General features: G+C 61.2%; 363 protein-coding genes, 12 tRNA genes, 4 rRNA genes, 1 other RNA gene and 2 pseudogenes (2 of these 382 only partly in view). 193 read left to right on the top strand and 189 right to left on the bottom strand.

What is annotated here, in order from left to right; genetic code table 11:
* Together Q4I12_RS10485 and rrf (Q4I12_RS10490) are read left to right on the top strand one after the other, a co-directional pair.
* Nucleotides 1-2,316: ribosomal RNA gene (locus Q4I12_RS10485) — 23S ribosomal RNA — on the top strand; it begins 617 nt to the left of the window's first position.
* Between the two features lie 43 nt (nucleotides 2,317-2,359).
* Nucleotides 2,360-2,474, top strand: a 5S ribosomal RNA gene (gene rrf, locus Q4I12_RS10490).
* Between the two features lie 574 nt (nucleotides 2,475-3,048).
* Here the strand turns inward: rrf (Q4I12_RS10490) and Q4I12_RS10495 are convergent.
* Genes Q4I12_RS10495 through glpA form a run of 3 tightly spaced genes read right to left on the bottom strand, consistent with a single transcriptional unit; the run spans nucleotide 3,049 to nucleotide 7,132 of the window.
* Entirely contained in the window at nucleotides 3,049-4,269 is a 1,221-nt protein-coding gene (locus tag Q4I12_RS10495) for an anaerobic glycerol-3-phosphate dehydrogenase subunit C (RefSeq protein WP_240937741.1), read from the bottom strand.
* A gap of 9 nt (nucleotides 4,270-4,278) precedes the next feature.
* Nucleotides 4,279-5,541: an anaerobic glycerol-3-phosphate dehydrogenase subunit GlpB gene (gene glpB, locus Q4I12_RS10500; RefSeq protein ID WP_302261517.1), complete on the bottom strand. Its 1,263-nt coding sequence runs from the start codon at nucleotides 5,539-5,541 to the stop codon at nucleotides 4,279-4,281.
* Complete coding sequence (gene glpA / locus Q4I12_RS10505) at nucleotides 5,525-7,132, bottom strand: anaerobic glycerol-3-phosphate dehydrogenase subunit GlpA (protein WP_302261518.1); 1,608 nt, start codon at nucleotides 7,130-7,132, stop codon at nucleotides 5,525-5,527. Before glpA ends, glpB begins: the two co-directional genes overlap by 17 nt.
* Nucleotides 7,133-7,380: 248 nt before the next feature.
* Between glpA and Q4I12_RS10510 the strand changes: the two genes are divergently transcribed.
* Together Q4I12_RS10510 and Q4I12_RS10515 are read left to right on the top strand one after the other, a co-directional pair.
* Nucleotides 7,381-8,151: an HAD-IIA family hydrolase gene (locus tag Q4I12_RS10510; protein WP_168936348.1), complete on the top strand. Its 771-nt coding sequence runs from the start codon at nucleotides 7,381-7,383 to the stop codon at nucleotides 8,149-8,151.
* A 68-nt stretch (nucleotides 8,152-8,219) separates the two neighbouring features.
* Nucleotides 8,220-8,885: an HAD family hydrolase gene (locus Q4I12_RS10515; RefSeq protein ID WP_168936347.1), complete on the top strand. Its 666-nt coding sequence runs from the start codon at nucleotides 8,220-8,222 to the stop codon at nucleotides 8,883-8,885.
* Nucleotides 8,886-9,098: 213 nt separating this feature from the next.
* Here Q4I12_RS10515 and Q4I12_RS10520 read toward each other — a convergent pair whose 3' ends face one another.
* From Q4I12_RS10520 to Q4I12_RS10535, 4 genes are read right to left on the bottom strand one after another with little or no spacing between them, the layout of a single operon-like run.
* Nucleotides 9,099-10,322, bottom strand: coding sequence for an aspartate kinase (locus Q4I12_RS10520; protein WP_302261519.1), 1,224 nt, complete (start codon nucleotides 10,320-10,322; stop codon nucleotides 9,099-9,101).
* A 25-nt stretch (nucleotides 10,323-10,347) separates the two neighbouring features.
* Entirely contained in the window at nucleotides 10,348-10,872 is a 525-nt protein-coding gene (tsaE, locus tag Q4I12_RS10525) for a tRNA (adenosine(37)-N6)-threonylcarbamoyltransferase complex ATPase subunit type 1 TsaE (protein WP_168936345.1), read from the bottom strand.
* 15 nt (nucleotides 10,873-10,887) lie between these two features.
* Nucleotides 10,888-12,456 (bottom strand): NAD(P)H-hydrate dehydratase, encoded by a 1,569-nt coding sequence (locus Q4I12_RS10530; RefSeq protein ID WP_302261520.1) that lies wholly within the window; start codon nucleotides 12,454-12,456, stop codon nucleotides 10,888-10,890.
* A gap of 2 nt (nucleotides 12,457-12,458) precedes the next feature.
* Entirely contained in the window at nucleotides 12,459-12,830 is a 372-nt protein-coding gene (locus Q4I12_RS10535) for a holo-[acyl-carrier-protein] synthase (RefSeq protein ID WP_168936343.1), read from the bottom strand.
* 112 nt (nucleotides 12,831-12,942) lie between these two features.
* Between Q4I12_RS10535 and Q4I12_RS10540 the strand changes: the two genes are divergently transcribed.
* The gene (locus Q4I12_RS10540) at nucleotides 12,943-14,277 is read left to right on the top strand and encodes a UDP-glucose dehydrogenase family protein (protein ID WP_168936342.1); all 1,335 of its coding nucleotides are present in this window, start codon (nucleotides 12,943-12,945) and stop codon (nucleotides 14,275-14,277) included.
* A gap of 293 nt (nucleotides 14,278-14,570) precedes the next feature.
* Here Q4I12_RS10540 and Q4I12_RS10545 read toward each other — a convergent pair whose 3' ends face one another.
* The 5 genes from Q4I12_RS10545 to Q4I12_RS10565 form a co-directional block, all read right to left on the bottom strand.
* On the bottom strand, nucleotides 14,571-15,158 hold the full coding sequence (locus tag Q4I12_RS10545) for a TetR/AcrR family transcriptional regulator (protein ID WP_006006010.1): 588 nt from the start codon (nucleotides 15,156-15,158) through the stop codon (nucleotides 14,571-14,573).
* Between the two features lie 77 nt (nucleotides 15,159-15,235).
* On the bottom strand, nucleotides 15,236-17,677 hold the full coding sequence (locus Q4I12_RS10550) for a Lon protease family protein (protein ID WP_168936068.1): 2,442 nt from the start codon (nucleotides 17,675-17,677) through the stop codon (nucleotides 15,236-15,238).
* A gap of 5 nt (nucleotides 17,678-17,682) precedes the next feature.
* On the bottom strand, nucleotides 17,683-18,618 hold the full coding sequence (hemC, locus tag Q4I12_RS10555) for a hydroxymethylbilane synthase (protein WP_297160456.1): 936 nt from the start codon (nucleotides 18,616-18,618) through the stop codon (nucleotides 17,683-17,685).
* 8 nt (nucleotides 18,619-18,626) lie between these two features.
* Nucleotides 18,627-18,866 (bottom strand): FmdB family zinc ribbon protein, encoded by a 240-nt coding sequence (locus Q4I12_RS10560; protein ID WP_006006004.1) that lies wholly within the window; start codon nucleotides 18,864-18,866, stop codon nucleotides 18,627-18,629.
* Nucleotides 18,867-18,880: 14 nt separating this feature from the next.
* Nucleotides 18,881-19,480, bottom strand: coding sequence for an SIS domain-containing protein (locus tag Q4I12_RS10565; RefSeq protein WP_302261521.1), 600 nt, complete (start codon nucleotides 19,478-19,480; stop codon nucleotides 18,881-18,883).
* A 115-nt stretch (nucleotides 19,481-19,595) separates the two neighbouring features.
* Between Q4I12_RS10565 and Q4I12_RS10570 the strand changes: the two genes are divergently transcribed.
* From Q4I12_RS10570 to ybeY, 6 genes are all read left to right on the top strand, one after another.
* Entirely contained in the window at nucleotides 19,596-20,456 is an 861-nt protein-coding gene (locus Q4I12_RS10570) for an NAD(+)/NADH kinase (RefSeq protein ID WP_204625628.1), read from the top strand.
* 7 nt (nucleotides 20,457-20,463) lie between these two features.
* Entirely contained in the window at nucleotides 20,464-22,203 is a 1,740-nt protein-coding gene (locus Q4I12_RS10575) for an ARMT1-like domain-containing protein (RefSeq protein ID WP_302261522.1), read from the top strand.
* Nucleotides 22,204-22,225: 22 nt separating this feature from the next.
* Nucleotides 22,226-23,656: an Asp-tRNA(Asn)/Glu-tRNA(Gln) amidotransferase subunit GatB gene (gene gatB / locus Q4I12_RS10580; protein ID WP_006005996.1), complete on the top strand. Its 1,431-nt coding sequence runs from the start codon at nucleotides 22,226-22,228 to the stop codon at nucleotides 23,654-23,656.
* Between the two features lie 157 nt (nucleotides 23,657-23,813).
* Nucleotides 23,814-24,803: a PhoH family protein gene (locus tag Q4I12_RS10585; RefSeq protein WP_302261523.1), complete on the top strand. Its 990-nt coding sequence runs from the start codon at nucleotides 23,814-23,816 to the stop codon at nucleotides 24,801-24,803.
* Nucleotides 24,772-27,390, top strand: a complete 2,619-nt coding sequence (locus Q4I12_RS10590; protein WP_302261524.1) for an HD family phosphohydrolase — start codon at nucleotides 24,772-24,774, stop codon at nucleotides 27,388-27,390. Before Q4I12_RS10585 ends, Q4I12_RS10590 begins: the two co-directional genes overlap by 32 nt.
* A complete protein-coding gene (gene ybeY, locus Q4I12_RS10595) occupies nucleotides 27,387-27,818 on the top strand; it encodes an rRNA maturation RNase YbeY (RefSeq protein WP_205906089.1) in 432 nt (143 codons plus the stop codon). Before Q4I12_RS10590 ends, ybeY begins: the two co-directional genes overlap by 4 nt.
* Here ybeY and Q4I12_RS10600 read toward each other — a convergent pair.
* Nucleotides 27,815-28,921, bottom strand: a complete 1,107-nt coding sequence (locus Q4I12_RS10600) for a tRNA nucleotidyltransferase/poly(A) polymerase-related protein (RefSeq protein ID WP_302261525.1) — start codon at nucleotides 28,919-28,921, stop codon at nucleotides 27,815-27,817. The genes ybeY and Q4I12_RS10600 overlap by 4 nt on opposite strands.
* On the opposite strand from Q4I12_RS10600, the gene Q4I12_RS10605 reads away from it, so the two are divergent.
* The 9 genes from Q4I12_RS10605 to Q4I12_RS10645 all read left to right on the top strand — a co-directional run bounded on the left by Q4I12_RS10605 (nucleotide 28,920) and on the right by Q4I12_RS10645 (nucleotide 43,059).
* Entirely contained in the window at nucleotides 28,920-29,711 is a 792-nt protein-coding gene (locus Q4I12_RS10605; protein WP_168936075.1) for a biotin--[acetyl-CoA-carboxylase] ligase, read from the top strand. The two genes, Q4I12_RS10600 and Q4I12_RS10605, sit on opposite strands and share 2 nt — an antisense overlap.
* A gap of 13 nt (nucleotides 29,712-29,724) precedes the next feature.
* The gene (locus Q4I12_RS10610) at nucleotides 29,725-33,426 is read left to right on the top strand and encodes a pyruvate carboxylase (protein ID WP_204625633.1); all 3,702 of its coding nucleotides are present in this window, start codon (nucleotides 29,725-29,727) and stop codon (nucleotides 33,424-33,426) included.
* Between the two features lie 99 nt (nucleotides 33,427-33,525).
* Nucleotides 33,526-37,083, top strand: coding sequence for a PEP/pyruvate-binding domain-containing protein (locus Q4I12_RS10615; RefSeq protein WP_302261526.1), 3,558 nt, complete (start codon nucleotides 33,526-33,528; stop codon nucleotides 37,081-37,083).
* 239 nt (nucleotides 37,084-37,322) lie between these two features.
* Nucleotides 37,323-37,778, top strand: coding sequence for an IS200/IS605 family transposase (tnpA, locus tag Q4I12_RS10620; protein WP_072333439.1), 456 nt, complete (start codon nucleotides 37,323-37,325; stop codon nucleotides 37,776-37,778).
* 507 nt (nucleotides 37,779-38,285) lie between these two features.
* Nucleotides 38,286-39,392: an ABC transporter substrate-binding protein gene (locus tag Q4I12_RS10625; RefSeq protein ID WP_302261527.1), complete on the top strand. Its 1,107-nt coding sequence runs from the start codon at nucleotides 38,286-38,288 to the stop codon at nucleotides 39,390-39,392.
* A gap of 154 nt (nucleotides 39,393-39,546) precedes the next feature.
* Nucleotides 39,547-40,311 (top strand): ABC transporter permease, encoded by a 765-nt coding sequence (locus Q4I12_RS10630; protein ID WP_302261528.1) that lies wholly within the window; start codon nucleotides 39,547-39,549, stop codon nucleotides 40,309-40,311.
* 18 nt (nucleotides 40,312-40,329) lie between these two features.
* The gene (locus Q4I12_RS10635) at nucleotides 40,330-41,124 is read left to right on the top strand and encodes an ABC transporter ATP-binding protein (protein WP_337630085.1); all 795 of its coding nucleotides are present in this window, start codon (nucleotides 40,330-40,332) and stop codon (nucleotides 41,122-41,124) included.
* Nucleotides 41,115-41,879 (top strand): acyl-CoA dehydratase activase, encoded by a 765-nt coding sequence (locus tag Q4I12_RS10640; RefSeq protein ID WP_302261530.1) that lies wholly within the window; start codon nucleotides 41,115-41,117, stop codon nucleotides 41,877-41,879. The genes Q4I12_RS10635 and Q4I12_RS10640 overlap by 10 nt, the downstream gene beginning before the upstream one ends.
* A 49-nt stretch (nucleotides 41,880-41,928) precedes the next feature.
* Nucleotides 41,929-43,059 (top strand): double-cubane-cluster-containing anaerobic reductase, encoded by a 1,131-nt coding sequence (locus Q4I12_RS10645; protein ID WP_302261531.1) that lies wholly within the window; start codon nucleotides 41,929-41,931, stop codon nucleotides 43,057-43,059.
* Nucleotides 43,060-43,212: 153 nt separating this feature from the next.
* Here Q4I12_RS10645 and Q4I12_RS10650 read toward each other — a convergent pair whose 3' ends face one another.
* Nucleotides 43,213-43,401, bottom strand: a complete 189-nt coding sequence (locus tag Q4I12_RS10650; RefSeq protein WP_168936508.1) for a hypothetical protein — start codon at nucleotides 43,399-43,401, stop codon at nucleotides 43,213-43,215.
* Nucleotides 43,402-43,769: 368 nt separating this feature from the next.
* Between Q4I12_RS10650 and Q4I12_RS10655 the strand changes: the two genes are divergently transcribed.
* The gene (locus tag Q4I12_RS10655) at nucleotides 43,770-44,462 is read left to right on the top strand and encodes a tellurite resistance TerB family protein (protein ID WP_302261532.1); all 693 of its coding nucleotides are present in this window, start codon (nucleotides 43,770-43,772) and stop codon (nucleotides 44,460-44,462) included.
* Nucleotides 44,463-44,761: 299 nt separating this feature from the next.
* Here Q4I12_RS10655 and Q4I12_RS10660 read toward each other — a convergent pair whose 3' ends face one another.
* Nucleotides 44,762-45,274: a hypothetical protein gene (locus tag Q4I12_RS10660; RefSeq protein ID WP_302261533.1), complete on the bottom strand. Its 513-nt coding sequence runs from the start codon at nucleotides 45,272-45,274 to the stop codon at nucleotides 44,762-44,764.
* Nucleotides 45,275-45,461: 187 nt separating this feature from the next.
* Here Q4I12_RS10660 and aspA point away from each other — a divergent pair, with 187 nt between their 5' ends.
* A complete protein-coding gene (gene aspA, locus Q4I12_RS10665; protein ID WP_302261534.1) occupies nucleotides 45,462-46,856 on the top strand; it encodes an aspartate ammonia-lyase in 1,395 nt (464 codons plus the stop codon).
* Between the two features lie 241 nt (nucleotides 46,857-47,097).
* On the opposite strand, the gene Q4I12_RS10670 is transcribed toward aspA, so the two are convergent.
* Nucleotides 47,098-48,435 (bottom strand): sodium-dependent transporter, encoded by a 1,338-nt coding sequence (locus Q4I12_RS10670; RefSeq protein ID WP_302261535.1) that lies wholly within the window; start codon nucleotides 48,433-48,435, stop codon nucleotides 47,098-47,100.
* Between the two features lie 150 nt (nucleotides 48,436-48,585).
* Between Q4I12_RS10670 and ssrA the strand changes: the two genes are divergently transcribed.
* Nucleotides 48,586-48,967: a transfer-messenger RNA gene (ssrA, locus tag Q4I12_RS10675) on the top strand.
* A 258-nt stretch (nucleotides 48,968-49,225) separates the two neighbouring features.
* Here ssrA and Q4I12_RS10680 read toward each other — a convergent pair.
* A protein-coding gene (locus tag Q4I12_RS10680; RefSeq protein ID WP_412388922.1) for an IS5 family transposase occupies nucleotides 49,226-50,016 on the bottom strand; the annotation gives its coding sequence in 2 pieces (ribosomal slippage) (nucleotides 49,226-49,674 and nucleotides 49,674-50,016; 792 coding nt in all).
* 611 nt (nucleotides 50,017-50,627) lie between these two features.
* On the opposite strand from Q4I12_RS10680, the gene pap reads away from it, so the two are divergent.
* The 15 genes from pap (at nucleotide 50,628) to phnN (ending at nucleotide 63,148) form a co-directional block, all read left to right on the top strand.
* Nucleotides 50,628-52,121, top strand: a complete 1,494-nt coding sequence (gene pap, locus Q4I12_RS10685; RefSeq protein WP_204625642.1) for a polyphosphate:AMP phosphotransferase — start codon at nucleotides 50,628-50,630, stop codon at nucleotides 52,119-52,121.
* 495 nt (nucleotides 52,122-52,616) lie between these two features.
* Nucleotides 52,617-52,916 (top strand): hypothetical protein, encoded by a 300-nt coding sequence (locus Q4I12_RS10690; RefSeq protein WP_302261537.1) that lies wholly within the window; start codon nucleotides 52,617-52,619, stop codon nucleotides 52,914-52,916.
* 58 nt (nucleotides 52,917-52,974) lie between these two features.
* The gene (locus Q4I12_RS10695; protein ID WP_204625644.1) at nucleotides 52,975-53,163 is read left to right on the top strand and encodes a hypothetical protein; all 189 of its coding nucleotides are present in this window, start codon (nucleotides 52,975-52,977) and stop codon (nucleotides 53,161-53,163) included.
* Nucleotides 53,164-53,379: 216 nt separating this feature from the next.
* The gene (phnC, locus tag Q4I12_RS10700) at nucleotides 53,380-54,216 is read left to right on the top strand and encodes a phosphonate ABC transporter ATP-binding protein (protein ID WP_302261538.1); all 837 of its coding nucleotides are present in this window, start codon (nucleotides 53,380-53,382) and stop codon (nucleotides 54,214-54,216) included.
* Between the two features lie 49 nt (nucleotides 54,217-54,265).
* A complete protein-coding gene (gene phnD, locus Q4I12_RS10705) occupies nucleotides 54,266-55,210 on the top strand; it encodes a phosphonate ABC transporter substrate-binding protein (RefSeq protein WP_302261539.1) in 945 nt (314 codons plus the stop codon).
* 51 nt (nucleotides 55,211-55,261) lie between these two features.
* Nucleotides 55,262-56,059, top strand: coding sequence for a phosphonate ABC transporter, permease protein PhnE (gene phnE / locus Q4I12_RS10710; RefSeq protein ID WP_204674067.1), 798 nt, complete (start codon nucleotides 55,262-55,264; stop codon nucleotides 56,057-56,059).
* Between the two features lies 1 nt (nucleotide 56,060).
* The gene (locus tag Q4I12_RS10715; RefSeq protein ID WP_302261540.1) at nucleotides 56,061-56,753 is read left to right on the top strand and encodes a DUF1045 domain-containing protein; all 693 of its coding nucleotides are present in this window, start codon (nucleotides 56,061-56,063) and stop codon (nucleotides 56,751-56,753) included.
* Entirely contained in the window at nucleotides 56,716-57,132 is a 417-nt protein-coding gene (gene phnG / locus Q4I12_RS10720; RefSeq protein ID WP_302261541.1) for a phosphonate C-P lyase system protein PhnG, read from the top strand. The genes Q4I12_RS10715 and phnG overlap by 38 nt, the downstream gene beginning before the upstream one ends.
* The gene (gene phnH, locus Q4I12_RS10725; protein WP_302261542.1) at nucleotides 57,129-57,767 is read left to right on the top strand and encodes a phosphonate C-P lyase system protein PhnH; all 639 of its coding nucleotides are present in this window, start codon (nucleotides 57,129-57,131) and stop codon (nucleotides 57,765-57,767) included. Before phnG ends, phnH begins: the two co-directional genes overlap by 4 nt.
* A complete protein-coding gene (locus tag Q4I12_RS10730) occupies nucleotides 57,758-58,930 on the top strand; it encodes a carbon-phosphorus lyase complex subunit (protein ID WP_302261543.1) in 1,173 nt (390 codons plus the stop codon). The genes phnH and Q4I12_RS10730 overlap by 10 nt, the downstream gene beginning before the upstream one ends.
* The gene (locus Q4I12_RS10735; protein WP_302261544.1) at nucleotides 58,923-59,822 is read left to right on the top strand and encodes an alpha-D-ribose 1-methylphosphonate 5-phosphate C-P-lyase PhnJ; all 900 of its coding nucleotides are present in this window, start codon (nucleotides 58,923-58,925) and stop codon (nucleotides 59,820-59,822) included. Before Q4I12_RS10730 ends, Q4I12_RS10735 begins: the two co-directional genes overlap by 8 nt.
* Nucleotides 59,823-59,824: 2 nt before the next feature.
* Nucleotides 59,825-60,616 (top strand): phosphonate C-P lyase system protein PhnK, encoded by a 792-nt coding sequence (gene phnK / locus Q4I12_RS10740; RefSeq protein ID WP_204625653.1) that lies wholly within the window; start codon nucleotides 59,825-59,827, stop codon nucleotides 60,614-60,616.
* Nucleotides 60,617-60,630: 14 nt separating this feature from the next.
* Nucleotides 60,631-61,344: a phosphonate C-P lyase system protein PhnL gene (phnL, locus tag Q4I12_RS10745; RefSeq protein ID WP_204625654.1), complete on the top strand. Its 714-nt coding sequence runs from the start codon at nucleotides 60,631-60,633 to the stop codon at nucleotides 61,342-61,344.
* 53 nt (nucleotides 61,345-61,397) lie between these two features.
* On the top strand, nucleotides 61,398-62,546 hold the full coding sequence (locus tag Q4I12_RS10750) for an alpha-D-ribose 1-methylphosphonate 5-triphosphate diphosphatase (RefSeq protein WP_302261545.1): 1,149 nt from the start codon (nucleotides 61,398-61,400) through the stop codon (nucleotides 62,544-62,546).
* Nucleotides 62,546-63,148, top strand: coding sequence for a phosphonate metabolism protein/1,5-bisphosphokinase (PRPP-forming) PhnN (phnN, locus tag Q4I12_RS10755; RefSeq protein ID WP_302261546.1), 603 nt, complete (start codon nucleotides 62,546-62,548; stop codon nucleotides 63,146-63,148). Before Q4I12_RS10750 ends, phnN begins: the two co-directional genes overlap by 1 nt.
* Nucleotides 63,149-63,363: 215 nt before the next feature.
* Here the strand turns inward: phnN and Q4I12_RS10760 are convergent, their stop codons facing one another.
* From Q4I12_RS10760 to rdgC, 5 genes are read right to left on the bottom strand one after another with little or no spacing between them, the layout of a single operon-like run.
* Complete coding sequence (locus Q4I12_RS10760; RefSeq protein WP_302261547.1) at nucleotides 63,364-64,983, bottom strand: DNA repair protein RecN; 1,620 nt, start codon at nucleotides 64,981-64,983, stop codon at nucleotides 63,364-63,366.
* Between the two features lie 9 nt (nucleotides 64,984-64,992).
* Entirely contained in the window at nucleotides 64,993-65,829 is an 837-nt protein-coding gene (locus Q4I12_RS10765; RefSeq protein WP_040369298.1) for an ABC transporter permease, read from the bottom strand.
* A 1-nt stretch (nucleotide 65,830) separates the two neighbouring features.
* A complete protein-coding gene (locus Q4I12_RS10770; RefSeq protein ID WP_302261548.1) occupies nucleotides 65,831-66,859 on the bottom strand; it encodes an ABC transporter permease in 1,029 nt (342 codons plus the stop codon).
* A 15-nt stretch (nucleotides 66,860-66,874) separates the two neighbouring features.
* Nucleotides 66,875-67,402, bottom strand: a complete 528-nt coding sequence (locus Q4I12_RS10775) for a hypothetical protein (protein WP_072332943.1) — start codon at nucleotides 67,400-67,402, stop codon at nucleotides 66,875-66,877.
* A gap of 16 nt (nucleotides 67,403-67,418) precedes the next feature.
* The gene (rdgC, locus tag Q4I12_RS10780) at nucleotides 67,419-68,042 is read right to left on the bottom strand and encodes a recombination-associated protein RdgC (RefSeq protein WP_204625658.1); all 624 of its coding nucleotides are present in this window, start codon (nucleotides 68,040-68,042) and stop codon (nucleotides 67,419-67,421) included.
* Nucleotides 68,043-68,841: 799 nt separating this feature from the next.
* Between rdgC and Q4I12_RS10785 the strand changes: the two genes are divergently transcribed.
* Entirely contained in the window at nucleotides 68,842-69,735 is an 894-nt protein-coding gene (locus Q4I12_RS10785) for a pseudouridine synthase (protein ID WP_302261549.1), read from the top strand.
* A 186-nt stretch (nucleotides 69,736-69,921) separates the two neighbouring features.
* Here Q4I12_RS10785 and pgm read toward each other — a convergent pair whose 3' ends face one another.
* The 6 genes from pgm to Q4I12_RS10815 all read right to left on the bottom strand — a co-directional run bounded on the left by pgm (nucleotide 69,922) and on the right by Q4I12_RS10815 (nucleotide 80,687).
* Nucleotides 69,922-71,562, bottom strand: a complete 1,641-nt coding sequence (gene pgm / locus Q4I12_RS10790; protein WP_302261550.1) for a phosphoglucomutase (alpha-D-glucose-1,6-bisphosphate-dependent) — start codon at nucleotides 71,560-71,562, stop codon at nucleotides 69,922-69,924.
* A 174-nt stretch (nucleotides 71,563-71,736) separates the two neighbouring features.
* Complete coding sequence (gene tnpA, locus Q4I12_RS10795; RefSeq protein WP_072333439.1) at nucleotides 71,737-72,192, bottom strand: IS200/IS605 family transposase; 456 nt, start codon at nucleotides 72,190-72,192, stop codon at nucleotides 71,737-71,739.
* 202 nt (nucleotides 72,193-72,394) lie between these two features.
* Nucleotides 72,395-73,837: a DegQ family serine endoprotease gene (locus Q4I12_RS10800; RefSeq protein WP_168935738.1), complete on the bottom strand. Its 1,443-nt coding sequence runs from the start codon at nucleotides 73,835-73,837 to the stop codon at nucleotides 72,395-72,397.
* 14 nt (nucleotides 73,838-73,851) lie between these two features.
* The gene (locus Q4I12_RS10805) at nucleotides 73,852-75,315 is read right to left on the bottom strand and encodes a 30S ribosomal protein S1 (protein WP_302261551.1); all 1,464 of its coding nucleotides are present in this window, start codon (nucleotides 75,313-75,315) and stop codon (nucleotides 73,852-73,854) included.
* Nucleotides 75,316-75,756: 441 nt separating this feature from the next.
* Complete coding sequence (locus tag Q4I12_RS10810; protein ID WP_302261552.1) at nucleotides 75,757-79,449, bottom strand: AAA family ATPase; 3,693 nt, start codon at nucleotides 79,447-79,449, stop codon at nucleotides 75,757-75,759.
* Nucleotides 79,450-79,457: 8 nt separating this feature from the next.
* On the bottom strand, nucleotides 79,458-80,687 hold the full coding sequence (locus Q4I12_RS10815) for an exonuclease SbcCD subunit D C-terminal domain-containing protein (RefSeq protein WP_300705653.1): 1,230 nt from the start codon (nucleotides 80,685-80,687) through the stop codon (nucleotides 79,458-79,460).
* A gap of 44 nt (nucleotides 80,688-80,731) precedes the next feature.
* On the opposite strand from Q4I12_RS10815, the gene Q4I12_RS10820 reads away from it, so the two are divergent.
* Complete coding sequence (locus Q4I12_RS10820) at nucleotides 80,732-80,860, top strand: hypothetical protein (protein WP_302261553.1); 129 nt, start codon at nucleotides 80,732-80,734, stop codon at nucleotides 80,858-80,860.
* Here Q4I12_RS10820 and Q4I12_RS10825 read toward each other — a convergent pair.
* From Q4I12_RS10825 to Q4I12_RS10890, 14 genes are all read right to left on the bottom strand, one after another.
* A complete protein-coding gene (locus Q4I12_RS10825) occupies nucleotides 80,847-81,269 on the bottom strand; it encodes a hypothetical protein (RefSeq protein ID WP_204625891.1) in 423 nt (140 codons plus the stop codon). The genes Q4I12_RS10820 and Q4I12_RS10825 overlap by 14 nt on opposite strands.
* Nucleotides 81,270-81,356: 87 nt before the next feature.
* A complete protein-coding gene (dapB, locus tag Q4I12_RS10830) occupies nucleotides 81,357-82,139 on the bottom strand; it encodes a 4-hydroxy-tetrahydrodipicolinate reductase (protein WP_204625892.1) in 783 nt (260 codons plus the stop codon).
* Between the two features lie 28 nt (nucleotides 82,140-82,167).
* Nucleotides 82,168-84,354: an NAD-dependent DNA ligase LigA gene (gene ligA / locus Q4I12_RS10835; RefSeq protein WP_302261554.1), complete on the bottom strand. Its 2,187-nt coding sequence runs from the start codon at nucleotides 84,352-84,354 to the stop codon at nucleotides 82,168-82,170.
* Nucleotides 84,355-84,356: 2 nt separating this feature from the next.
* Nucleotides 84,357-86,378, bottom strand: a complete 2,022-nt coding sequence (gene uvrB / locus Q4I12_RS10840) for an excinuclease ABC subunit UvrB (protein ID WP_302261555.1) — start codon at nucleotides 86,376-86,378, stop codon at nucleotides 84,357-84,359.
* Complete coding sequence (aat, locus tag Q4I12_RS10845) at nucleotides 86,378-87,121, bottom strand: leucyl/phenylalanyl-tRNA--protein transferase (RefSeq protein WP_204674091.1); 744 nt, start codon at nucleotides 87,119-87,121, stop codon at nucleotides 86,378-86,380. Before aat ends, uvrB begins: the two co-directional genes overlap by 1 nt.
* A complete protein-coding gene (gene clpA / locus Q4I12_RS10850) occupies nucleotides 87,114-89,420 on the bottom strand; it encodes an ATP-dependent Clp protease ATP-binding subunit ClpA (RefSeq protein ID WP_302261556.1) in 2,307 nt (768 codons plus the stop codon). The genes aat and clpA overlap by 8 nt, the downstream gene beginning before the upstream one ends.
* A gap of 7 nt (nucleotides 89,421-89,427) precedes the next feature.
* The gene (clpS, locus tag Q4I12_RS10855) at nucleotides 89,428-89,748 is read right to left on the bottom strand and encodes an ATP-dependent Clp protease adapter ClpS (RefSeq protein WP_168935730.1); all 321 of its coding nucleotides are present in this window, start codon (nucleotides 89,746-89,748) and stop codon (nucleotides 89,428-89,430) included.
* Nucleotides 89,738-90,373 (bottom strand): class IV adenylate cyclase, encoded by a 636-nt coding sequence (locus tag Q4I12_RS10860; protein ID WP_302261557.1) that lies wholly within the window; start codon nucleotides 90,371-90,373, stop codon nucleotides 89,738-89,740. Before Q4I12_RS10860 ends, clpS begins: the two co-directional genes overlap by 11 nt.
* Nucleotides 90,374-90,380: 7 nt before the next feature.
* Nucleotides 90,381-91,718, bottom strand: a complete 1,338-nt coding sequence (gene radA, locus Q4I12_RS10865) for a DNA repair protein RadA (protein WP_302261558.1) — start codon at nucleotides 91,716-91,718, stop codon at nucleotides 90,381-90,383.
* Between the two features lie 302 nt (nucleotides 91,719-92,020).
* A complete protein-coding gene (locus tag Q4I12_RS10870) occupies nucleotides 92,021-92,728 on the bottom strand; it encodes a DUF3426 domain-containing protein (protein WP_289616018.1) in 708 nt (235 codons plus the stop codon).
* Nucleotides 92,729-92,751: 23 nt separating this feature from the next.
* Nucleotides 92,752-93,297, bottom strand: coding sequence for a hypoxanthine phosphoribosyltransferase (gene hpt, locus Q4I12_RS10875; RefSeq protein WP_302261559.1), 546 nt, complete (start codon nucleotides 93,295-93,297; stop codon nucleotides 92,752-92,754).
* Nucleotide 93,298: 1 nt separating this feature from the next.
* Nucleotides 93,299-93,769 (bottom strand): N-acetyltransferase, encoded by a 471-nt coding sequence (locus Q4I12_RS10880; RefSeq protein WP_289616020.1) that lies wholly within the window; start codon nucleotides 93,767-93,769, stop codon nucleotides 93,299-93,301.
* Complete coding sequence (locus Q4I12_RS10885; protein ID WP_168935725.1) at nucleotides 93,769-94,230, bottom strand: TlpA family protein disulfide reductase; 462 nt, start codon at nucleotides 94,228-94,230, stop codon at nucleotides 93,769-93,771. The genes Q4I12_RS10880 and Q4I12_RS10885 overlap by 1 nt, the downstream gene beginning before the upstream one ends.
* Nucleotides 94,231-94,234: 4 nt before the next feature.
* Complete coding sequence (locus Q4I12_RS10890) at nucleotides 94,235-96,637, bottom strand: homocysteine S-methyltransferase family protein (RefSeq protein ID WP_302261560.1); 2,403 nt, start codon at nucleotides 96,635-96,637, stop codon at nucleotides 94,235-94,237.
* Nucleotides 96,638-96,804: 167 nt separating this feature from the next.
* Between Q4I12_RS10890 and Q4I12_RS10895 the strand changes: the two genes are divergently transcribed.
* The 15 genes from Q4I12_RS10895 to rho all read left to right on the top strand — a co-directional run bounded on the left by Q4I12_RS10895 (nucleotide 96,805) and on the right by rho (nucleotide 110,600).
* Entirely contained in the window at nucleotides 96,805-97,899 is a 1,095-nt protein-coding gene (locus Q4I12_RS10895) for a sigma-70 family RNA polymerase sigma factor (RefSeq protein ID WP_006005762.1), read from the top strand.
* Between the two features lie 3 nt (nucleotides 97,900-97,902).
* On the top strand, nucleotides 97,903-99,633 hold the full coding sequence (locus Q4I12_RS10900; protein WP_302261561.1) for a tetratricopeptide repeat protein: 1,731 nt from the start codon (nucleotides 97,903-97,905) through the stop codon (nucleotides 99,631-99,633).
* Nucleotides 99,630-100,397 carry a hypothetical protein gene (locus Q4I12_RS10905; protein ID WP_168935721.1) on the top strand — a complete coding sequence of 256 codons (768 nt, stop codon included), beginning with the start codon at nucleotides 99,630-99,632 and terminating at the stop codon, nucleotides 100,395-100,397. Before Q4I12_RS10900 ends, Q4I12_RS10905 begins: the two co-directional genes overlap by 4 nt.
* A 15-nt stretch (nucleotides 100,398-100,412) precedes the next feature.
* Nucleotides 100,413-100,841, top strand: a complete 429-nt coding sequence (rpiB, locus tag Q4I12_RS10910; RefSeq protein WP_006005754.1) for a ribose 5-phosphate isomerase B — start codon at nucleotides 100,413-100,415, stop codon at nucleotides 100,839-100,841.
* Between the two features lie 15 nt (nucleotides 100,842-100,856).
* A complete protein-coding gene (cysS, locus tag Q4I12_RS10915) occupies nucleotides 100,857-102,308 on the top strand; it encodes a cysteine--tRNA ligase (protein ID WP_168935720.1) in 1,452 nt (483 codons plus the stop codon).
* Nucleotides 102,309-102,318: 10 nt separating this feature from the next.
* The gene (locus Q4I12_RS10920; RefSeq protein WP_302261562.1) at nucleotides 102,319-103,734 is read left to right on the top strand and encodes a M48 family metallopeptidase; all 1,416 of its coding nucleotides are present in this window, start codon (nucleotides 102,319-102,321) and stop codon (nucleotides 103,732-103,734) included.
* A complete protein-coding gene (gene hslV / locus Q4I12_RS10925; RefSeq protein ID WP_072337505.1) occupies nucleotides 103,734-104,267 on the top strand; it encodes an ATP-dependent protease subunit HslV in 534 nt (177 codons plus the stop codon). The genes Q4I12_RS10920 and hslV overlap by 1 nt, the downstream gene beginning before the upstream one ends.
* Nucleotides 104,268-104,277: 10 nt before the next feature.
* Nucleotides 104,278-105,201 (top strand): 4-(cytidine 5'-diphospho)-2-C-methyl-D-erythritol kinase, encoded by a 924-nt coding sequence (gene ispE / locus Q4I12_RS10930; protein WP_302261563.1) that lies wholly within the window; start codon nucleotides 104,278-104,280, stop codon nucleotides 105,199-105,201.
* A tRNA-Gln gene (locus Q4I12_RS10935) sits at nucleotides 105,192-105,266 on the top strand. The genes ispE and Q4I12_RS10935 overlap by 10 nt, the downstream gene beginning before the upstream one ends.
* Nucleotides 105,267-105,311: 45 nt before the next feature.
* Nucleotides 105,312-106,256, top strand: coding sequence for a ribose-phosphate diphosphokinase (locus Q4I12_RS10940; RefSeq protein WP_168935717.1), 945 nt, complete (start codon nucleotides 105,312-105,314; stop codon nucleotides 106,254-106,256).
* Between the two features lie 72 nt (nucleotides 106,257-106,328).
* A complete protein-coding gene (locus Q4I12_RS10945; RefSeq protein WP_168935716.1) occupies nucleotides 106,329-106,919 on the top strand; it encodes a 50S ribosomal protein L25/general stress protein Ctc in 591 nt (196 codons plus the stop codon).
* 64 nt (nucleotides 106,920-106,983) lie between these two features.
* Nucleotides 106,984-107,853 carry an alpha/beta fold hydrolase gene (locus tag Q4I12_RS10950; RefSeq protein WP_302261564.1) on the top strand — a complete coding sequence of 290 codons (870 nt, stop codon included), beginning with the start codon at nucleotides 106,984-106,986 and terminating at the stop codon, nucleotides 107,851-107,853.
* 10 nt (nucleotides 107,854-107,863) lie between these two features.
* The gene (gene pth / locus Q4I12_RS10955; RefSeq protein WP_204625904.1) at nucleotides 107,864-108,457 is read left to right on the top strand and encodes an aminoacyl-tRNA hydrolase; all 594 of its coding nucleotides are present in this window, start codon (nucleotides 107,864-107,866) and stop codon (nucleotides 108,455-108,457) included.
* Nucleotides 108,458-108,635: 178 nt separating this feature from the next.
* Complete coding sequence (locus tag Q4I12_RS10960) at nucleotides 108,636-109,154, top strand: CarD family transcriptional regulator (protein WP_006005737.1); 519 nt, start codon at nucleotides 108,636-108,638, stop codon at nucleotides 109,152-109,154.
* Nucleotides 109,155-109,349: 195 nt separating this feature from the next.
* The gene (rho, locus tag Q4I12_RS10965) at nucleotides 109,350-110,600 is read left to right on the top strand and encodes a transcription termination factor Rho (RefSeq protein WP_040369422.1); all 1,251 of its coding nucleotides are present in this window, start codon (nucleotides 109,350-109,352) and stop codon (nucleotides 110,598-110,600) included.
* A gap of 419 nt (nucleotides 110,601-111,019) precedes the next feature.
* Here rho and tpx read toward each other — a convergent pair whose 3' ends face one another.
* Together tpx and Q4I12_RS10975 are read right to left on the bottom strand one after the other, a co-directional pair.
* Entirely contained in the window at nucleotides 111,020-111,523 is a 504-nt protein-coding gene (gene tpx / locus Q4I12_RS10970; RefSeq protein ID WP_204674086.1) for a thiol peroxidase, read from the bottom strand.
* A 75-nt stretch (nucleotides 111,524-111,598) separates the two neighbouring features.
* Nucleotides 111,599-112,462 (bottom strand): 50S ribosomal protein L11 methyltransferase, encoded by an 864-nt coding sequence (locus Q4I12_RS10975; protein WP_302261565.1) that lies wholly within the window; start codon nucleotides 112,460-112,462, stop codon nucleotides 111,599-111,601.
* 243 nt (nucleotides 112,463-112,705) lie between these two features.
* Between Q4I12_RS10975 and Q4I12_RS10980 the strand changes: the two genes are divergently transcribed.
* The 3 genes from Q4I12_RS10980 to Q4I12_RS10990 all read left to right on the top strand — a co-directional run bounded on the left by Q4I12_RS10980 (nucleotide 112,706) and on the right by Q4I12_RS10990 (nucleotide 116,057).
* On the top strand, nucleotides 112,706-113,413 hold the full coding sequence (locus Q4I12_RS10980) for a class I SAM-dependent methyltransferase (RefSeq protein WP_204625907.1): 708 nt from the start codon (nucleotides 112,706-112,708) through the stop codon (nucleotides 113,411-113,413).
* A gap of 2 nt (nucleotides 113,414-113,415) precedes the next feature.
* Nucleotides 113,416-115,161, top strand: coding sequence for a YcaO-like family protein (locus Q4I12_RS10985; protein WP_302261566.1), 1,746 nt, complete (start codon nucleotides 113,416-113,418; stop codon nucleotides 115,159-115,161).
* A gap of 197 nt (nucleotides 115,162-115,358) precedes the next feature.
* Complete coding sequence (locus Q4I12_RS10990; RefSeq protein ID WP_302261567.1) at nucleotides 115,359-116,057, top strand: hypothetical protein; 699 nt, start codon at nucleotides 115,359-115,361, stop codon at nucleotides 116,055-116,057.
* Between the two features lie 266 nt (nucleotides 116,058-116,323).
* Here the strand turns inward: Q4I12_RS10990 and tnpA (Q4I12_RS10995) are convergent, their stop codons facing one another.
* Genes tnpA (Q4I12_RS10995) through Q4I12_RS11005 form a run of 3 tightly spaced genes read right to left on the bottom strand, consistent with a single transcriptional unit; the run spans nucleotide 116,324 to nucleotide 120,429 of the window.
* Nucleotides 116,324-116,752, bottom strand: a complete 429-nt coding sequence (gene tnpA / locus Q4I12_RS10995) for an IS200/IS605 family transposase (RefSeq protein WP_302260190.1) — start codon at nucleotides 116,750-116,752, stop codon at nucleotides 116,324-116,326.
* 51 nt (nucleotides 116,753-116,803) lie between these two features.
* Nucleotides 116,804-118,531: a TOTE conflict system archaeo-eukaryotic primase domain-containing protein gene (locus Q4I12_RS11000; RefSeq protein ID WP_302261568.1), complete on the bottom strand. Its 1,728-nt coding sequence runs from the start codon at nucleotides 118,529-118,531 to the stop codon at nucleotides 116,804-116,806.
* Nucleotides 118,528-120,429 carry an SWIM zinc finger family protein gene (locus tag Q4I12_RS11005; protein WP_302261569.1) on the bottom strand — a complete coding sequence of 634 codons (1,902 nt, stop codon included), beginning with the start codon at nucleotides 120,427-120,429 and terminating at the stop codon, nucleotides 118,528-118,530. The genes Q4I12_RS11000 and Q4I12_RS11005 overlap by 4 nt, the downstream gene beginning before the upstream one ends.
* Nucleotides 120,430-120,670: 241 nt before the next feature.
* Here Q4I12_RS11005 and Q4I12_RS11010 point away from each other — a divergent pair, with 241 nt between their 5' ends.
* Nucleotides 120,671-121,861 (top strand): tyrosine-type recombinase/integrase, encoded by a 1,191-nt coding sequence (locus Q4I12_RS11010; RefSeq protein ID WP_302261570.1) that lies wholly within the window; start codon nucleotides 120,671-120,673, stop codon nucleotides 121,859-121,861.
* Nucleotides 121,862-122,138: 277 nt separating this feature from the next.
* On the opposite strand, the gene Q4I12_RS11015 is transcribed toward Q4I12_RS11010, so the two are convergent.
* Nucleotides 122,139-122,215: transfer RNA gene (locus Q4I12_RS11015), tRNA-Glu, on the bottom strand.
* Between the two features lie 311 nt (nucleotides 122,216-122,526).
* Nucleotides 122,527-122,820, bottom strand: coding sequence for a sunset domain-containing protein (locus Q4I12_RS11020; protein WP_302261571.1), 294 nt, complete (start codon nucleotides 122,818-122,820; stop codon nucleotides 122,527-122,529).
* A 312-nt stretch (nucleotides 122,821-123,132) separates the two neighbouring features.
* On the opposite strand from Q4I12_RS11020, the gene Q4I12_RS11025 reads away from it, so the two are divergent.
* Nucleotides 123,133-123,555 (top strand): pentapeptide repeat-containing protein, encoded by a 423-nt coding sequence (locus Q4I12_RS11025; RefSeq protein WP_302261572.1) that lies wholly within the window; start codon nucleotides 123,133-123,135, stop codon nucleotides 123,553-123,555.
* A gap of 413 nt (nucleotides 123,556-123,968) precedes the next feature.
* On the opposite strand, the pseudogene Q4I12_RS11030 reads toward Q4I12_RS11025, so the two are convergent.
* The 5 genes and pseudogenes from Q4I12_RS11030 to Q4I12_RS11050 all read right to left on the bottom strand — a co-directional run.
* Nucleotides 123,969-124,244 (bottom strand): annotated as a pseudogene (locus Q4I12_RS11030) (flavodoxin family protein); the annotation flags it as partial.
* 339 nt (nucleotides 124,245-124,583) lie between these two features.
* Nucleotides 124,584-125,345 carry an RNA methyltransferase gene (locus Q4I12_RS11035; RefSeq protein WP_279137229.1) on the bottom strand — a complete coding sequence of 254 codons (762 nt, stop codon included), beginning with the start codon at nucleotides 125,343-125,345 and terminating at the stop codon, nucleotides 124,584-124,586.
* A gap of 7 nt (nucleotides 125,346-125,352) precedes the next feature.
* Nucleotides 125,353-125,964 (bottom strand): DUF456 domain-containing protein, encoded by a 612-nt coding sequence (locus tag Q4I12_RS11040; protein ID WP_168935592.1) that lies wholly within the window; start codon nucleotides 125,962-125,964, stop codon nucleotides 125,353-125,355.
* Between the two features lie 5 nt (nucleotides 125,965-125,969).
* Nucleotides 125,970-127,268 (bottom strand): phenylacetate--CoA ligase family protein, encoded by a 1,299-nt coding sequence (locus Q4I12_RS11045; protein WP_168935593.1) that lies wholly within the window; start codon nucleotides 127,266-127,268, stop codon nucleotides 125,970-125,972.
* A gap of 33 nt (nucleotides 127,269-127,301) precedes the next feature.
* The gene (locus Q4I12_RS11050) at nucleotides 127,302-128,369 is read right to left on the bottom strand and encodes a DUF1786 domain-containing protein (RefSeq protein ID WP_204673762.1); all 1,068 of its coding nucleotides are present in this window, start codon (nucleotides 128,367-128,369) and stop codon (nucleotides 127,302-127,304) included.
* Between the two features lie 169 nt (nucleotides 128,370-128,538).
* On the opposite strand from Q4I12_RS11050, the gene Q4I12_RS11055 reads away from it, so the two are divergent.
* Nucleotides 128,539-128,623 (top strand) — tRNA-Leu (locus Q4I12_RS11055).
* Between the two features lie 535 nt (nucleotides 128,624-129,158).
* On the opposite strand, the gene Q4I12_RS11060 is transcribed toward Q4I12_RS11055, so the two are convergent.
* Complete coding sequence (locus Q4I12_RS11060) at nucleotides 129,159-130,361, bottom strand: MFS transporter (RefSeq protein WP_302261573.1); 1,203 nt, start codon at nucleotides 130,359-130,361, stop codon at nucleotides 129,159-129,161.
* A gap of 227 nt (nucleotides 130,362-130,588) precedes the next feature.
* Between Q4I12_RS11060 and Q4I12_RS11065 the strand changes: the two genes are divergently transcribed.
* Together Q4I12_RS11065 and Q4I12_RS11070 are read left to right on the top strand one after the other, a co-directional pair.
* A complete protein-coding gene (locus Q4I12_RS11065) occupies nucleotides 130,589-132,058 on the top strand; it encodes a hypothetical protein (protein WP_302261574.1) in 1,470 nt (489 codons plus the stop codon).
* Nucleotides 132,059-132,366: 308 nt separating this feature from the next.
* Nucleotides 132,367-133,061, top strand: a protein-coding gene (locus Q4I12_RS11070) for an IS1 family transposase (RefSeq protein WP_302261575.1) whose coding sequence is annotated in 2 segments (ribosomal slippage) — nucleotides 132,367-132,685 and nucleotides 132,685-133,061 — 696 coding nt in all. Because the reading frame shifts where the segments join, the coding sequence is not laid out codon by codon here.
* A 369-nt stretch (nucleotides 133,062-133,430) separates the two neighbouring features.
* On the opposite strand, the gene Q4I12_RS11075 is transcribed toward Q4I12_RS11070, so the two are convergent.
* From Q4I12_RS11075 to mobA, 7 genes are all read right to left on the bottom strand, one after another.
* A complete protein-coding gene (locus Q4I12_RS11075; RefSeq protein ID WP_302261576.1) occupies nucleotides 133,431-135,377 on the bottom strand; it encodes an oxidoreductase in 1,947 nt (648 codons plus the stop codon).
* A gap of 583 nt (nucleotides 135,378-135,960) precedes the next feature.
* A tRNA-Val gene (locus tag Q4I12_RS11080) sits at nucleotides 135,961-136,036 on the bottom strand.
* Between the two features lie 77 nt (nucleotides 136,037-136,113).
* Entirely contained in the window at nucleotides 136,114-138,759 is a 2,646-nt protein-coding gene (locus tag Q4I12_RS11085) for a PEP/pyruvate-binding domain-containing protein (protein WP_302261577.1), read from the bottom strand.
* 1 nt (nucleotide 138,760) lies between these two features.
* A complete protein-coding gene (locus Q4I12_RS11090) occupies nucleotides 138,761-139,141 on the bottom strand; it encodes a response regulator (protein ID WP_006005507.1) in 381 nt (126 codons plus the stop codon).
* 9 nt (nucleotides 139,142-139,150) lie between these two features.
* A complete protein-coding gene (locus Q4I12_RS11095; protein WP_297158934.1) occupies nucleotides 139,151-140,851 on the bottom strand; it encodes a sensor histidine kinase in 1,701 nt (566 codons plus the stop codon).
* Entirely contained in the window at nucleotides 140,852-143,305 is a 2,454-nt protein-coding gene (locus Q4I12_RS11100) for a PEP/pyruvate-binding domain-containing protein (protein WP_302261578.1), read from the bottom strand. It lies immediately after the preceding gene.
* A 253-nt stretch (nucleotides 143,306-143,558) separates the two neighbouring features.
* Nucleotides 143,559-144,212, bottom strand: a complete 654-nt coding sequence (gene mobA, locus Q4I12_RS11105; RefSeq protein ID WP_302261579.1) for a molybdenum cofactor guanylyltransferase — start codon at nucleotides 144,210-144,212, stop codon at nucleotides 143,559-143,561.
* Between the two features lie 149 nt (nucleotides 144,213-144,361).
* Between mobA and Q4I12_RS11110 the strand changes: the two genes are divergently transcribed.
* The 5 genes from Q4I12_RS11110 (at nucleotide 144,362) to Q4I12_RS11130 (ending at nucleotide 149,108) form a co-directional block, all read left to right on the top strand.
* Nucleotides 144,362-145,294 (top strand): metal ABC transporter substrate-binding protein, encoded by a 933-nt coding sequence (locus Q4I12_RS11110; protein WP_302261580.1) that lies wholly within the window; start codon nucleotides 144,362-144,364, stop codon nucleotides 145,292-145,294.
* Nucleotides 145,278-146,117, top strand: coding sequence for a metal ABC transporter ATP-binding protein (locus Q4I12_RS11115; RefSeq protein WP_302261581.1), 840 nt, complete (start codon nucleotides 145,278-145,280; stop codon nucleotides 146,115-146,117). Before Q4I12_RS11110 ends, Q4I12_RS11115 begins: the two co-directional genes overlap by 17 nt.
* Complete coding sequence (locus Q4I12_RS11120; protein ID WP_289616095.1) at nucleotides 146,110-146,976, top strand: metal ABC transporter permease; 867 nt, start codon at nucleotides 146,110-146,112, stop codon at nucleotides 146,974-146,976. Before Q4I12_RS11115 ends, Q4I12_RS11120 begins: the two co-directional genes overlap by 8 nt.
* 16 nt (nucleotides 146,977-146,992) lie before the next feature.
* Complete coding sequence (locus Q4I12_RS11125; RefSeq protein ID WP_302261582.1) at nucleotides 146,993-148,132, top strand: UDP-N-acetylglucosamine 2-epimerase; 1,140 nt, start codon at nucleotides 146,993-146,995, stop codon at nucleotides 148,130-148,132.
* A 172-nt stretch (nucleotides 148,133-148,304) separates the two neighbouring features.
* Entirely contained in the window at nucleotides 148,305-149,108 is an 804-nt protein-coding gene (locus Q4I12_RS11130) for a formate/nitrite transporter family protein (protein WP_367891473.1), read from the top strand.
* Nucleotides 149,109-149,375: 267 nt separating this feature from the next.
* Here the strand turns inward: Q4I12_RS11130 and Q4I12_RS11135 are convergent, their stop codons facing one another.
* Entirely contained in the window at nucleotides 149,376-149,774 is a 399-nt protein-coding gene (locus Q4I12_RS11135; RefSeq protein WP_302261583.1) for a hypothetical protein, read from the bottom strand.
* 259 nt (nucleotides 149,775-150,033) lie between these two features.
* Between Q4I12_RS11135 and Q4I12_RS11140 the strand changes: the two genes are divergently transcribed.
* From Q4I12_RS11140 to Q4I12_RS11160, 5 genes are all read left to right on the top strand, one after another.
* A complete protein-coding gene (locus Q4I12_RS11140; protein WP_302261584.1) occupies nucleotides 150,034-150,984 on the top strand; it encodes an AEC family transporter in 951 nt (316 codons plus the stop codon).
* A 66-nt stretch (nucleotides 150,985-151,050) separates the two neighbouring features.
* A complete protein-coding gene (gene dctP / locus Q4I12_RS11145) occupies nucleotides 151,051-152,127 on the top strand; it encodes a TRAP transporter substrate-binding protein DctP (RefSeq protein ID WP_302261585.1) in 1,077 nt (358 codons plus the stop codon).
* Nucleotides 152,128-152,221: 94 nt separating this feature from the next.
* Complete coding sequence (locus tag Q4I12_RS11150) at nucleotides 152,222-152,692, top strand: TRAP transporter small permease (RefSeq protein WP_168935694.1); 471 nt, start codon at nucleotides 152,222-152,224, stop codon at nucleotides 152,690-152,692.
* Nucleotides 152,693-152,701: 9 nt separating this feature from the next.
* Complete coding sequence (locus Q4I12_RS11155) at nucleotides 152,702-154,003, top strand: TRAP transporter large permease (protein WP_289616090.1); 1,302 nt, start codon at nucleotides 152,702-152,704, stop codon at nucleotides 154,001-154,003.
* 48 nt (nucleotides 154,004-154,051) lie between these two features.
* A complete protein-coding gene (locus Q4I12_RS11160; RefSeq protein ID WP_204673749.1) occupies nucleotides 154,052-154,555 on the top strand; it encodes a flavodoxin family protein in 504 nt (167 codons plus the stop codon).
* A gap of 646 nt (nucleotides 154,556-155,201) precedes the next feature.
* On the opposite strand, the gene Q4I12_RS11165 is transcribed toward Q4I12_RS11160, so the two are convergent.
* The 4 genes from Q4I12_RS11165 to ybgF form a co-directional block, all read right to left on the bottom strand.
* Nucleotides 155,202-156,119 (bottom strand): manganese-dependent inorganic pyrophosphatase, encoded by a 918-nt coding sequence (locus Q4I12_RS11165; RefSeq protein WP_040369259.1) that lies wholly within the window; start codon nucleotides 156,117-156,119, stop codon nucleotides 155,202-155,204.
* A gap of 193 nt (nucleotides 156,120-156,312) precedes the next feature.
* A complete protein-coding gene (locus Q4I12_RS11170) occupies nucleotides 156,313-157,296 on the bottom strand; it encodes a tyrosine recombinase XerC (protein WP_302261586.1) in 984 nt (327 codons plus the stop codon).
* Nucleotides 157,297-158,601, bottom strand: coding sequence for a DNA-processing protein DprA (gene dprA, locus Q4I12_RS11175; RefSeq protein ID WP_302261587.1), 1,305 nt, complete (start codon nucleotides 158,599-158,601; stop codon nucleotides 157,297-157,299).
* Nucleotides 158,598-159,122, bottom strand: coding sequence for a tol-pal system protein YbgF (ybgF, locus tag Q4I12_RS11180; RefSeq protein WP_297158915.1), 525 nt, complete (start codon nucleotides 159,120-159,122; stop codon nucleotides 158,598-158,600). Before ybgF ends, dprA begins: the two co-directional genes overlap by 4 nt.
* Before the next feature lie 656 nt (nucleotides 159,123-159,778).
* Here ybgF and Q4I12_RS11185 point away from each other — a divergent pair.
* From Q4I12_RS11185 to tilS, 6 genes are all read left to right on the top strand, one after another.
* A complete protein-coding gene (locus Q4I12_RS11185) occupies nucleotides 159,779-160,738 on the top strand; it encodes a hypothetical protein (RefSeq protein WP_168935699.1) in 960 nt (319 codons plus the stop codon).
* Between the two features lie 82 nt (nucleotides 160,739-160,820).
* The gene (locus tag Q4I12_RS11190) at nucleotides 160,821-161,516 is read left to right on the top strand and encodes a precorrin-2 dehydrogenase/sirohydrochlorin ferrochelatase family protein (RefSeq protein WP_297139397.1); all 696 of its coding nucleotides are present in this window, start codon (nucleotides 160,821-160,823) and stop codon (nucleotides 161,514-161,516) included.
* A complete protein-coding gene (locus tag Q4I12_RS11195; RefSeq protein WP_006005466.1) occupies nucleotides 161,503-162,330 on the top strand; it encodes a cytochrome C assembly family protein in 828 nt (275 codons plus the stop codon). Before Q4I12_RS11190 ends, Q4I12_RS11195 begins: the two co-directional genes overlap by 14 nt.
* 15 nt (nucleotides 162,331-162,345) lie before the next feature.
* The gene (gene hemA, locus Q4I12_RS11200) at nucleotides 162,346-163,650 is read left to right on the top strand and encodes a glutamyl-tRNA reductase (RefSeq protein ID WP_168935702.1); all 1,305 of its coding nucleotides are present in this window, start codon (nucleotides 162,346-162,348) and stop codon (nucleotides 163,648-163,650) included.
* A complete protein-coding gene (locus Q4I12_RS11205; RefSeq protein ID WP_168935703.1) occupies nucleotides 163,650-163,985 on the top strand; it encodes a hypothetical protein in 336 nt (111 codons plus the stop codon). Before hemA ends, Q4I12_RS11205 begins: the two co-directional genes overlap by 1 nt.
* A gap of 17 nt (nucleotides 163,986-164,002) precedes the next feature.
* On the top strand, nucleotides 164,003-165,058 hold the full coding sequence (gene tilS / locus Q4I12_RS11210; RefSeq protein ID WP_302261588.1) for a tRNA lysidine(34) synthetase TilS: 1,056 nt from the start codon (nucleotides 164,003-164,005) through the stop codon (nucleotides 165,056-165,058).
* A gap of 247 nt (nucleotides 165,059-165,305) precedes the next feature.
* Here the strand turns inward: tilS and dxs are convergent, their stop codons facing one another.
* From dxs to ispG, 7 genes are read right to left on the bottom strand one after another with little or no spacing between them, the layout of a single operon-like run.
* Nucleotides 165,306-167,210 (bottom strand): 1-deoxy-D-xylulose-5-phosphate synthase, encoded by a 1,905-nt coding sequence (gene dxs / locus Q4I12_RS11215; protein ID WP_302261589.1) that lies wholly within the window; start codon nucleotides 167,208-167,210, stop codon nucleotides 165,306-165,308.
* A gap of 3 nt (nucleotides 167,211-167,213) precedes the next feature.
* Nucleotides 167,214-168,107: a polyprenyl synthetase family protein gene (locus tag Q4I12_RS11220; RefSeq protein WP_297139374.1), complete on the bottom strand. Its 894-nt coding sequence runs from the start codon at nucleotides 168,105-168,107 to the stop codon at nucleotides 167,214-167,216.
* Nucleotides 168,107-168,376, bottom strand: coding sequence for an exodeoxyribonuclease VII small subunit (xseB, locus tag Q4I12_RS11225; protein ID WP_302261590.1), 270 nt, complete (start codon nucleotides 168,374-168,376; stop codon nucleotides 168,107-168,109). The genes Q4I12_RS11220 and xseB overlap by 1 nt, the downstream gene beginning before the upstream one ends.
* Before the next feature lie 6 nt (nucleotides 168,377-168,382).
* A complete protein-coding gene (locus Q4I12_RS11230; RefSeq protein ID WP_302261591.1) occupies nucleotides 168,383-169,276 on the bottom strand; it encodes a M23 family metallopeptidase in 894 nt (297 codons plus the stop codon).
* Nucleotides 169,269-170,762, bottom strand: a complete 1,494-nt coding sequence (gene xseA / locus Q4I12_RS11235; RefSeq protein WP_302261592.1) for an exodeoxyribonuclease VII large subunit — start codon at nucleotides 170,760-170,762, stop codon at nucleotides 169,269-169,271. The genes Q4I12_RS11230 and xseA overlap by 8 nt, the downstream gene beginning before the upstream one ends.
* Before the next feature lie 24 nt (nucleotides 170,763-170,786).
* A complete protein-coding gene (locus Q4I12_RS11240) occupies nucleotides 170,787-172,517 on the bottom strand; it encodes a proline--tRNA ligase (protein ID WP_204673738.1) in 1,731 nt (576 codons plus the stop codon).
* Complete coding sequence (gene ispG, locus Q4I12_RS11245) at nucleotides 172,517-173,593, bottom strand: flavodoxin-dependent (E)-4-hydroxy-3-methylbut-2-enyl-diphosphate synthase (RefSeq protein WP_302261593.1); 1,077 nt, start codon at nucleotides 173,591-173,593, stop codon at nucleotides 172,517-172,519. The genes Q4I12_RS11240 and ispG overlap by 1 nt, the downstream gene beginning before the upstream one ends.
* 325 nt (nucleotides 173,594-173,918) lie before the next feature.
* Here ispG and ychF point away from each other — a divergent pair, with 325 nt between their 5' ends.
* From ychF to Q4I12_RS11270, 5 genes are all read left to right on the top strand, one after another.
* On the top strand, nucleotides 173,919-175,019 hold the full coding sequence (gene ychF, locus Q4I12_RS11250; RefSeq protein WP_006005438.1) for a redox-regulated ATPase YchF: 1,101 nt from the start codon (nucleotides 173,919-173,921) through the stop codon (nucleotides 175,017-175,019).
* A gap of 237 nt (nucleotides 175,020-175,256) precedes the next feature.
* A complete protein-coding gene (locus tag Q4I12_RS11255) occupies nucleotides 175,257-175,976 on the top strand; it encodes a carboxymuconolactone decarboxylase family protein (protein ID WP_302261594.1) in 720 nt (239 codons plus the stop codon).
* A 30-nt stretch (nucleotides 175,977-176,006) separates the two neighbouring features.
* Nucleotides 176,007-176,963 (top strand): DUF362 domain-containing protein, encoded by a 957-nt coding sequence (locus tag Q4I12_RS11260; RefSeq protein WP_302261595.1) that lies wholly within the window; start codon nucleotides 176,007-176,009, stop codon nucleotides 176,961-176,963.
* A 14-nt stretch (nucleotides 176,964-176,977) separates the two neighbouring features.
* Nucleotides 176,978-177,475, top strand: coding sequence for a (R)-mandelonitrile lyase (locus Q4I12_RS11265; protein ID WP_302261596.1), 498 nt, complete (start codon nucleotides 176,978-176,980; stop codon nucleotides 177,473-177,475).
* Nucleotides 177,476-177,609: 134 nt separating this feature from the next.
* The gene (locus Q4I12_RS11270) at nucleotides 177,610-178,086 is read left to right on the top strand and encodes a flavodoxin (protein WP_302261597.1); all 477 of its coding nucleotides are present in this window, start codon (nucleotides 177,610-177,612) and stop codon (nucleotides 178,084-178,086) included.
* Between the two features lie 166 nt (nucleotides 178,087-178,252).
* On the opposite strand, the gene Q4I12_RS11275 is transcribed toward Q4I12_RS11270, so the two are convergent.
* From Q4I12_RS11275 to Q4I12_RS11315, 9 genes are all read right to left on the bottom strand, one after another.
* Nucleotides 178,253-178,582 (bottom strand): DMT family transporter, encoded by a 330-nt coding sequence (locus Q4I12_RS11275; protein WP_204625804.1) that lies wholly within the window; start codon nucleotides 178,580-178,582, stop codon nucleotides 178,253-178,255.
* Between the two features lie 8 nt (nucleotides 178,583-178,590).
* Nucleotides 178,591-180,009: a dihydrolipoyl dehydrogenase gene (gene lpdA, locus Q4I12_RS11280; protein ID WP_302261598.1), complete on the bottom strand. Its 1,419-nt coding sequence runs from the start codon at nucleotides 180,007-180,009 to the stop codon at nucleotides 178,591-178,593.
* 208 nt (nucleotides 180,010-180,217) lie between these two features.
* Entirely contained in the window at nucleotides 180,218-181,735 is a 1,518-nt protein-coding gene (locus Q4I12_RS11285) for a tripartite tricarboxylate transporter permease (RefSeq protein WP_302261599.1), read from the bottom strand.
* Nucleotides 181,736-181,759: 24 nt separating this feature from the next.
* Nucleotides 181,760-182,209 (bottom strand): tripartite tricarboxylate transporter TctB family protein, encoded by a 450-nt coding sequence (locus tag Q4I12_RS11290; RefSeq protein ID WP_168936335.1) that lies wholly within the window; start codon nucleotides 182,207-182,209, stop codon nucleotides 181,760-181,762.
* A 51-nt stretch (nucleotides 182,210-182,260) separates the two neighbouring features.
* Entirely contained in the window at nucleotides 182,261-183,223 is a 963-nt protein-coding gene (locus Q4I12_RS11295; protein ID WP_168936336.1) for a tripartite tricarboxylate transporter substrate binding protein, read from the bottom strand.
* Nucleotides 183,224-183,277: 54 nt separating this feature from the next.
* The gene (locus Q4I12_RS11300; RefSeq protein WP_302261600.1) at nucleotides 183,278-184,861 is read right to left on the bottom strand and encodes an FAD-dependent oxidoreductase; all 1,584 of its coding nucleotides are present in this window, start codon (nucleotides 184,859-184,861) and stop codon (nucleotides 183,278-183,280) included.
* 7 nt (nucleotides 184,862-184,868) lie between these two features.
* Nucleotides 184,869-186,521 (bottom strand): FAD-binding protein, encoded by a 1,653-nt coding sequence (locus tag Q4I12_RS11305; RefSeq protein WP_204625573.1) that lies wholly within the window; start codon nucleotides 186,519-186,521, stop codon nucleotides 184,869-184,871.
* Between the two features lie 93 nt (nucleotides 186,522-186,614).
* Nucleotides 186,615-187,388, bottom strand: a complete 774-nt coding sequence (locus Q4I12_RS11310; protein ID WP_168936339.1) for a GntR family transcriptional regulator — start codon at nucleotides 187,386-187,388, stop codon at nucleotides 186,615-186,617.
* Nucleotides 187,389-187,634: 246 nt separating this feature from the next.
* Nucleotides 187,635-188,483, bottom strand: a complete 849-nt coding sequence (locus tag Q4I12_RS11315) for an ABC transporter substrate-binding protein (protein ID WP_168936340.1) — start codon at nucleotides 188,481-188,483, stop codon at nucleotides 187,635-187,637.
* Between the two features lie 312 nt (nucleotides 188,484-188,795).
* Here Q4I12_RS11315 and Q4I12_RS11320 point away from each other — a divergent pair, with 312 nt between their 5' ends.
* Together Q4I12_RS11320 and gdhA are read left to right on the top strand one after the other, a co-directional pair.
* The gene (locus tag Q4I12_RS11320; protein ID WP_239463754.1) at nucleotides 188,796-189,728 is read left to right on the top strand and encodes an AraC family transcriptional regulator; all 933 of its coding nucleotides are present in this window, start codon (nucleotides 188,796-188,798) and stop codon (nucleotides 189,726-189,728) included.
* 117 nt (nucleotides 189,729-189,845) lie between these two features.
* A complete protein-coding gene (gene gdhA / locus Q4I12_RS11325) occupies nucleotides 189,846-191,198 on the top strand; it encodes an NADP-specific glutamate dehydrogenase (RefSeq protein WP_302261601.1) in 1,353 nt (450 codons plus the stop codon).
* A 91-nt stretch (nucleotides 191,199-191,289) separates the two neighbouring features.
* On the opposite strand, the gene Q4I12_RS11330 is transcribed toward gdhA, so the two are convergent.
* Nucleotides 191,290-191,799, bottom strand: coding sequence for a nitroreductase family protein (locus Q4I12_RS11330; protein WP_168935798.1), 510 nt, complete (start codon nucleotides 191,797-191,799; stop codon nucleotides 191,290-191,292).
* A 119-nt stretch (nucleotides 191,800-191,918) separates the two neighbouring features.
* On the opposite strand from Q4I12_RS11330, the gene Q4I12_RS11335 reads away from it, so the two are divergent.
* The 3 genes from Q4I12_RS11335 to Q4I12_RS11345 all read left to right on the top strand — a co-directional run bounded on the left by Q4I12_RS11335 (nucleotide 191,919) and on the right by Q4I12_RS11345 (nucleotide 194,943).
* Complete coding sequence (locus Q4I12_RS11335) at nucleotides 191,919-193,937, top strand: monovalent cation:proton antiporter family protein (protein WP_300645643.1); 2,019 nt, start codon at nucleotides 191,919-191,921, stop codon at nucleotides 193,935-193,937.
* A 120-nt stretch (nucleotides 193,938-194,057) separates the two neighbouring features.
* Nucleotides 194,058-194,477 (top strand): CoA-binding protein, encoded by a 420-nt coding sequence (locus tag Q4I12_RS11340; RefSeq protein WP_302261602.1) that lies wholly within the window; start codon nucleotides 194,058-194,060, stop codon nucleotides 194,475-194,477.
* A 16-nt stretch (nucleotides 194,478-194,493) separates the two neighbouring features.
* A complete protein-coding gene (locus Q4I12_RS11345; protein WP_168935795.1) occupies nucleotides 194,494-194,943 on the top strand; it encodes a YkgJ family cysteine cluster protein in 450 nt (149 codons plus the stop codon).
* Between the two features lie 55 nt (nucleotides 194,944-194,998).
* On the opposite strand, the gene Q4I12_RS11350 is transcribed toward Q4I12_RS11345, so the two are convergent.
* From Q4I12_RS11350 to efp, 8 genes are all read right to left on the bottom strand, one after another.
* Entirely contained in the window at nucleotides 194,999-195,997 is a 999-nt protein-coding gene (locus Q4I12_RS11350) for a hypothetical protein (protein ID WP_302261603.1), read from the bottom strand.
* Entirely contained in the window at nucleotides 195,988-196,929 is a 942-nt protein-coding gene (locus Q4I12_RS11355) for a hypothetical protein (RefSeq protein ID WP_302261604.1), read from the bottom strand. Before Q4I12_RS11355 ends, Q4I12_RS11350 begins: the two co-directional genes overlap by 10 nt.
* A 246-nt stretch (nucleotides 196,930-197,175) precedes the next feature.
* Nucleotides 197,176-197,631, bottom strand: a complete 456-nt coding sequence (locus Q4I12_RS11360) for a GNAT family N-acetyltransferase (RefSeq protein ID WP_302261605.1) — start codon at nucleotides 197,629-197,631, stop codon at nucleotides 197,176-197,178.
* 137 nt (nucleotides 197,632-197,768) lie between these two features.
* Nucleotides 197,769-198,290 carry a 3'-5' exonuclease gene (locus Q4I12_RS11365; protein WP_168935791.1) on the bottom strand — a complete coding sequence of 174 codons (522 nt, stop codon included), beginning with the start codon at nucleotides 198,288-198,290 and terminating at the stop codon, nucleotides 197,769-197,771.
* Nucleotides 198,291-198,296: 6 nt separating this feature from the next.
* Nucleotides 198,297-198,725: a hypothetical protein gene (locus Q4I12_RS11370; RefSeq protein WP_168935790.1), complete on the bottom strand. Its 429-nt coding sequence runs from the start codon at nucleotides 198,723-198,725 to the stop codon at nucleotides 198,297-198,299.
* Nucleotides 198,726-199,181: 456 nt separating this feature from the next.
* The gene (gene lolA, locus Q4I12_RS11375; protein ID WP_302261606.1) at nucleotides 199,182-199,853 is read right to left on the bottom strand and encodes an outer membrane lipoprotein periplasmic chaperone LolA; all 672 of its coding nucleotides are present in this window, start codon (nucleotides 199,851-199,853) and stop codon (nucleotides 199,182-199,184) included.
* A 9-nt stretch (nucleotides 199,854-199,862) separates the two neighbouring features.
* Nucleotides 199,863-202,484: a DNA translocase FtsK gene (locus Q4I12_RS11380; RefSeq protein WP_418733229.1), complete on the bottom strand. Its 2,622-nt coding sequence runs from the start codon at nucleotides 202,482-202,484 to the stop codon at nucleotides 199,863-199,865.
* A complete protein-coding gene (gene efp, locus Q4I12_RS11385) occupies nucleotides 202,432-202,989 on the bottom strand; it encodes an elongation factor P (RefSeq protein ID WP_072333111.1) in 558 nt (185 codons plus the stop codon). The genes Q4I12_RS11380 and efp overlap by 53 nt, the downstream gene beginning before the upstream one ends.
* A gap of 138 nt (nucleotides 202,990-203,127) precedes the next feature.
* Here efp and yihA point away from each other — a divergent pair, with 138 nt between their 5' ends.
* Nucleotides 203,128-203,796: a ribosome biogenesis GTP-binding protein YihA/YsxC gene (yihA, locus tag Q4I12_RS11390; protein WP_204673726.1), complete on the top strand. Its 669-nt coding sequence runs from the start codon at nucleotides 203,128-203,130 to the stop codon at nucleotides 203,794-203,796.
* Nucleotides 203,797-203,982: 186 nt separating this feature from the next.
* On the opposite strand, the gene Q4I12_RS11395 is transcribed toward yihA, so the two are convergent.
* The 13 genes from Q4I12_RS11395 to Q4I12_RS11455 form a co-directional block, all read right to left on the bottom strand.
* Nucleotides 203,983-205,431, bottom strand: a complete 1,449-nt coding sequence (locus Q4I12_RS11395; protein ID WP_204673725.1) for a cation diffusion facilitator family transporter — start codon at nucleotides 205,429-205,431, stop codon at nucleotides 203,983-203,985.
* Nucleotides 205,432-205,601: 170 nt separating this feature from the next.
* Nucleotides 205,602-206,333 (bottom strand): outer membrane protein assembly factor BamD, encoded by a 732-nt coding sequence (locus tag Q4I12_RS11400; RefSeq protein ID WP_168935786.1) that lies wholly within the window; start codon nucleotides 206,331-206,333, stop codon nucleotides 205,602-205,604.
* Complete coding sequence (gene trxB, locus Q4I12_RS11405) at nucleotides 206,326-207,252, bottom strand: thioredoxin-disulfide reductase (RefSeq protein WP_168935785.1); 927 nt, start codon at nucleotides 207,250-207,252, stop codon at nucleotides 206,326-206,328. The genes Q4I12_RS11400 and trxB overlap by 8 nt, the downstream gene beginning before the upstream one ends.
* Complete coding sequence (gene trxA, locus Q4I12_RS11410; RefSeq protein WP_006005379.1) at nucleotides 207,249-207,572, bottom strand: thioredoxin; 324 nt, start codon at nucleotides 207,570-207,572, stop codon at nucleotides 207,249-207,251. The genes trxB and trxA overlap by 4 nt, the downstream gene beginning before the upstream one ends.
* A 142-nt stretch (nucleotides 207,573-207,714) precedes the next feature.
* Complete coding sequence (gene tsaD, locus Q4I12_RS11415; protein WP_168935784.1) at nucleotides 207,715-208,776, bottom strand: tRNA (adenosine(37)-N6)-threonylcarbamoyltransferase complex transferase subunit TsaD; 1,062 nt, start codon at nucleotides 208,774-208,776, stop codon at nucleotides 207,715-207,717.
* 18 nt (nucleotides 208,777-208,794) lie between these two features.
* Complete coding sequence (gene fbp, locus Q4I12_RS11420) at nucleotides 208,795-209,799, bottom strand: class 1 fructose-bisphosphatase (RefSeq protein WP_168935783.1); 1,005 nt, start codon at nucleotides 209,797-209,799, stop codon at nucleotides 208,795-208,797.
* A gap of 76 nt (nucleotides 209,800-209,875) precedes the next feature.
* Nucleotides 209,876-211,282, bottom strand: coding sequence for a hypothetical protein (locus Q4I12_RS11425; RefSeq protein ID WP_302261607.1), 1,407 nt, complete (start codon nucleotides 211,280-211,282; stop codon nucleotides 209,876-209,878).
* Between the two features lie 16 nt (nucleotides 211,283-211,298).
* A complete protein-coding gene (locus Q4I12_RS11430; RefSeq protein ID WP_302261608.1) occupies nucleotides 211,299-212,195 on the bottom strand; it encodes a tetratricopeptide repeat protein in 897 nt (298 codons plus the stop codon).
* Complete coding sequence (locus tag Q4I12_RS11435; RefSeq protein WP_006005369.1) at nucleotides 212,179-212,508, bottom strand: FtsB family cell division protein; 330 nt, start codon at nucleotides 212,506-212,508, stop codon at nucleotides 212,179-212,181. Before Q4I12_RS11435 ends, Q4I12_RS11430 begins: the two co-directional genes overlap by 17 nt.
* A 1-nt stretch (nucleotide 212,509) precedes the next feature.
* Nucleotides 212,510-212,764 (bottom strand): hypothetical protein, encoded by a 255-nt coding sequence (locus Q4I12_RS11440; protein ID WP_006005367.1) that lies wholly within the window; start codon nucleotides 212,762-212,764, stop codon nucleotides 212,510-212,512.
* A 1-nt stretch (nucleotide 212,765) separates the two neighbouring features.
* Nucleotides 212,766-213,320, bottom strand: a complete 555-nt coding sequence (gene pgsA, locus Q4I12_RS11445) for a CDP-diacylglycerol--glycerol-3-phosphate 3-phosphatidyltransferase (protein ID WP_168935781.1) — start codon at nucleotides 213,318-213,320, stop codon at nucleotides 212,766-212,768.
* 119 nt (nucleotides 213,321-213,439) lie between these two features.
* Entirely contained in the window at nucleotides 213,440-214,348 is a 909-nt protein-coding gene (locus Q4I12_RS11450) for an Mrp/NBP35 family ATP-binding protein (RefSeq protein WP_040369252.1), read from the bottom strand.
* Between the two features lie 35 nt (nucleotides 214,349-214,383).
* A complete protein-coding gene (locus Q4I12_RS11455) occupies nucleotides 214,384-215,040 on the bottom strand; it encodes a protein-L-isoaspartate(D-aspartate) O-methyltransferase (RefSeq protein WP_302261609.1) in 657 nt (218 codons plus the stop codon).
* 137 nt (nucleotides 215,041-215,177) lie between these two features.
* Between Q4I12_RS11455 and Q4I12_RS11460 the strand changes: the two genes are divergently transcribed.
* From Q4I12_RS11460 to Q4I12_RS11495, 8 genes are all read left to right on the top strand, one after another.
* Entirely contained in the window at nucleotides 215,178-216,494 is a 1,317-nt protein-coding gene (locus tag Q4I12_RS11460; RefSeq protein ID WP_302261611.1) for a M23 family metallopeptidase, read from the top strand.
* A 146-nt stretch (nucleotides 216,495-216,640) separates the two neighbouring features.
* The gene (ndk, locus tag Q4I12_RS11465) at nucleotides 216,641-217,057 is read left to right on the top strand and encodes a nucleoside-diphosphate kinase (RefSeq protein ID WP_204625559.1); all 417 of its coding nucleotides are present in this window, start codon (nucleotides 216,641-216,643) and stop codon (nucleotides 217,055-217,057) included.
* Nucleotides 217,058-217,203: 146 nt separating this feature from the next.
* Nucleotides 217,204-217,935, top strand: coding sequence for an SDR family NAD(P)-dependent oxidoreductase (locus Q4I12_RS11470; protein WP_297138897.1), 732 nt, complete (start codon nucleotides 217,204-217,206; stop codon nucleotides 217,933-217,935).
* Nucleotides 217,936-218,096: 161 nt separating this feature from the next.
* Complete coding sequence (locus Q4I12_RS11475; protein ID WP_302261612.1) at nucleotides 218,097-219,239, top strand: pyridoxal phosphate-dependent aminotransferase; 1,143 nt, start codon at nucleotides 218,097-218,099, stop codon at nucleotides 219,237-219,239.
* A gap of 247 nt (nucleotides 219,240-219,486) precedes the next feature.
* Nucleotides 219,487-220,491: a methionine ABC transporter ATP-binding protein gene (locus Q4I12_RS11480; protein ID WP_168935776.1), complete on the top strand. Its 1,005-nt coding sequence runs from the start codon at nucleotides 219,487-219,489 to the stop codon at nucleotides 220,489-220,491.
* A complete protein-coding gene (locus tag Q4I12_RS11485) occupies nucleotides 220,484-221,146 on the top strand; it encodes a methionine ABC transporter permease (protein ID WP_168935775.1) in 663 nt (220 codons plus the stop codon). The genes Q4I12_RS11480 and Q4I12_RS11485 overlap by 8 nt, the downstream gene beginning before the upstream one ends.
* Nucleotides 221,147-221,184: 38 nt before the next feature.
* Nucleotides 221,185-221,982, top strand: a complete 798-nt coding sequence (locus Q4I12_RS11490) for a MetQ/NlpA family ABC transporter substrate-binding protein (RefSeq protein WP_302261613.1) — start codon at nucleotides 221,185-221,187, stop codon at nucleotides 221,980-221,982.
* 295 nt (nucleotides 221,983-222,277) lie between these two features.
* Nucleotides 222,278-223,384, top strand: a complete 1,107-nt coding sequence (locus Q4I12_RS11495; protein ID WP_302261614.1) for a coiled-coil domain-containing protein — start codon at nucleotides 222,278-222,280, stop codon at nucleotides 223,382-223,384.
* A 458-nt stretch (nucleotides 223,385-223,842) separates the two neighbouring features.
* On the opposite strand, the gene Q4I12_RS11500 is transcribed toward Q4I12_RS11495, so the two are convergent.
* A complete protein-coding gene (locus Q4I12_RS11500) occupies nucleotides 223,843-224,667 on the bottom strand; it encodes a TIR domain-containing protein (RefSeq protein WP_302261615.1) in 825 nt (274 codons plus the stop codon).
* 57 nt (nucleotides 224,668-224,724) lie between these two features.
* On the bottom strand, nucleotides 224,725-225,591 hold the full coding sequence (locus tag Q4I12_RS11505; RefSeq protein ID WP_302261616.1) for a restriction endonuclease subunit S: 867 nt from the start codon (nucleotides 225,589-225,591) through the stop codon (nucleotides 224,725-224,727).
* A gap of 81 nt (nucleotides 225,592-225,672) precedes the next feature.
* Here Q4I12_RS11505 and tnpA (Q4I12_RS11510) point away from each other — a divergent pair, with 81 nt between their 5' ends.
* On the top strand, nucleotides 225,673-226,101 hold the full coding sequence (gene tnpA / locus Q4I12_RS11510) for an IS200/IS605 family transposase (protein WP_302260190.1): 429 nt from the start codon (nucleotides 225,673-225,675) through the stop codon (nucleotides 226,099-226,101).
* Nucleotides 226,102-226,178: 77 nt separating this feature from the next.
* On the opposite strand, the gene Q4I12_RS11515 is transcribed toward tnpA (Q4I12_RS11510), so the two are convergent.
* The 11 genes from Q4I12_RS11515 to Q4I12_RS11565 all read right to left on the bottom strand — a co-directional run bounded on the left by Q4I12_RS11515 (nucleotide 226,179) and on the right by Q4I12_RS11565 (nucleotide 239,562).
* Nucleotides 226,179-226,658 (bottom strand): hypothetical protein, encoded by a 480-nt coding sequence (locus tag Q4I12_RS11515; RefSeq protein ID WP_302261617.1) that lies wholly within the window; start codon nucleotides 226,656-226,658, stop codon nucleotides 226,179-226,181.
* Nucleotides 226,658-228,076 carry a class I SAM-dependent DNA methyltransferase gene (locus Q4I12_RS11520; RefSeq protein WP_302261618.1) on the bottom strand — a complete coding sequence of 473 codons (1,419 nt, stop codon included), beginning with the start codon at nucleotides 228,074-228,076 and terminating at the stop codon, nucleotides 226,658-226,660. Before Q4I12_RS11520 ends, Q4I12_RS11515 begins: the two co-directional genes overlap by 1 nt.
* Nucleotides 228,073-231,339 carry a type I restriction-modification system endonuclease gene (hsdR, locus tag Q4I12_RS11525; protein ID WP_302261619.1) on the bottom strand — a complete coding sequence of 1,089 codons (3,267 nt, stop codon included), beginning with the start codon at nucleotides 231,337-231,339 and terminating at the stop codon, nucleotides 228,073-228,075. The genes Q4I12_RS11520 and hsdR overlap by 4 nt, the downstream gene beginning before the upstream one ends.
* 404 nt (nucleotides 231,340-231,743) lie before the next feature.
* Nucleotides 231,744-232,097 (bottom strand): protein MobC, encoded by a 354-nt coding sequence (locus Q4I12_RS11530; protein ID WP_302261620.1) that lies wholly within the window; start codon nucleotides 232,095-232,097, stop codon nucleotides 231,744-231,746.
* Nucleotides 232,098-232,241: 144 nt separating this feature from the next.
* Nucleotides 232,242-233,429 carry a MobV family relaxase gene (mobV, locus tag Q4I12_RS11535; RefSeq protein ID WP_302261621.1) on the bottom strand — a complete coding sequence of 396 codons (1,188 nt, stop codon included), beginning with the start codon at nucleotides 233,427-233,429 and terminating at the stop codon, nucleotides 232,242-232,244.
* Between the two features lie 258 nt (nucleotides 233,430-233,687).
* A complete protein-coding gene (locus Q4I12_RS11540; RefSeq protein WP_302261622.1) occupies nucleotides 233,688-236,321 on the bottom strand; it encodes a DUF927 domain-containing protein in 2,634 nt (877 codons plus the stop codon).
* A 33-nt stretch (nucleotides 236,322-236,354) separates the two neighbouring features.
* Nucleotides 236,355-236,573 carry a helix-turn-helix transcriptional regulator gene (locus Q4I12_RS11545; RefSeq protein ID WP_302261623.1) on the bottom strand — a complete coding sequence of 73 codons (219 nt, stop codon included), beginning with the start codon at nucleotides 236,571-236,573 and terminating at the stop codon, nucleotides 236,355-236,357.
* 125 nt (nucleotides 236,574-236,698) lie between these two features.
* The gene (locus Q4I12_RS11550) at nucleotides 236,699-237,679 is read right to left on the bottom strand and encodes a hypothetical protein (protein WP_302261624.1); all 981 of its coding nucleotides are present in this window, start codon (nucleotides 237,677-237,679) and stop codon (nucleotides 236,699-236,701) included.
* 129 nt (nucleotides 237,680-237,808) lie between these two features.
* Nucleotides 237,809-237,997 carry a hypothetical protein gene (locus Q4I12_RS11555; protein ID WP_302261625.1) on the bottom strand — a complete coding sequence of 63 codons (189 nt, stop codon included), beginning with the start codon at nucleotides 237,995-237,997 and terminating at the stop codon, nucleotides 237,809-237,811.
* 14 nt (nucleotides 237,998-238,011) lie between these two features.
* A complete protein-coding gene (locus tag Q4I12_RS11560; RefSeq protein ID WP_302261626.1) occupies nucleotides 238,012-239,211 on the bottom strand; it encodes a tyrosine-type recombinase/integrase in 1,200 nt (399 codons plus the stop codon).
* A 264-nt stretch (nucleotides 239,212-239,475) separates the two neighbouring features.
* A tRNA-Leu gene (locus Q4I12_RS11565) sits at nucleotides 239,476-239,562 on the bottom strand.
* Between the two features lie 187 nt (nucleotides 239,563-239,749).
* On the opposite strand from Q4I12_RS11565, the gene Q4I12_RS11570 reads away from it, so the two are divergent.
* The 3 genes from Q4I12_RS11570 to Q4I12_RS11580 are packed head-to-tail and all read left to right on the top strand — an operon-like array spanning nucleotide 239,750 to nucleotide 242,309.
* Nucleotides 239,750-240,316, top strand: a complete 567-nt coding sequence (locus Q4I12_RS11570) for a hypothetical protein (protein WP_302261627.1) — start codon at nucleotides 239,750-239,752, stop codon at nucleotides 240,314-240,316.
* Between the two features lie 43 nt (nucleotides 240,317-240,359).
* The gene (locus Q4I12_RS11575; RefSeq protein ID WP_302261628.1) at nucleotides 240,360-240,743 is read left to right on the top strand and encodes an RT0821/Lpp0805 family surface protein; all 384 of its coding nucleotides are present in this window, start codon (nucleotides 240,360-240,362) and stop codon (nucleotides 240,741-240,743) included.
* Nucleotides 240,744-240,758: 15 nt separating this feature from the next.
* Nucleotides 240,759-242,309: a polysaccharide biosynthesis/export family protein gene (locus Q4I12_RS11580; RefSeq protein WP_302261629.1), complete on the top strand. Its 1,551-nt coding sequence runs from the start codon at nucleotides 240,759-240,761 to the stop codon at nucleotides 242,307-242,309.
* Between the two features lie 212 nt (nucleotides 242,310-242,521).
* Here the strand turns inward: Q4I12_RS11580 and Q4I12_RS11585 are convergent, their stop codons facing one another.
* Complete coding sequence (locus tag Q4I12_RS11585; RefSeq protein WP_168935769.1) at nucleotides 242,522-242,725, bottom strand: dual CXXC motif small (seleno)protein; 204 nt, start codon at nucleotides 242,723-242,725, stop codon at nucleotides 242,522-242,524.
* A gap of 550 nt (nucleotides 242,726-243,275) precedes the next feature.
* Between Q4I12_RS11585 and Q4I12_RS11590 the strand changes: the two genes are divergently transcribed.
* Nucleotides 243,276-244,739, top strand: a complete 1,464-nt coding sequence (locus tag Q4I12_RS11590; RefSeq protein WP_300645692.1) for an SLC13 family permease — start codon at nucleotides 243,276-243,278, stop codon at nucleotides 244,737-244,739.
* Here Q4I12_RS11590 and Q4I12_RS11595 read toward each other — a convergent pair.
* Nucleotides 244,736-245,764, bottom strand: a complete 1,029-nt coding sequence (locus Q4I12_RS11595; RefSeq protein ID WP_297159296.1) for a LysR family transcriptional regulator — start codon at nucleotides 245,762-245,764, stop codon at nucleotides 244,736-244,738. The two genes, Q4I12_RS11590 and Q4I12_RS11595, sit on opposite strands and share 4 nt — an antisense overlap.
* A gap of 168 nt (nucleotides 245,765-245,932) precedes the next feature.
* On the opposite strand from Q4I12_RS11595, the gene Q4I12_RS11600 reads away from it, so the two are divergent.
* From Q4I12_RS11600 to Q4I12_RS11625, 6 genes and pseudogenes are all read left to right on the top strand, one after another.
* Nucleotides 245,933-247,606, top strand: a complete 1,674-nt coding sequence (locus tag Q4I12_RS11600) for an FAD-binding protein (RefSeq protein ID WP_302261630.1) — start codon at nucleotides 245,933-245,935, stop codon at nucleotides 247,604-247,606.
* A gap of 42 nt (nucleotides 247,607-247,648) precedes the next feature.
* Complete coding sequence (locus tag Q4I12_RS11605; protein WP_302261631.1) at nucleotides 247,649-249,349, top strand: FAD-dependent oxidoreductase; 1,701 nt, start codon at nucleotides 247,649-247,651, stop codon at nucleotides 249,347-249,349.
* A gap of 145 nt (nucleotides 249,350-249,494) precedes the next feature.
* Entirely contained in the window at nucleotides 249,495-251,030 is a 1,536-nt protein-coding gene (locus tag Q4I12_RS11610; RefSeq protein ID WP_302261632.1) for an outer membrane homotrimeric porin, read from the top strand.
* A 62-nt stretch (nucleotides 251,031-251,092) separates the two neighbouring features.
* Complete coding sequence (locus Q4I12_RS11615; RefSeq protein ID WP_006005330.1) at nucleotides 251,093-251,335, top strand: 4Fe-4S dicluster domain-containing protein; 243 nt, start codon at nucleotides 251,093-251,095, stop codon at nucleotides 251,333-251,335.
* 76 nt (nucleotides 251,336-251,411) lie between these two features.
* A pseudogene (locus Q4I12_RS11620) lies at nucleotides 251,412-252,434 on the top strand (FAD-binding protein); the annotation flags it as partial.
* A gap of 72 nt (nucleotides 252,435-252,506) precedes the next feature.
* On the top strand, nucleotides 252,507-253,058 hold the full coding sequence (locus tag Q4I12_RS11625) for a hypothetical protein (RefSeq protein WP_302262111.1): 552 nt from the start codon (nucleotides 252,507-252,509) through the stop codon (nucleotides 253,056-253,058).
* A gap of 266 nt (nucleotides 253,059-253,324) precedes the next feature.
* Here the strand turns inward: Q4I12_RS11625 and Q4I12_RS11630 are convergent, their stop codons facing one another.
* On the bottom strand, nucleotides 253,325-254,401 hold the full coding sequence (locus Q4I12_RS11630; protein WP_302261633.1) for a CapA family protein: 1,077 nt from the start codon (nucleotides 254,399-254,401) through the stop codon (nucleotides 253,325-253,327).
* A gap of 184 nt (nucleotides 254,402-254,585) precedes the next feature.
* Between Q4I12_RS11630 and Q4I12_RS11635 the strand changes: the two genes are divergently transcribed.
* Nucleotides 254,586-255,026, top strand: a complete 441-nt coding sequence (locus Q4I12_RS11635) for an acyl-CoA thioesterase (protein ID WP_302261634.1) — start codon at nucleotides 254,586-254,588, stop codon at nucleotides 255,024-255,026.
* 229 nt (nucleotides 255,027-255,255) lie between these two features.
* Here Q4I12_RS11635 and Q4I12_RS11640 read toward each other — a convergent pair whose 3' ends face one another.
* The 9 genes from Q4I12_RS11640 to fdnG all read right to left on the bottom strand — a co-directional run bounded on the left by Q4I12_RS11640 (nucleotide 255,256) and on the right by fdnG (nucleotide 265,634).
* Nucleotides 255,256-256,968 (bottom strand): potassium channel family protein, encoded by a 1,713-nt coding sequence (locus Q4I12_RS11640; protein WP_302261635.1) that lies wholly within the window; start codon nucleotides 256,966-256,968, stop codon nucleotides 255,256-255,258.
* A gap of 416 nt (nucleotides 256,969-257,384) precedes the next feature.
* Nucleotides 257,385-257,573, bottom strand: coding sequence for a rubredoxin (locus Q4I12_RS11645; protein WP_168936417.1), 189 nt, complete (start codon nucleotides 257,571-257,573; stop codon nucleotides 257,385-257,387).
* A gap of 54 nt (nucleotides 257,574-257,627) precedes the next feature.
* Nucleotides 257,628-258,029: a Fur family transcriptional regulator gene (locus tag Q4I12_RS11650; RefSeq protein ID WP_040369377.1), complete on the bottom strand. Its 402-nt coding sequence runs from the start codon at nucleotides 258,027-258,029 to the stop codon at nucleotides 257,628-257,630.
* Between the two features lie 76 nt (nucleotides 258,030-258,105).
* Nucleotides 258,106-259,443: a glycerate kinase type-2 family protein gene (locus Q4I12_RS11655; RefSeq protein ID WP_302262112.1), complete on the bottom strand. Its 1,338-nt coding sequence runs from the start codon at nucleotides 259,441-259,443 to the stop codon at nucleotides 258,106-258,108.
* A gap of 65 nt (nucleotides 259,444-259,508) precedes the next feature.
* A complete protein-coding gene (locus tag Q4I12_RS11660) occupies nucleotides 259,509-260,084 on the bottom strand; it encodes an FmdE family protein (protein ID WP_239465054.1) in 576 nt (191 codons plus the stop codon).
* A 314-nt stretch (nucleotides 260,085-260,398) separates the two neighbouring features.
* Nucleotides 260,399-260,779, bottom strand: a complete 381-nt coding sequence (locus tag Q4I12_RS11665; protein ID WP_168936419.1) for a cytochrome c3 family protein — start codon at nucleotides 260,777-260,779, stop codon at nucleotides 260,399-260,401.
* Between the two features lie 77 nt (nucleotides 260,780-260,856).
* Nucleotides 260,857-261,816 carry a formate dehydrogenase accessory protein FdhE gene (locus Q4I12_RS11670; protein WP_302261638.1) on the bottom strand — a complete coding sequence of 320 codons (960 nt, stop codon included), beginning with the start codon at nucleotides 261,814-261,816 and terminating at the stop codon, nucleotides 260,857-260,859.
* A 68-nt stretch (nucleotides 261,817-261,884) separates the two neighbouring features.
* Nucleotides 261,885-262,544, bottom strand: coding sequence for a 4Fe-4S dicluster domain-containing protein (locus Q4I12_RS11675; protein ID WP_168936421.1), 660 nt, complete (start codon nucleotides 262,542-262,544; stop codon nucleotides 261,885-261,887).
* A 48-nt stretch (nucleotides 262,545-262,592) separates the two neighbouring features.
* Nucleotides 262,593-265,634: a formate dehydrogenase-N subunit alpha gene (gene fdnG / locus Q4I12_RS11680; protein ID WP_168936422.1), complete on the bottom strand. Its 3,042-nt coding sequence runs from the start codon at nucleotides 265,632-265,634 to the stop codon at nucleotides 262,593-262,595.
* 598 nt (nucleotides 265,635-266,232) lie between these two features.
* On the opposite strand from fdnG, the gene Q4I12_RS11685 reads away from it, so the two are divergent.
* Nucleotides 266,233-266,715: a hypothetical protein gene (locus Q4I12_RS11685; RefSeq protein ID WP_302261639.1), complete on the top strand. Its 483-nt coding sequence runs from the start codon at nucleotides 266,233-266,235 to the stop codon at nucleotides 266,713-266,715.
* 1,038 nt (nucleotides 266,716-267,753) lie between these two features.
* Here the strand turns inward: Q4I12_RS11685 and Q4I12_RS11690 are convergent.
* The 3 genes from Q4I12_RS11690 to hslU form a co-directional block, all read right to left on the bottom strand.
* Nucleotides 267,754-267,840: transfer RNA gene (locus tag Q4I12_RS11690), tRNA-Leu, on the bottom strand.
* A 92-nt stretch (nucleotides 267,841-267,932) separates the two neighbouring features.
* A complete protein-coding gene (locus Q4I12_RS11695) occupies nucleotides 267,933-268,733 on the bottom strand; it encodes an endonuclease (RefSeq protein WP_168935930.1) in 801 nt (266 codons plus the stop codon).
* Between the two features lie 228 nt (nucleotides 268,734-268,961).
* Entirely contained in the window at nucleotides 268,962-270,272 is a 1,311-nt protein-coding gene (hslU, locus tag Q4I12_RS11700) for an ATP-dependent protease ATPase subunit HslU (RefSeq protein WP_302261640.1), read from the bottom strand.
* A gap of 163 nt (nucleotides 270,273-270,435) precedes the next feature.
* On the opposite strand from hslU, the gene Q4I12_RS11705 reads away from it, so the two are divergent.
* Nucleotides 270,436-270,705, top strand: a complete 270-nt coding sequence (locus Q4I12_RS11705; protein WP_204626058.1) for a hypothetical protein — start codon at nucleotides 270,436-270,438, stop codon at nucleotides 270,703-270,705.
* Between the two features lie 198 nt (nucleotides 270,706-270,903).
* On the opposite strand, the gene Q4I12_RS11710 is transcribed toward Q4I12_RS11705, so the two are convergent.
* From Q4I12_RS11710 to Q4I12_RS11720, 3 genes are all read right to left on the bottom strand, one after another.
* Nucleotides 270,904-272,970 carry a TRAP transporter permease gene (locus Q4I12_RS11710; RefSeq protein ID WP_168935932.1) on the bottom strand — a complete coding sequence of 689 codons (2,067 nt, stop codon included), beginning with the start codon at nucleotides 272,968-272,970 and terminating at the stop codon, nucleotides 270,904-270,906.
* Nucleotides 272,971-273,058: 88 nt separating this feature from the next.
* On the bottom strand, nucleotides 273,059-273,571 hold the full coding sequence (locus Q4I12_RS11715; protein ID WP_239463912.1) for a DUF1850 domain-containing protein: 513 nt from the start codon (nucleotides 273,569-273,571) through the stop codon (nucleotides 273,059-273,061).
* Nucleotides 273,572-273,612: 41 nt separating this feature from the next.
* A complete protein-coding gene (locus Q4I12_RS11720; protein ID WP_204674880.1) occupies nucleotides 273,613-274,566 on the bottom strand; it encodes a TAXI family TRAP transporter solute-binding subunit in 954 nt (317 codons plus the stop codon).
* A 180-nt stretch (nucleotides 274,567-274,746) separates the two neighbouring features.
* Between Q4I12_RS11720 and Q4I12_RS11725 the strand changes: the two genes are divergently transcribed.
* The 12 genes from Q4I12_RS11725 (at nucleotide 274,747) to Q4I12_RS11780 (ending at nucleotide 291,882) form a co-directional block, all read left to right on the top strand.
* Entirely contained in the window at nucleotides 274,747-275,526 is a 780-nt protein-coding gene (locus tag Q4I12_RS11725) for a YMGG-like glycine zipper-containing protein (RefSeq protein WP_204674882.1), read from the top strand.
* Between the two features lie 57 nt (nucleotides 275,527-275,583).
* Nucleotides 275,584-276,771, top strand: a complete 1,188-nt coding sequence (locus tag Q4I12_RS11730; protein WP_302261644.1) for a S1 family peptidase — start codon at nucleotides 275,584-275,586, stop codon at nucleotides 276,769-276,771.
* Nucleotides 276,768-278,084, top strand: a complete 1,317-nt coding sequence (locus tag Q4I12_RS11735) for an SrfA family protein (protein ID WP_302261645.1) — start codon at nucleotides 276,768-276,770, stop codon at nucleotides 278,082-278,084. The genes Q4I12_RS11730 and Q4I12_RS11735 overlap by 4 nt, the downstream gene beginning before the upstream one ends.
* A gap of 2 nt (nucleotides 278,085-278,086) precedes the next feature.
* A complete protein-coding gene (locus Q4I12_RS11740; protein ID WP_302261647.1) occupies nucleotides 278,087-281,209 on the top strand; it encodes a virulence factor SrfB in 3,123 nt (1,040 codons plus the stop codon).
* A gap of 24 nt (nucleotides 281,210-281,233) precedes the next feature.
* Nucleotides 281,234-283,867, top strand: a complete 2,634-nt coding sequence (locus tag Q4I12_RS11745; RefSeq protein ID WP_302261648.1) for a virulence factor SrfC family protein — start codon at nucleotides 281,234-281,236, stop codon at nucleotides 283,865-283,867.
* 2 nt (nucleotides 283,868-283,869) lie between these two features.
* Entirely contained in the window at nucleotides 283,870-284,973 is a 1,104-nt protein-coding gene (locus tag Q4I12_RS11750) for an SEL1-like repeat protein (RefSeq protein ID WP_302261649.1), read from the top strand.
* Between the two features lie 10 nt (nucleotides 284,974-284,983).
* Nucleotides 284,984-286,915, top strand: coding sequence for a vWA domain-containing protein (locus Q4I12_RS11755; RefSeq protein ID WP_302261651.1), 1,932 nt, complete (start codon nucleotides 284,984-284,986; stop codon nucleotides 286,913-286,915).
* 12 nt (nucleotides 286,916-286,927) lie between these two features.
* Nucleotides 286,928-287,665 (top strand): ABC transporter ATP-binding protein, encoded by a 738-nt coding sequence (locus Q4I12_RS11760; RefSeq protein WP_302261652.1) that lies wholly within the window; start codon nucleotides 286,928-286,930, stop codon nucleotides 287,663-287,665.
* A gap of 4 nt (nucleotides 287,666-287,669) precedes the next feature.
* Complete coding sequence (locus Q4I12_RS11765) at nucleotides 287,670-288,947, top strand: ABC transporter permease (protein WP_302261653.1); 1,278 nt, start codon at nucleotides 287,670-287,672, stop codon at nucleotides 288,945-288,947.
* Nucleotides 288,937-290,607, top strand: a complete 1,671-nt coding sequence (locus Q4I12_RS11770) for a formylglycine-generating enzyme family protein (RefSeq protein WP_302261654.1) — start codon at nucleotides 288,937-288,939, stop codon at nucleotides 290,605-290,607. Before Q4I12_RS11765 ends, Q4I12_RS11770 begins: the two co-directional genes overlap by 11 nt.
* A 65-nt stretch (nucleotides 290,608-290,672) precedes the next feature.
* Nucleotides 290,673-291,575 (top strand): NAD(P)-dependent oxidoreductase, encoded by a 903-nt coding sequence (locus Q4I12_RS11775; RefSeq protein ID WP_302261655.1) that lies wholly within the window; start codon nucleotides 290,673-290,675, stop codon nucleotides 291,573-291,575.
* A 230-nt stretch (nucleotides 291,576-291,805) separates the two neighbouring features.
* Nucleotides 291,806-291,882: transfer RNA gene (locus Q4I12_RS11780), tRNA-Pro, on the top strand.
* Nucleotides 291,883-292,216: 334 nt separating this feature from the next.
* Here the strand turns inward: Q4I12_RS11780 and Q4I12_RS11785 are convergent.
* From Q4I12_RS11785 to Q4I12_RS11795, 3 genes are all read right to left on the bottom strand, one after another.
* Nucleotides 292,217-292,951 (bottom strand): DUF4851 domain-containing protein, encoded by a 735-nt coding sequence (locus tag Q4I12_RS11785; protein ID WP_302261657.1) that lies wholly within the window; start codon nucleotides 292,949-292,951, stop codon nucleotides 292,217-292,219.
* A gap of 192 nt (nucleotides 292,952-293,143) precedes the next feature.
* Nucleotides 293,144-293,220 (bottom strand) — tRNA-Pro (locus Q4I12_RS11790).
* Nucleotides 293,221-293,686: 466 nt separating this feature from the next.
* A tRNA-Pro gene (locus tag Q4I12_RS11795) sits at nucleotides 293,687-293,763 on the bottom strand.
* 446 nt (nucleotides 293,764-294,209) lie between these two features.
* On the opposite strand from Q4I12_RS11795, the gene Q4I12_RS11800 reads away from it, so the two are divergent.
* The 4 genes from Q4I12_RS11800 to Q4I12_RS11815 all read left to right on the top strand — a co-directional run bounded on the left by Q4I12_RS11800 (nucleotide 294,210) and on the right by Q4I12_RS11815 (nucleotide 297,118).
* Nucleotides 294,210-295,649: a putative sulfate exporter family transporter gene (locus tag Q4I12_RS11800; protein ID WP_168935947.1), complete on the top strand. Its 1,440-nt coding sequence runs from the start codon at nucleotides 294,210-294,212 to the stop codon at nucleotides 295,647-295,649.
* 14 nt (nucleotides 295,650-295,663) lie between these two features.
* Nucleotides 295,664-295,828, top strand: a complete 165-nt coding sequence (locus Q4I12_RS11805; protein ID WP_006005257.1) for a hypothetical protein — start codon at nucleotides 295,664-295,666, stop codon at nucleotides 295,826-295,828.
* 82 nt (nucleotides 295,829-295,910) lie between these two features.
* The gene (locus tag Q4I12_RS11810) at nucleotides 295,911-296,150 is read left to right on the top strand and encodes a hypothetical protein (RefSeq protein ID WP_006005256.1); all 240 of its coding nucleotides are present in this window, start codon (nucleotides 295,911-295,913) and stop codon (nucleotides 296,148-296,150) included.
* Nucleotides 296,151-296,263: 113 nt separating this feature from the next.
* A complete protein-coding gene (locus tag Q4I12_RS11815; RefSeq protein WP_297137118.1) occupies nucleotides 296,264-297,118 on the top strand; it encodes an EamA family transporter in 855 nt (284 codons plus the stop codon).
* A gap of 277 nt (nucleotides 297,119-297,395) precedes the next feature.
* Here Q4I12_RS11815 and Q4I12_RS11820 read toward each other — a convergent pair whose 3' ends face one another.
* Both Q4I12_RS11820 and fdhF read right to left on the bottom strand, forming a co-directional pair.
* Nucleotides 297,396-299,315 carry a 4Fe-4S dicluster domain-containing protein gene (locus tag Q4I12_RS11820; protein ID WP_302261658.1) on the bottom strand — a complete coding sequence of 640 codons (1,920 nt, stop codon included), beginning with the start codon at nucleotides 299,313-299,315 and terminating at the stop codon, nucleotides 297,396-297,398.
* A gap of 3 nt (nucleotides 299,316-299,318) precedes the next feature.
* Nucleotides 299,319-301,349 (bottom strand): formate dehydrogenase subunit alpha, encoded by a 2,031-nt coding sequence (gene fdhF / locus Q4I12_RS11825; protein WP_168936512.1) that lies wholly within the window; start codon nucleotides 301,347-301,349, stop codon nucleotides 299,319-299,321.
* A 196-nt stretch (nucleotides 301,350-301,545) separates the two neighbouring features.
* On the opposite strand from fdhF, the gene Q4I12_RS11830 reads away from it, so the two are divergent.
* Nucleotides 301,546-302,142 (top strand): nucleotidyltransferase family protein, encoded by a 597-nt coding sequence (locus Q4I12_RS11830; protein WP_297158390.1) that lies wholly within the window; start codon nucleotides 301,546-301,548, stop codon nucleotides 302,140-302,142.
* A gap of 80 nt (nucleotides 302,143-302,222) precedes the next feature.
* Here Q4I12_RS11830 and Q4I12_RS11835 read toward each other — a convergent pair whose 3' ends face one another.
* The 4 genes from Q4I12_RS11835 to Q4I12_RS11850 all read right to left on the bottom strand — a co-directional run bounded on the left by Q4I12_RS11835 (nucleotide 302,223) and on the right by Q4I12_RS11850 (nucleotide 309,711).
* Nucleotides 302,223-304,292, bottom strand: coding sequence for an HD-GYP domain-containing protein (locus Q4I12_RS11835; protein WP_302261661.1), 2,070 nt, complete (start codon nucleotides 304,290-304,292; stop codon nucleotides 302,223-302,225).
* A 21-nt stretch (nucleotides 304,293-304,313) separates the two neighbouring features.
* Nucleotides 304,314-305,987: an HlyD family type I secretion periplasmic adaptor subunit gene (locus tag Q4I12_RS11840; RefSeq protein ID WP_302261663.1), complete on the bottom strand. Its 1,674-nt coding sequence runs from the start codon at nucleotides 305,985-305,987 to the stop codon at nucleotides 304,314-304,316.
* Entirely contained in the window at nucleotides 305,974-308,271 is a 2,298-nt protein-coding gene (locus tag Q4I12_RS11845) for a type I secretion system permease/ATPase (protein WP_302261664.1), read from the bottom strand. The genes Q4I12_RS11840 and Q4I12_RS11845 overlap by 14 nt, the downstream gene beginning before the upstream one ends.
* A gap of 147 nt (nucleotides 308,272-308,418) precedes the next feature.
* Nucleotides 308,419-309,711, bottom strand: a complete 1,293-nt coding sequence (locus tag Q4I12_RS11850; protein ID WP_302261665.1) for a TolC family outer membrane protein — start codon at nucleotides 309,709-309,711, stop codon at nucleotides 308,419-308,421.
* Between the two features lie 237 nt (nucleotides 309,712-309,948).
* On the opposite strand from Q4I12_RS11850, the gene Q4I12_RS11855 reads away from it, so the two are divergent.
* From Q4I12_RS11855 to glgP, 8 genes are all read left to right on the top strand, one after another.
* Nucleotides 309,949-310,311, top strand: a complete 363-nt coding sequence (locus Q4I12_RS11855; protein WP_302259935.1) for a transposase — start codon at nucleotides 309,949-309,951, stop codon at nucleotides 310,309-310,311.
* Complete coding sequence (locus Q4I12_RS13995; protein ID WP_367891474.1) at nucleotides 310,220-310,762, top strand: IS5 family transposase; 543 nt, start codon at nucleotides 310,220-310,222, stop codon at nucleotides 310,760-310,762. The genes Q4I12_RS11855 and Q4I12_RS13995 overlap by 92 nt, the downstream gene beginning before the upstream one ends.
* Nucleotides 310,763-311,148: 386 nt before the next feature.
* Nucleotides 311,149-311,634 (top strand): transglutaminase-like cysteine peptidase, encoded by a 486-nt coding sequence (locus Q4I12_RS11860; protein ID WP_302261667.1) that lies wholly within the window; start codon nucleotides 311,149-311,151, stop codon nucleotides 311,632-311,634.
* A gap of 3 nt (nucleotides 311,635-311,637) precedes the next feature.
* Nucleotides 311,638-313,719: an HD domain-containing phosphohydrolase gene (locus tag Q4I12_RS11865; RefSeq protein ID WP_302261668.1), complete on the top strand. Its 2,082-nt coding sequence runs from the start codon at nucleotides 311,638-311,640 to the stop codon at nucleotides 313,717-313,719.
* 264 nt (nucleotides 313,720-313,983) lie between these two features.
* On the top strand, nucleotides 313,984-316,032 hold the full coding sequence (locus Q4I12_RS11870; protein ID WP_302261670.1) for an amylo-alpha-1,6-glucosidase: 2,049 nt from the start codon (nucleotides 313,984-313,986) through the stop codon (nucleotides 316,030-316,032).
* Nucleotides 316,032-317,495, top strand: coding sequence for a glycosyltransferase (locus tag Q4I12_RS11875; RefSeq protein ID WP_297158377.1), 1,464 nt, complete (start codon nucleotides 316,032-316,034; stop codon nucleotides 317,493-317,495). Before Q4I12_RS11870 ends, Q4I12_RS11875 begins: the two co-directional genes overlap by 1 nt.
* A gap of 1 nt (nucleotide 317,496) precedes the next feature.
* A complete protein-coding gene (locus Q4I12_RS11880; protein ID WP_204674366.1) occupies nucleotides 317,497-318,708 on the top strand; it encodes a glycoside hydrolase family 57 protein in 1,212 nt (403 codons plus the stop codon).
* A gap of 103 nt (nucleotides 318,709-318,811) precedes the next feature.
* The gene (gene glgP, locus Q4I12_RS11885; RefSeq protein ID WP_302261673.1) at nucleotides 318,812-323,059 is read left to right on the top strand and encodes an alpha-glucan family phosphorylase; all 4,248 of its coding nucleotides are present in this window, start codon (nucleotides 318,812-318,814) and stop codon (nucleotides 323,057-323,059) included.
* 128 nt (nucleotides 323,060-323,187) lie between these two features.
* Here glgP and Q4I12_RS11890 read toward each other — a convergent pair whose 3' ends face one another.
* The 6 genes from Q4I12_RS11890 to Q4I12_RS11915 all read right to left on the bottom strand — a co-directional run bounded on the left by Q4I12_RS11890 (nucleotide 323,188) and on the right by Q4I12_RS11915 (nucleotide 330,243).
* Nucleotides 323,188-324,195 (bottom strand): GNAT family N-acetyltransferase, encoded by a 1,008-nt coding sequence (locus Q4I12_RS11890; RefSeq protein WP_302261674.1) that lies wholly within the window; start codon nucleotides 324,193-324,195, stop codon nucleotides 323,188-323,190.
* 144 nt (nucleotides 324,196-324,339) lie between these two features.
* A complete protein-coding gene (locus Q4I12_RS11895; protein ID WP_302261676.1) occupies nucleotides 324,340-326,289 on the bottom strand; it encodes an ATP-binding cassette domain-containing protein in 1,950 nt (649 codons plus the stop codon).
* Between the two features lie 7 nt (nucleotides 326,290-326,296).
* The gene (locus Q4I12_RS11900) at nucleotides 326,297-327,487 is read right to left on the bottom strand and encodes an ABC transporter permease (protein ID WP_302261678.1); all 1,191 of its coding nucleotides are present in this window, start codon (nucleotides 327,485-327,487) and stop codon (nucleotides 326,297-326,299) included.
* 65 nt (nucleotides 327,488-327,552) lie between these two features.
* Nucleotides 327,553-328,713 (bottom strand): glycosyltransferase family 2 protein, encoded by a 1,161-nt coding sequence (locus Q4I12_RS11905; protein ID WP_302261680.1) that lies wholly within the window; start codon nucleotides 328,711-328,713, stop codon nucleotides 327,553-327,555.
* A gap of 7 nt (nucleotides 328,714-328,720) precedes the next feature.
* Nucleotides 328,721-329,164 carry a hypothetical protein gene (locus Q4I12_RS11910; RefSeq protein ID WP_204674368.1) on the bottom strand — a complete coding sequence of 148 codons (444 nt, stop codon included), beginning with the start codon at nucleotides 329,162-329,164 and terminating at the stop codon, nucleotides 328,721-328,723.
* Entirely contained in the window at nucleotides 329,161-330,243 is a 1,083-nt protein-coding gene (locus tag Q4I12_RS11915) for a glycosyltransferase family 4 protein (RefSeq protein WP_297138970.1), read from the bottom strand. The genes Q4I12_RS11910 and Q4I12_RS11915 overlap by 4 nt, the downstream gene beginning before the upstream one ends.
* Before the next feature lie 83 nt (nucleotides 330,244-330,326).
* On the opposite strand from Q4I12_RS11915, the gene Q4I12_RS11920 reads away from it, so the two are divergent.
* Both Q4I12_RS11920 and Q4I12_RS11925 read left to right on the top strand, forming a co-directional pair.
* The gene (locus Q4I12_RS11920; RefSeq protein WP_302261684.1) at nucleotides 330,327-331,322 is read left to right on the top strand and encodes a polysaccharide deacetylase family protein; all 996 of its coding nucleotides are present in this window, start codon (nucleotides 330,327-330,329) and stop codon (nucleotides 331,320-331,322) included.
* Between the two features lie 106 nt (nucleotides 331,323-331,428).
* Nucleotides 331,429-332,331, top strand: coding sequence for a DMT family transporter (locus Q4I12_RS11925; protein ID WP_239463871.1), 903 nt, complete (start codon nucleotides 331,429-331,431; stop codon nucleotides 332,329-332,331).
* 347 nt (nucleotides 332,332-332,678) lie between these two features.
* Here the strand turns inward: Q4I12_RS11925 and Q4I12_RS11930 are convergent, their stop codons facing one another.
* Nucleotides 332,679-333,938 (bottom strand): uracil-xanthine permease family protein, encoded by a 1,260-nt coding sequence (locus Q4I12_RS11930; protein WP_204674372.1) that lies wholly within the window; start codon nucleotides 333,936-333,938, stop codon nucleotides 332,679-332,681.
* A gap of 8 nt (nucleotides 333,939-333,946) precedes the next feature.
* On the bottom strand, nucleotides 333,947-334,573 hold the full coding sequence (gene upp / locus Q4I12_RS11935) for a uracil phosphoribosyltransferase (RefSeq protein WP_289616114.1): 627 nt from the start codon (nucleotides 334,571-334,573) through the stop codon (nucleotides 333,947-333,949).
* Between the two features lie 167 nt (nucleotides 334,574-334,740).
* On the opposite strand from upp, the gene mnmH reads away from it, so the two are divergent.
* The 4 genes from mnmH to Q4I12_RS11955 all read left to right on the top strand — a co-directional run bounded on the left by mnmH (nucleotide 334,741) and on the right by Q4I12_RS11955 (nucleotide 338,630).
* Nucleotides 334,741-335,811, top strand: a complete 1,071-nt coding sequence (mnmH, locus tag Q4I12_RS11940; protein WP_302261685.1) for a tRNA 2-selenouridine(34) synthase MnmH — start codon at nucleotides 334,741-334,743, stop codon at nucleotides 335,809-335,811.
* A 23-nt stretch (nucleotides 335,812-335,834) separates the two neighbouring features.
* Entirely contained in the window at nucleotides 335,835-336,950 is a 1,116-nt protein-coding gene (locus Q4I12_RS11945) for an alanine racemase (protein WP_168935275.1), read from the top strand.
* A gap of 133 nt (nucleotides 336,951-337,083) precedes the next feature.
* Nucleotides 337,084-337,920 (top strand): DMT family transporter, encoded by an 837-nt coding sequence (locus Q4I12_RS11950; RefSeq protein ID WP_289616112.1) that lies wholly within the window; start codon nucleotides 337,084-337,086, stop codon nucleotides 337,918-337,920.
* A 134-nt stretch (nucleotides 337,921-338,054) separates the two neighbouring features.
* The gene (locus Q4I12_RS11955) at nucleotides 338,055-338,630 is read left to right on the top strand and encodes a TetR/AcrR family transcriptional regulator (RefSeq protein ID WP_297158360.1); all 576 of its coding nucleotides are present in this window, start codon (nucleotides 338,055-338,057) and stop codon (nucleotides 338,628-338,630) included.
* On the opposite strand, the gene Q4I12_RS11960 is transcribed toward Q4I12_RS11955, so the two are convergent.
* From Q4I12_RS11960 to Q4I12_RS11980, 5 genes are all read right to left on the bottom strand, one after another.
* The gene (locus Q4I12_RS11960; protein WP_297158358.1) at nucleotides 338,581-339,738 is read right to left on the bottom strand and encodes an ABC transporter permease; all 1,158 of its coding nucleotides are present in this window, start codon (nucleotides 339,736-339,738) and stop codon (nucleotides 338,581-338,583) included. The two genes, Q4I12_RS11955 and Q4I12_RS11960, sit on opposite strands and share 50 nt — an antisense overlap.
* Nucleotides 339,735-340,871: an ABC transporter permease gene (locus Q4I12_RS11965; protein ID WP_302261686.1), complete on the bottom strand. Its 1,137-nt coding sequence runs from the start codon at nucleotides 340,869-340,871 to the stop codon at nucleotides 339,735-339,737. The genes Q4I12_RS11960 and Q4I12_RS11965 overlap by 4 nt, the downstream gene beginning before the upstream one ends.
* Nucleotides 340,871-341,881 carry an HlyD family secretion protein gene (locus Q4I12_RS11970; RefSeq protein WP_204625737.1) on the bottom strand — a complete coding sequence of 337 codons (1,011 nt, stop codon included), beginning with the start codon at nucleotides 341,879-341,881 and terminating at the stop codon, nucleotides 340,871-340,873. The genes Q4I12_RS11965 and Q4I12_RS11970 overlap by 1 nt, the downstream gene beginning before the upstream one ends.
* An 11-nt stretch (nucleotides 341,882-341,892) precedes the next feature.
* On the bottom strand, nucleotides 341,893-342,537 hold the full coding sequence (locus Q4I12_RS11975; protein ID WP_297158352.1) for a TetR/AcrR family transcriptional regulator: 645 nt from the start codon (nucleotides 342,535-342,537) through the stop codon (nucleotides 341,893-341,895).
* A 427-nt stretch (nucleotides 342,538-342,964) separates the two neighbouring features.
* A complete protein-coding gene (locus Q4I12_RS11980) occupies nucleotides 342,965-343,966 on the bottom strand; it encodes a glucokinase (RefSeq protein ID WP_302261687.1) in 1,002 nt (333 codons plus the stop codon).
* 249 nt (nucleotides 343,967-344,215) lie between these two features.
* Between Q4I12_RS11980 and Q4I12_RS11985 the strand changes: the two genes are divergently transcribed.
* Nucleotides 344,216-344,539, top strand: coding sequence for a YhdT family protein (locus tag Q4I12_RS11985; RefSeq protein WP_302261689.1), 324 nt, complete (start codon nucleotides 344,216-344,218; stop codon nucleotides 344,537-344,539).
* Entirely contained in the window at nucleotides 344,536-345,990 is a 1,455-nt protein-coding gene (panF, locus tag Q4I12_RS11990) for a sodium/pantothenate symporter (protein WP_168935284.1), read from the top strand. The genes Q4I12_RS11985 and panF overlap by 4 nt, the downstream gene beginning before the upstream one ends.
* 397 nt (nucleotides 345,991-346,387) lie before the next feature.
* Here the strand turns inward: panF and Q4I12_RS11995 are convergent, their stop codons facing one another.
* From Q4I12_RS11995 to Q4I12_RS12005, 3 genes are all read right to left on the bottom strand, one after another.
* Nucleotides 346,388-347,674, bottom strand: coding sequence for a TRAP transporter large permease (locus Q4I12_RS11995; protein ID WP_302261690.1), 1,287 nt, complete (start codon nucleotides 347,672-347,674; stop codon nucleotides 346,388-346,390).
* 3 nt (nucleotides 347,675-347,677) lie between these two features.
* Entirely contained in the window at nucleotides 347,678-348,259 is a 582-nt protein-coding gene (locus Q4I12_RS12000) for a TRAP transporter small permease (RefSeq protein WP_168935286.1), read from the bottom strand.
* A 111-nt stretch (nucleotides 348,260-348,370) separates the two neighbouring features.
* The gene (locus Q4I12_RS12005) at nucleotides 348,371-349,372 is read right to left on the bottom strand and encodes a TRAP transporter substrate-binding protein (RefSeq protein WP_168935287.1); all 1,002 of its coding nucleotides are present in this window, start codon (nucleotides 349,370-349,372) and stop codon (nucleotides 348,371-348,373) included.
* 331 nt (nucleotides 349,373-349,703) lie between these two features.
* On the opposite strand from Q4I12_RS12005, the gene Q4I12_RS12010 reads away from it, so the two are divergent.
* Complete coding sequence (locus Q4I12_RS12010) at nucleotides 349,704-350,465, top strand: DeoR/GlpR family DNA-binding transcription regulator (protein WP_168935288.1); 762 nt, start codon at nucleotides 349,704-349,706, stop codon at nucleotides 350,463-350,465.
* Nucleotides 350,466-350,860: 395 nt separating this feature from the next.
* Here Q4I12_RS12010 and Q4I12_RS12015 read toward each other — a convergent pair whose 3' ends face one another.
* The 4 genes from Q4I12_RS12015 to Q4I12_RS12030 all read right to left on the bottom strand — a co-directional run bounded on the left by Q4I12_RS12015 (nucleotide 350,861) and on the right by Q4I12_RS12030 (nucleotide 354,905).
* Entirely contained in the window at nucleotides 350,861-352,138 is a 1,278-nt protein-coding gene (locus tag Q4I12_RS12015) for a Na+/H+ antiporter NhaC family protein (RefSeq protein ID WP_297159734.1), read from the bottom strand.
* 372 nt (nucleotides 352,139-352,510) lie between these two features.
* Nucleotides 352,511-353,449 carry an alpha/beta hydrolase gene (locus Q4I12_RS12020; protein WP_302261692.1) on the bottom strand — a complete coding sequence of 313 codons (939 nt, stop codon included), beginning with the start codon at nucleotides 353,447-353,449 and terminating at the stop codon, nucleotides 352,511-352,513.
* A gap of 89 nt (nucleotides 353,450-353,538) precedes the next feature.
* Nucleotides 353,539-354,117, bottom strand: coding sequence for a DapH/DapD/GlmU-related protein (locus tag Q4I12_RS12025; protein ID WP_205906034.1), 579 nt, complete (start codon nucleotides 354,115-354,117; stop codon nucleotides 353,539-353,541).
* Nucleotides 354,118-354,314: 197 nt separating this feature from the next.
* Nucleotides 354,315-354,905, bottom strand: coding sequence for a LysE family transporter (locus Q4I12_RS12030; protein WP_302261693.1), 591 nt, complete (start codon nucleotides 354,903-354,905; stop codon nucleotides 354,315-354,317).
* A 159-nt stretch (nucleotides 354,906-355,064) separates the two neighbouring features.
* Here Q4I12_RS12030 and Q4I12_RS12035 point away from each other — a divergent pair, with 159 nt between their 5' ends.
* Nucleotides 355,065-355,994, top strand: a complete 930-nt coding sequence (locus tag Q4I12_RS12035; protein ID WP_302261695.1) for a LysR family transcriptional regulator — start codon at nucleotides 355,065-355,067, stop codon at nucleotides 355,992-355,994.
* Nucleotides 355,995-356,396: 402 nt separating this feature from the next.
* Here the strand turns inward: Q4I12_RS12035 and Q4I12_RS12040 are convergent, their stop codons facing one another.
* From Q4I12_RS12040 to Q4I12_RS12060, 5 genes are read right to left on the bottom strand one after another with little or no spacing between them, the layout of a single operon-like run.
* Nucleotides 356,397-356,720 (bottom strand): HU family DNA-binding protein, encoded by a 324-nt coding sequence (locus Q4I12_RS12040; RefSeq protein ID WP_302261696.1) that lies wholly within the window; start codon nucleotides 356,718-356,720, stop codon nucleotides 356,397-356,399.
* Nucleotides 356,717-357,055 carry a Mor transcription activator family protein gene (locus tag Q4I12_RS12045; protein WP_072331753.1) on the bottom strand — a complete coding sequence of 113 codons (339 nt, stop codon included), beginning with the start codon at nucleotides 357,053-357,055 and terminating at the stop codon, nucleotides 356,717-356,719. The genes Q4I12_RS12040 and Q4I12_RS12045 overlap by 4 nt, the downstream gene beginning before the upstream one ends.
* Nucleotides 357,036-357,539, bottom strand: coding sequence for a regulatory protein GemA (locus tag Q4I12_RS12050; protein WP_302261698.1), 504 nt, complete (start codon nucleotides 357,537-357,539; stop codon nucleotides 357,036-357,038). The genes Q4I12_RS12045 and Q4I12_RS12050 overlap by 20 nt, the downstream gene beginning before the upstream one ends.
* A gap of 9 nt (nucleotides 357,540-357,548) precedes the next feature.
* Complete coding sequence (locus Q4I12_RS12055; RefSeq protein ID WP_204626133.1) at nucleotides 357,549-358,070, bottom strand: host-nuclease inhibitor Gam family protein; 522 nt, start codon at nucleotides 358,068-358,070, stop codon at nucleotides 357,549-357,551.
* Between the two features lie 16 nt (nucleotides 358,071-358,086).
* Nucleotides 358,087-358,980, bottom strand: a complete 894-nt coding sequence (locus Q4I12_RS12060) for an ExeA family protein (protein ID WP_302261701.1) — start codon at nucleotides 358,978-358,980, stop codon at nucleotides 358,087-358,089.
* Between Q4I12_RS12060 and Q4I12_RS12065 the strand changes: the two genes are divergently transcribed.
* Entirely contained in the window at nucleotides 358,960-359,253 is a 294-nt protein-coding gene (locus Q4I12_RS12065) for a hypothetical protein (RefSeq protein WP_302261702.1), read from the top strand. The genes Q4I12_RS12060 and Q4I12_RS12065 overlap by 21 nt on opposite strands.
* Here the strand turns inward: Q4I12_RS12065 and Q4I12_RS12070 are convergent.
* The 7 genes from Q4I12_RS12070 to Q4I12_RS12100 form a co-directional block, all read right to left on the bottom strand.
* Nucleotides 359,250-361,055, bottom strand: coding sequence for a hypothetical protein (locus Q4I12_RS12070; RefSeq protein WP_302261704.1), 1,806 nt, complete (start codon nucleotides 361,053-361,055; stop codon nucleotides 359,250-359,252). The genes Q4I12_RS12065 and Q4I12_RS12070 overlap by 4 nt on opposite strands.
* A 14-nt stretch (nucleotides 361,056-361,069) precedes the next feature.
* Entirely contained in the window at nucleotides 361,070-362,080 is a 1,011-nt protein-coding gene (locus Q4I12_RS12075; protein WP_302261705.1) for a hypothetical protein, read from the bottom strand.
* A 179-nt stretch (nucleotides 362,081-362,259) separates the two neighbouring features.
* Nucleotides 362,260-362,574, bottom strand: coding sequence for an HTH domain-containing protein (locus tag Q4I12_RS12080; RefSeq protein ID WP_302261707.1), 315 nt, complete (start codon nucleotides 362,572-362,574; stop codon nucleotides 362,260-362,262).
* Nucleotides 362,571-363,296: a DUF1937 family protein gene (locus tag Q4I12_RS12085; protein ID WP_302261708.1), complete on the bottom strand. Its 726-nt coding sequence runs from the start codon at nucleotides 363,294-363,296 to the stop codon at nucleotides 362,571-362,573. The genes Q4I12_RS12080 and Q4I12_RS12085 overlap by 4 nt, the downstream gene beginning before the upstream one ends.
* 3 nt (nucleotides 363,297-363,299) lie before the next feature.
* Nucleotides 363,300-363,806, bottom strand: a complete 507-nt coding sequence (locus Q4I12_RS12090) for a hypothetical protein (RefSeq protein WP_302261709.1) — start codon at nucleotides 363,804-363,806, stop codon at nucleotides 363,300-363,302.
* Between the two features lie 9 nt (nucleotides 363,807-363,815).
* On the bottom strand, nucleotides 363,816-364,064 hold the full coding sequence (locus Q4I12_RS12095; protein WP_297231613.1) for a hypothetical protein: 249 nt from the start codon (nucleotides 364,062-364,064) through the stop codon (nucleotides 363,816-363,818).
* On the bottom strand, nucleotides 364,061-364,282 hold the full coding sequence (locus Q4I12_RS12100) for a DNA-binding protein (RefSeq protein WP_072331782.1): 222 nt from the start codon (nucleotides 364,280-364,282) through the stop codon (nucleotides 364,061-364,063). The genes Q4I12_RS12095 and Q4I12_RS12100 overlap by 4 nt, the downstream gene beginning before the upstream one ends.
* Before the next feature lie 245 nt (nucleotides 364,283-364,527).
* Here Q4I12_RS12100 and Q4I12_RS12105 point away from each other — a divergent pair, with 245 nt between their 5' ends.
* From Q4I12_RS12105 to Q4I12_RS12305, 41 genes are all read left to right on the top strand, one after another.
* The gene (locus Q4I12_RS12105) at nucleotides 364,528-364,995 is read left to right on the top strand and encodes a hypothetical protein (RefSeq protein ID WP_302261711.1); all 468 of its coding nucleotides are present in this window, start codon (nucleotides 364,528-364,530) and stop codon (nucleotides 364,993-364,995) included.
* 637 nt (nucleotides 364,996-365,632) lie between these two features.
* On the top strand, nucleotides 365,633-366,160 hold the full coding sequence (locus Q4I12_RS12110) for a helix-turn-helix domain-containing protein (protein ID WP_302261713.1): 528 nt from the start codon (nucleotides 365,633-365,635) through the stop codon (nucleotides 366,158-366,160).
* Between the two features lie 127 nt (nucleotides 366,161-366,287).
* Complete coding sequence (locus Q4I12_RS12115; RefSeq protein ID WP_297231626.1) at nucleotides 366,288-367,151, top strand: hypothetical protein; 864 nt, start codon at nucleotides 366,288-366,290, stop codon at nucleotides 367,149-367,151.
* Nucleotides 367,152-367,303: 152 nt separating this feature from the next.
* Nucleotides 367,304-367,636 carry a hypothetical protein gene (locus Q4I12_RS12120; RefSeq protein ID WP_302261715.1) on the top strand — a complete coding sequence of 111 codons (333 nt, stop codon included), beginning with the start codon at nucleotides 367,304-367,306 and terminating at the stop codon, nucleotides 367,634-367,636.
* Entirely contained in the window at nucleotides 367,636-368,307 is a 672-nt protein-coding gene (locus Q4I12_RS12125) for a transglycosylase SLT domain-containing protein (protein WP_302261717.1), read from the top strand. The genes Q4I12_RS12120 and Q4I12_RS12125 overlap by 1 nt, the downstream gene beginning before the upstream one ends.
* Nucleotides 368,304-368,678, top strand: a complete 375-nt coding sequence (locus Q4I12_RS12130; RefSeq protein WP_302261718.1) for a hypothetical protein — start codon at nucleotides 368,304-368,306, stop codon at nucleotides 368,676-368,678. Before Q4I12_RS12125 ends, Q4I12_RS12130 begins: the two co-directional genes overlap by 4 nt.
* Nucleotides 368,679-368,745: 67 nt before the next feature.
* Nucleotides 368,746-368,919, top strand: a complete 174-nt coding sequence (locus Q4I12_RS12135; RefSeq protein WP_302261720.1) for a hypothetical protein — start codon at nucleotides 368,746-368,748, stop codon at nucleotides 368,917-368,919.
* Nucleotides 368,903-369,268, top strand: a complete 366-nt coding sequence (locus Q4I12_RS12140) for a hypothetical protein (RefSeq protein WP_302261721.1) — start codon at nucleotides 368,903-368,905, stop codon at nucleotides 369,266-369,268. The genes Q4I12_RS12135 and Q4I12_RS12140 overlap by 17 nt, the downstream gene beginning before the upstream one ends.
* A gap of 3 nt (nucleotides 369,269-369,271) precedes the next feature.
* Entirely contained in the window at nucleotides 369,272-369,571 is a 300-nt protein-coding gene (locus Q4I12_RS12145) for a VpaChn25_0724 family phage protein (RefSeq protein WP_302261723.1), read from the top strand.
* 5 nt (nucleotides 369,572-369,576) lie between these two features.
* On the top strand, nucleotides 369,577-370,131 hold the full coding sequence (locus Q4I12_RS12150; protein ID WP_302261724.1) for a phage protein Gp27 family protein: 555 nt from the start codon (nucleotides 369,577-369,579) through the stop codon (nucleotides 370,129-370,131).
* A complete protein-coding gene (locus Q4I12_RS12155; protein ID WP_300734930.1) occupies nucleotides 370,131-370,367 on the top strand; it encodes a hypothetical protein in 237 nt (78 codons plus the stop codon). Before Q4I12_RS12150 ends, Q4I12_RS12155 begins: the two co-directional genes overlap by 1 nt.
* On the top strand, nucleotides 370,351-371,718 hold the full coding sequence (locus Q4I12_RS12160) for a phage terminase large subunit family protein (RefSeq protein WP_302262113.1): 1,368 nt from the start codon (nucleotides 370,351-370,353) through the stop codon (nucleotides 371,716-371,718). The genes Q4I12_RS12155 and Q4I12_RS12160 overlap by 17 nt, the downstream gene beginning before the upstream one ends.
* A complete protein-coding gene (locus Q4I12_RS12165) occupies nucleotides 371,718-373,208 on the top strand; it encodes a phage portal protein family protein (RefSeq protein WP_302261727.1) in 1,491 nt (496 codons plus the stop codon). Before Q4I12_RS12160 ends, Q4I12_RS12165 begins: the two co-directional genes overlap by 1 nt.
* Nucleotides 373,195-374,346 (top strand): PBECR2 nuclease fold domain-containing protein, encoded by a 1,152-nt coding sequence (locus tag Q4I12_RS12170; protein WP_302261729.1) that lies wholly within the window; start codon nucleotides 373,195-373,197, stop codon nucleotides 374,344-374,346. The genes Q4I12_RS12165 and Q4I12_RS12170 overlap by 14 nt, the downstream gene beginning before the upstream one ends.
* Before the next feature lie 416 nt (nucleotides 374,347-374,762).
* The gene (locus tag Q4I12_RS12175; RefSeq protein ID WP_302261730.1) at nucleotides 374,763-376,001 is read left to right on the top strand and encodes a phage protease; all 1,239 of its coding nucleotides are present in this window, start codon (nucleotides 374,763-374,765) and stop codon (nucleotides 375,999-376,001) included.
* Between the two features lie 9 nt (nucleotides 376,002-376,010).
* Nucleotides 376,011-376,385, top strand: a complete 375-nt coding sequence (locus Q4I12_RS12180) for a DUF2190 family protein (RefSeq protein ID WP_302261731.1) — start codon at nucleotides 376,011-376,013, stop codon at nucleotides 376,383-376,385.
* Nucleotides 376,386-376,400: 15 nt separating this feature from the next.
* A complete protein-coding gene (locus tag Q4I12_RS12185) occupies nucleotides 376,401-377,342 on the top strand; it encodes a hypothetical protein (protein ID WP_300707228.1) in 942 nt (313 codons plus the stop codon).
* Between the two features lie 8 nt (nucleotides 377,343-377,350).
* A complete protein-coding gene (locus tag Q4I12_RS12190) occupies nucleotides 377,351-377,773 on the top strand; it encodes a DUF1320 domain-containing protein (RefSeq protein WP_302261734.1) in 423 nt (140 codons plus the stop codon).
* A complete protein-coding gene (locus Q4I12_RS12195; RefSeq protein ID WP_302261736.1) occupies nucleotides 377,773-378,282 on the top strand; it encodes a phage virion morphogenesis protein in 510 nt (169 codons plus the stop codon). The genes Q4I12_RS12190 and Q4I12_RS12195 overlap by 1 nt, the downstream gene beginning before the upstream one ends.
* A gap of 13 nt (nucleotides 378,283-378,295) precedes the next feature.
* Entirely contained in the window at nucleotides 378,296-378,850 is a 555-nt protein-coding gene (locus Q4I12_RS12200; RefSeq protein ID WP_302261738.1) for a hypothetical protein, read from the top strand.
* Nucleotides 378,843-379,028 (top strand): DUF2635 domain-containing protein, encoded by a 186-nt coding sequence (locus tag Q4I12_RS12205; protein WP_302261740.1) that lies wholly within the window; start codon nucleotides 378,843-378,845, stop codon nucleotides 379,026-379,028. The genes Q4I12_RS12200 and Q4I12_RS12205 overlap by 8 nt, the downstream gene beginning before the upstream one ends.
* The gene (locus Q4I12_RS12210) at nucleotides 379,028-380,503 is read left to right on the top strand and encodes a phage tail sheath C-terminal domain-containing protein (RefSeq protein WP_302261742.1); all 1,476 of its coding nucleotides are present in this window, start codon (nucleotides 379,028-379,030) and stop codon (nucleotides 380,501-380,503) included. Before Q4I12_RS12205 ends, Q4I12_RS12210 begins: the two co-directional genes overlap by 1 nt.
* 12 nt (nucleotides 380,504-380,515) lie before the next feature.
* Complete coding sequence (locus Q4I12_RS12215) at nucleotides 380,516-380,740, top strand: hypothetical protein (RefSeq protein WP_302261744.1); 225 nt, start codon at nucleotides 380,516-380,518, stop codon at nucleotides 380,738-380,740.
* Nucleotides 380,741-380,743: 3 nt separating this feature from the next.
* Entirely contained in the window at nucleotides 380,744-381,100 is a 357-nt protein-coding gene (locus tag Q4I12_RS12220) for a phage tail tube protein (RefSeq protein WP_302261747.1), read from the top strand.
* 2 nt (nucleotides 381,101-381,102) lie between these two features.
* Nucleotides 381,103-381,597 carry a phage tail assembly protein gene (locus tag Q4I12_RS12225; RefSeq protein WP_302261749.1) on the top strand — a complete coding sequence of 165 codons (495 nt, stop codon included), beginning with the start codon at nucleotides 381,103-381,105 and terminating at the stop codon, nucleotides 381,595-381,597.
* A gap of 184 nt (nucleotides 381,598-381,781) precedes the next feature.
* Nucleotides 381,782-383,773, top strand: a complete 1,992-nt coding sequence (locus Q4I12_RS12230; RefSeq protein WP_302261751.1) for a phage tail tape measure protein — start codon at nucleotides 381,782-381,784, stop codon at nucleotides 383,771-383,773.
* A 3-nt stretch (nucleotides 383,774-383,776) separates the two neighbouring features.
* Nucleotides 383,777-384,958: a DNA circularization protein gene (locus Q4I12_RS12235; RefSeq protein WP_302261753.1), complete on the top strand. Its 1,182-nt coding sequence runs from the start codon at nucleotides 383,777-383,779 to the stop codon at nucleotides 384,956-384,958.
* Nucleotides 384,951-386,015, top strand: coding sequence for a phage baseplate assembly protein (locus tag Q4I12_RS12240; RefSeq protein ID WP_302261754.1), 1,065 nt, complete (start codon nucleotides 384,951-384,953; stop codon nucleotides 386,013-386,015). Before Q4I12_RS12235 ends, Q4I12_RS12240 begins: the two co-directional genes overlap by 8 nt.
* Entirely contained in the window at nucleotides 386,006-386,653 is a 648-nt protein-coding gene (locus Q4I12_RS12245) for a phage baseplate assembly protein V (protein WP_297231501.1), read from the top strand. The genes Q4I12_RS12240 and Q4I12_RS12245 overlap by 10 nt, the downstream gene beginning before the upstream one ends.
* Nucleotides 386,650-387,138, top strand: a complete 489-nt coding sequence (locus Q4I12_RS12250; RefSeq protein ID WP_302261755.1) for a phage GP46 family protein — start codon at nucleotides 386,650-386,652, stop codon at nucleotides 387,136-387,138. Before Q4I12_RS12245 ends, Q4I12_RS12250 begins: the two co-directional genes overlap by 4 nt.
* Before the next feature lie 105 nt (nucleotides 387,139-387,243).
* A complete protein-coding gene (locus Q4I12_RS12255; RefSeq protein ID WP_302261756.1) occupies nucleotides 387,244-388,299 on the top strand; it encodes a baseplate J/gp47 family protein in 1,056 nt (351 codons plus the stop codon).
* Nucleotides 388,299-388,883: a YmfQ family protein gene (locus Q4I12_RS12260; protein WP_302261757.1), complete on the top strand. Its 585-nt coding sequence runs from the start codon at nucleotides 388,299-388,301 to the stop codon at nucleotides 388,881-388,883. The genes Q4I12_RS12255 and Q4I12_RS12260 overlap by 1 nt, the downstream gene beginning before the upstream one ends.
* A 2-nt stretch (nucleotides 388,884-388,885) precedes the next feature.
* Nucleotides 388,886-389,689, top strand: a complete 804-nt coding sequence (locus Q4I12_RS12265; RefSeq protein WP_302261758.1) for a hypothetical protein — start codon at nucleotides 388,886-388,888, stop codon at nucleotides 389,687-389,689.
* Nucleotides 389,690-390,729: 1,040 nt separating this feature from the next.
* Nucleotides 390,730-391,254, top strand: a complete 525-nt coding sequence (locus Q4I12_RS12270; protein WP_302261759.1) for a phage tail protein — start codon at nucleotides 390,730-390,732, stop codon at nucleotides 391,252-391,254.
* Nucleotides 391,244-391,972 carry a hypothetical protein gene (locus Q4I12_RS12275; protein WP_302261761.1) on the top strand — a complete coding sequence of 243 codons (729 nt, stop codon included), beginning with the start codon at nucleotides 391,244-391,246 and terminating at the stop codon, nucleotides 391,970-391,972. Before Q4I12_RS12270 ends, Q4I12_RS12275 begins: the two co-directional genes overlap by 11 nt.
* Nucleotides 391,973-391,992: 20 nt before the next feature.
* A complete protein-coding gene (locus Q4I12_RS12280) occupies nucleotides 391,993-392,883 on the top strand; it encodes a tyrosine-type recombinase/integrase (protein ID WP_302261762.1) in 891 nt (296 codons plus the stop codon).
* Between the two features lie 172 nt (nucleotides 392,884-393,055).
* Nucleotides 393,056-393,274: a Com family DNA-binding transcriptional regulator gene (locus Q4I12_RS12285; RefSeq protein WP_302261286.1), complete on the top strand. Its 219-nt coding sequence runs from the start codon at nucleotides 393,056-393,058 to the stop codon at nucleotides 393,272-393,274.
* Nucleotides 393,231-393,875, top strand: a complete 645-nt coding sequence (locus tag Q4I12_RS12290; RefSeq protein WP_302261287.1) for a DNA cytosine methyltransferase — start codon at nucleotides 393,231-393,233, stop codon at nucleotides 393,873-393,875. Before Q4I12_RS12285 ends, Q4I12_RS12290 begins: the two co-directional genes overlap by 44 nt.
* Nucleotides 393,876-394,124: 249 nt before the next feature.
* Complete coding sequence (locus Q4I12_RS12295) at nucleotides 394,125-394,865, top strand: DNA-methyltransferase (protein WP_297160482.1); 741 nt, start codon at nucleotides 394,125-394,127, stop codon at nucleotides 394,863-394,865.
* A gap of 259 nt (nucleotides 394,866-395,124) precedes the next feature.
* The gene (locus Q4I12_RS12300) at nucleotides 395,125-396,042 is read left to right on the top strand and encodes a DMT family transporter (RefSeq protein ID WP_302261763.1); all 918 of its coding nucleotides are present in this window, start codon (nucleotides 395,125-395,127) and stop codon (nucleotides 396,040-396,042) included.
* A 152-nt stretch (nucleotides 396,043-396,194) separates the two neighbouring features.
* Nucleotides 396,195-396,271 (top strand) — tRNA-Arg (locus tag Q4I12_RS12305).
* Nucleotides 396,272-396,778: 507 nt separating this feature from the next.
* On the opposite strand, the gene Q4I12_RS12310 is transcribed toward Q4I12_RS12305, so the two are convergent.
* The 3 genes from Q4I12_RS12310 to Q4I12_RS12320 all read right to left on the bottom strand — a co-directional run bounded on the left by Q4I12_RS12310 (nucleotide 396,779) and on the right by Q4I12_RS12320 (nucleotide 398,282).
* Nucleotides 396,779-396,855: transfer RNA gene (locus Q4I12_RS12310), tRNA-Arg, on the bottom strand.
* Nucleotides 396,856-397,284: 429 nt separating this feature from the next.
* A tRNA-Pro gene (locus Q4I12_RS12315) sits at nucleotides 397,285-397,362 on the bottom strand.
* 225 nt (nucleotides 397,363-397,587) lie between these two features.
* Nucleotides 397,588-398,282 (bottom strand): IS1 family transposase gene (locus Q4I12_RS12320; protein ID WP_302259955.1). Its coding sequence is split into 2 segments (ribosomal slippage): nucleotides 397,588-397,964 and nucleotides 397,964-398,282, totalling 696 coding nucleotides; the frame shifts between segments, so codons are not numbered across the junction.
* Between the two features lie 75 nt (nucleotides 398,283-398,357).
* Between Q4I12_RS12320 and Q4I12_RS12325 the strand changes: the two genes are divergently transcribed.
* A complete protein-coding gene (locus tag Q4I12_RS12325) occupies nucleotides 398,358-399,737 on the top strand; it encodes an APC family permease (RefSeq protein ID WP_204626489.1) in 1,380 nt (459 codons plus the stop codon).
* Nucleotides 399,738-399,759: 22 nt separating this feature from the next.
* Complete coding sequence (locus Q4I12_RS12330; protein ID WP_287438162.1) at nucleotides 399,760-400,650, top strand: acetamidase/formamidase family protein; 891 nt, start codon at nucleotides 399,760-399,762, stop codon at nucleotides 400,648-400,650.
* A gap of 94 nt (nucleotides 400,651-400,744) precedes the next feature.
* On the opposite strand, the gene Q4I12_RS12335 is transcribed toward Q4I12_RS12330, so the two are convergent.
* The 6 genes from Q4I12_RS12335 to xerD form a co-directional block, all read right to left on the bottom strand.
* Nucleotides 400,745-401,143, bottom strand: coding sequence for a DnaJ family domain-containing protein (locus Q4I12_RS12335; protein WP_168935296.1), 399 nt, complete (start codon nucleotides 401,141-401,143; stop codon nucleotides 400,745-400,747).
* The gene (gene mutS / locus Q4I12_RS12340; protein WP_297160174.1) at nucleotides 401,136-403,856 is read right to left on the bottom strand and encodes a DNA mismatch repair protein MutS; all 2,721 of its coding nucleotides are present in this window, start codon (nucleotides 403,854-403,856) and stop codon (nucleotides 401,136-401,138) included. Before mutS ends, Q4I12_RS12335 begins: the two co-directional genes overlap by 8 nt.
* A gap of 77 nt (nucleotides 403,857-403,933) precedes the next feature.
* A complete protein-coding gene (locus Q4I12_RS12345) occupies nucleotides 403,934-404,374 on the bottom strand; it encodes a lipopolysaccharide assembly protein LapA domain-containing protein (RefSeq protein ID WP_168935298.1) in 441 nt (146 codons plus the stop codon).
* Nucleotides 404,375-404,399: 25 nt separating this feature from the next.
* Complete coding sequence (locus Q4I12_RS12350; protein WP_168935299.1) at nucleotides 404,400-404,882, bottom strand: HIT family protein; 483 nt, start codon at nucleotides 404,880-404,882, stop codon at nucleotides 404,400-404,402.
* Nucleotides 404,883-404,944: 62 nt separating this feature from the next.
* A complete protein-coding gene (locus Q4I12_RS12355; protein WP_302261764.1) occupies nucleotides 404,945-407,626 on the bottom strand; it encodes a CBS domain-containing protein in 2,682 nt (893 codons plus the stop codon).
* On the bottom strand, nucleotides 407,626-408,564 hold the full coding sequence (gene xerD, locus Q4I12_RS12360) for a site-specific tyrosine recombinase XerD (protein ID WP_204626485.1): 939 nt from the start codon (nucleotides 408,562-408,564) through the stop codon (nucleotides 407,626-407,628). Before xerD ends, Q4I12_RS12355 begins: the two co-directional genes overlap by 1 nt.
* A 75-nt stretch (nucleotides 408,565-408,639) precedes the next feature.
* Between xerD and folK the strand changes: the two genes are divergently transcribed.
* Nucleotides 408,640-409,152: a 2-amino-4-hydroxy-6-hydroxymethyldihydropteridine diphosphokinase gene (folK, locus tag Q4I12_RS12365; protein WP_302261766.1), complete on the top strand. Its 513-nt coding sequence runs from the start codon at nucleotides 408,640-408,642 to the stop codon at nucleotides 409,150-409,152.
* 79 nt (nucleotides 409,153-409,231) lie between these two features.
* Nucleotides 409,232-409,525 carry a transcriptional regulator gene (locus Q4I12_RS12370; RefSeq protein ID WP_168935302.1) on the top strand — a complete coding sequence of 98 codons (294 nt, stop codon included), beginning with the start codon at nucleotides 409,232-409,234 and terminating at the stop codon, nucleotides 409,523-409,525.
* A 455-nt stretch (nucleotides 409,526-409,980) separates the two neighbouring features.
* Here Q4I12_RS12370 and Q4I12_RS12375 read toward each other — a convergent pair whose 3' ends face one another.
* The 3 genes from Q4I12_RS12375 to Q4I12_RS12385 form a co-directional block, all read right to left on the bottom strand.
* On the bottom strand, nucleotides 409,981-410,751 hold the full coding sequence (locus tag Q4I12_RS12375) for a DUF4198 domain-containing protein (protein ID WP_302261768.1): 771 nt from the start codon (nucleotides 410,749-410,751) through the stop codon (nucleotides 409,981-409,983).
* A 471-nt stretch (nucleotides 410,752-411,222) separates the two neighbouring features.
* A 5S ribosomal RNA gene (gene rrf, locus Q4I12_RS12380) occupies nucleotides 411,223-411,337 on the bottom strand.
* Nucleotides 411,338-411,381: 44 nt separating this feature from the next.
* Nucleotides 411,382-412,500 (bottom strand): 23S ribosomal RNA (locus tag Q4I12_RS12385); it runs 1,814 nt beyond the window's last position.

The following is a 412,500-nucleotide window of genomic DNA, read 5'->3' on the forward strand; positions in this document are numbered from 1 at the left end:
TGAGTCAGCGAGTTAATCTGTACTGCAAGGTTAAGCGCAAGTGGAGCCGTAGGGAAACCGAGTCTGACAAGGGCGATGAGTAGTGCGGATTAGACCCGAAACCGGGTGATCTATCCATGAGCAGGTTGAAGCAAGGGTAAAACCTTGTGGAGGACCGAACCAATACCGGCTGAAAACGGTTTGGATGACTTGTGGATAGGGGTGAAAGGCCAATCAAACCCGGTGATAGCTGGTTCTCCCCGAAATATATTGAGGTATAGCCTCATGGATTGTCTACCGGAGGTAAAGCACTGACAGGGCTAGGGGTCCTACCAGATTACCAAACCCTATCAAACTCAGAATGCCGGTCAGATGTACCATGGGAGTCAGACGGCGGGTGCTAAGGTCCGTCGTCGAGAGGGTAAGAGCCCAGATCAACAGCTAAGGTCTCCAAATCTATGCTCAGTGGTTAAGGTGGTGACGTTGTAGAGACACCCAGGACGTTGGCTTAGAAGCAGCCATCGTTTAAAGAAAGCGTAATAGCTCACTGGTCTAATGACGTTGCGCCGAAAATGTAACGGGGCTAAGCATAGTACCGAAGCTTTGAATTCCGCGAATGCGGTCTGGTAGGGGAGCGTTCTTCACGGGCTGAAGGTGTGTCGTAAGGCATGCTGGACTGTGGAGAAGTGATTATGCTGACATGAGTAACGATAAAACGGGTGAAAAACCCGTTCGCCGTAAACCCAAGGTTTTCCGGGTAAAGGTAATCTTCCCGGAGTTAGTCGGCCCCTAAGGCGAGGCTGAAAGGCGTAGCTGATGGGAAACGTGTTAATATTCACGTACTTGTGTGTTCGCGCGATGAAGGGACGCAGGAAGATAGGCAAGCCGGGCGCTGGTTGTCCCGGTGCAAGCGTGTAGGGATGAGAAGTTGGCAAATCCGCTTCTCTCTATCCTGAGACGCGAGTCCGTGACCGAAAGGTCTGAAGTTGTTGAGTCTATGCTGCCTAGAAAAGCTTCTAAGTATAGGACACGCAAACCGTACCGGAAACCAACTCAGGTGGGTGGGATGAATAATCCAAGGCGCTCGAGAGAACTCTGGCCAAGGAACTCGGCAAAATAACCCCGTACCTTCGGAAGAAGGGGTGCTTTTTAGGGTGAAGCGATTCACTCTGTCGAGCCCTGAAAAGCCGCAGAGAAATGGTGGTGGCGACTGTTTACTAAAAACATAGGTCTGTGCCAAGTCGTATAGACGACGTATACGGACTGACGCCTGCCCGGTGCTGGAAGGTTAAAAGGAGGAGTCAGCGCAAGCGAAGCTCCGAATTGAAGCCCCAGTAAACGGCGGCCGTAACTATAACGGTCCTAAGGTAGCGAAATTCCTTGTCGGGTAAGTTCCGACCTGCACGAATGGCGTAACGATCTCCACACTGTCTCGGCCAGAGACTCGGTGAAATTGAAGTCGCGGTGAAAATGCCGTGTACCCGCAGAAAGACGGAAAGACCCTGTGCACCTTTACTATAGCTTGACATTGGGATTTGAGCCTGCATGTGTAGCATAGGTGGGAGGCTGTGAACTCTGTACGCCAGTATGGAGGGAGCCATCGTTGAAATACCACCCTTGTTTGTTCAGGTCCCTAACTCCTTGCCGTGATCCGGTAGGAGGACAGTGTCTGGTGGGTAGTTTGACTGGGGCGGTCGCCTCCCAAAATGTAACGGAGGCATGCAAAGGTTCCCTCAGGCTGATTGGAAACCAGCCGTCGAGTGCAAACGCAAAAGGGAGCTTGACTGCAAGAGAGACATCTCGAGCAGGTACGAAAGTAGGTGTTAGTGATCCGGTGATCCCGAATGGAAGGGTCATCGCTCATTGGATAAAAGGTACGCCGGGGATAACAGGCTGATCGCATCCAAGAGTTCACATCGACGATGCGGTTTGGCACCTCGATGTCGGCTCATCACATCCTGGGGCTGAAGCAGGTCCCAAGGGTACGGCTGTTCGCCGTTTAAAGTGGTACGCGAGCTGGGTTTAAAACGTCGTGAGACAGTTTGGTCCCTATCTTCTGTGGGCGTAGGAGAATTGAAAGGGCCTGTCCCTAGTACGAGAGGACCGGGATGGACACACCACTGGTGGACCTGTTGTCGTGCCAACGGCACAGCAGGGTAGCTATGTGTGGAAGGGATAACCGCTGAAAGCATCTAAGCGGGAAGCCTGCCTTAAGATAAGTTCTCCCTGACGCAAGTCCTGAAGGGCCGAGGTAGACGACCTCGTTGATAGGCTGGAGGTGGAAGCCCTGTGAGGGGTGGAGCTGACCAGTACTAATAGCCCGTGCGTCTTGTTTCTCGAAAAAACCTTCCACCCTATTTCAATAAATTTGCCGAATTTCTTTGGTAGCCATAGAGGAGAGGGTACACCCGACCCCATTCCGAACTCGGAAGTTAAGCTCTCCATCGCCGATGATACTGCATAACGTCATGTGGGAAAGTAGGCCGCTGCCAAAGATTGTTCGAGACCCCCTTGCAGCTCTCAGCGCGAGGGGGTCTTTTTTTGTCCCCGCTCCGCCGGGGATTTTTTTGTTTTGGAGACGGCCGCTCATAGTACCTTGAAATATCGTAGATCTTTCGGGATGGTCTGTCAGATCCCATCATAAGGAGAGGGAGGAGTGCTTGCCGGGATAGAATGGGAGCCTGGAATTTTTCTCGGAAGGTCGGAAGGGATGTGGGAGACACCCAGTCCATAAGACAATAGTTCCAGTATCGATAAAATCCCCTGCGTACCTTCTGCTTACGCAGCGCAGGTTACTAAGCGATCAAGGTTTAAGCCCATAAGAAAGACGTTCTTCATATAATTATGTAAACTTTGAGATCTTATATACGCTGATATGGCAGGCTCTTCGTTGCGGCAATGTGGAAGTTGTTTCTCCTGTTCATTGAGTTTAGCTGCAGCAGGCAGTGAAATTTCTTAAGAATATGCTGATAATATGATTTCAAAAAGAAAATCTGGCTGTAAAAAAAGAGGCCTCTGCATGATGCAGAGGCCTCGTCACTATATTTTTGTCCTCGGAAGAATCCCTAATTAACGGGCCGCTTCCATCCAGCGCCGCAACACGGAAACCGGATGCAGACAATCCTTGCCGGAACCGTGCTTGATCTGGACACGGCAGGTGCCGCATTCCGAAGCGGCCACGGGAGCCGGACTTTTGCGTACGGCATCAAAGAGGGCGGAGCCCACCTGCATGCCGATGGGATACTTTTCCTTTTTGAAACCATAGCTGCCCGAGATCCCGCAGCATCCGGCATCGGCATTGCTGACATGCATGCCGGGCAGAGAGCGGAGCAGGTCGAGGCCGGGCAGGCCGTTGCCCTGGGCACGCAGATGGCAGGGGGCGTGATAGATGAGCTCGGAAGGAACCACGGAACTGTCCACAGTTTTTTCGGGCAGACGCAGTTCTCCCTTATCCACGCAATCCAGCAGGAAAGCCTGGGCATCCAGCAGGGTAGTGGAGACGCCATCGATCATCAGGTCGGGATAGTATTCCGGCAGATCGGAGGAGAACATCAACGCGCAGCTGGGGCAACCGGTGATGACCGGGATGCCTTCCTTGCGCCAGCGTTGCAGTTCCGCGATATTCTTTTTGGCATTGGCGCGAGCGTCATCCCAGAATCCGTTGGCGACCATGGGCAGACCGCAGCAGACGAATTCCTCGGGAACGATGACATGGTAGCCAGCCTGGTTCAGCACCCACACAAGGTCGAGCCCGGTCTGCGGATCATAGACATCCAGATAACAACCGGGGAAGAGGACGACATACTTGTTGGTATGGGGCTGCCAGATTTTTTTCAGCTGCTGCCGGAAACTTTTTTCGGCAAAAGCCGGCATGGGAGCTTTGGCGGAGATGCCCAGCTTGTCCAGCGCAAAGCGGGTCACGGGATTGAGCATGCCGAAGTTTTTCAGCTTGGCAGGCACGTAGCGCAGCAGCTTGGCCATAAGCTCGCCGTGCCCAAGGATCCAGTCCCGCAGGGGCGGACGCTTTTTGCGGCACTGCTCGGCACGGGCCATCATGTTCAGGCTGGAGATCGGGACGCCCTGGGGGCAGGCGATGTCGCAGTTTTTGCAGTTGGCGCAATAGTGCAGGGATTCTTCTTCGGCAAGACCCAGCAGGCGGAAGCGCTCATAGGCGGGACCGATCATGCGGGGGCCAAGGAAGTTCGTGGTGGCCTGGGCCACCGGGCACTGTACCACACAGGTGGTGCAGGCGATACAGGCATCAGGATTGGGATGTTTGAGAGCCATCATGCACCTGCCTTACACACATTGGGCGGCATACCAGGCCGTGGCAAGGGCCACGCCGTTACCGCTTTTTTCAGTAGCGAAATCATAGCCGCCCAGCGAGCGGCCCACAAAACGGACATTGTCCAGCAGTACCGAGCCTTCCTCAGAACAGGGACGCAGCTGTGCATCGACGCGGACGCGCAGGGTAGCGAAGGCATGGCGGGCAAAGACGTTTTCTTCCGACCAGTCAGAAGGATCGGCGGAAGGCATCTCGCCATTTTCCAGACAGAGCGGCAGCTGGAAGATGCTTTCCTGCATCCTGCCGGGCTCCGCTTCGAATCCGTCGCCCATGAAACCACCGGTAGCCACGATGATTTGATCAGCAGCATAAACGTGTTCGTGGTCGAGACCGGAGGTGATCACACCGCGGCAATGCCCGTCCGCGACGTCGGCACGGATCGCCGTCGTATTTTCCAGCAGCGTGACATCCAGCTCGCGCAGGGCATTCAGCAGACAGGTGCGCAAACGCAGACCACTGACTCCCGGAGGGATGGAAAGCATTTCCACCACCGGGCAATCCAGCAGCTCCACCAGTTTTTTCCAAAGGAAGTTGCGCACGCCGCACACAGGCGGCAGCAGGATGAGGTCCTGTCGGCCGCAGGCTTTTTTCAGGGCATCGGCCAGCCAGAAGACCCCTTCGGGACGGTCCACATAGCGGGCCAGATCCAGAGCCGTGATATTGCGGTGCGTCTTGCCCAGGGGCGAGGGCAGGACGACTTCGGTGAACTCGATGCTCCTGAGAGCAGGATAACGGCGGAACTGCTTGATGATCAGATTGGGCTGGCAGTCGCGCAGGCCCTCGATGGTGACCACGGCAACTCGTTTGGCCTTCAGCAGCAGATCGCCATCGGCGCTGGCAGGGCACAGGCCGCTCGGCTTAAGGGTGCCCATGATACTGGGGACCAGGCGATTGTTCTCTTTCATGGGCAGCAGGGACAGGCCCTGAGAGGTACAGATTTCTTCCAGGAAAGAGCAGGCTTCGGCCACACGATCACGTCCCAGCAGGCGATAAGGATGGGCCTCGGGCAGGGATTCGATGGCATCCAGCGGATGGCCGGAAACAGCCTGGCCGTTGACATAGCCCAGGACGTCCACGCAACCGCTACCGATGGCCAGCGCTCCCACGCCCCGGGAAAGGACAGTGACCTTGCGGCCGCGCCGGGCAGCGGCAAGGGCCGCCACAAGGCCGGACATGCCGGCGCCGATAACCAGGACGTCGCTATTTCTCTTGTTCATTGCCGGCTCCATCCAGATTGAGGGTGGCCGCGTAGATGGCACGCCCCAGTTCGATTTCTTTCAGCTGCTTGCCCCACAGGGCCGGGCGCAGACCACGCCAGCGTTCCTGCAAAAATTGGGAGACGTCTTCCGTGGGGGAGAAGGCCAGGGGAACATTGCGCTCGGTCAAAGCGCCGATGGCGCGCAGGGAGCAGAACGTGCCCTGGCAGGTACCCATGCCCAGACGAGTGCGCAGGCGGACATCATGCAGGGAGTGGGTGGCAGGGTCGCGGGCCACATATTCCACTTCAGCCATGCTGACCATCTCGCATTCGCACAGCAGTTCGTTGTCCTTTTCGGATGCGGCCTTTTCCACCACATCGGCAAACGTGCTGCCCAGACGGTCGGCAGCAAGGACGGCGCCATTGAGCGGGAAGACCTTGGCGGCTTTTTGCATCAGCTCGGGGGAGGGATCCGCCATGATGGGTTCTTCCGCCGTACGGCACGGCTCGTTATTGCCGAGATAGCGGCAGACCAGATCGCTCATCCGTTCCGCCATCAGGCGGTAGGTGGTCAGCTTGCCGCCGAAGATGCTGGCCATGCCTTCCAGGCCGTCCTGCTTGTGGTCCACGATGTGGAAATTGCGGCTGGCGGCACGGCCCACGGCATTGTTGGGGGTGTAGAGCGGGCGCGTACCGGCAAAGGCACGCAGGATGCGGTACGAGCGCAGATCGGGGAACAGGGGCTCGCCGATATCCAGCAGACGCAAAACGTCCTCGGTCGTGGGCGTATTGTTGTCCGGGCGGTCGGTAGGCGTCGACGTGGTTCCCAGGATGGTGATGGAACCGTGCGGGACGAAGATGTCACCGTCGGAGCTTTTATGCAGGCGGTTGACCACGCGCGACGTGAAGCGGTGGTTGAAGACGATCAGCGTCCCGCGGTCGGGCGACACGCTGACATCCAGACCGGCCAGCTGGGCGATCTGTCCGGACCAGGAACCGGCGGCATTGACCACGTATTCACAGGCGATGTCCAGTTCTTCGCCGGTGATGCGGTTGCGGGCCGTGACGCCCGTGACCTTGCCGTTGCTCTGCTTGATGGCGATGACTTCGTGGTAGGTGAGGATGTCATCGCCGTAGCGCCGGGCACACAGGGCATTGTGCCAGACCAGACGGAAGCCGTCGACGCAGGAGTCCGGCACGCGGTAAACAGAACAGATATTGGGAGCCAGATTGGGCTCCAGCCGCCGTGCTTCGGCCACATCGATGCGCTCGGCGGAGATACCCGCACGGGCACAGGCTTCGACCCAGCCGGGTTCGAAGGCCGGGTCGTCCAGTTTGGTACGGACGAAAAAGCCTTCGGTCTCTTCCACACACTGCTTGCCGATGCGGCGCAGGATCATGTTTTCTTCGATGCATTCCCGGGCGGATTCGCTGTCACTGACAGCGTACCGGGCGCCGCTGTGCAGCAGGCCGTGGAAGCGGGAGCTCGTGCCGTGGGCCAGCCCCCCCTGTTCCAGCAGCAGGGCGGGCACGCCGCGCATGCTCAGGTCGCGCAGAATGCCGATACCTGTCGCACCACCGCCAATGATGATCACTGTGGTTTCTTTCACGCTGTCCTCCGCTCACAGGAGCGACAATTATAGCTTTGGAATCTTCGTTTGCGAAAGTTATACGGGGAAGTCGTCCCTTTCCTCTACTTACAGGACATTGTTGTGTCAAGATGGGCAAGAGGCGTGAAAAACGCCGCTTGCAGCAGGCCATCGGCCTGTGTAGAATCCCGGCACGGCGGCGGGTGCCGGACGGGGGCGCCGCGGTTTTGCCGTCATTTTTTTCATTTTTGAAACTTGGGGGACACGGCATGCGGCTTCCTGACAAACGTTGCATCGTTCTGGACATGGATGGTACCATCTATATGGGGGACAATCCCATCGAGGGGGCCGTGGCCTTTGTGCAGCGGCACTGGGAAGATGTGGACTTTTTCTTCCTGAGCAACAATACCTCCAAGGCACCGGAGACCTACATCAAAAAGCTGAACGGCATGGGTATCCCCGCCCGCAGGGAGCAGCTGCTCTCGCCGGTGACGCCGCTGGTGGCTTTTTTGAAGACGGAAGGCATCCATACGGCGTATGTGGTCGGCAACCGGGATTTCGTTTCCGACCTGCGCCAGCGCATGCCCGAACTGAAGCAGCAGGAAGAAGGCGCACAGGCCGTCATCCTGGCCTATGATACGGAACTGACCTATGAAAAACTGTCACGTTCCGCGCTGCTGCTGCAAAAGGATGATGTGCGCTTCCTGGCCACGCATCCGGATCTGGTCTGTCCCTCTCCGGAAGGCCCCCTGCCGGACGTGGGCAGCTTTCTGGCCCTGTACGCCACCGCCACAGGCAGGAGACCGGAGCGCATCTTCGGCAAGCCGGATGCGACCCTGCTTTCCGGCCTGCTGCAGCGTTATGCGCCGGAAAACATGCTGATGGTGGGCGACAGGCTGTCCACCGACAAGCTGCTGGCCGAGAACGCCGGCATCGATTTCCTGCTGGTCCTGAGCGGAGAAGCCCGGCGTTCCGACCTTCCCGGACTGGAGCGCCAGCCGACCCTGGTGCTGGATCACCTGGGACTGCTTGACCAGTAGGCCGCAAGAGGCAATAGTAATAAAAACGTCCGGCAGCATTCTTCGTAGTCGCAACCCCCGGTATGCCTATGGCCCATACTTCTTTCTTTTTCGATCTTGACGGCACCATTACCGATTCCAAGCAGGGCATCATCAATTCCGTCCTGTATTCTTTGAACCATTTCGGGATCAGGGCCAGTGCAGACAGCCTGCTCTTCTTCATCGGTCCGCCGCTCAAGCAGTCCTTTGCCCGCTATTTTCCGGGAGACAGCGCCCGTGTCGCACTGGCGGTGGAAAAATACCGCGAGTACTTCCGGCGGCAGGGGATGTTTGAAAATCAGGTCTATCCCGGGGTGCCCCAGATGCTGGAGCGTCTGATCGAGCAGGGACACCGCATCCATCTGGCCACATCGAAGCCGGAGGTGTTCGCCCGTCAGATTCTGGATCATTTCCAGTTGAGCCGTTACTTCTCCTTTGTGGCCGGTGCCGAGCTGAACGGGGCCCGCAACGACAAAGTCGATGTGCTGCGTTATGCCCTTCAGGAAACGGGCGCGGATGTGTCCCATTCGCTGATGGTGGGGGACAGGTTCCATGACGTGGTCGGCGGTCATGCCGTAGGCATGAAGACCGTGGGCGTGCTGTACGGGTACGGGAGCCGTCAGGAACTGGAGTCCGTCCATGCTGACTATATCTGCCAGAGCATGACGGATCTGCAGACGACTTTGCTGGCCCTGGGGGCCGAGATGCGCCACTAGGGCGGGACGCTGTCTTAAGTGGATGAAAAAAGGCCGCTGCTCCTGTGACAGGCATCAGTTTACGAAGAGGAGATTTTTCGCGGTAAAGGCCTGTTACGAGCATTCGCATGAGAAAGAAAAAGCCCGGTATCACAGGATACCGGGCTTTCTTATCGTATGGGGTGTATTGCCGGCGGCTGGCCGGGGCCGGTCAGCCGGCAGGCAGGAGCGGGACTAGTTGATGTCCCAGTCCAGGCCGAAGGTGTCGTGCAGGATGCGCACGGCCAGTTCCACGTACTTTTCCTGGATCAGGATGGTGATCTTGATCTCGGAGGTGCTGATCATCAGGATGTTGATGCCTTCCTGGGTCAGGGCGGAGAAAGCACGGGCGGCCACGCCGGAGTGGTTGCGCATGCCGACACCGATGGCGGAGACCTTGGCCACATTGACGTCGGAGACCACGTCGGTGGCGCCGGTGCGTTCCTTCACTCCTTCCATGATGGCCAGGGTCTGCTTGAGATCCTTGCGGGAGATGGTGAAGGTCATGTCGGTATGGCCGTCAAGGCTGGTGTTCTGGACGATCATGTCCACCAGCACGCCCTTTTCGGAAAGGGGGCCGAAGATGGCGGCGGCCACGCCGGGCACGTCGGGAAGGTCGTGCAGGGTCACACGAGCCTGGTCCTTATCATAGGCAATGCCGGAAACAAGAACAGCTTCCATGCTGGAGTCCTCCTGGGTAACGAGCGTGCCGGGGTCGTCGGAAAAAGTGGAGCGGACGCGCACAGGCACTTTGTACTTCTTGGCAAATTCCACGGAACGGATGTGCAGCACCTTGGCGCCCATGCTGGCCATTTCCAGCATTTCTTCATAGGCGACACGATCCATCTTGCGGGCGCTGGAGCAGATGTTGGGGTCGGTGGTATAGACGCCGTCCACATCCGTGTAGATCTCGCATTCCACCGAACCCAGGGCGGCAGCCAGGGCAACGGCCGAGGTGTCGGAACCGCCGCGGCCTAGGGTGGTGATGCGCTGGGACTCCGTGCACCCCTGGAAACCGGCGACCACCAGCACGTCGTATTCATCCAGATAGCTGCGCAGGCGCTGGCTGTCGATGGATTCGATACGCGCATTGCCGTGGTCGTCATCGGTAATGATGGGGATCTGCCATGCCAGCAGGGAACGGGCGCGGATGCCCGCGTCTTTGAGCAGCATGGTGAAGAGCGCGATGGAGACCTGTTCCCCGGTGGAGACCAGAGAATCACATTCCGCCGGGTCCGGAGTGGAGGACCACTCGGAGGCCAGGGCCAGCAGACGGTTGGTCTCGCCCGAACGGGCGGAAAGCACGACCACCATCTTGTAGCCCTTGTTCAACCCGGCCTGCACTTTTTCGCGCACTTTCTTCATGCACTCCAGGTTTGCCACTGAAGTGCCACCGAATTTTTGAACTAAGATTTTCATGCCAGATTCCATTGATGCACCTGTCTCACGAAAAAAGGGGCAGATCCGTCCGGGAGCCGTGCCGTCCGGATGTGGTCCAGGCTGTATGCAGCTCCTGAGCCAGAGCCTGAGACGCCTGCCCATGCGCCATTACCGTCAGGAATCGTCCCTTTTCGCATGACTCCAGCCGGATGTCCAGAAATTCCTTGGGAAGGGCCGCTTCGGGGATATACTGGGCCCATTCCACGATGCAGATGCCTGCATCGGCGTCCAGCGCGTCCCAGACTTCGTCGGGAAGGGAGGCCGGGCAACGGTAGAGGTCGCAGTGCAGGACAGGCGGGCAGGTGGGATAATTGTTGCAGATGGTGAAGGACGGACTGGAGATCTCGGCCTGGTCGCCACCCGGCAGGGCCGCGACCAGGGAGCGCGTCAGGGTCGTTTTGCCGCTGCCCAGATCTCCTTGCAAAAGCAGGGCGCGCACCTGGGGGGCGTTTTGCATCATGCCGGCCAGCAAGGTGCCGAGGCGGGCAGTATCGTCCAGGGATTCGAGCACAAAGGTAAAGGCATCCATAGCGGGGGTATCCGGTTAAAGTGTCATGGCCTGGGGCAGGGCATCGGCCAGTTCGCTGGCCACATTGCCCCGGTGGGGATGGGTACGGGCCAGTATCCGGCCGGCAGCGGCATGTAGCGCCACTGCCAGGCAGGCGGCCTGATGGGCCGCCCGGGGGCTTTCCTGCAAGCGAGCCAGCAGGGCCGCGGTACAACCGGCAAGCACGTCGCCGGAACCGCCCATGGCCAGCTGGGGGACATCCAGGGGGCTGAGGCCTGTGGGGCAGTCCCGCTGGCCGACCAGCGTCCCTGCGCCTTTGAGGACGACAGCTGCGGGGACGGCTGCGCAAAGGGCCTTCAGGGCCGCCATCCTGTCCTGCTGGACAGAACTGCCCGGGCAGTGGAGCAGAGCAGCGGCCTCGCCGGGGTGCGGCGTCAGGATGTCTCCGGGGCCAAGGGCCGCCAGCAGAGCGGGATCCCCTGCCAGCAGCATCAGGGCATCGGCATCGAATACACAGGCCGGGCGTTCAGGCTCTTTCAGCAGGGCTGCCAGAAACGCATGGCTGTCTTTTCCTCGCCCCATGCCGGGGCCGATGACCAGGGCCCGGCACTGGTGGAGGCGTTGCCGCAGGTCGTCCGGGAGCTGGGCGGGCCAATCCCTGTTTCCGGGATCGCCCAGGGGCAGCGTCATGATCTCGGGCCAGCCCATGCGCACCTGATCTTCACCGGCGGCGGGCATGGCTGCCGTGACCAGACCGGCACCGCTACGCAGCGCCCCCCGGGCGGCCAGATGTCCGGCACCGCACATGCCGGGGCGTCCTCCCATGACGAGGATATGCCCGTAGGTGTTCTTGTAGCTCGCGGCCGTCATGGCAGGCAGCAGGGTCAGGGCATGGCCGTCCAGAAGGCGGAAAGAGCAGGGGCCTTCTTCCCGGACTTTGGCAGGCATGGCGATGGGGCCCACATGGCATTCCCCGGTATACGGACGGGCCCACGGCAGCATCAGGCCGGGCTTGGCGGCGGCAAAGCTGACCGTCATGTCCGCTTTGACAGCCTCGGGACAGGGCAGGCCGCTGGTGGCATCCAGGCCCGACGGTACGTCCAGGGACAGGATCAGCGGCCGGGGAGAAAGTTCGTTCACGAAGGAGACCAGACGTCGGGCGTCGTCGCGCAGCTGGCCGGAAAAACCCGTGCCCAGCAGCCCGTCCACCAGGATGTCGGGATGAGGGAGGGGCGTCTCCGTCAGCGCGGCCACCGGAAGGAAGGGGACGCCACATGTCCGGGCCGTCCGAAGATGATATGCCGTTTCGTTCCGGTAATGCTCCAGCGGCCGGGTATGGAAAACATGCGGGCAGGCTCCGGCATCAAGCAGATAACGGGCAAGGCAGGCGGCATCGCCGCCATTGTTGCCGCTGCCCATGAGCAGCCAGACCTGCTTTTCCGCAAGCCGGGGGCACAGGGCGTTCAGCTGGCGGAACGCCGCGGCCGCGGCATTTTCCATCAGGATCTCCGGCAGGATGCCCAGTTCCACGGCCTGCCTGTCCCACTGCTGCATCTCGTGCGGCAGGGGCAGCGGCGGCAGTGCGGACCACCATTCCCCGTTCATTGTCAGGCCTCCAGTACGACAACCGCGGCTGCCGTGGTTCGTTCATGCGTGATGGATACATGGATATGGCGCACGCCCAGCTGCCGGGCACGCTCCAGGGCCGGGCCGGTAAAGCGCAACTCCGGCTTGCCCGTCGGCGTGGGCAGGATCTCGATGTGACGTGGGCCGATCCCCAGGCTGAAGCCGCAGCCCAGGGCCTTGACGGCGGCTTCCTTGGCAGCCCAGCGTCCGGCCACGAAGGCGGGACGTAGCTCCGGGCAGGCCTCCTGTTCGGCAGGTGCCAGGATCCTGGCTGCGAAACGTGCCCCATGGCGTTGCAGGGCCCGTTCCATACGCCCGATATCGGTCAGGTCCATCCCCAGTCCCACCAGCATGTCCGCCCCCGGAGTTGAAGCTCAGGAAAAAAAACGCTATACTGCGCACTCAATCGATTTGTTTTGACGTTATCACTGTCGGGCGTCAAGAGCGCCCCAAGGGAGAAAACATATGAAATTGTGTATCGTCGGCACCGGCTATGTGGGTCTGGTGAGTGCTGCCTGCTTCGCTGAAATGGGCAACTCCGTGACCTGCATCGATGTCAACAAGGATGTTGTGGCCCGCCTGAATGCCGGCTCCGTGCATATTTTCGAGCCCGGCCTGGAACCCATGGTGCGCCGCAGCCATGCCGATGGCCGCCTGAAGTTCACCACCAGCCTGGCGGAAGGTCTGGTTGGCGCTGATTGCGCCTTCATCTGCGTGGGTACCCCTCCCGGAGAAGACGGTTCCTGCGATTTGCACTACGTGGAGCAGGTGGCCCGCGAGATCGGTCGTACCATGGAAAACGACCTCATCGTGGTGGACAAGTCCACGGTGCCGGTGGGCACTGCCGACCGTGTGCGCGCCATCATCACCGAAGAACTGGCTGCCCGCGGCAAGAATTTCGACTTCGAGGTGGTCTCCAACCCCGAGTTCCTGAAGGAAGGCGACGCCATCTCCGACTTCATGAAGCCTGACCGCGTGGTCATCGGCACCTCGTCGGACAAGGCCGCCGCCACCATGCGCGAACTGTACGCGCCCTTTGCCCGTACCCGTGACAAACTGATCGTCATGGGCATCCGCAGCGCTGAAATGACCAAATACGCCGCCAACTGCATGCTGGCCACCAAGATCTCCTTCATCAACGAGATCGCCACCATTTGCGAGCGTGTGGGCGCTGACGTGCGCGACGTGCGCAACGGCATCGGTTCTGACAGCCGCATCGGCTACCAGTTCATCTATCCCGGCGTTGGTTACGGCGGTTCCTGCTTCCCCAAGGACGTGAAGGCCCTGATCCATACGGCCGAAGCCGCCGGTATGGAGCCCAAGCTGCTCAATGCCGTGGAAGCCGTGAACGCCCGCCAGAAGCTGCACATGGCCGAGCGCATCAAGGAATACTTTGCGCCGCAGGGTGGTGTGAAGGGCAAGACCCTGGCCCTGTGGGGCCTGGCTTTCAAGGCCAACACCGACGACATGCGTGAAGCCGCTGCCATCAACATCATCAACGCCCTGACCGAAGCCGGCATGAAGGTGCGGGCTTTCGACCCCGTGGCGGCCGATAACGCCCGCCGTATCTTCCAGGACAACCCCCTGGTGGAGATCGTGGACGACCAGTACGGCGTGTGCGATGGTGCCCAGGCTCTGCTGGTGGTGACGGAATGGAACCAGTTCCGCAATCCCGACTTCGACCGCATCAAGTCCCTGCTGACCGCGCCGCTGCTCTTTGACGGCCGTAACCTCTACTCGCCCGCCGCCATGGGCAGCCGTGGTTTCGCCTACTTCTGCATCGGCCGCCGTCCCGACTAGGCAACGAACCGACCCAAGACCAGATGAGGGCCTGTCCTGTAAAGGGCAGGCCCTTTTTATATGTGCAGGGGCGGCTTGCGGAAAGCTGACTGCGTTGAAAGCCTGCAAAGGGTTGGGCGGGATGCCATGCTTATGGAGCGTCGAACAAACGGCAGGATCTCTGGCTGGTACGGGGAGGACGGTCTCTTTCTCTCTCTCTCTCTCTCTATGAGAAGTATCCCCTGAGGGCGAGCCATAAAAAATCCCCGGCAGTTTCCTGCCGGGGATCTGTTGTTTAGCGGGGAGGGAAAGGACTAGTTCTTGCGGATGGAGCGGGAGACGAAATCCAGGGTCTCGTCATAGAGCTCCGGCAGGGCATAGGGGGTCAGCACGCGGGTACGGTTGGCACCCACCATCAGGGAGATGATGACCTGCGCCGTGGCCTTGCTGTCCACATTGACGATGCTGCCGTCGCGGATGCCGCGCTGGATCTGCTCTTCCAGTTCACGATGCACCTGGGCGAACATGGAATCCATCTGTTCCCTGTCCGTCTTGGTCTTCATATCGCTGTACGGGGAGCAGCGCACCAGCACCAGCCAGTTGGAGTCCTTGTCCACAGAGAAGTCCAGATAGGCCTTGCAGAAGTGCATGACGGCATCATAGCCGCAGGCCGCATCAGCCGTGGCCTGGCGCAACTTGACCAGAAAATGTTCCAGCACATCGAGTCCCGAGGCCAGGAACAGTTTTTCCTTGTTGCCATAGTGGTGCGTCAGCAGTCCAAGGGCCACACCAGCCCGGTCGGAAATCTTCTTGAAGGTGGTTTCCACATAGCCACATTCACCAAAAAGTTCCTTGGCGGCCTGGAGCAGGGCTTCTTTTTTATTTTTTGCAGTCATGGTCATTGCGGGGGTTAAGCGTCTTTTTCACAATCGGCCAGAACTGTTTACTCGCTCAATGAAGGCAAGTCAATGCATGGCGCCTATCCTTTACGCGTCCGACGGAAGGAGTTCTGGGCATAATCGCCCAACCGTTCCAGACGGCGGTCCACCATATCGTAGAGGCTGCCGGGCGTGAACGTATCGTCCTTGCGGCGGCGTCCCACGGGCAGCCCCGTGAGCAGGGTCAGGGCCTCTTCGATACTGCGGACGGCATAGATGGCAAACTGTCCCTTTTCCACGGCCTGGAGCACATCCGGGGAGAGCATCAGGTGATCCACATTGTCGTGGGGGATGATGACCCCCTGGCTGCCCGTGAGACCATGCCGTGCGCAGACCTTGAAGAAACCTTCGATCTTCCGCGTCACGCCGCCCACGGCCATGATCTGCCCGGAATGGCTGACCGCGCCCGTGAAGGCCAGGTCGAGCCGCACGGGCACATCGGCAAGGGCGGAGAGCAGGGCCACCAGCTCCGCACCGGAAGCGGAGTCGCCTTCGATACCGGCATAGCTTTGTTCGAAATAGAGTGATCCGGCCAGAACAAGAGGTTTCTTGCGGGCAAAGAGATTGGTCAGGTAGCTCTTGAGGATCATCATGGCCTTGGTATGGATGGGGCCGCCCAGTTCGGCTTCCCGCTCCAGGTCGATGATGCCTTCATGGCCGACGCCCACGGTACAGGAGATGCGGTGGGGCAGGCCGAATTCAAAATCACCGTAGCCGGTGACCGACAGGCCGTTGACCTGACCGATGGCACTGCCCGAAGTACAGACCTTGATCATCTCGCGGTCGTACTCTTCCATGAAGATCTCTTCCACCAGATTGGCCCGGTAGGTGCGCGCCGCATAGGAACGCTCCATGATATCACCGGTGACGATCTCGGCGCCTTCCATGCCTGCCAGGGCGTCCCCCTCGATCATCTGCTCGCGCAGCAGCGGGAACTTGAGCGACAGGCGGCGCTGGTCCTCGCACAGATGCGAGCCCAGATCCACCAGCCAGGCCAGGGCCGTGCGGTCGAAGGGCCGCAGGCCGGATTCTTCCGCGATGCGGGCGATGACCGACAGATAGAAACGGACGCCGGCGGCATTGCGGTCCATGCGTTCGGCCATCTGGGCCTTGATGCGGAACAGCTTGGCGAAGCGGTCCTCATTGAGGACCAGGGCTTCGTACAGGTCTTCCGTACCGATAAGCACGACCTTGAGATCCAGCTTCAGGGGCTCGGGGTTGATGCCCTTGGTGCGGATGGCGGCATCCGGGGTCTCCGCGCCGTCTTCGATGCGCAGGGAATTGGCCCGCAGGGCCCGCAGCAGACCTTCCCAGGCATTGGGATGCTGCAGCAGGTCTTCCGCCCGCAGGACGAGGAAGCCCCCGTTGGCCTTGTGCAGGCTCCCGGCCCGCACCAGGGTGAAATCCGTCACCAGAGCGCCCAGCTCGGATTCCCGCTCGATACAGCCCAGCAGGTTGGACGCGGTGGGATGGTCTTCCACCACGATGGGGGCGCCGCTGAGCTGGCTGTTGTCCACGAAAACATTGACGTCATAGCGGTACAGCGGATCGCCCTGCGGCGGCAGGGGCGCATGGGGGACATCCGGGCCGGACTGGCCGGCCTCCCGGGGCAGGAAGGCTTCGGTGTTCTTCAGGATGTCCGCGCGCAGGCTGACAAAGTACTGTTCCAGGGCCTCGCTCTGGCAGGCCTTGAGCAGTTTTTTCTGGGCCGGGAGCAGCAGGGCGTCCAGCACCTGGGCCATGACGGTCTGTTCCAGGTTGCGCTCGTCGTCATGGAAGCTTTCCTCGGCCTTGCTCAACTGGCGCATGAAGCTGGCCATGCTCTGGACCAGGGTCTCCCCGCGCCGCTTGAGGGTCATGCGCAGGCTGTCGTCCAGATGTTCGAACTCTTCCTCGCTCAGCCGCTTGCCCTTGACCAGCGGATACAGGGTCAGGCTGCCGCCTTCGTCCATGTCGAGATGGAAGCCCTTGTGCTGGGCCACGGAGGTCATCTTGCTCAGCAGGCCGCTGCGGACCTTCTGGAAGCTGTCCACCAGCCGGGCACGCTGCTTGACGAAGGGCGCGGCTTCGAAGCGGCGGGGCAGTTCATGCAGGATGGCGTCCACGGTGGAGGTCACGCACTGCTTGAACTTTTTGCCCTGACCGGCAGGCAGGGAAAGCAGACGCGGCCGGTCGGGGTCATCGAAGTTGTGGACATAGACCAGATCCGGCGGCGTCGGCCGTTTGCGGGCCTGCGGGCCAAGATAGGAGAGCAGGGTATAGCTGCGCCCCAGATTGGCATCGCCGGAGACATAGACATTGTAGCCACAGGCCCTGATGTTCAGGGCCATGTCCAGAGCCTGCATGGCGCGAGGCTGGAAAGCGTTGCGGCTGCCCGCCCCGTTGCGGGGCAAGGGGATCTCCCGGCTGTCCTGCCAGGGGATGCGTTCGGGATCGAACGTCGCGTGCAGTCGCGATGTGGGCAGAGGAAGGATCTTGGGCATCATTACTACCGGTTTTCAGCATACAGGCGGTCAAGGATGTCCTTGCCGCCCTTGTCCAGAAGATGACGGGCCAGGGCAAAGCCCGTTTCGCGTGCCGTGGCGGCCGTACCTTCCTGCTGTTCGCGCAGGATGACGCTGCCGTCCACTTCGGCCACCAGGCCGTCCAGGATGAAGCGGTCGTCGTCCAGCATCTCCGCATGACCGGCGATGGGCACCTGACAGCCGCCATCCAGACCGGCCAGGAAACCGCGCTCGGCTTCCACGCAGATGCGGGTGGGGCGGTGTTCCATGCGGGACAGCAGTTCCAGCACTTCACTGTCATCACCACGGCATTCGATGCCCAGGGCACCCTGGCCCACGGCGGGCACGAAGGAGGCCGCCTCGAAATGGTGCATGCGGTCCGCGGAAAGACCCAGACGCTTGAGCCCGGCGGAGGCCAGCACGATGGCGTCGTATTCGCCTTCCTTCATCTTGCGCAGGCGGGTATCCACATTGCCGCGCAGGGAAAGGATCTCCAGGTCGGGACGCAGATTGAGCAGCTGGGCCTGGCGGCGCAGGCTGCTGGTGCCAACGCGGGCCCCCCGGGGCAGTTCGTCCAGAGAGGCGTAGCGGTTGGAGAGCAGGCAGTCCACGCAGATCTCACGCTGGGGCACGCAGCCCAGGACGAGGCCCTCGGGCAGGACCATGGGCACGTCCTTGATGCTGTGCACGGCCAGGTCGGCGGAACCGTCCAGCAGGGCTTCCTCGATCTCCTTGACGAACAGACCCTTGCCGCCCACCTTGGACAGGGGGACATCCAGGATGATGTCGCCGCGGGTCTTGATGACGCGCAGGCTGATGTTCAGGCCCGGTTCCAGGGACTCCAGGCAGGCTTTGACGTGTTCGGCCTGCCAGAGGGCCAGCTGACTGCCGCGGGTGGCGATGACGAGATTTTTGCGCATGGCGTCTCCTAGTGGCCGCAGGTGGCGCAGTTACCGCCGGAGCAGCCGGCGCAGCCGCCGGAAGAGGCGGGCATGGAAGGAGCGAAGGAGTCATCGCCGCCGTTGCCGCCGCTGCAGTGAGCGCAGCGGGACATCAGCTTGCGGGTCTCGGCCGCGCCGCAATGGGGGCAGGCGGGCAGGTCATCGCCAAAGACAAGTTCCTCAAAATCTTTGCCGCATTTGGTGCAAGTGTATTCGTAGATGGGCATGGTCGTGTAACCTCTTACTGCGGATCGACGGCCTGGATCGCCGTCACGTTTTCGAAAAGATAGTAATCCACCAGCCTGCAGACAAGATGGCCGGCGGCAAAAAGCAGTTCATGGACAAGGGAGGCAGGGGCCCCGGAAGCATCCGGGACATCGATCACGAGCCCGGGCAGGGACAGACCCGCGACAGGACGCCCGCAAAGAGTGATGCAGGACACGCCGGTCTCCTGCGCCAGTGCCAGCACGGGCCCCATGGCCGTCTGTGCTGTGTCGGGGAGGAATGTCAGGAGCGCATCCCCGGGCCGGGCCAGAGCCTCGAGCTGCCGCAGGGCCGCTCTGTCCGCTGTCTGCCCCCCCGGGCTCCCGGCCGGCAGCAAGATGGCCGGCAGCGCCGGCCGGTCGAGATCGAGCCGGTCAAGCAGGGCCTGGGCTGCGGCACGGGCACAAATACCGGCGGCCCCTTCGCCCAGGACGAGCACCTTGCCGTCATGGATAAGGCAACGGGCCATGTGCAGGGCCGCCTTCTGCAAAAGGGGCGTTCTTTCCTGGAAAAAGACCTCGCGCAGGCGGGCGCCTGTCCGGCCGTATGTCGTTATAATGTCCTGCGCTGTCTGCATGGTGTCGTCCTGATGGCCTGCGGCCGTACCATTTTTAAGACAAAGCAACTGCCCTGACAAGATAAAAAGCCTCTTCCCACTTGCACTGCGCGCGCCTATAACGTAGAGAAAAAGGATGCAAAGCAAAGCCCGCCATATTCTCGTGGTCCGCAAGGCCAACAGTGACCGTGCGGCACGTCTTGAAGCTGAAATAGGTGCCTGGCTGCGCGCCAGGGGACACTCTGTCACGGCCATCAGCGGAGGGTTTGACGATCCCGCCTATGCTCTTCCCGATCTGGATTTTGCCGTTGTCCTGGGAGGGGACGGCACCATGCTGGGTGTGGCCCGTCGGGTGGCAGGCCGGGGCATCCCCCTGCTGGGCATCAATTTCGGCCGGGTCGGCTTCTTGGCCGACATCCAGCCGGAGCAGTGGGAGAAGGGCCTTGCCGATTCCCTGGCAGGCATCACTCCCGAGCGTACCTGTATGGCCCTGCAATGGAAAGTCGTACGCAATGAAAGCACGCTCGCCAAGGGCGTGGCCGTCAATGACGTCGTCCTCAGCCGGGCGGCCCTCTCGCGGCTCGTCAACATGGACATCGGCGTGGACGGGCAGGAGATGTGCCGTCTGCGCAGTGACGGCGTGATCATCTCCACCCCCATCGGCAGTTCGGGCTACAGCGTCTCCGCCGGAGGCCCGCTGCTGTACCCGAGCCTCAACTGCATGGTGTTCACGCCCATCTGTCCTTTCCTGAACACCATCCCCCCCATGGTCTTTCCCCATAAGACCCGCTTCTGTATCGACCTGCTGCCCGGTACCACCGAGACCTACATCACGGTGGACGGTCAGGAAGGCCTGCTGCTCCAGGTGGGGGACCGGGTGGAGGTGACGGGGCTGGAAGACGCCGTCTGCTTTGTGGGCAAGGAAATGCCGTTTTTTGAACGCTTGCGGACGCGCGGCTTCGTGACGGATATGGCATCGGGCGCCAAACACAAGTGAGGCCCGCATGAATGGGAACGCGCCGCGCCGCATGGCTGATGTCCGGCTGGGAAAAGATGCCTGCTTCGACGCATGGCTGTACAATTTGTTCATCGACAACAACCTTGTCCATGACCTCAATCCGCACATCGTTGCCAGTCCTGAACAGCTGAAATTCATGGTGGCCGGCGGCCCCGGCAGCGTGTATCTTCCCTGTTCGGACGCCATGTTCGCCTTGCTGTGCGAGCCGACCATGCCCCGACGGCTGCAAAAAGAGTACAATCGCGCCTGGCGCATCCTCGTGCGCCTTGTGCGGTCCCTCGTGACGGACAGGATGCAGCGCCGGGCGCTGCTGCTGTTCTGTCGTTACCGCTTCCGCAGTGCGGTTGCCCAGCATACGCTTTTGCCGCCGCGTCTCATCAAGCGCATGACCAACATCGTCCTGGCCCAGGGGCTGGGCGATGGCGATCCCTGGCGGCAGCGCCGCCATGCGCTCAATATCCTGCAGCGCGAGATCCTGCGCTCGGAGAGCGTGCGCACCGCCCTTGAAGGCATGCCGGTAGCTCCGCTGCCGGATACGCTCGAGGCGGCCCGGGCCCGGCTGGATGCCTGCAGCCTGGTCCGTCATTTGTTCCTTTCCGCCTATACGCTGGAGCTGGAGACCGCCGTCCCCGACAGGATATTTTTGGAAGAAGAGTTCCACCGCGCGGAGCAGAAGGCTGCGGAGCTGGAAAGCTACCTGGATGAACTGGCCTCCCGGCCGCGGACCATCCTGTATCTGTGTGATGCCGACGGCGGGGTGGTCTTCGATCTGGCGGTGGTGCGCAAGCTGTTGCGCATGCAGCATCGTGTCATTTTTGCCGTCAAGGACGGTTTCTTCTTCTATGCGCCCACCTTGGATGACGTGGAAGAGGATCCTGTCCTGCGCGAGGAGCTGAAGCAGGACTATATCGTTCGTGACGCCCACCTGAGCAAGAACCAGCTGCTGCGCCATCTGCGCGAGCACCGTCTGCTGGTCATCAGCGACGGGACGCGTGAGCGGCTCAACCTGTACCGGGTCTCCATCAGTTTTTCCCGTGCCTGGAAGGAAGCGGACCTTATCCTGGCCAAGGGCTGGCGTTCGGCCGACATGCTGCTGGGCACCAGCTGCGAGTTCACCCGCGATATCCTTTGCTACTGGCATGACGGCGCGGACATGCATCTGGCCCTGCGCCGGCATGCGCCCGGGGTAAAAAAATTGACCGAGCAGGACGTGGCGGCCCATGCGGACGGCATCATCGCCCGCATGCGCGAGGCCCGCATGAACGGCCGTACGGTCATGTTCTACAGCTGCATCATCGGCAGCATCCCCGGCGAGACCCAGACCGCCATCTCACTGGCGCGGACCTTTGTGGGCGATCTGCGCAAGCGTCTGGACAACGTCCAGATCGTGAATCCTGCCGAGCATTTCGTGGAGGGCATGGACGGGGATGACCTCATGTTCATGTGGGAGCGCGTGCAGCGGAGCGGCTTCATCGACGTCTGGCGTTTCCAGACGTTTGCTGATATCGAAGAAAGCTTCCGGCTCATGGGACGCAAGGTCCCGCCCATCTGGTCCGGAAAGGACGCCACTTTTTCTACCGGCTGCACCCAGGAGATGCGCATAGCCCTGGACGTGCAGCGGCAAAACAGGGAAATGCAGATCATCGGGCCCGATCCGGCCCGCTTTACACGGCGTGGCGAGTACGGCGTCGGCAAATATTTCGACGCGACCATCAGCCGTTCCTAACATCTGGTTCACGGAGTTTTTCATGCCTGCATATGAAGCCGTCATCGGCTTGGAAGTCCACGTACAACTGGCTACGGCCACCAAACTTTTCTGCTCCTGCCCCACCAGTTTCGGGCAGGCTCCCAACAGCAATGTCTGCGAAGTCTGCGGCGGCATGCCCGGTGCCCTGCCCATGCTCAACCGGCAGGCCGTGCACTATGCCTGCCTGGTGGGTCTTGCCACCAACTGCAGCATCCACCGCAATTCCATTTTCGCCCGCAAAAACTATTTTTATCCCGACCTGCCGTCCGGCTACCAGATCTCGCAGTTCGACCTGCCCATCTGCGAGCATGGCCATCTGACGGTCACGGTGGACGGTGCCGAAAAGCGCATCGGCATCACGCGAATCCACATGGAGAACGACGCGGGCAAGAACATCCATGCCCAGGGCGAGAACGTCAGCTATGTGGACCTCAACCGCGCCGGGACGCCGCTGGTGGAGATCGTTTCCGAGCCGGACATGCGTTCTTCCGCCGAGGCCGTGGCCTACCTCAAGGCCCTGTACGGCATCGTGACCTATCTGGGCGTCTGCGACGGCAACATGGAGGAGGGCAGCTTCCGCTGTGACGCCAACGTCTCCATCCGTCCCGTGGGCAGCACGACCTTCGGCACCCGTACCGAGCTCAAGAACCTGAACTCGTTCCGCAATGTGCAGCGAGCCATTGATTACGAGATCGCCCGCCAGCAGGATGCCCTGGCGGACGGGGAAGAGATCGTGCAGGAGACCCGCCTGTACGATGCCACCAAGAATATCACGGCTTCCATGCGCGGCAAGGAAGAAGCGCACGACTACCGTTACTTCCCTGATCCCGACCTGCTGCCCGTGACCATCACCGATGAGGAGTTCAGCCGCTGGCAGCAGGAACTGCCCGAGCTGCCTGCCGCCCGCATGCAGCGCTTCATCGCCATGACGGGCCTGCCCGAACCCGAGGCGGAAGTGCTGGTGCAGAGCCGTGCCATGGCCGATTTCTTTGAGGCTGCGGCGGCCAAAGCCGATGCCCGCAAGGTGGCCAACTTCATCCTCGGCCCGCTGCTGCGCGAGCTCAACGCCCGCTCCCTGCATGTGCAGGATTGTGCCATGACGCCCGAAGCTCTGGCCGAGCTGGTCAGCATCGTGGACAAGGGCCTCATCAGCGCCAAGATCGCCAATGACATCTTTGCCGACCTGATGGAAAACGGCGCCATGCCCGAAGCCTACGTCAAGGAAAAGGGCCTGGTGCAGATCTCCGACAGCTCTGCGCTGGAAGCGGCCGTGGACAAGGTGCTGGCCGACAATCCCGCCGAAGTGGAGGCTTTCCGTGGCGGCAAGACCAAGCTCATCAGCTTCTTTGTGGGCCAGGTCATGCGCGCGACCCGCGGCAAGGCCAACCCCGCGCTGGTCAATGAGCTGCTGGCCAAAAAGCTGGCTGGCTAGTCCGGGAGCATAAAAAGCTGCAAGGGGGTGCCTGGGGTGCCCCCTTATTTTTTTGAATGCAGCTTCAATTTTATTAAAGTTATACTTTAAGGAATAGTGCGCCGGATCCGGAAGCCCTTTCATGGACAGAAAGCCCAAAATACGCTAGGCAAAAATCATGGCTTCATATTCATCTTCTCAGGAAAGGATCGATTTCGATGATCCTTTGCTGGCCAATCAGCTGTTTGGTCCCCGCAATGCCCATTTGGACCTGCTGGCCGCTGCCAGCGGTGCCCAGATAGGCAGCCGCGGTGCTTCTGTTTTTTTCTCCAGTCCGGACCATGCCGTCCTGCAGTGCCTGTACCGGCTTTTCGTGCAGCTCTATGATATGCTGCGCAACGGCATCAGCATCAGCCAGCAGGACATGTCCCGGGCCTATGCCATGCTGGCGGCCGATCCCGGGCTCAACCTGCGGCAGGTCTTCCAGGAGGCTGTTTTCGTCAATACGCCGCGCAAGACGGTGACGGCCCGCAATGTGGCCCAGAAGCAGTATCTGGATATCCTGCGCCGGAACGAGATGGTCTTTGCCGTGGGACCTGCCGGTACGGGCAAGACCTATCTTGCGGTGGCCATGGCCATCTCCATGCTGCAGCAGCATCAGGTCAAGCGCATCGTGCTGACGCGTCCCGCCGTGGAAGCGGGGGAGCGGCTGGGCTTCCTGCCCGGCGACCTGGCGGACAAGGTCAATCCGTACCTGCGTCCCCTGTATGATGCCCTGCACGACATGGTGCCCCAGCCCAAGGTGGCATCCATGCTGGAAGTGGGGACCATCGAGGTGGCCCCCCTGGCCTTCATGCGTGGCCGTACCCTCAATGATGCCTTCATCATCCTGGACGAAGCCCAGAACACCACCCACGAGCAGATGAAGATGTTCCTGACCCGCATGGGCTTTGGATCGCGCGTGGTGGTCACGGGCGATACCTCGCAGATCGACCTGCCCGTCAACCCGTCTTCCGGGCGGGCCCGCTCGGGCCTCGTCCATGCCCTGGTCATCCTGGACAAGATCCCCGGTCTTGCCGTGCACCACTTCAGCAAGGCTGACGTGGTGCGCCATCCTCTGGTGGGAGCCATCGTCAATGCCTACGACAACGCCGAAAAAGACAGCTAGACCCTCCAGCATGGTGGCCCTGTGGCAGACGCTGAGAACGCGTCACCACTGCGGTCGCGGCCTGCTGGTATTGATTCTGACCCTGCTTTTCCTCTCGTTGCTGGCCGGTGCCAATCTGACGCCGGAAAGCCGCGTCTATGTGGCGGGGCAGGTGGCGGACAGTGACGTCATCGCTGACCGCGACATCCTGGTGGAAGACGTGCAGGCCAGCAAGGCCCGGCAGCGCCAGGTGCTCATGCTCCAGCCCTCGGTCTACGACCTGAGCATGCAGCCCTATGAGATGTTCCAGAACCGCATCCTTGGGATCCTGCATCATCTGAACGTGATGGCCGACCACAAGGGCTTGCAGAGCGTCAAACCTGTGCCGGAAGAAGCCGCTCCGGCGGCTCCCGAAGCGGAGGACAGCGCGCCTACTGTCGGACAGGCCGGGGAAGCCCCGGTCACGCCCGCTCCTGCCGCGCCTGTTGCCGCCCAGCGTCCTCTGCCCAGAGCCGAGGAAGATCTGGCGGACCTTCCGAGAGGGGAGGCCTCTGTCCGCCGTCTGGTGGAAGAACTGACGCCCCGGGTGGCCGAAGAGGTGCTGCCCCAGCTGGCCTTGCCGGAAGTGCAGCAGTACCTCCTCAAGCCCCTGATGCCGCTGATCCGGGATCGCCTGGCCGAAGGCCTCGTGGGCGACATCCGCTCCGCCAGAGCTGGACGGGCCGGGGTCGTCATCCGCAACCTCGACAACGGTTCGGAACTGCTGCGCCCCGAAGTGACCACGCTGCCCGATGTGCAGTCCTTCCTGGCCGAGATCTCGTCCCTGCTGCGGCAGGAAGATACCCTCAACGCCCACTCCCGCCGGGCCATCAACATCCTGCTTTCCGCGACGGTCCCGGCGTCTCTGACGCTCAACCGTGAGACGACCCAGCGCCGCGGTGAAGCCGTGGTGGCCAATGTGGAGCCCGTCTTTTACCAGATCCAGAAAGGCGAGCTGGTGGTGCGCAAGGGGGACAGGGTGAGCCGCGAGCAGCAGCTCAAACTGCAGACCCTGTATAAGAGCGCTGCCGATCCCGTCCGCTGGGGCGTGGTGCTGGGGGCCTTCCTGTTCTCCCTGATCCTGTCCATCGGCTTCTTCGTAGCGCCCAGCGGCAAGCCCGGCACGCCGCTGCGTTGCAAGGACATGCTGCTCATCTCGTTGGTGCTGTTCCTGTTCAGCGTGGGGGCCAAGGGGGCGTTCTGCCTTGCCACCCGTTTCGACAGCCTGACGCTGATGGCCAACTATGCCGTGGCCTTCCCCATCGCCGGGGGCGTGGGGCTGGTGGCCATGGTCTTTGCCGCCCGCCGCTACTGCACCATGAGCCTGCTGCTCTGTTTCTTTGCCATGCTCATGTTCCAGGCGGACTACACCTTCTTCCTGTATCATTTCCTGGGCGGCATGCTGGCCACCTGGCTGGTGACCAATGCCCAGACCCGGCAGGACGTTGTCTGGAGCATCATCCCCCTGACGGTGGGGCAGTCGCTCATCTGGCTGGGCATGGCCCTGCTGGCGCAGATCTCGCCCAACGAGTTCCCCATGCAGCTGGGGGCCGTGGCCATCAACAGCCTCCTGTCCCTGATCCTGCTGTTCGCCGTCAGCCCCGTGTTGGAGCTGGCCTTTGGCTACAGTACGCGTTTCCGTCTCATGGAGCTCATGAGCCTTGAGCATCCGCTGATGCAGGAACTGATGGTGACCATCCCCGGCACCTATCATCATTCTCTGGTGGTGGCCAACATGGTGGAAGCCGGGGCCAAGGCCATCGGAGCCAACAGCCTGCTGTGCAAGGTGGCGGCCCTGTATCATGACGCGGGCAAGCTGACCTATCCCGAATACTTCATCGAGAACCAGTTCGGCGGTCCCAACAAGCATGACAAGCTGGCCCCCTCCATGAGTGCGCTCATCATCACGTCCCACGTCAAGAAGGGTACGGAACTGGCCGAGCGCTACAAGCTGGGGCAGGAGATCATCGACATCATCCGCCAGCATCACGGGACCCGCGTCATCCGCTACTTCTACCAGAAGGCCATCAATATGGGCGAGCGGCCGCGCGAATCGGATTTCAGCTATCCCGGTCCCCGGCCCCAGACCAAGGAAGCCGCCATCCTCATGCTGGCAGACTCCGTGGAGGCCTCCAGCCGGACGCTGACGGATCCCACGCCTGCCCGTATCAGGACGCACATCGATACCATCATCAAGGGCATTTTCTCCGAAGGCCAGCTCGACGAGTCCGAACTGACCTTCAAGGATCTGCATTACCTGAGCGAGAACTTCCAGCGCATCCTGACGGGCATCTTCCACCAGCGCATCGCCTATCCGCCGGCCAAGAACGAAGGCAAGCAGGAAGGCAAGGCTGCGGAAGCCAAAAACGCGGATGCCCGCCCGGCCGAAAGCAAGGCCGAAGCCAAGGGGCACGAGAACGCCCCGGCTGCCAGGGAGGCGGAAGAAAAAGCCGAAAACAGCCACAGCGGCCATCATCACGGCCGTGTGCATGACGCTGCCGCCGTCGAAGCCGCGGAGAAGCTGGAAGCCGAACAGCTGGCCCGTACAGAACAGGCGGGGCGGGAATGATGGCTGTCCGGGTCATCGATCATTGTCCGGCGGGGGCCTGGCTGTTGCCTGTGCCCCCACGCCAGATAAGCAGGATACTGGATGCCCTGACCTCCGCAGCGCGGGAGGCCGGTTGTCCGCTGGGCCCTGTGGAAGCCCATCTGGTGGACGATGCCTGCATCGCCCGGGCCAATCAGCGCTACATGGGCTGCACAGGCCCGACCAATGTTCTGTCGTTCCCCGGTGATGAGAGCCTGCCGGGGGTGATGCTCCTTTCCCTCGATACGCTGAACAGGGAATGCCTGCTTTACGGTCAGGACCCGGCAGAGCATCTGCTGCGCCTGCTGGCGCATTCCGTGGGGCACCTGGCCGGATATGACCACGGCGAAGAGATGGATGCCCTCTGCGACTGGTGCCGGAGCAGGGCCGAAGCGGAAGTCTGGAGCTAGGCCGACCTGCTGCCGACCAGGGCCTGACAGTGCAGTTCCCGCAATTTGCGGGCGGATTCCGCTCCTTTGTTCTGCCATTGGGGCGGCAGCCCTATGGTGCGGAGCAGGGCCGTATCCGCCAGTGCCTTGCTGCTGATGTCCTGCTTGCTGTCGGCATCCACCACACTCCAGAACTCCTTCATCAGGCCGCGCGTGGCCACGGTCCAGAGCACGTCCCGGCGTGTGCCGGGGCGCAGACGGTCATACAGCCCGGCCTTCATATGCAGCTCGCAGGCCAGCAGTCCTGCCTTTTCCCGCCGGACGGGCAGGTGCAGCCGTTTGGTCAGAAGGCGCACCAGCGCCAGCCCCCGCTGCTCATGTCCGTAGTGGTGGGGCAGTTCTTCCTCAGGAGTCAGCAGCTTTCCCAGATCGTGGCAGAAGGCCATCCAGACGGCCAGACTGTTGCCGGCCACGGCGTTCATGACCCGGACGGTATGCTGGAGCACCGAACCGCTGTGCCAGCGTACAGGCCCAGCGGGGATGCGGGCGATGGCTTCCAGTTCCGTGAACCACGGCCGCCAGAGGTGGAGCTGCTCCAGGACTTCCAGAAAGCGGCCGGGGCAGGGGAGGGCCAGAGCTTTGAGCAGCTCCCTGCCGACCCTCTCCGCCGGTATGGCCGCCAAAGCGCTTTCCGGTACCTCCGCTGCCAGACGGAGGCAATCGGGGTGCAGCTGCCAGTCCGGATGACGGCAGGCAAAGCGGGCCAGGCGGAAAAGGCGCAGGGGATCCTTGCGGAAAGCGTTGGGCGAGGCCGGGCGCAGGAGCCTGCGCTCCAGATCATCCAGCGTCCTGGCATGGGCATGCACATGCCCGCCGGCGTCCAGGGCCAGCGCATTGACGCTCAGGTCACGGGCGGCCAGATCCGCAGGCAGGCTCCCACCACGGAGCGGCATGAATTCACAGCCGTGCCACAGACAGACCTGAACGCTTTTCCCCACGCGGGCGGCATCGGGATGCGTCGCCAGGAAGGCGGCATCGTCTCCGTCCACGGCATAATCCAGCTCAACCGGTGCCTGTCCCAGCAGGATGTCACGGACGGCACCGCCAACAAGGTAGGTCTTCATGACGACATCATGCCATAACGGGGCGCGGGAGCAAAGGGCCGGACGGCCTGAGGTCTGGCGTTTCGGTGAGGTCTCGTCCGCACTGGATGTGGGGCATACCCTGGCCCGTCGCGGCCTGCTGGCGCCCTGGCAGAGCGTGCTGGTCAGCAGCCAGCGGCAGGGCAGGGGACAGCTGCGCCGGAACTGGGTCTCGCCCGCCGGCAATATCTATGCGGCGCTGCGGCTCCCCATGCAGGAGCCGTTCGCCAGTTCCGCGGCCTCCACCGTGACCGGGGCCATGCTGGCGGCCGCTCTGGGAAAGCTGGGCTTCGAGGTGCGCCTCAAATGGCCCAATGATCTTGCCGTGCTGGACGGGGACACCCCCGCCAAGGTGGCGGGGATCCTGCTGGAAGAAAGGGCGGGCGTCCTGCTGGCCGGTATCGGCATCAATGTGGCCTGGGCCCCGCCGGCCGAGACCTTGCGCGCAGGGGCCGCCATGCCCGCGAAGGCCCTGGTTTCGGGCCTGGAAAAATCACAAAAAATATTTCTTACCGCCGAGAGCCTATGGTATCAACTTGTAAACTGCCTGTTTTGCGAGTATAGTACCGGCGGTTCTCTAAAGAAAAACTGGAAGGATCTCGCCGAGAGCTTCCTGCTCTGGCGCGGGTCCTGCGTTTGTCTCGACGACGGCGATGAGGTCGTCGAGGGCATTCTGACAGGGCTGTGCCATGACGGAGGACTGTGCCTGTCGCGCAATGGCCGGCAGGAGGTTTTTTACAGCGGAAGCCTGCGTCTTTCGCATCATTACTAAAGGGCAAAAAGGCATGGCCAACAAATCCTTTGCAGACGTCCAGGAATTTCTCAAGGGCAAGGTGATCCTTGTCGCCAACCGTGGCATTCCCGCCCGCCGCATCTGTCGCTCCATCCGCGAACGCTTTGACGCCGTCGCGGCCATGACAGCCACCGATGTGGATAAAACTGCGCCGTCAGCATCCACTGCCAAGGAACTGATTCTGCTCGGACCCGATCCCCGCGCTTACCTGGATATTGACCGCATCATCGACAAAGCCCGCCAGCGCGGCGTTGTCGGTATCCACCCCGGCTGGGGCTTTGCCTCTGAGGACACCCGTTTCCCCCAGCGCTGCAAGGAAGCCGGTATCACCTTTATCGGTGCCACTGCCGAAGCCATGAACCTGCTGGGCAACAAAGTGCAGGCCCGCGCCGTGGCCCGCAAGCTGGGCATCCCCGTGGTGCCCGGTTCTGACGGGGCCGTGGACATCGCCACCGCCCGTCAGCTGATCTCCGAGATCGGTCTGCCCATCATGCTCAAGGCCGAAGGCGGCGGCGGTGGCCGCGGTATCTTCGCCATCCACAATGAAGCCGAGCTGGAAGACGCCTTCTTCAAGGCCTCCACCATGGCCCAGGCCTCCTTCGGCAATCCGCGCCTGTTCGTGGAAAAGTTCCTGGCCGATGTGCGCCACATCGAGATCCAGGTCATCGCCGACATGTACGGCAATGTCTTTGCCTTTGACGAACGCGACTGCACCGTGCAGCGCAACCATCAGAAGCTCGTCGAGATCACGCCTTCGCCCTGGCCGGGCATGACCCGCCAGCTGCGCGAACAGCTCAAGGACTACGCCCGTCGCCTGGTGCGCGCCGTGGGCTACCACTCCCTGGCCACGGTGGAATTCCTGGTCACGCCCGACGGCACGCCCTACATGATCGAAGTCAACACCCGTCTGCAGGTGGAACACGGCATCACCGAATGCCGCTACGGCATCGACCTGGTGGAAGAGCAGATCGCCGTGGCCTTTGGTGCGGAACTGCGTTACCGCGAAGAGAACCTGCGTCCTTCCTACTGTGCCATGCAGGTGCGTATCAACTGCGAGAACCCGCAGGAGAACTTCGCTCCCAATGCCGGTCTGATCACCCGTTACGTGTCGCCTGGCGGCCCCGGTGTGCGTCTGGACTCCAACATCAGTGCCGGTTATGAGTTCCCGGCCAACTATGACTCGGCCGGCTCCCTGCTCATCGCCTATGCCCACGACTGGGAAAAGACCCTGGGCATCATGGACCGCGCCCTGAGCGAATACATCATCGGCGGCATCAAGACCACCATCCCCTTCCACCGCCAGATCCTCAAGCATCCCCTGTTCCGCAAGGGCGAGATCAACACCAACTTCGTGGCCAACCATCCCGAGCTCATGCAGTACCGGGACGTGGCCCCCGAAAGCGAACGCCTGGCCCGCCTGGTGGCGGAGATCTCCGCCAAGGGCTACAACCCCCATGTGCAGCTCGGGGAATACCGTTCCGTCACCACGCCCCGTCTGGGCGCCTTCGATCCGGTGCTGCCGCCCATCCCCAGCCAGCTGCGCCGCCAGCCGTCTCCCTATCCTCAGGGCGACCGCCGCGCCCTGCTGGACTTCATCCGCGACAGCGGCTACGTGCACTTTACGGATACCACGCCGCGTGACTTCACCCAGTCCAACTCCGGCAACCGCTTCCGCCTGGCCGAAGACCGCCTGATCGGTCCCTACCTGGACAATGCCGGTTACTTCTCCATCGAGAACGGCGGCGGCGCCCACTTCCATGTGGCCATGCTGGCCAACATGACCTATCCCTTCTCCGAAGCGAAGGAGTGGAAGAGCTTCGCTCCCAAGACGCTCAAGCAGCTGCTGGTGCGCTCCACCAACGTGCTGGGCTACACGCCGCAGCCGCGCAACCTCATGCGCCTGACCGGCGAGATGATCTGCGATCACTACGAAGTGGTGCGCTGCTTCGACTTCCTGAACCATGTGGAGAACATGCGCCCCATCGCCGAAGTGGTCATGGACCGCAAGGACGTGGTCTTCCAGCCCGCCATCTCCCTTTCGTGGGCCAAGGGCTTCGACGTCAATCACTATCTGGGTGTGACCGAGAACATCCTGCGCATGATGGCCGACATCATGGGCGCCGATGAAAAGACCGCTGCCCGCAGCATCATCCTCGGCCTCAAGGATATGGCCGGTGTCTGCCCGCCGCGCTTCATGACCGAGCTGGTGACGGCCCTGCGCAAGCGCTGGCCCGAACTGGTGCTGCACTACCACCGTCACTGCACCGACGGCTTGTTCATCCCCGCCTGCGGGGCCGCGGCCAAGGCCGGTGCCCACATCATCGACGTGGGTCTGGGTTCCGCTGTCCGTTCTTACGGGCAGGGCGACGTGCTGGCCACGGTGGCTTACATGGAAGACGAGCTGGGCCTGGAGTGCCATCTGAACAAGGATGCCATCCGCGACGCCAACTTCGTCTGCAAGCAGATCATGCCCTACTATGACCGCTACTGCTCGCCGTACTTCAAGGGCATCGACTACGATGTGACCCGCCACGGCATGCCCGGCGGTGCTACTTCCTCCTCGCAGGAAGGCGCCATGAAGCAGGGCTACATCCATCTGCTGCCCTACATGCTCAAGTTCCTGGAAGGGACCCGCCAGATCGTTCGTTACCACGACGTGACGCCCGGTTCGCAGATCACCTGGAACACCGCCTTCCTGGCGGTCACCGGGGCCTGGAAGCGCGGCGGCGAGGAAGAGGTCCGCTTCCTGCTCGAAGTGCTCAACGAAGTCACCCGTACGCCCGAATCCGAACTTTCCAGCGAGATGCGCAAGGCCCGCCTGAACATCTACCAGGACTGCAACGACGCCTTCCGTAAGCTGCTGCTGGGCAAGTTCGGCCGCCTGCCGCTGGGCTTCCCCGCGGACTGGGTCTACGAGAGCGCCTTTGGCTCCGAGTGGAAGAGCGCCATCGCCAACCGTACGGAAGTCTCGCCTCTGGAAAGCCTGCCGGACGTGAACCTGGCCGCCGAAGAAGCTGCCTGCACCGAATTGCTGAAGCGCAAGCCCACCAAGGAAGAGTTCGTCCTGTACCTGAATCATCCGGCCGATGCCCTCAAGACCATGCAGTTCCGCATGCAGTACGGCGATCCCAACAATCTGCCCCTGCATGTCTGGTTCGAAGGCCTCAAGCCCGGCCAGGACCTCTATTTCAATGACCGCAGCGGTAAGCCCCACCATCTGCTGCTGCTGAGCATCTCCCGTCCCAACGATGCCGGTGTCGTCATCTGCCGTTACGTGCTGGACTCCGAGATCATGAGCTGCGAAGTGCAGGTCGCCCAGCCCACCGGCCAGAAGGCCAAGGGCCTGACCATGGCGGATCCTGCCAACAAGTTCCATGTGGCGTCGCCCAGCAATGGCGACCTGTGGGTCATGTACGTCCACCCCGGCGATATCGTGAAGGCCGGCGAAGAGCTGTTCAACGTGTCCATCATGAAGCAGGAAAAGGCTGTGCTGGCTCCTGTGGATGGCGTCGTGAAGCGCGTGCTGAAGACGGCCGACTTCAAGGAAAACAAGCAGATGGTATCCGTGCGTGAAGGCGAGCTGCTCGTCGAACTGGGCCCCGTGCCGCGTATTTGCAGCAATGAAGCCTGCGCACAACCTATCCCCATGGACAATGTCTCCTTCTGTCCTTACTGCGGATCCCGCGTGATCTAGCCGTGTGGCGCATTTGCGCCGCATTGTGGACAGGATGTGCCTGCTAGGGTATGATGATTGCAATCAAAAGCTTTCTTTCCTGGTATAACGGAGGAAGTCATGGCCAAAACGGCTGCCACTAAGAAAGAGGAATCCCCGGAAGCTATCCGCAAAAAGTTGGTGCTGACCGGCGCCGACATCGTGGCGATCGGCGAAGAAGCCGAGCTGCTTGTGGGTGGCAAGAACTACAACACGGCCCTCATCAGCCAGATCGAAGGTATCCAGGCGCCTTATTTCCGCGCCATCTCTTCGCTCGCCTTCCACAGGGTGCTGGATGAGACCAAGGTTACCGGGCGTATCGTTCGCGCGGTCGTCGACCGCGAGTACGGCCGTATCGACTGGAATGATCCCGAAATCAACCAGGACCCCGACTTCCTGCAGAAGTTCGTCCGCCAGCTCGGCAAGCAGATCCATGACGCTGCCGCTGCGGAAGGGGACCAGTCCCACACCAAACTGCGCACCTTCATCAATACCATCGTGGAAGGCTTTGCTACCTCTCCCGAAGGTATCGACCAGCTGCGCAAACGTTCTGTCATGGTGCAGGCCGCCATCCTGTCCGTGGATCTTCCCCAGGACGTGGATGAGGCCGTGCGCGGTGCCTACCTCTCCATCTGCAACGAGAACGGCGACGACATGACTCCCGTGGCCGTGCGTTCCTCGGCTGCCGGTGAAGACTCCCGCAAGAAAGCCTTTGCCGGTCTGCAGGACACCTACCTCAACATGGTGGGCCCGGCCAAGGTCGTGGAAGCCTACCATTGGGACTGTGCTTCCGCGTACAACCTGCGCTCCATGACCTACCGCCGCGAGGCCATCCTCGATGCCATTGCCCGCGCTGAAGAGACCGGCGATGAAGCCATCGCCATCAACGCCAAGCAGGAATGGGCCATCGAGAACACCTCGCTTTCCGTCTGCATGATGCAGATGATCAACCCCGTGATCTCCGGTACGGCTTTCTCGGCCGATACGTCCACCGGTTGCCGCGGCACGGCCCGCAAGGACCTGGTCAGCATCGATACCAGCTACGGTCTGGGCGAAGCTGTGGTGGGCGGCAAGGTGACCCCCGACAAGCTTTATGTCTTCCAGCGCGATGACGGCAGTGAAGTCGTCATCCGCCAGATGGGCTGCAAGGACATGAAGATCGTCTATGACGAACGCGGTGGTACCCGTGAAGTGGCCGTGCCTGAACTGGAAGCCCTGCGCTGGGCCCTGTCGCTGAGCCAGGCCGAGCGTGTGGCCAAGGGCGTGCGTGCCGTGAGCAAGGCTTACGGCGGCATGATCATGGATACGGAATTCTGTATCGACGCCAACGACAAACTGTGGTTCGTGCAGGCCCGCCCCGAGACCCGCTGGAACGAAGAGCTGGAGCTGCATCCCACCACGATCTTCATGCGCCGTCGCGAAGTGGACGCCAAGGCTGCCGCCAATGCCGAAGTGCTGGTGGAAGGCAATGGTGCCTCCCGCGGTGCCGGTCACGGTACCGTGCGCTTCCTGCGTTCGGCCCTGGAACTGAACAAGGTCGCCAAGGGCGACGTGCTGGCCGCCGAGCGTACCGACCCCGACATGGTGCCCGGCATGCGTGTGGCCTCCGCCATCATGGCCGACGTGGGTGGCGATACCAGCCACGCCGCCATCACCTCGCGTGAACTGGGCATCGCCGCCGTCATCGGCATCCAGCGTCTGGATGTGCTGCGCGCCCTGGATGGCGTGGAAGTGACCGTCGACGGTACCCGCGGCCGGGTGTATCGCGGTCTGCTGCCCCTGCGCGAAGTGGGCGGCGAAATGGACGTGGCCAAACTGCCCACCACCAAGACCAAGGTCGGCCTGGTGCTGGCGGACGTGGGCCAGGCCCTGTTCCTCTCCCGTCTGCGCGAGTTCCCGCAGTTCGAAGTGGGTCTGCTGCGTGCCGAGTTCATGCTGGGCAACATCAGCATCCATCCCCAGGCTCTGGAAGCCTTCAACAACGGCGAACTGGAAGACATGGTGCAGGGCAAGCTCAAGGAACTGGAAGACAACCTTTCCAAGGTCCTGCGCGAGCAGATGGCTGCCGGCCTCATCGTGTTCAACTTCAACCTGCGTGAATACGTGGGCGAAGTGACCGGCCTCAATGCCGAAGTCTCCGCTCTGGTGGACGCCGACCGCAGCCTCAGCGCCGAAGAAGTGCTGCTGCAGCACCGCAAGATGCGTGAGCTCGACCACAAGATCGACCAACATATGGAAATGGCTTCCCGCCGCCTGGAGATCCTCAAGACCTCCGTGGATCTGGCCGATCATGTGCGTATCATCATGGGCTACGACGACGAGCTGGCCCTGCTTTCGCCCTCCGATCCCGAATCGGCCAAGCGCATCGCCGAGATTGAAGCCTCGGTGGAAGAGCATGTGAAGCGCATCAAGGATCTGCCCGTGGTGACTTCTCTGCTGGGCAACATTGCCCGCCTGCGTGAAGAAGTGAGCCTGCGTGGCGGCCTGAAGAAGGAAATGGACGACGTGCGCGCTCTGCCCGAAAAGATCCGCGCCATCATCAAGTCCCGCGGCTTCCGCACCGGTAAGGAACACTATGTGCAGACGCTGGCCCAGAACCTGGCCCTGTTTGCCATGGCCTTCTACGGCAAGACTATCGTGTACCGTACCACGGACTTCAAGAGCAACGAATACCGCAACCTGCTGGGTGGCAACCTCTTCGAACATCACGAAGACAACCCCATGCTGGGTTACCGCGGTGTGTCCCGCAATATCCACGACTGGGAAATCGAAGCCTTCAAGCTGGCCCGCGGCGTGTACGGCGGTTCCAACCTGCAGATGATGCTGCCCTTCGTGCGTACCCTGGAAGAAGCCCGCTCCATGCGGACCTACCTGAGCCAGGTGCACAAGCTGACCAGCGGTCAGGACGGCCTGCGCATCATCCAGATGTCGGAAATCCCCTCCAACGCCATCCTGGCCAAGCAGTTCATCCAGGAATTCGACGGATTCTCCATCGGTTCCAACGACATGACCCAGATGGTGCTGGCCACGGACCGCGACAACGCGCGTCTGGGCCATATCTACGACGAAGAAGATCCCGCCGTGGTCTGGGCCATCCTGGTCAGCATCTTCACCGGCCAGAAGTACGGCAAGAAGGTGGGCTTCTGCGGTCAGGGTATCTCCAACAGCGTGATCCTGCGCGGCCTGGTGGCCATCGCCGGTATCGTCTCCGCTTCGGTGGTGCCGGATACCTACTTCCAGACCGTGTTCGACATCGCCGCTGTGGAAGCCGAGAACATCCCCACATCCAAGCTGGGCGAATGGCTGGGCAAGCAGCATCATCAGCGTCTTGCCAAGCTGATGGAAGAGGCCGGTTACGGCCACATCCTGAAGAAGTACACGCTGCCCCAGGATATCCAGGAATGGTACGAAGGCGAGCTGCAGCGTCGTCACGAACAGCTGCGTGAGCATCTGGATACCCCCAAGGAATCCTTCTACCGCACCGAGCTGGAAAGCTTCCGCTCCATGTTCCACAAGCCCGTCATCTACGCGACCTGGGATTGGAGCAGCACGGTGGAAGACGCCCTGCATCAGGCTGGCTTCGCTTCCTTCGAAGAGCAGGCTGCTGCCCTGGAAGAATACCGCAAGATCAAGTTCTAACCTGTACCGGTTCGCGAGTCGGTTCTGAGCCAGTTCGCGGATATGTTGACGATAAAGGGGGCGCCCAAAGCGCCCCCTTTTTTCTTATGGGCTTTAGCCTGTTGAGCGCCTGACAGGCGCGAAACAAAAAACCACCCGCTATGCGGGTGGAGACAATACGTTATACACACAAAAACATCTTTCCGCTACGATGAAGTTGTTCAAGCCCATCGCAACATTAACGGAAAGGTGTTTTTGTTATGGGAACCAAGGCTCATAGCCTAGCGCATACGAAATGGTTGTGCAAGTATCATATCGTCTTTACTCCAAAATATAGAAGAAAAATAATCTTCGCACAGCTCCGTGAAAGTATAAAAGAAATTCTGCAATGCCTCTGCAAATATAAAGGGGTTGAGATTCTGGAAGGGCATCTGATGCCGGATCATGTCCACATGCTGGTGTCCATTCCTCCTAAAATCAGTGTGGCAAATTTCATGGGCTACCTGAAAGGGAAAAGTTCGTTGATGATATTCGATAAGCACGCAAACCTTAAATATAAGTTTGGCAACAGAAAATTTTGGGCCGAAGGATATTATGTCAGTACGGTGGGGCTTAATGAGGCAACGATCAAAAAATATATCCAGGATCAGGAACGTCACGACATTATGAGAGACAAGCTGACATCACGCGAATATCAAGACCCCTTTAAGGGGTAGCCAAGGCGGCAAGGGCACTGGGCTTGAACAGCGTGAAAGCCAGCGTCTTTAGGCGCAGCCGGTAACAGGCCCTTACAGGGCCAGAGCAAACCACCCGCTTTGCGGGTGGTTCTGATTTCAGGACTGTCGTGACCCACCCGGCGATAGGGAAAGGTCTCATCGCTGGTTGTTTTGGAAAAACTTTCAAGAGAACAGGGGAGGGTACTTTACTTTGTATTCCTTCCTTCGTATGCTCAAAATATATCTGGTGTAGTATTTCTGGAGAGAATATGGATAGTTGGCGCATGCTTCTGTCTGGTCTGACCTGACGCTGTCTGTGGTGGGGCTGTATGTCCTTGTCGCCGCAGACGGTTTGCTGACGCCTGTTTTCCGTCGCCTTTCTCCGGGCAAGCTCGCAACACCCCATCACTTCCGCGCAGTCTCGCGCGGTTTTTTTGTGCCCAACGGCAGGATGGCCTGCCGTTTTGCGACCATGGTGGTCGCATCATCACAAAAAGGGGGTTGCCCATGTTCGTTCCGTCCACCCTTCGCAGGCTGGCTTTGGCCGGCATCGCTGTGCTGGGTCTGTGTTCCATGTCTGTTGCCGCTGAACTGCCGGCCTTCAAGACTGGTTTCATCTTCACCACCCACCATTCCCCATTCCAGGTCGCAGCTTCACGCGGTGAGGCCTTCCGCGATCTGGGCGTCTATCTGAAACCTCTTGTGGAACGCGAAAGCTACGAGCTCATCAAGGACGGCAAGCCCATTGCCATCCTCGATCTGGTCGTGGCCAAGAGCGGTTCCGAGACCGCCACGCTTTTTGCCCAGAAGCATCTGGATATGGGCATCGCCTCCATCACGGCCATCATGGCCGGCATCGACAAGGGGACGCCCATGAAGATCGTCTGCCCGCTGCAGACGGAAGGCATGGCGCTGGTGGTGCCCAAGGATTCTTCTCTGACCAGCTGGGAAAGCCTGCTGCAGCGGGTGAAGGACAGCAAGGCGCCCGTCAAGATCGGCTTCCATTCGCCTACCAGTGCCCCCAAGATCGTGCTGGAAGGCGCGCTGGTCAAAGCCGGGCTCAAGGTGACGCTTGATCCTTCGGACAGCAAGGCGGATGTTCTGCTGGTGGACCTGAAAGAGACCAGTAACCTGCTGGCCTCCCTGACCGCCGGACAGGTGGAAGCTGTTGTCGGTCCTTCGCCCTTCCCCGAAGTGGCCCAGACGCGTGGCATCGGCAAGGTACTGGTCAATCTGGGCGAACTGCCTCCCGCCGGGCAGTGGGCCAACTTCCCCTGCTGTGTGGGCGTGGCCTCTGAAGAAATGATCGCCAAGCATCCTGAAGTGGTCCGGGCTTTCGTGGCCCTGATCTCCCGCGTGGGGGCCTGGTGCAATGCCCATCCCCAGCAGGCCGGTGAGATCGCCGCCCAGTGGATCGGTCTGCCGCCCGAGGCCGGGCGCAAGTCCAGCCTTGTGTTCCTGGGAAGCTTCAATGACAGCTGGCTGCGCGGCGCGGATACCTATCTGCGTATCCTGGACAGCATGAACAAGTTCAGCGGCAGCCTGCGCCACAAGACCATGGAGCAGGCCCGCCCCCTGCTGATCAACGATTCGTTCCTTGATACCGGAAAATAGCCGGATCTCTGTAACCGCGTTCCTTTTCCTGCGGCAGGGGATGAGCCTCTGCCGCAGGCCACTCATTGTTTGCAGGTCGACTATGCCGGGACGAATCATCTTTTGGGCGGCACCTCTTCTGGTGCCTGTGCTCTTCTTTATTGTATGGGAATCCATGGCGACGCTGGTGGGCAACAGCCTGATCCTTCCTCCGCTGGAGGAGATCGGGGCCCTGCTGGCGCACCCGCTGGACAATGTCATCGCCATGGGCACGCTGGCAGGCAATATCGGCATCAGTCTGGTACGCGTCCTCTGCGGGTATGCGGCAGCCGTGCTGCTGGGAGTGCCTTTGGGGGTGGCCATGGGCTATTATGCCGGTCTGCATCGTCTGCTCAATCTTTTTCTGGGCATGTTCCGCCCCATCCCGCCTCTGGCCTGGGTACCGCTGGTGCTGGCCTGGTTCGGCGTCAGCAGCCTGGCAACGGCCATGGGCCTGCCGCGAAGCGAATTATATTATTATCTTAATAACTTGAAGATATCCATGCTGTTCATCATCTTCATCGGCGCGCTGTTCCCTATCCTGACCAGCGCCGTGCATGGTGTGCAGACGGTCAACCGCACGCTGGTGGATTCGGCCCGGGTTCTGGGGGCGTCCGAGCGGGACATCTTCACCAAGATCCTGCTGCCCGCCGCGGCTCCGTCCATCGTCAATGGCCTGCGCATAGGTCTCGGGGTGGCGTGGATGTGTTTGGTCTCCGCGGAGATGCTGCCCGGCAGCCTTTCCGGGGTGGGCTATCTGATCACACATACCTATACCGTGGGACGTACGGACGTGGTCATTGCCGGCATGATCAGCATCAGTGTGGTGGGAGCCTTGCTGGATATGGCTTTTCAGTGGATAGAGCGACGCAAGTATGCGTGGAAACAGTTTTCCCGGTAGGCGCGTATGACGGAGAGTGTGCTTTCTGCCCGAAAGGTGCGCAAGCGCTTTCGCCTGCGTGAAGGTGAAGTGCTGGCCCTGAAAGGACTGGATCTGGATGTGCGGGAGAATGAATTCATCTGCATCGTGGGGCCCAGCGGTTGCGGCAAATCTACGTTTTTGCGCATGGCGGCCGGGCTTGAACCTGTCAGTGAAGGCGAGATCCTGTACCGGGGCCAGCCGGTGAAGACACCGCGCCGTGAAGTGGGCATGGTGTTCCAGGAATATTCCCTGTTGCCCTGGCGCACGGTGGAAGACAATGTGGCTCTGGGCCTTGAATTTGCCGGGAAAGGCCGCGAAGAGCGTCGCAAGGTGGCGCGCGAATATCTGGAGCTGGTGGATCTGGCCGCTTTTTCCCGCGCCATGCCCCATGAACTTTCCGGCGGCATGCGGCAGCGCGTGGCCATAGCGCGGGCCCTGGCCAACAGGCCTGACGTGCTGCTGATGGATGAACCGTTCGGGGCGCTGGATGCGCATACCCGTATCCTGCTGCAACGGGAGCTGCTGCGCATCTGGCAGCATCACAAGACCACCATCCTTTTCGTGACCCACGGGGTGGACGAGGCCGTGTATCTGGCTGACAGGGTCGTGGTCATGTCGGCGCGCCCGGGAACGGTCCGCGCTGTCGTGCCGGTGGACATCCCCCGGCCCCGCCACCGTGGGGATCCTGAGTATGCGCGCCTGACGGCTTCCATCCTGGAAATGCTGGATACAAGTGCCGGGACCGGGCGCGATGAGCGGACAAATGATGCGGGAGGCTGTCCATGCCGGTAGCTGGAGTGGATGTGGGTTCTGTGGCCGCCAAGGCCGTAGTGCTGGACGAGGAAAAAAAGATCGTTCTTGGGCGGGCCGTTCTGCCCACCGGCTGGAACAGCCGTGAAGCCGGGGAACAGGTACTGCAGGCCGCCTGCCGTGCCGCGGGAGTGGAGCCGGCGGGCCTGCGGCGTGTGGTCGGCACGGGCTATGGCCGCGTGGCCTTGCCCTTTGCCGACAAGGTCGTGACCGAGATCTCCTGCCATGCGCGCGGTGCCTCCTGGCTGTTTCCTGCCACAGGCGTGGTGCTGGACATAGGCGGACAGGACAGCAAGGTCATCGCGGTGGAAGACGGTGCTGTGCAGGATTTTGTCATGAATGACAAATGCGCGGCCGGGACAGGACGTTTTTTGCAGGTCTTGTCCGGTATCCTGGGCATGGAGCTGCCGGAGCTGGGGCAGGCCGCCGCCACCGGCAAACCCGTATCCATCTCCAGCATGTGCGCTGTATTTGCGGAGACAGAGATCATCGGGCTGCTGGCGCAGGGGACGGCCCCGGCCGACATCGCTGCGGGGGTATACCTGTCCATCGCACGCCGTATGCGGGGGCTGGCAGCACGTATCCCGCTGAAGGGAGGATGCACCTTTACCGGTGGGCTGGCTACCAGTCCGGCATTCAGCGGATTGCTTGCGGCGGAGCTGGGAGTACCGGTCAATGTCCCTGACGATCCCCAGACCGTGGGAGCTTTGGGCGCGGCCCTTGTGGCGGCCCGCTGATAACGCAACGACGCCACCGGCACGGTCCGGAGCGCATGGGAGAGTAAAGATGACATATGCAAGTCTTGAACATTTTCGGGATGTGACCAGCCGTAACGTGCTGGCCCTGCAGGAAGCCAGGGAAAAAGGTCGCAAGGTGGTGGGGCAGTTCTGCATCTATTCCCCGCTGGAGATCGCCCTTGCGGCGGGTGCCGTACCGGTCTCGTTGTGCGGTACGAAGCAGGACTCCATCCCTGTGGCGGAAGAGGTGCTGCCGCGCTGTCTGTGTCCCCTGATCAAGAGCAGCTTTGGCTTTGCCCTGCAGGACAGCTGCCCCTATTTGGCGGCTTCTGACATCGTGGTGGCGGATGCCACCTGTGACGGCAAGAAAAAGATGTATGAACTCCTGGCTGCCTATAAGCCCGTGATGGTCCTGCAGCTTCCGCAGATCCAGGATGAACGCGCCCATGCCTACTGGCGGGAGCAGTACGCCTTGCTGGTGGCCCGTCTGGAAGAGGACTTTGGCGTCCGGATAACGGAAGAGAAGCTGCGGGCTGCCATGGATCTGACGTCCCGCTTGCGTCAGGCCCTGAAAAAGGTGCTGGATCTGGCCCGCCGGCGTCCGTCGCCCCTGCGGGGTCTCGATCTGCTGGACATCTGTTTCCGGGCCTCGTTCATGCCGGACTATGAGCAGGCCATCCGCTTGCTGGAGGCCATCCACGCGGAATTGCAGGACGCCCCGGCGGCTGTGGCTCCAGATGCTCCCCGTATCCTGCTGACAGGCGTCCCCACGGGTATGGGGTCGCACAAGGTCGTGCAATTGCTGGAAGAATGCGGTGCCAGCGTGGTCTGTATCGACAACTGCACCTGTTACAAGAAAGTCCTGCTGAACATGGAAGAAGAGGGGGATGCCCTGGACATCCTGGCCCGCCGCTATCTGGACATGCACTGCGCCGTCATGTCTCCCAACCCCCACCGCTACAGCATCCTGAAGGATCTGGCCCGGGATTTTGCCGTGGATGCCGTGGTCGATCTGACATGGCAGGGCTGCCAGCCGTATGGTGTCGAGTCCTGGAGCGTCAAAAAATTCGTGCGCGAAGAGCTGGGCTTGCCTTTCCTGCAGGTGGTGACGGATTATTCAGGTACGGATACGGAGCAGCTCAAGGTCCGGCTGGAAGCCTTCCTGGAGATGCTGGCCTGAGGCACTTTCCACAGCTCATCCGTCGCATAGTAATATGCTATAATTATTGAATTTTCTTTTTTAGGAACAAACGAAAGATGCCATGGCAGCATATGCCATGGCATCTTTCATTCTGAGGGGAAGGAAGGAATTTGGGAATTCCGGCAGAATCAGCTACCAGTTTTCAGGATCGGCGTATTTTTCCTTGCCGAAGCTGCATGCACCGCACATGGATGTGCTGTTCACGAAATGGCCGTCTCTCGTATAGACATCGACCACAGGACCGTGCCCACAGGCGATGCATTTTTTCGTATAATTGGGGCGCAAGCGGCATTCGATGGGGGGCTGTTTTCTTTTGGTCATGATCTTTCTCCTTGAAGTGAAAAGAAAGCCTTGCCTTTGCAGAAATCACACTAGGCAAAAACGGGAACGCGAGCATGTCCGTTGTGTGACGATTGGATGTACCCCTGAAAAGTATGAAAGCAGAAGCGGGGCATGGTGAGGCATGGTCGTGCGATCGTGGCTCCGCTGCCCAAGACATAGTGGAAGCATGTTTTTTGCAATGAAGATTGGCTGTGAGGGAAAAAGCAAGGGCCACCGGCAAGCAGCCCGAAGGCTACCCTCTTGACTTATAGCGGCATGATCCTATCTGTACTCTGACACACGCTGTTCACGCACAGGGGAATATATGGAAAATCCCCCTGTGCCAGACAACAACATGAGAGGTTCATATGTCCCTTTTCGACATCTTCAATAAAAAGAACATTGGTGAAACGCTTGGCTCTCTTATGGATACGGCCAAAGAACAGGCATCCGGTCTGACCAAGGCTGCTCCCGGCGGCGTTGGCGGCCTGGTGGGGGCCGGCGCCCTGGGGGCGCTGCTGGGCTCCTTCATGTCCAAAGGCGCGTTGCAGAATGCCGCTCTGGTCGGTGCGGGCGCAGTGGCCTGGAATTTTTACCAGAAATGGTCGCAGTCCCAGAAAGAGAGCCAGCCTGCAGAACCGGCTCCTGTCCAGCAGCCGGTGGCGGCTGTAGCATCTGCCGGGCTGGATCCCACAGCCAGGCTCCTGCTGCGCGCGATGGTGTTCGCCGCGCGGGCGGATGGACATATCGACGCGACGGAACAGGATCGTATCAGCAAGGTCGTCGCACAGATGGCTCCCGGTCAGGACACCAATGCCCTCTTGGGGCAGCTGCTGAATGCCCCCATCGATCCTGCGGCTCTGGCCGCGGAGATCCGGTCCGCAGAGCAGGGGGAAGACCTGTACCGTCTGTCGTGCATGATCGTGGATATCGACCACTTTATGGAACGCAGCTACCTTGATGCGCTTGCCGCGGCCCTGAAGATCTCCGAAGCCCGCAAGGGACAGCTGGAGGAAGAGGCCCGTCAGGCCAAGGTCCAGCTGGCCGCGCATGCCGGATAGCATTTTTTAGCCCGGGTTAACCAAAGGCCACCCTTGCGGGTGGCCTTTTTCGGTCATAGCACCTTTTGGAGCATTCCAGTGACCTGTCTGCGGCAAAATGGGGACGTGGAAAAGGCCGATAACGCCAAGAAACAGAAAATGGCGCATATTTCCCCTGAGAGCGAAAAAGTTGTTTTTATGAATCACAGGTCAAAAAAATTTTTTTAACGCCTTAAATCTCAATTTTGCGCGATGTATTTTTCGCCGATAAATAAAAAAAGGGCACACCTAAGGTGTGCCCTTTTGCGTAAAAGGAGGGATCAGTTCAGGCGCTGGGACGTTGCCGGCATGACCTGCTGGACACGGGCCGCGATCTCCGCCTTGAGGCTGTGGAGGACACGGCTTTGCTGATGCAGGGTCTGGGCCAGCTTTTCCAGGCCGGGGATGGCCCCCAGCTCCTGGAAGCTTTCGTTCCAGATGGCCGTGAAGGCGTCGCTGTGATAACTGGCCGTATCGCGCAGCAGCTCATGGATGCGCCGATTGTATGCTTCCAGAACTTTCTGGATATCCTGCCAGTGGTTTTCCAGCAAACCCCGGTCCTGCTGGAGCTTTTCACTCCAGATGAAGTCCAGGCGGAACTGGAATTCGCGCCAGGCATCAAGGCTGGCCAGGCGGCGATCCTCTTCATTGCTTTCCAGATGACGGATGAAGTTGTCCGCCAGATCTTCCGAGTAGAACCAGGCGATGGTGGTGAAGCCCATCAGGGTCGGTACACACACGGACCAGCGCGTCCTGCCGTCGGCCGTGGAAGTCTTTCTGCAAAAGAATATCATGCTGCTATCTCCTGTATCTTCGAGGGAATCTTCTCTGGCGAACCTACAGCGCGTTGCCGCCGCTGGCAAGAGCTGCGGGCAGGGGAGTAGTGGACTTTGCTCCGGCATCCCGGTACGCTTGGCAACAGGGTTCCGTTATCCGCGCTGTTCAGGCGTTGTCTTTTTCGGCATAGCCACAGGAGGTCCCATGAGTCGGCTGGAGCATGATTTTCTGGGTGAATTGACCATAGATGATTCGGTTTACTATGGCGTGCAGACCTTGCGGGCCATGAACAATTTCCATATCTCCGGAACGCCGCTTTCCCAGTTTCCGGAAATGATCTGGGCCCTGGCCTGCGTCAAAAAAGCCTGTGCCCTGGCCAATATGGAACTGCAGGTACTGCCCCGGGATATCGGCATCGCCATTTGTGCCGCCTGTGACCGTATCCTGGCCGGGAACATGCTCGACCAGTTCCCTGTGGACTGCATCCAGGGCGGGGCGGGGACGTCCACGAACATGAATGCCAACGAGGTCATCGCCAATCTGGCGCTGGAGATCATGGGGCATCCCAAGGGGGCCTATACCTATTGCCACCCCAACAACCACGTCAATTGCTCGCAGTCGACCAACGACGTCTATCCCACGGCCTTGCGGCTGGCCCTTTTCCGGCTGCTGGATTACCTTGTGGAGCATATGATCCCTCTGCAGAAGGGCTTTGCGGCCAAGAGCGTGGAGTTCTCCCATATCGTCAAGATGGGACGCACACAGCTCCAGGATGCTGTGCCCATGACCCTGGGGCAGGAATTCGGCAGCTATGCCACGACCATAGGGGAAGATATCCAGCGCATCCATGAGGCGCAGAAGTTGTTGCTGGAAGTCAATCTGGGGGCCACGGCCATCGGGACAGGCATCAATTCTCCCCAGGGCTATGCGCAGCTCGTGGTCGCGCGCCTGGCCGAGATCAGTGACATCCCCGTTCGGCTCTCCACCAATCTGGTGGAAGCGACGTGGGATACCGGCGCCTATGTGCAGACATCCGGCGTCCTGAAGAGGACAGCTGTAAAAATATCAAAGATTTGCAATGACTTGCGTTTGCTGTCTTCCGGACCGCGTACGGGCTTCCATGAGATAAATCTGCCGCGGATGCAGCCGGGATCATCCATCATGCCGGGCAAGGTCAACCCCGTGATCCCCGAGGTTGTCAATCAGGTCGCTTTCGACATCATCGGCAAGGACGTGACCATCACCCTGGCCGCCGAGGCCGGGCAGCTGGAGCTGAACGTGATGGAACCCATCATCGCTTTCACGCTTTTTACGGGGATCCGCAGGCTGGCCCGGGCCTTCAGTACCCTGCAGGAACGCTGTGTTGCAGGGATCACGGCCAATGCTGACCGCTGCCGGCAGCTGGTGGAGAACAGCATCGGGATCGTTACGGCGCTGAATACCCGCCTTGGGTATGAAACCTCAGCGAGCATCGCCAAGGAAGCCCTGGAAAGCGGGCGTTCCGTCATGGATCTTGTTCTTGAAAAGCAGCTGCTTACCCGGGAAGAACTGGATGAACTGCTGCTCCCGGAAAATATGATCCATCCATTTTTAAAGTGATACTTTAATAAACTTCGGCTTGCCGGGCCGGATCGTATCGACACCGGCAAGACAGAAAAAAACTTGGTGAGAGAACACGAAAGCCCGACGTAAACGCCGGGCTTTCTTTATTTTCGATGGCGGGGCAGAGGCGGTTTATCCTGGTCTGTTGTCGGCACGGGGCACCGGAGAAGACCATACTCAGGAGGGGGAGGCTCGCTCCAACTGTTCTATGCGGTTACCGGTTGTTCTGTCCTTGGCCCTAGATGATGCCCAAACCATGCAGCAGCACCAGGGTGATGAGCACAGGCGTCACCGTGCGGCACAGGATACGTACCAGTCTGGCCGGCATACCGCCCCCCAGAGCCGCGAGCATATGCTCTTTTTTCCAGAAATAGCCCACGAACAGGCTCGTCACGATGCCGCTCAGCGGCATCAAAATGGTGGACGATAACGCATCGTACAGGTCGAAGAACGTCAGGCCGAACAGCTTCACATCCTGCAATGCAGGACCGGTGGAAAGGGTCGCCGGAAGGCCCAGCAGGACGAGCCCGGCCAGCAGGATGGGCACCGCCTTGGTCCGCGGCAGGGAAAAGCGTTCGGAGAGCCAGGCCACCGGGACTTCCAGCAAGGAAAGGATGGCTCCGGTGGAGGCGATGGCAGACAGGATGAAAAAGAGCGTTGCAAAAAAGGTCCCGCCCGGCATGGAAGCGAAGACGGCGGGTATGGTCAGGAAGAGCAGGGCAGGCCCTTCCGCGGGCTGGAAGCCGAAGCTGAACACAGCGGGGAAGATGGCGATGCCGGCCAGCAGGGAGACCAGCAGGTCGCAGATCATGACGCGGGTGGCCATGAGCGGGATATTGACGTCTTCCTTGAAGTAGCTGCCGTAAGTCAGCATGCAGCCCATGCCGAGGGACATTTTAAAAAAGGCCAGCCCCATGGCCATCATGATGACGGAAGCGTCAACCCGTTCCCACTGGGGCATGAACAGAAAGCGCAAGCCTTCGGAGGCCCCCGGCAGGGTCAGACTGCGGATGCAGACCCCCACCAGCAGCAGGAAAAGGACAGGCATCAGGATACGCGTCACTTTTTCGATACCGGCCGAGGCGCCGCGCATGATGATGCCCCCCGTCAGCAGCAGGACGAGCCATTGCCAGAACAGGGACACGGGCCCATCATTCAGCAAAGAGGAAAAACTGGCCTGGGCCACGGCCGGATCCGTGGACGAGACGGCGCCCGTGGCGGATTTGAAGATATAGGCAAAGACCCAGCCTGCCACGTCGGAATAGAAGCCCAGGATCAGCAGGCAGCTGATGATGGCTGAAAGGCCTATCAGCCACCAGCCGGTGCGGGGGGCCAGCTTCTGGAAAATGCTGATGACGTTGCTGCGTCCGGCCCGGCCGAGGCTGAGGTCCGATATCATCAGCGGCAGCCCGATGCAGAGCGATGCCAGCAGATAGACCACAAGGAACGATGCACCGCCGTTCTGGCCAACCAGTGAGGGAAACTTCCAGATATTACCGAGCCCGACGGCAGAGCCCAGCGTTGCCGCCAGGACACCCAGCCGTGAAGAAAAATGATCTCGAGTGGCAGAAGCCATGCATCCTCCGTACGGGTTGAAACATATTCCAGAAGGGCGGTTGTAGCGTCTGGAGTTTTTTTGTGCAACCTCTTCACCTGTCGTACACGGGCCATAAAAAAAACAGCTTGTCAAAGCAGGCAGTATTATCTATAGTAGTAATTACCAATTGGGGGCGCATTGGTTTCGACGGGGATGTGGAAACCAAAGTTGCAGGTCGAGGCGCCGCTGGCCTCGTAAAAAGCGGCACAAAAGTAATTGCCAACAACGATTACGACTACGCTTACGCTGCCTAAAAACAGCGAGGCACCTGACCACATTTGATGGTCACGTCAGACGGGCCGACGCCTGATACGTCCGGCTGGCGACATCGCATCAGGCTGGTGGAGCTTGGCGCCTGCCGGGAGTTTCCACGAGATCTGTACCGGCGGGATTGCTGCTCTGTGCCCGGTCAGGGGCGAGCAGGGTGGTGAAATTTGTTCCTGACCTAAACCTGTAGACGCTTTGCGTGGAATGTTCTCGGACGGGGGTTCGACTCCCCCCGCCTCCACCATCAGCGCATGTCCCAGAGGCCCACGGTGTATCAAAAGACACCGTGGGCCTTTTCTTTTCGCGGGGTTACAGTCCCTTGCTGTCCCGGTTTGTCCCTGTTTGTGTCATGCAAGCCCCTTCGCCCATCGAGAGTAGCATCTGCCAGTATTCCATAGAAAACCATCTGGTATTATATCGTATATCCCTGCGACAAATCTAGCCTGGAAGTTATTTGATTGGTTTTGCAGATCCCGAAAGATGATTCGAACTCATTTCATAATTAATGGGCAATTTTTATAACTCTTCTCAACAAAATCATAGAAAAAGCAAGGTGGACAAGAGCCGTAAAACGTTCAACGCACCTTTCCCAACGAGTTATTGCCTTTTTAAATTTGTTAAGCCACGCAAAAAGGCGTTCAATTTTCCATCTTCTTTTGTAACGGCGCAAGAGCCGTCCGTCTTGCGTCGCCGGCTTTTTACGATTCTTGCGGTGCGGCGCGATGAGTTCAATTCCCTGAGAAGCAAGGGCTTCATCAAGCGGATCGCTGTCATAGGCACGATCCCCAATAATTCTTCGGGGTCGTCCCAACGTGACAATTTCATTGATTGTAGCCTGGACAAGTCTGACTTCATGAGGGTTAGCAGAATCCGTGTACACGGCGATAGGTAAACCAGAAGCGTCAGCAATAACCATGAGCTTCGTACCTTTGCCCCGCTTGGTCTTTCCCACTTTTGGGCCCCTTTTTTTGCGACAACGAATGTGCCGTCAATGAAGCATTCTTCCAGATTTATCAGGCCATTATCTTCAAGATGCCGGGCCAGAGACTCCAGAATTTTTCGAAGCCTTCCATCTTTTACCCATTTGCTGAATCTCCGATAGCAAGTTGCGGAAGATGGAAACCTGTCCGGTAAGTCCGCCCATGCCGCGCCTGTACGCAAGACCCAGAGGACGCCATTTAAAACTTCTCTGTCAGAATGAATTTGTGGACGTCCTGCGCCTGTGCGCTCTTTCTGAAAAAGAGGTTCCAGGACAGACCATTGATCATCAGTTAGCATTTCGGCTTTGCTCATTTTTTGAGACTAACCGAAACCTTAAATTTTCTCCAGAATTATGAAATGACTTCTCCGTCCTTTGGAACGATTCTCGGACAGATTGTTTTCAAGAAACGTGCAGAGGTGATCTCATGATTGCGATGGGGGACAACGTGAAGCAAAATCAGATGCTCCTGGACATTCTGGAAAGATGCGTCATACAGCTTGGTATCCTCGTAGCTCAGGGGCAAAAGGGCGGCCCTTTGACGACCCAGGAATATGTCCAGACGCAATTGGATATTTGGCAGGTCATAGAAAAGATGCATGTAACACACCAGGAACACAGATCATCGTCTGGATGGGAAGAAAAGCCGCACATGGGGCGGCCATGCCGTTTGCCGCGCGCTGCAAACGGACGGCACAGACGGCGCCTGCTGCGGAAAGTACCGTGCATCCCGGTATCCGGTTAGGGAGAAGGGCAGGATTCGCAGGATATTCCGGCCAGCGCTGGCTGACGAAGCCGAAGAAAAAAGCTATGCTGTTCCAAAACTCCGGGAGCAGAATGTGCGTTGACCGTCCTGGAGTGCCGGGAATGTTCCGGAGCTGCGTATCCGCTTCCCGTGCGAACATTTTGAGCAAGGTTGGATACTATGTTTGAATCGGCAGCCCTTGGCAGAGCATGCAGTAACAAAGAATTTGAAGAAAAAGCCCCCCAGCTGCGCATGCGTCTTTTCAATGCTCAGTTGCAGTGCATCGAGCGCAAGATCCCCGTCCTGATTACGGTGGCCGGCCTGGTCGGTTCCGGACGCGGCGCCATCATCAACCTTTTGTCGGAATGGATGGACAGCAAGCATGTGCAAAACCATGTTTTCTGGCTGGTGACCGACGAAGAGAAGGCCCGTCCCTGGCCCTGGCGCTTCTGGCGGCAGCTCCCTGCTGCCGGACAGACGGCGGTCTTTTATGACGGCTGGTATGGTGAGGCCATGCGGCAGCGCTGCTGCAAAGATGTGGGAGAAAACGAATTCACCGCCAGCATGCATCGCTGGCAGGCCCTGGAATCCGGGCTGGCGGAATCCGGGATGGCCATTATCAAGCTCTGGCTCCATCTCAACAAAAAGGACCATGCCCGCGCGCTCAAGGAGCGTCAGGAGAACCGGGCCCTGGTGCATTTTTCGCCATCCGACAAGAAGATCGCCGCGGATTACGATGGTATGGTCAGTGCCGCGTCCCGGGCCATCATGCTGACAGACCGCGACAATGCGCCCTGGAGCATCATCGACGCCGCGGATCCCAATTTCCGCAACCTGTCCGTGGTGAAAGCCATCATCGCGGGTATCGAGCGGACCATCGCCGCCCACGATGCCCGTGCCGCCCGCCTCAAGGTGCTGGAATCCGTGCCCGAAGTGGAAGAGGACGCCCGTGAGTCCCTGGTCTCCACCCTGGATGCCATCGACCTTTCCAGCGTGCAGGCTCCCGAACATTACCAGAAGGAACTGAAACGCCTGCAGAAGGAGATCTATCAGCTTTCGTTCCGGGCGTACAAAAAAGGCATCTCGTCCACACTCATCTTTGAAGGCTGGGATGCCGCCGGCAAGGGGGGAGCCATCCGGCGCCTCACTGCCGGGACAGATGCCCGCATCACGCGTGTCATCCCCATCAGCGCCCCTTCGGATGAAGAGCTGGCGCACCATTACCTGTGGCGTTTCTGGCGGCACATCCCCCGTGCCGGTTTCATCACCATCTATGACCGCTCCTGGTACGGCCGTGTCCTTGTGGAACGGGTGGAAAAGCTGACCCCCAAGGAAGACTGGGCCCGCGCCTATGCCGAGATCAATCATTTTGAGCATCAGCTGACCAACAACGGCAACATATTGCTCAAATTCTGGCTGCACATCTCGCCGGAGGAACAGCTGCGACGCTTCCGGGAGCGTGAGGCCATCCCGTGGAAGCGCTACAAGATCACCGATGAAGACTGGCGTAACCGTGACAAGTGGCCCGAGTACGCCCGCGCCGCGGACGAGATGTTCCTGCGTACCAGCACGGAAGATGCCCCCTGGCATGTGGTCCCCGCGGAGAACAAGAAGTATGCCCGCCTGATGGTCCTGCGCATTTACAGGGATGCCCTGAAGCGCGCCCTGCGCTGACAGGATCCCTGCAGCAGAGCCCAGGCATGGAAAAGAGCCGGAGAGCTTCTCCGGCTCTTTTTTTATGCCCGGCCGGGGACCTGCGTGCAGGACAGGACGCGACGGGAGGATACAGATTCCAGGCTGTTGCAGAAGAGCCTGGTCTGCGGCCATTTCGGGAGAGGAACGGGATGGAGCGAGGCGCATAAGGAAAGCCCGAAGGCTTTTGTATACCGCTGTGCGCCGCCGCAAGTGGAGCGGAATTGTCACCGGGCGCTCACAGCGTTGACGAATGGACGGGACAGTCTGAAAGCACATCCGGGCAGGAAGCAAACCGGCGGCAAGATGCTGCCTTTTGTCCCTCCTTGCTCGATCCTGTCCGGCACCCAGCCCCTTTCAGGGAGGTGGCGCATGATTCCCTCATTTTGTCCAGTCAGTTGCAGCCGTTGTGGTCGTTCGTTCATTGCCCCCGGACCGCGTGGGCATATCTGCCCCCAGTGCCAGAAGGAACGGCGCATGAATCGGGAAAAATCGTCTGTCAGAAGCTCCCGAACCACCCGGACGGCAGAATCCCGGGTACAGACGAACGTGGAGGTGCGTTCTTCCAGAGCCGTGGAGCCGGTACGCGTACCTGTACAGCTTGTGGAATCCCGCTGGCAGGACATGCTTGACCAGGGGATGCTGGCTACCTGCCCGCGCATGCACCTGACGGCATCGCGTCTTCCCTGTGGCGAGCGTTCCGAATGCTTTGGTCTTTCCCGCTGTCAGTTCGTCCCCCAGAACATGAACCGTCCTTTGCGACGTACCTTCTTCTGATATGTTTGGAAGCAACCTGTTCCAGCCGGAATTTACGCGTGTTTCTGTGGAGAAGATGATGGCTGGCAGTCCGGATATCCCGCCCCTGTGCCGTGCCTGTCCGGATTATGAACGCCAGTGCATCATTTGCGGGCATGGGCCCGTGGTCGATTTTTATACTGTGGACGGCCGTTTTGTAGACAGTTCCGACATGTGCGGCGTCTGCACCTTCGGGCGGCAGGAATGCCGCGATCCCAGCCGCTGGTGAGCCGGTAGCCGCTTTCATCTACCTGAAAACAAAAGGCATCCTTTCCTCCGTGGAAGGATGCTTTTTGTCGTTGGAGAGGGCAGGGGATGCTGCCGAATCGTCACATTCCCTCTTGCAAACGGTGACGGAAACGTCGGCCTTTCATCACGGACGCGTCACCGTTTCGCCATGCGTTTTGCCCATTGTGAGCCAGTCAACTTCAACGGGAGCATTCGCATGATCCACATCAGCAATCTCAATAAAACGTTCGGCAGCAGCAAAGGCCTTTCTCACATCAACCTGCATGTGGCCCCGGGAGAGATGGTGGCCCTCATCGGCTCTTCCGGTTCCGGCAAATCCACGCTCATGCGTCACATCTGCGGTCTGACCGCCGCAGACAAGGGCGAGAGCCTGGTGCGGGTCGATAACGAGATCGTGCAGAAAAACGGCTGTATCAGCCGGGACATCCGCCGCATCCGCGCCGGTATCGGCATGATCTTCCAGCAGTTCAACCTGGTGGAGCGCATGAGCGTGGCCCGCAACGTCATGCTGGGGGCTCTGGCCCGCACCAGTCTGTGGCGCAGCCTGACCGGTGCTTTCCACACGGATGACAGGGAGCTTGCCCTTCGGGCCCTGGCCCGCGTGGGGATCGGGGAAAAGGCCTGGCAGCGCACCGGTACCCTTTCCGGCGGGCAGCAGCAGCGTGCCGCCATCGCCCGTGCTCTGGTGCAGCGTGCCCGCGTGCTGCTGGCTGACGAGCCCATCGCCTCGCTGGACCCCGAATCGGCCCGCAATGTCATGCAGACCCTGCGCGACCTCAACCAGAAGGATGGCCTCACCGTTGTGGTGACCCTGCACCAGGTGGATTACGCCATGCGCTTCTGCCCCCGTACCGTGGCCCTGAAAAAAGGCGAGATTGTCTACGACGGCCCCACGGAACGTCTGACGCCCCAGTTCCTGGCGGAACTGTACGGCGCTGAAAGCGACGAGCTTTTTGCCGCCAAGACCAGCGCCGCCCAGGAAGCGGTGACGCTGCCCGGTAGCCCTGTCCGCGAGACGTCCCGCGCTGCCTAGGTCCCATCCCGAACCCTTTGCCTCACCACTTTATCCAAGGAGAAAATACATGTTTTCCCGTCTTCTTTCCGGCCTGCTGGTCTCTGCCATGCTGCTGGGCAGCGCGCTGACCGCCCAGGCGCAGCAGACCCTCAATTTCGGCATCATCTCCACCGAGGCCAGCCAGAATCTCAAGGTGCTTTGGGATCCTTTCCTCAAGGATATGAGCAAGGCTCTCGGCATGGAAGTCAAAGCCTTCTTTGCCAGTGACTATGCCGGTGTCATCGAAGGCATGCGCTTCAAGAAAGTCGACCTGAGCTGGATCGGCAACAAGGGTGCCATGGTGATGGTGGACCGCGCCAATGGCGAGGTCTTTGCCCAGACCACCGCTCCCGACGGCAGCAAGGGCTACTACTCCTGCCTGATCGTCAACAAGAAGAGCCCGCTCCAGAACCTCGACGACATGTTTGCCCAGGCCTCCAAGCTGAGCTTCAGCAATGGCGACCCCAACTCCACCTCCGGATTCCTGGTGCCCGGCTATTATGTCTTTGCCAAAAACGGCAAGGATCCCCAGAAGATCTTCGCCCGTACCGTATCGGCCAACCACGAGGCCAATGCGCTCTCTGTAGCCAACAATACCGTGGACGTGGCGACCTGCAATAATGAAGGTCTGGCCCGTCTGGCCATCACCGCACCCGAAAAGGCCAAGGAACTGCGCGTGATCTGGAAATCTCCCCTGATCCCCAGCGATCCCCTGGTCTGGCGCAAGGACCTGCCCGAAGAGACCAAGAAAAAGATCTCGGACTTCATCTTCAGCTACGGCGTGAAGGGCGAGAACGTGGAGCAGGCCCGCAAGATCCTGACCGCCCTGCAGTGGGGCCCCTTCATCAAGTCCGACAACAGCCAGCTGATCCCGCTGTGCCAGCTGGAGCTGTTCCGCGCCAAGACGGTGCTGGAAGGCAAAGGATATGGATGCCAAGGAAAAGGCCGCCAAGATCGCCGAGATCGAGCGTAAGCTGGCCGAACTCGGCAAGTAGCGGGGACAGGGCACAAGGAACGCATCGTTATGGAAGCTGAAATGAAAATGGCCCTGCAGCCGCCGCGCGATCTGCGCGCCGAGACCTGCCGCCTGGTCATCTGGGGCCTTGTTCTGGCCATGCTGGCCTGGGCCTGGCGCGGCGCCGAGATGAAGCCCATGGCGCTGGTGGAACAGGGCGGCAACATCCTTACCCTGATATCCGATTTCTTCCCGCCGGACTTTACGGACTGGCGCATGTATGTGGAAGAAATGATCGTCACCCTGCATGTGGCGATCTGGGGCACCTTGCTGGCGGTCATCTGCGCGGTGCCGCTGGGCATCATGTCTTCCGAGAATATCGCTCCCTGGTGGATCTGCCAGCCGGTGCGCCGCCTCATGGATGCGGCCCGCGCCATCAACGAGATGGTCTTCGCCATGATGTTCGTGGTTGCCGTGGGCCTTGGCCCCTTTGCCGGTGTGCTGGCCCTTTGGGTGCACACCACGGGCACGCTGGCCAAGCTCTTTTCCGAGGCGGTGGAGGCCATCGAGGTCTCGCCGGTGGAAGGCGTCCGCTCTACCGGGGCCAGCTTTCTGGAAGAGATCATCTTCGGGGTCATCCCGCAGGTGTTCCCCCTCTGGATATCCTACTCGCTGTACCGCTTCGAGGCCAATGTGCGCTCTGCCACGGTGGTGGGCATGGTCGGTGCCGGCGGTATAGGCATGGTGCTGTGGGAACTGTTCCGCAGCTTCAACTTCCAGCAGACGTGTGCGGTCATGGCCATCATCGTGCTGGTGGTGACCCTGTTCGACCTGCTTTCCCAGCGTCTGCGCAAAATGGTGCTGTAAGATGGCCGCCCGTTACGCTCTCTACTACGCCCCCCACAAGGACGAGCCCCTGTACCGTCTGATGGCTCCTCTGTTCGGCCGGGACTGCCGGGACGGCAGCCGCCTGCCGGGCGGCCCCGTGGCTCCTGCGGGGGTGGAACATGGTCTTTGGACATCCCTGGCAAAAACGCCGTCCCATTACGGTCTGCATGCCACGCTCAAGGCGCCTTTTGAGCTGCGCTCCACCTCGGAGGGCATGCTGGCCGCCCTGAAGAATGCCTGCCGGAAGGTGGCGGAACGTCATGCCTCCTGGCTGACGGCGCCGCTGGGTTTGCAGCGGCTGCCCGTCCACTCCGGTGAGCGCCAGGCCTCCTTTCTGGCCCTGGTCCCCCGGCAGGGGGATAGCGCGTCGGAATCGGCCATGGCCGCTCTGGAGCGGGATTGCGTGACGGAACTGGACCGTTTCCGGGCTCCTCTCGATCAGAGGGACGTGGAACGGCGGGAGCCTTTGAGTCTTGATGAGCGGCGCAATCTCCTGCGCTGGGGCTATCACCATGTGCTGGATCTGTTCCGTTTCCACATAACCCTGACGGGTCCCCTGCCTCATGAGGGGGCGGAGCAGGTGGAAGCAGCCCTGAACCAGTATCTGGAACCGGTGATCGACAATCCCCTGACCATTGCGCCTGCTGGCGCTTGCCCCGGAGACCTGCCTTGATGAGGCCCTGTCCGGGATCAGCCTGCCTGGCTACCGCATCGTGCGCGGGCCCGAAACGGGGCTCGTGATGGCCCGGGGACGCGTCGGCAATGTCGGCGATGTCTTCAACGTAGGGGAAGTGCTGGTCACCCGCTGTGTCGTCCAGCTGGAAGAAAAGACGCTTGGCCATGCCTGGATCATGGGGGAATCCCCCCGCCATGCGGAACTGGCGGCCCTGTGCGATGCCCTGTGGCAGCAGGAAAGCTACGCGGCGTTGCTGGACGAAAAGCTGCGCCCCTGCCTGGAACAGGCCATAGACGAAAAAAGAAAGGCTGCCGCCCGCGATGCGGCAGGTACGAAAGTCAACTTTTTCACCTTTGTCCGCGGAGAAGACCAGTGAGCGATCAGCAATGTTCCCGCCTGTCCTGGGCAGATCCTGTGGGACAGGCACAGCAGGTGTTCCGTCTGGCCCTTACCGCGTTGTCCCGGCCTGCCCAGACGCATGCTTTCGTGCCCTGCCCGGCGGATACCGCTGCGGATGAACTGCCTGCCGGGCTGAGTCCGGAACTGGCGGCCCTGGCCCTTTCGCTGTGCGATAACGAGACCACGGTCTGGCTGGCGCCTGGACTGGATACGGAAGGCGTCAGAGCCTGGTTCCGTTTCCACTGCGGCACGGTCCTGGTGGCCGAACCTGCCCAGGCCGCATTCGCCTTCGTCCCCGGTACGGAAGCGCTGCCTGACCTGCGCTGCTTCCATCAGGGAGAGGCTGAATACCCGGATCGCTCCACGACCATCTGCCTTGGCGGAGTAGAGGAGGGGGAAACGGCCGGCATCACCGCTTCCGGTCCCGGCATCGTGGGCAGCTGCACCTTTGCCTGCCGTATGCCGGAAGATTTTCTGGCCCAGTGGCAGAGCAACCATGAGCAATTCCCGCTAGGTGTGGACATGCTGCTTTGCGGGCCGGGCCGCCTGACCGGTCTGCCCCGTACGACCTGCCTGACCCCTGCCGCAGACGAGGTGTCCAAATGTATGTAGCTGTAAAAGGTGGCGAAAAAGCCATTGCCGCGGCACATGCCCTGCTTGCCCGGGAGCGGCGGGGCGATGTGCAGATTCCTGAAGTAACACTTGAACAATTGGCAGGGCAGCTCAAGCTGGCCGTGGACCGCATCATGGCCGAGGGCTCCCTGTACAGCCCCGAACTTGCCGCACTGGCCTTCAAGCAGGCCCAGGGCGACGCCGTGGAAGCCATCTTTTTGCTGCGCGCCTATCGCACGACCCTGCCCCGTTTCGGTGTTTCCGAGCCCATGGATACTTCCCGCATGCGGGTGGAGCGGCGCATCTCCGCCACCTGGAAGGATCTGCCCGGCGGCCAGATCCTGGGATCCACCTTTGACTATACGCACCGCCTGCTGGATCGCGGTCTGGCCGTGCCCGGGACCGCTCCCCGGGATGTGGAGCCCGAAAGGACGGCGGAAGATCTGGCGATGATGGCGGCCGATGCGCAGGCCCTGCTGCAGGAACCGCTGCCCAGAGCCATGGACGCTCTTGGGCGCGAAGGCCTGATGGAATCCGTGGCCCCTTCGCATGAAGGCAATGATTGCCCGGACATCACCCGCCAGCCGCTGGAGCTGCCGGCCGACGGTTCCGGGGACCGGGCCGTGCGCCTGCAATCCATGGCCCGTGCCGATGAAGGCTTTTTGCTGGGCATGGCCTATTCCACCCAGCGCGGTTACGGCGCTGTCCACCCCTTCACCGGGGAATTGCGCCGCGGTTTCGTGGAGCTGACCGTCATCCCGGAAGAGCTGGGCTTTGCCATCACCCTGGGCGAAGTGGAGCTCACCGAATGCGACATGGTCAGCCGGTACACCGGCCGTGCCCTCGAGCCCTGCTTCACCCGCGGTTACGGGCTCGTCTTCGGCAACAACGAGCGCAAGGCCCTGTCCATGTCCATCGTGGACCGCGCCCTGCGTGCCCGGGAATTGCAGGAAGACCAGATCGATCCTGCCCAGAACCCCGAATTCGTGCTCATGCATGGGGATAACGTGGATGCGTCCGGTTTCGTGCAGCACATCAAACTGCCGCACTATGTGGACTTTCAGGCGGAACTTTCCCTGATCCGCCAGCTGCGGGAACGTAAGCACGCGGAAGAGCAGGCTGCTGCCGCGTCCGAAAAACATGCGGAGGCCAGCCATGCCTGAGAACCTGACGACCACGCCTGCGGCCTCCGGGCTGGAAGGCTACAACTTTGCCTATCTCGATGAAGGCACCAAGCGCATGGTGCGCCGGGCCCTGCTCAAGGCAGTGGCCATCCCCGGCTACCAGGTGCCTTTTGCCAGCCGTGAGATGCCCATGCCCTACGGCTGGGGGACGGGCGGCATCCAGGTCACGGCCAGCATCATCGGCCGGGACGACATGCTCAAAGTCATCGACCAGGGCTCGGATGATACGACCAATGCCGTTTCCATCCGTCGTTTCTTCGAACGTACCGCAGCCGTGACCACGACCACCCATACCGGAGAAGCCAGCATCATCCAGACCCGTCACCGCATCCCCGAGCAGCCCCTGCGCGAGGATCAGATCATGGTCTACCAGGTGCCCATGCCGGAGCCCCTGCGCTGGCTCGAACCCAGCGAAAAAGAGACCCGTACCCTGCATGCTTTGGAAGAGTACGGCATCATGAGCATCAAGCTGTATGAGGACATCATGCGGCATGGCGATATCGCCACCGGCTTCGACTATCCCGTGAAGGTCAATGGCCGCTACATCATGAGCCCGTCGCCCATCCCGCGTTTCGACAACCCCAAGATGCACCAGTGCCCGGCGCTGCAGCTTTTCGGTGCCGGCCGGGAAAAGCGCATCTACGCCATCCCGCCCTATACGGATGTGGTCAGTCTCGACTTTGAGGATTACCCCTTCACGCCCCAGAGGTGGGATCAGTGCTGCGCCATCTGCGGCGCCACAGACACCTATCTGGACGAGATCGTCATGGATGACGCCGGGACGCGTATGTTCGTCTGTTCCGATACCGACAATTGTGCCCGGCGCGTGGCCGAGCAGGGCGGCACTGCCGCTCCCAGGGAGGAGAAATAGCCGTGAGCCTCTTGGATACCAATCTTGATCCCGTCCTTTCCGCCCGCCAGCTGACGCGGCGTTACGGCAGCCGCATCGGCTGCAAGGACGTTTCACTGGATCTGTGGCCCGGGGAAGTCCTCGGCATCGTGGGCGAATCCGGCTCCGGCAAGAGCACGCTGCTGAACATGCTTTCCGGCCGTCTGGAACCTTCCGCCGGGCATGTCCACTACACGGCAGCTGACGGCAAGGTACTGGATATCCACAGCCTGGATGAAGCCCAACGCCGCCGTCTGCTGCGTACCGAACTGGGCTTCGTCCACCAGCATCCCCGCGACGGCCTGCGCATGTCGGTCAGCGCCGGCGCCAATATCGGCGAGCGGCTCATGGCCAACGGAGCCCGGCATTACGGGAACCTGCGGGCCACGGCTCTGGACTGGCTGGAACGGGTGGAGATCCCCGTGCAGCGTGTGGACGATACGCCGTCCCAGTATTCCGGCGGCATGCAGCAGCGTCTGCAGATCGCCCGCAATCTGGTGACCACGCCGCGCCTCGTCTTCATGGACGAACCTACCGGCGGTCTGGACGTGTCTGTCCAGGCCCGCCTGCTGGACCTGCTGCGCCATCTGGTGCGCGACATGGGACTGGCCGTGGTGCTCGTGACCCACGATCTGGCGGTGGCCCGGCTGCTCTCGCACCGTCTGATCGTCATGTACCACGGTGAAGTGGCGGAGACCGGTCTGACGGATCAGGTACTGGACGATCCGCAGCACCCCTATTCCCAGTTGCTGGTCTCTTCCATCCTGCAGTGCTGACAAGGAGCGTTCACATGCATCAGTTCAACCATCCTGCCGGCGACGCTCCTGTGGTGGAGGTGCGTCACCTGTGCAAAACCTTTGTCCTGCACCAGCAGGGCGGCATCCGCATCCAGGCGCTGCAGGACGTCAATTTTGACGTGCGTGCCGGAGAATGTGTGGCCCTGCACGGGCCTTCCGGGGCCGGGAAGTCGACTCTGCTCAAGACCCTGTACGGTAACTATCTGCCCAGTTCCGGGCAGGTGATCGTCCGCTGCGAAGACTGCGAGACGGATATGGCCACGGCTTCCACGCGCGCCATCAGCCGTGTGCGCCGGGAATGCATCGGTTATGTCAGCCAGTTCCTCCGTGTCATCCCGCGTGTGAGTGCCCTGGATCTGGTGGCCGAACCTTTGCTGGATGCCGGTGAAGACCGTGAGACGGCCCTTGATGCCGCGCAGAAGATGCTGACCCGCCTCAACCTGCCCGAACGCCTCTGGCATGTGGCCCCGGCTACCTTCTCCGGCGGGGAGCAGCAGCGTGTGAATATCGCGCGCGGGCTCATCCGGCCCATGCCCCTGCTGTTGCTGGACGAACCCACCGCCTCTCTGGACGGCATCAACCGGCAGGTGGTCATCGACCTCATCCATGAGGCCAGGCAGCGGGGCAGTGCCATCGTGGGCATCTTCCATGATGATGTGGCCCGCAATGCCGTGGCGGACAGGATCGTCCCCATGGACAGGCCGTAACCTCGCCGATCCGCAAGAACAAACGATCACAGAAGCATAATCGGAGATCATCCATGAAAGAATATGTGTTGCGTAACGCCCGGGTGGTGACGCCCACCACCGTGATGCATGGCCATGTGCTGGTGCGTGACGGCCTGGTTGCCGATGTGGACGAAGGCGACATTCAGCCCACTACCGCCCTGGAATGCATCGACTGCGAAGGTGACTATCTGCTGCCCGGTTTTGTGGAACTGCACACCGACAATCTGGAAAAGCATCTGGTGCCCCGTCCCAAAGTTGTCTGGCCGCAGGCGGAACCCGCTTTTTTCGCCCATGATGCCCAGATCGTGGCGGCCGGTATCACCACCGTGTTCGATGCCCTGTCCGTGGGCGAATACCACGACAAGGGGCGCATCGCCATGCTGGGCCGCGGTGTGGATGCCCTGAACCATTGCCGCCAGTCGGGCATGCTGCGTGCCGACCACCTGCTGCATCTGCGCTGTGAAGTGGCCGATCCCCGCATGCGGGACCTGTTCTTCCCCCTGTCGGACACGCCCTGCCTGAAGCTGGTCTCCCTGATGGACCATACGCCCGGGCAGCGCCAGTGGCGTGATACCACGGCCTACCGGACCTATTACAGCAATATCAAGTCCTGGACCGATGAAGAGTTCACGGCCATGATGCACGAGCTGGAAGAGGTGCGGGACAGCTGCGCCAACGACAATGCCGCCTCGGTCATGGAATTTTGCCGTCAGCGCCATCTGCCCATGGCCAGCCATGACGATACGCTGGTGGAACATGTGGAAGAGGCCCTGAGCAACGGCATCTCCATCAGCGAGTTCCCCACCACCACGGAGGCTGCCTGCTGCGCCTCGGAAAACGGGATGCTGGTCATGATGGGGGCCCCCAATGTCGTGCGCGGCGGGTCCCATTCCGGCAATGCCTCGGCTCTGGACGTGGCCAAAGAAGGGCATCTGGGGGCCCTGTCCTCCGACTATGTGCCCGCCAGCCTGCTGGCCGCGGTCTTTGAGCTGGCCGCCAAGGAGATCATGCCCCTGCCCGCAGCCGTCAATCTGGTCAGCGCCAATCCGGCCGAAAGCGTGGGGCTGGATGACCGCGGCCGCATCGATAGCGGACGCCGTGCGGATATGGTCCGCGTCCACCATATGGACGACATGCCGGTGGTCCGCAATGTCTGGCGTCAGGGCGTGCAGGTGTACTGATGCGCGGCACACTCATCTATGTCATGGGACCGTCGGGATCCGGCAAGGACAGCCTGTTGTCGGCCCTGCGGCCCCGGTTGCGCGGCCTGCCGGTAGCCTTTGCCCGGCGCTACATCAGCCGTCCTGCCTGCGCCGGGGGAGAACAGCATATGGCCCTTTCCGCCGGGAGCATCCTTTCCATGGAAGCTCAGGGGCGTCTGGCCATGCGCTGGAGCAGCCACGGCTGCCAGTACGGCATCGGCCGCTCCATCGACGGCAGTCTGGAGTACGGCATCTGCGTGATTGTCAACGGTTCTCGGGAATATCTGCCGGAAGCCCTGCGGCGCTATCCTGATCTTCTTCCCGTGCTGGTGGAGGTGGAGCCGGCCATCCTGCGGCAACGCCTGCTGGCCCGGGGAAGAGAGCAGGGCAAAGACCTGGAAGAACGTTTGCATCGCGCGCTGGCACCATTGCCTGCCGCTGCCCTGGAGCGGCTCGTACGCATCGACAATTCCGGCAAGCTGGAAGCGGCGGTCGATGGCCTGGAGAATATCGTGCGGGCTGTCCTGCCGGTGCGCAGCATGCCGGGCACCCCCCAGGGAACGCAGGGCAGCGCTGCCTGAAACAAACCTTTAGAGCAGCTCTGATGAAAAAAGGGCTCCTTCCCTGTGGGGAAAGAGCCCTTTTGCTGTCCATGTCGTTGTACCGTACGCACAGCCGGCGTGTTTCCATGCGCACGGCACGACACGCGCATGCGCCGGACAAATGCGCCGGAAGCTCCAGCGACTGAGGTGAGAGCGTGTTTGAAGATTAAAGCGATACTTTAAGAATCGAGCGTTTAGAACATCGTCAGCTGATAACTGCGCCCTTCAAGGCTGGCCGCCAGGGCTTCGCCCTGCTGGCCTCCCCCTGCCATGCGCACCAGTTCCGCATGGCGCTGGCGGGCATCGAGCGGGACGCAGGTCGTGAACGTGGCATTGTCCCGAATGGTCTTGCTGATCTGGAAATGCTTTTGTGCCCGGGCTGCCAGCTGCGGCCAGTGCGTGATGACCAGCATTTGCCGCTGCTTTGCAAGATTTTCCAGCTTTTCCGCAAGCTTGTTTAATGTAAGACCGCCCACGCCGGCATCCACTTCGTCAAAGATGTAGGTCGCACTTTCCGCTTTGGGGCGGACGCTCATCAGGGCGAGCAGGAAGCGGGAAAGCTCGCCGCCCGAAGCGATCCGGTCCAGAGGCTGGGGAGACTGCCCGGGGTTGGGGGCCCAGAGGATACGCACTTTTTCATCCATGAGGCCGGGCCAGACTTCCTGCGGCATGAAATCGGGGATGACCCGGACCTGTTCGGAGAATCCCAGCTGGCGCAGTTCTTCTTCCAGTTGTCGGGCAAAGTCCGCGGCAGCTTCGCGACGCTGGGGGAGCAGGGCGGAAAGCACCTCCTGCAGCTGGGCGGCCAGCTGCTTTTCTTCCTTGTCCAGCAGGGTGATGTCCAGCGCGCAGGCATCGAGGAAGGAGATGTTTTCACGGATCTCTTCGCGCAGCTCCAGGATCTCGTCCAGCGAACGGTGCAGTTTGCGCTTGAGCTGGGCCAAAGCGTAGAGCCGCTCCTCCATCTGTTCCACATCGGGCATGTCTTCCGGCAGGGGAGGACGGCGCAAACGGCCGCTCAGATGGGAAAGCTGCTGACGCAGGGCCGTGACGGCATCGGCATCTTCGCTGACGGAGTCGTCTGTCCGCGCCATCTGGTGCAGGCAGCGTTCCAGCCGCCCCAGCATATCGAGCAGGCCGGGTTCTTCCTCACCATGCAGCAAGCCTAGCGCCAGCTCATACTGCTCGCGGGTCTGTTCGGCGGCACGGACGATGGCCCGCTGCTCTTCAAGACGTTCTTCTTCCCCGGCTTCAGGGGCGACCCTGTCGATCTCCTGCTGCTGCATCTCCAGAATGTCCCGGCGTTCCAGAAGGTGGGCCTCCCGGGCCCGCAGCTCCTTGCGGCGGGCTTCCACGGAGCGCAGCTGCTCCAGCAGCTCGTCACGCCGGCGCAACAGGTCGGGATCCTTCAAGGTGCTTTCCATGAGCCGGGCCTGGAAGGCAGGCTGCAGCAACTGCTGCTGTCCGTGCTGGCTGGCATGGGCCAGCAGCTGTTCCCGCAGGGAACGCACGCATTCCTGGGAGCGCAGGGCATCATCAACGTACAGGCGGCTGCGGCCGCTCTCGGCCAGCAGGCTGCGCCGGATGACGATCTCCCGTCCGTCCATCTGGAACTGTGCTTCGACCTGGGCCTTTTCCGCTCCCTGCCGTACCATATCGGCGCCCAGCCTGTCGCCCAGCAGAAAGCCCAGGGCTTTGAGGATAAAGCTTTTGCCTGCCCCTGTTTCGCCGGTGAGCACGTTCATGCCCGGGGCAAAGTCGAGTTCGGCGTCTTCGATGAGAGCGAGGTTGCGGATACGCAAATATTCCAGCATGGATAGGACCTATTTTTTGAGACGGGGATCAAGGAGGTCACGCAGGCTTTCGCCCAGCAGGTTGTAGCCCAGCACGGTCACCAGGATGGCGACACCCGGATAAAAGGAAAGCCAGGGGGCATCTTCCAGGACGGTCTTGCCTTCCATGAGCATGTTCCCCCAGCTGGCCGTGGGCGGCTGGACACCAAGCCCGAGGAAACTGAGCCCCGATTCCACCAGGATGGCGCCGGCCACGCCTAGCGTGGCGGAAATGAGCACCGGGGCCAGCGTGTTGGGCAGGATGTGGCGCAGCAATATCCGGCAGGTAGAGCAGCCGGACAGACGCGCCGCCGATACGAAATCCCGCTGGCGCAGGCTCAGGGTCTCGGCACGGACCAGACGGGCGACCCCCATCCATGAGGTCAGGCCGATGACGATCATGATGTTGGTCAGACTCGGTTCCAGAAAGGCGATGACCGAAAGGATCAGGAAAAACGAGGGAAAGCAGAGCATGATGTCCACACCGCGCATGATCCCTTCATCCACCAGACCGCCGAAATAGCCGCTGATCAGGCCCAGCCCCGTCCCGATGCTGACGGAAATGCCCACAGCGACAAAGCCGACCCACAACGAGATCTGTCCGCCGTAGAGCAGCCGGGAAAAAACGTCCCGCCCCAGACGGTCCGTACCCAGCCAGAACATGGAGGACGGCGGCTCCAGAATATGATCCAGATGCAGGGCATTGGGATCATAGGGCGCGAGCAGGGGAGCGCACAGCGCTGCCAGAGACATGACCAGCACGATGCCCAGCCCCAGGCAGAGCATGAGATGGCGGCCGAGAAAGCGACGCAGCAAGGGACCACACATATCAGTGAACCTCCCGGCTGCTGCGGATACGCGGATCGGCCAGGCCGTAGCAGACATCCGCCAGCAGGTTCCCCAGCAGGGTCAGCACGGCCCCCAGGACCAGGTTGCCCATGATCATGGTGTAGTCGCGGGCCATGACCGCGGCATAGAACAATTGCCCCAGCCCCGGCAGGGCGAAGATGGACTCGATGATGACGCTGCCGCCGATGAGCCCGGGTACCGAGAGGCCCAGCAGGGTAATGACCGGGAGCAGGGCATTGCGCAGGGCATGGCGCCAGATGATCGTGCGGGGGGACAAGCCTTTGGCCTGGGCTGTCAGGATGTAGTCCTGCCGCAGGACCTCGAGCATGCAGGCCCGCATGTAGCGGGACATGCCCGCCAGGCTGCCGATGGTATAGACCAGGATCGGCAATGCCAGATGCTGTGCCAGATCAAGTACCTTGTCCACAGGGCCGAGACTGTCGAAATTCATGGACGTCAGGCCGGAAATAGGCAGCCATTGCAGATGGATACCGAAAAACAGCATCAGCAGCAATGCCAGCCAGAACGAGGGCATGGCAAAACCGAGGTAGACGAAGACCGTCACGCCCCGATCCAGAAGGGAATTCTGGCGGCAGGCCGAAAGGATGCCGATGGGGATGGCGATGATGAGCGTCAGAATCAGGGAGATGACGTTCATGCCCACGGTCAGGGGCAGGCGCTCCATGATCTTGTCCAGCACGGGCCGCCCGTCCGCTGACATGGACAGGCCGAAATCCAGACGTACCAGGCGTGAGAGCCAGTCCAGATATTGTACATGCAGGGGTTTGTCCAGGCCGTACAGGGCCTCCAGCCGCTGGCGGGCCGCCTCACCGGCCAGAGGATTGAGGGTCGTTTCCATATCGGTGGGCGAACCGGGCGCGAGATGGATGACCCAAAAGCTGATGAGGGTGATCCCCCATAAGACCAGCAGCATCCACAGCAGTTTGCGCACGATGCGCAACGTCAGCTGCAGCAGGGCCGCATTGCGGGATGAACAGACCGCCTGCACGCATATCCTCCGTTATTATTCCGTCCGGGTCATCCACTGCCGCATGTCGGCCACCTCCTGCTGCCATTGCGGCGAAAGGCGCAGCTGGAGGAAGCGGGCATACAGGCTGTCCAGCAGGCCGAGGCAGACTTCCATCAGGTAGATCTTTTCCAGCAGCATGGCGTCCGGGTCGTCATCCTCTTCAGGCTTTTCCACCTTGGGAGTCTTCAGGCTGCCCAGAGTGAAGTCTTCGGCCTTGAGGGTGAACTGGAAGGCCAATTCTTCCTTTTCAAGCCGGATGAGGGCGCGGGTGACTTTTTTCCCCGTGCCAAGGCCGAAACGGGCCTCGCGAAGAGGGGAGAGCGTCCCGGCAACGGTCGCCGTTTCTTTGGCGTCCCCTTCGCCGCCCTGGACGACGATACGCTGTTCCATGGAGACAGAGAAGGGCTGGCCTTCCTTGTCCACAAAGGCCCCGGGCGCCACATCACTCTGGTACCACAGCCAGGTAAGGAACTCCTGGCCAAGAATGTTGTCCGTAGAATCCAGACAGGGTGTATCACTCATGGGATGACCTCGTGAATCAGGAAAGGGCGGCGAACTGTGTGGCTTCGATACGATCCAGACGGCTCATGGCCGCTTCGTCGAGCATGGTCTCGGCCAGGCTGTACGGGGTGATCTGCTCAAGATGCAGTTCGAAGGAGTTGAGGAATGCCTCCATGAACAGATCGATCATCTTCCCCTGGGTGGAGGCAAACCAGACCTCATTACGATCCGTTGCCCAGATGACATTGAACTCGGCCGGGATGGGCAGGAAGCGCTGCCGCAGGCGAAGCAGGACCTGTTCCTTGAGTTCCTTCTTGCGCTCACGGGAAATGAACTTTTTGCCCTGTTCCTGCATTTTTTCCTTTTCGGCCTTCAGTGCCAGGGTCAGATGCTTTTTGATGACAGCGGCCGGGATGCGCCGGGTATCCAGACGCAGGGAGAAGAGCAGATAGGCACCTTTGTGCGGCGGGGCCGTCCGCCATTCGGAGTCCAGCATATCCTCGAAGCATACCCAGCCATAGGCCTGCATCTCGGGCAGGTCGTCGATGTCCCGGAAGGCGAACTGGCGCAGCTTGTCGGGGATCTGCGTCCAAAGTTCCGAAGGGATGGGGTCGATGATCCTGAAACGGGTAAAGCTGCACGAAGCATTACAAAAACCCATACTGGCTCCTTTCTGTGATATGCGCCAGGAGGCGTGTCATTCTTGTACGCAGTGCGGCAGATTCTTGCAAGCCCGAAGCCTGTGGATTTCCGTGGGGCAGGGCAGATGCAACATTATATAATATACGCAGTGGATATTTGAGTCAGGTAGCCCGTGGATGCGTCATCGCCGGCGCAGGACAAAGGCCTGGATCGGCCTGGCAGGAAGATTTTTCGCCGGGGAGCCACAGTGAGCATTTCCAGAAGGCTTCTGGTAGCTGGGGCAAGGCGCATCCGGATGATCCATATAGTTATTAGTATCGATTACTAGATGCCAAAGAGGCGGTTTGCAAGCATCATACGGGGCATTCACGATTTTGGGGAACCGATCACATATGGGACATGAAAACTAGGTGTGGGACATGAGGCAGCTTCAAATCTCAGCGTCCATTTTTCCATTTCCCATATGGGAATCTCTGCTGCGACCTTCAAAGCAGCAGAGCCCATGGTGAGGAAAAAGGCTTTCGGTATGAAAACCCCTTATTCGTAAAATGCATGATAACCATGTGTAAGTATTAACTATTATAAATGTCTCATAATGATAATTATGTAAACTTTTATCCATGAGACGACGGAGAAGGCACTCCTCTCTCCAGGATCAGACAGAAAATTTTTCGCCATATATTTTTGCTCAAGCTGCACTTTAAGAATAGTCTTGGGCCAGTCAGCATGTACCTGAATTTTTCTGGCGTCTGACTCTGCCGTCTATGGCATTCCCCCGTACGCTTGACATGGCTGCTTTTTTGCCACACCTCTAAGGCATGCACGCCAAATCCTCTTTTTTCCGCAGCCGCGATGGACGCCCCCAGCGTCGTTCCAATCAGCTTGCCCTCAGATCGCCCCAAAATAGTCATTCCTCCCCTGCTCCACGGAACAATAGCTCTTCTCTATCTGGGCTAGAGGAAGATCTGCAGGACGGGACCCGGCTCAACAAGTTCATCGCAGCTTCCGGCTATTGCTCTCGCCGCAAGGCCGATGAGCTTATTTTTGCCGGAGCTGTCCAGGTCAACGGGGTGGTGGAACGTTCTCCCGGCAGGCGCATCCTTCCTGCTGACCTCATCCAGGTCGAAGGTCAGCAACTGGCGGCTCTGCCCGTCTCTTTTTCCTATATCATGCTGCACAAGCCCATCCAGGTCATGTGTACGGCACACGATCCGCAGGGGCGTCCTACAGTTTTGGATTGTCTGACAGCGGAGATGCGGCGAAATAGAGTCTATCCAGTTGGAAGGCTTGACTATTTTTCTGAGGGGCTATTGCTGCTGACCAATGATGGCGAGCTGGCACAGCGCCTGATGCATCCCCGGCATCATCAGCCAAAGACCTACGATGTCCTTGTGCGGGGAACTGTCCCGGCTGCCGCGCTGGCAACCATGCGCCGTGGCATGACATTGGCAGAGGGAGAGCATTTGCGCCCAGTCGAAGTGGAAAGCCGCTTGCAGGCCAATGGGCATACGCGGTTGCGGATGGTACTGCATCAGGGGGTCAACCGCCAGATCCGCCGCATGTGTCGGGATCTTGGCTTGACCATCCTGCGCCTGAAGCGCATCCGTCTCGGCCCCCTTGGCCTTGGCGATCTTCCTGTGGGAGAGTGCCGTTTTTTGTCAGCCGCAGAGACCGCTGCCCTGCTCCAGGCTGCGGAGATCCGGCGCTCATAAGGGGATTTGACCTGGAGAGTGTGCTGGCCTGATATCAGCAGCTTAAGGAAAACTTTATATGGTGAGTGAGCACAGGGACGTTCTGTCCCGGATGGCAGATACCCAATAGCCCACGCACATGGGATGAAGTATGAAAAAGGACGCCTGACGGCGTCCTTTTTTTATGGTTCAAATTTGCTTATTTGCTCAGGCCAGCAAGCGCTGCAGCAAGGCCTGGGCTTCTTCATGCAGGGCATGCAAATGCTGCTCTCCAAGGAAGCTTTCCGCATAGACCTTGCAGATAGCCTCCGTCCCGGAAGGCCGGATGGCGAACCAGCCGTTCCGGCTGCAGACCTTGACCCCGCCAATGGCAGCTCCGTTCCCCGGGGCTGTCGTCAGGATCTCAGTGACCGGGGATCCCGCTACTGTCCGCATCTGGACATCCTCTGCCTTCAATGATTTGAGGCAGGCCCGCACGTGATCGTCGGCCGGAGCATCCTGGCGTTGGTACAGCGGAGCGCCGAACTGTTCCGTCAGGCTGCGATAGATCTCGTCCGGCCCGCGCTCTTCGCGTGCGGCCATTTCCGCTGCCAGCAGGCAGAGCAAGGGACCATCCTTGTCGGTGCTCCAGGGGCTGCCGTCAAAGCAGAGGAAGGAGGCGCCGGCACTTTCCTCACAGCCCATGCCGCAGCTGCCGTCTGTCAGATAGGGCACGAACCACTTGAAACCGACCGGGACTTCGATGACCTTGCGTCCCAGCTCCTGGCCTACCCTGTCCAGCATGGCGCTGGTCACCAGAGTCTTACCGATTCCGGCATCGGCCTGCCACTGGAAGCGGCTGCGGAATAGATGCCAGGCAACGGTGGCCAGATAATGGTTGGGATTCATCAAACCGCTTTTAGCCACGATGCCGTGACGATCCGAGTCCGGATCACAGGCAAAGGCCAGGTCGAAGCGGTCGCGCATATCGAGCAGGCCACTCATGACATACGGCGAAGAGCAGTCCATCCTGATCTTGCCGTCCTTGTCACAGGGAACAAAACGGAATGTGGGGTCGATGACTTTGTTGACCACGGTCAGGCGCAGTTTGTAGCGCTCGGCTATGGGCTCCCATAGGGAAAGGCTGGCTCCCCCCAGAGGATCGACCCCCAGGGAAATACCGGAAGCCGCGATGCTGTCCATATCCAGGATGCGCGGCAGGTCTTCCACATAGCGGGCGGTAAAATCATAGCCCTGCACCAGCGAAGACCGTCGGGCACTGCTGTACGGCAGGCGATGGACGTCACAATTGAGGTGATCAAGATAGATATTGGCCTGCTTTTCGATCCAGGCGGTTACCGCTGTTTCGGCCGGGCCGCCATGCGGCGGATTGTATTTGAAACCACCGTCAGCCGGAGGGTTGTGAGACGGCGTGATGATGATGCCGTCAGCCAGAGCCTGAGCGCCGTGCTCGCTGTTCCAGCACAGGATGGCATGGGAGACCGCAGGGGTCGCTGTGGCGGAACCGTCGTGGGAGATGCGGACCTGCACATCATTGGCCGTCAGGACTTCAAGCGCACTGCGAAAGGCCGGTTCCGACAGGGCATGCGTATCTCCGCCCATGAACAGCGGACCGGTGATGCCGTGTTGTTTGCGGTAATCACAGACGGCCTGGGTGATGGCGTGGATGTGGCGTTCGTTGAAGGTCTGCTTCAACGAAGAACCACGATGCCCGGACGTTCCAAAAGACACACGTTGTGCGGCCTGATGCGGGTCAGGCGATTCCGTATAGTAGGCACTGACGAGCGCGGGGATATTCTCCAGAGTCTCGGGCGCCGGCAGTTTGCCGGCATGGGGATGTACTGCCATGATGTATCCTCCTGCCCCTTTCTATCGTTTACCCTGTCGGCCCGCAAGCCCCGGGCAAATCAGAACCACCCGCAAAGCGGGTGGTTTGCTCTGGCCCTGTAAGGGCCTGTTACCGGCTGCGCCTAAAGACGCTGGCTTTCACGCTGTTCAAGCCCAGTGCCCTTGCCGCCTTGGCTACCCCTTAAAGGGGTCTTGATATTCGCGTGATGTCAGCTTGTCTCTCATAATGTCGTGACGTTCCTGATCCTGGATATATTTTTTGATCGTTGCCTCATTAAGCCCCACCGTACTGACATAATATCCTTCGGCCCAAAATTTTCTGTTGCCAAACTTATATTTAAGGTTTGCGTGCTTATCGAATATCATCAACGAACTTTTCCCTTTCAGGTAGCCCATGAAATTTGCCACACTGATTTTAGGAGGAATGGACACCAGCATGTGGACATGATCCGGCATCAGATGCCCTTCCAGAATCTCAACCCCTTTATATTTGCAGAGGCATTGCAGAATTTCTTTTATACTTTCACGGAGCTGTGCGAAGATTATTTTTCTTCTATATTTTGGAGTAAAGACGATATGATACTTGCACAACCATTTCGTATGCGCTAGGCTATGAGCCTTGGTTCCCATAACAAAAACACCTTTCCGTTAATGTTGCGATGGGCTTGAACAACTTCATCGTAGCGGAAAGATGTTTTTGTGTGTATAACGTATTGTCTCCACCCGCATAGCGGGTGGTTTTTTGTTTCGCGCCTGTCAGGCGCTCAACAGGCTAAAGCCCATAAAAAAAGAGGGGGGCTTGAAGCCCCCCTCTCTCGATTGCATATCCGGATTATTTTCCGCTGCTGACAGGAACCGCGCGGAAGATGTTCTCACCACGACGGTTGATCTGCAGCATGACGGCGCCTCGCTTGCTGCCCTCGCCTGCCACGATCTTTGACAGGTCTTCGGGCGAAGACACCGCCTGACGGTTGGCCTTGACGATGACATCACCGGGGCGAACACCGGCTTCGGCAGCAGGCTTGCTGGGATCCACATCCAGGACCAGCAGGCCACCCTTGCCTTCCAACTTCAGTTCGCGGCGTTCCTCATCCTTGATGGGACGCACCGTCAGGCCGAGCTGGCCCTGATTCTGCTGCTTCTGGCCGGCTTCGGAAGGCTTGCCGCTGTTGACGCCGGTCTGGCGATCGCCCAGCGTCACATCCATGGTCACGGCCTTACCGTTGCGCCACACGTCCAGGGTCACCGAAGTGCCGGGCTTGTGGGCCGCAATGGCTCGCAGCAGGGCCGAGGCGTCTTCCACGCTCTTGCCGTTGACCTTGGTGATGACGTCACCGGCTTCGATGCCGGCCTTGGCCGCCGGTTCATCGTCCAGGACACTGGCCACCAGGGCACCGGAAGGATGTTCCATGCCAAGGGCCTTGGCCGTATTTTCATCCACATCCTGGATGGTCACACCGATCCAGCCGCGGCTGACCTTTTTGCCGCTCTTGATCTGCTCCACGATGCCAGCCGCCATGTTGCTGGGGATGGCAAAGCCGATCCCCTGCCCGCTGGCGATGATGGCCGTGTTGATGCCGATGACCTCACCCTTCATGTTCAGCAGCGGACCACCGCTGTTGCCGGGGTTGATGGAGGCATCCGTCTGCAGGAAGTTGTCAAACGGACCGGCATGGATATTACGGTTTTTGGCCGAAAGGATGCCGGCCGTGACCGTGTGGTCCAGAGCAAAAGGATTGCCGATGGCCAGCAGCCATTCCCCTACCAGCAGGGCGTCGGAATCACCGAACTTGAGGAAAGGCAGATCCTTTTTGGCCTCGACCTTGAGCAGAGCCAGGTCAGTATCTTCGTCCGTCCCCACGACCGTGGCCGTCAGAGGGGCAGTCTTGCCATTGCTTTCGTCCAGCGTCACCTGGATGCTGTCGCCATCGGCCACCACGTGATAGTTGGTCACGATGTAGCCGTCAGGCGAGATGATGAAACCGGAACCACGCGACATCTGTTTTTGCGGAGGACGCTTTCCGCGCGCATTGGGACCGCCGAAGAATTCGAAGAAGCGGTCCGCTCCCGGCGGCATGCCACGGAACATCTCGCCGAAGAATTCCTCAGGACCGGCCGCAGCCGGGGAGGTCCGCTCCGCACTGATGTTGACGACAGCCGGGCCGCATTTGGCAGCCAGTTCACTGAACTCAGGAAGGCTGGCCGCCTGGGCGAATTGCGCTGCCGTGAACAGGACAAGAGTCAGCACGGCAGGGAGAAAGTGTTTAATCCTCATACAGGGCACACTCCTTAGCGTTTGTTTTGCAGAGCCTTCTGCAAAGCCTGTGCCATGATGCTCATACCGGCATCCTTGGGAGCGGAACTGGTGTGCTGTTTCCAGGATTTGTCTTCGGCGGCGGAAGCTTCTTCCATGCCTTCGGGGGCCAGGCTGATACGGCGGGCAGTGGTATCCACGGACTGCACGACCAGGGTCACGCTGTCGCCCTTGTCCAGCTTGGAGAATTCACCGCTGTTCTTGGCGTTCTTGATGACGCCGGCGGGCAGCAGACCGGTGATGCCGGGAGCCAGGCTCACAAACAGGCCGAACTGGCTGCGGCTTTCCACCGTACCGGTCACCACGGTACCGGCAGCGAAACGCTGGTCGGCATCCTGCCAGGGATCGCCTTCGGCGTCACGCAGGCTCAGGGAGATACGGCGGCTTTCCACATTGATCTCCTTGATCTTGACGGAGATCACGTCGCCCACGTTCACCACGTCCTCGGCCTTGTTCACTCGCTTGGTCCAGGACATTTCGGAAAGGTGCACCAGGCCTTCCACGCCGGGCAGCAGTTCCACGAAGGCACCGAAGGGAGCGATGCGCACGACCTTGCCTTCCACCACGGTACTGGCGGCCAGACGGTCAGCGGCCTGCAGCCAGGGATCGCCTTCAGCCTTCTTGCGGGACAGGGAGATGCGGGTGCGGCCCTTGTCGTCCTTGCTGACGGACAGCAGCTTGGCGCGCACCATGTCGCCCACGGCCACAGCTTCGTCAGCGCTGTTCACGCGGGACCAGGAGAGTTCGGAAAGATGGATCATGCCTTCCACACCGGGGGCCAGTTCCATGAAGGCACCAAAGGAGGCCAGACGGGTGATGCGGCCTTCCACGGTATCGCCCACATTGAGGGAAGCCAGGACCTTTTCCAGGTTTTCCTGACGTTCGCGATCCAGCAGGGCACGGCGGGAAACCACGATGTTGCGGCCGCGGTTTTCCACACGGATGATGAGGAACTGCATGGTGCGGCCCACCAGAGCTTCGGCGTCAGCCACGCTCACGCTGTCCATCTGGCTGCCGGGACAGAAGGCATTCTTGCCCATCACGCTGACAGTGTAACCGCCCTTGCAGGTACCGGTCACGCGGCCATCCACGGGCACACCGGCGTCGCGGGCGTCTTCCAGGGCGGCCATACCGGCGCCACTCATGGAGCGGGACAGACGGATCTCACCAGCGGAGGTACCCACAACATAGACTTCGATGCTGTCACCGGGGGCAACGCTTTCGTTGCCTTCGGCATCGAGGATGTCCTTGCGGTCCATGATACCATCCAGCTTGATGCCCACATCCACAAAGACAGAGTCACCGGTGATGGTGATGATGGTGCCCGTCACTTTCTGACCAGGCTGCAGGCGCACAGTGCCGGCTTCCTGGGCCGCGAACATGGCGGCGAAGTCTTCGCTGCCTTCTTCGAAGGTGGACAGATTTTTTTCGTCAGTCATGGTATATTTGCTCCTTAAACAAATAATTTCCTGTGAAGTCCCCTTGTATAGCGCATTCACCGCCAGAAAACAACAAAGATGCTGGCAGCAATTCCGGCACAGGATATGGCTAATTTTTGGACAGGTGGACAATTTTTGGACGATGCTCTCTGACAGGATGGCAGAGAAAACAATTCTTGCAAAAAGTTAATGTAGAACTTTAAGAAAAAGGGATTTAAAAGGGCAGGCCGACCGTATATGTCCGGTATCCATATCGCACGCGCTGTAGGAATCAAATTTTTCGGAACCATTCTCAAAAACACATAGCTCAAATTTTGATTTTAAGCCCTTAAAAATTTTTTTTCGACCAAATAATCATAAACTCCAGAAAACGGCTTAAAATCGATTTTAGGCCGTTTTCTGGAGTTTCGTCATTTTTATTGCTATAAGCAAGAGCGATTATCAATTATCAAGATCTGTTTTGCTTCGGCACCCGGGACCAAGGATGCGGCTTCTGCCCCCTCCGATGGGAAGGACTTCTATCTGAGTGGAGACCCGCTCCTTCAATCCCTGCACATGGGAAATGATACCGATGAGTTTCCCTCGCTGCTGCAGGCTGGCCAGGGTACTCAGTGCCGTATCCAGGGCATCCTCATCCAGCGTGCCGAAACCTTCATCAAGGAACAGTGAATCGACCCGGGTAGTACGGCTGGCCATCTGGGAGAGCCCCAGGGCTAGGGCCAGGCTGACAAGGAAGCTTTCTCCACCGGAAAGATTCTTGGTACTGCGCAGCTCCCCGGCCTGGTAATTGTCGCGAATATTGAGCTCCAGCGTCCCGTTGCCCACTTCCAGCAAATAACGGTCAGTCATTTTGACCAGTTGGCGGTTGGCATGGGCGACCATCAACTCAAGATTCATCTGCTGGACGATGTTCCGGAATTTTTTCCCGTCAGCGGAACCTATCAGCTCCTGCAACGCGGACCACTGTTCGAACACACGTTCCTGCTGCTCGATGCGCTCCACGAGTACATGCTGCTCCTGCCGCAAACGCTCATTGTCCGCCAGTCGTTGCAGGCAGGAGCCCTGTTCCTGCTGCAACGCTGCCTGATGCTGCTCCAGTACTGCCAGCTCCTGCCCCAGCTCTTCCCTGTTCTTTGTCGTCAGGGCCTTCGCGGTCTCGGTGCCCAGATGTTCCTTGGCCGCCCTGCCCCGCCCTGCCAGTTCCATGCGGGCTGCGTGCAGTTCCTGTGACAGACGCTCCAGGCTTTCCCGTTCCTCTGCGGGCAGGCAGGCTTGCAAAAAGCTCCGCTCATCGGCGAAGGCTTCTTGCTCCAAGCCCTGTGCAAAGGCCTGCCCGGCATGCACGCTCTGTTCGGCTATGCTGGCCAGCAAGGCATCTTTTTCTCTGATGGCGGATTCCGTCATGGTGACGACATCCGACATCCTGCTGACTGCGGCGGTCTGATCGGCAAGCCGCTGTTCATCCCGTGACACGGCCTGGGCCAGATCGGCTTCGACTTCCTGGACATCTTTTTCAGCAAACAGCGCCAGACGCTGCTCGTGCAGCTTTTTCCACTGCCCTTCCCTCTCACGGGCTTCCCGTTGCTGTGACTCCAGATGAGCCTGTTGTGATTTTACTTCCTGATCATGCTGGCCTGCCGACAGCTCGAGCTCCTGCCGCGAAGCGGTCAGGCGCGTCATCTCTGCCGTCCGGCGTTCCCATTCCGCACGGCGGGCCTTCAAGACAGACAAGATGGACAAGAGTTCGGTATCGGTTGTGCCGAGACCGTAGGCAGCCAGCATCGTATCAAGCGCCTGTTTCCCCTGCTCTCCCTCTTGTCGCAATTGCCCGGCTTCCTGCCGTACTCGCTGCTGTTCGGCAGTGGCCATGTCCAGCTCATGCTTGAGCCGTTCGACGGCCTGATCCAGCATCGCCTTTTGTTCCTGCAGGCGGGGAAGATTGCTTTCCAGCATCTGGCAGGCCTTCTCGAGCTTGTCTGCTGTGGAGATCCGCTGATAGAGCTCCCGAAGGAATTCGTCCATCCTGCCCTGCTGTTCCCGCACGAACGTGACGGCATTTTCCGGAGATTCCCGCAGCAGGGAAGGCAACCCGGCCTTCTCTGTCAGCTGGGCAAGATCATTCTGCGTTTCCTGGAGTTTGTCCTGAAGCGACCGGGCATTCTCCATTCCAACGAGCAGACTTTGCTCCAGGCCCGTCAGACGTTCCCGCAAGGCGGCACACTGCTGATCCGTCACCGTGAAGCGCCGGCGAACATCTTCCACCTGTTGCCAGTTGTCGGAAGCCGGCAGGCCCTGCAGGAGGTAGGGGTGTTCCAGAGAGCCGCACAGCGGGCAGGCATGTCCTTCCTCAAGAGAAGCACGATGCTGTTCCAGGCTGGCGATACGCAGGGCCAACATACGTTCACGTTCCAGGCTCGCCAGCGAGATCTCCAATGCATCCCGCAAAGCTTGCTGCTGTTCCAGAAGAGCCTTGCTTTGCTGGTGCTGTTCCTGCCACTGCTGCAACTTCTGCCGCCAGCGCCGCACCTCGGTATGGTACAGGAAAACATCTTTCAGAGATTTTTCAACAGCTTGTAACAGCAGGATCTTTTTCTGGATACCGTTGTATTCCTCTTGCCACTGGAGCAGGGAACGGCCCTCCAGAAGCTTTCTTTTTTCTTCAAGCAATTGCTGCCGCCGGCTCTCTAGCTGCGCCAGTTCGGCAGCGGCGACTTCCTGACGACGGAGACGTTCCGACAGCCGGGCTTTTCCATTCTCCAGCTGCTGGCTGATCTGTTGCAGGGCCATATTCCGTTGCTGCTGCTTCTGCTCAAGGTCATGCACCCGCTGGATACCGGCCTCGATGCCGCTCAGCTGCTCTACCAGTCCGGCATCTGCCGCATGGCTCCCCAGCCAGTTCTCCACGGCGGCCTGCTCCCGGAGGAGGTCGTCGAGAGCCTGCCGCCGACTGTCGCGACGGGCCTTCAAGGAGGCAAGGGCCTGCTCCTGCTGGCGCACTTCCAGCAGGACGCGGCGCACTTCCTTTTCCGAGCTTTCCAGCTGGATGTCGAGGGCCCGGACCTGATGCAGCAACGGCGTCTGGCGGGTCTGCTCCGCTTTGGCCTGTTCAAGCTGACGGGCGTACTCCTCCTGCTTGTGCCGGGCTTCCTGCAATTTTGCCTGCAAACGGGGCAGCTCCGTAGCGTGGTTCTGCCGCTGCTCTGTCAGCAGACTTTGCTGGTGGCGCAACTGCAGCAAGGCAGAATAGCTGCCTTCCAGCCGGGCAGCCCGCTGGGCCTGCTCCAGCTGCAAAGCCTGCGGACGGAATGCCTGTTCCCGGAGGGACAATTTTTCTTCTTCCGCTTCTACCTGGGCCAGCTGGCTCCGGGCCGTATCGAGCCCCTGCAACCACTGCAAAGCTTGCTGCAGCTGCTGCGCCTGGCTCCTGGACTGACGGCCCTGCTCTTCCAGCCGGGACAGCTGCTGCCGCAGGGCCTGCTCTTCGTCCGCAGGCAGCAGGGGCTTGCCGGCCAGTTCCTTGCGCATGTCCTCCAGCAGGAGCTTTTCCTGCCGGTGCCGTTCATGCACCAGCATGGAGATACGGCTATATTTTTCCGTGCCGGTGATGCTTTCAAGGATGGGCGCCCGGCTGTCGGCCGAAGCATCCAGAAAGGCCGAAAAACCGCCCTGCGCCAGCATCATGGAACGGGTGAAACGGTCGAAGTCCAGGCCGGTGATCTCGGTGACCACTCTGGCCATATCCCTTTTCTGGGCACAGATGATCTGGCCGCTGTCCGCATCCGCGATCTCGTGCCGTGCCGCCTGGAGCCTGCCTTCCGGGGATTTTCTGGCCCGCCGCTGGCTCCAGTGGCAACGGTAACGACGCCCGGAGGCGATTTGGAAGACCACCTCCGCCATGCATTCCCCGGTCTGGCGGGACATGATCTCGTTCTCGCTGTCGCTCAGGGTCTTGAGCCGCGGCGTCCGCCCGTACAGGGCCAGACAGATGGCGTCCAGGATGGTCGTTTTGCCGGCACCCGTGGGGCCGGTGATGGCAAAGATACCGGCGGATACGAAAGCCGGCCTGGTGAGGTCTATCTCCCAGATGCCGGTCAGGGAATTGAGGTTCTGGAAACGTATGTTCTGGATACGCATGGCGGCCCCTATTCGGCGTTACTGTCGGTTTCGTGCATGGCGGTGAGGATCTCGCCGTACAGGCGCATGAGCAAGTCGGCCTGGGCGCCTTCTATCTTCCGGGCTGCAAGGCAGCGCGAAAAAACTTCCGTCTCGCTCAGCTCTTCAAGGTTCCTGCCCGTATCGTCCAGGCTTGGCTGGCTGTCCAGCAGACGTGCATTGCGGATCTTCAGGACGCGCAGCCCGCTCCCGGCCACAGCCGTCTCTACCTGCTGGCGCAGGCTGCCCTCGAGATCATCGCCGGTATAGACAACTTCCAGCCAGGCGGAACTGTCGCTGTCCCGCAGTGTTGCCAGGCGGCCGAGTATCTCGCACATGGAGCCGCTCACGCGCTCCAGCTTCTGAAATTCCGGTACAGGCAGCAGCTCCACACGGGCCGAGCGCCCGGTAAAATCTACCAGGCAGACGCTTTTGGGCTGCGAGGCCTCACCAAAGCCCATGGGCAGGGGCGAGCCGCTGTAGCGCATATGCTCCATGCCTCCTACCCGCTGCGGCACATGCAGATGGCCCAGAGCCAGATAATCGATGCACGGCGGGAAGATGGACGCCGGGACATGCGCCAGCGAGCCCACATAGAGATCACGCACGCCATCGCCATCAACGGTCTGGCCTCCGGCAGTGAACAGATGGCCCATACAGAGCAGGGGGACGTCAGGTGCCAGACGGTCCCGCAGCGCCGCCGCCTCTTCCAGGACCTGCGCGTAGTGCCGGCGGATGGCTTCCTGCATCTTGCTTTCCTTGTCGCCGCTGCTCTCCCCTTCTTCCACCAGACGCATGTCGGCATCGCGCAGGAAGGGAACGGCACAGACGATGAGCGCTACCTTGCCCTGGGCATCGCGCAGGACTTTGATTTCTTCCGCGGGATCTTCGGGCAGATTGCCCACTACATGGACATCCAGCACCTGCAGGATCTCGCGCGAAGCCCCCAGCATGGACGGCGAATCATGGTTGCCTGCAGTGATGACCACATGTCGGCAGGAGGAAAGATAGACCTGCCGCAAAAAATCATAATACAGGCGCTGGGCCCTGTTGCTGGGCGTGCCGCTATCGAAGATGTCCCCGGAAACGACCAAGACATCCACTTCTTTTTCCTGCAAAGTACGGGCAAGCCAGTCCAGGAAAGCCGAAAATTCCTCGTAGCGTTTCTGGCCGAAAAGCGAGCGGCCAAGATGCCAGTCCGATGTATGAAGTACGCGCATGAGATGAAGGCCGGTTTGATGCCGGATACGGCAGTGGAGAAAAAATGACCGCCATGTGGCGGGTCTTTTTCAGTTATAAGGCCGAAAAAAAGGCCTGTGAAGGCCCGGTAATGAAGAAAAAACATAAAAGAAACGCCCTGCTTGCGCAGGGCGTCCTTGTTAGTAAGCGCTGATGTATTCGTCCAGGCTGCCGGCGGAACAGTTCCGGCTCACCCAGAAGGCGGATGCCCAGACCATAAGGGCCGTCGCCTGGGTGTCGTCCAGACTTTTGAGCTTGCTTTCCAGGCTGGAGCGGCTGGCGCCATGCCGGGTGTGCAGGTTGTTCAGCTCACAGGCATCACTGACCCGCAGCAGCAGATAGGACAAACGCGTGTGGTCAGGCAGCAGGCGCGTATCCTTATGCGCTTCCACGATGGTTTTCAGTTCGCCTGCGGTGAACATCTGCTTGATGTTGGCCATGGCGCGGAAAAACGTATCCACGGCCCAAGGCAGGATGAATTCAGCTCCGGCGCTCTTGGTACGAAAGTAATCCTTGAGCCAGCGTTCCTGCTCGTCGTTGATGCGTGCTGCTACCTGTGGCATGGGGCCCCCGTAGGCGTCTGCGACGCCATTTTCCTGCGTTGTTTACAGGAAGCCTACCGCAGGCCCCGTCAAAATTCAAGACATTTTCTAGAAAATGTCTTGCATTCCGTACAGGCGTCCCGGCTGCTGTCCGCACAGCCAGGCAGCGGCCCGCAGGGCTCCCTGAGCGAAGGTCTCGCGCGAGTGGGCCTGATGCGTCACTTCGATGCGCTCGCCGGGGCCCATGAAGTAGACCGTGTGAACACCGACCACATCCCCGCCGCGAATGGCCTGGATGCCGATCTGCGCCTTGGGACGCTCACCGATGATGCCGTCACGGGCGGAACAGCGGACGTCGTCCAGATCCCAGCCCCGGGCTTCGGCCAGGCATTCGCCCAGACGCAGGGCCGTACCGCTGGGGGAGTCCTTTTTACGGTTATGGTGCAGCTCCACCATCTCGATATCGTACTTTTCCCCGAGGGCGCGGGTCAGTTCGGGCAGGACCTTGAGCAGGACATTGACGCCGATGCTCATATTGGGCGCCCAGAACATGCGGCAGCTTTCGGCCAGCTTCGCCAGTTCCTGCTTTTGTTCATTGGTGAAGCCGGTGGTGCCGATCACATGAGCGGCACCGAACTTGGCCACACTGCGGGCCGTGGCCAGACTGACCTCGGGAGCGGTGAAATCGACGACGACAGCTTTGCCGTCCAGACTTTGCAGCAGCTCTTCCACATTCTGGCTCACCGGGCACGACAACGCGGCCAGACCGGCAGCAAATTCGCTGCGTTCCACCACGCCCGCAAGCGTGAAGGCGGGGTCTTCCTGCACCAGCGTGCAGATGGTCCGGCCCATACGGCCATTGGCACCCATGACGATGATCGGCGTGCTCATTGCTTCACCTGTCCTGTTCTGTTGAAAGTTATGCGTCCATCCTGTCAGCGAGCAGATTCAAGAAAGCTGCTTCATCAAGGACGGTGATCCCCAGGCTTTGGGCTTTTTCCAGTTTGCTGCCCGGATTTTCGCCCACCACAAGGATATCCAGTTTTTTGCTCACACTGCCCAGCACTACGGCGCCGGCCGTCTCGGCCAGCTGTTTGGCCTTGCCCCGCGCCATGGAAAGGGTGCCGGTGAAGAGGATGTTCTTCCCCTGCAAGGGACCACCCTCCCCGGCTGCCTCGACAGGCTCTGCCGCAGCCACGGGCCACAGGCCTGCCTCGCGCAATCCGGCCAGCATATGCTGGTTGGCCGGGCTTTCAAAAAAGCTGCGGATGGAGCTGGCCACCTCGGGCCCCACATCCGGCAGCTCCAGCAGGCGCTGGGTATCGGCGGCCGCCAGGGCATCCATATCGTGAAAATGCGCAGCCAGCATGCGGGCGGTCTGCTCGCCCACATGGCGGATGCCCAGGGCACTGATGAGGCGGGCCAGCGTGGCATTGTGGCGGGCATCGTCGAAAGCATCCACGATCTTGCGGGCCAGCACGTCGCCCATACGGTCGAAGGGCAGCAGATCCTGCACTGTGAGCCGGAACAGCTGTTCCGGGCTGGTGACATGCCCGCTGCTGACCAGCTGCTCTATCCACTTCTGCCCCACACCCTGTACATCCAGACCGGCCTTGGACACGAAGTGACAGATGGAGCGCAAGCGCACTGCCGGACAGGAGATATTACCGCAACGCCAGGCCGCTTCACCGGGTTCCCGGTGGGCCGGCTCGCCGCAGACGGGGCAGATATGCGGGAATTCGAACGGCCTTGCACCCGAGGGGCGTTCCTCCAGCACCGGGCCCACCACTTCGGGGATGACATCGCCTGCCCGCTGCACGATGACCGTATCCCCTACCCGCACGTCCTTGGCCAGGATCTCGTCTTCATTATGCAGAGTGGCGCGGGTGACCATGACCCCGCCTACGGCCACCGGCTCCAGCTGGGCCACAGGGGTCAGGACACCGGTACGTCCCACCTGGATCTCGATACCGGTCAGACGGGTATGCACCTGCATGGCCGGGAACTTGAAAGCGATGGCGAAGCGCGGCGCGCGGGCCGTGAAGCCCAGGGCCGCCTGTGCCTCCAGATCATCCTGCTTGGCCACGGCACCGTCGATCTCCATGGGAAAATCCGCCCTGCCCTGACGCACGCTTTCCACATAGGCTTCCACAGCAGCCGGATCGGCGCAGAGTTTGCCGTCGGGCGGCGTCAAAAAGCCGTAATCGCGCAGCCGGGTCGCCAGCTCGTGCTGAAAATGACAGGGTTCCGCCTGTCCCCAGCGGGCCTCGCCCAGACTGTAGGCCAGGAATCGCAGGGGCATCTGCTGGGTGTTGGCCACATCCAGCTGGCGCAGGGCCCCGGCAGCGGCATTGCGCGGATTGGCCAAAAGCTTTTGGCCCAAGGATTCCCGGCGCTCGTTGATGGCGGCAAAATCCTTTTTGTAGATGACCACCTCGCCGCGCACCTCCAGCCGTTCCGGGAAGGGACCGGCCCCGCGCAGCCGCAGGGGGACCGTACGGATGGTACGCACAGCCTCGGTGACCACTTCTCCCTCTTCCCCGTCACCGCGGGTCAACGCCTGTTGCAGGACGCCATCCTCATAGATGATCTCCAGGGCAAGACCATCCAGCTTGGGATCACACCAGAAGGCCAGCGGCGCTTCGGGCAGGGTGCGCTGCATGCGGGCCACGAATTCCTGCCACTCCTCAGCGGAAAAGACGTTGTCCAGGCCGTACATGCGCTGACGGTGGCGCTGTTTGGGCAGACCGCCCAGCAAACCGCCCCCTACGCGCAGCGTGGGCGAATGGGGACTGCGCCATTGCGGGTGATCTTCCTCCAGCGCCTTCAGCTCCCGGAACAGGACATCGTACTGGTCGTCGCTGATGACCGGCTTGTCCAGCGTATGATACAGATAATTGTGGTGCTCCAGGATGGTCGTCAGCCAGGCCATCCGCTCCTGGGGCCTGTCCTTTGGCGGTTCGGGCAGGCTCAAAGGATCCACAGGCGCCGGGGCTGCGGATGCGGCAGACGGCGCGACGATTTTTTCCGCAGCCTCTTTCTCGGCCCGTTTTTTGGGGGCAGGCGCGGCAGGGGCACCGAAAAGGGAAAGCTGTTCTGGACTCATGATCACTCCGGCAGGGCGATAAGGCGTTCACGCAGGGCCCGGATACGGTCCCGCAGGGCGGCGGCACGCTCGAATTCCAGTTCCCGGGCCGCCTCGCGCATCTCTTTTTCCAGACGCTGGACCAGCGCCGCGGTATCTTCGGCAGTCAGGGGCACGGCATCGTCCTGACGGGACGTACGCCCCCTGCCCTTGCCCCGGGATGAAGAACTGGTATCCACATACAGGGCATCCAGCGGAGATTCAAGACTTTTTCGGGTACTCCGCGGCGTGATGCCGTGCTCCGTGTTATAGGCGGTCTGCTTGGCCCGGCGCCGTTCGGTCTCGTCCATGGCCGCGCGCATGGAGGCCGTGACCGCATCGGCATACAGGATGACATGCCCGTGGACGTTGCGCGCCGCACGGCCAAAGGTCTGGATGAGCGATCCGGTGGAACGCAGGAAGCCTTCCTTGTCAGCATCGAGGATACAGACCAGCGAGACCTCGGGGATGTCCAGGCCTTCGCGCAGCAGGTTGATGCCCACCAGCACGTCGAATTCCCCTTGCCGCAGGGCCCTGATGATCTGCAAACGCTCCAGGGTGTCGATATCCGAATGCAGATAGCGGGCATTGACGCCCATATTGCAGCAATACTCGGTCAGGTCTTCGGCCATGCGTTTGGTAAGGGTGGTCACCAGCACCCGCTCCCCGCGCCGGATGCGTTCCCGGCATTCTCCCAGCAGGTCTTCCATCTGCCCCTTGGTGGGACGCACCTCCACTTCCGGGTCCACCAGCCCCGTGGGCCGGATGATCTGCTCGGAAATGATGCCCTGGGACTGGTCCATCTCGTATTTGCCCGGTGTGGCCGAAACGTAGACCACCTGATGCAGCAGGGAACGGAACTCGTCGAACTGCAGGGGACGGTTGTCCAGGGCCGAGGGCAGGCGGAAACCATAATCCACAAGGGTCTGCTTGCGCGAGCGGTCGCCCTTGAACATGCCGCCCACCTGCGGCACGGTGATGTGGGACTCGTCCACGAACAGGATGAAATCCTCGGGGAAATAGTTGAGCAGGCAGGACGGCGGTTCCCCGGCCTTGCGGCCGTCCAGATGGCGGGAATAATTTTCGATGCCGTTGCAGTAGCCCAGCTCCTCGATCATCTCCAGATCAAGCTGGGTCCGCTGCTCCAGACGCTGCGCCTCCACCAGGCGCCCGCTGGCCTTGAAGGCCGTCAGTCGTTCCAGCAGCTCCTGCCGGATGTCGGCCGTGGTCCGCTTGAGGTTGTCCTGGGCGGAAACGAAGTGACTGGCCGGATAGATGACGGTCTTGCCCACTTCCGCCAGCACGTCCCCGGTCAAGGGATCCACTTCGCGCATGGAGTCGATGTCATCTCCAAAAAATTCGATGCGCAGGGCCCGTTCGTGATGGTAAGCGGGGATGATCTCCAGCACGTCCCCGCGCACACGGAAGGTCCCGCGATGGAAGTCATAGTCGTTACGTTCATACTGGACTTCCACCAGGCGGGTGATGAGGGCATCCATGGACATATGCTGCCCCACTTCCACCGGGATGATCATGCGGGCGTAGAATTCGGGGGAGCCCAGGCCGTAGATGCAGGAGACCGAAGCCACGATGATCACGTCGCGCCGTGTCAGCAGGGCATGGGTCGCGGCATGGCGCAATTTGTCGATATTGTCGTTGATGGACGAATCTTTCTCGATGTAGGTGTCCGAGGCGGGCACATAGGCTTCCGGCTGGTAGTAGTCGTAATAACTGACGAAATACTCCACAGCGTTCTGCGGGAAAAATTCGCGGAACTCGTTGTAGAGCTGGGCGGCCAGCGTCTTGTTGGGGGCCAGCACCAGCGCCGGGCGTCCGCAGCGGGCAATGACATTGGCCATGGTGAAGGTCTTGCCGGAGCCGGTCACGCCCAGCAGGATCTGTTCCGGCACGCCGGCTTCCAGATTGGCCACCAGGGAATCGATGGCCTCCGGCTGGTCACCTGTGGGGACATAGGCGCTATGGAGCTTGAAAGGAGACTGGTTCATCATCGCTCGTCGGGAAGCCAGCCCAGGGCAGCATCATGGCGAAAAGACATCCGCCACGGCTGCCACGGCAGCTGGGAGACAGGTTCAGGATCAGGGACGGGCACAGCCTGCCGCAGGAGCGCCAGGAATTCCTTGCGGGGGATCTCCCGCGCGCCCATGGCCAGCATGTGGGGCGTGGCCTGCTGACAATCCAGCAGGAGGAAATCCCGTTCGCGCAAGAACGCCACCAAGCCCGCAAGGGCCGCCCGCGAAGCTTCGGGACAGAGGTGGAACATGGATTCCCCGAAAAAGGCCCGCCCCAGGGCCACACCGTACAGGCCGCCCAGCAGCTCCCCATCCCGCCAGGCTTCCACGGAATGGGCATAGCCCAGGGCATGCAGGCGCTCATAGGCCGCTATCATCTCGGGCAGTATCCATGTCCCTTCACTGTCGCGACGGGGCGCCGCGCAGGCCCGGATGACGCGGGAAAAGGCCGTATCCATGCGCAGCTCGAACGGATGGTTGCGCAAGGCCCGGGCACTGCGGCGCGGCAGATGGAAGGCATCCGGCGGCAATACACAACGGGGATCAGGACACCACCACAGCAGGGGCATGTCCTCACCGTACCAGGGAAAAATGCCCCGGCTGTAGGCTGCCAGCAGACGTGCCGGCAGCAGGTCGCCACCGGCACACAATATCCCTTCCGCGGTGCAGCATCCCGGCGAGGGGAACTGCGCCGCATACAGGGCTATCTGCTTACGCATCGTTGCGGCCGTCATCCCCCTCCTCCGCTTCCGCGCCCTGTGCAGGGGCCGCGTCAGGGAACTGGAGTACGAGTTCATTGTCCTTGACCCCCAGGCGGACGAGCCCGCCGTGGCGCAGACGGCCGAAGAGCAGCTCACCGGCCAGGGCGTCTTCCACCCGGCTGCGCAGCAAACGCCGCAGCGGACGCGCGCCCATGGCGGGATCATAGCCCTTTTCCGCCAGCCAGGCACGGGCACGGGGCGTAGAGGCCAGCGTGACCTGCTGTTCCGCAAGGCTGTTCCCGATCTCACGCAGGAACTTGTCCACGATACGCTGCATCATGGCAGGCGTGAGGGCCCGGAACGGGATCATGGCATCGAGACGGTTGCGGAATTCGGGCGTGAACAACCGTTCCACAGCCCCCAGGGCCTTGCGGGCCGCATCTTCGGGCGCGGCCTTGCCAAAGCCTATGCTGGCCTTGGACATCTCGAACGTCCCGGCATTGGAAGTCATGATGAGCACCGTGTGGGAAAAGTCCGTCTTGCGGCCGGAATTGTCCGTGAGGGTACCGTAGTCCATGACCTGCAGCAGGATGTTGAAGATGTCGGGATGGGCCTTTTCTATCTCGTCCAGCAGGACCACGGAATACGGGGCCTTGCGCACGGCCTCGGTCAGCAGGCCGCCCTGGTCGAAGCCCACATAGCCTGGCGGCGAACCGATGAGGCGCGAGACCGTGTGCGGTTCCATGTATTCGCTCATGTCATAGCGCAGGAACTCCACGCCCATGGTCTGGGCCAGCCCGCGGGCCAGCTCCGTCTTGCCCACCCCGGTGGGGCCATAGAAAAGGAAGGCGCCCGTGGGCCGCTGACGCTGCCCCAGGCCCGCACGCGAACGCAGGATGGCGCGCACGGTCTGCTCCACGGCTTCTTCCTGCCCAAAGACGATCTGCTTGAGGTTCTTTTCCAGATTGGCCAGGCGGTTCCGCTCCTGCCCCGAGACCGTCCTCACGGGCACGCCGGCCATACGGGCCACGATGCGTTCCACGTCGGACACCGTGACGGCGGCCGTCCGCTTTTCATCCTTGCGGCGCAGGTCCACGGCGGCCCCCACTTCGTCCATCACGTCGATGGCCTTGTCAGGCTGCAGACGGTCACGGACATAACGGTTGGAAAGGTCCACGATGCTGCGCAGCACGGTCTCGCTGTAGCGCACGCGGTGATGGCCCGCGTAATGGGACTGCAAGCCGCTGAGGATGGCAAAGCAATCCTCGGCATTGGGTTCCCCCACGTCGATACGCTGAAAGCGCCGCGTCAGGGCACGGTCTTTTTCCAGGTGGTTGCGGAACTCTTCATGGGTGGTGGAGCCGATGCAGCGCAGCTCCCCGCTGGCCAGTACGGGCTTGAGCAGGTTGGAGGCGTCCATGGAACCGCCGGAAGTGGCCCCGGCGCCCACGATGGTGTGGATCTCGTCGATGAAAACCACGGCATCCGGGATGTTCTTGAGTTCTTCCACGATGGCCTTGAGGCGGCTTTCGAATTCGCCGCGATAACGGGTACCGGCCAGGATCAGGCCCATATCGAGGGCGTAGATCTTGACGTCCTTGAACTTTTTGGGGACCTGGCCCTGGGCGATGCGCAGGGCCAGACCTTCGGCCAGAGCTGTCTTGCCCACGCCGGGATCGCCCACGAACAGGGGATTGTTCTTGCGGCGGCGGCACAGGACCTCGATGGCTCTGTCCAGTTCTTCCTGACGGCCCACCAGGGGGTCGATCTTGCCGTCACGGGCACGGGCGGTGAGCTCGGTGGCGTACTTTTCCAGAACGTTCTCCCCGGCTTCGCCTTCTTCCTTCTCCCTGGCGGCATCGGGGGATACGCCCCGGGATCCGCCTCCTTCCGGCATACCGTGCGAGATGAAGGTCAGCGCGTCCAGACGATCCACTCCCTGACGCGTCAGGAAGTAGTGGGCATAGCTGTCCTCTTCATCCAGGATGGCCACGAACAGGTCGCCCAGTTCCACCTGGCTCCGTCCCGAAGCGTGGATATGCCCCAGAGCCCGTTCGAGCACCCGCTGCACACCGGCGGTCTGATGGACTTCGTGCTCGCCCTGATCCGGCAGCACCTGCATCTCGTTACGGAAAAAGCCTTCCAGCTGTTCGCGCAACACCGCCACACTGGCCCCGCTGCCTTCCAGCAGCAGACGGCCGGGGGCCACGGTCGTCAGTGAGAACAGGATGTGCTCCACCGTCAGCAATTCATGCCTGCGGCGTTGCACTTCCTGGACGGCAACCTTCAAAACTTCCTGAACAGCAGCACTGAGCATATGATCCTCAACGATATTTTTCCATGGTGCAGCGCAAGGGGAAGCCCGCCGCGCGGGCCCGCCGCCTGACGAGCGCCACCTTTGTTTCCGCTATCTCATGCGTGTAGACGCCGCACTGGCCGATGCCCTGCTGATGGACGGCCAGCATGATGGCCGTGGCTTCTTCCGGTGTCTTGTGGAAAATGTCGCACAGGACGCCGACGACGAAATCCATGCTGGTATAATCGTCGTTGTGGAGCAGGACCACATAACGGTCCGGTTCCTTGACCTTCTTCTTGACGATGGTGGCAGTATCCGTTCCCGGCTCGTTCCAGGTTTCATCGGCCATGAGGGCTATCCTCCACGGTAGGCAGGCCCAGATCCCGGCGCCAGCGGGCCAGTTCTTCGGGCGTGAACACAAACGACAGGTCGGGCGGCAGATTATTCCGCTGCCGCCACTCCTGATGAAGATAATGATAACTTTGAGTACTAACCGGGACATCGTCAAGTCCCAGCAGAGCTTCCAGACGCAGGATCTCTTCCTCGGGCCCCTCCAGCTCCACCACGCGGGCAAAGGGGACGATATCCATGTCGATACTGGTATGCTCCAGCGTCCAGGTCTCCCGGATCTTTTCATAGCAGGCACGGACCACATAGCCCAGGCCTTCCAGGATGCTGTGCATCTGCGCGGCATCGGTGACGGGGGTCTCCCGCTCTTCACGGACCTTGAAGGCCGCATCCGGCGCGGAGACGGGCGGCAGCTTGAGCGTCAGCACGTTTTGCGCATGGTCCGGCCATTCCTGCGAGCGCAGGCGCAGCAGGTGATGCCCGGCCCGCAAGGAGCCGTCAGGCAGGTCATAGATGCGGTTCCGCTCCAGATGGACGTCACCTCCCTGCGCACCACACTGGCGCAGGCGACGGCGCAAGCTGTCGAAATCGACCTCGAGATATTTGCGTTCTATTTCAAGAGCCATGGTATGCTCACTGTTTGCGATGAAAGAGTTTCTGCTGCAGGTCGGCGATGGTCGCGATGCCGCCCTTGCCGGGATGGATCACGGGCTCGAAGCCCAGACGGCGCGCCTGGGCCAGACGAAGGTCGTGGGCGGCCACGGGCCGCACCTGACCGTTGAGGTCCACCTCGCCCCACAGGACACACTTTTCCGGCAGCGGCACGTCATAATACGACGACAGCACCGCCGCCACCAGGGCCAGGTCCAGCCCGGGCTCCTGCAGCTTCATGCCGCCGCCGACCTTGGCATAGATGTCCACCTGTCCGAAATTGAGTTTGAGGCGCTTTTCCAGCACGGCCAGCAGCAAATGCAGACGGTTGGCATCGAAGCCGAGGGCCGCACGCCGGGGGATGCTGAGGAAGGTCCGGGCCACCAGGGCCTGCACTTCCACCGCCAGCGGGCGCTGCCCGTCCACGGCCATGACCACCGCCGTGCCGGAGAGGGAGGCGTCGCGATCGCCCAGGAAAAAGGTGGAGGGGTCATCCACCACTTCCATGCCCCGGCCCCCCATGCGGAAGACCAGCAGCTCTTCATTGGGGCCAAAACGGTTTTTGAAGACGCGCAGCAGGCGGAACATCTGGCGGCGGTCGCCTTCAAGAGAGATGACGGTATCCACCATATGCTCCAGCAGGCGGGGACCAGCCAGGACACCGTCCTTGGTCACATGGCCCACCAGCACCAGCGTGACGCCCAGACGGCGGCAGGCTTCCAGCAGGGCCATGCTCACGGCACGCACCTGATTGACATTGCCGGGAAGGCCTTCGGCATCGACGCTGCTCATGGTCTGTACCGAGTCCACCACCAGCAAACGGGACGGAGCCAGCTCCAGGGCGGCGATGACCTCGTCCACACTGGAGGTGGACATGGCCAGCAGGTTGTCATGCAGCATGCCGAGCCGCTGTCCCCGCGCCTTGATCTGCGGCAGGGATTCTTCGCCGCTGGCATAAAGCACTCTGCCCCCCTGGGCAGCGACCAGCCCAGCCACCTGCAGCAGCAGGGTGGATTTGCCGATGCCCGGCTCGCCGCCGATGAGGATGGCCGCACCCGGCACCAGACCCTTGCCCAGCACCCTGTCCAGTGAGGCGATGCCGCTGGGATAGGGATGATGCCCGGTCTCGGCTACGTCCTGCAAAGGAACAGGCCGGTTGCCCGCAGGGACGGATACCCTGGTGTTGCTGCGGGACAGGGCCTTGGGCTGTGCCGCGGCCTGAAGGGTGTTCCACTCATGGCAGCCGGGGCATTGACCACGCCATTGCAGGGTCTGCGCGCCACAGGCTGAACAGATAAAGACTTCTCTCGTTTTAGCCATGGCATAAAAATAAAAAAAAAGTGCAGCCCATGCAAGCATGTGCAGCAAAGTTCAGCTCTTGTGTTCGGTGTGTTGCAATATCGCGCCGTCACGGATGCAGTCATGATGCGGAATTGCGTCATGACTGTGCATCACTATTTGTGTTTTTTATCACATGACTCCCATAGTTCTTTACGATGCGCCCTTTCGCGGTATTGCAGAGTTTCTGGGGCCTATCCGCCCCGCTTTCCGGCATCACCGATGTATCCCAAGGGCATAAAAAAAGCCCCTTGCGGGGCTTGAGAGCAGTTTTGCCGGGATGTCTAGCGGGGCAGGGGCACTCCCTTCTGCGCATCCACGATGGCGACGTAGAACTCGCTGACATCGTTGGGCGGGCTGTCGAACACGACCATGAAGGGAGCGCTGGCACCGGGCAGCAGGGTCACATTGGCCCCCTGCTCTTTCTCGGGGTCGGCCAGACGGCTGGCCATGGCTTCCTTGTCCAGTACGGAGAGCTGCAAGGGGGTCAGCTGGTTGCCGGCGGTCTGACGATTGGAGGCGATGACCTTCTGATCCTGACCGTAAAGCACGGCTTCCACGGTGATCATGCTCACGGGCTGGGGGAATTCATTGACCACCCTGCCCTCGATGACCAGGATCTTGCCCATCTTTTCGTTGTTCACATAGTACTGGCGCACGTCCTTCATGGTCAGCAGGGCGATGTTCTCAGCGGTGGCTGCCGTTCCCTGGACAGGTGTCAGGGGGCGCTCATGCCAGCAGTACCAGTAGACAGCGGCACCGCCGCAGGCCAGCAGAAGCAGCAGCATCAGCCAGAACAGCCAGCGGCGCCGGGGGCGGGGCTGCTCCACATCGTCCGGCAGAAGATCCGGGATGGGCGCAGGGGCAGGCTCAGGCAATTGCAGGGCAAAGACCGTCTTGCATACGGAGCAGCGCAATTTCGCACCCGGCCGGGCAAGATGTTCCGGCAGGTTGAAACGGCTGGCGCAGTGAGGGCATTGAATTTCCATCATTTGGCTCCAGGTGCGGGCAGGTGCTAGTCCCCGGCGGATTCGAAGACCAGCTCTTCCACATCAGGCAGGGCCCGATATTTTTCAGCATAGTCAAGGCCGTAGCCGACGATGAACCCTTCCTCGAGCTTGAAGCCCGCAAAATCGACGCGCACGTCCACTTCGCGGCGTTCGTTCTTGTCCACCAGCGCGGCCAGACGCAGGCTGCGGGCCCCGCGGGCCTCGAACTGGCGCATCAGGAACTGCATGGACAGGCCGCTGTCCACCACGTCCTCGACGATCAGCACATGCTTGCCGGTGATGTCGCAGGCCACGTCCTTGCTGAACACCACATGGCGGGAACTGGACGTCCCCTTGCCGTAGCTGGACAGACGGACGAAATCCAGTTCGAGGTTCTCCGAGCGCATGGCCCGGACGAGGTCGGTGAAGAAGAACACAGCGCCCTTGAGGACGCATACGGCCACCAGGGGCTCATCACCGTAAAAGGCATCGATCTCGGCGGCCATGGCACGCACGCGTTCGGCGATCTGGCCGGAGGTATAGACGATCTTGCGTTCCTTGATGGCGTTCATCTTAATCGAGCTCCAGGAACATGGCGGTTTCGTCGCAGTCGGGGTACTTGGCGCAATGCACGCAGTCGGCCCAGATCTTCTGGGGCAGGACGCCCTTGTCCACCTCATGGAAACCGATGCGCTCAAAGAAAGCCGCCTGATACGTCAGGGAGAAGACTTTCTTGAGGTGCAGGATGCGACAGTCATCGACACAGGCCATCACGATCTTGCGGCCCAGGCCCTGCTTGCGCAGATCTTCGCGCACGGCCAGGGAGCAGACTTCGGCCAGATCCTCCCAGACAGGCGCCAGGGCGCAACAGGCGGCCAGGCCGCCCCGGGGGTCGTCGATGACCAGGAAATTACGGACATGGCCGTACAGAAAGATCAGCGCACGGGGCAGCAGCAGGCCCTTGCGCGCATTTTCCATCAGCAGGGCATGGATATCCTTCACATCGTCCATGGTCGCACGGCGTACCGTGTAGGTGTCGCTCATTATTTTTGCTCTCCGAGAGAATCAAAGATTTCCGTCAGTTCTTTTTTCGAGACCATGCCCGACCCCATCAGAGCCAGACGTCCGTTCTTGCCGTAAAAAACATTGTGCGGGATGGTGCGCACGTTGAAGGCGCGGATCACGTCTTCACTGGCCCTGTACACAGGGTAGTCGACCTTCAGCCGCTTGAGGAAGGCCGGGAGCGTGCTCGCGTCCTCATCCACCGAAAGGCCCACGATGACGACCTTGCCCTCGTACTTGGGCGCCAGGCTGACAAGATCCGGGATCTCCTCACGGCAGGGGGGGCACCAGGTGGCGAAGAAGTTGAGCATGACGACCTTGCCCTTGTTCTGGGCCACTATGGAGGTCAGGTCCTTGAGCCCCACGGTCTTGTACTCCTGGGCCTGCGCCAGGCAGGGCAGGAACAGGGTCAGAAGCAGCAGGGGCAAAATAAATCGCTTCATGGGATTATCCTGTGACAAACTGTTTGGCGGCCCGCACTGCGCTGACCGCATCTTCGCAATAGGCATCCGCACCGATGGCATCGGCAAAGGCCTGGGTCACGGCAGCGCCGCCCACCAGCACCTTGATGGGGAGATTGCGCTCCCGCACCAGACGGATGGTATCTTCCATCCGTACCATGGTCGTGGTCATCAGAGCCGACAGGCCGATGATACGCGCCTTATGTTCCAAAGCGCAAGCGACAATCTGCTCCGCCGGGACATCCTTGCCGGCGTCGATGACGTCGAATCCGTGGTTGCCCAGCAGCAGGCAGACGATGTTCTTGCCGATATCGTGGATGTCCCCTTCCACAGTGGCCATGACGATCACGGGACGTTCCTCGGGGCCGCGGCTCTTCTCCAGCAGGGGCTTGAGGTGGGCAAAGGCCTTCTGCATGGTCTCCGCCGCGCGGATGAGCTGCGGCAGGAAGTACTCCCGGCGCTCATAGCGCGTCCCCACTTCGGTGATGGCCGGGATCAGGAAGTCCTGCACCAGGGCGAAAGGCTCGGCACCGGCGGCCAGTTCCTTTTCCAGCAGGGGCAGCACGTTTTCCAGATCGCCGAAAAGGACGGCATCTCCCAGGGTCTCGGCAGCGGCGCCCGGACCCTTGCCGGCCCTGACCACACCGCCGCTGGCCTTCCAGCCGGCATAGGAGGCGATGAACGAACCGGCGTTGCTGTCGCTCCCCTGCAGCACGGCCACGGCATCGCAGGCCTCATGCAGACGGGGAGCGGAAGGATTGGCGATGCAGGAGGACAGACCGGCGCCCGCGCACATGGCCATGAAGGTGGCATTGAGCAGGTCGCGGGCAGGCAGGCCGAACGAAACGTTGGAAAGTCCCAGTGTGGTCGCCAGACCCTGGCTGCGGCACCAGCGGACCATCTCAAGGCATTGCAGGGCGCCTTCAGGCTTGGAGGACACCGACAGGGCCAGGATGTCCACCATCACCAGACGGCGGGGGATGCCCAGGGAGTCGGCCTGCTCCAGCAGCTTTTCCACGATGGCGATACGCTCGGAGGCCCGGACGGGCAGTTTCGTCCCCTGCAGGGGAAGCAGGATGAAGGGCGCGCCGAAATCGCGGCAGACAGGCCCCAGCAGCTCCATGCGCCCGGCTTCGCCGCTGATGGAATTGACAAGGAAGGAACCCGGACAGTAGGGCAAGGCACGGGCGATGGCCTGCGCATTGGAAGAATCCAGCGACAGGGGCACGTCCACCCGGGAGACCAGACGCTGCACCAGATCGGGCAGGAGCACGGTCTCGTCCACCAGAGAGGCGCCCACGTTCACATCAAGGATGCGGGCCCCGGCCTGCAGCTGCTCATCGGCCAGGCGGAAGGCCTCATCGAACTGCCCGGCCTGCAGCTGGCGGGTCAGTTCCTTCTTGCCCGTGGGATTGATGCGCTCGCCGATGACGCTGAACGGCTGCCCTTCTCCCAGGCGCAGGAGCTGCGAACGGCTGGTCAGGCAGATGCCCGAAGGGCTGACCACCGGACGCTCGTCGCAGGTCACGCTTTCCAGGGCCTGACGCAGGGCCGCCAGATGCTGGGGCGTGGTGCCGCAGCAGCCGCCCAGCACCCGTGCCCCGCGGGCGGCGAAGGCCGCCGTTTTCTGGGCAAAGGCCTCCGGCCCCAGAGGGAAGACGGTCTCCGAGCCGCGCAGCTCCGGCAGACCGGCATTGGGTTCCGCGACGACGGGGCAGGAACAGACGGACAGCAGCTCTTCCACCACGGGCAGCATCTGATCCGGCCCCAGACTGCAGTTGGTGCCCAGGGCCGCCACGCCCATGTTCTGCATGGTCTCGGCAAAGATGGTGGGCGAAGAGCCCGTCAGGCTGACGCCCTGCTCGAAAGTCATGGAGACCATGACGGGCAGGTCGCAGACCTGACGCGCAGCCGTCACGGCGGCCCTGGCTTCGGCCAGGTCGAACTGGGTCTCGATGAAGATGAGGTCCGCCCCGCCGGCCACGAGGCCGCGGATCTGTTCCGAGAAGGCCTTGATGAGTTCCTCAGGCTCCATATCGCCCAGCGGACGGGCAAAATGACCGCTCGGGCCCACGTTGCCGGCTACGAAGACAGGACGCCCGGCTTGGGCGGCCGCGGCGCGCGCGGTCTCCACCATACGCTTGTTGAACGTAAAAACATCCAGGGAGGCCGGGAGTTTGCAGGGATTGCCGCCGAACGTGCACGAAGTGATGATGTCCACTCCTGCATCGAGATAGGCTTTGTGGATACCCTGAAGGATATCCGGTCGCTCCATGCAGAACTCTTCCGGGCTCACCCCGGCCGGCAGGCCGGAAGCCTGCAACATGGTCCCCATGGCGCCATCGAGCAACAACGGGCGCCTTTCCGCAAGGCGCTGAACAAATTTCATTCCTGTACCCAGCCTTTGTAATAAAATGTGGCATCTGCCCGTCAAAGGGCCGGCTGCAAGGCAGCCGCAAGGCTTTTACTACTGAAAATCATTGAAAAGGACAAATCAAAACTATAGCATGGGGCTACACCGACATCAGGGATGTCATCAGCCCCCTGAGGAAAATAATGAAGAAAAACAACAAGAATGTCCCCGATCACCCTTCTTCCGCGCCTGTGGCGGACGTGGAAGTCCTGGATGCCGCAGACGAAGACAGCTCTCTGGACTCGCTGGAAGAACTCGATGAGGACAGCCTCGACCAGGGCGAGATTCTGGATGTGGGCGACGACGGCCCCATGCTGCTTACCGAAGGCAGCCATGACGAATCCAGCCTCCCTGCGCCGTCCATGCCCCGCCTGCCGTCCACCGGCGGCCGGGACAGTTTGCAGCTTTACCTGCGCGAGGTGAGCCGCTTCCCCATGCTCAAGCCCGAGGAAGAGCACGAGCTGGCCGTGCGGGTGCGCGATCACAACGACCCCGACGCCGCCTTCCGGCTGGTCTCGTCGCATCTGCGCCTTGTGGTACGCATCGCCATGGACTTCCAGCGCCGCTGGATGCAGAACGTCCTCGACCTCGTCCAGGAAGGCAATGTGGGCCTCATGCGGGCCGTCAACAAGTTCGACCCCGACAAGGGCATCAAGTTCTCCTACTACGCCTCTTTCTGGATCAAGGCCTACATCCTCAAGTTCATCATGGATAACTGGCGCATGGTCAAGATCGGCACCACCCAGGTGCAGCGAAAGCTGTTCTACAATCTCAACCGTGAACGGCAAAAGCTGATCGCCCAGGGCTTCGATCCCGACGCCGCCATGCTCTCCGAGCGTCTGGGCGTCAGTGAAGAACAGATCACGGAGATGGATCAGCGCCTTGCCGCCAACGACCTTTCCCTCAACGCCCAGGTGGGGGAAGATGCTGGCGGCGCCACCCGCATGGACTTCCTTCCGGCCCTGGGACCGGGCATCGAGGACAGTCTGGGGGATTCCGAAGTGGCGGAGCTGCTGCGCGAAAAGCTCAAGACCATCCTGCCCAAGCTCAACGAGAAGGAACTCTATATCCTGCAGAACCGGCTGCTGACAGATGACCCCGTCACCTTGCGCGAGATCGGTGAACGATATAACGTGACCCGCGAACGCGTGCGCCAGCTGGAAGCCCGTCTTCTGGAGAAGATCCGCCAGCATCTGGCCCTGGACATCAAGGACTTTTCCGACGCCTGGATTCAATAATCTATGAGAAACAAGACCATCCTCCTGCTCTGCTCTGCCCTGCTGAGCGGTTCGCTGTCCCTTTCCCTGCTGGGATGCGGCGGCTGTGCCTCCACCCAGCCCCGGAGCGGGGCCGCTTCCCCCTTTTTCCAGGGCATCGAGATCCTGCCCGAGGAAAAAGAGCTTTCGCCGGCCGCCAAGGATACCTACGCCTATCTCCTTTATATGCAGGCCCTTGCCGACGAGGATGAAGAACTGCTCCTGCAGGCGGCCCAGCAGATGACCGGCGGCACCCTGCCTGCCAAGGCCTGGCTGGAAGGCGCCCTGTGGCTGGACAGCCGCCGTTCGGAAAAGGTGCTGCCCCTGCTGGAGCTGGGCCTGCAGGTCTGGCCCGACGATCTGCCCCTCAATCTGTTCAGCGCCGAGGCCTTGGCGGCCCACGGCAAGACGGAACAGGGCCTGGAGCAGATCCGGGCCTTCGTGGCGCGGCATCCCGACTCCCTGGATGCCCGCATGGAGCTGATCCTGCTGCTGGTCAAGGCCAAAAGATTCGATGAGGCGGAAAAGCACATCGGCAGTATCGCTGCCGGTGAACGGACGCCCATGGTGGATTATTACCATGCCCGGGCCCTGATCGGAATGCAGCGCCGTGCGGAAGCCATCCCGCTGCTCCAGAAGGCCATCCAGGCCATGCCGGACTTTGTCGAGGCCCTGGTGGAACTGGCCTATGCCTACGAACAGCAAAAGCAGTGGAACGAGGCCCGCACCATCTACGAAAAGCTGCTCAAGCTCCAGGTCTCCGAGCAGGATGTATGCCTGCGCCTCGTCCACCTTTCGCTGCGTCTCAACCAGCCGGAAAAGGCCCTGAAATATTTCCGCAAGGGCCCGGATGCCGCGGCGTTCAAGCTCACCGCCATCAGCATGTTCCTGGAAAGCCGCCATTATTTGCAGGCAGAGCGGCTGCTCAAGGAGATGCTGGACGAGCCGGGCGTACCGCCTGACGTTTTCCTGATGCTGGCCGGCATCGCCCGCGACCAGCGCCGTGACACGGAGCTGGCCCTGAGCTGGCTGGCCCGGATCCCGGCCAGCAGTCCCACGGCCGTGCAGGCGGAAGGGCTGAAAGCCCAGATCCTGGCCGATGCGGGCAAGGAACAGGAGGCGCTGGCCTCCGTGCGCAATCTGCAGCAGCGCCATGCCCGCAACGAGACCCTGCTGTTGCTGGAGGTCCGTCTGCTGGCCCGTCTCAAGGCCATGGACGAGGCCCTGGCCAGGGCCCGTCAGGCCGTGGAGATCGTCCCGGAAAGCTCGGAACTGGCCTTTACCCTCGGCAGCCTTCTGGACAGCCTCGGCAAGCGCGATGAAGCCATGAAGGTCATGCAGGGCATCATCGCCAGCCATCCGGAGCACTATCAGGCCCTGAACTATGTGGGCTACAGCCTGGCCGTACAGGGGAAGGATCTGGAACACGCCCTGGAGCTGCTGCAGCGGGCCGACCGTCTGGCCCCTGACCAGTTCTTCATCGTGGATTCCCTGGCCTGGGCCCTGTTCCGCCTGGGCCGTACGGAAGAGGCCCTGCAGAACATCCGGCGTGCGGTGGCTCTCGTCCCCTCGCCTGAAGCCGAGATACTGGAACATTACGGCGATATCGCCGCCGCCGCGGGCCAGAAAGAGGAAGCCCGCAAGGCCTACGAACAGGCCCTGAAACTCAAACCCGCCAATGCGGAATCCCTGCGCCAGCGTCTGGGGGACCTATGAAAAAGATCCTTTGTCTCATCGTCCTGATGTTCATGGCTTCGGCCTGTGCCCGCCAGCCTTCCACCGTGCCGCCTGCCGACAGCGCCGACCGCTGGCAGGCCTTCGTGGCCCGCAGCGGAGCCGTCAAGGAAGCCCCTTATCTTTTGAACGCCAGTCTGCGTTTTGGTACGGAGGGCGATACCCGGCGTGTCACGGCCCTGCTCTGGGGCAATGACAGCCGGAGCCTGCGCATGGACGTCATGGCCGGTATCGGGGCCGTGGTGGCCAAGATCTGGGAATCCGGCGATGAGTTCCTCGTGTACAGTCCCACGGAAAACCGGGCCTTTTTCCATCAGGGCAGCAACAAGCCCCTGCTGCGCGTCGGCGTACCGGTGCCTTTTGCCCTGGATGAGCTGGCGGCCCTGCTCAACGGCCGTCTCGTGACGGTCTTCGGTGACCGTTACTCCGACAGCCAGGCCCTTGCCAACGGCCATGTCGGTTTTACCCTTTCTTCTGCCGTGGGCGGCCTTCTGGAGATCGACGCCCAGGGCCAGGCTGTGGCCTGGCAGGAAAACGGCAGTCGCGGCTGGAGCATGGCCATCGCGTATGACGAGGCCGGTCTGCCCCGTCGCGTGAGCCTGCGCCACCCCGACGGCCAGACGGCCGTGCTGCTGGTCAAGGAACGTCAGGCCCCGGCTCCTTTCAATAACGAACAGCTGAGTCTGCTTCTGCCGGACAGCACCCCGGTGCTGCCCCTGGAACGCTACACGGCTCCCCAGCAATAACCCTAAGGAGAGATCATGAAATCCATCCACATGGCCTGTGACCACGCCGGTATCGAACTCAAGGAAACCCTGCGCGCCCATCTGGAAAAGATGGGCTATACGGTCACCGACCACGGCACCTACAGCAAGGAAAGCTGCGATTACCCCGTGTTCGCCCACGCCCTGTGCAATGCTGTCGAAGCCGAAGATGTGCCCGGCATCCTGATCTGCGGTACGGGGATCGGCATGTCCATAGCGGCCAACCGTCACAAGGGCATCCGCGCGGCGCTGTGCACCACGGAACTGCATGCCCGCTTCACCCGCCTGCACAACAATGCCAACGTGCTGTGCCTGGGGGCCCGGGTCACGGGCGTGGAGCTGGCGCTTGCCATCGTCGATACCTTCCTGTCCACCGAATTCGAAGGCGGCCGCCATCAGCGCCGCATCGACCTCCTCAACGCCTAGTCTGTGGGACCTGTCATGCAGCTGTACAATACCCTTACCCGTAAAAAGGAAGAATTCGTCCCTGTCCGGCCCGGCAAGGTCAACATGTATGTCTGCGGCATCACCGCCTATGACTACTGCCACATCGGCCATGCCCGGTCCGCCCTGGTCTTCGACGTGCTGGTGCGCCATCTGCGCGCCCTGGGGCTGGATGTGACCTTTGTCCGCAACTTCACCGACGTGGACGACAAGATCATCCGCCGCGCCAATGAAGAAAAACGCGACTGGCGTGAAGTGGGACAGACCTACATCGATGCCTTCCATGAAGACATGGACCGCCTGAACGTGGTGCGTGCCGATCATGAGCCCCGCGCCACCGAATACATCCAGCAGATGCAGGATCTCTGTTCCGAGCTCATCGCCCAGGGCAAGGCCTATGCCGTGCCGTCCGGCGACGTGTACTTCCGCGTGCGTGCCTATCCGCCTTACGGCAAGCTCTCCGGCCGCAGCCTGGACGAATTGCAGGCCGGTGCCCGCGTGGCTCCCGGTGAAGAAAAGCAGGATCCCCTGGACTTTGCCCTGTGGAAGGCGGCCAAGCCCGGCGAGCCCTTCTGGGAAAGCCCCTGGGGCAAGGGCCGTCCCGGCTGGCATATCGAATGCTCGGCCATGAGCAAGGAATATCTGCCCCTGGATATCCACGGCGGCGGCCAGGACCTCATCTTCCCCCATCACGAGAACGAGATCGCCCAGACCGAAGCCGCCTGCAGCTGCCAGCTGGCCCGTTTCTGGGTGCATAACGGCTTCGTGCAGGTCAATGCCGAAAAGATGTCCAAGTCGCTGGGCAACTTCAAGACCATCCGCGACATCCTGGCCAGCTACCTGCCCGAGACCCTGCGCTTCTTCCTGCTGGGCAAACATTATCGCAGCCCCATCGACTTCACGGCCGACATCATGGACGAGTCCGAAAAGGCCCTGCAGCGCATCTACGAATGCCAGCTGGAAGCCGGCAAGGCTCTGGAGCGCGCCAAGTGGAAGAAAGTCGATCTGCCCGCCGACATCCTCAAGGAATGGGACGAACACGGCCAGGGCTTCAATGCCGCTCTGGACGACGATGTGAACACGGCCCAGGCCCTTGGCCACATCTTCTCCCAGGTGCGCCTGGTCAACCGCGTGCTGGAAGACAAGGCCCTGCGCGCGGGCGAAGGCGCCCGCCGTCTGCTGGAAGAGTTCTTCGAGCGCCGCAATGACTGGTCGGCCCAGCTGGGCCTGTTCGGCCAGGATCCGGCCACCTTCCTGCTGGCCCTGCGTGACCAGCGGGCGGCCCGTCTGAACATCGACGTGCCGCGCGTGCAGGCCCTGCTGGACGAGCGTGCCGCGGCCCGTGCCGCCAAGGACTTTGCCCGCTCCGACGAACTGCGCGCCGCGCTTGCCGAACTGGGCGTGGCCGTGCGCGACACCGTGGAAGGGCAGGTCTGGGATATAGCTTAGCGAGGTGACGATGCTGCATCGTTTCGGGAAGTTCCGTCGCCCTGTGGCGCTGGTGATGTTGAGTGTCTTCCTGGTCGCCCAGCTGCTTCTGCCGCTGACGGCCCGGGCATTCTTCTTCGGAGGGGTCTCCCTCAAGGACGAGAAGGAGATGGGGCACAAATTCGATGTGGCCATCCGCTCCAGCCTGCCCATGGTCGACGACCCCGAAGTCAGCAAATATGTGGATGGCCTTGTCCGTCGTCTGGTCAAGGCCATCCCGCCCCAGCCCTTCACTTTCACGTCCGGCGTCATCCTGCATAACGCCATGAACGCCTTTGCCATCCCCGGCGGCCATGTCTATGTCTTCACCGGACTGATCATGAACTTCGAGGATGAGAGCCAGCTGGCTGGCGTTCTTTCGCATGAGCTGGCCCATGTGACCCAGCGCCATGTGGCCTCGCGTCTGGAGCGGGCCCAGTATCTGTCCGTGGGCAGTTTGCTGCTGGCCATCGCCGGCGTGGCCGTCGGCGGGCCTGCGGGCGGCGCCGTGGCCGTCGGGGCCCTGGGCGCAGGTCAGTCCGCCATGCTCAATTACAGCCGTCTGGACGAGAACGAAGCCGACCAGATCGGCCTGCAGTACCTGACCAAGGCGGGCTATCCGCCCTCCGGCATGGTGGGCGGCTTCAAGATCATGCGCCAGAAAAGCTGGATGGCGGGAGCCAGCGTGCCCGCCTATCTGTCCACCCACCCGGATATCGGTGACCGCATCAACGGCATCCAGGCCCGGCTGAGTTCCTTCCCCGCTTCCATCCGCAACCGGTCCTTCGACAATCGCCGCTTCAAAAGGGTCCAGACCGTCCTTTGGGGACGCTACGGCGACAGCCAGGCGGCCCTGCAGCGTTTTTCCGGCAAGGACGCCCTTTCCTGCATGGGGCGGGGCATGGTCCTTTCGCGCAGGAACAACGTGCGCGAAGCTGCCGCCGCCTTCGATCAGGCCCTGCAGCTGGCCCCCAAGGACCCGCTGGTGCTGCGCGAAGCCGGGACCTTCCACTACCGCAAAGGTGACATGGCCAGGGCGGAAGGCCTGCTGCGTCAGGCCATGCAGCTGGACAAAAACGATTTCATGGCCAGATTCTTTTATGCGCGCATGCTGGATGAGACCGGCCGCGCCCAGCAGGCCCAGCCGTACTATACGGAAGTCCTGCGGGCCGTGCCGGAAGCCGCCGATGTCCATGAAGCCTATGCCCGTTCGCTGGGCTCCATAGGCAAGACCGGACTGGCCTACATCCACATGGCCTACAGTGCCATTTACTCCAACAACCGCAAGCTGGCAGAGCGCTACTTCAAGCAGGCCAAGGCAAAGACGGAAAAATCCGCCGACAGTGCGGCTTTCCGCAAGCTGGATGCGGTGTACAAAGAACGCAAGGAAATCTGGGAAGACCGATGATAGAAACGCACGCGACGACGATTCTGGCAGTCAAGAAGGACGGACAGGTTGCCATGGCCGGGGACGGCCAGGTCACCCTGGGCCAGTCCATGATCATGAAGCACACCGCCCGCAAGGTGCGCCGCCTGTATGACGGCAAGATCGTGGCCGGCTTTGCCGGTGCCACGGCCGATGCCTTCACCCTGTTCGAGCTGTTCGAAGCCAAGCTCAAGGAATTTCGCGGCAATCTGCAGCGTTCCGCTGTGGAGCTGACCAAGGAATGGCGCAAGGACAAATACCTGCGCCGCCTGGAAGCCATGCTCCTGGTCTCTGACGGCGAGCATATCCTGCTGCTTTCCGGTAACGGGGACGTGTTCGAGCCCGACGATGACGTGGCTGCCATCGGCAGCGGCGGCCCCTATGCCCTTTCCGCAGCCCGCGCCCTGCTGCGCCACAGCAGCCTCCCCGCCCGGGAGCTGGCCCTGGAATCCATGAAGATCGCCTCGGAGATCTGCGTCTACACCAACGACCATTTCGTGGTCGAGACCCTGTAGGGGGGACAACGTGGAGATCCGCACCGGTTGCAAGATCAATCTGGGGCTGGAGATAACCGGCGTCCTGCCCAACGGCTATCATACCCTTGATTCCGTGTTCTATCCGCTGGCCCGGCCGTTCGACGTCCTGGAAGTGGAACGCAGGGAAGCGGCAGGCATCCGCGTGTTCTGCGATACCCCCGGCATCGACCTGGAGCATAACACCCTGACCAAGGCCCATGCCGCTTTCGCGGCCCTGCTGCCGGAACAGGTTGCTTGTCCGGGCGTGGATGTCACCCTGCGCAAGGGTATCCCTCACGGCGCAGGCCTGGGGGGCGGCAGCAGCGATGCCGCAGCCCTGCTCCTGTGGCTCAACAGCTGCCTGGAGACGCCTCTGCCGCTGGAAGAGCTGGAAAAAGCCGCCATCAAGGTCGGTGCGGACGTCCCCTTTTTCCTTCACGGGCAGCCCCGGCGCGTGACCGGTATCGGCGAGGTGCTGACGCCCGCGGCAGTGGATCTGCCCGGCTGGTGGCTGGTGCTGGTCTGTCCGCCCGTGCCGGTCTCCACCCCCTGGGCCTACCGCGCCTATGACGATTTGATGGCGGAAGCGGAAAAAGCTGGTGGTAAAGGCTTGACAAATCCGGAGAGCAAGGATAATGAAACGCTTCTCGTGATGGGTAAATATGCCGGGACGGGAACGACGTTCCGCATCACCACAGAAAACGTGCTCCAAATCCGTAACGATCTGGAGCCCGCCGTTGTGCGTGAATACCCGCAATTAGAGACAATCCGCCAATATCTGCTCCATTCCGGGGCCGCTTGTGCACGCATGAGCGGCAGTGGATCGAGCATGTTCGGCCTGTTCTCAGCCCGTCACGCAGCCGAGGCGGCAGCGCAAAGCCTGGAGTCACAGTACGGGAAGGTCTTTGTGCTGCCCATGAATGCTGGGATGTAGCCAAGTGGTAAGGCAACGGGTTTTGGCTCCGTCATTCGAAGGTTCGAGCCCTTCCATCCCAGCCACACCCAAACCATAACTGCTGCCGCTATCGGCAAGGTGAACGGACCATGTTCAGCGATCTCAAGATTGTCACGGGTTCTTCCAATCCCGAGTTGGCCAAAGCCATTTGCGACCACCTCGGCTGTCAGCTTACTCCTACTCTGGCAACCACCTTCAGCGATGGCGAGCTGCGCATTGAAATCGGCGACAACGTGCGCGGCGATGACGTGTTCGTTGTCCAGCCCACCTGTCCCCCGCTGGTCAACCGCAACCTGATGCAGCTCTGCCTCATGCTCGACGCCCTCAAGCGCGCCAGCGCCGGCCGCATCACGGCTGTGATCCCCTACTACGGCTATGCCCGCCAGGACCGCAAGGTGAGCCCCCGCGCCCCCATCAGCGCCAAGATGGTGGCCGACTTCATCAGCGTGGCCGGTGCTGGCCGTGTGGTGACCATCGACATGCATGCCGGTCAGATCCAGGGCTTCTTCAACTGCCCTGTGGACAACCTGTATGCCGCTCCTGTCATGATGGAACCCCTGCGCCAGATCGAAGGCGACATCGTCATCGTCTCCCCCGACGCCGGCGGTGTGGAACGCGCCCGTTCCTACGCCAAGCGCCTGAATGCTCCTCTGGCCATCGTGGACAAGCGTCGCGACAAGCCCAACCAAGCCCAGGCCATGCACGTCATCGGTGACGTGGAAGGCAAGACCGCCATCATCGTTGACGACATCATCGATACTGCCGGTACCCTGTGCGCCGGTGCCGACGTGCTGCTCAAGTACGGCGCCAAGAAGATCATCGCCTGTGCTTCCCACGGTGTGCTGTCCGGCCCCGCCATCGACCGCATCAATGCTACCGAGGCTCTGGACCGCGTCATCGTGACCGATACCATCCCGCTGGGTGAAAAGCTGGCACAGTGTCCCAAGCTGCAGGTGGTGTCTGTGGCTGCCCTGCTGGGCAAGACCATCCACAACATCCACACGGGTTCCTCCGTCAGCGTTCTCTTTGTATAATGCCGGGTTTTCCCGACTCCATAATAAGAAAACTTCCCGCACTTTCATGCGGCACTAGGTAAGGAGTTAAACATGACCATTGAAAAGACGTTGAGCGTGCAAAAGCGTGAAGGTAGCGGCAAAGGCCCTGCGGGCCGTGCGCGCACGCAGGACATGATCCCCGGTGTGTTCTACACCGCCAAGGGTGACAACATCGCCGTGCAGGCTCCTGCTCTGCCTCTGGAAAAGATGTACGCCGAAATGGGCCGTACCGCCGTGTTCAACCTGGAAATCGACGACAACGGCACCAAGACCGTGCATCCCGTCATGTTCTGGGAAGTGCAGAAGCACCCCTACAAGAAGGCCTTCACCCATGTGGACTTCTACGGTGTGGATCTGGACAAGGAAGTCAAGGTCGACGTGCCGATCGAATTTGTGGGTGTTGCCCGCGGCGTCAAGCTGGGCGGCGTGATGGAAACCTACCGCGAAAGCGTGCGTCTGTGCAGCAAGCCTCTGGACATGCCCAAGAAGGTGACCATCGACGTGACCGACATGGGCATCAATGACAGCGTGACCGTGGAGACCCTGGCTCTCCCCGAAAACGTGAAGGCCGTGTTCGACAAGAACTTCGCCATCGTGAGCGTGTTCTCCAAGAGCAAGGACGCTGCCGAAGCCGCCGAATAAGGCGCCTTTCACCGCAGTTTTTTTCAGGCCGGTCTCTTTTGAGGCCGGCCTGATTTTTATACGTATGTCCAGCCTTCCTCGCCTGCAGTATCATACCCTGCGCCACGGAAACCGGCAGGTAAACATCGAGCTGTGGCCCAGACCGGGCGCCTCCTGCCTCGTTTTTTATCCGGGGACCATGTTCTGTCCGGTCCAGTACCGGACGTTCCTGCATTGCCTCTGGAAAAACGGACTTGCCGTCGCGGCCCTGCACCTGACCGGACATGGCAGCAACCCGCACCGGCGTCTGTTCAGTTTTGACGACCTGCTGCAGGACGGCCTGGATGCGGAACGCTGGCTGCACGGTCACGGCATGGGGCCTCTGCTCCTTGCCGGTCACAGTCAGGGAGGGATCCTGGCCATGGCCCACGCCTCCCGCAGTCAGCGGATGCGTGCCTGTTTCGCATTCAGCGGGATATTCCCGCAAAGCCGCCGGGCCATAGAACTGACCCGATTCGCTCCCTGGGCAGCGCAGCGTGATCGTCTGCTGGCCGGACTGAAGATACTCAGTACCTGCTTGCCCCGGCTGCCGTTGCCCGTATTCAGCTATCTGTCGGTCAAAAAGATCCTTGCCGGCTGCCTGCGTCTTCCCCTTGATCGCTGGCAGGCCAGGACAAGCTATCCCCTGGCGTACCTGTACTCCCTGTTCAGCACCTCGGTAGCGTCCACGGTCCACTGCCCGTTCTATCTTTTCAATGCTCTCGACGACGCTCTGTTCACCAGACCTCTGATCGAGGAGACGTTCGCCGCGGTGACGGCCCCGGAAAAACATTGTATCTGGCTGCCTCGGGGTGGCCATCTGGCCATCCTCTCCCCCGTCGTGGCCGCCAGGACAGCCGCCCATGTGGCGGCGCTGGCCAGTGGTCACGGCCTGCCACTCTCTCTTCACCTGTAAGGAAACTGTCATGGATTTTGGTGGTGTCGTCGTTGGTTTGGGCAATCCCGGCAACCAGTATGCCGGAACGCGCCATAATTGCGGCTTTGCCTTTGTGGAAAGCCTGCTGGATCATGCCCGCCGGGAAGGCGGCCAGGTACAGAGCCAGAACGGAGGCAAATTCTCCTGTGAACTGTGGCGGCTGCGCTATGACGGGCTGCCCGGAGACTGGCTGGCCGCCATGCCCCAGACCTTCATGAATCTGAGCGGCCAGTGTGTCCAGCCCCTGCTGGCCTGGCACAAGATCCGCCCCGATCAGCTGGTGGTGGTGCATGATGAACTGGATATCCCCGCCGGAGAGCTGCGCTTCAAGAAGGGGGGCGGCAACGCCGGGCACAACGGGCTCAAGTCCATCACCCAGCTGCTGGGGACGCCGGACTTCTACCGTCTGCGTATCGGTATCGGGCGGCCTCCCCAGAAAGGGGACGTCATCAACTGGGTGCTGGGACGTCCTTGCAGTGAAGATGCCGACAAGATACGGACAGCGACTGATAAGGCGCTTGAAGTACTGGAAATTTTTGCAAAAAAAGGACTGGAAGCCGCTGTGCGGGCGACCCGTTCCTGAGCATGAGCCGGCCTGTGGCCGGCTTTTTTTGTCATGATTCCAGTAAAAAAAAATTTTGCTGGACTAATGATTGGTTGTACGTTATGTTCTTTTAATAGTGGAAAAGATTACCTGAATCTTTTCCACTGTTGCTATTTTTCTTCGCGTTTGGCGCGGGCACTTCAACCCTTGGACGGAAATGTTTACATCCGAACAGCTTGTAGTGTACCCAGCTCAAGGAGTGGGCCAGATAGAGCGCATCGACAGCCAGAATATTGGTGGTTCGGCGTGCGATTTCTACATCGTGCGCATCCGGGCCAACAGTATCACCCTCATGGTACCTGTCAAAAATGCCTCTAATGTTGGTCTGCGCACTTTGGTCAGCACCAAGGAAGCAGAACACATCTGGGAAGCGCTGCGCAACAACCCCCAGCAGACCGTCCACACAGGCCAGAACTGGAACCGGCGCTTCCGCGAGTATTCCGAACGCCTCAAGAGTCCTGACCTTTCCATCGTCGCCAACGTCCTGCGCGAACTCCTCCTCATCGGCCGTACCAAGGATCTTTCCTTTGGTGAACGGCGTCTCCTGGAACAGGCCATGAGCCTTGTGACCGGTGAACTGGGCGAAGTCCTCAAGACGGAACAGCGGGACTTGCAGTCCGAGCTCATCTCCCTTTATTCCCCGCCTGCCAAGCAGCCTGCGACCACTGCGCATTAACTATTTTTTACTTGCTTCCGGCCACAAGATAGGCTACACGCTTTTCACACGCCTTTTTTCTTCCAATCCCATAACATCTTTTTGCATCGCATTGCCGTTTTTCGGTGATGCGTGCTTTCTACGCCCATGGAAAAAGCACCCCGTAAATACGTCCGTAAAAAAAAGGCTGCACCCGCCTTACTTTCAGATAGCGGCCTGAGCCTGACAGAACTGAAAACCCGCAGCATGCAGGCCCTGATGGAACTGGCTGAGCAGTACGAGATCGAAAATGCCAGCTCCATGCGCAAGCAAGAACTCATCTTCGCCCTCCTGCAGGCCTGTGCCTCCCAAAACGGTGCCATCTACGGGGATGGCGTCCTGGAGATCCTGCCCGACGGCTTCGGCTTCCTGCGCTCTCCCCTGTGCAGCTACATGCCCGGCCCGGACGACATCTATGTTTCTCCCTCCCAGATCCGCCGCTTTTCCCTGCGTAAAGGCGATATCGTTTCCGGCCAGATCCGCCCCCCAAAAGAAGGCGAACGCTACTTTGCCCTGCTCAAAGTGACGGAGATCGGCTTCGAACCGCCGGAAAATGCCAAAAATCTCGTTCTGTTCGACAACCTGACGCCCATCTATCCTGATCACCAGCTGATCATGGAAAACGGCGAGAAAAATCTTTCCAACCGCGTCATCGACATCATGTCGCCCATCGGCTGTGGTCAGCGCGGTCTCATCGTGGCCCCGCCGCGTACCGGCAAGACTGTTCTGCTGCAGTCTTTGGCCAACGCCATCAATGCCAACAATCCCGACGTCTATCTGATCGTCCTGCTCATCGACGAACGCCCCGAAGAAGTCACGGACATGGAACGTACCGTGAAAAAGGCCGAAGTCATCAGCTCCACCTTTGACGAACCGCCGCAGCGCCACGTGCAGGTCTGTGAAATGGTGCTGGAAAAAGCCAAGCGTCTGGTGGAACGCAAGCGGGACGTGGTCATCCTTATGGACTCCATCACCCGTCTGGGCCGCGCTTATAACGCCGTGACCCCCTCGTCTGGCCGCGTGCTTTCCGGTGGTCTGGACGCCAACGCCCTGCAGCGCCCCAAGCGTATCTTTGGTGCCGCGCGCAATATCGAAGAAGGCGGCAGCCTGACCATCATCGCCACGGCTCTGATCGACACCGGCTCCCGCATGGACGAAGTCATCTTCGAAGAATTCAAGGGTACCGGCAACATGGAGATTTATCTGGACCGCCACCTGGCGGAAAAGCGTATCTTCCCGGCCATCGACATCAACCGCACCGGCACCCGCAAGGAAGACCTGCTGCTTTCCGACGATATCCTCAACCGCGTCTGGATCCTACGCAAGATCCTGGCTCCCATGTCCTCCATCGACAGCATGGAATTCCTGCTGGACAAGATGCGCGGGACCAAGTCCAACAAGGACTTCATGGACGCCATGGGCAAATAGCAACAACGTATCCGCTTTTCAGAAAGGCGCTCTTCGGAGCGCCTTTTTTGTTATTTGGTCCTGCTGAACGCCACGGAACGAAATGAAAAGACACGCGTTGGGTGTTTTTTGATGGGCGGTTTTGATTTGTGGCCCGTACATCCGCTCTGCCCTGCTCCGTTTCTTTTTTCCACGAGTCATCCAGAAAAGCTCGTGACACGGCATACTTCCCTTGGAGCATTTGCCAGTCCGTGTTTACCGAGGGACATTGCCGTCTTGTGCCACTCCATCAGCATCTCTATGATTTGCAAGGGACAGTGCTCCTTGGCCTGCATCCGCAGGGAGAACGACAAAGACAGGAAGGACTCCGGCGAGCGACGACACAAAAAAAGGGCTCCCCGAAGGGAGCCCGGAAGCATCAGAGCAATGGATGGGGCCGGTTAGGCCAGCTTCTTCACCGCTTCCAGAACGGCGTCGTAGTCAGGCTCGTTGGTCACTTCGGGCACCAGCTGGCTGTAAGCCAGCGTACCGTCGGGAGCCACCACGAAGATGGCGCGGGCCAGCAGACGCAGTTCCTGGATCAGCACGCCGTAGTTCTTGCCGAAATCCACGTCCTTGTAGTCGGACAGGCTTTCCACGGCCTGCACGCCGGCGGCACCGCACCAGCGGGCCTGAGCGAAGGGCAGGTCGCAGCTCAGGGCCAGGATCTGCACTTTGTCGGACAGGGCAGCGGCTTCCTTGTTGAAGCGGCGCACTTCCATATCACACACGGGCGTATCCAGAGAAGGCACGCTCACCAGGACCACGATCTTGCCCGCGTAGTCTTTCAGGCTGCGGGGTTCGAGGCCGTTGTTGCACACCGTGAATTCGGGGGCCTTCTGGCCAACGACGGGCAGGTTGCCTTCGAGGTGGAGAGGATTACCCATGAAAGTGACAGTATTCATAAAAAGCTCCTTGCGGCTTTTGCGTTCAAGATGCCCTTATGTAGCAGGATGCTCTATTCTTGTCAAGAATATTTCCTATTTAACGGAATCCCAGACCAGGGCGGCCCATTCGCCGTCGATGATACGGCGCGGTTCGGGCAGTCCCTGGGCCTTGTAGGCCGCGGTCACGCCGTCAGCCTGGATCTCCAAGAGCCCGGAAAGGACGAGGCAACCGCCGGGGCGGCAGGCGCGCACGATATCGGCCGCCATCTCGGTCAGCGGACGGGCCAGGATGTTGGCCAGCACCAGGTCGAACTGCTTGCCGGCCACGGCATCGATGCTGCCCTCGGCCACGGTGAAGTTTTCAGGCGCGATGGCGTTGAGGGCACGGTTCTCGACCGCGTTGTCCACGGCCAGCGGATCGATGTCCAGACCTTCGCCCGTAAGGCCGAACTTGCAGCAGCCGATGCCCAGCACCCCGGAACCGGTGCCCAGGTCGAGGAAATGCTGTCCCTGCTGCAGGCGTCCGGCTTCCAGCAGGTCGCTGACCACACGCAGGCACAGGGCCGTGGTGGCATGATGGCCGGTACCAAAGGCACTCTTGGGCTCGATGAGGATGGGCGTCCGGCCGGGAAAGTCCTGCGTATCCGCCAGCCACGGCGGCAGGACCACAAAATGGTTACCGCAACACACAGGCGTGAAGAACTGACGCCAGGCCGCCAGCCAGTCGGTCTCCTCCAGCTCGGAAAGAGCGCTTTCCGCAGCCGGGACGGTCTGCTTCAGCAGCTGCTGCAGCCGTTCCAGAAAATCCTTCTGCTCGCAGTGGACCCGGAAGCGCGTCTCGCCGGTGGGCAGGCTCTGCTCTTCCCAGCCAAAGGGCACTTCCAGGGCCAGCAGGCCGGTGGCGCAGTCGTAATCACTTTCCGCAACAACAATTTCGAGGCGATGGATGGTTTTCATGCATTCTGCCTAGCCCGCACACCGGGCCCTGTCAAGCCGGCATGTTGATTTGCGGCGCAAATGCCTGTATGGATTGTCGGCATCGGCCTTTTGCCGTCTGCTTCGTGAGTGCGTCCCCGGGCGGGGCGCCTCCTTTTTTTCAGCTTTTCAAATTTTCCTAGTGATCCCCTGAGAATTCCACAAGCCTTTTCCGGCCAGGCGGGACGTATCCGGCCCAGACGGAAAAATATACGGGAGACGACGATGCTGGACCAGATCCTTGCGGACATCCGCAAGACCTTCGATGTGGACTTTGTCCCCCTGCAGCTGGATGACGGCCAGCTGGAGGTCCTGAACATCAACAATATGCAAAGCCATCTGGACGGGCTGCTGGCACGGCACGCCATCCATGACCCGCTGAAAGATCTGCCGCTCTGGGCCAAGGTCTGGCCGGGCTCCTTCGTGCTGGGGCGCTTCCTGCGCAAGCTGGAGCCCGAGGGCAAGACCATGCTGGAGCTGGGCGGCGGTTGTGGCGTGCTCAGTCTGGTGGCCTCCCGTTACGGCTTCCGCCATATCGTGACCAGCGACATCGTCAATGATGCCCTCCAGTTCGCCCGGGCCAACGTGCTGCACAACAAGCTGCAGGACCTGATCGACGTCTGCTATCTGGACGTTTCCCGTCCCGGCAAGGACGAGCGCTTTCCCGAAGGCTTCGACCGCATCGTCGCTTCGGAGCTCCTGTATCTCGATGACCTGCACCGGCCGCTGCTGAAGTTCGTGGACCGCCATCTGGCCCCGGGCGGCAAGGCCGTGTTCTGCACGGACATGGCCCGCGCCAAACCGCATTTTGCCAAGCTGGCTGCCAAGACCTTCCAGGTGCAGGAAGGCCATATCGGCGTCAAGAGCCAGGATGCCGACGGCAAGGAACAGCGCCGCATCTATGTCCTGCATATCCTGGAGCGCAAGCAGTAGCCATGAGCACGACCACTCTTCCCGTCATCCGTCTGCAGTCCTGCCCCAAGGGCTATACCCGCGACCTGGACAAGACCATCTCGCCCCAGGAGACCTATGAACGCGTGCAGGCCCGCATGCAGGCCGCCGGTCTGGACATCCTGGCCGAAGTCCGCCGCGTGGACGTGGGCCGTCTGGGCATCCCGGTCTACCTCAGCGTTTGCGGCAGGGACGCCCGCGGCATCATGCCCACCCGCAAACAGATGGGCAAAGGTTCCTCGCCGGAACAGGCCCGTGCTTCCGCTCTGATGGAGCTGATGGAACGCTTTGCCTTCTTCAGTTTCTGGCAGCGCCTGCCGCATATGGTCAGCGCCACCTGGGCCGAGGCCGAGGAGCGTTTCGGCAAGGATCTGCTGCCCATCGAGGAGATCTGCCGCTCCGTGGACGACAGTCTTTCCCCGGAACAGGCCCGCGAAGCCATGAGCACCCTGCGCTGGAACTTCTTCCCTGCCACGCATCTGGCTGACGGCCGTACTGTCTGGCTGCCGCTGGACTGGTTCAAGCTGCTGGGCGAATTCAACGGCACGTCCGCCGGCAACAGCCCGGAGGAATCGCTTCTGCAGGGCCTTTCCGAACTGGTGGAGCGGCATGTCTGCTGCCGTATCGACCGGGAACGCCTGACCACCCCCACCATCGATCCTCATGAGGTGGACGATCCCACCCTGCGCGACCTGCTGGCCGCCTTTGAGCGGGAAGGCATCCATATCGTGCTCAAGGATTTCTCCCTGGGCATGCCGCTGCCCACTGTCGGCGCGGTGGCCTGGGACCCGGCCACCTTCCCGGCCCGCTCCGAGATCGTGTTCACGGCCGGCACCGCAGCCTCTCCGGCCAAGGCCGCCATCCGTGCCGTCACGGAGATCGCCCAGCTGGGCGGTGACTTCTGCACGCAGGCCTGCTACGAGGCCTCCGGTCTTTCCAAGTTCGAGCGCCTGGAGGATATCCAGTGGCTGCTGGAAGGGCCCGTCTGCCGCCTGTCCGACCTGCCCAGCGTGGAAGCGCCCGACATCCGCGACGAGCTGCTTCGGGCGCTGCATGATCTGGAACCGGTACAGGTCTATGCTGTAGAGACTACGCATCCCGATCTGGGCGTCCCGGCCCACTACTGCATCGCTCCGGGACTCTCCTTCCGCGAGCGTGACCGCAACCAGAGCATCGGTCTGTTCGTGGGCCGCAAGCTGGCTGAAGAAGCGGACGAGGAAACGGCCCTGCATGGGCTGGCCGTGCTGGAACGCTGCTACCCCGGCGCGCATTTCCTGCCCTTTTTCCGGGCCATGCTGGCCCTGCGTGCGGAACGTTTTGAAGAAGCTCGCGACCTTTTCGCCCAAGCCCGCCCCCTGCAGCCCGAAAATGACGCCAAGGGGCTGGCCGCCTTTTACGAAGGTTATGTCTCCACGCTGACCGGCGACTGGGAAAGTGCCCTGTCCCCCCTGCGTGACGCTGTGGCCCTATGCCCGGACATGAAGGAATACGGCAATCTGCTGGGCGTCTGCCTGTTCAAGCTCAAGCGTTATGAAGAGGCTGCCGCGGCCTTCCGTGCCGTGCTCAAGGTGGACAAGGGCTCGGTGATGGACCTGGCCAATCTGGGGCTGTGCGAGAAATTCCTGGGCCAGAAGGAAGCCGCCATGGAACATCTGGCGGCCGCGCTGGAAGTGGATCCTTCGCTGGACTTTGCCCGCACGCATCTGGAAGAGCTTAAAGCATCGCTTTAAGTATTATCGTATTCCATGACCACGGGGGAGAAAGTCCTGTACAGGGCTTTCTCCCTTTTTCATCCTCTCAGGATGACCTGACGACCGCTGCCGTGCCCTACTCCGTTTCCTGAAAAGACAGGGGGAAAGCGGCTTTACAAGCCCGGCCGGGACGCGTACACCTCTTTTTCTAATACGATTTTTTACCGAGGTACCCAATGACCCGTTTTCTTCTGCTGCTTTGCGCGGCCTTCCTGCTGGCCGGTTGCGGCGCCAAGGGCGTGACCGTTGTGGACAAGTCCGGCTTCGTGACCATGAGCCAACGTATGCCCCAGGAAATGAAAGCCCGCGGCCTGCTCACCGACGACGGCAGCTATATCTCCCTGCCCGGTGGCGGGGGCGAGAACTATGGCGAGATCCTTTTCCGTCAGCTCTCGCCTGAATTTTTGTTCAATGACAGGGGCCACGTCTATCTGGGCAGCACCTTTGCCGCCACGCGCACGCCGTCCAGCCATGCCACCGTGCGCAAGACCGGCTTCACCATCGTCCACCCCACCCAGACCATCAATCTGGCCATGCTGGGCATCGTGGACTGGAACAACGACGAAAAGGACGAATGGCTCATCGCCTGCGATGTCCGCCCGCATCTGGGCTCCGAAAGCCGCACCTATTATGTGCTGGTGCCGCCGCCGCTGCGTAAGGGCGAGCCCCTGCAGGCCACTGTGGCCGCGGTGTACGAATGTTATGGTCTGGCCTGCAAGCTCACTGTGCGCGACAGTCGCGCCATCTCCCGCGTGGGCGAAGGCGAACTGCCCCCCACGGACGTGCATGATGCCCTGCCCGGCATGGAAGGCGTGACCGAGCCGCCCAAGCCCGACAGTACGCCCCGCTCCGGCCTTCAGGAACGGTCGCTATAGGCAGCGCCGCAGGATACAAAGTAAACAAAGCGGGCCCTCCCAAAAGGAGAGGTCCGCTTTGTTTTGTTTATAACAATTGCTCTTTTGTTCAAGGGATCGAAGCTATACGAAAAAAACACCTGCATCACTGCAAGCGCTTGATTGTTCTGGCGTCCCGACAGGAATAAAATTGAACACTCCACCGGCTAAAGCCGGTGGATTCACCGTGGCGACTAAAGTCGCGTTCCGGCTAAAGCCGGTATGGCCCCTGCTGAAGCAGGCTGAAGTCATTCCCCCTCAATTCGGAAGGTTTCATCTGCATCTTCCTGTTGCGTGATGTATTGCTTAATGACCTCATCGGTCACATTGCCACTGCTGCAACAGAAATAGCCACGCGCCCACATATGACGTCCCCAGTACTGGCGGCGCAACAATGGAAATTCATTTATCATGGCATGCGCGGTTCGGCCTTTCAGTTGTTGCATCAACTTGCTCACAGCAAGGCTTGGTGAAATCGAAACGAAAAGATGGATATGGTCGGGTGCTATATGTCCTTTGAGAATTTCCACCTGATGCTTTTCACAGATGCCGCGTATCAGCGACCTGGCTCTCTGGGCGATGTCGCCTGACAAAATCTTTTTCCTGTACTTGGTTATCCAGACCAGGTGCAGGTGAATTGAAAAAACACTGTGGGAGCCTTTACGATAATTGCTCATGCCCACAGACTACAAAAGAAACGCTAAAGCCGCCACCTAAAGGTGGGGGTTTTACCCCTCCCTGAGTGGGACAATAAATCGCGTCTTGGCCTGCTTGAGGATGTTTTCAAAGGAAAAAGCAGCGATGTGGTGGCACTCGTCAACAATAATATGGCCGTAGCCATCTAAAAATTCGGCCAGATCGTCTTTACGGGCAAGCGTCTGGAGCAGAGCGATATCAATTTTACCGCTGGGCTTATGTTTTCCGGTACCGATAAGGCCTATATCGCCGGAGGCTATGCCAAGAAACTGAACAAGCCTTTCCTGCCACTGCCGCAAGAGATCCGCACGGTGGACCAACACAAGGGCACTGGTTTTCCGTTTGGCGATAAGCGCCGCCGCAACCACTGTTTTGCCAAAAGCGGTAGTTGCGTGGAGTACTCCGATATCCTGCGCCAGCATGGATTTTACGGCCAATTGTTGATCCTTGCGCAATTTTCCCTTGAATTTTACCGACAATCCGCTGCCCTTGACGCGTTTATCCTCGATAACCGGAAGAATATTATTGTACTCAAGCAGTTCCAGCAGGGCGTCCAGACACCCACGAGGCAGGCCTATGTGTTGCGAAAGGTTTTCCGCGCAACAGACAAGCCGGGGCTTATTCCAAACAGGCAGGCGCATGGCCTGCGCTTTGTAAAATTCGGGATTGGCGAATGCCGCAAGACGGATCAGGCGATTCAGCAAGGGCTGGGGAACTTCGCGTTTATCAATGAATATCTGATTGGTAAGCACCAGGGTAATGCTTGATGGCAATGGTCCGGCAATCTTACGGCATGAAATCTTCTGATTCTCCCAAGGCCTGGCTGCGTTATCCCCGTCAGTAGTGAACGCCACGTCCAGAGAGTGTCTGCCGCCACTCGCCTGGAGAATGGCTTGAGAGAGCGCATCCGGCGTCATGCGGACCACTGTGCTGAGATACGCCCATTGGTCAGGAAATGCTGTTAAGTTTGCATCCACAAAAACGCTGTGCCCTTGTGAGCGCGGTATTTTCTGTAAAGGCAAGGCGATGAGGTTGCCAAATCCGCCTTTGGGCACTGTATCCTGGCTGGGGAAAAAGCGATCGTAGCTGCTTAAAGCGAGTTGGCGCGTTCTTTCGCAGGTATGGCTGACAAGCGCGGCTCCCAGCATGCGGGCTTCACGAGCGGACACCGGAACGGAAAAGAAAATCCAGATGTGCGCGCCTTTGCCGGAGCGGGATATTTCCAACGAGGCGGGAACATCGCATTGCCGGCAGGAGAGCAACACGGCGCGGGCGTCATCGCGCCACTGCGCCTCATCGAAGTCCATTGCCAGGAAATGGCAGGTGTCGTCGGGAAGAAGCGGGTAAACCCCAAGCGTCTTTTTACCGGCCAAGTGGTCATAGAGCGCCTGTTCAGTCAATGGGGTCAATTGCCTGTGCTCACAATCGCCACATCGCACCTTGGGCTTGCCGCAGATTCCAGGACGCCATTCATTGCCGCATACGGGAGAATATCCTGATGTGCCCTTTTGCGATTCCCACCTTTGGGGATAAACATCTGTCCGGCCACGGAACAAGCTCTGGAAAAGGGCAATCTTGCCGGCAGGCGAAAGAACAACTGAAGGAGGCGTTACCGGGTCAGCAATAGTGACGTCCTCCAAAACGGGCGGCGCGGAAGAGAGGGAACTACCCCAAGTGATGCCGTGTTGCCGCAAGATTGCCTTGAGGTGGGAGTTTTCCGCTTGCAGGCGGGCCAACTCGGCCGAAACGTCCTCTGTCATTTTTTCCTCTGAGTATCCTCGCGGCCAACATGTTTTTCGACCGGAGACAGCCCGTCCAGCACTTCCATGAGGCGCGTCTTGCGACGATGGGTATGGCGCAGAGACTGAATGTAGATATCCCATTGCGCCGCCATATCGCGTTCGCGCATAAGTTTGCCCAGCTTGCGCAAAAATACGGCTGCCGCCACATAGGCATTGGGCTTGGTCAAAGCGATCTGCGCTTCCGCAAGGCCCTTCCATAAGGCAATCGCCCGCTCCGGCGCAAACTCCCGCACGGCATCGGCCACGCTGTCGGCACTGTAGCCGTACCCGCGCTGGGTTTTGCGTTGCAGATCATACCACTTGAGCACCTCCGCCGGTTTTTTCTCGGCAATGGCCAAATCGATGAGCGTGGTAAAGTCGGGGTGCTTCTCATGAAAGCGGGACAGCTTGCCGCGATTTTGACAAGGCCAGGCATCCTGAGACCAGGGAATTTTTCTTTCAATGAGAAAATCCATAAGCAAGGGACGCAGAACAGGCCAAATTTTGAGTTTTTCGGCGCTGCGGCGACATTCTTTGAACTGTTCCAAGGAAGCGCGGGCAACAAAATCTTCTGTCTGCATGCACAGAGCACTATCCCAGTCCTTTTGCTTTTTGCGCAGATCCAGCAGGCAGGCGCGGAGCCGTTCAACCGTATACGGTTCTTTTTTCTCCAGGGCGGCCATACCCTTATGGATCCATTCCTCGGCTTCCCGGTCCTCGCCCTTTTCCAGCAAGTATTGCACAAGGGGCAGGTATTCGCCGGAATGGACGGCCTCCTGCCTGTGCAGATCAAGAAGTTCATCATCCCGCCCGGCGGCAGTCAGGGCGTGCGCCGTAAGGTCAATCAATGCCCGGCGGGCATAGCCCTGACTGGCATGGGTGGCAACGCGAGATAGCAGATCGTCAGCCACGGGGTTCCATTCCGCCGTCGCGTGTGTTTCACGCAGAATTTCCCAAAAGCAATCGCTGACGGCAAATTCGTCGGCCAATACCGCATCGGCAGCCCAAAGCAATTTTTCATGCATGGGCCGGCCCACATCGCGCAAGGCCTGGAGGACAACAGTCATGCACTCGGCAATAGCATCTTGGATCTCGCCTTCTTGATCGTACATTTCGATCTGGCTTTTGCTGTCCTCAATCAGATCAAAACCAAGTTCGAGCACTTCCTCCGGAAATCCGGCCAAGCGCAGGATATCCAGCTTTTTGCGCACCGGTTCATAATCGGGGCCACCCCGGTAGTAACCGTCATAATCGCCCCAGTCCGGCTCTTCCTCCGCCTTGCGCATGGCTCTGCGCACATCCTTTACCATGGCCAGAACGTTTTTTTGCCTGGACTCCGCTTTTCCGGGACACAGGGCAGCTACCTCGGGAGCAAGGCGCGCGGCCTGGAGTACAAGGGTAACCAGTTGTTCTTTGGAGAGTTTTTTGAGCGCGGCTTCCAGTTCTTGCGGGGAAGAGCCGTCTCCAGTTTGTTGCGTTTCGCCAGGAAACTCAATCTCCAGGTCGAGCAGACGTCTGTCATCGGCGGAGGCAAGAGGAATGGGCCGCTTCCCGGCGGAGAGAGCCTGACAAGCGCAAGCCAGGGCAACGGCATGCTTACACCGCAATCCGTAAGGGCAGGTGCATGCGTCTGCCAGTTCCCCGTTGCTCTTTCGGAAAATCATGGTGGAATATCTTCTTGTTCCGTCAACGGTAGCCAGTACGCGGCCTTCAGAGGCAAGGGCAATATCGCGAACCTTTCCGGCTTTGTAATAGGCGTGCCCGCGCTGAAACGCGGCTTCACCCGCCCATGCCGCCAAGGAGTCGGACGTTATCCCATCGGTAAAATGCAACGGTAAAGGAGACAGGGGAGTTTTTTTGCCGGACTTTGTTTTCATATGGTTTTCCGTTCTCTATCGCTTATGGGGGCAGATGGCTTTCCTGCCGCATGTTATGCGGCAAGCATGGAACCGAGGTCATCTGTACCAGAAAACGCCATCGGGCGCATCCTCACGGCAGCGGAGGTCGCTGCTATTTTTCGCGTTGATGTCCGTACCGTGCGACGGTATTATGAGGCGTTCGGGGGCGTCAGAATTGGGCGCACCATACGGTTCTATGAAAATCGCATAGTGAGTATGAATGATGCCTACCTTTATAGCAAAGAAAAAGGGCGCTCCGAAGCGTTGGAAAGGCCAGGTCTGGATGGACGGCAAAATGGCGGCGGTGAAGTGGTTCGGCAGCGCAAAGGCCGATCACCGGGCCGCAATCGCCTGGGAAGAGCAGACCAAGAAAGACCTGCGGGCGGCAAAGAAGCTGAATGCCGAACAGCAAGCCCTGATCCCTACGGACTCCTGCCGGAAGAAACTGAGCATCCTTGAATGGGCCAACGCTTACCTTGAAGAATGCGAACGGCGCAATACCCTTTCTACATTCAAAGAAAAACGTGATGGCTTCAAGCGGCTGATGCGCTATCTCGCCAAAACCGAAGGGCTGTCTCCTGATATGCCGGTGGAAAGTTTCGGACGGCGGCAAGCCCGCGTTTACCTTGCCTGGCAAAAAGACCGGCGTGGACCGAACTGCTCAAACAAAGACCGTAAAGTGCTGACCACCGCCTGGCGCTGGGGCGTCGCCTACCTTGACGGCTTTCCGCTGGATCAGCCCGATCCCTTCCTCGGCTGCCAGCGCTATGCGGAAATCCGCACTCCGCGTTACATCCCCCCGGAAACGGATTTCTGGAAAGTGTACGCGGTTGCCCCGGAACGGGAACAGGCCCTGCTGACCTGTTATCTGAACCTCGCGGCCCGAAAGAGCGAACTGCTCCGACTGACCTGGGACGAGGTGGACTTTGCGCGGAACACAGTAACGCTGACCACGCGCAAAACCCGCACCGGCACGGTGAAACGCGATGAAATGCCTCTGAACGCCGAAGTTCGGCAAACCTTGCTCTGGCTATGGGAAAACCGACAGGGGGCGAGTAACCACGTATTCACCTGCCCGGTGGAGCCGTTCATCGGCCAGCCGTACAAGTCTGCCGCGCATGTAATGAAACGCCTGTGCAAACGAGCCGGAGTGAAACGCTTCGGCTTCCATGCCATCCGGCACTTGGCGGCAACCATTCTGGCGCAGGAAGGGCACAGCTTGTTCAGCATCCAGCACAGTCTGCGGCACGAAAAGCAGAGTACTACAGACCGCTACCTGCATGGCCTTGGCGCGTTCAAGGAAGTGGCAACCGCCCTAGATTCCTTGGCGGGCCGCGCACCGGCCAAGGTTCTGCCGTTTTCCCCGCCGCAGGCTGATAGTCAGGTCATCGTGCGCCGTCGGGCGCGCTAACCCTCGACGATGTGGGTATTGACCTTCTCGTAGAACAAAAATCCCCCCGTTTCATACCAGAATACCCAAACAGAAGAAGCTGTAGCACGTCCGCTTGCCGGATGAGGGGCGGAACCGTGCCCCACACAAGAAAAGACTGCCCCACAGGGCTCACATCGGCAAAAGGAAAGGCCCTTGAAGTGTTATCTTCAAGAGCCTCTTTCCGAAAAACTAACCCCCGGCGCTAACCCCACCGGGTATGTTTTTAGGAAACATGACGTAACCTATTGGAATCTAATGGCGTCCCCAAGGGGATTTGAACCCCTGTCGACGGCGTGAAAGGCCGTTGTCCTGGGCCGGCTAGACGATGGGGACGCGATGAGGTGTATCTACGGGAAAGACGGGTCGCCGTCAAGCAAAAAATCGAGAACTTCCTTTTTTCTTTTTCACACCTTCCGTGTGTGGCCTGTCCTGATGCGCCACGAGGCAGGCTTTCCCGCCAATCCAGGGGCTGTCCTCCCATTCCCCCTGCTCTTGATCCCAGCACAAGCAGAAGAGACCAGGCCCTGTACGCTGTTACCGTAACGTTGATAACGGCGAAACAGCCCGGCAGCCCCCAAAACGGCTTCCCCTGACGGGTCCGCCCGCACAGGAAAAGCCGTTCACGACCAGCTCCAGGCGTGTCCCTAGCCCTTGCAGACCTTGCAGGGGCGGTACCCGGCGGCCTTGGCATCCGCCGGGGAGGCAAAAGTTTTGCTGACGCTCTTGCCCTTATAATAGCGGCAAGAAGAGTTGTGATAGATCTTGCTTTCCGGGTTGCCGCGATAGCCTGCCTCCACATTTTTGGGCGCAGCCTTGGGGGCGGGTTGGGCGGCAGGGGCCGCCGCCGGAGCGGCCTGCTGGGCAGTCGCACTCAGGGCGAGACCGGAGGAAGAGCAAACGAGCCCCAGGATCATCAGAATGGCGAGCATTTTCTTCATGGCAGATACTCTCCGAAATGTTTTTTAAACTATCCGCAGCCGGGCGAAACAGCACTGCATCCGGCCCGTGCCGTGCAGGATACATCATTCTGCCGGAAGCATAAAGACACGGACCTCCCATTGCTGTATTTCTTTTCCGCCCTCCTGCTTACATAGCCCCCTTCCCCCCTTGCGCCCCTCAGGAAGGACGCGCCTGCAAGATCCTGGCTTTACCCCTTCGCGGGAGCAGCAAGGCATCCGTCACGACAAAACAGTTGTAGCAAAGTAGCCCTCTGGGCTATCATGACCGGAAACCGTTTCAGGAGGGATTCGATGAGCCATCAGCATTCCCACCCGCAAAGCATGGCGGGGAAAAATTTTGCCAATGCCGATCTGGCCGGCAAGGATTTTCGGGGCGTCGAGCTGCGGGGGGCCAATTTCGCCGGTGCCGACTTGCGGGGCGCCAATCTTGAGCTGGCCGATCTGGCCGGGGCCAACCTTGTCAACGCGGAGCTGGCAAAGGCCAATCTTTCCTGGGCCAATCTGGCGGGAGCGGCGCTCAATGAAGCAGACCTGACTGATGCCGACCTGCGGGAAGCCCGGCTGAATGGTGCCATCCTGGAAAATGCCCTGCTGGATGGCGCGAACCTAACAAGTGCCAGTTTGCGGGGCGCTGACCTGAGCGGGGCCAGCCTGCGCGATGCCTGTCTGGAAGGGGCGTGGCTTGACGGCGTCATAGGACTCTCGGACAAGTAAGCCAATCTTCCGGACAAGATGTTTCCTGAAAAAACAGGGGACAGCAGCCGCTCCTGAAGGTGCCTGCCAAGACAGACACACGGAGGCCACTGTCCCCTGCCCTTTCTGCTGCCAGAGGATCCGGCAGACAGGCAAAGTCCCTGGCGGATGCTCCTGCCCATATCGCGGGCAGCGTCCAGGGCCGCAGGCGTTTTCCGGATGTCGCCGGATTCCGTCACACCAAGCGCCTGCACCACGCCGCACAACCGGGTCTTTTCAAAACAGACCACCCAGCCCTCCATAGCTTTCTTGGGGCCTTCCATGGTCTTTTCGTCCGTATCGGCAGCACTGGCCAGCAAATAGATGTCGCGGAAAGCATAGTCCCCGGCGAACAGGGGGTTGGTGCGATCCAGCAGGGTCTTCAGCTGACCACACAGCGAATAGAAATACACGGGGCTGGCAAAAGCGATCACCTCGGCCTGCTGCATGCGCGGCAGGATGTCATCCATATCGTCCCGAAGGATGCAGTGCTGCGTTTTCTGACACCCGAGACAGCCCTTGCAAAAACCGATCTTTTTGTCATGCAGGTTTATCTTTTCCACGGTATGACCGGCTTCCCGCGCTCCCTCGATAAAGGCATCGGCCAGCAGATCAGAATTGCCCATCCGGCGAGGGCTGGAAGAAATGACGAGGACTTTTTTCCCACTCATGGATCTTTCTCCTTTTGGCTCTGACCGGGACACAGACAGATGACAGCGGCCGGCCACGTGAACGGGCAGATGGTCTTCTTTGAAGGCCCGTTCGTCAACCGTTTTTCATAAAAAGTTCCGGAGACGACCGCCGTGCCCTCCTCTCCCCTGCTGTCCTTTCCGGGCCGGATAAAAGCCCCTCCCCGCCCCTGCTCCGTAATCTCCGGGGACTGGCGAGCCCGGCAGTCAGATCCTTTGCTGTTTTTGCCCGCCGCGCGGAGCACCCTGTAAGGATGCAGGATACAAAAACAGCCCCTTCTCAGGGGCTGTTCATGGAGCATGGTTACAGCTGTCGGGCGACTAGGCCTTATTGCCGCCATCCAGCTTGTTACGGACCTGACGGCACAATCCCATCAGCGCGTCGTATTCATGCCGCCGCACCTGGGCCCGGGCCAGCAGGCGCCGCCACGGCATCAGGAAATAATCCGGGTTGTCCCCGTGCAGGCAATCCAGACGCAGCAGCATGTCCTTCAGATTGTCCAGCAGACGCTCGTAGTCGGCAGAGGAGATGACGCGGCCGGAGCCGCCCTCCGCCGGAGCCTTTTCCCCGGCAGCCTCATGCTGGCGGGCCCGTACGGCCTTGGCGCACTCATACAGCAGCAGCAATACCGACTGCGCCAGATTGAGGGAGCTGGCCTCGGGATTGGTGGGGATGGTCACCAGCCGCTGGCAATGCTGGATGGCATCATTATCCAGCCCCCGATCCTCAGGGCCGAACACGATGGCTACCTTTTCTCCCCGCTCCAGGGCCTGGGCCACTTCTCCCGCGGCCTGCTCGGGGGAAAGCAGGGAACGTCGCCAGCCACCTGTCCGGGCCGTCGTCCCGATGACCAGCGAGCAATCCGCCACGGCAGCCGACACGTCCGGCAGGACCTGGACGTCATCCAGCACGCCCTGCCCTTTGGGAGTGGCCAGAGGACGGGCTTTTTCCCTGTCCCAGCGCTCCGGCGCCACCAGACGGATGCTGTGGCTGCCCATATTCACACAGGCGCGGGCAGCCATGCCGATATTCTCGGGAAAGCGCGTCTGAACCAAAACAACTTGTAACAAATCCAGTGACATGATCACCTCAACACAGCCAGTTCTTCAGCAGCATCACGACCTGCCCGGGTTCCGGCACCACAGGACGCAACGGCGGCGGTACCGGAGCCATATCCGGCCAGATGCGGTGGGCCGTCAGCACGACCATGGCGCTGCCCGTGCCCAGTTTGCAGACCGTTCCCAGAAAACGCCCCATCATGGTGCCGAAGGCCGCATCAAAGGCCTCCTTGCCGGGACGGCCACGCAGCAGTTCCATGACCAGGCAGCCCAGCCAGGCGCCCACCAGAGCCCCGATGAACGCCCCCAGCCCGAAAAAGAGCGGTGCCAGAAAGATGGCCCCGGCGATGGCCCCCACCATACCGGCCACGGTGCCGGACGTGCTGGAGCCGTGCCGTTTGGCATTCATGACCTGCACGCCCATTTCCAGCACCTCGCCCAGGACAGCCAGGCCCAGGAACATGATCCAGAACCAGACATCCAGGGCCCCGGCGGCCGGGTGCAGGAACTTCCACAACACCACCAGCAGCACCACCACCCAGTTGGCGGGCAGGCCAAGGATGTTGAGCAGCAGGATCAGCCCCAGCAGGACGATGAACGCATAGGCCAGACTGAACGAGGCCAGCGCGATGAATCCTTCCATACAGGCTACTTCTTGACGCGGTTGTCGTACACGCGCACGGCCTTGCCTTCGCTGCTGGGCAGGCTATTGCTCTGCACCAGCTCCACGCGCGGCGTAACCAGGATTTCGTCACGCAGCCGCTGGGCGATGGTCTTCTGCAGGCCCTGCAGGCAGCGCATGTCTTCCACGAAGTACTCGTCGCGGATCTCCACCTGCACGCGCATGACGTCGCCGATACCGTCGTTCTCCAGCAGGATGCAGTAGTTCTGCCCCACTTCGGGGAAGGTCATGATGACCTGTTCGATCTGCATGGGATAGACGTTGACGCCCTTGATGATGAACATGTCGTCCGCGCGGCCCAGGATGCGGTCGATGCGGCGATGATGACGGCCGCAGGAGCATTCCCCGGGCAGGAAGCGGGTCAGGTCGCGGGTGCGGTAACGCAGGATGGGCATGCCCTGACGGCACAGGCAGGTCATGACCAGTTCGCCGATCTCGCCGTCGGGCACGGGCTCGCCGGTCTTGGGATCCACGATCTCCGGCAGGTACGCGTCTTCCCAGACATGCAGGCCGTTCTGGTTCTGGCATTCAAAGGCCACGCCCGGGCCGTTCATCTCGGAGAGGCCGTAGGAGTTGTAGGCCTTCATGTCGAAAAGTTCTTCGATGCGGCGCCGGAATTCCACCGTATAGGGCTCGGCCCCCACCACGGCGATGCGCAGGGGGAAGTCGCGCGGGTCCTCACCCATATTGCGCAGATGTTCGCCAAGGATGAGCGCGTAGGACGGCAGGATATGGGCGACCGTTGTCTTGAAGTCCTTGGCCAGCTTGATCTGGCGGCGCGAGTTGCCGGGACCGGCCGGGATGGTCATGCAGCCCAGGCGCTCGGCACCGAAATGGATCCCCAGGCCCCCGGTGAACAGGCCGTAACCGGACATGTTCTGGAACACGTCATCACGGCGTACGCCTACCATATAGAGGCAGCGGGCCATCAGATCGGCCCAGCTATTGATGTCGTTCTGCGTATGGCAGATGGCCACAGGACTGCCCGTGGTACCACTGGAGCAGTGCATGCGCACAATCTCGCTGCGCGGTACGCACAGGAGCCCCGTGGGATACTGGTCCCGCAGATCCTGCTTGGTGGTGAAGGGGATGCGCCGGATGTCGTCCAGCGACGTGATGCTCTCAGGCGTCACACCGGCTTCATCCAGACGGCGGCGATAGAACTCGCTCTTGCGCACATGGGCCACGGTGGCCTTGAGGCGCGTCAGCTGGGTGTGTTCGATCTGGTCCCTGCTCCACAATTCCGCTGCATCGAAAACTTCCATGTCAAAACCTTATTGCTGCTTGTCCATCTTGAATTACAAACGCCCGGCGGCGTCGCCCCTGTGCGCCCATCCCCAGAGCAGGCCAAAACAGCCTGCCAGCATCATATCGCCATACGGGGCCAGGAACTGTCCCTGTCCCTGCAAAAATTCCCGCTTCGGTCCCAGTATATAGGTGGGTTCGTAGCCTCCGGCCTCCTCACAGTAGGGACCGAACGCCGTCCCGTGCCCTCCGTGTGCAAGGACCTCCTCGCACGGCAGCCAGGAACGCCGGAACTGCTCAAGATCCGCAAGGTATTCCTGCAGGGTACGCATGCCGGTATGATGCTCGTAGATGCCGCGGACCTGTCCCTGATAGACCAGCGCCGCCACCGTATGGCTGTTGCCCACATTGATGATGGTAATCCCTTCGCGCCAGCTCCGCTTCATGACTTCCGGCACGCACAAGGCGCCCAGCAGGGCACAGGTCCCCGTATCCGCCACCGGGCCGCCAGTTTTTTTCTGCAAGGCCAGCAGACGGGTGCATTCCGCCGGCGGCTGTTCGTAGATCCAGTTGGCCGGCAGGGCCGATGCCTGCAGCAGGGCCGTCCAGGCCTGCATGCGTCCCATGCGGTTGCCGTTGGGATGAAAACCATGATCCTGACAGCCCGCCAGTACCAGATGTGGCAACGGGAGCCCGGCCTGCCGCAGCAGTCCGGCAAAAAATTCCGGGGAATAATCGGAAAGAGGTACCGGCACGGCACCGGCCGGACACTGCTCCGCTACCTGGACGCCCATGCTGCGGACGACTTCGGGGTTGTCGTGCAGGGCGCTGGCAGCACTGGCGGTACTGTAGACAGCAAACCCCGCCTTGATGTGGTCACGCACGGCAAGGCCAAAGCCGCCACCGATATTTTCACCATACAGCCATACCGGCTGCTTGAGCAGGGTCAGCTCACGAATGCGCTGCGCGGCCAGACGGGCCGGTGAAGGCAGGACGAAGCGTGGCCAGTTGTGGACTTCCAGTCCCGGACGGGCCAAAAGGACATCCTGGGTGCCGCTGCCGATATCGACACAAAGGACAGGACCTGTTTTTTGTAAAAAAGTACGAACACCGTCATCCATGGTTTTTCTCCAGGCCAAACAATAGCAAAGTTTGCCGTTTCTTGGTGTACCGGTTAGCCGGGCCCAAGGCAAGCCCCCAGCCTTTCCGGCAGGGCTGCTCAAAAAAATTTTTCCCAAATGCAAAAAAGTTCTTGCCAAGCCACCCGGTTTTCTGTATCACTCCACTTGTGCCGAGGTGGTGGAATTGGTAGACACGCTATCTTGAGGTGGTAGTGGCAACCGCCGTGCGGGTTCGATTCCCGCCCTCGGCACCAGCAAGACATCAAGGGTTGTGGCAACTAGCCGCAACCCTTTCTTTTTTTGTTGTTTCGAGCAGCGCTACAAGCCCATCCTGTCCCCTGTTTTTCCTGCCTTGACGAATTTGGGTCAAACAGGTGGTACAAAAGGTGCCTCAAATGCCATCCGCTGCCGCTTCTTCCGCTCACCCGCACGGCACTTGCCACTCCCACCCAGCAACCCGCCGTTCCGGCCAGCATCTTCTTTGCGTGGGACGCATCTTCTATTTTCGTTGTGCTCTGCCTGCTGCTGCCCAAAAAACGTCTGGGGAATGCCGAGATACGCCTGAGCCTGGGAACATGTTTTCGTCAGGAAGCCAAACTGCTTGCCTGCCAGCTTTTTGCCCTGCTGTATGCTTCATTGCCTGGCGTACCTGATCTTCCCACGCTGCGGCATATCCTTGTCCGGCATCTGTCTTCCATGCAGGGAAAGGATGTCAGAGAATACGGACGACTCCCAAGGCCGTCTTCCTCTCCGCCCCGCGGCAGAAGGATAGAAAAGAGCCTGTCCGCCCTATTCGGAACCAAGCACAGCCCGATATTGGGGAGCGACGAATTTGAGGAATATCCCCAGCGAGACAAGCTGCCCCCAGGCTGCAACCATATAGGCAATATCCATCCCCAATGACTGAGAGATGATCCCTCCCATCAGGAGGGAAAGACATATGCCGCTATCCATCCCGATAAAGTACATTGCATTGGCAACTCCCCGCTTTGTCTTGTCCGCCAGATATACAAGTACTGTCTGATAGCTGGGCAGAAGAGCCCCCAGAGATATGCCCAGCAGCCCCCCGCATCCCAGAAAAAGTACGGGAGATGTCGTCCGGGCAAGGAGCAACGCAGCGCCCAGCGCCACAAGATCCGCCATACAGACCAGAATGACGAGATAGCCTTTATCTACAATATAGCCGGAGAACAGACGGCTTACCAAGAGCCCTATCCCCATCAGCAGGAAAAAAGCACTGGCATAGGAATCCATGCCAGTGTCTCTGGCCAGCACTGAGGTATAATTCGAGATCATCCCCAGCATGAAGGCTGCAATGAACAAAGAGGCCAGTGCATAGAGGCCTTGCGGCATGAAAAACATGTCCCAGGTAGGCTTTCTGTGTTTTGCTGCCTGTATTTTTTTCGGAGCCGTGATGAATAACTGCAAAAAAGTACCCAGCATGGCAAAGACAAAGGGCAAGCCAAAAGCAGCGGCATAGGAATATTTGTTTGTCACATACAAGCCCAGCATGGGGCCAAGGATCATCCCCAGCGACAACATACTGCTGAATACCCCGATCCCCATCCCCAATTTTTTCTCAGGGATAAAGCTGACTGCCATCGTTGCCTGCGAAGTGGTCATGATGGAAAAGCTTATGCCATGCAACAAACGTATGCCGATAAAAAGCGAGATCGTTGCCGCCATAAAAGTCAGAGGGAAAAAGATAGCACAGCAGGTGGTAGCAATCAGTAGGAGACGCTTGCAGTCCATCATATCTGACATCATCCCGGAAAAAGGACGCACCGCAAGGGCGACCAGGGGAAAGGCTGCGAGACCTATGCCCATCACCGATTCTTTACAGTGAAGGACATCGATCAAATACAACGGAAGCACAGGCATTACTGAATATATAGCCATACATGTGCAAAGGTTTGCGATACAAATTAAGTAAAAATCATTTTTAAAAAGTATATTATCGTTATTATTTTTAGTATTCTCGCCATTTTTCATATAAACCTCCTTTATGCATCATCATTATCGAATTATACGATTTAAATTATATATGATGATTACAATTATCAACATTCCAAACGACAAAGATGAAAAATACTGTATCTCCATTTTATTCCCTTATGCAGGATACAAGCCACACGCAGGATGCGGAGAGGACATTTCTTCGTAATCTTGACAGCCTGTTGCCTCCCTGAGCACTATATTCATCAACGGGAGGTTTCAGTATGAAGCGGCTCCTTCATTGTCATCAGTATCATTTTTGCATCTTTTTGCTGTTCATATCGTCTCTGTTTTTTCCCTATACAGATACGATATATGCCGTCCCCTCCGACCCTTCGGAAGGCTTCATCATGGACATGGCACCACTCCTTGGCAGCAATGGACGGGTCAAAGCCATTGCCCCGGGCTGCCGGGCCATGACCGGCTTTCTTGATGGCGCCCCTTTTGTCTGGAGCCGGGACTTTGGCCTGGTCCGCCTTGCTCCTCCTCCCAAATATTTCGGCATGGGGGACTTCGTAAGCGATGACGGGAGCTCCATGCTGGGGTTCGTATCCATCAATGATGCCAGCCATCCTGCCCCGTACGGCCAGACCTGGGCACGCCCCGGTTTTATCTGGCGCTACGGCGAGCCCCTGCAGTACATGTCCGGGCATGGCATCGTAGATGTCGAATGGTACGGCCTGTCTGCGGATGGCGATACGGCCTTGGGCTATGGCAAAAGAAAGCCCCCCTCTGCCCCAACAACTGCAAAAGGCAAGGCTGTTGAAAATCTGGAATTGACGCCGCATCACAACCGCTGGTTTTCCATCAGGAACAAAAAACTGTTCCGAGTGCTGGACAAAATCACCCGGCCTGACGCCAGCCCGTACTACAGGCTCCTGAGCCGCGACGGCAAAAAGCTGCTGCAAAAGCAGCATGACAACAGCGTCCAGGTCGTCGATCTGCAAACAGGCAAACTATGTCCGCTTACATTTGGCGGTGTGCTGCCCCACGCCTCTGCAGATTTGGCCAAGGGGGAGAAATGCATCCTGCAAGCAGGTGATCCGCAAAATCCTCTCTTCCGCTGGGGAAGATGGCCGGGCTTTCGCCGCAGCCGTCTTCTTTCGGACAGCGAACTGAAAAAAGCGGCGCCAGACAGCCCCCTGCATGCGGACTGGATTCTTGATGATTTCTTTTGTTCGATCCCCAGCTTTGATGCCCGTTTCACCCTCTGTGCACTCTATCTGAAGAAAGTGCCCAAGAAGCCTGTCCGCCGCCCATCCCTCCTTGACGCCACAAGCCTGACCGTTCTGGTCCGGCTGGATGCCAAGGGGAACGATATCCCCATCGACGATGGCCCGGCGCTGATGGGGCTGGATATCAGTGATGATGGCAAAACCATCCTCTACGAGATGGATGCTGAGATCTGGGTCTGGAATGAAGGCCTTGTCCTGCCTCATGACAGCGTTCCCCGTCCCATGCCGCTCGCGCGCTATCTGGAGCATTTCGGGCTGTCTCTGCCTTCGGAGCGAACCATAAAATCGGCTGTCATGAGCCCGGACGGGCAATGCTTTTTTGGCGAGCTTGCCCTGTTTGGTGACGAGCAATTCCCCTGTAAACAGTTCCTTGCCTGCATCAAGGGGAACCCTCCGCGGCCTCACTGGGACCTGAACAGCAAAAAAATATCGAACCGTGGGGGCCAGCCTGCCCGATAGGCGCAGGAAGATTCTAGAGGAGTGTCTGGCGTCCTGATTTTATTTACAAGGGCAGTTTCGTCCTTGTATGCCCCGGTGCCCTAAAATCCCAAGTCTTCACTGCTCAGGGGCTTTAGGGACCGGCAATCAGCTAGGCATCTCATGGAAAGGAAGACCTGAACAAGTCCCCTGTGGCGGCTTCACAAAGGCGACACGGTTATCGCGCCAGTTATCCGTAGTACGGCGGGTCAGGCCAGAAGTCTGCAAAAAATATCGAGAGTATTGCATAAAGAATGTTATAATGGCATACTCCAGTTAAGGAGTTCTTTATGCAATACTGTCCAAAATGTGCGTCAGAGCGGATTGTGAAGAATGGAAGACACTTGGAGCGTCAGAGATTTCGCTGCAAAGACTGCGGTTTTCAATTTACCCGTGACACTCCCAGAGGACGACCGGCAACGGAAAAGGCAATGGCCATCCTGCTTTATACTTTGGGCCTTTCGTTTAATGCCATAGCACGTATTTATGGAGTTGCAACATCGACCGTCATGCGTTGGGTCCGGGATTTCGCTGAAAAAACTTATGAAAAGCCTTCTCCTGGGGAAGCTGTCATCATAGAACTTGATGAGATGTGGCACTATTTGCATTCAAAAAAAACAAACTATGGCTCTGGAAAGCTTATTGTCGCGATACCGGTCAACTCATTGACTGGGAATGTGGCAATCGTGACCAAAGCACTCTTGCAAGATTGATGGCAAGGCTTCACCGTTGGTCTGTCTGGTTCTTCTGTACCGACAACTGGAAAGTATATCCACGGGAAATACCCGAGGACGACCTCATTCAAGGAAAACGGGGAACCGTGCGAATTGAACGAAATAATGCCCGCCAAAGACACTGGTTTGCCCGTTTCAAACGTAAATCTCAGGTGGTTTCAAGGTCCTTGCGAATGGTTGATCTCACAATATCTCTCTTTGCCAGATTTCATGTGAACGGGCAAAGAGAAGATATTTTATCATTCTTTTAGCAATACTCTCAAAATATCTTCTGCAGACTGAAGAAGGATAACTGCCATGTATCACGCATCCTCTGCCGCCTGGACAAAGGCGTGCTGGGTACTCCAGGGGGCTCCTGCCCATCACGGAAGCCTGCCGACTGAGGCAAAATCATCGCTGCCTCTTGTCGCCTGTCACGTCCCCGCATTGCTGTGGCAAGCTGCTTGCGACCACTTGCTTAGGAGGCAGTAGCTCAGGCAGGCTTGCTCCTTCCGGCGGCCAGCAAAAGGGAAATGGCACATCACGGCATTGACCCGATGCCTCCCGGAATCCCCCTCCGACAGCCCCCTTTGCAAACTGGCGGGAGCGCATACGCGCCCCCGCACAGGCCATAATCAGGATCAGATATCCAGAGCGGCGTGATAGCCCCAGTAGACGGCATTGGTGATGGTGGAAACGCGGGCGGCATCACCGATGATGCGCACAAAGGGCGCGCCATCCTGCAATTCTTCCACGATATCCGAGCACGAACGCTGCCCAAGGGCCGCAATGACGCTTTTGCCGGGCACGAGGAACTGCCGCCCTTCCTTGTCTTCACACCAGATGCCGTCAGGGCGGACTTCCAGGCCCCGGCAGCCGGTGTGGACAGTGGCGTACTTTTCCACTTCCTTCAGCAGCAGGGGGCGGTGGCGCACGTTGGCATCAGGCGCAAGGGCATCCCGCATCTCCACGACATGGACGGTCTTGCCTTCCTGGCCCAGATGGATGGCGCACTCACACCCGGCAAGGCCGCCGCCGAAGACGACCACATCTTCCCCGACCTTGTCCTTTTCCTTATAGTAATTGTTGACCACGACCACATTATCGCCCTTCAGCCCGGGGATGGGCGGCAGCAACGGACGGGACCCCACAGCGATGATCAGGGCATCGGGCGCCTCCCGTTCCACATATTCCGCGGTCACTTCCGTATTGAGGCGAATCTCCACGCCGGCCTTGCGGGCAAGGTGGGCATAGGTCCCGGCCAGCTGATACATCTCGTACTTGAAGGGAAGAGCCTGTTCACTGCGCAGGATGCCGCCGAGGCTGTCCTCTTTTTCGCACAGGATGACCTGATGGCCGCGCCGGGCCGCCGTCCAGGCCGCATACAGGCCGCCGGGGCCACCGCCTGCCACCAGGACTTTTTTCTTTTCCGGCGCAGGCAGCACATAGTCGCCTTCCATTTCGCGCCCGATAAGCGGGTTGACCGTACAGCGACGCGTGGCCGTAGCCGCACGCTCAGCCATACAGGTAAAGCAGCGCAGGCAACGGACGATCTCCTCGTCCCGGTTGGCCATGACCTTTTCCGGCAGGAAGGGATCGGCCAGCAGCGCACGCGCCATATACACCACATCGGCCTTGCCGGACTTGATGATCTCTTCCATCTGGGCAGGATCGTTCAGGCCGCCGATGGTCGCCACAGGGATGGAGACATGCTTTTTGATCTCCGCCGCCAGATAAACATTGCAGCCGTGTGCCTTGAACATGGAAGGATGCGTATCGCCAAAACCGCGCTGGTAGGTACCGGCGGAAACATGCAAAAGGTCGATGCAGTCTTCCAGTTCCTGAGCGATGGCGATGCCGTCTTCCAGCGTGTAGCCGCCCTCGAACAGCTCAGAGCCGCTCATGCGAAACTCAATGGGAAAACCGGGGCCCACGGCCTCGCGCACGGACTGCAGCACCCGGCGGGCAAAGCGGCAACGGTTCTGGATACTGCCCCCGTATTCGTCCGTCCGGTGGTTGAACCAGGGCGACAAGAACTGGTTGATGAGCCAACCGTGCCCGCCGTGGACCATGATCATCTCAAAGCCCGCGCGTTTGGCCAGACCGGCGACCTGCCCATAGGCAGCCACGATCTCGTCGATCATCTCGTGGCTCAGTTCCCCCACTTCCACGCCGTCGGGGCGTACGCAGGCCGAAGGTCCCCACTGGGCAAGGCCGTGCTGGCGGCTTTTGTCCGTCATGTACGTGCCGGAATACATACCGGAATGGGAAAGCTCCACACTGGGGATGGCGCCATGCCGACGGATGGCGTCCGCCGTATAGGCAAAGGAGGCCAAAGAATTCAAAATGGCCGTATCCAGATGATAGGCATGGCTGCCGTCGGTCTTCGGATGCACCATGCATTCGCTGATGGTGACGGCACCGGCGCCGCCCTTGGCCCGCAGCTCATAAAAAGCAGTGGATTTGGGGCCGATGCAGCCGTCGTTGGTGATGTCCGTACCGCCCATGGGCGCGGAGAACATACGGTTGCGGAACGTGACACGCCCAATGGTGATGGGTTTGCACAAATGGGGGAACTTTCTTTCCATAAAAACTCCATGCTGTCGTTGTAACGACATGACGCTTCACCCGTTCAGGGAAAGTATCTTAAAAACAAAATATATTAGTAGGATAGCATATAAAAGACTGCCAAGATCCTGACAACCTTCCGCGAGGAGGACACCGTGCGGCCAAAGAGCTGCCGGCAATGCTGGCAGCCTGCAACGGAACAGTCTGCAGGACCGCGGCAGCAGGAGATGCTCCGACGCTCCAGATCGTTTCCCTCGCAACTATCCGGCTGAAAAAAAGACGGATCGCCTGCCATATCCGCTCCATATTACCTTGAATGGACACGGCGTACCCGCCTCTGTTTGGTTTGATAGTACGAAAACAAGAAAAAAGCAAAATTTTCCTACATAGAAATACGGCGGCCCACGGTGAGAATCCTTTGCATCCTCTCCATCTCCGCCGGGATGAGCTCGCATCATGTCCACGCTACGGCCCTGTCTATACGTCAAAGTGGTATGGGACAAAAAAAGGGGGACGGTCGATACCGTCCCCCCTGACCAGGCTTTAGCCATGAGTGTACATAACAAAAAAACCACCCGCTGTGCGGGTGGTTTTGATTTTCCTTGGTGGGCAGTACAGGACTTGAACCTGTGGCCCCCGCCTTGTAAGGGCGGTGCTCAACCAGCTGAGCTAACTGCCCAAGCTGCCTTTTCCAGAGCGGAAAAGGCATGCCGTCTTCTAATATAACGCCGTACGCGTGTCAACCGCAGCCGCCGATCAGCTGAATTGCAAGGGCTTTGCCATCAGCGTTGCCATGTCTCCGGCCAGCTTTTCCTTGAGGGCCGCGGCACGTACGGTATCCTTCATGATCATGTCCACCTGACGGCTGTGGATCAGCAGATAGCCGATCAGGCGCGTCCGGCGCAGGGTCTCTTCGGCGTTGTACGCTTCCGCCACGGCAAACATGGAATCGTTCTTGATGTCCACACGGAAGCCGTGGCTCTCCAGCAGGTCGGCCAGCATCCTGGCACGCAGGATGCGGCGGCTGACGTCCGCTGCCCCGCCCTTGAACTGGAAGCTGACGAAGTTCTCGTGCTCATCCTCGCCCGCAAGACATTCCACCGTGCAGAAATGGTACCCGTACCGGGCCTGCAGGATCATATAGCGCGAGGCGATGATGAAGAAGTTCTTGTCAGCCATGGCCGTAGGCGCCGTACTTTCCAGCTCCCGGTTCATGGTGCTCTCGAACACGACGCTCATGAAGCCAGAGGCGCTGGTCGCCGGCGGCCCGGCCCAGGGCACGGCCACCATGCCGTTCCACAGGGCCAGCATGGGTTTGCAGGCGATGTCCCCCAGCTCAACCAGCGGTCCGTTGACGCTGCGCTTGAAGCCGTCATCCATGTCGATGACCCAGTATTGCAGCTTGACGCCCACCTTGAGCTGCTTGCCCATGTTGCGGTTGAGGGCCGCCTCGCTGTCGAACATCAGCCCCACGGCCTTTTCATGGCAGAAGCGGGTGATGTCGTGCAGGCTGGTGCAATTGGCCGGCGAGAAATCCGGTGAATCCGGGTCCAGCAGATGCAGGGGCGTCATCAGGGCCGCCAGTTCCTTGAGGCGCTGATAGACGGGGCTCCCGGCCATAAGGTTGGGGGGCGTCGCTCCTGCCGGGATCAATTCGGGATGGCTCCCGGCCAGTACCGTGCCCCGGTCGGCCAGCAGCGTGACCTCACCGGCATTTTCCAGCAGATGGCTGGCATCCTTCAGACTGAACAGGGCCGGGAGCTTGTATTCCCGTGCCACAGAGGCCAGATGCCCGGCCATGCCGCCCGTTTCGCTGATCAGGCCCGCAGCCCGTGAAAGCAGCGTGGCCCAGCGGGGCTGCGCCCGTTCGATGACCAGTATGCCGCCTCGCGGGAAAGAAAGCATGTCCGCATCTTTGCGGGCCACGAAAACAGGTCCCACAGCCACCCCGGAGCTGACGGCCATACCGCCCTGTGCCAGGACGGGCAGATCGCCGGGGTCTTCTTCTCCGGCCACTGCCGCCGGGGCTTCCTCCACCTGGTCGGGCGCGCTCTCGAATAGCGGACGGCTTTGCAGGACCACGATACGCGTGTTGCCCTCATAGGGTTCCAGCGCCCATTCCACATCCTGCGGCTCGTTGTAGAATTCTTCCAGCGCCAGGGCCACCTGCGCCAGCTCGCGGGCCTGGGCATCCGTCAGACTGGGACGGACAGCCGCCTCGCCTTCCAGATCGGAACGGCTGACGCCCTGCGCCGCCTCGGGAGCGCAATCCAGGCGGAACGCCTTGTAGGCGATATGCTTTTCAAGCAGTTCCGGCGGATTCTGGCGACTGAAAGCGAACACGTCCGGCGTGACGGCCCCGTCCACCACAGCCTGGGGCAGCCCGGGAACGGCATTGAGCGTTACCTGTCCCCTTCCCTGCCGGCTGGCCACGGGGTCGCGGCTGTAGGCCACACCGCCGGCCAGCGCCTGCACCATGCTGAGCACGCCCACACTCATGGGCGCAGCCTCATCCGGGATGCCGCGCTGGAAACGGTAGCTCATGGCCGTGACCGCGTACTTGCTGGCCACGATCTCCTTCCAGACTTCGCAGGCTTCTTCGGGCAGGACATTCAATTCCGACCTGTACTGACCCGCAAAGGTCACGCCCAGAGCATCTTCGCCCACGGCGCTGCTGCGCAGGGCAAGGCGCAGCTCGCTGCCGCAACGTTCCACCATGCCCGCCACGGCCTCTTCGATGGCCTGCTCTAGCTGCGGCGGCAAGGGCGCGTTGAGGATGCACTGCTGCAATGCGGCCGACAGGCTGAACAGATCGTCCATGCTGTCCATATCCGCGCTCTGGATGCGGCGGGAGATCTCGTCACGCAGCCCGTTGTATTCCATGAAGGCATGATAGGCGTTGACCGTCACGGCAAAACCGTCAGGCACGGCCAGCCCCACATTGGCGGAGACTTCGCCAAGATTGGCCATCTTGCCGCCGACCTGCGGCATGTCCCCCAGACGGATGTCCGTCAGGGGCAGCAGCAGGGGGCCGTCCGTGACCAGGCTCTTCCGCTCCAGCACATCGGTGATGCGGCCGCTGACATCATTGAAAGCGGTCTGCAGACTTTCGTACTGGTTGTCGGAAAGCGCGTTGAGCTCGCGTACCATCTGGTACACGGCCGTTGCCGCCCGCGTACCGGCACCGCGAACATAGCTCATGCCGAAGGGTCGCGAACCGGCCAGGGCCTCTTCCACTTCGCTCATGATCTCGAGCGCGTTCTTGTTGGAGGACAGCAGGCGACGGAACCGGGCACAACGTTCACGGAGCTGCTTTTTCAGCTCTTCCTCGCGTGCCAGATCCTCGGGGCTCAGCTCTTTCTGCCCGCCCAGCAAGTGTCGCAATCGTGTGAATATGGACATATCACGCAGCGGCGCGAACCGCCTCCTCCATCTTGATGATCAGCTCGTTGATGGCCACGGGCTTCAGCATATAGTCGTAAGCCCCCAGATCCATGCCCTGCACGGCCACACCGAGGGAGGCATGGCCCGTCAGCAGCAGCACAGGCAGTTTGGGGGCGATCTTCTTCATGTGGCGCAGCGTTTCCAGCCCATCCATGCCGGGCATGCGCACGTCCATGACCACTACCTGGAACATGGTCTCGGGCTGCTTCATGGCCTCCGTGACGATATCCAGCGCGCTCTGCCCGTCAGGAGCCGTCACGATGGTCATGCCGCGGCGGGACAGACGTTTTTCCATCAGCTGCAGGAATTCCACTTCATCATCAACAAAGAGTGCGTGCATGGCATTCTCCTAAGCGTCTTCGCTGGTTTCAAGGGGTTGGCTCGGCGGTTCCGCGGGCAGGCTGATGCAGAATGTCGTCCCCTGCCCCACAACGCTGCTGACCTCTATACGGCCACCAAGCTTTTCCAGAATCGTAAAGCAGATGGCCAGGCCAAGCCCTGTACCCTCGCCCACTGCCTTTGTGGTGAAGAAAGGATCGAAGATACGCTGCATGGTCTCTTCGTCCATGCCCGGCCCCGTATCCTTGAAGTAGATGCGTGCGCCATCTTCCCAGGGTTCGGTGCGCACGGCGATGGAGCCATTCTTGCCTATGGCGTCGATGGCATTGTCGATGATGTTGATGAACACCTGCTCCAGCTGGGCCGAATCGGAAAGGATGACCGGCACATCGGCGGAAAAGTCCTTTTCGATGGTGATATTGCGGCCGCGGGCCTCGGTCTTGAGGAACTCCGTCGCCTGATCCACCAGAACGTTGACCATGATCTCCGAGCGGCCGGGATTCATGCGCCGGCCAAAGCCCAGCATGCGCTGCGTGATCCCCTTGGCACGCTGCACGTGCTTTTCGATCTTGTCCGTGCTCTCCATGATCTCGTCGTAATTGACCATGTTCTTGGGGTTCTCGTCCTGCAGCAGGTCACGGATCCAGCCGGCGTTCTCCTGGATCAGCATGAGAGGATTGTTGACCTCATGGGCCACGCCTGCGGCCATCTTGCCGAGAGCCGCCATCTTGCTGGATTGCAGCATGCGGGCGTCGATATGGGCCTGTTTGCGGTCGGCGGCCGTCAGACAAGAGACGATGTAGCGCGTCCCCAGGAAGGCACCCACCGTGACCAGCACGGCACCCAGTCCCACGAAAAGCAGGATATAGATGCGCAGGCGGTGCAGCGGGGCCAGGCTTTCCCGCACATCGTCCACCACCACCAGCAGCCAGGGCATGGAATCCAGATGCATCATGGCCGCCAAAGGCTCCTTGCTGCCGCTGTCTCCCGGCTGGGACGGCAGGGGCACAAGGGCGATGCCCTGACGCAGCACGTTGGGCAAGGTGACATCAAAGTGTTCCAGGATGCGGCCGTAATCGCGGGAATCGGTCTGCAGCACGCCCTGCTCGTTGATCAGGAAGGCGTCACTGCGCTCCCCGGAGTACACGCGCTGCAGCAGGCTGTTGATGGCTTCCATGTCGATGGTGGCACGCATGATGAAGCTCTCGCCCCCTTCATGACGCAGGACGGCGATGATGAAATGCGGCACATTGCGGAAGCCCATGAACACGTCGCTGACGAAAACGCCCTTGCGCAGTACCTCGGTGAACCAGGGCGCATTGACGTAGTTGGCATCACGCAGGTCGAACGGCCCCACATAGGAGATGTGGCGGCCGTCCATGCCGATGATGCCAAGATCCACGAAGGAGCGCCCGCTCTGCTGCATGACCGTGAAGATACGGCTCAGCCGGTCGGGATCCCGCAATTCGGCAAGGTCATGCGTGAAGGCCAGCGTTTTTATCTGGGAAACGCGCTCATGCAAAAAGGTATCCAGCGCCCGGTGTTTACTGCTGCAAACGGCTTCGATACCGGCAGAGATCTTTTCATCATAGATGGAATTGATGCGGTCTATGCTGAAGATCCCCAGTGCCACCAGCGGCAAAAGGGCAAGCCCCAGATGCGTGACGAACAGACGGCGGAAGATGCGTCTGTATTCCCGTGTGGAAGGCATCTACTCCTCCTTGGCTGAAATCTGGGAAAGGTCTCCACCAGTCAGCAAGATACGGCAATGGTTCAGCATGGTCTTGCGGGTCGCCGCCACCTTGGCGCTGTCCTGCATGATCATGTCCAGCTGGCGGGTATGGATGGTCAGATAGCCTGCAACAGCCAGCAGGCACTGGCCTTCTTCCATATCCATGCCTTCAAGGCGCGCTGTCACGGCGTCATTGCGGACCACCGGCGTCAGGCCGAATTCCCACAGCAGATCGGCCACGAAGCGCACCCGCAGGATGCGGCGTTCGATATTGGCCGCCCCGCCGCGCAGCTGGAAGGCCACGTAATTTTCCGGCGTACGGTCCCCCAGCCGGGCTTCGACGGAGACGAAATGGAAGCCGAAGCGCGAATGCAGGCTGCAATAGTCGCGCGAAACCATGAAATAATTCTTTTCCGTAAAGTAGGCCGTCTGTGCCGCCGGATCCAGATTGGGATTGGCCGTGGCCTCGAACAGCACGGAAAGGAAGCCCTTGCCGTCCACCGGCGGGGGCCCCTGCCAGGGATAGGCGTTCATGCCGTGCCAGATAGCCTGCATGGGGATGGAGGTGATGTCCTCCACGTCGATGACCGGGCCGGGCTGGACCTTGCCGAAGCCGTCATTAAGGTTCACGACCCAGAACTGTTTGAGGACCTTGTCCCGCAGCTGTTTGATGCGCTGGGCCGCGTACTGTTTGTCGGACCCCAGGGTGAACATGGCGCTGACGGCCTTTTCATGGCAGTAGCGGGCGATATCGTGATAGGTCTGGCAGTTGGCCGCCTTGAAATCCACGCTGTCCACGTCGATGGTCAGGGGAAGGATATGTTCCGCCGCATGCTGCAGCACCCGGTACACGGGGCTGCCGGGCAGATAGTCGCGGGGCGGACGGGCCTGGGCCAGCAGCTCGTCCAGCTGGCCGGTGAAGACACAGCCCATCTCCGTGCAGACCGTCACCTTGTCGCCCGGGGTCAGCTTTTCCATGGCTCCGGCCAGGCCGAACATGGCCGGGATGCCGAACTCGCGGGCCAGAGAGAACAGGCGCGAGCCCAGCAGGCCGTCCTCGGCGATGATGGCCCCGGCACGGTCCACCAGCGAAGCCCACTGGTACAGATCGCGCTGCACCACCAGGATGCCGCCGTCAGGAAAATCCAGGACATCAGACCAGGAACGGGCGATGACCACCGGGCCGCAGGCCCTGCCGCGGCTGGTGGTGACGCCGCCGGTCAGCAGGGGCGCGGGCAGGTTGTCATCCGCGCGGGACTCGGCCTCGTCTTCACGCTCTTCCTGAGTCCGGGCCTTGATGACCATGGGGCGCGCCATGAGCACCTGCGTCCGGCCGGACGGCGTGCGCAGCCAGACCATGGACTGGGGACAGCCGGACATATTTTCCAGCTCCATGGCCAGGGCCGCCACATCAGCGGCGGCCTGATCGGAAAAGGAACTGCCGTCCTCGGCGTCATGCATACATCGGGCGCTGACTTTGTACGGCGGGGTCCGGGAAACATGCATCACGTTGACGGGCACCAGCGAGTATTCCATGTCCTGCGGCAGCCCGTTACAGAAATAGATATGGACGTTACCGCCCTTCAGGTCGATGGGGTTGGCCGTATGGGCCATGCCGCCAAAGCTGTCCTCCTCCACGGCAAGGCAGGTGATGCAGATGCGGGCATTGGCTTCCATCAGGCCGCGGGCACGCCGGTAAACCAGGGCCTGGGCCTGCTGCTTGCGGGCCAGCGTCGTATGCAGGGAAGCCAGGATATCCATATCGGACGCATGCAGGGAGACTGTGGGGCCCCAGACCAGCAGCCCGGGATCCGTGCCCGGCGTGTCCTCGCCGTCATCCATGCAGGGCCACAAACGCCCTTTGAACAGCAGGCGCATCTCGCCCGGACATTTTTTGCGCAGCTCCGCCAGCGCGGCACAAAATTCTTCCACCAGTCTGTCCGGTAACGGCGTGCTTTCCGTCAGTTCGCTCAGGCTTTCCGAAAGATCCTGCAAGGTCTCGGGGAGGTAGCCCCCTGCGGCCTGGATGCGCCGGTTCATCTCTTCCAGCATCCCCGTACCGGCAAACAGGCTCATGCAGCCTGCGGCCGTCACCACGAAACCGTCAGGGACCACATCGGGGCTCTGGCGGCGCAGCTCGCCAAGACGGGCCGTGGATTTGTCGGCCAGATGGGCCTCCGCTGCACGGCCCGCCTCTTCCAGCGGGATGATGTACGGTCCCTCCAGTAATTGTACATGCGGGTAGACCTCACTGGCAACCGCTGTCTGCAAATGGTCGAAGCGTTCGTACAGGGCCTTGCACTGGGAAGGATTGAGGCGTTCGAGATGCTGGATGCACTGGTACACCTGCGTGGCCACGCTGGTGCACAGAGCCCGGACCCTGTGCAGGCCAAAGGGATGGTCACAGCACAGGGTATATTCCAGTGAGGTCATGTTCTCCTGGAATTTGTTCCAGGCCGTCAAAAACAGTTTGAAGCGATGATGCCGGACGGCAAACGTATGTTCCGGGCTGCCGTCCGAGGCGGAGCTGCCCTTTTTATCGCTGGTAAACCGTTTGAAAAATTTGCTTAAAAACATTATCTTCCTCGTCCGAAAAAACAAGGGACGGCAGGATCAGCCGTTTTACAGAAGGCCGGGAAAACGATTTGCAGGATATTGTGCATAATATCCCAAGCAGGCCGCAGATTCAAGCCCGGTCAGGGATTTCGGCAAATTTCTCACCCGTCTCCTGCGCTATGGTCCCCCCCAGGGCGGTTGCTGCCTGCTGCAGATCCTGCGGTGTGTTGACATTGAAAAAAGCACGGGCGTCTTCCGCCCCGTACTTTTCGAAGCATTGCAGTTCGAGGGGCACGGCTTCCCGCATCTTGAGATGCCCTCGGGCCACAGCAGCTTCCAGAAAAGAGGCGGCCTCCACCCGGTAGATGGCGGCCAGGGATTCCGTCCAGCCATTGGGCGCCATGAAGGCCGTCATCAGGGACTGGCGGGGAGAGGCGGCAAATGCTGCGACCAGACGTCGCAACATGCCCGTATGCATGAGCGGCAGGTCGCACGAAAGTGCCAGCACCGCAGGGATACCTTCCGCGCGGGCACGGACCAGAGCCGCATGGACGCCGCAGATGGGGCCGGAAGCCGGCAGAAGATCCGGCACACAATTCTGCCGGGCATACGTCTGCCCGGCACGGCACGAGACCCAGACCTGTTCACACAGCGGCCGCAGCAGGGCGACGCTCCGTTCAAGCAGGGTCGGGGCAGTATCCCCTCCCAGCCGCAACAGGCTCTTGTCCCGGCCCATACGCCGGGAACGCCCCCCCGCCAAAACGACACCGGCGATCCGTACCACGCTCCCTCCTGCCACTGGCGGCCACAAAAGGCCTTGCCAAGACGTCTTCCTGCCAGCATAATGCCCGCCGGAGAGGCTGGCAAGTCTGTGGTTGACAGACAGCCGAGTTCTTTACTAAGTTTTTTGAAAATCATTTTCGGATTCATCCTATGCTCGCAATCGCTCCCCGATGCAGCTCTCGAACGGCTGCAAGCCTCCTGATCCTGGCCCTCCTGTCGCTGCTGCCCCTGTCCCTGCAGGCGGCCTCACGACCCGTCCATGTCCTGGCAACAACCTACCCCGTCTGGCAGCTGGCCCGTCCTCTGGTGGCCGGTCTGGAAAACGTCCGGCTCGACCTGTTGATCCCTGCCGCCACCGGCTGCCCGCATGATTACGCGCCGACCCCGGCCGACCTTACCAAGGTGGCGACTGCGGACGTGATCCTGATGAACGGCCTTGGACTGGAGGCAGCTTTCGCCCCGGCCCTGGCCCAGGCCGAAGCCCGCAAAGCCGACTGCAGCCAGGGCATCGCCCTGCTTGCCGGCCGCTCCGACCATGAGGAAGAAGGGCACGATCATCATCACGATGACAACCCGCATGTCTTCACTTCTCCTGCTGCTGCGGCCCAGATGGCCGGGACCATGGCCGAGGCCCTGATCCGTGCCTGCCCGGAACAGGCGGAAACCGTCCGGCGCAATGCCGCTGCCCTGCAAAAGGGTCTGCTGGATCTGGAAAACCGGCTTGCCGCCCTGGGGGCCGCCCATCCCGGTGCCTGCGTGCTGCTGCAACACGATTCCCTGGCGTACATGATGCGTTCCGCAGGCCTGAAGGTCATGGACGTTTTGCAGGAGAACGAGGAGCAGGCCCCCTCTGCCGCCCGGTTGCTGGAATGCATCGAGCACATCAAGAAAGAGCGGCCCGCCCTGCTCATAGGCGAGCCCCAGTTCTCGCCCCGTCCTCTGGAGACCCTGGCCGCCGAGACCGGTATCCCCGTCATCCAGCTGGATTCCATGGCCTCGGGGCCGGAAAATACTCCTGTGAACCATTTTGAACAGCAGATGCGCAACAACTGCCAGATCCTCGAAAATGCCCTCTCTCACTAATCAGCCTGCGGCCATCGACATCGCCCATGTGGATGTCCGCCGCGGGGATCTCCACATCCTGCAGGACATATCGGCTGCCGCCCCCCAGGGGAGCAGCACGGTCCTGGTCGGCCCCAATGGCGCGGGAAAAAGCACCCTGCTGCACTGCATCATCAACGAGATCGCCTATACCGGCGAGATCCGCATGCAGGGGAAAAGCGGCCGGAGACCCCGCCTGGCCTATGTGCCGCAAAACCTGCAGATGGACAGCGCCCTGCCCCTGACCGTGGCCGAATTCCTTTCCCTGGGGCACCAGCGCCGTCCCCTCTGGCTCGGCATCAAGGGCAGCGCTTCCCGGCGCGCCCGTGCGGCTCTGGCGCCCGTGCATGCGGAACACCTCATCCGCCGTCGCATGAGCGACCTTTCCGGCGGAGAACTGCGCCGCATCTTGCTGGCCGCAGCCCTGGCCCGTGAGCCCGAGATCCTGCTGCTGGACGAACCGGCGGCGGGAGTGGACTTTCAGGGGGAACGCCTTTTCTGGGAGGTCCTCGACAATGCCCGGCAGCAACAGGGCTTTACCCAGCTCATGGTGACCCACAACCTGCCTCTGGCGGCCCATTACGCCGATCACGTCATCGGGCTGAACAAAAAGGTCATTGCCCAGGGGCCGCCCCAGCAGACCCTGCTGGCCCCTACCCTGATGAAGCTGTTCGGCGTGCCCATCCATCTTTACCCCAACCAGTGCGAACACCCTGAAGCCGCCTGCAACAAGTGCGGCGCCCTGTGCCACGCCCTGCGCATGGCCCCTGCAGGCAGGGAAGACAAGGGGCAGCGCCATGCCTGATATCTCCTCCATCTGCCATATGCTTTCCCTGCTGCCGCTGGACTGCCTCAAGCTGAGCTTCATGCAGCAGGCCCTGCTGGCCGTCCTGCTGCTCACCCCCATGACAGCCGCCCTGGGAGTGGAGGTCATCTCCTTCCGCATGGCCTTCTTTTCCGATGCCATCGGGCATTCGGCCTTTGCCGGTGTGGCTTTGGGCCTGCTGCTCTCGATTGACCCGCACTGGTCCATGCCTGCGTTCGGCGTGCTGGTGGGTCTGGCCGTCATGGCCGTACGCCGGGGCAGCGCCCTTTCCTCGGATACGGTCATCGGCATCGTCTTTTCGGCCGTCGTGGCTTTCGGTCTGGCCGTTGTCAGCCGCCAGCCGGGCATGGCCCGCACCATGCAGCAATTCCTTTACGGTGACGTGCTGACCGTGAGCCAGGGCGAGATCGTTTGTCTGGCCGTTCTGTTCGTCGCCCTGCTGATCTTTCAGATCATCGGTTACAACCGTCTGCTCTATATCGCTCTCAATCCTGTCATGGCGCGTGTCCACGGCATCAATGTCTGCCTGTGGCAATACGCCTTTTCCGGTCTGCTGGCCCTGGTCGTCATGTTTTGCGTCTGGACCGTGGGCGTGCTGCTGGTCACGGCCATGCTCATCGTCCCGGCGGCGGCAGGCCGCAACTTTGCCCAGACGGCGGGCGGCATGTTCTGGTGGGCCCAGGTCGTGGCCGTCACGTCCGGGGTAGCCGGTCTGCTGCTCTCGGCACAGGAATGGATGTCCACGGCCAGCGGCGCCACCATGATCCTTGTGGCCTGCGTCTGGTTCGCCCTCAGCAGCGTGTGGGCCCGCTTGCGCCGTCCCCACCGGCTTTCGTGATGCAGGAGGCCTGATCATGAGCATGCGCGTCCTGGTCTTTGTCGGCAGCCGCTCCCAGCTGCTGCAGCATATCCCCGTAGAACGTACGGTACGGAGTTTCCGTGCCTGGGAGCCCCGCCTCGTCCTTTCTTCTGAAAGAGGGGATCACGCCCTCTGGGCTCCCCTGCTCGACGACTATGGCGTCACGCCCTGCCACCGGCTGGGCCCGGCCCCGGCCTCCCTTTCCGATGCGAGCCTGCTGGCCCACATCATGAGCAGCGCCAGTCTGCTGCTGCATCGGGAAGCCCCGGCCGCGGTGCTTGTCTACGGCCATTCCGTCACGACGCTGGCCGCGGCTCTGGCCGCAGCGGAACACGGTATCCCGGTCATCCATGTGGGCGCCGGGCAATACCCGGAAGGCATGAGCAGCCCGGAAGGGCGGCATGCCGAGCTCACGGACCGCCTGTCCAGTCTGCTCTGCTGTCTCGATCCTGCCGATGAACAGGATCTGCATGCCCGGCAGATGGAACGGGGGACCTGCGTCACAGGCGATACCCTCTATGACCTGTTCGAGCAGGACCGCCCCCGCCTGCAGCCCTTTGAGGAGGCAGAGCGTCATGGAGCGACCTTCGGGGAATTCATCCTTTGCTATCTTTCCCGGCCGGCGGCCCTCCGCAGCCCCGACGGCATCCGCTCCCTGCTGGAAGGATTGCAGGCCCTGCACGCCCGGCAGGAGCGTCCCGTCCTGCTGGTGCAGCATCCGTCCGCCCTTGCCTGTTTCCAGGAGCGGGAGCAGCAGATCCCGGACGGTATCCGCATCCTGCCGCCTCTGACGCACATCGCCTTCCTGTCCCTTGTATGCGCCAGCACCTTCGTCGTGACGGACTCGCCCGCCCTGCAGCGGGAGGCCCTGTATGCCGGCAAGCGCGCCCTGCTGCTTCCTCCGGTACCGTCCGGGTCGGCCGCCGTGCAGAACGGCTGGCATATCGCCTGCACCTCTGCCGCAGACCTGGCCGCCGCCGGAGAAACCGTACTCCAGCCCTGTCCGCATCCGGGTCTGCCCGGGACCAGCGGTCAGGCTTCCCGTCGGGTGGCGGCCGCCGTCATGGCCATCCTTGCCGACATCGCGGACGGCATCCCTCAGGGGGACAGCGCCTCCGGTCCACAGGATGATTGACGCTCTATCCTCCGCAACCTGTTGACAATCAGGGAAAAACGCGAAACAAGGATTGCTTGGTGTTTTCACCGGGCAATCTTTTTTTGCCCTGTACAGAAGAGCACAATCCCCGGGAGGAACCATGGATGCGCTTATGCTGAGTCAACCGGAAACCGTGGCCTTTGGGATAGCCATGGGAGAGAAAAAGGCCAAAGCCGGCTGGGTGCGTCAGATCGTGCTCGCCTTCTGGGCCGGGGCCTTCATCGCCTTTGCTGCGGAAGGTTCCAACATGGCCGCCTTCAACCTGCTCGCCCGGCCGGAAACCTACGGTCTGGGCAAATGTCTGGCAGGCACCATCTTTCCCGTGGGCCTGATGCTGGTCATGCTGACGGGGGCGGAGCTCTTCACCGGCAATACGCTCATGTGCATGGCCCTTGCGGAAAAACGCATCACCCTGGCAGCCATGCTGCGCAACTGGCTGTTCGTCTACATCGGCAATTTTTTGGGCAGCCTCTTCCTTGCCCACATGATCGTCACATCCGGTCAGCTCGCCAGCGGCGCCGGGATGCTTGGCGGTGTGACCCTGCGCATCGCCGCCAGCAAGGTCGCCCTGGACTTTCTGCCCGCCTTCTACCTGGGACTGATGTGCAACTGGCTGGTCTGTCTGGCGGTCTGGTTCTGCTGGAGCGCCCGCAGCCAGACCGGCAAGATGCTGGGCATCTTCTTCCCCATCTGGCTGTTCATCACCTCCGGCTTCGAGCACAGTGTCGCCAACATGTATTACATCCCGGCGGGCATCATGGCCGCAGGCAACGAACTTTTTGCCAAGGCTTCGGGCCTGTCCGCCGAGGCGCTGGCCAGTCTGACCTGGGGCAACTTTGCCATCCATAACCTCATCCCCGTCACCCTGGGCAATATCGCCGGCGGCGCTCTGTTCGTCGGCATGATCCACTGGTGGACGCACCGGGGGGCGCTGACGGCCAGACAGGGCCACTAAAAAATAGGCCCGGCGAGAGGCCCCGGGCGCTGCCGGACAGGATGTCCACGCATCTCGCCCTCTTTCCCGCTGAAGACAATATAAAAGGCGGACATCCCTTCACGAACGGATGTCCGCCTTTTTCTGCCCTGACAGAGAGTCTTCAAAAGACCGCCACGCGCTACGAGCGACCTCGTACCTGCAATCCTTTCGACCGGCCAGACCGTGCATACCAGGATCTGCCTTGCAATGGATGCGATCCTGCAAGGCTGCTCCCCCTTCCGGAGATTAGCGCCACTCGATACTGTCTATCAGCCCTTCCAGGGCGGGATGTCCTCCGATGATGGAGATCACACGCAGATCCGTACCGGCAACATGGACGATAGTCACACCATGATCCCCGAATGCGAAGCTGTAGACACCATCTTCTTCCATGATATCGCTCCCCCCCAGGCCCTGGGCCATCTCGGCAGCGAAGGCTGCCGGATCGACATCCTGGGCTGAGGCCACGGTCACGGTCACAATGGCTTCCCTGTCGGGCGATACGAACCCCACCATGGCGCCCTTTTCCTCCATGACCTCCCATCCCGGGGGCACATCGGCACGGAAGCCGTCGAAATCTCTGGCCATACAGGCCACAGGAAGGATCAGCAGCAGGACAAGAAAAACAAGCAGTTTTTTCTGCATCGATATCTCCTTGAAGAGAAAGAACTTCGCCCGGACGGAGCCGGCCTTGTCCGGAAAGGGCCACGTATCTTCCATGATGGCCATATGCGCAGCCCGCACGAACAGCCTACCCCGCCCTTCTGCTCCATGACAATCTTCCAAGCAGTCAGATAGGCTTTGACAAGATAAAGACCTGCGCCTAGCATGACAGGGGCATCGGAATCAGAAATGACATGTATGGCCTTCATGTCACCGATGCCAGAATCCGGATCGCGTTTTTATGGACAGGTTGCTCCTTTCCCTTTGCCTCATCTTTCTCAGTCTTGCCGCGGGTCATGCCGCGCAGCATCTGCTGTGCATTCCTCGTCCCCGGCTGGAAAGCATCCGGAAGCGCCTGCAAACCTTCGCCGTCTTCTGCCTCATTCCCTGTTCGGCCATGCTTTCCCTGTGGGGTCTGCCCTCACCGGATTCCCGTTTGCTGGCCCTTCCCTTTCTGGGCATCGCCTCCTGGATCTGGGGCGGCCTCCTTTCCCTGCGTGTCGCCCGGGCCCTGCATCTGGATGCGCCGCGTACCGGCAGTTTTTATTGCTGCGGGACCTTCTCCAATCTGGGCGCGGTGGGGGCCCTGGTCTCCGTCATGTTCTTTGGAGAAAAGGCCATCGCCATCGTGGCATTGTTCCGGATCTGCGAAGAAATGTTCTACTTCGGGATCTCCTTTCCTGTGGCACGCCGTCTCGGGGGCGGCGAAGGTGCGTTCCGTCTGTGCTCCTTCCGGCCTGATCCTGTGCTGCTGCTCATCCTGACAGCTCTCGGGCTGGGACTTGCCCTCAACATGCTGGGCGTTCCCCGTCCCGCGCCGCTGGGCTCCGTGGCTGCGGCCGCCATGCTTCTTGCCACGGTGCTTTTTCTTTTTGCCATCGGGCTCGGGCTGCGTCTTTCCCGCGTATCCTGCTACGCGCGTGAGGCCGCGGCCCTGGCGATCGTCAAATTCATCGGCGTTCCCCTGCTGCTGGTGCCGCTGGCCGCCCTGGCAGGGCTCGGCAGCATCGACGGGGGGCTGCCGCTCCGGGTCGTGACGGTCCTTTCCTGCATGCCCGTTGCCATGACGGCCCTGGTGCCTCCGGCCCTGTTCGGACTCGATGTGGACATGGCCAATGCGCTGTGGATCTTTTCCACCCTGGCTCTGGTCGTCATTTTGCCTGTGCTGTATTTCGTTCTGCCGCTGTTGTGAGATGCTGCCGCGTGTCGTGGGGACCTGTGGCCACGGCAGGACGTTCTATCCTGAGGAGGATGTTTCATGAAAGGTTTCTACCGCTGGGCAGTCATGGCCGTGTGCGCCTGTCTGCTGGCCCTGCCGGCAACGGCAGCTCCGTACAAAAGCGAGTACAAACTGAGCGTCGTGCCCGGCGCCACCTCCGGCTGGGGCATGACCGGTACGTTCTTTGCCGACCTGGTGCGCGAGCGCAGCCAGGGCCGCATCAACATCAAGGTCTATCACTCCAGCCAGCTGCTGGCCGGCAAGCAGACTTCGGAATTTTTGCTGCTGCGCAACGGCGCCATCGACTTTGCCCTGGCCTCGACCATCAACTGGTCTCCCCAAATCAAAGAACTGAACCTGCCCGCCCTGCCCTTCTTCCTGGCCGTGCAGTCTGACCGCTACAAGGCCATGGATGCCATCCTGGCCGGCAAATCCGGCAAGATGATGACCCAGGCTGTGGAAAAGAAGGGCGTCAAGATCATCGGCTGGACCGAAAACGGCTTCCGTGAGCTGACCACCTCCAAGGGCCCCATCACCAAGCCTGAAGACCTGCGCGGTCTGAAGATCCGTGTGGTGGGCAGCCCCATCTTCATCGAAACCTTCCGTGCCCTGGGTGCCAACCCCGTCAACATGAACTGGAGCGAAGCCACCACCGGCTTCCAGCAGGGCGTGGTGGACGGTCAGGAAAACCCCACCAACGGCATCAACATCCCGCTCAAGATCTGGGATTACCACAAGTTCCACTGCGACTGGCACTACATCATCGACCCCCTGATGCTGGGCGTTAACCCCCGCGTCTGGAAGTCCTTCAGCCCTGAAGACCAGAAGCTGCTGTTGGAATGCGCCGCCGAAACGGAAAAGTACGGCAAGGCCCTTTCCCGTCTGGGCATGGACGACGGTTCCGCCCTGGCCTACCTCAAGAGCATCAATAAGCTGCCCGAGACCACGGATTGTTACGCGGTCATGGAAGCCAACGGCATGACGGTATCCCGCCTGAGCAACGAACAGATCGCCGCCCTGGCCAAGGCCACGGAAGGCGTCCGCAAGGACTGGACCGCCAAGATCGGTGCCGACCTTGTCAAGGCCGCCGAGGAGGATATGGCCTCCGTCCGTTAGGGAGCGATCCCCGTACGGCAGGCTTTGCTGATTTTGTTTTTTCGTTTTGTGGGGAGGGCCCGGCCCTCCCCCTTTCAACCACCGGATGGATTCGATGCTGCGTTTTCTGGATACGCGCCTGGAAGAGATGCTGGGCGCGCTGCTGCTGGCGGTGATGGTGACCATCGCCTTTGTCAATGTGGTCGTGCGCTACTGCACACCGTTTTCTTTTGCCTGGACGGAGGAGCTGACCATCAACTTCTTCGTCTGGATCGTCCTGCTCGGTTCGGCCCGCTCTTTCCGTGACGGCAGCCATCTGGGTATGAGCATCCTGTATGATGCCCTGCCCAAGTCGCTACGCTTTTGCTGCTATCTGCTCTCCATGGCGCTCTGCCTCGGCTTTTTCGGGGCCCTGGCCTGGACGGGCTGGCTGGAAGTACGGGACGAATACGAGCTGGAAGTCATTTCCGAAGCGCTGGCCGTCCCTGTCTGGTGGTATACCATCGCCACCCCGCTTTTTTCCGTACTGACCATTTTTCGCATGTTGCAACGTGCCTGCGCTGATCTGCGCAGCGGCAGCTATTAGGAGGCCCGTGTGGAAACCACATCCTTGCTGCACGATCCGGCTTTCTGGCTGCTGGTCCTGTTTGCCATCCCGCTGATCCTGCGTGTGCCCATCGCGCTGGCCCTGGGCTTTTCTGCCCTGGTCGTCGTCTGGCAATGGGACCTGGGCTTCAGCATGCTTTCCTACAACTTTTTTGCAGGCATAGCCAAATTCCCCCTCCTGGCCATCCCCTTCTTCATCCTTGCCGGCTATATCATGGAACGTTCCGGCATCGCCGCACGCATCGTGGCCCTGATGGAAGCTCTTGTGGGCTCCATGACCGGCGGCCTGGCGGTGGCCACTGTTGCAGTGGCCACATTCTGGGGCGCTGTCAGCGGTTCGGGACCTGCCACCGTGGCGGCCCTGGGCCTTATCCTTATCCCCGGCATGGCCAGGGCCGGGTATGACAAGGCCTTTGCCGCGGCCACCGTTTCCGTCACCTCCGGCCTTGCCATCGTCATCCCGCCCAGCATCGCCTTCATCGTGTACGGCAGCGTGGCCGATGTTTCCGTGCCCGCCCTCTTTGCCGCCGGTTTCGTGCCGGGCATCGTGGTGGCCCTGTTCATCATGGCGGCCGTGCTCATCATCTCCCGCAAGCGGGGATACAGGGGCCAGCCCAGCGGCAAGAGCGTGGGTACCGCCCTGAAAGAAGCCTTCTGGGGGGTCATGACGCCTGTGGTCATCCTGGGCGGCATCTACGGCGGCGTGTTCACGCCCACGGAAGCCGCGGCCGTGGCCGTTTTTTACGGCCTGTTCGTGGGGGTGTTCATCTACCGCACCATCAACAGCATCAGCATCCTGGTCGAGATCTTCGCGGCCAGCATCCGGGCCACGGCCGTAGTCATGCTGGTGGTGACCTGTGCGGGCCTCTTCTCCTGGGTGGCCTCCACTGTGGGCCTGGTGGAAAAAGGCTCCGCCGTGCTTCTGGCTGTTTCGGACAACCAGTGGGTCGTCCTGCTGATGATCAACATCATCCTGCTGCTGGCGGGCATGCTGCTGGATGCCATTTCCATCTATTACGTTTTCCTGCCCTTCATGCTGCCCATCATGGCCCACTTCAACTGGGACCCCGTCTGGTTCGGCATCATGATGACAGTCAACCTGGCTGTGGGGCAGGTGACGCCGCCCGTGGCCGTGAACCTGTATGTAGGCGCCAATATCAGCGGCATCAGCATGGAACGCATCAGCAAGGCGGCCCTGCCGCTGATTTTTGCCTCCCTGCTGGCCCTGGTGGTCATCATCATCTTCCCTGATCTTTCGACCTTCGTGCCGCGCATGCTGGGACAGATGTAAACCGGCAGGCAACCTGTTTATGGCTGCTGCCTGAAGGAGATCCAGAACATGAAATTTGCCATCATCTATTACAGCAAGACCGGCCATACCCGTGAGATGGCCGAAGTCATCGCCCGCGGTCTGGCTGCTGCTGGCGGCGAGACCCGCTTCTTTTCCGTGGAAGAAGCCATGGATGCCGACTACATCGACCAGTGCGCCGGCGTCATTTTCGGGACGCCCACGTACCTGGCCAATACCTGCTGGCAGATGAAGCAGTGGTTCGATGAAGGTTCCCGCGGTATCAAGCTGGCCGGCAAGCTGGGCGGGGTCTTCGCCACCGCCCACTATGCCCAGGGCGGTGCCGATGTGGCCATCATGACCCTGCTGCCTCATATGCTGGTCAAGGGCATGCTGGTCTATTCCGGCGGCGCTGCCCACGGCAAGCCCTACATCCATCTGGGTCCTGTGGCTCTGGATGCCGTGGGCAACCATTATGAGGAATGCAAGGCCGATTTCGAAATCTTCGGCCGCCGTTTCGCGGAAAAGGCCCGGGAACTGTTCCCCAATAAATAACTCTGCGGCCGGAGCGAAACGACACAGACGCCGGAAAAGCCCGGAGCTGCGTCCGTTATCCCGCTCTTTGCGCCGTAAGCATATGCAAAAAGCGGTCTGCTCTTTTGGGAGGGCAGGCCGCTTTTTCGCTTCCCGGCAGGCAATGACGCCGTCCAACGCATACAGGGAAATTCCTTTGTACCCCTTTCCCTGCCACTATGCCTGCCCTCTTCCCCTACTGTCCCCATCGAGACGAAAGATAGCCGACCTTCCCGACGCCCTCATGGTACTTGTGCCTCTTTTTCCCGCTGCCTGAGACATCGTCCATGAGCACCGGGCTATGGGAACCGGCTTCGCTTCAGAGCCGCCGCTGCCGTGCCATGCTTGTGCTGTTGCCTGAAGGACTGATCCATATTTGAGCCAGGAGGACCTTTTCCCTCTGTGGAGCAGTGACAATAGTTGCAGGGAGTCCATCCAGCAGCTACAAGAGGATATATTTTTCAAACGGGAAAGGAGCAGCCTGCAGGGCAAACAGTCTTTACCTGCTCAAGCTCCTTGAACTGCTCCTGAGCTTTTGCCTGCCCAGTACAGTAGCTCGTTATGCTTTGGCCAAACAAAAAGGGCCGCCCCCGAAGGAGCGGCCCCATATCAGCTTTGAGCAAAAACCTTATTTGAAGGCCTTTTCAAAGTTGGGCACGACCTGCTTTTTGCGGCTCATCACGCCGGGCAGCCACACGCTGTCGCCGTCGGGCTTCACGCCGAAGGCCTTTTCGACCACGGCGGGATCGTCGGAGACGATCAGCATTTCAGAGCCTTCCTTCATGATGTCGGTCAGCAGCAGGAACACGCTGTGGCGGCCTTCGCCCTTGACCTTGGCGATTTCGGCTTTCAGGCCGTCTTTCACCTTGTCGAGGATGGACAGGTCGACGACTTCCAGCTGGCCGATACCGACCTTGTTGCCGTTCATGTCGAAGTCCTTGTAGTCACGGAAGACCAGGTCGGACATGGAGGCGCCGTCAACAGCGCTCTTCACGGTGAACATTTCCATACCGAGGGCCATGACGTCTTCCACGCCGGCGACCTTGGCCAGGGCTTCCACGGCCTTCTTGTCAGCTTCGGTACAGGTGGGGGACTTGAACATCACGGTGTCGGACAGGATGGCGCACAGCAGGCCACCGGCGATGGCTTTGGGCAGTTCCACACCGTAGAAGTCGTACATGTTTTTCAGCACGGTGCCGGTGCAGCCCACGGGCCAGATCCAGGCTTCCAGCGGGCTGGAGGTGGTCACATCGCCCAGCTTGTGGTGGTCAACGATACCCAGCACGGTGGCGGAGTCCATGCCCTTGGGGGCCTGGGCCAGGTCAGAGTAGTCGACCAGGTACAGGTCCTTACCGGCCACATCTTCCACAACCTGAGGAGCGGTCAGGCCGAACTTCTTCAGCACGAATTCGGTCTCAGGGGTAGGAGCACCCTGGGCGGCGGGGGTGACTTCAAAGCCACGCTTGCTGTACAGGTCAGCAGCGGCGATGGCGGAAATGATGCTGTCGGTATCGGGGTTCATGTGACCAAGAACGAGTGCAGCCATGGTATATCTCCTCTTTGGGAATTTCGTTGCACAGTTACGTGTGTAAGTTGCCTTACGCTTGTTACCTTTAGCACAAGACCTGGGGCTTGCCAAGCCCCCCATAAAAAAAAACCTGACTCGTTTTCCTGCAAAACAATATTTAACTATTCATTTTTTATTTATATTTTATTTTTATGACGAACTTGTGATTTTTTTATTTTTTCTGTGCCCTCGGATGCGCCTCATCATACAGGTGCATCAGCCGCTCCAGACTGACCCGCGTATAGCGCTGCGTGGTCGTCAAACGCTGGTGCCCCAGCAACTCCTGCACACTGCGCAGATCGGCACCGGCATCCAGCAGATGGGTCGCGAACGAGTGCCGCAAGGCGTGGGGAGAGACGGGCTCCACGCCCGCGTTACGGCACAGCCTTTCTATGCGGCGCATGGCTTCACGGCGGTCGAGGCGGCCGCCCCGCGCGCCCACGAACAGGGCTTTCTCATGTTCGGGAGCCAGCGTCCCCCGCTGCTCGAGCCAGGCCCGCAATGCCGTCACGGACGTATCCGACAACGGTGACATGCGCTCGCGGGCCCCCTTGCCGAAAACTCGGGCAACACCCTCTTCCAGCCGCAAATCCGTCACATCGAGCCCCAGGGCTTCGGAGATGCGCAGGCCTGATCCGTACAACAGCTCCGCCAGAGCATGATCCCGGGCCGCCAGGGCATCGCCGGTGGCAGGCGGGATGCGGGGAGAACCGGACACGGCCAGGGCATCGGGAGTATCCAGCACGGCAAAGGCCTGATCCACATTAAGGACGCGGGGGTGGCGCTGCTCCTGTTTGGGATTGCGCACCTGGGCCGCCACATTGTTCTCCGTGCGTCCCATGCGCTGCTGATAACGGAAGAACGTCCGTGCCGCCGCGAGCTTGCGGGCCATGGAGCTTTTAGCCTCTCCCAGCGCGTACAGACGGGCCAGCCAGGCCTGGATATGCTTTTTGCTCACCTCGGCCGGACGGGCAAGGCTGGCGCCGCGCTGTGCGAGGAAAAGGGCCAGCTGGCGCAGGTCCGTCCCGTAGGCGATCTGCGTCGTAGGCGAAAGGCCCCGCTGCACGTCCAGACAGGCCAGGAAAGCTTCGATCTCCAGAGTAGTGCGGGGATCGAGCTCCTCTTCCACCGTATCCTTTTCTATGTGTCGTCCCATCTATACGGCCTCGTAGCGTGCGCCCGGCAAGCGCCGGATGCGTCCCATTATCTCCAGTCCCAGCAGCACCGGCGCCAGCTCTGCGGGGCTGCGTCCCAGGGCGGCCCCCAGGGCATCCACATGCAAAGGGCCCTGCTCCCGCAGCAGCGGGATGATAGTATCCTGTGCCGGAGACGCGGCAACTGTGTCCGTATCCCCGGCTCCTTGCGTCGGCCTCTCTTCCCCGTTGCCGGAGTCGGCCTTTGGCGGCGTGTCCGTCTCCGGCGGCATGCAGGCAAAAAGCGTACGGGACAGCCCCGTGCCCTCGGCTTCAGCCCGGCGGCGACGTTCTGCGGCTTCCCGTGTCAGATGGTCGGCCTGCACGCCAAAGTCACGCAATGGGCCGGCAAGGTCTTCCAGCACATCTTCCGGCGCGAACACCGGCTTGGCCCCCTGCCGGACAAGCTCCTGGCAGCCGAGGCTCTGACCGGACAGGGCCGCTCCCGGTACGGCATAGACTTCCCGCCCCTGCTCCAGCGCCAGACGCGAGGTGATGAGGGTCCCGGAACGGCTGGCGGCCTCCACCACGACCACGCCCAGAGAAAGACCGCTGATGATGCGGTTGCGGACAGGAAAATTTTCCCGCAGGGCCGGTGTGCCGGGAGCAAATTCGGAGACCAGCAGGCCCTTTGCCGCCATCCTGTCATATAAACGGGTATTGGCCCGGGGATACGGGACATCTATGCCCGTCCCCAGGACGGCGATGCTGCTCCCTGTCCTGCCCAGCGCGGCTTCATGCGCCGCCTTGTCGATGCCCCAGGCCATGCCCGAGACCACCGTGATGCCCCAGGAAGCAAAGGCTCCCGCCATATGTCCGGCCAGGGCCTGCCCCCGGGGCGTGGCCTTGCGCGAGCCGATGACGGCCACGGCCGGATTGGCCAGCAGAGAAAGATCCCCCAGGCAGTACAGCAAAACAGGGGCGTCGGGCAGTGTACGCAGCAGGGCCGGATAAGCGGCTTCATGCCACTGGACGACGACAGCGTCCAAATCACGGACGGCATCCCATTCCGCCCGGGCCGTGACCCGCCATGAGCCTGTGGAGAGTTCGGCGGCCTTGCCTTTGTCCACCCCGGCATCGGCCCATCTTTCCCTGCCTTCCAGCGCTGCGAAGGCCGAACCGAAATGGCGGAGCAGCCGGCAGCAGGAACGGGCCCCCAACCCGCGGCAATGGCGCAGGGCAAGACCGGCCCAGTATTCACGCCGGGCGCGGTCATCCATATCGATCCAGCGGGCAGACAAGGGAGCTGCGGGAGCCTGATCCGTCATGGCCGCACCAGTCCTTTTTTGCGAATGAGATCAGCCGCTGCGGACGAAGGGAAACGCTGCACCACCTGCCGGAAAGCCTTGCCGGCGCCTGCCGTATCTCCCTGCTGCTTCAGGATCATCCCGGTACGCAACAGGGCATCGGCATTTTTATGGTGCCTGGGATACCGGGCCTCCACATTTCGGAAATGCGTCAGGGCCTCTTCGTTCCGGCCCTGGCTGGACAGGGCCTCGCCCAGCCAGTACTCGGCATTGGCCGCATAGGTCCCGGAAGGATGCTGTTCCAGCAAGGCCTGCATACGGGCCATGCCTTCGTCCAGACGGCCCGACAATATAAGATCCAGCCCTGCCTGATAAGCGGCCTTTTCATCAGTGACGGGAGCGGACGTGTCCGCCGTTGCCGTACCGGACGGGCTGTCTGTGCCGGGCGCAGGCGCTGCATCGTTGACCGCAGCAGGCTTTTCCGCACGCGCGGCCCCGGACGCCGTACCTGCTGCCGGTCTGGAAGCGGCGGCAGAAGTCACAGGCTTCCGTTTTTCGGACGTATCCGCGGAGGACGTCTGTGCGGAGGGGGCATCCTTAGCCCTGGCCGTCATGCCCTTCCCGGCAGCAGCGGGACTGGTGGTCGCGGCGGTCGCGGATGGTGTTTTTTCCCGGGAGGGGCTTTCGTGACCTGCATGCACCTCCTGCCCTTTTGCAACAGACTGCCCCGTCACTTCTGCAGCATCATCCCGCACCGCAGCCTCATTTTGACGGGATGAGGGCCCAGGCTCCACGGCCGGGGGCGGGCCTCCGGCCGTGCCGTCAGCAGGGGCGGCGCCATCATGGACAGGCAGGGGGCACTGCCCCTGATCACACTGCAAGAACTCCTCACGCACAGGGCCACGGTAAGCATGTACGGGCCTGCTGCTCCCGGACCACGGCAGCTGCCAGCTTTCCTGCGATTGCTGTGCTTCCGCGGCCGGAACAGCTACGGGATGTGACAGGGCAGGCAGGACAGCAAGGAAAAAGGACAGGCTAAGGGCATGTGCTTTCATGGGAGACTCCTGTCTTTTTTCTGCCCGATGCGCTCCGGCAATGCAAGCGCTGCTTGCAGCACAGCCATTTTTGAGGCACAACCAACACGAACTCGGCGTCTCCCTGCCGGAGAACCGGGATCCGGTGAATCTTTGGAGGAACAATGGGGAACTTTTTAGAGAGCGTGCGCGCCTTCATCGCTGACAATCCGCTGCTGCAGACAGGGCTGGACATGGGGAGCATCATTGTGCCCTTTGCCCTGCTCTATGCCTATTTCGGCCTTACCTTCATCGCCATCTGCGGCGAGATCATAGCCCTGCGGCGCAAGCGTTCCGCTTACAACAAATGTGCGCGGCAGCTGGCCTGCCTGAGCATGCTGCTGGGCTGGCTCATGCTGTTGGGGGGGCGTTTGTGGCTCATCATGGCGCTGGACGGTTTCGACTCCTACAGCATCATCGTCCTGCTCAGCGAAGCCACCTGGATGATGTTCGGTTTTGCGGCCATCGTTTCCTGCTGCTACTTCATGCTCTGGAAATTCCTGGCCAATTATCCCGTACTGCACATCGTCCTGGGCGCCATCGCCTTCCTGCAGGGCCTGATGACCTGTGTGGGCGTCATGGCCGTCACCCGCCTGTACAATGCCCTTTCCCTGCCTGAGGCCAGCAGCATCACCATCCCGCAGCTGTTCACGCCCCAGTTCGGTCAGGCTTACCTGAGCGCCCTGTGCTATACCCTGCCCCTGATCTTTGCCCTTGCCGGCGGCTTTGGCGCCGTGTGGCTGCTCCTGCGCCGCAAGGCCGATGACTTTGGCCGGGACTATTACAATACCATGGTCCCCTGGTGCACGCGCTGGGCCCGCAATGCCTGGGCCCTGCTCTGGCTGCTGCTGGTGGCATCCAGCGGGCTGGAGATCTGGCAGACCTGGCAGACCACCGGTGTGTTCATGCAGCAGGATGCCATCTTCCAGAGCCTCCGCGTGCTGCTCTGGCTTGTGCCCGCCCTGCTCTGGACCTTGGTCGCGCGCAGCGCCACTCCGCTGCGCCAGAAGCCTGCCCTTGTGATCGGCCTGCTGCTGTCCATGGGCTTCACCCTGCCCTACTTTATGGAACTGATCCGGCTTTAGCCGATACGACAGCCAGTGTGCCGCCATTCCTGGGAGGCATGCTGGCTGTCGTGCGTCCGGGCCGCTATCAGGAACGTTGCCCATGCCTCACGAATCGCCTGAAAAAAATTTCTATCCCCTTTTTCTGGACCTGAGCGGCCTGCACTGCCTTGTAGCCGGTCTGGGGGGCGTCGGCAGTCGCAAACTGCAGGGCCTGCTGCATTGCGCACCGGCCTCGATCCTGGCCCTGGACATGGAAGCCCCTGCCGCAGAGCTGCGTCCGCTGCTGGAGCAGCCCTGCGTCCGTTTCGAGCAGCGGCCCTTCCGTGACGAAGATCTGGACGGTCGTCAGCTTGTCTTCGCCGCCACGGGCAATGCCGAGGTCAACAGGCATATCGCCCTCCTCTGCCGGGAACGCCATATCCTGTGCAACTGTATCGATGCCCCGGCGGAAGGCTCGTTCATCGTGCCCGCCGTGGCCCGCTCCGGCAGCATGGCGCTGGCCCTTTCCACCGGCGGCGCCAGCCCGGCCCTTTCCCGGCGCTGGAAGGGCGAGCTGACGACCTGGCTGGAGGCCCGCCAGAAAATGGTCCGTCTGATGGGACGGTTGCGTCCCATGGTCCTTGCCTTGCACGACGAGACAGGGCACAATACGGCCCTGTTCCGCGCTCTGGCCCAGTCGCCCCTGCAGGATCATCTGCAACAGGGCGACCGGCAGGCGTGCCTGCGCTGTCTGCAGGCCCTGCTGCCGCCAAAGCTGCACGACCGCATCCCGGAGTTGCTTGATGTTATCGCCTGAGACCTCCACCCTACTGACCCTGTGTTGTTACGGCGCTGCCACTGTGGCCGGTCTGGCCGGCATGCTGCTGCGCAATGCCTTCTGGCGGCGGCTGGGCTGCTGGCTGGCGGGGCTGGGATTCGTCTGCCAGACGTTTTCCCTCCTGCTCGGCTTCCACAAGACCATGCCCACGGGCCTGAGCCTTGGCGGCTATCTGCAGATGCTGGCCTGGTTCGTCCTGCTGTGCGGCCTTGTCAGCCGTCTGCGCTACAAGCAGGAAGCCCTGCTCCTGCTGGCCACGCCGCTGGCCCTCATCCTGTTCGCCGTTTCCGCCCCGTACCTTTCTGCCGTGGTGCAGGTGCCTCCCCAGCTCAAGGGCTCTTTCTACGCCCTGCACGTGGGGGCGCTGTTCCTCAGCATGGGCCTCATGACCCTGGCCTTTGCCGCCAGCTCCCTGTTCCTGTTCCTGGAACGGCGCATCAAGAGCAAGCAGCGCATGGAAGGGTTCTGGCAGGACATGCCGGCCCTCTCCCTGCTGGACAAGATCAACGCCTTCGGCGTGGCGGCCTCGTTCCCGCTGTACACGCTGGGTGTGGTCTCCGGCCTGTTCTGGGCCAAGCCCGTCTACGGCGCCACCTTTACCGGTGACCCCAAGGAAGTGGTCAGCATCATCGTCTGGCTGCTCATGGCCTATGTGTTCCACGGCCGTCTGGCCACCGGCTGGCGCGGCCGCAAACCTGCCCGCCTGATGGTGCTGGTCTTCGGTCTGAGCCTTTTCTCCATCGTGGTCGTCAATACCCTGATGGAAACGCATCATTCCTTCATCAAACCTTAATCCACCGACGTTGATATGGATTGTGATATCGTACTTGTTGGCCTGAACCATCGCACCGCCGGTGTGGACGTGCGCGAACGTTTCGCCCTTGTGGATTTTTGCAGCCGGGAAAACTGGGCCCTGCCGTGTGACGACGTCATCGGTGAAGCCATGATCCTTTCCACCTGCAACCGTGTGGAACTGCTTGCCACCGGTCATGGCGATGTGGCGGGCCGTATCCTGGAACGCTGGGCCACCGCACGCGGTACCGACCCCGAAGAGCTCCGGCCCTATGTCTACATCTACAAGAACATGGATGCCGTGCGGCACCTGTTCTCCGTGGCTTCCAGCCTGGATTCCATGATCTTGGGCGAGCCCCAGATCCTGGGGCAGCTCAAGAGCGCCTACCGCAAGGCGGCCGCCTGCCACGCCACCGGCGTGATCCTCAACCGCCTGCTGCACAAGGCGTTCTCCGTGGCCAAACGCGTGCGCACCGAGACCGCCGTGGCCTCCAGCGCCGTGTCCATCAGCTATGCCGCCGTGGAACTGGCCAAGCGCATCTTCGGCGAGATGCAGCACCACAAGGCCATGCTGGTGGGCGCCGGTGAGATGGCCGAACTGGCCGCCACCCACCTGCTCCAGGCCGGTGTGGACGAGATCCTGGTGGCCAACCGTACGTTCTCGCGCGGTGAGGAACTGGCACGCCAGTTCAATGGCCGGGCCCTGCCTTTTGAATCCCTGGCCTCCCATCTGACGGAGGTGGACATCATCATCACGTCCACCGGTTCGCCGGATCCCGTCATCCGTGCCCGCGATATCCGCGGCGTGCTCAAGGCGCGCAAGAACCGGCCCATGTTCTTCATCGACATCGCCGTCCCCCGCGACATCGACCCCGACGTCAACGGCCTGGACAACGTCTACCTTTACGATATCGACGACCTCAAGGAAGTGGTGGAAGAGAACCTGGCCACCCGTCGCGACGAGGCCCAGAAAGCCGCCGAGATCGTGGACGAGGAAGTGGACATTTTCCGGCAGTGGCTGTGCAGCCTGGACGTGCAGCCCACCATCGTGGACCTCATCCAGCACGGCGAGAACGCCGCCCATGAAGAAGTGGCCCGTACCCTGAAGCGTCTGGGCCATGTGGACGACGCCACGCGCGAGGCCATCGAGGTCATGGCGCTGGCTCTGGTCCGCAAACTGAACCACGATCCCATCATGTTCCTCAAGCGCGGCACCATGTCGCAGGAAGGCAGTGCGCCGCGCATCAGCCTCATGCGCCGCATCTTCAACCTTGACCAGGGCTGTACCTGTAGTGCCCGGAACAACGGAGAGCACGAATAATGCGCTATTTCCTCATCGATGACCTGCGTGCCGAAGAGACCAAGCGTCTGTGCGAACATCTGGATGCCATGGATCTGGGCGCCGGTCTGGACGGCATCTACTGGCTGCCCATCCCTGCCCATATGCTCAGCGCCGTGCAGAAGGAACACGAAAGCCAGTGCGGCCCCTATGTCATGGCGCTGGAATGCGAAGAGACCAGCCTGCGTCTGGAGCTGCTGGTGCGCGCCCGGGGCCGCATCCGCTGTGAATGCGTGGCCTATGCGTCGCCCGAACTGCAGCGGCACATGATGGACTACATCACGGATACCCTGAAAGAACTCAAGATCCCCAACTAAACGGAATGCCCTGCGGCATGATCCCCGTCCCCGAACTGCAAGCGCTCCCTTCCCGGCTGGCCCGCCTGTGCCTGGATGTGGAGCGCTTTTGTCGTCACAACCTGAAGATGGCTGATGGCGATGCCTGGTTGCTGGCCGTTTCCGGCGGCGCGGATTCGACAGCCCTTTTATGCATCATGGCCCTGCTGGCCCCCCAGCATGACTGGCAGCTGCATGTGGCGACAGTGGACCATCAGCTGCGGCCGGAATCCGCCGAAGATGCCGCCTTCGTGGCCGGGCTCTGCCGGGGCTGGCGCATCCCCTGCCGCATCCTGACGGCGGATGTGCCCCGGCTGGCACGACAGGAGGGGCTGGGTACGGAAGAAGCGGCCCGGCGGGCGCGCTATGCCCTGCTGGAGCAAGCCCGGCAGGCATGCGGCGCTACAGCCATCCTGCTGGGACATCACCGGAGCGATGTGGCCGAAGACCAGATGCTCCGCTTTCTGCGCGGTACCGGCTGGCCGGCACTGGGCGGCATGCGGGCCGAGGACGCGGAACGGCATCTGCTGCGTCCCCTGCTCCGCACGGACAAGCATGCCCTGAAAGAGCTGCTGCACTGCTGCGGCATCCTCTGGCGGGAAGACGCCAGCAATGCGGACACCCGCTATACCCGCAACCGCCTGCGGCATACCCTCCTCCCTCTCCTGCGGCAGGAGAACCCCCGCCTTGAGGACAGCTGCCTCAATCTCTGGGAACTGGCAGGTATCGACGGGGAGTACTGGCAGCTGGAGCTGGAACACCATCTTGCCCGCACGCCCTGGCAGGAGGCGCCCGGCAGCATCACCCTGCCCCGCGCACTGTTGCGGGAGACGCATGCGGCTCTGCGGCTGCGTCTTTACCACCGGGCCGTGGCCCGGCTGGCCCGGCTCTCCGGCGGCCAGGCCCGTTCCGCCACGCTGCTGGCCCTGGATCAGGCCTGGCAGGAAGGCCGGGGTGGTACCACCTTTCAGCTGCCCGGCAGTATCATGGCCCATCTCAAGGGGGGCTGCATCCGCTTTTACGTCGAAAAACGGCAGACTGTTCGGAAAAGCTGAGGAATTGCGCCACGCGCTGATGGCAACAGCGTGACCTGCTTGCCTCCCGCACAGGAACCCGTCTTCCGCCCGGCACATCTTCCCTCAACGGCAGTACGTACACCGTTCCCTCCTTCTGCCGAAACGGCATATGTCCGGGCTTCTCCATCCCCAAGCCTCACGTCCGACCTCCTTTTCCACCGCAGACATAAAAAAAGAGCGTACCGGCAAGGTACGCTCCTCTTTTTTCGTTGATGCCATAAAAGGCTCAGTCCTTCAGGATCAGTTCCCGCACAGCCCGGATGATATCCGGTGCCCGCAGGCCCACCAGCTCGCGCAACTGGGCCTGGGAACCGTGTTCCACGAAGGCATCGCCGATACCCAGACGGCGGATGCGCTGGCTGCGCAGCAGGCCGTCATCGGCCCAGCGCTCCAGCACGGCCGAGGCAAAACCGCCTGCCAGGCAGCCTTCTTCCACAAAGACGATACGGTCGAACGTGCGGGCGATCTCGGCCAGTTGCGCCGCAGGCAGCGGCTTGAGCCAGATGGGATCGAAGACCAGCGGCCGGAAGCCGAACTCTTTTTCGATGGCTGCCGCGGCTTCCAGAGCCGGGCGCACACGGTTGCCCACGGCCACGATGGCCACCCGTTCCCCTTCCTGCATGATCTCGCCCTGAGCAGAAGGCAGCAGGCGCAGTTCGGCATCCAGCGGGACCCCCATGCCGGCACCGCGCGGATAGCGTACGGCGCAGGGCCCACCGGCCGTGGTGGCCGTCAGCAGACAATGACGCAACATGTTCTCGTCACGGGGCGCCAGCAGGGTCATCTCGGGGATATGGCGCAAGTAGGCGATATCGAAGACACCATGATGCGTGGCCCCGTCCTCGCCCACCAGACCGGCCCTGTCCACACAGAAGGTCACGGGCAGTTTCTGCAGACAGACGTCATGGACGATCTGGTCATAGGCCCGCTGCAAAAAGGTGGAATAGATGGCCACCACGGGATGGAAACCGCTGGCCGCCAGACCGGCGGCAAAGGTGACGGCGTGCTGTTCGCAGATACCCACGTCCACGAAGCGTTCCGGGAAGCGCTCTTCAAAAAGGTTCGTCCCGGTGCCTTCGGGCATGGCTGCAGTGATGGCCAGCAGACGGTCGTCTTTTTCCGCCAGCTCGACCAGGGTCTTGCCGAAGATGCCGGTAAAGGAAGGCGTTTTGTTGCTGCTGGGGATGAGCAGGCCCGTTTCCGGCTCAAAGTGGCCCACACCATGGAAATGCGTGGGGTCTTTCTCCGCCGGGGCATAGCCCTTGCCCTTGCAGGTGCGCACATGCAGCAGCACCGGTCCGTCTTCCACGGCTGCCGCCATCTGCAAATGACGGCACAGGGCGGGCAGGTCGTGCCCGTCCACGGGCCCGATATAGGTGAAGCGGAAAGCCTCGAACAGCATGCCGGGCGTGAAAAAGGACTTGAAACTCCATTCGCCGCGCATGGCATACAGGGCCAGCTTCTGGCCGATGCGGGGGATGGAGCGCAAAAGCTGGAGCACATCCTTGCGCGTCTGCCGCACCCAGCGCCGGGACAGCGTACGGCTCAGGAACAGGGACAGGGCCCCCACATTGGGCGAGATGGAGATCTCGTTGTCGTTGAGCACCACGATGAGCCGCCGGCCCATATGCCCGGCCAGGTTCAGGCCTTCAAAGGCCTCGCCTGCCGTCAGGGAGCCGTCACCGATGACGGCCAGCACATGTTCCTTGCCGCCGGCCAGATCGCGGGCCATGGCCATGCCAAGGGCAGCCGAGATGGAAGTAGAGGAATGCCCTACCCCAAAGCGGTCATAGGGGCTCTCGCTACGGCGCGGGAAGCCCGCGAGGCCCCCCAGGGTACGCAGGGTGTGGAACTGGGAAGCGCGTCCGGTCAGCAGCTTGTAGGCATAGGCCTGATGCCCTACGTCCCAGACGATCTTGTCCTGCTCCATGTTGAAGGTATGCAGCAGGGCCAGGGTCAGTTCCACGACCCCCAGCGAGGGAGCCAGATGCCCGCCGTTCTTGGACACCACATCGATGATGCGCTTGCGCAGCTCCGCAGCCAGCAGCGGGAGCTGTTCGTCAGAAAGATCCATCACCTGTTTCGGTGAGGTCAGGCTGTCCAGCAGGGACTGTGCAGTGTTTTCCGTCATTTCTCAGGCCGCTCTCGTGATGGTGTACTCGGCAAGGGCGCGCAGGAATTCGGCTTCGGGACCGCTGAAACCGGCCAGCGCGGCGCAGGCGGCATCCGCCTGTTCGCGGGCCAGGCGGCGGCTTTCGTCAAGCCCCACCAGCGCAGGATAGGTGTTCTTGCCCTGTTCGGCATCGCTGCCGGCGGGCTTGCCCAGGGTGGCCGTGTCGGAAACGACGTCCAGTATGTCGTCCGCGATCTGGAAAGCCACCCCCAGCGCGGCACCGTAACGGCCGATGCGCTCGCACACATCGTCCGCAGCACCGGCCAGCAGCGCACCGCACACGCAGGAGGCCCGCAGCAGGGCCCCGGTCTTCATGGCATGCATGCGGCGCAGCTCCGCCATGCTCACGGGCGGCAGGCCGGTGTAGAGCATGTCCCATTCCTGTCCGCCCACCATGCCGGACGAACCGGCGGCACGGGCAAATTCCGCCACGGCCCGCAGCACCTGACCGGCGGGCAGCTCCACCCGGCACATATGGGCAAAGGCATCCGTCAGCAGGGCATCCCCGGCCAGGATGGCCGTGGCCTCGTCGAATGCCTTGTGGTTGGAGGGCTTGCCGCGGCGCAAATCGTCGTCATCCATGGCGGGCAAATCGTCATGGATCAGGGAATAGGTATGGACCATCTCGATGGCGGAGGCGAAGGGCAACACGTCCTCCGGCTTCAGGCCGCACAGGGCGGCACAGCTCAGGCACAGGACAGGGCGCAGACGCTTGCCGCCCGCCTGCAGGCTGTACAGCATGGATTCCCGCAACCGGGGCGGCATCTCCTGCCCGTCAAGACAGGTCGCCAGATAGCTTTCCACCAGCTTCCCGCGTTCTTTCAGCAGGGATTTCATGGCTTCTGTAGACATCATCATCGTTGCTCCACACTCTGTTGCAGGGGATCTTCCATATTTTCTTCCGGCCGGAACGCCCGGCCCTGTCCTTCCTGCCAGACCGTCAGCTGCTGCCGGGCCTGCTCCAGCTGGCGCCGGCATTGCAGGGAACATTCCATGCCTTCCTGATACAGGGCCATCCCCTCTTCCAGCGACGGCTGCCCGTTCTCCAGGGCTTCCACGATCTCCTGCAGGCGCGCCATGCGCTCCTCAAAGGTCAGGTTCTTCTTGCTCGTTCTGGCTTTCATGCTTCATCATCTCCGGGCAGCGGGACGCGCTTCCAGCAGAGGTTCCGGGTCCACCGCCTGTCCCAGGACGATCAGGGAAAGATGCAGATGCGGCCCCGTGACCCGTCCCGTGGACCCAACTTTGCCGATGACCTGGCCACGCCGGACCACATCGCCCGGCCGGACAAGGATACGGGACATGTGCAGGTAAGAAGTGAACACTCCCTGCCCGTGGTCAATATATACGGCATTGCCGGAAAAATACAAATCGTCGGCCAGCACGACCCGGCCGTCGGCGCAGGCCAGGATGGGCGTCCCTTCCGCACCGCGCAGGTCGAGCCCGCGATGCACGCCGCGCGGCTGGTCATTGAAGACCCGCTTGAGTCCGAACTTGCTGGAAACGCTCCCCGGCACAGGCCGCGCAAAAGGGGCCGTCCACAAACGTTCCGGGCTGTAGTTGTCCAGGGCCTTGCCGGCCTTCTCCCGGTCCCTGCGGATGCGCTCCCGCACCTCTGCCGGGGGATCCACATATTTTTTGTCCACCCGCAGGGCCTGCACCGGACGCTTTTTGTCGAACAGGGCCACGCGGGCCTCCGCCTGCTGTCCGTCCTGCGTCCGCGTTTTCAGGTCAAGGCTTTTGGCGCTGCTGTCCAGCGGGACAGGCAGCAGGAACTCCGCCTGCCAGCCGCTCCCTGACGGCTGTGCCGCCATGACATGCTCACGCTCCAGCCAAAAGACGGTCACGGGACGTGCAGGTCCGTCACCGGAGACCTGTACGCGGATGGCGTCGCCGCGGGCCGCCCGTGCGGGAACGTCCAGATGCATGGCCGTCATGGCCGGGAAAGACCACAGCAGGAACAGGACCGCTGCCCCCAGGATGCCGCTTACCGGCCGTTGGAAAAAAGAAGACTGTTCAGGCATGCTCCCCTCCCTGTCCGTCATGAGGATGCACCGCGGTGATCCTGGCTTCCAGCTCCCCGTCCTGTAACAGGATGCGCACGTCCTGCCCGGTGCTGCTCTGCCCGGTCGAAGACAGCACGCGCCCTTCGTCCGTGCGTACCACGGCATAGCCGCGCCCCAGCGGAGCCAGCGGATTGCAGGCCGCCAGACGCAGTTCCAGACATTCCAGCCCGTGCCCGCGATGCGAGACACGCTCCTGCCCCAGACGCGCCAGCTCACGCGTGCAATCCCGCACGGCCTGCTCACGACCGCGCACCATCAGATGCACGGCATTGCCAAGCTTTTGTTCCAGCAGGGCAAGACGCTGCTGCAGATGTGCCAGCCGTCCCGGCCCCGTGAGGGCCCGCAAACGCTCCTGGCTGTGCTGCAGGCTGCGCTCACGATCCCGCACCAGGCGTTCCCCGGCCTGGAGCAAACGCTGCCGCCACTGCTGCCATTGCTGCCCCGCCCCCTCAAGACGACGGGCGGGCGAACACAGGCGCAGGCCGCGCTCGCAACGCTGGAGCCGGTCTTCCTGCCGTTGCAGCCACCCCTGGCGTGCGCGCTCCAGCGCCAGAGAAAGCTCGTCCAGGCGCTGCCAGTATTCGCGCCGCAAGGGCCAGAGCAGCTGGGCCGCGTGGGAAGGGGTAGCCGCACGAACGTCGGCCGTCATGTCGGCCAGGGTCACGTCCACTTCATGGCCGATACCGGCCAGCACCGGGATTTTTGAGGAAAAAATGGCGGTCGCCACGTCTTCCTCGTTGAAGCACCAAAGGTCTTCCAGCGAACCGCCGCCCCGGATGATCACCGCGACCTGTGCCCAGCCCTGGCGGTTGATCTCGTCCAGGGCCCGGCAGATCTGCCCGGCAGCGCCCTCCCCCTGCACCCTCACCGGGAACAGGCGCACTTCGGCCCCCAGGCCTCGCACGGAGGCCAGTTCCATGAAGTCATGGATGGCAGCCCCGGCAGGTGACGTCACCAGCGCCACGCGGCTGGGACTGGCAGGCAGAGGACGTTTGCGCTCCGCGGCAAAAAAACCGCGGGCAGCCAGCGCCTGTTTGCGCTCCTCGAAGGCCTGGGCCAGCAGGCCCTGCCCCCCGGCCTGCACCAGTTCCACGATCAGCTGGTATCGGCCGCGCGGCCCGTAGACACTGATCTGCCCGGCACAGAACAATTCGGAGCCCTGCCGCAGCAGACGTACGGGATCCGGCCGGGGCTCGGCGAAGATCTCGCCGGTCAGGGGGTCGAAGTTCCGGCCGCGCATCTGGCGGTCCCGGAACCAGACGCATTGCAGCTGGGCACCGGCATCCTTGAGGGTAAAATAGATATGCCCGGATCCGGGGAAAGACAGTTCGCCTATCTCGCCCCGGACCCAGACGAAGGGGAAGGTCCCCTCCAGAGTACGACGCATCCTGTCCGTCAGTTCAGTGACGGACAGGATGCGCTCTTGTTCACACGCAGCGGGCATGCAGGGGCTCCGCTGTCAGCCGTCCTAGGCGCGGCGCTCGGCCCAGGCCTTGCGCACGCCTTCCATCCACTGGGGCAGCGCGGTTTCCAGGGCATCCACGGGCAGTTCGCCCTTTTCGCCCGTACGACGGTCCTTGCATTCCAGCACGCCGCGGGACAGGCCCTTGCCGCCCAGCACCAGCTGCATGGGCGCACCGATGAGGTCGGCATCCTTGAACTTGACGCCGGGGCGCTCTTCGCGGTCGTCCAGCAGCACGGTCACACCGGCCTTGCACAGCATGGCGTAGATCTCTTCGGCCTTGGCGCGGACTTCTTCCTTGCCGGGGTCGAGGTTGAGCAGGATGCATTCCACAGGAGCCACGGTGGGCGGGAAGATGATGCCGTGCTCGTCGTGGTTCTGTTCGATGGCGGAGGCCACCACGCGGGAGATGCCGATGCCGTAGCAGCCCATGATCATGACGTTTTCCTTGCCGTTCTCGTCCAGATACACGGCATGCATGGCGTCGCTGTACTTGGTGCCCAGCTTGAAGATGTGGCCCACTTCGATGCCCTTGGGCAGCTCGATGGCGCCGCCGCAGCGCGGGCAGGGGTCGCTCAGGGTGATGCAGCGCAGGTCGGCGTAGGCCGTGACCTTCACGTCGCGGCGCAGGTCCACATGCACCAGATGCGCGTCAGCGGCGTTGGCGCCCACCACGTAATCGGTGGCACCCTGCAGCTCGAGGTCGGCGTAGATGGGCACATCCAGGCCCACGGGACCGGCAAAGCCCAGAGGCGCGGCCGTGACCTTTTCCACCACGGCGGCCGGAGCCAGTTCCACGGTGGTGGCGTTGAGCAGGTTCTTGAGCTTGATGTCGTTGACTTCGCGGTCGCCGCGCACCAGCACGGCCACGGTCTTGCCGTCCACCACGAAGAGCATGGTCTTGACCACCTGCGAAGGAGCCACCTTGAGCATGGCGCTCACTTCTTCCACGGTGTGGGCCGCAGGCGTGGCGACCTTTTCGTAGGGGGCGCAGGTCTCGGTGCAGGGGGTGCCGTTCCAGACCACTTCGGCGCGTTCCACGTTGGCGGCGTAGCTGCATTCGGTGCAGGCGGCGATGGTGTCTTCGCCGGTATCGGCCAGCACCATGAACTCGTGCGAGAAATTGCCGCCGATGGAGCCGGTGTCGGCTTCCACGGCGCGGAAGCGCAGGCCCAGACGCTTGAAGATGCGGCAGTAGGCGTCGTACATCAGCTTGTAGCTTTCGTCGGCACCGGCATCGCTGGAATCGAAGGAATAGGCGTCCTTCATGACGAATTCACGGCCGCGCATCAGGCCGAAGCGGGGACGGATCTCGTCGCGGAACTTGGTCTGGATCTGGTACAGACGCACGGGCAGCTGGCGGTAGGAGCGCACTTCGCCGCGCACCAGGTCGGTGATGACTTCCTCATGCGTGGGGCCAAGGCAGTAATCGCGGTCGTTGCGGTCCTTGAAGCGCAGCAGCTCCTTGCCGTAGTACTCCCAGCGGCCGGTCTCTTTCCAGAGGTCGCCGGGGATGACCATGGGCATGAGCAGCTCGGAGAAACCGGCGGCGTCCATTTCCTCGCGCACCACGCGCTGCACGTTTTCCAGGGCCTTCAGGCCCAGAGGCAGGTAGATGTACACGCCGGAGGTGAGCTTGCGGACCATGCCGGCGCGCAGCAGCAGCTTGTGGCTGACCACTTCCGCTTCGGAAGGGGATTCCTTGAGCGTGGGGATGTAGGTGGAGCTGAAACGCATCAGTGAGTTTCCTTTTCTTTAAGCAGTCGTTGAAGTTCTTCCATAAAAGCCGCGAGCAGGGCGTCCTGTCCCTTGACGGAACGGATGACTTCCCCCTTGCGGAAAATGATGCCTTTGTCGCGGCCGCCGGCCACGCCCAGATCGGCCTCGCGGGCCTCACCGGGACCGTTGACCACACAGCCCATGACCGCGACCTTGATGTCCGCCGTGGATTCGGCCAGCGCATCCTCTACGGCACGCGCCAGACCGAAGAGGTCAATCTCCGTGCGCCCGCAGGTGGGACAGGAGATGATCTCCGGCCCGCGACGGCGCAGCCCTAAGGCCCGCAGGATCTCCCAGGCCACGGTCACTTCCTCGGCAGGATCGGCCGTGAGCGAGACGCGCAGGGTGTCGCCGATGCCCTCGTGCAGCAAAATACCCAGGCCCACAGCGGACTTGACCGTGCCGCGCATGAGCCCGCCCGCCTCGGTGACGCCGATGTGCAGCGGATAGTCGCAGGATTTGGCCAGCAGGCGGTAGGCCGCAATGGTATCGAGCACCGAAGAGGACTTGAGGGAGATCTTGGTATCGTAGAAGCCCCGGTCCTCCAGCATGCGCACATGGCTGAGCGCGCTCTCCACCATGGCCTCAACGCAGGGGCCGCCGTACTTCTGCAGCAGATGCTTTTCCACGGAACCGGAATTGACGCCCACCCGGATGACAGCGCCGTTGGCCTTGGCGGCATCCACCACGCGATCCACATGCTCGCGGGGCCCGATGTTGCCGGGATTGATGCGCAGCCCCTCCAGTCCGGCTTCCAGGGCAGCCAGCGCCAGACGGTAGTCGAAATGGATGTCCGCGATGAGGGGCACGGGCGAACCGTCACGCAGGGCCCGCAAGGCCTTGGCCGCCGTCATGTCGGGCACGGCCACGCGCACCACTTCGCAACCGCGGCGCACAAGGCGGTCGATCTGGGCCAGCGTGGCTTCCACGTCACGGGTATCGGTATTGGTCATGCTCTGCACCATCACCGGCGCGCCGCCGCCGATGGCCAGCTTACCCAGCCTGATACCCCGGCTGATACGTTTTTCCTGCATGGCAGACCTCGAAAAAATTGGTTTGCAACAAAAGTGCCGCCAGTGTCTTATGCTATTTCAGCAGGCAAGCCAAGTCCTGTAGGGGCCGGAAACATGGCGGCGCCATCCCCCGCATCCAGGACACCGAATCATGCCGCACGCCGGGGCAGGCTGTCCATCTCCAGCGCGGCCCATGCGGCCTTCCGCTGCCGCCGCACTTGCCAGCCGTACGGCTTTTGCCTATAAACTCCCCATTCCAACGACATGTTCCGGGCGCTCCTGCGCCTTTTTTCCGCCTGCGCCACCGGCGCATGGCCCTGAACTTCCAAGCCCGCAAGGAGAGGCCATGTCCCTCAGCATCGGCATTGTGGGTCTGCCCAACGTGGGGAAATCCACCCTGTTCAACGCCCTGACCAAGGCTCAGAACGCGCAGGCCGCCAACTATCCTTTCTGTACCATCGAACCCAACAAGGCCACCGTGGCCGTGCCCGACGAGCGCGTGGACGCGCTTTCGGCCAAGGTCTCGCCCAAGAAGACCATCCACGCCAGCGTGGACTTCATCGACATCGCCGGTCTGGTGCGCGGCGCCAGCAAGGGCGAAGGCCTGGGCAACCAGTTCCTGGGCAACATCCGCGAATGCGCCGCCATCGTGGAAGTGGTGCGCTGCTTCGAGGATGAGAACATCACCCATGTGGACGGCAGCGTGGATCCCCTGCGCGACATCGATACCATCGAGACCGAACTTTTGCTGGCCGACCTGCAGAGCGTGGAACGCCGCCTGGAAAAGCTGCAGAAGATGGCCAAGGGCAGCAAGGACGCCAAGGCCGCCGCAGAGATCATGCAGGGCCTGCTGGAGCACCTCAATGCCGGTAACGGCGCCCGCTCCTTCGAACTGCCCGACAACGAGACCTTCCTCCAGTCCTGGCGTGAACTGGGCCTGCTGACCGCCAAGCCCGTCATCTACTGCGCCAACGTGGACGAAGCCGCCGTGGCCGACGGCAACGACTTTGTGGCCCGCGTGCAGCAGCTGGCCGAAGAACGCCATTCCGGTTTCGCCTGCATCTGCGCCAAGCTGGAAGAAGAGCTGCAGGGCCTTTCCGCCGAGGAACAGGCCGAGATGCTCTCCTCCTACGGCATCTCGGAAAGCGGCCTGGTGCGCATCATCCGTACCGGCTACGATACGCTGGGCCTGTGCAGCTACTTCACCGCCGGTCCCGACGAAGTGCGCGCCTGGACCATCCACAAGGGCTGGAAGGCTCCCCAGGCTGCCGGTGTCATCCACACCGACTTCGAACGCGGCTTCATCCGCGCCGAAGTCATCTCCTACGCCGACTACATGAGCCACGAAAGCGAAGCCGCCTGCCGCTCCGACGGCGTGCTGCGCGTGGAAGGCAAGGAATACGTGGTGCAGGACGGCGACGTCATGCACTTCCTGTTCAACGTCTAGCCGCATCAGGCCGATGATCTTCACAGGGACGGCGACAGCCGTCCCTTTTTTTATGCCTCCCGGCAACAGGGGCAGAAGCACAGCAGGATCCTGCCGCAACCCGGATGCCTCCCTGACTCCTTCTTTGCCTTTCGATCATCCTTGCGACGATTGGACAATTTTTAGCGTCGATTTGATATTTCCCCCTCACTGCGGCCGCGCTAGGTTCGTTCCATGATCTTCCTCAAGGAGCTTGCCATGCGACGCAGATCCCTTCTTCCCCTTCTGGTCATCCTGATGTTCCTGTTCCCGCTGCTCCAGGCGGGAAACAGTCCTGCCAAAGGACTGGACGGGCGGCAGCAGAGCATGGTGCTCGTGTCCGCCTACACCGCCAATGGTGATCTGGAACGCCTGCGCCCTGCCCTGGGCCAGGCACTGGACGCCGGGTTGACCATCAATGAAATCAAGGAAGTCCTGACCCATCTGTATGCCTACGTCGGCTTTCCCCGCAGTCTGAACGGGCTGCAGGTCTTCATGGAAGTCCTGGAGCAGCGCCGTGCCCGTGGCATCACGGATGTGGAAGGAAAAGCCGCCTCTCCCCTGCCCTCCACCCTAGACCGGGATGCGTACGGCGCCCGTGTCCGGGCCGACCTAGCCGGACAAAAGGAGATCCAGCCCCCGTCCGGCGTCCTGGCTTTTGCCCCGGTCATCGATACCTTTTTGAAGGAACATCTTTTTGCGGACATCTTCGCCCGTGACGTGCTCGACCGCAAAGCGCGCGAACTGTGCACCATCGCCGCTCTGGCCAGCCTGCCCGGGCTGGGAGGCCAGCTGCAATTCCATATGGGAGGGGCCATGAACTGCGGCCTGAGCCCGGAAGAGCTGGAGGGCTTCCTTGACCTGCTGGCTGCCCGTGTCGGCAGGCAGGAGGCGGATGCGGCCCGCACCGTGGCCCGAAAGGTGCTCGCCTCGCGCTGATGTCCCCTACCCAACTACGGAGGAAATGCCATGTCCGTGAACCGGAGACAGTTCATCAAGGCGGGCAGCCTTGCCCTGGGCTCCCTGGCTGTCCACGGCCTGCCGCTGCAAGCCCGACCCGCAGAGGATAAGGCCACCGTGTACTTCACGCCCGAGATCACCACGGAGAGCCTGCTGCGCATCTACGAAAGGGTCTGTGCCCCGTTGCAGGGGCGCATCGCCATCAAGCTCCATACCGGTGAGCCCCACGGCCCCAACATCCTGCCGCGCGACATGGTGCGGGCCCTGCAAGCCCGCATCCCGAAGAGCAGCATCGTGGAGTGCAACGTCCTCTACCCCAGCCCCCGCCAGACCACGGAAGGCCACCGCGAGACCCTGCGGACCAACGGCTGGACTTTCTGCCCTGTGGACATCATGGATGCCGACGGCGAAGTCTCCCTGCCCATCCCCGGCGGGCGGCACCTTAAGGAAGTGGCCGTGGGCAAGAACCTGCTCAACTATGATTCCATGCTGGTGCTGACCCACTTCAAGGGCCACGTGATGGGCGGTTTTGGCGGTTCGCTCAAGAATATCGCCATCGGCTGCGCCTCCGGCAAGACAGGCAAGGCGCAGCTGCACAGCGACGGTACCAACCTGTGGGCGGGAGGGCCGCTGTTCATGGAGCGCATGGTGGAGGGCGGCAAGGCCATCACCACCCATTTCAAGGGGCATATGGCGTACATCAATGTCCTGCGCCGTATGTCCGTGGACTGTGACTGCGCGGGGACCAGCGCCGCCGAACCGACCGCCCCGGATATCGGCATCCTGGCATCCACCGACCTGCTGGCCGTGGACCAGGCTTCGGTGGACATGGTCTACGCCCTGCCCGAACAGCAGCGCCGCGATCTTGTGGAACGCATCGAAAGCTGCAGCGGCCTGCGCCAGCTGGAATATATGGAGACCCTGGGCATGGGCCATGCCCGCTACGATCTTGTTTCCCTGTCCTGACAGGAGGTCATGTCATGCGACGTTTCGTTTCCCTGCTCGCCCTTTGCGGCGGCCTGCTTGCCGCTGTCTGCACCACCGCCCCCTCCAGCGTCTCCGCCCGGGAGCCCGGCCAGGAGATCATCCGCTGCGGGCAGCAGACGCCCATCAAGGGCTCCCCCCGTTTTTTTACCGGGACCGTGCGCATCGATCCCCTGTACGCCGCCAACAACGCCATGCGCTCCAGCGGCGGCAGCGTCACTTTTGAACCCGGCGCCCGCTCCCACTGGCATATCCATCCTGTGGGACAGGTGCTCATCGTCACCGCCGGGGTCGGCCTGACCCAGGAATGGGGCAAGCCCATCCAGGAAATCAAGGCCGGGGACGTGGTCATCTGCCCCGCCAAGGTCAAGCACTGGCACGGCGCCGCTCCCGGCAGTGCCATGACGCATATCTCCATCTGTGAAGAAACAGAGCCCGGCAAGGTCGTGGAATGGCTGGAACCTGTTACCGACAGCCAGTACGCCGGCCGCTGAGCATAAAGGAGAACAGCATGGAAAAGTACAACAACGGACGCCGTCAGATCCTGATGGCCCTCGCATCCCTCGCAGGCGGCCTGTTCCTTCCGGGCACGGGCCACGCTGCCCCTCAAACGCAGGAGGCACAACGCATGCTCGTCGTCTTTTATTCCCATACGGGCAATACGCGCACCATCGCCCGGCACATCCAGGCCCTGACCGGCTGTGACCTGCTGGATCTGGAACCCGTCACGCCCTATCCCCGCGACTATGATACGGTCGTCAGCCAGGCAAAAAAGGAAAAACAGCAGGGCTTCCTGCCGCCGCTGAAAAATCCGCTGGATATGGTCAGCCGCTATGACGTCATCCTCGTGGGATCGCCCAGCTGGTGGGGCACCTTTGCCGGACCGGTGCGCACCTTCCTGTCCACGGCTGCCCTGGACGGGAAAACGCTCATCCCCTTCATCACGCACGAAGGCTCCGGCCTCGGCAGCGCGCCTGCCGACTTGCGCCGCCTCTGCCCTTCCGCGAAGCCAGGCGAGGGGCTGGCCATACGCGGCAGCCGGGTGGACGGTGCCCGCCAGCAGGTGGAATCCTGGCTGCGGAAGGCAGGCCTGCTGCCTGCCTAAGAGGAAGGCTTCTGCGGAGCAGCTCCTCTTTCACATGTGCCCGCTGTTCCGGAAAAGCAGGAACAGCTGACGGATGCCGGCCAGTTTGACGAGGGCCGGTATCCCTGGACAAAGTGCGTCCCCTTGAAAAGAAAGGGCGGCAGGATGTCTCCTGCCGCCCTCTTCGTCACAATTCCATGCTTTTGGAAAAAAGATGCATGACCGCCACTCCGGCAACGATGAGGCCCAGCCCGATCATGGCCGGCAGGTCCAGTTTTTGGTGGAAGAAGAACCAGCCCACCAGGGAAACGATGACCACCCCTATGCCTGACCACAAGGCATAGGCTATGCCCACGGGTACATATTTGACCACCACCGAGAGCAGGTAGAACGCCAGGGCATAGCCGCCGATACAGAGCAGCGACGGCAACAAACGGGTGAATCCCTGTGTTTCCTTCAACGCCGAGGTGGCCACGATCTCCGAGCCGATGGCCAGCAGGAGCAACAACCAGTGCATGGGGCCTCCTATGCCTCCTGCGCCAGCAGCGCGGCCTCGTACAGGCCTTCGGCCAGCGTGGGATGGGCATGGATGGTATGGGCCACCTGTTCCAGGGTCAGGCCGTTGGCCACGCCCAGGGCGGCTTCCGCCACCAGGTCGGAGGCATGGGCACCCACGATGTGCGCCCCCAGCAGACGACCGCCATCCGCAGCGGCCACCAGCTTGAAGAAGCCCGGCAGTTCGCCCATGGCCTGGGCCTTGCCCAGCTCGCGCATCTGGAAGGTGACGCAACGCACGTCCAGCCCCTGCTCACGGGCCTGCTGCTCGCTCAGGCCCACGCTGCCCACTTCGGGCGAGGTGAACACGCCGGAGGGCACGGCATCATAGCGCATGGCGCGCGGTTTTCCGCACAGGCTCTCCACCACGCACAGGCCTTCCATGGCCGCCACATGGGCCAGCATCACACGGGAGGGGCCCAGCAAATCACCGATGGCGTACACTTCGGGCAGGGAGGTCTTCAGGGCATCGTCCACCACGACCCAGCCGCGGCGGTCGGTCCCGATACCGGCTTCGGCCAGCCCCAGGCCTTCCGTGGCCGGGCAACGGCCCACGGTCACCAGCACCATGTCGGCTTCCACAGGCACTTCCTTCTGCTGGGCGGGCGTGGGCTTCTCCACGAAGGGAGAGGCCGTCAGCGTGGCACGGACCACGCCATCCTCCACCCGCACGTCCTTGAGGGTACGGCCCAGCTCGCAGGCGATGCGACGCTTCTTCATCTCGCGCTGCAGCAAGGTGCTGACCTCAGCATCCATGGATGGCATGGGCAGCAGACGGTCCTGTCCTTCCACCACGGTCACCTGCGCGCCGAAGGCACGGTAGATGCACGCCATCTCGCAGCCGATGACACCACCGCCCACGATGATCAGGCGCTGCGGCACACGGTCCAGCTGCAGGGCATCATCGCTGCTCAGGATGTGGGTGTGGTCAAAAGACAGACCGGGCAGCTCCGCCACCCGGGAGCCGGTCGCCAGGATGAGGGCGTCGTTCTCCACCACTTCCATACTGCCGTCGGCCATGGTCACTTCCACATGACGGGCATCCAGCACCCTGCCGTGACCGGTGCACAGACGTACTTTGAGACGGGCGCAGGCCTTTTCCAGACCACCGCGCAGGATGCCGACGACCTTTTCCTTGCGGGCCAGCACGGCGGCCGGATCCACACGGGGCGTCCCTTCGCAGGTGATGCCGAACTCGGCCAGGCGCAGGGCTGTCTCCAGAGCTTCGGCCGAAGCCTTGAGGGTCTTGGTGGGGATGCAGCCGGAATTGAGGCAGGTCCCGCCCAGATGGGCAGCCTCCACCAGCGTGACTTCCATGCCCGCGCGGGCAGCGGCAAAAGCCGCCGTATAGCCGCCGGGGCCACCACCGATGACGGTCAGACGTTTCATGCAGCCCTCCTGTTGCGCTGATGCATACTCAACAAGTTGATATACTGTAACTTTGCAAGAAATTGCAGCAGTGATTGTGGCGCATTTCACCGAGCCCGGTCAAGCCCCGGTACCCAAAAACATGGCCTTCCATGGCGGCGACGGCCCTCCGATTTTTGCAGACAAAAAAACGGCCGGCAGTGTCACGGGGACCGCCGGCCGCTCTTTCTTACTCAACGACCCTGCTTGCCGCCTTTTTGATCTTGGCGATGTACAGATAGGTGACGACGACTGTCAAAACGATGAACAGCAAGGCCAGAGGACGTGTGAAGAACACCGTCCAGTCGCCGTTGGATATCAGCAGGGTCTGGCGGACCTTCTCCTCAAGCAGTTCGCCAAGGAAAAAGGCCACGATGAGCGTCGGCAGGTTCAGGGACATCTTGATCAGGACATAGCCGAATATGCCGAAACAGAACATGACCCAAACGTCAAAGACGTTGCCGTTATACACATAGGAACCCAGAATGCTGAAAACCAGGATGCAGGCATACAGGGCGGAACGGGGAATGTTGGTCAGCCTGCGCGCATAGCGGATGAAGAACGACCCCACGAACAGGGTGAAGATATTGGAGATGAACAGCACCGCGAACAGGGCATAGAGCAGCGGGGCGTGGTCTTCCATGAAGCGGGGACCGGGAACGAGCCCCTTGATCATGAAGCCCCCCAGGATCAGGGCCGCAGCCAGGTTGCCGGGGATGCCGAGAGTCACGAGGGGCACGAGGTTGGGCCCGTTGACGGCATTGTTCCCCGCTTCCGAGGCCGCGATGCCTTCCAGAGCCCCCTTGCCGAACTTTTCGGGCGTCTTCGACTTGCGCCGGGCCCACAGATAGCTCAGATACGCCCCGACAGTGGTCCCGATACCAGGCACGATGCCGACGATGGAGCCGATCACGGTCGAACGCCCGATCGTGGGCAGGCACATCTTGAATTCCTTGCCCGTCATGCGGTTGTCGTCAGGATCGGAGCTGACGGGCACCTGCTGCATCGCCCCCTTCCCGTTGAGCCGCTGCCGGAAGTAATTTTCCGCCTGCAGCAACACTTCGGAAAAGGCCAGCAGGCCGATGACCATGGGCATGAGGCTGATGCCGTCAGAAAGTTCGATGATCCCGAAGGTGAAACGCAGGGTACCGTATTCCGGGTCAGTGCCGACAGTGGCCAGCAGCAGCCCCAGGGCGGTGGACAGCAGCCCCCGCAAGGGGTCGGCCGTGGCAGCCACGGAGATGACGACAAGAGAGAACAGCACCACCATGCTGTATTCCGGCGGACCGATATGCAGGGCGACAGCGGCTACCGGAGCAGCAAGGAAGATCAGCACCAGGTCCGACAGGGCATCGGCCGTGACCGAAGAAAACAGCGCCGTCTGCATAGCCTTGCCGCTCTTGCCCTGCATGGCCAGCGGATGACCGTCGAAGGTGGTGCACATGGCCTGGGGCGTCCCCGGGATGTTGAACAAAATGGCGGGAAGGGAACCGCCAAAGTTGCCGCCCTTGGAAAGGCCCATGAGCATGGCGATGCCGGGGATGGGCCCCAGGTAATACGTGAACGGGAGCAGGAGCACGATGGCCATGGTATCCGTCAGACCGGGGATGGCCCCCATGATGGCCCCGCAAAAAACACCGACAAATGCCCAGAAAAAATTCTCCCAGCAAAGGACAAGATCCTGGGCACCCATGAGATTCTCAAGCATATTCCGCTCCGGGAAAACGATCAGCTAAAAAAGAAGGCCGGCCGGCAGGGGATACTTGAGCAGCTGGACCACGATGATGTAGATCCCGCCAAGCAGCCCGCATGTCGTCAGAGATATCCTCCAGAAGTTCCTTTCTGCAAAGAACAGCATGTACAAAGGACAAAAGACCGCACTCGAAACAAAGAAACCGATCTTTTCAACACAAAGCAAAAAAACGATATAACTCAGGACAAGTACCAGGATCTTGACGGCAAGGTCCTTCGAGATGTCGGAACCTTCCCGGAAAAAGGCCAGGGTGATCCGCCGCCCCTTGTTCCGCAGGAACATCAGGGCCGCAGGGATGGCCACAAGGATCACTGTCAATCTGGGATAAAATGCCTGTTCTTCTCCGACGACCTGCTGCGGGATGATCCAGAACCACAGCAGGAGGCAGGCAAACAGGAACAGGCCCCCGATAAGGCGGTCGACAGACATCGCTTCCTCCATCTTGTCCCGGAGGCGGGGCCTCCGGGACGGTTGGCTGCTCTACTTCTTGCTCCCCTGCTTGTTGTACTTCAGCATCTCCTGCACGGCGATGGTGGAGTTACGGGAAAATTCCCGGTATTCCTTGCCGTTGAGGAAAGCAGGGGTAAAGCCTGCGGCGTGCATCTTGTCCAGGAGCTCCTTGTTCTGCATGACCTTGGCCAGAGCCTGTTCCCACTTGAGCCGGATGGCTTCCGGCGTCCCGTTGGGGAAAGCAAAGCCGTACATCAGCGACGTGGCAAAGGGGGCGCCCATATCACGCAGCTTGGGCACATCGGGGAAGAAGGGGACTTCAGCCGTGCCCAGGTTGGCGATGATGATCAGGTCCCCCTTGCGGGCGGCCTGGAAGCCGGCCGTACCCGTACCGAGGTCACACACGTCGATGTGATCGCCCAGCAGATCCGCCGTGGCCGGGCCGCCGCTCTTGTACATCACCTGGTTGAACGAGACGCCTTCCTTGATGCCGGCAGCCTTGACCACTTCCAGACCTTCCTGGCTGGCACCGTGCCCGATGGCTACTTCACCGGGATGGGTCCGGGCATATTCCACCAGCTCCTGCCAGGTCTTGTAGGGCTTGTCGGGCCGGGTGAGCAGCAGGCGGTCGTGGGGCATGTACGCTCCCACGAAGGCGATCTTGTCCATGTCATAGGCGGGCGCGCCCAGAAAATACGTGGCGACGAACGCATTGCCTATGGAACCTCCCAGTACCGTATATCCGTCGGGACGAGCCTTGAGGCCAAAATTCAGGCCCGGGATGCCGCTCCCCCCGCCTTTGTTGACGATGACCAGAGGCTGGCCGATCTCTTTGGACAAATAGTCCGCCACCATCCGCACCGTGATGTCGGCGGCTCCGCCCGGAGCAAACGGAACGATACAGGTAATGGCCTTGTCAGGGTACTCCGCCCGCGCGGGCAAGGCACCCAGCATAAGTCCAACTGCCAGAATCAGACCAAGAATCTTTTTCATACCTGTCTCCTGTATAATGCAGGCCGGAACACAATGTCCCCGCTCTTTAGGGGCTTAACGAAGCAGATAGGGAATATTCACATACAATGCCTGTTCAGGGCACTCCACCTCGCACGGCAGACAGAACCAGCAGTTGCGGTAATGGCCGGTCGGCCCGCCGCAGGAAAGGCAGCGCGAGGCCTCGGTACGGGCCTGTTCCGCGGTGAAGACGTCCGTCGTCTCCGCAAAATCGCCCTTGCCCGTGCACACATGACCACTGCCCTGCTGCCGTTCATGACGGCAGGGCTCCGCGATGTCCAGAACATAATCATCAATGAAGGGACCGGGATAGCTGCGTTCATAGTACAGGTCGCTGCCTTCCAGCAGGCGCAGGACAGATGTGGCCGCCTGCCGCCCCGATGCCATGGCCCGAATGGCGGAAGAAGCCCCGCCCACCATGTCCCCGGCAACGAAGAGGGGCTTTTCGCCTGCCTGCAGGGTGACGGGATCGACGCTGACGCCTCCCGCAAGGGATACGAGCTGCCTGTCCGGCTGCTGGCCGATGGCCCAGATGATGGTATCCGCCGGGAAGGCCCGTTCCTCATCAGGATCGAAATCGGGATAGTCCACGCACTGGCCGGGCAATTTTGCCATATCGTGACGGCAGTACAGTGTCAGCCCGCCTGCGTCAGTGATGCGTTCCGGGGCCCAGGTAAAGGCAAAGCGCACGCCCAGGGCCCTGGCCTTTTCCAGGTCTTCGCGGTCGGCCTTGAAGTCGTCCACCGTACGGCGATAGACGACCAGGACCTTTTCCGCACCGCAGCGGACCGCCGCCTGGGCGCAATCCAGCGCCACATAGCCGCCGCCCACGATCACGACGTTGCCGGAAAGTTCCCTGCCCTGCCCGGAGCGGACGCGGGTCAGGAAATCCAGAGCCTGCAAGGTCCCCGGCAGCTGTTCGCCGCTGATGCCCGAAGCGCGCCCCTCCCCGGCACCCAGGGCCAGGATGACCGCATCATGCGCAGCCTGCAGGGCCTCCAGGCCCGCCTTGTCGATGCGCTGTCCCAGATGGAAGGTCACACCGCCTTTTTCAAGCATGGCGATCTGGCCGTCCAGCACGCTGTCAGGGAGCTTCCAGAGCGGCAGGACGCTGCGCAGCAGACCGCCGGCCTTCGGGGCGGCATCATAGACGGCGACGTCATGCCCGGCCCGGCGCAGGTCATATGCGGCCAGCATACCGGCAGGCCCGGCACCGACGATGGCCACCTTTTTGCCTGTCGCGGCAGCCGGACACAGTTCCCCATCCGGCATACCGGCAAAAAGATAGCGCTTGAGCCCGTTGATGCTGACCGCCTGCCCGTCCACGTCCCGGCGGTTGCAGGCATGCTCGCAGGGGTGGTCACAGATCCTGCAGATGACGGGGGCAAAAGGCAGCACATCAGCGATCAGCTGGCGGGCCCGGTCTTCCTGGCCCCTGGCGATGAGCTGCACGTACCCCTGGACATTGAGCCCCAGAGGACAGGCCCCGGAACAGGGAGCCCGGTTGATGCGGATATTGTCCAGCACGCATTTTTCAGCGCAGTGGCCACAAAAAATGCACTTGCTTTTGTCGACGACGATATTGTCCGTCAAGGCTTCAAGGATGTTTTCAGCGCTCATGACACACCTACATCTTTATGATTGGCGCATAGGAAATGCGGATATCATCAAACGAATCCCCCTGCTTCAGCACGATGTGCTTCATCCAGTGTTCATCATCCTTCATCGGATAGTCGGAGCGCATGTGCCAGAGGCCCCAGCGGCTTTCCTTGCGTTCCTTGGAGGCCAGGGCGCTCATGGCCGCACAATGGATGATGTTCTCGACCTCATAGGCCTTGAACAGATCGTGCTTGTTGGCGATCCTGACGTCTGTCCTGAGTTCCTTCTTGAAACGGTCCATCCACCAGAGGGCCCTGTCGAGCTTGTATTCGTTCTTGGGCGGACGGATGTAATCGTTGATCAGGCGGCGCACCTTGTATTCGAACTCCTCGATGGGGATCTTGCCGTCAGCCTGGGCAAGCTTGGCATCACGATCCCGGATGACCTCCAGGACCTGCTCCTCATCCAGCGGCATGTCAGGCAGCGTGCTGGCGTATTCCGTGGCGTTCTCCGCCGTGATCTGGCCAAAGGTGAACGCGCCGCTCAAATGGGCCCGGGCCACCAGGGAGACGTCGCCCGCCGCATACAGGCCGGGCACCGAGCTCTCGCCCTTCTCGTTGATGCGGATGCCCGTAAGGCCATGCCCGCCGCAAAGGTAACAGTCCGTGGGCCAGAGCTCGATCTCGCCGGTGCGGAAGTCGACACCGCGGCCCTTGAAGAACCGCTCCTGCACCGGTCGTTCGGTGGAGAACAGCAGGTCTTCCACTTCGCGAATCTTCTCTTCGCTCATGTGACGCATGTCGATGCGCATGGGACCGCGCTCGGCAAGGTGTTCCATGTGCATGAGGTGGATGCCGGGATGGTCTTCCTGGAACTCCTGGGCAAAGGCGTTGAGCAGGTGTGCGCCGCGGGTCAGGGTGATGTACAGGAGGGGCGCGTTGATGTCCTTGATGATGTAATAGACCAGCGTGTATTCGAAGCCGGAAAGCTCAGCACCGGCACGGTAGGCCATGACGTAGCCGTCACCGGTATTGCCCGGGAAGTCATAGACGCCGTACAGATAACCGTTGGCAGGCAGACCGAAACGGGCCGTGCCGCCGGAACAGAGGATGACGCTCTTGGCCTTGCAGACCACGATCTCTCCCGTACGGACGTTGATGCCCACAGCGCCGCTGATCCTGTCGCCGTCCTTCAAAAGACGTACGGTCATGATGCGGTTGTAGACCTCGGCGCCGTACTCATAGGCTTTTTTGGCCAGTATCGTCTTGAGCTCCGGCTCCTTCATGGTGATGCAGAACTTGCCCTTGGAGTGGATCTGCAGCTTGTCGAACTGCCCTTTCTCATCCACGGGGAAGCAGACCCCCCAGTCCATGAGCTCTTTCATGACGGCCCAGGTCCGTTTGGCCATGGCATAGTTGACGGGCTCGTCCATGATGCCCTGGCAGGCTTCCCTGTTGGTCTCCACATACAGCTCGGGGGTCTCTTCGGTCCCGGGCACAGCCACGATGTTCATGGCGTCCATGCCGCGGGCGATGCACCCGGAATACTGCATGTCTCCTTTTTCAAACACGACGACCCGCTGCCCGGGGTCCATCTGTTTGGCCCGTATAGCCGCCATCACGCCGGCGCTACCGCCGCCGACAATCAGCACATCTGCACTCAGGGTCATGTATGGCTGCATACATCGTCTCCTTTTTTGCCACATATGCTATGGTTCTATATAGCAGTTAAAAGACCAAAAAAAGGGAGCCGAGTCCCTTTTCCCAAAACGACATCACTTCCTGAATTCATGGAAGCGCATGAGCCCGAAGGGACAGGGCCGGATCAGACTGCGCCGGAACTCCACGATGCGATCCTCATAGGTCATGGAAAGCATGTTGGAGCGGATCATGGGGGTCCCTTCCTTCTCTTCCAGATAATGCGCCACATCCCGGGAGGCGCATTCCACCCCCAGCTGCTCACAGCTGCGCAATACGGGGAAATGGCAGTACTTTTCTATCAGCAGATACAGCGAAAGCTCTTCCATCTCTGCCGGAGAGATGTTCATGAGCCCTTCTCCGAACGGGAGCGGGATGTAGGACTCGCTCATGACGACGGGACAGAACGTCTCGCCGTCCTTCCCCAGGAACACACGGCTGACCTTGAGGAACTCCTGGATGTCCGGCGCCGGCGAAAAATCGCTGATGACGGGATCGGTCCGCGAGGCCTTGGCTATGGATATCGTCCTCACACGCAGCGAGGTATCCTGGTCCGTAAGGCTTTTGCGCAACCTGTAGTACTTTACGTTGTTCCTATCCAGGGTGTTCTCGGCCACGAAGGTGCCCTTGCCCTGGATCCGGCTCAGATAGCCCTTGTGGACCATGTTTTCCAGCGCCTTGCGGACAGTCCCGACGCTGATCCCCATGGTCGCGGCGATCTCGCGCTCGGAGGGCAGCTGCATGCCGGCCTTCCAGTCCTGGCAGATGATCTTGTCGATCAGGGTCTGCTGCAGACGGTAGTACATGGGCAGGGCCTCGGAATAACGGGGGGAGAGCTGCAAAGGTTGCATAACATCCTTCTTTAAAAGTTAAGTGCTATATAGCTCTATATCAAATTTGTCGTCAAGGCCAGAATTCCCTGAGACGGGCACCTCCCAGGGGCCCGAGGAGCATCTCTCGGGAATGCTGGCATAAAAAAATCATATATTCATGCATGTTAAACGGACACATCCCGCTTTTTCGGTATCAAAAAATTATGAAATCTTTTATAAAAAACAGGGGAGCCCCGTGTACGAAAGCTCCCCTGCCGTCAGTCACTACTTGCCGTGCTTGGCGTTCCACTGATCGGAATTGGGGAAGAACAGGGGCTGCCCGTACTTGTCCTTGCCGAAATCACGGATGATGGTCTGGGCTTCATCGCCCACCAGCCAGTCCGCGAACTTCAGGGCCGCATCCTTGTGGACCTGGGGAAATTTGTCGGGATTGACCCGGATGATGGCGATAAGGTTGAGCATGATGGGGTCGTTCTCCACCAGAGGCACGACCTTGACCGTATCCTTGAGGGTCAGCCAGGTGGCGCGGTCCATCAGGGTGTAGGCCTGCTTCTTGTCCGTATAGAGCGTCGTGGCCTTGTTGCCCTTGGCGCCGTCGGCATAGACCTCATACCAGGCACCAGCGGGCTGGATGCCGGCAGCCTGCCAGATATCCATTTCCTTGACATGGGTACCGGACTTGTCCCCGCGGGAGACGAAGGGCACACCGGCCTTGGCGATGGTGGCAAAGGCCTCGGCAGCGCTCTTCATGCCCTTGATGCCCGCCGGGTCACCGGCAGGGCCCAGGATGACGAAGTCATTGTACATGACATCGCGGCGATCCACACCGAAACCGGCAGCCACAAAGGCGTCCTCAAGCTTGCGGGCATGGACCATCACCAGGTCGAAGGTGCCGCTTTCCGCCTTTTTCAGGGTCTTGCCGGTCCCGGCTTTTTCCATGCTGATGGCGATACCGGTCTTTTTGCTGAAGGTATCGGCCAGCAGCGGCAGGATACCGGCATCCACCGGACCGATGGTGCTGGAGATCTTCAGGCTGTCCGCGGCCTGGACGGGGACGGACAAGGGGAACAGACACAGCAGGCAGACCAGGCTGGCCATACGGGAAAACTTCATGGTGCTTCCTCCAGATGAACTTGCAGCCGGGCGAGATGCCCGGCCTTACGTCGCTTCCGGCCACTGTGCCCCAAAAAAAACTTTCGGACAATACACAAGACCCATGGCGGCACACGTCCGGCCAGACATGGCGGTCATACAGGCCATTGCAGCCTGTTTTCCGCCTTGCCACGGCAGCATGAACGGCCGGTTTGCCCCGCAGGCGATACATTTATGCTCTTTTTTTGCCAGATCCTCTCTTCCGCTGTTCAGGCTACGACAAGTTGTTTATATTCAAAGTCGTTGCAGCCTTTTTCTTCTAAGGATGTTCCCATGCTCGACCCGCACGCTGAACTGCTCCGTATCAATGCCCGCATCAAGGAGATCCTGCTCCAGCACATGCCCCGCACGGGCACGTACCACAGCCCCGTGCCCGGACTGGTCACGCGCAGGCTCGAGACCTGCCACACCACCACGACCTGCCTCGGCAAGCCTTCGGCATCCATCATCGTGCAAGGAGAAAAGATCGCCATGCTGGGGGACCGGGAGATCCATTACGGGGAGGGCCAGTGCCTGGTCACGGGCATCGACATGCCCAACGCCTTCCGCGTCCTCCAGGCCTGCCATGACCACCCCTTCCTGGCCATGTCGCTGGAGCTGGACAGGAGCCTGACCGGCCAGATGGTCAAGGAACTGGCCGATGCCGTCCCGCCTGCGGCCCGCCCGGACAGCGGCGTCATCCTGGGCACGACCAGCCCCGAACTGCTGGATGCCTTCCTGCGTCTGGCCCGCCTGCTGGATACGCCGGAACGGATCCCCATCCTTGCGCCGCTGGTCATCCGCGAGATCCACTACCTGCTGCTCATCGGGCCGCAGGGCGCCGGGCTGCGTCAGCTCAATACCCACGGCACCCAGGCCAACAGCATCGCCCAGGCTACGGACTGGCTCCGCAAGAACTACCGCAAGCCCCTGCTGGTGAGCCAGCTGGCCCGCCAGGTCAACATGGGCACATCGACCTTCCACCGACATTTCAAGGAGGTCACGGGCATGAGCCCGCTGCAGTATCACAAGCGGCTGCGCCTGTACGAGGCCCAGCGTCTGATGCTGGCCGGCGAGATGGATGCGGGCAGCGCGGGGCTGGCTGTAGGCTACGAAAGCACGGCCCAGTTCAATCGTGAGTACAAGCGCCTCTTTGGCGAACCGCCCCTCCGCGATCTGAAAAGGATGCGCCGCCACGACGCCTGCCCCTCTGAAAACTCCCACTGAGCGCCGAAAAACGTATTGCAAGGCTCGGAGAAACTGCGTAAAAAAAATTCCTGCCTTTAACGGCAGGATTCAACGTTTTTTGCGCTATGCGCACACAGAGCACAGAGGAGTGCACCCATGTCTTACGCTCAACGAGTCATTGAAGGCCTGAAACAGAAGTACGCCAGCGAACCTGTCTTCCTCCAGGCCGTGGAAGAAGTGCTGATGACCCTCCAGCCCCTGCTGGACAAAGACGCCAAGTACGAAAAGTACAAGATCCTCGAGCGCATCACCGAGCCCGAACGCATCATCAGCTTCCGCGTGGAATGGGTGGACGACAAGGGTGAGATCCAGGTCAACCGCGGCTACCGCGTGCAGTACAACTCCGCCATCGGCCCCTACAAGGGCGGCCTGCGCTTCCATCCCAGCGTGAACCTGGGCATCCTCAAGTTCCTGGGCTTCGAACAGATCTTCAAGAACTCCCTGACCGGTCTGGCCATCGGCGGCGGCAAGGGCGGTTCCGACTTCGATCCCAAGGGCAAGTCCGAGACCGAAGTCATGCGCTTCTGCCAGGCCTTCATGACCGAGCTGCACCGTCACATCGGTGCCACCATCGACGTGCCCGCCGGTGACATCGGCGTGGGCGGCCGCGAAGTGGGCTACATGTTCGGCCAGTTCAAGCGCCTGACCCGCAGCTACGAAGGCGTGCTGACCGGCAAGAACCTGCTCTTCGGCGGTTCCCTGGCCCGTACGGAAGCCACCGGCTACGGTGCCGTGTATTTTGCCCAGAACATGCTGGAAGACCGCGGCGAAAGCCTGGAAGGCAAAGTCTGCGCCGTTTCCGGTGCCGGCAACGTGGCCACCTACTGCTGCGAAAAGCTGCTCCAGCTGGGCGCCAAGCCCGTCACCGTGTCCGACTCCCGCGGCATGATCTATGATCCCGAAGGCATCAAGGTCGACATGCTCAAGCAGGTGAAGGAAGTGGAACGCGCTTCCCTGACCCGTTACGCCGAACTGGTGCCCACCGCCAAGCACACCCCTGTGGCCGAATACCCCGAAGGCCGCAATGCCGTGTGGTCCGTGCCCTGCTTCGCCGCCTTCCCCTGCGCCACCCAGAACGAACTGAACCTGGCTGACGCCAAGGCCCTGCTGGCCAGCGGCTGCAAGTGCGTGGCCGAAGGCGCCAACATGCCCTCCACCCTGGAAGCCGTGCACGCCTTCCTGGAAGCCGGTATCGCCTACGGCCCGGCCAAGGCTGCCAACGCCGGCGGCGTGGCCACCAGCCAGCTGGAAATGCAGCAGAACGCCGGCATGCAGAGCTGGACCTTCGAGACCGTCGACGGCAAGCTGAAGGACATCATGGGCAACATCTACAAGAATGCTGCCGAGACCGCCAAGGAATTCGGCCAGCCCGGCAACCTGGTGCTGGGTGCCAACATCGCCGGCTTCCGCAAGGTGGCCGATGCCATGATCGCTCAGGGCGTCTGCTAACGCTCCCCTCCAAACAGCAATGAAAAAAGCCCGGCCATGCCGGGCTTTTTTCATTGCATCACACACAAAAACGCGTGCGCGGAAGGCCTGCTTACCAGTCTTCGTTATGGACACGTTCAGCGCGGAAGCGTTCCTGAGCCTTGAATTCCTGATCCGTATGTCCAAGCACGATCAGGCTCAGGGGACGGATGTTCTCCGGCATGTGGAAGATCTCGCGGAACGGCCGGGCCCTGTCCTCGATGGGATGCAGACCGCACCAGACCGTGCCGATGTTCAGGGCACGCGCCGCCAGCATGAAGTTCTGCGTGGCCGCCGAGCAATCCTGGACCCAGAACCCGGGGGTCTTCTCTTCGTTCAGATCGGCGCAGATGATGACGGCTGCGGCTGCGCCTGCCGCCATCTTGGCGTAGGGATGGACCTCCGCCACCTTGCGCAGCATCTCGCGGTCACGGATCACGACAAAATGCCAGAGCTGGCGGTTGTTGGCGCTGGGAGCGCACATGGCGGCCTCCAGCATGCGGTCCATATCTTCCTGGCTGACGGGTTCGTCGGTGAAGGAACGGATACTGCGCCGGGTCCTGATCGCTTCAAACAAGTCCATAGGTACTCCCTTGCGGCTTTGGCCGCCTTTTTTTATGATAGCTCCCCTGCAAACGGCATGCCCAACCGGTCCGGGACCGGCGCATGCCGTGCGGGTTCGCACCTGCCCCGGAGGTACAAATGCATTTTGAACTGCTCGATGAACTGGTCATCATTTTCCTGCTTTCCATCGTCGTCAACCTTGTATGCAACAAGATAAAGCTGACGGCAACCGTAGGATTTTTGCTGACCGGCGTATTGTGCGGGCCTTCCCTGCTGGGCATCGTGGACAGCCAGTCCATCAGCGATGTGGCGGAGCTGGGCGTGGCCATGCTGCTGTTCACCATCGGTATGGAGCTGTCCGGCGAGGCCCTGAGCCGTCTGAAACGCCCCGTGTTCCTGGGGGGCAGCCTGCAGATCGGCCTGACGGTGCTGGCCATAGCCGGCCTCACCGCCCTTCTGGACGGGACAAGCCTGCCCAGCGGTATTTTCTGGGGCTGTCTCGTGGCCCTGTCCTCTTCGGCCATCGTCTTGCAGATTTTTCAGCAGAAAGGCCTTACCAGCACGCCGACGGGGCGTCTTTCTCTGGCCATCCTTGTTTTTCAGGACATCATGGTCGCGCCCATGATGCTCTGTGTGCCCCTGCTGTCCGGGCAGTTCCATATGGCGCCCCTGGACATGCTGCTGTCGGTGCTGAAGGTGGGCGGCATCCTCGGGGCCGTGCTGCTGGCCGCGCATCTGGGCCTCAACCGCTTCATGGAAGCGGTCATGCGCACCCGCTCGCGCGAGCTGCTCTTCCTCTCGACCCTGGGCACCTGTTTCGGCATGGCACTGCTGACCCACAGCCTGGGCCTTTCCCTTTCGCTGGGCGCTTTTTTGGCGGGCCTGATGCTGGCCCGTTCCCAGTACAGCATGAGCGTCATCTCGGGCATCATGCCCTACCGTGACGTTTTCATGAGCCTGTTCTTCATCTCCGTGGGCATGATGCTGGATCTCTCCTTCTTCCTCCAGCACATCTGGGCCATCCTGTTCAACACCCTGCTGTTCATCCTGATCAAGAGCCTGCTGACCATGCCCGCCGTCCTGGTGCAGGGCTACCCGCTGCGTACGGCCATCCAGACCTCCCTCTGCCTCGCGCAGGTCGGTGAATTCTCCTTCGTGCTGGCCGCCTCCGGTCTGGCCGCCGGTCTGCTCAACGACATCGGCTACCAGTCCTTCCTGGCCCTGAGCGTCATCACCATGATGCTCACGCCCTTCCTCATCAATCTGGCCCCCCGCGCCGCCGCCCTGCTGACCAGGGGACGCGGCAAGGAAGCCTCCAGCCCGGAAGCAGAACAGCAGAAGGCCAGCACCCTCAAGGATCATCTCATCATCGTGGGCTTCGGCATCAGCGGCAAACACCTGGCCCAGGTGGCCAAGGAATCCGGCATCCCCTACACCATCCTGGAGATGAACCCCGAGACCGTGAGCCGCTACAAGAACAAGGAGCCCATCTCGCACGGGGACGCCTCCCAGCCTGTCATCCTTGAGCATCTGGGCGTCTACACGGCCCGTGTCCTGGCCATCATCATCTCCGACCCGGCGGCCGTGCGCGCCATCACCCTGGAGGCCCGGCGCATGAACCCCGACCTCTACATCGTGGCCCGCACCCGCTTCATCACCGAGGTCGCCCCGCTGCGCCGTCTGGGAGCCAATGTGGTCATCGCCGAGGAATTCGAGACCTCCATCGAGGTGTTCAACCAGGTGCTGACCCAGTATCTGGTGCCCCGTCAGGATATCGACGCCTTCTCCGCCCGTCTGCGCCAGCAGAATTACCGCATGATCCGGCGCATGAGCAGTGCTGCGGACAGTCTGGAAAGCGTTGCCAGCCGTCTGCCCGAAATGGGAGTGCAGACCATGCGGCTGGAGGCAGGTTCCCCCCTGTGCGGCCTCAGCCTTGCCCAGAGCAACCTGCGCCGGGAATACGCCGTGACCGTGGTGGCCGTGGCCCGCAGCGAACAGGAGGTAGTGGCCTCCCCGCCTGCCGACTTCGTCATGGAAGCCGGGGATCTGCTCTACCTGTTCGGCAAAACGGACAAGCTCTTTGCCGTCAAGCCGGTCATTTGTGCCGCTCCTGCGACACCTGCAACAGCGACCGCCCAGGAGGCCCACCAGGCCTGATATCGCGACAGGGCGCAAGTTTTCATCAAGCCGGAGCCCAGGCTTGCACTTGCCCCTGTCAGCCCGTATAGTCGTCTTCCCCCGTCGGCTATGTCGGGGCAATCCCTTATGGAGGCAAGGATGCTTTCGTTTACCGCCATCCGGGACGTACTCCAGCGATCCCGCAGCATCGCCATCGTAGGCGCCAAGGACAAAGCCGGGCAGCCCGTGGACAGAGTGGGCCGCTATCTGCTGGACAAGGGCTATACCATCTTTCCGGTGCACCCTGTCCGCAAGACCGTCTGGGGCCTGACGGCCTATCCCGATCTGGCGTCCCTGCCCCAGCCGGTGGACATCATCGACCTTTTCCGTGCTCCCCAGTACTGTCCCGCCCATGCGCAGGAAGTGCGGGCCCTGCCCTGGAAGCCCCTCTGCTTCTGGATGCAGGAGGGCATCTGCTCCGCCGAGGCGCGTGCCCTGCTGGAGCCTGAACAGATCCTGGTGGTGGAGGATCTCTGCCTCATGGTCGAACACGCCCGCCTGCTCACTTTGCAAAAATAATCCTGAGGATATCGAAATGAGCCAAGAAACCCAGGCCTTTTCCTGTAAGATGTGCGGCCATTGCTGCAAGGGGAAAGGCGGTATCGTCGTCAGCCCCTCCGACCTGAAGCGGCTCTGCGCCACTCTCCGTATGGAAGAGGAAGAGGTGATACGCCAGTTTGGGGAATATGTGGGGACCAAACTCAAGATCCGCGTGGGCGAAGACGGCTACTGCATCTTCTTCCGGGAAGGCAAAGGCTGCATCGTCCATGAAGGCAAGCCTTCCATCTGCAAAGCCTGGCCTTTTTTCCGGGGCAATATAGAAGACCCCGTCAGCCTGCATCTGGCCAAGGATTTTTGTCCCGGCATCCCCAAAGAGATCAGCCATGCCGACTTTGCCGCCCAGGGCAAACGCTATCTGCAGGAAAACGGCCTGCTGGCCAGTGACCGCAGCTGCGAGGCCAATGCCCTGATCCTGGATAAATAGGTTGCCTGAACATCGAGAAAAAAACAGCCCGGAAGATGATCTTCCGGGCTGTTTTTCATGATCCGGTCCTCGGTCCGGCGGCTTTTGCCGCATCCAGATCCGCCTGCAGGCGTTCTGCCTGCAAATGACGCACACGGCGCAAAAAATCTTCACGATATGTCGCAGACTGCCCCGGAGATGTTTCCCCCTCGCGGAGACGCCGCTCGATGGCGGATCGCCGTGCCTCCGGGACATGCTCCAGCAGGGCCGCACGCACGGCAGGCCCGCAGGTGTCCAAGACCCCGACCAGAGCTTCACCGGACGTTTCCTCCAGTGCCTCTTCCAGCAGACCGTCCTCCAGTTTCAAACAGTCTTCAGGACAGTGAACCATCCTGCCCAGCAGCGACGGCAGGCGGGAGTGGTGCCGTTCCAGATCGGCCAGCAGCTCCCTGGCCGCATCCTTGCCCGCAGCCGCCACGATCTCCGCTGCCACCTGCAGGCCGGGACGCCAGTCCTGCACGGATCTTTCCGCAGCCTGCCGGGCAAGCACACTGTCCACCTCATCCAGGATGTCCGCATCCACCGGGGCCAGCCCGCCGATATGCTCCAGCAGCAGTGAGCGCATCTCCGTCGGCAGGCGCATGAGCAGGCCCGCCGCCTGGGAAGCGGAAAGATGGCCAAGGACCAGCGCCAGCGTCTGGGGATGTTCCTGCCGCAGCAGCTGATAGAGCTGCCCCGGGCGCATCCGCTCCAGAGCTTCGAACGGCCGTGCCGACTCCGCCGGGCCCCAGGCGCGCATGGTCTCCCGCGCCTCGCGCTCGCCAAGACAGTGCGCCAGCAGGCGACCGGCCAGGGCCCTGTCCGCACAGATGCCGTCGGCCTGCGTCTCAAGAAATATCCGGGCCTCCCGCAAGATGGCCCGCACTTCGCTTTCGGGGACGTGCGGCAGGCTGGCCATGGCTTCCGTTATCCGGGCAACTTCCTGCCGTTGCATGCGGCCCAGCATGTCCGTAGCCACGTCTTCACCCATGGCCAGAAGGAAGACCGCACACCGCTGGCTGCCTGTCAGTTGCATGACTCCCGCCCTCCTGCTGCCCCTTCCGGCGTTGTGTCTTCCTGTGTCAGCCAGTGCCGCAGCAGGGCCACCCCCTGCCCGGGATGCTCGCGCAAAGAGGTTTCCAGCTGCCGGCGCAGACTCTCGGCATCCTCTGCCGCTTTGCTGTCCCTTTCTGCCTCACAAGGCAGTTTTTCCTCAAAACGGACTTCGGGATCGGCAGATGGGCCAGAGGCCCGACGACGTGCCCGGAAGAATGCAGCCATACCGGCCAGAGCCAGCACGGCAAAGGTGAGGGCCAGCCCCCGCAGGGCAGCCGCATTCCGCCTAGCAGGCAGGAAACAGATCCGCAGGGCATCGCCCCTCCCCTCTTCCAGCGCACAGGCCTGCCCCAGCAGGCTCTCAAGATGCGGGCGCACTGTTTCCGGGACGGCATTTTCTTCCAGCAATACCGAGATGGTACGACGTCCCGTTGTCCGGCCTTTGTCTGCCCCATCCAGACTGACAAGGACTTCTGCCCTGCCGTTGCCATCCAGCAGTGGTCGCAAGACCCGCAGGGCCTGCCGCTCAAGCGCCACTTCCTGTTCCCGGCGGGCCGTCTCGTCTGTCTCATGATCAGGATACAGGCGCCGTCCTTCCGTATCGAAGACGAGGACATGGCGTTTGTCCGGGGCATCCGGTATCAGGGCCAGGGTATCCAGCATCCTGTCCAGAGCTGCGGCATCCGGCATGGCTTCCTGTCGCGCGGGCTCCAGGACGATGACCGCCCCGGACTGCCAGCTTTGGGGAGCCAGTTGCACCCGCGCCTGACGGATGCAGGAGAACTGTTCCAGCTGCCGGGCCAGCAAGGTCTCCCGCTCATGGCGAAGGGCGGCTGCATCGTTATCTCCGCTACACCCGCCTTCTCCCTGCAAGGACAACCAGCCAAGAAGTACGGCCAGAAGCAAAGACACGAACCCGACCGCCGCAAACGCGGCCTGTCGTGTACGCCCTGTCGCTCCGTGACGCTCCTGCATGCTGCCCGACACTGCCAAATTTCCCCCATGGATAGCTGTATCCATATATAGCTAGCAAAGAGGATGCCATTCATGAATAATCATTGATTACAATGTATTAAACATCACCCCAAAAATGGCTCCACATGAGCATTCAAAAAAATGACGCACGCTGCGTCCTGATACTATCCCCCGCTCCCTGCCCTATCCCCCGGCAGACAGCCGGCGCCGCAAGTACACCATATCACGCAAGAGTATGCCCTCTTCCACGATGGGCTGGGGATAGTTGCGGGTAAAGAAGTCAGGGATGCGGTCAAAGGGCACAAAACCGCAGGCCCGGTAAAATGCCAGCGTCGATGGGGCTTCTCCTGTCCCCAGCTGCAAACTATGGCAGGACGAGGCATATCGCGCACAGACAAATTCTATCAGCGCCCTGCCGTAACCGCGTCTGCGCCAGGCGGCTGCCACGGCCAGGTTCTTGATCTCCGCCACGCCCTCGCCTTCCCGGGTCACGACGCAAAGCCCCCGGGCATCGGGGTCATGAAGGACGAACAATTCCCCGCGTTCCAGATACCGGTCTATCATGGCCTCGCTCTCATCCCCGACGAGCAAGAGCGGCAACCAGGCTTTCTTATGACTACGGACATGTACGATATCCATATCCCCTCCCAGCTCTCCGTTTCTCCATACGGTCGCGCGGCTTCTCGCATCCGCCCGTGCCCCGTTCGCCGACCTTCAGCCATAAAAAAAGGAGGTCATCCGGGGGGATGCCTCCTGTCTGCGCTGTCTGACCGCCGTTACAATTTCATCTGACCATCTGTGACGCCCAAGCCGCGCAGACGCAAATAGATCTCCGCACAGGCCCGGGCATCGGACCCCGCATGATGATGATCCAGCGGGATACCGAAGTAGCCGCAGACGCTGTCCAGCGCCCGCGATGCCAGCGGCAGGCTGCGACGCGCTCCCTTGAGCGTACATAAAAACGGCAGCTGCGGCTGCACAAGCTCCAGAGCCTGACAGGATGCATGCAGCACCCTGCGGTCGAAGCCGGCATTGTGGGCCAGAAGGGCATGGCTGCCTTCCATGAAGGCCACGAGCTGCGGCCACAGTTCCGTGAAGGTGGGGGCGTCTTTCAGCATGGGCCAGGTCAGGCCATGCACATGGGTGAACAAAACACGGGAGGACGGCGGACGGATCAGGCTGTAAAAGCTGTCCGTCACCACGCCATCCTCGATGCGGCAAAGGCCCACAGCGCACGCGCTGTGGGCCGCATAGCCGGAAGTTTCAAAATCAAGGGCCACATACCGGCCTGTCGTCATACGGGGCTACTCCTTGCCCTCCGCCGCGCTGCGGGCAGCTTCGGCGATGCGGTCAGCGATGTAGGCACGCATGGCATCATCATCTTCATCCAGATTGAAGCAGCAGGCATCTTCGCCCATGAGACCGGCCGGCACATAGTCGCCCAGTTCGTCAGGATCCTGAATCATGTCGGCATAGAAGCAGACCGACAGCCAGCGGCTTTCCGGTTCGTCATCCACCACGTCCACCAGGACGAACAGCTCGCGCCGTTTCTGGGCGGCATTGCGCGCACGCAGCGAATAGCTGACGCCCGGACGGGCCTTGAATTCCAGCGAAACGTTTTCCAGACCCACCAGATAGTCACGATACGCCAAGAAGGCCGCGCGGGCATTCAGGGGATCGCTCTGCCAGGCCTGCACCAGTTCTTCAACGCCCTTGCTCCAGTCAGCGGACATATGAACACTCCTTTGTCTGCTCTTTGCCACGGCGTACCGCATACGGACGAAACGGCCTCGTCGTGAATCCGGGCATGCTCTTTCGTGCACAGCCTGACCACCGGCTGTCGCGCGCGTCCACCCTCTGCGGACCGCATGTCCGCCGGATCAGAGAATGCCCCATCGTGGGGATAATGCCCGTGCTCCGCAGCCTTTGTCAAGGCAGGATACAGACCTCCCCGACGAAGCCGTACAGGCCAGCCGTCCTTGCTGTCGCGGCACCTGTCCACACGGAATGTTCCAGAATCCAGAACGGTCCCCTGCACTCATGCACCGGTACGCATCAGGCCTGCACGGCTCGCACACTGTGCAGACGGGATCGGGAGGCCGTTCCTTCCTGCAACCAGTACGAGGGAAACGAAACAACAAAAAAGCCCCGCAAAACGGGGCCTTTTTTATCTGCTTTGCACGATGGCGCTACTTGAAAAGCTCGCGCTCCTGCACCTTGGCTTTATCCGTGCGGTCTTCCACGTCGACGCCCTTGGGCGGCGTGAACTGGAAGGTGCTGCTTCCCAGCATGACGTCCGGAATGAACTTGGTGAAATTCACGTCGTTATGGTTGCCGTAAAAGTCCACCAGATCCACGCGACGGATAAAGGTCTGGGCATCCACCCAGATCAGGGCTTCGACCATCTGGGGCGTCGGGTCCTTGGGGTACAGGCGGATCTTCCGCATCCCGTTCTCCGAACCTTCTTCCTTGATGTCAAAATCCTTGCTCAACGCGGCCTGGCCGGTCAGCACCTGGATGATGCTGCGGGAATCCTGCACCAGATCGTGAGGATAGCGGTAGGCCACTTCCTCGTCCGGGATGTAATCCCAGATCTCCTTGCCCGTGACCACAAGGGTCTCCTTGATGGGCTTCTTCGTCTCCCAGCGGATGAGCAGGGGCTTTTTGAAGTGCAGGGTCCCGTAACGGGTCTCTACAGCCCCGCTTTCCTTATGGGTGAGCTTTTGTTCGAACTCGGCGGAAAAAGACTGCAAGGTGTCATAACGCTGTTTGAGATCTCCCACGAGATCGGCGGCCTGCGCCCATGAGGCAAGCGCCAGCAGGGATACGGCACCAAGCACCAGAGATTTGATCATGCGCATTGTTACCTCCTATTTGACCACGGCTCGCGGCTTGCTGCCGTCAGCAGGGCCAATGATACCGTCGGCCTCCAGCTGTTCCACCATATTGGCGGCCCTGTTGAAGCCGATCTTGAAGCGTCGCTGGATCAGGGAAATGGACACCCTGCCCTGTTCGGTCACAAAAGCCTGGACCTCCGCGTACAGGGGATCCGAAGCCACATCCCCTGCGCCGCTGCCGCCACCGCTGCCACCGGCCGCGCCGTCAGCGTTCCAGTCCGCAAAGCTGACCTTGTAGCTGGGCACGAGATGGTGCTTCCAGTAGCCGACGACGTTCTGCACTTCCTCATCGCTCAGGAAGGGACCGTGCAAACGCTGCAAGCGACCGCCGCTGGGCTTGAACAGCATGTCGCCGCGGCCCAGCAGGTGCTCGGCACCGGCCTGGTCCAGAATGGTGCGCGAATCATGCCGCGACGTGACCTGGAACGAGATGCGGCAGGGAAAGTTGGCCTTGATCAGGCCGGTCACCACATCCACGCTGGGACGCTGGGTGGCCAGGATCATGTGGATGCCCGCGGCACGGGCCAGCTGGGCCAGACGCACGATGCTGGTCTCCACCTCGCGGGCAGCCGTCATCATCAGGTCGGCCAGTTCGTCGATGACGATGACCAGATAGGGCAAGGGCTCCAGATCGGCCAGATCCGGCGGGAGCTGACCGTTGTAGCTGGCCAGGCGCTGATTGTAGGAAGCCACGTTGCGTACGCCCATGCGGGCCATGGCCTCATAGCGCTGGTCCATCTCATGCACGGCCCAGTCAAGAGCGTTCTTGGCCTCGCTCATCTCCGTCACCACCGGATGGATCAGATGCGGCTCATCGGCGTACATGGCCATTTCGATGCGCTTGGGGTCCACCAGGAGCAGACGCATCTCTTCAGGCTGCGTACGGTACAGCAGGCTGAGCAGGATACCATTGAGGCAGACGCTCTTGCCCGCACCGGTGGCACCGGCCACCAGCAGGTGCGGCATCCTGGTCAGGTCCGCCATGAAGGGACGACCGGCGATGTCCTTGCCCAGGATCATGGTCAGGGGCCCGCAACCCTTGCGGAAATCTTCCGACGAGGCCAGCTCTCTGAAATTGACGATCTCCCGGTCATCATTGGGGATCTCGATACCCACGGTATCCGATCCGGGAATCGGGGCCTGGATGCGCACGGCGATGGCCTTGAGGGCCAGGGCCAGATCGTCGCTGAGATTGGCGATGCGGTTGACGCGGATACCGGGAGCCGGGCGCACCTCGTACATGGTGACCACAGGCCCGGGCGTGATGCGGACGAGCTCGCTCTGGATATCGAAATCCTTCAGGCATTCCATCAGCGCCTTGCCGCGGGCTTCCAGATCCTCCCGGCGCACACGAGGGGCATCCTTGGAGGGCAGGCTCAGCAGATCGAGACTGGGCAAAGGAATGGGCGCGCGAGGACGCTTTTCCTGCGGGGCAGGCGCCGTCGGCCGGGGAACAGATGCTGCAGGAGCTGCAGGAGCGGCCTTGGGGGCTGCGGCGGCGTCCTGCTTTGCAGGAGCCGGTTCGGCAGAGGCGGACGCGGCAGCATCCTGCCCGCGGCTTTCCTGCGCCGAAGCCTCTTCCACGGCAATGTCACCGGCGGCGGAGTCATCCTCAGCAGCCGGGACGACGGAAGGCGTCTCTACGATGACCGGACGGGGAGCCGCCGGCGCAAAAAAGTCATCATCGTCATCAGGCCCGGAGACGGGCACGGCAACCGGCGCCTGCTCCCTGACGGGAGCGGCAGACGCAGCAGGCTGAGCGACCTCCTCGGGCTCCACAGGATAGATTTCCGGCATGGGGTCCTTGGCCGGACGGATATTGCCCAGCTTGTCGCGCAGGGCCCGCCAGAAATCGGATCCCTTGCCCGGCGTCTTCTGTTTCAGACCGGCGAGGATACGCTTATGGAAAGGCAGGGAGGCAAGCTCCTGACCGTGAGTGACGATCTCGGGCTTGTGCTCTTCTTCCTGTTTTTTCTGCAGGATGCGCTCGCGGATGCGGGCCACGCACAGCGCCCCTACGGAGACCCAGGAGAAGTTGAAGGTCAGCTGGACGCCGACCAGAAAAATGAAGAACCAGACCAGCCCCGAGCCCCCGGGGCTCAGATAATAGCTGGAATTGGAGTGCAGGGTGCCGCCGATCATCCCGCCACCGGCGATATCGCCAAGGGACAGATCCCATGCGGCCCCCACGACCAGCAGGCAGATGGTGAGCAAAAAAAGGCCGCACCAGCGCCACCAGCTGATGGTATACGCGGGGGAGACACAGGACGCGCCCAGGGCCCCGAAGACCAGAGGCCAGATATAGGCGCCTATGCCAAAAACATCATTGAGGAAGCCGGCAGTATAGGCACCAAAAAGTCCCGCCTGGTTGCTGACTTCAGCCTGCCTGCTGACCACATGGTTGAGGCTGGGGTCATTGGCGCTGAAAGTCACCACACTGAGCAGCATCAGCAGTGACCAGAAAAGCAGGAAAAGCCCAAAAAGTTCGCGGCTGAACTTGCGTGCGTCCGTATGTCTACCCTCGCGTATCTTGCAAAAAGGCCTATTCGCGGCCCAGGTATTCCTTGGTACGGGTATCGACCTTGATGCGGTCACCTTCGTTCACGAAGATGGGCACCTGCACCACGATACCGGTCTCCAGCTTGGCGGGCTTGGTCACGTTGCTCACGGTGTCGCCCTTGGCGCCGGGTTCGGTCTCCACCACTTCGAGCACCAGGCTCAGCGGGATGTCGATATCCAGGGGATTGCCCTTGTACAGCAGCACGCGGCATTCCTGACCGTCCTTGAGGAAGCCTTCCTTGCCGCTGGTGGTGGAGGTGGAGACCTGGAGCTGTTCGTAGGTGGTCATATCCATGAAGATCAGCTCGTCGTCCTGGCGATACAGGAACTGCATGTCGCGGGTCTCCATGTCGGGCTTGCCCACCTTTTCGCCGGAACGGAAGGTGATGTCCTGGATGCGTCCCGTCAGGATGTTGCGCAGCTTGGTGCGGACCATGGCACCGCCCTTGCCGGGCTTGAAGTGCTGGAAGTCAACAATTTCGTAGGGGATGCCTTCCACCTCGATCTTGAGGCCCTTGCGGAAATCAGTCGTCGAATACATTCTTCCTCCTGCTGCCGTGCACGTGGCCTTTTTCCGGCCATTTGCAAAAAAAACGCGCTACGGCTAGTATACGCTTAGTGAATTGCGGATTATTGTGAAAATACCCCTTACTGTCAAGCTGTGCCTGAGGTCCACACCATGCCGACGCTTACCCTAGAAAGCACCGTCTACACCCTCCAGCAACTCCTGGATGTCCCGGAAGCCCAGGTGGCCCTGGCCGGCCGTTCCAACGTGGGCAAGTCTTCGCTCATCAACGCTCTGGCCGTGCGTAAAAAGCTCGCCAAGGTCAGTGCCACACCGGGCAAGACGCGCTCCATCAATTTTTACCGGGTGCAGCCCCACAACTTTTTTCTGGTAGACCTGCCGGGCTACGGCTATGCCCGGGCCAGCCACAGTGAGCGCCGCAGCTGGGCGACCCTGCTGGAAAAATATCTTTCTACCTGCAAGAACCTGCGCGCCCTGGCCTTGCTGCTGGACAGCCGTCTGCCCCCCCAGAAACTGGATCTGGAGCTTGCCGGCTTCGCCCGTTCCTGCGGGCTTCCCCTGCTGCCCATCCTGACCAAGGCCGACAAGTGCAACCAGCGGGAACGTGCGGCACGCCAGGCGGAATGGGGCGAGATCGTCGGCGTCAAACCGGTCATCACCTCTTCCAGCAAGCGCATGGGCATGGATGCCCTGTGGCAGCGCCTTATCGAAGCTTCGGGCTGCGCGCCGGTCATCCTTGAGGAAGAGCCCGCCCAGCCCGTGACGGCATCGCTGGCCGAAGCTCTTGCCCGGACGACCGCGGGAACGGAAGAAAAGGCCTAGAGGCCTTTGAGGTCCAAAGCCTCCCTTTGGCGCGAAAAGGACGCTTTTCCCTCAGGTCCCATCCTCTCGTGAAAGGCCTCCGTCCCAAGCAGAGGCACTTTTCCTGAACGGGACGACACAGAGAGCCTTACTAAAAAGAGGCAGGAGAATGTTCATGCATCTTCCTGCCTCTTTTCTTTTTGCTCGTTACTTGCCCAGCGGAGCGGATTCCGTCCTGGGCGGCTCCAGATGGATGAGTATGCGCCCCAGCAGCGGCAGGCGTTCGCGCAGCTCTTTCTCCAGGCGGACCGTCAGCTGATGGGCTTCTTCCACACTCAGTTCATGCCGGACACAGCAGTGGAAGGAGATGCACAAGCCGTACACCGGCAAGGTGTAGGCATGGTAGCCGTGGGCACAGCACAGCAGGGGCTCGCGACCAACGGCCTGCTCTACTTCCTTCCAGGCCAGCTCTGCCACGGCTGTCTGGGCAGGAGCAGCTTCCTCCTGGACGTCTCCCCGCTCTTCAGGATCGATGTGGGTGACGATCCCGGCCTGCGGCAGGGCAGAATGCAACGCCTCTTCAAAAGCACGGACCCGTTTGTGGGCCTCGCAGAACGCTTCCTGTCCCGGCACTTCCACATGGACCTCCACAAGCGTCCCCGCCCCGCTGCGCAGGATCTGGACATCATGGACGGCCAGCCCCTGGATGGAGGCCACCCGCTGCACCACAGTAAAGGGATCTTCCTTCTGGCCGGAACGCACAGGTTCCACGTGGACCGTGACATCCGCGCCGGGCAAGATGGCATCCACAGCCAGTTCGGCATCATGGGCGATCTTGTGCCCTTCACTGACGCGTATGGCCGGGTCGACCCCCACGGTCAGATCCACAAAATAATGCGGACCGCTGGAACGCAAACGCACACGCTGCACGTCCTGGACGCCCGGCAGATGCTTCACTGCCTCACAGATGGCCTGCTGTTCTTCCGTAGAACCACTGTCCATGAGCATATTGATGGCTTCCCGGGCCATATGGAGGCTGGCCCGGAAAATGATCAGGGCCACCAGGAGGGCGGCAACGGTATCCGCCTGCACCAGGACCTTGTGTACCGGTTCAGGCAGCTGCAGCTTGGCGGCCAGCCAGACGGCCCCCACCCCCACGAGGACGACAGCAGAAGACAGGATGTCTGTCGAAAAATGCAGGGCGTCGGCTTCCAGTGCCTGGCTCCGTGTCTCCTTGGCGACTTTTTTCAGCACCCGCACCCGGTTCACGTCGATCACGATGGAAATACCCATCACGATGATGCCCCAGATGGAAGGGGCCACCGGCGTATCGCCCGAAAGCAGACGGCCTGCGCCTTCATAGACGACCCAGACGCAGATAACGAACAGCAGCACTGTCTCGCCCAGTGCCGACAGGTTCTCGACTTTGCCATGCCCATAAGGATGCCGGGCATCCGCAGGACGGGAAGAGAGCCGGACGGCATACAGGGTCATGGCCGCCGCCAGCAGGTCAAGCCCGCTGTGCAATGCCTCGGAAAGGATCCCCAGGCTGTTTGTATAGATACCCACAACCAGCTTGATGGCCGTAAGCAGGCAGGCCGCCAGCAGGGATACCAAAGCAGCCCTGTTCTTGGCCTGACTGTGTTCCTCGTTCATCGTCATTCCATCCTTGTCTTCATGCGGCAGAGCGTCCCCAAGCCAGACCGGAAGCCTCTGCAGCACAGTCATGCGCCGGTTCCCTTAGTACCGGTGCACATCCCGGAAAGCGGGAGTGGAAGTCATTTTCCCTGCAGAACAAAAAAGCCCCGAACGGGGCTTTTTTGTTCTTACAGCCAGGTGAACCAGTTTCGCCAGCTGCCCTGCCGCTTTTCGCGGGTCAGGCGGCCTTGCTCTTCCTTGTAGTAGTGGTACGCCGCCAGGGACTTTTCCTTGGCATGCGAGGCTACTTCAGGAACATCCGGGAAGTTCTCGCTCACATATTCATAGCGCCGCCAGGCAGGACCATACTTTTCCATATGCCAGAACACGTCGGCGATATAGAGTTCATGCTCGGCCATCAGGCGACGGCAGGTGTGCATCTTTTCCCCGGCATCCTTGGCATAGGGAGAGTCAGGATAGACCTGCTGCAGCCGTGCGAAGTATTCGTGGGCTTCCTGCAGGATCGTCGTTGCCCGGTCGATGGACCGGAACTGCTTCATGAGCGACATACCCGTCTGATAGATGACGTAGGGGGTCGCATCATGCCGCGGGTGCAGCGACTCGAAATCCTTGTATGTTTCCGCAGCCAGCACATATTCCTCATCGAGGTAATAGGCATCGGCCAGGGCCAGCTCCGCGTCGACCGTATAGGGGCTGAAGGGATAGGTATCCCGCAGCTTGTTGTACAGTTCGACCGCGCGCACATAGTTCTTTTCGCTCATGGCGTCATTGCCGGCTTCGAATATCTCCTGCGCTGTATCCTCGGCCGGAGGCAGGTAGATCATATCGATGATGCCGCAGCCAGACAGCGAAAAGATGGCCAAAGCCAGAGTCAGAGAGCGAAGATAGTTTTTAAACATGGAGCTGTTCCAGGAAGACGAAAGCTGCCTGCGCAGCAGTTGCACCGTCACCGGCGGCAGTTATGACCTGACGGCACAGTTTCGAACGCACGTCACCGGCGGCAAAAATGCCGGGGATGCTGGTCCGCATTTCCGTATCCGTCACAATGAAGCCCTGGGCATCACGTTCCAGCGCGGCGGGCAGGTACGCCGTTGCCGGCTCGAAACCGACATAGATGAACAGCCCTTCGACGGAGATCTGACGGATCTCGTCCGTCTTCAGATCCCTGACGCTCAGGGATGTCAGGGCGTTTTCTCCATGGAGGGCGGTCACGACGCTGCTGCGCACCAGCTCCACCTTGTCCGGCATGGATTCCAGCTTGTCCTGATAGATCTTCGCCCCGCGGAACTCGTCACGGCGATGGATCAGATAGACTTTGGAAGCCAGCTTGGCCAGATAAAGGGATTCTTCCAGCGCAGCATTGCCGCCGCCGACGACGGCGACCGGCGCATTGCGGAAGAAGTTGCCGTCGCACAGGGCGCAATACGAGACCCCACGACCCTGCAGACGCTTTTCATCAGCAAGCCCCAGCTCGCGATGATGGGCGCCGGAACACACGATGACCGTCCGGCAGCTGTGCTCCTTGCCACCGGCCTGCACGACAAAATTGCCAGCCTCGCCGCTGACGCTTTCCACAGCATCCCGGCTGTGCGTCACCGGCAAGCCTTCCAGATGGGCGGCAAACAGGTCGGCCAGCTCGTAGCCCTTGATACCCTTGGGATACCCGGGGTAGTTCTCCAGGGCCTCGGTCTGCAGGATCTGTCCTCCGGCTGCCATCTTCTCAAAAAGGATGACGGAGCAGCCGGAACGGACGAGATACAGCGCCGCCGTCACCCCGGCAGGGCCACTGCCTATGACTGCAGCATCGAAGGAGCTCATGCCAGGGCCTTGGTCTGCAGGATGTTGACGATGGCGTCCTTGTTGACGGCACCGGTCACCTGGTCGATGGCCTGGCCATTCTTGAACAGCATCAGGGTCGGGATGGCGCGGATACCGAATTTGGTGGGCGTCGCCGGGTTTTCGTCAACGTTCATCTTGACGATGCGGACCTTGCCTTCGTACTCGGCAGCCAGTTCATCGATGATGGGGCCCACAGCGCGGCAGGGACCGCACCAGGGGGCCCAGAAGTCCAGCAGGACAGGGATATCGGAATTCAGGACAACGCTATCGAAAGTGGCATCAGAAATCTGTTCGGCCATAGTGTCTCTCCTTAGAAAATAAGCAAATTCCCGTCACAGGCGGACGGATCCCGCCATCGCAGATGAGCTGCCACGGCTGCCAAAAGATTAGTTGCCTCAACCGCCACTGTCAAGACGGTGACACAAAAACGGTGACAAATATCTAGAGTTCCCGAAAAAACATATCGTCCGGGATCGCCTTGCCCCGCGGGATGGTCTCCATGCGCAGATCATGCTGCCAGCCTTCCCTGGCGATGAGCCAGGAGGCATAGGCCACCATGGCGGCGTTGTCCGTACACAGGGCACGGCCGGGCATGATGGTATGGCCGCCCCGTTTTTCCATCAGCTGTGCCATACGCTCACGCAGCAGACTGTTGGCGGCAACGCCTCCGGCCATGATCAGCAGATCCAGATCGGGGTTGGCGGCAAGCGCCCGCTCCACCTTGGTGGCGATGGTCTCCACCACGGCCAGATTGAAAGAGGCGCAGCAATCCTTCAAAGCCTGGGGGGCATCTGCCGTATCCTGCAAGGGATGCGGCCAAGGCTGGTCAGGCAGCACCTGGTGCACATAGCTGGTCACGGCGGTCTTCAGACCGCTGAAGCTGAAATCCAGATTGTCGTTGTCCAGATACGGACGCGGGAACAGACGGGCATCCGCCCTGCCCTGCCGGGCCAGGGCATCCATCAGTTTGCCGCCGGGATAGGCCAGCCCCAGGATCTTTCCGACCTTATCAAAGGCCTCACCTGCCGCGTCATCCAGCGTCTTGCCCAGGACGATGCAGCGGGAAGGCGATTCCATGCGATAGATATGCGTATGCCCGCCGGAGACCAGCAATCCCAGCGCGGGGAAGCGCAGTTCGTTCTCCAGCCCTGCGGCCAGCAGATGCGCATGCAGGTGATTGACCCCCAAAAAGCGGGCCCCGCACCCCAGCGCCAGTGCCTTGGCAAAGGCAACGCCTACCAGCAGGCTGCCCAGCAGGCCGGGCCCCCGGGATACAGCCACCACATCCAGATCGGACGGACGCAGGTCAAGGCGCTGCATGAGCTGGTCGAAGAGCGTCCCCAGATAGCGGTAATGCTCGCGGGAAGCCAGTTCAGGGACGACGCCCCCGAACAGGGCATGGATATCCGCCTGGCTGGCCAGGACGGCATCCAGCAGGACACCGTCCCGGACCACCGCCAGTGCGGTCTCATCACAGGAACTTTCAATGCCGAGGCACAGCAAGGTCTTCTCCCACTCGGACTAGTCCGGATACTTGGCGTAGATGGCCTCCACAGCCTCCACGTCACGGGCCGAACCGATGTACAGGGGCGTACGGGCGTGCAGGGTCTCGGGGCGACGCTCAAGGATACGGCGACGACCGTCGCTGGCCTTGCCGCCGGCCTGTTCGGCCAGGAACGCCAGCGGGGCGGCTTCGCACATCATGCGCAGTTTGCCGTTGGGCTTGTTCTTGTCCGGCGGATACAGATAGATGCCGCCGTACAGCAGCGTGCGGTGGAAGTCGGCCACCAGCGAGCCCACATAACGGGCGGAATAATCCTTGCCTTCCGGGCTCTTGCAGGTATGGAACCATTCGACGGCCTCACGCGCGGGCTCGTCCCAGTTGTTCCGGTTGCCTTCATTGACGGAATAGATGTGACCCTGCTCCGGGATGCGCATATCAGGATGGGAAAGCAGGAATTCCCCGACGCCGGGGTCCAGTGTGAAGCCATGCACCCCCTGACCGGTACTGAACACCAGCATGGTGGACGGGCCGTACAGGATATAGCCCGCGGCCACCTGCTGGATGCCGGGCTGCAGGACTTCTTCCAGGGAGACTTCACCGGTGCTGCCCGCAGGACGGCGCAGGATGGAAAAGATGGTGCCCACATTGATGTTGACGTCGATATTGGACGAACCATCGAGGGGGTCGAAGATCAGGATATAATCGCCGCGGGGAAATTCCGGTCCCACGCGCACCAGCTCCGGCTCTTCCTCGGAGCCCATGGCGCACAGGGCGCCGCAGCGTTCCATGCGGTAGAGCAGGATGCGATTGGCGATGCTGTCCATCTTCTGCACGTTCTCGCCCTGGACGTTCACCTCGCCCGTGCCGCCGAGGATATCCAGCAGACCGGCCTTGTTGATCCGGCGGGAGATGGTCTTCCCCGACAGGATCAGGTCATACAAAAGACCGGTGAACTGGCCGGTAGCCTGGGGAGAGCGCTTTTGATGCAGCAGAAGATGTTCGGTAACGGTAATGTCGGCCATGAAAAGCCTCCTTACACTGGATATGAAAGCGTGTGCGCCGCCGAAGCGGCGCACACTGCGTGATTGCTGTCAAAGACTACCTGGGACCGAAGGGACTGGGGCGCCCGCCCGGCAGCAGGGCCGGACGTCTGGGCTCTGAAGGCTCTTCGGCTGCCGGCGCTTCCGCAGGCGTTTCGGAAGCTGCGGGCTTGGCGGCAGCCGGAGCCTCGGGGGCAGCCGTTTCTGCTGCGGGAGCCGTATCGGCAGCGGACTCAGCCGGAGCTGCCGGGGCAGCGGTATCCGCTCCGCCCTGCTCGGCTGCCGGCTTGGCAGCGCCCCGAGGACCAAAGGGACTGGGCATGCGCACCTGCGGCGCGGGCGCGGTCTCTTCAGGCAGTTCGGGCACCGTGAGCGCCTCATCGGGGATGACGAGCCGTCTGCGCGGACGCGGCTTCACGTTCTCGCCGGCCAGCGGCCGTTCACGCACGCGGGAAGGAGCCGGAGCGCTTTCCTGCGGCGGCTGGACGATGCTGGAGCCCGGAGCCACATCCTGCGGCGGCATGCCGCCGGCATCACCGTAACCCTCAACGGCATCTTCGGAAGCACCGAAGGCGGGCGTCGTCTTGCTGCTGTCCTTCTTGCGTTCGGGCATGGGCGGCGGAGGAAGCTTTTCCTTTTCCTTGGGGAAGAAGGGCAGGCCCTGATCCACGCTGCCGTTCCCCTGCGGGAAGGTGCCGGATTCCGCCACGGCAAAGACCAGCGGCAGGTTGCCCAGATAGCGCACCATGTAATAGAAGCTCCCCGTCGCGTTGGAGCAGGTGCCGGAAGAGCTTTTGGTGACTGCTTCTTCCCAGTTCACCGAAGCGAGCGGGGTCGCCGCATAGTCATACTTGCCGGGCCAAAGCAGCGCCTGAGGGCTGAGGATGACCATGTCCTGGGGATTGCCGGAATACTGCACCAGGTTGCGCATGTCGAAATAGGCCACGACGATGCCGAGGAAATCCACGCCATCGTACAGGGGGGCAGCCAGCATGACTTCCGGCCCCATGGGGGTCTGCTGCACACCGGCACGCAGGGCACGGCTGCCCTGCTTCTTGTCTTCATACAGCAGCGGGATGAAATCCAGCTGTTTCAAAGGATTGGCAGGCTCCTGCCCCAGCAGGGTCCCGTCATATTTGACGCCGGCAAAGCCGTCCAGCCAGGGATGGGCGGCAAAAAGGCTGTCCATCCACTGCCGCGTCGGCGGTTTGTCCGCATTGATCATGGTCCGCTCAAAGCGGCCCAGCTCCACATCCAGCCCCATCATGCAATTGGTGAGCGCCAGCGCACGCGGGGAAAGATCTCCTTTTTCACCATAATCCACAGATGCAGGAGGGCTGACATAGGTATACCAGACATCCTTTGTACCCTTCCAGACATTCTTGGTGGGCTGGTAGGAACTGCAGCCCGCCACCATGGCGGCGGAGGCAAGCAGTACACAACAACGCCTAAACAAATGGGACACCACGCACTCCTGCTTCTTAACTCTGGGCCCTGGCTTCCACGCGTTCGGCCAGGGCTTCCAGCATACTGATGAGTTTGTCCTTGCCTGCGGCCATGTCCGGCGAAGGCGGAACGAGATCTTCCACAGCAGCGCCCTCAAGCTGAGTGCGCAGCATGGCGATACGCTGCTGCAGGACTTCCTGTTCGGAAGAGCCGGCGGCGGCAGCAGCCAGCTCGGTATAAATATCCAAAGCGCCCTGAAGATCCCCCTGCTCGGCCAGGACTTCCGCCATGGACCGGGTACGCAGGGAAAGGGGCCTGTCCGGGGTCGGTTGCGGCAGCGGATGCTCCCGCCTGCCCTGTGCCGCAGCAAAGGAAGCAGCGTCGTCTCCCTCCGCCATCCCGGCACCGGCAGGCTTGGCCGCCGGAGAGGAAAAAGTATCATGCGACTGCGCGTCCATGTCCTCGGGCCCCATGACGGCCAGGTCGGCCAGGGCCTTGCCGCGCGGCAGGTCGCTGCTCTGGGCCTCCTGCATGAAGGAGCGCAGGCCCCGTTCAAAAACTTCGTTCAGGTTCAGCGGGCGGCTCGCGAAGCTGGCAGCCAGAAAGCGCAGGGCCGTCGCCACATCCCCGCAGCCGCTGCCGAGCATGCTGGCCGCCCAGGCCTGCCAGAAGCCGGGATAGGAGGCAAAAAGCTGCCCCAGTTCCGTCACCTCCGCCACGCAGGCTTCGGGCTGCCCGTGATGATAGAGCTGCTCGATATAAAAAAGCCGTGCTTCAAGAAATTCGGGATGACGCTCCAGCCCCCGGCGCAGGGTCTCAAGCGCCGCTTCAGGCTGTCCGTCCTCCACCAGCAGGCGAGCCAGAGGGAAAAACAGCTTGGAGCTGGGTTCCAGCTCCAGCACTTCCCTGTACCATTCAATTTTGTCCATCATGCGTGGCAGCCCCGCTCTCCCGGTTTTCGGAGGAATCACCAAAAAGGTACAGCACTTCGTTCTCGTGGACGTAGTGCAGCCGCTGGCGTATCATTTTTTCGACATAGCGTTCATCCGTCTGGAGCAGACGGATGTCCCGGCTCAATGAGCGGTTCTCCGCATCGATGCTGGCGATCTCGGCCTCGATGGCCGCATGTTTCTGTTTGAGTTCACGATAGGCGATGAGCCCTTCAGATCCCCAGATCATGTGACAGAAAATGATGAGGTTGATCCCCCATACAGCTACCAGAACTATGACCCGCCAAGCTACCATCTTATTGCAAGACCCGTCGTTGTTTCTGCCAGGTACGCCGGGAGAGCCCCAGCTCTTCCAGAAAAGTCGCTGTGGCGGATTCCAGACGCTCTACGTCATCCTCTCCAAGGCGCATCTGCTCGACGCTATCCAAAAAGCGCCGTAATGCCATGAATTCTTCAACAAAATAGCGATCGGAGAGATCAGCTCCGATCTGTGGCTCCAGCTCGAGGATGGTCTGGATGCAGTTTTTCAGCCGTAACTGCAGGGTACTCATCTTATTCGGCAGCGTTTTTTGCGGCGATCTTGCGGTAGAAACCGTAACAGTAGTTCACACAGGACACTACGGACATGATGAGCGCCAGATAGAGGATGATTTCCCCGATGGGCCACAGACGCACGCCCCAGTAAGGATAGTGCAGCAGCATGGGGATGATGGCCGCGATCTGCAGGACGGTCTTGAGCTTCCCGTACCTGTCGGCGGCGAGGACGATCCCTTCATCGATGGCGATGGCGCGCAGCCCCGTGACCACCAGCTCACGGCAGACGATCAGGATGACGACCCACGCTTCAGCCCAGCCGAGGGTGCAGAACATGATGAGCACGGAACAGATGAGGACCTTGTCCGCCAGGGGATCAAGGAACTTGCCCATGCTGGTGACCATGTTGTTGCGCCGGGCCACGTAACCGTCGGCCCAGTCCGTGATGGAAGCGGCAATGAATGCCAGCGCGGCCAGCACACAGGTCACCGGGCCCTGGAAATACAGCAGCACGATGACGAGCGGAACCAGCAGCATGCGCAACAGCGTCAGTTTATTCGCAAGATTGAACATATTCTCACCGACCGGGAAACAGGACTACATGGAAACGGGTATCACAAACGCGTCCCTGAGAAAAGGGAAAAACGCGCAGATATCTTGAGGGGGTGGACGAGCCACCCCCCAAAGAGCGCCTAGCTCTTGCTGACCAGCTTCGCGGCGCCGCTGTCGGCAGCCTGGGCGATGGCGTCAGCCAGATGCAGGAAAGCCTGCTTGGCAGGGCAATCCTGTTCAAGATAGACCACGGGCACGCCCCGGTCGGCGGCCACCACGGTGGCCGGATCCAGCGGGATGGCACCCAGGAAGGGGATGCCGTAATGCTTGGCAAGCTCTTCACCGCCGCCCTTCTTGAACAGGTCGATCTCCTGGTGGCAGTGGGGGCAGACAAGGCCGCTCATGTTTTCCACCACGCCCAGGACCTTGCCTTCGGCGACCTGCAGGAAGTTGACGGCCTTGCGCACGTCGGCCAGGGAGATCTCCTGCGGGGTGGTCACCGTGACGCTCTGGGCGTCGGTGATGGTCTTGAGGATGGTCATGTGTTCGTCACCGGTTCCTGGAGGGGAGTCGATGAGCAGGAAATCCAGCGGGCCCCAGGCCACGTCGGAGAGGAACTGGCGGATGGCAGCCGTCTTTTTGGGGCCGCGCCACAGGATGGCCTGGTCACGATCCTGCAGGAAGGAATCCATGGAAATGACTGCCAGGTTCTCATTGTACATGGCAGGGATGAGTTCGTTTTTCTCATTCATTTCGATGGTAGCCTTCAGACCCAGCAGGTTGGGCACGCTGGGGCCGTGCATGTCCACGTCCAGGATGCCGACCTTGAAGCCGCGATGGGCCAGGGCCGCGGCGGTATTGACGGTGACGGAGCTTTTACCCACGCCACCCTTGCCGCTCATGACAAAGATCTTGTGCCGGATGTGGGCCAGGCGGTCGGCAATGATCTGGTCTTGCCGGGCCATGGCCGATTCCATGCAACCGGCGCCGCCGGGGTTGCCCTTGGAAGAGCAGCCCGACGCAGAGGAACAGGAAGAACAGGAAGACATGATATCTCCTTTACAGGGTATGACAACAGGCAGGCTTACCAACCATGGTCGCCCACCAGATCCACGAAGACGGCAGGGCCCAGGTCCTCGCTGCAAAGCCGTCCCTGACGGCGCATGATGCGCATCAGGCGTTGCGTGCGGGGCCGTGCCCCCACCGGGATCAGCATGATGCCGTCCACGGCAAGCTGCTCCAGCAGGGGGCGGGGGATCTGGGGACCTCCGGCAGTGACGATGATGCGGTCGAACGGGGCGGCGGCAGGCATGCCCAGCGTTCCATCGCTTCGTTGCATGTGAATAGCGCGAAGATCGAGCTGCTGCAAGAGGGCCCGGGCCGATTGGTACAGCTCTTTGAGGCGCTCCACGGTATAGACCGTGTAGCCCATGGCGGCCAGCACCGCCGCCTGGTAACCGGAACCGGTGCCGACCTCCAGCACGCGCATGCCGGGCGAGGTCTCCAGCATCTGGGACATGAGGGCCACCGTGGACGGCTGGGAGATGGTCTGTCCGTAGCCGATGGGCAGCGGACAATCCTCATAGGCCCGCGAACGCAGTCCCTCGGGCACGAAAAGATGCCGGGGGACCCGCGACATGGCATCAAGGACGCGTCCGTCCGTTATGCCCCTGGCGGCCAGCTCCCGAACCATGCGCAGACGCAGGCGTCTGGGATCTATCGCGGTACCTCTTGCCATCATGCTCGTTTTGTCCTTTGCGTATGGCGAAGAAAGAACAAATTTTCCCCCCCAAGTCAAATGCCGTCAAAGCGGGGGCTATTCCTTGAAAACTCCCCTGAAACGTGCAACACTCCCACTTGTATGAGAAAGGAGTCTCCATGCGCAAAAAAAATTTCTTTTCCACTATCCTGAGCCTGCTCATCCTGATCGCGCTGATTGCCTGTGGGTACATCTTTTTCAAGGATATGGACGGTCCGTCCATCGCCATCGTGCCCGATACCGGACGGGTCTCTCCCCACACGCCCCTGCAGATAACGCTGGCGGACCCTTCGAACATCCGCTCCATCTCCGTGGGAGTGCGCCGCAACAATGTGGTCACCCCCATTTTCCAGCGGCATTTCGAAGAATACCTGCCCCAGCGTACTGTCGAGGTCTCGCTGAAGAATGCCGGCCTGCGTGAAGGGGCCTTCGAGCTGGAGATCAAGGCGACGGACGCCTCCCTGGCCGGCTTTGGTCAGGGCAATACCCGCACGGAAGTGCTGGCCATGCGTCTGGATACCCAGCCGCCGCGGATCTCCGTGAAGACCCTGCCGCCCAGCGTGCGCCGCGGCGGTGCCGCCGCCATCCGCTATACCATCGACGAAGAAGTCACCCAGAGCGGTGTGCTGGTGGCGGGGTATTTCGTCCCCGGCTTCCTGCAGAAGGACGGCAGCTACATCTGCTTCTTCCCCTTCCCCTACACCATGACCGCCGTGGAATATAAAAACGCCGTGGAGCTGACCGCCACGGACATGGCCGGCAACGTGACCCGCAGCCGTCTGGGCCTGCTGGCCTACGAACGCAACTTCAAAAGCGATACCATCAACATCTCGGACAACTTCCTGGCCAGCGTCAACAGCAAGCTGGGTTATCTGGCCCCCAACGCCGCCAATCAGCTGGAAGGATACCTTTATATCAACAACCAGGTCCGCGCGGCCAACGTCGAGACCTTGCGTGCCCTGCGCAAGGACACCGCAGCGGCCATGCTCTGGGACGGGATGTTCCAGCGCCTGCCCCGCTCCGCGGCCCGTGCCGGTTTTGGTGATCACCGCTACTTCACCTACCAGGGCAAGCAGGTGGGCGAATCCTACCATCTGGGTTTTGACTTGGCCTCGGTCCGCAATGCCGAAGTCCCCGCAGCCAATAACGGCCGCGTGGTCTTCACCGGTGAGCTCGGCATTTACGGCAACCTCGTCGTCATCGACCACGGCCTGGGACTCATGTCCCTCTACTCCCATCTGAGCGAGATCCACGTCAAGGTGGGCGATGTGGTCCAGAAAGGCGCCATCATCGCCAAGACGGGGAGCACCGGTCTGGCCTTCGGCGATCACCTGCACTTCGGCATACTGGTCGGTGGCGTGGAAGTCACCCCGCTGGAGTGGCTGGATCCCAAGTGGATCAAGGACAACATCACCGGACGCCTGAACGCCCAGTAAGGCCCGCAAAGCCATCCCGCAAGGGATGGCTTTTTTTATGCCTGCATGGATTCGACCTGTCTGGGCACACCAGAAATCTCTTGTCTTATGAAATATTTTATGCAATAAGAATTGCCGCTTTTTCTCATTTATCCACAGGAGATTCCATGGAACGTACTTTTTGCATCATCAAACCCGATGCCGTTGCCCGTAACCTGCAGGGTGAGATCCTTGCCATGATCCAGGGCGCCGGTCTGCGCGTGGTGGCCATGAAGCAGATCCGCATGACCCGCCAGCAGGCCGAAGGCTTTTATGCCGTGCACAAGGAACGGCCTTTCTTTGCCAGCCTGACGGAATACATGAGCTCCGGCCCTGTGGTTTGCGCCATCCTTGAAGGCGACAAGGCCATCTCCCGCTATCGGGAACTGATGGGCGCCACCAATCCTGCCAATGCCGCAGAAGGCACCATCCGCAAAAAATACGCCGAAAGCATCGAAGCCAACTCCGTGCACGGCTCTGACGCGCCGGAAACTGCCGCTTACGAAATGGCCTACTTCTTCAATGCCCTGGAGATCACCGGCTAGGCATCTTCATTTGCCGCCCGGCCCCCGGTCCTCGGCGGATCGGGGGCTTTTTTGTTTTTCTCCCCTGCCCCCGGCTTGCGGGCCGCCGGTGCCTCGGCTATTGAAAACAGGCGCATCTTGGCTGCAAAATTTTTTTTGGAGGGACTATGCCCGTTGCCATCATCACCGGCGGAGCCGCCGGTATAGGACGTCACCTGTGCGCAGGATTTGCCCGCGAGGGGTATGTGGTCGCCGCTCTGGACATCCAGCCCATGAGCAGCCCCCACCCGGACATCCACTGTTTTCCCTGTGACCTGCGCGATGAAGCCGCCATCACCTCTGTTTTTCATACCATCGCCCAGACGCTCGGCACTCCTCGCGTCCTCATCAACAACGGGGCCGTCAGCCGTTTCCGGAAGCCCTTCCCCCTCCTGGAAGCCAAGGAATTCGATGACGTCCTGGGGACCAACCTGCGCGGCGCGTTCCTCTGCTGCCGGGAATTCGTCCGTCTTTGCCGGGGAACGGGCTATGGACGCATCATCAACATCGCCTCCACCCGTTACCAGCAGAACGAATGCGGCTGGGAAGCCTACGGCGCCTCCAAGGGCGGGCTTGTCTCCCTGACCGCCAGCCTGTGCGTGTCGCTGCACGGCACGGGCATCACCGTCAATGCGGTCAGCCCGGGATGGATACAGGTGGACGACTACGAGAGCCTGAGCCCCTGCGACCACAGCCAGCATCCGTCGGGACGTGTGGGAAAACCGGAAGACGTCTGCAATGCCTGCCTGTTCCTGGCCGGGGAGGAGAACGGCTTCGTCAACGGCGTCAATCTGCCGGTGGACGGCGGCATGACCAGGCGCATGATCTATCCCGAGACCGATCCCCTTTGGACGGAATAGGCGGAAGGGCCTCTTTCTTTTTGACGCCCCTCCTGATATGAGGCCCGGATGACATACGAAAGGGCACGCCGTCTGCCCTGCGGCGCCACCGCGGCACGAGTATCGGCCGCGCAAGGCGCGGAACCAGCCTGCCCGACGGCAGGAAGAACAAAGGATATACGATGATAGCCGAGAGAGTACGCGGCATCACGCCGTTTCTGGCCATGGAAGTGCTGGAACGCGCCCAGAAGCTCGAACGGGAGGGTGCTTCCATCATCCACCTGGAACTGGGCGAACCCGATTTCGATACGCCCGAGTGCATCCGTCAGGCTGCCTTCAAGGCCCTGGACGAAGGGCAGACCCACTACACCCACTCCCTGGGCGATGTGGAGCTGCGCGAACATCTGTGCGCCTATTACAAGCGGCGCTATGGTGTCGGCCTGCATCCCGACCAGGTGCTGATCTTCCCCGGTTCTTCCCCGGCCATGATGGTCCTTTTCTCCGCCCTGCTCGATCCGGGCGACGAAGTCATCCTCTCCAATCCCGGCTATGCCTGCTATCCCAACTTCGTGCGCTATGCGGGCGGGGTGCCCGTCTGGACGCTGACCCATGAGGAAGAAGGCTTCCAGTTCCGTCCCGAAGATGTGGCCAAACAGATCTCGCCGCGCACCCGGGCCGTGCTCATCAACTCCCCCTGCAACCCCACGGGCATCGTGCTGGAGCCGGAGCGCATGCGCGCCCTGGCCGAACTGGGCCCCATGATCGTTTCCGACGAGATCTATCACGGTCTGACCTACGGGGATGCGGAAGAGCACTCCATCCTGGAGTACACGGACAATGCCGTGGTCATCGGCGGCTTTTCCAAGGCCTATGCCATGACCGGCTGGCGCCTGGGCTACCTCATCGTGCCCCGTGATCTCGTGCGCCCCATGCAGGCCCTGATGCAGAACTTCTTCCTGTCCACCAATTCTGCGGTGCAAAAAGCCGGTATCGCGGCCCTGACCTGTGCCGATGAAGACGTGGCCCGCATGCATGCCACCTACGACGAACGCCGCCGCTTCCTGCTGGGCGAGCTGAAGCGCCTGGGCTTCAACATCCCCGTGGAACCCATGGGAGCGTTCTACATGCTGATCAATGCCCGCCATCTGGGCAGCAGCTCCATGGAACTGGCCTTCGACCTGCTGGAAAAAGCCCATATCGGCATCACCCCCGGTATCGACTTCGGCAGCCAGACCGAAGGGTTCCTGCGCCTTTCCTACGCCAATTCCATCGACAACCTGGCCGAAGCCATGCGTCGGCTGGAAGCCTACATCCGCCAGCGCTAGCACTTTGGAGGAAGCAGGGGAAGGAATATCCTTTCCCCTGCTTCCTCCCTGCACGTCCCGCTCCTTCCTCTCATGTCGTCACCGTGCCGGTCCTGACAGGATACGGCTTTTTTTCTGCGCCCCGCCCTTCCCCGACTATGGCCCGAAGCCTTGCGCAGCACATTTTTCGGCATCTTTTTTCTTTGCGAGCGGGGGAAGATATGCTAACCTCGAATACCCCCGACAGGGGAATCAAAGGGGAGGCACTATGGCCGAAGCGCCGATCATCGATATCGTCAATCTGGAAAAACGTTACCGCAGCAAAAATACGGATGTTTTTGCCCTGCAGGGCATCAATCTTGCCATCAACAAAGGAGACATCTTCGGTGTCATCGGCAAGAGCGGTGCCGGCAAGAGCACGCTCGTCCGCTGCATCAACATGCTGGAACGTCCCACGGGCGGTTCCATCTTTTTTGAAGGCAAGGACATGTGCCGTCTGTCGGAGAGCGAGCTGCGCGCTGCCCGGCGTTCCATGGGCATGATCTTCCAGCAGTTCAACCTGCTCATGCAGCGTACGGCGCGCCAGAACGTCTGCTTTCCTCTGGAACTTATCGGCATGGACAAGGTCCAGGCCCGCAAGCGTGCTGAAGAACTGCTGGATCTGGTGGGCCTTGCCAACCGCATGGATTCCTATCCTTCGCAGCTCTCCGGCGGCCAGAAGCAGCGCGTGGCCATCGCCCGTGCCCTGGCCACCAACCCGCAGGTGCTGCTCTGCGACGAAGCCACGTCCGCCCTTGACCCGGCCACCACGGACTCCATCCTGTCCCTCATCAAGGACATCAACAGGGATCTCGGCATCACGGCGGTCATCATCACCCACGAGATGAGCGTCATCGAAAAGATCTGCAGCCATGTGGCCATCATCCACCGCGGCAAGATCGTGGAGCACGGCGAAGTGGAAGAGGTCTTCTTCCATCCGCGCACCGAGGCAGCACGCCGTCTGGTCATGCCCGAGGCCCTGCAGAACCTGCCCCAGGAGAACCTCTACCGCCTGATCTTCAACGGCCGTTCCTCCTTCGAGCCCGTCATCGCCAATATGGTGCTGGAATGCCACTGCCCCGTGAACATCATGTATGCCGATACCCGCGACATCGGCGGTATCGCCTTTGGCCAGATGGTGTTGCAGCTGCCCGAATGCCCGGAATCGCGCCGGAGCATCCTGGAATTCGCCAAATCCAGGAACATCCTGCTGGAGGAGATGAAGCATGTTTGATCAGGCCACTGTGGAAATGCTCATGGAAGGGGTGGTGGATACCCTGTACATGACCATCGTCTCCACGTTTTTTTCCTATGTCTTCGGCATCGTGATGGCCGTCGTCCTGGTCATCTGCCGCAAAGACGGCATCCGTCCCAATCCCGTGGTCTACAGCGTGCTGGATGTGGTGGTGAACCTGACCCGTTCCTTCCCCTTCCTGATCCTGATGATCGCCGTCATCCCCTTCACCCGCTACATCGTGGGGACCACCATCGGCAACAACGCCACGGTAGTGCCTCTGGTCATCGCCGCGGCGCCCTTCGTGGCCCGTCTCATCGAGTCCTCCCTGCTGGAAGTGGATAACGGTGTGGTGGAAGCCGCCCAGAGCATGGGGGCCTCCACCTGGCAGATCATCACCAAGGTGCTGCTGCCCGAGGCCATGCCCTCGCTCATCAACGGCAGTGCCGTGGCGGCCATCACCATCCTGGGCTACTCCGCCATGTCCGGCGCCGTCGGCGGCGGCGGTCTGGGCAAGCTGGCCATCATGTACGGGTACAACCGCTACCAGACCGACATCATGATCGCCACGGTGATCCTGCTCATCATCATCGTGCAGATCTTCCAGAGCTTCGGCAACTGGGCCACCCGACGCAGCGACAAACGCGGGTCTTGATCCGCTTTTTCTATCACCCTTTCCCCGAGGTTTTTCCCATGAAAAAACTTCTGCTGACGCTGGCCGCCATGCTGGCCGCCGGTACTCTGGTTTGCCATGCCCAGGCCGCCACCACCGTGAAGGTGGGCGCCTCTCCCACGCCGCACGCCGAGATCCTGAATGCTGCCAAAGACATGCTCAAGGCTGAAGGCATCAATCTGGAGATCATCGAATATTCCGACTATGTGCAGCCCAACGTGGCTCTGGACAGCAAGGATCTGGATGCCAACTACTTCCAGCACAAGCCCTATCTGGACGACTTCAATGCCCAGAAAGGCACCAAGCTGTCCTCCATGGGCGGCGTGCACTATGAGCCCTTCGGCATCTACGCCGGCAAGTGCAAGAGCCTGAAGGACCTCAAGAAGGGTGCCATCGTGGCCGTGCCCAATGACGCCACCAACGAAGGCCGCGCCTTCCTGCTCATGCAGGACCAGGGCCTCATCACCCTCAAGGACGGTGTGGGCCTGACCGCCACCGTGCGCGACATCAAGGACAACCCCAAGAAGCTCCGCATCGAAGAGATCGAAGCCGCCCAGCTGGTGCGCGCCCTGCCTGACGTGGACATCGCCATCATCAACGGCAACTACGCCATCCTCGGCGGCCTGAAGGTGGCCGATGCCCTGGCCGTGGAAGCTGCCGACTCCGCCGCTGCCACCACCTACGCCAACATCCTGGCCATCCGCACCGGCGACGAAAAGCGTCCCGAACTGCAGGCCCTGTACAAGGCCCTGTGCAGCGACAAGATCAAGGAATTCATGAAGACCAAGTACGAAGGCGCCGTGCTGGCCACCCACTAGGCTAGGACCGCAACGTCATCTGTGAAGGCCCCCTCCTTGGGGGCCTTTTTCATGGCTCCACGTTTCCGTACTGCTGCCCGGGGATATTGCGGACAGGCAAGACGCACCTGCCGCCCCCCATCAGAGCAACAGCCAGATCTCATCCGTGGATGCTCTTCCTGGCCGGTCTTCAGCGTATACAGGCAGTTCCCGAAGCCCGGCACTTCCGGCCGAAGCGCGCCCCCTTCCTCTTGAAGCCATCCCCTCTGCCTGCTACCCTTTCCTCTCTACCGTCACTTTTTTCAAAGGAGAGCGCATGCGCCCGGCCCTGCTCCTGCTGCTGGCTATCCTGCTCCATGTCCAGCCTGTCTCTGCCGCCCGGTCTTTCGTCGACATCTGGGACGATGCCGTCCCGTTGTTGCATGAAGGGGTGGATATCATCGCCTCGGGAGAGGACCCCTCCGAACGCAGCTGGGCCGAGGTCCTGACGTTCCGCGATCCCAAATTCCAGCGCATCGTCTCCGAATGCTTCGCCATCCTCGCGGATTCCCAGGCTCTGGACCTCATCGCCAGCCGGGATGCCGTCCGCGACGAGATTGCCGCAAAGCGCCAGAAGATAGCAGCCCTGCAGCAGGAGCTCGTTTCCGCCCCCTCTTCACACTGGAACCCGCTCAAGGCCACGCGCAGCAGCCTGCAGGAAGATATCGCCGGACTGCGCAAGGAGATAGCAGATCTGGAACACGGTCTGGAGGCGGACAAGGAACGCATCTTTGCCGAGATCTCCGCACGCGGCCTGCCTGTCAGCCGTGAACAGCTGGAGACCATGCTGAGCGCGGCCGACGGCAAGGATACCGCCAGCATCATGGCCGTGGCCGAGAACATCAGCGCCATCCAGCGCAGCATAGAAAGCCAGCTGGCGGCCCCGGACGCCTCTGTGGAGCTGCTCCAGACCTATACGGGCATCTACATGATGTGCAACAAGGTCTATGTCTACGCCCTGCAGCAGATCGACAGCCGCTACCTCGACCGTCTGGGGAAAATAAGGAAGGAGGCTGCCCAGCTGCAGGAACATGCCCGCAGCCTGCTCTCCGGGGCCGAGGAGACGGACCGGAAGATCCTGGAAGTGAACATCGCCGCCAACCAGAGGACACTGGATGCCGTGGACCTCTACAACCAGTATCTGTCACGCCAGAAAAAACATTTGCAGCAGTTGCTGCAGCGGGCGGAAAAATCCTTCAAGGTGGCCGTCAATACCTATCGGACCGTCAAGACCAGCAGCGATCTGCTGGGGATGATGCACACGTCGGAAGCGGATTTCTCCCGCATCTTCGCCTTCCAGCCGCCAGACCTCTCCCTGCTGTATGATGCCCGGCTGCGGCAGGAGTTCGACGACATCACAAGCAGACTGCGGGCAGCGGAATAAGGCCGGACGCCCCAGAAACGGCAAAAGCTCTCCTCATTCGAGGAGAGCTTTTTTATGACAGAGCCTGTCACCGTCCGTCTGCTTCACGTACCGGCAGGGCACATCATGCCGCCTGCCCCGCTCATCGCAGCGGTGAGGCTGGCAAGGAGCCGCGCAAAAGTCTGCGCTGGCCTCCGCGCCGGATCACCTCCGCCCGGATGGCGGGCTGTCTATTTTGCGCCTGCGGCACGCAGCAGGTCAAAGCCTGCAACAAAAAAAGGCTGGTATCACTACCAGCCTTTGCTTTCACTTGGTGCGAAGGGGAGATTTGATTATTGTTATATTTATTTGTTTTTATTGGAATAAAAAATATTAAAAATTTTTATACCAACGTCCATACCAACAAACCGGAAGTATTACCGGAGTTCGAGTCTATTTTTGACCTCCAATAGGAATTTTACAAGCCATTATCATCCTATTTATAATCCAAACTCTCTTCTTATCACCGCGATAATATCCCCAAAGCAAGCTCGTATATTTTCAGTTTCAAAAGAAATATATATTATTCCTGAATTGTTAGAGGGAAGAGTCACTCCCTTCTCAGAAAGAATTATTGTTTTATTATTTCCGAATCTTTCCTGAAATTTTCCAAGCTCTTGGACAACATTCAAACGGGGATGAATGCTTCCATCCGCCATTTCATCTTCGCCTGTCATGACAAGAATGGCCATATTGGCTTTAGAACCAAGACCAGCAATCACATCAGGTATTGTTTGTGAGGCTCGCGGAGCAGTTTCAAATGCCTCAACTTCAAAGCCTTGCTGGTCACACAGATGCTCTTGTAATTCTCTCCAAGCAGGATTTCCGCCATGACCTATCACGATAACAGGATGTGATGGCACCGTATTTTTAAACTGATGAGAGAATATATGATCAATTTCCATATTTTTATCGTCATAAAGAGTTACTTTGATATGAGGAACGGAACAAATATGCTTGGAGCTATCGGTAAAGATTTTCCAATGCGCTTTCGGACAATACCTTGATTCTCCAATACGATAAAACTTATTACAAGCAAAACCACTAATGATAAACATTTTTTCTTGCGGATCGAAAGAAAGCTGGGACTTCCAATGACTGAACGTGTATTCATGCAATATTCTCTGTGATGGCCATTCCTGCCAAACAATTTTCCAATCATCAAGACAAATTTTCTCTGATGAATTGTTTTCCAATACTACAAACTCTTCAAAGGCGTAGTCAGGATCACCTGGATTGATGGATGTGATGACAATATTATTCATAGATGTTACCCTCTATTTCTTTCTTGACCATTCTTCCAGGCATATTTATCGCCGTTTTTAGTTATGGATGTGCCTTGTCAGCTCTCCACGAAATGCTTTGGTCAAAATGGCCTTTTTCATCACGTCGATCTGATTCAGCACGTTTTCAGCGACTTCCTTGATTTGCTGTTCTGTGGCAAGGAGGCTGTCAAGGATACGGACGATTTCGTTTTGCTCTTCCATGTCAGGGAGCCAAATATCAACGGAACATATTTCTTTTGAGTTGATATTATTAATTCCAGCTGAAGACTTTGCCTTGGCAAAAAGTTGATTTCTAGCCAAGGAAGAACTCAGAAAGCCCAAAAGATATTTTGGATTGATTGTTGGATTAGGGCGAAGGCGGATTAGAAAAGATGCATAAGCTTTTCCGACTATTGCCTCATCCACAAGAGCGCACTTGCCAACAAGTTCCCTGCTTCCATTTGAACGAATCATAAGGATATCATTTCGCTCAACAAGATCATAATCAGAAGATCTTGAGGACTTTAAAAATTTAAGATCTTCTAAATCAACGATACTACCAGTAATATTTGGGATGCGTATCACTGGCAATCCAGTATATGTGTAATCACTTTTTTCAGAAGTACCATATTTTATATCAGAAAGAATATTTTTGATTTTTGCTGTATTGTCCTCTTTTTTTATGCCTCGTATCTCCCTCCATTTCGCGGTCAATTCCCCTGTAAACGCCTTATGCAGAATGGCGGCCTTGCGGCTTTCAAAGCCGTCAAGCACGGCTTCAGCCTTTTCTCTGGCTTCGTCCAGCTTGGCAAAGAGGGATTCGATGCAATCAACGATGCGTTGCTGATCGTCGAGAGGGGGGAGGGGGAAAGGGAAATTTTCAATATCGTCTTTACGAATAGAAGGAGAATTGTCTCCTTTCATAAATTTATTGTCCCACTCAGGGAGGGGTAAAACCCCCACCTTTAGGTGGCGGCTTTAGCGTTTCTTTTGTAGTCTGTGGGCATGAGCAATTATCGTAAAGGCTCCCACAGTGTTTTTTCAATTCACCTGCACCTGGTCTGGATAACCAAGTACAGGAAAAAGATTTTGTCAGGCGACATCGCCCAGAGAGCCAGGTCGCTGATACGCGGCATCTGTGAAAAGCATCAGGTGGAAATTCTCAAAGGACATATAGCACCCGACCATATCCATCTTTTCGTTTCGATTTCACCAAGCCTTGCTGTGAGCAAGTTGATGCAACAACTGAAAGGCCGAACCGCGCATGCCATGATAAATGAATTTCCATTGTTGCGCCGCCAGTACTGGGGACGTCATATGTGGGCGCGTGGCTATTTCTGTTGCAGCAGTGGCAATGTGACCGATGAGGTCATTAAGCAATACATCACGCAACAGGAAGATGCAGATGAAACCTTCCGAATTGAGGGGGAATGACTTCAGCCTGCTTCAGCAGGGGCCATACCGGCTTTAGCCGGAACGCGACTTTAGTCGCCACGGTGAATCCACCGGCTTTAGCCGGTGGAGTGTTCAATTAAACCCATCACAACATATTCACTCGTCATAAGCCAATATAAAAAACGAGAATTAGTACATCTAAGAGGTGTGCATATATATAATCCAGTGGATGCAATACAATTTGAAAGACTAAAATCTATATAAGCAATATTCCGGAGGTATGGTCTAACTAGAGAAAAGATAGTATCTCCTTCATGAACTTTTCTGGATGCCCTACTGGGGGCTTTACTTACAGAAATTTCTTTTGGTGAAGTTACTTTTTGTTGTTTATTATCTATAGCATCAATGTCTATATAATAAAAGAAATCACCTGTGGGTTTTTGACTTTCCTGTGGCCCCAAAAGAGAGCTTCCTTTCACCCACTTCCACCCTTCCGGCAACGGGTACGGCTGTTCTTCCACGGGAATTATAGCCGATTCATCCGGCGTCAGCAGGATGTCTTGCACCTCGGCGGCGTTCTTGCGGGGGCGGGCCATCAGTTCGTCTCCCTGCTGGTCAGGCTTTGCAATTCCCGAACAACGCTTTTCATAAGATCTACCGCCTCTTCGAGCTGAGCAATGCATTCTTCGCCGCTTTCGATGGGGTCGGGCAGGTCGTCATAATCCAAAAGGGATTCATCCCGGATCAGACCGAGATCCAGGCTGTCCGCCTTCGCCTTTATTGCCTCCCGCGTAAACACGCTCCAGCGCTCATCCCGCACGGCGCGGCGGTCCTCGGCCTCAAAGGCTGTCTCAAAGCCCTCAAAGTGTTCCCTCTTGAGCGGGGTGGTCTTGCCGAAGGAAGGCATATTGGTACGCAGGTCGTAGAACCACACCTCTTTGGTATTGTCCTTATCGCTCTGGCCTCGCGTAAAAAACAGCACGTTGGTTTTGACACCCTGGGCATAGAAAATGCCTGTGGGCAGGCGCAACACCGTATGCAGGTCGCATTTGTCCATGAGGTCGGCACGGATGCGCGCGCCGTCGCCGTCGGCAAAGAGCACGTTATCCGGCAGCACCACGGCGGCCCGGCCGCCGCGCTTGAGGCTGCGGTAAACATGCTGCAAAAAATTCAACTGCTTGTTGCTGGTGGTAAAGGCAAAATCGTCACGAGTGGCCCGTTCGCCGCCTTTCTTTGTGCCAAAGGGCGGATTGGTGAGCACCAGATCATAGCCTTTCATATCCTTGCCTGCGGTGGACAGGGTGTCGGCAAGCAGAATTTCCCCTTCAATACCGTGCAGCATGGCGTTCATCAAGGCCAGACGGTGCGTGTCGTGCACCAGCTCGCAGCCGGTGAAGGCTTCACGTTTCTGGAAGGCCGCCTGATCCTCGTCCAGATCAAAATACTCGTCGGTTTGCCTTTTCAGGTACTGATCCGCCGCGATCATAAAACCAAAGGTGCCGCAGGCCGGGTCGTTACAGTGTTCGCCGACCTGGGGCTTCATGAGACGAACCATCACATCAATGAGCACCCGTGGTGTGAAATACTGGCCTGCGCCGGATTTCTTCTCATTGGCGTTCTTTTCCAGCAGACCTTCATAGAGGTTGCCGAGGCCCTCTTCCTGCGCGGAATACCAGTCCAGAGCATTGATGCTCGAGATGATCTTTTCCAGATTTTTGGGCTCGTCGATGTTGGATACCGCTCCCTGATAGATCTCTCGCACCCGCCCCGTGCCGTTTTCGCTCAGCTCGGCCAGCACCTGCTTGTAAACGTGTTTCAGCTCAATGCCGCTTTTGGCGGCCAGCACGTCCCAGCGGCAGGTTTCGGGAATGGCCGCTTCCGTGCCGGTTTCCTTGGCCATTTTCAGGAACAGAATATAGGTCAGTTCCGTCACATACTGATGATAGGTGATGCCGTCATCCCGCAGGACATTGCAGAGGTTCCAGAGTTTGGCGACAATTTCCTGTGTGGTCATGCGGCAAGGCCCCCGTCGTCATACAGATAGGTGTTCAATTCGGTCACGATACTTTCCAACTGGTTACGGAAGAGTTTGTTCAGCGCGGCAAAGCCGCCCTTGTCCCGGAAGATGACGCTTTCGTCAAAGGTGTGTACCGAGAGGACGGATTCATTGAGCAGATATTTTTCCATGCGGTCGATCCATTTCTCTTCGACTCTGGAAAAACTGTGCGCCTGCTTCAGCCGGGACACGGCGCGGCGGATGCGCTCCTCGTGCCCCAGAAGTTCGGCATTGATACCGTAGCGGCGGATCAGGCTGATGATGTCGGCGGCAATATCTTTGTTGCTCATCCGGGAAAGGGCGGAATTAAGCTGCCGGATGGTAAAGCCTTCCCGTCCCAGAGCCAGACGCAAGCTCTTGAGGCTTGCGCGGCTGAGGTCGGCCGGGCGCGTGCAAATGGTGTTCAGGGCCGCTATCGCGTTGCGCTGTTCCCGCACAAAACGGGCAAAGGATTCCAGATAGTCGCCGGGGCGAAGATTCTCCTTGCCGTAACCCCGCGTATGGCTGGTGAGCGCATCCGGCGTATCGGAAAGAACGACGGGGCGGCGGCCCGCATAGTCTTCACTCTGAATAAGCTCAAACAAATCGCGTTTGGACAGCAACAGGGCCTTTGCCTCACTCGGGCGCTCCTGTACGCGCTCGATGAAGGTATCGGGCGTGTCACCGGCCATATCGACAAAGTGCTGCCTGAGTTCATCCGTCAGGGAGCGCTTGCGGCGTTGCAGTTTGGCAATGATCTGGTTGATCTGGTTCAGGATTTGCGGAGGTTCCTCCATTGTCTCCAGCCCGTCCAGAAGTTGGGAAAAAGTAACCGACGGATTGCTGACCACCGGTTTCATGCTGGTAACCGGTTCAAGAACCGTGTACAGGCCCACGGCGTCGTACACTTCAAAATGGTCTTTTCCGATGTCCGGGCAGAGCCTGGTGGCGCGGCCCAGCATCTGCTCAAACAGAATGCGGGATTTTACCCTGCGTAGGAAGACAAGGCGGGTAATTTCGGGCACGTCGATACCGGTGGTGAGCAGATCCACCGTCACGACGATGCTGGGGAGACTTTCATTCTTGAAGCGCCGTATGGCCGCATCAATATTCTTGCGATTGCCGATGCTGCCGGTGATCTTCATGACGGCATCCGTATCCACCAGTTCCTCGGCGTAGATCTCCTTGAGGATGCGGACGATCATGTCCGCGTGATGGTCATTGACGGCATAAATGAGCGTCTTTCCGGAGGAAACATCTTCGGGATCAATGTCTTTGGCTATTTCCCGCAAAATCTCGCGGTTGAAGTTCTCATTGATCACGGTCTTGTTGAAGTCGTCCACGTCAAAATCAAGCTCGTCTTCCAGCAGTCGGCTGTTGGTAACTTCGCCGGTAAGCGGATCATAAACGGCCACTGTATCGCCGTGTTTGTAGTGAATACCCTGCTCACTGAGAGTCGTGCTGAGCTGGTGCGGCGCGTCATGGTCCACCAGGAATCCGTCAATGACCGCCTCCCGGTAGGAGTAGCAGAACACGGGCGATCCGAAAATCTTCGTGGTCTGGAGCGCGGGCGTGGCCGTCAGAGCGATTTTGACCGCCTGAAAATAGTCGATGACCTCGCGGTATTTGCTCTGGTAGTCGCGCTGATCGCGGTACAACTGCTCGTCGTCGGTCATTTCCCGGTCAAGAATATAGCCCCGGTGCGCTTCATCCACGATGATCAGATCATAGTCGGTGACCGACGGCATGGACTCGCTGCCTTCACTGTACAGAATGCGTTTGACCATGCCCTGCACAGTGGCGACGTGGACACGGGCTTCCTTGTCGATTGCTTTATCCGTCAGCCCGTTGATGGCGTAAATCTCGTCCAGGGGATGCAGTTCCTCAAGCTTGATGTCCTTGAATACATCCAGAGCCTGCGTGCCCAGGGCATTGCGATCCACAAGGAACAGGATGCGACGGAAACGTTCGCTTTTCAAAAAGCGGTACATCATGCCCAGCACTGTCCGGGTTTTCCCCGTCCCCGTGGCCATGGCCAGCAGAACCGTTTGCGCCCCGCTCTTCACGGCCCGCTCGGCCGCCTCGACGGCGCGGAGCTGGTACTCACGCAGATTGAGGCCGTTTTTATCGGTAAGAAAGTCGGCGGACATGGCTTCAAGGCGTCGGTCGCCCTGGGCAATATCGCGCTCCAGAAGCTCTTCCAGACCGGTGGGACTCATCCAGCCGTGCAGGGCCTGGGGCGCATTGGAAGCATGGCGCACGTCCTGAAACCAGATGCCGGATTTTTCCTCGTATTGCCGGATATAGGGTCTGCCGTTGGCGGCAAAGAGAAAGGGCACGCGGAAGCCGCGCCACTCGCCTATGGTGTGAGCCAGGTGCTCCTTGCGGATATGGCGGGCGTAGTCCTTACACTGATGGTCGAGCACAGCGGGAATATCCTTGTGGCCGGCCTTGGCCTCAATGATGCCCACCAGCCGCGTACCCGCAAACAGAGCATAGTCGGCAAAACCCCTGTTGCCCACAGAGGAATCCGTGGGCCATTCGGCTATGGCCAGATTCCGTCCGGCTTGCGGTCGCGTGCCGAGGGAATGGCGCAAGGTTTCGGAATCCGCCTCCCAGCCCACTTTTCTGAGTTGTTCGTCAATGAGATACCGGGTTTCGGCTTCAGACACATGGCGCTTGCCCGCGGCAACGGCGGCGCGTTTGCGGCGGATGTCTTCCGGCACGGCAGCTGCCTGCGCTGCGCGGGAAACAGCCTGATCCGCCAGGGCGTTTTCCTGCCCGGCTTTCTCTTTTGATTCAAACGGAGACGGCCCGGAGTTTTCAACATCTTGAGGCGCGACAAAATCCAGTTGCCGATAGGATTCATCGCCGTAGGTCTGAAAAAACCACCCGCACAGGCTGTGCGTGATCTGCAAAAAATACAGTATCTTTGCTTCGGGGAGCCTCACTCCCTCATGGGCGGCCCTGTTGCGGGCTCTGCGCATCAGGTGGAAGGCGGCGGCGACATCCGCGGGGAGCACCTCGCGCCGCTGGAGAATGTCGATGCGCTCCACCGCGTCGCAGTGGTCGGGCAGGGTGATGTCGTCCAGGGCGAACATGACCCGGATCATGCCTTCGCACAGCAGGCCCGCCTTCATCAGGCAGGACTGCGGGTCCGAACGCAGATAGCGTTCGGCCAGCATGCCGAGTTCCGCCAGCTCCGGGAATTTTTCGTGTAGAAACGCGAAGTTGGACACCATACTCAATCTCCAAAAAAAGATATCTTTTATCTCGTAAACAATATCCAGCCTCTCTGCCGGAAAAGTTTCAGGAATTCATGGATTCGGTCTCTGGCGCATACGGAGGTTGCCTGATAGAAAAAGAGAGTAGCATTCTATACCTTGTCCGACCAAAAGGCAAAATCATGCGCTCTCGTGGATCCGGTTCTGCCCGCACCAAGCCGGTTGCGGCGTGTCTGTTGTAGGCCTGCTGATCCGGTTGCAGCCCTGCTCCGCGTCTTTGGACATCCGTCGAAGGCGGCCCAAATGAAGGCCGGGCATTTCCCGGCCCGTTTTCATTTTCATCCGTAGGTGGCTACGCCTTCTACAGAACACAGTTTATTGATTCCATGTCTGCCTGACAAGAATTCTGCTATAGTTCCTGTTTACAGTTCATCATCCGACATATCAGCAACAATGAAGCTGTCGCGTTGTTCGTGTTGCGAAGGCGGCGGGGGCGTGTCTCTCTTCCTTGCTTTCTGCTCTTCCCGGTGCCGTCTGGACTCGGTCAGATACTTGGTCAAGGTTTGGGGTTTCACCTCAATCCCTTTCTCGTGCAGGCGTTCGACAATCTCTTGAGAATCAAAACCGCGCTTTTTCATCCGTTCCAGAGTCGGGGCCAGTGCGAAAATCGCCTCCTTCACGGACATGACGCGGTTCCCGTCCAGCGTGACAGCGGCGGGCTTGAGTCTGGTAAACTCCTGTCTGATTTCCTTCAACTGCGTCGCGGTGATGGTCATGATGTTTTCTCCTGTGTTTCGCCGGGGCGTTGCCCCGAATTGGCGTTTTGCTTTTCCGGTCGAGCGGGACGGTCGCCCACGCTTCACGAAGTGAAGCATAGTGGGCTATATCTTCGGCCTGTGCGAAGATTTCTACCCGACGCCTTACCTCATTCTCATGCCACGGGCGGAACGCGCCTGCCGGCGCTCCCTGTCCCGCGCTTCCTGCTCCTGTCGCTGCCTTTCCTCTTCCTGACGGCGCTGAAGCTGTTCAGCCCGCTTGCGCTCCACGAACTCGATATGCAGGGGCCGGATTTCCGGCAGGAGCAGAAATTCCCGATACCCCGCCATGAGCCTCTTCATTTTCTTCAACTGCGTCTCCAGCTCCTCTTTTTCCTCATGGCTTTGTTTCCTGTGGGTCATGTATTCCGCTTCAAGTCGCGTCTGTTTTCTGCGTAACGTATCCACTTCCCATTGCAGGATTTCCTTCTGTTCTTGGACAAGATGTTTGACGGCAAGCGCCTTTTTCAGCCTTTCAATGATGGAGGAGGCTTTTTCCAGCACGGACGGATAATTGAAAAGAGATGCCTTCAGCAGAAAGGAATCTTCCTGAAGCACCTTTTCCGCTTCCACGGCCTGTCGCTCATACTTTTCAATGCGCTTTTTCAGTTCTTCCTCATGCTGCTCCAATGCGCTGAGAAGTTGCCGTGAATTTCGGGAAGCCTCTTCGGACTCCTGAATCAGTTTCTCCAATGCCTCCTGTTGTTGCTTGAACTCGCGGGTATCCAGATGCTTTTTTGCGGAGCCGGGCGTTTGCTCCACGCCGCGTTCAATGGCGAAACCCCGGCTTTGCAGATGGGCGGGAAGCTCGGATTGCAGCTTTCGCAGACTCTGCCGGGTATAGATTTTGTTGGCGTTGAGACGTCCGTCCGGCGTCACCGGTACATGCAGGAAGTGCATGTGCGGCGTCTTTTCATCCATGTGAACCATTGCGGAAATGACATTCTCCGCGCCCACAAAATCCGTGAGAAAGGCTTTGCTCTCTTCAAAGAAGCGTCTGGTGTCCTCCGGGGAAAGTTTCTGGAAAAATGTGCTGTCCGATGTGACGATAAGCCCGCACATGCGCACGGCGTCCTTTCTCACGGCCTTGACCAGCAAAAGGTCGTCAATGCGATTCTGAATGGCTTGTGCGTAGTTGTCTGAGGCGGATTCATGAAGATCGTAGTTTCCTGTACTTCGGCTGTAGTCGATGTCAGGATTACTGTGGCTTTCGCGTTCGCGCCGATTGTGCGATTGAATGCCGCGAATGGCATCTTTTTTGAATTTGTCCATATGTAAGACGAGATAGGACATAGCCTTTCTCCTATGATGTTTTTCTATGGAGACAGCGGCGACAATGGCGACAAGCCATGAGTGACAACACAATCCACGTCGCCGGTCGCCATTTGCACAATGGCGACAGCGGCAAAGCGGCGGCATGAATCTGTGTCTCCGATCCGTCGCCGGTATCCGCGTTGCCGTTTTTATATTGGCGACAGGAAATGCCTTGGCATTATTGACTTGTCGCCACTGTCGCCATTGTCGCCGGTCATGCGAGACAGACAAAAACGGCTATTCCTGCCCGTCATTTTCAGGCAAAACCACAATGTATGCCCGAACCTTGCCCAGATCAGGCAATCTTCTCTCACACTTGAGCCGCCCCACCTGTGACAGCTTCAGCCATCCGGCCTCGGCCAGCACGCGGGCGGCACGCCGCTCGGAAAATCCCTTGCAGACCTCGACGCGAAAGGATTCCGGCAGAATAATGAACTCCGTGCAGCCGCCTTCACCTTTTCTCCGAAAACCCACGCGATTGACGCAGGTGGACATTTGGGTGTCCAAGTCCTGAAAGCGGCTTGCCCCGTGCTGCTCAATGAACAGGCGTACAGCGGCCAGAATGGCGGCGTCTTCGGAAGCGCCGATTCCGCCACGAGCGGCCAGCCAATCATGAAAACAGCGTTCGGCACAGCCCGGAGCGTCAAAGTCGGCGGGCAGAATTTCCATCTGCATGGCCAGTCCTCCGGCCAGACCGCAGAGAGCGAAGCGTTGGGCCACGCGCCGCACCTGTCCATCCGCTCCGGCAGGCACAAGACGATTGACCGTATTGGCAAGAGCCAGTTGCAGCTCGGACAGAACTGTTTTCAGTGTGTCGGATTCGGTCAATTTATGCAGGAAGGCGCGGCCAGCATGGCCATAATGGAAAGCGGTCAACTCTTTGAGGCGATTGACCACTGCCCCTGCATGAGGAAAACCGTGCAACTCGGTGAGCATGGACGTGTCCACGGCCAGGCCCACGAACCGCACCTCCTGACCACCTCTCGACTTGAGACCGTTTTCGGCCAGCTTGTCGGCAAGGCCGAGTTCTCCGCTGGAGAGAAAGAGCAGACGCCAGGAATGGGATTTGCGGAGATTGCCTTCGCGGCTGGAACGACCCTTGCCCTGACCGTTGGCCAGCATGTAGGCGCATTCGGCCAAAATCTTGCCGTTGACCTGCCCGACTTCATCCAGAATCAGCACATTGTCGTTGTGCAGGACTGCAATATTCTCAAGACCATTGTCTGTAGCGCGCCAGCTTCGGACGTGTTCCGGCCCGCCCCAGACAGACGCGGCAATCTGAAGGGCCGTTGTCTTGCCGGATGATGATCCGCCTTCAAAACTGAAACCACCGCCTTCCAGACCGGCCAGACGCAGCAACGGCCCGGCGAAGGCCGCGCACAGGGCAAAGCTCAGGCGCGAATTGCCGATGGAGAGTGCCGCGATTTCCCGCCAGCCGTCCAGGGTTCCGGCGATACGGTACAGATCGCTATGATGCGCGGATTGCAGAACTACATTTTCGCCGGAGGTGCTGCCGTATACGGCATCCGGCAGGATGTAGGCGATATTGTCCCAACCGGTGCGGGGCACACAGCGGATGCGTCGGGCAGGTCTGACGGCGGCCAGAAAGTCCACAAGCTTTTTTCTGGCGACGGGACTGCCGAACCAGCCGCCGGAAGCCAGGGCGCTGTACCAGTCCGCGCCCTGTCGAAAGAGCAGTTCAATGGGCATGGGCCAGGTGTGCTTCTTGCCGTCCGGATCAGCCCATTCCAGCATGAGGCCCCATTCGTTGCCCTCGCTGTCGCGGGTCATGCCTTTCACAGCGAGCGGAGGGCCGATGCGGATTTCGTTCATCTCCCCGTCAGGCTTGGTTTCCAGCTTGTACAGTCCGGCGCGTTTGCCTTCCGGTACAAGAAAGAACCCCTCCGGCATGGGGCAGTCCGCATCCTGCTTTCGTGCCGCTTCCACAACGGCCCGGACGGCCTCAAGGGAACGCAGCCGGTGCAGATCGTTGAAGTCCGTCGCCTTGCCTTCATGGGCCGGGCAGACGGCCAGTTTGCCGCCCACAGCCTGCGCCGCTCTGGAAGCCGCTTCCTTGCCGGGATTCCACGGCGTGCCGTCGGGTTTGACAGTTTCGCAGTCGTTGTCCGCGCAAAGAATGATTTCCCGATCCGGATACCGGGAACGGGCTGTGCGGGCTACGGCTTCCAGATTTCCGGCGTGGAAGGCAATCAGCACGGCGTATCCGGTGGCCAGATGCAGACTTGTCCCTGTGGCGTACCCTTCGGCAATGAGCAACGGACCGTCCCTGGTTCCGCTCTTTGCCGGAAGCGAAAAAAAGCCGCCGGACGTTTTGCCGCCCTTGAGAAAAAACTTATCCGTACCTTCCTCAGGCTTTTCCGGCAGGATGAATTGCAGGCTGTGTATTCGACCGGATTGATCCAAGACGGGAACAATGAGCCGCCCGTCATCAGTTTGCCGCAAGCCGATGGTCGGTACTTCCTTTTGTTTCAGATAGGGATGGTCGTCCTCGGCGGTCTTGGCATGGTTCCAGATGCTGGTTGCCAGCTTTGCGGCGGCTTTCCAGCGGCGCTCCTGTTCAGCTCTGGAGTCGGCTTTGGCGGCGATAAGGCGTTCCCGCAGAGCCTTGCGCTGGGCGGCGCAGAGTTCCTTTTCCGGCTTGGCCGTCCACGTTCCCTCATCGCCGGTGCGCCAGTTCTTCCACCAGATGGAGGCCGGAGCGTCCAGAAACGCCTTGTATGCGCCGTCCCTGCGGTGGGGCCTGTCCGCTGTGCCGCAACGGTGCAGGAGGCCGTCGGCCAGAACGGCCTCGACCTCCAGCCCCGCTGAACGCAGACACTCGGCAAAGCTGTGCAGAATGTCGGCGCTCATTGCGGTCTCCAATCATAGACATGAAGGCTTGAGCTACCTGACATTGTCTTCACCGTTGCTCAGGCGTTCGATAAGTGCCTTGATGTCCTCCACGCGCCAAGCGGTAGTGCGCGGGCCGAGCTTCACGGGCTTGGGATAGCGGCCGGTTCGGCATCCCTCCCACCATGCGCTTTCACAGACAGGTATGCAGGCCAGAATTTGGGGCAGGCGAACAAAGCCAAATTCGGGGAATGACGATTTGCGTTGGGCCATGAAAAAAACTCCTGAAGGTTGTTGGTCTTCAGGAGATTCTGGCACGTCCGAAAAAAGACCCGTGAGGGAATTTGCCGGGAAAAAGACGGGAAAACGCGGGGATGCGGGAAAATGGAGCTGAAAAATCAACCTTTGACGATAGTGTAGGCGTCCGCTTTTTGGAGAAGAGAGTTCATCAGATTTCGATACGACTTGGGATCGCTGTATTCCTTTTCAGTGAACAGGCGGCCAAGCTGCGTTTTTCTGCCCATCTGGGTTTTGTGTCCTGTTTCGGGCTTGTCGGCACTGCACCAGTAAAACAGTACATAGGCAATTACGGGGAGAGGATAGGTGTTTTTCATGGCGTCATAGACGGCATGATCCGGCTTTCCTCGCCAGACAGTGGACGGAATCCTGAACGTAAGTTTACCGTCTTCCGCTTCTTCCACTACTGGCTGTTCTCTCTGTAATTGGGGACTTTCAGGAGAAATACTTTCTGGGGGCATGGCTTTGAGAATGGATTCCACAAGTGCGCGGGTAATACCTTTTACTTCTTTGTGCAAAGGGTAATTGCGGAGAAATCTGATGGTGTCATCTCGATTGACAAGGATTGTATCAACAAAAATATACGATATGAAATGATAACTCGATGCTGGTATAGATATTGGATTTTCAAACAAAGGAGAGTCAGGCGAGTATTGGTCAAAGAAATCTTCTGTCTCAAGTCTTTTCAGGGAATGGAACAGAAACTCCCTCTCTTCAGGAAATATGTTTTCAATTTCATCATACGTTTCTTCCAAGATGTACTTGAGACCCAGTTCCAGGGCATTGGCATGAATATTCCACGAAAGCTTTTTAAAAAAATCCATGATGTCACACCCAAACAAATAGGTGTGGAGGCGTTTGTCTGACAGGCATGGTTGTGGTAAAACAGGACTTTCGATGTTATATACGGCTTGATTGCTGTCAGCGAAGTCTTTCCAGTACGCTTCATGCGCTTTGCGCCACAATTCAGCAGGAAAAACAGCATGAGGCCACATCGCCTGAATGATGGTTTCGACTTCGTTCGAGGTCAGCCGGTATGCCTGCCGTACCCTACCGAGAGATATTTTTTGCTGGTCCAACATGGAGGAAAAAATAGCTCAAACGCCGAGTTCGGACAATATGAAAACAGGCGGCGCGGATTCTGTGAGGTATCGCGCAAGAATGCCGACTTGCAATATCCGTGCCACCTGCATGGGCAAATGGCATATGTTTCAGCTATACCATGCCCGAATCATATCCATGTCGTCATAACCGGCCTGTCTCATGCGTTCTTTGGTTTCTTCACTCCAGCCGGTAGCCGCGACAGTAATCTGCTCATCTTCTGGTATGTTGGCGATAGTGACGAAGGTATCCTGCTCTGGGGCTTGGGGTGTTTTTATGGCATGAATGGTATCGGGCATAGCTGCCTCCATAATTATTGTTTGGTGGAACGTAACTTGTCGAGATAATTAGCCCATTTCTGCATAAGCTGACGACGTTCCTCCATATATTCCGCGCGATTGTAGGCAAGGCGAACGGTGTCCGGCTCCTTGTGCGCAAGCTGCGCTTCAATAACATCCGCTCGGAAGCCAAGCTCATTGAGTCTTGTGCTGGCCATTGCCCGGAAGCCGTGCAGGGTCATGGTTTCCTTGCCGTAACCCATGCGCCGCAAGGCGGCCAAAGGTGCGGCGTCGCTGATGGGAGTGGTGAGCGCGCGGGCGCTGGGGAACAGCAGGTCGCCATTGCCGGTATAGGCATGAAGCTCTTTCAGCAATGCCAGCACCTGTTTTGACAGCGGCACCACATGCTCACGGCGCATTTTCATGCGCGAAGCCGGAATGATCCATATTGCGTTTTTGAAGTCAAACTCGCTCCAGTGCGCAAGCCGCAATTCCGAGGGGCGGGTGAAAACATAGGGCAGGATTTTCAGGCAATAAACAACGGAGGTATAGCCGACATAGGCGTCAATATCCCGCAAAAGCTGACCGATGTCGTCCGGCAGGGTAACAGCGGCGAAATGCGTTGTCTGCACCGGCGTCAAAGCTTCGGTCAGTCCCGCGGCCACATCATATTTGACGCGGCCGGTGGTGCGGGCATAGCGCGTCACCTGCCCGCACAGGCGCATGAGCTTGTGGGCTGTTTCGTGATGGCCGAGCCGCTCCGAGGGCTGAACGACCTGCAAAAAGTCCGCAGGCTCAAGCTGGGTGACGGGCTTGCCGCCAATGGCCGGGAAAAGTGTATTCTCCAGATAGCGGCGCAATTTCCTGGCGTGCTTTTCGGAGAGTGTCGGCTCGTACTTGGCGAACCATTCTCGCGCCACAAATTCAAAGGTATCCCGTGCTTCCCGCTCTTTTGCGAGTACGGCTTCTCTGGCCATCTTTTTCTCCGCGCCGGGGTCAATCCCCTTGGCAAGCGACTCTCTGGCTTCATCGCGTCGATGGCGGGCATCTTTCAGGGAAACTGCCGGATACGCGCCAAAGCTCAAAAGTTTCTGCTTGCCCCCAAACCTGTAGGCCATGCGCCACAATTTACTGCCTGTGGCCGTCACATGAAGGTATAAGCCGCCGCCGTCAGAAAATTTTTGCACCTTGCCGTTGGCCTTGGCGTTCCGCACAGCGGCATCGGAAAGTTTCATGTTGGTATCCTCCAAAATAGTCCAAAAGTGTGCGGCGAAAACCAGGAAAATCTACATCCATCCGTTTGAATTCAAAGAAGATTCATGGCGTGCTGGTATTTCGCCGTGCCGAAATGGCGTTGTGGTATTGGTACCTGCGAATCTACCAACGATTTTTGGGGGTGTCCATGTGGGTACTTGGATTTTGCTGGACAAAAAGAGAAGGCCGGAACCACGTTTTTCTTAGTGATTCCGGCCTTCTATGGACTATTTTGGACTTTTTGATGGTGCCGAAGGGGAGAGTCGAACTCCCACTCCGTTGCCAGAACTAGACCCTGAACCTAGCGTGTCTACCAATTCCACCACTTCGGCACAATAAAAGTGTATTTACGCCATCAGCGCCCATCTGGCAAGCATTTTTTGCCTCCCTTTTCCGTTTTGCGGAAACTGATTTTTTTCTTTTTTATTATCAGCATGATATAGCGATATTTGACAGATGTTCCGCATCGGGATAATCGACATTTTTGTCCGGCACAGCTGAAACTGCCGGAGGATCTCCATGCAAAAAAGCTCTTGGCATTACTGGCAGCAATGGCGTCAGCGTTTTCCCCTGCAACGGGATGTACACTTCGATCAGGGGATCCTGAGCAATGATTACTGCCGGGACTGTCGTTACTGTTGCGGCCCTCAGGACTGCGCCACCCCTTTTCCCATGAAGCTGCTGCCTTCGCAGCAGCATGCCCATCTGGAGAGGGACTTTTTTCTGCTTGCCCCTGATACGGCCTGCCTGGACGACAGGGGGTGCAAATCCTGCGGCCCGGAAGGCTGTCTTCTGCCACGGCAACGTCGTCCTGTGGCCTGCAGTCTGTTCCCGCTGGTCCTGCTCGATACGGGCCTTTATCTGTACAAGATCTGCCCGGCGGTCTTTTTCCTGCCGCTGGACCGCTGGCTCGTCATGGCCCGGGAGGCCGTAAACTGGCTTGTAACGCTCGCTCCGGAGGACCTGAAGCAGCTCGCCATCCATATCCCGGAAGATATCGTGCGGGAACGCTTCATCGATCTGGAGCTTCCCCTGCCCTTTTCACCCCGGATGCCGGATCCCGCGTCTCAGCCTGTCCAGGGCTGACCAGCAACGGTCCGATTCCGGCCTTTCCTTCCCAGGAGAACTCATGAAACGTCTCTCTACCCTTCTCATGCTGACGACCTGTCTGGCCCTCAATGGCTGCGGCCTGCTGGGAGACTCCCCTGAAGCGCCCGAATACAAGCCCAGCCCTGTGGAAAATTTTATGGCCAATGCCGTGCCCGGTGACATCACCACCCTTTCCGATCCCGCCTTCGGGACGGACGTGCGCGTGAGCATGGAAGACAGCTTCTTCTCCGCGGCTGGTGAGGAATGCAAGCGCGCCACTGTCCGCAACAATTTCAATGAAGCCGAGATCATCGTTGCCTGCCGCAATGCCCAGGGCCAGTGGCGGCTGGCGCCCCGCGTCTGGGGCCAGGGCATGCGTCCCGCTGTCATGCCGGCTTCCCAGACGGAAGAGGCCAAGGACTAAGCCCGGGGCCGTACCATGAAAAAGTCTGTTTTTCTTTTGCTGCTGTGCCTGCTGCTCCTGCCGCAGGGCAGCTATGCCGCTGACGCTCCGGCACCCTACGGAGCCAATCTTTTCCAGGGCAATTTCGGTCAGGGAGGAGCCGCCGGCGCCATCGCACCGGGTGACAGGGTCGTCCTGCGCCTGTGGGGCGGGAGCCTCAATGTGGATACCATCCTCGAAGTCAGCCCTGCCGGCCAGCTGGACATCCCTGAAGTCGGCCAGCTCAACGTGACCGGTCTGGCCCAGGACAAATTGCAGGATGCCCTGCGCAGCAAGCTGGCGGCCTCCGGCCATGCCGACAGCCAGATCTATCTGGCCCCCATGGATGCGCAGCCCATCACCCTGTTCGTCACCGGCAATGTCCCCAAGCCCGGCCGCTACAGCGGTTCCGCGGCCGATCCCCTGCTGAGCTATCTGGACAAGGCGGGCGGTATCGACGCCGGACGGGGCAGCTACAGGAACATCCAGGTCCGCCGCAACAATCAGGTCGTGACGACGGTGGACCTGTATCCCTTCATCCGTGAAGGCAGCATGCCGCCCATCCGTTTCCAGAATGGCGACATCATCGTTGTCCCCGACAAGGGGCCCACGGTCACTGTCACGGGCAAGGTACGCACCAGCGCCCGCTTTGAGTTGCCGGAAGACAAGACCTCCGGGGCCAGCCTGCTGAAGCTGGTGGATCCGGACAGCAGTGCCTCGCATATCGCCATCAAGGGGGTCCGCAACGGCAAGCCCTACAATACCTATCTGCCCCTTGGCGAACTGGCCAGCCTGCAGCTGGCGGACGGTGACAGCATCGAGCTGCTGGCGGATGCCGCAGGCAATACCATAACGGTCACGGTGCAAGGAGCCGTGCGCGGTGCCAGCCGCTTTCCCGTGCGCCGCGGGGCACGCCTGGATGAAGTGCGCAACTTTATCGCTGTCGAACAGGGACGTGCTGATCTGAACGGCATGTACATCAAGCGCAAGAGCGTGGCCGAACGCCAGAAGAAAGCCATCGCCGACAGCCTGCGCCGCCTGGAAGAATCCGCCCTTACCGCTTCGTCGGCCAGCACGGAAGAGTCCCAGATCCGCGCCAAGGAAGCGGAGATGATCGCCAAATTCGTGGAGCGGGCCAAAGCCGTGGAACCGGAAGGTGTCGTCGTCCTGAGCGACGGCCAGAAGATCGGCGACATCACGCTGGAAGATGGCGATGTCATCGTCATCCCGGCCAAGAGCGATGTGGTCCTCGTTAGTGGTGAAGTCATGATGCCCCAGGCCATGCTCTGGAGCAAAAACAATGATCTGGACGATTACATCAAGGGAGCCGGCGGCTATAACAGCCGCGCGGACCAGGATACCGTGCTTGTCATGCATCCCAACGGCTCGGTGAGCCATGATGGCGACAATATCCGGCCCGGGGACCAGATCCTTGTGATGCCGCGGGTGGCCTCCAAGAACATGCAGGCCGTCAAGGACATCTCGCAGGTCATGATGCAGGTGGCCGTGTCTGCCCGTGCCATCCTGGGCCTGCCCACCCTCTATTAAGCCTTCCCTCCTCTGCCGACACAAAAACAGCCCGCATGGTTCGCTCCATGCGGGCTGTTTTCGTAACCAGGGAAAGCAGCGGATAGTCTTGCCGGGCAGCCGTTATCCTGCCAGGAGCATCCCCACACCGGCGCACAGCAAGATGACGGCATGCATGGCGCCGGCCAGCGCCAGCACAAGCAGGAGAGCTGCTCTCTGATGCCGGTTCACGCCTAGATACGGTCGAAGTACAGGCCTTCGAGGAAGCGTTCCATAGCTTCATCTGCCTGACTGATGAACTGTTCCAGCGGGAAACGCTTGCCACAAAAAGGACAGCGCATGAAGGCCTCGTGGCAGGTACGCGCGATCTCCAGCTTGTGATCGCATTCAGGACAGGACAATGTCGTCTGGGCCTGCCGGGCTGCAAAATAAGACATGTTTCCTCCCTTGTGTGCTGAGGAACGCACACGATGCCGCCCCTTATGCCGGGACTGACAGCGGCTGTCAATTGTTCTTTTTTACACAGCCGCTTACCCGCTTTTCTGTGAAGATCAAAGCACAGGCGGTGCGGCTGGCCATGATTTACATGCTTAAAATATATTTAATAAATTCAAAACACTAAAAATAAACACCAGATCCGGGGATTGTCTTTTACCATCAGCCTGTGTCCAGAATGGTATCCAATTTTCCGGAATAGCGGGGAATTTGTTTTATAAAATATATAATATATTGAAATAATTAAATTTTATTATCAAAGCGTGGCTTTATTGTTTAAAATTATCAAACAAAAATATTTTTTATTGAATTGACAAAACAGACCGCCTGACATGATAACTTTTTCACATAATGGCCGCGGGCAACGGCCATACAGGGAGAAAACAGCAGGGCGCATGGAATGCGGACAGACATGTCCCCTTCTGTATTGGATGACCGAAGGAACAGCCGCCTTTGGGCGGTATGTAGCGATCTCTCAAGAAGGAACTCATCATGGCTGGAAAAGAATCCACCCCCAAGCGCTTCTCGGCGCCTGCCTATTACCTGCACACTGTCGTCTGTCTGCTCATCATGTTCGGCTTTGGCCAGCTACCGCCCGTGGAACCGCTGACGCCCCTGGGGATGAATCTTATCGGTATCTTCCTGGGCGTGCTCTACGGCTGGGTCTGTATCGAGATCGTCTGGCCCAGCCTGGCCGGTCTGCTGGCCCTGATGCTCATCGGCGGCATGAAGCCCATGATGCTGCTCAACAAGAGCTTCGGTGACCCTGTGGTCCAGATGATGTTCTTCATCTTCGTCTTCTGCGCCACCATCAGCCATTATGGCCTGTCCAAGTTCATTTCCCTGTGGTTCATCACCCGCAAGTTCGTTGCCGGGCGGCCCTGGGTATTCACCTACACCTTCCTGGGCTCCATCTTCATCCTCGGCGGTCTGACCAGTGCCTCTCCGGCCGCCATCATCGGCTGGAGCATCCTGTACGGCGTGTGCGAAGTCTGCGGCTTCAAGAAAGGCGACGGTTACCCCACCATGATGGTGTTCGGTATCGTGTTCGCCGCCCAGGTGGGCATGTCCCTCATCCCCTTCAAGCAGGCCGCCCTGACCGTGTTCAGCGCCTATGAGACCATGTCCGGTGTGGGCATCGACTATGCCAAGTACATGCTCATCGCCCTGCTCATCTGCGCCGTGTGCTCGCTGCTCTTCATCGTCATGGGCAAGTACATCTTCCGTCCCGACATGAGCAAGCTCGTCCATCTGGATGTGAGCAAGCTGGACAAGGACGGCAGCCTGGTCCTTTCCCGCGTGCAGAAGGTCATCCTGGCCTTCCTGTTCCTGCTGGTCATCCTGCTGCTGGCCCCCAACTTCATGCCCAAGGACTTCTTCCTGACCCGCTTCCTCAAGGGCATCGGCAATACCGGTATCGTCATCCTGCTGGTGACGGTCATGGCGGCCATCAAAGTGGAAGGCAAGGCCCTGCTGAACTTCAAGGTCATGGTGGACTCCGGCGTCACCTGGGGCATCGTGCTGCTGCTGGCCTTCGTGCAGCCCCTGTCCGGTGCCATGGCCAAGCCTGAAAGCGGCATCACTTCCTTCCTGATGATGGCGCTTGATCCCATCATCTCCGGCGGCACCCCGCTGACCTTTGCCCTGTTCCTGGGCCTGGCCGCTACCCTGCTGACCCAGGTCATGAACAACGGCGCCGTGGGTGTGGCCCTGATGCCCATTATCTACAGCTACTGCCAGGCGGCCAACGTCAGCCCCGAACTTCCGCTGATCATGGTGGTCATGGGCGTGCATTTTGCCTTCCTCACGCCTGCCGCCAGTGCCAGTGCGGCCCTGCTGCACGGCAACGAGTGGTCGGATTCCAAGGCCATCTGGAAGACGGCTCCTGCCGTCATCCTCATGTCCTATCTGGTCACCGCGGCCATCACGATCATCGTGGGCAAGGCTATCTTCTAATCACCCTTGCGGGACGAAGCCTTCCTACGCGGGCGGGCAGCCTTGGGCTGCCCGCCTTTTTGCGTCTGTCCGGCAAGAAAGGTGGGGCCCAAAGGCTGGGCGGCAAGCTCGATGAAATGCCGCCGCAGGGCGTCCATCAAAGCCTGCGCCTGGGGGCTGATATGCTTGTGCCTGCGGACGAGTATGCCGTACAGCACGTTGGGCAGCAGGTGGTCCAGAGGACAGCTGACGATGGAGCTCCAGTCCGAACCAAACATGGTCGCCCGGTAGCACAGCTCGTCCATGATGGCCACCCCGACGTCGCAGCGGACGAACTGCATGATGAGGTGGTAGTTGTTGACGCTGATGACGGTGTTCTTTTGCAGGCGGCGTGCCGCATACTGCAGGGTCGGCGTCGGCTGCTCGCTCTCTTCCAGCGAAGTCTGAAAGATGACGAAGGGCAGACGTTCCAGATCCGCTTCGGTGGGGATGGGGGGGATGTCCCAGATGCTGTCCTTGCGCATGACCAGCAGGGGACGGGCCTTCAACAGGATCTCCATGGTATCCTGCTTGGGCAGGGCCGTCATGCCCGTCAGGCCGAAATCCAGACGGGATTCCTTGACCGCCTGGACGATCTCGGAGGAAAGGGCGCGCTGGATGCGGATGTTGACCTGGGGATTCTCCGCACGGAACGCGGCGATGGCGTCCACGGCCATGATGGCTACCGGCAGGGTCGCCCCCAGGAAGATGTCGCCCTGCAGGCGGCCGTCCGTGGTCCCGACGGCGGAGCGCATGCTCTGCAGCGTCTCGAAGGTCGTAATGGTCCAGCCCAGCAGTTTTTTGCCTTCAGGGGTGATCTGAAGGCTTTTTTTGTACCTGTCGAACAGGACCGTGTTGAGCTCGGTCTCCAGCGAACGCAGCTGATAGCTTATCGTTGAGGGATTTCTGTGCATCAGTTCTGCGGCCCTGCGCACGCTCCCCGTTTTAGCGACATAATAAAACCCGCGTAACCATTGAAGAAAATCGCCATTCAACTCAGGAATCATCACGCCCTCCAATGTTTGATTTTTTGAAACGATATTTGATTTTTATTGATTTGACAATACAGCCGTTTCGCATGATTTTTTATTCACAAACGCTGGGCCAGCCACTGAGGATTGCCCGACCGGCCCGGCGATGACTGTCCGCTAAAAAATCACAACCAGGATATTGCTATGAAGATGACCAAACACCCTCTCGGCACGTTAGTGGAAACCGACGTGCTCGTGATCGGCTCCGGTGCTTCGGGCTGTGGTGCGGCGCTCGGCGCGCGTGACCAGGGCCTCGACGTAGTGCTGATGGACAAGGGCAAGCTGGAAAGCTCCGGCTGTATCGGCGGCGGCAATGACCACTATATGGCCGTCCTGGATGAGCCCGGTGAAGCCCACGACACCGTGGAAGACCTCATCAAGTTCTACGCCAAGCCCCTCAATGGCTGGTCGCCTGCCATGCTGCAGAACGGCTGGTACGCCCACATGAAATATTTTCTGGATGTGCTGGGCAAGGCTGGTGTGCAGTTCAGCAAGAAGGCTGACGGCACCTACCTGCGCACCCAGGGTTTTGGTCAGCCCGGCCGCTGGTGGGTCCATATCGCCAACGGCATGACCATCAAACGCGCCATGGCCCGCATCGTGCGTGATGCTGGTATCAATACGCTCGACAACGTCATGGCGGTCAAGATCCTCACCGACAACGGCAAGGCCTGCGGTGCGCTGGGTTGGAATGTCCGCACCGGCGAATTCGTGCTGGTTCGCGCCAAGACCGTTGTTTCGGCCCAGGGTCGTTCGGCCACGCGCGGCACGGATAACTCCACCCACAATCCCTTCAACGTCTGGATGTACCCCTATAATACCAGCGCCGGTGTGGTGCTGGGCTATGATGTGGGCGCCGCCGTGACCGAACTGGACACCTATCAGCGTGCCACCATGCTGCCCAAGGGCTACGGCTGCCCCGGCATGAACGGCATCAACAGCTCCGGTGCGCACGAAATCAACGCCCTTGGCGAACGCTTCATGGGCAAGTACGACCCCATGATGGAAAGCGGCGTGCGCAACAACCAGATCCAGGGCACCTTCCAGGAACAGATGGAGGGTTCCGGCCCGCCATTCTACATGGATATGCGCCATGTGGACAAGGATGTCGTGCATGAACTGCAGTACGTGCTCATGCCCGGCGACAAGGCCACCTTCGGTGACTGGGCCGACTGCACCGGCACCGACTTCCAGCACAAGCTGCTGGAAGTGGAGATCGGCGAGCTGATCTTCGGCGGCACCATCGCCGTCAACGACACCTTCGAAACCACTGTGCCCAACCTTTTCTGCGGCAGTATCTTCCTGTACTGCTCCGGCGCCATGTGCGGTGGCTACGAAGCCGGTCGCCAGGCCGGCATGCGTGCCGCCGGTATCATCGAAGCCGGCAAGATCAATGAAGATCTGGCCGCCAGCGTCAAGAAGGACGTGTTCGCTCCCATGCAGGTGCCCGCCGACGAAGGCGTCAGCTACAAGGAGATCGAACAGGCTACCCGGAACGTCATGAACTACTACATGGGCTTCCGCCGCTCCATGGCCGGCATGGCCCGCGCCCTGGAAAAGATCCGCTTCCTGTCCGGCCAGGCCGGCCGCCTGCACGCCGACACCCTGCGCGATCTCATGCGCTGCCACGAATCCCGCGACATCCTGACGGTCTGTGAACTGGCCATCCAGGCCACCATGGAACGCAAGGAGACCGGCCGCTGTGTCTACAAGCTGCGGGATTACCCCGAGCTGAATCCCGACATGGCCAAGCCGCTGCTGCTGATCCGCGGTGAAGACGGCCCCCGTTTCCAGTGGGGCAAGGCGCCGCTGCTGTAATGCCCGCGGCATCCTCATGCACTTTCCAAGGAGTTTGTAATCATGCCCCCGAGATATAGCCGTGAAATAACGCGCCCCGTCGTGCTGGGCGCCCAGCTGAAAGAGCAGTTCCGCACCTCGCCCTGCGAAACTTCCTGCCCCATCGGCAATTCCATCCAGAAGATGAACTCGCTCATCGAAAAAGGCCAGTTCACCGAAGCCCTGCGCTATCTGCGTGCCAAGAACCCCTTCCCGGGCATCACCGGCCGCGTCTGCCCCCACTTCTGCATGGATGCCTGCAACCGTAAGGAAATGGACGGCTGTCTGAACATCCGCGCCCTGGAACGCGCTGCCGAGACCTTTGCCGAACGCGGCAACGTCTTCTTCAAGCGTCGTCCCGCCACCGGCAAGAAAGCTGCCGTCATCGGCGGCGGCCCTGCCGGCCTGACGGCAGCCTACTTCCTGGCCCTGCTGGGCCACGAGGTCACCATCTACGAAGCCGAGCCCCTGCTGGGCGGCGTGCCCCGCTACGGCGTGCCGAACTTCCGTCTGCCCCGCGATGTGGTGGACCGCGAAGTGGGCCTGGTGCTGGAAGCCGGTGTGCGTGCCCGCGTCAACACCCGCGTGGGTGTGGACATCACCATGGAAGAGATCTCCGCCCGCTACGATGCCGTCATCGTGGCCACCGGTGTGCCCGCTGAAAACAGCCTGCCCATCCCCGGCGCCGAAAAGGCCGTCAAGGCCGTGGAATTCCTGCGTGCCGCCGCTCTGGGCCAGAACACCGGCAAGATCGGCAAGAACGTCGTCATCATGGGCGGCGGCGGCGTGGCCTTCGACTGCGCCTTCACTGCCCGTCGCCTGGGTGCCGAGAACGTCCATGTGATCTGCCTGGAAAAGGCTGGTGAGATGCGCGCTCCTGCCGAAGACCTGGAACTGGCCGCCAAGGAAGGCGTGCATGTGCACAATTCCTGCACCATGTCCGCCATCCGTACCGAAGGCGACAAGGTCACCGGCGTGGATTACTTCGAAGTCAAGGACTGCCACTTCGACGAAAAGGGCAAGCTGACCCTGGAAGCCGTGCCCGGTGGCGAGCATGTCCTGGAATGCGACACCGTGATCTTTGCCGTGGGCATGAAGACCGACCTGGCCTTCCTGGGTGAAAACGCCGGTGGTCTGGAACTGACCCCCCGCAACTGGATCAAGGTGGACGAAAGCCAGCGTACCTCCAAGGCCGGTGTCTTCGCCGCCGGTGACGTGTCCGCCGGCCCCGCCTCCATCGCCCGCGCCGTGGGCGACGGCCGCCGTGCCGCCTTTGCCGTGCACCAGATGCTGACCGGCACCAGCAGCCGCGTCTATGCCCTGAACGAAGAAAACATGATCGAAGACTGCGACGCCATGGGCAGCGACACCGCTCCCTACGTGGTGCAGTACGCCGACATCTACGGCATCGCCCAGTATGGGAGCGTTCCTTCCGAAAAGGAAGCCGAAAATGCCTGTACCAAGGCTTTTGCCGAACTCAACCTGGGTCTGACCATCGAACAGGCCCGGAAGGAAGCCGCCCGCTGCTTCCACTGCGGCCACTGCAAGGCCTGCGGTACCTGCGTCGAGGACTGCCCCGGCTATGTGCTGGAGATGCGTCCCTACCAAGAAGCGGAACGGCCCGAAATGGTCCATGGCGAAGAGTGCTGGCACTGCGCCAACTGCCGCACCAGCTGCCCCTGCAGCGCCATCGGCTTCACATTCCCCCTGTTTATGCAAGTCTAGCATGATGAAAAGGGCGGATCGCATGATCCGCCCTTTTTAAGATTGCACCAGACCCCCTGAGGCGCCTTTTTCGCCTCCGGGTCTGTTTTTGTACCCAAGTTTCCGGGCTTTGCCCAAAAACTACTGTCTCTCTGGAGGAAGGATTATGAAAAAGATTTGGTGCCTGCTGCTGGCAGCAGCCATGGTGACGGGAGCCGCCCAGGCAAGCCACGCTGTAGACTTCAAGGCCAAGGGGGTATGGCTGGCGAGTTTCCAGTATGGTCAGAACGGTAACTTCACCAATGGCGGACATACCGGCTATGACCCGAGCGAAGACGAATTCGAAGCCCGTTCCCGTGTCCGTCTGGTCATCGACGCCGTGGCTGACGAAAACCTTTCCGGTCAGGTCTACTTTGAAATCGGCAAGTCCATCTGGGGCAAGGCCGAGGATCCTCAGGGCGGCATGGCCATGGGCGCCGACAAGAATATCGTGAAGCTCAAGCGAGCCTTCATCGACTGGCGCGTGCCCGATACGGACCTCAAACTGCGCATGGGTATCCAGGGCATCGGTCTGCCCTACATGGCCATGGGCGGCCCCACCGTCTTCCAGTCTGACGTGGCCGCCATCACCGCCAGCTACGTTTTCAATGAAAACGCTGCCATGACGGCTTTCTGGGCCCGTCCGTACAACGACAACTATGTGGGCAATGCCGACGGCGACCAGAAGAATTTCATGGACAACATGGATATGGCCGGCCTGATGGTGCCCCTGACCTTTGACGGCGTCAAGCTGACCCCCTGGGGCATGTTCGCCTCCATCGGTTCCAACACGTTCCGCAATGACAGCTCCAAGAACTATGCCTACGTCGGCAACAAGATCAACGGCGTCAACGGCGGCTATGCCCTGAGCGGCCTGTTCCCCCTGCGTGCCGACCTGCTGAGCCACAAGGAAAAACTCAATGCTTACGGCACGGCCTGGTGGGGCGGCCTGAGCGGCGAGATCACCAAATGGGATCCCTTCCGCATCGCCTGGGATTTCTCGTACGGCAACGTGACCTATGACGACGGCTCCCTGAACCGCTCCGGCTGGCTGGCCGGCCTGCTGCTGGAATACAATCTGGACTGGACCAAGCTGGGTCTGTTCGGCTGGTACAGCTCCGGTGACGACGACAACGTGGGCAACGGTTCCGAACGCCTGCCCACCGTCAGCAACGACTACGGTCCCTGTAGTTTCTCCGGCACTTTCATGGGCCCGGACATCAATGGCCTCGAACGTGACCGCGTCATCGGCAACAACCTGGTGGGCACCTGGGGCGTGGGCTTCCGCCTGAAGGACATGAGCTTCCTGGAAGACCTCAAGCACACCTTCCACATCAGCCTGCTCGGCGGTACCAACGATCCCGGCATCCTGAAGAAGTACCACGAGCGTACCGGCGAATGGATGGCTCCCAACAATCCCGAAGGCACCACCAAGGTCGGCCGCGAGAACCTGTACCTCACCACGCGTGACTACGCCCTGGAATTCGGCCTGCTCAACGAATACAAGATCTATGACAACCTGCAGGTCAACCTGGAAGCCAGCTACATCGCCCTGTGGCTGGACAAGTCGGATGACGTCTGGGGCCAGAGCCTGACCGGCGGCGACCATCGCGACATCCGCGACGCCTGGAACGTGAGCGTGCTGTTCATCTACTCTTTCTAGCCAGCCCTCCTGAACAATGGCACGGCCGTATCTCCACTACGGCCGTGCCCAAAGGAAAGACCATGATCGAAAGAATCGATGCCGCTATCTGTATCGGCTGCGGCGCCTGCGTGGAAAAGTGTCCTCTGGACGCCCTGCGGCTCGGTGAGGACGGCAAGGCCTTCATCGCCTATGCCGACGACTGTATGACCTGCTATATCTGTGAACGACTGTGCCCGTCAGGCGCCATCTTCGTGCATCCGTTCCGCGAAGAACTGCCGCCTGTTTTCCCCGATATCCCCAAGGCTCTGGGCGGAGGACTGTAAGATGAACATGCATCATATCACGACGGACGTCCTGATCATGGGCGGCGGTTCCGCCGGCCTGTAGGCCGCCTACCGCTGTTCCGAACTGGCCCCTGAAGCCCGCATCTGCATCGTGGACAAGGGCCCCCGCGACTGGGGCGGTCTGATGACCATGGCGGGCGGCGACTTTGAAGCCGTCCTCCCCCCGGACAACGTGGACGAGTGGGTCCGGGATTTCATCTATTATTTCGACGGCCTCTGCGACCAGGACCTCATGGAAGAGATCCTGAAGCGCTCTGCCGACCGTCTGCATGACTACGAACGCTTCGGCTGCGAATTCTTCAAGAAAGAAGACGGCAGCATGAAATACGTCCCCCAGCGGGGACTGGACCATGTGAAGCTGTACCCGGCCCAGCTCAAGGGCCGTGGCGGCGAGCTGATGGTCAAGAACATCGTGCGCCAGCTCAAGCAGCGCTCCGTGGAGCGGGTGGGACGCATCCTGCTGACCGAGCTGCTGCAGCAGGACGGCCGCGTCTGCGGCGCCCTGGGCTTCGATACCATCAACGGCGATTTTTACCGCTTCGACGCCCGGGTGGTCATTGCCGCCAGCGGCATGGGCGGCTGGAAGACCTCGTACGGCAAGAACACGCCTACCGGCGAGACCATGCAGATGACCTATGAGGCCGGCACGGTCCTGCAGAACCTGGAATTTGCCCGTGTCTGGAACATGCCCCGCCTCTTCGGCTGGGAAGGCCAGACCGTGCTGATGCCTCTGGGCGCGCGCTTCGTCAATGCCGAAGGCGAGCCCTTCATGGAGCGCTACTCTCCCGTGCTGGGCTCCAATACCGACCCCCACTACACCACCATGGCCATGGCCATGGAGATCCGGGCCGGTCGCGGTCCCATCACCTTCGACCTGAGCCGCATCCAGCAGGAGAACCTGATCCTGCTGCGTCCCCAGAACGGCTGGCAGAAGCTGAACTATGACAAGCTTTCCGCCCTGGGGCTGGACCTGTTCCGGGATTCCACGGAATGGGTGCCCCAGATGACCGTTTCTTACGGCGGTCTGCGGGCCGATGCCTGGGGCAACACCAATCTGGAAGGCCTTCTGGCTGCCGGTACGGCCCGTGCCACCGAGCCCGGTGTCTACGCCGGCGGCTTTGCCCTGATGACCACGTCCGTGCTGGGCCATATGGCCGGTGAGAATGCGGCCCGCCTGCTCCAGACGCTGCCGGAAGTCAAGAGCGACCTGTCCGACGCGGAAATCACTGCCCGCCAGCAGGCCCTGTTCGCTCCTCTGGGCAAGGAAGGTCTCACTCCCAAGGAAGTGCTGACCTCCATCCAGAAAACGGTCTTCCCCTACGGGGTCTCCATCCTCAAGAACGAACGCAGCCTTCAGGCCGCGCTCAAGGAACTGGAGCGCATCCGGGAAGAAGACCTGCCGCGTATGGTTGCGACGGATCCTCACTACCTGCTCAAGCTGCATGAGACCCGTGGTGTGGCCTTTGTCAGCGAAATGTACGTCCGGGCCTCTCTGGAACGCAAGGAGACCCGTGCGGGCCATTACCGCGAAGATTACCCCGTGCGTGACGATTCCCAGCTGGCCTGGCTCTGCCTGCGCAAGGATGCGGACAGCAAACCGGAATTCTTCCGCGTCCCCGTGCCGCTGGAAAAGTACAAGCACCCTGTGACCCGGTACTACCAGGACAACTTCGCTTTCCCGACCAGCGAAAGCGCCAAGTAATCCCCACCTCCTAGACGGCCCGATGCCATGCCCTCCCCCGGGCAGGAGGCACCCCCGCTTCCTGTCAGACGAAGAGGCGGCAGGAATACCTGCCGCCTCTTCTATTTTGCCCGATACCTGTCCGGCTCCCCGGACAGGCATCGTGTCCCTGCATGTATCTTTTTTTAAAACCGGCTGACCAGGATATGGTCGACCAGGCTTCCTGCCTTCCCCATCGCCGCATTCTGGCTGCAGTCCTGCCCGGTCGCCCACAGGCCCTGCAGAGCCTAAAGATTTTTCCAGAACAGGAACAATGAGCCCAGCCCGAATCCTTCATCGGCCTTTTCCTGTTCGTTCCCTTCCACCGGAGGCTGGCCGACGATGGCGGCAGCCCGGGCCCCCAGATCCTGCACCTGCCGCAGCACGCTTTCGTCCATGCGGTACAGGGAAAACTGCCAGTTTTTGGTCTTCCCGTACAGCCAGCAGGCGGATTTGCCGCCGGTGGCCATATCGAGACGGATGGACAACAGGCGCACATCGCTCCGGCTCCGCCAGCCTCGGTTGCCGCCGAACAAAAAATTCCCCAGTCCCCAGGCCACGAAGGTCTTGCGCGGCGAGGCCTCGAGGGTCTCGAACCCGCCGTAGCAATGACTGTGGGCGAAAAGGATGATGTCCGCCCCTGCGGCGGCAAACCAGTCCGCCCAGAGCCGCTGGCGATCCGAAGCCTCGGAAAAACCTTCGTTCCCGTCATGGGAATACAGGATGATACAGGCCTCCGGCTCCCGGGCACGCAATGTCCGCACGGCTTCCAGCAGCTGGGGATAGGACAGTGTGACGATCCGGGGCCCGCTGCCTATCTGCGACATGGGCGATCCCGTCAGCAGGTAGACCGGCGGCTCTCGTTGGGGCAAAAGCGACAGGGGGGCGAAGGTACCGCGGTCATGCAGGCCGTTGTGGCGGATACGGGCCCCTTCCAGCACCGCCATCAAATTGGCCGCGCCCTCTTCCAGCCCGTCGAACACATGGTTGTTGGCGGTGCAGGCAGCGCCATTGGCAAACGCCATCTGGGGGAACAGCAGCCCGTCGGCATGGAAGACGAAGGTATTCTGCTTGGAGACGGAAGAAAGACCGGCGATCTCGCAGTTCCACAGAAAAATGTCCGCCTGCTCCAGACGCCGGCGGGTCAGGGGCCCGAAAAGCTCTCCAGCCTGGGGCGCTTCGAGCATCCGGCCGCCCAGCAGCACATCTCCGGCCGCCAGGATCTCCAGCACGCCTTCCGCGGCCATGACCGGCCCCGACAACAGCAGGAGCAAGCCCGCACATCCCAACCATTTTACCCATGCCATGGTCATGCGCTGTACCATGATGCTCCTTCCCTCCTGTCCCGAATACATCTCTGTTCCCCTCTACGCCGGGGCAGCAGGACAGACAAGCGAAATCTCTCCGACAGGCAGCAGAGGCAGGCAAAAGGCGCATGGCCTTTCCCCGTGGAGAGGTATATGCTGCCTTCTGCACGGCAGGCAGCATCCGGCCCTGCAAGGAGGAACCATGCGCATCTTCACCCAGGAAATCATCGTCGCTCCCCAGCATATCGACATCCAGAACCGCGTCAGCAACCTGTGCTATGTGCAGTGGATGCAGGATCTGGCCATCAACCACTCCACTGTCCAGGGCTGGGGCGTGGACCGCTACGAAGCGGAAGGGCACGGCTGGGTCGTCCGCCAGCATACCATCACCTACAAACGCCCTGCCCTTGCCGGAGATGTCATCACCGCCGCCACCTGGGTGGCCGAGCTTGCCTCCCGCCAGAGCCTGCGCCGCTATCTGTTCTGGCGCGCCGCCGATCGCAGCGTCCTGGCCGAAGCGGCCACGGTCTGGGTCTATATCGACATGGCGACCGGCCGGCCTTCCCGCCTGCCCGCTTCCCTGCAATCGGCCTTCGAGGTCGTGGCAGACGACAAGGAAGTTTTGCAGCTCCTGCAGGGCTAGCCGTCACAAAAGACAAGTCTGCCTGTTTTCAGTATATTTCCCCCGCTCTCCTGTCCATGACAGAGCGGGACAGACCGCTGCACGTCGAGCCGCGAAAGAAAACTGGCGACCATCTGCGACCTTTCCCGGTGGGCAGGCCGCAAAAAAGGGAGGCAGACGGATCTCCCTCCCTTTGTGATGGCGGATGGCTGCATACTGCGGCTGTGAATCCCTGGGCCGCTGCGATGCCTCAGCTCAAATCAGCATCGGCACAGGCCAGATTGCTGTCGATGCCGTAACGTTCGCGGAAGCGCTCCTCGGCCTCAGAGTCGCCGATGAGATAAAGGGCATCCCCCAGAGCGAAGATATAGCCCGGATCAGGGTTGACGTGCATGGTGCCGGTATTGTCGCGCACGGCCAGCACACTGCACTTGGTCTTGTTGCGGATGCCGCATTCCATCAGGCTCTTGCCCTGCAGCTGTCCGCGGATGGTATAGCGGAAGACGAGCAGGCGCTCATTCAGCATCATCATCTTGTCCGGAGCCAGCAGATTGATGATGCTGTTGCTCACCAGCGAAGCCAGGGAAAGCACCTGGTCCGCACCGGCGCTGTGCAGGCCGTTGACGTTACGGTCCAGCGAGGCACGGCAGAGGATCTGGGCATCCGGCCGCAGACGACGGCTGTAGATGGTCAGATAGATATTGGCGTCATCGTCATGGGTGGTGATGATGATGGTGCGCGTCTTGCGGATGCCGGCCTTTTCCAGAACGGCAAGATCCGCGGCATCCCCGTGCGCATGGGGGATGGCGCCGGAATTGATGTGCGGCTGCCGGTCCACGATCACCGCAGGGATCTTGCGGCGTGCCAGGTTCCGCGCCACGGCAAGGCCCACCCTGCCGCCGCCCAGAATGACCACGGGCACGTTCTCCATCTCTGCCTTTTCCGGCTCGCTGATCAGGCGGTCGAACGTCCGCACCTGTTTTTCCGTACCGGCCACCACCAGCACGCTGCTTTCCGTGAACATGGTATGCGGCCCGGGCAGTTGGAAAGCGCCGCGATCCCAGACGCCGACCACGTTGATGCCCGTCCGTTCGCGCAGGCTGCAGTCCAGCAGGGTCTTGCCGGCCAGACTGCTGTGCATCACCGGGGCTTCCGCCACCACCAGACGGCCGAAGCGGCCCATGATGCTGGCCCGCTGGGACGAGCGGACCACCCGTCGGGCCATGGCCTCACCCAGCACATTATGGAACTGGAACACCCTGTTGCATCCTGCCAGGCGCAGGATGTCCGTCGCATCGGGATTTTCCACCCCCGCGGCGATGACCACCTGGGGCGCGGCTTCACGGGCCGAGAAGACGATGTTGGTACTGCGGATGTCCGTATCCATGACCACCAGCATGGCGGCCGTATCGGCGTGCAATTTCTGGTAGGTCTTCACGTCGTCATGGTCACCGGCAGCCACTTCATAGCCCTGGTCGAGCAGGTCCAGACCGGTCTGGGGATCATTGCACAGCAGCACACGCCGGATACCATGGCGCGCCAGGTCGTCGGCCAGGTTGAGGGTGATGGGGCCGCTTCCGGCGATCAGCACATGCCCCCTGATCCCGGCGGGCAGACGGCGCGGCACCATGTCCTTTTTCTGGCTTTCCAGCCACGGCATGTAAAAATGCTGGATGAAGGTGAAGGGCATCATGATCAGGAAAAAGATCACGCCCGACATGAGCACGACGATGGAAAAGATGCGGCCCGGATCCGAGGAAAAAGTGATGTCCCCAAAACCGAGCGTGGACATGACCGTCAGCGTCCAGTAGACCCCGGTGATCCAGGAATGTTCCTTCCCTTCATATTCCATGAGCCAGTGGAAGATGACGCTGTAAGCGGCGATCATGATGCACAGGGTAATGAAAAAGCGCCGCAGCACGATCATATTGTGCTTTGCGCCGCGCTCGTGCAAAAAAGTCATGATCTGTGATGGTAGATATTTCATGCGCACCAGTCTGTTGCTGAAACAAGGTATTTTTTGAAGATACCAAAACAGTCAGGCTACGCAAGCATCTCTTTACCGCCCTGCCCGGGCAGGACAACGGATGCCGGACGGGAGAAGATGTTTGGCAGATGCGGACAGAAGAACCATGCTCCTGTCCCCTGCGCAAGGCAGAGAAGCTGTTTCCCCTGCCCTCCGGTATCCTTCTGCCAGGCCAACATCCGGCGGCAGCGGCCAGCGGCACTGGACGGGGTTGTTATGATGCGAACCCGGCGTGCATAATGCTTGCCCATAAAAAAGACACCCGCATACCGGGTGTCTTTTACTCCGTGCCTGCACGGTACAGTTACAGCCATCATAAAAAAGACGCCCCGAAGGGCGTCCTTGCCTGAATGCTAATTTTCTTCCGAGAGGCGACGGAAACTTTTCTTTGCCGCGCCACAGACCGGACAGCGCCAGTCATCGGGAAGGTCCTCAAATTTGGTACCGGCAGGGATCTTGTGGCGTCTGTCGCCACGATCCGGGTCGTAGACATAACCGCAATTCACCATCTGGCAACGCCACATGTCCTGAGCTTCAGCCATAACAATCTCCTTTGAGGGATCGGGACGGACAAAGTCCGTCCCGGAAGCGTGTGCTTACTTCAAGCCCTTGGCGGCGCAGGCTTCACAAATACCGTCAAATTCCACACGGGAATCGACGATGGAATAAAAGCCTTCTACCTGCATGCCTGCCACAGAGGGTACAGGCAGGGGTTGCATGACATCACCTATGCGCCCGCAATGGATGCAGCGCACATGCTGATGCCAGGAAATATCGCCATCGAACCGTTTTGTCGTTCCTGCCGCTTCGAGCCTGCGTATCTCGCCGGTATCCGCCAGGAAATCGAGGTTGCGGTATACCGTGCCGAGGCTGATGCGGGGCAGGCGCTCACGAACGATGCTGTACAGTTCATCCGCTGTGGGGTGTGTTTTGACTTTTCTCAGTTCTTCAAGGATGACAGCACGTTGCCTAGTCATTCTGGTCTGTGGTTGGGCCATAGCAAACTCCAAGTATTTAATAAACATTACTATTTAAACCTGTCATTGTCAAGCTATGACCGCAAAGAAAAAACTTTTACTGAGCCTTTTCCGGCCAGACCAGCAGCACGGCCAGATCCATCACATTCGTCCGTGTGGGACCGGTACGCAGCAGGGCACCGCAATGGTGAAGTATCGGATAACTATCGTTTTCTTCCAGGGCATGACGTGCCTGCTCCATCCCCGTCACAGCCAGATTCCCGGCCCAGGCGCATCCTCCGGCAGCGTCCGTAGGGCCATCGGTGCCGTCCGTACCGGCAAACAGGGCGCAGACATGCGGGCAGTCCTGCAAGGCCAGGCTGGCTGCCAGCGCCATTTCCTGATTGCGCCCTCCCCTGCCCCCGCCGCGGAGCGTCACCGTCGTCTCACCACCGGCCAGCAGGCAGAGAGGCTGTGCATCCGCCGGCAGTTCGGCCGCCATCCGCCGGGCCTGCGCCACCAGCAGGGCCGCCTGCTCCCGGGCTTCCCCCACCATTTTGTCCGTCAGGATGACAGGACGGAAGCCCTGCTGCCGGGCCTGCTCCGCCGCCGCATCCAGGGCCTGCCGGTTGGTGGCGACCAGGGCATTCTGCACATGCCGGAACAAGGCATCCCCCGGCTTGGGCGTCTCGGCATCCTGACGCAGACAGCCTTTTTGAAGATGATCCAGGACAGCAGGCGGCATGGCCGGTGCCAGCTCGTAGCGGGCAAGGATGTCCATGCAGTCCGCAAACGTCGAAGCATCCGGCGCTGTGGGACCTGAGGCGATGACATCCAGAGCGTCCCCCACCACGTCGGAAACGATCACGCTCACCACCCCGGCCGGAGCAGCCGTCCGGGCCAGCTGGCCACCGCTGAAACGGGACAGATGCTTCCTGACGGCATTGAGTTCCGCGATGGTCGCGCCGCTGCGCAGCAGCAGCTCCGTCACCTGCTGCATGTCTTCCAGAGTGACGCCGGGCACCGGGGCCGGCGTCAGGGCACTGGCCCCGCCTGTGAGCAGACAGAGGACAAGATCGTCTGCCGTCGTCCCGGCGGCCAGCTCCAGCAATGCCTGTGTGGCTGCTGCGCCTGCCGCGTCCGGGACAGGATGGGCGGCCTCCACCTGGGTGATCTGCCGTAACGGCAGACCGTGACCGTACTTGACCACCAGCAGCCCGCTATGGATGCGATCTCCCAGCAGCTCTTCCACGGCAGCGCCCATGGGCGCGACCCCTTTGCCGGCTCCCAGCACCAGCAAACGGCCCCGGCGCGGCAGCGGCCAGCGTTTCCCGTCCACAAGCAGGCTGTCGCCTTCCAGACAGACATGACGCATCAGGGCCGCATCGGGAGCCACAGCCCGCACCCCGGCATCAAAAATGGAATACAGAACGGCTTTGCGGGCTTCCAGTTCCATCACGATCTCTCCTGAAAAGAAAAGGCCCACGGCGGTATGCTTTCCGTGGGCCCGGAACGACAGGGCTATTCCTTTCCGGCAAGATAGGGGCCATCCCCCTGGCAGCGACGGCACAGATCGCCCAGCACGGCCGGATACCATTCCCCGCAGCGCGGACAACGACGCACGACGCCTTTCCCCTTCTTCACCAAAAAGTCAGGATGGATACGCACAGGGGCGGCCTGGAGCAGGTCCATGCCGGCCGTGCGGATCTCTTCACGCAGCAGTTCCGGTTCCTGCTCACGCTTGGGCTTTTCCTTGAGGAACCAGGCCCGCACATGCGGATAGGCATCCAGGGCCTCCACGTTGAGACGGACGCGCGTCCCTTCCCCCGTATATTTGTCATACAGAGAAAGGGCATAAATACCAAAATGATAGACCTTCAACCAGCCGTTGCCCACCGTGCAGGGGGTCAGCAGCTGGATGGCATCCGGGAGACACTGGACCGTTTCCGAAACGGCGTCGTACAGGATGCCTTCCGGCAGGGTACGCCGTGCCATTTCCACCATATATCCGCCGATGATGACCCCGGGGGCCACATGGCCATGAAAATCCTTTACCACGGCCACAAAGGCATCGTGATCCCACTTTCCGATCCGCATGCGTGTCTCCATTGAAAATCCTGCGGCTCTTCCGCATATTGCCCGACCATCCGCGGGCTTCCTCTCCGGCCTTTCGGGAAAGGCCAAAATCCGAAAGTCCAGGCACGCAAAGACACCGGACAGGCCGCCTGCCGTGCCGAAGGACCTATTGTATAAAGATACCCGCTTGTTGCAGCCCTGTAAACTGCGTGGGCCGGGAAAACCTTCCGAAAAGGAACGATCAAGCGCGCATACCCGCACCCGGCAACCGTCCGGGCTCCAGAAAAAACTGCCCCGCAGGATCTCTCCCTGCGGGGCAGCAGACAGACTGTGACTTACTTTCCTTCGGCTCCGCCGCCCTGGGGAGGCATGTGGCACGGACGGCAGCCCGGTCCCAGCATGGCCGTATGGCAGCCATAGCAGGAACGCTCGGAATTCTTGGTATGATACGCCCAGAACAGGCTCTGGGGATCACGCTCCCGCGTCCCCTTCAGGGAGTGGCATTCCTCGCTTGCGCCACAGGACACATAGGCATCCTTGGCATCAGAGGGGGCCGCGTGATGACAGACGTCGCACTCCACGCTCTCATGGGTAGCGTGGTTGAACTTCACCCACATCTTTTTATGCTCCGAGCTCTTGAGCTCGATGGGCTTGTCCGGAGCCTTGGCGTCGCCAGCCACGGCCCAGGTGGCCGCGCCGCCGATCAATGACAGCATACATATCGCAATGAGCGCTCGTTTCATGCGTTACCTCGTAGTGACCGCTGGCCGCAAGGCAGCCACGGCAGCTCGTGCTAAAACGTGTTCCAGAAAGCGGGATGGATGGGCTGCAGGCCTTTTTTGGCCGCGACCATATCCATATGGAGCATCCCCAGCGCCAGGACGTCCAGATCGGGCGTCGTATCGCGCTCGCGCAAGTCCACCGCCGGGCAGTAGGTCTTGCAGCGGGTGCACCAGTCCAGGCGCTCGCCCAGGGCATTCCCCGCTTCTTTCAGGATCTCCATGACACCTGCCCCTTCTTCGCCGCAGAAGGGACAAGCCCCGCGGCGGAAGGTCCAGTCCGTGCCGCACAGCGAACAGTGGAGGTGCTTTTTGCCGCCACCGCCCGCCAGGAACGCGTTTTTCTCATCAAAAACAGGCCGGTCCAGATACGCTATGGAAGGCCCGGATCCGCAGACAGGACAATAGCCCTGCCGCCAGGCACCTTCCACGTTCCAGGGAGCCTCCTTCCCGTTCCCGTGCGGCGACAGCTCCACCAGGGCCCGCAGGGCAGGCCCCAGCATAAAGCTGAACGCGAACAGCAGCACCTGCACAGGGATATCCAGATGCGCCGCTATCTTTCCCACGCTTTCGGCACTCTCGGCCGTCTCATTGAGCACGGCTTCCGCCAGGGCCACCGGAGCCTCAGGCCCCTGTGCAGCATCCAGGAAGAACGCCCGCAGCTTCGCCTCATGCGGCCTGACCACATCCTGGACCGCAAGCAGCGGGATCAGGGTCTCGGCTGCGGCCCTGAGGGCTGTCCCGATACCGGCAAGCGGCATCTCCGCCAGCAGCGGATAGCCCTGTGCGGCCCGCTCACGCTGCATCTCGGGCAGACGGATGCCGGCAGATTCCAGCAGGGGCTTGAGCTGTTCGGGCAGCGCGGCCCGGGCAGCCAGCAGCGGGGCAAAGGCTTGCAGGACAGGGGACAGGACAGGACGGCGGGCAAGGATACCGCTGACGGTTTCTTCCACGCTTTGACAGGATGCGGCCATGGATACTCCGGCTAACGAAGCCTGCGGGCTTCGGAGAGAGGGTGGGAACGGGGAGAAGGCAACGACATTTAGCCGAAGGTCGCGTATTCGTGATAAAACTCGGCTTCCTCCGCAAGCAGGTAGATCACGCTGACTTCGTCAGGATCTGCCAGGAATGCCTTGGGATGAGTCTTTTTGACGACCTCCAGCCGCTTTTTGGCAAGGGCCAGGATCTCGTCCCGTTCGCCAAAGGCCATGGCCCCGGTGGGGCAGGTCTTGACGCAGGCGGGCAGCATCCCGGCAGCGACGCGGTCGGCGCACATGTCGCACTTGGCAAGGGTCTTTTTGACCTTGTCATACCTGGGGATATTGTACGGACAGGCATGGATGACGTCTGCCATGTCCTGCTCGCTGAGCTTTTTGATCTTGTCGGTCACCAGCACGGCACCGGTCTTGGGATCCTTGATCATGGCGCCGGGCACGGCCATGTCGGCCACGTCCACGCAGATGGGCGTGACGCAGTGGCGGCACTGGTCCGGGAAGAAGTTCCAGACCACATTGCCCTGCTTGTCCAGATGCTCGTGGAAACGAACGATCTTGTAGTTGTTGGGGTTCAGATCCGGCGGATTCTGATGGCTCCCCCGCTGCTTGGTCTCGTTGGCGGGCAGATCGTGCCATTCCTTGCAGGCAAGCTGACAGCCGCGGCATGCCGTGCAGCGTGTGGTATCGACTAAAAATGCTTTCGGCATATCTTTGCTCCTTGGGGGGCGTGCCCCGAAGGGCACGCCCGGTGCTGGTTAAGCAATTTCCGTCAACTTGTCCGCCTTGCGGATGTTCACACAACAGGCCTTCGCTTCGGGGATGGTCGTGTTGGGGTCACAGGCCACAATGGTCAGACGGTTGGTGGAGTCGCCGCATTTCGGCGTCGTCCAGCCATAAGCAAAGGGCATACCGATCAGATGGACTGTCTTGCCCATGACCTTGAACGGACGGATGCGGACCGTCACCATGGCAATGGCTTCCACCCTGCCGCGGGCGCTTTCCACGATCACGCCGTCACCGTTGGCGATACCCTTTTCCTTGGCCAGCTCGGGGCTCATCTCCACGTAGAGCTGGGGCTCGGCTTCAAGCAGGTTGGGCACGTTGCGGGTCTCACCGCCGCCACACCAGTGTTCCGTCATGCTGTAGGTCGTCAGCACGATGGGATACTTGGGATCGGCAGCCTTGGCCAGTTTGTCCATATCACTGGTATGGAACTTGTAGACCGGGCTGCTCAACTGCTTGGAGAAGGGATGCTGCGCCACGGGCGTTTCCGCCGGTTCGTAATGCTCGGGGAATGGGCCGTCCAGACGGCCGGGGCCGTACAGCTGGGCGTAACCGTCCGTCGTCATGATGTAGGCCAGCTTGCCGTTCTTGGTATCGGCCTGCGGCGCCCAGGGGCCGTCCGGCACATCGCCCACCCACTTCTTGCCGTCCCATTCGATAACGGCCTTCTTGGGGTTGTAGGGCTTGCCGTTCAGGTCCACGGAAGCGCGGTTGTACAGGATGCGCCGGTTGACCGGCCAGCACCACGACCAGTTGGGATACAGGCCGATGGCGGCCTGCATGGGCGTCTGGGTCGGGTCGCGCCGCTTGGACTTGTTGCCTTCATCCTCCGTATAGCTGCCGGTATACAGCCAGTTGAGAGACGAGGTAGAGCCGTCGGCCTGCAGGTTGCCGAACGCCGGGACCAGGTCGCCCTTCTTGTACAGGCGGTTGCCGATCTTGGTATCGGCCCAGAAGAAGCCGTTGATGCGGCGGGTCCATTCTTCGGGGTCGTACTTTTCGGGCCAGTTCATCTTCAGCAGAGCTTCGGGCAGCTTGCCGCCCTCGGCCTTGTACAGCTCGCGCAGCTTGTTGATCAGCGGCACGAACATGTCGGCGAAGTTGCGGGCTTCACCGGCGGGTTCCACGGCCTTGTCGAACCACAGCAGCCAGCGGCCGCTGTTGCTGATGGTACCGGCCTTTTCCACACGATGCGCCGACGGCAACAGGAAGACTTCGGTCTTCATCTTCTTGGGGTCGACGCCGGGACGGTGCCAGTTGTCCGTGGTTTCGGAATTATGCAGCTCGGCGCAGACCATCCAGTCCAGATTGTCCAGAGCCTTGCGCATCTTGTTGGTGTTGGGGAAGCTGTTCATGGGGTTGACGCCGAAGACAAAACCACCCTTGATCTTGCCCTGGTACATCTTGTCCATGACATACATGTACGAGTAGTCCGCTCCGGGCTCGCCCTTGGGCAGCAGGCCGTAGCAGAAATCATTTTCCGGTTTCGCCTCTTCACCGTACCAGCCCTTGAGCAGGCTGGCGAAGTACTTGGGCCGGTTGCCCCACCAGTTGGCACTGTTGGGGATCTTGGTGACCGGGGTATTGGCCTTGTTGAACTGGGCCAGGGTCTGCCAGGGAGCCAGCGGCAGGCCGATATAGCCGGGCAGCACATGGTACAGCAGGGCATGGTCCGTGGAGCCCTGCACGTTGGGCTCGCCACGCAGGGCGTTGATGCCGCCGCCGGCCACACCGATGTTGCCCAGCAGCAGCTGCACCAGCGTGGAGCAGCGGATGTTCTGCACACCCACGGTATGCTGGGTCCAGCCCAGGGCATACAGGATGGTGCCGGCCTTGTCCGGCTTGCCGGTGGCACAGAACTGCTTGTAGACCTTGAGCAGGTTCTCTTCGGAAACACCCGTGATGTCGGAGACGTTCTTCAGGGTGTAACGCGAATAGTGCTTCTTCATCAGGTTGAAGACGCAGCGTTCGTGCTTCAGCGTGGCGTCACGCAGCGGAGCGCCGTCCGGGCCCTTTTCAAAGCCCCACTTGCTCTGGTCATACTTGCGCGCCTTGGCGTCATAGCCGCTGAAAAGGCCATCCTTGAAGTCATAGCCCTTGCCGACGATGAACGAGGCGTTGGTATAGTTGACGACGTAATCGTGGAAATAGCTGTTCGATTCCAGGATATAGTTGACCATACCGCCCAGGAACGCGATATCCGTACCGGAGCGCAGCGGCACATGATAATCGCAACGGGCGGACGTACGGGAGAACTTGGGGTCGACGTGGATAAGCGCCGCACCGTTGTCCTTGGCCCGCATGATCCATTTGAACGAAACAGGATGATGTTCAGCGGCATTGCTGCCGATAATAAGAACCACGTCGGCATTCTTGATGTCGATCCAGTGGTTGGTCATAGCACCGCGTCCGAACGACTCTGCCAGAGCCGCAACAGTGGGGCTGTGTCAGACCCGGGCCTGGTGGTCCATCTGGACAACACCCAGGCCGCGCATGGCTTGATGGATAACGGCGCATTCCTCGTTGGAGGCATGCGAGGTGCCCATCATGAAAATGCTTTCCAGACGGTTGACCGTCTGGCCCTTGCTGTTTTTGAGGATAAGATCCTTGTCACGCGTATCCTTCACGCGACGGGCGATCTTTTCCAGCATCCATCCCCAGTCCTTCTCTTCCCACTTTTCACTGTAGGGCGCCCGGTACAAAGGCTTGGTGAGGCGGTGCGGGTTCGTGTACATGGAGAACAGGGCTGCGCCCTTGGCACACAAGGCACCTTCGTTGACAGGGAAGTCAGGGTCGCCTTCCGTACTGACGAGCTTGCCGTCGCGCACGTAAGCGATGACCTGACAGCAGACAGCGCAGAACGGACAGATCGTGATGACTTCCTTCGCGCCTTCTATCTTGAGACTCCCGGCATAGGCCTGGGCCTCGCCGAGGTTGAAACCGAACTGGCTGAGCGAGAGACAGAGTGCACTCACGCCTGCCAGTTTCAGGAATCCCCTTCGTGTGTAGCTCATAGGCTTCCTCTCCTGGGTCAGGATGAAACAGGGAACATGCCGGAGGGAGTGCTTGCCTGAGGGCTGCGAGCTCCGGCACGTTTTTTCTGTGAAGCGTTCCTGAAACAAGGCGCCCCACAAAAAATATTTTATGAAACCGTAGCACCGAAACAAAAACTTAGCAAGGGGATACGACAAATAAACAACGTTGTTCAAAACGGGACAAAAGCATCCGCTCACCCCGGAAGTCTGCCCGGATAAGATCCTTCCTTCGTTGCGAATTTGCGAGACAAACAGGAACAACCGGCAAGGCCAACTTCGCGCGGACCTGCCATCTTTCCTTAAAAAAGCATGAGGTGAGCCCTCTTGTGGTCTCCCACGGATAGGCTGCCCGTCCCGCATGCAGAAACAAGTAAGCGATCCAGGCATGTTCTCTGTAAGACCCGTACCAGAGCGTGAGGGCACGTCCCCAGCGGGCGACCAGCAAGGTCTCCCTATTTTAGATGTCATATTCATCCGGACAGCCTGCTCCCCCAAAACGCCCCCGGGGACGCTCTTCTGCCTGTTGCCTATCTACCAAGAAACGTTTAGCCTTTTTCAAACTCTTAGGGAGGATCATATGCAGAAAGTCCTGACGCTTACGGCAACCTGTCTCCTGGGTATCCTTCTTTGCGCATCCGCAGCACTGGCTGATGAAGTAAAGACCGACCACTTTACGCTGAACCTTCCCTCCGGCTGGACGCAACCCCAGCCTGTGCAGTCTGCCCAGGGCGCGACCATGGCCATCCTCCAGAACGCCGCCGAACAGACCGTCATCACTGTGGCTGTCACGCCTGTCCCGCTTTCCGCCAAAGATCTCGCGATTCAGACCATTGCCAATATGAAGGCTGCCGGTTTCACGACCTCCGAACCTGTGGCTTTCGGCGATTCCTATGTGGGAGAATTCTCCAAAGAGCAGGTCAGGGGCGTCAGCTATTTCAGTGCCAACGGCAAGCTCGGCAGCGTCATCACCATCATGGGCGCTTCCCTCGATGCCGGTAAGAAGATGCTGAAGGACAATCTCAAGCCTGCCGACAGCAAGCTCTTCCCCACTGATTTCTAGCCGCTGCACTCCCCAGCTTTGCACGAACAACGGCCCCCGTCCCGACAGGACGAGGGCCGTTATTTATGTTTGAACACATACCAGATGTTCAAAAAAAGCGGGCTTTCTTTCGCCTTGGTCAAGGTGTTCCACAGGCGGATTTTGAGTCCGTATAAAAATATTTTTATATCAAATAGATAAGAATATCTGCATATCGTTTCTGCGGTATGCGGGCATCTTGCGTCCTTTCAATTTTTCTCCATCGAGCCCTGTCCGGAATGGAAAGGGCTCCCCTCTTTTTCTTTTTCCTGCCTCATTGCCCTTCTCCCTCCCCCAGCCCCGTTGTCCCACCAAAGTTTGCGTGACAATATATCTAATAATCTATATTTAAAAGCTGCTCATCAGCTTTCACAAAGGCAGTCCTGCCAGCAGGCGGGGCGGCAAAAGGAGGGGGAGATGAAAACGATGTATTGGAAGATCCTGGGTGCAGTAGCCCTGTCAGGGATGCTCTTTGCTCTGCCGGCATGGGCGGAAGAAGCAGGGGACATGCCTCAACCCCAGCCCGCGCAATGTGGCTCCGATCTCTCGTACAGAGATGACGACCCGCTGGCAGGGATCCTGAGTGCCCAGCGTGGCTGCTGCTCGTGGCATGGGGGCGTATCCGGGCAGTGCTATCAAGGACGCGTCGTGTGCAATGACGGGACGTTGAGTCCGTCATGCCGGTGCCAGTCATCCGAAACGGAATTGCAGACCGCCTCCTAAGCTGGAGGTTACATGCGGCATACAAAAGTCCCCGCTCCACTACGGAACGGGGGCTTTTTGCGTCTGATACGAGCTTGGGCCTACCTGAAGCCGCTCTTGCAGGTGACAGCTGGGCGTGAGGTCAAAACCGCCCAGACGGAAGGAGGTCTGGTTGAACGTCTCCTTCATCTTGCACTCCGTGCGCCGCAGGGTGCCCGGCCCATCCATTCCCGCAAATGTATGCGCACGGACTTAGGCCTGGAATTTTGGCACAAAAAAAGGGTTCACGGACGAACCGTAAACCCTTGATCTTTTTTATGGTACCGGGAGCGAGACTCGAACTCGCAAGGTGTTGCCACCGACGGATTTTGAGTCCGTTGCGTTTACCAATTCCACCATCCCGGCATAGCCGCAGGCCAGAAGCCCACAAAGCTTTTAGAGATTACAGGCGATAGGTGCCTTCGTCAAGTTTTTTGCGTCCTGTTGCCTGCATTTCTTCAAAAAATGCCTTCAGCGTCTTCCAGAAAAAACGCTGTCTCCTGCTCCGGCCAAAGGCCCGCAGACAAGCAGGACTCCTTGACGAACCTGTTCTCATTGCCCTGCAGGCGCTCGATGCGGCTTGCCCGACGGCACTCCCAGGCGTCCACGGGATATTGTCGCGCCCAGGCCTGCATGAGCTGCTGTTGCTGACGGCTCAGACGATAATGCTCGCCATAACTGTCAGCCATATACAGGCTGGAGCGTGCGATCTGCCCGCGTGCCCGCTCCGGCGGCTCCACCTTGTTGCCGCTGATCTTCATGGGGCAGGAACCAAAGGCCGAAGGGACGTCAGGCCCCAGCATCTGGAAATTTTTGTTGGAGCGTACCGCATTGACCGAACCTATGGCAGGGTACAGGTTATACATGTCGGCCTGCATGCGACGGTAATCGGCATTGACCTTTTCCGCGCACGCCCGTCCTTTGAAGGCTTTGCCCTTACGATCCACGCAAAGGGCATGACCTTCCCGCCACTCCGGGAATGCCCTGCCGAAATTTTCGGCAGGGACAACGTGCTCCCACTCTACCCGTGAGGAGCGCTTCCGGTGCTTGTCTGCCGTGAATCCCCGCGGCAGCCGGATCTGCTTGTGTTCATCGAAAGCAGCCCCGCAATAGAGCGTCTGACGGTGATCATAGTAAACTTTCTGCTCCAGCAGCCGTTTGGCTTTGGCAAAACTCTCGTTTTGCATATTGCCCGCTGCCCAGCCCTGAGCAGGCAGTACCAGCAGCAATGCCCACAGCAACCACACGATCCTCTTCATGGCGATACCTCGCAAAATGTCCGCATATGGCCTGCCTATGGGGCACGTCCCTTCCAGAAGGTGAAATCTGCAGACAGTTTTTTGAGGCTATATAATATTATCTATATCTATTTTTCAAGACACCCTCCTCGTAAAAAAAGACCCCGGCAAAATATCAATAAAAAAGGGCCCATCGCGAGCGACGGGCCCTTCCCTGTCCTGCCCCTGCGGGGCAACGGGATCAGATAATTACAAGATATACTGGCTCAGATCCTGATCTTCCCGGACATCGCGCAGGTGTTCCTGCACATAGGCCCGGTTGACCACGATCTGCGCACCGGGCATGTCCGGCGCGTCAAAAGAGATGTCCGCCAGGATCTTTTCCATGATGGTGTACAGGCGGCGGGCACCGATGTTCTCGCTGGTGGCATTGATCTCTTCCGCAAAAGCGGCGATCTCTTCGATGCCGTCTTCCGAGAACTGCAGGCGTATCTGCTCTGTCCCCAGCAGGGCCGCATACTGCCGCGTCAGGGCATTATGGGGTTCCGTCAGGATGCGCAGGAATTCATCCTTGCCCAGGGCATTGAGTTCCACTCGCAGGGGGAAACGTCCCTGCAGTTCGGGGATCATGTCGGAAGGCTTGCTGAAATGGAAAGCCCCGGCTGCGATGAACAGGATATGATCCGTGCGCACCATGCCGTACTTGGTGTTGACCGCCGAGCCTTCCACGATGGGCAGCAGGTCACGCTGCACGCCTTCGCGCGAGATGTCGGACATGCGGTTCTGGGAAGAGCTGGCGATCTTGTCGATCTCGTCGATGAAGATGATGCCCATCTGCTCCACGCGCTCGCGAGCCTTGTCCACCAGAGCTTCCTGATCCACCAGTTTGCCGGATTCTTCCTGGATCAGCACGTTATAGGCCTCGCGGACCTTCATCTTGCGACGGTTGCGGCGCGGCGGGAAGGCCTTGCTGAACATGTCCCGCACCTGGTTGCCCATCTGTTCCATGCCGGGGATGGCGAACATGTCCATGCCCTGGGCAGGCTGCTCGGTCACTTCGACTTCCACTTCGCGGTCATCCATGAAGCCAAGGCGGAACTGCTGGCGCAGTTTTTCGCGGGTATCGTTGCGGTCCCCGCCAAAGGAATTGGGCAGCAGCAGATCCAGCAGACGGGACTCGGCGGCAGCTTCGGCAGCGGCCCGGACCCGGGCATTTTCTTCTTCCCGCACAAGGTTGATGCCGATCTCCATAAGATCGCGCACCATGGATTCCACATCGCGGCCCACATAGCCCACTTCCGTGAACTTGGTGGCCTCGACCTTGATGAAGGGAGCTCCGCTCAGCTTTGCCAGACGGCGGGCTATCTCAGTTTTGCCCACACCGGTGGGGCCCATCATGATGATGTTCTTGGGAGCGACCTCATCACGCAGCTCCTCAGGAAGATGCTGACGACGCCAGCGGTTACGGACAGCAACAGCGACCATGCGCTTGGCCTGTTCCTGTCCCACCACAAATTTATCCAGTTCTGCCACGATTTCACGCGGGGTGAGTGTGCTCATTGCATCTCCTGCGCGTCCTTCGACGCTCTATTTTCCAGTCGGCCAGCCAGTGCAGGCGGTCCGACGATTTTTTCCGGCAGTCATACCTCCTTATATATGAGCATGATTTTTCCTCTGACAATGGCCCCATTGTCGAGAACCTGCTTTTTTCCTATCGTGGCCCATGCACCTTCCCCATATCTTCCATCTTCCTCCTCTGCCTCCGGAGCTGGACTGGCTGCCGCCCCTGCTGGGCATAGCCGCCCTCCTTCTACTCCTGCGTATGGCGGTGCGCGGCGCCTGCCGGTTATGCCTGCTGGGCATCCTGATACTTCTGGCGCTGGCAGCCTTCCCTCACCGGGACCTGACCTTGTTCGCCCTGGGGGGCCTCGCCGTCTGGTGCCTGATGCCGGGACGGGATCCAAAAGAAAAAAGACAAGACGACAGACATTGAAAAGGAGCTCCCTCTCAGCCGCTCCGGCATTCCAGACGCACCGTACCGGCCTTATGCTTCCTTCAGGGCTGGCTGTTTGAGCATAGCGCATGGCAGCCGTAGCTGTCCTTTCCTTACCTCAACACGATATCGGCAGACGACAACAACAAAAAAGGCCGGATGAACCGGCCTTTTTTGTTGTCTGCTTTATCGCAGCCCTTATCCTGCAGTCTTGCTCACAGGGCCCGAGGTCAGCATCTTCTGGCTGATGTAGATCACGACCAGCAGGCCGCAACCGATGGCGTCGGTAATGGCGCCAGGAGTGATCAGGGTGATGGCGCCCGCCAGCAGGATCAGGCGCTCCCACCAGTAGAGGTTACGCAGCCAGTAACCCACGCTGGCAAAGGACAGGCTGGCGATGCCCAGCGCCGCGGTGGAAGCGTAGAAGAGCACTTCCCAACCGGAGGCACCGATCATCAGCAGGCCGGGGTTGTAACAGAAGATGTAGGGGATCAGGAAGCCGGCCAAAGCCAGCTTGACCGCCATGAAGCCTGTGGCGTTCGGCTCTGATCGCGCAATCCCTGCCGCGGCGTAGGCGGCCAGTGCCACAGGGGGCGTCAGGTCGGCCAGGATGCCGAAGTACAGGATGAAGAGGTGCGCTGCCATGGCAGGCACGCCAAAGTGCATGATGGCCGGGGCCGCGATGGTGGCCAGCACGATGTACTTGGCCGTGGTGGGCAGGCCCATGCCCAGAACGATGGAGGCCAGCATGGTCAGCAGCAGGGTCAGGGCAAAGCTGTCGGCCGAGATGGTCAGGATGGCGTTGGCCAGCTTCAGGCCAAGACCGGTCAGGGTCACCACGCCGATGACGAAGCCGGTGCAGGCGCAGGCGGCAGCCACACCCAGGGCCAGACGACCACCGTTTTCCATGGCCTGCAGGACGCCCTTGAGGGACAGGAAGTTGGTCTGGGCCAGAGCGCTCATCACATTTTCATTGCTGTAACGGGCACCATGCCAGGTCTTCCAGTTTTCCGCCACCAGAGAAATGACCACGGTGGTCACGATGCAGTAGTAGGCGGCCTTGAGCGGCGTGTAGCCCTGCATCAGCATGTAGATCAGCACGATGATGGGGATCAGCAGGTAACCGCCCTGACGCAGCACCACCCAGGTGCGGGGCAGGCGTTCCTTGGGGATGCCCTTGAGGCCCAGGCGCTTGGCTTCCATGTGCACCATGAAGCCCACGGCCAGGTAATACAGCAGGGCGGGCACCAGGGCCGCCTTGGCGATCTCCACGTAACCGACGCCCAGGAACTGGGCCATGATGAAGGCCGCAGCCCCCATGATGGGCGGCATGATCTGGCCACCGGTGGACGAGGCGGCTTCCACGGCGCCGGCAAAGGCACCGCGATAGCCCACGCTCTTCATGAGCGGGATGGTGAAGGTACCCGTGGACACCGTATTGGCCACGGAAGAACCGGAAATGGTACCGAAGAAACCACTGGCCAGCACGGCTACCTTGGCGGGGCCGCCCACGTAGCGGCCGGCAGCGGCCAGGGCCAGGTCGATGAAGAACTTGCCCAGACCGGTGCTGTGCAGGAAGGCACCGAACAGGATGAACAGGAAGACGAAGGAGGCCGACACGCCCAGAGGCATGCCGAACAGGCCTTCCGTGGTCAGATACATGTGCGAGACGATACGCTGCACGGAGAAACCGGGATGCCCCAGCATGCCGGGGATCAGGTTGCCGAACTTGGCGTACAGCAGGAAGACCACGGCCACCAGGGTGATGGGGATGCCCACGATACGGCGGGTCGCCTCCAGCACCAGCAGGATGGACGCACAGCCCATGATGAAGTCCAGCTCGGTGGCCGGACCGGCATCCAGCACGATGATGTCATACTGCCAGACGATGTAGCCGCAGACCACGGCCCCGGCGATGGCCAGGATGGCGTCATACCAGGCCAGCTTGTTCATGTTGCCCGTGGCGCGGGCAGGATACAGCAGATAAATCAGGGTCAGCACAAAGCCCAGATGCACCGCGCGCTGGATCTGGGGCGCAAAGGGCGTCGTGGCGGCCGTGTACAGATGAAAAGCGGAAAAGGCGATACAAAGGATCTTGATAAAAATATCGAGCCACCCCTTGAAGGAGCGGTAAACGGATTCCTTGTCGTACTTGGCAACGATCTCGGAGACGTCCACGGTCTCCTGGATCTTCTCCACAGCACTGGAATCCAGTTTGTGGCCTTCTTCCAGGGCAAATCCCCCTGCCCCTTGTTCATCGATCATATGCATTCTTTTTTCGTGGCTCATCCTCTCATGTCCTGTGTAAGTATGCGGGCGTGTCCTTTCACGCCAAGTCAATGTCCAAAAATTATCAGGGTAAAACGACTGTAAGGGTAATGGCTTGTCCCGGTTCCAGCAGGGAATTCAGCGGGATCTCCTTTTGTCCCCCGCCCTCTTCAGGCAGCAGCAGGGTGTGGTTCGCCACACGTCCCACGCGCACATCAAAGGAAGGCAGGGCCATATGATAGCCGCTGATGACAACTTTTCCGTTTTCCGTATACATCCGCTGTCCCGGGCCCGGCTGATGCGGCAGTCCGGCCCCGAAATCCTGATAAACCGTTTTTTCCAGATAAATGCAGCCCCCGCTGACACTGAACCAGTCCTCCACCGGACTCAGAGCGACGGAATGCCTGTAACGAATGGCAAACTCGCTGCCGTCCGGTGCGGGCCGGCTGAAAAGTTCCCTGCCGCTGCTGTCGCGCAGCACCAGGCGTTGCACGTCCTGCGCCTGCACACTGGAAAAAAGATGCGGCGCAACCCACAGCACGCCTGTCATACAGACCAGCATGACCAGCAAAAAAGCAATGGTATTGCGCCGCATCATCATAATTCCCGAATCAACTGATTGTTGCCTGAGAACTCAGCCTACTTGATGTCCAGGCCCTTTTCCTTGAAGTACTTGATAGCACCAGGATGGAAGGGGATGGTCACACCGTCAGCGGCGTGCTCCAGAGAGATCTCGGCACCCTTGTTATGAGCCTTGGCCACGTCGGGCAGGTTGTCATACAGAGTCTTGGTCAGGGTGTAGGCCACGTCGTCAGGCATGTTCTTGTTGGCCACCAGGATGCACTGCACGGACAGGGTGGGCACGGCGTCCTTCTGGCCCAGGTAGGTACCGGCCGGGATGGAGTCCTTCACCAGGTAGGGGAACTTCTTGACGATCTCGTCGACCTTCTGGCCGGCCAGGGGCACGAAGACCACTTCCTGAGCGGTGGTGATGTCCTGGATGGCAGGGTTGGGCGTACCGATGGTGAACACGAAGCCGTCCACCTGACGGTCCTTGAACTGGTCGGCAGTTTCACCGTAGGGCAGGAAGATGGGCTCGATGTTCTTGTAATCCAGGCCGTAGAAGCCGAAGATCTGGCGGCAGTTCACTTCGTTGCCGCTGCCGCGGGCACCCACGGAGACCTTCTTGCCCTTGAAATCTTCGAGAGCCTTCACGCCGCTGTCCTTGCTGGCCACCACATGCAGGTATTCAGGATACAGGCGGCCGATGACGCGCACATTGTCCAGCTTGCTGCGGAAGGGAGCCAGGCCGTTGAAGGCGGAGTCGGCGACGTCGTTCTGCACCATGGCGAAGTCCACGTCACCAGCCTGGACCAGACGCATGTTCTCACCGGAAGCACCGGTAGCCTGGGCCGTCACGGAGATGGCGCCGCCGCTCTTGTTGGTGATCACCTGGGCAATGGCACCGCCCAGGGGGAAGTACACCCCGGAGGTCCCGCCGGTGGCCAGGGTCAGGCGTTTGGTGTCGGCATTGGCCAGCGAGGCGGCCAGCAGCAGACCAGCGGCCAGGACAAGACTGAGAACTTTTTTCATAAGGCTTCTCCCGAAAAGAGGTTACAGAACGCATCCACTAAAATGGCGTTCTCACTACCATCACTGAGTATACACCAAATATGCAAAAAGGGCAAATCAGCCGTGCCCCGTACCTTCCGTCAGGGCTCGCTATTTGACTTGCTCCCCGGCAAAGGCATATTATGGAAAGAGCGAGACACCATGCATCCAGCCAAGGAGATCCACATGGTCAAGCGTCATCTCAGACTTCTGGTCGTGACAGTGGCGTGCATCGCCCTGCTCGGCGGCTGCGCCAGCAAATACGGCGCGCAGACGACACAAGTCAACTATTATCCCCAGTGCTACTCCCCTGTGGCCCAGCTGCGGGCCGATGAAGACAGGGTCACCAACAGCACGGCGGGAGGCGCCGCTGGCGGCGCCCTGCTGGGTGCCCTCATCGGCGGCCTGGCCACCGGCAAGGTGGAAGGCGCCCTGGCCGGTGCCGTGGCCGGTGGTGCGGCGGGCGCCGTGGGCGGGAACATCTACGGCAAGTCCCAGCAGCGGGAGAACGACCGCAGGCTGCTGGCCAGCTATGCCGCCCAACTGGGCGAGGACAGCGCAGGCATGGATCGCGCCACTGCCGCCGCCCGTCTTTCGGCCCGCTGCTATGACGAACAGTTCAAGAAGGCCGCGGCCCAGTACAAGGCCGGGGCCATCACCCGGCAGGATTTCCAGGACCGCTACATGGAGATCCGCAGCGGTCTCGAAGAAACGTCCCGCATCCTGAAGCTCACCTCCGACCATGTCATTGAGCGTGATGCCGAATACCAGAAGACCCTGGCCCAGGCTCAGGCCAAGGGGCAGGTCTCCCAACGCCAGCAGGCCCCCCGCAAGGAAAAGAAGGCCTGGAACAATTCCCGCCGCGAGCTGGAAAGTACCCGCCAGGACGTGGACATGCGTCTGGCCACGTACGAGCAGACCGTCAACAATCTGATGCTGTAACAGCAGGGCGCGCTTCTTTCCCACGAGAAGTGCGCCCTTTTTTCGGAGCATACCCCCATGGCTGACGATCCCGGCAAAAACACCGCTGATGTCCCCCGTCCCGATACCGCCGACACCGCACACACCGCCGGCGGTGGAGATCCCTCCGGCAATCCGGACGCCCCCCGGGGCGCCCCGGTCCCTGTTCCCTGGTACCGCCGTCCCCTGTTCTGGGGCATCGTGCTGTTCCTGCTGGTCCTGGCCCTGCTCGGCTGGCTGTTCTGGAAGCAATGGCAGGCCGCCGAAGCGGAAAAACAGGCCCAGGAAGCCGCCCTGAACGCCCAGCTGGCCCAAAATGCCGAGATGGACGCCTATCTGGCCCAGCTGCGGGCCCTGCTCAAGGAAGAGCCCTGCGTCATCAAGGAAAAACTGGCGCAGCTGCCGCCCCCTCCTGACGCCGTCCCCGGCGTTGTGCCCGGCGGCCGCTCCGGCGAGCCCCTGCAGATCCCGTCCGATGTGGCGCCCCAAAGCACGCCGGTCACGCCGCAAAAGGCCCCTGCCCGTCCCGGCAGCATGGCCCGGCTGCTGGAACAGGGCACTGTCCTCGTGCTGGCCCGGCAGCCGCAGGGCCTGTCCATGGGATCCGGCTTCTTCATCTCCCGCCGCCATGTGCTGAGCAATGCCCATGTGGTGGGCAATGCCGGCCAGGCCTTCCTCATCAACAAGGCCACAGGCGGTGTCCTGCAGGCCACCGTGCGATATCGCAGCGCGGATGGCGGCCGGGACTTCGCCCTGCTGGAGCTGCCTGCCGATGCGGCCATCACGCCGCTGGAATTCGCCCCCGGTGTGGAACGTACCCAGCGTGTCAGCGCCTGGGGCTTCCCCGGCGCCGTGACCAACGACGATCCCAAATTCATGGCCCTGCTGCAGGGCAACGATTCCGCCGTGCCCGAGGTGGTGTATACGGAAGGCGTGGTCAGCGTCATCCTGGAACGCACCCCCCCGCTGGTCGTGCATACGGCCACGGTCTCGCAAGGCAACAGCGGCGGCCCTCTGGTCAATGAACAGGGCCAGGTGGTGGGCATCAATACCTTCATCAAACTCGATGATGCCTCCTACCGCCAGTCCAGCATCGCCATCGTGGGCAGCAGCATCACCGCCTATTTGCGGGAGATCGGCATCGGATTCTCCCAGGCCGCGGCAACGCCTGCCGCCGCTCAGGCACAAGACGAAAAGGCCGATGGCCAGAAAGGGGTGAGACCATGAGCGTTTTCCTGCTTACCAGCCAGCGCAACGCCATGCGCGCCCTGGCCAGCCAGGGCATCTTCGCCACAGACTGCCACGCCCAGGTCTGCAGCATCATCGCCCAGCACCTGAGCCCGGCCCATGCGGCCCTCATCGCCGAGCCCCAGCACGATCCCGGCCAACAGCGCATCGACTGGTACGCCTGCGTGAACGGGACCGCCACCCCGGTGAGCGCGCTCCCTGCCGAAGAGGCGGAGCGCCTGCGGGCCCGCGCCGGTGAACTGGCCCGGGACATCCTGCAGCTGTCGGAACAATGGGGAAAGGACGCCCAAAGCCGCGAGGCCCTTGCCGGCCAGATGCTCGCCCTGGTCCTGCAACACCCCCATGAAGACGATCTCTGGTCCGTGGACGGCCAGCCCGTCCTGGTGAACTGGGGCTTTGCTCCGGGAGCCGTCGGCGCCATGCCCCAGGATCTCAGCCGTATGGGCGGCACCATCCCCGTGGCAGCCGCGGCGGCCCCCGTGGCTGCGGCTGCCGTGCCTGTAGCCGCTGCCGGCAGCGGCTGCCTTGGCTGGCTGCTGCCGCTCCTGCTGGCCCTGCTCCTGCTCTGGCTGCTGCTGGCGGCCCTGGGCATCCTGCCCTCTCCCCTGCCCGCATCCTGCCTCAAACCGGCGGTCGATCCCCGTCTCGATCAGGCCACCCAGGCAGCGGAAAAGCAGCGTAACGAGCTGGAAGAGCTGCTGCGCCAGCTGCGGGAAAAAGCCCTGCTCTGCAAACCGCCGCAGCCCAAGCCGGAACCGAAGCCGGAGCCGCCAAAGCCCGATCCTGAAGTGGTCACGCCCCAGCTGGTGCCTGACAAACCCATCGAGCCTGCGCCCGAGCCCAAGCCGGAACCGAAGCCCAAGCCTGAGCCCAAACCTGAACCCAAGCCCGAACCGAAGCCCAAGCCCCGCAAGAACGAGGATCTGAACATCCCCGCCGATGCGGCCAAAAAGAACGACCTGAGCTTCCTGGAAGGCTGCTGGCAGAGCGATACGGGCCTGTTCTCGCATCCGTCCAATACGCCCATCATCGCCGAGTACTGCTTCGACAAGAAGGGCCAGGGACGGCGCTTCGTGCGCGAAGAGAACGGCCAGGTCTGCAGCGGCCCGGCCACGGCCAAGTTCGAGGGCAACCGCCTTGTCTGGCGGGCCGGGTCGGCCCCCTGCCCCAAGGGCAACCAGTATGTGCCCCAGCAGGTACAGTGCACCGGCAACGACAAGAGCACCCGCTGCCAGGGCGTGGAACAGAGCAAGCGCAACCTGCGCTGGAAAGCTGACTTCAAGAGGAAATAAGCATGGATGTCATTCCCCACTACCTTTCGCCCGTGAGCATCATCCCCGGCGGATGTCCCCAGTTCCTGGACTTTGCCCTGCCGCTGGAAGCCCTGGGCAAGCACGTCCGCTATTTCTATGAAGAGCTCAAGGGAGAAGGCAGCGGCGGCCGCTATACGCATTTCCTCCACTGTCTGGAGAACCGCGACAACGTCTTCACCGACCAGCTGACCGGCAAGGAATACACGGGCGACACCTATTCCATGCAGGCCGCCAAAGAGCTCAAGACCTGGGACGGCCAGTGGTTGCCCGTGCCCTTCCTGCGCACGCTGGAACAGTGCTGGCCCGACGGCGGCAAATGCTTCGAATGCGGCCCCTCCAACTGGGCCCGGGCCCGGGTCATGCCTTCCAGCAAGGACCCGAACATGCTGCGCGTGGTCATCATCTTCGACACCACCGTGGAAGAGCGCCCCGCCGGCGAGGACCGCTATCACGCCCTGTCTCCCCAGGATGTCGGCGCCCACGGGCACTTCATGCTGGCCCACCATGTGCGGGACAATTCCTGGTTCCTCAACGAGGCCTGGGTGGACCAGTGGCTGCTGGAACTGTACACGGCACGCAACCAGGGCAAGCGCCGCGGCGCGGCCTGGGGCGAGGAAGACCCCTATGTGCTCAAGCATCTGGCCAGCTATCTCACCTGGCTGGACATCGTGCGTCTGGCCGTCAAGGACGTGGCCGTGCAGGTCATCAATCCTGCCCGGGACACGCCGGTGGACGTGGACCTGATCCTGGACATCGGCAATTCCCGCACCACGGGCATCCTGGTGGAGACACCGCCCCAGTGCAGCACCGACCTCAACCAGAGCTATGTGCTGCGCCTGCGCGATTTGAGCCAGCCCGATCTGGAATACGCCGATCCGTTCGAGACCCGGGTGGAATTCGTGGACGCCACCTTCGGAAACGATACCCTGAGCCGCCGCTCCGGCCGCCAGACCCCGGCCTTTGCCTGGCCCTCGGCCGTGCGCATCGGTCCCGAGGCGGCACGTCTGGCCACGCAGGCCGTCTGCGCGGAAGGCACCACCGGCATGTCCAGCCCCAAGCGCTACCTGTGGGACGAGCGTCCGTGGCAGCAGACCTGGCGCTACAACACCAGCGGCAACACCGAGCCCATGGTCAACCGCGGCCTGTTCGCCCGCCAGCTCAATCCGCAGGGCACGCCGCTCTCCTGCTTTGACGATCCCCTGTTCCGCCGCAGCCCTTCCCTGAAGAAGCAGCAGCCCGAACCGGTGTTCGAGTCCCTGTTCACGCGCTCCTCGCTGATGATGTTCATGCTGGGCGAGATCCTCACCCAGACGCTCATCACCATCAATTCGCCCGCCACCCGTGCCCGGGGACGGCTGCCCAACCTGCCCCGGCGTCTGCGCCGCCTCATCTTCACCGTACCCACGGCCATGCCCGTGGCGGAAAAACGCATCTTCCGGCGGTGGGTGCTCTGGGCCGTCAAGGTCATCTGGGAAGGCCTCGGCTGGTCGGAGTGGTATGTGCCGCCGCAGCAGCAGAACAGGATCCGGTCCGGGGATTACCGCACCAGCCCGCTGGTGCGCTGTGACTGGGACGAGGCCAGCTGCTCCCAGCTGGTGCTGCTCTACAACGAGCTTACCGTCAAACAGCACGGGGACGCCCACCACCTGTTCCACCTGATGGGCAAAAAGCGCGCCCGCTACAGCGATCATCCCTGCGTGCGCATCGCGTCCATCGACATCGGCGGCGGCACCACGGACCTGTCCATCACCACCTACGAACTGGCCAGCGGCGAGGGCGACACGGCCCGCATCGTGCCGCATACCGAGTTCCGCGACGGCTTCAACATCGCCGGTGACGAAGTGGCTCGCGAAGTGGTGCTCCAGCACGTCATCCCGGCCGTTTCCGATGCCCTGCAGGCCCGGGGCGTCCAGGAGCCGCGCCTGCTGCTGGCCCAGCTTTTCGGCCGCGATACCATCGGCATGTCGCAAGAGCAGCGCAACACCCGTATCCGCCTGGTACGGCAGGTGGCCCTGCCTGTGGCCCTGGGTTTGCTGCGCGTGTGCGAGCAGGACAGCGACGTCCATCTGGACCAGACCTGCACCCTGGGGGACTTTTTCGAGCCTGCCGTGGGCGACGCCCCGGCAAACGGCCGGACCGGGGAAGAAGAGGCCCCGGCGGAGAACGGCACGTTCCGCCCCGCCATCCTGGCCCTGCGCCCGCAGCAGTCCACCCTGGATGCCGTGACGGCCCTGGTGCGCGACACGGTGCCCGGTCTGGATGACTTTTCCATCATGGATGTGCCCATCACGATCAGCCCGCAAAAACTCCAGGCCACCATCCAGCGGACCCTGGCCCCCACGCTCTCGGCCCTCTGCGAGCTGGTGCACCTGTACGATACCGACATGCTGCTGCTGACGGGCCGCCCCAGCGCCTGGAAGGTGGTCGCCTCCACGGTCATGGCCAAGCTGCCCGTGCCGCCGGACCGCATCATCCCCATGCGCCGCTATCATGTGGGCAGCTGGTATCCTTTCCCCGATACGCTGGGCCGTATCCAGGACCCCAAGACCACCGTGGTCGTGGGCGCCATCCTCTGCGCCCTGGCCGAAGGGCATATCGAAGGCTTCTCCTTCGATTCCAACGCGCTGCGTCTGACCTCCACCGCCCGCTATATCGGCGAGCTGGACATCAATACCCAGTTGCGCGCCCCCAAGGTCTGGTTCAAGGTGGACGTGGACGCCAAAAGCGGTGTGGAGCTGAACCGCACCGTGGCCTTCAACGGCCAGCTCGGCATCGGCTACCGCCAGCTGGGGGCCGAACGCTGGCCCGCCACCCGCTACCACCTGCTGACCTTCGCCAGTGAAGACGCCCGCGCCCGCGCCTCGGGCCGTCTGCCCTACAAGGTGGACGTCACCCTCAACGTGGCCGAGATGCTGGACGATGAGGACATGCCCGTCAGCAACGGCGAGCGGGAAGAACGCAGCGAAGGGGAATTCAGCATCACCGCCATCACGGACAATGCCGGCAACTTCGTCTCGCCCCGGGATCTGGAGATCCGTCTGCAGACCCTGCCCACGGACGAAGGCTACTGGCTGGATACCGGCGTCGTGAACGCCGCCAACTAGCGACGGACAGACAGGAGCATCATCATGCAGGAACAAGACATTCAGCTGGCAGCGCGCTGTGCCCGTCTGGCGGAACAGTCGCGCCATGCCGCCACCTGGCTGGCCGACAATCGCGAGACCGTGGGCAGCGAATGCACCACGCTGCAAAAAGAGATGCGCCGGGCCGCCCGCTTTTTCGGCAAGTGCGAACAGGCCGCCCGCCGCAAGATGTGTGTGGGCGTCTTCGGCCCCAGCCAGTCCGGCAAATCCTACCTCATCTCGGCTCTGGCCCGCGACAGCCGCGGCGATCTGCTGGCGGACTTCTGCGGCCGGACGTCGGATTTCATTACCGAGATCAATCCCGAAGGCGGCAAGGAATCCACCGGGCTGGTGACCCGCTTCACCACCACGCCGCCCCAGGGGCTGACGCCGGACTTTCCCATCCGGCTGCGCCTGCTCTCCGAGATGGACGTGGTCCGCGTGCTGGCCAATACCTATTATGCCGACTGCGAACACAAGCAGATGCCCGATGCCGACGCCATGCGGTCCGCCCTCGAGCGACTGACCCAGACGGCCCGCCAGTCTTCGCCCAGCGCCAGCAGCGTCACCGCCGATGACGTGGAAGACCTGCGCGAATACCTCAACCGCAACTTTCTCTCCAAACCGCGCGTCCAGATGCTGCAACAGGGTTACTGGGCACAGGCCGTCAGCCTGGCCCCCCTGCTGCCCCTGAGCTATCGGGCGGAACTTTTCGGCATCATCTGGAACAACCAGCCCAAATTCCAGCAGCTCTTCCTCGAGCTTTGCCAGGCTCTGGAGGCCCTGGGCAACCCGGCCGAGGCCGACTGCCCGCTGGAGGCCCTGCTGCCGCGACAGACCAGCATCATCGACGTGGCCCTGCTGGCCGGGCTGGGGACCAACAGTGCGGAAGACCGCCTGACCCTGCTGGGCAAGGACGGACGCAAGGCCGCCCTGCCCCGTGCCGTGGTCACGGCCCTGACGGCGGAGATCACCATCTTCATGCGGGAACAGCCGGACGACTTCTTCTCCTACACGGACCTGCTGGACTTTCCGGGTTATCGCTCCCGCCTCAAGATCCTGGACCTGGACAAGGAGCTGGAACGCGAAGGCGCGCTGCAGAACCTTTTCCTGCGCGGCAAGGTGGCCTATCTTTTCGAGCGCTATTGCGAAGAGCACGAACTGACCAGCATGCTGCTCTGCATCGGCCCCGGCAACCAGGAGGTGCAGGATCTGCCCCGCGCCGTATACGACTGGATCTGCTCCACCCACGGCGAGAACCCGGCCCACCGTGCCGGCAAGGCCCCTTCCCTGTTCTTCGTGCTCACCAAGATGGACATGGAGTTCGAGAAAAAAGCCGGCTCGCCTTCCGTGGAACAGCGCTGGAACACGCGCCTGCAGTCCTCCCTGCTGGACTTTTTCGGCAAGCAGCATGACTGGCCCACCAACTGGGACGGCGCGCATCCCTTCCGCAACATCTTCCTGCTGCGCAACCCCAATTTCCGTTGCGAGGCCATCTTCACCTTCGATGCCCAGGGCAACGAGAGCGGTGTCCGTCCCGACCAGATCGCCTATGTGGAAGAAGTGCGCCGGGCTTTTGTGGATTCGCCGCTGGTGCGTCGCCATGTGGACGACCCCGAAGCCGTCTGGCAGGCGGCCATGACGCTCAATGACGGCGGCATCAGCCTGCTGCGCCAGCGTCTGCGCCCCCTCTGCAATCCCGAGCTCAAGCGGCATCAGATCGGTGTGGGGCTGGACGAACAGGCCGAACGCGTCCTGACGGCGCTGGGCGTCTACTACCAGAGTGACGACCGTGAGGAGCTGCGCCGCCAGAAAGAGACCCTGGCCCGCAATCTGGCCGTTTTGCTGGCCCGTGTGGCCCAAAGCCAGACTTTTGGCGAGATGCTCCACCGCCTGCAGGTCAGCGATCACGATCTGTACGCCCTGTGTGCGCAGGTCACCTCCGCCATGCCTGAAGCGGAAAACGGCGGGGCCGCGCCTGCCTCCATCGGTGTGCGCGTCTCGCAACAGGACATTTTGGACGACCTTTTCGGTGATGAAGCCCCTGTGGCCACCGAGGTGCCCGGCACAGCACCCGTCACAGGCAAGGACAGCGCGGCCGAACTGGCCGAAGCCGTGTTCGATGCCTGGGTGGAACAGGTCCGCCAGTTCGCGGCCGACGCGGAGACGCGCACCTTCTTTGCCATGCCCGCGCGCGAGCTGGACCAGTTCTGCCACGAGCTGCTGCTCTCGGCCCAGCGCTGCCGGGTGCGCCAGCAGATGGAAGAAGATCTGCGTGCCTGCTCCGCTTACAGCAACCTCGAACGGGAGCGCCTGCTCTGGAAACAGGCCAGTCTGGCCGCCGACGCCATCAACGCCTTCGTGGACTGGCTGGGCTTCGACCCGCGTCATCACAGCGAGCAGGAACGCACCATCATCTTCCGGGACAAGCCCGTGGTCCTTTTCCCGGCCGTCAGCGATCCCGTGGGCGAACCGCTCATCGGTGAAGTGGAAGCGCCCTACGACCGGCAGTGGTATACCGACTGGCTGCGCGCCCTGATGCACGGCATCACCGCCAACGTGGACTTCGACGGCCAGCAGATCCGCAACCCCCAACAGAACAAACGCCTGTACGACATCCTGCAGGCATTCAAAGGATAACGATGAAAGCCATCATTGCCCCTGATGCCGCGCGCACGCCCGGCGTGGCCGTCATCTGCGTGTACGATGCCCCCGGTGCGGGCCCGGCCGATGTGGCCATCTATTCGGGCGACGGCAAATACCTGTCCGCTTCCGGCTGGCAGGAAAGCCGCGTCTCCCTGCCCGTGGACGCCCATGATGATGACAGCGGCTGCCTCCGCCTGCAGGTAGGTGCCGCCGTAGTGGACAATCTGGACAAGCTGGAACGCTATCTGTTCATGGCCGGTGACCAGAAGTGCGTCCTCCAGATCAAGGATCTCGTCTATTCCCGCATGCAGGGCGGGGACGGCATGGGGCATGCGGCTTCCCCTGCAGCCGCGCCCGCGTCGCAGCCCGTGCTGCTCCCCGATCCAGAGCCGGAACCGGCCCCCATACCAGCACCGGCCCCCGATCCCGAACCGGAAGCGGAGCCTTCGCCGCTGCTGGCCGGAGCGCCGCTGGAGATGGATCAGCCCGCCGCGGAGACGGCGAAAGAAAAAAACTCCTCCGGCAGTCTGCTCTGGATCATCCTGGGCCTCGTCCTGCTGGCCCTGGCCGCTGCCGCGGTCTGGTGGTTCTTCCTGCGGGCCACGCCCCCGCCGCCTCCGCCCATGGCGCCACAAACTCCGGCGACCCGGCAGGAGGCGGCAGCGCCCCAGCAGACGGCACCGGCCGGGTCGGAGAAAGCTCCGGCGGCTCCTGCCGCGGTGGCGCCGTTGCAACAGGCCCGCGAGCATCTGCGCGGCACGGCTGATCCCGCCACCAGCCTGGAGCTGGCCCGCCCCCTGCGTACGCCCCAGGCCGGCAACGATGAGAGCGACGCGGCCTTCCTGCTGCTGGAAGACGCTGCCCAGAAAGGCAATGCCGAAGCCATGTTTTTGGTGGGCCAGTTCTATGATCCGCAGTCGAAGCTGCCGCGCGGCAGCATCCCCGCGGACATGAGCCAGGCGAAACACTGGTATGACAATGCCAAGAGCAAGGGCTATGCGGAAGCGGACAAGGCGCTAGCGGCCCTGCGCCGTCATGTGGAAGGCGAGGCCGCCAAGGGCAACGCCGAGGCCTCGCTCCTGCTGCGCGAGTGGAAATAAGGAGAAGATCATGCCCAGAACCTGCATCCGCTTTTTTGCGCTCCTGCTGCTCCTGCTGGTGGCCGTGCCTGCCCTGCAGGCGGCCCCCCTGTTGCAGGAAGGCAAGAAGACCCTGTACCAGCGCGTGGTCTCCCACCCCGGCGCCATGCCCCTGAAAGAAGCCCGCGACGGCGCTCCGGCCGCGCGTGAGGCCCTGGTGCCCTTTACCGTGCTCTATGTCTACGCCCGTCAGGGCGACTGGCTGCAGGTGGGCCTTGATACCCGCGCGCCGCTGGGCTGGCTGAAAAAGGATCAGGCCACGGACTGGAACCAGTCCCTGACCCTGCTGTTCACCCCGCGTACCGGCCGTGATCCCGTACTCTTCTTCAAGACGGAAAAAGATCTGAAAGGCCTGTGCGAAGCTGCCGACATGGAAAAGCAGCTAGACAGCCTTGTGGCGGCCGCAGCCGGCGGCAAGGATACGGCCGGCCTGCCCATCCTGGCTTCGGAACCGGCGGAGCAGAAAGGGGCCGTGGCCCAGAAGCGCTTCTACCTTATGCCCATTCTTGGCATGAACCGGGCCTTTGAAGGCGTGAACCTGCTGCAGGTGGCCTCCATCGATCCCGGCAGCAGCCAGTCCGGCGCAGTGGCCGGGCCGCCCAAGACCGGCATCGCCCTGGTCATGGACACGTCCATCTCCATGAAGCCCTATATCGACCAGAGCCGCGACATCATCCGCCAGCTCTATGACCGTCTGGAAAAGGACAAGATGACCAACAATGTGGGCTTTGCCGTGGTGGCCTTCCGCAGCAGTACGGAAAAGACCCCCAAGCTGGGCTACACCTCGCAGGTCATCAGCGATTTTGCCACGGCCAAGGACCGCAAGGCTCTGGAAAGCCGCCTGGCCAAAGTGGAACAGGCGACCGTCTCCAGCCATGACTTCAACGAGGACTCGCTGGCCGGGATCTATACGGCCATCGACTCCCTCAACTGGGGCCCCTATTCCACCCGCCTGATCCTGCTGGTCACGGATGCCGGACCCCTGCGCGGCGATGACCCGTACGCCTCGCAGCGTCTCGGCGCTGCGGAGATGAACGACCTTGCCCGTCAGAAAGGCATCTGGATCACCACCATGCACGTCAAGACGCCCGGCGGCAGCAAAAACCACGCCTATGCCGAGCAGGCCTACCGGGCCCTGAGCCGCCTTTCCGGCGATCAGGCCAACTATCAGGCCGTCAACGCCTCCAGCCACAAGGAGGCCGCCCGCCAGTTCGGCATCGTGACGAAGATCCTGACCACCTCCATGGTGGACATGGTCAAGAACACGGCCAGCGGCAAGATCATGACCCGTCCCAAGGACGAGGCCGTGCCCGCCACCGAGGAAGCCCAGGCCCGCCAGCTGGCGGAACGGCTGGGCTACGCCATGCAGCTGGACTATCTGGGCCGCAAGAACGAGAACCGTGCCCCGTCCGTAGTGGATTCCTGGATCGCGGACATGGACCTCAAGCGTCTGGCCCAGGGCCGTCAGGTGCCCAGCGTGGAAGTGGCCGTGCTGCTGACCAAGAACCAGCTCAGCGACCTCAGCACCCAGCTGAAGAACATCATCGACAACGCCGAACGGACCAAGAAGACCGATTCGCGCGACTTCTTCCAGGGCATCCTGTCCGCCTCGGCCCGTATGGCCCGCGATCCCAACATGCCCACTCAGGGCAAGAGCCTTGCCGAGCTGGGCGTGCTGGCCGAATTCCTGGACGGCCTGCCCTACAAGAGCGACATCATGCTGCTGCGTGAGGAAGACTGGTACCGCATGAGCATCGGCGAGCAGACGGCCTTCATCAACCGCCTCAAGTCCCGGCTGGCCCGCTACGAAGAATACGACCGCGACCGGGAAAACTGGGAAAGTTTCGGACAGAGCAACGCCGGGGACTGGGTCTACCGCGTGCCGCTGTCCATGTTGCCGTAAGCCGGGGGAAGCATGGAAAATACGGTCTTCTCCCTGCGCGATCTGCATGTCGTCCGCCCGGGCGCGGGCGCGTTCCGCCTGCATGTCCGCAGCCTGGACGTGCGTCAGGGGCAGCTGCTGGCCCTGACGGGCCCCAGCGGCTGCGGCAAAAGTACGGCCCTGGACGTGCTGGCCGGCATCCTGCGGCCCGACAGCGGCGACGGCTCCCGCTTCCTGCTGCGCACCGCCGATGGCGAGACGGACATGCTGGCCCTGTGGCGGGCGGGCCGTCTCGATGCCCTGGCCCGTCTGCGCGGCAAACATCTGGGCTATGTGCTCCAGACAGGCGGCCTGCTGCCCTTCCTTTCGGCCCGCGACAACATCCTGCTCCCCTGCCGCTGTCTGGGGAGCATGGGACGCCGTCTGGAGGCGGTCTGGAACATGGCCACGGCCCTGGGCATAGACCGACTGCTGCTGCAGATGCCCGCCAGCCTTTCCGTGGGCGAACGCCAGCGCGTGGCCATCGCCCGCGCCCTGGCCCACGGGCCCGCCATCGTACTGGCGGACGAACCCACGGCCGCGCTGGATCCGGACCAGTCCCGCAAGGTCCTGGGCATCTTTGCCGATCTGGCCCGACAGCAGGGGACCACGGTGATCATGGTCTCCCACGATCCGCAGATGGCCCGGGAGGCCGGGTTCACGCTGGTGCCCCTGGCCTGCTCCACTACGGAGGAGGGCCCCCTTTCCGTCATCGACCATCCCCAACGGTAACGCCATGCATACCCTTGTACAGATCTGCCACCTTTCCCTGCGGGATTACCTGCACGAGCGTCTGCTCTCCGCCTGTGCCGTCCTGGGGCTGGCGGCCGTCCTGGCGCCGCTGCTGATCCTTTTCGGCGTCAAGTTCGGCGTGGTGGAGACCCTGACCGAACGCCTGCGCAGCGACCCCGCCACGCTGGAGATCTCCCCCGTGGGCAGCGGACACTTTTCCACCGCCGATATGGACCGGTGGCGCGACGATGGCCGGGTGGCCTTCGTCATGCCCCGAACCCGCACCCTGGCCGCCACGGTGGAGCTGTTGCCGGAGCGGGGCACGCCCCTGCACGTCTCCATGGAGCCCACCGGCCATGAGGATCCCCTGCTGGCCCGCCATGCCCTGCCGGTACCGGCCCTGCTGCTGGACAGCGAGGACGATCCCGACCACCCGGGCCGCCTGCGTACGCGGGCCGCTGCCAGCGGTGTCGTGCTTTCCGCGCCCGTGGCCGAACGACTGGGCCTGCGGGCGGGCGACCAGCTGACCGGCAGGCTCGAACGCACCCGCAACGGCAAGGTGCAGGCCGTGCGCCTGCCGCTCAAGGTCATCGGCGTGCTGCCCCTGGCCGCCCAGCAAAAAAATGTGGCCTATGTGCCCCTGCCCTTCCTGGAAGCGGCGGAAGATTACCGCGACGGGCGCGCCGTGCCCCTGTTTGGCCCGGAACATGCCGCGGACGGCGACCAGCCGCCTGCCGAACGCCTGTATGCGGGCTTCCGCCTGTACGCCCGCAATCTGGATGACGTGGCGCCCCTGCGGGACTTTTTCCAGCAGCAGGGCATCACCGTCCATACCGAGGCCGAGGCCATCGATCAGGTCAGGCGCCTTTCCACGTCCCTGGACATCATTTTCCTGCTCATCGGCGGCGCCGCTGCCGCGGGCTTCACGGCCTCCACGACCAGCAGCACCCTGGCCGCCGTCCGGCGCAAGCAGCGGCTCCTCGGCCTGCTCCGTCTGGGAGGTTTTTCCACGCTGGAGCTTTTGCTGTTCCCCCTGTTGCAGGCCCTGCTCACGGCCGTGCTGGGCACGGGACTGGCGCTGGGGCTCTACGCGGCTGCCCAGGGCGTGGTCAACCGCATCTTTGCTGCCGGTCTCGACGATATGGAGCATGTCTGCCGCCTGTTGCCGGAACATGCCGTCGTGACCCTGGTACTGGTCTGCCTGCTCTCCCTGCTGGCAGCCCTGCTGCCGTCCCTGCGCGGTGCGCGTACCGAACCTTCGGAGGTCATCCGTGAGATCTAGGCTGCTCTCTTCGCTCCTCTTCCTCCTGCTGCTGGCGGCCCTGCCGGCAGCGTCCGCCGACGCAGCCCTGGCCAAACGGGGCGGTGAGGTCTCCACGGCCGATGCCTGCAACCCGCACCCGGACAAGGACGATATCGTCCTGCCCATGCCCGGCGGGCTGAGCATGGCCTTCCGCCTGGTGGCCGTTCCCAGCAAAGGCCTGCTCTGGGACATGTCCGCCCGGCCCGGCCGCGATGATGCCGCCAACAGCGACCGTGCCTTTTACGACCGCCGCTACCGGGCCTTCCTCTCCGCGCCCTTCTCCCGGGCCGACCTGCCCGCCCAGTGGCGTGCCCAGGCCCCGGCAGGCGACTACTTTTTCTATCTGGTGGCCAAATATGAAGTGAGCCGCCTGCAATGGCAGAGCATCATGGGCAACGGTACGGGAGAGCCTGTGACGGATGCGGCCCGGCCTGTGACGGACATCAGCTGGTATGAGGCCGTGGAGTTCACCCGCCGCTACACGGAGTGGCTGCTGCAGAATGCCGCCGATGCCCTGCCCCATTACGCCGGGGACAGCCGTAACGTGGGCTTTGTGCGCCTGCCCACCGAGACCGAATGGGAATACGCGGCCCGCGGCGGCCAGACGGCCGGGCCCGAGCAACTGAGGGAAAAGGATTTCTTTGCCCTGCCTGCGGGCGCTCCTCTGGCCGATTATGCGGTCTACCGTCCCGAAGGCGCGGCCCGTATCGCCGAAGACTGTGCCCGTATCGGCTCGCGCAAAGCCAACCCGCTGGGCCTGTACGATACGGCGGGCAATGCGGCCGAAATGGCGCTGGACATGTTCCGCTTTTCCGTGGGCGGCCGCCTGCACGGCTCCGCCGGCGGTTTTGTCCGCAAGGGCGGCTCCTTCCTTTCCGGCGAGGCGGAGATCATGCCCGGCCGCCGTGAGGAAAGCGCCTTCTTTCTGGCGGATGGCCCCGCACACGCCCGTGACCTGGGTTTCCGCCCGGTCATTTCCGGCATCAACACCCCGGGCGGCGACCGGCCTTCGGCCCTGCAACAGGCCTGGAACGCCGCGGGCCAGAGCAATCCCCTGGCCCGTGATGCCAGCCGCAATCCCCTGGAAGAGCTGGACAGGCTCCTTGCCGCCGCACCTGACGACAACAGCCGCAAAAACCTGCTGACCCTGCGCGAGGCCATCAAGGAAAACAACATCCTGCAGGAACAGCAGCAACAGCTGGAGATGCAGTCCACCCTGCGCACGGCCGTCTACATGCTGGAGACCATCCGCAACTACGCCAGCCGCCGCAATTCCCTGCAAAGCCAGTACGACAGCATGAAGCGGGACAGCCGGACCGCCAAGGGCGAGACCCTTGCCGCCCTGCGCCGGATCATGAAAACGGCCGAACAGGGGCTGGAGCAGTTCCAGACAGGCATCGACCGCTCCCTGTCCTTCTACCGGACCCGTGTGGAAGAGGCCGCCCGCCTGGACAAGAACGATTTCGAGCGGGCGCTTGCTAGCCTGCTCAAGGATTACGCGGGGGAAGACCTGTTCAACGAGAACATGCGCCGCAATGCAGAACTGCTGCGCCGTCATGTCCAGAGTGCACGGGCGGGCAGGCTCCCCGCAGACAAAGCCATGCTGCAGGAGATTCTGCAGGCACGCACCGGCAAATAAGCCCAGGCACTGTGCCTGGTCACATTCACGCCGCCATCGCGGCAAGCAACAGAGGAGATGAGCCAATGAACGACAAATTGCGCCTCGGCTGGATCGGCACCGGTGTCATGGGTCACGCCATGGCCGGGCATCTGCTGGCTTCCGGCTATCCGCTGACTGTTTACAACCGCACCAAAGCCCGCGCTGAAGGGCTGCTGGCCTGCGGTGCCCGCTGGGCCGACACGCCCCAGGAAGTGGCCCGGAACTCCGATGTCGTCTTCTCCATCGTGGGCTATCCGCGTGACGTGGAAGAAGTGATGCTGGGCGAGCAGGGCGCGCTGTCCGGCCTGGCCGAAGGCGGCATCCTCTGCGATATGACCACCTCCAGCCCCGAACTGGCCCGGCGCATCGCCGAAGCCGCTGCCGCCAAGGGCTGCATCAGTCTGGATGCGCCTGTCACGGGCGGTGACATCGGTGCGCGTGAAGCACGCCTGTCCATCTTTGTGGGCGGCGACAAGGAAGCCTTCGAGCGCGTGCGTCCCTGCTTCGAAGTCATGGGCAAGACCATCCTGCACTGCGGTGATTCCGGCAGCGGTCAAAAGGCCAAGCTGGCCAATCAGGTAGCCATCGCCGGGGTCATGTTCAGTGTTTGCGAATCCATGCTCTTTGCGCAGGAAGCCGGTCTGGACGTGAAGCAGTGGCTGGAGCTGGTGGTTCCCGGCGGTGCGGGCAGTGTGGCCATGGGGACCCTGGGCCGCCGTCTGCTGGGATGTGACTACGCACCCGGTTTCTTCGTGGACCATTTCGTCAAAGATCTGGGGTTCTGCCTGGAAGAATGCAAGCGCATGGGCCTGGTACTGCCCGGCCTTGCGCTGTCCGAACAGATCTACCGCATGGCCCAGGCCAAGGGCCACGGCAAGGACGGGACGCAGGTCCTGCTGCAGGTGCTTGCCGAGCTCTCCGGCAAACAGTGGCGGGCCCACGCCTAGACGATTGCAGAGGATACGCGGGGGAAGGCCTGCCTTCCCCTGTTTCCGCTTTTCCCCATGACTTCCCTGAAACAGCGGACATGCGCAGTTTTAGGAAGGAGGAACGAGCCCGGCCTGATCGTCCTGCTGCCGACAAAGCAGATTCGGGAGCTCCGGCATATTTTTTGGGGGGCAGCTGATGTTTTTTGTTGACATCATCAGGGAAGGCGCGTAGAAGACTTTTCTTGTGTCGGGATGTAGCGCAGTCTGGGAGCGCACTTGAATGGGGTTCAAGGGGTCGAAGGTTCAAATCCTTTCATCCCGACCAGAAAGCAGAAACCCCAAGGGATCTACGGAAACGTGGATCCCTTTTCTGTTTTTGGGATCTGCCCTTTCCCTCTTTCCGGTATTCCGGCTTGCCAGTCATTCCGCGAAGCCGGACCATACGGGACAAACTTTCCTCGCCGTTCCCCAAATCATGGGAATGGCATCGGCCCTGACCGACCTGGCAGACAGCAGACAAATCCATCGTCCACAAACAAAAACGCCACGAAGGTATCCTCCGTGGCGTTTTTCGTATGTGCAAAACATCCGGGACCGGCAAACAGCCGCCATGCTTTCGGCAACTCCGCTGTCCCCTCTGTCTACAGGAACAAAAACTTCTAGGGACGACCCTCGCGTTCCACTTCGCCTACCCAGCGGGAAAGGCGCGTGCGGGAATAGCGGTCTTCGGCTCCATCCAGCTTTTTGAATCCCTTGATGTTGGCCTCCAGCCAGGCCTTGTCCGTCATCAGGATCTCGCAGGCCTTGCGGGCCCGCTGCTGAAAGGCATTGAGGGCGGCACCGTCAAAGGCGATGTCCCTTACCTGGGCTTCCGGGACAGGTTCATGATATTCCATGATGACCTGGGTCTTGCGGAAGTTCAGCAGCAGCTTTGCCCTGTACGCAAGACAGGCGGCATGATCCGTACAAAACGGATCGCTGTCGCCGTCCAGCTGCATAAGGCTTTCGTAAAGGGTCTCTCCCTTATAGGCATACTGCTGCGCCCGGATGGCCGGGAACGCCGGATGATGCGCGGCCTCCCACTCCCAGGTCCCTTCCGTGTCCGCCACGGCCGTCACCAGAGTGCCGGTACCGTTACCGTAGACAGCGAACCAGATACGGGCATCCCCATCCACCGAATGCCGCGTTTTGGGACGCAAGGTCCGGTTCCCCAGACCTTGCAGCCGCATGTCCGCAGCAGGAGCAAAGGTCAGCGGGGGACGGGCACGGGAAACGATGACCGTCTGGTCTGACGCGGCCAGCTGGCCCGCTCCCCGCAAAGGAGGTTGTCCCCCCATAAAGAAAACAAAAACAGCCACAGCAATGATGGCAACAACTATCAGCAGGATTTTCATGGTTCCTCCAGAGCGCTTGGCAGACCGGAGCCATACGTCCGCCGCAAGCATGTTAACCGCATCCATGACGGAGCAAAAGCCCTGTCGCGCAGAGGTTCGGATCCGGGCAGAGAGCCTGCAACAGCAGATCTTACCCCCTGAAAACAGAAAAGGGACCTACGTTTCCGTAGATCCCTTGGGGTTTCTGCTTTCTGGTCGGGATGAAAGGATTTGAACCTTCGACCCCTTGAACCCCATTCAAGTGCGCTCCCAGACTGCGCTACATCCCGACGCGAAGATGTAGATAGACGAAGACAGCAGGCTTGTCAATAAAAACATCACATTTTTTCAAAATAGCTATCTCCGCCCTTCTGTGCAAAAAATGGCAAGGCTGTCGACCGGAGGTCTCCATTCCTCCACCCTGCAGGGGCACGCCCCGTACTGACCTTGCCGGCAGGAGCTGATCGCGCCTCTTCATATGATAGAGGTCCGCATGCAGCGTGCCGCATCTCCCTGCGGCAGCCTGCTGTCCGCATCCCTCATGTCGCACAAGCGATAAAGAAAGGCACAGCCGCACGCCACTTCCGGAAGAAATGGCCCGGAGTGCAAGGCGAAGCTCATATGCCCTGCCGTATCCTCCAGGACAGGCTTTTCCCACCTGCCTGCCCTCAGGGCGAAAACAGGACCGAATCCTCAGGCGCCCAAAAACAGAAAAGGGACCTACGTTTCCGTAGATCCCTTGGGGTTTCTGCTTTCTGGTCGGGATGAAAGGATTTGAACCTTCGACCCCTTGAACCCCATTCAAGTGCGCTCCCAGACTGCGCTACATCCCGACGCGAGAAAAAGAAGTACGCTCGACCAGCCTCTTTGTCAACATAAAATTCTTTTGAGAAAAAAATTTTTTGCTTTTGTGAAATTTTAGGGCAATTTCTGCCGTTTTCGTTACATTGTGAAGCATTTCTCAGCCCTTACGAACATCCGGACACATTGCCAACTTATTGATTTCCATTAACTTTCAAATGTATTTTTGCCTGATGGAACTCCACGGAGCTTGTTTTTTTCTTCTTTTGCCAGAATATTTTTCATAAAAACCAAGCATTCACCTGCATTGACAAAAAAAATTTCCTGTGTAGAAGACAGATGGCCGCGCAGCCTGGGGGGTCAGGATGCCGGCTGGATTTTCCGGTTTCCCCTACTTGTGTGACATATTATTTCATAGTATGTCACACGGAAGGGATTTTTTCACCAGGTTGAGAAACCTGTAATCAGGAGGTTGGATATGACAACCAAATCGGCCTTTAATGAAGACAAAGTAGCCCTGCTGCTTGGCTGCATTATCTTCATCTTGGGCCTTGGCAAGTTCGCTGGACTGGATCTCCTTGGCTGGGTGGTAAAAATCGGCATGTGGGTCGATAGCCCCGTCGATGCCTGGAAGCCCGCTACCAAGGGCATGATGGCCGGCTGGCAGTCCCTGCTGGCTACCTATGTGTTTGTGACCGGTCTGCTGGCTATCGGCGTCAAACTGATGAAGGGCAACGTGGGCCGCTTCGTGGGCTCCTTCACCGTGATCTTCTTCATCGCCATCGCCTGCTACACCGCCGGCGCCAACGCCTACATCGCTGCTAACCCCACTCAGCTGGCTAAGCAGGGTATTCCGTGGGCTCTGGGCCTGAGCACCGAAGCCGGCCTGATCGCCGCTCTGGTCATGGGCATCCTGATCAGTAACTTTGCCCCCAGCGTTGCTGACTCTCTGCGCGATGCCTGCCGCCCCGAGCTGTTCGTTAAGATCGCCATCGTGGTTCTGGGTGCCGAACTGGGTGTGAAGGCCGCTGATGCCGCCGGTTTTGCTGGCCACATCATCTTCCGAGGCCTGTGCGCCATTGTTGAAGCTTACCTGCTGTACTGGGCCGTGGTTTACTACGTTGCCCGTAAGTACTTCAAGTTCAACAAGGAATGGGCCGCTCCTCTGGCTTCCGGTATCTCCATCTGCGGTGTGTCCGCCGCTATCGCCACTGGTGGCGCCATCCGCGCCCGGCCGGTGGTCCCGATCATGGTTTCTTCCCTGGTCGTTGTGTTCACCTGCATTGAAATGCTGATCCTGCCCTTCATCGCTCAGACCTTCCTGTACACCGAGCCCATGGTGGCCGGCGGCTGGATGGGCCTGGCCGTGAAGTCCGACGGTGGCGCTATCGCTTCCGGTGCCATCACCGAATCCCTGATCCTGGCCAAGATGGCCGGTCTGGGCACTGAATGGGAACCCGGCTGGATCGTGATGGTGACCACCACCGTCAAGATCTTCATCGACATGTTCATCGGTATCTGGGCTCTGGTCCTGGCCTACATCTGGACGGCCAAGTTCGACAAGACCCGTGGCGACCGCACCATGACCTGGGGCGACGTCATGGACCGCTTCCCCCGCTTCGTGCTGGGTTACCTGGGTACCTTCCTGGTCCTGCTCATCGTCTGCCTGAGCACGCCTGAACTGCACAAGGTCGGCAAGGCCATGTCCGGCGCCATGAACGGCTTCCGCGTCATCTTCTTCCTGATGACCTTCTTCAGCATCGGTATGGTTTCCAACTTCCGCAAGCTGATGGAAGAAGGCATCGGCCGCCTGGCCATCGTGTACATCGTCTGCCTGTTCGGCTTCATCATCTGGGTCGGTCTGTTCATTTCCTACGCCTTCTTCCATGGCATGACCCCGCCGGTGGTTGGCGCCTAGTTTAAAGGAGAACAATGATGGAAGACAAAGAAGTCAAATTCCACGAAGAAGTCCAGAAGATGGAATACGAGCCCCTGGATGAGACTGAAATGAAGCTCATCCACTGGAGCTGGGGCCTGGGCGTGGGTCTGCTGGTGGTGCTGTTCCTCATCAGCAAGTTCGTGATGACCACCCACTAGACCTCGGGCTGCTAAACACGTAATAAGGATGCCGGGAAGGGCCTGCGCCCTTCCCGGCTCTTGCGTACAAAGGACAAGTATCATGCCGCGTTATCATCTGCGTTACCTTAAGGGCCCCAACTATACCCTGAACCTGGAGTATGACGGCATCGTGGAAGCCTCTTCCTTTGAGGAAGCCCTGCGTCCCCATACCGACTGGCCCATTACGGAAAGCTACGACCATGCCACGGCTACGGCCTGGAATCCCGGTACCTGCATGTATTATCAGGAAATGTGGGAAGCTGCCCTGCTTCCCGATGCTGACAAGGGACAGCAAAGCTAGCACCGCACGGAGCTGACGCCTGCAAGGGGAGGACTGACAGAGACTCCCCTTGCGGTGGGATGCGCTCCTCATCCCTTTCCCCTCACCTGCCACAGGGCGGCCGGACAGCTTTCATGAACATCTCAGCCACGTCACCTCTCGTTTCTGTCCTGCTCCTGCTGGTCTCCATGTCTTCCATCCAGGCCAGCGCCTCGCTTGCCAAAACCATCTTTCCCCTGGTGGGCCCGGCCGGCACCACAGCCTTGCGCCTGCTGGTGGCCTCCGCCATCCTGCTTGTGGTGATGCGCCCCTGGAAAAAAGCCATCCCCCGCAGTGCCTGGAAGGTCATCGCCGTTTTCGGACTGGCCACGGCAAGCATGAACCTCTGCTTTTACGAAGCCCTGAGCCGTATCCCGCTGGGGGTCGCCGTCGGTCTGGAATTCACCGGCCCCCTGACGGTAGCCATGCTCTCTTCCCGCCGCCTGGTGGACTTCATCTGGGTCATCCTGGCCGCAGCCGGCCTCGCCATCCTGCTGCCCCTGCGCCAGAGCGCGGACAGCATCGATCCGCTGGGCGCTGTGCTTGCCCTCTGTTCCGGCGTCTGCTGGGCGCTCTACATCATCTTCGGCAAAAAGGCAGGCAGCAGTCTGGACAAGTCCTGCGTGGCCCTGGCCATGCTCGTGGGCAGCTGCGCCATTTTCCCTGTAGGCCTGGCCTCCTCCGGCATGGATCTGTTCAGGCCCGAGATCCTGCCCCTGGCCCTGATCCTGGGTATTTTTTCCTCTGCCCTGCCCTACGGTGTCGAGATCATCGCACTGAAAAACCTGCCTTCGCGCACGTTCAGCATCCTCATGAGCCTGGAGCCTGCGCTTGCAGCCCTTTCCGGATTCCTCTTTCTGGGCGAACAGCTGAGCCTTGCCCAGTGGGCAGCCCTCTCGGCCATCATCAGTGCGTCCATCGGCTCCACGCTGACCATCAAAAAGCAATAACGCAACGCCGCCCATACGGGGAAGCAGCCTTTTCGGCCATCGACAGGAACGACGTACTTCCCGCACCGGCATCCCTTCCTCACCTGATGGCTCATAAGGCCTCGTCTTTTCCCGGGCGTGCCCTCTCTACGGGCGTCCGGGCACTGCTTTCTTCCTCTACCGGCTCTCCGATCAGGCCCCGGCATAACGGGGGGAACATCTGCGTACCAGCAGGCTAACGCCCACAAAAAAAGCGGGGACATCACGTCCCCGCCCTTTTCATACGTATTGGCAGATCCTAGAACTCTTCCGGCAACTGCAGCATTTCCTCATAGGTGAACACCGGCCCGTCCAGACACATATAGTGCGCACCCACCTTGCAGTGGCCACACTTGCCCACACCGCAGCGCATGTGGGTCTCCAGCGAGGTGAAGATGTCCTTGCCGTTCATGCCGAGGCCCAGCAGGTCGCGGGCCACCAGCTTGATGCGGCGCGGCGAGGCACACAGGATGGCCCGGGCATTGGCCCAGTCGAAATCCAGTTCCGGCAGCAGGTCGTTGATATAGCCCACATGGGCCTGAACGGCATCCGTCGGCTTGGCCAGGGCATACTGCACGGTCACACCGGGGATCTTGCTCCAGTCCTTCAGATCCTGCTTGTAGACCAGGCCCTCATAGCGCGTGGCGCTGGCGATGATGGCGATGCGGCCGTAGCGTTCCCGCTCCTGGAGCAGGCGCACGATGATGGTCCGCACAGGGGCAAGGCCCACGCCGGACCCCACCACCAGCACGTCCCGACCGGCGAAGGAACGGTAGGGGAAGCCCTTGCCGTAAGGTCCGCGCAGGCCGATGACATCCCCTACGCCAAGCTTGGCCAGGGCCGACGTCACCTTGCCCACTTTCTTGACGCAGAACTCGAACTGGCCGTCGTGCTGATCGCCGAAGGGGATGGACAGGGCCACTTCCCCCACGCCGAAGACCGTGACCATGAAGAACTGGCCCGTCAGGCGGAAGGTCTCGGCAAGGCGTTCATCCATGTAGCGGACCACATAGCGACGGATGTCCGGGGTCTCGTCATGGATGGCCACGATGCGCGCGGGATAGGGCGTGAACAGCTGGGGGTCGATGCGGGTGGACGCCCGCTCCGGGATGGAGACCGGCATGGGCTTGCGCTGCCCCTCGGGCGGGCAGTCCTTCACCACGGTATCGGCTATCTTGCGGATGTCGATGCCTGCGGGGCAGACGTCGATGCAGCGCCCGCAGCCCACGCAGCCTTTCTTGCCGAAGCGGTCCTGGATGTAGACCAGTTTGTCCATGATGCGGTGGCGCACGGCGGCAGCCTTGCTGCGCGGATTGTGCCAGCCGGCATTACGCGTAAAGCCAGCGGTCTGGCAGGAGTCCTTGACGCGGACGCGGCGGCCGGACTGGGCATCCAGACGTTCCTCGTTGAACTGGAAACAGGTGCAGGTCGGGCAAACGGCCGTGCAGCCCGTGCAGCGGATGCAGGTGGGCGTGATCTCTTCCCACACCGGATGGTCGAAGCCCTGCAGCAGGGCCGTACGGATCTGGGAAAGGTCGGGCAGCTTCTGGAAAGAGTCCCGGCAATCCTTTTCCAGCTCGCCCAGCCGGGCACGCAGAGCGGCTTCGGTCACGGGACGGAAAAAGACCATGGCCTGCCCCACAAGGCTCTCGCCCTTGTCCGTGGCGCATTCCACCCAGCACAGATCGCCGTCCAGCGTCAGCATCAGGTCAAAGCCACTGCGGGCAAAGGGGCCTGTGCCCGTGGCCGCGCAAAAGCAGCTTTTTCCGGGCGTACGGCAGTTCATGCCCACGATGGTGACGGCCTCGCGCCGCATGGAATAATTGATGTCCCGGTATTCGCCCAGGTAGAAATCATCCAGATATTCCAGAGCGGACACATCACAGGGGCGCATGCCGAAGATGACCGTCGGGGCCATGGCTTCCGCACCGGGCTCGGCCACATACGTACGTTCGTTGCCTTCCCAGCGGAACAGCACATCCTGATAGCCGTTCAGGACGTCCACCGGCGGCATGGCAAGGTTGGTATAGTCGAGGCACAGGCCCTTTTCCGGAACAAAGCTCTCCAGGCGCGTGGTCCCGTCCTGTTCCTTGCAGGGGCACAGCACACGGGAGCCTGACTGCCAGGCGGTCAGCAGGGCGGGCAGGTCCGCCGGATTCATGGTATAGTATGCGGACATGGCTTAGACCCTCTCCAGCCTGACGGCGCTGATTTTGTATTCAGGGGTTTTACTGACCGGATCCAGAGCGGTGCAGGTCAGCAGGTTGACCATGGCTTCGGCAAAATGCAGGGGAGCGAAGACCACGCCCTCGGGCACATCATCCGTGATGTGCATGCGCGAGACCACAGCTCCACGACGGCTGACCATGCGCAGGCGGGCGCCTTCGCGGATCTCCAGCTTTTTGGCGTCAGCGGGATTGATGTCCGTCACCAGCTCGGGCAGTTCACGCTCCAGCATGGCACAACGGCGCGTCATGGTCCCGGTCAGATAATGGGCATGGCGCATGCCGGTGCTGAGCAGGAAGGGATACTCCTCGTCCGGCAGTTCCGCCGGAGGCACATGCGGGATGGCGGCAAAAAGCCCCTTGCCGCGGGTGAAGCGCCCCTGATGCAGGATGGGCGTGCCGGGATGGTCAGGCGTGGGACAAGGCCAGCACAGGCTCTTCCCTTCCAGACGGGCATAGCTCATGCCGCCCATGTTGGGGGCCAGGGAGCAGATCTCGTCAAAGACCTCCGACGCCGAGGCGTAATGCATGTCATAGCCCAGCCGCCGGGACAAAGCCTGGATGATCTGGCCGTTGGTCCGCCCCGCCATGGGCGGGATGGCCTGGCGCACGCGCTGCACGCGGCGCTCGGAGTTGGTGAAAGTACCGTCGGTCTCCGCGAACGACGCACCGGGCAGGACCATGTGCGCCAGTTCCGTGGTCGGCGTGGGGAAGATGTCGAGGCAGAGCAGGAACTCCGCCGACGACAGGGCCTTCACCACATGGCCGGAATCCGGGTCGCTGACCACGGGATTCTCGCCCATGATGATCATGGCCTTGAGCTTGCCCTCCTGCAGGCCGTGCATCATCTCCATGGCCGTCAGGCCGCGGAAAGGCGACAGGGAGCGTCCCCAGGCCGCCTCGAACTTCAGGCGGGCCTTCTCGTCATCCACGAACTGGTAGCCGGGATAATAGTTGGGCAATCCGCCCATATCGCAGGCGCCCTGCACGTTGTTCTGGCCGCGCAGCGGGTTCACACCGGTACAGGGACGACCGATCTGACCGCAGAGCATGGACAGGTTGGCCAGGGAACGGACATTGTTCACGCCGCAGCGGTGCTGGGTGATGCCCAGGCAATAGACGATGGCACTGGTCTCCGAGCGGGCATAGAGCTCCGCCGCACGGAACAGGAGCTCACGCGGCACGCCGGTGACTTCCTCGGTCCGCTCGGGCGTCCATTCACGCAGGCTCTCGCGCAGCTCGTCGAAGTTCTCCGTGCGTTCCGCGATGAAGGCCGCATCGTGCCAGCCATTTTCATAAATGATATGCATCAGGCCGTTGACCAGCGGCACGTCCGTTCCCGGACGCAGGCGCAGGTGCACGTCCGCCAGGCGGGCAAGGTCCGTCCGGCGGGGGTCGGCCACGATGAGTTTGCCGCCCTCACGATGGCAATGCATGAGCCGCATGCCCACCATGGGATGGGCGACCGTGGTATTGGAACCGATCACAAACAGACAGCTCGCCTGCTCCAGCTCGTCGAAAGAGTTGGTCATGGCGCCGCTGCCGAACGAAGTGGCAAGACCTGCCACAGTGGGGCCGTGTCAGAGACGGGCGCAGTGATCGATATTGTTGGTCCCCAGCGCGCAACGGGTGAGCTTTTGCAGCAGATAGTTCTCTTCGTTGGTGCAGCGGGCGGAGGTCAGCACGCCGATGCTGTCAGGGCCGTACTGGTCACGGATGCGGGCCAGCTCCCCGGCGGCATGATCGAGGGCGCTTTCCCAGTCCAGGGACTGCCAGCCCTGCTCCGTCCGCAGCAGGGGCGTTTTCAGACGGTCAGGGTGCTGTATGAATTCATGCACGTTCCAGCCCTTGACGCACAGCTTGCCCCGGTTGACCGGGCTGTCGGGCGTGGGCACGGAACGCTGAATGCGGCCTTCCGCAGTTTCCAGGGTCAGGCCGCAACCGCAGCCGCAATACGGGCAGGTTGTCGCCGTGTGACGAATATCCATAAGTCTCTCCGCGATATCACATCATGTCCGGGCCGGGACGGCACGCCTTTGTCCGCCACACTCCGGCATGAGCCTTTTTTCCAGCTTTGGAGTGGAAAATTTTGTCGTTTTTTTCCATAAAAAAAGGTGCCCAACATGTCAAAGAGAAAGGCTTTCTTTTCTTGAAGACAGACCGGCACCACACAAGGAGACCCGCATGGACAACGCATCCCCCTGGCAAGCGATGGCCCGCGCCACGCAGGCAGAAGCCCGGGATATCGTGGCGGAACTGGACATCGAAGGACACTGGCGCCGGGCAGGCGCCGTGGTCCATGCCGTGGGCTCGTTCAGGACGGGCCTGCTGGTCCGGCACAGAGACATAGACTTCCATGTCTACACGCCGACTCTGGACCGCGACCTCAGCTTCCGTGTCATGGCGGCCCTGGCCAGTTCCCCCTATCTGAACAGCCTGCACTTCGTGGACGGCAGCGCAACAGAAGAACGCTGTCTGGAATGGCATGGCATCTGGCAACGCCCCGGCGGCGCCCCCTGGCAGATCGACATCATCCACATCGAGAGCGGCTCGACGTTCGACGGTTATTTCGAACGCTTTGCCGACCGTCTTTGCCGGCGCCTAGACGATACGACGCGGGATACCATCCTGCGCCTCAAATACGAGACGCCGGAAAACGAGAGCATCCACGGGGTGGAATACTATCAGGCTGTTCTGGAAGGCGGTGTGCGAACGCTGGACGAGCTGCGCCGCTGGCGTGCCGCGCATTCCCTGGACGGCGTGAACCTCTGGATGCCCTGAGGTTCGGCAGCCCCAGGCATAACGTATGAAAAAGGCGGTACCCTTCCCCATCCGGAACAGATACCGCCCTTTTTATGCTGCTATTGCTGCAATATCCGGACAAATTCCTTACCCTGCGCGCTTTGCAGGAACGCCGCCAGGGCATCCACCACCTGCTGGTCATACTTGAAAGGACGTTCGCGCAGGATAGCCAGAGCCGCCGGTTCGTCATGACGGCGCCGGTAGGAACGCGGACGCATCAGGGCGCAGAAGGTGTTGGCCACGGCCAGGATGCGGGCCTGCAGGCAGATGGCCTCGCCCTGCAGCTTCCGGGGATAGCCGGAACCGTCCATACGCTCGTGCATCTGCTCGATGGTCTGCAGGACAGGCAAGCCGAAATCTATGCCCCGCAGGGCCTCCACGGCATAATCCACATGCTTTTCCATCAGCAGGCGTTCCTCGGGCGTCAGGGGACCGGCCTTGGTCAGCAGCTCGTGCGGCAGACGGATCATGCCCACCTGAGACAGGCTGGCCGCCGTGCGCAGCGTGGACTCCAGCGCCGGATCGTCCTTGCCCAGCCAGGCCGCCAGATGGTAGGCGAGCTCGCCGGTGAGCCCGGACTGCCCCTTCAAATAGGGGTCCACCGCTTCCACCGCGTGGGTAAAGGCCTCGACGGTCTGGCGCAGCATGGTGGCAAGGCGCTGTTCCGCCTCCACATGGGCCGTGATGTCCCGATAGACCACCACGACGGTCCCTGATGCACCGTCTTCCGCGGCAAAGGGCAGGCACTGCACATTGAGGTGCACCAGCTTGCCCTCGACCAGCATGTCTTCCTGATCGGAAAATTCCGTCCCTGTCCGCCAGACGAATTCCACGTGGCGTTCCAGGCTCCGGGCCAGATAATCCGGAAGATGCCGTACCTGCATAAGGTGGAGCACCTCTCCCTGACAGCGGGCCAGACGGGCGAATTCCGTATTGGCATAGACGATGCGGCCTTCACCATCCACCAGGGCCAGCGCCGAATGCATGGCCCGCAGGACCGTATCCAGCAGGCAACGCTGCCGGGACATGGTCGCGTAGAGGTCTTTCAGCTCCCGCACCTCGCCCCGCTCCCGGCGGATGCCGAGCCACCAGTAGAACCAGACCAGGATCCCCGCCAGGCAAAGGAACAGCAGGCCGGCCATGGTCCAGACGCGCCAGGCCATGTCGTCCTGTTCCTGCCGGACGCTGTCCGCCCGGCAGGCCACGGCCGCATACCAGGACGTCCCCGGCACGGGCTGGCCGACCACAAGGCAGTCCATGGTTCCGGAAATGGCGGGCAAGACCATGTCCCGGGGCGTCATGTCCTGACCGAAGCCAGCAGGCAGGGTCACCAGGTTGAGGCTTGGACGTTCGCCCATGCCGATGGCCTGGACAAGGTCGCCGCCGGTCTCCAGCAGCAGGCTCATATAGCCCAGCTCGGAGGACTGGCCGCCCCCTCCCAGGAGCTTGCCGATATCACAGGTGACCAGCAGGATCCCCTGGGGCGAGTCGTCCGCCGAAACATAGCCCGGCGCCGTCACCGGACAGTAAAAATCCACCAGCAGACGTTCCCCCTGGAGCCGGACGGGCAGCATGCCCGCCCCGGACAAGGCTCCCTTGCTCCGGCGCTGCTTCAGCAGCGTCCTGGTATCCGCCTGCCAGCCCTGCCCCACCAGCATGACCGGTTCCAGGGTCCTGTCCAGCAGGGCCGCACCGGCAAAATCATGCCGGGAGATGAACTCGACAAATTTGCGATAGATGAGCGTGGCATGGGGCGATATGTCGCGCAGGGCCTGACGGTCCCGCGCATCAAGGCCGCTGTGCCGCCCATGCTCCTGTTCCGTCCAGGGGGTCTCCCCCAGCTCGCGCAGCAAGGCCACGGGCAGGTCCGTCTCCGCTATCTCCGCCGCCAGCAGACGCAGCATGTCGTAGCGGGCCATCTCCGCCACAGCATCGCGCTGGACACCGGTCCATACCGTCACCATGGCCGCTGCCGTGGACGTATAGGCGGAAAGCTGGCTGCCCGTCCTGTCGAGGATCTCGCGCTGTTCCGCACTGTTGAAGCGGGTGGCCCCGATGACCGTCAGGGCGAGCAGCAGTATCAGCCCTCCCAGCAGGGGCCGCAGTGACACACGTTCAGGATTGCGCATAGAAGCTCCGCACAGCAGGGATCAGCGCTCGGTAAGCGCGTTCTGCCTGGCTTTCATCACAGGTTTGAGGATATAATCGAGCACCGTCTTCTTGCCGATGATGATGTCGGCCACCACGATCATGCCCGGGATGATGGGCAGGATCTCGTCGTTACGCCGGATGGCCGTCTCTCCGGTACGGACTTTGATAAGGTAATAGAAATCGCCCTTTTTGTCTTCAATGGTGTCCGCGCTGATGGATTCCAGCTTGCCGGGCAGGCCGCCGTAGATGGAGAAATCATAGGCCGAGACCTTGATCATCACGTCCTGTCCGGGCCGCAAAAAGGCCACATCCTGCGGACGGACGCGCACCTCCACCAGAAGGCTCTCGTCCATGGGCACGATGTCCATGATGGCCTCGCCCGGCTTGACGACCCCGCCCACCGTATTGACCAGTATCTGCTTGACGCTGCCCCGCACGGGACTGCGTACTTCGGTGCGCGTCACGCGGTCGCCTCCGGCGGTCAGGGATTCCCGCACCGAGCCCAGCTCCGTGCGCCGCTTGTTGATCTCCTGGCTGATGGCCAGCTGCTCTTCCGCCACCCGGCTGCCGATGCGCTGCCGGGCCTCATCCATCATGGCCTGCGTCTTGGGGATGGCCGCGGCCAGCATATCGATCTCGCCCTGGGTCTGGATGATCTTCTGCTCCAGCCCCAGATAATCCATGCGGGAGTAGTTGTTGCGCTGCAGCAGGCGCTTGGCCGTATCCCGCTGCTCCGTCTCCAGCACCAGACTGCCGTCCAGCTGTTTTTTGCGTGCCAGCTGCTCCGCCACCTCGCTTTGCCGCTGGGCATACTGGGCCTCCAGCATGGAAAGCTCGGCCCGCAGTTTGGAACTTTGCGCCTTCCAGGTGTTCCGCTGGTCATCGACGATCTGACGGGCGCGCTCCACAAGGACGCCGTCCGGCTCTTCTCCCAGTATCTCCTTGAGGAAGACGGGCAGGTCACTGGGGAAGACAGGCTCCTCGTCACGCAGCATGGCCTCCAGCCGCATGATGGCCAGACGGTGTTCCACCAGCTTGTACAGGGCATCCCGGTACGAGCTCTCGGCCATGACGTTTTCCAGCTGGGCCACGACCTGCCCTTTTTCCACGACCTCGCCCTCCCGGACGAGCACGGCCTGGAGGATACCGCCTTCCAGGTTGGAGACCGACTGCGTACGCCGGGAGCCCACCACGGCCCCCTCGGCATGGGTCACTTCGTCGATGGGGGCCCAGGCGGCCCAGACGAGCAGCGCCACGACGAGCAAGGCCACCGCCGCGGACAGGGCACGGGCCGTGAACGCGGGCCTGCGGGACAGGGCCGCATCCACCTCGCTGGCATAATTGATGTCATCCGGCATCAGACCATGCAGGGGAGCGTCCAGAGCCGCGAACAGCTCCTTTCGCGTCATGGGCTTGTCTCCGGCGGACGATGCCTGGCTGAAGTTCTCGCGCAGGCGCGCCGCCATGCCGGTGGCGGGACGCTGCTCGTGCTCGGCATCCCCCACGAAGATCAGGCGGAACACCTGCAAGATGCGGGCGAACAACGAACGTTTCCGGGGCTGCCCGTCAGGTACGGGAGCCTCGGGAGGCAAAGACGAAAAGATATCTTCCGGCGGCCTGGTTTCAATACGGTCACCGCTCTGCGTCGCGGGATCCGGCTTACGGGCGTCCATCCATCCCCTCCTTCACGGCAGCGGCTCCCCCGGGGGCCTCCTGCCCTTTTTCCGGGGCAGACTTCCTGGCTGCGGCGGCGTTGTCGCGCAAGCGCTTCAGGATGGCGTCACGCGGCCCGAACATCCGCAGCCTGCCGTTCTCCATGACAGCCAGCTTGTCCACCATGCGCAGCATGCTCAGGCGATGGGTCACAAGGATCAGGGTCCGCCCCTGCGAGACGGCCGCCAGCCGCTGCTGCAGGCGCTGCTCGGAATCCGTGTCCATATTGCTGGTGGGCTCGTCCAAAATCAGCACCTCAGGATCGCGGACCAGCGCACGGGCAAGAGCCACCGCCTGCCGCTGCCCACCGGACAGGGCCTTGCCCTGCTCGCCGACCTGGGCCGCGAAACCGGCGGGATTGTTGCGGACAAAATCCGTCACCCCGGCAAGGGCCGCGGCCCGGAACACCAGATGGTCATTGATGGTGGGGTCCCCCAGGACGATGTTCTCACGGATGCTGCCATAAAACAGGACCACGTCCTGCGGCAACACGCCGATGCGCCCGCGCAGCTCCGTGGTCGGCAGCTGGCGCAGGTCCACGTCCCCGAATTTGATGCTGCCCTTCTGCGGCTGGTAAAAACCTGTCAGCAGCTTGGCCAGGGTGCTTTTGCCCGAGCCCATGGCCCCGATGATGCCGATTCGGTCGCCGGGATTGATGCGCAGGCTCACGTCCTCAAGGGCCAGACGCATGGAATTGGGATAGGCGAACGAAACGTTCTCCACGGTGAAGGAGGGCTGCAACTCGCCAAAATCCATGCAGGAGCTTTCCGACTGGTTTTCGGAAGGCAGCTCCATGAGCAGGTCGAGGGCCTGCAGGGCAACACGGGAATTCTGCAGACGGGTCAACAGGGAGGCCAGCTGCATCAGCGGCGCCATGGCCCGGCCCACAAGGATGTTGCAGCCGATGAGGGCTCCCATGGTCATCAGGCCTTCCGAGATCCGGTAGACGCCCCAGATGATCATGCTCACCGTGACCATATGGGTCACCAGGGTGGAGGCCGTCACGGCCAGACTGCTGTACCGGCGCGACTCCGCCGTCGATTTGGCGGAAAGCCCCACCACCGCCTCCCACAGGCGCTGCATCCGGCCCTCGGCCTGGCAGGCCTTGATGGTCTCCAGGCCGTTGACCATCTCCACGAGCAGGGCGTTCTTCTGCATGTTCTGCTTGTAGCTCTGCTCGGCGCAGCGCCGTGCCGCGGTCTGGAGGAAGAGCCCCAGCCCGATGAGGATGGGCATGGCCGCCAGCGGCAGGAAGACCATGGGCCCGGCGATGAAGGCTATCAGCAGCAGGAAGATGACCAGGAAGGGGACGTCGATGCAGGCCAGCAGCGAGGACGAACTGAAGAATTCGCGCAACTGCTCGAATTCACGCAAGTTGTTGACCAGCGAGCCCGTGGATTCCGGCTTGCTTTCCAGCCGCATGGTGAGGACCTTGTCCACCAGATTGCTGGAGAGCACGATGTCCGCATTGCGCCCGGCCACGTCCACGAAGTGCGTGCGCAGGGCCCGCAGCAAAAAGTCGAACAGATAAATGATGATCACACCGGAAGCCAGGACCCACAACGTCTCTATGGCATTGTTGGGCACGACCCGGTCGTAGACGTTCATGGCGAACAGGGGACTGGCCAGAGCGATGAGGTTGATGATGACGCTGGCCAGCGCCACATGCCGGTAGATGGGCGCATAATAGCGCAGCACGTCCCAGAACCAGCGTTTTCCCTTGGCCAGACGCAGCTTTTCCACATGCTCCTGCGGACGGCCGGGGACAGCCACATACAGGGCATAGCCGGTATATTCCTCCTGCAGCGCGTCCAGGGGCACCAGCTGGCTGGCGCTTTCCGTCTCCGGGAAGATGACTTCGGCCTGAGCCGTCTCGGCTCCGGTCTCGCCCGCCTCTGCCCCCGCCGGAGCTCCCGGCACCAGCCGGGTCAGGACACAGCTGCGGTTGCCGGACAACAGCAGGATGCAGGGCAACGTCAGGTTGGAGAGGTCAGCCAGCCGGGGACGATACAGCACGCTGCCCGTCAGGCCCGCCTTGCGGGCGACCCGCAGGCACGCCTGGGCCGAGACGGTACTGCCCGAAAGCCCGGCCAGCAGGAACTGGGGAGACAAGGCCTTGCCCCGGAGGCGGCACAAGGAGGAAAGACTGCGCAGCAAAGGCGGCATGAAATCGACATCGGAAGGCCGCAGGCCTCCGGCTGCCATTTCCGGGCCGCGTGTTTCCCCGGATCCGTTTTCCGACATATGAACAATCCTTTGACGTCCATCCTGTGGACGTCCTGTCGCAAAACAACAGGCAGAAGAGCTCTGCCTGTTGTCGCATCGAAACCCTCCCGGCAGACCAGGCTGCCGGAGCTGTCATGGGCTACCCGGGAAGCAGGGGCTCCCCGGTTACTTGAACCAGCCCATTTCAAAATCTTCGCCCTTGACGGGCTGGGCTTCCTTGGGCCCCGACTTGATCTCTTCCGCCGGGACCCCCATACGGGGCAGCAGGTCACCGGCCAGAGCGCACATACGGTAGGCGCCTACAAGGATATTGCCGCGGGCGGTCTCGGCCTGGCTGGCGGAATTGTAGAGTTCGTTCTCCGAATCCAGCACGTCCAGCAGGCTGCGCGTACCCAGCAGGAACTGGTCATGGTAGGCCTGCCGGGTGTAGGTATTGTTTTCCACGGCCTTGGTGTAGAACTTGTATTGTTCCTTGGCCGCCAGATAGTTGCTCCAGGTGGATTCCATGTCCAGGCGCAGGGTGTCCATGTAATCGTACAGGTTCTGCCGGGCCTCGCGTTCCCGCGCCGAGGCCGCGCGGATGCCTTCCACGTCGGCGCCGCTGTTGAACACGTTCCAGCGCACCGTGGCCAGGACATCGAAGCTGTAGACCCAGCGGTCACGGTCGCCGCCGCGGTCACTGTACTCCGGCCCGGCCTCTAGCTGGAAGGTCGGATACATGGCTGACTGGGCCAGTTCCTTCTCGCCCTTGGCAGCACGGATGTCCTGCAAATAGGCGGCCAGCTTGGGATTGTGCTTTTCCGCCATCTGGATGAAGGCCGCCGCGGTATCGGGCATCTCGGCCGGCATGGGCACCGCATCCAGCTTGCCGACCGTATAGATGCCGGTCAGGCGGGAATAGGTGGCATAGGCCACGCGCAGGGCGTCTTCCGCCTCGGCCAGGGCGGAATGGGCACGCTGCAGGCGCGATTCCGCCTGCGTCACATCGGCCTGGGTATCCGCCCCCATGCTGGCGCGGTCACGGGCCTGGGCCAGGATGGACTCATGCCGGGCCACGTTGTTGCGGGCCAGCTCCACCAGCTTGATACGGCGCAGCAGGTCGATGTGGGCGATGATGCCGTCCAGGGAAAGGGACATGGCCGTGTCGAAGATCCTGGCCTTGACGGAATCCAGGGTGGCCTGGGCGGCACGCACGCGGCTGCGCGTGGCAAAGCCGTCCCAGATGGGCTGCACCAGCTTGGCGGAGACACTGCCCACGCTCAACCACTGGTCATCGAGGTTCAGACCGCGGGACGTGGTATCGCTCAGGACACCCACGCCGATCTCCCCCGTGACGTCCACACGCGGGCCGAAGCCGGCACGGGCCTTGTTGAGCTCATGCTCCAGGACCGCACGGTTCTCCTTGATGCTCATCAGGCTGCGATGGTTGTGCAGCACACCGTACACGGTATCGTTCACTGTGATATGCGCTGTATTATTCCCCCGGGCCGGAGGCTCCTGACTCCATACCGCATCTGCCCACCAAGCGAGGAAAAGACATAAAGCAAAAGGTATTATCTTATTTTTCAGCATTAGGCTCACCCTCAAAAAAATGGAGTGAGTTGACTATATATATATATATATATATATAGTCAACATATTTTAGAGGATGTCCGGCATGTTTTTTGATTTTAAAAGGTGTGGTAATCTCGTCCCATGAAACAAACAGATTTTCGTGATGTGCCTGATGAGCTGTGGGAACGTATCGAGCCTCTCCTTGCCCCGTTCAAACGAAAAAGAAGCGGCGGCAGCAAACCGCTTGCGCAGCGCACGGTTCTGGCAGGAATCCTCTACAAATGCCGGACAGGATGCCAATGGGCCATGCTTCCCGCCTGCTATGGATCAAAAAGCACTGTCCACGAGCACTTCCAGCGATGGAACAAAGCTGGCATCATGGCGGAGATTTTTCGCATCCTTCTTGCTGAATATGGGGAAAAGGTCGGCGTCGACGCCCAATGGCAGGCTATGGACGGCACCTTGCTGCAAGCCCCGACGCGCTCTCAAAAAATCAGCGACTGAGGGCCTTGGACGCAACCCGACGGACAGGGGCCGAAGCGGCGGCAAGATACATCTCCATGTGGATGGTCAGGGTATTCCTCTGGGAGTGACAGTCACAGGTGCCAATGTTCATGACAGCCGCCTGATAGAAGCGACGCTGAAGAACTCCCGGGAAATGGGCGGCTGGTTTCTGGGGTCTGCCGTACGCCATCTCTGTCTGGACAAGGGCTATGACTACCCGCGAGTCAGCGAAGAAGTCTATGTAAACGGATTTGAGGAGCATATCCGCAGCCGGGGGGAAGAAGTTCGGGACCGCTGGAGGACTCCTGCCCACCGCTGGGTAGTAGAGCGGACATTCGCCTGGTTGAAGGGTTTTCGGAGCTTGCGTACTCGCTACTGTTGTTACCTCGTCAATTTTATGGGGCTACTTTACCTTGCTTTGGCCTGTATCCTTTGGAGAAAACTGGTATAGCAAGATGTATGCCGGACATCATCTTAACGAGCAAAATATCTAAAAATACATATAGTAACCGTATAATTGCAAAGGCTCTACATATCTCGACAAGGATCGTCCCCCGCAGTACAAAAACGCATCCCCGTATTCCCAGACATCAGCCTTCCGGCGGTTTTCCCATGCTTCCTGTGCGCTCCGTTCCCATATCCTGCCCGGCCCGGTCTCCCCTCCGGTCTCCGGTCATACGCCCGCACCGGATCGCATGCATCTCCGCCTGCCTTGCCGTTTTTCTGGTCTGTCTGTTCGGCATCCTCCCGGCGCAGGCCGCCTCCATCCCCCTGTTCGGGACCGTGGAGTTCCGGCGCCCTCTCGACAGCCTGCCCGCCTGGGCTGAGGTCCGCCGCATGAACGAGCTGGAGCCCATCTTCGTCAGCGGCAAGGTCTTCACCCGGACCGCCACCTGGGATTCCTTCAAACAGGGGGCGCAGGGCAAAAGCGGCATGGAACTGCTGCGCTATGTCAACACGTTCTGGAACCGCTTTCCTTACCGTGAGGATATCATCAACTGGGGCAAGGCCGACTACTGGGTCTGGCCCAACCTGTTCCTCAAAAAATCTGGCGACTGCGAAGATTACGCCATCGTCAAATATTTCACGCTCAAAGAGCTGGGCATGGATACGGACAAACTGCGTATCGTTGTCCTGCGCGATACCCTGCGCCGCCTGTCCCATGCCGTTCTGGCCGTCTACATGGACAAGGACATCGTCATCCTGGACAACATCAGCAATGCCATCCTGCCCCAGGGGCGCCTGCGACATTATGTCCCGCAGTTCTCGTTCAACGAGAAGTCACGCTGGGCCCACATGCGAGGCAAAAAAACAAACGAGTAGCCCATGAACACTCCCGACCCCGACTTCCCTGCCAAGCCGCATCATTTCATGAGCAAACGGCTGGGCATCAGCCTCGTGCTTTTCGTACTGGTCCTGCTGCTCTCCTATGCCCTGTGTTCCCTGCAGGTCGACCGGAGCACCCAGGCCATCCTGGCGGACAAAAACCGCTTCCTCCTGTCCAAGATCGATACCATGCAGATCCGCCTGCAAGACTGGCGGCGGACCATGCTGGAACAGACCAACACGCTGGCCCTTTCGGAGAGCGTCCGCCTGTTCGCCGCGGACATGGCCGCCCTGCCCTCCGACCTGCTGGACAATAGCTCCCGCACCGCCGCTCCCGGATCCGACAGCGACCAGCTTTCCTTGCAGGACCAGCGCGAACACATGCAGCAGCTGCTGGCGGACATCGCCTACCAGAACGATCTTGACCGCATCCGCATGTTCCTGCCCGGTGGCCGCAAGATCGTGGACAGCGCCTCTGACGCTGCCGACAACTACGACGACGATCTTCTCGTCCGGCAGGCCGTCACATCGAGGACGCTTTCCTTTGGCGCCATCCACAAGCATGATGACCACTTTGCATTGCAGGCCGGTGCCCCCCTGTTCGAGATCAGCGGCAAGGACAGGCCCCGTGTCGTCGGCTGCCTGCTCCTGTGCTTCCCCATGGACGCGGCCCTGACGAACATCCTCCAGGACAAGGAAAGCCAGCTCAGGCTGGTGGATCTTTTCCCGGACAGGAGCAGCGTCTTTCTGCTGCGGGAGGACGCCCTGCAACAGCTCCCCCTCCGTGCAGGCGTGGCCGGCACCCATTCGCTGGACTTCAAAAAGCGTCCTGCCCTGGCCGAAGGGGATGACGTCTATTCCCTGGCCTTCATTTCCTCGCTGCCCAATACGCTGATGCTGGTGGCCTCCCTGCCCGCCGCGGACATCGACCGGGAGATCCTCCACAAATCCATGCAGATCTATGCCGTCGGCCTGCTGACCAGCCTGGGGATCGGCCTGCTGCTGGCCTTCGGGGTCTCCTGCCTGGTGGGGCGGGCCCACCGGGCTTCGGCCGCCTACTTCAAGGCCCTGTATACGGTCATCCGCGACCAGAAGCAGGTGCTGGACAGCGTCAATGATTCCATGCGCCTGGGGCTGGTCCTGTTCAGTGCCACGGACGGCGTCCGCATCTTCAACCCCGAATTTGCCAAGATCTGCGGCGGCATCCCGCAGGATGAGCTGGCCGGCAAGTCCCTCAGGGATCTCTTCCCCCAGGAGGACGCCGACAAATTGCAGGCAGGCATCGAACGCAAGATCAAGGAACCGTCCTTCGACGGCGTGGAGCTGGCCCTGCCCGGTACTGACGGCAAGGAACATCTTTACAGGGTCTCCCTCTATGTTTTTCTGGACAGGCAGGAGCAGGACCCCGCCAAGGAAGCTCCCCTTCCCGGAAGCGTCGTGGCCATCTTCAAGGATATCACCCGCTTCCGCCGGCAGGCCCAGAAAACCCAGGAACGCCAGCACCATCTTATGGAAGCCCTGGTGCGCGCCGTGGAATATGTGGACCCCAACCTGGTGGGCCATACCCGGAAGATGCGGCATGTGGCGGAGCTGCTGGCCCGGCATATGGAGCTGGACAATACGGCTGTCCTGACCCTGCGCATGGCTTCCCAGCTTTCGCAGATCGGCAAGATCTTCGTACCGCACCACCTGCTGCGCAAAAGCGGCAAGCTCACGCCCGAGGAGCAGCAGGCCGTACTGCAGTCTTCGGAGTATGCCTTCCGCGTCCTGTACGGGATCAACTTCGGGCTGCCTGTTCCCGAAGCCCTGCACGACATGAACGAAAAATTCGACGGCAGCGGTCCGCGGGCCCTGAAGGGCGATCAGATCAATCCCCATGCCCGCCTGCTGGCCGTGGTCAACGCCTTTTGCTCCATGGTCAGCGACCGGGCCTACAGGCAGGGGATGCCCATCGGCCAGGCCCTGGACATCCTGTCGGCCAGCCCCGCCTTCGATCCCGCCATCGTGCTGGCATTACGGGAGATACCCGCGGAGGACCTGCGCTCCGCCCTGGCCGGGGAAGACAGCCCTTCCCGGGCCTAGACTGAAGATCACCCAAGGGGACGACGTGAAAACGCCGTCCCCTTGTCATACTCTCTGCCGGAAGCGTGCGTATCCTTTTTCCCGGAAAAATGTTTTTGACATCCCCGCAAGAGCTGACGTATTTTGAAACCAAATATGAAGCGGCCGTCAGCCCCGGAAAGACGACGCTTTGCCTCCCCTGCCCTGCACTTTCGCGGATGCAGCGGCCCGCCCCTCTCCACGGTCTCCGCGGATATGTCCATCCTTTCCGGTTGAGGAGGATACATGAAATTCCAGTTTGACCGTCCCGCCTGCCAGAACCTGCGCAAGGCCCTCCGCAAGGAGTGGCTGGAGACCAACGGTCTTGGCGACTATGCCTCCAGCTCGCTGGTATGCTGCAATACGCGCAAATACCACGGCCTGTTCGTCACCGAGCTGGCCCGGCCCGCAGGCCGCCATGTGCTGCTCTCCACCCTTGAGGAATCCCTGCTCATGGCAGGCAAAGAGTTCTTCTTCTCCTGCCGCAAGCATCCGGGCGTGTACTTCCCGCGCGGGCATGAATACATGCAGGCCGCCTCTGCCGGGCTCTGGCCCTCTTTCCGCTACCGTTTCGGCGATGTGACGCTGACCCGCGAGCTCATGCTGCTGCCGGGACGGCATGTCCTCCTCATACGCTACAAGGCCAGTATCGCCAGTCCCGAGCCCCCGCCCCTGCGCCTGCGCATCAAGCCCCTGCTGGCCTGCCGCAACATGCATGCGGTCATCCGCGCCGACAAAGCCATCGACAGCAGCGTCTCCCCGACCCTGTACGGGGCATCCGTGCGCCCGGATCCCCAGCTGCCCGAACTTTTTTTGCAGATGGACGGCCCTTCCTCCTGGCAGACGGCCCAGGACTGGTACTACAACATCGAGTATCTCGTGGAACAGGAGCGGGGCTTCCCCTTCCAGGAAGACCTGTTCATGCCCGGGATTTTCGAAGTGGATCTTGTTCCCGGCCATGCCGTCTATCTCACCGTCTCCACGGAGAGCCTGCAAAAGGAACACAGCCGGCATGACTTCGAACGGCTGTGGCAGGAAGAGAGCCAGCGCCGGAGCGACGAAGAAGCCGAGACGGACAGCCTGCAAAAGCATCTGGCCCGGGAAGGGAAACGTTTCCTCATCGCCACGCCCGGCAGCACGACCGGCCGGATCGACAGCATCGTGGCCGGGTACCACTGGTTCGGCTCCTGGGGACGCGACACCATGATCGCCCTGCCCGGCCTGACGTTTTTTGCCGGTCGCCAGGATCTGGGCGAACAGATCCTTGCCAACATGGGCGCCGCCGTGCGTGGCGGCCTCATCCCCAACGTTTTTTCCGCCGACGGCCGTCATGCCTACAACTCCGTGGACGCTTCCCTCTGGTATGTCTGGGCCGTGCAGATGCTGCTCCAGGTCGATCCGCAGCGCATGGGCTTTGTGAAAGAGCACTGCTGGCCCACCATCAAGGAGATCCTCCGGGCCTATGCCGGGGGGCAGGTCCCGTTCGTCCGTGCCGACGAGGAAGGCTTCCTTGACGTGGGCGACGAACAGACCCAGCTCACCTGGATGGACGCCGTGGTCGACGGCAGGCCCGTCACGCCGCGGCACGGCCAGCCGGTGGAGATCAGCGCCCTGTGGTACAATGCCCTGGCCTTTGCCGACCATCTGGCCCGGCGCTTCGACGAACCTCACTGGCAGGATTCCGTCGACCAGCGGGACCGCATGCGCGCCGTTTTCGTCCACCGGCACTGGATCAAAGATTACCGGGGCGACTATCTGGCCGACGTCTGGCGGGATGGCGAGCGGGATTTCCGTGTGCGGCCCAACCAGCTGTTCGCCGTTTCCCTGCCCTTCCCCATCCTCGAAGAAGACAATTACGCCTCCGTGGTCTCGCGCGTGCGCCAGTGCCTGCTGACCCCCTGCGGGCTGCGCACGCTGGCCCCCAGCGCCAACGAGTACTGCTCCCTTTATGAAGGCGGGCCCGGAGAGCGTGACAAAGCCTACCATCAGGGCACGGTCTGGCCCTGGCTTCTGGGCGCTTACGGCGATGCCCTGCTGCGGGCTGCCTGGGATGAGGAAGGCGCCGCGCGCGACCTGCTGCATACCCTGACGCCCCTCTTCGGCAGCCATCTGGGCGGCGCCGGTATCGGGAGCATCTCCGAGATATTCGACGGAGACCCGCCGCATCTGCCCAACGGCTGCATCGCCCAGGCCTGGAGCGTGGCCGAATGCCTGCGTCTGCTGAACAGGCTGGAAAAGGTGGCTCCCCAGGCCTATGCGCAGTGGGAAAACGCCCTGCTGCAAGGAGACAGGTAATGCGCGTCCTCATGTTCGGCTGGGAATTTTCCCCCTTCAAGAGCGGCGGGCTGGGCACGGCCTGCCAGGGCATGGCCACGGCACTGGCCAAGAAAGGCACGGAGATCTTCTTTGTCCTGCCCCGTGCCGAAAGTGACCGCCCTGTCCATCTGCCGGACGGCCTGACCATGTTTTCCGCCTCGGGCACCCGGGTCTGCACCCGCAGCGCCCGTCTCCGGCGCGAAGAAGACGTGCGCGAGATATGGCATGACCGCCAGTACACGAAGCTCGTCCCCGGCTTCCGGGACGAGATCGAAGAGATCTGGCGCGAAAAGCTGCATCTGGAATATATCGACTCGCCGCTGCGCCCCTATCTGAACAGCGGCAGCTATCTGAAAGAGCACCGGGAGCTCCAGCGTCTGCTTTCCGAAAAACGTCTGGCCGACCCGACCCTGCGGACCGTCTTGCAGCATGAAGGCCCGGAGCGGGAGCACCTTCTGCGCGAGATCGCAGAGACCCGGGAACAGTGCGAGACCCTGACGCTGCACGGCGGTTACGGCGAAGACCTCATGAGCGAAGTCTACCGTTATGCCTGCGCCGCGGCCGTCATCGCCGGACGCCTGGAATTCGACGTCATCCATGTCCATGACTGGATGACCTATCCGGCGGGGATGCTGGTCAAGCAGCTGACGGGCAAACCGCTGGTGGCCCATATCCATGCCCTGGAGCATGACCGCAGCGGCGACAACCTCAACCAGACCGTGGCCGACATCGAAAAGGCAGGCATGGAGGCCGCCGACCGCGTCGTGGCCGTGAGCCACTACACCAAGCAGAAAGTCATGGCGCAGTACGGCATCCCCGAGGACAAGATCTCCGTGGTCCACAACGCCGTCTCCCGCAATGACATCCACAAGAGCGTGGTCATCCCCGAACGCTGCCGTCATGAGAAGCGGGTCCTGTTCATGGGCCGCGTCACCTACCAGAAAGGCCCCGACTATTTTGTCGAAGCCGCCAAGCTGGTACTGGACCGTCTGCCCCACACGCGTTTCATCATGGCCGGCAGCGGCGACATGCTGCCCAACATGGTGCGCCGTGTGGCCCACCTGCGCATCGGGGACCGATTCCATTTCACGGGCTTTTTGCGCAACGGCGAAGTGGACCGCATGTACGCCATGAGCGACCTTTACGTCATGCCCAGCGTTTCCGAGCCCTTCGGCATCGCGCCGCTGGAAGCCATGGCCTACGACGTCCCCGTCCTCATCTCGCGCCAGTCCGGCGTGGCGGAAGTGGTACGCAACGCCATCAAGGCCGACTTCTGGGATGTGCGGGAAATGGCCAACAAGATCTGCGCCCTGCTGGCCTATCCCCTGCTGGCCGCCGAGGAAGTCCGCAATTGCCGTGAAGAACTGAAGAACATCCGCTGGGAGAATGCCGCCACCAAGCTGCGCGCCATCTACGACCAGCTTGTTGCGGGGAGGAGATAGCATGTCCGCCATCTGTTTCTATTTTCAGGTACACCAGCCGTACCGTCTGCGCCACTACACCTTCTTCGATATCGGCGCCAATTCCTGGTACGAGGACGAGAACGCCAACTGCGGCATCCTCCTCAAGGTGGCGCGCAAATGCTATCTGCCCATGAACGCCCTGCTGCTCAAGCTCATCCGGCGCCATGAGGGGCAGTTCAAGGTGAGTTTCTCCATCTCCGGTACGGCCCTGGACCAGTTCGAGACCTACGCCCCGGAAGTCATCCAGAGCTACCGGGAGCTGGTGGCCACCGGCTGCGTGGAGCTGCTTTCCGAGACCTACAACCACTCGCTGGCCTTCCTCTACTCGCCTGACGAGTTCCGGGAGCAGGTCCGCCTGCACGATGACCGCATCGAAGAGCTGTTCGGAGTGCGGCCCACCTCGTTCCGCAATACCGAGCTCATCTACAACAACGCCCTGGCCCGTACCGTGGAGGAAATGGGCTACAAGGCCATCCTGGCGGAAGGCGCCGACCATGTGCTGGGCTGGCGCAGCCCCAACTTCGTCTACAGGCCTTCGGGGTGCGACTCCCTGCGCCTGCTGCTCAAGAACTACCGCCTTTCCGACGACATCGCCTTCCGCTTCTCCAACCACGAATGGCCGGAATTCCCGCTGACGGCGGAAAAATTCGCCAGCTGGGCCCAGGCCTCCGGGGCCGCAGGGGACATCATCAACCTGTTCATGGACTACGAGACCTTTGGCGAACACCAGTGGGAATCCACGGGCATCTTCCAGTTCATGGAGGCCCTGCCGGACGTCCTGCTTTCCCTGCCGGGCTTCAGTTTCGTGACGCCCACCGAAGCGGCGGCCATGTTCCAGCCCGTGGCCAGTCTCGACGTGCACAATTTCATGTCCTGGGCCGACGCCGAGCGCGACCTGACCGCCTGGCTGGGCAATGACATGCAGCAGGATGCCATCACGGCTGTCTACCGTCTGGAAGAAAAGGTGAAGGCCGGCGGCAACGAAGATCTGCTGCGCACCTGGCGACGCCTGCAGACATCCGACCATTTTTACTATATGTGCACCAAGTGGTTCGCCGACGGCGACGTGCACAGCTATTTCAATCCGTACGGCACCCCCTATGATGCCTACATCAACTACATGAACGTACTGGCCGACTTCGGCCTGACCCTGGATGCCCCCCTGCCCGCTGCCGGAGCGTCCCGCAGTTAGCGCACTCCCGGCACGGCCTGCCTGGCGGATCATGCCCTGCGCGAAGGCATGGCCCGGACAGACCTCTCCGGGGGCTTTCATGAATGCAAGGAGATCCGTCTCAATGTCACAAGATCTGTCAAACGCGACCCTCTTCGAAGTCAGCTGGGAGGTCTGCAACAAGGTCGGCGGCATCTATGCCGTCGTCAGCAGCAAGATCCTGGAAGCCCTGGCTGCCTTTGGAGAAAATTATTTTCTTCTGGGGCCCGACCTGGGCAACAACCCCGACTTCGAAGAGACCGACGAGCCCTGCTGGCAGGAGCTGCGCCAGGAGACCGACCGGCGCAACCTGAGCTGCCGCTTCGGCCGCTGGAACATCCCCGGCCGCCCCAAAGTCATCCTGGTCGGGTACCGTGACCGTTACGACCAGAGCCAGCTGCTGTTCTCGCTCTGGAACCGCTACGGCGTGGACTCCATCTCCGGCGGCTGGGACTATGTGGAACCGGTCATGTTCAGCACGGCCTGCGGCGAAGTGATCGAAGCCGCCTGCAAGGCGCTGCACATCCCTGCCGACGGCCCGGCCCTGGCCCACTTCCACGAATGGATGTGCGGCGGCGGCCTGCTCTATCTCAAGACCAACGCCCCCTATGTGGGCACGGTCTTCACCACGCACGCCACCATGCTGGGGCGCTCCATGGCCGGTTCCGGCTTCGACATCTACAAGCAGATGCACCAGATCAACCCCAAGCATGAGGCCGGGGCCTACAATATCACGGCCAAATGCTCCATGGAGACGGCCTCGGCACGCGAAGCCGACTGCTTCACCACCGTCAGCCGCATCACGGCCGACGAGGCGGGCGTCTTTCTGGGGCGTACCCCCGATGTACTGACCCTCAACGGTCTGGACTTGCGCGTCATCCCCGACTACAGCCGGGACAGGAGCCTGGCCGCGGCTTCCCGGCAGCGGTTGCTGGAGGCAGCCGGCCGTCTGTTGCGCCGCCGGCTGCCCGAGGATACCCGCGTCTTCCTCGTGTCCGGCCGTTATGAATATCACAACAAGGGCATCGACGTGTTCCTGGATGCCCTCGGCATGGTCAATACGGCCCTCAGCCAGTCCCAGTCCAATGTGCTGGCCCTGTGCGCGGTCATGGGCGGACACAGCGGGGTCAATGCCGATGCCGTCAGTGGCGACCCGACCAAACTCCCCGGCCAGGGCGGCTTCTGGATCAGCAGCCATCATGTCTACAACCAGCCCAACGATCCCATCCTCAATGCCTGCCAGCGCCTGGGCCTGGACAACAGGCCGGAGAACCACGTGCAGGTCATCTTCGATCCCGCCCTGCTCGACGGCAAGGACGGCTTCCTGAACATGCGCTATGAAGAGGTGCTGGCCGCCTGCGATCTGGGCGTGTTCCCCTCCTGGTACGAGCCCTGGGGCTATACCCCGCAGGAAAGCGCCGCCCATGCCGTGCCCACGGTCACCACCGACCTTTCCGGCTTCGGCATGTGGGTGCGCTCCAGCCAGCGCGATAAGAACGGCGTGACCATCATCTGCCGCCGCCAGACCTCGTATGACGAGACCGCGGCCAGCCTGCGCGACGTGCTCCTGCAGTATGCCTCCCTGCCCGAAGAGCAGATGCAGGAACACCGGCACATGGTGCGCCATGTGGCCGAAGGCTGCTCCTGGGAGCAGTTCTTCCCCTACTATGTGCAGGCCTACGGTCTGGCCCTGGACAAGGCACGCCAGCGCAGCTCGCAGCCCGCCGGCGGCAGCACGACCCTGACCCGTGTGCTGGCGACCACCATGTCCACCACGCCCAACCTGCACAGCTTCACGGCCCTGACCTCACTGCCCCCGGCCATCGGCCGTCTGCGTGAGCTGGCCCACAACCTCTGGTGGAGCTGGCACCCCGAATGCCACTACCTCTTCTCGGCCCTCAACGAAGAAGAATGGGAACGCAGCAACCACAATCCCATCGCCACGCTGGAAAAAGCCACCCGGGCACGGCTGATCATCGTGGCCCACGAGCAGAGCTACCTGCGGCTGTACAACCAGACCATGGCGGCCTTCGATGCCTACATGGCCGAGGCGCCGCAAAGCTTCGGCCCCCTGACCCCGCAGCAGCCTCTGGCCTATTTCTCCACAGAATACGGCCTGAGCGAATGCCTGCCCATCTACTCCGGCGGTCTGGGCGTCCTTTCCGGCGACCACCTGAAATCCGCCAGTGACCTGAACATCCCGCTGGTGGCCGTGGGCCTGCTGTACAAGAACGGCTACTTCCGCCAGATCATCGACAAGAACGGCGACCAGACCCCAGTCTATCCCGAAAACGATTTCGCAACCCTGCCCATAGAGCAGGTCAAGGATCAGGACGGCAAACCCCGCGAGATCTACCTGCAGATGCCGGGCCGCCGCCTGCACGTCCAGATCTGGCTGGTACGCGTGGGACGGATCAACCTCTACCTGCTGGACACCAACCTGCCCTCCAATACGGCGGAGGACCGCAAGATCACGGCCCGCCTGTATGAAGCCGACCGCGACATCCGCCTGCGGCAGGAGATCCTGCTGGGCCGGGGCGGCGTGAGCATGCTGCGCGCCCTGGACATCCGCCCCGCCGCCTATCACATGAACGAAGGTCATTCGGCCTTCCTCATCTTCGAACGCATCCGCCTGCTCATGCAGGAGAATGGCCTGTCCTTCGAAGAGGCGGGCGAAGTGGTGCGCGGCAGCACCCTGTTCACGACCCATACGCCCGTGGATGCCGGCAATGAGCGCTTCTCGCTGGAAAGCATGGAGGCCTATTTCAAGCCCTACATCCAGACCGTGGGCATCAGCTGGCAGACCCTGGTCAATATGGGCCGCTTCGAAGGCAGCGAGCGCAACGTCTTCGAGATGACCGTCCTGGCCCTCAAGTATTCCATGAAGGCCAACGGCGTCAGCGCCCTGCACGGTGTGGTCTCCCGCCATATGTGGCAGGAAGGCTGGCAGGGGGTCCCGGTGGCGGAGATCCCCATTTTCTCCGTGACCAACGGCATCCATGTGCCCTCCTACGCCGGTCCGGCCATGCGTCCCCTGCTGCAAAAGCACCTGGGCGAAGGCTGGCAGGAACTGACGCCCGACGACCCAAAATGGACCCGCATCGCGGACATCCCCGATGCCGACCTCTGGACGGCTCGCCAGACCCAGAAAAAGCACCTGCTGGAAGCCATCCGCTCCAGCCTGCCGGAGTTCTTCAAAAAATTTGCCATCCCCTACGAAAAGCAGCAGGAGATGACGTCCCGGCTGACCCCCGAGACCCTGGTGATCGGCTTTGCCCGCCGCTTTGCGCCGTACAAACGTGCGACCCTGCTCTTTGCCGATGTGGACCGTCTGGCCCGCATCCTGGAAAAGAGCAGCCAGCCCGTCATATTCGTCTTTGCCGGCAAGGCCCATCCTGCCGATGGCCAAGGCATCGGCCTGATCCGGGAACTCTTCCAGCACATGCTGTCGCCCCGCTTCTTCGGCAAGATCTTCTTTATCGAGGATTACAGCCTGGCGGTCTCCCGCCTGATGGTCCAGGGCTGCGATGTCTGGCTCAACAATCCCCGCCGCCCCTACGAGGCTTGCGGTACCAGCGGCCAGAAAGTGGCGGTCAATGGCGGCCTCAATCTCAGCGTGGCCGACGGCTGGTGGTGCGAAGGCTACAACGGCACCAACGGCTGGACCATCGGCCCCCTGGTGGCCAAAGGCAGCCTGGGCCCCGAGCAGAGCGACTATGACGATGCGGCCTCCCTGTATTCCCTGCTGGAAGACAAGGTGATCCCGCTGTACTTCGAGCGCGATGCGGACAACCGGCCCCACAACTGGCTGCTGCGCGTCCGCAAGGCCATGCAGACGCTCATCGCCCAGTACAGCTCGCACCGCATGCTGCGCGATTACCTTAGCGACTACTACATCCCGGCGGCCACCAGCCATCAGGAGCTCCGCAGCAACCACTACGCCCTGGCCCGACATCTGAGCCAATGGAAGCAGGACGTCAACGTGCGCTTCGGCTCCGTGCAGATGGATACCATCCGCATCGAAGGCATCAAGGAAGACAGCCTGCTGGACGGCCAGTCCCTGCATGTGGCCGTGACCGTGCATCCCGGCAGCATGAAGCTCGACGAGCTGCTGGTCCAGCTGGTGGCCGGTCCCGGCGACGGCTCCACTTTCACGGAAACGCCCGATGTGGTGGAGATGCAGCCGGAGAGCGAAGGGGTGGACGGGACCATGACCTTTGTCTGCACCTACACGCCTTCCCGCAGCGGGATCCATGTGTACGGCGTGCGCGTCATGCCCTGCACCGAAGGCCTGTCCTCGCCTCTGGAGACGCGCCTCGTTTTGTGGGGCTAGGACTCCACGGCCAAACCATGACAAAAAGGGGGATGCCGCTTGCGACATCCCCCTTTCCTCTTCTTGCGGGCAGGAAAACACCATCGGTATTTTCCCTGTGAAATACCCACGCCCGCGGCCGCATCCTCCTAACGCGGCTGCAAAAACCACGTCTGCGAAGTTGGATGCGCTTCCGTCCAGTGCAACTTGTAGGCCATGGGCTCCCCGGAGGCCGTGCCCATATCATAGCGGACAGCCCCTTCCTCGCACAGCCAGCGTATCTGCTCCACCTGCAAAAGGTTGCCGATGGAAAGAGCCTTCCAGGCGGCATCATAGCTGAACTGCTGCCCGCGGTAACATGGCCCCAGCATCCCGCCGAAAATGAAACCGATGTCCTGGCCTTCATGCCGGGCGAACATGACGCGCGCCGTGCCCTGCGCGGCAAGGCGGCGGATCATGTCGGCATAGAATTCCCGGGCCGGGGATTCCGTCATGCCGCAGTGCCCCACGCCCTTCCAGCTGCGCTGCTCCACGGCCAGCATCCGGGCATAGACGGCGTCGGCCCCGGCCGTATCGGTGGGACAGGAGCGCTCGAACGTGACGCCCCTGTCGGCGGCCCTGCGAAAAGATTTGCGCCACTTGCTGCGCAGGTTGGCGGAACGGCGGCTCAAAAAGCCGTCCAGCCCGCCTTCCAGCGATGCTCCGGCCTGGATGCACTCCCCGGCCAGATAAATGGTGAACAGGGACTCACAGCAGGCATACAGCTCCCGGGCCCTCCTGCTCCCCGGCACTATCCCTCCCAGAAGCAGCGCCGGAAGATGCCCGTAACCATGTGACATGACGGCCAGCGCCTCAGCCAGCAGCCCGATCGCATCCGGCCCCAGCAGGGGACAGCCGAAGAGCCAATGGGCCTCCAGCGATGTCAGGAGCGGCTGCCCTGAAGACAGGAAGGCTTCCGCCAAAACAAGGACACTGTCCTCCGTGTGTTGTGCCAGGACACGACGCCCCGGCGCGAAAGCCCTGTGTGCGGACAACTGCCAAATGGGAGCACAACAAAAAGGATCCGGCTGTGCGGCCAGATCGACGCTCTGCTCCCAGATGCGGCACAGCTCGGGCCGCCAGGGAGACTCTTCTTCCGTGATATATTCCAGTTCCATGCCGTTCTCTGCGGCTCCGGGCAAAGTCGGCCTTGGGCTCCTGGAGCAATGCTGCCGCCCTGTCGTCCTGGCAGCAGGATATGGCAAAACGGCCGATCCGTAACAGGACCGGCCGTTTCCATGTCAAAAGGAAAAAGCACGCTCTCAGCGGTGGCAGGCCGCCTTGAACAGCGAGGTCAGCCGTGCTTCCGTGGCCTCTTCGTCCAGCACTTCCCGGATGCGCTTCCAGGCTTCCGCCCCCAGATGGCGGCGCTTTTCTGCACTGGCGGACAGATCCAGCAAGGTCTGGGACAGGGCCGTGACGTCATTCTGCGGTACGACGATACCGTTGCGGCCGTTCTGGACAACCTCCAGCTGGCCGGGAAGATCGCTCACCACCACGGCCACACCAAAGGCCATGGCTTCGGTCAGGGCCGACGGCAGCCCGTCCATATCGCCGCCCCGGGTCATATGACCGGGAGCGATGAAGATGTCCGCACGGCGGTACAGGTCGGTCATGGCCTCGTGCGGCAGCTGACCGGGGAAGGAGACGAGCTTGCGCAGGCCAAGACGCCAGGCAAGCAACCGCAAACGCAGACGCCAGGGGCCCGTGCCCACCAAAGTCAGCCGGAAGTCGACTCCGGCCTTCTGCAGGGCCAGGCAGGCCTGCAGCAGGGTATCGTAGCCCTTGCGGCTGGTCATGGTCCCCACGGCCAGCAGCTGCAACGGCTCCGGCACATTGGACGGCGGCATGGAGACGTCTTCGTCCGGCGGGGTCAGGGTCAGGGCATCACGCAGGAGCACGATGCGCCGCGGATCCACGGAGGGCAGCAGCTCGCAGACAGCCTTGCGCGTTGCCTCCGTATCGCAGCGCACGAAGGCAGCCTGTTCGGCCTTCACCAGCCAGTCCTTGGCCGGTGAGGCAAGGTCCGCCGTACGCACGGCAAAGGCAAAGGGGATCTGCAGCATGCGGGCCGCCACCCAGGCCGCGGAGGCCGGAGCATGGGCGCCCGAGGCGTACACGAACTCGATCTTTTCTTCCAGGCACCAGCGGGCCAGCAGCGCCCCGCACCCCATGAGCCAGAGATTGTGGAAAAAGCTCCCCTTCCCGGAGGGGATGGACTTCCACAGTTCCCAGGCAGTGGCGGAGGTGCCGCGCAAGTGCGAGAACAGCATGCGCATGACGGAGAAGAAGCGCCACGAGCTGATGTGCCGCACCGGCAGCGGCAGGGCATAGCCCTGCGAATCGCTGTTGAGGAAGCTGGCCCCCTCGATGGCGTAGATGCGGGAAAGCAGACCGGCCGCATGCATGCGGTGGGCCTCTTCCATCAGGCAGCGGCCCGAGGCTTCAGGGAATTTTTCCGCCACCAGGGCCCCACGAAGGATGGGCGTGGGGGCCGCCAGCAGGTTCTGCTGCTGATCCGGGCTGACAGGCACGGGCTCGTGCTTTTTGCAGACCAGGATGCCGTCTTCCAGCGTGTAGACGCTGTCGCAGAACTCGGCCATCTTGGGGTCGTGGGTCACCATGATCATGGCGACCCCGCCCTTGTGGCAAAGGGTGCGGAAGTTGTCCATGACCACACGGCTGGTACGGGCATCAAGGGCCCCGGTGGGTTCGTCCGCCAGCAGGATGCGGGGATTGTTCACCATGGCGCGGGCAATGGCCACACGCTGCTGCTCACCACCGGAAAGGCGGTTGCTGCGGTAATGGACGCGGGCGGAGAGCCGCACCAGCTCCAGGGCCCGGATGACACGCTCCCAGCGTTCCGCGGGGGGCACGTTTTCATAGATGAGGGGGAATTCCACATTCTCGAACACGGTGGAGTGGTCGAACATATTGCTCGACTGCATGACGAAGCCCACGTTGCCCCGCCGGAAAGCAGCGGTCTGCTCCCGGTTGAATTCCAGGACATTGGTCCCCAGGATCTCCAGCGTGCCGGAATCGGGCGCATGCAGCATGCCCAGCACGTGCAGCATGGTCGACTTGCCGCACCCGGACGGGCCCATGATGGCCACGAGTTCCCCCGCTTCCACCTCGATGTTGACGCCACGCAAAACAGGCGAGAAGCCCGCGTAGCACTTGTACAGATCTTTGGCAATGATAACCGGCGCCATAGTTCACCTACTCGAAACGCAAGGCGGAAACGACATCCATGCGACTGGCCTGAATGGCAGGATACAGGCCGCCGGCCACCCCAATGATGGCGGAGAAAAGAATACTGCCGGCACTGCTGGCCGCGAGCAGCGGATACGAGATGGAGGTGCCCAGAGACCAGGCCCCTATCTCGACACTGAGGGTACCCACCAGGATGCCCAGCAGGCCACCGGCCACGGACTTGCACAGGGCCTCGGCCAGGAACTGGGCCAGAATATCCTTGTCCGAACCGCCCATGGCCTTTTTCAGGCCCACTTCGCGCGTGCGGGCACGCACAGCCGCAAAGGTCCCGTACCAGATGCCGAAGCCGCCCAGCATAAGGGAGGCCACGATACCCAGCCAGAGCAGGGCCTCGACCCACATGAAGGTCGTCTTGATGCGGTCGAGCTGGTCATCCTGCGTGGCGATGACCAGATACGGCGCGTCCTGGTTGGCCCGGACCACAGAGGGGATCTGGCGCACCACCGGAGCCACGTCTTCCCAGCCGATGGCACGGACGAACAGGCGGGTGATCTTACCGGAGCCCCAGTTTCTGTCCTCCATGACCGTGGTCGGCAAAAAGCCGCCCTGGTTCCACTCACCCAGCATGACGCCGGTCACCACGCCCACGACCTCGACGACGTCCTTGCCCAGGAAAAGCAGCTTGCCCACAGCCTGGGCGGGGTCTCCGTACAGATTCGTGGCGGCCTCACGGCCCAGCATACAGATGCGCCGATGGCCGCGCACGTCTTCCTCGGACATCATCCGGCCGGCCACGAGCTCCAGGGAATAGGTCTCCGCAAAATACTGGTCCACACCGATGAAATGGACCCCCAGCGTCCGTTCCCCGCTGGCACGCAAACTGAACGTTATCCCCTGACGCACATTTTCACTGATCATGCCCACACCGGGGATCTTGCGCAGCGCTTCCACCGTGCGGGGAGAGAAATCGCGTCGTGGCTGGCCGGGGTATTGCGCATCATCCATGTAGACACGGATGATGTTCACCCCGCCCATGAGCACCATGTCCTGACCCACTTTGTAGCGGATCTCCTGTCCCAGTACGGACAGGGCGATAAAGGCCATGATGCCCAGAGCGATGGACAGTATCACGCCAAAACCACGCTGGCGGACGACCTGTCGCAAGCTCACGCGAAAAAGGTCCGACATTGCAATCATGCTGTCACCATAAGGACTTGCATCCTGATTGTAGATAGCTAAGAGGTACCGGCGGCAGAAATGCCCTACTTCTGGCGGCGCATCCTGATGACGCGGCCCTGACGGCCGACCTCATACCAGATGCCCTGCCACAGGACGCCTTCCGCGAGGATGGTACCCAGATAAACCCAGACGAACATGCAGGCGCTGGCGCAAAAAGCGACCATCCAGCGCCAGACAGGAAAAACGGCTTCCTGAAAATGGGCCCAGCTGCGCAGCACCAGCGCTAGGGCCGCGGCATAGACCAGCACGCCCACAAGCCAGCCGAAGGAAAGCGTGCCCAGCAGCACGCCCAGCACGGCCAACACGGCCCAAAGCACGGGCAGCAGCATAAGGCAGGCCAGCACGCCCAGCAGGACCCACTGGTAGGGAATACAGAACTTGAGGAACAGGATCTGACGGTCCATCCAATGATGCCAGACCCCCAGGTCATGCTCCCGGGCCTCGGTCATCAAAACGGCGTCTCCACTCAGACGGATGCGGGCCCCCAGATGGATGAGCCGGTCAGCCAGGGAACAGTCGTCCACCACATTGGACATCCAGAACTCGCGCACGCCATAACGGCGGAACGCCGACAAACGGAAGCACATGGCGCCGCCCCACAGCTGGGTGAAGCTCGAGATGCCCTGCAGATAGCGCATCAGCTGGACACACAGGGCATAGGCCATGGTGACGATACCCGTATCCCGCGCCACGACCTTGTGATAGCCGGTGCTGAAATCCTCGCCGTCCACCACAGGGGCCACCAGACGGCGGATGAAATCACGGGGAGCGATGTGCGTGCTGTCGCAAAAGGCCAGCAGTTCGACCTCGTCCTCCACGGCTTCCACGCCCTTGAGGCTGTTATGGTTCTTCTGGCCACAGCCCTTGGCGAAACCGGCCACCACATGCCGCAGCTGCGGATAGCGGGCCTGCAGCTCTCGCGCGATACCGGCTGCCGGTTCGTCAGCGGTGGCCGTGACGATCACGGGGTACAGGGCGGGGTAATCCTGCTTGAGCAGGCTCTCCAGGGCCTCCCGCATACGCGGGTGGTTCCCCCCGGCAGGCACGATCAGACCGGTACGGGGCCAGTGCGTCCGCTGGGGAGCGGGCTTGCGTTCTTCGCGGTCAAGCCTGCTGCCCACCCGGGACAGGAAAAAAAGCAGGGCACACTGCAACAGCGCCAGAACAAAGAAGGTAGTCCCCATAACGACCTCAATCCTGTTGATGCGTTGATGTTTCAGGCAGGGGCGCACAGTCGTCCGTCAGCGGGACATCCCGGAAGCGCCTGGCCACTGTCGTGAAGCGCATGCCGTTCCCCAGACGGATCTTGACCTCGACATCATCGCCGGGCAGGAAGCGCCCGGTGATCTTGTGCCCTGAACCATGGGTGGCAGAAAACGTGTTGTTCTGCACGGAACCATAAACATGATAGACATCGACCTGGCCGTTGGAGGAACGGAGCAGGACGACACCGCGTAATTTGCCGTCGGCGGCAAAACACATGCCCATACGGAAACTGGCTGTCAGGACATCGCCTGTCCAGAGTTCCGTCACTTCATAGGTCCCGGTATTTCCCGCAGGTGCGGCGGCAAAGCTCCAGAGCGGGGCTGCGCACAGGCAGCAGCACAGGCAAAGACAGGCCCAAAGACGCTTCATGCCCGCTCCCGTGCCGCCAGACGCATAAAGATGCCTTCATGCGCCGCCACCATGGCGTCAAACGAAAAACTCCGTTCCACCCGCTGCCGTCCGGCCCTGCCGAACCTGTCGCCCTGCGCGGGATCCGCCAGCAGCGCGGCACAGTTGTCGGCAAAGGCGGCACTGTCCCCCACCGGCGAGAGCAGACCGCTCTCCCCCCGGGTCACGAGCCGGGGGATGCCGCCGGTCTCCGTGGCGCATACGGGCAGACCGGCTGCCATGGCTTCCAGGATCACATTGGGCTGGCCCTCGCGCACGGAAGTCAGCGCAAAGATGCGGGCGGCCGCGTAATGGGCGCGCACATCCGGGGAGCCGGGGCAGAATTCCACGCCCCCGTCCGGCAGATGCTCCGCGACCCAGGCCTTGAGCTCCTTTTCCCGCGGGCCGTCGCCCACAAGACGCAGGCGGACGCCGGGATGCCGTTCACGCAGAAGAGCGAAGCCTTTCAGCAGGGTCAGATGATCTTTGTCTTCGGCCAGACGCGCCACACAGAGGATGAGCGGCGGACGCTCCGAAGGCGCGGGCTGCGCAGGCGCGAAACGCTCCGTGTCCACCCCGTTGGGCACATAGGTCAGCCGTGCGGCCGGGACGCCCAGGCCGGAAAGGACATCAGCGAGCGCCTCGGAATTACAGACCATGTGGTCCGTCAGACGCCAGAGAAAACGCTCATGCTGCCTGCGCGGCGCTCCACCGCCACGCACCGTGCCCACGATGGGGATACCCAGCAGCCGTCCCCAGAGACGGCCCCAGATGTTGGGCAGAGCCGTGCAGGGGACGAGGACATCAGGTGCCAGGCGTTTGAGGGCCGCCGGCATGAGCGCAAAGAAAAAGGGATTCACCTTGCGGCTGCGCCCCAGATATTCCACGCGGATACCGGCCTGTTCGACCTGTGCATCAAGGTCGGTCCTGCCCGTAAGGACCAGCATGGAGACATGGAAGCGCGTCCTGTCCAGACGGCAGGCCAGCTCGACCATCTGGCGCTGGGTGCCGCCAAAACAGAGATCTTCCATGACGAAGAGCACATGTATTTTATCAGACATGGGTGCATCCTCATGTATTCCGGGCAAATTTGCAAGTCCGTAGCCGCATTGCCTTGCGCGCGCCTTGGGCGTATCGTCTTTTTATGAGTAACCCCCATCCCCATACATCCGACAGCCCCCTGCGGGTGGTCGTCAGTCTCGATGTCGAAGAAGAAGGCCTGTTTTCCGGCCATTATGCCACCAGCGGTTGTGGCGTTTCCAACGTTTCCCTCCTGCCCAGGCTCGCGCCGCTGAGCAGGGATCTGGGCTTCCCGCTGACGCTGTTCTGTGCCCATACGGTCTTTGCCGATGCCGGGGCCTGCCATGTGCTGGAACAGATGCGCGACCATTACGGCGCGGAGATCGGGGCCCATCTCCACCACTGGAGCACGCCGCCGGCCTCTCCGCTGGATCCCCCCCACGAAGGCCAGCCCACACGCACGGACAAACTGCCGCGCGACCTGCTGCGCCAGCGTCTGGCCACGCTGCTGGATGCCGGGCGGGAATTCCAGGGCGCTCCCCTGACCAGCTTCCGCATGGGCCGCTGGGACCTCAAGGACTGCGTGCGTCCCCTGCTTTCCGAGGCAGGCATCAAGGTGGACAGCTCCGTCTGCCCCCTGCGCCATTTCCCGGGCGGACCGGACCACTTTCTTGCCCCGGCGGATCCCTACTGGGTGGAAGGCTGGCAGGGAGCTCCCCTGCTGGAGGCACCCATCACGCAGATCCCCCTGCATCCCGCGCTTGCCCAGCTCTGGTACCGGGCCTGCCCTGCCGCCTCGCGGGACAAGTTCCATTTCTGGGGCGTCCTCAGTCCCAATCCGTTCTGGCATGCGCCCCGGATCATGCGCTGGGCCGCACGGTTGCACCGCCGGCGGGGCGGACAGGTGCTGAGCCTGTTCTGGCACTCTTCCGAGATGCTGCCCGGCGCTTCCCCGCATGTGCCTGACCAGAAGGCCGCGGACGCCGTTCTGGAACGCATCCATGCCTTCCTGTCCTGGCTTCGGGAGACCTTCCCGGTCCAGGGCTGCACCGCCAGCCAGCTGGCAGAACTGCCTGCGGGCACCTTCCCTGCCCGCCCGGCAGGCCAGGGCGACTGGTAAAACGCGAACCGAACGGGACAGGCTCCGGGCCTGTCCCGTTTTTCCAGACGCTGTGGACCGACACAGCGTTTTTTTCATGGCTCCATCTGACCGAGGAATGACACTCATGGCCGCGTCCCTGCCTTCTCCCGTCTCCCCTTCCGCCCGCCGCCACGGCCTGATCCTGATCCTGCTGACCGTTTTTGCCTGGTCGGTCATCGGCCTGATCTCCAAAAACTGTCTGGCCGCCGGTGTCAGCCCGCTCGAAACGGCCTTCTGGCGTGCCGCCCTCGGCGCCGCCTGCTTCATCACCCACGCGACACTGAGCAGGCAGATCCGCATCCCGCTACGCCACGCGGCCCTGTTCACCGTTTTCGGCTTCTGGGCCGTGGGCGTCTTCTACGCGGCCACGTTGTACGCCATCAAGCTCAGCGGCGCGGCCATGGCCGTGGTGCTGCTCTATACGGCGCCGGTCTGGGTCGCCATGTTCTCCCGCTTTCTGTTCCATGAACCCATCACCACCCGCCAGTGCGGCATCATCGCTCTGGCCCTGGCCGGTACGGGCATGGTCTGCTTCTCCGGCGGCAGCCTGCCGGGGCAGACATCGTGGACAGGCATCGCCTGCGGCCTGCTCATCAGCGTGTGCTACGCCTCCCACTACCCCTTCTGCCGCTGGTGGCAGGACCGCTATACCCCGGCCACCCTCTATGCCTTCATGCAGCTGGGCGGCGCGGCGGTCATCTTCTGCCTCACGCCTGTCAGCCTCGACCACAGCCTCTCCACCTGGGGCTGGCTGCTGATCCTGGGCGGCTTCACCGGCTATTTCGCCTTCTTTTGCTACGCCCAGGCCCTCAAGCGTCTGGGGCTGGTTCGTACGGCCGTGCTCTGCTACCTGGAGCCCATCCTCAGCACCATCTGGGTCTGGCTGTTCTGGGATGAGTTTTTCAGCCCGCTGGGCTGGGCCGGGAGCGCCCTGGTGCTGGCCGCCGTCTTCTGGCTGAACATGGACAAGAGCCGGGCCGCCTCCTAGGCGGTCAGTGGCCTGCTGCACAAAACGGCGGTAACGGCCCACAGGATGCCACAAACTGACAGCCCGGGAACCGCCCAAAAAGGATACGTGGCGACCGGCGTTGCCAACGGTCCTATCCGTGGCGGTCGGCGTCCCTGCTCCAAAAGTCTGCCCCGGAAGAGCAAAGGAGCTCCATCGGCCATGATGGAACGAGGCTCGCCAACGGCAGCGAAGATGCCCACCCCAAAACTCCCATGGCAGAAGGCTTTCTGCCTGCTCCTTTGAGCATCGACCGGGGAAGCCGCACAAAAAATGCGCAGGATGGCATCACGCCATCCTGCGCATCGTTTTTCTCTTTCAGGGCTTTTTTATCCCTGCGGATCATCCTGCGGCAAAAGCAGGTTGAGGACCACACCGGTGATGGCCGCCAGACCGATACCGGCCAGCTTGAAACCGCCGATGCTGACCTGCATCCCGCCCACGCCAAAAATGATGATCAGGGCCACGATGACCATATTGCGGGGCCGCAGCAGATCCTGCCCGGCACGCACCAGCGTGTTCAGGCCCACCACCATGATGGCCCCGAACAGCAGGATCATGATCCCGCCCATGACGGGCGCGGGGATGCAGCTGAGGAACGCCCCCACCTTGGCGACCATGGAGAGCAGGATGGCGCACAGGGCGGCCCAGGTCATGACCGCGGGATTGAAGGCCCGGGTCAGGGTCACGGCGCCGGTCACCTCGGAATAGGTGGTGTTGGGCGGCCCGCCCAGCAGACAGGCGGCCATGGTGGCCACCCCGTCCCCCAGCATGGTGTTCTTCACACCGGGATCACGCAGATAATCCTTGCCCGTGACGGAACTGATGGCGATGATGTCGCCAAAGTGCTCGATGGCAGGGGCCAGGGTCACCGGGATGATGAAGAGCAGCGGCTCCCATGCGAATTCCGGCAGGCTGAACGCCGGCAGGGCCAGCCAGGGGCTTTTGCTCACGGCCTCCCAGCTGGTCACGCCCATGATCTCCGCCATCACCAGACCCGCGGCGATACCGCAGAGGATGGGCACCAGACGCAGCATGCCGCGCCCCAGCAGGGAGACGGCCACGGTAACGGCCAGCGAGACCATGGAGATGCTCATGGCCGTTGTCTGGGGCATGGCCGGGCCGCTCTGTCCCAGGGCCATCTTGACGGCCGTGGGCGCCAGCACGAGACCGATGACCATGATCACCGGGCCGGTCACGATGGGCGGCAGCAGACGCAGGATGAGCCCCATGCCGCGCCAGCGGATGACCAGGCTTATGAGCACATAGAGCAGGCCGGAAAAGACCAGGGCCCCCATGGTGCGGGGCATGCCCCAAGTCTCCACGCCATAGATGATGGGCGCGATGAAGGCAAAGGAAGATGCGAGGAAGATGGGCACCTTGCCCCGCGTGATGAGCTGGAACAGCAGCGTGCCCACACCGGCGGTGAACAGGGCAACATTGCTGTTGAGTCCTGTCAGCAAGGGGACAAGCACCAGCGCGCCGAAAGCCACGAAAAGCATCTGCGCGCCCAGCAGGCAATCACGCAGACGCAGCCTGTAACGGCAGGGATCGAACTCCCCGCCTCCGGTGTTGAGCTGTTCCGCCATGCGGTCTCCTACTTGGTGCCGAAGATGCGGTCACCGGCATCGCCCAGGCCGGGGATGATGTAGCCGTTCTCGTTCAGGTGCGAGTCCACCGAAGCGGTGTAGATCTCCACATCAGGATGCTTTTCCTGGACTTTGGCGATGCCTTCGGGCGCGCAGACCAGGTTGAGGCTGCAGATGTGCTTGCAGCCGCGTTTCTTGAGGATGTCGATGGTGGCGATGAGCGAACCGCCCGTGGCCAGCATGGGGTCCAGGATGATGGCCAGGCGGCTTTCGATATTGCGGGCCAGCTTGGCATAATATTCCACGGGCTCCAGCGTTTCCTCATTGCGGTACAGGCCCACCACGCTGATCTTGGCGCCGGGGATCATGTCCAGCACACCGTCCATGAGGCCCAGACCGGCACGCAGGATGGGGACGATGGTCACCATCTTGCCGGAAATGGCCTCCACTTCCACGGGCCCTGCCCAGCCTTGCACCGTATGCTTCTCGGTAGCGAAGCCCTTGGTGGCCTCGTAGATGAGCAAACGGGCAATCTCATTGGAAACACTGCGGAATTCACTGGTGGACGTACTGTCCTTGCGCAGGATGCCGAGCTTGTGACGCACCAGGGGATGATCCACTACATGGACTGCCATATCCAACTCCTTGCTGTAAATGAAAAAAGTTCGGGGCAATCCACGCTATGCTGCGCCCTGTACGCTGTCAAGGTCTCGTGCGATATCTGCGGGAAGGGACACGGTTTACAGCGTCCCGGCTTTGGCGTACCCATAACAGACTTTTTTTACTTTTTTAGAGGATCGTCATGCCCCCAGTTCAGGACGTTGCCGCATTTCTGGCCATGCGGGACCAGGGCCTCCCGCTGCTGGATGTCCGCTCTCCCGGCGAGTTCGCCTTTGCCCATATCCCCGGTGCCCTCAACCTGCCCCTGTTCACCGACAAAGAACGCGCCAAGGTCGGGACGGCCCACGCCCGCAGCGGGCGCGAAGGCGCCGTCCATCTGGCCCTGGAGCTGGTGGGCGGTCATCTGGCCGCCCTGCTGGCCCGCGCCCGCCATCTGTGCGGCAGCAAGCGCGAGGTCCTGCTCCACTGCTGGCGGGGCGGCATGCGCAGCGACAGCATGCGCTGGCTGCTGGAAACGGGCGGCTTCACCGTGCACAGGCTGGAAGGCGGCTACAAAAGCTACCGGACCTTCGTGCGCAGCGAGCTGGCGCGCCCCCGGCCCATCCTCGTGCTGGGCGGCTACACGGGCTGCGGCAAGACGGACATTTTGCTGGAACTGCAGCGCCTCGGTTCGCAGGTCATCGATCTGGAAGGCCTAGCCCACCACAAGGGCTCTGCCTTCGGCGCTCTGGGCCAGGCCGAAGACCAGCCCGGCAACGAATGGTTCGAGAACCAGCTCTATGAAGCATGGCGGCGCTGCGATCCTGCCCGGCCTGTCTGGCTCGAGGACGAAAGCCGCCACATCGGCCATGTGACCATGTGTGAGGAATTCTTTGCCCAGCTGGGCCGCAGTCCGCTGGTCCGCGTTTTCCTGCCGGATGAGGAACGCGTCGCCCATCTTGTCCGCGATTACGGCGGCCAGGACATGCGGGAAGGCCTGCTGGCAGCCCTGGAGCGTCTGCAGCGCCGTCTGGGCAGTGAGCTGACCCAGCGCTGCAGGCTGTGGATAGATGAAGGGAATTATGCCGATGCCGCCCGCGCGGTGCTCCATTATTATGACCGCTGTTATGCGCATCAGATAGAAAACCGCCAGGCCCCCGTCATCAAGGAGCTGACCTGTACCACCGACGATCCGGCCCTGGCCGCCCGCCTGCTCCATCAATGGGAACAGGACCTGCCGCCGGAAACGTTCACCGCCACCACACCTCTGTAACGGTTCCCGACAAGGAGGAACAGATGACCACACTTGCTGCGCTGACCACGCCCTGTCTGCTGCTGGAAGACGAAAAGCTCCAGGCCAATATGGACCGGCTGGCCCGCCGCCTGCATGAGCGCGGCGTCTCCCTGCGGCCCCATCTCAAGACCTGCAAGAATATCGAGATCGCCCGCCGCTGCATGGAAAGCCCCTCCGGCCCGGCCACGGTCTCCACACTGGCGGAAGCCGAATATTTCGCCGCAGGCGGTGTGCATGACATCTGTTACGCCGTCGGCATCGCGCCCAACAAGCTGGAGCGCGTGGCCGAACTGCGCCGGCGCGGCATCGACCTGAGCGTGGTGCTGGACAATGAGGAAAGCGCCCGGCTGCTGGTGGACTTTGCCCGGCAGCGGGACTGCCGTCTGGCCGTGCTGCTGGAGATAGACTGCGACGGACACCGGGCCGGACTGCGCCCCGACGATCCCCGCCTGACGGCCATCGCCGCCCTGCTGCGGGACGGCGGCCAGGAGGTCCGCGGCGTCCTGACCCATGCGGGCTCTGCCTACGACCTGCCCACCACGGAAGCCATCGCCGCTCTGGCCGTGCAGGAATGCGCCGCGGCCAATACGGCGGCCCGGCTGCTGCGGGAAGCCGGCTTCCCCTGCCCTGTGGTCAGCGTCGGTTCCACGCCCACGGCCTTTTTCGGTGAGGATTTTTCCGGCATCACGGAAGTCCGGGCCGGCGTCTATGTCTTCCAGGATCTTGTCATGGCCGGTCTGGGCGTCTGCCGCCCCGAAGACCTGGCCCTTTCCGTGCTGACCACGGTCATCGGCCGCCAGAGCGACGGCAGCGCCCTGATCATCGACGCGGGCTGGATGGCCCTTTCCCGTGATACGGGCCTGCCCTGGAAGCGGGAAGAGTTCGGCTACGGGCTCGTCTGCGACGAAGCCGGGAACCTGATCCCCGGCCTGCGCGTCACGGAGACCAATCAGGAGCACGGCATCGTCAGCGGGCCTTCCTGCCCTGCCCTGCCTGCGGGCAGCCGGCTGCGCATCCTGCCCATCCACGCCTGCGCCACCGCCGCCTGCTTCGACAGTTATACCGTCCTGCGTGAAGGACGGATCAGCGGCCGCCTTGAACGCTGCCGGGGCTGGTAAACAGCCGCATCTTTTGGCCGCACGAAACACAATTTGCCTTTCGTGCGGCCAAAAATCCAATGCTTTTCCCTGCTTGCCTTCTGTGCGACTTCGTGTAACCTACTCGTCACATCATTGACGCGAGGTCGTAACAATGGACGGACATGTCCTGCTTCTTGTGCTGGCCGCAGCCCTGCTGCATGCCACCTGGAACAGCATCGTCAAAGGCGGCTCCAACAAACTCTTCGAATCTTCCATGAACGCCCTGGGCGGCGGGCTGGGGGCCCTGCTCATCCTGCCCTTCCTGCCCGCACCGGCGCCGGAATCCTGGGGTCTGCTGGCTCTTTCCTGTTGTTTCCACCTGACATACTACATCTGCATCTCGCAGGCCTATGACAAGGTGGACCTCTCCATGGGCTATACCATCATGCGCGGCTGTGCCCCCATGATCACGGCCCTGGCTCTGCTGCTACTCGGCAATCACATCAGCCTCACCGGCTGGGGCGGCGTCCTCCTGCTCTGCCTCGGCATCCTGACCCTGACCCTGGAGCATGTCCACAAGGGCGCCCGCGCCGCGGACATCCTCATCTGTCTGCGCACCTCTCTGGTCATCGCGGGCTATACGCTGGCCGACGGCTACGGCGCCCGTGCCAGCGGCAACGGCGTCAGCTACACCTGCTGGATCTTCTTCCTCAATATCTTCCCCATCCATGCCTATGTGCTCTGGCGGCACGGCGGCACCTACATCAGCTATCTGCGGAAGCGCGCGGCCACGGGCCTGTTCGGCGGCCTGTGCGGTCTGGGCTCCTACGGCATCGCCCTCTGGGCCATGACCCTGGCCCCCATCGCCCTGGTGGCGGCCCTGCGCGAGACCTCCGTGATCTTCGGCATGCTGCTGGCCGTCATCTTCCTGCATGAACGGCTTTCCCGCTCGCGCATCATGGCCATCCTCATCGTCATGGGCGGGGCCATGCTGATACGGCTCGGCTGATTTTTCCCGATTTTTTCATCCGTTGTGCCGGGCAGGCCGCTCCGGCGGCCTGCCTTCCCGTCCTGCCGGAGTCCGCACCCGTTGCCGCGATACGACAACGGTCGCCTTTTCCCTGCCCAGCCCCAAGGATAGCCATGCCCCGCCCTTCCAGAAAAATCGCCATCATGCAGGCCGCTGCCAGGCTCTTTGCGGCCAAAGGCTACAGCGCCGTCTCGGTACGCGACATCGCAGCCGAGATGGAACTGACGCCGGCTTCGCTCTATTACTACTTTCCTGACAAGGAGACCCTGTACCGGCAGACCCTGGTCATGGTGTTCACCGGCGTGCAAAGCGCGTTCAAGGCCCCGCAGGGGACCACCGGCATCGAAAAAATGGAATGCCTCATCAGGAACGTCGTCACCTACTGCTGCGGCAATCCCATCTTCACCCGCCTTCTGCTCCGCGAGCTCAACGAAGGGCTGGAAGAGCGTCTCCACTTCCTCGCTGACAGCGTTTTTGCCACCCTCCACGAGAACTTCATCAAGATACTTGCCCAGTACGGGATCCGGGATACGGAACGGATCATGGAATCCATCGAAAGTTCCCTCATCGGCTACCTGCAGCTCAGCCGGGTATCGCACAGCCTCCGGCATTATGCCGGCCATCCCCTGACGGCCGCCGTCATCGCGGAACGGATATGCGCCCAGATCCGCCGGGAACTCCAGCCCTGAACAGACGCTGGGCCTTCCAGGCCGCCAGGACCACGGCATTGAGCAGGATCAGCTGGCCCCAGAATGGCAGGACATCGGCCAGCGTCGCTCCGCGGAAGGCCATCAGCATATAGCCGGAAATGGCAGGGGTGGCAGGCACGAACTGGGCCAGACAGGCAAAAGGCAGGGGCATGGCCTGCAACGGCCAGATGGTGCCGCTCAGGAAGAGGAAGGGGATGGACGTAGGGAGCATGAGCAGCAGGACCGTATGCTCCTTGCTGAAATATTCCCCCAGCATGCTGCCCAGGAAATGGCATACGCTGAAAAAGGGCAGCAGAAAGAACAGCAGTACGGCAAAATCCCGGACAGGCAGCAGGTCGTCCACCTGCTGCAGCACAAACAGATAATAGAAGGCAAAGATCAGGCCAAGGCACAGGGACAGCAGCACTCTGCCCGCTGCAGCGGCCATGTCGCCGGGGGCCTGGGGAAAGCGCTCCTTCCGGGTCACGGCCAGCATGGCGCAGCCGATGATCATGATCTGCTGCAAGATCAGCACGAACACGGGCGGGACCGTATTGCTGGCATAATTGCCCACGGGATTGTACAGCAGCCGGGCATCGATGCGTCCCCGCACCTGCAGGGCCAGCGCCGCGCTTTCCGGTACGCCCTGTTTGCGCAGGCGCTCCACGCGGGCCCCTGCTCCCAGGTTTTCCGTGGCCAGCCGCCCTCCCTGTACCAGCATGCCGTAGGACAGCAGATGAGCCGCCTCACTGTAGAACGGCACCACGGTCTCCTGCCCGCGCAGCAGTCCCCGTTCAAAATCCCTCGGCACCACGATGCCCCCCACCATATCGCCCGACCGCAGATCGGCAAAGGCCTGCCCCAGATCGGCATAGCGATGCAGGCGTATCCCTTCCGTGGCATCCAGACTGCGCAGCAGCTGGCGGCTGCTGGTGCTGCCATCCTGATCCACGGCAAAAAACGGCAGATCCTGCGGGACCTCATAAAAATACGGGCTGGGATACAGCAGCGAATAGAACAGGATGCCCACGACGAAGATGGAACGGGCACCACGGGAGGCCGCCAATACGGCGCATTCCGCACAAAAGCTCTCCAGTATTTTCTTCATCGGGCGATCTCCTCTTCCTGACGGCGCGAACGCAGGCCATGGAACAGGCTTCCCAGTCCGCCGTACACGCAGGCCAGCAGGCATAGGGCCCCCAGGATGGGCCAGTGCTGGCCCAGGGCATCGCCCATCTGGATCACGCTGCCTTCCAGCCGCAGCAGCTGGGTAGACGGCAGCAGCCCCGACCAGAAACGGGCAAAAGGCGGCATGGCCAGCTGCGGGAAGGTGATCCCGGCAAAGGCAAAGGCCGGGGATGCCAGCCCCGAGACCATCATCAGGGCCAGAAGTATCTCGTCGCACAGGCCAGCGATAAAGACCGCCAGTGCCGCGCAGGCCAGCGAGAACAGCAGATAGATCACGCAGACCGTCAGGACGGAGGCCTGTAGAGGAAAGTAGCCGCGCGCAGCCAGCAGGCCTGTCTGGAGGTAGCCCAGCATCCCCACGAGCAGGGCCGCCGGACAGACACTGCCCCAGACCCGCGCCATGGAGGGCCGTTCCGGACGCAGACGGTGCAGGACGCAGACGCTGTACAGCAGAGAGGTCAGTTGCAGCAGGATGGGCAGGAAGGAATGGACGAGGAAGATCTTGTAATTGGCCGCGGGATTGCCCAGTGAACGCAGATCCAGCCCTATCCCCGCTGTCTGCCAGTCCGCCTGTACCGGAGGGACCCCGGATCGGCGCAGCGTATCGGTAAAGGCCAGCTTCCAGCCGGCAGTGCCAAGATCCACCAGATCCCGCCGCAGGACGCTGCCCACCGGCATATGTTGCCCATCAATATAGGCTATGGCCTGCACAGGACGCCGGCGGAGCAGATCCCGTTCAAAATGGCGCGGTATCACCAGCACGGCGAAGACTTCGCCACGGCGGATGGCGTCCCTGCCCTCGTCCGGTGAGGCGAGCAGCGCCGCAACCCGCGCACTGGGCAGGGCATCCACCCGGCGGATCAGCTCGCGGGACGTACTGCTGCCATCAAGGTCGCAGACGGCTACGGGCAAGCGGCGGAGCAGGCCATCCGCAAACAGCCCGTCAAGGATGACCATGCCGGACAGGGGCGCTATGAGCAGCAGCCAGATGAAGAGCCTGTCCCGTGGCCAGGAGCGGACTTGCGCCAGGGCGGCGGCCCAGAATGAGCCCATCAGTGTCCATCCTCCATGACGGGATCGAAAGGCCAGGCAAAAATGACGCTCATGCCCGGCCGCAGACCGGGGACGGGCTTCACGGGGCGTCCCCGGACTTCAAAGGTCTTCAGGTCGAAAGAATCCGAATTGTTGGTGGCGCGCCAGGTGGCGTAATTGCCCAGCGGCGCCATGTAATCGACCCGAAAGACCACCTTTTTGCCGGACAGCGCGGGGATCTGCCCCACCAGCAGCCTGCCCATGCGGACATCCTGCAGCTGGTCCTCGCGGACCTGGATCACCATCCACAGATCATCCAGTTCGATGAGCGTCACCAAAGGATAGCCCGGCGCCACCAGTTCCCCCACGTCCACAAGGACCTTGCTGATCTCCCCATCCACGGGCGAGCGCAGCTCCACATCCCGCGCCATGCTCTCCACTTCCTGCAGGCGCGCTTCCAGCGCCTGGGTGGCAGCCCTGGCCGCCGCGATGTCCTCCTGCCGCGAACCGGTGACGGCTTCTTCCAGTGCGGCCTTCATGGCGCGCTCGCGGGCCCGGGCCTGGGTCAGGGCATTGACCGCTTCATCATAGCGCTGGGTGGAGACGGCCTGCTGTGCATGCAGGACACGGCAGCGGGCGTGGGTCTTTTCCGCCAGGGCCAGCGCCGCCACAGCTTCCTGATGCTGCTGGTGCAGACGACGTATCTCTTCTTCGCGCGTCCCGTTGAGCGCTTTTTCCAACTGGGCCCGCGCCCGTTCCAGCTCCTGACGGGTCTGCAGCACACGGGCCTCCATCTCCGTCCCGTCCAGGCGCAACAGCAGATCGCCCTGCCGCACGGGCGCCCCGTCCCGCCCCGGTGTCGCTGCCACCCGGGCCGAGAATTTGGCCGCGACATCTATCCGCGTCCCGTCCATCTCTCCCTGGATGAAGGTGTTTTCCCGGTCGACATCCAGCAGGCCGGACAAAGCCATGACCGCGATCCCCGCAGCCACCAGCCCCAGTACTGCCGGCAACAAGAAACGACGCATCATCTTTTCCTCCTTCAGCGGGCCAGGATCCCCCGGAAGAGCATCCCGGCCAATTCCCGGGCATCCGCCTCCGCATCACGCGCAGGAGAGATAGCAGAGAACATGGGATAATCACGCAGGATGCTGAACGCCATATCCACCAGCAGGAAGGCTTTCAGGGCGCTGTCTTCTCCTGCAGGACCGGCCTTTGCCAGGATGCGGCCGATGACGTCCAGCAGGGGCAGGAACAGGGCCGAATGCAGCTCGCGCGTTTTTTCGTCGCCCACATGCAGCGAACGCCGCAGCAGCAGGAACCAGGACTGGTGGTGCTGCTTGCGTATGAACGCGGTCAAGATCGCCGTGATCTCCGTCTGCAACATGCCGCACAGGGCTGCGGCATCCGTCTCCGCAGCCAGGGCCTCCTCCAGACGGCGTGTCATGGGGCGCACGATGCTGCCCAGATTCTCGAAAATGACGGTACGGGCCGCATCGTACAGGCCCTCCTTGCCGCCGAAATGGAAAGAGATGAGCCCCTGATTGCAACCGGCCAGCCCGGCGATATCGCGGGTGCTCGTCCCCTCGAAGCCGCGTTCCCCAAACAGGACCAGGGCCGCTTCCAGCAAGGCCATCCGGGTAGCCTCTCCCTTGCTGCGTCTTTTATCCTCCAGCATATCGTCCATGCGCTTCCTCCTGCCCTGGACAGTAGCGCTCCCTATAATTTTAGTCAATCAATCGATTAAAAAAGAAGGGGAGCCTTTGTCTTTTTTCTCCGATACGGCAAAGTTATCCAGGGAATACTGCCCATAAACCGGACTTCACATATCTATTGACATTCGAACAATCGTTAAATAAAAAATACCCATCTGGTGAGATGGCAGGAAAGGCTCCTCTCCCCCCTTCCGTTCTGCACCAGGCCGGAGGCCTCCCCGCAACCTCCTAATCCCTCCTCTATCCGGCAGGCACGCCTGCCGGATTCTCTTGTCTACGGGCTTCCTTTCCTGACGGCCCCGCCTGACATGAAAAACGCAGGTCCTAGGACCTGCGTCATCGTTTTTCTCCGGCTTTCCCCAGCGGAAGACACCGGCGCCTCTGTTGTTGCAGAACTGGCTATCTTCCTGCCGGCACCCCGGCCAGATTTGCCCCCAGCCAGGCCGCGCCCCACAGTCCACTGTACGCATCCGTGTAACGGCGGACAGGGATACGCTCCAGCACCCCCAGCTCCGGAGCCAGAGAAAAAACTTCCGCAAAAGCCGGATGCTCTGTGACCACAGGATTGCGCAACACCATGCCCCCGGTGAGAAAAAGGCCGCTGTAACACAGCGTGGCCAGCCCCCAGTGCGCACATGTCCGCCCCAGGAAACGGGCATACCAGCGCAGGGTCGGCTGGTCTCCCACCAGACCTTCGGCCGCAGCAGCGGCAGGCGTCAGATCCCGGCCCGTCAGAAAGTGGTGCAGCACGGCCAGACCGCGCCCCGTGACCACATCATCAGGGCGCAGCAATGACCGTCCCAGCCGTTCACGGGCAAAGACCGCGAAGTCCTCTTCTTCCCGCCCCAGAAAGGCAAAGGCCTGATGCCCGGACTCTGACGGCAGGGGCGACCAGCGCAGCCGCCCGCCGTCCGCCTGCGGGACCAGCCAGCCGGCCCCCAGTCCCGTACCGGCCCCCAGAACGGCCACAGGCGCAGGCGCCTCCCCGGGAGAACAATGCGACGGACAAGGGATGTCAGCCGGTCCCAGCAGATGCAGGGACCGCTCCCCCACCCGGGTCAGGCAGGCGCAGGCCTCACAGACGAAATCATTGACCACACGGGCCCGGCGCAGACCGAACTGCGGCATGACGGCGTTCAGATCTATCCGCAAGGGAGCATTGCTCAGACGGGCGCGCAGACCATCCTGCACAGGCCCGGCAACGCCTATGACCAGCGCTGCCACCCGTGACAGCGGGGTGTGCAGACAGCTTTCCCACTGCTGCAGGACCGCATCACTGTCCTGCAGGCCGGCTGTCGGACACGTTTCCACAGCCTCCAGATCCAGCCCCCGGGGCGTGGCGGCAAAACGGGCAAAACGGCAGTGGGTCCCCCCCAGATCGATGGCGGCAAGCATGTGCATGGTCTTCGTTCTCCGTACGACGTGTTCCCACCAGCCTACGCAGGACGGCCCTGCAGGTCAAAAGGGCAGACACGGACGGCAGGAGCTGGCCCTGTATTGTCCCAGGACGGCACAGCAAATGCCGTTTGTTTCTATCTCTATCCCGGCGGGATACTTTTCCTTCATGGCTGCCTGCTCGACTACGGACGCACACTCTGTCATACTGGCGGAAGCAGTGGCCGTCCCGTCCCTTTCAGCCCCGGAGTACCCATGGCCCGCAAAAACGACTCGCGTTTCCTTCAGGCGAACCGGGAAGCCCTGTTCGCCCTGGCCGCCTACGCCCTGTATTTCCTCTGGTGGTATCTGACAGCCTACGGACTGGGGAGCGACTCCCCGGACAACTACAGCTATACGCTGGGCATGCCGGACTGGTTCTTCTACAGCTGTGTGCTGGGTTACCCTGTAGCCTGTTTGCTCGTCTGGGGACTGGTGCGCTTTTTCTTCAAGGACATGCCCCTTGACGATGACGATGCGTCACAGGCATTGGAAGCGCCCTCCTCCGAAAACCATCCCGGCCGGGAGGAACGTCCATGACGGCTGCTTCCTCCACGCTGCTCCCCATCGTCCTTTATCTGGCGCTTTCCTTTGTGGTGGCCCTGTGGGCCGGAAAACTTTCCCGCAAACATGAGAACGCGTCGGGCTTCCTTGAGGAATACTTTCTGGGCAGCCGTTCCATGGGCGGCTTTGTGCTGGCCATGACCGTGGTGGCCAGCTACACCAGTGCCAGCAGTTTCATCGGCGGGCCTGGGGTGGCCTATACCGTGGGTCTGAGCTGGGTCCTGCTGGCCATGATCCAGATGCCCACCGTCTTCCTGACCATCGGGGTCCTGGGCAAACGCTTCGCCATGGAAGCCCGGGCCATGAATGCCGTGACCATCACCGATTACCTGCGCGTCCGCTATGGCAGTGACGCCGTGGCCATCCTTTGCTCTCTGGCCCTGCTGGTCTTTTTCGTGGCTGCCATGACAGCCCAGTTCATCGGCGGTGCCCGCCTGTTCCAGGCCATCACCGGCTACCCTTATGAAGTCGGGCTGGCGCTCTTCGGCATCACGGTCATCGCCTATACCGCGCTGGGCGGGTTCCGTGCCGTTGTCCTTACCGATGCCATGCAGGGCATCGTCATGACTGTGGCTTCCGTCGTGGTACTGCTGGCGGTGGTCCAGGCCGGCGGCGGCATGGAGGCCTGCATGCTGCGCCTCAAGGCCATCGATCCCGGCCTCATCACGCCCACAGGGCCCAAGGATGCCGTGCCCCAGCCCATGATCCTCTCTTTCTGGGTACTGGTTGGTCTGGGCGTACTGGGGCTGCCCCAGACGAGCCAGCGCTGCATGGGCTACAAGGACTCACGGGCCATGCACAGCGCCATGATCATGGGCACGGTCATCATCGGCTTCCTCCTGTTGAGCGTCCATCTGGCCGGGGCACTGGGCCGGGCCGTCATCCCCGGCCTTGCCGTAGGCGACATGGCCATGCCCAGCCTGATACTGGAGCTGCTGCCGCCGTTCTGGGCCGGGGTCTTCATCGCCGGGCCTCTGGCGGCCATCATGTCCACGGTGGACTCCATGCTGCTCCTGGCCTCAGCGGCCATCATCAAGGATCTGTATGTACAGTACGTCCTGAAGGGCGACAGCAGCCGCATGCCGTTGCAGCGCATCAAGCGCTTCAGTCTGGGCTGTACGGCCGCCATCGGCGCCGTTGTCTTTATGGCAGCCCTGGAGCCGCCGGACCTGCTGGTCTGGATCAACCTGTTTGCCTTTGGTGGTCTAGAAGCCACCTTCCTCTGGCCCCTGCTGCTGGGCCTGTACTGGCGCAAGGCCAATGCGGCCGGCGCCCTGAGCTCCATTCTGGTGGGGGTGGCCTGCTTTTTTGCTCTGAGCGTCCTCAAGCCCTCCATGTACGGCATCCATGCCATCGTGCCCTCTACTCTCGCGGCCCTGCTGGCTTTCCTGCTGGGGAACAGGCTGGGGACATCGCGCTCTGCCTGAATCATCCTCCGATAACGGACCAAAACCGCAAAAGCATCTCCTGTGGGGATGCTTTTTTTATGGTGTACGCTCATCTTTGCCACCGCCATCCGCAACAGGATACTGAGGGAATGCCCCCTGGCGGCAGATCAGCAAGAGGCACCGTCCCCTCTTTCAGCTCCATCATGCCTGCAAGACCGCGGGCAGCGCCTGACCGACGGCGAAGGCGCAACGCCGCTATGCCTGCGCCTGTCCTTCCCCTGCCCGGAGCTCATCTCTCCCAGCAGGAAGTCCCCAGCGGGTCTATCCCGGATACAGATTCCCCACCTCCGGCATGGCCGCAGCCGCCCTTTTCTGATCACGGGGCATAAAAAAGGGCCCCCGAAGGGGCCCTGCATGACAAAGATGCGGATCGAACCTAGCCGCCCATAAGCCAGTTGAGCGGCGTAAGGGAGAGCGAGGGGAAGAAGAGGAGCAGGAAGAGCATGATGATCTCCGTCACCAGGAACGGCAGCATGCCCTGCACCAGCTTGGTGATCTTGATGTTGCCCACACCGCAGACCACGTAAAGCACCGTACCCACGGGCGGGGTGATGACGCCGATGCCCAGGTTCAGGATGAACAGCAGGCCGAAGAAGTACGGGTCGATACCGGCCTGGGTGATCAGGGGATAGAACACCGGGGCAAAGATCAGGATGTTGGGGGTCAGGTCCATGACCATGCCCACCAGGAGCAGGAAGATGTTGATGGCCAGCAGCAGGAGCACGGGGCTGTCGATGAGCGGCCGGAACAGATCGGTCACCTGGTTGGGGATCTGGGCGATGGTGATGAACCAGCCCACGGCCGTGGCCGTGGCCACGATGAGCATGACCACAGCGGTGGTCCGTGCCGCACGGGCGCTGACGCGCAGCAGATCGCGGAAGCTCAGTTCCCGGTAGTACCCCATACAGACGATGATGGCGTAGATGGCCGCAAAGGCACCGCCTTCCGTGGGCGTGAACACGCCAAAGCGGATGCCGCCCAGCAGCAGCACGGGCATCATGAAGGCCGGAGTGGCGTCGCGGATGATCTTCCACTTTTCTTCACGCGTGAAGGTGATGGTCTCGTTATAACCATCGATGCGCACGATGAAGAACCAGACCACCATCAGGGCCAGGCCGATGAAGATGCCCGGGAACAGGCCGATCATGAACAGCTTGGTGATGGACAGGCCGCTGATGGTCGCACCCAGCAGGATGAAGTTGGTGCTGGGCGGGATGATGGGGCCGAGGATGGCGCCCGAGGCGATGACGCCGCCCGCACGGCCGGGCTTGTAGCCCACTTCGGCCATCATGGGCAGCAGCAGGCCGCCCAGGGCCGCGGCTTCACCCACGGAGCTGCCCATCAGACCGGCAAAGATCACGCTGGAGATGATGGCGGCATAACCAAGACCGCCGCGCACGCGACCGATCATGAGCTGGGCCAGCTGCACCACTCGTTTGGACAGGCCGCCCTCGGCCATGATCTCGCCGGCAAAGACGAAGAAGGGGATGGCCATGAGGGGATAGTTGTTGGCCCCGTCCAGCATGGTGGAGGGAATGATCATGCTGTCCCACATGCCGGCATGCCACATGAGCACGATGGAGCACAGCACCAGCACCATGGAGATGGGGATGCCTACGAACAGGAACGCAAAGAGGCTGCCAAGGAAAAGAAAAAGCTCCATACCCTACAACTCCTTGCTGATTTCCTGCTCGATCTTTTCCTCTTCCGTCGCCTTGACGAAGCTGCTGGCGGGACGGCGCACGAGGGCGATCAGATCCCGCAGGCAGATAAGGATGGCCGTGAAGGCCATGATGGGCAGCGTGCTGTTGATGAAGGCCATGTTGACATTGGTGGCGACCGAGTTGGTGTCGATGGTCTGCAGCACATAGGTGATGCCGCCGTCAAGCAGCAGCCCCAGGGCGCCCATGGTCAGCAGAATGGCCAGGATCTCTATGCATTTGCGGGACATGCCCGAGAACATGTCCACAAACATGTCCACCGCGATATGCTTTTTCCAGTAGAACGCCTCAATGGCACCGAAAAAGGTGATGTAGATGAAAAGAAAGCGCGCCCATTCCTCGCTGGGGGGATAACTTCCGCCAAATACATAGCGCAAAAAGGCATTATAGAAGACCAGACCGATCATCCCCAGAAAGATGACCGCACAGAAAATTTCAAAAAGCAGTTCGCCAGACAAACCGTGCCTGTTTTCGGCAGCCGGCTGCCCGGGAGCCGTCGCGGGCGTCGTTTTGGTTTCGCTGCTCATCGTATCCCCCTGCGTATCGGAAGAAAAACCGCTGTTGCGGTGTCTGCATGCGTGGTTCAGGGTCGAAAAAGGGGGACGCCGCCCCATGCGGCATCCCCCGGTGTTCAGATGTTACTTCGCGTCGCGGTAGCTGGCGGCGCTTTCCAGAATTTCCTTGGCATTGGGAACGGTGTCATAGAACAGCTTCCAGCTGCGCTTGCCCGCTTCCACCATGTAGTCGTGGAATTCCTTGGAAGGCGTGTTCACAGAACCCTTGGCGGCCTTGATGGTCTCGATGGCCTTGGCGTCGCCTTCTTCCACCATCTGCCAGATGTCGTCAGCAGCACGCTTGGCGGCTTCGTTGAACCAGGCCTTGTCCTGTTCCGGCAGGCTCTGGTAGAACTTTTCGTTGATGTACAGGGAGTGGATCACCAGGATGTGACCGGTCAGGGTGATCTGGGGGGTGATCTCGTACATCTTCAGAGCCACGATATCGGACAGGGGGCTGTCGCCGCCGTCGATGACGCCCTGGTCAAGAGCGCTGGGCACTTCGGCGAAGGGCATGGGCTGGCCGCTGATGCCGCATTCCTTGGCAAAGTTGGTGTACAGAGGGATGTTGGGCACGCGCATGCGCAGGCCCTTCACGTCATTGACGCTGTTCAGGGGCTTCTTGGTGTAGAAGTGACGGAAGCCCAGAGGGAAGGCGTTCAGGGTACGCAGACCGGACTTTTCGGTGAAGCCTTCATTGATCAGCTTGAAGGTCTCGCCTTCCATGGCGCGGCGGGCGTGGTCATAGCTGTCGTACAGCATGGGGGTTTCCAGCATGGCCATGGCAGGATGCAGGGCCGAAGTCTGGGTACCCGTGGCACACATCTGGATGATGCCCTTACGGGTGCTGGCGATGTAGGCATCTTCCTTGCCCAGGGTACTGTTGGGGAAGACCTGCACCTCGTATTTGCCGCCAGACAGTTCCTTCAGATACTGGCCGAACTTGTGCATGCCGATGGTTTCAGGTTCGCCTTCGGGCTTCATACCGGCGATCTTGATGACGACGGTCTTGGCAGCCATGGCAGGCGCAGCCAGCGCACCCATGACAAAGGCGCAGGCCAAAAGCAGTGCAACGATACGTTTCATCATCCACCTCTGCTGATTTGGGATTGAGATAAGGAGCACCTTTTCCGCACCCTGACGGCCTTTTGCCCGTCAGGCCACCTGTTTCACAAAGCAAACCATCCGGCCGGGCCGGATGCCCTATCCGGGGACCGATCCCGACAGGATGCCGGGAAAACAGGCGTATATACTTGTTTTTGTCATAAGCCTTAGACAGGCTCCGCGTCAATCAATTTTCGTTTTTTGATAATAGAAGTTCGAAAACGAAACCTTTTCATCCGATATCCGGGAGCGGCTTGCGCGGCCCCTGTCATTCCAGTATATTGCGGCATCCTCACCCCCATCAGGACACCCCATGACCAAGACAACGGAACGCCATCAGGCCCTGCTGCACATGCTCAACGCGCGCGGCTATGCGACCATCGACGAGCTCACCAAATGTTTTTCCGTGACCCCGCAGACCATCCGCAAGGATATCAATACCCTGGCCGGACAGGGCAAGGTGCAGCGGTTCCACGGCGGTGTCGGCATGCCGCTGAGCACGGAGAACATCCTTTACGAGCAGCGCAAAAAGCTCTTCCTGCCTGAAAAAAAGGCCATCGCCCAGATGCTGGCCAAACATATCCCCGACGGGGCCTCCATCTGCATCAACCTGGGCACGACCACCGAGGAGGTCGCCTATGCCCTGCTGGGGCACAACAACCTGAGGGTGCTGACCAACAACCTCAACGTGGCCGCCATCATGGCCCGCAATCCCAACTTCGACGTGGTGGTGGCCGGCGGCACGGTGCGGCATCACGACCACGGCATCATCGGCCCCAGCGCGGAGAATTTCATCCGGGAATTCCGGGTGGATTACGGCATCATCGGCATCTCCGGCATCGACCAGGAAGGCAACATGCTGGACTTCGATTACAGGGAGGTCTCGGTGGCCCGGACCATCATCGAATGCTCGCGCCGGGTCTTCCTAGCCACGGACAATTCCAAATTCGGCCGTTCCGCCATGGTCCGGGTGGCCAATGTCTGCGATATCGAAGCCGTGTTCTCCAATGCCCCGCTCGAGGAGCACTGGCAGCACATGCTCCAGGAAGCCGGGACGGAACTGTATCTGGTCTAGCCGCATCCCGGATATGGGCGGCAAAACGCCAGATCTTCTCTGCGACCGCCCCAAGCCACGGCCTGCCGAACTGCCTGGAAACCGCTTTTGCCCGCCGGCCGGCAAAAAAACAGCTTCCCTGCAGAGCATTTCTCCAGTGCCCCGGCAAAGGACACACTGCCGGGCAATATGGCCTGACGCCAGTGAGCGCCCCTGTTCAGTTCCCCCCAAAATGGTAACGAAAAAGCCCCGACGCTTCCGCAGATGAAGGAAGGCCGGGGCTTTTTACATACAGGACACTGCCGGGAAAAATTCTCCACCAGATGCCGGGACTGCATACGACAGGGCAGAAAAAACACGTGGAAAAGGACGCGGCCTCCTGCTCTTCCCTGCCCGACAGTCGCCGGGATACCGTCTTAGCGGCGCCGCAGCAGCATGTCCGTCAACGGCACCATATACAGATAAAAAGCATAAGGCAGGCACTCCGGTCCCACGCCCATGATGGCGCAAGGAACGCTCCCGGCGATGCTCCAGGGGATGATGGCCGCCAGCAGGACGATGCCGTTTTCCAGCGGCAGGACCATCTCCTTCCCGTTCTGCCAGAGAGGGGCGCACAGCTGCTTCGTCAGCATGATGCCGAGCGTCTGGTTGCAGCTCACGGCAGCCACGGGCAGGCCTGCCAGCACCGTGGTCCGAAAGGCCCCCAGCCGTAAGGACAGCCGCTTGCAAAGCGAAGAAAGGCCATCCAGCAGACCGGTCGCCTCCAGAAGGCCCGCATAGGCCGAAGTCAACAGGACGATGCCCGCCACCTGTGCCATGGAGAGCAGGCCGCCCCCCGCCAGCATCTCCATGCCCGCCGGAGGCTCATAGCCGAACACCAGACAGCGCAGCAAGGCAGCCGGTGACATCTGCTGGACAGCCAGAGAGACCACGCATCCGGCAAGGATACTGCATGCCATGATTTTTTTGACATCCCAGCGCAACAGCAGGGGGACCAGCATGAAGACGGCCGGCAGCAGGGCCCGGGCATCCAGCACCAGCCCGTCGGCAAACAGACCGTCCACATGCGGCAGGCTCTCGGCCCGTGCCGACGGCAGCAGGACGTAGGCCAGGCAGACCAGAAAGAAGGGCAGCAGGGACGTACGCCACATGAGCCGTACGTTGTCATAGATGGACGTCCCTGTCAGGGCGCAGACCAGCGCCGCGCTGGACGACATGGGCGAACTTCGGTCCCCCACATAAATGCCGCTCATGACCGCTCCGGCCGTCAGGAGCGGATCGAGCCCGGCCGTGCGCGCCAGCAGCATGAAGACGACGCCCAATGTACTGGCCGTGCCGAACGAGGTCCCAAGCAGCAGACTCAGCAGGCTGCACAGCAGGAAGACCCATAGATGAAAATGGGCAGGATCCACCCAGGGCAGGCAGTGGTGGATGATGTAGGGGATGGTCCCGGCCGAACGCCAGACCGCTGTCAGCATACCGATGAGGACGAAGATCTTCAGGATGTTGCCGATGGTCCGCACGCCCCTGCCGCACAGGCCCACGATCTCGCGGGGCCGAAAGCCCAGACGGAAAGCGTGCCCGGTAAAACACAGCAGTCCGAAGGCCAGAGCCCACAGCAAGGATGCGCCCGTGACGATGCACAGGGCCAGCCCACCAAGAAACAGCGATATGACGACGGCGTTCATGGACATGATTCCATTCCACGCCCGCCCGGGCCTGTCAAACGCTTTTCCGCCGGCAAAGCCCCTGTCTCGCCGGCAGACTGCCGCCTGTCTGCCCTACCTGGACGATTTCCGGCAAAAGCCGCTTACCGGCTCTCCTGCATGACGAAAAGCCCGGCCCCTCGTGTAAAGAGGCCGGGCTGATCTTCTTTTTTCCCTCTGCGGGCTCTCCCTCGCAGCGCAGAAACCTGGGTGCGTACTCTCCGCTGCCCTGAACTCAGGCCATCCCGCAGACAATACACAGGAAGGGGCAGGACACGGTCAGTCCTCCGCCTGCCCCTTGCTGCCGGAGGAGACAGCCCCGCAAGAGCAGCCCTCCGACAACACAAGAAAGGGCTATGCCTACAGCGCCTTGCCGAAGAACTCTTTCAGGGCTTCCACCACCTGAGTGACGTATTCCGGCTTGTCGTACAGGTCCACGTGGCTGGCTCCTTCCACCATATGGATCTTCTTGGGCTCCCTGGCCCGCCGGTAGGCATCTTCCGTGAAATAGAGCGTATCCGCCCGGCTGCCCACGATGAACAGCAGAGGACGGGGCGACACCGTATCCAGATAGGCAAAGGCATCGAAGGCCGCCAACTTGTCATTGCTGGAAACAAGGTAACGGTTGACGGACGTCGGATAACTGCAGCGCGGCGTCCTGTAATATTCGTAGGCTTCCCGCTGGATCACGGACGTATGCTCGTCGATCTCGTCCGGGCCGTCCGGAACATACTTCCAGCAAGGGGCTTCCTCTCCCCGGGCTGCCGCCGTTCTGGCGCGGGCCACTTCCTGCAGCAGCTTCTGCATGAAGTTTTCGATCTCGACACCGGGAAAGCCGTTTCTGGCGCTGTCGCCCACGTCCCAGGTGCTGATCCCGGCCGCCGCCTTGATGCGCACATCGGTCTGGATGGCGCTCATGGTATAGCCGCCCCCCGCGCAGACCCCCATGGCCCCGATGCGCTCTTCATCGACGTACGGCAGGGTGACGAGGTAATCCACAGCCGAGCGGATGTCCTCCACGCGCGAGAAAGGATCTTCCAGACACCGGGGCAGACCTTCGCTCTCGCCCTGATGGGAGGCATCGAATGCCAGGGCCACATAGCCGGCCCGGGCCAGATGCCAGGCGTAAAGCGAGGAACACTGTTCCTTCACGCCGCCGCCGGGATGGGTGACCACCACCGCCGGATATTTGGCGTCCGCATCAAAACCATCGGGCAGGAACAGCAGGCCCGCCAAATTGAGATCGAACTTTTTGAACGAAACTTTTTTCCCTTCTTCGTAATGCGTCGCGTACTGCATATTCTTTTCCTCTGTCCGGCGTTGAGCCGGTTCATGATCCGGCGGGACGACCCGCAGGGCGGCGTCCTGCGTGCAACGGTACGGCAGGCTTAGGCGCCCTGCTCCACAGTTTTGATGATCCTGGCCGGAACACCAGCCACGATGGTACGCGGCGGAACGTCCTCACGGACCACAGATCCTGCCGCCACCACGGCGCCATCGCCCACATGCACCCCCGGCAGGAGGATGGCACCGGAACCGATCCAGACATCCTTGCCGATAACGATGGGCGCGATGTTGTGGACATGACGCCGGTCCGGCGGCAAGCCGTGGTTGATGGTGGCCAGGGTCACCCGGTGCCCGATGAGCGTCCCGTCACCGATGCTGATCCCGCCCTGATCCTGGAAACAGCAGCAGGCATTGATGAAAACACGGCGCCCGATGCGGATATTTTTGCCGAAGTCGGTATAGAACGGCGGGAACAGTCGGAACGTCTCATCTATCGGACGTCCCGTGATCCGCCCCATGATCTCCCGGATCTCTTCAGGCGTATGGAAGGCATTGTTCAGCTCCGCGGTCAGGCGCATGGCCTCGTACGAATAGCCGTGCATGCAGTCAAAGGCTTCCGTGCCCGTGACCAGCGGCTGTCCCGCATCCAGGTGTTCCAGCAATGTGTCCAGAGACATCATGGCTTATTCTCCTTCATGATGAAGATCAGGCTGACCGCTGCCACAAGGCCTGATGGCGACCGCCTGCGTTCCCTGAGGAGATAGCAGAAAGGCAGTTATCAGGTAAAATACCTATATCAAATAGCTATCCATGTGTTTTAAGCATGATAAAGATTGTAGGCTGCGGGCCCTTTCCCGGCGTTTGCGGCCCATCGGCATCACTGATCCAGCAGGGACCAGGCACAGCCGACCAGCATAGCCCCCAGCAATCCATTCGTCACGCGGGCATGCCGCTGGAAAACGCTCTGCAGACTGGCTCCCGCCACGGCCCACACGATGGTGCCCAGACTGCCCATCATGGTCAGGAAGCACATCCCGGCAAGAAGTGCCGCAACAGAATCATGGTGCGGCAGGATGAAGGCGGAATAGGCCGTCATGCCGTAGACCATGATCTTGACGTTGACGAACTGGAGCACGAATCCGGTCATGAAGCCCGCATCGGCACGCCCGACACTGTTGCCCCCTGCCTTCGGCATGGCGGTCTTCCATGCCAGCCAGAGCAGATAGGCGCTCCCGACATAGCGCATGATCTGCAGGAAGGAGGCGGACAGCACGGAAAACGAGAAAGAAAGTACACCGCAAATGGCCATGACACAGAAAAAACCGCCGCAGATCCCGGCAAGAACAGGGATACTGCCCCTGAATCCTGCCCGGCCGCCCGTCGTAAGAGCCAGGATGTTGTTGGGGCCGGGCGTGATGGCCGTGATGAAGGTGAATACGAAAAAAGCCGAAAGTACCGATGCAGGCATGTGCCCCTCCGTAGCGTTTTGGGACGACTGTCGTATCTGTGACCCGATCCCGTACCGGGCCAAGCGACATCTCTGCAGAGTACGCTGATGACTTTATGCGAAAAAACAAATATATTCGCAGCCATGATTCTATAATCTCGATATATTCTGGAGGGGCCTGTGGATACGCGCAGCATCGTCGTCATCAAGACCATCCTGGAAGAAGGCAGTTTCCAGAAGGCCGCGCAGCGCCTCAACTGCTCTCAGTCCACTGTGACCTTTCAGGTGCGCCAGCTCGAGAACGAGCTTTCTGTACGCCTTTTCGAGCGTCTTGGGAGGCGCATGGTCTTCACCCCTGCCGGCAAGAGCATCCTGCCTCATATGGAAGCTATCCTGCATTCCATGCAGGCCATCACGGCATGCAACGACCCTGCGTCCCTGCACGGGGAGCTGCGTGTGGCTGTGGCGGAATCCCTGCTCTCCTACAAGCTCCATGCCCTGCTCGGCGATTTCGTAGAGCGGGCTCCGGCTGTAAAGCTCCAGCTGCACAGCCTCAATTGTCACGACATCAGGGAAGGCATCCTCTCCGGCCAGTATGATCTGGGGGTCTATTATGATGTGGGCGGACATCCGCACACGCTGGAAGTACTGCCGCTCGGCCAGGCAAAAGGGATCATCGTCGCCTCCCCCCTGCTCGCTCCCGGGCTCCGGGACTTCGATACGCCCCACCAGAGGAAAGAGACCAGCTTCATCATCAACGAGCCTCGCAGCATCTACAGGGAACGTATGGAAGCCCACCTTCGAGCCAGGGACATCCTGTTCCGCAACACCATAGAGCTTTGGAGCATCGAATCCATCAAAAAGACCGTGGCTGCCAACCTGGGGGTCTCCTTCCTGCCGACGTTTGCCGTAGAGCAGGAACTGGCCGCCGGGAGCCTGGTAGAGCTGCCGGCACGCATGTCCGGCCGCCAGGTCCAGGCCATCTGCGTCTGGCACAAGAACAGAGAAAGCACGCCCGCCATGCGCCTTTTCAGGGATCTGCTGCAAGCTTCCGCCCTGTTCCCGATGTTGATTCATGGCGTAATAACCGAGGAGATAAAAGTGGGATAACCAGGGATGAGCCGGGACATACCGGGAAGACACTTTGCAATTTTATTGCGTGGGATGAAAATAGAAGGGGAGGCAAAAGCCTCCCTTTTTCGTCTTTGTTAGATGGGGTTCGCGTCTGGCCGGAGAGTCTTTTCAGGCTGTCGACACATCATGGGTCTGGGTCCGTAGGGGGTGTTCTCCCACATCTGGGTAAGCCCACCGTAGGACCGTTGGCTGTAGTCTTCTTCCATCGCTAGATACCGGTATCCTTCGACACAGATCGTCCGAAATTTGGATGAAGGTCTCCCGCCCTCGTATTCGGCATCAAGCTGTTGCATCCGCACCTCTTCGCAGCCGGAGAGCGATCCGGCCAGTACCAGCAGGGCTATCACCAGTATCCGCGTGAGGCAGTCCATACCCATGTTACTCGATCCTCACGAGCAGTTTTTTCCCGGCATTGAACGTCACACCACGCTTGGGTGGAAGGGACATAGGCTCGCCTGTACGCGGGTTGCGCACCATGCGGGCGGCCCGTGCTTTTACCTTCAGGCGGCCGATGCCCGGCAGCGTCACGTCATCCCCGGCAGCCAGCCGTGCAGCGCAGGCTTCGGCCAGAGCATCCAGGACAACTTCCACGTCCACGGCGTGGAGATCGCGGGCGTCTTCCTCGCGTGTAATGCGCAGCACATCCTTGATCAGTTCCGCCTTGGTGACCAGATGGGGACGCTGTGTCTGTTCCTGACTCATTGATCTTCCTCCTGTAACAAAACCCCGGGCAAGACGCCCTGACGCAGGCGCCGCCGGGAACGTTCCGCGCGGATGACCTGATAAAGCGTCGATTCGCTCAACTTGTACCGCGCACGCAATTCCAGAACATTGTCGCCGGTGTATTCGTCAAAAATCCTGGCATCCCGGCGAGCCTTATCCTTCGGCAAATAGATTTGCTCGCCCCCGAACTCCAGCGCAATGCGCGTGGTGACCCGGCGGGCGAGCGTGGTGGTGCCATTCGCGAGCTCTTCCTCGATGATGGCCTCTATCTGATTCAGCAGGTCTGAGCCGCGGTTAGTGCCGGACCTCGCCACAACCGCCTCCGATTATGGGAAGCCCGTCCAGCATGGGCGGCGCATCCTGCTCCTTCAGGACCGACAGGCAAATCTCCCGCTTCCGGGGATCGTCGCAGCGGTCGAGCCACCGTTTCAGGGTCTCGATGACAAGCGAGAGCTGCTTTGTGCTGGCGTCTGCCAGGCCCCTCCCTGTGATACGGCGCACATAGGTGCCGAGGGCCTTCTCGGATCTGTCCCGGACGATGCCGCAATCGGCCATGGTCAGCCAGAGGGCGCGGACTTTCTTCGCCTGCGGATCATCCACAAGGCGGGCGCCCTTGTGGATGGCCTGGGGCGCGAAGCCGCGCCGCTTCAGTTCTTCCATGACGCGCCACTGCTCGCGGGAGTTCGTGCCGCGCAGGGAGTTCTTTCCGATCGTATCGACCAGGAACATCCGGTAGGTCTCGTCATCCATGCCGAGCCGTGCCTTGGCCATGTGGATCATGCCGATCAGCTTGCTCATGTCGTCCCCCTATGTCCTGTTGCCTTCCAGCTCCGTTTCGTTGAGCTCGTAGAAAAAGCCGTCTTCCTGCACCAGCTTGCAGCCCACATCCGCCAGCGTGTTGGGGCCGAGGGTGCGCAGGGCTTCCTTGTCCACTTCTTCCTTGATGCGGATGCAGTTGGTCATGCCGCGTTCCCTGAGAACGCCCAGCACCCGTTCCCAGGTCATTTTTTTGATGGTCCGCAGGCTGGACGAGACTCTGAAACCGATGGTGCCGAAAGTCAGCTCGCGGGACTTGCGGCCCTTGAACAACTCTTCCCGCCGGGCCAGGGCGAACTGCATAAGCGCCTGTTCGCGGGCTTCGATGTCTTTTTTCAGCGGTTCGCAGCGGGCGGCGCATTCCGTTTTCAGTTTGTCCACGTCCTCCTTGAGGGCGATCTCATGCAGACTGATCTGACGCTTGCGGGCGGCTATTTCGGCCAGGATGGCGTCGGCGTCTTCCACGGTGTTCACGACAGGGATATTGAGGACAGGTTTCACACGCTTCGTCATGGCTGTTCTCCTTATTCTACGGCTGTACCTGCCGCACGATATCGGCGTCGACGAGGTCAAAGCCAAGTTCCGCCGCCAGATTCATGGCGGCTATGGCAAAATTGCTGATGGCCAGCGGGTAGCCAAGATATACTCCGGCGGAATTGAGCCCGCGTGCCACGATCAGCTGGTCATGCAACTCCTCGATCCCGTCCGGGGAAAAAACATCCTCCAGGCAGGCGCCCGCCCTTTGGAAGCGGAAGGCGAGAAAGTCCCCGGGCTGCTTGATGGGCGGCAGCTCCACCACATCGCAGCGTTGCACCACCTCGCGCACGTCGCTCTGGGTGCTGGAGAGCTTGTCCCTGAGTTCGGTCTGCCCGATGAGGATGATGGACAGCAGGCGGCGCATGCCGTCCTTGAGTTCCCAGAATCGCTTGAGGGCCTTCAAGGTGTGCATGTGCAAGTCGTGGGCTTCTTCGATGACGAGGCAGTGCCGGAAGCCCGCACGGCTGGATTCCACCAGCACCTTGTGCAGCTTGCGGGCACGCATCTCCGGGCTGGACGGCACGCCGGTGCCGGGCGAGACGGTGGAGATGATGGCCTCGGCGATGTGCGGGGCGCGCAGCGGCTTCCCGTTCTTTTCCGATTCCGCCATGCTCAGGGTGTACGGTTCCACCACGATGACGGATTCCCCGTTGAGGCGCAGACGCTCCACCAGTTCCTCGCGCAGCGTGGACTTGCCGGAGCCGGATTCACCAACCACGGCCAGGAAATTGCCGTTGACCGCGGCATCGTGCATGGTCTCACGCACAAAGCGGCTGTCCGGGTTCAGGTAGACATCCTCCACGCCTTGCGGATCTGCGAAGGGATCGCGCAGCAATTTGAAGTGCTGGCGGGTGGACATCTTGAGGTGCTGTTTACGGATGATCATATCGTTTTCCTCTTGGCTGCTTTCGCCATTCTTTTCTTTTACGTCCGTTTCTTCGTCTCTGAGCGCCCATTCCGCATCCAGACCGTTCGCGCCCGATTCTTCCAGCAGGGAGATCAGCGCATTCTTAAGTCCGGTCCAGTCTGTTTTGGGCGGCAGCCCCTTGCGCAACAATATATTGATGGTCGCGGGGCTCACATTGCAGGCGGCCGCCGCCTGCCGCTGACTGATTTTATGGACGGCAAACAGGTTTCTGAGCGCCGCCGGATCTGTTAATTGGCGCATGCCCGTCCCCCTTCAAAGCGGATTACGGTCGCGGGACGCGGTGCAAAGCGCTCCTGAATGGCCCCGGCCAGCTCTTCCAGCGCCCCTTCCGGCACCTGCACGGGGAAGCGCTTGCGCACCAATGCCATGCAGGCAGCCGGACCAGCGCTCCATACCTCGCCGCACAGAGCCTTGAGGCGCTGCGCCGCCTGTGCGTGACTAAGCGGCATCGGCGCCGCCTGCGGTGTGTCCACGGGCAACGCTTCGCCCTTCCGGCGCAGGTATTGCGGGGCCTCCTTCACGTCCGCCATAATGTCCAGACCGGCATACGGCACACGGTTGTGGGCCTTATGGGCCTTTTCGGCCTCTTCAAGACTGTCCGTCCCGTAGGCGCGCATCTTGATTTCCTTGAGGGCCGTTTCCGCCGGGGTATCAGGCGCACGGCGGAAGCTTTCGCCGATGACCGGAGCTGTGATGTCACGCCCGGCAGCGTCCTTCTCGATGGGCTGGACTTCAAAGCGCAGCTCTTCGCCGCTCGGGAGCTCCTTGATGACCGTGATGGCCGGAGCCCGGAAGGGATTGAGGCGCACCACCACGCTGTCGCCCACGCACAGGCCGTGGTAACCCAGCTCGCGCAAGTCGTATTCATGGACTCCACAAGCCCGGGTATCCACGCTGATGCGGAACTTGCCGTCGATCTTGCGGCGCACGTCCTGCCAGTGGGCGATGGCCTCCAGCACGGAGCGATCCACGGTCTTGAGCTGTCCGTCCGTGATGCCGATCCAGAGGTTGTTCCGGGGGCGTCCCGCACGCGTCAGAACGGCGTGGGCGTTGAAATGGCGTCGCCACGCATCCGCCTGTCGCTGGAGCTCTTCAATGGACGGGGTCTCCATGAAGCGCAGCCGGGACTCAAACCCCTTTTCTACCAGATTTTGCAGGCATTCTACCGTGCCCTTGGCGCGGGGATTGCCCGCTTCATGCGTCAGGGGGATGACACTAAGGTTATCGAGAAAGTCCCGCACAAGGGAGGAAAGGTTGCCGCTGCCCTTGTCCATGAGCAGCTGGACAGGGACGCCGTGCAGAGGGTCTCTTTCGCCACGATCGCTTATCGCTTCCACCAGTGTCCTGATGACCCCTTGAGCGTCTTCTCCCTTGGCCTGTTCGTAGCGCAGGTAAAACGCGTCGCTGAAGTGATCCGCGACGATGTAACGGACGACCCTCTGCCCGGCGATCTCCACCAGTTTCCCGGGCTTGTCCTTGTTATAGATTTTTTCGTCCAGAAGACGCACACCGCCGCCCTTAAGGCGGTAGAGGACGCAGACAGAGGCGTCGATCTCCCATGTGTGGTTGGGGTGCAGGCTGCGCAGCTCCGTGGCGGGGCGCGCCGCTCCCAGCTGGTCAGGATGGCAGGCGTAGCGGCGCATGGCGCGGGAAAGTGTCGAAGCGCTGGGCATGATGACTTCTCCGGTCTCCGGGTTGACGATGCCGAGGCCGTTGGCGGCCAGACGCTCGCGGGCGGCCTTGATGGACGTGATCCGCTTGCCGGTCTGGCGCTCGCTCAAGTGGGAAAGTCCCCCGACAGCAAGTGCCAGCTCCCGGTCGACGCAGGTCTCGCCCTTGTCCGCCCGCGTTTTGCGTCCGCTGCTCCAGCCCGTATGCTTTTTGAGAAGGGCGTACACGCTCTTTTTGCTCTTTCCCAGCGTGGCGGCGGCGCGTTCCATGATGCGGCCGCGCTCACCACCAACGGCGGGAGCCGCCGCAAGTTCCTTTGCCGTTTCGTGCAGAAAATCTTGCTGTGCGGGCGTGAGAGCCATAGCCGCCCCCCCCTTTATTCCCTGTTGTCGTTCATGTCCGTCCCGTCGTCCTGCGGCAGCTCAAGGTATGCCCGCAAATCGACGTCGATCCCCGCGCCGAGAAGGGCCTCGGCCACGGAATTGGCCAGCACACTGACGCGCTTGTGTATCCACATGCAGGTTTCGTCCGTGGACCGTTCGTCCTGCATGACCGCGGCGCAGCGGGAGGCAAGGCCCATGACGGCCACGAACACGGCCTGACACTCGCTGTCCACATCGGCGCGTGCCTGCGCATTGGCCTCATTGCGTGCCGTGACCCTGTCGTCAGGGCTCATGCTGGTCAGCCGGGCCACCTGTTCTTCCAGGGCGTCCAGCTTTTCGCTTTTTTCCTTGCTGACCTTTTCCTTGGCCTGCATGTCGGCTTCCAGTTCTTTTCTGTCCGCCTTGGCCTTGGCCAGCTCCAGCCGAAGGTCGGCCAGCTTTTCCTTGACCTCTTCCGGGCCTTCGGCGGCGGCCACGTCATCCAGTATGGCCTGCCGCTCTTCCGGCGGCAGGGCCGCGATGCCGTTACGCAACAGGCGAAGATCCCGGTAGCCAAGGCCGAGCTTCTCCTGCATCTCCATAAAGTCCCCGCCGAACGCGGCGAGGCTCTGCAAATCTTCGTTGATCTTCGTCTTGCTGTACCCATGGGCTGTGCAGAACTCCTCCCAGGTAGTGACGGTCACGGTCTCGCCGCTGGCCCTGTCGGTGACGCGGGCGCCCTTGTAAGCCTTGCTGTCGCGGATCTGGGCGAACAGCTTGAGCATGGCCACGCGGTTGGCCGTCTCGTTGTACTGAAAGGCGGTGATCATGCCCGCCGCCTCGGCAACGCGCAGGCTTTGCGCAAGCTGCGCCTTGGGCATCACGGCGGTATCCTGCCGCAATTCGTCCACATAGGCGCGGGTGGTCTGGTCACTCACGATGTCCGGCGTCGCGGGAGCCGGGCCGTCAAGAGGACGGCGGCCACGGGCAGGGGCGGCGATGACGGGGGTATCCATATCTTTCATCAAGAATTCCTTTGTGGTTTGAGACCTCCCCCTTCAGGGGGAAAAGGGAAGTTGACAAGACGGCGAAGCCGATGAAATCCTTTTCCGTAACTCCTCCCTTCAGGGAGGGGGCGATCCGCACGGCCCCTATCCGTCGGTCGCGGAGTCAGTCGGCGGATGGGGCGACTGTGGATTGAAACCTAAAGATACTGTCTGGCCTTGGCCTGCACGCGGGCCGCGAACTGGTCACGCTGACGGGAAAGGTCGTCCATATACAGGGTGTACACTTGCATGAGGGCCGCCGGTTTCTCCGTGATGGCCCAGCGGTTCGTCTCCAGCCGTCGCACCCAGCCGGTACTTTCCAGCATGGCAAGATCCCGGCAAATGGTGCTGGGGCTGCATCCGAGGGCATCGGCGATCTCCTTGTTGGAGAGGCCGTCCAGCACCCGCTGGAAAAGCAGCTCCACGATCTTCAGGACACGGACGGGGGCCGCGTCGGTCGTCGGATGTCTCATATCCACCACCTCGGCTGCGCTGCCAGCTCAAACGGCTGGGGCGCGTCATCGCTTGCCGCCATGCGCACCTGGTTGAGCGGGATGCCCAGCTTGCGGGCATGGGCTATGGCGTCAGCCACGCCCTCGCTTTCACGCATCCCGTCAAGCAGCAGCACGACGAGGGCATCGCATGTTTCCAGCATCCGCAAAGAGGCCTCTTTCCAGAAGGGGTAATCCGTAGGCAGGCCGCGATCCGCCGAACAGGCGGCGTGCCGCATGGCCACCGGGCACATGACCCGCCAGCCGGAACGGGCGAACCACGCCGCGCACTGGCTGGCGATATCCGCACGGGCTGCCCGCTTGGGGGCCTCGGGATGATGGTAGGAGGTGACGACGCACAGAACGGCGGGGTGGTCATCCAGCGCCCAGGTGGCGTCGGCAAGGCCCACGTTTTCCACAAACCAGAGCTTGCCTTCGTCAAGCCAGCTTTCCGGCACGCGGCGCCCATGGGCGTGGCCGCAGGCGGGGCAGTGCCAGCTCAAGGTCAGCTCAAACGCGGTGCTCTGATAATTGTCCCGCCGGGTGATCTCGCACACGGCCATGTCCGGGACGGCATGCGGGGGCTCAGGGTTGTAATGCGGGACGCTTGCCGCCTGCACAAGGCGGCCGGGCCAGTCCTTCTTGAACCGGGGCGGTTCCACCTTGCGCCATTCAATGAGGGAATCAGGGTTGCACAGGCGCATGGTCTACCTCGCAAAGCTGGTGGTCATGTCTTCCACCTTCAGGATGTGCGGCAGGCAAAGGTACTCGACGCGGAAGGAATGCACGCGGCCGGTCACGCCCTTCACAAAGATGATCGCCTCTCCAAAGGTGTCGGTCTCAAAGTGGGCAAGGCCGATCTCGGGCAGCCGGTCCGTAATGGCGAGGCCCGCCGCCTCTTCCGGGCTGGAGGCTTCCACCACGGGCGCGGTCTCCCAGGCGTCCTCGACGCCGTCACAGGCCTCTTCCGCAAGGCAGCGGTAGTCCTGCACGGGCAGCGGGGCCTCCGTAACCTCGGGCCGCACCAGCCCGCCGATCTCGTCCGCGACACCGCGCAGGGTGGCGATGACGCGGCGCAGCGTATCCCACTGATCCGTGGTCACATGGCCGGAAAAGGCGGCCAGTTCCGCGCAGGCGCTAAAAATGTCCTGGGCGGGGGTGGTGACGGGGGCTTGCGTTTCCATAGCGGGGGTGATATCTGTCTTTTCACTCATATCGTTCACCTATTTGGTGGAGGCGGGGCTGTTGTTGGCTCCGCCTTTTTTGTTTTGGGATTCGTAGTGGTTCCTAAGTGTGGAATGGAAGCCGTAGTTCCAATACCAAACCGCCAAGTGGCGAGCGCAATACCGTATGCCCTCCACCGTCTTCTTTGTCTTGGAAAGGGAGCAGTCCACGGCATACTCGGCACCAAGAGAAAAGCCTCTGGCAAACGCTTCCTTGACAAATTTTTCCAGCTCCCGTTCCCTGCTCATGCCGTCCTCCTTTCGTCCGTCGGCTCACCTTCCTTGATGCCGAGCGCCACGGCGATGTCGTGCGCCACGCCGTAATTACCCTTGGCGCGATCCCGCAACAGCTCCTGCACCACGCGGACGGGAAAATTGTTGGCTCGCGCCCATGCGGCGGCGGTGAGGCCCTGCGCTTGCAGCCACTCCCGCGCCTCGGCGCGTGTGCGCAGCTTCTTCTTTTTCATCGATAATCTCCTTTGTGGGTAAAGCCCGGATTATGCCGCTCCGGGCGGGCGTCCCGCATGGGCTTGCGGTATTCGCCGTTGCACGCTGCTCCGCGAGGTGAACGGAGGTCTACACGGTCGCGGTAGTCGGGGCTCAGGCCCTCGTGGGGCTCCGGCCCGCTTTGAGGTTTCCGGCTCCTCTGGTAGACTCTCTCATCCACAGTTAATCCAACCCCGGAACCGCTCCGGGAAAAGGAGCCGGAAATATGGACATCACCAAGGATATGCAGGTTAAGGTTCTTGAGTATTTAAAAAATTTGGATGGTTATGCTTTTCCAGAATCTTTCGTTGAGGACATGGTCTCTATTGCCGGGAGTGAATATGACGCCTATCAGCTTTTAAAGTACCTTTCCGCCCATGAGCTCATTGAAGGACGAGTCGTGTGGAAAGGCTGCTTGTTATATCAAAGGCTCTCCATTACTCACCTTGGGCTTGATAGTCTTATGGACGATGGGGGACGAACGGCTGAAAATCAGCATAGGTTTGTCACTCTGGATGCAAACTCGGTGGAATTGATTTGCGCCTTGATACGGCAGAGTTCTCTTGGCCAGCAGGAACAAAATAGCCTTGTTCAAAAAGTTCAGCGCCTTTCAGGGGAGACTCTAAAGCGCGCCATGGGCAAAACTGTGGATGTGGTTGTTCAGCATCTGGTGGAAGAATTTCTGTCAAAATGAAGATAAAATCATCTGTCCTGAAAACTTCCCCGGAGTTTTCAAATCTGTCGGCATTTGTAAAACGTCCCCAGCCGACATTGCTCCCCAGGAAAAGCCAAAAATCTTCCCGATCTTCACGGAGACTGAAAAATACCCCTTCTGGAGTCAGTACCAATCCGTTAAGCGGTATATTGGTGAATGTATTTTGAGTGCAGGACATTTCCTCTTCCCTCAATCAAGAAACTTTGCATAAAGGCATATCTGGCAGGGATGATTGTGCATCTCGCATTTCCTGGCTTCCCTGTAGGGGCAGTCCTCAGATTGGGGATGTTGAGGCAACGTTTTTTCCGTCTTGCCAAGGCGGGAGGCGATGCTGCGCAGCGCGCAATCCGCACAGATATGGCAGTGCTCGCCCATTCCGTTATTGGCCGTCACAGGCCCGCATTCCGCCTGCTCCCTGCCGCAAAAGTCGCAGTAAATATTACCCGTGGGGCTGATCATCGCTTTCCCCTGTTCTTGTGCCGCGCTCGCCTTTCCTGTAGGGAGGGGGAAGGCGTTTAACGGCGTCCTTTAATGAGGGTAAATTACCCGAATACAGATTAACGGTCAACCCGTTTTTGAGATATTTTTAATAAAAATACCCTAATGAGGATTAGGAATGTCCCTCGCAGATCGTCTCCGCATTGTTCGCGGCTCAATGGGGCAAACCGAGTTTGCCAAGAAGATAGGAAGTAGCCAAAGTGGCATATCAGCTTATGAAAAAGGACAAAGAAAACCAGATTACGAAACCCTAATCCGGGTATCAACGGAATTTGGGGTCACACTGGATTGGCTTCTGCTGGGTAAAGGGTCCATGCATCCTGCGGACCAGTTAGAGGGTGCCATGGAAGAAAAAACGACCGACATGTCGGTCGTTTTGAAAGGCAGGAACATACAACGCCCTGATTTTACAGAAAGACCCCAAAATAAAACGGCCGACATGTCGGTCGTTTGGGATCTCCAGCAAAGGCTTCTTGATGCTTTGCAAGAGCAAAATAACCTGCTCCGGGAGAATGCTCACTTGCGCCTTCAGCTGGAGCGCCGGGACATGCGCATCCGCGACCTGGAACGGGAGGTCGCCGAACTGCGGGAGGCGCGGAAGGGGCCTTCCGCTTATGGAGCTGGAGTTGCGGGGAGTGCTGGTTAAGGTCTACGGAGTGCCCGAGAGGTAGTTTTTATGGATTATCGGGCAGCCAGCCAGAGTTCCGTGGCTGTCGTGATCGCATCCTGGGGGGATAAGGCCGAATTGAGGCCAGATGGATAGGGAGCAAGCTATGAGCATTTTTAGCAAAATTTGCGGCCTATTTGCGACACCGTCCGCGCCGAAGGAACCGGACAAGCGCCCGAAGTCTTCAATGCGCATTAGCAAAAAAGTGGAGAATACATGGCTCCGCAATGACTTTGCCCGTGGAGAAGATGTTTTTTCAGCTGCGTTCCGCCAGGTCATGCGAGGCATTAGCATGGATGACTGTCTGCAGGATAAGATATCGCAGGCTCTGTACGACAGCTTAAATGCTGGTGGACGAGAACAGGAAAAAAAGCTGTATTCCGTGCTGAAGGGGAAAGCTTGGTCGTGGCCAGATCTGGCCAACTGGCAGGAACATTTTCAATCGGCAGGGGAATGGCCTTATATGTGGCGAGGAGATCATCTCAATCCTACGTCACATGAGGGCATTTTATGCCGCTGTCCTGTTGATGGAGTAACAAGTTGGGAACTGGCCAGGCATATTGATAAAAAAACGCTACGGGGAGCCCTAGATCGGCTGAACATTCCATATACAACTGAGACAAAAGTTGCCGATATGCGTGTTATGGTAAGGTCCATCCCTGTGTCGGATTTACGAGGCGCTCTTCCTGACGAGGTTTATCGGCAGGCTGAAGAAAAAGTTTCCGACGATTTATTGTGGGCAAAGTGTAAGCTCTTGGCACATACCGTGATTATGCGGCATGGCAAATTGACAATGGCCAATCGATGTACGCCATCTCCTCAAAAGTATCGTCCATTTCAGACAACTTGTCCTGTTGAAAGAAAATTTGGAGAAAAATGGGTGCGGGGTGAGCTTATTGGACTCCCCCCCTTTTTCCCGGGAGATCGTACATCGTTCTTACTTAGAAACAGCTCTCTCCATTTTCGTTAATTGCATCATTCATCCAAAGGCCCGCCCCACCGGCGGGCTTTCTTCACCCCTCGTTTTCCTGAAATTCCACAATGTACCTCCAGGCCGCGCCGCGCTAGGGTAAGGCAATCGCCCCGCATAAGCCGGGCGCCACCCTGACCTCTGGAGGCGTTATGCCCACCACATCCACCCGCCGGCAGCGTCTGCTGTCCACCCTGCGTCCTTTCTATGATTTTCGCGGTCTGTCCCTGCTGGCCCTGTGCGCCGTCATCGGCCTGGTGACGGACCCTGCCGCCACCCTGGGCCTGGCCGGATACCTGGCCTATGTCATCGGCATGGCCGGGGCCGCAATCATGCTGGCCAAGATCGTCATGCCCTACCTGGACGTTTCCGAGCACGCGGCCTCGGCCCTCAATGAAGGCAACGTGGCCGGCGCCCTGGTGGTGCTGGCGCGCTCCCTGCTCATCGTCGGCTTCCTGGTCTGCATCATGGCCTGGGGGAAGTGATGGCCGCCGGTTCCGCGTTGCTGGCCCTTCCTCTGCTGGCCCAGCTCTATCTGCCCATGCTCTATGAGGAGCATTTGACCTACACTCCTGACTTCTACGACCCGGCCATCTACGCCGGGCAGGTGGAGCAGGAGACGTGCTACGGTCTTGGCAGCAAACGCTGCTGGAATCCGCGCACCGAGCTGAAAACGTCCCGCGAGTACGGTTTTGGCCTGGGGCAGATCACCATTGCCTACGACAGCAAGGGCCGGGTGCGCTTCAACAACTTTGAAGACGTGAAGAAGCTGCACAAGGACCTCAGGCACTGGCGCTGGGAAGACCGCTACGACCCGCGCCTCCAGCTGCGGGCGCTGGTCATCAAGAACCGCGCCAACTGGAATGCCCTCAAGGGCTGCGCCACGGACGAGGACAGGGCCGCCATGATGCTTTCCGCCTACAACGGCGGTCTGGGCGGCGTCCTGCAGGACAGGGCCTACTGCGGCCGCATCGCGGGCTGTGACCAGGGACGCTGGTTCGGCCATGTGGAGACCCACAGCCGCAAGTCCCGCAAGGGCATGGGCAAGGCCTATGCGGACAAGTCCCCCTACGGCATAAACCGCGCCTATGTGCGCAACGTCATGGGCGAAAAGCGGGAGCGCTACCGGGCGGCCCTGCAGGAGCTTGCACGATGATGTGGCTTCTCAAACTGCTGCCCGGCAGCCTTCTGGAATGGCTGCTGCTGGTCTTTGTCCTGGCCGCGGCCTTTGCCGCCGGGCTGGCCCGGGGCATGGATGCCCGGGAAGCCGAGCTGCTGCCCCAGCTGGAAGCTGTGAGCCGGGAACGGGACGCCTGGCGTCTGACGGCCGCACAACGGCAGACAGGACTGGACGCCCAGACGGCCCTTGCCGATGCCTGCCTGAAGCGGGAGGCCGCGGCCCAGGCCGATGCCGCGGAACGCGAGGCCATCCTAGCCTTGCCGCCCGCCCCTCCCCATCCCACGGAGACCCTCCATGAAAATCCCCGTCGTGCGGCTGTGGCCCGTTATCTCAATCGTCCTCTGTAGCTGTGCGGCCCAGGCACCTTCCCCGCCGCCTGTGGTCCTTGCCCCGGCACATTGCCCGGCTCCGGCCGTGCCCCGGCTGCCGCAGCTTGATCCGGCGGCCCCCCTGGAAGGGGACGCCAACCTGGAGGCATTGCTGCACCGGGATGCCGTCATGCGCCGTTACATCAGCGGCCTGCGGGCGGCCCTGGACTGCTGGGAAGCCCAGACAGACAGCGGAGGGACGCATGGAAACCCTGATTGATCTTTCCAAGGCCTTCGGCTGGCTGGCGGCCATCATCGTCAATCTGCTCATCGCCTGGATCGTCTGGAGCCTGCACAAAAAATTTATGAACCGTGACGATTGCGAGGCCAACCGCAAGGCGGACAAGAAAGAACGGGAACGCTTCATCCAGCTGCTGACCACCCACGAGCAGGCCGTGCGCGAGCTGAACCTGCGTGTGGACCAGATGCCGCATGGCCTGGACGTGCGTCTGGAACGCATGGATGGCGAACAAAAGCGCTTGGCCGAGGAGATCAGCGGCCTGCGCGGCATAATGGAACGCGTGGAGCGGCAGGTGGACCTGCTGTTCCGCGGGCACATGAAGGATTGAACCATGAGCGATATGCAGGACATCATCAGCAAGAACCGCCGTCTGGCCATCCTGCGCTTTCTGAGTGAGGAGCAGGACTACGCCATGAACACCAGCACCCTGCAGGCGGCCCTGCGGGCCATCGGCCACGGGGTGCCGCGCGATACCGTGGAGGCCGACGCCTTCTGGCTGGCCGAACAGGGCCTTGCCCGTTGCCGGCGTCTGGATGTGGGCGTCACGGTGCTCACCGTCACCCCGCGCGGGGTGGAAGTGGCCCAGGGCATCGCCGGGCATCCCGGTGTGGACCGCCCCCTGCCGAGGTAGCGGCCATGCCCCGCACGAGCAAGGTCCGCCGCCTGCCCCCGGAGCTGCGCGAACAGCTCCACGCCATGCTGGACGCGGGCCATACCCTGGAAGAGATCACCGCCCACCTGAAGGCCCTGGGGGCGGACGTGTCCCGCTCCGGCCTGGGACGCTACAAGCAGCAGGTGGACAAGGTGGCGGCCCGTCTGCGCGAGTCCCGCGCCATGGCCGAGGCCGTCATGGAGCGTATGGGCGCCCAGGCCGCCACCGGCAAGAGCGGCGCGGCCCTCATCGAGATGCTGACCACCCTCACCAGCGACTACCTGCTGCGCCGCATGGATGACCCGGATGCCGAGATCGAGGTGGACGAACTGCGTGCCCTGGCCCGTACCGTCAAGGAACGCGCGCAGGCCGCCCGTGCCACCCAGGACTACGACCTGAAACTGCGCGAGGAGGCCCGCCGCGAGGCCGAAGAAGCCATGCGCAAGGCCGTGGAAAAAGCCGCTGAAGAAAGCCCGGCCGCTGCCGGCCCGGCGGAAGTCTTCGCCCGTATCCAGGCCGTCTACCGGGGAGAAGCCTGATGGACAAGGAAGATCTGACGGACGCCCGCAAGCGGGGCCAGGGCGTGCCCTTTGAAAGGATACGCCGCATAGCGCTGCTGTCGATGCCCGTAAGCCCGGCTGCGCCGGACAACGGGCACGGAGCTTTGCACCGCCGTTCGGTCGCTACCGGCTATCTGGTGGGCCGTCTGGAACGCTTCAATGATGCCAAAAAGAAGGAGGTGGCCGACCGTGTCGTCCATGGGTTCCGCCGCTGAGGCCCGTGCCATTCTCTATCCCTACCAGCGCCGCTGGATAGACGACCAGAGCCGCTTCAAGATCGGCATGTTCTCGCGCCAGACGGGCAAGACCTACACCAGCACGCTGGAGATCGCCGAGGACATGGTCAAGGCCGAGGTGGAAAAACGCCGTGTGCGCTGGGTCATCCTCTCGCGCGGGGAACGGCAGGCCCGCGAAGCCATGGAGGAAGGCCTCAAGGTGCATCTGCGGGCCTACGGGGCCGCCTTCGAGAGCCTGGAGTCGGACTTTCACCTGGCGGACGCCACCTCCTGCAAGTCCCTGGAGGTGGTCATGGCCCACGGCTCCCGTGTGACCGCGCTGCCTGCCAACCCCGACACGGCCCGAGGCTTCAGTGCCAACGTTTTCTTGGACGAGTTCGCCTTCCATGCCGACAGCCGCAAGATCTGGGCGGCCCTCTTTCCCGTGGTCTCCCGTAACGGCCTGAAACTGCGCGTGGTCTCCACGCCCAACGGCAAGGGCAACAAGTTCTACGACCTCATGACCTCCGCCGAGACGGCGGGCTGGTCCAAGCATGTGGTGGACATTTATCAGGCCGTGGCCGATGGCCTGCCGCGTGACGTGGAGGCCCTGCGGGCCGCCCTGAACGATCCCGACGCCTGGGCGCAGGAATACGAGCTGCAATGGCTGGACGAGGCCAGCGCCTGGCTATCGTATGACCTCATCAATGCCGTGGAGCATGAGCGGGCGGGTATTGCGCAAAACTACGCGGGCGGCCCCTGCTATGTGGGCGTGGATATCGGCCGCCGGCACGACCTTTTTGTCATCTGGGTGCTGGAGGAAGTGGGGGACGTCTTGTGGACGCGGGAGATCATCACCCGGCGCGGGGCCAGCTTTGCCGAGCAGGACAGCCTGCTGGATGACGTGTTCCGGCGGTACCGGGTGCTGCGTTGCTGCATGGACCAGACCGGCATGGGCGAAAAGCCCGTGGAAGACGCCCGCCGCCGGCACGGCAGCGGCCGCGTGGAAGGGGTGCTGTTTACCGCATCCAGCAAGCTGGCCCTGGCCACGGTGGGCAAGCAGGCCTTTGAGGACAGACGCCTGCGCATCTCGCAAGGGGACGAGGCCCTGCGCAGCGACCTGCACAAATTGCAAAAGGTGGCCAGCCCTACGGGCGCACCCCGCTTTGTGGCCGATTCCGACAGCGGAGGCCATGCGGACCGCGCCTGGGCCTGCTTTCTGGCTGTCAACGCGGCCACGAGGCCTGCCGTCGTCCTGCCGGATCATGCCGTGCCCTCCGGCCCGGCCCGTGGGGGCCTTGGGCGCTTCACTGATCCCGACGCCGCCTTCATGCCTTACAGGAGGTTCTGATGCCCGACATCCTTGCCAACCCCAACGCCCTGCCTGCCCGGGCGGACATGCAGGTCCGTTCCGACGGCATCCTTGATCTTGCCAACTTCGTGGCCGAAGTAGTGCCCGCTCCGGACAGCGTGCTGGCCTCCCTGGGCGGCGATCTGCGCGAATACGGCATGCTGCGCCGTGATGACCAGGTGGCCGCCCTCATGCAGCAACGGCAGGACAAACTGGTGGAAGCGGAATGGGAAGTGATCCCCGGCGGCGATGCGCCTGCGGACGTGGCGGCCGCGGACTTTTTGCGCGAGCAGCTGACGGGCTTCAACTTTGACGCGGCCTGCCGCAAAATGCACGGTTCCCTGCTGTACGGCTATGGTGTGGCCGAATGTCTGTGGGGACGGGACGGCAGCCGCATCACCTTACGGGACATCCGCGTGCGCGCGCCCTGGCGTTTCGGCTTTGCCAAGGACAGGCAGCTGAAGCTGCTGGTGGAGAGCCGCTGGTTGCCCATGCCGTCGCGCAAGTTCTGGCTGGTGACCTGGGGCGCGGAAGACGACGATAACCCTTACGGCATGGGCCTTGGGCACCAGCTGTGGTGGCCCGTGTTCCTCAAGCGCAACGGCGCCCGCTTCTGGGCCGCCTACCTGGACCGTTTCGGGGTGCCCACCACCAAGGCCGTCTATCCTTCGGACGAATCGGACGCCGAGAACGAGAAGCGCAAAAAGGATGCTCTGGCCGCGGCTCTGTCCCTGCGCAGTGAAGGGGCCGTGGCCCTGCCCGAGGGCTTCGACGTTTCCCTGGTGGAATCCACCAGCCGGGGAAGCGGGGACTTCAAGGACTTCCTCGCCTATTGGGACGATGCCATCGCCAAGATCATCCTTTCCCAGACCGGCACCTCGCGCATCGGCCAGTACAGCGGCACGGCCGAAGTCCACAGCGGCATCGGCACCAGCGTGGTCAAGGCTGACGCGGATATGCTGTGCCAGTCTTTCAATACCGGCCCGGCGGTCTGGCTGACGGAGTGGAACTTTCCCGGCGCGCGGCCGCCCCAGGTCTGGCGCCGGGTGGAAGACCCCGCAAAGGTCAAGGCCGATGCCCAGAAGGACAAGGACACGGCGGCCCTGGGCCTGGAACTGACCGACGACGAGATCGCCCGCCGCTACGGCGACGCATGGCAACGCAGGCGTAGCGGGGCAAGCGCATCCGGGGCGGAGTTCGCCGAAGCCGGCACGGAAGGCCATGCCCCTGCCGAGCCCTACAGCGATACGCTGGCCCGGCAGGCCATGACACTGGCCGATGCCCCGCAAACGGCCATGATCGATGCCATCCGCACGGAACTGGACAAGGCCGTGGCGGAAGGCGAGGACCTGGCCTCCTTCGCGGAACGCATGCTTGCCCTGAACAAATTGTCCGGCGTGGATGATCTTGCCCAGATCCTCTACGGCGCCATGACCACGGCCCACCTGGCGGGCCTCAGTGGTGAGGAGGACAGCGATGCCGGAAAGTGAGGTGCGTTTCGGCGGTGGGCCTTTTGAGGATGCCATCGCCCATTTCCGGCGCAAGGTGCGCGTGCCGGTCACGACCTACCGGGACCTGCCCGCGCAGATGCACGCCAAGGCTTTCATGGTGGCCGGGGCCGCCAATGACGCCCTGCTGGCCGACTTCCAGCAAAGCCTGTTGCAGGCCATGAAACAGGGCACCACGCTTGCGGCCTTCCGTGACGACTTTGACCGTATCGTCAAAGCCCACGGCTGGCAGTACCGGGGCGAGCCGGGCTGGCGCAGCGCGGTCATCTTCAATACCAACATGCGCACGGCCCATATGGCCGGGCACTGGAAGCGCATGTGGGAAGATCGCGAGATGCACCCGTACCTGCGCTATGTGCAGGTGCAGCGTCCTACCAAGCGCCCGGAGCATGCCGTCTGGCACGGCGTCATCCTGCCCATCGAGGACCCCTTCTGGGACGCCCACTTTCCGCCCAACGGCTGGGGCTGCAAATGTACGGTGCAGAACGTGAGCAACGCCCGCATGAAAGCCGAGGGCTGGCAGGTCAGCAAGGGCGTGGAGACCTTTCCCGGAGACGTGCCGGAAGAGTGGGCCTACAATGTGGGCAAGGCGGAGCGGGTGAGTACGGAGCGGGAGTCCGCAGCTTTTCGGCCTTTACCCACGGCGCGTGACTACACCGCCTACGGCAGGCCGGAGACCATCCCGGCGGATGCTCCCAGGGCTCAGGTAGGAGAAAAGGCGACAACGCGGCAGGGCCTTCTGCAGGCCGTGCGGAAGATGCTGCACGGTGAGGCCGCCGTCTTCCATGGGCCGGATGGCCTGGCCGTAGGAATCACCGCGCAAAGTCTGGGAAACCATCTTGCCCTTGACCGCGCGGAGTATATCCCCTTCATCCCGGAAGTGCTGGAAGAGCCTTACGAGATCTGGCTGCTGCCGTATGAAGACGAGAAGACGGGGCGTGTGGAATTGCGGCGCCACTACATCAAGGCCCTTGCTCTGGACAAGACGCGCTACGGCTGGATGATCGCGGAGTTTCGCAAGGGGGAGCTCTGGAATACGACCTTCATCTTGTCCCGCAGTGAAAAGGAGCTGCGCAAACGTCGCAAGGGTGTCCTGGCCTGGGCGCGAGCAGAAAAATAAAACCCCTTCGTCCCGCAGAGACAGGGGGCTTTCGCCAGCCTGCGTACGTTTTCTCATAAGAGAGGGACGAAGGGGAGTTCCCCTTTGGGGGGATTCAGAGCTGATACACAGCCTTGAAGACAGGATACGCGTCCGTTGCATCGGATGCAAGAACTTTGCAAAAAGGCCAACACGTCAAATTTGCCCTGTGTCGCGTTTTTGTCCCGGCCCGGGCACTTGCCTGCCCTGCCGGGCTTTCGTTCCGTCTGCCCCGTTTACAGGCGTTTATAAACACATGTTCGCAAGACCGTCTTGCGCCACCTTTCATGCATTCCCTTGCCGCAGCCCCGGCCCTGTGCCGGGGCTTTGTGTTTTTTGTGAGAATCCTCACCAGATTTCCCCCGGCATCCTGTGCATGATGTCCAAAGGAGGACAGCATGCAGGACAACAATCATGCTTCAGCCGTTGCGACGCAGGAAGCTACGGATGAAGACAGCAACGTGTTACATGGCAGGACAGCCCACAAAAACGCTGTCGCTATCCGTAAGCCCGCTGGTGCGGGCAACGGCTACCGCGCCATCCATATTTTTCGCCCCGGCAGACATACGTCCATGCAGGGGGCAACCATCGACTTTGGCGAGAGCGACCTGATCGCCACGGCCAACGCCTACGACCCGGCACGGCACGAAGCGCCGCTGGTCATCGGGCATCCCCGGGCCGACGCCCCGGCCTGGGGATGGGTAGGCGGTCTTACGGCGGACGGGGGCGGCCTTTTTGCCGCCCCCCGCCAGCTGGACCCGGCCTTCGCGGAGATGGTGCGGGCCGGGCGCTTCAAAAAAGTCTCGGCCAGCTTTTACACGCCCGACAGTCCCCACAATCCCGTTCCCGGCGTCTATTACCTGCGCCATGTGGGTTTTCTGGGCGCCCAGCCCCCGGCGGTGAAGGGCCTTGCCCCGGTGAACTTTGCCGAGGGCGACACGGACGAGGGCTGCGTCAGCTTCGACTTCGCGGAATCGCCGGGCCTGCTGCGCTGGCTGGCGGATCTGTTCCGGGGTCTGCGCGAATACGTCGTTGAAAAAGACGGCGCGGAGACCGCGGACAGGGCCATCCCCTCGTATGCCGTGAGCGGCCTTCAGGAAATGGCCGCGGCATCCGCGGCCCAGGCGGCCGAGATCCCCGCTTTTGCGGAAAACCTTCCCCCCAAAAAGGAGCACACCATGCAGAAACAGGAAACGCCCCCGGTGGAAAATGCCGACTTCGCCGAGACCAAGGCCCGTGCCGACGAGCTGGAACGCAAGGTGGCCTATCTGACCGGCATCGCCCGCAAGGAGCGCGCCAGCCGTGTGGTGGACAAGGCCCTGGCCGACGGCCGCCTGACGCCCGCCCAGAGCGTGGGCCTTGCGGACTTCATGGCCGGCCTGGACGAAGAAGGAACTTTCGACTTCGCCGAAGACGGCGGCAAGACCACCAGCATGAGCCCGGCCGCTTTTATGGCCGCGTTCCTGGAGCGCCTGCCCAGACAGGTGGATTTCAGCGAAGCCGCGCCCGGCGGCGAAGAAGCCCCGGATACCTCGTCCAATGACATTGCCCAGCGCGCCCTTGCCTATTGCGAGGAGATGCGCACCAAGGGCGTCACGGTAAGCATCACCGACGCCGTGGCGCATGTGAGCAAATAGGAGACCGCCATGCCCAGGACCGATCTTTACGTCAATCTTTCCATCACCGGCGAGCTGGCCCCTTTCCGCATCGTGGCCCACGACGGCAGCGGCGGCTACAAACAGGCCAAGGCCGCCACGGAGGCGTTTGTCGGCACGGCCGACGAGCTGGGCAAGCAGCCCAACGGCGGGGCCGATGTGGCCATGAGCGACCAGCCGGAAGTGGAAGCCGGCGGCGCCATTGCCGCGGGCGATCCCCTGACCAGCGATGCCCAGGGCCGCGCCGTCAAGGCCACGGCGGCCGGAAACCGCATCATCGGCTTTGCCTGCAAAGCCGCCACCGATGCCGGAGAGATCATCGACTACCAGTTCGCGCCCGGCTTCCTGGCCACGGCAGGCGCGTAATAAGGAGAGAGCATCATGGCAACGACCACACCCTTTGCCACCAATCCCCAACTGACGGCCATTGCCCTGGCCTACATGAACCAGCCCTCGGACTATGTGGCGGATCACGTCATGCCCAGGGTCAAGGCCATCGGCAAAAAAGAGTTCCAGTACAGCATCTACGGTCTGGAATCCTTTGCCGCGCCCGACAGCCGCGTGGGACGCAAGGGCCGTCCCAACGAGGTCAGCCTGTCCAGCAGCCTGGCCACGGCGGCCATCGAAGATTACGGACTGGAAGACCCCATCCCGCAGGATGACATCGACCAGGGCCGCAAGGACGGTCGGGACATTGCCGGTGAATCCACGGAGTATCTGCTCTCCCTGGTCAAACTGGACCGCGAACTGCGCGTGGCGCGCCTCGTGCAGGACAAAAACAACTATGCCGCGGCTTGCGTGAAGGAGCTCGGCTCCGGAGCGGGCATTGACGTTGCCACGGTGGACGCCGAAGCGGTCATCGCCGAGATGCTGGAAAAGCCCTTCATGCGGCCCAACATCGGCGTCATGAGCCAGAAGGTCTGGGACAGGCTTTCCCGTAACCCGCTGCTCATCAAGGCCATCAAGGGCGAGCTGGTGGGCAAGAAGCTGACCACGGCCGAGTTTTGCAGCTATTTCGAGCTGGAGCAGCTCTACATCGGCAAGGCCCGCGTCACCCGGCAGGTCAAGGGCAAGACGCCTGTCCCCGAGCGTGTCTGGGGCACGGGCATGGCTTTCCATTACCGCGACATGACCGCCAGCGAGCAGCGCGGCGTCACCTGGGGCCTGACCGTGCCCTATGGCCAGCCCTTTGCCGGGAGCCGCACGGACCCCGATATCGGCCTGCGCGGCGGCATTCGCATCCGGGCGGGCGAAAGCCTCAAGGAACTGGTGCTGGCCAAGGATGCGGGCTGCCTCATCACCGGGGCCATCGCCGCGAGCTAGGGGCCGTCATGTATGCCACCCCGGAAGATATCCAGGCCCGCTACAAGGAAGTCTATATCATGCTGGCGGGCAAGGACGCGGAAGGCAGGCCGGACTCGGCCGCTGTGGAACAGGCCCTGGCCGAAGCCGCCAGCGAGATAGACGCCATCCTGGGGACGCGCTTTGCCGTGCCGGTAACACCGGCTCCGCCTGTGCTGCGCCGCATCGCCGTGGATCTGGCCGTGGGGGCCTTGCCCCGCACCGGCGCCACGGAAGCCAGCATGTACGAGCGCCGTGCCCGTGAAGCGCGGGAGCTTTTGAACAAGCTGGCCGCGGGCGAGGCCAGCCTGGGGCCGGGCTATGACCCGGCCCCGGCGGGCAGCGGCGGCACGGGACGCATCGGTTATGTCGTGCGTCCGTCCGACTTCCGCCGCCGTCTGGAGGACTACTGATGGCCGGAGCCACCCTGGAGTTTCGTTTTCAGGATGAGGAAGTGCGGGCCATGGCCCGGCGCTTTCGGGAGCAGCTTGCCCGGGTGCGCTTCAAGCCTCTGCTGACCTCCATCGGCAACGAGCTGATCACGTCCGTGTCCCGCCGCTTCGAGACGGGTACGGCACCGGACGGCTCCCGCTGGCCGGAATCCCTGCGGGTCAAAATGACCGGCGGCCTGACACTCGTTGAAAACCACCGTCTGTGGGACTCCATCTCCGATACGGGGGCACAGGTATCCAGCCGCAGTGTGGAGATAGGCACCAACGTGGAATATGCCGCCATCCACCAGTTTGGCGGCGTCATCCGGGCACGTCGGGCAAAAGCGCTCCGTGTTCCCGGCATCGGCTTCCGCAAGTCCGTCACCATCCCGGCCCGGCCGTATCTGGGCCTTTCCGATACCGACGAGCGCGTCATCCAGGACCTCACCGAGGACTGGCTGCGCAAGAAACTGGCAAAAATGCGCCCGTAGCGCGGAGACGATCATGCTTGACAAATACCGGGCCGCCATCGCGGCCCATTTGAGAGAACATCTGCCGCCCTCCGTCACGGTCTGCGAGCTGGGCAACTCCCTGGATGACACGGAGCTCCAGCGTCTGTGTCTGGCCGCTCCCGGTGTGGGCGTGGAGATCATCGGGGCCGATGGCGTGGAGCTCAAGGGCCGCAGCCCCTATGTGACCGTCAACGTGGGTGTGTCCGTGGTGGCAGGCCCGGGGCGTGACGGCCAGCCTGCGGACAGCGCGGTGCTGGTGCTGGCCGCTCTGGTGGCCGGTGTCATCGCGGATCAGCGCTTCGGCCTGGACTGCATGCGTCCGGAGAGCGTGCGGGCCACCAACATCACCAGCGGCGACCAGGCCACCAACAACGTGGCCCTGTGGACCGTCACCTGGAAACAGGCCGTGGATGTCTCCAATGTCATCACCTGGCCGGAGCTAGACGACTTTTTGCGCTGCTATACGCGCGAGAAGAAGGACGGCCCCGTGACCATCGAAACGCATCTTCCCGGCGCATCCGCCGGAAAGGAGAACACGCATGTGTAAGCGCATCACCCCGCGTACGGGGCTGGTGGTACGGCGTCCCGATACGGGCGAGATCCTGCCGCCCGACGGGGCCGTGATCCCCTTGGGGCCGCACCGTGCCTACTGGCTGCGCCGCCGGAAGGACGGCGATGTGAGCATCACGGACCCGGCAACCCCTGAGAGCGAGGAGGTGGACTAATGGCTGTCTCGTTCAATGCCATCCCCGCGGATATCCGCGTGCCGCTCACCTATATCGAGTTCGACAACTCCGGAGCCGTGTCCGGCACGCCGGTCATGGAGTGGCGCGTCCTGCTGCTGGGACAGGCCGAAGCCGACTGCGCGGGCGAGCTGCTCAAACCCGTGCTGATGAACACCGCGGACCAGGCGGCCCGCCTGTGGGGCCGGGGCAGCCAGATCGCGGACATGGTGCGCCATGCCAAGCGCAACAGCACCATGCTGGAGATCTGGGCCATGGCCGTGCCGGACGATAACTCCGCCGTGGCCGCTACCGGCGAAGTGACCCTGTCCGGCAAATGTACGGCCACGGGCGTGCTGTGCCTTTATGTGGGCGGCAGGCGCGTGCGTGTGCAGGCCGTAGGCGGTGAAGAGCTGGCCGCCACCGTGGCCCGTGTGGTGCAGGCCGTCAATGCCGACGGCGAGTTGCCCGTCACCGCCGCGGTCAAGGAAGCCTCGCCCGGTGTGCTGACCCTGACCTGCAAATGGAAGGGCGCCACGGGCAACGACATCGACCTGGCCGTCAACCTGTCCACGGACGACAGCTTCCCTGCGGGCCTTACCGCTTCCTGCGGCAAAATGGCCTCGGGCACGGCTGACCCGGACATGGAAAACATCATCACCGCCATGGGCGATACCTGGTGGAAGGCGCTGGTGCTGCCCTGGAACCAGAAGGACGGCCGTGTGCTGCTGGAAGAATGGCTGGACGCGCAGTTCGGCCCCCTGCGCCAGCAGGAATGCCAGGCTTTTCTGGCCTATCGCGGCACCCTGTCCGAGACCTCCACCTACGGCAATGCCGGGAACTCGCAGCTGGTGAGCTGCATGGGCATCGGCTCCATCCCCACCTCGCCCTGGAACGTGGCTGCCGCCTATGCCCTGCAGGCCGCGACCTCGCTGGCCAATGACCCGGCGCGGCCCCTGCAGACCCTGGAGCTTGTGGGCGTCATGGCGCCGCCCCGGGAAAAACGCTGGAGCATGGAAGAGCGCAATATCCTGCTCTATGACGGCATCGCCACCTATCGCATCGCCAGCGACGATACGGTGCAGATCGAGCGCGAAGTGACCATGTACCAGACCAATGCCTGGGGCTCGCCCGATCCCTCGTATCTTGACGTGCAGACCGTGGCCACCCTGGGCTACTGGCGCTATGCCGTCAACGCCCGCATCCAGCAGAAGTTCCCGCGCCACAAGCTGGCTGACGACGGTACGGCCTACGGGCCGGGCAATGCCGTGGTCACGCCCTCGGTCATCCGGGCGGAACTCATCGCCCTGATGCGCGAGCTGGAAGAAAAGGGCCTGGTGGAGAACGTGGAGACCTTCAAGGAACAGCTCATCGTGGAACGCAATGCGGACGACCGCAACCGCGTGGACGTGCTGGCCCCGCCGGATCTGGTCAACCAGTTCCGCATCTTCGCCTGCCTGACCCGCTTTGTCCTGTAAGGAGGGACGCATATGACCGTCAAAGAACTTATGGAAAAACTGGCCGGACTGCCGCCGGACATGCCCGTCATGTACGACGACAAGACAACCTTCGGCCTTGATCTGGCCGCGGTTTCCGAGGTGTGTATCGGGCTGGATGACGAAAATCTGGAAGTGCTCGTCATTCACGCCGAGGGCGGCCATCCCGGCGCCACCCTGGACGAGATCGACCGGCGTGAAGCCGGGGGAAAGGAGTAAGCCATGCCGCAGATCACAGGCAAGGCCGTCATCCGTGTGGACGGCGAGGAATGGCGCACCGAGGACGGCGCCAAGCTGAACCCCGGCGGCGTCACGCGCGAGGCCAAGGTGGGCGGCGGCAAAGTGCATGGTTTTGCCGAAAAGACCAAGGAACCGGAACTGGAGTGTGCCGTCTATCACACCCGGGATACGGACCTGACGGCCATCAATGCCATCAGGGACGCCACCGTGGTCTATGAATCCGATACCGGAGACCGGTACGTCCTGCGCAGCGCCTTTGTGACCGAACAGGGTGAACTGGACGCGGAAAACGGCACCATCAACGTCAAATTCAGCGCCATCTCGTGCGAAAGGATCTAGCCATGACCCAACCCGCTCTGAAGGATTTTACCCCTGTGGACGGTATTACCGTGGCCGAAGGCGGCCAGGTGCGTGTCGAGCTTGAAGACGGCCTTGTGGTGGGCTCCGCCACCTACACGGTGGCCGTGCTGCGCCAGCTCAATGCCGGGGCCGTGCTGGCCGCGGCCGAAGCCGCGGAACGCCTGGTCTCCACGGCTACGGGCCTGGAGCTTGTTTCCTCCCCGGCTCGCATGGGGGCGGAATTGCTGCGCCGTCAGATCGCACGTCTGGAGGACGATAACGGCGGCAAGTTCGACGGGCCGCTCTCTCTGGAACATCTGGGCAAGGCCTCGGCCCGAGATCTGGACAGCCTCAATTTTGCCGCCCGCCTGCTGGATCAGGGGGCGGAAAAAAGCCTGGAAGGAGTAGCCGGCCGGGGGCGAAATGCTGCCGGTAGCGACCAGTCTCGAGATGCTGCTGGCCCGGCTGGCCAGCCGGGCGGGGCTGCCGGTGAGTGAGGGGGCGTCCTGGCCGCTCCAGAGGCTCCTCCGTTTTTTGCACTATGTGAAGCACTAGCCGTTGCCCGCGCCAGCGGGCTTACGGATAGCGACAGCGAGTTCTTCACGTCGCCTGTCGCGTAACCTGTTGCTGTCTTCATCCGTAGCTTCCTGCGTCGCAACGGCTGAAGCATAGGATTGCATCGTGGCGAACCTGCGCACCTCCTTCACACTTGATCTTGGCGGCAATCTCATTACCCGGGCCAAGGCCTTTTCTACGTCCATATCGGGCATGGCCCGGCAGATACGTTCCAGTCTGGGCGGCCTCAACGGCGTGGCCGCCCAGGCCGGGAAAGGTCTTGAGGCCCTGACCGGTCGCTATGCCGCGGGCCTGGCCGGACTGGGCGTCAGCTACAAGGCGGCCCAGGCTGTCATGGACAGCGCCCGTCTGGACAAGGGACTGATGCGTACCAGCCAGACCATGGGCCTGACCGCACAGCAGGCGGTCGATGCCCGGCGCGAACTCTTCGCCATGGCACAGCGGACGGGTCAACCCATCGAGAAGCTCAAGGCCGGCCTGGATGACCTGGGGGCCTCGGGGATGGAGTATGCGCAGGCCCTGGAATCCATCAAGGCCATCAACCCTGCTATGGCCGTCACCGGGGCCAGCGGCGAACAGCTGGCCAGTGCCCTGAGTGTGGTGGGGGAAAGCTTCAAGTTTGATTTGTCCAAGGCCGGTGTGGCCGTCAAGCTGCTGGACCAGATGACCGTGGCCGGACGTCTGGGCAAGGCGGAGCTGGAAGACCTTTCCTCCATCGTTTCCCGCGTGGGCGTCAACGCCAAGAGCGCCGGATTGAGCTACACCCAGAGCCTGGCCTTCATCGAGCAGCTTTCCCAGATGGAGAAAGAGCCGGAGCGCCTGGCCACGCTGGTGGACTCCACGCTGCGTCTGTTCACCAACCAGAACTACCTGAAGGAAGCGGCCAAGGTCACGGGCGTCAAATTCTATGATGCCAAAGGCGAACGGCGGGCCGCCTTCGATGTTTTGCGGGATATCGCCAAGAAGTACCAGAAGTTCAAGACCGATGCCGAACGGGACAAGGCCTTTTCCCAGGCCTTCGCCAAGACGGATCTGGATACCCAGCGGGGCTTGCGTTACCTGTTCAGCGCCGGTGTGCTGGACAATCTGGACAAGCTCAACGCGGAGATCGAGGGCGCATCCGGGACCATCGCCCGCGATCTGCCGGACGCCATCAACAACAGTGTGGACCAGGTGGGACGCCTGAAGGCGGCGCTTTCCCAGGCCGCCGATGACTTCGCCAAGCCCTTCAACGAAGCCATCGCGGGCGGCATCGCCATGCTGCTGGATGGTGAGGGACTGTCCGGCAAACAGTTGCTGGGCGGCGCGGCCGCTGCGGGCGTGGCCGGATATGGCGCCCTCAAGCTGGCGGGCATGGGCCTTTCCCGCCTGGGCGGCAAGGCGGCCGGCGGGCTTGTCTCCACCGTGGCCCGGCAGGCTGGGCTTGCCGGGCTCAAGCTGCCGCTGCCCGTCTATGTGGTCAACAAACAGATGAGCCTTACCCGTGAGGCCATGCTGGGCCAGTCGGGCGGCGCTCCCGCAGCTCCGGGGGCTCCAGGCGGAAAAAAGGCCGGCAAGGGCAAAACGGTCTCCGGGGCACAGCTTGACGGGGCCAAAAGCGCGGGCCGGGGCGCGGCTCTTTTGACTGCGGCTGCGACAGTGGCGCCGGTCCTTTTTGATTCCGATGCCACCATGGCTCAAAAGGTCGATGCCGCGACAGACGCGGCCGGCGGCCTTGCCGGTGGTTGGGCGGGCACGGCGGCCGGCGCCAAGGCGGGCGCGTTCCTTGGCGGTTTTTTGGGGCCTTTCGGCGCTGCCGCCGGTGGTGTCGTGGGAGGCGTGGCCGGGGGCATCCTGGGCTCGGAGCTGGGACAAAGCCTTGTCTCCACCGTCAAAAACTGGCTCGGCGTTGGGGAAGGTGAAAACCCGGCTCTGCAGAAAACGATGCAGACTTTCTTGACCTCCATGCAGCAGGTCGTCGCCGCCATCCCCACGGGCGGCATCGCTGTGGACGTCAACGTGACGGGCAATGCCCAGGCCGCCATCCGGTCCAGTAACGGCAATATCGACAGCGGCCTGTCCTATTCCCGGCAGATAGCCAACGAGATGATGGAGTAAGCCATGCGTGCCCGCAGCTTTTTCAGCAACCTGCGCGAGGCCTCCTTCCGGGGCGCCCGTTTCGAGGTGGACGATGTGGAAGCCTCGGGCGGTCGCCGTGTGGTGCTGCACGAGTACCCGTTGCGGGATACGCCCTACAGTGAGGACCTGGGCCGCCGGGCGCGGGAGTTTTCGGTGCGCGGCTATATCATCCAGGGCCGCACGTATGATTACGCCACGGCCCGGGCGGACGTGCTCAAGGCCCTGGAAGCCTATGGCCCCGGCGAGCTGGTGCATCCCTGGCATGGCGAGGTCAATGTGGTGGTGGACGACTACCGCCTGCGCGAGAGCATGGAGCGCGGGGGCCTGCTTGAGCTGGATATCCGCTTTCGGGAAGCCGGACAGCTCACGAACCCCACCGCATCCGCCGATACGGCCAAGGGGGTCGCTTCGGCCGCCACAAGTGCCCGGCAAGCCCTGAAGAACAGCTTTTTGTCCGCCTTCGCGCCCGCCCTGGACGAGATCGACAAAGTGGCCACGGCGCTCAATGACGCGGCAAGCCTTGCCATGGAATACCTGGGCCTGCCCCAAAGCCTTATTGCGGAAGGGCTTGCCTATGTTCAAAGCCTGATCGCCACGCCCGCGGCCTTCTTCGATGCCCTGGTGTGGCTCTTCGGAGGGCTGCTCGGCAATGAGAGCGGGGAAAAAGCCCTGGCTGCTCCCGTGTCGGATGCGTCCTTCAGCATCGCATCCGGGGAAGGCACCGCGCCGCTGGAAAGTATCCTGGGCGGCAGTGCCGTCATCACCATCGAAGCCGAGCGCGTGATCCGCGATACCGTCGCCCAGGTGGTGGTCATAGAGACCGCCGCATCCACGGCCCACACGGAGTACGCCACGGCCGACGACGCTCTGGCGGATCGGGATGCCGTGGTGGAAGGCCTGGATACCATTGAGCCGGCGGCTGATGATGCCGTCTTTCTGGGTCTTGCCGAGCTGCGCCGGGCCGTAGTGACGGACCTGACCACACGCGGCGCGGAGCTGCCGCGCGTGCGTTCCGTGACCCTGCCGGGCACCGTGCCCGCGCTGGTGGCCGCCTACCGCATCCATGCGGATGCGGGGCGTGCTGATGAGATCGTGTCCCGTAACCGCATCCGCCATCCCGGCCGCGTACCGGGCGGCACCCCGCTGGAGGTCCTGAGTGAGTGAACGCAAGCCCGACATTATCCTGGAGGTGGACGGCCGGCGTTACGGCGGCTGGAAGTCCATAGACATCAGCCGGGGCCTGGAGCAATGCGCCGGGACCTTCAGGTTGTCCGTCACTGACCGCTGGCCGCAGCAAAATGAACCGCGCGGCATCAAGGCCGGGGCCGCCTGCCGTGTGACCATCGACGGCCGGGCCGTCATCACGGGCTATGTGGATGATGTGGAAGTCTCCTGGAGCGCCACCTCCCACGAGTATCGCGTCTCCGGACGAGACAAAACGGCGGATCTTGTGGACTGCTGCCCGCCCTCCCTGCAACTCAAGGGCGCGGACCTGCCCGCGCTGGCCCGCCGCTGGGCCAGGCTGTTCGGCATCGAGGTCATGGTGGAAGCGGAATGCAACAAGGCCGTGCCCGGTTTCAAGACCGAAGAAGGCGAGACCTGTTTCGAGATGCTGGAACGGCTGGCGCGGGCCAATGCCGTCATGCTCACCAGCGACGGCGACGGCCGTCTGGTCATCACCCGCGCCGGCACACGCAAGGCGGCCGCCGCCTTGCAGATGGGCGGCAATCTGCTGCGCCTTGCTCTGTCCTCCAGCATGAAGGATCGCTTTTCGGAAGTTACTGTCAAAGGCCAGTCCGCCGGTTCCGATACCTGGGACGGCCCCGGCAATGCCCAGGCCAAGGGGACGGCCACCGATCCCAACGTGCCCCGCTACCGCCCCCTGACCATCATCGCGGAACAGGAGGAGTTCGGCAGCGCCACCACCCGCGCCCGCCACGAAGTTGCCGTGCGCTATGGCAAGGGGCATCAGGCCCGGGCGCTGGTCAACGGCTGGTATGCGGGAACGGAGCTCTGGCAGCCCAATCGTCTGGCCGACATCCTGGACAGCAGCGGGCAGGCCATGGCCACCTGGCTCATCGTCAATGTGAGCTGGCACATGGACGACCGGGGCTGCCTTACGGAACTTTCCCTGTCCCCCAGGGAAGCCTATGAACTGCTGCCCGAGATGCCCAAGGAGGCAAAGGGCAAAAAAGGCAAGGAGGCCTCGTTATGGCTGTAATGATCCCCGGGCGCCTCCTGCGCTCCCTGCAACGGCGCATGGCCACCCTGGTTGGCCGGGCCGTGTTATTGGCCGTCAATGCCGGGACAGGCCTGCAAAGCGTGCAGGTGCGCATCCTGGCCGACGAGGTCATGGACGGGGTGGAACATATGGAGCCGTATGGCTTCACCTCCAACCCCCTGCCGGGCGCGGAAGGCGTGGTCCTCAATGTGGCCGGACAGCGCGGCGCCTGCGTGGGCGTGAACTTCGGCAACCGCGGCGTGCGTGTGGCCGGTCTCAAGAGCGGCGAGGTCTGCATCTATACCGACGAGGGCGACAAAATCACCCTCAAACGGGACCGGCATGTGGAGATCGAGACCCTGCACCTTGTCATCCGGGCACAGGAAGACGTGCGCGTGGAGACAAAAAGCTACGCGGTCAGGGCCACGCAGGGCGTCACCTATGAGACGCCGTCCTTTGGTCTTGGCGGAGGATCGGGCGGCTGCACGGCGAATATTGCCGCCGACATGGCCATCACCGGCAATACCACGCAACATGGCACTATCACCGCCAGCGGCGATGTGACGGCCGAAGGCATCTCCACCGCCCATCACACCCATCCCGGCGATTCCGGCGGTACTACGGGGGTGCCGCAATGAGGCGCGTCAATGACCTGGCCCTGCTTCCCCCAGCGCCTCTGGACGTGGCCGGGCCGGATTGCGGCATGGAGGCCGGGGATCTGGTGGCCGAAAACACGTTGCGCACGGCCGTCATCCTGTCCCTGTTCCTGGACAGGCGGGCGGACGATGATGACGTTTTGCCCAACGGCAGCAATGATCGGCGCGGCTGGTGGGCAGACACCGTGGCACCCATGACGGAATACGGCATCGGTGGCGGGCTCGCTTCCGGGGACCGTATCGGTTCCCGTCTCTGGCTGCTTTCCCGCGAAAAGCAGCTTGCCGGCGTGCTGGACAGGGCACGACACTATGCCGAGGAGGCCCTTGCCTGGCTGGTGGAGGACGGCGTGGCCACAGCTGTCAGCGTCACGGCCTCCAGCCCTAGGTCTGGCTGGCTTGCGCTTGAGGTGACGATCACCTTGCCCGACTCCAGCGAATACCGGGAAACATTTCCTCTGTCCGTCTGAAGTTTCCCGCGTCGCAACGACTGAAGCATGGCCCGGTTTTTACCGGGCTTTTTTTTGTGAGAATCCTCACCAGATTTTTACAGGCGCTCCGGGCATGATGTGTCCATGCCATTTGAACGTCCCTCCCTCCGGGAACTCATTGCCCGCATCCAGGCCGATATGGACAGCCGTCTTGACGGCCAACCCTGGCTGCGCCGCCGCCTGCTGGCCATCCTGGCCCGCATGGAGGGCGGCGTGGCCCACGGCCTGTACGGCTATCTGGACTGGCTGGCCCGGCAGATCATGCCGGATACGGCCGAGACCGAACATCTGGAACGCTGGGCCTCCATCTGGGGCATCACACGCCGGGCCGCCACACAGGCAGCCGGGTATGCCGTTTTCAGCGGCGAGGATGGTGCCGCCATTCCCGCCGGTACGGAAGTACAGAGCCCGTCCGGGCAGATCTACGCGACCCTGGCCGATGCCTGGATCGAAGACGGTACGGCCCGTGCGGCCATCGAGGCTGTGGAGGCCGGGCCGGACGGCAATGCATCCGACGCAACGCCCTTGCAGCTGACCATACCGGTGGCAGGCGTCCAGGCCCGGGCCGCAGCTTCCGGCAACATCACCGGCGGCGCGGCAGCGGAAACGGATGCCTCCCTGCGCACGCGCCTGCTGTCGCGCATCCGCACCCTGCCGTCGGGCGGGGCCGCGCGCGATTACGTTACCTGGACACTGGAGGTGGCGGGCGTGACCCGCGCCTGGTGCTACCCGGGCGAGATGGGCCGTGGCTCCGTGACCGTGCGCTTCATGATGGACGATACCTATACAAACGGCATCCCCCAGCCGGAAGATGTGCAGCGCGTCGCGGATCATCTGGACGGTCTGCGGCCGGTCACGGCGGATGTCTATGTGGTGGCCCCCGTGCCGGAGCCCGTCAACCTTGATTTGCGCATCAGCCCGGACAATCCCCGGCTTCGCGTGGTGGTGGCCGAGGCCGTCTGGGCCGTCCTGCGTCGCGATGCCGTGCCCGGCGGCACGGTCGTCATCTCCCGCCTTAACGAGGCCATTTCCGGTGCTGAAGGTGAGGAAGACCACGTTCTCTTGTCTCCCACCCAGAATATCCAGATCCCCACCGGCAAGATTGCCGTGCTGGGCAGCATCACCTGGGAGGAGGCATAGTGTCCTACCGCGAGCAGTTCTTTGCCCTGCAGCCGCCGGGTCAGGCCCTGCCCACAGACCCGGACAGCGTCTGGGGCCGCCTGCTGGACGGTCTGGCGCGGGAATACGGCCGCACGGAGAGCCGGAGCAGCGCCCTGGTACGGGAATCCGATCCACGGCAGTCCGCGGAGCTGTTACCCGACTGGGAGCGCGTCTGCGGCCTGCCCGGAGACTGCGCCATCGCCTGGGACAGTACCTTGCAGGCCCGCCGTGCGGCCGTGGTAGCCCAGCTGACCGGCGCCGGGGGCCAGCGTATCGCCTATTTTCAGCAGCTGGCGGCCCTGCTGGGCCTTTCCATCCGCGTCACGGAATACCGCCCCTTCCTGACCGGACTTTCCCGCTGTGGCCAGCGCCTCAACGGCGACCACGGCGTGCGCTTCGTCTGGTCCGTGGTGGTCAGGGGGCAGCGTGTGCTGCGCTTTCGCTGTGGGGCCAGTGTGCCGGGGGAACGCCTGCTGGACTTTGCCCGCCGGGAAGATCTGGAATGCCTGCTGCGCCTCTACGCCCCGGCCCATACGGTAATCATCATCGGATACGAGGAATAAGCATGAAATACGCGCCCCCCATCGGGCAGGAAGCCCAGGGCGAAGAAGCCCACTATGTCGACGGCAACCCGGAACTCGGCATCCTTGGCTCGCCCGTACCCGCGGCTGCCATTGAGCAGGGCCAGCGGGAGCTTTTGCACGTCATCAAACAGGCAGGCCTCACGCCCAGCAGCGAAGACCTGACCCAGCTTTTCCAGGCCATCGGCAAGCTGATCAGCAAGCGTGTGCCCATCGCCAGCAAGGAGACCGCCGGTATCGTCAAACCCGGGGCCGGGTTGCAGATAGGGGAAGACGGCACCCTGGACGTACTGGTCTCCGCCGTATTGCCCGGCACGGTAGTGGCCTTTGCCGGTTCCTTCGGTGGTGAGGGAAACCGCCATCCCATACCGCTGGGCAGCTCGGAACCGGATACGTCCTGGGTCTTGTGCGACGGCGGCAGCGACGGCAAGGGCGGCACCGTGCCCAACCTGCTGGGCCGTATGATTCTGGGCGCGTCCGATGCCCACCCGGCCGGCTCCACTGGCGGCTCGGAGACGCATTCACACAGTCTGTCCGGCACTGTGGGTGAGACCACGCTCACGGTGGAGCAGATGCCAGCGCATGGCCATAGTTATATTTCCCGCGCATCAAGCCGCGACTGCGGATATGCAAGCGGTTCCCCCATGTTCTGGCAGAATACTACCACAGCAAACACCGGCAATGCTGGTGGCTCTCAATCCCACACGCACACGCTGGACGGGGCATCTGGGGAAGCCAACGGCCTGCCCCCGTACTACGCGCTGGCGTGGATCATGCGGACGGCTTAATCCGGCAGAAGGCGCGGCCTGCGGGGGGCATGACCGGGTCTGTCCGGCACTGTGGGCGAGACCACGCTCACAAAAGAGCAGATGCCCAGCCATACGCATGGTTATCGCAAGGTGACGGCATGGTATGGCTGGAACGGTACAAATGATGGCAATGACTGCAAACCGCCGAGCGACGGACAGCCCACGGATGCCACAGGCGGTTCCCAAGCGCATGCACACGCGCTCTCCGGGGAGGCCGGGAAAGCCGATACACTACCGCCGTACTACGCCCTCTCCTTTGTTATGCGGTGCGCATAATAAAGGAGAGCACATAGTACGGGGGGAGGTTGGAAGCATCGTCCAAAGTTCCCTCCAGGGCATGGCTATGGGGTTGCGATCCGCCTGTTGCATCAGTCGTTTGTTTGCCGGAGTTCGCACTGCCCTTGGCTTCTGCAATATCGCCATAAGTGCCCTTGTTGAACGTATGAGTATGGCTTGGCATCTGCGCCACGCTCAAGGTCGTGCTGCCGACAGTGCCGGACAGGCTGGCCGAAGGCCCTGCAAGCTACGTCAGCCGCCGGATCAGGACGTCCGTATAATGAACGAAAGGGCGTAATACGGGGGCAGGCCGTTGGCCTCGCCAGACGCCCCGGTCAGATCATGGGTGTGGGGTTGGGAGCCACCGGTCGCAGAGGTATTTCCCGACTTGGTATTGACCCACTGTCGATAGCGGGTCCCCTCGCCGTTGTATTCGGTCGGGATATTGATGCCATGCCCATGGCTGGCCAGCTGCGCCACGGTGAGCGTCGTGGCGCCCACAGTGCCGGACAGTCTGCTGGATAATTGAAAAGTCCAACAATGGAGAATCGTTATGTGGTTTGAATTGATGCCGCACGGAATGCGGGAAATAACGGACGATGAAATTGTGGCCAAGGCAGAGCAAATCAAGGCGCATCGCGCTTTACAAGGCGGAGCCGGTCACGAGACGACGCCCCCGACACTCTACCCCTGGCAAATGCCTTCTCATTCTCACACCATAAACCGCTGTGGAGGTTGCTACCATGCCCACTGTTACTGTTGTCCCCTCCGATAGCCTGATCATCGTCGATGGCGCGGCCCTCGTTTTCCCGTTTGACGCCCCGACAAATCTGCATGCCCTGCAATGGCGTGGGGGCACTGGCCATACCGAGTGGACGGATGGCCCCAACCAGCCACTGACTGCTGAGGATTATGACGAGCAGGTCGCGCCGTTCGTGAAGCTCTGGCAGGCGGAAAAAGCACGCTTGGAGAAGAAAGCCGCCGAGGAGGCTGCCGCCCGTGCGCTCCCCGATGCCAAGTCCGCCAAGCAAAGCGAGATCCAGAACGGCTACGACGCCGCTCTGGCGGCCTCCCTGACCATGCCCGCCGCTTCTCCTACGGCGCAGGACGTGAGCATCGGCGCGGCCCTGTTGGCTGTAGATGATGCGGAGGGGCTGGCGTATGTGCAGGCTCTGCATGCCGCCCGCCGTGACGAACTGCTGGCCGCCGTGGAGGCCGCCGAGACCGTAGAGGCCGTGCAGGCCGTGGTCGTGGACTATGACGTATAGCCTGGCGGGACAGACCATCACCGCTCCGGACACGGGCGGGCATGGCCTGGATATGAGCAACGGGCAGGACTGGCTGGTGGAGGATTGCCTCATCGACCTGTCGGCCTGCCCGCTGGATCAGCTGGATGAGGCTGTGGGCGTGGTATGGGGCAGCAGTGCCGTTTTTCGACGCTGTGTCATCCGGGGCGCGGGCAAGTTGGTGCTGTGCGGCTCCGGGGATACGGATAAATTGAACGTTGAACGCGGCAAGACCGTCACCTTCGAGGGCTGCGTTCTTGAGAACTTCGGGCGACGGGGACCGGAAGCGCAGTCCGGCATGCGGGTCATCCTGCAGGACTGCCTGATCCGCAACTGGGGCGCTCCGGACCGCTTTGACGTGCGGTCCTTCGGGGCTTGGGCGCATCACGGCGGCAGCATCGAGGCCGTGGGCTGCGTCTTTGACCAATCCTGTCTCTGGCGCGGCTGGCATATCATGGTGCGGGACTGGCTGGCCCACATCGGCCAAAGCTGGAACGACGAAGGCCCGCGCGGCCTGTTGCGTCCGGCCAACTGGCTGCCCGGTGTCTGCCGGGGGCTGGTGGCCACAGCGGGCGGACAGGTCCGGGCCGAGAACTGCCATGCCACACGCTGGTGGATACGTCTTGAAGGGCACCGTGGCCCGCATATGAGCCGCAGCCAGGCGCAGGCGCTCATGGCCAGACTGGAGAACATGCTATAGGCCTCCCACAAGGAGGTCATATGGCAACAAAACACAAACGGGCGACCATGACGGCCCGCCAACTGGCAGAGGACTATCTGGCCCACCAGATCACGCGGGACGTGACCCGCACCAGTACCCGGCATCACCTCAACCAGCTGCTGACCCTGTTCGGGGGCTGGCAGGCCCGCCGGGTGGGCGCGGCCCAGATGCAGGAGTTTTTGGCCGCCCAGAAGGCGCGCGGCGTCATGGCCACCACAGCGCACCACCGCGTCCGCCTGTGGCGTACCGCCCTGGCCTGGGCCGTGGAGACGGGCCGCCTGCCCGCGTCGCCTCTGGCGGGTTTCCGGCTGCATCGTCCGAAGGCTAGGCGCATTGATCCGCCCACGCGGGCCGAGGCCGTGCGTATGTATAAGGTAGCCGCGCCGCATATCCGGCGTGTGATCGTCCTGGGCATGGCGGCCGGGCCGCGTATCGGCCCCAGCGAGCTTTTCCGGCTCACTTGGGGGGACGTGGAACTGGCGGCGGGCTACATGAGGATGCCCAACGCTGCCAAGGGGGCCCAAGAAGACAGCAGGATCGTCCCCATCCGGGACGACATCCTGCCCCTGTTGCGGGCGTGGAGAGGGGAAGACGAGAAACAGGGCTGCCCGTGGGTCATCCACTGGCAGGGCCGCCCTGTGCGCTGCATAGGCCATGCCTGGCATCAGGCCCGAAAAGCGGCGGGCATCACGCGGCGCATAACGCCTTATAGCCTGCGCCATGCCATGCCCACGGAAGCTCTTGAGCATGGCGCGGATGTGCAAGCGGTGGCTGAGGTCATGGGCCATGCTGATCCCACCATGCTGCTGCGTGTCTATCAGCACACGCGCTACAGGCTGCGGAAACAAGCGGTCAATGCCGCACCCGGCCTGCGGCTGGACAAGATTTGACAGTGGCGGGGGCGTTGCAGCGCCCCCACCGACGGGCCTGACAAGCCCGCCACGGCCCCACGGATAGAAAAACGACCCTCTATCCGCAGAGTATCCGCCTTGTCTGAAGTCTCGGCGAGAGACGTCATCAGTATAGGCGTTTATATCATGGGGCGCAACATGATTGCATACCATGAAACAGGAGCAACTTACCGAGATCCGTTGCCGCCATTGCGGCAAACTGCTGGCTAAGGCTTGGGCAATCGAAGTGTATCTGGAACACAAATGCTCCCGCTGCGGGGCGTATAACATTCTGCGGGCCACGCGCCCCAATTCGGAACATCCAGAGCGTCCACAGGAGCATTGTCATGCTGAAAGTGGGCAGCCTGTTCAGCGGAGCCGGTCTGTGTGACCTTGGCCTGAGCTGGGCGGGATTCAGGCATCAATGGTTTTGCGAAATCGACCCGTTCTGCCGGATGGTTCTCGCAAGGTACTGGCCGGACATTCCTCTTTATGAGGATGTGAATACTCTGAAAGGCTCTGAACTGCCGCCCGTGGACGTGCTCTGCGGCGGCTTCCCCTGTCAGGACGTATCCCAGGGAGGGAAACATGCGGGAATCAAGAAGGGCACGCGCAGCGGCCTGTGGCTCGAATACGCACGACTCATCGGAGAAATACGTCCCCGGTACGTCATCATCGAAAACGTCCGGGGCTTGCTCGCCAGGGGAATTGAGATCGTCCTGCAAGATTTGGCCGAGATCGGGTATGATGCGGAATGGGAAGTGCTTTCCGCAGCCGCCCTTGGTGCCCCTCATCGGCGCGAACGCGTGTTTGTTGTTGCCTTCCCCCACAGTAACGGCCCTGACCCAGAGCGTAGGCTTTTATCTCCGCTCCAAAGAATCGTGGGAGAAGTCGACCAACCTTTCGGCATACTTGCTTGGCTTGGAATACGGATTGTCGGGCAAAGCCGCGAAGCCGTCCGGCACGCATATCCCGGCCCCGTCCTTTATTGAGTGGATGATGGGCGTGCCGGAGGGCTGGACTATCCCGTAAATATCCCGCCCGTTCCCCGGCGGGTTCTTCCTGAATGGCGCAGCCGCCTGAAGGCTCTGGGGAACGGCATCCTGCCCCAGCAGGCATATGCTGTGGGAGCCTGCATCATGGCGCGCGAGGGAAGGCGCGTTTCCCCCATGCCGTTTGACTCCTGAGAACCGAGAGTTCCAGCGATGAGGGCCACGAGCCCCGTTTTGAAGAAGAAATATATGGATTCTCACTTTCAAACGGACGGTATCTCGCTCTATCAGGGGGATGCCCTGCGCGTCCTCACAACCTTGCCTGAGGCAAGCGTGGACGCAGTCCTCACCGATCCGCCGTATTCCAGCGGAGGCGTCACTCTGGGGGCACGACAGGCCGACCCGGCACAAAAATATCAGTCCAGTGGAACAAAGAAGCAATATCCGCCCATGCTGGGCGATTCCAAGGATCAGCATAGCTGGATCATGTGGTGTACGCTGTGGCTCGGCGAATGCTGGCGCATTGCCCGCGAAGGTGCACCGCTCATGGTGTTCACCGACTGGAGGCAGCTTCCGGCCCTGAGTGATGCCGTGCAAGCCGCAGGGTGGAAATGGCTGGGCATCGTGCCCTGGGACAAGCGAAGTGCCCGCCCGCAAATCGGCAAGTTCCGCCAGCAGTGCGAATATGTGCTGTTCGCCGTCAAAGGGCGTTTCATTGCCCATACGCGAACCTGCTTGCCTGGCGTGTATGGCTACCCTGTGATTGCCGCCAGAAAAGTGCATCTGACCAGCAAGCCGGTGGAGCTCATCGAAGACCTGCTGGCTGTGGCGGCTCCACAGGCAACTGTCCTGGACCCGTTCATGGGCGGTGGGAGCGTGGGCGAGGCATGTATCAGGACTGGCCGGAGCTATATCGGCATGGAGCTGTCGCCAGAGTATTACGAAATCAGCCGCAGTAGGCTGACAGCCGTGCTCGCTGAACGCACATAGAAAAAGGCGAGGTCGCAGGACCCCGCCTTTTTGCAATGATGTTGCGTCCTATGAAATATCGAGCCACACAGGTTATTACGCTTCCTCAAGGGGATTTTTAACGGCGCGCATCACGATGTAACGGCTGCTGCAGCGTCTACCATGCCGGAGCCCTGCCCCGTCCGCTCATGGCTCGGCCCGCCCCCTGCCTTCATTTCCGCATGACAAGCCCATGACAAAGCTGTAGGGTGCCCCCCGTAACGCGCAATGGAGGATGAACATGCCGGGTTCCAACGCTACCGGGTTGATGCTGGCCCTGCTCACGGCCTTATTCTGGGGGGCCCTGCCGCTGGCCCTTAAACACCTGCTTTCCACGGTGGATGCACTTTCCATCGTCTGCCTGCGCTTCTGGGTAGCTGCCGCCTGGACATGGGGCCTTTCCTGCCGACATCCCGGCAACAGCACGCCGCTGGGCCGCCAGGAAAAGATTCTGCTGGTCTTGGCCGCTGCGGGCCTGAGCTGCAACTTCGTGTTCTTCAACTCGTCGGTGGCCTACCTCAGCGCCTCCGCCTGCCAGATCCTGGCACAGGCGGGCCCCGTCCTCCTGCTGCTGGGCAGTGTGTTCGTCCTGCGCGAGCCCTTCCTCCCCATCCAGGGGGGGAGCGTCATCGTCCTGCTTGGGGGCCTTCTGCTGTTCTTCAACACCCGGCTGCTGGAGCTGGCCAACGGTGACATGCTCATCGGCATGGCGCTGGGAATCATGGCCGCCGTCGTCTGGGCCAGCTACGGCATCGCCCAGAAAGTCCTGCTGCGCACGATCTCACCCGGGCGCATCATGCGTTTCATCTATCTTGCCGGTGCCCTGGCCCTGACGCCGCTCTCCACTCCTTCGGCCTTTCTTGAGCTGGACTCGTTGCAGACGGCCTGCCTGATCTTTGCCTGCATCAATACCATCGTCGCCTACGGTGCTTTTTCCACGGCCATGAAGAACTGGCATGCCGCCAAGGTCAGCGCTGTGGTCACCACCACCCCGCTGTTCACACTTGGCCTGGAAGCCCTGGGGGCGCTGGTCCTGCCCCAGGTCTTTCCTCTGGAGCACCTGGGCCTGCTCAGCCTGCTGGGAGCTGTCGTCGTCGTGCTGGGGGCCATGGGCATCGCGCTTGGCCCCATGCTGCACCTGCCGCACAAGCGATCCTGACCCGATCGCACGCCGCACGGCAGGATCCCCACAAAGGATTCTTCCTGCTTGGCGGCGCAAAACGGCCTGCCTTCAGCCTGGAAATACAGGACCTTCCGCCCGCCAGCTTCAACTTGACAGCGCGCGTCAGACTGCTTTACAAGATACGACGCGCGCTCGTAGCTCAGTCGGATAGAGCGATTGCCTCCTAAGCAGTAGGCCGCAGGTTCGATTCCTGCCGGGCGCACCACAATAAAATCAATGGGATACCGGTAAAAACGGTGTCCCATTTTTTTGGGCTTTGCGACCATTTTGCGACCATCCTGCGCGCTGCTGCGAATAAGTTTACGGTTGTGAGCTGTTACGAAACTTGAGAACAGCGCTCGGCACCTTTTCGACGTGGGGCCGGTGGCTAGAGATTGCTCCAAACGAGAAAGGGCGTGGGGGTGTCATTTAGACATCCCCACACGCCCTTTCTCTGTTTGCTGATCCAGCCCGTTTTAGCCAATAATGGAAGACCCAAACAAGGCACACGGGACTTGGGCTGACGCGAAGACATTCCCTCTGCCAGGCGGACCAGCTCCTGTCGTCTGCAGTCCTCCCACGGCCTTGTTTGCCATCCCTGTTGCGTGCTGGCTGACGGGTGCGCACGCGTGTCAGCCAAGCATCTCTTAAAAAGTCCTCACGCGGGGCCCCAAAATGCAGAAGACAACAAAAAAGCGGTCAGCCTGTTACAGCTAACCGCTTGTTTTTGTTGTGGTGCGCCCGAAGAGATTCGAACTCCTGGCCTACAGGTTCGTAGCCTGTTGCTCTATCCAGCTGAGCTACGAGCGCGTCGTGAAAAGCTATGTATAGCAATCGCCCTGCCCTGTCAAACATTTTTGCGTAAAAAAATCAATTTTTATGCAGCCGCTCTTATCAGCCGTCCCGCTTTCGATGGGACCGCATGGCAGCCCAGGCCCCTTTCCCCACACTTTATGCCGCCATAGGAACACCGTCTGACGACGCAGGCTAGCTGCCTGATGTTACCGCAAAAGCCGGGGACAGAATCAGCCCGTGAAAAGGCTTGTTCCCCCTGGAACACGAACTACCCAGCGACCTGGTCCCACCGATTGCGACAGTTCAAAAAAACTGGCCCCCTTTGGGCTGAGAGGCGGCCCCCTTCCCCCCTCACGGGCACAGGCAGTACAAGGCAAGGGCCACATACCGCTTGCAGCATAAAAAAACGGGCTCCAGCTTCACTGGAACCCGTCTGTTTTTTTATGGTCGGGATGGCGCGATTTGAACGCGCGGCCTCAGCGTCCCGAACGCTGCGCTCTAGCCAAACTGAGCCACATCCCGTTGCAAGAGAGGACATTACACCGAAGGCCTGCCGTATGCAAGCTTTTTTTTCAAAAAAATTTTTCTCCGCTCATGTCAGGTGGTATCCGTTCCTGCCCGGCGGAGTCCCGGACATGGCGGTACATGTTTTGCGCATATCGGGCAATTAGGCTTTGACTTTATGAAAAAAGGGGCTAAAATGCACATACCGGTTCGTCTGCCCGGTAAAAATTTTTGAGAGTATTGCTAAAAGAATGATAAAATATCTTCTCTTTGCCCGTTCACATGAAATCTGGCAAAGAGAGATATTGTGAGATCAACCATTCGCAAGGACCTTGAAACCACCTGAGATTTACGTTTGAAACGGGCAAACCAGTGTCTTTGGCGGGCATTATTTCGCTCAATTCGCACGGTTCCCCGTTTTCCTTGAATGAGGTCGTCCTCGGGTATTTCCCGTGGATATACTTTCCAGTTGTCGGTACAGAAGAACCAGACAGACCAGCGGCGAAGCCTTGCCATCAATCTTGCAAGAGTGCTTTGGTCACGATTGCCACATTCCCAGTCAATGAGTTGACCGGTATCGCGACAATAAGCTTTCCAGAGCCATAGTTTGTTTTTTTTGAATGCAAATAGTGCCACATCTCATCAAGTTCTATGATGACAGCTTCCCCAGGAGAAGGCTTTTCATAAGTTTTTTCAGCGAAATCCCGGACCCAACGCATGACGGTCGATGTTGCAACTCCATAAATACGTGCTATGGCATTAAACGAAAGGCCCAAAGTATAAAGCAGGATGGCCATTGCCTTTTCCGTTGCCGGTCGTCCTCTGGGAGTGTCACGGGTAAATTGAAAACCGCAGTCTTTGCAGCGAAATCTCTGACGCTCCAAGTGTCTTCCATTCTTCACAATCCGCTCTGACGCACATTTTGGACAGTATTGCATAAAGAACTCCTTAACTGGAGTATGCCATTATAACATTCTTTATGCAATACTTTCAAATTTTTTTGAGGTTGCTTTATGTCGAACACAGGTTCCACGGACAATTTTGGCTACGGCCAGGAGCTGAAGCGCGAACTCAGCTTCAAGGACGTATTTGTTTACGGTATGCTGTTCATGGTGGTCATCGCCCCCATGTCCATCTATGGCTACATTTCCAAAGACAGCCATATGATGGCGCCCTTTGTCTACTTTGTGGGCATCTGCGCCATGTTCTTCACGGCCCTGAGCTACATGAAGATGAGTAACCGCTTCCCCATCGCGGGCTCTGTCTACGCTTATGTGCAGCGCGGCCTGAACCACCATGTGGGCTTCATCGCCGGCTGGCTCATCCTGCTGGACTATGTGTTCGTGCCCGCCCTGCTCTATCTGATGACCGCCAACTGGTGTGTGGAACTCTTCCCGGCCACCCCCCGCTGGATGTGGGTCATCGTGTTCGTGGGCATCAATACCCTCATCAACGTCCGCGGCATCACCTATACCGCTCGTGCCGACTGGATCATGTTCTATGTGGAAGCCGTGGTCCTGGCCCTGTTCATCGGCTTCGGCCTCAACTACGTCCTTGGTGAAGGCGGCGGCACCGGCCAGCTGGTCATGGATCCCCTGTATCGCCCCGGCGAGATGAACCTGCAGTTCATCGGCCTGGCCTGTACCATCGCCTGTCTCTCCTTCCTGGGCTTTGACGGCATCTCCACCCTGGCCGAAGAGACCCACCGCCCCGAAGTGACCATCGGCCGCGCCACCATGGCCGCCCTGCTCTGCATCGGTTTCCTGTTCATGCTCCAGACCTACGTGGCCACCATCATCCAGCCCGACATGAGCAAGATGAACCCCGACACGGCCTTCTTCGACGCTGCCGAGCTCGCCGCCGGTGACTGGTTCCGCAAGGTCCTGCTGGTGGTCAACATCCTGGCCGTGGGCATCGCCAATACCATGAACGCCCAGGCCGCCACCTCCCGCGTGCTGTACGGCATGTCCCGCGACAACGTGCTGCCCGGCGTCTCCGGCCTGTTCCGCAAGGTGCATCCCCGCTTCCAGACCCCCTACATCGCCACCATCGCCGTGGGTATCTTCTCCATCCTGGTGGCCGAGCTCTCCACCGTGGAAGACCTGGCCCGCCTGGTGAACTTCGGCGCCCTGACCTCCTTCATCCTGCTGAACCTCGCCGTGTACAATTTCTTCTGGCGTCGTGAAAAGATGCGCGGCGGCAAGGCCCTGCTCAATTATGTGATCTGCCCCTTCTGCGGCGTGCTCATCCTCGGTTATGTGTGGCTCTCCTTCGACAGCATGACCCAGATCGTGGGCTTCAGCTGGCTGGCCATCGGCCTGGTCATCGGCTACGTCAAGAGCAAGGGCTACAAGGTCGTCCCCGAAGCCTTCCGCAAGAGCGATATGGTGTAACCTTCATTGCAGGAGTTGAATCATGCAGTACTTTGACAAGGTCGTTTATACCTTCAGTGCCGACAACGAACCCACCGGCACCATCGATTCCGGCGAGATCGTCATCTTCCGCACCCAGGACTGCTTCAGCAACCAGATGCATTCCGAAAGCCAGCTGGTGACCAGCTGCGACTACAGCAAGATGAACCCCGCCACCGGCCCGCTGTTCGTGCGCGACGCCCAGCCCGGCGACGTCATCAAGGTGGAACTGCTGGACGTGCAGTGCGACACCATCGGTACCACCACCCTGCCCAAGATCGGCCCCCTCTGGGACAAGTGCGAGACCCGCACCAAGCGCATCCCCATCGAAAACGGCAAGGCCGTCTTCAATGACGTGACCTTCCCCATCAATCCCATGATCGGCGTCATCGGCGTGGCCCCCGAAAAGGGCAAGAGCGTGCCTTGCGGCTACCCCGGCAGCCACGGCGGCAACCTGGACTGCAAGCTGATGGTCAAGGGCAACACCGCCTACTTCCCCGTGCGCGTGGAAGGTGGTCTGGTGCAGATGGGCGACATGCACGCCGTCATGGGTGACAGCGAACTGTGCGGCACCGGTCTGGAGATCAACGGTACCGTCATCGCCCGCGTGAGCGTCATCAAGAACTGCCCGCTGGAATGGCCCGTGCTGGAGACCGCCGACACCTGGTACACCATGGCCAGCGCCGCCGGCTATGAAGAAGCCCTGCGCCACGCCAGCGTGCAGATGCAGGGCCTGGTGGCTGCCGCTACCGGCTGGGATGCCACCGACGCCTACCTGTACATGTCCCTGCGCGGCGACCTGGAAGTCTGCCAGGCCTGCAAGCCCTGCGAAGTAGACCTCATCGTGCGCCTGGGCGTGCCCAAGGCCGACATGAAGCGTCCCCTGGTTGGCTAGCAGCTGACCGTCCGACACGACGATACTGAAAAAGGCTGTCCGCATCTTGCGGGCAGCCTTTTTTCGTGTCCTTTTGCCTGAGAAACAGAAGAGGCTATTTTTTCCTGTCGTGCCGGGAAAGCCGCTCCAGCAGGCGGTCGTAATACGTGTCGTCATCAAGATTCAGGGGACGCTGATGCTTCATGCGGGCCTGCAGGATCATGAAGCGCAGCTTCTGCATCTGGCGCACGCGCTCCTGCTCGTCCTCGCAATGTTCCAGCATGTCGGCCAGATTGCTGATTTCCTTGCGCTCGGCCAGTTCCGGCGGCACACAGCCGGCGTTGCGCAGCACCTTGTAGGCCATGCGCAGCTCCGGGGGAACATGGCTGTCGTCTTCCAGTTCCAGCGGTTTGCCCCGGCCGGGAAGGTCATCAAAATCGCCCTTGGCCATGGATTCTTCGATGCGGCGCTCGGCAATGGACTGGATGACGGACCAGGGGCTGACCTCAGACATGTTTTTCCTCCGTATCGGGAGCATCGGCCCAGAGCTTTTTCCACTCCATGATCAGCTTGAGGGCCGCCAGCGGCGAAAGCTCCTCGGGATCCAGGTCCCGCAGCAGCAGGACCAGCGGATGCGGCCCGGCGGCCGGTGCGGCAGGGATGTCGATGGGCAAAGACGGAGGCTCTTCGCGGGCGACCCGCTTTTCCATGCCGGGAAGCGCCAGCGTCTCCGTCTGGGGCGACATGCGCTTTCCCTCGCCCCGGCTTTGCTCCAGTTCCGCCAGGATGGCCCGTGCCCGCTGCACCACCGGCGCAGGCACGCCTGCCAGGCGGGCCACCTCCACGCCATAGCTGCGGTCCGCAGGGCCGGGCACCAGCTTGTGCAGGAAGAGGATGTCGCCCCCGTATTCCCGGATGGCGATATTCATGGTGAACACGCCGGGCACGCGTTTTTCCAGCGCCGTCAGCTCGTGATAATGGGTGGCGAACAGGGTGCGCACTTCGCCATGCGCCCGGGCCGCCAGATCTTCCACCACGGCCCAGGCCAGGGCAACACCGTCATAGGTGCTGGTGCCGCGCCCGATCTCGTCCAGGATGACCAGGCTGCGCTTGGTGGCCTGCCGCAGGATACGGGCCGTCTCCATCATTTCGACCATGAAGGTGCTCTGCCCCTGGGCCAGATTGTCCGAAGCGCCCACACGCGAGAACAGCCTGTCCACCAGCCCCAGGCGCGCCCGTGTGGCCGGGACCATGGAACCGGTCTGCGCCAGCAGGCAGATGATGGCCACCTGCCGCAGCACCGTGGACTTGCCCGCCATGTTGGGACCGGTGAGCAGGCACAGGCGGCGCCGGGCATCCAGCGTGATATTGTTGGGCACGAAATTGGCCGCGCCTATCATGGCCTCCACCACCGGGTGGCGGCCTTCCTCGATGAAAATGTCGGCACTGCCGTCCAGTTCGGGACGGCACCAGCCGTTGCGGCGCCCCACCTCGGCAAGGCTCTGCCAGTAGTCCAGATGGGCGATGACGTCCGCCATGTGCAGGATGCGCTCCCGCTGCTGGGCCATAAAGGTGCGCAGATCCTGATAGAGCTGATATTCCAGCGTCTTGCGTTTTTCGGAAGCGGAAAGGAGAGCTTCTTCCAGCTCCTTGAGGGCGGGCGTGGTGAAGCGTTCGGCATTGGCCAGGGTCTGGCGGCGGATGAAATGTTCCGGCACCGGCCCGCTGTGCGCGGCCTTGCTCAATTCATAATAATAGCCGAAGACCCGGTTGAATCCCAGCTTGAGCTTGGCGATGCCGGTCTCCTGCTGTTCGCGGGCCAGCTCTTCCTGCAGCTTCTGCTCGCCGTGTTCCACCAGATCCAGCAGACGGTCCAGCTCGGCATTGTACCCGGCCTTGAACAGGCCGCCGTCCGTGATGACCACCGGCGGGCTGTCCACCAGCGCGCTGCGCAGCAGATGCGCACAATCGGCCAGATCGTCCCAGCCCTTGAGCAGCTCATGGATGACACGGGGCGCGTCCTCCCCGTTCTCCTGCCCGGGCAACGGATATTTCCCGTCCAAGGGCTGCGTCAGGGCCGCCAGAACGGCAGGCAGGGCCGCAAGGCTGTTGCCGAGGGCGATGAAATCCCGCGGGGTGGCCCGGTTGACCGTCACGCGCGTGGAAAGGCGCTCCAGGTCATAGACGTCCTTCAGGGCTTCCCGCAACAGGGCCCGGCGGTTGTCATCATCGTGCAGCAGGGCCACGGCGTCCTGCACGGCCAGGATGGGGGCCGCTTCGCGCCACGGATGCCGCAGCATGTCTTCCAGCAGGCGGCCGCCCATGGGCGTCATGGTATCGTCCAGCACATGACGCAGGGTCCCCTTGCCCTTGCGGCCGTTGAGGCGCTGGAAGATCTCCAGATTGCGTTCCGTCACGTCGTCCACCAGCATGTGACGGCCCAGGTCCAGCGGCTGGAAGGGCATCAGATGCTCGGGGCGGCGCTTCTGGGTCTGCTCCAGATAGACCAGCAGCGCGCCGCAGGCCCGCACGAGGCAGGGCTTGTTCTGCAGGCCCAGGGCTGCCAGTTCCTGCACGGACTGGGCTTCCAGCAAACGGCGTTCGGCCTTGCGGGCGTCGAAACCGGCCACGGGACGACGCAGCAGGCGCACGCCTTCCAGCAGGCATTTGGGCGGCAACTCCTTGTCGTCCGGCACCAGCAGCTCGCGCGGGGCCAGCTTCTGGATCCATTGCCAGAGCTCGGGCAGGCGCTTCACCTCCATGCCGGACCACTGGCCCGTGGAGATGTCCGCCCAGACGAAGGCCCCGTTGTGTCCCTCCCAGAAAGCGGCTCCCAGATAATTGTGGCTGCGGGCGTCCAGGTTGGCGTCTTCCAGTACGGTGCCGGGCGTCACCACGCAGGTCACGGCCCGTTGCACGAGCCCCTTGGCGGCCTTGGGGTCTTCGGTCTGGTCGCAGATGGCCACATGGAAGCCCTTGTCGATGAGCTGGGCGATGTAGGCCTGTGCGGCATGCCAGGGCACACCGCACATGGGCACGGGGTTTTCCGTGTCCCGGCTGCGGCTGGTCAGGGCGATCTGCAGTTCCCGGGCCGCGGTGACGGCATCGTCGAAGAAGAGCTCGTAAAAGTCGCCCATCCGGTAGAACAGCAGCGCATCAGGGTAGTCGGCCTTGATGCGCAGATACTGCTCGAACATGGGAGTCAGCTTGGGAGTTTTTTCTGCCATATGCGTAATTGCGCAGCGGCGCCATCCAAGGACGACGCCGCTGCAGAAAAATGCGCCTGATGCGCGGGGAAAAGGGACTAGGCCTTGTCAGGATCGGGAGCGGTCACTTCTTCCGGCTTGGCCTCGGCCTTCTCCTTGGCGGGAGCGGCTTCGATGGCCTGGGCCTTTTCCTGGGAGACCTTGCGGAGGAAATCGCCGCGCGCGGTCTCACCGTCCAGGCTCTTCTTCAGCTTGGCCACTTCACGTTCCAGAGCGGACACACGCCACTTGCTCTTCATGTAACGGGCCGTCAGGTGCATCTTGTCCCACAGCAGCAGGGCCACCGCCAGCAGGGCGCCCACGAAGAAGGCCACGATGACGATGAAGTAGAACGGCAGCGGGATGGACGTCATCTCAGGCACGAAGAAGAGATTGAGTTTGAGCGTCATGGCCGTCGACAGGGCCGTCTGGTTCTGGAAGAAGAAGACCAGACTGAAGAAAATCAGCAGAACAAGTAACAGGACCTTTATATAGCGCATAGTCTCCTCCTCTGCGCGGTGGTGTTCAAAACCTGTCGAAATACGGCTTCAGATGAGCATAGCTGCTGCGCAGATGTTCCGGGATCGTGCGCACCTCGTCCATCACGGCCATGAAGGAGGAATCCCCGTTCCAGCGCGGCACGAGATGGAAGTGCAGATGTTCCCGGATACCGGCTCCGGCAGCCTGCCCCTGGTTGAGGCCGATATTGATGCCTTCGCAGTGAAAATGTTCCTGCAGCACCAGAGTGCAGCGCTGCATCAGGTCCATGATCTCGTGCGTCTCATCCGTTTCAAGCTGGGCCAGCGCCATCACATGCCGATAGGGACAGACCATGATATGCCCGTTGCTGTACGGGAATTTGTTCATGATCACAAAAGCATGCCTGCCCCGGTACAGGACCAGTCGCTCCTCGTCTTCATCCCTGCTTTCGGGAAGACAAAAAACACAGCTGTCCGGTTTGGGACCAAGGATGTACTCGATGCGCCAAGGCGTCCACAATTGTTTCATTTTCTTTTCCTCAATACACGGCTTGCGCTTCAAGGGCAAGTCCTGCCCTGAACGCCGCTCTTTTATTTAGGAAATACGCCTTCCTGCCGGGCCATGTCCAGCGCCAGACGACGCTGGCTGTCCGCATCCGGGGTCTCTCCGTCCAGCTTGCCGACCAGTACGGCCCGCAGGATGCGCCCGAACAGCGGTCCCGGCGCGATGCCCATGTCGCGCAGATCCCGGCCGTCGATATCCGGCTTTTCACGGCGCCACTGGGTGATGTAACGGGAAAGGTTCTTTTGCAGCCCGCTGTCTTCCACACCGGCCATGATGTAGAGCAGGAACTCCAGCGAGAACTTTTCCAGCAGCAGATACAGCTCGCTGATCCTGCCTGTCCCGGCCTCAAAGGCCTTTTGCCAGCGGGCCAGCTTGGGCTGCACATGCCGCATGGACTCCCGCTGCTGCAAGATCTCCTGCTTGCGTCCTTCGGGCAGCCCCAGGGCGGCGAAATTGGCGGAGACTTCGGCATAGTTCAGCCGGTGTCCCAGGGCCAGGAAGTAGATCAGCCAGTTCTCGACGCTCTCATCGAAATACAGCAGGCGGTACCAGTTGAGCATGGAGCGTACCTGCTGCAGGATCTGGCGCTTGCTCGGCGTCAGGGTCAGGGAGGGCCCCAGGGCCCGCAACAGGCCCAGGCCATCCAGGCGCTCGAAACAGGCCGCGGGATCGTCTTCGTCACATATATGGGTATATTCGTTGAAGATACGCTTTCCGGACAGTTTGTCCAGCATATGCAGGCTGAGCAGGTTCTTGATGAGCTTTTCCGCGCTGGGCCCGATATGAAAGCCATACCGCTGTTCAAAGCGCACCGCCCGCAGGCTGCGTGTGGGGTCTTCCACGAAACTCAGGGTGTGCAGCACGCGCAGCACGCCTTCCTTGATGTCACGCTGCCCGCCGAAAAAGTCCACCAGCTGCCCGTAGGGCGTGCAGTCCAGGCGGATGGCCAGGGCATTGATGGTGAAGTCTCGCCGGAACAGGTCCATCTTGATGGACGAAAGCTCCACCGTGGGCAGCGCCGCCGGGGATTCGTAATACTCCAGGCGCGCGGTGGCCACATCGATGCGCTGTTCCAGGCCGTCTTCGTCATGGTAGATGACCATGGACGTCAAAAACTTGCGGTGTTCACGCACACGGCCGCCCAGTTCGGCGGCCAGGGCCCGGGCAAAGGTCACGCCTTCGCCCTCCACCACGAAATCCACGTCATGGTTGGGCCGGTCCAGCAAAAGGTCGCGCACGAAGCCGCCCACCACATAGACAGGCATGTTCAGCCGCTGCCCCAGACGGCCCGCCAGCTCCAGCAAATGGCGCACCCGTGCGGGCAGACGGTCACGCAGCAGCTTGGCCACATTGCGCTCGCGCGAGTTGTTTTCCTGATAGTCCAGGACCTGACCGGGCTCGGAGGTCATGACGTTGATGAGGTCCGTGCGGGTCACCACCCCCACCACCAGTTCCTTGTCCACGATGGGCACCAGACGCTGCCGGCCGCCCACGATGATGGACGAGATGTCCCGCAAAGGCGCATCCGGGGCCAGGCTCTTGATATTGCGACGCATGTAGTCGTCCACAGGCCGGTCGCCCAGCTTGTGGCTGGTGGCGCGGGAAGCCGTCTGGGCATCCAGGATGCCGATGCAGTGGCGTGTCCCGGGCTTGAAGACAGGCACGGCCTTGAGGCCGAAATGCATCATCAGGGTATCGGCCTCACGCATGCTGCGGTCCGACTCGATCCCCACCGCCGGGGACGACATGTAATCGCTGGCGGTCTTTTCCGGCCCTGCCTGCATGTGCAGATTGCGCACGATGGCGTCATGGACCTCGTTGAGGGTCAGGTTGCGGATGGAGGCCGACGCGGCATAGGCATGCCCGCCCCCGCCAAGCTCCGCACAGATGCGGCCCACATTGATGGCATCGCTGCGGCTGCGGGCCACCACCTGCACCCGGTCTTCCATGCGGCCCACGGCAAAAAGCACCGTGAACTTCTCCATCTCCATCAGCCGATGGGCCAGATAGGCGAAATCCCCCAGGTAGTGTTCCATGGAGGCCTCGGCGATGACCACCGGCTCATTGTTGATATGATAGACGCGCGCCGACTCCAGCAAACTGTTGAGGGCCCGCACATGCAGGCTGGTCAGCTCATGGGCCGCCATCTCGTTGATGGCGTTGACATCCATGCCCTGGGTCAGCAGCCAGGCGGAACTTTCAAAATCCAGCGGCGTGGTGGAACTGTAGGTGAACGAGCCCGTGTCCCCGTAGATGCCGAGCCCCAGCAGGGTGGCGTCCGCGGCTTCCAGCACGATCCCCCGTTGCCGCAGCTCCCGCACCAGCAGGGCCGTGACCGAGCCCACGGTCTCCACATGACTCGTCTGGGCCGGGACATCCTCGGACGAGGCCGGATGATGGTCCCAGACCTCGACGGTCACCCCTTCCCTGTCCAGCAGGGTCGACACATGCCGGACACGCTCCCGCTGGCGCGTATCCACCAGCACGAGATGCGTGATCTCGTCCCAAGGGATGTCGGCACTTTCGGTCAGATGGTAGCGTTTGGCATCCAGCGAGGCCACGACCTTTTGCAGGCCGCGCTCCTGCGTCCCGGGAAACAGCAGCAGACTGCCGGGGTAGAGGAAGTGGGCAGCCAGCATGGCCGCAAAGGAATCGAAATCGGCATTGGCATGGCAGGTGACCAGGATCCGGGGAGAAGATGCGGACATTACGACTGACTCCGTGGATGGAACTGCCTGTGCAGGGCATGGAGGCGCTCGGCCTGCACATGGGTATAGATCTCGGTGGCGCTGATGTCGGCATGGCCCAGCAAAAGCTGCACGGCCCGCAGGTCAGCCCCGCCTTCCAGCAGGTGGGTGGCAAAGGAATGGCGGAAGGTGTGCGGCGAGATGGAGCGCCGTATGCCCGCCAGCAAGGCGTATTTCTTGACCATCTTCCAGACGTACTGGCGGCTCAGGCCCTTGCCGGAACGGTTGAGGAAAAGGTAGCGGCTCTGGGGCGAAAAGTCGTCACGCCAGAAGGACAACCACTGCTGCAACAGATCGAGCACCAGGGAATGGAGCGGCACCAGCCTGTCCTTGGCGCCCTTGCCCGACACCAGCACCAGCCCCCGCTGCATGTCCACATCCGCCACCAGCAGGTTGCAGACCTCCGAGACGCGCAGGCCCGCCGCATAGAGCATCTCCAGCAGGCAACGGTCACGACGGCCGCATTTCTCGCGCATGTCCGGCAATTGCAGCAAGCGGTCCATCTCGGCCTTGCTCAGGACTTCCGGCAGATACTGGGGCAGACGCGGGCTTTCCAGCAGGCTGGCGGGATTGCTCTCCAGCAGGCCTTCTTCCACCGTATACTCGAAAAAGCCGCGCAATGCCGACAAGCGCCGGGCCAGCGTGCGTCCCGCATTCTTCCGGGCTCGCAGCCAGGCCAGATACAGGAACAGGTCATGTTCATCGAGGCTGGTCTTGTCGCCGGCATCCAGCTCGTCGAGGAAAAGGAAAAAATTTTCCAGATCCTGCCGGTATGAGACCACCGTACGCATGGAAAGGCCCCGCTGGGCCAGCAGGTATTCCCCCCAGGCCGGGATCTGTTTTTTCAGGATCTGCAGAGATCGCTCCGTCGCCTCAGGCAATGCACTTTTTTCCGTCATGTCATCATGCTAGCTGCCTTGGACGGATTGGGCAAGATTTTTGACAGCATCCGGGCAAATGTCTACAAGGAGGCCATGACTGCACCGACCATCACCGTTTTTGTCTGTCTGGGTTCCAACACTCCCGATGCCGCCCATATGCTCTCCCTGGCCGTGGAGCGGCTGCGTGCCTTGCCCCGTGCCCGGGTGGATGCGCTCTCCGGCATCTACCTGACCGAACCGCAGGACTATGCGGATCAGCCCTGGTTCCACAATCAGGTCGTCCGCATGGAGCTGGAGGCCGACTGGACCCCGCAAAGCTTCGTCCGGGCCTTGCTGGCGGAGGAAAAACTGCTGGGCAGACAACGCAGCAGCGATCCGGCCCTGCGCTTCGGACCGCGCTGCATCGACATGGACCTGCTGCTCTTTGGGGACAGCCAGTGCGACGCGCCGGAAAGCATCGTCCCCCACCCGCGCATGTGCCAGCGCGCCTTCGTCCTCATCCCTCTTTGTGATGTGGGCGCCGCCTGCCGCATCCACGGACGTACCCCGGCGCAATGGCTGGCCGGGCTCAAGTATCGACAGGAAGGTCAGAGAATTTTTCAGTGACGCGCAAAAACTCTTATGCTATCCTGGGTTGCGATAAAGAATGAGACCCTGCTCTACGCAGGAGAAGGAGAGCGACCATATGTGGAAATGGCTTGTGCTGGGTCTGGCCGTTTACGTCCTGTACCGACTGTTTGCCAATGATTTTCTGAAGAAGAAAAAGGAAAACGCCGAAGACCAGGCCGCTGAAGTCGAGCGCAAGGTCGCTGCCGGCGAGATGGTCAAAGACCCTGAATGCGGCACCTATGTCTCCGTGGACGGTAATATCTCCGTGCGCGACGGCGACAAGGTCTACCGTTTCTGCAGCTACGAATGCCGCGACAAATTCCTGGAACGTCTCCAAGAAGGCGGCCGTGAGCTCCCGCCCCGCGACTAAGCGGTGCGTTTATCCCGATCCCCAAAGCCCGTCATCGTACGGGCTTTTTCTTTTTGCAGGCAGCGGGCCCGAGCGAGGGAGGTCCGCAGGTCCCCTAGGTATAGGGGACAGTGCCTTCCTTCTTCCAGGCAGGATTCCCTGGGCAAACAAAAATCGTCCTTTCCAGCCCCCAACCAACTGCCGATACTAACTCCAGGCCCCAAACAGGAACTGCCCGGAATCCGGCGAATCCCGAGCAGTTCATCATCGTTCCGTCTGAAGATGTGGCCATGCGGACCAGCACCCGAGGACATGCGCCTACCTGGGCGATGTCCGCACGCAATCCCGCAGGCGTCCTCCGGAAATCATCCTGTATCTCCGACCTAGTAGTGGACGTCTACTATGGAGAATGGCTGGTCGTAGGAAGATCGTACCAAATCTCGCTGAGCCGCTATCAAACTGGGGCAGGTCTTCATCTATCTCTTCAGTGGTGCGGTGAATTCCATCCAGATCACCGCCCCCAGCTCCACATCCTTGAGTGCGCCCTGATGCTCCATCTTTTTCCTGTCCGTCTTCAGGGCCGCAAAACCCCACCAGCCCGGCCAGGGGGCGCAGTACGTAAAGACGCCGTTCTCATCCGTCTTGATCACCTGGGTCATGAAATAGACGTTGGGGGTCGTATAGAGATCATCACAATTGTAGTATTCCACTTCCACCTCGGCACCGGGAACCGGTTTACCGTCCAGCAGCACACGGCCCTGGAAGATATTGCCGCTGTAGTTGGCAAAAGGACGAGTCAGAGGAATGATCTCCATTTTCAGCCCCAAAGGAACATCCCAGCCTTTCTCGTCGCCAAAAGCAGCTACAACTGTTTTGGTATAGTGGATGATGAAACGGTCTTCCTCGGGATCGAAATAGGGGGCAGACTCCATGGCAAACTGGTACACGCCGGGCTGTTTGACCTCATAGACAGCCCGCCAGGCCTGATGCCCGATGATGGTAGCCGGCTTGAGCATCGCCTTGAGATCTTCCACCTTCCCTTCCCTGGTAACAGTCAGGGACTTGGGCGGCTGCATATCCAGGCCCCGCATCTCCATAGGATAGGCGGAGAAAACATCCAGCTTCAAGGAAGATTCTTTGTCTTCCATTACCGTCGAAGATGAGGGAATGAGCATACTGAACTGGGCTTCCGCCCGGCCACTCAGACACATAAGCAGGGCAACTGCCATGCATACTATTTTCCACATGCTGCTTTCTCCTTGGATTTCGTCAAATAGGGATATTCGCCCACTGTCCCGCGGATACCTGCAGGTACGAAAAAATAGCACATTGACTTTGCAACTTGCTTGGGCTCTTCCCACTTACGCTACATGTCAGCCAAAAGGCAACGCCCTGTCAATATTGCGGATCTCTCGGTAAAGCTGTCCAAAGGCATGACTGCAGCAGGGAACTCAGGCTCTGCCTGCTACAGATGGAAGCCGCCTGCTCTTCTTCACAGGCACTTCCATCCTCGCACAGGCCCAGCGACAAAAGTTTTTGGAAGGGAGGGGCGCGGGGAGGGAGAACCTTTTTCCAAAAAGGTTTCCCTCCCCGCAAGCTGTTCTCTCTTCAAATCTCCAGGCGCCTGCCTGCCGTCCCCAAAACAAAAAAATCCCCGGCGGAGCGGGGACAAAAAAAGACCCCCTCGCGCTGAGAGCTGCAAGGGGGTCTCGAACAATCTTTGGCAGCGGCCTACTTTCCCACATGACGTTATGCAGTATCATCGGCGATGGAGAGCTTAACTTCCGAGTTCGGAATGGGGTCGGGTGTACCCTCTCCTCTATGGCTACCAAAGAAATTTGGTAAATTTATTGAAACAGGGATGGAAGGTTTTTTCGAGAAACAAGACGCACGGGCTATTAGTACTGGTCAGCTCCACCCCTCACAGGGCTTCCACCTCCAGCCTATCAACGAGGTCGTCTACCTCGGCCCTTCAGGACTTGCGTCAGGGAGAACTTATCTTAAGGCAGGCTTCCCGCTTAGATGCTTTCAGCGGTTATCCCTTCCACACATAGCTACCCTGCTGTGCCGTTGGCACGACAACAGGTCCACCAGTGGTGTGTCCATCCCGGTCCTCTCGTACTAGGGACAGGCCCTTTCAATTCTCCTACGCCCACAGAAGATAGGGACCAAACTGTCTCACGACGTTTTAAACCCAGCTCGCGTACCACTTTAAACGGCGAACAGCCGTACCCTTGGGACCTGCTTCAGCCCCAGGATGTGATGAGCCGACATCGAGGTGCCAAACCGCATCGTCGATGTGAACTCTTGGATGCGATCAGCCTGTTATCCCCGGCGTACCTTTTATCCAATGAGCGATGACCCTTCCATTCGGGATCACCGGATCACTAACACCTACTTTCGTACCTGCTCGAGATGTCTCTCTTGCAGTCAAGCTCCCTTTTGCGTTTGCACTCGACGGCTGGTTTCCAATCAGCCTGAGGGAACCTTTGCATGCCTCCGTTACATTTTGGGAGGCGACCGCCCCAGTCAAACTACCCACCAGACACTGTCCTCCTACCGGATCACGGCAAGGAGTTAGGGACCTGAACAAACAAGGGTGGTATTTCAACGATGGCTCCCTCCATACTGGCGTACAGAGTTCACAGCCTCCCACCTATGCTACACATGCAGGCTCAAATCCCAATGTCAAGCTATAGTAAAGGTGCACAGGGTCTTTCCGTCTTTCTGCGGGTACACGGCATTTTCACCGCGACTTCAATTTCACCGAGTCTCTGGCCGAGACAGTGTGGAGATCGTTACGCCATTCGTGCAGGTCGGAACTTACCCGACAAGGAATTTCGCTACCTTAGGACCGTTATAGTTACGGCCGCCGTTTACTGGGGCTTCAATTCGGAGCTTCGCTTGCGCTGACTCCTCCTTTTAACCTTCCAGCACCGGGCAGGCGTCAGTCCGTATACGTCGTCTATACGACTTGGCACAGACCTATGTTTTTA

The sequence above is a fragment of the Desulfovibrio piger genome, from assembly GCF_951793255.1.
Classification (GTDB): Bacteria; Desulfobacterota; Desulfovibrionia; order Desulfovibrionales; family Desulfovibrionaceae; genus Desulfovibrio.

Excerpts from the sequence above, each read along its gene's own strand:
- clpA (WP_302261556.1), bottom strand. The coding sequence starts at position 89,420 with ATGCTCAGTGCTGCTGTTCAGGAAGTTTTGAAGGTTGCCGTCCAGGAA.
- Q4I12_RS10825 (WP_204625891.1), bottom strand. The coding sequence starts at position 81,269 with ATGCCACAGGTAGCAGCACGCATCAACGACGAGCAGGAACGCTGGCTC.
- Q4I12_RS11040 (WP_168935592.1), bottom strand. The coding sequence starts at position 125,964 with ATGGAAGGATTCATCGCGCTGGCCTCGTTCAGTCTGGCCTATGCGTTC.
- uvrB (WP_302261555.1), bottom strand. The coding sequence starts at position 86,378 with ATGAACCAGTCTCCTTTCAAGCTCCATAGCGCCTATGTCCCCACAGGT.
- Q4I12_RS12020 (WP_302261692.1), bottom strand. The coding sequence starts at position 353,449 with ATGCAGTACGCGACGCATTACGAAGAAGGGAAAAAAGTTTCGTTCAAA.
- Q4I12_RS12195 (WP_302261736.1), top strand. The coding sequence starts at position 377,773 with ATGGCCGGAGCCACCCTGGAGTTTCGTTTTCAGGATGAGGAAGTGCGG.
- Q4I12_RS11895 (WP_302261676.1), bottom strand. The coding sequence starts at position 326,289 with ATGGCGCCGGTTATCATTGCCAAAGATCTGTACAAGTGCTACGCGGGC.
- aspA (WP_302261534.1), top strand. The coding sequence starts at position 45,462 with ATGAGTCGGCTGGAGCATGATTTTCTGGGTGAATTGACCATAGATGAT.
- Q4I12_RS11130 (WP_367891473.1), top strand. The coding sequence starts at position 148,305 with ATGGGAGAGAAAAAGGCCAAAGCCGGCTGGGTGCGTCAGATCGTGCTC.
- Q4I12_RS10905 (WP_168935721.1), top strand. The coding sequence starts at position 99,630 with ATGAAAAAGATCCTTTGTCTCATCGTCCTGATGTTCATGGCTTCGGCC.
- Q4I12_RS12270 (WP_302261759.1), top strand. The coding sequence starts at position 390,730 with ATGCCCACTGTTACTGTTGTCCCCTCCGATAGCCTGATCATCGTCGAT.
- Q4I12_RS12025 (WP_205906034.1), bottom strand. The coding sequence starts at position 354,117 with ATGATGTCTCTGGACACATTGCTGGAACACCTGGATGCGGGACAGCCG.
- pap (WP_204625642.1), top strand. The coding sequence starts at position 50,628 with ATGTTTGAATCGGCAGCCCTTGGCAGAGCATGCAGTAACAAAGAATTT.
- Q4I12_RS11360 (WP_302261605.1), bottom strand. The coding sequence starts at position 197,631 with ATGGATATCGTACATGTCCGTAGTCATAAGAAAGCCTGGTTGCCGCTC.
- Q4I12_RS11615 (WP_006005330.1), top strand. The coding sequence starts at position 251,093 with ATGATCGAAAGAATCGATGCCGCTATCTGTATCGGCTGCGGCGCCTGC.
- tpx (WP_204674086.1), bottom strand. The coding sequence starts at position 111,523 with ATGAATACTGTCACTTTCATGGGTAATCCTCTCCACCTCGAAGGCAAC.
- Q4I12_RS11660 (WP_239465054.1), bottom strand. The coding sequence starts at position 260,084 with ATGCGGATCGGAAAGTGGGATCACGATGCCTTTGTGGCCGTGGTAAAG.
- Q4I12_RS10730 (WP_302261543.1), top strand. The coding sequence starts at position 57,758 with ATGTATGTAGCTGTAAAAGGTGGCGAAAAAGCCATTGCCGCGGCACAT.
- Q4I12_RS12090 (WP_302261709.1), bottom strand. The coding sequence starts at position 363,806 with ATGAGTGAAAAGACAGATATCACCCCCGCTATGGAAACGCAAGCCCCC.
- Q4I12_RS11705 (WP_204626058.1), top strand. The coding sequence starts at position 270,436 with ATGCACCTTCCCCATATCTTCCATCTTCCTCCTCTGCCTCCGGAGCTG.
- Q4I12_RS12000 (WP_168935286.1), bottom strand. The coding sequence starts at position 348,259 with ATGAGCAGCGAAACCAAAACGACGCCCGCGACGGCTCCCGGGCAGCCG.
- Q4I12_RS11305 (WP_204625573.1), bottom strand. The coding sequence starts at position 186,521 with ATGCAGCCATACATGACCCTGAGTGCAGATGTGCTGATTGTCGGCGGC.
- Q4I12_RS11835 (WP_302261661.1), bottom strand. The coding sequence starts at position 304,292 with ATGCGCAATCCTGAACGTGTGTCACTGCGGCCCCTGCTGGGAGGGCTG.
- rdgC (WP_204625658.1), bottom strand. The coding sequence starts at position 68,042 with ATGGGTTTTTGTAATGCTTCGTGCAGCTTTACCCGTTTCAGGATCATC.
- trxB (WP_168935785.1), bottom strand. The coding sequence starts at position 207,252 with ATGAGCTCCTTCGATGCTGCAGTCATAGGCAGTGGCCCTGCCGGGGTG.
- Q4I12_RS10760 (WP_302261547.1), bottom strand. The coding sequence starts at position 64,983 with ATGCTGGAATATTTGCGTATCCGCAACCTCGCTCTCATCGAAGACGCC.
- Q4I12_RS11195 (WP_006005466.1), top strand. The coding sequence starts at position 161,503 with ATGTTATCGCCTGAGACCTCCACCCTACTGACCCTGTGTTGTTACGGC.
- Q4I12_RS12180 (WP_302261731.1), top strand. The coding sequence starts at position 376,011 with ATGCCCAGGACCGATCTTTACGTCAATCTTTCCATCACCGGCGAGCTG.
- Q4I12_RS11725 (WP_204674882.1), top strand. The coding sequence starts at position 274,747 with ATGCATCCAGCCAAGGAGATCCACATGGTCAAGCGTCATCTCAGACTT.
- Q4I12_RS10545 (WP_006006010.1), bottom strand. The coding sequence starts at position 15,158 with ATGACCATGACTGCAAAAAATAAAAAAGAAGCCCTGCTCCAGGCCGCC.
- Q4I12_RS11100 (WP_302261578.1), bottom strand. The coding sequence starts at position 143,305 with ATGACCTCACTGGAATATACCCTGTGCTGTGACCATCCCTTTGGCCTG.
- Q4I12_RS11485 (WP_168935775.1), top strand. The coding sequence starts at position 220,484 with ATGTTTGATCAGGCCACTGTGGAAATGCTCATGGAAGGGGTGGTGGAT.
- Q4I12_RS11905 (WP_302261680.1), bottom strand. The coding sequence starts at position 328,713 with ATGGGGACTACCTTCTTTGTTCTGGCGCTGTTGCAGTGTGCCCTGCTT.
- ndk (WP_204625559.1), top strand. The coding sequence starts at position 216,641 with ATGGAACGTACTTTTTGCATCATCAAACCCGATGCCGTTGCCCGTAAC.
- Q4I12_RS11920 (WP_302261684.1), top strand. The coding sequence starts at position 330,327 with ATGAGTAACCCCCATCCCCATACATCCGACAGCCCCCTGCGGGTGGTC.
- Q4I12_RS11875 (WP_297158377.1), top strand. The coding sequence starts at position 316,032 with ATGCGCGTCCTCATGTTCGGCTGGGAATTTTCCCCCTTCAAGAGCGGC.
- Q4I12_RS12175 (WP_302261730.1), top strand. The coding sequence starts at position 374,763 with ATGCAGGACAACAATCATGCTTCAGCCGTTGCGACGCAGGAAGCTACG.
- phnC (WP_302261538.1), top strand. The coding sequence starts at position 53,380 with ATGATCCACATCAGCAATCTCAATAAAACGTTCGGCAGCAGCAAAGGC.
- Q4I12_RS11005 (WP_302261569.1), bottom strand. The coding sequence starts at position 120,429 with ATGAAAACAAAGTCCGGCAAAAAAACTCCCCTGTCTCCTTTACCGTTG.
- Q4I12_RS10890 (WP_302261560.1), bottom strand. The coding sequence starts at position 96,637 with ATGAAATTTGTTCAGCGCCTTGCGGAAAGGCGCCCGTTGTTGCTCGAT.
- Q4I12_RS11580 (WP_302261629.1), top strand. The coding sequence starts at position 240,759 with ATGAAAAAGTCTGTTTTTCTTTTGCTGCTGTGCCTGCTGCTCCTGCCG.
- Q4I12_RS12220 (WP_302261747.1), top strand. The coding sequence starts at position 380,744 with ATGCCGCAGATCACAGGCAAGGCCGTCATCCGTGTGGACGGCGAGGAA.
- Q4I12_RS11775 (WP_302261655.1), top strand. The coding sequence starts at position 290,673 with ATGAACGACAAATTGCGCCTCGGCTGGATCGGCACCGGTGTCATGGGT.
- Q4I12_RS11560 (WP_302261626.1), bottom strand. The coding sequence starts at position 239,211 with ATGAAACTTTCCGATGCCGCTGTGCGGAACGCCAAGGCCAACGGCAAG.
- Q4I12_RS12145 (WP_302261723.1), top strand. The coding sequence starts at position 369,272 with ATGAGCGATATGCAGGACATCATCAGCAAGAACCGCCGTCTGGCCATC.
- dxs (WP_302261589.1), bottom strand. The coding sequence starts at position 167,210 with ATGACGGAAAACACTGCACAGTCCCTGCTGGACAGCCTGACCTCACCG.
- tnpA (WP_302260190.1), bottom strand. The coding sequence starts at position 116,752 with ATGAGCAATTATCGTAAAGGCTCCCACAGTGTTTTTTCAATTCACCTG.
- gatB (WP_006005996.1), top strand. The coding sequence starts at position 22,226 with ATGCCTGCATATGAAGCCGTCATCGGCTTGGAAGTCCACGTACAACTG.
- Q4I12_RS11545 (WP_302261623.1), bottom strand. The coding sequence starts at position 236,573 with ATGGCCCAACGCAAATCGTCATTCCCCGAATTTGGCTTTGTTCGCCTG.
- Q4I12_RS11315 (WP_168936340.1), bottom strand. The coding sequence starts at position 188,483 with ATGAAGTTTTCCCGTATGGCCAGCCTGGTCTGCCTGCTGTGTCTGTTC.
- xerD (WP_204626485.1), bottom strand. The coding sequence starts at position 408,564 with ATGACGGAAAAAAGTGCATTGCCTGAGGCGACGGAGCGATCTCTGCAG.
- Q4I12_RS10520 (WP_302261519.1), bottom strand. The coding sequence starts at position 10,322 with ATGAAAATCTTAGTTCAAAAATTCGGTGGCACTTCAGTGGCAAACCTG.
- Q4I12_RS10980 (WP_204625907.1), top strand. The coding sequence starts at position 112,706 with ATGCTGGACCAGATCCTTGCGGACATCCGCAAGACCTTCGATGTGGAC.
- Q4I12_RS11480 (WP_168935776.1), top strand. The coding sequence starts at position 219,487 with ATGGCCGAAGCGCCGATCATCGATATCGTCAATCTGGAAAAACGTTAC.
- hslU (WP_302261640.1), bottom strand. The coding sequence starts at position 270,272 with ATGAGCACACTCACCCCGCGTGAAATCGTGGCAGAACTGGATAAATTT.
- mnmH (WP_302261685.1), top strand. The coding sequence starts at position 334,741 with ATGCCCCCAGTTCAGGACGTTGCCGCATTTCTGGCCATGCGGGACCAG.
- Q4I12_RS12335 (WP_168935296.1), bottom strand. The coding sequence starts at position 401,143 with ATGTCTGAGGTCAGCCCCTGGTCCGTCATCCAGTCCATTGCCGAGCGC.
- Q4I12_RS11530 (WP_302261620.1), bottom strand. The coding sequence starts at position 232,097 with ATGACCATCACCGCGACGCAGTTGAAGGAAATCAGACAGGAGTTTACC.
- Q4I12_RS12075 (WP_302261705.1), bottom strand. The coding sequence starts at position 362,080 with ATGAAAGATATGGATACCCCCGTCATCGCCGCCCCTGCCCGTGGCCGC.
- Q4I12_RS10870 (WP_289616018.1), bottom strand. The coding sequence starts at position 92,728 with ATGATGGAAATTCAATGCCCTCACTGCGCCAGCCGTTTCAACCTGCCG.
- Q4I12_RS10920 (WP_302261562.1), top strand. The coding sequence starts at position 102,319 with ATGCTGCATCGTTTCGGGAAGTTCCGTCGCCCTGTGGCGCTGGTGATG.
- Q4I12_RS11910 (WP_204674368.1), bottom strand. The coding sequence starts at position 329,164 with ATGAAGCGTCTTTGGGCCTGTCTTTGCCTGTGCTGCTGCCTGTGCGCA.
- hpt (WP_302261559.1), bottom strand. The coding sequence starts at position 93,297 with ATGAACGCCATCAAGGAACGCAAGATCGTCTATACCTCCGGCCAGATC.
- Q4I12_RS11260 (WP_302261595.1), top strand. The coding sequence starts at position 176,007 with ATGTCCGTGAACCGGAGACAGTTCATCAAGGCGGGCAGCCTTGCCCTG.
- Q4I12_RS10950 (WP_302261564.1), top strand. The coding sequence starts at position 106,984 with ATGTCCAGCCTTCCTCGCCTGCAGTATCATACCCTGCGCCACGGAAAC.
- Q4I12_RS12370 (WP_168935302.1), top strand. The coding sequence starts at position 409,232 with ATGTGGAAATGGCTTGTGCTGGGTCTGGCCGTTTACGTCCTGTACCGA.
- Q4I12_RS11840 (WP_302261663.1), bottom strand. The coding sequence starts at position 305,987 with ATGGACGCCCGTAAGCCGGATCCCGCGACGCAGAGCGGTGACCGTATT.
- Q4I12_RS11435 (WP_006005369.1), bottom strand. The coding sequence starts at position 212,508 with ATGGTAGCTTGGCGGGTCATAGTTCTGGTAGCTGTATGGGGGATCAAC.
- Q4I12_RS11085 (WP_302261577.1), bottom strand. The coding sequence starts at position 138,759 with ATGTCCATATTCACACGATTGCGACACTTGCTGGGCGGGCAGAAAGAG.
- Q4I12_RS10670 (WP_302261535.1), bottom strand. The coding sequence starts at position 48,435 with ATGGCTTCTGCCACTCGAGATCATTTTTCTTCACGGCTGGGTGTCCTG.
- Q4I12_RS11880 (WP_204674366.1), top strand. The coding sequence starts at position 317,497 with ATGTCCGCCATCTGTTTCTATTTTCAGGTACACCAGCCGTACCGTCTG.
- Q4I12_RS11975 (WP_297158352.1), bottom strand. The coding sequence starts at position 342,537 with ATGGACGATATGCTGGAGGATAAAAGACGCAGCAAGGGAGAGGCTACC.
- Q4I12_RS11475 (WP_302261612.1), top strand. The coding sequence starts at position 218,097 with ATGATAGCCGAGAGAGTACGCGGCATCACGCCGTTTCTGGCCATGGAA.
- Q4I12_RS11170 (WP_302261586.1), bottom strand. The coding sequence starts at position 157,296 with ATGGGACGACACATAGAAAAGGATACGGTGGAAGAGGAGCTCGATCCC.
- Q4I12_RS10985 (WP_302261566.1), top strand. The coding sequence starts at position 113,416 with ATGAGCACGACCACTCTTCCCGTCATCCGTCTGCAGTCCTGCCCCAAG.
- Q4I12_RS10765 (WP_040369298.1), bottom strand. The coding sequence starts at position 65,829 with ATGTGTGGTCCCTTGCTGCGTCGCTTTCTCGGCCGCCATCTCATGCTC.
- Q4I12_RS11120 (WP_289616095.1), top strand. The coding sequence starts at position 146,110 with ATGCCTGATATCTCCTCCATCTGCCATATGCTTTCCCTGCTGCCGCTG.
- hsdR (WP_302261619.1), bottom strand. The coding sequence starts at position 231,339 with ATGGTGTCCAACTTCGCGTTTCTACACGAAAAATTCCCGGAGCTGGCG.
- Q4I12_RS11960 (WP_297158358.1), bottom strand. The coding sequence starts at position 339,738 with ATGAAGAAAATACTGGAGAGCTTTTGTGCGGAATGCGCCGTATTGGCG.
- Q4I12_RS11300 (WP_302261600.1), bottom strand. The coding sequence starts at position 184,861 with ATGAGCGCTGAAAACATCCTTGAAGCCTTGACGGACAATATCGTCGTC.
- Q4I12_RS11715 (WP_239463912.1), bottom strand. The coding sequence starts at position 273,571 with ATGATGCGGCGCAATACCATTGCTTTTTTGCTGGTCATGCTGGTCTGT.
- Q4I12_RS11970 (WP_204625737.1), bottom strand. The coding sequence starts at position 341,881 with ATGATGCGTCGTTTCTTGTTGCCGGCAGTACTGGGGCTGGTGGCTGCG.
- Q4I12_RS11785 (WP_302261657.1), bottom strand. The coding sequence starts at position 292,951 with ATGAAAATCCTGCTGATAGTTGTTGCCATCATTGCTGTGGCTGTTTTT.
- Q4I12_RS11330 (WP_168935798.1), bottom strand. The coding sequence starts at position 191,799 with ATGGACTTGTTTGAAGCGATCAGGACCCGGCGCAGTATCCGTTCCTTC.
- Q4I12_RS11645 (WP_168936417.1), bottom strand. The coding sequence starts at position 257,573 with ATGGCTGAAGCTCAGGACATGTGGCGTTGCCAGATGGTGAATTGCGGT.
- Q4I12_RS11135 (WP_302261583.1), bottom strand. The coding sequence starts at position 149,774 with ATGCAGAAAAAACTGCTTGTTTTTCTTGTCCTGCTGCTGATCCTTCCT.
- Q4I12_RS11635 (WP_302261634.1), top strand. The coding sequence starts at position 254,586 with ATGCGCATCTTCACCCAGGAAATCATCGTCGCTCCCCAGCATATCGAC.
- Q4I12_RS11820 (WP_302261658.1), bottom strand. The coding sequence starts at position 299,315 with ATGTCCGCATACTATACCATGAATCCGGCGGACCTGCCCGCCCTGCTG.
- Q4I12_RS12345 (WP_168935298.1), bottom strand. The coding sequence starts at position 404,374 with ATGCGCTATATAAAGGTCCTGTTACTTGTTCTGCTGATTTTCTTCAGT.
- Q4I12_RS11205 (WP_168935703.1), top strand. The coding sequence starts at position 163,650 with ATGCGCTATTTCCTCATCGATGACCTGCGTGCCGAAGAGACCAAGCGT.
- xseA (WP_302261592.1), bottom strand. The coding sequence starts at position 170,762 with ATGCCCGCTGCGTGTGAACAAGAGCGCATCCTGTCCGTCACTGAACTG.
- Q4I12_RS11290 (WP_168936335.1), bottom strand. The coding sequence starts at position 182,209 with ATGTCTGTCGACCGCCTTATCGGGGGCCTGTTCCTGTTTGCCTGCCTC.
- Q4I12_RS12100 (WP_072331782.1), bottom strand. The coding sequence starts at position 364,282 with ATGAAAAAGAAGAAGCTGCGCACACGCGCCGAGGCGCGGGAGTGGCTG.
- pgm (WP_302261550.1), bottom strand. The coding sequence starts at position 71,562 with ATGGCAGTACATCCCCATGCCGGCAAACTGCCGGCGCCCGAGACTCTG.
- Q4I12_RS11890 (WP_302261674.1), bottom strand. The coding sequence starts at position 324,195 with ATGGAACTGGAATATATCACGGAAGAAGAGTCTCCCTGGCGGCCCGAG.
- Q4I12_RS10690 (WP_302261537.1), top strand. The coding sequence starts at position 52,617 with ATGAATCGGGAAAAATCGTCTGTCAGAAGCTCCCGAACCACCCGGACG.
- Q4I12_RS11255 (WP_302261594.1), top strand. The coding sequence starts at position 175,257 with ATGCGACGCAGATCCCTTCTTCCCCTTCTGGTCATCCTGATGTTCCTG.
- Q4I12_RS11925 (WP_239463871.1), top strand. The coding sequence starts at position 331,429 with ATGGCCGCGTCCCTGCCTTCTCCCGTCTCCCCTTCCGCCCGCCGCCAC.
- Q4I12_RS12010 (WP_168935288.1), top strand. The coding sequence starts at position 349,704 with ATGACCAAGACAACGGAACGCCATCAGGCCCTGCTGCACATGCTCAAC.
- Q4I12_RS11965 (WP_302261686.1), bottom strand. The coding sequence starts at position 340,871 with ATGGGCTCATTCTGGGCCGCCGCCCTGGCGCAAGTCCGCTCCTGGCCA.
- Q4I12_RS11365 (WP_168935791.1), bottom strand. The coding sequence starts at position 198,290 with ATGACGACAGGCCGGTATGTGGCCCTTGATTTTGAAACTTCCGGCTAT.
- Q4I12_RS12150 (WP_302261724.1), top strand. The coding sequence starts at position 369,577 with ATGCCCCGCACGAGCAAGGTCCGCCGCCTGCCCCCGGAGCTGCGCGAA.
- Q4I12_RS11760 (WP_302261652.1), top strand. The coding sequence starts at position 286,928 with ATGGAAAATACGGTCTTCTCCCTGCGCGATCTGCATGTCGTCCGCCCG.
- Q4I12_RS10810 (WP_302261552.1), bottom strand. The coding sequence starts at position 79,449 with ATGCGTATCCAGAACATACGTTTCCAGAACCTCAATTCCCTGACCGGC.
- Q4I12_RS11675 (WP_168936421.1), bottom strand. The coding sequence starts at position 262,544 with ATGCCGAAAGCATTTTTAGTCGATACCACACGCTGCACGGCATGCCGC.
- Q4I12_RS11945 (WP_168935275.1), top strand. The coding sequence starts at position 335,835 with ATGACCACACTTGCTGCGCTGACCACGCCCTGTCTGCTGCTGGAAGAC.
- Q4I12_RS11610 (WP_302261632.1), top strand. The coding sequence starts at position 249,495 with ATGAAAAAGATTTGGTGCCTGCTGCTGGCAGCAGCCATGGTGACGGGA.
- rpiB (WP_006005754.1), top strand. The coding sequence starts at position 100,413 with ATGAAATCCATCCACATGGCCTGTGACCACGCCGGTATCGAACTCAAG.
- Q4I12_RS12185 (WP_300707228.1), top strand. The coding sequence starts at position 376,401 with ATGGCAACGACCACACCCTTTGCCACCAATCCCCAACTGACGGCCATT.
- Q4I12_RS11110 (WP_302261580.1), top strand. The coding sequence starts at position 144,362 with ATGCTCGCAATCGCTCCCCGATGCAGCTCTCGAACGGCTGCAAGCCTC.
- Q4I12_RS11930 (WP_204674372.1), bottom strand. The coding sequence starts at position 333,938 with ATGGCGGAACAGCTCAACACCGGAGGCGGGGAGTTCGATCCCTGCCGT.
- tnpA (WP_072333439.1), bottom strand. The coding sequence starts at position 72,192 with ATGGGAACCAAGGCTCATAGCCTAGCGCATACGAAATGGTTGTGCAAG.
- Q4I12_RS10990 (WP_302261567.1), top strand. The coding sequence starts at position 115,359 with ATGACCCGTTTTCTTCTGCTGCTTTGCGCGGCCTTCCTGCTGGCCGGT.
- phnL (WP_204625654.1), top strand. The coding sequence starts at position 60,631 with ATGCATCAGTTCAACCATCCTGCCGGCGACGCTCCTGTGGTGGAGGTG.
- Q4I12_RS10530 (WP_302261520.1), bottom strand. The coding sequence starts at position 12,456 with ATGAACGGGGAATGGTGGTCCGCACTGCCGCCGCTGCCCCTGCCGCAC.
- Q4I12_RS12110 (WP_302261713.1), top strand. The coding sequence starts at position 365,633 with ATGTCCCTCGCAGATCGTCTCCGCATTGTTCGCGGCTCAATGGGGCAA.
- Q4I12_RS10550 (WP_168936068.1), bottom strand. The coding sequence starts at position 17,677 with ATGCCCAAGATCCTTCCTCTGCCCACATCGCGACTGCACGCGACGTTC.
- Q4I12_RS11830 (WP_297158390.1), top strand. The coding sequence starts at position 301,546 with ATGGACAACGCATCCCCCTGGCAAGCGATGGCCCGCGCCACGCAGGCA.
- lpdA (WP_302261598.1), bottom strand. The coding sequence starts at position 180,009 with ATGAAACGTCTGACCGTCATCGGTGGTGGCCCCGGCGGCTATACGGCG.
- Q4I12_RS12085 (WP_302261708.1), bottom strand. The coding sequence starts at position 363,296 with ATGCGCCTGTGCAACCCTGATTCCCTCATTGAATGGCGCAAGGTGGAA.
- tnpA (WP_302260190.1), top strand. The coding sequence starts at position 225,673 with ATGAGCAATTATCGTAAAGGCTCCCACAGTGTTTTTTCAATTCACCTG.
- Q4I12_RS11860 (WP_302261667.1), top strand. The coding sequence starts at position 311,149 with ATGAACGAGCTGGAGCCCATCTTCGTCAGCGGCAAGGTCTTCACCCGG.
- ychF (WP_006005438.1), top strand. The coding sequence starts at position 173,919 with ATGTCCCTCAGCATCGGCATTGTGGGTCTGCCCAACGTGGGGAAATCC.
- folK (WP_302261766.1), top strand. The coding sequence starts at position 408,640 with ATGACTGCACCGACCATCACCGTTTTTGTCTGTCTGGGTTCCAACACT.
- Q4I12_RS12265 (WP_302261758.1), top strand. The coding sequence starts at position 388,886 with ATGAAATACGCGCCCCCCATCGGGCAGGAAGCCCAGGGCGAAGAAGCC.
- efp (WP_072333111.1), bottom strand. The coding sequence starts at position 202,989 with ATGTATTCGACGACTGATTTCCGCAAGGGCCTCAAGATCGAGGTGGAA.
- Q4I12_RS12080 (WP_302261707.1), bottom strand. The coding sequence starts at position 362,574 with ATGAGACATCCGACGACCGACGCGGCCCCCGTCCGTGTCCTGAAGATC.
- Q4I12_RS11650 (WP_040369377.1), bottom strand. The coding sequence starts at position 258,029 with ATGGCCCAACCACAGACCAGAATGACTAGGCAACGTGCTGTCATCCTT.
- Q4I12_RS11265 (WP_302261596.1), top strand. The coding sequence starts at position 176,978 with ATGCGACGTTTCGTTTCCCTGCTCGCCCTTTGCGGCGGCCTGCTTGCC.
- Q4I12_RS11505 (WP_302261616.1), bottom strand. The coding sequence starts at position 225,591 with ATGAAAGGAGACAATTCTCCTTCTATTCGTAAAGACGATATTGAAAAT.
- Q4I12_RS10585 (WP_302261523.1), top strand. The coding sequence starts at position 23,814 with ATGGCTTCATATTCATCTTCTCAGGAAAGGATCGATTTCGATGATCCT.
- Q4I12_RS11585 (WP_168935769.1), bottom strand. The coding sequence starts at position 242,725 with ATGTCTTATTTTGCAGCCCGGCAGGCCCAGACGACATTGTCCTGTCCT.
- Q4I12_RS11740 (WP_302261647.1), top strand. The coding sequence starts at position 278,087 with ATGGATGTCATTCCCCACTACCTTTCGCCCGTGAGCATCATCCCCGGC.
- Q4I12_RS12250 (WP_302261755.1), top strand. The coding sequence starts at position 386,650 with ATGAGGCGCGTCAATGACCTGGCCCTGCTTCCCCCAGCGCCTCTGGAC.
- Q4I12_RS11670 (WP_302261638.1), bottom strand. The coding sequence starts at position 261,816 with ATGGCCGCATCCTGTCAAAGCGTGGAAGAAACCGTCAGCGGTATCCTT.
- Q4I12_RS11815 (WP_297137118.1), top strand. The coding sequence starts at position 296,264 with ATGAACATCTCAGCCACGTCACCTCTCGTTTCTGTCCTGCTCCTGCTG.
- hemC (WP_297160456.1), bottom strand. The coding sequence starts at position 18,618 with ATGCGCAAAAATCTCGTCATCGCCACCCGCGGCAGTCAGCTGGCCCTC.
- Q4I12_RS12355 (WP_302261764.1), bottom strand. The coding sequence starts at position 407,626 with ATGTCCGCATCTTCTCCCCGGATCCTGGTCACCTGCCATGCCAATGCC.
- Q4I12_RS10570 (WP_204625628.1), top strand. The coding sequence starts at position 19,596 with ATGCAAAGCAAAGCCCGCCATATTCTCGTGGTCCGCAAGGCCAACAGT.
- Q4I12_RS11590 (WP_300645692.1), top strand. The coding sequence starts at position 243,276 with ATGGCTGGAAAAGAATCCACCCCCAAGCGCTTCTCGGCGCCTGCCTAT.
- Q4I12_RS11190 (WP_297139397.1), top strand. The coding sequence starts at position 160,821 with ATGCCTCACGAATCGCCTGAAAAAAATTTCTATCCCCTTTTTCTGGAC.
- Q4I12_RS11735 (WP_302261645.1), top strand. The coding sequence starts at position 276,768 with ATGAGCGTTTTCCTGCTTACCAGCCAGCGCAACGCCATGCGCGCCCTG.
- Q4I12_RS11395 (WP_204673725.1), bottom strand. The coding sequence starts at position 205,431 with ATGAACGAGGAACACAGTCAGGCCAAGAACAGGGCTGCTTTGGTATCC.
- Q4I12_RS11490 (WP_302261613.1), top strand. The coding sequence starts at position 221,185 with ATGAAAAAACTTCTGCTGACGCTGGCCGCCATGCTGGCCGCCGGTACT.
- Q4I12_RS10565 (WP_302261521.1), bottom strand. The coding sequence starts at position 19,480 with ATGCAGACAGCGCAGGACATTATAACGACATACGGCCGGACAGGCGCC.
- Q4I12_RS10735 (WP_302261544.1), top strand. The coding sequence starts at position 58,923 with ATGCCTGAGAACCTGACGACCACGCCTGCGGCCTCCGGGCTGGAAGGC.
- Q4I12_RS11035 (WP_279137229.1), bottom strand. The coding sequence starts at position 125,345 with ATGTCACTGGATTTGTTACAAGTTGTTTTGGTTCAGACGCGCTTTCCC.
- Q4I12_RS10515 (WP_168936347.1), top strand. The coding sequence starts at position 8,220 with ATGGCCCATACTTCTTTCTTTTTCGATCTTGACGGCACCATTACCGAT.
- Q4I12_RS11460 (WP_302261611.1), top strand. The coding sequence starts at position 215,178 with ATGCGCAAAAAAAATTTCTTTTCCACTATCCTGAGCCTGCTCATCCTG.
- Q4I12_RS11730 (WP_302261644.1), top strand. The coding sequence starts at position 275,584 with ATGGCTGACGATCCCGGCAAAAACACCGCTGATGTCCCCCGTCCCGAT.
- Q4I12_RS12050 (WP_302261698.1), bottom strand. The coding sequence starts at position 357,539 with ATGAGCAAGCTGATCGGCATGATCCACATGGCCAAGGCACGGCTCGGC.
- xseB (WP_302261590.1), bottom strand. The coding sequence starts at position 168,376 with ATGAAAGCCAGAACGAGCAAGAAGAACCTGACCTTTGAGGAGCGCATG.
- Q4I12_RS10645 (WP_302261531.1), top strand. The coding sequence starts at position 41,929 with ATGACATATGCAAGTCTTGAACATTTTCGGGATGTGACCAGCCGTAAC.
- Q4I12_RS11520 (WP_302261618.1), bottom strand. The coding sequence starts at position 228,076 with ATGACCACACAGGAAATTGTCGCCAAACTCTGGAACCTCTGCAATGTC.
- Q4I12_RS12255 (WP_302261756.1), top strand. The coding sequence starts at position 387,244 with ATGCCATTTGAACGTCCCTCCCTCCGGGAACTCATTGCCCGCATCCAG.
- Q4I12_RS11765 (WP_302261653.1), top strand. The coding sequence starts at position 287,670 with ATGCATACCCTTGTACAGATCTGCCACCTTTCCCTGCGGGATTACCTG.
- mobV (WP_302261621.1), bottom strand. The coding sequence starts at position 233,429 with ATGTCCTATCTCGTCTTACATATGGACAAATTCAAAAAAGATGCCATT.
- Q4I12_RS11870 (WP_302261670.1), top strand. The coding sequence starts at position 313,984 with ATGAAATTCCAGTTTGACCGTCCCGCCTGCCAGAACCTGCGCAAGGCC.
- Q4I12_RS12215 (WP_302261744.1), top strand. The coding sequence starts at position 380,516 with ATGACCGTCAAAGAACTTATGGAAAAACTGGCCGGACTGCCGCCGGAC.
- Q4I12_RS11065 (WP_302261574.1), top strand. The coding sequence starts at position 130,589 with ATGAAGCGGCTCCTTCATTGTCATCAGTATCATTTTTGCATCTTTTTG.
- Q4I12_RS12120 (WP_302261715.1), top strand. The coding sequence starts at position 367,304 with ATGCCCACCACATCCACCCGCCGGCAGCGTCTGCTGTCCACCCTGCGT.
- Q4I12_RS11345 (WP_168935795.1), top strand. The coding sequence starts at position 194,494 with ATGAGCCAAGAAACCCAGGCCTTTTCCTGTAAGATGTGCGGCCATTGC.
- Q4I12_RS13995 (WP_367891474.1), top strand. The coding sequence starts at position 310,220 with ATGGGGAAAAGGTCGGCGTCGACGCCCAATGGCAGGCTATGGACGGCA.
- tsaE (WP_168936345.1), bottom strand. The coding sequence starts at position 10,872 with ATGGATGCCTTTACCTTTGTGCTCGAATCCCTGGACGATACTGCCCGC.
- Q4I12_RS10540 (WP_168936342.1), top strand. The coding sequence starts at position 12,943 with ATGAAATTGTGTATCGTCGGCACCGGCTATGTGGGTCTGGTGAGTGCT.
- Q4I12_RS11285 (WP_302261599.1), bottom strand. The coding sequence starts at position 181,735 with ATGCTTGAGAATCTCATGGGTGCCCAGGATCTTGTCCTTTGCTGGGAG.
- Q4I12_RS10775 (WP_072332943.1), bottom strand. The coding sequence starts at position 67,402 with ATGAGTGATACACCCTGTCTGGATTCTACGGACAACATTCTTGGCCAG.
- Q4I12_RS11160 (WP_204673749.1), top strand. The coding sequence starts at position 154,052 with ATGAAATTTGCCATCATCTATTACAGCAAGACCGGCCATACCCGTGAG.
- Q4I12_RS11340 (WP_302261602.1), top strand. The coding sequence starts at position 194,058 with ATGCTTTCGTTTACCGCCATCCGGGACGTACTCCAGCGATCCCGCAGC.
- Q4I12_RS11745 (WP_302261648.1), top strand. The coding sequence starts at position 281,234 with ATGCAGGAACAAGACATTCAGCTGGCAGCGCGCTGTGCCCGTCTGGCG.
- Q4I12_RS10940 (WP_168935717.1), top strand. The coding sequence starts at position 105,312 with ATGTTCAGCGATCTCAAGATTGTCACGGGTTCTTCCAATCCCGAGTTG.
- pth (WP_204625904.1), top strand. The coding sequence starts at position 107,864 with ATGGATTTTGGTGGTGTCGTCGTTGGTTTGGGCAATCCCGGCAACCAG.
- Q4I12_RS10805 (WP_302261551.1), bottom strand. The coding sequence starts at position 75,315 with ATGACTGACGAAAAAAATCTGTCCACCTTCGAAGAAGGCAGCGAAGAC.
- Q4I12_RS10860 (WP_302261557.1), bottom strand. The coding sequence starts at position 90,373 with ATGGCTCTTGAAATAGAACGCAAATATCTCGAGGTCGATTTCGACAGC.
- Q4I12_RS10800 (WP_168935738.1), bottom strand. The coding sequence starts at position 73,837 with ATGAGGATTAAACACTTTCTCCCTGCCGTGCTGACTCTTGTCCTGTTC.
- tnpA (WP_072333439.1), top strand. The coding sequence starts at position 37,323 with ATGGGAACCAAGGCTCATAGCCTAGCGCATACGAAATGGTTGTGCAAG.
- Q4I12_RS11430 (WP_302261608.1), bottom strand. The coding sequence starts at position 212,195 with ATGATGGACAAAATTGAATGGTACAGGGAAGTGCTGGAGCTGGAACCC.
- Q4I12_RS11150 (WP_168935694.1), top strand. The coding sequence starts at position 152,222 with ATGCTGCGTTTTCTGGATACGCGCCTGGAAGAGATGCTGGGCGCGCTG.
- Q4I12_RS11470 (WP_297138897.1), top strand. The coding sequence starts at position 217,204 with ATGCCCGTTGCCATCATCACCGGCGGAGCCGCCGGTATAGGACGTCAC.
- Q4I12_RS11050 (WP_204673762.1), bottom strand. The coding sequence starts at position 128,369 with ATGGATGACGGTGTTCGTACTTTTTTACAAAAAACAGGTCCTGTCCTT.
- Q4I12_RS10535 (WP_168936343.1), bottom strand. The coding sequence starts at position 12,830 with ATGCTGGTGGGACTGGGGATGGACCTGACCGATATCGGGCGTATGGAA.
- tilS (WP_302261588.1), top strand. The coding sequence starts at position 164,003 with ATGATCCCCGTCCCCGAACTGCAAGCGCTCCCTTCCCGGCTGGCCCGC.
- Q4I12_RS11980 (WP_302261687.1), bottom strand. The coding sequence starts at position 343,966 with ATGCACATGCTTGCCGCCATCGATCTGGGGGGGACCCACTGCCGTTTT.
- ligA (WP_302261554.1), bottom strand. The coding sequence starts at position 84,354 with ATGAGTCCAGAACAGCTTTCCCTTTTCGGTGCCCCTGCCGCGCCTGCC.
- Q4I12_RS12375 (WP_302261768.1), bottom strand. The coding sequence starts at position 410,751 with ATGTGGAAAATAGTATGCATGGCAGTTGCCCTGCTTATGTGTCTGAGT.
- Q4I12_RS11350 (WP_302261603.1), bottom strand. The coding sequence starts at position 195,997 with ATGCAACTGACAGGCAGCCAGCGGTGTGCGGTCTTCCTTCTGGCCATG.
- Q4I12_RS10625 (WP_302261527.1), top strand. The coding sequence starts at position 38,286 with ATGTTCGTTCCGTCCACCCTTCGCAGGCTGGCTTTGGCCGGCATCGCT.
- Q4I12_RS10600 (WP_302261525.1), bottom strand. The coding sequence starts at position 28,921 with ATGAAGACCTACCTTGTTGGCGGTGCCGTCCGTGACATCCTGCTGGGA.
- hemA (WP_168935702.1), top strand. The coding sequence starts at position 162,346 with ATGGATTGTGATATCGTACTTGTTGGCCTGAACCATCGCACCGCCGGT.
- Q4I12_RS11750 (WP_302261649.1), top strand. The coding sequence starts at position 283,870 with ATGAAAGCCATCATTGCCCCTGATGCCGCGCGCACGCCCGGCGTGGCC.
- Q4I12_RS12055 (WP_204626133.1), bottom strand. The coding sequence starts at position 358,070 with ATGACGAAGCGTGTGAAACCTGTCCTCAATATCCCTGTCGTGAACACC.
- lolA (WP_302261606.1), bottom strand. The coding sequence starts at position 199,853 with ATGCGCATGATCAAATCTCTGGTGCTTGGTGCCGTATCCCTGCTGGCG.
- Q4I12_RS10820 (WP_302261553.1), top strand. The coding sequence starts at position 80,732 with ATGACCGCCATGTGGCGGGTCTTTTTCAGTTATAAGGCCGAAAAAAAG.
- Q4I12_RS12190 (WP_302261734.1), top strand. The coding sequence starts at position 377,351 with ATGTATGCCACCCCGGAAGATATCCAGGCCCGCTACAAGGAAGTCTAT.
- phnD (WP_302261539.1), top strand. The coding sequence starts at position 54,266 with ATGTTTTCCCGTCTTCTTTCCGGCCTGCTGGTCTCTGCCATGCTGCTG.
- Q4I12_RS11185 (WP_168935699.1), top strand. The coding sequence starts at position 159,779 with ATGGGGAACTTTTTAGAGAGCGTGCGCGCCTTCATCGCTGACAATCCG.
- Q4I12_RS12245 (WP_297231501.1), top strand. The coding sequence starts at position 386,006 with ATGGCTGTAATGATCCCCGGGCGCCTCCTGCGCTCCCTGCAACGGCGC.
- trxA (WP_006005379.1), bottom strand. The coding sequence starts at position 207,572 with ATGGCCGAACAGATTTCTGATGCCACTTTCGATAGCGTTGTCCTGAAT.
- Q4I12_RS10885 (WP_168935725.1), bottom strand. The coding sequence starts at position 94,230 with ATGAAGCGATTTATTTTGCCCCTGCTGCTTCTGACCCTGTTCCTGCCC.
- Q4I12_RS11595 (WP_297159296.1), bottom strand. The coding sequence starts at position 245,764 with ATGATTCCTGAGTTGAATGGCGATTTTCTTCAATGGTTACGCGGGTTT.
- Q4I12_RS10560 (WP_006006004.1), bottom strand. The coding sequence starts at position 18,866 with ATGCCCATCTACGAATACACTTGCACCAAATGCGGCAAAGATTTTGAG.
- Q4I12_RS10610 (WP_204625633.1), top strand. The coding sequence starts at position 29,725 with ATGGCCAACAAATCCTTTGCAGACGTCCAGGAATTTCTCAAGGGCAAG.
- Q4I12_RS10695 (WP_204625644.1), top strand. The coding sequence starts at position 52,975 with ATGGCTGGCAGTCCGGATATCCCGCCCCTGTGCCGTGCCTGTCCGGAT.
- upp (WP_289616114.1), bottom strand. The coding sequence starts at position 334,573 with ATGGCAGTCCATGTAGTGGATCATCCCCTGGTGCGTCACAAGCTCGGC.
- Q4I12_RS11950 (WP_289616112.1), top strand. The coding sequence starts at position 337,084 with ATGGACGGACATGTCCTGCTTCTTGTGCTGGCCGCAGCCCTGCTGCAT.
- panF (WP_168935284.1), top strand. The coding sequence starts at position 344,536 with ATGACGGCTGCTTCCTCCACGCTGCTCCCCATCGTCCTTTATCTGGCG.
- Q4I12_RS11540 (WP_302261622.1), bottom strand. The coding sequence starts at position 236,321 with ATGAGCGCCGACATTCTGCACAGCTTTGCCGAGTGTCTGCGTTCAGCG.
- Q4I12_RS11655 (WP_302262112.1), bottom strand. The coding sequence starts at position 259,443 with ATGGAACTGGAAGCCCGCAAAGCCGTTCTGTATTCCATTTTTGATGCC.
- Q4I12_RS11575 (WP_302261628.1), top strand. The coding sequence starts at position 240,360 with ATGAAACGTCTCTCTACCCTTCTCATGCTGACGACCTGTCTGGCCCTC.
- Q4I12_RS12290 (WP_302261287.1), top strand. The coding sequence starts at position 393,231 with ATGCTGAAAGTGGGCAGCCTGTTCAGCGGAGCCGGTCTGTGTGACCTT.
- Q4I12_RS10815 (WP_300705653.1), bottom strand. The coding sequence starts at position 80,687 with ATGCGCGTACTTCATACATCGGACTGGCATCTTGGCCGCTCGCTTTTC.
- Q4I12_RS11865 (WP_302261668.1), top strand. The coding sequence starts at position 311,638 with ATGAACACTCCCGACCCCGACTTCCCTGCCAAGCCGCATCATTTCATG.
- Q4I12_RS11600 (WP_302261630.1), top strand. The coding sequence starts at position 245,933 with ATGAAGATGACCAAACACCCTCTCGGCACGTTAGTGGAAACCGACGTG.
- Q4I12_RS11295 (WP_168936336.1), bottom strand. The coding sequence starts at position 183,223 with ATGAAAAAGATTCTTGGTCTGATTCTGGCAGTTGGACTTATGCTGGGT.
- aat (WP_204674091.1), bottom strand. The coding sequence starts at position 87,121 with ATGCGTAAGCAGATAGCCCTGTATGCGGCGCAGTTCCCCTCGCCGGGA.
- dprA (WP_302261587.1), bottom strand. The coding sequence starts at position 158,601 with ATGACGGATCAGGCTCCCGCAGCTCCCTTGTCTGCCCGCTGGATCGAT.
- Q4I12_RS12125 (WP_302261717.1), top strand. The coding sequence starts at position 367,636 with ATGGCCGCCGGTTCCGCGTTGCTGGCCCTTCCTCTGCTGGCCCAGCTC.
- Q4I12_RS11570 (WP_302261627.1), top strand. The coding sequence starts at position 239,750 with ATGCAAAAAAGCTCTTGGCATTACTGGCAGCAATGGCGTCAGCGTTTT.
- Q4I12_RS12105 (WP_302261711.1), top strand. The coding sequence starts at position 364,528 with ATGGACATCACCAAGGATATGCAGGTTAAGGTTCTTGAGTATTTAAAA.
- Q4I12_RS12205 (WP_302261740.1), top strand. The coding sequence starts at position 378,843 with ATGTGTAAGCGCATCACCCCGCGTACGGGGCTGGTGGTACGGCGTCCC.
- Q4I12_RS11275 (WP_204625804.1), bottom strand. The coding sequence starts at position 178,582 with ATGCACTGGTTGTTGCTCCTGCTGGCCATCGGCTCGGAGATCGTGGCC.
- Q4I12_RS11025 (WP_302261572.1), top strand. The coding sequence starts at position 123,133 with ATGAGCCATCAGCATTCCCACCCGCAAAGCATGGCGGGGAAAAATTTT.
- Q4I12_RS10785 (WP_302261549.1), top strand. The coding sequence starts at position 68,842 with ATGCACGCCAAATCCTCTTTTTTCCGCAGCCGCGATGGACGCCCCCAG.
- Q4I12_RS11320 (WP_239463754.1), top strand. The coding sequence starts at position 188,796 with ATGCTCGACCCGCACGCTGAACTGCTCCGTATCAATGCCCGCATCAAG.
- Q4I12_RS11845 (WP_302261664.1), bottom strand. The coding sequence starts at position 308,271 with ATGTCGGAAAACGGATCCGGGGAAACACGCGGCCCGGAAATGGCAGCC.
- Q4I12_RS12325 (WP_204626489.1), top strand. The coding sequence starts at position 398,358 with ATGTCGAACACAGGTTCCACGGACAATTTTGGCTACGGCCAGGAGCTG.
- Q4I12_RS11045 (WP_168935593.1), bottom strand. The coding sequence starts at position 127,268 with ATGGAAGTTTTCGATGCAGCGGAATTGTGGAGCAGGGACCAGATCGAA.
- Q4I12_RS11270 (WP_302261597.1), top strand. The coding sequence starts at position 177,610 with ATGCTCGTCGTCTTTTATTCCCATACGGGCAATACGCGCACCATCGCC.
- Q4I12_RS11685 (WP_302261639.1), top strand. The coding sequence starts at position 266,233 with ATGCAGAAAGTCCTGACGCTTACGGCAACCTGTCTCCTGGGTATCCTT.
- Q4I12_RS10605 (WP_168936075.1), top strand. The coding sequence starts at position 28,920 with ATGACGACATCATGCCATAACGGGGCGCGGGAGCAAAGGGCCGGACGG.
- Q4I12_RS10655 (WP_302261532.1), top strand. The coding sequence starts at position 43,770 with ATGTCCCTTTTCGACATCTTCAATAAAAAGAACATTGGTGAAACGCTT.
- Q4I12_RS11115 (WP_302261581.1), top strand. The coding sequence starts at position 145,278 with ATGCCCTCTCTCACTAATCAGCCTGCGGCCATCGACATCGCCCATGTG.
- Q4I12_RS12115 (WP_297231626.1), top strand. The coding sequence starts at position 366,288 with ATGAGCATTTTTAGCAAAATTTGCGGCCTATTTGCGACACCGTCCGCG.
- Q4I12_RS10495 (WP_240937741.1), bottom strand. The coding sequence starts at position 4,269 with ATGATGGCTCTCAAACATCCCAATCCTGATGCCTGTATCGCCTGCACC.
- Q4I12_RS11310 (WP_168936339.1), bottom strand. The coding sequence starts at position 187,388 with ATGCAACCTTTGCAGCTCTCCCCCCGTTATTCCGAGGCCCTGCCCATG.
- Q4I12_RS12200 (WP_302261738.1), top strand. The coding sequence starts at position 378,296 with ATGCTTGACAAATACCGGGCCGCCATCGCGGCCCATTTGAGAGAACAT.
- fbp (WP_168935783.1), bottom strand. The coding sequence starts at position 209,799 with ATGGCCGACATTACCGTTACCGAACATCTTCTGCTGCATCAAAAGCGC.
- Q4I12_RS11335 (WP_300645643.1), top strand. The coding sequence starts at position 191,919 with ATGCATTTTGAACTGCTCGATGAACTGGTCATCATTTTCCTGCTTTCC.
- Q4I12_RS10975 (WP_302261565.1), bottom strand. The coding sequence starts at position 112,462 with ATGAAAACCATCCATCGCCTCGAAATTGTTGTTGCGGAAAGTGATTAC.
- Q4I12_RS12170 (WP_302261729.1), top strand. The coding sequence starts at position 373,195 with ATGCCGGAAAGTGAGGTGCGTTTCGGCGGTGGGCCTTTTGAGGATGCC.
- mutS (WP_297160174.1), bottom strand. The coding sequence starts at position 403,856 with ATGGCAGAAAAAACTCCCAAGCTGACTCCCATGTTCGAGCAGTATCTG.
- radA (WP_302261558.1), bottom strand. The coding sequence starts at position 91,718 with ATGGCTAAAACGAGAGAAGTCTTTATCTGTTCAGCCTGTGGCGCGCAG.
- Q4I12_RS11075 (WP_302261576.1), bottom strand. The coding sequence starts at position 135,377 with ATGGAAAGAAAGTTCCCCCATTTGTGCAAACCCATCACCATTGGGCGT.
- Q4I12_RS10900 (WP_302261561.1), top strand. The coding sequence starts at position 97,903 with ATGAGAAACAAGACCATCCTCCTGCTCTGCTCTGCCCTGCTGAGCGGT.
- Q4I12_RS12040 (WP_302261696.1), bottom strand. The coding sequence starts at position 356,720 with ATGAGTCAGGAACAGACACAGCGTCCCCATCTGGTCACCAAGGCGGAA.
- Q4I12_RS12300 (WP_302261763.1), top strand. The coding sequence starts at position 395,125 with ATGCCGGGTTCCAACGCTACCGGGTTGATGCTGGCCCTGCTCACGGCC.
- Q4I12_RS12060 (WP_302261701.1), bottom strand. The coding sequence starts at position 358,980 with ATGATCATCCGTAAACAGCACCTCAAGATGTCCACCCGCCAGCACTTC.
- Q4I12_RS11125 (WP_302261582.1), top strand. The coding sequence starts at position 146,993 with ATGAGCATGCGCGTCCTGGTCTTTGTCGGCAGCCGCTCCCAGCTGCTG.
- Q4I12_RS11010 (WP_302261570.1), top strand. The coding sequence starts at position 120,671 with ATGATGCCTACCTTTATAGCAAAGAAAAAGGGCGCTCCGAAGCGTTGG.
- Q4I12_RS12350 (WP_168935299.1), bottom strand. The coding sequence starts at position 404,882 with ATGAAACAATTGTGGACGCCTTGGCGCATCGAGTACATCCTTGGTCCC.
- glpB (WP_302261517.1), bottom strand. The coding sequence starts at position 5,541 with ATGAACAAGAGAAATAGCGACGTCCTGGTTATCGGCGCCGGCATGTCC.
- phnN (WP_302261546.1), top strand. The coding sequence starts at position 62,546 with ATGCGCGGCACACTCATCTATGTCATGGGACCGTCGGGATCCGGCAAG.
- Q4I12_RS11625 (WP_302262111.1), top strand. The coding sequence starts at position 252,507 with ATGGCCGGTGAGAATGCGGCCCGCCTGCTCCAGACGCTGCCGGAAGTC.
- Q4I12_RS10615 (WP_302261526.1), top strand. The coding sequence starts at position 33,526 with ATGGCCAAAACGGCTGCCACTAAGAAAGAGGAATCCCCGGAAGCTATC.
- Q4I12_RS10630 (WP_302261528.1), top strand. The coding sequence starts at position 39,547 with ATGGCGACGCTGGTGGGCAACAGCCTGATCCTTCCTCCGCTGGAGGAG.
- Q4I12_RS10510 (WP_168936348.1), top strand. The coding sequence starts at position 7,381 with ATGCGGCTTCCTGACAAACGTTGCATCGTTCTGGACATGGATGGTACC.
- Q4I12_RS11000 (WP_302261568.1), bottom strand. The coding sequence starts at position 118,531 with ATGACAGAGGACGTTTCGGCCGAGTTGGCCCGCCTGCAAGCGGAAAAC.
- Q4I12_RS11800 (WP_168935947.1), top strand. The coding sequence starts at position 294,210 with ATGACAACCAAATCGGCCTTTAATGAAGACAAAGTAGCCCTGCTGCTT.
- pgsA (WP_168935781.1), bottom strand. The coding sequence starts at position 213,320 with ATGTTCAATCTTGCGAATAAACTGACGCTGTTGCGCATGCTGCTGGTT.
- Q4I12_RS11060 (WP_302261573.1), bottom strand. The coding sequence starts at position 130,361 with ATGAAAAATGGCGAGAATACTAAAAATAATAACGATAATATACTTTTT.
- Q4I12_RS11915 (WP_297138970.1), bottom strand. The coding sequence starts at position 330,243 with ATGTCTGATAAAATACATGTGCTCTTCGTCATGGAAGATCTCTGTTTT.
- ispG (WP_302261593.1), bottom strand. The coding sequence starts at position 173,593 with ATGCAGGAAAAACGTATCAGCCGGGGTATCAGGCTGGGTAAGCTGGCC.
- Q4I12_RS10880 (WP_289616020.1), bottom strand. The coding sequence starts at position 93,769 with ATGAGCGACACCTACACGGTACGCCGTGCGACCATGGACGATGTGAAG.
- Q4I12_RS12005 (WP_168935287.1), bottom strand. The coding sequence starts at position 349,372 with ATGAAACGTATCGTTGCACTGCTTTTGGCCTGCGCCTTTGTCATGGGT.
- Q4I12_RS11900 (WP_302261678.1), bottom strand. The coding sequence starts at position 327,487 with ATGATTGCAATGTCGGACCTTTTTCGCGTGAGCTTGCGACAGGTCGTC.
- Q4I12_RS11695 (WP_168935930.1), bottom strand. The coding sequence starts at position 268,733 with ATGAAGAGGATCGTGTGGTTGCTGTGGGCATTGCTGCTGGTACTGCCT.
- Q4I12_RS11090 (WP_006005507.1), bottom strand. The coding sequence starts at position 139,141 with ATGCACGCACTCTTTGTTGATGATGAAGTGGAATTCCTGCAGCTGATG.
- dapB (WP_204625892.1), bottom strand. The coding sequence starts at position 82,139 with ATGAGCACGCCGATCATCGTCATGGGTGCCAATGGCCGTATGGGCCGG.
- Q4I12_RS11515 (WP_302261617.1), bottom strand. The coding sequence starts at position 226,658 with ATGGCCCGCCCCCGCAAGAACGCCGCCGAGGTGCAAGACATCCTGCTG.
- Q4I12_RS10590 (WP_302261524.1), top strand. The coding sequence starts at position 24,772 with ATGCCTACGACAACGCCGAAAAAGACAGCTAGACCCTCCAGCATGGTG.
- Q4I12_RS11550 (WP_302261624.1), bottom strand. The coding sequence starts at position 237,679 with ATGTTGGACCAGCAAAAAATATCTCTCGGTAGGGTACGGCAGGCATAC.
- Q4I12_RS12030 (WP_302261693.1), bottom strand. The coding sequence starts at position 354,905 with ATGCCTGCATCGGTACTTTCGGCTTTTTTCGTATTCACCTTCATCACG.
- Q4I12_RS11640 (WP_302261635.1), bottom strand. The coding sequence starts at position 256,968 with ATGACTTTTTTGCACGAGCGCGGCGCAAAGCACAATATGATCGTGCTG.
- ybeY (WP_205906089.1), top strand. The coding sequence starts at position 27,387 with ATGATGGCTGTCCGGGTCATCGATCATTGTCCGGCGGGGGCCTGGCTG.
- Q4I12_RS11095 (WP_297158934.1), bottom strand. The coding sequence starts at position 140,851 with ATGCCTTCCACACGGGAATACAGACGCATCTTCCGCCGTCTGTTCGTC.
- Q4I12_RS11450 (WP_040369252.1), bottom strand. The coding sequence starts at position 214,348 with ATGTCTTCCTGTTCTTCCTGTTCCTCTGCGTCGGGCTGCTCTTCCAAG.
- Q4I12_RS12225 (WP_302261749.1), top strand. The coding sequence starts at position 381,103 with ATGACCCAACCCGCTCTGAAGGATTTTACCCCTGTGGACGGTATTACC.
- Q4I12_RS10575 (WP_302261522.1), top strand. The coding sequence starts at position 20,464 with ATGAATGGGAACGCGCCGCGCCGCATGGCTGATGTCCGGCTGGGAAAA.
- Q4I12_RS11500 (WP_302261615.1), bottom strand. The coding sequence starts at position 224,667 with ATGAATAATATTGTCATCACATCCATCAATCCAGGTGATCCTGACTAC.
- glgP (WP_302261673.1), top strand. The coding sequence starts at position 318,812 with ATGTCACAAGATCTGTCAAACGCGACCCTCTTCGAAGTCAGCTGGGAG.
- Q4I12_RS11140 (WP_302261584.1), top strand. The coding sequence starts at position 150,034 with ATGGACAGGTTGCTCCTTTCCCTTTGCCTCATCTTTCTCAGTCTTGCC.
- Q4I12_RS12210 (WP_302261742.1), top strand. The coding sequence starts at position 379,028 with ATGGCTGTCTCGTTCAATGCCATCCCCGCGGATATCCGCGTGCCGCTC.
- Q4I12_RS11455 (WP_302261609.1), bottom strand. The coding sequence starts at position 215,040 with ATGATGGCAAGAGGTACCGCGATAGATCCCAGACGCCTGCGTCTGCGC.
- Q4I12_RS12130 (WP_302261718.1), top strand. The coding sequence starts at position 368,304 with ATGATGTGGCTTCTCAAACTGCTGCCCGGCAGCCTTCTGGAATGGCTG.
- Q4I12_RS11755 (WP_302261651.1), top strand. The coding sequence starts at position 284,984 with ATGCCCAGAACCTGCATCCGCTTTTTTGCGCTCCTGCTGCTCCTGCTG.
- Q4I12_RS12140 (WP_302261721.1), top strand. The coding sequence starts at position 368,903 with ATGGAAACCCTGATTGATCTTTCCAAGGCCTTCGGCTGGCTGGCGGCC.
- Q4I12_RS11440 (WP_006005367.1), bottom strand. The coding sequence starts at position 212,764 with ATGAGTACCCTGCAGTTACGGCTGAAAAACTGCATCCAGACCATCCTC.
- Q4I12_RS10895 (WP_006005762.1), top strand. The coding sequence starts at position 96,805 with ATGAAGAAAAACAACAAGAATGTCCCCGATCACCCTTCTTCCGCGCCT.
- Q4I12_RS12015 (WP_297159734.1), bottom strand. The coding sequence starts at position 352,138 with ATGTCCATGAACGCCGTCGTCATATCGCTGTTTCTTGGTGGGCTGGCC.
- Q4I12_RS11555 (WP_302261625.1), bottom strand. The coding sequence starts at position 237,997 with ATGCCCGATACCATTCATGCCATAAAAACACCCCAAGCCCCAGAGCAG.
- Q4I12_RS12330 (WP_287438162.1), top strand. The coding sequence starts at position 399,760 with ATGCAGTACTTTGACAAGGTCGTTTATACCTTCAGTGCCGACAACGAA.
- Q4I12_RS11020 (WP_302261571.1), bottom strand. The coding sequence starts at position 122,820 with ATGAAGAAAATGCTCGCCATTCTGATGATCCTGGGGCTCGTTTGCTCT.
- Q4I12_RS11220 (WP_297139374.1), bottom strand. The coding sequence starts at position 168,107 with ATGATGTCTACAGAAGCCATGAAATCCCTGCTGAAAGAACGCGGGAAG.
- Q4I12_RS10650 (WP_168936508.1), bottom strand. The coding sequence starts at position 43,401 with ATGACCAAAAGAAAACAGCCCCCCATCGAATGCCGCTTGCGCCCCAAT.
- Q4I12_RS11630 (WP_302261633.1), bottom strand. The coding sequence starts at position 254,401 with ATGGTACAGCGCATGACCATGGCATGGGTAAAATGGTTGGGATGTGCG.
- Q4I12_RS12280 (WP_302261762.1), top strand. The coding sequence starts at position 391,993 with ATGGCAACAAAACACAAACGGGCGACCATGACGGCCCGCCAACTGGCA.
- Q4I12_RS11165 (WP_040369259.1), bottom strand. The coding sequence starts at position 156,119 with ATGGCTGCACTCGTTCTTGGTCACATGAACCCCGATACCGACAGCATC.
- gdhA (WP_302261601.1), top strand. The coding sequence starts at position 189,846 with ATGTCTTACGCTCAACGAGTCATTGAAGGCCTGAAACAGAAGTACGCC.
- cysS (WP_168935720.1), top strand. The coding sequence starts at position 100,857 with ATGCAGCTGTACAATACCCTTACCCGTAAAAAGGAAGAATTCGTCCCT.
- Q4I12_RS12295 (WP_297160482.1), top strand. The coding sequence starts at position 394,125 with ATGGATTCTCACTTTCAAACGGACGGTATCTCGCTCTATCAGGGGGAT.
- Q4I12_RS11665 (WP_168936419.1), bottom strand. The coding sequence starts at position 260,779 with ATGCTGTCATTGATCGGCGGCGCGGCCACCTGGGCCGTGGCTGGCGAC.
- Q4I12_RS11605 (WP_302261631.1), top strand. The coding sequence starts at position 247,649 with ATGCCCCCGAGATATAGCCGTGAAATAACGCGCCCCGTCGTGCTGGGC.
- Q4I12_RS11855 (WP_302259935.1), top strand. The coding sequence starts at position 309,949 with ATGAAACAAACAGATTTTCGTGATGTGCCTGATGAGCTGTGGGAACGT.
- Q4I12_RS12160 (WP_302262113.1), top strand. The coding sequence starts at position 370,351 with ATGGGTTCCGCCGCTGAGGCCCGTGCCATTCTCTATCCCTACCAGCGC.
- Q4I12_RS12155 (WP_300734930.1), top strand. The coding sequence starts at position 370,131 with ATGGACAAGGAAGATCTGACGGACGCCCGCAAGCGGGGCCAGGGCGTG.
- Q4I12_RS12285 (WP_302261286.1), top strand. The coding sequence starts at position 393,056 with ATGAAACAGGAGCAACTTACCGAGATCCGTTGCCGCCATTGCGGCAAA.
- Q4I12_RS11985 (WP_302261689.1), top strand. The coding sequence starts at position 344,216 with ATGGCCCGCAAAAACGACTCGCGTTTCCTTCAGGCGAACCGGGAAGCC.
- Q4I12_RS12235 (WP_302261753.1), top strand. The coding sequence starts at position 383,777 with ATGCGTGCCCGCAGCTTTTTCAGCAACCTGCGCGAGGCCTCCTTCCGG.
- Q4I12_RS11370 (WP_168935790.1), bottom strand. The coding sequence starts at position 198,725 with ATGTCCGCTGACTGGAGCAAGGGCGTTGAAGAACTGGTGCAGGCCTGG.
- Q4I12_RS11240 (WP_204673738.1), bottom strand. The coding sequence starts at position 172,517 with ATGCGTTTCAGCTCCACCTACATCCCCACGCTCAAGGAATCCCCTTCC.
- Q4I12_RS10945 (WP_168935716.1), top strand. The coding sequence starts at position 106,329 with ATGACCATTGAAAAGACGTTGAGCGTGCAAAAGCGTGAAGGTAGCGGC.
- Q4I12_RS11230 (WP_302261591.1), bottom strand. The coding sequence starts at position 169,276 with ATGCCTGAACAGTCTTCTTTTTTCCAACGGCCGGTAAGCGGCATCCTG.
- Q4I12_RS12275 (WP_302261761.1), top strand. The coding sequence starts at position 391,244 with ATGACGTATAGCCTGGCGGGACAGACCATCACCGCTCCGGACACGGGC.
- Q4I12_RS10715 (WP_302261540.1), top strand. The coding sequence starts at position 56,061 with ATGGCCGCCCGTTACGCTCTCTACTACGCCCCCCACAAGGACGAGCCC.
- Q4I12_RS11720 (WP_204674880.1), bottom strand. The coding sequence starts at position 274,566 with ATGAAAAAAGTTCTCAGTCTTGTCCTGGCCGCTGGTCTGCTGCTGGCC.
- Q4I12_RS11710 (WP_168935932.1), bottom strand. The coding sequence starts at position 272,970 with ATGATCGATGAACAAGGGGCAGGGGGATTTGCCCTGGAAGAAGGCCAC.
- Q4I12_RS11805 (WP_006005257.1), top strand. The coding sequence starts at position 295,664 with ATGATGGAAGACAAAGAAGTCAAATTCCACGAAGAAGTCCAGAAGATG.
- Q4I12_RS10640 (WP_302261530.1), top strand. The coding sequence starts at position 41,115 with ATGCCGGTAGCTGGAGTGGATGTGGGTTCTGTGGCCGCCAAGGCCGTA.
- Q4I12_RS12070 (WP_302261704.1), bottom strand. The coding sequence starts at position 361,055 with ATGGCTCTCACGCCCGCACAGCAAGATTTTCTGCACGAAACGGCAAAG.
- Q4I12_RS11810 (WP_006005256.1), top strand. The coding sequence starts at position 295,911 with ATGCCGCGTTATCATCTGCGTTACCTTAAGGGCCCCAACTATACCCTG.
- dctP (WP_302261585.1), top strand. The coding sequence starts at position 151,051 with ATGAAAGGTTTCTACCGCTGGGCAGTCATGGCCGTGTGCGCCTGTCTG.
- Q4I12_RS11955 (WP_297158360.1), top strand. The coding sequence starts at position 338,055 with ATGCCCCGCCCTTCCAGAAAAATCGCCATCATGCAGGCCGCTGCCAGG.
- Q4I12_RS12095 (WP_297231613.1), bottom strand. The coding sequence starts at position 364,064 with ATGAGCAGGGAACGGGAGCTGGAAAAATTTGTCAAGGAAGCGTTTGCC.
- clpS (WP_168935730.1), bottom strand. The coding sequence starts at position 89,748 with ATGGCCGATGAAACCTGGAACGAGCCGGGAACGGATACTGCCACCATC.
- Q4I12_RS10660 (WP_302261533.1), bottom strand. The coding sequence starts at position 45,274 with ATGATATTCTTTTGCAGAAAGACTTCCACGGCCGACGGCAGGACGCGC.
- Q4I12_RS12165 (WP_302261727.1), top strand. The coding sequence starts at position 371,718 with ATGCCCGACATCCTTGCCAACCCCAACGCCCTGCCTGCCCGGGCGGAC.
- Q4I12_RS11995 (WP_302261690.1), bottom strand. The coding sequence starts at position 347,674 with ATGGAGCTTTTTCTTTTCCTTGGCAGCCTCTTTGCGTTCCTGTTCGTA.
- yihA (WP_204673726.1), top strand. The coding sequence starts at position 203,128 with ATGCCGACGCTTACCCTAGAAAGCACCGTCTACACCCTCCAGCAACTC.
- Q4I12_RS10960 (WP_006005737.1), top strand. The coding sequence starts at position 108,636 with ATGTTTACATCCGAACAGCTTGTAGTGTACCCAGCTCAAGGAGTGGGC.
- Q4I12_RS11495 (WP_302261614.1), top strand. The coding sequence starts at position 222,278 with ATGCGCCCGGCCCTGCTCCTGCTGCTGGCTATCCTGCTCCATGTCCAG.
- Q4I12_RS11400 (WP_168935786.1), bottom strand. The coding sequence starts at position 206,333 with ATGTTTAAAAACTATCTTCGCTCTCTGACTCTGGCTTTGGCCATCTTT.
- phnE (WP_204674067.1), top strand. The coding sequence starts at position 55,262 with ATGGAAGCTGAAATGAAAATGGCCCTGCAGCCGCCGCGCGATCTGCGC.
- Q4I12_RS10750 (WP_302261545.1), top strand. The coding sequence starts at position 61,398 with ATGAAAGAATATGTGTTGCGTAACGCCCGGGTGGTGACGCCCACCACC.